This is a genomic window from Mycobacteroides sp. LB1 (genome assembly GCF_013449725.1).
Taxonomy (GTDB): Bacteria; Actinomycetota; Actinomycetes; order Mycobacteriales; family Mycobacteriaceae; genus Mycobacterium.
This window is the reverse complement of record NZ_JACCFF010000001.1, coordinates 338433-791265: the sequence shown is the minus strand read 5'-3', so window position 1 is coordinate 791265 and position 452833 is coordinate 338433. Positions and strand designations below refer to the sequence as shown.

The 452833-nt window shown below is 63.1% G+C and carries 459 protein-coding genes, 5 tRNA genes, 1 other RNA gene and 5 pseudogenes (2 of these 470 only partly in view); 270 read left to right on the top strand and 200 right to left on the bottom strand.

Annotated features, from left to right (window positions below; translation table 11 throughout):
• From MLB1_RS04100 to MLB1_RS04090, 3 genes are all read left to right on the top strand, one after another.
• A protein-coding gene (locus tag MLB1_RS04100; protein WP_180748417.1) for a UPF0182 family protein crosses the window boundary here: on the top strand, positions 1-1135 show its final stretch. The gene continues 1844 nt to the left of window position 1, outside the view; the window shows 1135 of its 2979 coding nt (coding positions 1845-2979); the start codon falls outside the window, past its left edge; its stop codon occupies positions 1133-1135.
• A gap of 131 nt (positions 1136-1266) precedes the next feature.
• Positions 1267-1340 (top strand) — tRNA-Met (locus MLB1_RS04095).
• A gap of 96 nt (positions 1341-1436) precedes the next feature.
• A complete protein-coding gene (locus MLB1_RS04090) occupies positions 1437-1763 on the top strand; it encodes a cupin domain-containing protein (RefSeq protein ID WP_180748416.1) in 327 nt (108 codons plus the stop codon).
• 23 nt (positions 1764-1786) lie between these two features.
• On the opposite strand, the gene MLB1_RS04085 is transcribed toward MLB1_RS04090, so the two are convergent.
• A complete protein-coding gene (locus MLB1_RS04085; protein ID WP_180748415.1) occupies positions 1787-2146 on the bottom strand; it encodes an MmpS family transport accessory protein in 360 nt (119 codons plus the stop codon).
• Positions 2147-2269: 123 nt separating this feature from the next.
• Here MLB1_RS04085 and MLB1_RS04080 point away from each other — a divergent pair, with 123 nt between their 5' ends.
• Positions 2270-3049, top strand: coding sequence for a hypothetical protein (locus MLB1_RS04080; RefSeq protein WP_371750588.1), 780 nt, complete (start codon positions 2270-2272; stop codon positions 3047-3049).
• Here the strand turns inward: MLB1_RS04080 and MLB1_RS04075 are convergent.
• Positions 3046-3492 carry a Clp protease N-terminal domain-containing protein gene (locus MLB1_RS04075; RefSeq protein WP_255485586.1) on the bottom strand — a complete coding sequence of 149 codons (447 nt, stop codon included), beginning with the start codon at positions 3490-3492 and terminating at the stop codon, positions 3046-3048. The genes MLB1_RS04080 and MLB1_RS04075 overlap by 4 nt on opposite strands.
• A gap of 70 nt (positions 3493-3562) precedes the next feature.
• On the opposite strand from MLB1_RS04075, the gene MLB1_RS04070 reads away from it, so the two are divergent.
• Entirely contained in the window at positions 3563-3841 is a 279-nt protein-coding gene (locus MLB1_RS04070; protein WP_219602549.1) for a hypothetical protein, read from the top strand.
• Between the two features lie 265 nt (positions 3842-4106).
• The gene (locus MLB1_RS04065) at positions 4107-6179 is read left to right on the top strand and encodes an acyl-CoA synthetase (RefSeq protein ID WP_180748411.1); all 2073 of its coding nucleotides are present in this window, start codon (positions 4107-4109) and stop codon (positions 6177-6179) included.
• Between the two features lies 1 nt (position 6180).
• Here the strand turns inward: MLB1_RS04065 and MLB1_RS04060 are convergent, their stop codons facing one another.
• Positions 6181-6603, bottom strand: a complete 423-nt coding sequence (locus MLB1_RS04060) for a TIGR03668 family PPOX class F420-dependent oxidoreductase (RefSeq protein WP_180748410.1) — start codon at positions 6601-6603, stop codon at positions 6181-6183.
• Positions 6604-6605: 2 nt separating this feature from the next.
• Entirely contained in the window at positions 6606-7109 is a 504-nt protein-coding gene (locus MLB1_RS04055) for a hypothetical protein (protein ID WP_180748409.1), read from the bottom strand.
• Between the two features lie 118 nt (positions 7110-7227).
• On the opposite strand from MLB1_RS04055, the gene MLB1_RS04050 reads away from it, so the two are divergent.
• Both MLB1_RS04050 and MLB1_RS04045 read left to right on the top strand, forming a co-directional pair.
• Complete coding sequence (locus MLB1_RS04050) at positions 7228-8067, top strand: ABC transporter ATP-binding protein (RefSeq protein ID WP_180748408.1); 840 nt, start codon at positions 7228-7230, stop codon at positions 8065-8067.
• Positions 8064-9146, top strand: coding sequence for an ABC transporter permease subunit (locus MLB1_RS04045; RefSeq protein WP_180748407.1), 1083 nt, complete (start codon positions 8064-8066; stop codon positions 9144-9146). The genes MLB1_RS04050 and MLB1_RS04045 overlap by 4 nt, the downstream gene beginning before the upstream one ends.
• Positions 9147-9212: 66 nt before the next feature.
• Here MLB1_RS04045 and MLB1_RS04040 read toward each other — a convergent pair whose 3' ends face one another.
• The 3 genes from MLB1_RS04040 to hisN all read right to left on the bottom strand — a co-directional run bounded on the left by MLB1_RS04040 (position 9213) and on the right by hisN (position 12823).
• Positions 9213-10424 (bottom strand): acyl-CoA dehydrogenase family protein, encoded by a 1212-nt coding sequence (locus MLB1_RS04040; protein ID WP_180748406.1) that lies wholly within the window; start codon positions 10422-10424, stop codon positions 9213-9215.
• A gap of 44 nt (positions 10425-10468) precedes the next feature.
• Positions 10469-11872: an acyl-CoA dehydrogenase family protein gene (locus tag MLB1_RS04035; RefSeq protein WP_180748405.1), complete on the bottom strand. Its 1404-nt coding sequence runs from the start codon at positions 11870-11872 to the stop codon at positions 10469-10471.
• A gap of 150 nt (positions 11873-12022) precedes the next feature.
• Positions 12023-12823, bottom strand: coding sequence for a histidinol-phosphatase (gene hisN, locus MLB1_RS04030; RefSeq protein WP_180748404.1), 801 nt, complete (start codon positions 12821-12823; stop codon positions 12023-12025).
• 23 nt (positions 12824-12846) lie between these two features.
• On the opposite strand from hisN, the gene MLB1_RS04025 reads away from it, so the two are divergent.
• Positions 12847-13359, top strand: coding sequence for a DUF3592 domain-containing protein (locus MLB1_RS04025; RefSeq protein ID WP_180748403.1), 513 nt, complete (start codon positions 12847-12849; stop codon positions 13357-13359).
• Here the strand turns inward: MLB1_RS04025 and MLB1_RS04020 are convergent.
• The 5 genes from MLB1_RS04020 to MLB1_RS04000 all read right to left on the bottom strand — a co-directional run bounded on the left by MLB1_RS04020 (position 13338) and on the right by MLB1_RS04000 (position 19446).
• Positions 13338-14810, bottom strand: a complete 1473-nt coding sequence (locus tag MLB1_RS04020; protein ID WP_180748402.1) for an FAD-dependent monooxygenase — start codon at positions 14808-14810, stop codon at positions 13338-13340. The two genes, MLB1_RS04025 and MLB1_RS04020, sit on opposite strands and share 22 nt — an antisense overlap.
• Positions 14811-14911: 101 nt before the next feature.
• Positions 14912-15403 (bottom strand): SRPBCC family protein, encoded by a 492-nt coding sequence (locus MLB1_RS04015; RefSeq protein WP_180748401.1) that lies wholly within the window; start codon positions 15401-15403, stop codon positions 14912-14914.
• Between the two features lie 28 nt (positions 15404-15431).
• On the bottom strand, positions 15432-16781 hold the full coding sequence (locus tag MLB1_RS04010) for an FAD-dependent oxidoreductase (RefSeq protein ID WP_180748400.1): 1350 nt from the start codon (positions 16779-16781) through the stop codon (positions 15432-15434).
• Between the two features lie 145 nt (positions 16782-16926).
• Positions 16927-18666 (bottom strand): acyl-CoA dehydrogenase, encoded by a 1740-nt coding sequence (locus tag MLB1_RS04005; protein WP_180748399.1) that lies wholly within the window; start codon positions 18664-18666, stop codon positions 16927-16929.
• A gap of 114 nt (positions 18667-18780) precedes the next feature.
• Positions 18781-19446, bottom strand: coding sequence for a short-chain dehydrogenase (locus tag MLB1_RS04000; RefSeq protein WP_180748398.1), 666 nt, complete (start codon positions 19444-19446; stop codon positions 18781-18783).
• 112 nt (positions 19447-19558) lie between these two features.
• Between MLB1_RS04000 and MLB1_RS03995 the strand changes: the two genes are divergently transcribed.
• Genes MLB1_RS03995 through MLB1_RS03985 form a run of 3 tightly spaced genes read left to right on the top strand, consistent with a single transcriptional unit; the run spans position 19559 to position 22626 of the window.
• Positions 19559-20449, top strand: coding sequence for a helix-turn-helix domain-containing protein (locus tag MLB1_RS03995; RefSeq protein ID WP_180748397.1), 891 nt, complete (start codon positions 19559-19561; stop codon positions 20447-20449).
• Positions 20450-20498: 49 nt separating this feature from the next.
• Positions 20499-21602: a peptide chain release factor 2 gene (gene prfB, locus MLB1_RS03990; RefSeq protein WP_180748396.1), complete on the top strand. Its 1104-nt coding sequence runs from the start codon at positions 20499-20501 to the stop codon at positions 21600-21602.
• Entirely contained in the window at positions 21595-22626 is a 1032-nt protein-coding gene (locus MLB1_RS03985) for a mechanosensitive ion channel family protein (RefSeq protein WP_180748395.1), read from the top strand. Before prfB ends, MLB1_RS03985 begins: the two co-directional genes overlap by 8 nt.
• 124 nt (positions 22627-22750) lie before the next feature.
• Here MLB1_RS03985 and MLB1_RS03980 read toward each other — a convergent pair whose 3' ends face one another.
• Entirely contained in the window at positions 22751-22957 is a 207-nt protein-coding gene (locus MLB1_RS03980) for a hypothetical protein (protein ID WP_180749678.1), read from the bottom strand.
• 173 nt (positions 22958-23130) lie between these two features.
• Here MLB1_RS03980 and ftsE point away from each other — a divergent pair, with 173 nt between their 5' ends.
• Genes ftsE through smpB form a run of 3 tightly spaced genes read left to right on the top strand, consistent with a single transcriptional unit; the run spans position 23131 to position 25199 of the window.
• Entirely contained in the window at positions 23131-23820 is a 690-nt protein-coding gene (gene ftsE / locus MLB1_RS03975; RefSeq protein ID WP_180748394.1) for a cell division ATP-binding protein FtsE, read from the top strand.
• On the top strand, positions 23821-24723 hold the full coding sequence (ftsX, locus tag MLB1_RS03970; RefSeq protein WP_180748393.1) for a permease-like cell division protein FtsX: 903 nt from the start codon (positions 23821-23823) through the stop codon (positions 24721-24723). It abuts the gene before it with no gap.
• Positions 24720-25199: an SsrA-binding protein SmpB gene (smpB, locus tag MLB1_RS03965; protein ID WP_180748392.1), complete on the top strand. Its 480-nt coding sequence runs from the start codon at positions 24720-24722 to the stop codon at positions 25197-25199. The genes ftsX and smpB overlap by 4 nt, the downstream gene beginning before the upstream one ends.
• A gap of 9 nt (positions 25200-25208) precedes the next feature.
• Here the strand turns inward: smpB and MLB1_RS03960 are convergent, their stop codons facing one another.
• Positions 25209-25673 (bottom strand): DUF2834 domain-containing protein, encoded by a 465-nt coding sequence (locus tag MLB1_RS03960; protein ID WP_180748391.1) that lies wholly within the window; start codon positions 25671-25673, stop codon positions 25209-25211.
• A gap of 81 nt (positions 25674-25754) precedes the next feature.
• Here MLB1_RS03960 and MLB1_RS24005 point away from each other — a divergent pair, with 81 nt between their 5' ends.
• Both MLB1_RS24005 and MLB1_RS03955 read left to right on the top strand, forming a co-directional pair.
• Positions 25755-26360 (top strand): TetR/AcrR family transcriptional regulator, encoded by a 606-nt coding sequence (locus MLB1_RS24005; protein ID WP_255485584.1) that lies wholly within the window; start codon positions 25755-25757, stop codon positions 26358-26360.
• A 54-nt stretch (positions 26361-26414) separates the two neighbouring features.
• Entirely contained in the window at positions 26415-27977 is a 1563-nt protein-coding gene (locus MLB1_RS03955) for an NAD(P)/FAD-dependent oxidoreductase (protein ID WP_255485583.1), read from the top strand.
• On the opposite strand, the gene MLB1_RS03950 is transcribed toward MLB1_RS03955, so the two are convergent.
• On the bottom strand, positions 27974-28543 hold the full coding sequence (locus MLB1_RS03950; RefSeq protein ID WP_180748390.1) for a hypothetical protein: 570 nt from the start codon (positions 28541-28543) through the stop codon (positions 27974-27976). The genes MLB1_RS03955 and MLB1_RS03950 overlap by 4 nt on opposite strands.
• A 123-nt stretch (positions 28544-28666) precedes the next feature.
• Between MLB1_RS03950 and ssrA the strand changes: the two genes are divergently transcribed.
• Positions 28667-29035, top strand: a transfer-messenger RNA (tmRNA) gene (gene ssrA, locus MLB1_RS03945).
• 50 nt (positions 29036-29085) lie between these two features.
• On the opposite strand, the gene MLB1_RS03940 is transcribed toward ssrA, so the two are convergent.
• The 6 genes from MLB1_RS03940 to MLB1_RS03915 form a co-directional block, all read right to left on the bottom strand.
• Positions 29086-29259 carry a hypothetical protein gene (locus tag MLB1_RS03940; RefSeq protein ID WP_180748389.1) on the bottom strand — a complete coding sequence of 58 codons (174 nt, stop codon included), beginning with the start codon at positions 29257-29259 and terminating at the stop codon, positions 29086-29088.
• A 20-nt stretch (positions 29260-29279) separates the two neighbouring features.
• A complete protein-coding gene (locus MLB1_RS03935) occupies positions 29280-29936 on the bottom strand; it encodes a hypothetical protein (protein ID WP_180748388.1) in 657 nt (218 codons plus the stop codon).
• Entirely contained in the window at positions 29933-30760 is an 828-nt protein-coding gene (locus tag MLB1_RS24000) for a hypothetical protein (RefSeq protein ID WP_255485809.1), read from the bottom strand. Before MLB1_RS24000 ends, MLB1_RS03935 begins: the two co-directional genes overlap by 4 nt.
• Before the next feature lie 100 nt (positions 30761-30860).
• Complete coding sequence (locus MLB1_RS03925; RefSeq protein WP_255485711.1) at positions 30861-31214, bottom strand: NUDIX domain-containing protein; 354 nt, start codon at positions 31212-31214, stop codon at positions 30861-30863.
• Positions 31215-31360: 146 nt separating this feature from the next.
• Positions 31361-31717 carry a hypothetical protein gene (locus MLB1_RS24235; protein WP_180747720.1) on the bottom strand — a complete coding sequence of 119 codons (357 nt, stop codon included), beginning with the start codon at positions 31715-31717 and terminating at the stop codon, positions 31361-31363.
• Positions 31718-31820: 103 nt separating this feature from the next.
• The gene (locus tag MLB1_RS03915; RefSeq protein WP_180748386.1) at positions 31821-32462 is read right to left on the bottom strand and encodes a class I SAM-dependent methyltransferase; all 642 of its coding nucleotides are present in this window, start codon (positions 32460-32462) and stop codon (positions 31821-31823) included.
• A gap of 58 nt (positions 32463-32520) precedes the next feature.
• On the opposite strand from MLB1_RS03915, the gene MLB1_RS03910 reads away from it, so the two are divergent.
• The 4 genes from MLB1_RS03910 (at position 32521) to MLB1_RS03895 (ending at position 36270) form a co-directional block, all read left to right on the top strand.
• The gene (locus MLB1_RS03910) at positions 32521-33138 is read left to right on the top strand and encodes a TetR/AcrR family transcriptional regulator (RefSeq protein ID WP_180749677.1); all 618 of its coding nucleotides are present in this window, start codon (positions 32521-32523) and stop codon (positions 33136-33138) included.
• Between the two features lie 28 nt (positions 33139-33166).
• Entirely contained in the window at positions 33167-33586 is a 420-nt protein-coding gene (locus tag MLB1_RS03905; RefSeq protein WP_180748385.1) for a nitroreductase/quinone reductase family protein, read from the top strand.
• A 120-nt stretch (positions 33587-33706) separates the two neighbouring features.
• Entirely contained in the window at positions 33707-35287 is a 1581-nt protein-coding gene (locus MLB1_RS03900; protein ID WP_180748384.1) for an LCP family protein, read from the top strand.
• Between the two features lie 74 nt (positions 35288-35361).
• Positions 35362-36270 carry a LysR family transcriptional regulator gene (locus MLB1_RS03895; protein ID WP_180748383.1) on the top strand — a complete coding sequence of 303 codons (909 nt, stop codon included), beginning with the start codon at positions 35362-35364 and terminating at the stop codon, positions 36268-36270.
• On the opposite strand, the gene MLB1_RS03890 is transcribed toward MLB1_RS03895, so the two are convergent.
• Entirely contained in the window at positions 36267-36782 is a 516-nt protein-coding gene (locus MLB1_RS03890) for a DUF1990 domain-containing protein (RefSeq protein WP_180748382.1), read from the bottom strand. The genes MLB1_RS03895 and MLB1_RS03890 overlap by 4 nt on opposite strands.
• The gene (locus MLB1_RS03885) at positions 36779-37204 is read right to left on the bottom strand and encodes a helix-turn-helix domain-containing protein (RefSeq protein ID WP_180748381.1); all 426 of its coding nucleotides are present in this window, start codon (positions 37202-37204) and stop codon (positions 36779-36781) included. Before MLB1_RS03885 ends, MLB1_RS03890 begins: the two co-directional genes overlap by 4 nt.
• A 117-nt stretch (positions 37205-37321) precedes the next feature.
• Here MLB1_RS03885 and MLB1_RS03880 point away from each other — a divergent pair, with 117 nt between their 5' ends.
• Positions 37322-38515: a thiolase family protein gene (locus tag MLB1_RS03880; protein WP_180748380.1), complete on the top strand. Its 1194-nt coding sequence runs from the start codon at positions 37322-37324 to the stop codon at positions 38513-38515.
• 2 nt (positions 38516-38517) lie between these two features.
• On the opposite strand, the gene MLB1_RS03875 is transcribed toward MLB1_RS03880, so the two are convergent.
• A complete protein-coding gene (locus tag MLB1_RS03875) occupies positions 38518-39975 on the bottom strand; it encodes a DUF4185 domain-containing protein (RefSeq protein WP_180748379.1) in 1458 nt (485 codons plus the stop codon).
• Positions 39976-40236: 261 nt separating this feature from the next.
• Here MLB1_RS03875 and MLB1_RS03870 point away from each other — a divergent pair, with 261 nt between their 5' ends.
• The 8 genes from MLB1_RS03870 (at position 40237) to MLB1_RS03835 (ending at position 47404) form a co-directional block, all read left to right on the top strand.
• Positions 40237-41757: a carboxylesterase/lipase family protein gene (locus MLB1_RS03870; protein WP_180748378.1), complete on the top strand. Its 1521-nt coding sequence runs from the start codon at positions 40237-40239 to the stop codon at positions 41755-41757.
• A gap of 43 nt (positions 41758-41800) precedes the next feature.
• Entirely contained in the window at positions 41801-43336 is a 1536-nt protein-coding gene (locus tag MLB1_RS03865; protein ID WP_180748377.1) for a carboxylesterase/lipase family protein, read from the top strand.
• A gap of 26 nt (positions 43337-43362) precedes the next feature.
• On the top strand, positions 43363-43686 hold the full coding sequence (locus tag MLB1_RS03860; RefSeq protein WP_180748376.1) for a YbjQ family protein: 324 nt from the start codon (positions 43363-43365) through the stop codon (positions 43684-43686).
• 49 nt (positions 43687-43735) lie between these two features.
• Entirely contained in the window at positions 43736-45370 is a 1635-nt protein-coding gene (gene pgm, locus MLB1_RS03855; protein ID WP_180748375.1) for a phosphoglucomutase (alpha-D-glucose-1,6-bisphosphate-dependent), read from the top strand.
• Positions 45371-45437: 67 nt separating this feature from the next.
• Positions 45438-46661 (top strand): MFS transporter, encoded by a 1224-nt coding sequence (locus MLB1_RS03850; RefSeq protein ID WP_180749676.1) that lies wholly within the window; start codon positions 45438-45440, stop codon positions 46659-46661.
• A gap of 57 nt (positions 46662-46718) precedes the next feature.
• Positions 46719-46794 (top strand) — tRNA-Ala (locus MLB1_RS03845).
• Between the two features lie 178 nt (positions 46795-46972).
• A complete protein-coding gene (locus MLB1_RS03840) occupies positions 46973-47155 on the top strand; it encodes a hypothetical protein (RefSeq protein ID WP_180748374.1) in 183 nt (60 codons plus the stop codon).
• 57 nt (positions 47156-47212) lie between these two features.
• The gene (locus tag MLB1_RS03835) at positions 47213-47404 is read left to right on the top strand and encodes a hypothetical protein (RefSeq protein WP_180748373.1); all 192 of its coding nucleotides are present in this window, start codon (positions 47213-47215) and stop codon (positions 47402-47404) included.
• 258 nt (positions 47405-47662) lie between these two features.
• Here the strand turns inward: MLB1_RS03835 and MLB1_RS24230 are convergent.
• The 12 genes and pseudogenes from MLB1_RS24230 to MLB1_RS03770 form a co-directional block, all read right to left on the bottom strand.
• Positions 47663-48577, bottom strand: a pseudogene (locus MLB1_RS24230) (recombinase family protein); the annotation flags it as partial.
• Positions 48567-49199: an ImmA/IrrE family metallo-endopeptidase gene (locus MLB1_RS03820; protein WP_180748372.1), complete on the bottom strand. Its 633-nt coding sequence runs from the start codon at positions 49197-49199 to the stop codon at positions 48567-48569. The gene MLB1_RS03820 and the pseudogene MLB1_RS24230, both read right to left, overlap by 11 nt.
• 56 nt (positions 49200-49255) lie before the next feature.
• Positions 49256-49741, bottom strand: a complete 486-nt coding sequence (locus tag MLB1_RS03815) for a helix-turn-helix transcriptional regulator (RefSeq protein ID WP_255485582.1) — start codon at positions 49739-49741, stop codon at positions 49256-49258.
• Positions 49742-49880: 139 nt separating this feature from the next.
• Complete coding sequence (locus tag MLB1_RS03810) at positions 49881-50204, bottom strand: hypothetical protein (RefSeq protein WP_180748371.1); 324 nt, start codon at positions 50202-50204, stop codon at positions 49881-49883.
• Positions 50205-50297: 93 nt separating this feature from the next.
• On the bottom strand, positions 50298-50891 hold the full coding sequence (locus MLB1_RS03805; RefSeq protein WP_180748370.1) for an MT-A70 family methyltransferase: 594 nt from the start codon (positions 50889-50891) through the stop codon (positions 50298-50300).
• On the bottom strand, positions 50888-51748 hold the full coding sequence (locus MLB1_RS03800) for a replication-relaxation family protein (protein ID WP_255485581.1): 861 nt from the start codon (positions 51746-51748) through the stop codon (positions 50888-50890). The genes MLB1_RS03805 and MLB1_RS03800 overlap by 4 nt, the downstream gene beginning before the upstream one ends.
• 131 nt (positions 51749-51879) lie before the next feature.
• Positions 51880-54096, bottom strand: coding sequence for a TraM recognition domain-containing protein (locus MLB1_RS03795; RefSeq protein ID WP_180748368.1), 2217 nt, complete (start codon positions 54094-54096; stop codon positions 51880-51882).
• The gene (locus MLB1_RS03790; RefSeq protein WP_180748367.1) at positions 54093-54401 is read right to left on the bottom strand and encodes a hypothetical protein; all 309 of its coding nucleotides are present in this window, start codon (positions 54399-54401) and stop codon (positions 54093-54095) included. The genes MLB1_RS03795 and MLB1_RS03790 overlap by 4 nt, the downstream gene beginning before the upstream one ends.
• A 184-nt stretch (positions 54402-54585) precedes the next feature.
• Positions 54586-54777 carry a hypothetical protein gene (locus MLB1_RS03785; RefSeq protein WP_180748366.1) on the bottom strand — a complete coding sequence of 64 codons (192 nt, stop codon included), beginning with the start codon at positions 54775-54777 and terminating at the stop codon, positions 54586-54588.
• Complete coding sequence (locus MLB1_RS03780; protein WP_219602547.1) at positions 54774-55106, bottom strand: hypothetical protein; 333 nt, start codon at positions 55104-55106, stop codon at positions 54774-54776. The genes MLB1_RS03785 and MLB1_RS03780 overlap by 4 nt, the downstream gene beginning before the upstream one ends.
• The gene (locus tag MLB1_RS03775) at positions 55103-55321 is read right to left on the bottom strand and encodes a hypothetical protein (RefSeq protein ID WP_074325526.1); all 219 of its coding nucleotides are present in this window, start codon (positions 55319-55321) and stop codon (positions 55103-55105) included. The genes MLB1_RS03780 and MLB1_RS03775 overlap by 4 nt, the downstream gene beginning before the upstream one ends.
• Positions 55318-55632 (bottom strand): hypothetical protein, encoded by a 315-nt coding sequence (locus MLB1_RS03770; protein ID WP_074325525.1) that lies wholly within the window; start codon positions 55630-55632, stop codon positions 55318-55320. The genes MLB1_RS03775 and MLB1_RS03770 overlap by 4 nt, the downstream gene beginning before the upstream one ends.
• A gap of 184 nt (positions 55633-55816) precedes the next feature.
• Between MLB1_RS03770 and MLB1_RS03765 the strand changes: the two genes are divergently transcribed.
• Positions 55817-56905 carry a hypothetical protein gene (locus MLB1_RS03765; protein ID WP_180748364.1) on the top strand — a complete coding sequence of 363 codons (1089 nt, stop codon included), beginning with the start codon at positions 55817-55819 and terminating at the stop codon, positions 56903-56905.
• A 99-nt stretch (positions 56906-57004) separates the two neighbouring features.
• Here MLB1_RS03765 and MLB1_RS03760 read toward each other — a convergent pair whose 3' ends face one another.
• Both MLB1_RS03760 and MLB1_RS03755 read right to left on the bottom strand, forming a co-directional pair.
• Positions 57005-57295, bottom strand: coding sequence for a hypothetical protein (locus tag MLB1_RS03760; RefSeq protein ID WP_147378914.1), 291 nt, complete (start codon positions 57293-57295; stop codon positions 57005-57007).
• A gap of 164 nt (positions 57296-57459) precedes the next feature.
• Positions 57460-58530: a hypothetical protein gene (locus tag MLB1_RS03755; RefSeq protein ID WP_180748363.1), complete on the bottom strand. Its 1071-nt coding sequence runs from the start codon at positions 58528-58530 to the stop codon at positions 57460-57462.
• A 1161-nt stretch (positions 58531-59691) separates the two neighbouring features.
• Between MLB1_RS03755 and MLB1_RS03750 the strand changes: the two genes are divergently transcribed.
• The 5 genes from MLB1_RS03750 (at position 59692) to MLB1_RS03730 (ending at position 65026) form a co-directional block, all read left to right on the top strand.
• The gene (locus tag MLB1_RS03750; RefSeq protein WP_180748362.1) at positions 59692-60411 is read left to right on the top strand and encodes an MspA family porin; all 720 of its coding nucleotides are present in this window, start codon (positions 59692-59694) and stop codon (positions 60409-60411) included.
• A 417-nt stretch (positions 60412-60828) separates the two neighbouring features.
• Positions 60829-62109, top strand: a complete 1281-nt coding sequence (locus tag MLB1_RS03745; RefSeq protein WP_371750554.1) for a hypothetical protein — start codon at positions 60829-60831, stop codon at positions 62107-62109.
• 296 nt (positions 62110-62405) lie between these two features.
• The gene (locus MLB1_RS03740; RefSeq protein ID WP_180748361.1) at positions 62406-63614 is read left to right on the top strand and encodes a hypothetical protein; all 1209 of its coding nucleotides are present in this window, start codon (positions 62406-62408) and stop codon (positions 63612-63614) included.
• Positions 63614-64306, top strand: a complete 693-nt coding sequence (locus MLB1_RS03735) for a DUF5642 family protein (RefSeq protein WP_255485708.1) — start codon at positions 63614-63616, stop codon at positions 64304-64306. The genes MLB1_RS03740 and MLB1_RS03735 overlap by 1 nt, the downstream gene beginning before the upstream one ends.
• A 3-nt stretch (positions 64307-64309) precedes the next feature.
• Positions 64310-65026, top strand: a complete 717-nt coding sequence (locus MLB1_RS03730) for a DUF5642 family protein (protein WP_180748359.1) — start codon at positions 64310-64312, stop codon at positions 65024-65026.
• 27 nt (positions 65027-65053) lie between these two features.
• Here the strand turns inward: MLB1_RS03730 and MLB1_RS03725 are convergent, their stop codons facing one another.
• The 3 genes from MLB1_RS03725 to MLB1_RS03715 form a co-directional block, all read right to left on the bottom strand.
• Positions 65054-65776: a hypothetical protein gene (locus tag MLB1_RS03725; RefSeq protein ID WP_180748358.1), complete on the bottom strand. Its 723-nt coding sequence runs from the start codon at positions 65774-65776 to the stop codon at positions 65054-65056.
• A gap of 257 nt (positions 65777-66033) precedes the next feature.
• Positions 66034-66390 (bottom strand): hypothetical protein, encoded by a 357-nt coding sequence (locus MLB1_RS03720; RefSeq protein WP_180748357.1) that lies wholly within the window; start codon positions 66388-66390, stop codon positions 66034-66036.
• Positions 66391-66437: 47 nt separating this feature from the next.
• Complete coding sequence (locus tag MLB1_RS03715; protein WP_255485580.1) at positions 66438-67481, bottom strand: hypothetical protein; 1044 nt, start codon at positions 67479-67481, stop codon at positions 66438-66440.
• 228 nt (positions 67482-67709) lie between these two features.
• Between MLB1_RS03715 and MLB1_RS03710 the strand changes: the two genes are divergently transcribed.
• Positions 67710-67964 (top strand): helix-turn-helix transcriptional regulator, encoded by a 255-nt coding sequence (locus tag MLB1_RS03710; RefSeq protein WP_180748356.1) that lies wholly within the window; start codon positions 67710-67712, stop codon positions 67962-67964.
• 154 nt (positions 67965-68118) lie between these two features.
• Positions 68119-68706 (top strand): hypothetical protein, encoded by a 588-nt coding sequence (locus tag MLB1_RS03705; RefSeq protein WP_180748355.1) that lies wholly within the window; start codon positions 68119-68121, stop codon positions 68704-68706.
• 28 nt (positions 68707-68734) lie between these two features.
• On the opposite strand, the gene MLB1_RS03700 is transcribed toward MLB1_RS03705, so the two are convergent.
• Entirely contained in the window at positions 68735-69340 is a 606-nt protein-coding gene (locus MLB1_RS03700; protein ID WP_180748354.1) for a DUF4236 domain-containing protein, read from the bottom strand.
• Positions 69341-69535: 195 nt separating this feature from the next.
• Here MLB1_RS03700 and MLB1_RS03695 point away from each other — a divergent pair, with 195 nt between their 5' ends.
• Genes MLB1_RS03695 through MLB1_RS03685 form a run of 3 tightly spaced genes read left to right on the top strand, consistent with a single transcriptional unit; the run spans position 69536 to position 72960 of the window.
• Positions 69536-70228, top strand: coding sequence for a VWA domain-containing protein (locus MLB1_RS03695; protein ID WP_371750553.1), 693 nt, complete (start codon positions 69536-69538; stop codon positions 70226-70228).
• A 15-nt stretch (positions 70229-70243) separates the two neighbouring features.
• On the top strand, positions 70244-71374 hold the full coding sequence (locus tag MLB1_RS03690; protein WP_180748352.1) for a protein phosphatase 2C domain-containing protein: 1131 nt from the start codon (positions 70244-70246) through the stop codon (positions 71372-71374).
• Positions 71371-72960 carry a hypothetical protein gene (locus tag MLB1_RS03685; RefSeq protein ID WP_180748351.1) on the top strand — a complete coding sequence of 530 codons (1590 nt, stop codon included), beginning with the start codon at positions 71371-71373 and terminating at the stop codon, positions 72958-72960. The genes MLB1_RS03690 and MLB1_RS03685 overlap by 4 nt, the downstream gene beginning before the upstream one ends.
• Positions 72961-73013: 53 nt before the next feature.
• Here MLB1_RS03685 and MLB1_RS03680 read toward each other — a convergent pair whose 3' ends face one another.
• Positions 73014-74156, bottom strand: a complete 1143-nt coding sequence (locus tag MLB1_RS03680) for a restriction endonuclease (protein ID WP_180748350.1) — start codon at positions 74154-74156, stop codon at positions 73014-73016.
• A 369-nt stretch (positions 74157-74525) separates the two neighbouring features.
• Between MLB1_RS03680 and MLB1_RS03675 the strand changes: the two genes are divergently transcribed.
• Complete coding sequence (locus MLB1_RS03675; protein ID WP_180748349.1) at positions 74526-74969, top strand: hypothetical protein; 444 nt, start codon at positions 74526-74528, stop codon at positions 74967-74969.
• 185 nt (positions 74970-75154) lie between these two features.
• Here MLB1_RS03675 and MLB1_RS03670 read toward each other — a convergent pair whose 3' ends face one another.
• The 5 genes from MLB1_RS03670 to MLB1_RS03650 all read right to left on the bottom strand — a co-directional run bounded on the left by MLB1_RS03670 (position 75155) and on the right by MLB1_RS03650 (position 80408).
• Complete coding sequence (locus MLB1_RS03670; RefSeq protein WP_180748348.1) at positions 75155-76033, bottom strand: hypothetical protein; 879 nt, start codon at positions 76031-76033, stop codon at positions 75155-75157.
• A gap of 2 nt (positions 76034-76035) precedes the next feature.
• Entirely contained in the window at positions 76036-76965 is a 930-nt protein-coding gene (locus tag MLB1_RS03665; RefSeq protein WP_180748347.1) for an S-4TM family putative pore-forming effector, read from the bottom strand.
• A gap of 235 nt (positions 76966-77200) precedes the next feature.
• On the bottom strand, positions 77201-77587 hold the full coding sequence (locus MLB1_RS03660) for a DUF2185 domain-containing protein (protein WP_180748346.1): 387 nt from the start codon (positions 77585-77587) through the stop codon (positions 77201-77203).
• Positions 77588-78134: 547 nt separating this feature from the next.
• Positions 78135-80084 (bottom strand): HNH/ENDO VII family nuclease, encoded by a 1950-nt coding sequence (locus tag MLB1_RS03655; protein WP_180748345.1) that lies wholly within the window; start codon positions 80082-80084, stop codon positions 78135-78137.
• 9 nt (positions 80085-80093) lie between these two features.
• A complete protein-coding gene (locus MLB1_RS03650; protein WP_180748344.1) occupies positions 80094-80408 on the bottom strand; it encodes a hypothetical protein in 315 nt (104 codons plus the stop codon).
• A 152-nt stretch (positions 80409-80560) separates the two neighbouring features.
• On the opposite strand from MLB1_RS03650, the gene MLB1_RS03645 reads away from it, so the two are divergent.
• The gene (locus tag MLB1_RS03645) at positions 80561-80827 is read left to right on the top strand and encodes a helix-turn-helix transcriptional regulator (RefSeq protein ID WP_180748343.1); all 267 of its coding nucleotides are present in this window, start codon (positions 80561-80563) and stop codon (positions 80825-80827) included.
• Positions 80828-80905: 78 nt separating this feature from the next.
• Positions 80906-81334 (top strand): SMI1/KNR4 family protein, encoded by a 429-nt coding sequence (locus MLB1_RS03640; protein ID WP_255485579.1) that lies wholly within the window; start codon positions 80906-80908, stop codon positions 81332-81334.
• An 82-nt stretch (positions 81335-81416) separates the two neighbouring features.
• On the opposite strand, the gene MLB1_RS03635 is transcribed toward MLB1_RS03640, so the two are convergent.
• From MLB1_RS03635 to MLB1_RS03625, 3 genes are all read right to left on the bottom strand, one after another.
• Positions 81417-81641 carry a hypothetical protein gene (locus MLB1_RS03635; protein ID WP_180748341.1) on the bottom strand — a complete coding sequence of 75 codons (225 nt, stop codon included), beginning with the start codon at positions 81639-81641 and terminating at the stop codon, positions 81417-81419.
• Positions 81642-81682: 41 nt separating this feature from the next.
• On the bottom strand, positions 81683-82027 hold the full coding sequence (locus tag MLB1_RS03630) for an Lsr2 family protein (protein WP_180748340.1): 345 nt from the start codon (positions 82025-82027) through the stop codon (positions 81683-81685).
• A 112-nt stretch (positions 82028-82139) separates the two neighbouring features.
• Entirely contained in the window at positions 82140-82901 is a 762-nt protein-coding gene (locus MLB1_RS03625; RefSeq protein WP_371750552.1) for a hypothetical protein, read from the bottom strand.
• 554 nt (positions 82902-83455) lie between these two features.
• Between MLB1_RS03625 and MLB1_RS03620 the strand changes: the two genes are divergently transcribed.
• The 5 genes from MLB1_RS03620 (at position 83456) to MLB1_RS03600 (ending at position 86395) form a co-directional block, all read left to right on the top strand.
• Complete coding sequence (locus MLB1_RS03620) at positions 83456-83791, top strand: hypothetical protein (RefSeq protein ID WP_180748338.1); 336 nt, start codon at positions 83456-83458, stop codon at positions 83789-83791.
• Between the two features lie 2 nt (positions 83792-83793).
• A complete protein-coding gene (locus MLB1_RS03615) occupies positions 83794-84708 on the top strand; it encodes a hypothetical protein (RefSeq protein ID WP_180748337.1) in 915 nt (304 codons plus the stop codon).
• Between the two features lie 231 nt (positions 84709-84939).
• Entirely contained in the window at positions 84940-85440 is a 501-nt protein-coding gene (locus MLB1_RS03610) for a hypothetical protein (RefSeq protein ID WP_180748336.1), read from the top strand.
• A gap of 27 nt (positions 85441-85467) precedes the next feature.
• Positions 85468-85872: a hypothetical protein gene (locus tag MLB1_RS03605; RefSeq protein WP_180748335.1), complete on the top strand. Its 405-nt coding sequence runs from the start codon at positions 85468-85470 to the stop codon at positions 85870-85872.
• A 1-nt stretch (position 85873) separates the two neighbouring features.
• The gene (locus tag MLB1_RS03600) at positions 85874-86395 is read left to right on the top strand and encodes a hypothetical protein (RefSeq protein WP_180748334.1); all 522 of its coding nucleotides are present in this window, start codon (positions 85874-85876) and stop codon (positions 86393-86395) included.
• A gap of 143 nt (positions 86396-86538) precedes the next feature.
• On the opposite strand, the gene MLB1_RS03595 is transcribed toward MLB1_RS03600, so the two are convergent.
• Positions 86539-87474 (bottom strand): endonuclease/exonuclease/phosphatase family protein, encoded by a 936-nt coding sequence (locus MLB1_RS03595; RefSeq protein WP_180748333.1) that lies wholly within the window; start codon positions 87472-87474, stop codon positions 86539-86541.
• 174 nt (positions 87475-87648) lie between these two features.
• Between MLB1_RS03595 and MLB1_RS03590 the strand changes: the two genes are divergently transcribed.
• Both MLB1_RS03590 and MLB1_RS03585 read left to right on the top strand, forming a co-directional pair.
• Entirely contained in the window at positions 87649-90459 is a 2811-nt protein-coding gene (locus MLB1_RS03590) for a TrlF family AAA-like ATPase (RefSeq protein WP_180748332.1), read from the top strand.
• A gap of 948 nt (positions 90460-91407) precedes the next feature.
• On the top strand, positions 91408-92235 hold the full coding sequence (locus MLB1_RS03585; protein ID WP_180748331.1) for an N-acetylmuramoyl-L-alanine amidase-like domain-containing protein: 828 nt from the start codon (positions 91408-91410) through the stop codon (positions 92233-92235).
• A 27-nt stretch (positions 92236-92262) separates the two neighbouring features.
• Here the strand turns inward: MLB1_RS03585 and MLB1_RS03580 are convergent, their stop codons facing one another.
• Both MLB1_RS03580 and MLB1_RS03575 read right to left on the bottom strand, forming a co-directional pair.
• Positions 92263-92583 (bottom strand): hypothetical protein, encoded by a 321-nt coding sequence (locus MLB1_RS03580; protein ID WP_180748330.1) that lies wholly within the window; start codon positions 92581-92583, stop codon positions 92263-92265.
• Between the two features lie 9 nt (positions 92584-92592).
• A complete protein-coding gene (locus MLB1_RS03575; protein WP_255485578.1) occupies positions 92593-93249 on the bottom strand; it encodes an MspA family porin in 657 nt (218 codons plus the stop codon).
• 84 nt (positions 93250-93333) lie between these two features.
• Here MLB1_RS03575 and MLB1_RS03570 point away from each other — a divergent pair, with 84 nt between their 5' ends.
• Positions 93334-93804 carry a MarR family winged helix-turn-helix transcriptional regulator gene (locus tag MLB1_RS03570; RefSeq protein WP_180748329.1) on the top strand — a complete coding sequence of 157 codons (471 nt, stop codon included), beginning with the start codon at positions 93334-93336 and terminating at the stop codon, positions 93802-93804.
• On the opposite strand, the gene MLB1_RS03565 is transcribed toward MLB1_RS03570, so the two are convergent.
• Entirely contained in the window at positions 93805-94329 is a 525-nt protein-coding gene (locus tag MLB1_RS03565) for a hypothetical protein (protein WP_180748328.1), read from the bottom strand.
• A gap of 206 nt (positions 94330-94535) precedes the next feature.
• A complete protein-coding gene (locus MLB1_RS03560) occupies positions 94536-95450 on the bottom strand; it encodes an MBL fold metallo-hydrolase (protein WP_180748327.1) in 915 nt (304 codons plus the stop codon).
• Between the two features lie 108 nt (positions 95451-95558).
• Here MLB1_RS03560 and MLB1_RS03555 point away from each other — a divergent pair, with 108 nt between their 5' ends.
• Both MLB1_RS03555 and MLB1_RS03550 read left to right on the top strand, forming a co-directional pair.
• Positions 95559-96302 (top strand): NAD-dependent deacylase, encoded by a 744-nt coding sequence (locus MLB1_RS03555; RefSeq protein WP_180748326.1) that lies wholly within the window; start codon positions 95559-95561, stop codon positions 96300-96302.
• Positions 96303-96330: 28 nt separating this feature from the next.
• Positions 96331-97209 carry a P1 family peptidase gene (locus tag MLB1_RS03550; protein WP_180748325.1) on the top strand — a complete coding sequence of 293 codons (879 nt, stop codon included), beginning with the start codon at positions 96331-96333 and terminating at the stop codon, positions 97207-97209.
• A 38-nt stretch (positions 97210-97247) separates the two neighbouring features.
• Here MLB1_RS03550 and MLB1_RS03545 read toward each other — a convergent pair whose 3' ends face one another.
• Complete coding sequence (locus MLB1_RS03545; RefSeq protein ID WP_180748324.1) at positions 97248-97652, bottom strand: hypothetical protein; 405 nt, start codon at positions 97650-97652, stop codon at positions 97248-97250.
• Positions 97653-97853: 201 nt separating this feature from the next.
• Positions 97854-97942 (bottom strand) — tRNA-Ala (locus MLB1_RS03540).
• A gap of 169 nt (positions 97943-98111) precedes the next feature.
• Between MLB1_RS03540 and MLB1_RS03535 the strand changes: the two genes are divergently transcribed.
• From MLB1_RS03535 to MLB1_RS03525, 3 genes are read left to right on the top strand one after another with little or no spacing between them, the layout of a single operon-like run.
• On the top strand, positions 98112-99245 hold the full coding sequence (locus MLB1_RS03535; protein WP_180748323.1) for a phosphotransferase: 1134 nt from the start codon (positions 98112-98114) through the stop codon (positions 99243-99245).
• An 11-nt stretch (positions 99246-99256) separates the two neighbouring features.
• A complete protein-coding gene (locus tag MLB1_RS03530; protein ID WP_180748322.1) occupies positions 99257-100156 on the top strand; it encodes a TIGR03619 family F420-dependent LLM class oxidoreductase in 900 nt (299 codons plus the stop codon).
• Entirely contained in the window at positions 100149-101066 is a 918-nt protein-coding gene (locus MLB1_RS03525; RefSeq protein ID WP_180748321.1) for an SDR family NAD(P)-dependent oxidoreductase, read from the top strand. The genes MLB1_RS03530 and MLB1_RS03525 overlap by 8 nt, the downstream gene beginning before the upstream one ends.
• 6 nt (positions 101067-101072) lie before the next feature.
• Here MLB1_RS03525 and MLB1_RS03520 read toward each other — a convergent pair whose 3' ends face one another.
• A complete protein-coding gene (locus MLB1_RS03520; protein WP_180748320.1) occupies positions 101073-101525 on the bottom strand; it encodes a pyrimidine dimer DNA glycosylase/endonuclease V in 453 nt (150 codons plus the stop codon).
• Between the two features lie 21 nt (positions 101526-101546).
• Entirely contained in the window at positions 101547-102434 is an 888-nt protein-coding gene (locus MLB1_RS03515; protein WP_180748319.1) for an SDR family NAD(P)-dependent oxidoreductase, read from the bottom strand.
• A 137-nt stretch (positions 102435-102571) separates the two neighbouring features.
• Between MLB1_RS03515 and MLB1_RS03510 the strand changes: the two genes are divergently transcribed.
• Positions 102572-103168 carry a TetR/AcrR family transcriptional regulator gene (locus tag MLB1_RS03510; RefSeq protein ID WP_180748318.1) on the top strand — a complete coding sequence of 199 codons (597 nt, stop codon included), beginning with the start codon at positions 102572-102574 and terminating at the stop codon, positions 103166-103168.
• Between the two features lie 12 nt (positions 103169-103180).
• On the opposite strand, the gene MLB1_RS03505 is transcribed toward MLB1_RS03510, so the two are convergent.
• Together MLB1_RS03505 and MLB1_RS03500 are read right to left on the bottom strand one after the other, a co-directional pair.
• Positions 103181-103372 carry a PASTA domain-containing protein gene (locus MLB1_RS03505; protein WP_180749671.1) on the bottom strand — a complete coding sequence of 64 codons (192 nt, stop codon included), beginning with the start codon at positions 103370-103372 and terminating at the stop codon, positions 103181-103183.
• 119 nt (positions 103373-103491) lie between these two features.
• Entirely contained in the window at positions 103492-105030 is a 1539-nt protein-coding gene (locus MLB1_RS03500) for an acyl-CoA synthetase (protein WP_180749670.1), read from the bottom strand.
• A 209-nt stretch (positions 105031-105239) separates the two neighbouring features.
• Here MLB1_RS03500 and MLB1_RS03495 point away from each other — a divergent pair, with 209 nt between their 5' ends.
• The 3 genes from MLB1_RS03495 to MLB1_RS03485 all read left to right on the top strand — a co-directional run bounded on the left by MLB1_RS03495 (position 105240) and on the right by MLB1_RS03485 (position 107387).
• Complete coding sequence (locus MLB1_RS03495) at positions 105240-105395, top strand: hypothetical protein (RefSeq protein ID WP_180748317.1); 156 nt, start codon at positions 105240-105242, stop codon at positions 105393-105395.
• A 4-nt stretch (positions 105396-105399) separates the two neighbouring features.
• Complete coding sequence (locus tag MLB1_RS03490; protein ID WP_180748316.1) at positions 105400-106521, top strand: YeiH family protein; 1122 nt, start codon at positions 105400-105402, stop codon at positions 106519-106521.
• A gap of 146 nt (positions 106522-106667) precedes the next feature.
• Positions 106668-107387: a DUF2275 domain-containing protein gene (locus MLB1_RS03485; protein ID WP_180748315.1), complete on the top strand. Its 720-nt coding sequence runs from the start codon at positions 106668-106670 to the stop codon at positions 107385-107387.
• A 19-nt stretch (positions 107388-107406) separates the two neighbouring features.
• Here the strand turns inward: MLB1_RS03485 and MLB1_RS03480 are convergent, their stop codons facing one another.
• Positions 107407-108810 carry a PepSY domain-containing protein gene (locus MLB1_RS03480; RefSeq protein WP_180748314.1) on the bottom strand — a complete coding sequence of 468 codons (1404 nt, stop codon included), beginning with the start codon at positions 108808-108810 and terminating at the stop codon, positions 107407-107409.
• A 76-nt stretch (positions 108811-108886) separates the two neighbouring features.
• On the opposite strand from MLB1_RS03480, the gene sigC reads away from it, so the two are divergent.
• The gene (gene sigC / locus MLB1_RS03475) at positions 108887-109438 is read left to right on the top strand and encodes an RNA polymerase sigma factor SigC (RefSeq protein ID WP_180748313.1); all 552 of its coding nucleotides are present in this window, start codon (positions 108887-108889) and stop codon (positions 109436-109438) included.
• 7 nt (positions 109439-109445) lie between these two features.
• On the opposite strand, the gene MLB1_RS03470 is transcribed toward sigC, so the two are convergent.
• Positions 109446-109937, bottom strand: coding sequence for an SRPBCC family protein (locus MLB1_RS03470; RefSeq protein WP_180748312.1), 492 nt, complete (start codon positions 109935-109937; stop codon positions 109446-109448).
• A 33-nt stretch (positions 109938-109970) separates the two neighbouring features.
• Here MLB1_RS03470 and MLB1_RS03465 point away from each other — a divergent pair, with 33 nt between their 5' ends.
• Complete coding sequence (locus MLB1_RS03465) at positions 109971-110987, top strand: LLM class flavin-dependent oxidoreductase (protein ID WP_180748311.1); 1017 nt, start codon at positions 109971-109973, stop codon at positions 110985-110987.
• On the opposite strand, the gene MLB1_RS03460 is transcribed toward MLB1_RS03465, so the two are convergent.
• On the bottom strand, positions 110984-111646 hold the full coding sequence (locus tag MLB1_RS03460; RefSeq protein ID WP_180748310.1) for an NAD(P)H-binding protein: 663 nt from the start codon (positions 111644-111646) through the stop codon (positions 110984-110986). The two genes, MLB1_RS03465 and MLB1_RS03460, sit on opposite strands and share 4 nt — an antisense overlap.
• A gap of 184 nt (positions 111647-111830) precedes the next feature.
• Between MLB1_RS03460 and MLB1_RS03455 the strand changes: the two genes are divergently transcribed.
• The 4 genes from MLB1_RS03455 to MLB1_RS03440 all read left to right on the top strand — a co-directional run bounded on the left by MLB1_RS03455 (position 111831) and on the right by MLB1_RS03440 (position 115273).
• Positions 111831-112640, top strand: coding sequence for an SDR family oxidoreductase (locus MLB1_RS03455; RefSeq protein ID WP_180748309.1), 810 nt, complete (start codon positions 111831-111833; stop codon positions 112638-112640).
• Positions 112641-112654: 14 nt separating this feature from the next.
• Positions 112655-113659, top strand: a complete 1005-nt coding sequence (locus MLB1_RS03450) for a hypothetical protein (protein WP_255485577.1) — start codon at positions 112655-112657, stop codon at positions 113657-113659.
• Between the two features lie 35 nt (positions 113660-113694).
• Positions 113695-114678 (top strand): CobW family GTP-binding protein, encoded by a 984-nt coding sequence (locus MLB1_RS03445; protein ID WP_180748308.1) that lies wholly within the window; start codon positions 113695-113697, stop codon positions 114676-114678.
• A 145-nt stretch (positions 114679-114823) separates the two neighbouring features.
• Positions 114824-115273 carry a hypothetical protein gene (locus MLB1_RS03440; protein ID WP_180748307.1) on the top strand — a complete coding sequence of 150 codons (450 nt, stop codon included), beginning with the start codon at positions 114824-114826 and terminating at the stop codon, positions 115271-115273.
• A gap of 8 nt (positions 115274-115281) precedes the next feature.
• Here the strand turns inward: MLB1_RS03440 and MLB1_RS03435 are convergent, their stop codons facing one another.
• Both MLB1_RS03435 and MLB1_RS03430 read right to left on the bottom strand, forming a co-directional pair.
• Positions 115282-116760, bottom strand: coding sequence for a cytochrome P450 (locus MLB1_RS03435; protein WP_180749668.1), 1479 nt, complete (start codon positions 116758-116760; stop codon positions 115282-115284).
• Positions 116761-116882: 122 nt separating this feature from the next.
• Positions 116883-118370, bottom strand: a complete 1488-nt coding sequence (locus tag MLB1_RS03430; protein ID WP_180748306.1) for a cytochrome P450 — start codon at positions 118368-118370, stop codon at positions 116883-116885.
• A gap of 116 nt (positions 118371-118486) precedes the next feature.
• Between MLB1_RS03430 and MLB1_RS03425 the strand changes: the two genes are divergently transcribed.
• The gene (locus MLB1_RS03425) at positions 118487-119110 is read left to right on the top strand and encodes a TetR/AcrR family transcriptional regulator (protein ID WP_180748305.1); all 624 of its coding nucleotides are present in this window, start codon (positions 118487-118489) and stop codon (positions 119108-119110) included.
• Here MLB1_RS03425 and MLB1_RS03420 read toward each other — a convergent pair.
• Entirely contained in the window at positions 119081-119956 is an 876-nt protein-coding gene (locus MLB1_RS03420) for a DUF4349 domain-containing protein (RefSeq protein WP_180748304.1), read from the bottom strand. The genes MLB1_RS03425 and MLB1_RS03420 overlap by 30 nt on opposite strands.
• Positions 119957-120093: 137 nt before the next feature.
• Here MLB1_RS03420 and MLB1_RS03415 point away from each other — a divergent pair, with 137 nt between their 5' ends.
• Positions 120094-120966 carry an SDR family oxidoreductase gene (locus MLB1_RS03415; protein WP_180748303.1) on the top strand — a complete coding sequence of 291 codons (873 nt, stop codon included), beginning with the start codon at positions 120094-120096 and terminating at the stop codon, positions 120964-120966.
• On the opposite strand, the gene nadE is transcribed toward MLB1_RS03415, so the two are convergent.
• Complete coding sequence (gene nadE / locus MLB1_RS03410; protein WP_180748302.1) at positions 120963-121781, bottom strand: ammonia-dependent NAD(+) synthetase; 819 nt, start codon at positions 121779-121781, stop codon at positions 120963-120965. The genes MLB1_RS03415 and nadE overlap by 4 nt on opposite strands.
• A 22-nt stretch (positions 121782-121803) precedes the next feature.
• A complete protein-coding gene (locus tag MLB1_RS03405) occupies positions 121804-122418 on the bottom strand; it encodes a TetR/AcrR family transcriptional regulator (protein WP_180748301.1) in 615 nt (204 codons plus the stop codon).
• Between the two features lie 132 nt (positions 122419-122550).
• Between MLB1_RS03405 and MLB1_RS03400 the strand changes: the two genes are divergently transcribed.
• Positions 122551-123084 (top strand): NADPH-dependent FMN reductase, encoded by a 534-nt coding sequence (locus MLB1_RS03400; RefSeq protein WP_180749667.1) that lies wholly within the window; start codon positions 122551-122553, stop codon positions 123082-123084.
• 58 nt (positions 123085-123142) lie between these two features.
• Here MLB1_RS03400 and MLB1_RS03395 read toward each other — a convergent pair whose 3' ends face one another.
• Positions 123143-124459 carry an MFS transporter gene (locus tag MLB1_RS03395; RefSeq protein WP_180748300.1) on the bottom strand — a complete coding sequence of 439 codons (1317 nt, stop codon included), beginning with the start codon at positions 124457-124459 and terminating at the stop codon, positions 123143-123145.
• Between the two features lie 87 nt (positions 124460-124546).
• On the opposite strand from MLB1_RS03395, the pseudogene MLB1_RS03390 reads away from it, so the two are divergent.
• The 3 genes and pseudogenes from MLB1_RS03390 to MLB1_RS03380 form a co-directional block, all read left to right on the top strand.
• Positions 124547-124834 (top strand): annotated as a pseudogene (locus MLB1_RS03390) (SDR family oxidoreductase); the annotation flags it as partial.
• A gap of 288 nt (positions 124835-125122) precedes the next feature.
• Positions 125123-128644: a DNA/RNA non-specific endonuclease gene (locus MLB1_RS03385; RefSeq protein ID WP_180748298.1), complete on the top strand. Its 3522-nt coding sequence runs from the start codon at positions 125123-125125 to the stop codon at positions 128642-128644.
• Positions 128645-128686: 42 nt separating this feature from the next.
• On the top strand, positions 128687-129232 hold the full coding sequence (locus MLB1_RS03380) for an SMI1/KNR4 family protein (protein ID WP_180748297.1): 546 nt from the start codon (positions 128687-128689) through the stop codon (positions 129230-129232).
• Positions 129233-129263: 31 nt separating this feature from the next.
• Here MLB1_RS03380 and MLB1_RS03375 read toward each other — a convergent pair whose 3' ends face one another.
• Positions 129264-129479, bottom strand: coding sequence for a helix-turn-helix domain-containing protein (locus MLB1_RS03375; protein WP_180748296.1), 216 nt, complete (start codon positions 129477-129479; stop codon positions 129264-129266).
• Between the two features lie 235 nt (positions 129480-129714).
• The gene (locus MLB1_RS24225; RefSeq protein WP_371750551.1) at positions 129715-130080 is read right to left on the bottom strand and encodes a helix-turn-helix transcriptional regulator; all 366 of its coding nucleotides are present in this window, start codon (positions 130078-130080) and stop codon (positions 129715-129717) included.
• A gap of 366 nt (positions 130081-130446) precedes the next feature.
• Here MLB1_RS24225 and MLB1_RS03365 point away from each other — a divergent pair, with 366 nt between their 5' ends.
• The 5 genes from MLB1_RS03365 (at position 130447) to MLB1_RS03345 (ending at position 135197) form a co-directional block, all read left to right on the top strand.
• Entirely contained in the window at positions 130447-130848 is a 402-nt protein-coding gene (locus MLB1_RS03365) for a hypothetical protein (RefSeq protein ID WP_180748295.1), read from the top strand.
• A 476-nt stretch (positions 130849-131324) separates the two neighbouring features.
• Positions 131325-131570 carry a redoxin NrdH gene (locus MLB1_RS03360; protein ID WP_180748294.1) on the top strand — a complete coding sequence of 82 codons (246 nt, stop codon included), beginning with the start codon at positions 131325-131327 and terminating at the stop codon, positions 131568-131570.
• Positions 131571-131596: 26 nt separating this feature from the next.
• Positions 131597-132037, top strand: a complete 441-nt coding sequence (gene nrdI / locus MLB1_RS03355) for a class Ib ribonucleoside-diphosphate reductase assembly flavoprotein NrdI (RefSeq protein WP_180748293.1) — start codon at positions 131597-131599, stop codon at positions 132035-132037.
• Between the two features lie 53 nt (positions 132038-132090).
• Positions 132091-134172, top strand: a complete 2082-nt coding sequence (gene nrdE / locus MLB1_RS03350) for a class 1b ribonucleoside-diphosphate reductase subunit alpha (RefSeq protein WP_255485699.1) — start codon at positions 132091-132093, stop codon at positions 134170-134172.
• Positions 134173-134198: 26 nt separating this feature from the next.
• On the top strand, positions 134199-135197 hold the full coding sequence (locus MLB1_RS03345; RefSeq protein WP_180748292.1) for a hypothetical protein: 999 nt from the start codon (positions 134199-134201) through the stop codon (positions 135195-135197).
• Between the two features lie 40 nt (positions 135198-135237).
• Here the strand turns inward: MLB1_RS03345 and MLB1_RS03340 are convergent, their stop codons facing one another.
• Positions 135238-135621: a DUF5997 family protein gene (locus MLB1_RS03340; RefSeq protein ID WP_180748291.1), complete on the bottom strand. Its 384-nt coding sequence runs from the start codon at positions 135619-135621 to the stop codon at positions 135238-135240.
• A gap of 28 nt (positions 135622-135649) precedes the next feature.
• Between MLB1_RS03340 and MLB1_RS03335 the strand changes: the two genes are divergently transcribed.
• Positions 135650-136363, top strand: a complete 714-nt coding sequence (locus MLB1_RS03335) for a LysR family transcriptional regulator substrate-binding protein (protein ID WP_180748290.1) — start codon at positions 135650-135652, stop codon at positions 136361-136363.
• Between the two features lie 21 nt (positions 136364-136384).
• Here the strand turns inward: MLB1_RS03335 and MLB1_RS03330 are convergent, their stop codons facing one another.
• Positions 136385-136858: a hypothetical protein gene (locus MLB1_RS03330; protein ID WP_371750550.1), complete on the bottom strand. Its 474-nt coding sequence runs from the start codon at positions 136856-136858 to the stop codon at positions 136385-136387.
• 748 nt (positions 136859-137606) lie between these two features.
• Between MLB1_RS03330 and MLB1_RS03325 the strand changes: the two genes are divergently transcribed.
• A complete protein-coding gene (locus MLB1_RS03325) occupies positions 137607-138344 on the top strand; it encodes a maleylpyruvate isomerase family mycothiol-dependent enzyme (RefSeq protein ID WP_180748288.1) in 738 nt (245 codons plus the stop codon).
• Here the strand turns inward: MLB1_RS03325 and MLB1_RS03320 are convergent.
• Genes MLB1_RS03320 through MLB1_RS03310 form a run of 3 tightly spaced genes read right to left on the bottom strand, consistent with a single transcriptional unit; the run spans position 138330 to position 141092 of the window.
• Complete coding sequence (locus MLB1_RS03320) at positions 138330-138965, bottom strand: YoaK family protein (RefSeq protein WP_180749664.1); 636 nt, start codon at positions 138963-138965, stop codon at positions 138330-138332. The genes MLB1_RS03325 and MLB1_RS03320 overlap by 15 nt on opposite strands.
• Positions 138966-138996: 31 nt before the next feature.
• Entirely contained in the window at positions 138997-140196 is a 1200-nt protein-coding gene (locus MLB1_RS03315) for a geranylgeranyl reductase family protein (RefSeq protein WP_180748287.1), read from the bottom strand.
• A gap of 29 nt (positions 140197-140225) precedes the next feature.
• Entirely contained in the window at positions 140226-141092 is an 867-nt protein-coding gene (locus tag MLB1_RS03310; protein ID WP_180748286.1) for an SDR family oxidoreductase, read from the bottom strand.
• A gap of 174 nt (positions 141093-141266) precedes the next feature.
• On the opposite strand from MLB1_RS03310, the gene nrdF reads away from it, so the two are divergent.
• Positions 141267-142241 carry a class 1b ribonucleoside-diphosphate reductase subunit beta gene (nrdF, locus tag MLB1_RS03305; protein ID WP_180748285.1) on the top strand — a complete coding sequence of 325 codons (975 nt, stop codon included), beginning with the start codon at positions 141267-141269 and terminating at the stop codon, positions 142239-142241.
• 153 nt (positions 142242-142394) lie between these two features.
• Complete coding sequence (locus tag MLB1_RS03300; protein WP_180748284.1) at positions 142395-142724, top strand: DUF3349 domain-containing protein; 330 nt, start codon at positions 142395-142397, stop codon at positions 142722-142724.
• Positions 142725-142753: 29 nt separating this feature from the next.
• On the opposite strand, the gene MLB1_RS03295 is transcribed toward MLB1_RS03300, so the two are convergent.
• From MLB1_RS03295 to MLB1_RS03275, 5 genes are all read right to left on the bottom strand, one after another.
• Entirely contained in the window at positions 142754-144205 is a 1452-nt protein-coding gene (locus tag MLB1_RS03295; RefSeq protein ID WP_180748283.1) for an LLM class flavin-dependent oxidoreductase, read from the bottom strand.
• Positions 144206-144261: 56 nt separating this feature from the next.
• Positions 144262-145305, bottom strand: coding sequence for an NAD(P)-dependent alcohol dehydrogenase (locus MLB1_RS03290; protein WP_180748282.1), 1044 nt, complete (start codon positions 145303-145305; stop codon positions 144262-144264).
• Between the two features lie 71 nt (positions 145306-145376).
• The gene (locus MLB1_RS03285) at positions 145377-147248 is read right to left on the bottom strand and encodes an ABC transporter ATP-binding protein/permease (protein ID WP_180748281.1); all 1872 of its coding nucleotides are present in this window, start codon (positions 147246-147248) and stop codon (positions 145377-145379) included.
• Between the two features lie 89 nt (positions 147249-147337).
• Positions 147338-148207, bottom strand: a complete 870-nt coding sequence (locus MLB1_RS03280) for an EamA family transporter (protein WP_180748280.1) — start codon at positions 148205-148207, stop codon at positions 147338-147340.
• Positions 148200-148778 carry a TetR/AcrR family transcriptional regulator gene (locus tag MLB1_RS03275; RefSeq protein WP_180748279.1) on the bottom strand — a complete coding sequence of 193 codons (579 nt, stop codon included), beginning with the start codon at positions 148776-148778 and terminating at the stop codon, positions 148200-148202. Before MLB1_RS03275 ends, MLB1_RS03280 begins: the two co-directional genes overlap by 8 nt.
• Positions 148779-148814: 36 nt before the next feature.
• Between MLB1_RS03275 and MLB1_RS03270 the strand changes: the two genes are divergently transcribed.
• The 3 genes from MLB1_RS03270 to MLB1_RS03260 are packed head-to-tail and all read left to right on the top strand — an operon-like array spanning position 148815 to position 150844.
• Positions 148815-149222 carry a hypothetical protein gene (locus MLB1_RS03270; RefSeq protein ID WP_180748278.1) on the top strand — a complete coding sequence of 136 codons (408 nt, stop codon included), beginning with the start codon at positions 148815-148817 and terminating at the stop codon, positions 149220-149222.
• 3 nt (positions 149223-149225) lie between these two features.
• Positions 149226-149900 carry a helix-turn-helix domain-containing protein gene (locus tag MLB1_RS24220; protein ID WP_180748277.1) on the top strand — a complete coding sequence of 225 codons (675 nt, stop codon included), beginning with the start codon at positions 149226-149228 and terminating at the stop codon, positions 149898-149900.
• A gap of 53 nt (positions 149901-149953) precedes the next feature.
• Positions 149954-150844 (top strand): hypothetical protein, encoded by an 891-nt coding sequence (locus MLB1_RS03260; RefSeq protein WP_180748276.1) that lies wholly within the window; start codon positions 149954-149956, stop codon positions 150842-150844.
• A gap of 2 nt (positions 150845-150846) precedes the next feature.
• Here the strand turns inward: MLB1_RS03260 and MLB1_RS03255 are convergent, their stop codons facing one another.
• The 4 genes from MLB1_RS03255 to MLB1_RS03240 all read right to left on the bottom strand — a co-directional run bounded on the left by MLB1_RS03255 (position 150847) and on the right by MLB1_RS03240 (position 153389).
• Positions 150847-151323, bottom strand: a complete 477-nt coding sequence (locus tag MLB1_RS03255) for an SRPBCC family protein (protein ID WP_180748275.1) — start codon at positions 151321-151323, stop codon at positions 150847-150849.
• Positions 151324-151460: 137 nt separating this feature from the next.
• Positions 151461-151973, bottom strand: coding sequence for a nitroreductase/quinone reductase family protein (locus tag MLB1_RS03250; RefSeq protein WP_180748274.1), 513 nt, complete (start codon positions 151971-151973; stop codon positions 151461-151463).
• On the bottom strand, positions 151970-152248 hold the full coding sequence (locus tag MLB1_RS03245; RefSeq protein WP_180748273.1) for a YciI family protein: 279 nt from the start codon (positions 152246-152248) through the stop codon (positions 151970-151972). The genes MLB1_RS03250 and MLB1_RS03245 overlap by 4 nt, the downstream gene beginning before the upstream one ends.
• Positions 152249-152285: 37 nt before the next feature.
• Complete coding sequence (locus MLB1_RS03240; protein ID WP_180748272.1) at positions 152286-153389, bottom strand: iron-siderophore ABC transporter substrate-binding protein; 1104 nt, start codon at positions 153387-153389, stop codon at positions 152286-152288.
• A gap of 128 nt (positions 153390-153517) precedes the next feature.
• Here MLB1_RS03240 and ctaD point away from each other — a divergent pair, with 128 nt between their 5' ends.
• Entirely contained in the window at positions 153518-155215 is a 1698-nt protein-coding gene (gene ctaD, locus MLB1_RS03235) for a cytochrome c oxidase subunit I (protein ID WP_180748271.1), read from the top strand.
• 17 nt (positions 155216-155232) lie between these two features.
• Positions 155233-156468: a phosphoserine phosphatase SerB gene (serB, locus tag MLB1_RS03230; RefSeq protein ID WP_180748270.1), complete on the top strand. Its 1236-nt coding sequence runs from the start codon at positions 155233-155235 to the stop codon at positions 156466-156468.
• Positions 156469-156477: 9 nt separating this feature from the next.
• Here serB and MLB1_RS03225 read toward each other — a convergent pair whose 3' ends face one another.
• The gene (locus tag MLB1_RS03225) at positions 156478-157959 is read right to left on the bottom strand and encodes a PLP-dependent aminotransferase family protein (RefSeq protein WP_180748269.1); all 1482 of its coding nucleotides are present in this window, start codon (positions 157957-157959) and stop codon (positions 156478-156480) included.
• A gap of 62 nt (positions 157960-158021) precedes the next feature.
• Between MLB1_RS03225 and MLB1_RS03220 the strand changes: the two genes are divergently transcribed.
• On the top strand, positions 158022-158711 hold the full coding sequence (locus MLB1_RS03220; RefSeq protein ID WP_180748268.1) for a hypothetical protein: 690 nt from the start codon (positions 158022-158024) through the stop codon (positions 158709-158711).
• Here the strand turns inward: MLB1_RS03220 and MLB1_RS03215 are convergent.
• Positions 158693-159451 carry a helix-turn-helix transcriptional regulator gene (locus tag MLB1_RS03215; RefSeq protein ID WP_180748267.1) on the bottom strand — a complete coding sequence of 253 codons (759 nt, stop codon included), beginning with the start codon at positions 159449-159451 and terminating at the stop codon, positions 158693-158695. The genes MLB1_RS03220 and MLB1_RS03215 overlap by 19 nt on opposite strands.
• 178 nt (positions 159452-159629) lie before the next feature.
• Here MLB1_RS03215 and MLB1_RS03210 point away from each other — a divergent pair, with 178 nt between their 5' ends.
• The 5 genes from MLB1_RS03210 to MLB1_RS03190 are packed head-to-tail and all read left to right on the top strand — an operon-like array spanning position 159630 to position 164305.
• A complete protein-coding gene (locus tag MLB1_RS03210) occupies positions 159630-160472 on the top strand; it encodes an ABC transporter ATP-binding protein (protein WP_180749663.1) in 843 nt (280 codons plus the stop codon).
• Positions 160472-161305, top strand: coding sequence for an NUDIX hydrolase (locus tag MLB1_RS03205; RefSeq protein ID WP_180748266.1), 834 nt, complete (start codon positions 160472-160474; stop codon positions 161303-161305). Before MLB1_RS03210 ends, MLB1_RS03205 begins: the two co-directional genes overlap by 1 nt.
• Positions 161302-162096 carry an enoyl-CoA hydratase gene (locus MLB1_RS03200; RefSeq protein WP_180748265.1) on the top strand — a complete coding sequence of 265 codons (795 nt, stop codon included), beginning with the start codon at positions 161302-161304 and terminating at the stop codon, positions 162094-162096. Before MLB1_RS03205 ends, MLB1_RS03200 begins: the two co-directional genes overlap by 4 nt.
• A 21-nt stretch (positions 162097-162117) precedes the next feature.
• Positions 162118-163083, top strand: a complete 966-nt coding sequence (locus tag MLB1_RS03195) for a class I SAM-dependent methyltransferase (protein ID WP_180748264.1) — start codon at positions 162118-162120, stop codon at positions 163081-163083.
• Positions 163084-163111: 28 nt separating this feature from the next.
• Positions 163112-164305, top strand: a complete 1194-nt coding sequence (locus MLB1_RS03190; protein ID WP_180748263.1) for a class I SAM-dependent methyltransferase — start codon at positions 163112-163114, stop codon at positions 164303-164305.
• Here the strand turns inward: MLB1_RS03190 and MLB1_RS03185 are convergent.
• On the bottom strand, positions 164259-165554 hold the full coding sequence (locus MLB1_RS03185; protein WP_180748262.1) for a PQQ-binding-like beta-propeller repeat protein: 1296 nt from the start codon (positions 165552-165554) through the stop codon (positions 164259-164261). The two genes, MLB1_RS03190 and MLB1_RS03185, sit on opposite strands and share 47 nt — an antisense overlap.
• Positions 165555-165668: 114 nt before the next feature.
• Between MLB1_RS03185 and MLB1_RS03180 the strand changes: the two genes are divergently transcribed.
• Positions 165669-166418, top strand: a complete 750-nt coding sequence (locus MLB1_RS03180) for an acyltransferase (protein WP_180748261.1) — start codon at positions 165669-165671, stop codon at positions 166416-166418.
• On the opposite strand, the gene MLB1_RS03175 is transcribed toward MLB1_RS03180, so the two are convergent.
• The 3 genes from MLB1_RS03175 to MLB1_RS03165 are packed head-to-tail and all read right to left on the bottom strand — an operon-like array spanning position 166402 to position 167753.
• Complete coding sequence (locus MLB1_RS03175) at positions 166402-166848, bottom strand: nitroreductase family deazaflavin-dependent oxidoreductase (RefSeq protein WP_180748260.1); 447 nt, start codon at positions 166846-166848, stop codon at positions 166402-166404. The two genes, MLB1_RS03180 and MLB1_RS03175, sit on opposite strands and share 17 nt — an antisense overlap.
• A gap of 33 nt (positions 166849-166881) precedes the next feature.
• Complete coding sequence (locus MLB1_RS03170) at positions 166882-167418, bottom strand: SRPBCC family protein (RefSeq protein ID WP_180748259.1); 537 nt, start codon at positions 167416-167418, stop codon at positions 166882-166884.
• Positions 167415-167753 (bottom strand): metalloregulator ArsR/SmtB family transcription factor, encoded by a 339-nt coding sequence (locus tag MLB1_RS03165; protein WP_180748258.1) that lies wholly within the window; start codon positions 167751-167753, stop codon positions 167415-167417. The genes MLB1_RS03170 and MLB1_RS03165 overlap by 4 nt, the downstream gene beginning before the upstream one ends.
• Positions 167754-167893: 140 nt before the next feature.
• On the opposite strand from MLB1_RS03165, the gene MLB1_RS03160 reads away from it, so the two are divergent.
• Positions 167894-168730: a metal-dependent hydrolase gene (locus MLB1_RS03160; protein ID WP_180748257.1), complete on the top strand. Its 837-nt coding sequence runs from the start codon at positions 167894-167896 to the stop codon at positions 168728-168730.
• A gap of 69 nt (positions 168731-168799) precedes the next feature.
• A complete protein-coding gene (locus tag MLB1_RS03155; RefSeq protein ID WP_180748256.1) occupies positions 168800-169636 on the top strand; it encodes a metal-dependent hydrolase in 837 nt (278 codons plus the stop codon).
• A gap of 3 nt (positions 169637-169639) precedes the next feature.
• On the opposite strand, the gene MLB1_RS03150 is transcribed toward MLB1_RS03155, so the two are convergent.
• Positions 169640-170251 carry a TetR family transcriptional regulator gene (locus MLB1_RS03150; protein WP_180748255.1) on the bottom strand — a complete coding sequence of 204 codons (612 nt, stop codon included), beginning with the start codon at positions 170249-170251 and terminating at the stop codon, positions 169640-169642.
• A 90-nt stretch (positions 170252-170341) separates the two neighbouring features.
• On the opposite strand from MLB1_RS03150, the gene MLB1_RS03145 reads away from it, so the two are divergent.
• Positions 170342-170818, top strand: a complete 477-nt coding sequence (locus MLB1_RS03145; RefSeq protein ID WP_180748254.1) for a hypothetical protein — start codon at positions 170342-170344, stop codon at positions 170816-170818.
• Between the two features lie 43 nt (positions 170819-170861).
• Here the strand turns inward: MLB1_RS03145 and car are convergent, their stop codons facing one another.
• The 4 genes from car to MLB1_RS03125 are packed head-to-tail and all read right to left on the bottom strand — an operon-like array spanning position 170862 to position 178028.
• Complete coding sequence (car, locus tag MLB1_RS03140; protein WP_371750549.1) at positions 170862-174377, bottom strand: carboxylic acid reductase; 3516 nt, start codon at positions 174375-174377, stop codon at positions 170862-170864.
• Between the two features lie 6 nt (positions 174378-174383).
• Complete coding sequence (locus tag MLB1_RS03135) at positions 174384-175628, bottom strand: glycosyltransferase family 4 protein (RefSeq protein WP_180748253.1); 1245 nt, start codon at positions 175626-175628, stop codon at positions 174384-174386.
• Positions 175629-175656: 28 nt separating this feature from the next.
• Positions 175657-177210 (bottom strand): glycoside hydrolase family 57 protein, encoded by a 1554-nt coding sequence (locus MLB1_RS03130; RefSeq protein WP_180748252.1) that lies wholly within the window; start codon positions 177208-177210, stop codon positions 175657-175659.
• Complete coding sequence (locus tag MLB1_RS03125; RefSeq protein ID WP_180748251.1) at positions 177207-178028, bottom strand: class I SAM-dependent methyltransferase; 822 nt, start codon at positions 178026-178028, stop codon at positions 177207-177209. The genes MLB1_RS03130 and MLB1_RS03125 overlap by 4 nt, the downstream gene beginning before the upstream one ends.
• A 260-nt stretch (positions 178029-178288) precedes the next feature.
• On the opposite strand from MLB1_RS03125, the gene MLB1_RS03120 reads away from it, so the two are divergent.
• Genes MLB1_RS03120 through MLB1_RS03110 form a run of 3 tightly spaced genes read left to right on the top strand, consistent with a single transcriptional unit; the run spans position 178289 to position 180842 of the window.
• On the top strand, positions 178289-179080 hold the full coding sequence (locus tag MLB1_RS03120) for an electron transfer flavoprotein subunit beta/FixA family protein (RefSeq protein WP_180748250.1): 792 nt from the start codon (positions 178289-178291) through the stop codon (positions 179078-179080).
• 33 nt (positions 179081-179113) lie between these two features.
• Positions 179114-180070, top strand: a complete 957-nt coding sequence (locus tag MLB1_RS03115; protein WP_180748249.1) for an electron transfer flavoprotein subunit alpha/FixB family protein — start codon at positions 179114-179116, stop codon at positions 180068-180070.
• 22 nt (positions 180071-180092) lie between these two features.
• Positions 180093-180842, top strand: coding sequence for a hypothetical protein (locus tag MLB1_RS03110; RefSeq protein ID WP_180748248.1), 750 nt, complete (start codon positions 180093-180095; stop codon positions 180840-180842).
• Here MLB1_RS03110 and MLB1_RS03105 read toward each other — a convergent pair.
• Positions 180839-183580 (bottom strand): LuxR family transcriptional regulator, encoded by a 2742-nt coding sequence (locus MLB1_RS03105; RefSeq protein WP_180748247.1) that lies wholly within the window; start codon positions 183578-183580, stop codon positions 180839-180841. The genes MLB1_RS03110 and MLB1_RS03105 overlap by 4 nt on opposite strands.
• Before the next feature lie 163 nt (positions 183581-183743).
• Between MLB1_RS03105 and MLB1_RS03100 the strand changes: the two genes are divergently transcribed.
• The 6 genes from MLB1_RS03100 to mnmA all read left to right on the top strand — a co-directional run bounded on the left by MLB1_RS03100 (position 183744) and on the right by mnmA (position 188946).
• Positions 183744-184487 carry an SDR family oxidoreductase gene (locus MLB1_RS03100; protein WP_180748246.1) on the top strand — a complete coding sequence of 248 codons (744 nt, stop codon included), beginning with the start codon at positions 183744-183746 and terminating at the stop codon, positions 184485-184487.
• Complete coding sequence (locus MLB1_RS24215) at positions 184484-184636, top strand: hypothetical protein (protein WP_371750548.1); 153 nt, start codon at positions 184484-184486, stop codon at positions 184634-184636. Before MLB1_RS03100 ends, MLB1_RS24215 begins: the two co-directional genes overlap by 4 nt.
• A 250-nt stretch (positions 184637-184886) precedes the next feature.
• Positions 184887-185753, top strand: a complete 867-nt coding sequence (locus MLB1_RS03090) for a GNAT family N-acyltransferase (RefSeq protein ID WP_180748245.1) — start codon at positions 184887-184889, stop codon at positions 185751-185753.
• A gap of 2 nt (positions 185754-185755) precedes the next feature.
• Entirely contained in the window at positions 185756-186610 is an 855-nt protein-coding gene (locus tag MLB1_RS03085; protein ID WP_180748244.1) for a lysophospholipid acyltransferase family protein, read from the top strand.
• A gap of 78 nt (positions 186611-186688) precedes the next feature.
• Positions 186689-187879 carry a cysteine desulfurase family protein gene (locus tag MLB1_RS03080; RefSeq protein ID WP_180748243.1) on the top strand — a complete coding sequence of 397 codons (1191 nt, stop codon included), beginning with the start codon at positions 186689-186691 and terminating at the stop codon, positions 187877-187879.
• Entirely contained in the window at positions 187876-188946 is a 1071-nt protein-coding gene (mnmA, locus tag MLB1_RS03075; RefSeq protein ID WP_180748242.1) for a tRNA 2-thiouridine(34) synthase MnmA, read from the top strand. The genes MLB1_RS03080 and mnmA overlap by 4 nt, the downstream gene beginning before the upstream one ends.
• Before the next feature lie 5 nt (positions 188947-188951).
• Here the strand turns inward: mnmA and MLB1_RS03070 are convergent, their stop codons facing one another.
• Positions 188952-189803 (bottom strand): SGNH/GDSL hydrolase family protein, encoded by an 852-nt coding sequence (locus MLB1_RS03070; protein ID WP_180748241.1) that lies wholly within the window; start codon positions 189801-189803, stop codon positions 188952-188954.
• A 105-nt stretch (positions 189804-189908) separates the two neighbouring features.
• Entirely contained in the window at positions 189909-190928 is a 1020-nt protein-coding gene (locus tag MLB1_RS03065) for an acyl-ACP desaturase (protein WP_180748240.1), read from the bottom strand.
• Between the two features lie 169 nt (positions 190929-191097).
• On the opposite strand from MLB1_RS03065, the gene MLB1_RS03060 reads away from it, so the two are divergent.
• Genes MLB1_RS03060 through bluB form a run of 3 tightly spaced genes read left to right on the top strand, consistent with a single transcriptional unit; the run spans position 191098 to position 194264 of the window.
• Entirely contained in the window at positions 191098-192582 is a 1485-nt protein-coding gene (locus tag MLB1_RS03060) for an NCS2 family permease (RefSeq protein WP_180748239.1), read from the top strand.
• A 15-nt stretch (positions 192583-192597) separates the two neighbouring features.
• Positions 192598-193602 carry a methionine synthase gene (locus MLB1_RS03055; protein WP_180749661.1) on the top strand — a complete coding sequence of 335 codons (1005 nt, stop codon included), beginning with the start codon at positions 192598-192600 and terminating at the stop codon, positions 193600-193602.
• Positions 193602-194264 carry a 5,6-dimethylbenzimidazole synthase gene (gene bluB, locus MLB1_RS03050; protein ID WP_180749660.1) on the top strand — a complete coding sequence of 221 codons (663 nt, stop codon included), beginning with the start codon at positions 193602-193604 and terminating at the stop codon, positions 194262-194264. The genes MLB1_RS03055 and bluB overlap by 1 nt, the downstream gene beginning before the upstream one ends.
• Here bluB and MLB1_RS03045 read toward each other — a convergent pair.
• Positions 194226-195509 (bottom strand): serine hydrolase domain-containing protein, encoded by a 1284-nt coding sequence (locus tag MLB1_RS03045; RefSeq protein ID WP_180748238.1) that lies wholly within the window; start codon positions 195507-195509, stop codon positions 194226-194228. The two genes, bluB and MLB1_RS03045, sit on opposite strands and share 39 nt — an antisense overlap.
• Before the next feature lie 56 nt (positions 195510-195565).
• Between MLB1_RS03045 and MLB1_RS03040 the strand changes: the two genes are divergently transcribed.
• The gene (locus tag MLB1_RS03040) at positions 195566-196060 is read left to right on the top strand and encodes a MarR family winged helix-turn-helix transcriptional regulator (protein WP_180748237.1); all 495 of its coding nucleotides are present in this window, start codon (positions 195566-195568) and stop codon (positions 196058-196060) included.
• A gap of 26 nt (positions 196061-196086) precedes the next feature.
• Here MLB1_RS03040 and MLB1_RS03035 read toward each other — a convergent pair whose 3' ends face one another.
• The 5 genes from MLB1_RS03035 to MLB1_RS03015 form a co-directional block, all read right to left on the bottom strand.
• Positions 196087-196908: a crotonase/enoyl-CoA hydratase family protein gene (locus MLB1_RS03035; protein WP_180748236.1), complete on the bottom strand. Its 822-nt coding sequence runs from the start codon at positions 196906-196908 to the stop codon at positions 196087-196089.
• Positions 196909-196942: 34 nt separating this feature from the next.
• The gene (locus tag MLB1_RS03030) at positions 196943-197623 is read right to left on the bottom strand and encodes a hypothetical protein (RefSeq protein WP_180748235.1); all 681 of its coding nucleotides are present in this window, start codon (positions 197621-197623) and stop codon (positions 196943-196945) included.
• A 5-nt stretch (positions 197624-197628) separates the two neighbouring features.
• Positions 197629-198465 carry a hypothetical protein gene (locus MLB1_RS03025; RefSeq protein WP_180748234.1) on the bottom strand — a complete coding sequence of 279 codons (837 nt, stop codon included), beginning with the start codon at positions 198463-198465 and terminating at the stop codon, positions 197629-197631.
• Between the two features lie 96 nt (positions 198466-198561).
• On the bottom strand, positions 198562-199305 hold the full coding sequence (locus tag MLB1_RS03020) for a hypothetical protein (RefSeq protein WP_180748233.1): 744 nt from the start codon (positions 199303-199305) through the stop codon (positions 198562-198564).
• Positions 199306-199368: 63 nt separating this feature from the next.
• Positions 199369-199791: an MmcQ/YjbR family DNA-binding protein gene (locus MLB1_RS03015; protein WP_180748232.1), complete on the bottom strand. Its 423-nt coding sequence runs from the start codon at positions 199789-199791 to the stop codon at positions 199369-199371.
• A 52-nt stretch (positions 199792-199843) separates the two neighbouring features.
• Between MLB1_RS03015 and ligA the strand changes: the two genes are divergently transcribed.
• A complete protein-coding gene (gene ligA, locus MLB1_RS03010) occupies positions 199844-201910 on the top strand; it encodes an NAD-dependent DNA ligase LigA (RefSeq protein ID WP_180748231.1) in 2067 nt (688 codons plus the stop codon).
• Positions 201911-201992: 82 nt separating this feature from the next.
• On the opposite strand, the gene MLB1_RS03005 is transcribed toward ligA, so the two are convergent.
• Positions 201993-203897, bottom strand: a complete 1905-nt coding sequence (locus MLB1_RS03005; protein ID WP_180749659.1) for a glycosyltransferase family 39 protein — start codon at positions 203895-203897, stop codon at positions 201993-201995.
• A gap of 80 nt (positions 203898-203977) precedes the next feature.
• The gene (locus MLB1_RS03000) at positions 203978-204634 is read right to left on the bottom strand and encodes an amino acid-binding protein (protein ID WP_180748230.1); all 657 of its coding nucleotides are present in this window, start codon (positions 204632-204634) and stop codon (positions 203978-203980) included.
• Between the two features lie 52 nt (positions 204635-204686).
• Between MLB1_RS03000 and gatC the strand changes: the two genes are divergently transcribed.
• From gatC to MLB1_RS02980, 4 genes are all read left to right on the top strand, one after another.
• On the top strand, positions 204687-204995 hold the full coding sequence (gatC, locus tag MLB1_RS02995) for an Asp-tRNA(Asn)/Glu-tRNA(Gln) amidotransferase subunit GatC (protein ID WP_180748229.1): 309 nt from the start codon (positions 204687-204689) through the stop codon (positions 204993-204995).
• Complete coding sequence (gene gatA, locus MLB1_RS02990; protein ID WP_180748228.1) at positions 204992-206470, top strand: Asp-tRNA(Asn)/Glu-tRNA(Gln) amidotransferase subunit GatA; 1479 nt, start codon at positions 204992-204994, stop codon at positions 206468-206470. The genes gatC and gatA overlap by 4 nt, the downstream gene beginning before the upstream one ends.
• 82 nt (positions 206471-206552) lie before the next feature.
• Positions 206553-208049, top strand: a complete 1497-nt coding sequence (locus MLB1_RS02985) for a carboxylesterase/lipase family protein (RefSeq protein ID WP_180748227.1) — start codon at positions 206553-206555, stop codon at positions 208047-208049.
• A 37-nt stretch (positions 208050-208086) separates the two neighbouring features.
• Positions 208087-209118: an ATP-dependent 6-phosphofructokinase gene (locus MLB1_RS02980; protein ID WP_180748226.1), complete on the top strand. Its 1032-nt coding sequence runs from the start codon at positions 208087-208089 to the stop codon at positions 209116-209118.
• A gap of 31 nt (positions 209119-209149) precedes the next feature.
• Here MLB1_RS02980 and MLB1_RS02975 read toward each other — a convergent pair whose 3' ends face one another.
• On the bottom strand, positions 209150-209533 hold the full coding sequence (locus MLB1_RS02975; RefSeq protein WP_219602539.1) for a hypothetical protein: 384 nt from the start codon (positions 209531-209533) through the stop codon (positions 209150-209152).
• Between the two features lie 82 nt (positions 209534-209615).
• On the opposite strand from MLB1_RS02975, the gene gatB reads away from it, so the two are divergent.
• Positions 209616-211115 carry an Asp-tRNA(Asn)/Glu-tRNA(Gln) amidotransferase subunit GatB gene (gene gatB / locus MLB1_RS02970; RefSeq protein ID WP_180748224.1) on the top strand — a complete coding sequence of 500 codons (1500 nt, stop codon included), beginning with the start codon at positions 209616-209618 and terminating at the stop codon, positions 211113-211115.
• Here gatB and MLB1_RS02965 read toward each other — a convergent pair whose 3' ends face one another.
• Positions 211116-212309 (bottom strand): PQQ-dependent sugar dehydrogenase, encoded by a 1194-nt coding sequence (locus MLB1_RS02965; RefSeq protein ID WP_180748223.1) that lies wholly within the window; start codon positions 212307-212309, stop codon positions 211116-211118.
• A 70-nt stretch (positions 212310-212379) separates the two neighbouring features.
• Between MLB1_RS02965 and MLB1_RS02960 the strand changes: the two genes are divergently transcribed.
• Together MLB1_RS02960 and MLB1_RS02955 are read left to right on the top strand one after the other, a co-directional pair.
• Positions 212380-213186 carry a DoxX family protein gene (locus MLB1_RS02960; protein WP_180748222.1) on the top strand — a complete coding sequence of 269 codons (807 nt, stop codon included), beginning with the start codon at positions 212380-212382 and terminating at the stop codon, positions 213184-213186.
• A gap of 184 nt (positions 213187-213370) precedes the next feature.
• Positions 213371-215068 carry an APC family permease gene (locus MLB1_RS02955; RefSeq protein WP_180748221.1) on the top strand — a complete coding sequence of 566 codons (1698 nt, stop codon included), beginning with the start codon at positions 213371-213373 and terminating at the stop codon, positions 215066-215068.
• Between the two features lie 4 nt (positions 215069-215072).
• Here MLB1_RS02955 and MLB1_RS02950 read toward each other — a convergent pair whose 3' ends face one another.
• Positions 215073-216245, bottom strand: a complete 1173-nt coding sequence (locus MLB1_RS02950; RefSeq protein ID WP_180748220.1) for an FAD-dependent monooxygenase — start codon at positions 216243-216245, stop codon at positions 215073-215075.
• A 153-nt stretch (positions 216246-216398) separates the two neighbouring features.
• Between MLB1_RS02950 and MLB1_RS02945 the strand changes: the two genes are divergently transcribed.
• Complete coding sequence (locus tag MLB1_RS02945) at positions 216399-216785, top strand: MarR family transcriptional regulator (protein ID WP_180749658.1); 387 nt, start codon at positions 216399-216401, stop codon at positions 216783-216785.
• Between the two features lie 3 nt (positions 216786-216788).
• On the opposite strand, the gene MLB1_RS02940 is transcribed toward MLB1_RS02945, so the two are convergent.
• Complete coding sequence (locus MLB1_RS02940; RefSeq protein WP_180748219.1) at positions 216789-218264, bottom strand: gamma-aminobutyraldehyde dehydrogenase; 1476 nt, start codon at positions 218262-218264, stop codon at positions 216789-216791.
• Positions 218265-218375: 111 nt separating this feature from the next.
• On the opposite strand from MLB1_RS02940, the gene MLB1_RS02935 reads away from it, so the two are divergent.
• From MLB1_RS02935 to MLB1_RS02925, 3 genes are read left to right on the top strand one after another with little or no spacing between them, the layout of a single operon-like run.
• Positions 218376-218882 (top strand): Lrp/AsnC family transcriptional regulator, encoded by a 507-nt coding sequence (locus MLB1_RS02935; protein ID WP_180748218.1) that lies wholly within the window; start codon positions 218376-218378, stop codon positions 218880-218882.
• Positions 218879-220264, top strand: a complete 1386-nt coding sequence (locus MLB1_RS02930; RefSeq protein ID WP_180748217.1) for an aspartate aminotransferase family protein — start codon at positions 218879-218881, stop codon at positions 220262-220264. The genes MLB1_RS02935 and MLB1_RS02930 overlap by 4 nt, the downstream gene beginning before the upstream one ends.
• 2 nt (positions 220265-220266) lie before the next feature.
• The gene (locus tag MLB1_RS02925) at positions 220267-221493 is read left to right on the top strand and encodes a saccharopine dehydrogenase C-terminal domain-containing protein (RefSeq protein ID WP_180748216.1); all 1227 of its coding nucleotides are present in this window, start codon (positions 220267-220269) and stop codon (positions 221491-221493) included.
• On the opposite strand, the gene MLB1_RS02920 is transcribed toward MLB1_RS02925, so the two are convergent.
• Positions 221490-221843: a PH domain-containing protein gene (locus tag MLB1_RS02920; protein ID WP_255485691.1), complete on the bottom strand. Its 354-nt coding sequence runs from the start codon at positions 221841-221843 to the stop codon at positions 221490-221492. The two genes, MLB1_RS02925 and MLB1_RS02920, sit on opposite strands and share 4 nt — an antisense overlap.
• A 337-nt stretch (positions 221844-222180) precedes the next feature.
• Between MLB1_RS02920 and MLB1_RS02915 the strand changes: the two genes are divergently transcribed.
• The 5 genes from MLB1_RS02915 to MLB1_RS02895 all read left to right on the top strand — a co-directional run bounded on the left by MLB1_RS02915 (position 222181) and on the right by MLB1_RS02895 (position 227799).
• The gene (locus tag MLB1_RS02915; protein WP_180748214.1) at positions 222181-224010 is read left to right on the top strand and encodes an acetolactate synthase large subunit; all 1830 of its coding nucleotides are present in this window, start codon (positions 222181-222183) and stop codon (positions 224008-224010) included.
• Positions 224007-224510: an acetolactate synthase small subunit gene (gene ilvN / locus MLB1_RS02910; RefSeq protein WP_078323958.1), complete on the top strand. Its 504-nt coding sequence runs from the start codon at positions 224007-224009 to the stop codon at positions 224508-224510. The genes MLB1_RS02915 and ilvN overlap by 4 nt, the downstream gene beginning before the upstream one ends.
• Positions 224511-224558: 48 nt before the next feature.
• A complete protein-coding gene (gene ilvC, locus MLB1_RS02905) occupies positions 224559-225560 on the top strand; it encodes a ketol-acid reductoisomerase (RefSeq protein WP_180749657.1) in 1002 nt (333 codons plus the stop codon).
• A gap of 247 nt (positions 225561-225807) precedes the next feature.
• A complete protein-coding gene (locus MLB1_RS02900; RefSeq protein ID WP_180748213.1) occupies positions 225808-226425 on the top strand; it encodes a TetR/AcrR family transcriptional regulator in 618 nt (205 codons plus the stop codon).
• A gap of 942 nt (positions 226426-227367) precedes the next feature.
• Positions 227368-227799, top strand: a complete 432-nt coding sequence (locus MLB1_RS02895; RefSeq protein WP_180748212.1) for a DUF2752 domain-containing protein — start codon at positions 227368-227370, stop codon at positions 227797-227799.
• Between the two features lie 4 nt (positions 227800-227803).
• On the opposite strand, the gene MLB1_RS02890 is transcribed toward MLB1_RS02895, so the two are convergent.
• From MLB1_RS02890 to MLB1_RS02870, 5 genes are all read right to left on the bottom strand, one after another.
• Complete coding sequence (locus MLB1_RS02890) at positions 227804-228850, bottom strand: oxygenase MpaB family protein (RefSeq protein ID WP_180748211.1); 1047 nt, start codon at positions 228848-228850, stop codon at positions 227804-227806.
• A gap of 101 nt (positions 228851-228951) precedes the next feature.
• Positions 228952-229917 (bottom strand): helix-turn-helix domain-containing protein, encoded by a 966-nt coding sequence (locus tag MLB1_RS02885; protein WP_180748210.1) that lies wholly within the window; start codon positions 229915-229917, stop codon positions 228952-228954.
• Between the two features lie 180 nt (positions 229918-230097).
• On the bottom strand, positions 230098-231282 hold the full coding sequence (locus tag MLB1_RS02880; protein ID WP_180748209.1) for a cytochrome P450: 1185 nt from the start codon (positions 231280-231282) through the stop codon (positions 230098-230100).
• Positions 231269-232672 (bottom strand): AarF/ABC1/UbiB kinase family protein, encoded by a 1404-nt coding sequence (locus tag MLB1_RS02875; protein ID WP_180748208.1) that lies wholly within the window; start codon positions 232670-232672, stop codon positions 231269-231271. Before MLB1_RS02875 ends, MLB1_RS02880 begins: the two co-directional genes overlap by 14 nt.
• Positions 232669-234099 (bottom strand): AarF/ABC1/UbiB kinase family protein, encoded by a 1431-nt coding sequence (locus MLB1_RS02870; RefSeq protein ID WP_180748207.1) that lies wholly within the window; start codon positions 234097-234099, stop codon positions 232669-232671. The genes MLB1_RS02875 and MLB1_RS02870 overlap by 4 nt, the downstream gene beginning before the upstream one ends.
• 79 nt (positions 234100-234178) lie before the next feature.
• Here MLB1_RS02870 and MLB1_RS02865 point away from each other — a divergent pair, with 79 nt between their 5' ends.
• Both MLB1_RS02865 and MLB1_RS02860 read left to right on the top strand, forming a co-directional pair.
• Positions 234179-234775: a TetR/AcrR family transcriptional regulator gene (locus tag MLB1_RS02865; protein WP_180748206.1), complete on the top strand. Its 597-nt coding sequence runs from the start codon at positions 234179-234181 to the stop codon at positions 234773-234775.
• Between the two features lie 15 nt (positions 234776-234790).
• Complete coding sequence (locus tag MLB1_RS02860; RefSeq protein ID WP_180749656.1) at positions 234791-236143, top strand: MFS transporter; 1353 nt, start codon at positions 234791-234793, stop codon at positions 236141-236143.
• Between the two features lie 18 nt (positions 236144-236161).
• Here MLB1_RS02860 and MLB1_RS02855 read toward each other — a convergent pair whose 3' ends face one another.
• Complete coding sequence (locus MLB1_RS02855) at positions 236162-236845, bottom strand: LysM domain-containing protein (protein WP_180748205.1); 684 nt, start codon at positions 236843-236845, stop codon at positions 236162-236164.
• Positions 236846-236955: 110 nt separating this feature from the next.
• On the opposite strand from MLB1_RS02855, the gene serA reads away from it, so the two are divergent.
• Positions 236956-238545, top strand: coding sequence for a phosphoglycerate dehydrogenase (gene serA / locus MLB1_RS02850; RefSeq protein ID WP_358144033.1), 1590 nt, complete (start codon positions 236956-236958; stop codon positions 238543-238545).
• Positions 238542-239555 carry a 3-isopropylmalate dehydrogenase gene (locus tag MLB1_RS02845; protein ID WP_180748204.1) on the top strand — a complete coding sequence of 338 codons (1014 nt, stop codon included), beginning with the start codon at positions 238542-238544 and terminating at the stop codon, positions 239553-239555. The genes serA and MLB1_RS02845 overlap by 4 nt, the downstream gene beginning before the upstream one ends.
• Here the strand turns inward: MLB1_RS02845 and MLB1_RS02840 are convergent.
• Entirely contained in the window at positions 239542-240459 is a 918-nt protein-coding gene (locus MLB1_RS02840; RefSeq protein ID WP_180748203.1) for a DNA-3-methyladenine glycosylase 2 family protein, read from the bottom strand. The two genes, MLB1_RS02845 and MLB1_RS02840, sit on opposite strands and share 14 nt — an antisense overlap.
• Before the next feature lie 6 nt (positions 240460-240465).
• On the bottom strand, positions 240466-240807 hold the full coding sequence (locus MLB1_RS02835; RefSeq protein WP_180748202.1) for an antibiotic biosynthesis monooxygenase family protein: 342 nt from the start codon (positions 240805-240807) through the stop codon (positions 240466-240468).
• Positions 240808-240865: 58 nt separating this feature from the next.
• Between MLB1_RS02835 and MLB1_RS02830 the strand changes: the two genes are divergently transcribed.
• Entirely contained in the window at positions 240866-241306 is a 441-nt protein-coding gene (locus tag MLB1_RS02830) for a MarR family transcriptional regulator (protein ID WP_180748201.1), read from the top strand.
• Here MLB1_RS02830 and MLB1_RS02825 read toward each other — a convergent pair.
• Complete coding sequence (locus MLB1_RS02825; protein ID WP_180748200.1) at positions 241263-242492, bottom strand: MFS transporter; 1230 nt, start codon at positions 242490-242492, stop codon at positions 241263-241265. The genes MLB1_RS02830 and MLB1_RS02825 overlap by 44 nt on opposite strands.
• Before the next feature lie 44 nt (positions 242493-242536).
• Positions 242537-243754, bottom strand: a complete 1218-nt coding sequence (locus tag MLB1_RS02820; protein WP_180748199.1) for an oxygenase MpaB family protein — start codon at positions 243752-243754, stop codon at positions 242537-242539.
• 130 nt (positions 243755-243884) lie between these two features.
• Between MLB1_RS02820 and MLB1_RS02815 the strand changes: the two genes are divergently transcribed.
• The 5 genes from MLB1_RS02815 to MLB1_RS02795 all read left to right on the top strand — a co-directional run bounded on the left by MLB1_RS02815 (position 243885) and on the right by MLB1_RS02795 (position 247161).
• On the top strand, positions 243885-244562 hold the full coding sequence (locus tag MLB1_RS02815) for a TetR/AcrR family transcriptional regulator (RefSeq protein WP_180748198.1): 678 nt from the start codon (positions 243885-243887) through the stop codon (positions 244560-244562).
• A gap of 10 nt (positions 244563-244572) precedes the next feature.
• Positions 244573-245337 (top strand): fumarylacetoacetate hydrolase family protein, encoded by a 765-nt coding sequence (locus MLB1_RS02810; protein WP_180748197.1) that lies wholly within the window; start codon positions 244573-244575, stop codon positions 245335-245337.
• A gap of 2 nt (positions 245338-245339) precedes the next feature.
• A complete protein-coding gene (gltX, locus tag MLB1_RS02805; protein WP_180748196.1) occupies positions 245340-246827 on the top strand; it encodes a glutamate--tRNA ligase in 1488 nt (495 codons plus the stop codon).
• A gap of 93 nt (positions 246828-246920) precedes the next feature.
• Positions 246921-246992 (top strand) — tRNA-Gln (locus MLB1_RS02800).
• 96 nt (positions 246993-247088) lie between these two features.
• A tRNA-Glu gene (locus MLB1_RS02795) sits at positions 247089-247161 on the top strand.
• Between the two features lie 19 nt (positions 247162-247180).
• On the opposite strand, the gene MLB1_RS02790 is transcribed toward MLB1_RS02795, so the two are convergent.
• Genes MLB1_RS02790 through MLB1_RS02780 form a run of 3 tightly spaced genes read right to left on the bottom strand, consistent with a single transcriptional unit; the run spans position 247181 to position 248700 of the window.
• A complete protein-coding gene (locus tag MLB1_RS02790) occupies positions 247181-247483 on the bottom strand; it encodes a hypothetical protein (protein ID WP_180748195.1) in 303 nt (100 codons plus the stop codon).
• Positions 247484-247491: 8 nt separating this feature from the next.
• Positions 247492-247989: a PPOX class F420-dependent oxidoreductase gene (locus MLB1_RS02785; RefSeq protein ID WP_180748194.1), complete on the bottom strand. Its 498-nt coding sequence runs from the start codon at positions 247987-247989 to the stop codon at positions 247492-247494.
• Between the two features lie 9 nt (positions 247990-247998).
• A complete protein-coding gene (locus MLB1_RS02780; RefSeq protein WP_180748193.1) occupies positions 247999-248700 on the bottom strand; it encodes an IclR family transcriptional regulator in 702 nt (233 codons plus the stop codon).
• 52 nt (positions 248701-248752) lie between these two features.
• On the opposite strand from MLB1_RS02780, the gene leuC reads away from it, so the two are divergent.
• The 3 genes from leuC to MLB1_RS02765 all read left to right on the top strand — a co-directional run bounded on the left by leuC (position 248753) and on the right by MLB1_RS02765 (position 251627).
• The gene (gene leuC, locus MLB1_RS02775; protein WP_180748192.1) at positions 248753-250195 is read left to right on the top strand and encodes a 3-isopropylmalate dehydratase large subunit; all 1443 of its coding nucleotides are present in this window, start codon (positions 248753-248755) and stop codon (positions 250193-250195) included.
• 29 nt (positions 250196-250224) lie between these two features.
• The gene (gene leuD / locus MLB1_RS02770) at positions 250225-250824 is read left to right on the top strand and encodes a 3-isopropylmalate dehydratase small subunit (protein ID WP_180748191.1); all 600 of its coding nucleotides are present in this window, start codon (positions 250225-250227) and stop codon (positions 250822-250824) included.
• A 161-nt stretch (positions 250825-250985) separates the two neighbouring features.
• On the top strand, positions 250986-251627 hold the full coding sequence (locus tag MLB1_RS02765) for an HU family DNA-binding protein (RefSeq protein ID WP_180748190.1): 642 nt from the start codon (positions 250986-250988) through the stop codon (positions 251625-251627).
• 83 nt (positions 251628-251710) lie between these two features.
• On the opposite strand, the gene MLB1_RS02760 is transcribed toward MLB1_RS02765, so the two are convergent.
• From MLB1_RS02760 to cofC, 3 genes are read right to left on the bottom strand one after another with little or no spacing between them, the layout of a single operon-like run.
• Entirely contained in the window at positions 251711-252634 is a 924-nt protein-coding gene (locus MLB1_RS02760) for an NUDIX hydrolase (RefSeq protein WP_180748189.1), read from the bottom strand.
• A gap of 39 nt (positions 252635-252673) precedes the next feature.
• Positions 252674-254809, bottom strand: a complete 2136-nt coding sequence (locus tag MLB1_RS02755; protein WP_180748188.1) for an RNA degradosome polyphosphate kinase — start codon at positions 254807-254809, stop codon at positions 252674-252676.
• A 4-nt stretch (positions 254810-254813) separates the two neighbouring features.
• Positions 254814-255428 carry a 2-phospho-L-lactate guanylyltransferase gene (gene cofC / locus MLB1_RS02750; RefSeq protein WP_180749654.1) on the bottom strand — a complete coding sequence of 205 codons (615 nt, stop codon included), beginning with the start codon at positions 255426-255428 and terminating at the stop codon, positions 254814-254816.
• 69 nt (positions 255429-255497) lie between these two features.
• On the opposite strand from cofC, the gene MLB1_RS02745 reads away from it, so the two are divergent.
• Genes MLB1_RS02745 through MLB1_RS02735 form a run of 3 tightly spaced genes read left to right on the top strand, consistent with a single transcriptional unit; the run spans position 255498 to position 258713 of the window.
• A complete protein-coding gene (locus tag MLB1_RS02745) occupies positions 255498-256478 on the top strand; it encodes an NAD(P)H-dependent glycerol-3-phosphate dehydrogenase (RefSeq protein ID WP_255485688.1) in 981 nt (326 codons plus the stop codon).
• Positions 256479-256482: 4 nt separating this feature from the next.
• Positions 256483-257595, top strand: coding sequence for a cystathionine gamma-lyase (locus tag MLB1_RS02740; RefSeq protein WP_180748186.1), 1113 nt, complete (start codon positions 256483-256485; stop codon positions 257593-257595).
• Between the two features lie 5 nt (positions 257596-257600).
• On the top strand, positions 257601-258713 hold the full coding sequence (locus MLB1_RS02735; protein WP_371750547.1) for a D-alanine--D-alanine ligase family protein: 1113 nt from the start codon (positions 257601-257603) through the stop codon (positions 258711-258713).
• A 53-nt stretch (positions 258714-258766) separates the two neighbouring features.
• Here MLB1_RS02735 and MLB1_RS02730 read toward each other — a convergent pair whose 3' ends face one another.
• Complete coding sequence (locus MLB1_RS02730; protein ID WP_180748185.1) at positions 258767-259309, bottom strand: DUF3515 domain-containing protein; 543 nt, start codon at positions 259307-259309, stop codon at positions 258767-258769.
• A 17-nt stretch (positions 259310-259326) separates the two neighbouring features.
• On the opposite strand from MLB1_RS02730, the gene MLB1_RS02725 reads away from it, so the two are divergent.
• The 3 genes from MLB1_RS02725 to MLB1_RS02715 all read left to right on the top strand — a co-directional run bounded on the left by MLB1_RS02725 (position 259327) and on the right by MLB1_RS02715 (position 262281).
• Positions 259327-260277 carry a thiamine-phosphate kinase gene (locus tag MLB1_RS02725; protein WP_180748184.1) on the top strand — a complete coding sequence of 317 codons (951 nt, stop codon included), beginning with the start codon at positions 259327-259329 and terminating at the stop codon, positions 260275-260277.
• Positions 260278-260353: 76 nt separating this feature from the next.
• Positions 260354-261034, top strand: a complete 681-nt coding sequence (locus MLB1_RS02720; protein ID WP_180748183.1) for a uracil-DNA glycosylase — start codon at positions 260354-260356, stop codon at positions 261032-261034.
• On the top strand, positions 261034-262281 hold the full coding sequence (locus tag MLB1_RS02715) for a lipase family protein (protein WP_180748182.1): 1248 nt from the start codon (positions 261034-261036) through the stop codon (positions 262279-262281). Before MLB1_RS02720 ends, MLB1_RS02715 begins: the two co-directional genes overlap by 1 nt.
• A gap of 1 nt (position 262282) precedes the next feature.
• On the opposite strand, the gene MLB1_RS02710 is transcribed toward MLB1_RS02715, so the two are convergent.
• Positions 262283-263059 (bottom strand): enoyl-CoA hydratase-related protein, encoded by a 777-nt coding sequence (locus MLB1_RS02710; protein WP_358145955.1) that lies wholly within the window; start codon positions 263057-263059, stop codon positions 262283-262285.
• 17 nt (positions 263060-263076) lie between these two features.
• Positions 263077-263274, bottom strand: a complete 198-nt coding sequence (gene rpmB, locus MLB1_RS02705) for a 50S ribosomal protein L28 (RefSeq protein ID WP_079610124.1) — start codon at positions 263272-263274, stop codon at positions 263077-263079.
• Positions 263275-263405: 131 nt separating this feature from the next.
• On the opposite strand from rpmB, the gene MLB1_RS02700 reads away from it, so the two are divergent.
• The 3 genes from MLB1_RS02700 to MLB1_RS02690 are packed head-to-tail and all read left to right on the top strand — an operon-like array spanning position 263406 to position 268000.
• A complete protein-coding gene (locus tag MLB1_RS02700) occupies positions 263406-265046 on the top strand; it encodes a DAK2 domain-containing protein (protein ID WP_180748181.1) in 1641 nt (546 codons plus the stop codon).
• Between the two features lie 3 nt (positions 265047-265049).
• Positions 265050-267290 carry an ATP-dependent DNA helicase RecG gene (recG, locus tag MLB1_RS02695; RefSeq protein WP_180748180.1) on the top strand — a complete coding sequence of 747 codons (2241 nt, stop codon included), beginning with the start codon at positions 265050-265052 and terminating at the stop codon, positions 267288-267290.
• The gene (locus MLB1_RS02690) at positions 267287-268000 is read left to right on the top strand and encodes an HNH endonuclease family protein (protein ID WP_180748179.1); all 714 of its coding nucleotides are present in this window, start codon (positions 267287-267289) and stop codon (positions 267998-268000) included. The genes recG and MLB1_RS02690 overlap by 4 nt, the downstream gene beginning before the upstream one ends.
• Before the next feature lie 245 nt (positions 268001-268245).
• On the opposite strand, the gene MLB1_RS02685 is transcribed toward MLB1_RS02690, so the two are convergent.
• From MLB1_RS02685 to MLB1_RS02675, 3 genes are all read right to left on the bottom strand, one after another.
• Entirely contained in the window at positions 268246-269007 is a 762-nt protein-coding gene (locus MLB1_RS02685; protein ID WP_180748178.1) for a nuclear transport factor 2 family protein, read from the bottom strand.
• A gap of 38 nt (positions 269008-269045) precedes the next feature.
• A complete protein-coding gene (locus MLB1_RS02680; RefSeq protein ID WP_371750587.1) occupies positions 269046-270377 on the bottom strand; it encodes a cytochrome P450 in 1332 nt (443 codons plus the stop codon).
• Positions 270378-270568: 191 nt separating this feature from the next.
• On the bottom strand, positions 270569-270787 hold the full coding sequence (locus MLB1_RS02675; RefSeq protein WP_180748177.1) for a ferredoxin: 219 nt from the start codon (positions 270785-270787) through the stop codon (positions 270569-270571).
• A gap of 58 nt (positions 270788-270845) precedes the next feature.
• On the opposite strand from MLB1_RS02675, the gene MLB1_RS02670 reads away from it, so the two are divergent.
• Positions 270846-271472 carry a TetR/AcrR family transcriptional regulator gene (locus tag MLB1_RS02670; RefSeq protein WP_180748176.1) on the top strand — a complete coding sequence of 209 codons (627 nt, stop codon included), beginning with the start codon at positions 270846-270848 and terminating at the stop codon, positions 271470-271472.
• A 215-nt stretch (positions 271473-271687) separates the two neighbouring features.
• On the opposite strand, the gene MLB1_RS02665 is transcribed toward MLB1_RS02670, so the two are convergent.
• Together MLB1_RS02665 and MLB1_RS02660 are read right to left on the bottom strand one after the other, a co-directional pair.
• Positions 271688-273139 carry an aldehyde dehydrogenase gene (locus tag MLB1_RS02665; RefSeq protein WP_180748175.1) on the bottom strand — a complete coding sequence of 484 codons (1452 nt, stop codon included), beginning with the start codon at positions 273137-273139 and terminating at the stop codon, positions 271688-271690.
• A 241-nt stretch (positions 273140-273380) separates the two neighbouring features.
• Complete coding sequence (locus MLB1_RS02660; protein ID WP_180748174.1) at positions 273381-273821, bottom strand: nitroreductase family deazaflavin-dependent oxidoreductase; 441 nt, start codon at positions 273819-273821, stop codon at positions 273381-273383.
• Between the two features lie 187 nt (positions 273822-274008).
• Between MLB1_RS02660 and MLB1_RS02655 the strand changes: the two genes are divergently transcribed.
• Both MLB1_RS02655 and MLB1_RS02650 read left to right on the top strand, forming a co-directional pair.
• Positions 274009-275484, top strand: coding sequence for a 4-hydroxyphenylacetate 3-hydroxylase N-terminal domain-containing protein (locus MLB1_RS02655; RefSeq protein WP_180748173.1), 1476 nt, complete (start codon positions 274009-274011; stop codon positions 275482-275484).
• A 1097-nt stretch (positions 275485-276581) separates the two neighbouring features.
• Entirely contained in the window at positions 276582-277877 is a 1296-nt protein-coding gene (locus tag MLB1_RS02650) for a lipase family protein (protein ID WP_180748172.1), read from the top strand.
• A gap of 60 nt (positions 277878-277937) precedes the next feature.
• Here the strand turns inward: MLB1_RS02650 and hcaB are convergent, their stop codons facing one another.
• The 4 genes from hcaB to MLB1_RS02630 are packed head-to-tail and all read right to left on the bottom strand — an operon-like array spanning position 277938 to position 280955.
• Positions 277938-278759 carry a 3-(cis-5,6-dihydroxycyclohexa-1,3-dien-1-yl)propanoate dehydrogenase gene (gene hcaB, locus MLB1_RS02645; protein WP_180748171.1) on the bottom strand — a complete coding sequence of 274 codons (822 nt, stop codon included), beginning with the start codon at positions 278757-278759 and terminating at the stop codon, positions 277938-277940.
• 47 nt (positions 278760-278806) lie between these two features.
• Positions 278807-279013, bottom strand: coding sequence for a dihydrodiol dehydrogenase (locus MLB1_RS02640; protein ID WP_180748170.1), 207 nt, complete (start codon positions 279011-279013; stop codon positions 278807-278809).
• Positions 279010-279540 carry a 3-phenylpropionate/cinnamic acid dioxygenase subunit beta gene (locus MLB1_RS02635; RefSeq protein WP_180748169.1) on the bottom strand — a complete coding sequence of 177 codons (531 nt, stop codon included), beginning with the start codon at positions 279538-279540 and terminating at the stop codon, positions 279010-279012. Before MLB1_RS02635 ends, MLB1_RS02640 begins: the two co-directional genes overlap by 4 nt.
• Positions 279540-280955 carry a Rieske 2Fe-2S domain-containing protein gene (locus MLB1_RS02630; RefSeq protein ID WP_371750546.1) on the bottom strand — a complete coding sequence of 472 codons (1416 nt, stop codon included), beginning with the start codon at positions 280953-280955 and terminating at the stop codon, positions 279540-279542. The genes MLB1_RS02635 and MLB1_RS02630 overlap by 1 nt, the downstream gene beginning before the upstream one ends.
• 218 nt (positions 280956-281173) lie before the next feature.
• Here MLB1_RS02630 and MLB1_RS02625 point away from each other — a divergent pair, with 218 nt between their 5' ends.
• Entirely contained in the window at positions 281174-283471 is a 2298-nt protein-coding gene (locus tag MLB1_RS02625) for a LuxR C-terminal-related transcriptional regulator (RefSeq protein WP_255485575.1), read from the top strand.
• On the opposite strand, the gene dmpG is transcribed toward MLB1_RS02625, so the two are convergent.
• From dmpG to MLB1_RS02585, 8 genes are all read right to left on the bottom strand, one after another.
• Complete coding sequence (gene dmpG, locus MLB1_RS02620; RefSeq protein WP_180748167.1) at positions 283472-284506, bottom strand: 4-hydroxy-2-oxovalerate aldolase; 1035 nt, start codon at positions 284504-284506, stop codon at positions 283472-283474.
• Positions 284503-285417: an acetaldehyde dehydrogenase (acetylating) gene (locus tag MLB1_RS02615; protein ID WP_180748166.1), complete on the bottom strand. Its 915-nt coding sequence runs from the start codon at positions 285415-285417 to the stop codon at positions 284503-284505. Before MLB1_RS02615 ends, dmpG begins: the two co-directional genes overlap by 4 nt.
• Entirely contained in the window at positions 285414-286205 is a 792-nt protein-coding gene (locus MLB1_RS02610) for a fumarylacetoacetate hydrolase family protein (protein ID WP_180748165.1), read from the bottom strand. The genes MLB1_RS02615 and MLB1_RS02610 overlap by 4 nt, the downstream gene beginning before the upstream one ends.
• Positions 286206-286259: 54 nt before the next feature.
• Positions 286260-287072, bottom strand: a complete 813-nt coding sequence (locus MLB1_RS02605) for a carbon-nitrogen hydrolase family protein (protein ID WP_180748164.1) — start codon at positions 287070-287072, stop codon at positions 286260-286262.
• Positions 287069-288232 carry a flavin oxidoreductase gene (locus MLB1_RS02600; RefSeq protein ID WP_219602535.1) on the bottom strand — a complete coding sequence of 388 codons (1164 nt, stop codon included), beginning with the start codon at positions 288230-288232 and terminating at the stop codon, positions 287069-287071. The genes MLB1_RS02605 and MLB1_RS02600 overlap by 4 nt, the downstream gene beginning before the upstream one ends.
• Before the next feature lie 35 nt (positions 288233-288267).
• A complete protein-coding gene (locus tag MLB1_RS02595; RefSeq protein WP_180748163.1) occupies positions 288268-288960 on the bottom strand; it encodes a DUF2848 domain-containing protein in 693 nt (230 codons plus the stop codon).
• 39 nt (positions 288961-288999) lie between these two features.
• A complete protein-coding gene (locus tag MLB1_RS02590; protein ID WP_180748162.1) occupies positions 289000-289851 on the bottom strand; it encodes an IclR family transcriptional regulator in 852 nt (283 codons plus the stop codon).
• Positions 289852-290059: 208 nt separating this feature from the next.
• Positions 290060-290875: a 4-oxalocrotonate decarboxylase gene (locus MLB1_RS02585; RefSeq protein ID WP_255485574.1), complete on the bottom strand. Its 816-nt coding sequence runs from the start codon at positions 290873-290875 to the stop codon at positions 290060-290062.
• Between the two features lie 185 nt (positions 290876-291060).
• On the opposite strand from MLB1_RS02585, the gene MLB1_RS02580 reads away from it, so the two are divergent.
• From MLB1_RS02580 to MLB1_RS02530, 11 genes are all read left to right on the top strand, one after another.
• Positions 291061-291822, top strand: coding sequence for an alpha/beta fold hydrolase (locus MLB1_RS02580; RefSeq protein ID WP_180748161.1), 762 nt, complete (start codon positions 291061-291063; stop codon positions 291820-291822).
• A complete protein-coding gene (locus MLB1_RS02575; protein WP_180748160.1) occupies positions 291819-292466 on the top strand; it encodes a peptidase C15 in 648 nt (215 codons plus the stop codon). The genes MLB1_RS02580 and MLB1_RS02575 overlap by 4 nt, the downstream gene beginning before the upstream one ends.
• A gap of 35 nt (positions 292467-292501) precedes the next feature.
• On the top strand, positions 292502-293305 hold the full coding sequence (locus tag MLB1_RS02570; RefSeq protein ID WP_371750545.1) for an alpha/beta fold hydrolase: 804 nt from the start codon (positions 292502-292504) through the stop codon (positions 293303-293305).
• A 117-nt stretch (positions 293306-293422) separates the two neighbouring features.
• The gene (locus MLB1_RS02565; protein WP_180748159.1) at positions 293423-294289 is read left to right on the top strand and encodes a VOC family protein; all 867 of its coding nucleotides are present in this window, start codon (positions 293423-293425) and stop codon (positions 294287-294289) included.
• The gene (locus tag MLB1_RS02560) at positions 294282-295532 is read left to right on the top strand and encodes an FAD-dependent oxidoreductase (protein ID WP_180748158.1); all 1251 of its coding nucleotides are present in this window, start codon (positions 294282-294284) and stop codon (positions 295530-295532) included. Before MLB1_RS02565 ends, MLB1_RS02560 begins: the two co-directional genes overlap by 8 nt.
• A gap of 14 nt (positions 295533-295546) precedes the next feature.
• A complete protein-coding gene (locus tag MLB1_RS02555) occupies positions 295547-295879 on the top strand; it encodes a non-heme iron oxygenase ferredoxin subunit (RefSeq protein ID WP_180748157.1) in 333 nt (110 codons plus the stop codon).
• 137 nt (positions 295880-296016) lie between these two features.
• Positions 296017-297330, top strand: a complete 1314-nt coding sequence (locus MLB1_RS02550; RefSeq protein ID WP_180748156.1) for an aromatic ring-hydroxylating dioxygenase subunit alpha — start codon at positions 296017-296019, stop codon at positions 297328-297330.
• On the top strand, positions 297327-297902 hold the full coding sequence (locus MLB1_RS02545; RefSeq protein ID WP_180748155.1) for a 3-phenylpropionate/cinnamic acid dioxygenase subunit beta: 576 nt from the start codon (positions 297327-297329) through the stop codon (positions 297900-297902). Before MLB1_RS02550 ends, MLB1_RS02545 begins: the two co-directional genes overlap by 4 nt.
• Before the next feature lie 18 nt (positions 297903-297920).
• On the top strand, positions 297921-299096 hold the full coding sequence (locus MLB1_RS02540) for an acyl-CoA dehydrogenase family protein (RefSeq protein ID WP_180748154.1): 1176 nt from the start codon (positions 297921-297923) through the stop codon (positions 299094-299096).
• 34 nt (positions 299097-299130) lie between these two features.
• Positions 299131-300021, top strand: a complete 891-nt coding sequence (locus MLB1_RS02535; protein ID WP_180748153.1) for a VOC family protein — start codon at positions 299131-299133, stop codon at positions 300019-300021.
• Between the two features lie 11 nt (positions 300022-300032).
• Positions 300033-300602, top strand: a complete 570-nt coding sequence (locus MLB1_RS02530) for an NAD(P)H-dependent oxidoreductase (RefSeq protein ID WP_219602532.1) — start codon at positions 300033-300035, stop codon at positions 300600-300602.
• A 9-nt stretch (positions 300603-300611) separates the two neighbouring features.
• Here the strand turns inward: MLB1_RS02530 and MLB1_RS02525 are convergent, their stop codons facing one another.
• Complete coding sequence (locus tag MLB1_RS02525; protein WP_180748151.1) at positions 300612-301571, bottom strand: amidohydrolase family protein; 960 nt, start codon at positions 301569-301571, stop codon at positions 300612-300614.
• 244 nt (positions 301572-301815) lie between these two features.
• Between MLB1_RS02525 and MLB1_RS02520 the strand changes: the two genes are divergently transcribed.
• Entirely contained in the window at positions 301816-302529 is a 714-nt protein-coding gene (locus MLB1_RS02520; protein WP_180748150.1) for a cutinase family protein, read from the top strand.
• Here MLB1_RS02520 and MLB1_RS02515 read toward each other — a convergent pair.
• On the bottom strand, positions 302513-303397 hold the full coding sequence (locus tag MLB1_RS02515; protein ID WP_180748149.1) for an LLM class flavin-dependent oxidoreductase: 885 nt from the start codon (positions 303395-303397) through the stop codon (positions 302513-302515). The genes MLB1_RS02520 and MLB1_RS02515 overlap by 17 nt on opposite strands.
• A gap of 111 nt (positions 303398-303508) precedes the next feature.
• Here MLB1_RS02515 and MLB1_RS02510 point away from each other — a divergent pair, with 111 nt between their 5' ends.
• The 22 genes from MLB1_RS02510 to MLB1_RS02405 all read left to right on the top strand — a co-directional run bounded on the left by MLB1_RS02510 (position 303509) and on the right by MLB1_RS02405 (position 326366).
• Entirely contained in the window at positions 303509-304555 is a 1047-nt protein-coding gene (locus tag MLB1_RS02510; protein ID WP_180748148.1) for an alpha/beta hydrolase, read from the top strand.
• Between the two features lie 23 nt (positions 304556-304578).
• Positions 304579-305346, top strand: coding sequence for a thioredoxin domain-containing protein (locus MLB1_RS02505; protein WP_180748147.1), 768 nt, complete (start codon positions 304579-304581; stop codon positions 305344-305346).
• Complete coding sequence (locus MLB1_RS02500; protein ID WP_180748146.1) at positions 305343-305912, top strand: vitamin K epoxide reductase family protein; 570 nt, start codon at positions 305343-305345, stop codon at positions 305910-305912. Before MLB1_RS02505 ends, MLB1_RS02500 begins: the two co-directional genes overlap by 4 nt.
• Positions 305913-305973: 61 nt before the next feature.
• Positions 305974-309357, top strand: coding sequence for a pyruvate carboxylase (locus tag MLB1_RS02495; protein ID WP_180748145.1), 3384 nt, complete (start codon positions 305974-305976; stop codon positions 309355-309357).
• On the top strand, positions 309354-309899 hold the full coding sequence (rsmD, locus tag MLB1_RS02490) for a 16S rRNA (guanine(966)-N(2))-methyltransferase RsmD (RefSeq protein WP_180749646.1): 546 nt from the start codon (positions 309354-309356) through the stop codon (positions 309897-309899). Before MLB1_RS02495 ends, rsmD begins: the two co-directional genes overlap by 4 nt.
• 56 nt (positions 309900-309955) lie before the next feature.
• Positions 309956-310846 (top strand): dienelactone hydrolase family protein, encoded by an 891-nt coding sequence (locus MLB1_RS02485; RefSeq protein ID WP_180748144.1) that lies wholly within the window; start codon positions 309956-309958, stop codon positions 310844-310846.
• Between the two features lie 40 nt (positions 310847-310886).
• Positions 310887-311408: a hypothetical protein gene (locus MLB1_RS02480; RefSeq protein ID WP_180749645.1), complete on the top strand. Its 522-nt coding sequence runs from the start codon at positions 310887-310889 to the stop codon at positions 311406-311408.
• A 383-nt stretch (positions 311409-311791) separates the two neighbouring features.
• A complete protein-coding gene (locus MLB1_RS02475) occupies positions 311792-312865 on the top strand; it encodes an oxygenase MpaB family protein (RefSeq protein ID WP_180749644.1) in 1074 nt (357 codons plus the stop codon).
• A 108-nt stretch (positions 312866-312973) separates the two neighbouring features.
• Positions 312974-313873 (top strand): DUF4253 domain-containing protein, encoded by a 900-nt coding sequence (locus tag MLB1_RS02470; protein ID WP_180749643.1) that lies wholly within the window; start codon positions 312974-312976, stop codon positions 313871-313873.
• A gap of 123 nt (positions 313874-313996) precedes the next feature.
• Positions 313997-314467 carry a lipoprotein LpqH gene (locus tag MLB1_RS02465; RefSeq protein ID WP_180748143.1) on the top strand — a complete coding sequence of 157 codons (471 nt, stop codon included), beginning with the start codon at positions 313997-313999 and terminating at the stop codon, positions 314465-314467.
• Between the two features lie 85 nt (positions 314468-314552).
• The gene (locus MLB1_RS02460) at positions 314553-315113 is read left to right on the top strand and encodes an HdeD family acid-resistance protein (protein WP_180748142.1); all 561 of its coding nucleotides are present in this window, start codon (positions 314553-314555) and stop codon (positions 315111-315113) included.
• Entirely contained in the window at positions 315110-315595 is a 486-nt protein-coding gene (gene coaD / locus MLB1_RS02455; protein WP_180748141.1) for a pantetheine-phosphate adenylyltransferase, read from the top strand. Before MLB1_RS02460 ends, coaD begins: the two co-directional genes overlap by 4 nt.
• Before the next feature lie 106 nt (positions 315596-315701).
• A complete protein-coding gene (sepIVA, locus tag MLB1_RS02450; protein WP_180749642.1) occupies positions 315702-316439 on the top strand; it encodes a cell division protein SepIVA in 738 nt (245 codons plus the stop codon).
• Between the two features lie 10 nt (positions 316440-316449).
• Entirely contained in the window at positions 316450-316980 is a 531-nt protein-coding gene (locus tag MLB1_RS02445) for a DUF177 domain-containing protein (RefSeq protein ID WP_180748140.1), read from the top strand.
• Entirely contained in the window at positions 316977-317699 is a 723-nt protein-coding gene (gene rnc / locus MLB1_RS02440; protein WP_180748139.1) for a ribonuclease III, read from the top strand. Before MLB1_RS02445 ends, rnc begins: the two co-directional genes overlap by 4 nt.
• Positions 317700-318560, top strand: coding sequence for a bifunctional DNA-formamidopyrimidine glycosylase/DNA-(apurinic or apyrimidinic site) lyase (mutM, locus tag MLB1_RS02435; protein WP_180748138.1), 861 nt, complete (start codon positions 317700-317702; stop codon positions 318558-318560).
• A gap of 165 nt (positions 318561-318725) precedes the next feature.
• Positions 318726-318836: a K(+)-transporting ATPase subunit F gene (gene kdpF / locus MLB1_RS02430; RefSeq protein WP_180748137.1), complete on the top strand. Its 111-nt coding sequence runs from the start codon at positions 318726-318728 to the stop codon at positions 318834-318836.
• A 2-nt stretch (positions 318837-318838) separates the two neighbouring features.
• Complete coding sequence (kdpA, locus tag MLB1_RS02425; protein WP_180748136.1) at positions 318839-320524, top strand: potassium-transporting ATPase subunit KdpA; 1686 nt, start codon at positions 318839-318841, stop codon at positions 320522-320524.
• Positions 320521-322575, top strand: a complete 2055-nt coding sequence (kdpB, locus tag MLB1_RS02420) for a potassium-transporting ATPase subunit KdpB (RefSeq protein ID WP_180748135.1) — start codon at positions 320521-320523, stop codon at positions 322573-322575. Before kdpA ends, kdpB begins: the two co-directional genes overlap by 4 nt.
• Positions 322576-322577: 2 nt before the next feature.
• The gene (locus tag MLB1_RS02415; protein WP_180748134.1) at positions 322578-323174 is read left to right on the top strand and encodes a potassium-transporting ATPase subunit C; all 597 of its coding nucleotides are present in this window, start codon (positions 322578-322580) and stop codon (positions 323172-323174) included.
• 10 nt (positions 323175-323184) lie between these two features.
• On the top strand, positions 323185-325695 hold the full coding sequence (locus MLB1_RS02410; RefSeq protein ID WP_180748133.1) for a sensor histidine kinase KdpD: 2511 nt from the start codon (positions 323185-323187) through the stop codon (positions 325693-325695).
• On the top strand, positions 325692-326366 hold the full coding sequence (locus tag MLB1_RS02405; RefSeq protein ID WP_180748132.1) for a response regulator: 675 nt from the start codon (positions 325692-325694) through the stop codon (positions 326364-326366). The genes MLB1_RS02410 and MLB1_RS02405 overlap by 4 nt, the downstream gene beginning before the upstream one ends.
• A gap of 12 nt (positions 326367-326378) precedes the next feature.
• On the opposite strand, the gene MLB1_RS02400 is transcribed toward MLB1_RS02405, so the two are convergent.
• On the bottom strand, positions 326379-326825 hold the full coding sequence (locus MLB1_RS02400) for a hypothetical protein (protein WP_180748131.1): 447 nt from the start codon (positions 326823-326825) through the stop codon (positions 326379-326381).
• Here MLB1_RS02400 and MLB1_RS02395 point away from each other — a divergent pair.
• From MLB1_RS02395 to smc, 3 genes are read left to right on the top strand one after another with little or no spacing between them, the layout of a single operon-like run.
• The gene (locus MLB1_RS02395; RefSeq protein ID WP_180748130.1) at positions 326816-327250 is read left to right on the top strand and encodes an OsmC family protein; all 435 of its coding nucleotides are present in this window, start codon (positions 326816-326818) and stop codon (positions 327248-327250) included. The genes MLB1_RS02400 and MLB1_RS02395 overlap by 10 nt on opposite strands.
• Positions 327213-327518, top strand: a complete 306-nt coding sequence (locus MLB1_RS02390; protein WP_180748129.1) for an acylphosphatase — start codon at positions 327213-327215, stop codon at positions 327516-327518. The genes MLB1_RS02395 and MLB1_RS02390 overlap by 38 nt, the downstream gene beginning before the upstream one ends.
• Positions 327519-327544: 26 nt before the next feature.
• Entirely contained in the window at positions 327545-331144 is a 3600-nt protein-coding gene (gene smc, locus MLB1_RS02385) for a chromosome segregation protein SMC (RefSeq protein WP_180748128.1), read from the top strand.
• On the opposite strand, the gene MLB1_RS02380 is transcribed toward smc, so the two are convergent.
• From MLB1_RS02380 to fni, 4 genes are all read right to left on the bottom strand, one after another.
• Positions 331112-331948: a TIGR03620 family F420-dependent LLM class oxidoreductase gene (locus MLB1_RS02380; RefSeq protein WP_180748127.1), complete on the bottom strand. Its 837-nt coding sequence runs from the start codon at positions 331946-331948 to the stop codon at positions 331112-331114. The two genes, smc and MLB1_RS02380, sit on opposite strands and share 33 nt — an antisense overlap.
• Before the next feature lie 191 nt (positions 331949-332139).
• Complete coding sequence (locus tag MLB1_RS02375; protein ID WP_180749641.1) at positions 332140-332976, bottom strand: cytochrome c biogenesis CcdA family protein; 837 nt, start codon at positions 332974-332976, stop codon at positions 332140-332142.
• The gene (locus MLB1_RS02370; protein ID WP_180748126.1) at positions 332973-333494 is read right to left on the bottom strand and encodes a protein disulfide oxidoreductase; all 522 of its coding nucleotides are present in this window, start codon (positions 333492-333494) and stop codon (positions 332973-332975) included. The genes MLB1_RS02375 and MLB1_RS02370 overlap by 4 nt, the downstream gene beginning before the upstream one ends.
• A gap of 56 nt (positions 333495-333550) precedes the next feature.
• Positions 333551-334507 (bottom strand): type 2 isopentenyl-diphosphate Delta-isomerase, encoded by a 957-nt coding sequence (gene fni / locus MLB1_RS02365; protein WP_371750544.1) that lies wholly within the window; start codon positions 334505-334507, stop codon positions 333551-333553.
• Between the two features lie 22 nt (positions 334508-334529).
• On the opposite strand from fni, the gene ftsY reads away from it, so the two are divergent.
• The 7 genes from ftsY to MLB1_RS02330 all read left to right on the top strand — a co-directional run bounded on the left by ftsY (position 334530) and on the right by MLB1_RS02330 (position 343164).
• Positions 334530-335876 carry a signal recognition particle-docking protein FtsY gene (ftsY, locus tag MLB1_RS02360; protein WP_180748124.1) on the top strand — a complete coding sequence of 449 codons (1347 nt, stop codon included), beginning with the start codon at positions 334530-334532 and terminating at the stop codon, positions 335874-335876.
• Positions 335877-336010: 134 nt separating this feature from the next.
• Complete coding sequence (locus tag MLB1_RS02355; RefSeq protein WP_180748123.1) at positions 336011-337378, top strand: ammonium transporter; 1368 nt, start codon at positions 336011-336013, stop codon at positions 337376-337378.
• A 5-nt stretch (positions 337379-337383) separates the two neighbouring features.
• On the top strand, positions 337384-337722 hold the full coding sequence (locus tag MLB1_RS02350) for a P-II family nitrogen regulator (protein WP_005056967.1): 339 nt from the start codon (positions 337384-337386) through the stop codon (positions 337720-337722).
• 20 nt (positions 337723-337742) lie between these two features.
• Positions 337743-340121, top strand: a complete 2379-nt coding sequence (locus tag MLB1_RS02345) for a [protein-PII] uridylyltransferase (protein WP_180748122.1) — start codon at positions 337743-337745, stop codon at positions 340119-340121.
• A 113-nt stretch (positions 340122-340234) separates the two neighbouring features.
• Positions 340235-341806: a signal recognition particle protein gene (ffh, locus tag MLB1_RS02340; RefSeq protein WP_180748121.1), complete on the top strand. Its 1572-nt coding sequence runs from the start codon at positions 340235-340237 to the stop codon at positions 341804-341806.
• A 7-nt stretch (positions 341807-341813) separates the two neighbouring features.
• Complete coding sequence (locus MLB1_RS02335; protein WP_180748120.1) at positions 341814-342896, top strand: amidohydrolase family protein; 1083 nt, start codon at positions 341814-341816, stop codon at positions 342894-342896.
• 10 nt (positions 342897-342906) lie between these two features.
• Positions 342907-343164 carry a hypothetical protein gene (locus MLB1_RS02330; protein WP_180748119.1) on the top strand — a complete coding sequence of 86 codons (258 nt, stop codon included), beginning with the start codon at positions 342907-342909 and terminating at the stop codon, positions 343162-343164.
• Here the strand turns inward: MLB1_RS02330 and MLB1_RS02325 are convergent.
• Positions 343161-344024, bottom strand: a complete 864-nt coding sequence (locus tag MLB1_RS02325; protein ID WP_180748118.1) for a D-alanyl-D-alanine carboxypeptidase family protein — start codon at positions 344022-344024, stop codon at positions 343161-343163. The genes MLB1_RS02330 and MLB1_RS02325 overlap by 4 nt on opposite strands.
• A gap of 76 nt (positions 344025-344100) precedes the next feature.
• Here MLB1_RS02325 and MLB1_RS02320 point away from each other — a divergent pair, with 76 nt between their 5' ends.
• Positions 344101-345120: an LLM class flavin-dependent oxidoreductase gene (locus MLB1_RS02320; protein WP_180749640.1), complete on the top strand. Its 1020-nt coding sequence runs from the start codon at positions 344101-344103 to the stop codon at positions 345118-345120.
• Here the strand turns inward: MLB1_RS02320 and MLB1_RS02315 are convergent.
• The gene (locus tag MLB1_RS02315) at positions 345117-345524 is read right to left on the bottom strand and encodes a PaaI family thioesterase (protein ID WP_180748117.1); all 408 of its coding nucleotides are present in this window, start codon (positions 345522-345524) and stop codon (positions 345117-345119) included. The two genes, MLB1_RS02320 and MLB1_RS02315, sit on opposite strands and share 4 nt — an antisense overlap.
• Before the next feature lie 11 nt (positions 345525-345535).
• Here MLB1_RS02315 and MLB1_RS02310 point away from each other — a divergent pair, with 11 nt between their 5' ends.
• The 5 genes from MLB1_RS02310 (at position 345536) to trmD (ending at position 348216) form a co-directional block, all read left to right on the top strand.
• Entirely contained in the window at positions 345536-345973 is a 438-nt protein-coding gene (locus MLB1_RS02310; RefSeq protein WP_180748116.1) for a nuclear transport factor 2 family protein, read from the top strand.
• Between the two features lie 243 nt (positions 345974-346216).
• Entirely contained in the window at positions 346217-346693 is a 477-nt protein-coding gene (gene rpsP, locus MLB1_RS02305; protein WP_180748115.1) for a 30S ribosomal protein S16, read from the top strand.
• Positions 346694-346701: 8 nt separating this feature from the next.
• The gene (locus MLB1_RS02300) at positions 346702-346944 is read left to right on the top strand and encodes an RNA-binding protein (protein ID WP_005081564.1); all 243 of its coding nucleotides are present in this window, start codon (positions 346702-346704) and stop codon (positions 346942-346944) included.
• 5 nt (positions 346945-346949) lie between these two features.
• Positions 346950-347477, top strand: a complete 528-nt coding sequence (rimM, locus tag MLB1_RS02295; RefSeq protein ID WP_180748114.1) for a ribosome maturation factor RimM — start codon at positions 346950-346952, stop codon at positions 347475-347477.
• Positions 347478-347487: 10 nt separating this feature from the next.
• Positions 347488-348216 (top strand): tRNA (guanosine(37)-N1)-methyltransferase TrmD, encoded by a 729-nt coding sequence (trmD, locus tag MLB1_RS02290; RefSeq protein ID WP_180748113.1) that lies wholly within the window; start codon positions 347488-347490, stop codon positions 348214-348216.
• Here trmD and MLB1_RS02285 read toward each other — a convergent pair.
• Entirely contained in the window at positions 348163-349068 is a 906-nt protein-coding gene (locus MLB1_RS02285; RefSeq protein WP_180748112.1) for a hypothetical protein, read from the bottom strand. The two genes, trmD and MLB1_RS02285, sit on opposite strands and share 54 nt — an antisense overlap.
• 290 nt (positions 349069-349358) lie before the next feature.
• Between MLB1_RS02285 and rplS the strand changes: the two genes are divergently transcribed.
• The 4 genes from rplS to MLB1_RS02265 are packed head-to-tail and all read left to right on the top strand — an operon-like array spanning position 349359 to position 351577.
• The gene (gene rplS / locus MLB1_RS02280; RefSeq protein ID WP_180748111.1) at positions 349359-349700 is read left to right on the top strand and encodes a 50S ribosomal protein L19; all 342 of its coding nucleotides are present in this window, start codon (positions 349359-349361) and stop codon (positions 349698-349700) included.
• 16 nt (positions 349701-349716) lie between these two features.
• Positions 349717-350583, top strand: coding sequence for a signal peptidase I (gene lepB / locus MLB1_RS02275; protein ID WP_180748110.1), 867 nt, complete (start codon positions 349717-349719; stop codon positions 350581-350583).
• A gap of 9 nt (positions 350584-350592) precedes the next feature.
• Complete coding sequence (locus MLB1_RS02270; protein ID WP_180748109.1) at positions 350593-351261, top strand: ribonuclease HII; 669 nt, start codon at positions 350593-350595, stop codon at positions 351259-351261.
• A 10-nt stretch (positions 351262-351271) separates the two neighbouring features.
• Positions 351272-351577, top strand: a complete 306-nt coding sequence (locus MLB1_RS02265) for a DUF2469 domain-containing protein (protein WP_180748108.1) — start codon at positions 351272-351274, stop codon at positions 351575-351577.
• 29 nt (positions 351578-351606) lie between these two features.
• On the opposite strand, the gene MLB1_RS02260 is transcribed toward MLB1_RS02265, so the two are convergent.
• Genes MLB1_RS02260 through MLB1_RS02245 form a run of 4 tightly spaced genes read right to left on the bottom strand, consistent with a single transcriptional unit; the run spans position 351607 to position 352962 of the window.
• Complete coding sequence (locus MLB1_RS02260) at positions 351607-352020, bottom strand: hypothetical protein (RefSeq protein ID WP_180748107.1); 414 nt, start codon at positions 352018-352020, stop codon at positions 351607-351609.
• Positions 352021-352030: 10 nt separating this feature from the next.
• Positions 352031-352318: a hypothetical protein gene (locus MLB1_RS02255; protein WP_180748106.1), complete on the bottom strand. Its 288-nt coding sequence runs from the start codon at positions 352316-352318 to the stop codon at positions 352031-352033.
• Between the two features lie 41 nt (positions 352319-352359).
• On the bottom strand, positions 352360-352665 hold the full coding sequence (locus MLB1_RS02250) for a GlsB/YeaQ/YmgE family stress response membrane protein (RefSeq protein ID WP_078287540.1): 306 nt from the start codon (positions 352663-352665) through the stop codon (positions 352360-352362).
• Positions 352666-352719: 54 nt separating this feature from the next.
• Complete coding sequence (locus tag MLB1_RS02245; protein WP_180748105.1) at positions 352720-352962, bottom strand: CsbD family protein; 243 nt, start codon at positions 352960-352962, stop codon at positions 352720-352722.
• 229 nt (positions 352963-353191) lie between these two features.
• Here MLB1_RS02245 and MLB1_RS02240 point away from each other — a divergent pair, with 229 nt between their 5' ends.
• Positions 353192-353902 (top strand): TetR/AcrR family transcriptional regulator C-terminal domain-containing protein, encoded by a 711-nt coding sequence (locus MLB1_RS02240; RefSeq protein ID WP_180748104.1) that lies wholly within the window; start codon positions 353192-353194, stop codon positions 353900-353902.
• Here the strand turns inward: MLB1_RS02240 and MLB1_RS02235 are convergent.
• The gene (locus MLB1_RS02235; RefSeq protein WP_180748103.1) at positions 353899-354552 is read right to left on the bottom strand and encodes a TetR/AcrR family transcriptional regulator; all 654 of its coding nucleotides are present in this window, start codon (positions 354550-354552) and stop codon (positions 353899-353901) included. The two genes, MLB1_RS02240 and MLB1_RS02235, sit on opposite strands and share 4 nt — an antisense overlap.
• A gap of 166 nt (positions 354553-354718) precedes the next feature.
• Between MLB1_RS02235 and MLB1_RS02230 the strand changes: the two genes are divergently transcribed.
• From MLB1_RS02230 to MLB1_RS02200, 7 genes and pseudogenes are all read left to right on the top strand, one after another.
• Positions 354719-355531: a hypothetical protein gene (locus MLB1_RS02230; protein WP_255485573.1), complete on the top strand. Its 813-nt coding sequence runs from the start codon at positions 354719-354721 to the stop codon at positions 355529-355531.
• Complete coding sequence (locus MLB1_RS02225) at positions 355528-356910, top strand: cytochrome P450 (RefSeq protein WP_180748102.1); 1383 nt, start codon at positions 355528-355530, stop codon at positions 356908-356910. The genes MLB1_RS02230 and MLB1_RS02225 overlap by 4 nt, the downstream gene beginning before the upstream one ends.
• A gap of 146 nt (positions 356911-357056) precedes the next feature.
• Positions 357057-357296: a hypothetical protein gene (locus MLB1_RS02220; RefSeq protein ID WP_180749639.1), complete on the top strand. Its 240-nt coding sequence runs from the start codon at positions 357057-357059 to the stop codon at positions 357294-357296.
• Positions 357297-357402: 106 nt separating this feature from the next.
• Positions 357403-357765 carry a YraN family protein gene (locus MLB1_RS02215; RefSeq protein WP_180748101.1) on the top strand — a complete coding sequence of 121 codons (363 nt, stop codon included), beginning with the start codon at positions 357403-357405 and terminating at the stop codon, positions 357763-357765.
• Position 357766: 1 nt separating this feature from the next.
• Entirely contained in the window at positions 357767-358879 is a 1113-nt protein-coding gene (locus MLB1_RS02210) for a YifB family Mg chelatase-like AAA ATPase (protein WP_255485572.1), read from the top strand.
• A 2-nt stretch (positions 358880-358881) separates the two neighbouring features.
• Positions 358882-359223, top strand: a pseudogene (locus MLB1_RS02205) (hypothetical protein); the annotation flags it as partial.
• 275 nt (positions 359224-359498) lie between these two features.
• Positions 359499-359993 (top strand): DUF6262 family protein, encoded by a 495-nt coding sequence (locus MLB1_RS02200; RefSeq protein WP_371750543.1) that lies wholly within the window; start codon positions 359499-359501, stop codon positions 359991-359993.
• On the opposite strand, the gene MLB1_RS24210 is transcribed toward MLB1_RS02200, so the two are convergent.
• The 8 genes and pseudogenes from MLB1_RS24210 to MLB1_RS02160 form a co-directional block, all read right to left on the bottom strand.
• A complete protein-coding gene (locus tag MLB1_RS24210; protein ID WP_371750542.1) occupies positions 359979-360587 on the bottom strand; it encodes a VUT family protein in 609 nt (202 codons plus the stop codon). The two genes, MLB1_RS02200 and MLB1_RS24210, sit on opposite strands and share 15 nt — an antisense overlap.
• Complete coding sequence (locus tag MLB1_RS02190; protein WP_180748100.1) at positions 360584-361186, bottom strand: 7-cyano-7-deazaguanine synthase; 603 nt, start codon at positions 361184-361186, stop codon at positions 360584-360586. The genes MLB1_RS24210 and MLB1_RS02190 overlap by 4 nt, the downstream gene beginning before the upstream one ends.
• The gene (locus MLB1_RS02185; RefSeq protein WP_180748099.1) at positions 361183-362370 is read right to left on the bottom strand and encodes a PfkB family carbohydrate kinase; all 1188 of its coding nucleotides are present in this window, start codon (positions 362368-362370) and stop codon (positions 361183-361185) included. Before MLB1_RS02185 ends, MLB1_RS02190 begins: the two co-directional genes overlap by 4 nt.
• Entirely contained in the window at positions 362367-362903 is a 537-nt protein-coding gene (locus tag MLB1_RS02180) for a hypothetical protein (RefSeq protein ID WP_180748098.1), read from the bottom strand. The genes MLB1_RS02185 and MLB1_RS02180 overlap by 4 nt, the downstream gene beginning before the upstream one ends.
• A gap of 194 nt (positions 362904-363097) precedes the next feature.
• Entirely contained in the window at positions 363098-363916 is an 819-nt protein-coding gene (locus tag MLB1_RS02175) for a hypothetical protein (RefSeq protein WP_180748097.1), read from the bottom strand.
• Positions 363913-364170, bottom strand: a complete 258-nt coding sequence (locus tag MLB1_RS02170; protein WP_180748096.1) for a helix-turn-helix transcriptional regulator — start codon at positions 364168-364170, stop codon at positions 363913-363915. The genes MLB1_RS02175 and MLB1_RS02170 overlap by 4 nt, the downstream gene beginning before the upstream one ends.
• Before the next feature lie 95 nt (positions 364171-364265).
• A pseudogene (locus MLB1_RS02165) lies at positions 364266-364688 on the bottom strand (hypothetical protein); the annotation flags it as partial.
• A 48-nt stretch (positions 364689-364736) separates the two neighbouring features.
• Positions 364737-365528 (bottom strand): GntR family transcriptional regulator, encoded by a 792-nt coding sequence (locus MLB1_RS02160; RefSeq protein WP_371750541.1) that lies wholly within the window; start codon positions 365526-365528, stop codon positions 364737-364739.
• A gap of 81 nt (positions 365529-365609) precedes the next feature.
• On the opposite strand from MLB1_RS02160, the gene MLB1_RS02155 reads away from it, so the two are divergent.
• The 9 genes from MLB1_RS02155 to MLB1_RS02115 all read left to right on the top strand — a co-directional run bounded on the left by MLB1_RS02155 (position 365610) and on the right by MLB1_RS02115 (position 373167).
• Positions 365610-367034 carry an MmgE/PrpD family protein gene (locus MLB1_RS02155; protein ID WP_180748095.1) on the top strand — a complete coding sequence of 475 codons (1425 nt, stop codon included), beginning with the start codon at positions 365610-365612 and terminating at the stop codon, positions 367032-367034.
• A 13-nt stretch (positions 367035-367047) separates the two neighbouring features.
• A complete protein-coding gene (locus tag MLB1_RS02150; RefSeq protein WP_180748094.1) occupies positions 367048-367935 on the top strand; it encodes an isocitrate lyase/PEP mutase family protein in 888 nt (295 codons plus the stop codon).
• On the top strand, positions 367926-369173 hold the full coding sequence (locus MLB1_RS02145) for an aconitase/3-isopropylmalate dehydratase large subunit family protein (protein ID WP_180748093.1): 1248 nt from the start codon (positions 367926-367928) through the stop codon (positions 369171-369173). Before MLB1_RS02150 ends, MLB1_RS02145 begins: the two co-directional genes overlap by 10 nt.
• The gene (locus MLB1_RS02140) at positions 369170-369724 is read left to right on the top strand and encodes a 3-isopropylmalate dehydratase (RefSeq protein ID WP_180748092.1); all 555 of its coding nucleotides are present in this window, start codon (positions 369170-369172) and stop codon (positions 369722-369724) included. The genes MLB1_RS02145 and MLB1_RS02140 overlap by 4 nt, the downstream gene beginning before the upstream one ends.
• Positions 369721-370275: a YbhB/YbcL family Raf kinase inhibitor-like protein gene (locus MLB1_RS02135; RefSeq protein WP_180748091.1), complete on the top strand. Its 555-nt coding sequence runs from the start codon at positions 369721-369723 to the stop codon at positions 370273-370275. The genes MLB1_RS02140 and MLB1_RS02135 overlap by 4 nt, the downstream gene beginning before the upstream one ends.
• Positions 370276-370630: 355 nt before the next feature.
• A complete protein-coding gene (locus MLB1_RS02130; RefSeq protein ID WP_180748090.1) occupies positions 370631-370810 on the top strand; it encodes a hypothetical protein in 180 nt (59 codons plus the stop codon).
• A 21-nt stretch (positions 370811-370831) separates the two neighbouring features.
• Entirely contained in the window at positions 370832-371032 is a 201-nt protein-coding gene (locus tag MLB1_RS02125; protein ID WP_180748089.1) for a hypothetical protein, read from the top strand.
• Between the two features lie 156 nt (positions 371033-371188).
• Positions 371189-371407, top strand: coding sequence for a hypothetical protein (locus MLB1_RS02120; RefSeq protein WP_180748088.1), 219 nt, complete (start codon positions 371189-371191; stop codon positions 371405-371407).
• A gap of 338 nt (positions 371408-371745) precedes the next feature.
• The gene (locus tag MLB1_RS02115) at positions 371746-373167 is read left to right on the top strand and encodes a hypothetical protein (RefSeq protein ID WP_180748087.1); all 1422 of its coding nucleotides are present in this window, start codon (positions 371746-371748) and stop codon (positions 373165-373167) included.
• Positions 373168-373257: 90 nt separating this feature from the next.
• On the opposite strand, the gene MLB1_RS02110 is transcribed toward MLB1_RS02115, so the two are convergent.
• The 9 genes from MLB1_RS02110 to MLB1_RS02070 all read right to left on the bottom strand — a co-directional run bounded on the left by MLB1_RS02110 (position 373258) and on the right by MLB1_RS02070 (position 384980).
• Positions 373258-374001, bottom strand: a complete 744-nt coding sequence (locus tag MLB1_RS02110) for an SDR family oxidoreductase (protein ID WP_180748086.1) — start codon at positions 373999-374001, stop codon at positions 373258-373260.
• 62 nt (positions 374002-374063) lie between these two features.
• Complete coding sequence (locus MLB1_RS02105; protein ID WP_180748085.1) at positions 374064-374762, bottom strand: DJ-1/PfpI family protein; 699 nt, start codon at positions 374760-374762, stop codon at positions 374064-374066.
• A 245-nt stretch (positions 374763-375007) separates the two neighbouring features.
• Complete coding sequence (locus MLB1_RS02100) at positions 375008-375967, bottom strand: GlxA family transcriptional regulator (protein ID WP_180748084.1); 960 nt, start codon at positions 375965-375967, stop codon at positions 375008-375010.
• 402 nt (positions 375968-376369) lie between these two features.
• Positions 376370-377611: a pentapeptide repeat-containing protein gene (locus tag MLB1_RS02095; RefSeq protein ID WP_255485569.1), complete on the bottom strand. Its 1242-nt coding sequence runs from the start codon at positions 377609-377611 to the stop codon at positions 376370-376372.
• Between the two features lie 576 nt (positions 377612-378187).
• On the bottom strand, positions 378188-378766 hold the full coding sequence (locus MLB1_RS02090) for a type IV toxin-antitoxin system AbiEi family antitoxin domain-containing protein (protein ID WP_219602526.1): 579 nt from the start codon (positions 378764-378766) through the stop codon (positions 378188-378190).
• Positions 378767-379238: 472 nt separating this feature from the next.
• Positions 379239-379607 (bottom strand): hypothetical protein, encoded by a 369-nt coding sequence (locus MLB1_RS02085; protein WP_180748082.1) that lies wholly within the window; start codon positions 379605-379607, stop codon positions 379239-379241.
• 5 nt (positions 379608-379612) lie between these two features.
• Positions 379613-381721 (bottom strand): integrase, encoded by a 2109-nt coding sequence (locus tag MLB1_RS02080; protein WP_180748081.1) that lies wholly within the window; start codon positions 381719-381721, stop codon positions 379613-379615.
• Positions 381718-383442 carry a hypothetical protein gene (locus MLB1_RS02075; protein WP_180748080.1) on the bottom strand — a complete coding sequence of 575 codons (1725 nt, stop codon included), beginning with the start codon at positions 383440-383442 and terminating at the stop codon, positions 381718-381720. The genes MLB1_RS02080 and MLB1_RS02075 overlap by 4 nt, the downstream gene beginning before the upstream one ends.
• A 26-nt stretch (positions 383443-383468) precedes the next feature.
• A complete protein-coding gene (locus MLB1_RS02070; RefSeq protein WP_255485567.1) occupies positions 383469-384980 on the bottom strand; it encodes a site-specific integrase in 1512 nt (503 codons plus the stop codon).
• Positions 384981-385079: 99 nt separating this feature from the next.
• Here MLB1_RS02070 and MLB1_RS02065 point away from each other — a divergent pair.
• From MLB1_RS02065 to MLB1_RS02045, 5 genes and pseudogenes are all read left to right on the top strand, one after another.
• A pseudogene (locus MLB1_RS02065) lies at positions 385080-385541 on the top strand (ATP-binding protein); the annotation flags it as partial.
• Positions 385538-386680, top strand: coding sequence for a DNA-processing protein DprA (gene dprA / locus MLB1_RS02060; RefSeq protein ID WP_180748079.1), 1143 nt, complete (start codon positions 385538-385540; stop codon positions 386678-386680). The pseudogene MLB1_RS02065 and the gene dprA, both read left to right, overlap by 4 nt.
• A 658-nt stretch (positions 386681-387338) precedes the next feature.
• Positions 387339-387956 carry a carbonic anhydrase gene (locus MLB1_RS02055; protein ID WP_180748078.1) on the top strand — a complete coding sequence of 206 codons (618 nt, stop codon included), beginning with the start codon at positions 387339-387341 and terminating at the stop codon, positions 387954-387956.
• A 10-nt stretch (positions 387957-387966) separates the two neighbouring features.
• On the top strand, positions 387967-388749 hold the full coding sequence (locus MLB1_RS02050; protein WP_371750586.1) for a YoaK family protein: 783 nt from the start codon (positions 387967-387969) through the stop codon (positions 388747-388749).
• Positions 388750-389065: 316 nt separating this feature from the next.
• Positions 389066-389965, top strand: a complete 900-nt coding sequence (locus MLB1_RS02045) for a LysR family transcriptional regulator (protein ID WP_180748076.1) — start codon at positions 389066-389068, stop codon at positions 389963-389965.
• Positions 389966-389981: 16 nt separating this feature from the next.
• Here MLB1_RS02045 and MLB1_RS02040 read toward each other — a convergent pair whose 3' ends face one another.
• Entirely contained in the window at positions 389982-390347 is a 366-nt protein-coding gene (locus MLB1_RS02040; protein ID WP_180748075.1) for a DoxX family protein, read from the bottom strand.
• Between the two features lie 176 nt (positions 390348-390523).
• Between MLB1_RS02040 and MLB1_RS02035 the strand changes: the two genes are divergently transcribed.
• From MLB1_RS02035 to MLB1_RS02025, 3 genes are all read left to right on the top strand, one after another.
• Entirely contained in the window at positions 390524-391111 is a 588-nt protein-coding gene (locus MLB1_RS02035; RefSeq protein ID WP_180749634.1) for a TetR/AcrR family transcriptional regulator, read from the top strand.
• A 75-nt stretch (positions 391112-391186) separates the two neighbouring features.
• The gene (locus tag MLB1_RS02030; protein WP_180748074.1) at positions 391187-392014 is read left to right on the top strand and encodes a siderophore-interacting protein; all 828 of its coding nucleotides are present in this window, start codon (positions 391187-391189) and stop codon (positions 392012-392014) included.
• 36 nt (positions 392015-392050) lie between these two features.
• On the top strand, positions 392051-392974 hold the full coding sequence (locus MLB1_RS02025; protein WP_180748073.1) for a tyrosine recombinase XerC: 924 nt from the start codon (positions 392051-392053) through the stop codon (positions 392972-392974).
• On the opposite strand, the gene MLB1_RS02020 is transcribed toward MLB1_RS02025, so the two are convergent.
• Both MLB1_RS02020 and MLB1_RS02015 read right to left on the bottom strand, forming a co-directional pair.
• Positions 392922-395801, bottom strand: coding sequence for an RND family transporter (locus MLB1_RS02020; protein ID WP_180748072.1), 2880 nt, complete (start codon positions 395799-395801; stop codon positions 392922-392924). The two genes, MLB1_RS02025 and MLB1_RS02020, sit on opposite strands and share 53 nt — an antisense overlap.
• Positions 395798-396205: an MmpS family transport accessory protein gene (locus tag MLB1_RS02015; protein ID WP_180748071.1), complete on the bottom strand. Its 408-nt coding sequence runs from the start codon at positions 396203-396205 to the stop codon at positions 395798-395800. The genes MLB1_RS02020 and MLB1_RS02015 overlap by 4 nt, the downstream gene beginning before the upstream one ends.
• Positions 396206-396362: 157 nt before the next feature.
• Here MLB1_RS02015 and MLB1_RS02010 point away from each other — a divergent pair, with 157 nt between their 5' ends.
• The gene (locus MLB1_RS02010) at positions 396363-397319 is read left to right on the top strand and encodes a TetR family transcriptional regulator (protein ID WP_180748070.1); all 957 of its coding nucleotides are present in this window, start codon (positions 396363-396365) and stop codon (positions 397317-397319) included.
• Between the two features lie 14 nt (positions 397320-397333).
• Positions 397334-397579: a hypothetical protein gene (locus tag MLB1_RS02005; RefSeq protein WP_180748069.1), complete on the top strand. Its 246-nt coding sequence runs from the start codon at positions 397334-397336 to the stop codon at positions 397577-397579.
• A gap of 7 nt (positions 397580-397586) precedes the next feature.
• Here the strand turns inward: MLB1_RS02005 and MLB1_RS02000 are convergent, their stop codons facing one another.
• Positions 397587-398084 (bottom strand): M23 family metallopeptidase, encoded by a 498-nt coding sequence (locus MLB1_RS02000; RefSeq protein WP_371750585.1) that lies wholly within the window; start codon positions 398082-398084, stop codon positions 397587-397589.
• 316 nt (positions 398085-398400) lie between these two features.
• Between MLB1_RS02000 and rpsB the strand changes: the two genes are divergently transcribed.
• From rpsB to MLB1_RS01980, 4 genes are all read left to right on the top strand, one after another.
• Positions 398401-399276, top strand: coding sequence for a 30S ribosomal protein S2 (gene rpsB, locus MLB1_RS01995; RefSeq protein WP_180748067.1), 876 nt, complete (start codon positions 398401-398403; stop codon positions 399274-399276).
• Positions 399277-400095, top strand: coding sequence for a translation elongation factor Ts (gene tsf, locus MLB1_RS01990; protein ID WP_180748066.1), 819 nt, complete (start codon positions 399277-399279; stop codon positions 400093-400095). It abuts the gene before it with no gap.
• Between the two features lie 77 nt (positions 400096-400172).
• A complete protein-coding gene (locus tag MLB1_RS01985) occupies positions 400173-400772 on the top strand; it encodes a TetR/AcrR family transcriptional regulator (protein ID WP_180748065.1) in 600 nt (199 codons plus the stop codon).
• Between the two features lie 11 nt (positions 400773-400783).
• On the top strand, positions 400784-402184 hold the full coding sequence (locus MLB1_RS01980; protein ID WP_371750540.1) for a glycoside hydrolase family 1 protein: 1401 nt from the start codon (positions 400784-400786) through the stop codon (positions 402182-402184).
• A 16-nt stretch (positions 402185-402200) separates the two neighbouring features.
• On the opposite strand, the gene MLB1_RS01975 is transcribed toward MLB1_RS01980, so the two are convergent.
• Positions 402201-402818, bottom strand: coding sequence for an aminodeoxychorismate synthase (locus MLB1_RS01975; protein ID WP_180748063.1), 618 nt, complete (start codon positions 402816-402818; stop codon positions 402201-402203).
• 33 nt (positions 402819-402851) lie between these two features.
• Between MLB1_RS01975 and pnuC the strand changes: the two genes are divergently transcribed.
• The 5 genes from pnuC to MLB1_RS01950 all read left to right on the top strand — a co-directional run bounded on the left by pnuC (position 402852) and on the right by MLB1_RS01950 (position 408087).
• On the top strand, positions 402852-403430 hold the full coding sequence (gene pnuC, locus MLB1_RS01970; RefSeq protein WP_180748062.1) for a nicotinamide riboside transporter PnuC: 579 nt from the start codon (positions 402852-402854) through the stop codon (positions 403428-403430).
• A 57-nt stretch (positions 403431-403487) separates the two neighbouring features.
• Positions 403488-405800, top strand: coding sequence for an RNA polymerase recycling motor ATPase HelR (helR, locus tag MLB1_RS01965; RefSeq protein ID WP_180748061.1), 2313 nt, complete (start codon positions 403488-403490; stop codon positions 405798-405800).
• A 79-nt stretch (positions 405801-405879) separates the two neighbouring features.
• Positions 405880-406605 carry a UMP kinase gene (gene pyrH / locus MLB1_RS01960; RefSeq protein WP_070910662.1) on the top strand — a complete coding sequence of 242 codons (726 nt, stop codon included), beginning with the start codon at positions 405880-405882 and terminating at the stop codon, positions 406603-406605.
• Between the two features lie 34 nt (positions 406606-406639).
• A complete protein-coding gene (gene frr, locus MLB1_RS01955) occupies positions 406640-407197 on the top strand; it encodes a ribosome recycling factor (protein WP_180748060.1) in 558 nt (185 codons plus the stop codon).
• Positions 407198-407217: 20 nt separating this feature from the next.
• Complete coding sequence (locus MLB1_RS01950; RefSeq protein ID WP_180749633.1) at positions 407218-408087, top strand: phosphatidate cytidylyltransferase; 870 nt, start codon at positions 407218-407220, stop codon at positions 408085-408087.
• A gap of 8 nt (positions 408088-408095) precedes the next feature.
• Here MLB1_RS01950 and MLB1_RS01945 read toward each other — a convergent pair whose 3' ends face one another.
• Positions 408096-408881 (bottom strand): DUF6159 family protein, encoded by a 786-nt coding sequence (locus MLB1_RS01945; protein WP_180748059.1) that lies wholly within the window; start codon positions 408879-408881, stop codon positions 408096-408098.
• A 118-nt stretch (positions 408882-408999) separates the two neighbouring features.
• The gene (locus tag MLB1_RS01940) at positions 409000-409818 is read right to left on the bottom strand and encodes a DUF6159 family protein (protein ID WP_180748058.1); all 819 of its coding nucleotides are present in this window, start codon (positions 409816-409818) and stop codon (positions 409000-409002) included.
• Positions 409819-409905: 87 nt separating this feature from the next.
• On the opposite strand from MLB1_RS01940, the gene MLB1_RS01935 reads away from it, so the two are divergent.
• Positions 409906-410679 (top strand): dienelactone hydrolase family protein, encoded by a 774-nt coding sequence (locus MLB1_RS01935; protein WP_180748057.1) that lies wholly within the window; start codon positions 409906-409908, stop codon positions 410677-410679.
• A complete protein-coding gene (locus MLB1_RS01930; protein WP_180748056.1) occupies positions 410679-411296 on the top strand; it encodes a hypothetical protein in 618 nt (205 codons plus the stop codon). The genes MLB1_RS01935 and MLB1_RS01930 overlap by 1 nt, the downstream gene beginning before the upstream one ends.
• Here the strand turns inward: MLB1_RS01930 and MLB1_RS01925 are convergent.
• Positions 411293-411997, bottom strand: coding sequence for a hypothetical protein (locus tag MLB1_RS01925; protein WP_180747719.1), 705 nt, complete (start codon positions 411995-411997; stop codon positions 411293-411295). The genes MLB1_RS01930 and MLB1_RS01925 overlap by 4 nt on opposite strands.
• Before the next feature lie 9 nt (positions 411998-412006).
• Positions 412007-412954 carry a DMT family transporter gene (locus tag MLB1_RS01920; RefSeq protein ID WP_180748055.1) on the bottom strand — a complete coding sequence of 316 codons (948 nt, stop codon included), beginning with the start codon at positions 412952-412954 and terminating at the stop codon, positions 412007-412009.
• A 166-nt stretch (positions 412955-413120) separates the two neighbouring features.
• On the opposite strand from MLB1_RS01920, the gene MLB1_RS01915 reads away from it, so the two are divergent.
• On the top strand, positions 413121-413987 hold the full coding sequence (locus MLB1_RS01915; RefSeq protein ID WP_180748054.1) for a LysR family transcriptional regulator: 867 nt from the start codon (positions 413121-413123) through the stop codon (positions 413985-413987).
• On the opposite strand, the gene MLB1_RS01910 is transcribed toward MLB1_RS01915, so the two are convergent.
• Positions 413984-414637, bottom strand: a complete 654-nt coding sequence (locus tag MLB1_RS01910) for a class I SAM-dependent methyltransferase (RefSeq protein ID WP_180748053.1) — start codon at positions 414635-414637, stop codon at positions 413984-413986. The two genes, MLB1_RS01915 and MLB1_RS01910, sit on opposite strands and share 4 nt — an antisense overlap.
• Positions 414630-415580, bottom strand: coding sequence for an NAD(P)/FAD-dependent oxidoreductase (locus tag MLB1_RS01905; RefSeq protein WP_180748052.1), 951 nt, complete (start codon positions 415578-415580; stop codon positions 414630-414632). The genes MLB1_RS01910 and MLB1_RS01905 overlap by 8 nt, the downstream gene beginning before the upstream one ends.
• 88 nt (positions 415581-415668) lie before the next feature.
• Here MLB1_RS01905 and MLB1_RS01900 point away from each other — a divergent pair, with 88 nt between their 5' ends.
• Together MLB1_RS01900 and rlmN are read left to right on the top strand one after the other, a co-directional pair.
• On the top strand, positions 415669-416244 hold the full coding sequence (locus MLB1_RS01900; protein WP_180749632.1) for an XRE family transcriptional regulator: 576 nt from the start codon (positions 415669-415671) through the stop codon (positions 416242-416244).
• Positions 416245-416270: 26 nt separating this feature from the next.
• Positions 416271-417392, top strand: coding sequence for a 23S rRNA (adenine(2503)-C(2))-methyltransferase RlmN (gene rlmN / locus MLB1_RS01895; RefSeq protein WP_180748051.1), 1122 nt, complete (start codon positions 416271-416273; stop codon positions 417390-417392).
• Here rlmN and MLB1_RS01890 read toward each other — a convergent pair whose 3' ends face one another.
• A complete protein-coding gene (locus MLB1_RS01890; RefSeq protein WP_180748050.1) occupies positions 417393-417653 on the bottom strand; it encodes a DUF2631 domain-containing protein in 261 nt (86 codons plus the stop codon). It abuts the gene before it with no gap.
• 163 nt (positions 417654-417816) lie between these two features.
• Here MLB1_RS01890 and MLB1_RS01885 point away from each other — a divergent pair, with 163 nt between their 5' ends.
• The 7 genes from MLB1_RS01885 (at position 417817) to MLB1_RS01855 (ending at position 425477) form a co-directional block, all read left to right on the top strand.
• The gene (locus tag MLB1_RS01885; RefSeq protein WP_180748049.1) at positions 417817-418287 is read left to right on the top strand and encodes a toxin-antitoxin system HicB family antitoxin; all 471 of its coding nucleotides are present in this window, start codon (positions 417817-417819) and stop codon (positions 418285-418287) included.
• 19 nt (positions 418288-418306) lie between these two features.
• On the top strand, positions 418307-419050 hold the full coding sequence (locus MLB1_RS01880) for a DUF4097 family beta strand repeat-containing protein (protein ID WP_180748048.1): 744 nt from the start codon (positions 418307-418309) through the stop codon (positions 419048-419050).
• A 31-nt stretch (positions 419051-419081) separates the two neighbouring features.
• A complete protein-coding gene (gene dxr / locus MLB1_RS01875; RefSeq protein ID WP_180748047.1) occupies positions 419082-420245 on the top strand; it encodes a 1-deoxy-D-xylulose-5-phosphate reductoisomerase in 1164 nt (387 codons plus the stop codon).
• Positions 420246-420276: 31 nt separating this feature from the next.
• The gene (locus MLB1_RS01870; RefSeq protein WP_180748046.1) at positions 420277-421506 is read left to right on the top strand and encodes a M50 family metallopeptidase; all 1230 of its coding nucleotides are present in this window, start codon (positions 420277-420279) and stop codon (positions 421504-421506) included.
• A 7-nt stretch (positions 421507-421513) separates the two neighbouring features.
• Positions 421514-422689 (top strand): flavodoxin-dependent (E)-4-hydroxy-3-methylbut-2-enyl-diphosphate synthase, encoded by a 1176-nt coding sequence (gene ispG, locus MLB1_RS01865; protein WP_180748045.1) that lies wholly within the window; start codon positions 421514-421516, stop codon positions 422687-422689.
• 97 nt (positions 422690-422786) lie between these two features.
• Positions 422787-423599, top strand: a complete 813-nt coding sequence (locus MLB1_RS01860; RefSeq protein ID WP_180749631.1) for a GNAT family N-acetyltransferase — start codon at positions 422787-422789, stop codon at positions 423597-423599.
• Between the two features lie 60 nt (positions 423600-423659).
• Complete coding sequence (locus MLB1_RS01855; protein ID WP_180748044.1) at positions 423660-425477, top strand: penicillin-binding transpeptidase domain-containing protein; 1818 nt, start codon at positions 423660-423662, stop codon at positions 425475-425477.
• On the opposite strand, the gene MLB1_RS01850 is transcribed toward MLB1_RS01855, so the two are convergent.
• Positions 425474-425827 carry a VOC family protein gene (locus tag MLB1_RS01850; protein ID WP_180748043.1) on the bottom strand — a complete coding sequence of 118 codons (354 nt, stop codon included), beginning with the start codon at positions 425825-425827 and terminating at the stop codon, positions 425474-425476. The genes MLB1_RS01855 and MLB1_RS01850 overlap by 4 nt on opposite strands.
• Positions 425828-425937: 110 nt before the next feature.
• Between MLB1_RS01850 and MLB1_RS01845 the strand changes: the two genes are divergently transcribed.
• The 5 genes from MLB1_RS01845 to MLB1_RS01825 all read left to right on the top strand — a co-directional run bounded on the left by MLB1_RS01845 (position 425938) and on the right by MLB1_RS01825 (position 430510).
• Positions 425938-426684, top strand: a complete 747-nt coding sequence (locus MLB1_RS01845; RefSeq protein ID WP_371750539.1) for a L,D-transpeptidase family protein — start codon at positions 425938-425940, stop codon at positions 426682-426684.
• A 30-nt stretch (positions 426685-426714) separates the two neighbouring features.
• Complete coding sequence (map, locus tag MLB1_RS01840) at positions 426715-427575, top strand: type I methionyl aminopeptidase (protein ID WP_180748042.1); 861 nt, start codon at positions 426715-426717, stop codon at positions 427573-427575.
• Positions 427572-429080 (top strand): cobyric acid synthase, encoded by a 1509-nt coding sequence (locus MLB1_RS01835; protein ID WP_180748041.1) that lies wholly within the window; start codon positions 427572-427574, stop codon positions 429078-429080. The genes map and MLB1_RS01835 overlap by 4 nt, the downstream gene beginning before the upstream one ends.
• 65 nt (positions 429081-429145) lie before the next feature.
• Positions 429146-429775 carry a hypothetical protein gene (locus MLB1_RS01830; protein ID WP_180749629.1) on the top strand — a complete coding sequence of 210 codons (630 nt, stop codon included), beginning with the start codon at positions 429146-429148 and terminating at the stop codon, positions 429773-429775.
• Between the two features lie 108 nt (positions 429776-429883).
• Complete coding sequence (locus tag MLB1_RS01825; RefSeq protein WP_180748040.1) at positions 429884-430510, top strand: alpha/beta fold hydrolase; 627 nt, start codon at positions 429884-429886, stop codon at positions 430508-430510.
• A gap of 1 nt (position 430511) precedes the next feature.
• Here MLB1_RS01825 and MLB1_RS01820 read toward each other — a convergent pair whose 3' ends face one another.
• The gene (locus tag MLB1_RS01820; RefSeq protein ID WP_180748039.1) at positions 430512-431495 is read right to left on the bottom strand and encodes an alpha/beta hydrolase; all 984 of its coding nucleotides are present in this window, start codon (positions 431493-431495) and stop codon (positions 430512-430514) included.
• Between the two features lie 107 nt (positions 431496-431602).
• On the opposite strand from MLB1_RS01820, the gene mqo reads away from it, so the two are divergent.
• Genes mqo through MLB1_RS01795 form a run of 5 tightly spaced genes read left to right on the top strand, consistent with a single transcriptional unit; the run spans position 431603 to position 437469 of the window.
• A complete protein-coding gene (gene mqo / locus MLB1_RS01815; RefSeq protein WP_180748038.1) occupies positions 431603-433087 on the top strand; it encodes a malate dehydrogenase (quinone) in 1485 nt (494 codons plus the stop codon).
• A complete protein-coding gene (locus tag MLB1_RS01810) occupies positions 433087-433557 on the top strand; it encodes a GNAT family N-acetyltransferase (protein ID WP_180748037.1) in 471 nt (156 codons plus the stop codon). The genes mqo and MLB1_RS01810 overlap by 1 nt, the downstream gene beginning before the upstream one ends.
• A complete protein-coding gene (locus tag MLB1_RS01805) occupies positions 433550-435463 on the top strand; it encodes a VWA domain-containing protein (protein ID WP_180748036.1) in 1914 nt (637 codons plus the stop codon). The genes MLB1_RS01810 and MLB1_RS01805 overlap by 8 nt, the downstream gene beginning before the upstream one ends.
• 20 nt (positions 435464-435483) lie before the next feature.
• On the top strand, positions 435484-436098 hold the full coding sequence (gene cobO / locus MLB1_RS01800) for a cob(I)yrinic acid a,c-diamide adenosyltransferase (protein ID WP_180748035.1): 615 nt from the start codon (positions 435484-435486) through the stop codon (positions 436096-436098).
• 15 nt (positions 436099-436113) lie between these two features.
• Positions 436114-437469, top strand: a complete 1356-nt coding sequence (locus tag MLB1_RS01795; RefSeq protein ID WP_180748034.1) for a cobyrinate a,c-diamide synthase — start codon at positions 436114-436116, stop codon at positions 437467-437469.
• 68 nt (positions 437470-437537) lie between these two features.
• Here MLB1_RS01795 and MLB1_RS01790 read toward each other — a convergent pair whose 3' ends face one another.
• The 4 genes from MLB1_RS01790 to MLB1_RS01775 all read right to left on the bottom strand — a co-directional run bounded on the left by MLB1_RS01790 (position 437538) and on the right by MLB1_RS01775 (position 442826).
• The gene (locus tag MLB1_RS01790; protein ID WP_180748033.1) at positions 437538-438863 is read right to left on the bottom strand and encodes an HNH endonuclease signature motif containing protein; all 1326 of its coding nucleotides are present in this window, start codon (positions 438861-438863) and stop codon (positions 437538-437540) included.
• Between the two features lie 83 nt (positions 438864-438946).
• Positions 438947-439570 (bottom strand): TetR/AcrR family transcriptional regulator, encoded by a 624-nt coding sequence (locus tag MLB1_RS01785; protein ID WP_180748032.1) that lies wholly within the window; start codon positions 439568-439570, stop codon positions 438947-438949.
• Positions 439567-442377 (bottom strand): RND family transporter, encoded by a 2811-nt coding sequence (locus tag MLB1_RS01780; RefSeq protein WP_180748031.1) that lies wholly within the window; start codon positions 442375-442377, stop codon positions 439567-439569. The genes MLB1_RS01785 and MLB1_RS01780 overlap by 4 nt, the downstream gene beginning before the upstream one ends.
• The gene (locus MLB1_RS01775; protein WP_219602688.1) at positions 442374-442826 is read right to left on the bottom strand and encodes an MmpS family protein; all 453 of its coding nucleotides are present in this window, start codon (positions 442824-442826) and stop codon (positions 442374-442376) included. Before MLB1_RS01775 ends, MLB1_RS01780 begins: the two co-directional genes overlap by 4 nt.
• A gap of 1104 nt (positions 442827-443930) precedes the next feature.
• On the opposite strand from MLB1_RS01775, the gene pks2 reads away from it, so the two are divergent.
• The 4 genes from pks2 to MLB1_RS01755 form a co-directional block, all read left to right on the top strand.
• Entirely contained in the window at positions 443931-450227 is a 6297-nt protein-coding gene (pks2, locus tag MLB1_RS01770; protein WP_180748029.1) for a type I polyketide synthase, read from the top strand.
• Positions 450228-450263: 36 nt separating this feature from the next.
• On the top strand, positions 450264-451694 hold the full coding sequence (locus tag MLB1_RS01765; protein WP_180748028.1) for a condensation domain-containing protein: 1431 nt from the start codon (positions 450264-450266) through the stop codon (positions 451692-451694).
• Positions 451695-451753: 59 nt separating this feature from the next.
• The gene (locus MLB1_RS01760) at positions 451754-452428 is read left to right on the top strand and encodes a GAP family protein (RefSeq protein ID WP_180748027.1); all 675 of its coding nucleotides are present in this window, start codon (positions 451754-451756) and stop codon (positions 452426-452428) included.
• 79 nt (positions 452429-452507) lie between these two features.
• On the top strand, positions 452508-452833 hold the 5' portion of the coding sequence (locus MLB1_RS01755; protein WP_180748026.1) for a TspO/MBR family protein. 169 nt of this gene lie beyond the right edge of the window; the window shows 326 of its 495 coding nt (coding positions 1-326); its start codon is at positions 452508-452510; its stop codon lies off the right edge, out of view.

Sequence of the window (452833 nt, the reverse complement as noted above, 5' to 3'; positions counted from 1 at the left end):
ATTGGACAACTACCCGTACTCCCAGGAGATGTCGTTGTCGGAGGCCACCTTTGACAGCCAGGTGGGCAAGACCGGGGGAGCGCTGCCCAATCGGCAGGTGTCCTATATCCGGAACTCGGTCAAGGCCACGGTGGATGCCTACGACGGCACGGTGACCCTGTACCAGCAGGACGAGAAGGACCCCGTGCTCAAGGCATGGATGAAGATTTTCCCGGGAACGGTTAAGCCCAAGGCAGATATCTCGCCGGATCTCGCGCGGCACCTGCGGTACCCCGAGGATCTGTTCAAGGTTCAGCGTGCCCTGCTGACCAAGTACCACGTGAGTGATCCGGTGACCTTCTTCAACACCAGCGACTTCTGGCAGGTTCCGGATGACCCGAATGCCCCGACCGGTTCGCAGCCGCCGTATTACATTGTCGCGAAAAACATTGCGGAGAACGATAATTCGGCATCGTTCCAGTTGACGAGCGCGCTTAATCGCTTCCAGCGTGACTTCCTGGCCGCCTATGTCAGTGCCAGCTCCGATCCCGAGACCTACGGCAAGATCACTGTTCTCACGGTCCCGGGAACGGTCCAGGGCCCGAAGCTGGTGAACAATGCGATCACCACCGACAACCTGGTGTCCTCGCATGTCGGCATCATCAAGAACCAGAACATCCTCAAATGGGGCAACCTGCTGACGTTGCCGGTGGCCAATGGCGGGCTGCTGTTCGTTGAGCCGCTCTATGCCTCGCCCAGCCAGGGTGATCAGTCCTCGTATCCGCGGTTGATCCGTGTGGGCATGTACTACAACGGCAAGGTCGGTTACGCGACGACGGTGCGGGATGCGCTCGACATGGTGTTCGGGCCGGGCGCTGGTGCGACGGCGACCGCCCCGGCGGTTGAGCCGGGCAGTGTCATCGCACCGCCGCCGGGCGGCCAGAACCCACCGGTGACGCCCACGCAGGGCGCCCAGGTGCCGCCACTGCCTGTGGCATCGTCCGAGCTGTCCTCTGCGAAGGCCACCGCGCTGCAGGAGGTCCAGCGGGCCATTGTCGAGGCGAAGGAGGCCCAGAAGAGTGGGGACTTCGCACGGTACGGGCAGGCGCTGAAGAGTCTTGACGATGCGATGGCGAAGTTCACACAGGCCAAGTAGGACGGGCTGGTCTCTGCCACTGCGTGAAAGCGCAAGTGGCAGGGACAAAGCCGCTATTGGTGCCGAGAACATGCAGGCCAGGCAAGCGATTTGGTGACAGCGCACGCGCCCGGTAACCTTGTGTTCACCACCGCGGGGTGGAGCAGCTCGGTAGCTCGCTGGGCTCATAACCCAGAGGTCGCAGGTTCAAATCCTGTCCCCGCTACTAGGTAAGACGGCCCCCGGAGTCTGACTCCGGGGGCCGTTTTCATTTCCCGAGCAGGGGTTGACGGGCCCGCCCGCGGGGCATGGAATGACAGGTATGCAGAAGCGCTCGATCGAGGCATTGGTACGTCAGCTCTTCGAGCGCACTCGCGAGGGTCACAACGCCGCGGACACCGTCGTCGGTGGCCATGAACGAGTCCTGCGCCAAACGGTGATCGTATTGCGGCAGGGTTCCAAGCTCGGCGAACACGAGAACCCGGGTGAGGCGACCATCTACGTCATCCAGGGTTCGGTTCGCTTGGTGGTCGGCGACGAACATTGGGACGGTCGTGCCGGTGATCTGATAGAGATTCCCGATGCCCGGCACTCGCTGGAGGCCTTGGCTGATTCAGCGGTCTTGCTGACCGTCGCGAAGCACCGCTGAGCAACGCGGCTAGCTTGCCAGGGTTATCCGTGGCAGGTAGCCGTTGAATCCTGGCCCGCGGTGGTGTCCTCGACCTTGACCTTGCCGTTGATGATCAGGCGGCACGTCACTGCGGCCCCGGCGGATTGGGCGCTGACGAAGTACGGCGGATCGGTGATGTCACTGGTGAAGGTCCAGGCCCAGGTGTGCTGAGTGCCATCGACGGGCTGTTCGCGCATATGCCCAAGGCTGTCTCTCCAGGTGATCGCGGATATCGGGCGATCTGAACTGATGACATAGAGGACGGTGTCCGGAGGCTGCGGAGTGATGGCGAGTGAAGCGCCGAATGCTGTCGCACCGACTGCAGTGGTGCAGGCGGTGATCAGAGTTGCTGCGAGTGCCACGGGTCAGCCCTGCCCATCCTTATCTTGTTGTGCTGAGGGCACAGTACGCCCGATCACGTTCACGCCGTGGCGATTTGACGATCTGAATTCGGGAGAGTCGATCCCCGTCGCGCGCGTCGATGTCTGCCGCGAGATGATGGACGCATGGGTCTCATCGCGCTGCCTACTGCCGTGCTCACCGATGCCGATATCGCCGATGCGCTGAGCCGCGCGGTACGGGTGATCAACCCGGTGCTCTCCGTGCTGGCGGAGTCCGATCCGTTCGGCTTCAAGGAACGCACTTACGAGCTGGGTGCGGGTGAAGGAGTCCTCGACAAGGCGTTGGATGCCCTTGCGTGCGCCCTGAACACGGCCACCACCCCGGGCACGCAAGCGTGGGAGAAGCTGGACACCCACGGGAAGGCGCACTGGTGGGTGCAGCGCGTCGGTGCGGTCAACACCGTATTCGTTGCTTTCCCAGGGATTTTCGGGGTGCTCGCGGCTCGGTTGCCGGTGCAGGATCTCCTGGGATTCTCGAACCAGGCCATCGTGCTGTGCGCCGTTGCCCGCGAGCTCGGAATCGACAACCACCAGGAGCAGGTTCGCCTGCTCGCAAAGGTGTTGTGCAATCGCACCCTCAGCGATGTGACGCTGGCCGGTGCCGACGATCAAGAGCCGGAAACACCGCGGAGTTGGTCGCCGTTCGCGCTGGCCCGCACCTTGTGGCACCTTGCCGGCATCCTGCGGGCGATCGGCGACGAGCTGGAGAAGCGGCCGCAGCCCAAGCCGATCTTCCGTTACCTCGGAATGCTGCCCGCGGTAGGCAGTATCGCCGGATACATCGGGGAGTACGGGGCGCTGCGGCGGGCTGCGAGCGCAGGCGAGCAGAGCATCGCCGCGCAATCACAAGCTGTGGATGCCTAGTCGCCGAGGTTTTCGTCCAGGTGCGCTCGGACGCTATCCCAGAGGTCGAGAACATCCACGCTGAGACGCTCCCATATTTGGATGATCACGGGATCGGCCGCGTCGATGAGACCCAGCAGTATGTGGCCGGTGCAGATCTCTTTGTGCCGTCGGCTCGTTGACGCCGTCGTCGCCAGCTCAAGTGTCCGTTGGGCCCCCGGTGTGAACGGGATCTTCTCCGTCGGTGGCTCCTGGCCCATCGGGACGACCTGTTGAACCACCCGTGCCCCATTCTCGGGCCGAACTCCGGCCGACGCGAGCGTCCGTGCACCGAGTCCCGCCCCTTCGCCGAGTAGACCCAGCAGGAGGTGTTCGGCACCGAGGTAGTTGTGCCGCCGTTCGCGCGCTTCTTCTTGCGCGATCATGATGACCTGCCGCGTGCCCTCGTTGAATAGATGGAACATGGCCCTCCCTATCTCTGGCTCAACGTACATCTTGCCGGAGTCGGGTTCTCCCGTGAGCTACTGTCACGACATGACCGCTCTGAAGGTGTTGGCTGGAACCGGTTTTGTGGCAGTCGGGCTGCTGACGGGGTGCTCGGGTGTCCTCAACCAGGGTGGCGACACAAAATGCAAGGACTTCATCTCCGCCGAGGAACAGAAGCAGAACGATGCGGTGAGCAAGATGCTCAAGGATCAACGTGGGCGTGACGCGTCGAACCTGGAGATCTCCGCGACGCGCACGTCGGTCACGATGTACTGCAAGACACTCGGGAACGACAGCAGCAAGATCCGCGAGGCTCCGCACATCTAGGGAGGGGCCAACTGGCGCGCTGCCTGGGGCAGGGGAGCGCCGTGTGTTCGTTTACCGAAAGCTCGCGCGGCCCTGCCGTGCGCCGCGTCGCCGGTGATTAGCCGGTTGCGGCGCCCCGTTCTCGTTGCCCGCAATGCGCTTCGAGCGGCACTCAGCTATCTGGTCACGTCAGTGATAAGAACCACAACAGTTATTGGGCAGTGATCCACGTCATCGGGTACGCTCGCGCGGTGCAGGACGGAAAACCGCAGGTAGGACGATGGATATGGTCGCTGATGTAATTAGTTGCGACAAGTTGCTCAGGCACCCGCGTGGGCTGGTGTGGGAGCTGATCAGCTCTCCCGACATGTACCCCATGTTCTTCACTGGGGTCGGTTCCTGCGAGACCTTGATCGAGAACACCGAGGCGGGGCCGGACCCCGAATACGTGGTGCTGTCCGCGAAGGCGAAGACCCGTGTTCGGCTAATCCTCAGCAATACCAAAGAGAGCCTCACGATTGAGGGTGTCGACAACGACGGGCTGATCTCCGTCCGCCTGTTCGAGGAACGATCCGCGCAGACCCGGGTCCGTATCACGGTGTTGCGGGCGGGTGCCGTTCTGCCTCCGGGTGTCAAGAAGCCGAGCGTCGCCGTCAACCAATGGTTGATGGGCGGACTGGACAGAATTGACGACTATCTGTCCGGCGCGCCTACATCCACAGTGTCGAGCATGGGTGATAACGGAAATCTTCAGGTCAGCATCGCCCGGCTGATGATCGGTGTGGGCGTGGTGCGCATCCCGCGCCCCGACCGCGGACTTCGCCAGCTGGGTTCACTGGCGCGGTGGGGATTCACCCTCCAGGGCGGATATGCGGCGGCCGCCGCGCGCGCCCCCAAGCAGCTCGCGATCGCAGACGACGCCGGGCAGCTGACATTCGAGCAACTTGACCGGCGCGCCGAGGGGCTGGCCACCGGTCTCATGCGCGACGGCATCAACGAGACATCCAAGATTGGCCTGCTGGCTCGCAACAACATTGCCATGGTCGAGTGCCTGATTGCCTTCGGGATGCTCGGTGTGGACGTGATGTTGCTCAACAATGCGCTGGCGGCAACTCAAATCCAGATTGCTGTGGCCCGCAACAACCTCACCAAAGTCTTCGTGGACGACGATCTCGACGAGCTCGTCAGATACGTGCCATGGGAGGTCGAGCTCATCAGCACCGGCCGACGCAGTGCCGTCAGTGGGCGCCGAGGGCTCGACGATTTCATGGTGACCGACAAGCCTGGGGTGTTGCCACCGACCCGTCCGGGCCATCAGGTGGTGCAGACCTCGGGTACCTCCGGGACGCCCAAGGGGGCGTTGCGGCCGACGCCGCGTGGGTTCGCCGTCATCGCGGCGATGCTTTCGCGGATGCCGATGAAGATGGACGAGACCATGCTCATCTCGGCGCCGATCTTTCACTCGTGGGGGCTGGGCTGTCTGCAGATCAGCACACCGCTGCGGGCAGCGGTGATTCTGCAGGAGAAGTTCGATCCGGAGGAGTGCTTGCGGGCCATCGCGACCCGCCGCGTGACGACGCTGATCGCGGTGCCAATCATGTTGCAGCGCATCGCCGATTTGCCCGCCAAGGTGCGGCAGAAGTACGACACGTCGAGCCTGCGTCTGGTCGCCTGCAGTGGCTCGCCCCTGAATGCCTCGCTGGTGCAACGGTTTACCGATGCGTTTGGTGACGTTCTGCACAACTTCTATGGATCCACCGAGGTATCCTGGGCGACCATCGCCGACCCCGAAGACCTCAAAACCGCACCGACCACGGTGGGAAGGCCACCGCTGGGCACCACCATCGCGATTCTCGACGCCGACCGGCGCCCGGTGCCGCGCGGTGTGACGGGCCGAATCTTCGTCGGCAATGAGATGTTGTTCGACGGGTATGTGGCTGATCCGTCACCGGCGTCGGTAAACGGTCTGCTGGACACCGGCGATCTGGGGCATCTGGACGCCGATGGGCGCCTGTACATCGATGGCCGAGACGACGAGATGATCATCTCCGGTGGAGAGAATGTTTTCCCGCGACCGGTGGAGGACGCGTTGTCCTTCCTGCCTCAGGTTGCCGACGTGGCCGTGGTCGGGACCACCGACGACAGCTTCGGACAGCGACTGTCCGCGTTCGTCGTGCTGCACAAGGACGCCGGCCTGGACGGAGACATGGTGCGAGCCTTCATCAAGAATCGGCTCAGCAAGTTCCATGTGCCCCGCGATGTGTATTTCATGAAGACCTTGCCCCGCACATCGACCGGCAAGGTCATCAAGCGGCTGCTGCTCGCGGACTGCGAGCGCGACGGCATCAGGCCCGAATAGATCAGACTTGAGTAGCGGAGGCCGCCCATCCGCTCCAGCGGGTGATGTCGGTCAGCACCATCGGACCGGTTGGCGGTGTCTCGCGATACTGCCGATACTTGTTGGCCAGCAAGGCAATCCACTTGGTGTCGGGTGTGTCGAGAATATGTGCGGCGCCATCGGCGCGGACCCACCACAAGGCTGCCCAGTCCTCGTCATAGTGGTCTGCCAGGAAGCTGACGGTCGGATTGGCGGAGATGTTGCGCACGCGCTGTAGATCGTTGCGCGACTTCGGTTTGTGATCAACCGCCCAGCAGATGACGTCATCAGCGACGACGAATGTCACCGGAACGAGATGCGGGACACCGGATTCGTCCACCGTCGCCAACCGAGCTATCGCCGCCGCCCGGAAGCGGTGGCGCGCATCGATGGGATCGAGACGCACGCCTAGCGAGCGCCTCCGTTGCAGATATTGGCCAGGACGTGGAAGTTGTTGCCGCCGTCGAATAACAGGCCGCTGACCGCGGAGCCACGGTCAACGATCTCGGGGGAGGAGCGCACCTCGGGGGTGGCGGCCAGCCAGGCGCCGGCGAGGTCGTAGGCACCGCTGAGACCGTCGGCGTACGCGGTGAGCTGTTCGCGTGCGGCGGGCTCGGTGATATCACCGAGGTTGGCCCGGACGCCGTCGTTGGCGCGTCCCCACATATCCCGGGCCTGACCGATGGCCTCGTACTGACGGTCCAGGCCGGAGTAGGCGGGATTGTCGGCGCGCAGGTACATCAGGGCCTCGGTGACGATCGGGCCGTTGTTGGCGGGGTCGTCGACGGCCTTCGACATGTGGTCGATTGCAGCGCAGGTCGACTCATCGGCGCTGGCAACCGGAACGCCGGCGCCGAACGACATGAGGGCACACGCAGTGACCGTCAGCAGACCAGATCGAACCCACGCCATGAAGTCCTCCAGAAGTTGAAGCAAAGCAATGTGTGCCTAGCAGACCAGCGCAGCCTATCCGAAGTGGACCATTCCAGATACCGGAGCGGTGGGTGACACTCAGCTAACATCGGCGATCATGACTCTGGTTGCGAAGGGGCTCGCGCGGACATTCAAGCGTCACGTTGCGGTGGCCGAGGCTGACATCACTCTCGCGCCTGGCCAAATTACCGGGCTGGTAGGCCCGAACGGTGCCGGAAAGACCACGTTATTGCTCATGCTGGCGGGTCTGCTGCTGCCCTCCGGTGGCACTATCCGAATGGACGGCGAGGCGGTGGACCCCGTGCGGCTCCGCGAACGGGTGGGGTGGATGCCGGATGTGTTCGGCACGTGGGAATCGTTGACCGCCGAGGAGATCTTGGTCGCGTTCGGGCGCCTCTACGGTCAGCGAGCGGCACAAGCGCGGCAACGTGCGGCAAGGCTGCTGGCCGGTGTGCACTTGACCGAGTTCGCCGATCGCCCCGCGCAGGAACTCTCGCGGGGGCAGAAGCAGCGGCTGGGCTTTGCGCGGGCCCTGGTGCACGAACCGCAGGTGCTGCTGCTCGATGAGCCCGCTTCGGGTATGGACCCAAGGTCCCGCTTCGAATTGCGTGATTCGCTTCGCGCTCTGGCGGATTCAGGGTGTGCCGTCCTGGTGTCCTCACACATCCTCACCGAGTTGGCGGAAATGGTTGACCACGTGGTGATGATGAGTGCGGGCCGCACCGCGCCGCCACCGGCTGCGGTCACGACCACCTGGCGAATCCGCCTGCTGGGCCAGGCCGTTGGTGCGTCGACCTATCTGACCTTCGCCGACGATGATGAAGCGGCCCAGTACCTTGCACGCACAGTCGGTTCCGGGGCGCCGGTACTGGAGTTCGCCCGGGCGACGAACGCGCTGGAGGATTCCTACTTCGCATTGGAGGCGGACCGCACATGACGACATGGTGGCAGCCCGTCGGGACTATTGCCGGATTGGAACTGCGCCAGCGCATCCGGACCACTCGATGGCGGATGACTCTGGCGGTGGCCTTCCTGGCCATCTCGCTGCTGGTGTTCGGGTCCCGTTACGCCGCAACCGCTACTGGTGATGGTTCGGCTGATGGCTGGGCCCGGGATTTTTACGCGATGATTGGCGGATTCGTACTGCTGCTCGGGCTTGTGGTTGCACCCAGTATGACGGCGACGTCGATCAACGGCGATCGCAAGGATGCGACCTTGGCGGTGGTGCAGGCGACCCCGATTACGGCGGTGCAGCTGGCTCTCGGCAAGTTGCTCGGGGGCTGGGCCGCCTCGCTGGCCCTTCTCGTGGTGTCGGCGCCCTATCTGATCTGGGCGGCGTTGGTGGCACCCTATTCGATCGCTACTTCGCTGCTCGGGATCGTCGTGGCTGCGTTGTTGTTCCTGTGTTACTGCGGAATTGGGCTCGGGTTCTCGGCGCTGTCTGCGCGCCCGGTGAGCTCGGCCGTTCTCACCCAGCTGACAGTGTTCTTCATGATCCTTGGTCTGCCGGCGATCATGGGCTTGCTCACCCCGTTCGTGCGGGAGACAGTCGTTGTGCTTCGGCCGTTTTCGGAATACCACGGCGGGAAACGCGGTGCCTGCATGGAGGTGCAACGTGAGATCACCGTGACGCACATGGAGCGAACCTGGTGGCTGTTGGTGCCGAATCCGTTCGTGGTGACCGCCGATGTGGTCGCGCAGACCGACCCGGCCCTGACTGCCAGGCCGCAATGGCGTGGCGACGTTGTGCACTATGAGCAGGAGACGATATTGCTGTCACTGGGGCGTACGGTCTCCGAGCTGCGTTCGGGAACGGATGACGCGCAAGACATGCGGTGTGCTGATGACTCTCGTGATTGGTTGGAAGACCGCGAATATCAGAGCCGATTCGTCGGCCACACGTGGTACCTGGGCCTCGCGGTCAACATTCTGATCGGAGTATTGGGCGTGCTGGTCGCGATCCGTCGGTTGCGCGTGCCGGTCGAGACGCTGCCGCGCGGGGTCCGGATCGCCTGAGGCGCAAACCACAGCGGCCCCTCCGGGTGAGTCCCGGAAGGGCCGCAATGGATCTTGATTGACGCGTTACTTGAGCTCTGCGGAGCTCAGCCCCAGCAGGCGGCGGGCGACGACCAGTTGCTGGATCTGCTGGGTGCCCTCGAAGATGTCCAGGATCTTTGAGTCCCGGCCCCACTTCTCCAGCAGCGTGCGCTCGGAATAGCCGGTGGTTCCTGCCATTTCGACGGCCTTGAGGGTGATATCGCTGCCGACCCGGCCGGCCTTGGCCTTGGCCATCGACGCTTCCATCGAGTTGGGGATGTTGTTATCGGCCTGCCAGGCGCTGCGCAGGGTCAGCAGGTACGACGATTCCCAGTCGGCCTCCATCCGGATGAACTCGGCGGCGGCGGCGTGCTGGGCATGCGGCGGCCTGTCGTAGGAGATCTCGATACCGGCGTCCTCGAGGATCTTGCGCAGCTCCTCCAGCGAGGCCCGCGACACGCCCACGGCCATGGCGGCCACGATCGGGCGGGTGTTGTCGAAGGTGCTCATCACACCGCCGAAGCCCTTTTCGGTGTTGATCTCCGGATCGCTGAGGATGTAATCCTTGGGGATACGGCAGTTTTCGAACCGGATGACGGCGGTGTCGGAGGCCTTGATGCCGAGCTTCTCCTCGAGCCGTTCCACGGTCACACCCGGGTGCTCACGCGGTACCAGGAACGACTTGATGGCGGGGCGGCCCTTGGACTTGTCGAGCGTCGCCCACACCACGATGTGGGTGGCACGCGAACCGGCGGTGACGAAGATCTTCTCGCCGTTGATGACGTACTCGTCGCCGTCCAGCTTGGCGGTGGTGGTGACCGCGGCAGAGTCCGATCCGAACCCCGGCTCGGTGATGGCCATGGCGGCCCAGATCTTGCCGAACCGGTCACCGTCTTCCTTGCTGGTCACGCTGGATACAGCGGCGTTACCCAGGCCCTGGAAGGGGATCGAGAGCAGCAAGCCGCAGTCGCCCCAGCTCACCTCAAGGGCGTTGAGCAGCGCGGACATGTTGGAGCCGTTGACATTCTGCTTCTTGGTGTTCTCCTCGGCGCGGAAGGCGTCGGCGCCGGCGAACTCGAGTGTGCCTGCCGCGCTGACCCCCGCGAAGAGGGTCTCGAGGGTGTCGAGCTCGATGGGGTAGGTGTGCTCGGCCAGGTCGTACTTGCGTGAGATGGGCCTCATCAGCTCGGTGGCGCCCTGGCGCCCCTTCTCGGCGACTGCCTGCAACTTCTTGGGGAGTTCCAAATTGATTGCCATGAAAAGACTTTCGTGTAGTTGAGAAAGTAGAGGGGGACTAGGGCTTAGAGAATGACAACGCCTTCGGCGACGCCGACTGCGCGCAGGTTCCGGTACCAGCGCTCCACCGGGTGCTCCTTGGTGAAGCCGTGGCCGCCGAGCAGCTGTACACCGTCGAGGCCGATCTGCATGCCCTTGTCGGTGGCGAGTTTGCGGGCCAGCGCGGCCTCGCGGATGAAGGGCAGGCCCTGCTCCGCGCGGGAGGCGCCGCGCCAGGTGACCAGGCGCAGCCCGTCGAGCTCGATGGCGATGTTGGCGCACATGAAGGCGACGGCCTGGCGGCGGGCGATGGGCTCGCCGAACGCCTCGCGTTGCTTGACGTAGGGGATCACGTAGTCGAGCACGGCTTGGCCGGTACCGACCGCGAGGGAGGCCCAGCCGAGGCGTGCCAGGGCGACGGCCTCGGAGTAGTCGGACTCGCCGGCGCCGTCCTCGCCCAGGATGTTGGCGGCCGGGACGGCGACATTGTTGAGGTTCAGGCGTCCCAGGGCTGCCCCGCGGATACCCATGCTCGAGTCTTCCTCGATGGTGATGCCCTCAGCGCCGGACTCGACGATGAACAGCGTCGGGCGGCCGTTGTGGTTGGCGGCCACGATGAACAGCTCGGCCTGGGCCGCAGCGGGCACCAGGGACTTCACGCCGTTGAGGCGGAAGCCGCTGGGGGTGCGGGTGGCCGTGGTCTTGAGGCTGAACGGGTCGAACAGCGCCTGCGGCTCGGCGATGACCACCGAGGCCTGCGGGACGTTCTCGCCCGCGAACTCCTTGAGGTAGGTGGCCTGCTGATTGGCGCTGCCCCAGTTGGTCAGCGCGGAGGCGACACCGGACGGCGCCAGGATCGGCAGCGCCAGGCCCATGTCGCCGTACGAAAGCGCCTCGGCCACGAGGGCGTTGGTGACGGTGGAGCGCTGTGAGGCGATCCCGTCGAAGTCCTCGGGGATATTGATCGCGGTGACGCCCAGTTCGGCGACCTTGGTCAGCAGATCAGCCGGGTAGGTCTTGGTCTTGTCGGATTCGTAGGCGGCCGGACGGATGACCTCTACGGCGAACTCCATCACGGTGTCCGAGATCATCTTCTGCTCGTCCTCGGGTTTGAGGTCGAAGAAGTCGGCGTTCGCCTTGTCGAGACGCTTCGGTCCGCCCTTGCTGCCGTTGATCTTCTTGAAGGTGCGGTTGGCGATACCGAGTGTGGTGAAGATGCCCTTGGTGCTCTCGAACAGACCCTTGTTGAAAGCGCTGCGAAGGTTGTATTTGTCCAGCAGCTCCGATCCCGCGATCGGGGTCAGCACAGCGATGAGGATGTCGATCGCGCCACGCTTGTGCTTCTGCAGGCCGACGCCGGTCTCGTACTTCGCCGGGTTCTTAGCCTTGGCGGCCTTCTTGTCGCGACTCGGGGTCAGCGTGTTGGTCATGTCACCAGCCGTTTCTGGGGTCAATAAAAGGTGTGCGGGGAGATTGATCGGAACCTTACTCCGAAGTAAGAAACCGTATCTTACTAAGCGGTAAGATCCGCGCAAAACGAGGTGCACGTCACACCGGGTTTCTGGTGTGAGGAGGCGGAGTTACGAGAGCGCGCTCAGTACCTCGTCGTGCAGCAACCCGTTGGTGGCCACCGCGCTGCCGCCATGTGGCCCGGCCTCACCTGCCAGATTCGTGAATCGCCCACCGGCCTCGCGGACCAGGATGTCCAGCGGGGCCAGGTCCCACAGCGAGACCTCGGGTTCGGCGGCGATGTCGACCGCCCCCTCGGCCACCAGGCAGTACGAGAAGAAGTCGCCGAGCCCACGGACGCGCCACACCTCGTCGGTCAGGTCGAGGAATCGGTCACGCGTGCCTCGGTCGGCCCAGCCCGACAGGCTGGAGAACGACAGGCTTGCGGACGCCAACTGGTCCACCTTGGAGACGTGAATCTGTCGGGGTTCTGCTGCGCCGACACGTGAAAATGCGCCCAGATCCTCCGCCGCCCACCAGCGCCGCGAGAGTGCTGGCGCGCTGATCACGCCGACGACGGGTACGCCGTCGACAAGCAATGCGATGAGCGTGGCCCAGATGGGGACGCCGCGCGCGAAGTTCTTGGTGCCGTCGATGGGGTCGATCACCCAGCTTCGGCCCAGTCGGCCGTGTCCTTCGAAGTCCCCGCCGTACTCCTCACCGAGCACCGAGTCCTCCGGGCGTGATCGGTGCAGCAGCGAGCGCAGGACGGCTTCCACCGAGGTGTCCGCATCGGTCACCGGCGTCAGGTCGGGTTTCGTGTCCACCCGAAGATCGAGCGCGCCGAACCGGGACGTGGTGATTTCATCGGCGGCATCAGCCAATTCGAGTGCCAGCCGACGATCTTCGCGCAAGGACACGGTGGGCGTCATGCCTGCAGTCCTACCATGGCAGTGTGTGGGAATTTTTGGCACTACTGCTGATCGGCGGCTCGCTCGCTCTCGTCATCATGCAGGTGCGACGCGGCAGGCAGGCTCAGCCAGGTATGAACGCGGTGGAAGGAACCCTGTTGGTGACCGGGGTCAGTCCCCGCCCCGAGGGAGTGATCGGCGGGCAGCTGGTCACAATCAGCGGCGCGCTCAACGGTCCAACGGTCGCCGAGTACATCACCTACCGGCAGATCGTGCGCGATGTCAGCGACTGGCCACGCATCGGTGATCTGATTCCCGTGTTGTACTCGCCGAAGAATCCCGAGCGCTGGGATGTGCTGCTGGCTCCATCACCTGGCCCTGCGCCGCAGCAGTATCCAAGCGGGGCGCCGTCGATCGAAAACATCGATCCGGTGCCGCCGCCACCCCCGCCCGCAACACCGCCGCCACCGGGACCCGTTGACGATTCGTCGTCATCGGAGGATCCGGCGAAGAAGCACGAACCGCCTCCGCGGTATTACGAACCGCCGCCGCTGTAACAAGGCGGCCCGAACCATGTATGCAACGCGTCGTTGAGCCCGTTGGCCGTGCCGTCGCCGACCCAGGCGACGTGCCCGTCCGGTCGGATCAGCACCGCCTCGGGAGCCTTGACGACACCTATGACCGGAAGCTCCCATGGGCCAACGTATTCGGCGTCAATGGCGTCGACCCGATGTGACCATCCAGAGGTGCCAGTGATGGGTGCGCCCAGGTTGAGAAGCACACCGCGCGCATCGTGCAGCAGTGTGAACACGCGCACGATGCCATCGCTGGTCAGCACATCGAGATCCGGCATGCGCCGTCCAAGGAGGGGATGTCCGGGGCCCATGTCGTAGTGGATGTCCAGGCCACTCATCATCGCCGTGATGTGGCGTCGTGGCGTGTCGAAGGTGAACAGCTCAGTGATGATGTCGCGCAGCGCGTCAACCCGCTCGCCGGAGCGGCTGAGTGCGGTTTGTGCCATGGTGTTGTGGAGCACCCGAGCCGCGACAGGGTGCCGTTCTGTGTGATAGGTGTCCAACAAGCTTTGGGGCGACGTCTCATTGACGACCTGGGCTAGCTTCCAACCGAGATTGACTGCGTCCTGGACGCCGGTGTTGAGGCCCTGCCCGCCGATGGGGAAGTGCACATGGGCTGCGTCACCGGCAAGGAGCACCCGTCCCTTGCGGTATGTCGCAGCCTGCCGGGTCACATCGGTGAATCGGGAAATCCATGTGGGACTGTGTATTCCGTAGTCAGTGCCGCGAGCGGCGACTAGCGCCTCGCTGAGGTCGCGGAGGGTTGGCTCACCTGTTCGGCCGAGCTGCGGCTCGGTTACCAAGACTCGAACGGGACCTCCCTCTTCGAATTTGAAGAAGGAATGCAGGGCGCCCTCGCGGTGGATACCCCACTCCGGTTCCTCGATTACCTCGACATCTGCGACCAGGCAGCTGGTCGATGGATCCCAACCTGGGAATTCGATGCCGGTGATCTTGCGGACCAGGCTGCGTCCACCGTCGCAGCCAACCAGATACTGCGCGCCCAGCGTCGAGCCATCGGAGAGTTCGATATCGACGGCGTCGTCGGATGGATTGAACCCGGTGACCGCACGCCCTCGATAGATCGGCACCCCATGCTCGCCGACCCATTCGGAGAGGGTGCGCTCGATGCGGTATTGCAGCAGCGCCAATCCGAATGTGTGTCTGGTCGGCAGGCCGGTCATATCCAGAAGGAGCGCGGAAAAATGCGCGACGGGTGCGGTAAATCCTTGGGGTAGAAACCGGTCAACGATCCCGCGTTGGTCCAGCACTTCGAGGGTGCGTGACGTCATGCCGCCCGCGCGCGACCCGTCCAGGTCGTGGGTCGCGCGCCGCTCGACAATGGCCACGTCTACACCCGCCAACGCCAGCTCGCCCGCCAGCATCAGTCCTGTCGGCCCGGCGCCAGCGATTACCACCGCGTGTTCAGTCATAGGGGCGAAGGTACCCGAAAAATAAGGAAAATAAGAGAATTCTAAGGGGATGTTAAGGATCGGTGATCGAGACCAAGGGTGCCGGCCCTTGTGTCGATCAGCTAGGCGGCGTCGCGCTGCAGGAAATTCGCCAACGCGACGAGCCGATTTTTGGTCTCGCGTTTGAACATTCGTTCGGCTATCGGCTCGATGAACGCCGGCCTGCAGGTGAACGTCATGGTGTACGTCGCCAGCGACAGGTCTTGGCGGTGATCGGCGGTGCGGTCGGTGTCGTCGCTGTCGATCGGTTCATGACGTAGCGACGCCGCCCATTTGGTGAAGAAGGGCGGCTTGGACTCGAGCTTGATCGCCGCCAGATGGGGCGGCTTGAAGGTGACATACCGAGTGCGGAAGGAATACCCGCCCAGGATCCACCGCGCGGTGCACACCGCGACTGTGCCCACGCCGACGCCCACGTCGGAGCTGCCGCCTTCCAGGTATGCGCGGCGTAGCAGGGTGTCCCATTCCAGCCGTCGGTCGTAATCGTGAATCAGCTCGAATGTCTGCTCGCAGCCGGCGGGCATGACCTGTGACACCACGATGTGGACGGTCACGGATGAGCCGCCTGCGCGAAGACCAGCATCACGGCTCTCCGTGTCGTCCGGTCGCGGCCAGCAGCTCGGGCACCGTCTCAAGCTTCACTCGGGGGCGCCCCTGTGGTTCACCGGTGGCGCGCTCGCGTGAATCGATGGTCAGCCAATCGGATTGAGACACGATGTGTGGCTCGTGACCCAATAGCCATTCCTCGAGTGCGGCGGCATCGGGTGCGGCACCCAGTTCGGCGGTCACCAGCTCGGCGAGCAGGGTGTCGACCGTCCCCTGCGAGTCGCTCTTGTTGGTTCCGATGACGCCGACAGGGCCTCGCTTGATCCAGCCGACCACATATTCGTTGTCGCGGTCCTCAATGCGTCCCGCACTGTTGAGAATGACCCCGCGCCGCGAGTCGAAGGGCAACCCGGGCACTGCTACCCCGCGATATCCGATGGCGCGCACCACCAGGTGGGTAGACAGGGTTACGCGCTCACCAGTGTCACGGGCGACGATGTATCCGTCCTCCTCGACTAACTCATTGCGGCCCAACGTGATTGATTCCACCTCGCCGTCGCCGTGTAGCTCGATGGGGGAGGTTCGGAACTGGAACACCACGCGGCGATTGCCCTCGGTGTGCGGCCGCTCGGAGTATTTGCGCAAGGTCTCGATGTTGGTGCGGGTGGGCTTGGGTGCGGCCGCAAGCTGTTCGTCGCTGATGCCGGTTAGGTCATCGGGGTCCACGATCACGTCGACACCGGGCAGCTCGCCCATTTCGCGCAGTTCCAGCGGTGTGAAGGTGGCCTGCAGGGGACCGCGCCTTCCGATGATCACCACCTCGCGGATCGCATTGTGGTCCAAAGAATCCAGCGCGCGATCGGCGATATCTGTGGTGTGCAGCGACTCCGGGTCCATGCCCAGGATGCGTGCCACGTCGAGTGCCACGTTGCCGTTGCCCACCACGATGGCGCGCTCTCCCGAGAGGTCCACCGTCACGTCCTGATGCGTGGGATTGGCGTTGTACCAGCCCACCACGTCGACGGCAGCCACACAGCCGGGTAGGTGGTCGCCCGGGATGCCCAGTGGCTTATCTGACTGGGCTCCCACCGCGTAGATCACCGCGTCATAGCGAGACGCCAACTCTTCTGCGGTGATCTGGACTCCGACTTCGATGTTGCCGAAGAACCGGAAACGCGGGTGCGTCGCCGTTTTCTCGAACACCGCGCTGACCGATTTGATCTTCGGGTGATCGGGCGCAACGCCCGACCTCACTAAACCCCAAGGGGTGGGCAGCATCTCGAGCATGTCGACATGCACGTCGAAATCGGAGTGTTTGAGCAGCGATCCGGCGGCGAAGAACCCGGAGGGTCCGGCACCGACGATGGCGACGTGAACGGCGCGCACCCTCGTACGTCCTTATCTGCCCGCCAAGGCAGCAGCTGTCGTCGGCTATGGGCTGGCCGACAGGGGGCTGGCCGCGGTCCTGTGCGGACGGGTTACCCCACCGATGCTAGCGACGGTTCCGAGGGTGCGTCGGTAGACGTGCGGACTAGGCCCGCATTTCGTAAGTACCGGACAGTGCCTCGACCCGATTCCAAATCTCATCGAAGCGTTCGGAATTGAATACCGGTTCTGAAATAACGTCCTTGGCCCACTGCCGTTGTGAGGCGGTGGCCTCACGCTTGCCGAGCAGGTCGACCGCATACTGCGAGAAGTCCCGGTTGAGGATCTCAAAGATCTGATCGAGGAGCGCGGCGTCGGTGCCGCGCAGTTTGGCCTGCTCCAGAATCAGCCCGCCGTATACGACGAGCGTGAACAGCTCGCCGATGGAGAGCTGCAGGTCCAGGCCGGCGCTCTTGATGGCGTCCTTCTCGGCGGCCACCAGGCTGGCCAATGCCTCGGCCCGCTCGGTGAAGGCCGCGACGTTGGGGATGCCGGCGTTCTCAGTGAAGGCCTTGCGCCAATCGTGGAATTGAACCCTGCCCAGGCCAGCTGCCGCGCCCTGGTTGAACAGGAACTCGTCATCGGCGGCCTGCAGTTGCACCCCGGGGATCGGCAGATCCTGGGAGTGGTGCAGGTAGGCGGGCATGAACTTGAGGATCAGCGCGAGGTTGACGGCCACCGTGCCCTCCAGCTTGGGCAAGCCGGTGACGTCGATCCGGGCGGCTGCGGTGTAGCTGCTGTTCTCGAAACCCTTCGCTGACACGACGTCCGACAGCAGCGCCAGCACCTTCTCGGCCTCGGTGGTGGCCTTCATCTTGGTTACCGGGTTGAACAGCAGGTAGCGCCGGTCCTCCGCGTTGGCGGTGCGGAAGTAGTCCACTGCCCGCTCGCTGAACAGCTTCATTCCCAGCAGCCGGGCGTAGGCGTCGACGAACTCACGGCGCACATGGTCGAACTTGGTGACGGGGTTGCCGTACAGGATCCTGTTGTGGGCGTGGGTGATTGATTCGTAGAAGGCGTGGGTGGACAGGCCGATCCCGCCGAAGCACAGGTTGAACTTGCCGATGTTGACGGTATTGAGCGCCGCGCTGAAGGCGTCGGCACCGACGTGCAGGATGTCGTCCTCGCTCACCGGGTACTCGTTCAGTTCGAACTCGGCGACGTACATCTGGGACGGCACCACGTTCTTGACCACCCGGTAGTTGGGGTGCTCGCTGTCGGCGAGGAAGAACACATATTGGTCCAGCCCGTCGCGGCCCTCGACGCGGCCGAAGACCGAGACGATGCGGGCGCAGTTGCCGTTGCCGATGTAGTACTTGCTGCCGGATGCCTTGTATCCGCCACCCTCGACCGGGGTGAGTACCAGGTCGGTGGAGTAGATGTCGGCGCCGTGGGCCTGCTCGGACAGACCGAAGGCAGCGACGGCACCGCCGTCGAGTAGGTCGGCGGCGCGCTTGCGCGGGTCGGGGTTGGCGCTCTGCCACACCGGACCGAGTCCGAGCACGGTCACCTGCCACGGGTACCAGTAGTTGAGGCCGTAGAAGCCGAGGATCTCCGAGAGCTTGGCCACGCGGGAGGTATCCCAGCGCTTATCGGCGTTCCCGGCGCCGTCGGCGGCGGGGGTCAGGAAAGTCGCGAACAGCTTCTCGCGTGCCGCGAAGTCCAGAAAGTCCTGGTAGAAGACCTTGTCTACGTAGTCCTGGAGGAGCCGGGTCTTCCCGCGCTCCTCGAACCAATCGACGGTCGCCTTGAGGAGACGACGGGTTTCGCCGTCGAATTCGGCGAACTCGTCCTGGGTCGGGTGCAGCAGTTCGGTCTGGGGGGCGGTTTTCGTATCCTGACTCACGGTCAGGAACTTACCAGTGCGTCAGTTTGGTTGGGGAGACCCCGACGAGACTGCGGTGCGATCGAGGTTCCGGCTCAGATCGCGCTCTGAATACAGGCTCGATGGGGGAAGGCGTCAGTTGACTCGACGTGCTGAGTGGATGTCCGTCTGGTCGACTTCGTGACGACAATGGCGGTGTCGTCGCCGTCCGAGCCGGGCCAATGCCATCAGTGCGAGATCGTCGGCATCCATCGCGGGCCGATGCGGTACATAATCGTCGAACAGGACAGCCTCTACGTCTTGCCGGCGCAGGTCATCCTGGATGCCCGACGTGAACGTCGAATCGGCGTTGCGTGGCTGGGTGTGGTGGAAAATTCCTTGTGTTGCCAGTGATCTCACCATGATGACGCCGCCCTCGCCGCGGTCGGCGATTCTCTGCCCAAACCGGTGGGTGAGATAGAGCGTGCGCATTCGGTTCAAGTCGGATTCGCCGAAGCGGCCACCGGCGGCATCCTGGTCGGTGACGCATACCAGCAGACCCACGTCGATATCGTCGGTGGCCACGGCGAGCTCGCCGGTGAAGACGTCGGGAGAGGTGGTTCGGACACTCACGCCGGCAGTCATGGTCAGCGTGTACGCATCGGCTCTCCCGCCGTGTGCCGCAAGGACGATGTTGATGCCGTTTGCGGCGATATGGCGTGCGAATGCGGCCGCGGTTTCGGTCTCTCCAGCGGCGATGACGGCCCACGGGCCATACTCTGATTTTGGTAGAGCGGCTAGCTGTTGCCCGAAGGAGTACATGTGGAGCGGGTCCCCCAGGTAGCTAGGCGGCTAAATATTGCATTTCTTCGTCAAATTCGATATATCAAATACCAACGAATATTAGCAGCGCGATGATCCGATTGGGGTGCGAATGACGAAGCCTGCACCCGCCGTTGTGCGTGCCACCGAAATCCTCGACTACCTGGCAGGTCGACCCACGCAGCCGCTGTCGATGACCGAGATCGCTGAGGCCGTCGGCGTCAATCCCGCATCCACGCTCGCGATACTTCAGGCGCTCACGGAGGGCGGGTACATAGTCCGCCACCCCCGCCACAAGACGTATTCCATCGGTCCTTCCATGCTGATCACCGGTCACGCGGCACGGGTGCGCTTTGAGATCGCCGACGTGGTGGATGCGGAGGTGAAGCAACTCGCCACGCAGTTCGGTACGGCGTGTACGGCGTCGATGATTGCCGGAGAGGACGTCGCGGTGATCGCATCGCACGGTCGATCGCCCGCCGGTGCCAGTTACCAGGTAGGGCAACGTATTCGGCTCGCCGCGCCTGCCGGTCTGGTGTTTATGGCCTGGGCGCCGGAGGACGCGGTGCGTCGATGGCTGCTGCGGGCGACTCAGGTGATCACCGACGAGCTGTGGGGCGGGATGCAAGCCATGTTGGCCGGCATTCGCCGGCAAGGCTATTTCGCGTCTGTGCAAAGCGATCGCGTTGACAAGTTCTACCTGCAATACGGCGCGGCTGCCCGCCACGGCTCTGTCGGCGAGAGGCTCGACACCATCCAATCGATGCTCGCGGCCCTGCTGGCGCGGATGGGCGAGCCGATCGATTTCAGCGAGCCACGACGGATCGGGTTTCTCGGCGCACCCGTCTTCGGCGGCGACGGGGAGGTGGCGGTAATGCTCAGCGTGTTGGGAACCCCCGACCGCCTCACCGAAGCCGAGGTCGCGGACGCGGGCAATCGGCTGAGATTCAGCGCCGACCACATCACCTCGATCACCCACGGCAGGCAGGGTGTCGGCACGTAAACATCGGGTTGGAGTGGGCGGCACGATCTGCCCGGTAGCCTGAACTGTTGTGGATCTGGACTGCCAAGCCGATATCGCTGACCTCGACACGACTCTCACCACGGTGGAGCGTGTTCTCGACGTCGACGGCCTGCGAAGCCGGATCAAGACGCTCGAGGAAAACGCCGCCGACCCCAACCTGTGGGACGACCAGGCTCACGCTCAACAGGTGACGAGCCAGCTCTCGCATGCGCAGGGCGAGCTGCGGCGGGTCGAGGCGTTACGGCAGCGCCTCGATGATCTGCCGGTGCTGTACGAGCTTGCCGAAGAAGGTGATGACGCCTCGGTGGCTGCCGAGGCTGATGTCGATCGTGCCAAGCTGCGCGAGGATATCGAGGCAATGGAGGTCCGGACGCTGTTGTCCGGCGAGTACGACGAGCGCGAGGCCGTGGTCACCATCCGATCCGGCGCCGGCGGCGTGGACGCCGCGGACTGGGCCGAAATGCTCATGCGCATGTACATCCGTTGGGCCGAGGCGCACAAATATCCGATCGAGGTGTTCGACACCTCCTACGCCGAAGAGGCGGGTATCAAGAGCGCCACCTTCGCCGTGCATGCACCCTTCGCCTACGGGACGTTGTCGGTGGAGCAGGGCACGCACCGGTTGGTGCGGATCAGCCCGTTCGACAACCAGAGTCGGCGGCAGACCTCGTTCGCCGATGTCGAGGTGCTCCCGGTGGTGGAGACGACCGATCACATCGACATTCCCGAAGGCGATCTGCGTGTTGACGTTTATCGATCGAGCGGACCGGGCGGGCAGTCGGTGAACACCACCGACTCGGCGGTGCGGCTCACGCATATCCCGACGGGCATTGTCGTCACCTGTCAGAACGAGAAGTCGCAGCTGCAGAACAAGGTCGCGGCGATGCGCGTGCTGCAGGCCAGGCTGCTGGAACGTAAGCGCCATGAGGAGCGTGCCGAAATGGATGCGCTCAAGGGCGACGGTGGTAGCTCGTGGGGTACCCAGATGCGCTCGTACGTGCTGCAGCCCTATCAGATGGTGAAGGACCTCCGTACCGAGCACGAGGTGGGCAACCCCGCGGCGGTGCTCGACGGGGACATCGACGGATTCCTCGAGGCCGGGATCCGCTGGCGCAATCGGCGAGATGACTAGCGCCGCTGAGTTCAGTGCGGCGAGTCTTCGCCTAGCAGAGCGCTGGAACACCTTGTGGTCCAGCCAGGTTGGACGCTGGCTGCTCGACAACGGTTTGCGGATCGTCATTGCCGTGCTTGGTGCGGTCATTCTGATCCGCTTCATCAACTGGGGTGCCCAAAAGCTCACCCGTCGGCTGGACCGCTCGTTCACCCAAAGCGACGCCTTGGTCCGTTCGGAAGCCAGCAAGCACCGGCAGGCGCTCGCTTCGGTGGTCTCCTGGTTTGTCGTGGTGCTTGTCGTCGTCATCACCACCGTGCACGTCGTTGGGGTCCTGGGGATCTCGATAGGCGGGCTGGCGGGTCCGGCCGCGGTGTTGGGCGGTGCGCTCGGTTTCGGCGCGCAGCGTGTCGTCCAGGACCTGTTGAGCGGGTTTTTTCTCATCACCGAAAAGCAGTACGGCTTCGGTGATCTTGTGGAGCTGTATGTGCAGGGGCAGACCACCGAGTCCCGAGGGACCGTCGAGGAGGTCACCCTGCGGGTTACCAAGTTGCGGTCGACCGAGGGCGAGGTGATCACCATCCCCAACGGGTTGATCGTCAAGGCGGTCAACCTCTCCAAGGATTGGGCACGCGCGGTCGTCGACATCCCGGTGCCCACGAGCGTCGACCTGGCCCGGGTCAACGATGTGTTGTACGACGTCTGCCAGCAGGCGCTCGTAGACCGCGATCTCTCGCAGCTGCTGCTCGATGCCCCGTCACTCATGGGTGTGGAGAGCATCGAGGTGGACCGGGTCAACGTGCGCATGGTGGCGCGGTCGCTGCCCGGTAAGCAGTTCGAAGTGGGACGGCGGTTACGCGCCAAGGTGATTGCGGCCCTGGCTAAGGCAGGTGTCGCGTTGGTGGGGGACAGCCGCCCGGTGGTGCGCACGATGTCGTCGTCGAGCTCCGGTGAGCTGAAACGTGATGCCAAGCGCGACGACGGTCGCGACGAAGGTGTCGACACCAAGCCGCAGCCGGTCGTGAAGCGGAGTGATCTCGAATGAGTGAACCCGGCGAGGGCGCGCTGATGGAAAGGATTCTGTCCCGCGCCAAGAAATTCCGCGACAAGATTCGGATCAGGACGTCCACGGCCGTGCTGATCGTCTCTCTCATCGGGGCGACCTGGCTCTACGACGTCACCCGGCCGGAACCGTCGCCGCCACAGCCGCCCCCCGGATATACGTGGGTGCCGAAGCCCAGCGTCACCACTCCCGCACCGCGGCCCGTGCCGTCCACCACGTGGCGTCCGACGACCACCACTGCGCCCACCACGACGACGACGGAGCCGACCAACACGATCGTCACGACGTTCCCGACGTTGACGCCCAGCGGAATGCCGCCGACACCCCCGACGACGACGGCACCTCAGCCGCCGGGTCTGTTACCGCCCTGGCTGGTCCCGCCGCAGCTTCCGCCGCTGCCGGGCGTGCCTCCTCCGCAGCCTTCCTCTCCCGCTCCATAGTGCGGCGTCAGGGTCATCACGGCTTTCCCGGCTAGACTGGCGTGCCGTGATCAGCCTCGAAAAGGTAACCAAGCTCTACAAATCGTCGGCTCGGCCCGCATTGGACAATGTGAGCCTCGAGATCGACAAGGGTGAGTTTGTGTTCCTCATCGGACCCTCCGGGTCGGGCAAGTCGACTTTCATGCGGCTGCTGCTGGGTGAGGAGCTGCCCAGCAAGGGTGAGATCCAGGTCTCCAAGTTCCACGTCAACAAGCTGCGCGGTCGGGAGATCCCGCATCTGCGGCAGAGCATCGGCTGCGTTTTCCAGGACTTCCGGCTGCTGCAGCAGAAGACGGTTTACGAGAACGTGGCCTTCGCGCTTGAGGTGATCGGCAAGCAGACCGACATCATCAACCGGATCGTGCCCGAGGTGCTGGAGATGGTGAACCTGACCGGTAAGGCCAGCCGGCTGCCCTCGGAGCTGTCCGGCGGTGAGCAGCAGCGCGTCGGTATCGCGCGGGCCTTCGTGAACCGTCCGCTGGTGCTGTTGGCCGACGAGCCGACCGGAAACCTGGACCCCGAGACCAGTGAGGACATCATGGCGCTGCTGGAGCGGATCAACCGCACCGGCACCACCGTGTTGATGGCGACACACGACCATCACATCGTCGACTCGATGCGTCAGCGTGTGATCGAGTTGGAACTGGGCAAGCTGATCCGCGACGAGCAGCGCGGTGTCTACGGAGTGGATCGATAAATGCGTTTTGGATTCCTGTTCAACGAGGTCCTCACCGGCCTGCGTCGCAATGTGACGATGACGGTGGCGATGATCATCACTACCGCTATCGCGATCGGGTTGTTCGGCGGTGGTCTGCTGGTGATATCGCTGGCCAAAAACTCGAAAGCCATCTACCTGGACCGGGTGGAAACGCAGATCTTCCTCACCGAGGATCTGTCGGCCGGCGATACCAGCTGCAGCAGCGATATCTGTAAGGGTCTGCGCGACGAGATCGAGAAGCGTTCCGACGTGAAGTCGGTGCGTTTCGTGAATCGTGACGACGCGTACGCCGATGCGGAGAAGCGGCTGCCACAGTTCAAAGACCTGATGAAGGATGTGAGCAAGGACGCGTTCCCGGCCTCGTTCATCGTCAAGCTCAAGGAGCCGGAGAAGCATGCCGATTTCGACGAGGCATTCGTCGGTACGCCCGGTGTCAAGAGCGTGCTCAACCAGAAGGATCTCATCGACCGGTTGTTCGCGGTTCTGAACAGCCTGCGGGATGCGGCGTTCATGATCGCGCTGATTCAGGCCGTGGGCGCGGTGTTGTTGATTGCCAACATGGTTCAGGTCGCTGCATACACGCGGCGCACCGAGGTGGGCATCATGCGTTTGGTGGGTGCCACCCGTTGGTACACACAGTTGCCGTTCCTGTTAGAAGCGGTCATCGCTGCGCTTACCGGCGTGGCACTGGCGGTGATCGGTCTGATCGTGGCGCGGGTGACCATTCTGAATGGCGCTCTGCAACAGTTCATTCAGGCCAATCTGATCGCGCCGATCACCTATGGCGACGTCTTCCTCGCGGCCATCCAGATGGCGGCGCTGGGCATCCTGTTGGCCGGAGTGACCGCCTATGCGACGCTCCGTTTGTACGTACGACGATGAGTAAGAAACCGACCGACGGGCGCCAGATCATCGCGTCCAATCGCAAGGCGCGGCACAATTACTCGATTCTCGATGTGTACGAGGCGGGCGTCCAGCTGGTCGGCACCGAGGTCAAGACCCTGCGCGAGGGCAAGGCGTCGCTGGCGGATGCGTTCGCCACCATCGACGACGGCGAGGTGTGGCTGCGTGCGTTGCATATCCCGCAGTATGTGCAGGGCACCTGGACCAACCATGCGCCGCTGCGGAACCGGAAGCTGTTGCTGCACAGAGCACAGATCGATCAACTTCTGGACAAGATCCGCGATGGCAACCTGACGCTGGTGCCGCTGTCGCTGTACTTCCTGAACGGCAAGGTCAAGGTCGAGCTGGCGTTGGCGCGGGGTAAGCAGGCACACGACAAGCGTCAGGACATGGCCAAGCGGGACGCCTCTCGTGAGATCACCCGTGAACTGGGCCGGCGCGCCAAAGGCATGTGACCCGGCGGATTACGTGGCCACCGGTTGCGGCATCTGTTGCCTGCGTTGCCGTTCGACGGTGATCAGGTAGAAGGCCCAGGCGAACGCGAAGCTTGTAAAGAGGCTGGAGACGAAGTAAAGCCATGGGCGTCGGATGCCACGGCGGTACCCGTCGATGATGGTCATGAGGGGCAGCAGTATCACGTTGCCGATGGTGTAGTCCTGGCTGGCCGAGCCCGCCGCCGGGTTGACGAACATCAGCTTGATGTAGTCGATCCACCCCGTCACGGGGTTGGACACGTGGTATTCGGTGACGTATCGGATGTTGAAGTACCAACCCAGCGCGATGGATGCGATACCGACGATGTAGTAGCCGACCTCGAGTAGCGATAACGCGGGACCCGTTGCAGGCCGGGCGAATATCGTCCGGTTCGAGGAGACGATGAGCGCGATGACGGCGATTCCCAGGATTGCGTGGACGATCAGCGAGATCATTTTCGGAGCCTCGCAGCGAGTGGCAGTTTTGTCAATAGTGACATAACTTGCCTTCGGCCGTCCTTGGGGTACCTTTCGGGAATGGTGAGGCCTGCCCAGACCGTGCGCAGCGAGCGGACCCGCGCCGCGCTGCGGCAGGCGGCAATGGTGCGTTTTCTCGGCCAAGGGGTTGAGGAGACGTCGGTCGAGCAGATAGCGGCAGACGCGGGTGTCTCGCTGCGTACCTTCTACCGCCACTTCGAGTCCAAGCATGATCTGCTTTTTCTGGATTACGACCTCGGCTTGGAGTGGTTCCGCAGCGCCCTGGATGCGCGATCGCCGGGTGAGCCGGTCATCGAATCGGTGGAGTCTGCGATCTTCGGTGCCCCCTATGACGTCGACGCGGTGGTCAAGATCGCGACGCTGCGTAACCAGGAACTCGACCGAGCGCGCATCGTGCGGCATATTCGTCAGGTGGAGGCCGAATTCGCCGAGGTAATCGAGAGGCATCTCGTTCGCGATCACGGCGTCGCCGCCAATCCCGATGTGCGCCTGCAAAATACCGTGACGGCGCGGTGTATCGCGGCGGCGGTCTTCGGCGCCATGGACGCGTGGATGCTCGGGGAGGATCGCTCGCCTGAGGAGCTTGCGCGTTTGAGTCACACCGCGCTGGATTTCCTGAAGGCGGGAATCGGCGATATGTCCTGAAACCAAGTTTTGTCACTATTGACAAAACTTGACGGGCCGTGTCAACGTGGGGTGATGGCGGACTTCGAGGCGATCGTGATCGGTGCGGGGCACAACGGACTCACCGCCGCGGCGAAACTTCAGCAGTCGGGACTGCGCACGGTATGCCTTGACGCCAAGTTGTATGCCGGTGGCATGGCCTCGACGGTGGAGCTGTTCGACGGGTACCGATTCGAGATCGCCGGATCAGTCCAATTTCCGACATCGGCTGTCCTCAGTCATGACCTAGGGCTTGACACCTTGCCGGCCGTCGACCTCGATGTTGTTTCCGTAGCGCTCAGGGGGATCGGTGACGAGCCGCTCATCTACTACAGCGATCCGATGAAGCTGTTGACTCATCTCAACGAGGTTCACGGTGCCGAGGCGGTTAACGGCATGGCGGGCATCATGGCATGGAGCCAGGCGCCCACGAGGGCGCTGGGTCGATTCGAGGTGGGGCAGTTGCCCAAGACATTTGACGAGATGTATGCCTGCGCGACAAACGAATTCGAGCGTTCGAGCATCAATGAGATGCTCTTCGGATCGGTGACCGATGTGTTGGATCGGTACTTCCCGGACAAGGAGAAGCACGGTGTGCTGCGCGGGATGTTGGCATTCCTGGCGCTCAATATGACCTACCGCGGACCGGATACCCCGGGTAGCGCAGCCGCGCTGGCCTTCGGGCTGGCGATGCCGGACTCGAACGCCTTGCAGATGAAGAAGCTCCGTGGCGGTATTGGTGCGTTGACATCTCATCTACATGACCGTTTCGCCGCTCATGGTGGTGAGGTGCGCCTGCGCAGCAAGGTGACCGAAATCCTCACTGCCGACGGCCGAGTGACCGGGGTGAGCTTGGAAGACGGATCGACAATCACTGCACCGGTGGTTGTTTCGTGTGTGGCGCCCGATCTCACCGTCGTGGAGATGTTGGAGCCCTCGGCGGTGCCCGCGGATCTGCGCGACCGGTTCGCGCGCGTCGACCATCGTGGCAGCTATCTGCAAATGCACTTCGCTCTTGATGCGCTGCCGGAGTTCGTTGCGCCATACGAGAATCTCAACGATCCGGAGATGCAGTCGACGGTTGGCATCTACAGCACACCCGAAGAGCTGCAGACCCAGTGGGAAGACTGCCGCCGGGGGATTGTGCCCGCCGATCCCGCCGTGGTGTTCCAGATCCCGTCGTTGCATGACCTAGAGCTGGCGCCCGACGGTAAGCACGCGGCCTCTGCGTTTGCGTTGTGGTTCCCTGTCGAAACGGAACACTCCCGATACGGGGAGATGAAGACGGAGATGGGGCAGCGGGTGATCGACAAGATTTCCCGACTGGCTCCTAATTTCAAGGACATCATGCTGCGGCACACCACCTTCACGCCGCGGCATATGGGCACCATGTTCGGGGCGCCGGGCGGCGACTATTGCTTCGGGCTGGTTCATGCGGACCAAATCGGCCCCAACAGGCCGGGGCCGCGCGGATACCGTGACCATCCTTTGCCTGTCGACGGCTTGTATCTCGGGAGTGCAGGATGCCATGGAGGACCGGCGATTTCCTTCATCCCCGGATATAACGCCGCCCTGCAGGTACTCGCGGACGCCGGTTAGAAGGCTCGGCTGCCCGTCGGCGACAGCACGAATCCGTGCGGACCGTCGCCCGTGAAGTTATTGGGCAGGATGCAGATCGTCTCGCGTTGATCGCCCACACCACACGTGATCATCTTGTCGGTGGTCTTGAGGCCGTAGGTGATCTTCTGGCCGGGGGTCAGCGGGCGATAGGCGCTGGGGTCGACGGGCGCGGGGCCGGCCGGTGACGCATCGGGCCGCGCGACAATCTCCTGCTGGCCGAGGTCGGGCATGTGGGTCAGGCTCGCGGCCGGGGTATTGAGCGACACCGCGGCGATGTTCTCGTCGCCTGCGACACCGGGGAGCTTGCCCCAGCACGTGCCGTCGAGGCCGGTGGCCCGGGAGTTCGAGGTGATGCGGCACCGCAGGCCGTCCGGGGTGAGGAACTGCACGCCCGAGGTGGCGTACGCAGAGTAGGTCTCGAATGCGGTGGCCTCGACCGGCGCGTAGCCGTCAAGGTTGGGCACCGCCGGGTCCGCGGACGCCTGACCGGCGAAGACGGTTGCGGCGGCGGTGACGATGGCACAGATGGGGGGCAGCATTCGCATGGTGTTACTCCCGAAGTTCGGTGATCCCGAGCACGCTACCGTGGCGCGGGCCGGTAATTAGGTGGCTTCGTGGACATGCGGCGGTAGGATGGAGTGTCCCACCGAAGTTCGGAGGGAATGCGAGGGGCTGAAGGGTTTCGACTTCGCGCATCGAATTAAGGGAAGCGTGCCGGTGCAGGCAAGAGACCACCGTAAGCGTCATTGCAACCAATTAAGCGCCGACTCAAATCAGCGCGACTACGCACTCGCTGCCTAAGCGATTGCGTGTCTGTCAGACCGGGAGCTCCCGCGGCCCGGACCCTGGCATCAGCTAGCGGGATCAACCGGTGGTTTCGGCCGCGGAGACCACCGGGACACTTAACAGCGGCTGGGATCGTCATCTCGGCTTGTTCGTGGGACTGAGAGATCCGAGTAGAGACAAAACGAACTGCGCACGGAGAAGCCTTAAGGACAGGCCGGAGGACCCGGGTTCAATTCCCGGCAGCTCCACAGAAGAAGACCCCCCGAGATGCTCGGGGGGTCTTCTGATTTTGTGCCTGCGGTCAGACCTCAAACGCCGGCGGGTAGGTGACCTGGCCACGCGGCGTCTCACGTTCGGGGTCGAGCGCGAGGGCCAGGAAGGCCTCATCGGGGACGTCGAATCCTGCCGTGATATCGACGGCGGATGCTGGCGTGAATCCGAAACGTGGGTAGTAGTCGGCGTGGCCGAGCACCACAATCAGGTTCTTGTCAGCGTTCAGTACAACGTCAGCTCGTTCTCCGAAATCGCGAACCCTCTGCCTAGCGAGTTCTGACAGGTGGTCATGCCTTGTCCGTCCGTCGCACACGTGACCCAGGCGGCCTCGAATGCCTTTTTGGCCTCGGCCTGTTCGGCATCCGTCGAGTGTGTCGGGTCCTTCGAGGCCTTGACGACCCAGAAATAGCTCGGGTAGCGGCTCACCTCACCGGCGATCGTCAGTTTGTGGCGTGCGGGTAATCGCAGATCGGGTCGGTCCTTCCATCGGCTGATAGAGCCGTTGACCCGCTTGCTGTTGTCGTCTTGGTCGAATCCGAGCAACCCCAACGGAGTGACCTCGCCGCCCTTCTCGAATGTCAGTTTGAGGTCGTAGCCATCTTTGACCGAGGCAGCCGGCATCCCCGGCAGCGAGCCGTCGACGCGCCCGCAGATCACGTCTTTGTACGAGATCTGACAGATCAACCCGTCATCGGTGCTGAAGGCGTACACATCGAACCCACCTCTTCCGCGGAAGTACGGCGAGTACTCGCCCAGGTAGCTCTTGGCGATCACCGGGGAGTATCCCGACAGATCCGGTGCAGCGTGGGCCTGGGGACTCACGATGACGGCTACCGCCAGAATTGCCAGGCCCGCTGTGCCCCAAAGGAATCGCCTCATGGTCGGAACCTCGGGGCTTCGTCACCGCTGAAGACGATCAGCTGCGATCGGTAAGTCTGGTCGGCGCTGTAGCAGCCGGCGATGCTGCCTTCGTCCGCCCAGCATGTGACCAGGCGAGGATATGCGTCCGGGCTATCGGAGCTGATGGTGATCTTATGGTGCGCTGGAAGTAGCCTCGCCGATGATACGTTCCGCAGGTCGACGGAATGTCCGTTCTGGTCGACCCATCGCTGGGTTTGCCCGAATCCGGATCCATTGAGCCCCAACTGCGCGTAGGTGATGCGTCCCGGTGGGGGAGGTAGCACTCCGGGCAGTGTGCCATCGTCGCGGGTACAGACGAGACTTCGACTAACTAGGCTGCAGAACAAGCCATCCTCGGTTCGGAACTGTAGCGAGAACATCGGATCGCGACCCGGCTGCACCGGTGCCGTTAGATAGCCCGCGACATCGTCACGTGTGAAATCGGATAGATCAGGCACGTTGTCGGCGTTCGCCACTGGGCTGAAGACCAAGCCAGCCAGTAGCGCCCCGCCCCAAGTCAGCATGTTTGCCCCCATGTTGACGATAGTACCGGCAGAGGATGCTCTGGCAACGCTGCGGCTGGCCTCCCGTTTGCACGGCACTGTGATGTAGGCGATCTGATGGTCGATGTCATGTGACCAGGTGACACCTCCGCGGGTGCCGACAACCGATCCGCTGTCCAAGGCGCAGTTGCCGATTCGCTCGTACTGAACTTTGTAACCCTGCGATTGGAGCTCGGCACCGAGTTCGCGAGGCGCCTGAGGCGATTTGGGGCCCGCGGCAGCGGGCGCTGCCCACAGCAACGCGAGCGAAGTACATGCGGCCGCCGACAGGCCGAAGGTAGAGAAGAAGCCCCCCGAGATGCTCGGGGGGCTTCTTGGTTCAGGGGTTTCCTTGGCGCCCTCATACCCGTGGTTGGCGCTGGGCCAGGACGGGAAGCACGTGCTCGGCGAGTAGGGGCGCGAGATCTGCAGGGTATGGCTCTTCGAGTAACTGCCAGCGCAGCTCTACGATCTCGGCCGCAGGCTGACTGACCGGCACCGGCGGATGCTCGAATACCGTTGACTCAACGTCGAATCCGGGTTCGTTCGCGGCTTCGGCTCTAAAGACTCCGATTAGGCGCAGTGCGGTCGGCTCCAGATTTATCGAGAGCTCTTCACGGACTTCACGCACGGCGGTCTCTTCGGCGCTTTCGCCCATGTCGGGCTTCCCGCCGGGCAACATGAACCGTGTGCTGCCACGTTTCCGGACGGTCAGAACCGCTCCGCGGTCATCTCGCAGCACGACAGCGCTGACCTTAATCGTGGGTATGGCCTCGCTCGCGCGCACGCTGCCAGCATAGAAGCTGTATTCGATTCACAGTCTTGAGCCTTGGGAGCCTGGGACATGAAGTAGCTTGCCCTTTACTTCGCCGTGCGCTTGCACGCCACCGTGATGTAGGCGATCTGATGGTCGATGTCATGTGACCAGGTGACGCCTCCGCGGGTGCCGGCACCGTCACCCACACCGCCACCGGCCTTGGTTTGTGTGGTCGTATCTGCCCACACGGCCGGCCCTATCCGGGTGCCGACAACCGATCCGCTGTCCAAGGCGCAGTTGCCGATTCGCTCGTACTGAACCTTATAGCCCTGCGATTGGAGCTCGGCACCGAGTTCGCTGGGCGTTTGAGGCGATTTGGGGCCCGCGGCAGCGGGCGCGGCCCACAGCAACGCGAGCGAAGTACATGCGGCCGCCGACAGGCCGAAGGTAGATTTGGACATGCCACACCTTTCGTGGAGTGGTTCTGAAGGCGCTGGCGGCGGGAGGCTTTGGCGAGACGACCGCCGCCAGCGCTTATGTTTCACGTTCGGGACATACGGTTCACTAGCCGCAACGAGTGCTGAGCTCCATGCATTCCCCGATAGGAGACGACACGCTCACGTAGCCGTTCTCTGGCGTACGGACGTACTCCAAATACGGCTTGCTGCTTTCGAATCCGACGTTATCCGCAATGACGAGCGCGCCCGGCGCCAGCTTGTCCTCGAGAATCTTGAGGATCGGCAGGTCGAGATCGGGCCAGCCGTCCAGCAGAAGGAATTCGATCGGACCCTCAATCGTCTTCAGCGTCTCGCGGGCATCGCCCTCCAGGATGGTGATCAGGTCGGACACTCCGGCCTCGGCGAATGTCGCGCGCGAGGCGGCGATCTTCGCGGTGCTCATCTCGGTGGTGATGATGCGGCCAAAACCGTTGTCGCGAACGGCTGCGGCTGAATGCAGGGTGGAGATCCCGAACGACAACCCGTACTCCACGATCGTCTTCGGTTTGACGGCGCGGACCAGGCTGTAGAGGAGCCGACCGCCATCGGGGGCGACGGGAACGTAGGTGTTCTGGAACAGCTCGACGCGTTCCTCGACGGATTTCTTGTGGAAGGTGTCCCGGTCGACGGGCGGCGCGTCGTGCGAGGCGTTCTCGAAGAGTCGGTCGACGATCGCGGCGAATTCGGATTCATGGAGTGTTGTTGTCATGATATCTAGAATAGACGCAACGTCTCGTCTAGTCTAGGGTGGTGATTCGATGAACGTTGTGAACGAGACGGCGAAGCCCCGCGAGGCCGACGACGCGCGCCGTCATTTCGGAAACCGGCATGGCCGCAGTGACACCGCTCGCGAGGCCGTCATTCACGCTGCCGACGATCTACTGGTCGCCAAGGGCTATGCCGGGGTCACCATGGAAGGCATCGCCAAGGCGGCGGGTGTCGCCAAGCAGACCGTCTACCGATGGTGGGGTTCGAAGGCTGACGTGCTGATGGACGTCTTCCTCGAAGACGCTGCGCTCCAGCTCGACCCGCCCGATCTCGGCAGCCTTGAAGCCGATCTGCGGCACCACCTGGGTGTCACCGCGCTGTTCCTCATGGCCGATGATGCGGGTGCGGTGTTCCGGGCCCTCATTGGCCAGTCGCAGCATGACCCACAGCTTGCGGATGCTTTCCGGGCTCGTTATCTGCGTGAACAGCAGGCGCGGGACCAGATTCCGTTCGCCCGTGCGGTGGCGCGAGGAGAGCTGCCCGCCGACGTGGATATCGCTCGTCTAGCCGAACAGCTAGTGGCGCCGCTGTACTACCGCGTGATCGTGACGGGGGAGGCGGTGGGCGACGAGTTCCTCGACTGGCTCGTCGAAGATTTCTTGGCTCGCCGGAAATAATGTCAGTTGAATTGACATTTAATCTGTCATGACCGAAACCGACTTTCACGCCAATGTGATCGACCAGATCCGCGATACCGGTGGCGCAGAAGGCTTCTTTGCTCAATTCGACATGCTCATCCTGCACACCGTGGGGGCCAAGTCCGGCGAGTCGAGGCAAAATCCCATGGCCTATCAACCGGGGGAGGACGGTGGCGAGTTCTACGTCTTCGCCTCCAACAACGGCGGCGACCACAGCTCTGGCTGGTACTACAACGCTCTCGCCCATCCCGGGAAGGTGTCGGTGGAGGCTGGCGGCAGCCACTACCCGGTGACCGTGCGCGATGTGGTGGGTGCGGAACGCGACCGGGTCTACGCCCGTCAGGCGGAGCGCTACGAGAACTTCGCCGAGTACGAGCGCAAGACCACCCGGGTTATCCCGATCCTGGGGCTTATCCGCGCGGATTAGCGGGTGGCCGTGATGGATTCACAAGTACCTCACAGCTAGGCGCGAGTGGGGACTCGCCGCGGAATCCGATGCGTGCTTGCCGGGTTTTGGACGAGTCGTCCAGAACAATGGTCAATTGTTATGGGCGAACTACAGTCTGGTCAGGCGCAGCGCTGGGTGCTGGAAAAGGGGCGTCTGGTCGTCGGTATCGCTGCGGCATTTGTCATGGCCATCACGGGCTTTGGCTGGGCCGGGTACAACACAACGGTGGGGCAGATCATCACGTCGCATGTGCTGCCCGGAGTGCTTACTCCCGTCGGCCAGGACCAGAACATCCTGCTGATGGGGCTGGACAGCCGGCTCGACCAAAACGGGAAGCCGCTGCCGCAGGAGATGTATGACGCGCTGCACGCCGGTGACGAGACGTCGGGCGGGTACAACGCGAATGTGTTGATTGTGGTGCATATCCCGGGCAACGACGGTCCCATCACTGCGGTGTCGATCCCGCGTGACGATTATGTGGACCTGGCGGGTTGCCCCGGGTCGGTATGCAAGGGCAAGGTGAAGCAGGCCTACGGATTTGCCTACCAGCAGGCGTTGGATGCGCAGGCGAACGGCAGCTCCGACGCGGCGGGCGCCAACGATCTGACCGCGCGTGAGCAGGCCGCCCGTGAGGCAGGGCGCAAGGCCCAGATCGATACGGTGCGCGACTTTTTGGGTGTGACGATCGACCACTTCGTGGAAGTGACCCTCGCCGCGTTCTTCCAGATCGCCAAGGCGGTGCAGCCTATTTCGGTGTGCCTGAACCACGATACGGTCGATGAGTTCTCCGGCGCCAACTTCCGCGAAGGCGTCCAGCAGATCGACGCATCCCAGGCGATGGCATTCGTCAGGCAACGGCGTGACGAAAACGACGGGTCGTTCACGGATATGGACCGCACCCGTCGTCAGCAGGCCTTCCTCGTGTCGTTGTTGACTGCGGTTCGCAAGGGCGGGGTGATGTCGAACCCCGCGGCGATACGCAACATTCTGAATGTTGCGCACGAGAACGTCGCGATCGACTCCGGGCTCAACATTGTCGACTTCGCCGCGCGTGCCTCGCAATTGACCAAACGACCGACGTCGTTCTATACGCTGCCCATTTCTGACTTCGGCCAGGATTCCAACGGCTCGGACGTCAACATCGTCGACCTCCCAACGATCCGGCGGATCGTCCACGACCGTTTCTCCGCCGGTATCGCCCCCGCCCCGCCCACTGTGGCTGCAGCGTCCCCGGCGGCTCCTCTTTCGGCTCCTGCGGTGCTCAATGTGGTCAACGCGACCGAGCGAGACGGGCTGGGTGCGGCACTCGAAGATGCCTTTACCGCCAGGGGATTCACGCGCGGTCGTGCGTCGACGGCAGAGGTCATGTCGACCGAGAGCTCGATTGTGTACGGCTCGGATGCCCAAGAGGGCGCGCAGGTGCTTGCCGATCAACTGCACCTGCCCATGACGGAATCCGGTGCGGTCGCACCTGGAACCGTTCAGTTGACCGTGGGATCGCAATTCCCTGTGGACGACTACATCGCACATCACAGCGCGGGTAAGAAGGGTGATTCGTCAGCGGATGCCGATTCCGCCGACGTCATGACCGCGGTTGCCGCGACGGGAACCGGTGTTCAGGCGCCCGTGCCCACCGACTTGAGCCAGATGGGTGCGGACGGCGTCGCCTGCGTCAAGTGAACTGATCAGCCGCCCGCGCGGAAGCAGACTCGCAATGCACGCACGTCCTCGGCAAGACCCCATAAACTGTGCTTATGCCTCTTCCTCCTGGCACCCCCGACATCGGTGTGCTGGACCTGTTGGTGTCCGTCTCCGAGACGGGCAGCCTTGGTGCGGCGGCACGGCAGCATGGCATTTCACAACCCGCTGCGAGCATGCGAATCCGAGCGCTGGAACGTCGCCTTCGGCTGGTACTGCTGGAGCGCGGCCCCACCGGGTCGCGGCTGACGGATGCTGGACTTGCGGTAGTCGGCCATGCCACTCCGGTCCTTGCGGCGGCCCGAGAATTCGTCACTGGTGTGGCTGCCCTGCATTCCGGCCAAGCGCCGCGTCTGGTCGTTGCCGCCTCGCGCACCATCGCCGATCATCGGATACCGCTGTGGCTCACGGCTCTTCGTTCGCGGCATGCGGATGTTGCGGTATCGCTCGAAGTCGGCAACACACAGCAGGTATGTGAGCTGGTGCGGGGTGGAAATGCGACCCTCGGATTCATCGAGGGGCCACATGCGCCCGCCGGTTTGGATGGGGAAGTGCTGGGCGCCGACGAGCTGGTCATTGTGGTGGGGCCGGCGCACACATGGGCTCGGCGACGCAAACCCGTGACGCTGCGCGAACTTGCGACAACTCCGTTGCTCATGCGAGAGCCCGGCTCCGGAACCCGCGACACCGTGTGGGAGGCGTTGAGCGAGGTGTGTCAGCCTGCGACCCCGGCAGCTGAGCTCGGCTCCGCTGCCGCGATCAAGGCCGCTGCGGCAACGGGATTGGCACCCGCGGTGATCAGCCGACTCATCGCGGCACCCGAGCTGTCGGCGGGAACTCTCCATGAAGTGACGCTTGCCGACGGCACAGTGTTCACCCGTCAATTCCGCGCGGTATGGAAACCGGGAGTCCCGCCGGCGGGACCGGCGCGGGCCTTGGTCGATCTCGCGGCGTCTGTCGATTAAGGCGATAGCGCCCGGAGATAACGACGGCGGAAAACCCGCTGCGCCAACAGGAGTACCGGGAACACCCGCCGCCAGAATCCGGACGGTGCGGGCTGGGTCAATGAGCGCAGCGTGAGAAACACAGTGCCCTCGATGTTCCTGTGCACGATAAATGCCTCTTCGCCCGACACCGGATGCCCGGGTAGCGTGCCGTACGCGAACCCGCATCGGTGGTCGGTATCGGCCACGGCCACGATGCGCACCGGCTCGCGGACGGCGAGCGGGCCCCATCCGAAGGTGATCTGGAACTCGGCGTCCTCACTCACGGCGGCCTCCGGGTCTACCCGGAAACCACTGCGCCGCTTGACTCCCCAGTTCAGCACCGCTTGTGAGGCCTCTTGCCACGCGGCCTCGCCATGTCCGATGGTGACGGTCTGTTCGAATCGTCGGAGCGTGGGCGGCGTAGCGGACCACGTGCTCTCGCCCGGGCGCGTTGCATCCGCAGGCTCATACGTCAACGGTTCGCCACTCATCGCACCCGTCCCAGTCGTCGCGGCGTGAGGTCATCGAATGACACTGCCTCGCCGCAGTTCTCGCAGACCTGTTGGACATGTAAGGCCGAGCCGCACCGGTGCTCCCAGACGCTCGGTGGGGGCCCCTCCGTGGCGAATTTGTCACCCCACTCCATGAGAGCGAACAGTACCGGCCGGAGGGCGCGCCCGGATTCGGTGAGTAGGTATTCGTAGCGGGGAGGGTGCTGTTCGTATTGACGCTTCTCCAGCACGCCTGCGTCCACGAGCTTGCGCAGCCGCGTGGCCAGGATGTCGCGGCTGGCGCCGGTGTTGCGGACGATCTCGTCGAAGCGCCGATTGCCCAGCATCATCTCGCGCAGGGCCAGCAGGGTCCAGCGTTCCCCGATTACGTCGAGGGCATTGGCTATCGAACAATCTCTCATAGTCCTGAAACCCAACTTAGCACGGTATGCACCTGGTCACAGTTAGTTGTGATTTCCAACTAACTGGGCGTATACCGGCAGAAGAGGACTTCAACGATGAATCCAGGAGGCAGACCCATGAGAGATGCAGTGATCGTCGACGCGGTGCGGACTCCCGTCGGTAAGGGAAAGCCGGGTGGGTCGCTGTCCGGAGTGCACCCGGTCGATCTGCACGCGCATGCCATCCGCGCGCTCGTCGAGCGCACCGGGATCGACCCGGCACTCGTCGACGATGTCATCAGTGGCGCCGTCGGGCAGGTAGGGGAGCAGAGCTCAAACACCGCCCGGTGGGCGGCCCTGGCCGCGGGATTGCCCGAGACGGTTCCCGCGGTGACCGTGGACCGACAGTGCGGCAGCAGTCAGCAGGCAATCCACTTCGCTGCACAGGGAGTTATCGCCGGGGCCTACGACGTGGTGATTGCCTCCGGCATCGAGTCGATGAGCCGGGTGCCGATGGGCAGTCAAAGCCTGGGTAAGGATTTCTTCGGCTCCGAGGTTGCCAAGCGATATCCGGAAGGGCTTGTCCCGCAGGGCATCAGTGCCGAGCTGATCGCCGCGAAATGGAAGCTGTCTCGTGAGCAGCTGGATGCCTTTGCGGCCGAGAGTCACCGTCGCGCGGCGCAGGCGTGGTCGGAGGGCAGATTCACGCGCGATGTGGTGTCGCTCAAGGTTCCCAATATCAACGGCGAGCTGGTCGAGGTGACCAGCGACGAATCCGTCAGGCCATCGACCACCGTCGAGGTCCTGGCCGGGCTCAAGCCCGCCTTCCGTAACGAGTTATGGGAGCAGCGCTTCCCGCAGATCGACTGGAAGGTGACCGCGGGCAACTCCTCGCCGATCAACGACGGGGCCTCGGCGGTGCTCATCACCTCCAGCGAGACCGCAAAACGCCTTGGCCTCACGCCACGAGCCCGGGTGCATTCGGTCGCGGTAGTGGGCGACGATCCGCTGTACATGCTCACCGGAGTGATCCCTGCGACCGCGAAAGTCCTTGACCGCGCAGGCCTGTCACTGGCCGATATCGACGCCTTCGAGGTCAACGAGGCCTTCGCCTCGGTGGTACTGGCGTGGCAGGCGGAGACCGGCGCGGATCTGGCCAAGGTCAACATCAACGGCGGGGCCACTGCCATCGGGCATCCGCTCGGAGCCAGCGGTGGTCGGCTCATGGCCACGCTGATTTCAGTGCTGGAGCAGACCGGCGGCCGCTACGGCTTGCAAACCATGTGTGAGGCAGGGGGTTTGGCCAACGCCACCATCATCGAACGGCTGTAGCGTTACGGCAACGTCGTGCGCATCAACATCACGTTGTACGCCGACCATAGGGACAGGTTGAAGTACAGTTCCTTGCCGGTCGTCCACGGATGCAGGTACGGCGCGTACGGGCCGCCCGGCATCTGCGCCTCGGTGACGAGGACCTGCGGTGGGGTCCAGGGGCCCTGTGGAGCAGGCGATGTCGAGAGCAAGACGTCGCCGGACTTATCCCCGTACATCACCAGGTACTTCTTGAGGTATGTGTTGTACTGCGCCGACATTTCGCCCACCGGGCCCGAGATGATGGGCGTCGCGGCATTGGGATCGCCGGGAACCCAAGAGCCCCTATCGGTGTTCCAGAACTCATGCTTGCCGGCATCGGGCAGGTTTGCGGGCAATGCGCGCGATACGAAGGCGGATCCGCTTCGGCCAGAAGGTGTTCCGAAGATGTAGATGAAGCCGTCGGTACCCTTCACGTAGGCCGCCTGCTGGAAGTTCTCATTTCCCGCCCTAAACGGGACCTGGCTGATGGCATCCGGGGACGAGGGACGAACGCTCTGCGGGAATGTCTTCCAGTTCTGTCCGTTGTCGTTGGACACCGCGGTGGCCGAGTAGTTGGTGGTCCACTCGCCGGCGCTGTCCCAGCTCTTGATGGACATGTAGTTCATGTACTGGGTGCGCCCAACGGAGACGGCGGCGGTCGGGATGATGCCGCGCTCCTGGGCCGCCCACTTGATGGGCGGAATGATCTGCTTGGAGTAGCCCGGGCGCGACTGCGGGGAACCCGAATACGGGTTCGAGGTCGATCCCTCCGCCACCGCGAGTCCGCGCGAGAGTGACTTGTCCTGGGTGCGCAGCAGAGTGTTGTACCGCCACTGCTGGCTCTTCATTCCGCAGTATCCGTATGTATCGCCGAAGGCCATCAGCACCTGATGGCCGGCCGAATCGCCGTTGTCCCACATGATTCCGAGGTCGGTTCCGGAGATGCTGAACTTCTGAAGCGTGTTGGCGCCGGTGTCTACGCCGGTGACCCAGCCGACGACGGAGGTTGAGGGGGAGACGGCGGCTTCGGCGGACGGGCCGACGGCGGGCGCCGGCGCTGCGGCCTGCTGATCTTGCAGGTTGTTCTGGGACGGGTTGCCCGGCTCGGGAGGATTGGGCAGGGCCGGCCGTGCCAGCTCTTGGGCCCACCCCGGCTTTTTCTTAGCGCTCTGCTGGGGCAGGACCTGCTTGAGGATGGCCAGCGGCAGCTTGCCCAGTTCGGGCAGGGGGGCCTTGTCGTTCGCGTTGACGGGCCGGCGCCCGATCGGGGGCGCCTGGCCGGGCATACCGTCATCGGGGACCGGAGTCGGCGGCTGGAGCCCTGCTGCGGGGCCTGTGCAGGGATCAGCAGAGGCCAAGGGCGCGACATCGATCGCAACGCTTGATCCGATAATGACCGAGGTCAGCAAGACCACGGAGATACGGCGACGCGGCGACATGTCGGACCTTCCCGGGGCAGGACGCCATATCGACGTCAGCAATAGACTTCCGTGACGATAGTGGCTGGTGAGGCCAATGTGGCTACTGGTGCATCGATAGGTATGTTCCCGTGACCGCGTCGAAACCGAGCAGTCTGGCGCCGGTGGATTTCTGGAGGCGGTGATCAGTTATCAGTCGCCGGTGGTGCCGCTGCTCACGAATTGCCTGGATTTCCTGTATGGGCACTGCCGTCGACCCCGTGGGCAGCTATCTTGGCTCCCATGGCTTCAGGGTCGAAGACGCCCACTGTCCGCGTGACCACTCCCAACGGAATCGTCGAAGGCTTCGTACGGGGCGGTGTGCGGCGTTTCCGGTCCATTCCCTATGCCCGCCCCCCGATCGGGCTACTGCGTCTGCGTGCACCTCAGCCGGCTTTGGCGTGGGACGGAGTGCGTGACTGCACCGAATTCGGCGCGGCGGCCCCGCAGCAGCGCCGTTACCGGGTGTTGGGGCCGGGACGCGTCCAGCGAGCCAGCGAGGATTGCCTCACGGTCAACGTCGTCACACCCGATCGGCCCTCCAACGAACCGTTGCCGGTCATGTTCTTCATCTATGGCGGTGGGTACCTGCTGGGCAGCTCGGCGACCCCGCTGTACGACGGTGGCTCCCTGGCTCGGCGTGGGTGCGTCTACGTATCGGTGAACTACCGCGTGGGTGCACTGGGTGCCATGGACCTGTCGTCTTTGTCGAACACCAGCCACCTCATTGAGGGCAACCTGTTTCTGCGTGATGTGGTGCTGGCGCTGCAGTGGGTACGCGACAACATCACGACATTCGGTGGCGACCCGGGCAATGTGACGATCTTCGGGGAAAGCGCCGGGGCGCACTGCGTTGAGACCCTGATGGCCACGCCCGCCGCCGGGGGCCTCTTCCACCGCGCCATCTGCCAGAGCACCGCCAGCGGTATGGCGGTGCCCGCTGAGTCGGCGGCTCTGTACGCGCAGAAGTTCGCACAAGTCCTTGGTGCCACACCGGAGACGGCCGCACAGACCGTGCTGCAGTCGACGCCCGCCGAGTTGGGCGCGGCGCTCAACGCGCTTATCGCCGACATCGTGGAGAACATGCCGGGCGGGTCATTTGCGATCGGCCCATGCATCGACGGCAACTACCTGCCCCGCCACCCCATCGAGGCGATGGAACACGGTGAAGCGCATCGTGTTCCGTTGATCGTCGGTCACAATGCCGACGAGGCCAAACTGTTCACGCGGGTCCTCAAGATGATGCCGCTGTCTGAAGCCGCGCTCGAGGGAATGCTGATGCGGGGTGGGGCCGCCCATCGTGATCGCATCGTGGCGGCTTATCCCGGGTTCCCCGCGCGTCACGCCCGGGTGAAGCTCGCCGGCGACATGAACTTTTCCACCGCGGCCTGGCAAATGGCCGAGGCGCACCATCGGTACGCGCCGGTGTACTTCTACCGCTACGACTATGCGCCCGGGGCGCTTCGAATGGCCGGTATGGGCGCCACACATGCCACAGAACTGCTCGCCGTGTTCGATAGTTACCGCGGCGCGATGGGCACCGTGATGGCGGGGGCGATTGGCCGTCGCGACGCCGTGCGGGTCAGCAACGATGTACAACGACGCTGGCTTGCGTTCGCGCGCAGTGGAATTCCGGGTGACAGCTGGCCCACCTATGAACCTCCGGATCGGGCCGTGATGGTGTTCGACCATGCCACTCGCGTGGAGCTGGACCCGGAGGCGACCCGACGAGCCGCATGGGACGGATTCAGTCTCACTCTCTGATCCACCATTGTGGGCCAACCGGTTGGTTACCTAGGATGTGTCGATGGCAACGACGCCCCGCACGCCCGGGTCCTTTTTGAGACGCGCTATTCGTATCAATACCGCTAACGGCACGGTCGAAGGATTCACCCGGGGAGGCGTGCACCGCTTCCGTGGGATTCCCTACGCGGAACCGCCGGTGGGCCCGCTACGTCTGCGTGCGCCCCGCCCGGCTGCGCCGTGGACGGGGGTGCGCAAGTGCCGCACCTGGGGTGCCGCCTCCATCCAGCAGCATCGCTACGCCATCATCCTGCCCGGCAAGCCCCAAAAGCTCAGCGAGGACTGCCTGACCCTCAACGTGGTCGCCCCCGAGGGGCCGATCAGTGGGCCTCTTCCGGTCATGTTCTTTATCCATGGTGGCGGGTATTTTCTGGGCAGCTCGGCGACTCCGCTGTATGACGGGGCGAGCCTGGCGCGGCAGGGATGCGTGTACGTCTCGGTCAACTACCGCCTGGGCGGCCTTGGATGCGTGGACCTTTCGTCGTTGTCCGATGAGAAGCACACCATTGAGAGCAATCTGTACCTGCGCGATTTGGTGCTGGCGCTGCAATGGGTGCGCGACAACATCGGCGCCTTCGGCGGCGATCCCAACAACGTGACGATCTTCGGCGAGAGCGCCGGATCACACGCCGTGAACACGCTACTCGCCGTGCCGTCGGCCGCCGGGCTGTTCCACCGGGCGATCTGCCAGAGCACCGCCACCGGCCTGGTGGTCAGCGCCGAGGATGCAGCTGTCAATGCGCGCCAGTTCGCGAAGTACTTGGGCGCCGGCGATTCGAACGCGGCCGAAACCGTGCTGTCCGCGAAACCGCAGCAGCTGGTGAAGGCGTTGTTCCGGCTCATCGGATCGGCCAAACATGTACCGGGGCTGTCGTTGCGGATCGGGCCCAGCATCGACGGCGACGTGTTGCCGCTCGACCCCGTCGAAGCGATGGAACGCGGTGAGTCGCATCGTGTTCCGCTGATCATCGGGTACAACGCCGAAGAGGCGACCCTGTTCACCAAGATGCTCAAGATCCTGCCGATCACACCGGAGGCGTTGGAGCACTCCCTGTCCAAGGGCGGGCCCGAGTTCGTCCAGCGCATCGTCGCCGGTTACGACGGGTATCCGTCGGAGAAGGCGCTCCTGCAGCTGGCGGGAGATCTGGCGTTCGGTTCGGCGGCATGGCGTGTCGCGGAGGCGCACGGCCGGTACGCCCCGGCGTACTTCTACCGATACGACTACGCGACGAGGGCGCTGCGCCGCTACGGACTGGGCCCCACCCACGCCATCGAACTGCTTGCTGTGTTCGGCACCTACCGGACCGTGGCCGCACCGTTCCTGGCGGGACGTAGGGATCGGGCGGCCGCCCGCGCCGTCAGCGACGAGATGCAGAGGCGTTGGCTGTCATTCGCGCACAGCGGAACACCGGGGGATGGCTGGCCCATGTATACGGTGCCGGACCGACAGGTGTTGATCATCGACAGCCCCTCGCGATTGGAGAGCGATCCCGACGGGGATCGGCGCCCGTTGTGGCAGGACGTCGCCTCGATCGCATAGCCGACGGGCGACGGTACGTTGGGCTCATGATCATCGTGACGAGCAACGACATTCCCGGATACAAGATCGCCGCGGTCTTCGGCGAGGTCTTCGGCTTAACCGTGCGGTCGCGGCACATCGGCTCCAACCTTGCCGCCTCGTTCAAGTCCATCGCCGGTGGTGAGCTCAAGGGCATTACCCAGTTGCTGCACGAGAGCCGCCAGGAGGCACTGTCCCGGCTGGCGGCTGAGGCGGAGTCGCGTGGGGCCAATGCCGTGGTCGCGTTCCGTTTCGAGACCACCGAGTACGCCAACACGGGCGTTGAGGTGTGCGCGTACGGGACGGCCGTCGGTATTCAGCCCCTCCAATAGCGGCCATTCGGTAAGACACGGTTCACCTGATCCGGGCAGAATCAGGCGGGTGAGCAATGCGCGCGCCGGACAGCCGGCCCAGCCGGAAGACCTCATCGATATCGCCCACGTGGTGACCGCGTACTACGCGATCGAACCCGACCCGGGGCACGTCGCGCAACAGGTCGCGTTCGGGACCTCCGGGCACCGCGGGTCGAGCCTCGACGGCGCCTTCAACGAAGCGCATATCGTCGCCACCACCGCGGCGATCGTGGAATACCGCTCCTCGCAAGGCATCACCGGGCCGCTGTTCATCGGTCGTGACACCCATGCACTCTCCGAGCCGGCGTGGACCAGTGCGCTAGAGGTATTGGCCGCCAACGGCGTTGTGGTGGCTGTGGATTCACGGGACCGATACACGCCGACTCCGGCGGTGAGCCACGCCATCCTGCGGCACAATCGCGGCACGCCGACCGATCGAGCCGATGGGATCGTCGTCACCCCGTCGCATAACCCGCCCCGAGACGGCGGGTTCAAATACAACCCGCCGCACGGCGGCCCCGCCGATACCGACGCCACGGGTGTGATCGCCGCGCGCGCCAATGAGATTCTGCGTACCGGATGGCGTTCGGTGAAACGGGTCTCACTGGCACAGGCGCTGAAATCCGTGCAGCGGTATGACTTTCAGCAGACATATGTGGACGATCTGGTCAATGTGGTCGATCTCGACGTCATCAAGGACGCAGGAATCCGCATTGGCGCAGACCCGCTGGGCGGGGCCAGCGTCGACTACTGGGCCGCCATCGCAGACCGGTGGTCGCTGGATCTGACCGTGGTGAACCCGCTGGTGGACGCCACCTGGCGGTTCATGACTCTGGACCACGACGGCAAGATCCGGATGGACTGCTCCTCACCGGACGCGATGGCCTCGCTGGTGGCATCGCGGGACAAGTACCAGATCGCCACGGGGAACGACGCCGACTCCGATCGGCACGGCATCGTGACCCCCGATGCGGGGCTGATGAACCCCAATCACTACCTGGCGGTCGCCATCGACTACCTGTTCAGCCACCGGGACGGCTGGGCCGCCGGGACCGCAGTGGGCAAGACGCTGGTGAGCTCGTCGATCATCGATCGGGTGGTGGCGGGGCTGGGCCGGACGCTTCTTGAGGTGCCGGTCGGCTTCAAATGGTTTGTCGACGGGTTGATCGGCGGGACAATCGGTTTCGGCGGTGAGGAGAGCGCCGGGGCGTCCTTCTTGCGCCGCGACGGGTCGGTGTGGACCACCGACAAGGACGGCATCATCGCCGCACTACTCGCCTCGGAGATCCTGGCGGTCACCGGGGCGACGCCCTCGCAGCGGTACGCCGAGCTGACCGAGAAGTACGGCGCCCCAACGTATGCCCGCGTTGATGCACCCGCGAGCCGCGAGCAGAAGTCGATACTGAGCAAGCTCTCGCCCGAGCAGGTGAGCGCCACCGAGCTGGCCGGTGAACCCATCGTCGCCAAGCTCACGAACGCGCCCGGCAATGGCGCACCGATCGGCGGGCTGAAGGTTGTTACCGAAAACGCCTGGTTCGCGGCACGGCCCTCGGGAACCGAGGATGTATACAAGATCTATGCCGAATCTTATCTGGGTGCCGAGCACTTGAGGCAGGTACAGGATGCCGCGCGCGAGGTCGTCTCCGCGGTGATTGGGCGATGAGCCGCTTTCGCGAAGAGCATTGCCTTTGAGTGGCTGTACCGACAGCGTCGCAGCCGCCAAACCGCGTCTGCCGTGGGAGATATGGATTCTGGTTGTCGCCAGCCTGGTGATTGCGCTCGGGTTTGGGGTGGTGGCGCCGGCGCTGCCGCAGTATGCGCGGAGCTTCGGGGTGAGCGTGACCGCGGCGACTGCGGTGGTGAGCGCGTTCGCGGCATTCCGGTTGGTGTTCGCGCCGGCCGCCGGAGCGCTCGTGCAGCGGCTGGGGGAGCGCTGGGTCTACATGACCGGGCTGCTGATCGTCGCGGTGTCCACCGGCATCTGTGCCTTTGTGCATAGCTATTGGCAGCTATTGGTGTTTCGATCGCTCGGCGGCATCGGCTCCACCATGTTCACCGTGTCGGCGGCGGCGCTGCTCGTGCGCATCGCACCCGAGGAGATTCGAGGGCGTGCGCAGGGGCTGTATGGGTCGAGCTTCCTGCTCGGAATGGTGGCTGGGCCCGCCGTGGGCAGTGCTGTTGTGGGGCTGAGCCTTTCGGCGCCGTTCATCATCTACGCCGCGGCGCTGGTGGTCGTCGTCTTGCTGGTCTACTTCGGATTGCGGCACTCCACGCTGCTGGAGGTCGCCGATGATCATCAGCGGACGCCGGTGACGTTGAAGTCCGCATTGCATCATCGGACGTTCCTCGCTGCGCTGATGTCGAATTTCAGTGCGGGATGGGCGATCTTCGGGATTCGCGGTGCGCTATTGCCGCTGTTCGTGGTCGAGGCGTTGCATCAACGGCCGGGGGCTGCCGGACTCGTATTCGCAGCATTTGCGGCCGGGGACGTGTCCACGGCCTTCCTGGCCGGGTCGTGGTCCGATGACATCGGCCGTAAACCGCTCGTGGTCGCCGGTCTGGTGGTGTGCGGGTCCACCGTGGTGGCGATGGGCTTTGCGTCATCCTTGCCGGTGCTCATCGTGCTCTCGCTTGTCGGCGGCATCGGCGCGGGGCTGTATGCGTCCCCACAGCAGGCCGCGGTGGCCGATGTGGTGGGCAGTCGGGGGAGAGCGGGGACGGCATTGGCCAGTTTTCAGATGACCTCGGATATCGGTCTGGTGATCGGGCCTGTGGTCGCCGGGGTGATCGTCGAGCAAGCGTCCTATGGATGGGCGTTCGTGGTGGGGGGTGCGATGCCGCTGATCGCGGCGGTGGCGTGGATTTTTGCGCCCGAGACACTGGGGAGACTTGCGTCACCGCAGGTTAGGAGTATGCAGGAAGTAGCAGAGGATGTCGGTGGGCCGGAGCGCTGAGATTTTGAGAGCCCGTCGCCGTGGTGTAACTTCGTCCGAGCACGAACAACTAAACATGGGGCTATGGCGCAGCTGGTAGCGCACCACACTGGCAGTGTGGGGGTCAGGGGTTCGAATCCCCTTAGCTCCACCATAACGGTCTTACTCGAACCCGTGACCGCCACAATGTCGGTCAGGGTGAGCCGGTCCGTTTGGGACGAAACAACACCAAGAGCCTCGGCAGTGCCGGGGCTCTTGTGTTTATGGGGGTTGGTAGCTCGGTTGTGGCTGCTCTGGTGGCGTGTGCTGGCTGTGTAGGTCGGGACAGCATCGTGGATTTCAGCAAAAAGTGGTGTCTTGGTGTCGCTGGTGACTTCGCAGTCGTCAAGGTAGAAGCACTGGTAGAAGGTTTGGTTGAGGTGGCGGCGAACCTGGTCCGGGACGTCGCGGTAGAGCTGCTGGGGGTTCGCCAGCAGGTGCAGGGCGTTACGCAGGACTGCCGCCCCTACCGCTAGTTCTTCGCCAGTGACCGCGAGGCTGGCTTCGATGCGTTGTCGGTCGATATGTAGTTCGTGGAGTTTGGTGCGGATCTTGTTTTGGGGCAGACTGCCGTCGGCGGCGAGGTCGATGAGTCGGGATTCGCGTTCATCGAGGTCTTTGAGTCGTCTGGTGAAGCTGGTGTGCAGTTCGCGCACGTTGGCTTGTTCGTCGGCGAGGGTGATGTCGAGTTGGGTGCGGACTTCGGTGGTGAAGTTTTCGGGTAGTTGCAAGGTGGTGTAGTGGTCGGTGACGGCGTCTTCGACTCGCTCAGCGGCTAGGTACGGCAGGTCGCAGAGGCCGTCTTGGCGGGCGCGGCACAGGAAGTACCCGTAGCGGCGTCCACTTCGGCCGGTGGCTTCGGTGTAGATGAGGCGCGCGGTTCTGCCGTGTTGGTGGCAGCGCGCGCAAAGTAGTGCCCCTTTGAGGTAGTGGGTCAGGATACGGTCGCGTTGGCCACGGGCACTGCGGGCGTTGAGGACGTCTTGAACCTGGGCGAAGAGTTCTTGACCGACGATGGCTTCGTGTCGTCCGGGGTAGATATCTCCTTTGTAGACCACATATCCGGCGTAGTAGGGGTCGCGCAGCATCTGTTGCATTTTGCTGTCGGAGACGGGGCGGGTTTGGGGCCAGCGCGGGGATGGTCGGGCGGTCAGGCCGAGGTCGGCCATGGTGGCGGTCAGGCGGTCGATGGAGTAGTCGCCGCTGGCATACAACTCCCAGGCTTTAAGAATTAGGGGCGCGCGTTGGGGGTCGATGCTGACGGTGTTGACCATGCGGCCGCCTAATTCGATACGGGTGTTGAGGTAGCCGAGGCGGGCACGGCCGATAGTGCCGCCGTTGATGGCTTTGTGCCGCAGTTTTGTTCTGATGTCTTCACCCGACAGCTTGTTTTGGGCTTCGTTGATAGCGTCGGTGACGACTTCCATCATGTCGGCGTGGATGCCCTCACCGAAGTCTTCACGGGCTGAAATGATTTTGATGCCAAGTTTGTCCAGGAGGATCTTGGTGGTGACAGCGTCGGCCTGGTTGCGGAAAGCACGCGAGCGGGCGTAAACGATGACGTACTTGACGGTGGGATGGTCGCGTAGGTAGGCCAGCATCTCGTTGAACGCGGGCCGGTTTTTGATGGTCGATGCTGAGACGCCGGGTTCGATGAATTCTTTGACGACCGGGCTGCCGAGGCTTACGGCTTTACGTGTGGTGGATTCGCGTTGAGTGGCAATCGAATTGCCGTCCGGGTCGATGTCGATGGCGGTGTCCATCTGCTTCTTGCTTGAAACTCGTAGATACAGGACGGACTCATCTACTCCGAGCAGCTCCGAGAGGGCCGATGCGCCGGTGGTGTTGAACCCACCGAGCGCGGCATCGATGGCGCTGATGTCGTCGTCAAAACTCATACGAAACCTCCTGTGAATTAGCTGATTTGAAATCTTTGGCGCTTTTCACCAAGCCGGTTTGGTGGAGCCGTACGGTGATGGCGTGCTCGCTGGCCTGGAACAGCATGGCGAGTGCGGCGGGGTTTTGGATGCCGTTGTGCCAGGCTCGGTGCAGGAGTTGGCGGGGTATGAGCAGGCATCCGGCGAAGTGATTGGCTGCGTGTTCGGCTTGCCGGGAGCTGCTCAATCGGTGAGCTGCCTTGTACAGGTTGTCGATTGGGTGATCGAGGATGTGTTTGAACTCGTGCGCCAGGGTGGAGCGTTGCCGCTGCAAGGTGTTGGCGTGGTTGAGCAGGATGACCCAGCGGCGCTGGTTGGTATCCCACATGCTGGCACCGTCGGCGACGGTGGTGCTACCGAGTCGGGTGGTGTTGATGATGCGGATGTGCGGTATGCCGGTGATCACGGAGTCCGGGACGGGTCCGTCTGTGATGCTATGTAATTCCAGGAGTTTGGCGGCTTGTCGTTCGGCGATCTGCAGTCCTTCGTTGAAGGTGATGTTGTCATGGGGCGGGACGCAGGCCCGCAGCAGTGCGAGCACGCTCAGATGGTGAATGGGTTGCGTGATTGGGCGCGTGGGCATGGCGGGTGCCTCCTTTCCGGTGAGCGGTGGTGCTCGTTACCTCTTCTGCTGCACTGTTACTGGGTGTGCGGGTGTTCGTCTTCTCTGTGTGCCGGGCCTCGGTCGATGCTGATGCCGTATTCACCCGCGATGGCTTGCACGGAGGCTTCGAGTTTGGTCAGGGCTTCGGGCGGCAGGTGGTATCTGGTGCGCAGATACGGGCGTAGCGCGGGCAGTTCTGCTGGCGGCATCCAGCCGGTGGTGGCGAACAGTTCACTGGCGGGGATGCCGAGGGTGTGACCGATGGCAAGCAGTTTGTCCGCATCGGGTTTGGCTACCCGGCCAGCTTCGATATGCCAGTAGTTGGCTTGGTCTATTCCTGCACGCCGCGCGGTTTCGTTGGCCGCTAGACCCAGCTTTGTGCGTCTGGTTTTCAGGAGGGCGGCCAATTGTCTGCGCTGGACAGTATTCATTTCTGTTGTCTCCATTACCTTTTCACTATTATACCGCCTTTCTATGTGAATTCGCAACGCCATTTTGTATTTCGTAAATACGAAAAGCATTGTAATAAAACATATTTCGGTAAAGGCTTTAGCGATTGGATGGCTATCGGATACGTGTTTGTGGAGGGGGTGACCGCACCGGGTGGGGATCGCATTGCGGCGATCCCCTGCCCGGTCCGGTGTGACAGCCAGGAGGTGCTCAGCTGTCCGTGGGGGTGTCCCCGGTGCGGCGTGACTGCGCCCGTGATGGTGGCGCAGTCTTGCCGGTGGGGGTGTCGGTGAAGATGCTGGCGATGGCGGCGTTCTTGACCGCCGCATCGCGTTCGATCTCCTTTTGGGCGCTGTCGGCTTTGGCCCGCAGTTCCGGGTCATTTTTGGCCCGCTGGACGTGATCGACAATGGCGGCAATGCCTTCGTCGTTGATGGTCTGCCCGCGCAATTGAGCGATGAAACTCAGCTGCGCGTGCACTCCCGGGTCGAGCCGGATAGCCAGGGTCTTCAGACCCGATTCTGGCGTGGACATGTCGTACCTCCTTGGTGCGAGCGGCTGGTGACGGCTTTGTGCCGTCACAGGTACAGCCGCAGGACACCAACGAGGACATCCGTCTGACCCCCGTCATGCGGGTCGCTGCCGTATCTGGCGCCCGCGGTCGGACGGCACCGGGTAGCCGGGAATCACTACGTCGGAGTCGATCTGGTTGCCCCAGGCATGCCAGTTGTGTCGCGAGCGTCGGGCGAACAGTTCCAGATACGGTCCGTCACTGAGGCGTTCGATTACGCCATAGACCTCTTCGGGTTTGTGCGAGTGGTCTTGCACTGGAGCGAACAGCCAGGTGGGTTGGGCACGGAACCGCACCGGGGCATCTCCTCGGGTGCCCAGCAGCAGGTGCTCGGTGCTGTTGCGCAGATAGTTTCCGAGTCCCAGGCGCGGCTTGCACCAGGTCAGCGGCGAACGTGGGGTGAATCCCCACGCGGTCATGACGTCGTAGCCGTCGCGCAGGGTGGCGTTGGTGACCCACAGCCACAGATGCGCATCATCTGCCGCCAGATCGGCAACGGGCATGGCTTTGATCCGATCTAGCGACAGCAGCGGGTAGTGCCGGATGGCACCGCGAGTGCCGCGTTGGTGGGTGTCCCATGGTGGATCGGCCAGGATTGTGCGGTACCTCTGCGGGACGGGATGTGTTTCTTCGGGGGTGGGGCTATTCATAGGGCGGCTCCTTTCGTGATGGTGGGGATGAGTTGGTCGGGGGTGAGGATCTGGAACAGGCTGGCGGGCAGGGTCTTGTCGGCGGCCAGAGCGGCGGTTAGTGCCTGGCGGCGGTTGTCGAGCCGTTCGGGGGTGGCGGCGTGCAGGAGCCAGAGCACTTGGGGGAATTCGTTGCCGTGGCTGCCGGTGCGGTAGTAGGTCACGTAGTCGCGGCATTTGCCGAGGAGCACGGGGATGGATTCGGTGCCGCGGTCGATCTCGATGAACCACAGGTCGATGTAGTCACTTGCTGGTGGGCTAGAGGTCTCCAGGTACAGATCGGGTTTGAGTTGCAGGCGGGCACCACCGAGCCCGAGATAGTGTCGCCACGCCTGGCTGTCGATATCGCAGCTGACCAGTTCCAGCTTCTCGGCCTGCTGGGCGACAACGACGGCGGTGTGGGCATCGGCGATTGCTAGCTGGTGGTCCACGAAACGGGTTGACGGATCATTGAACCGCCGGCGAACCCGGCCAGAACCGTGCTGCAGGAGGCGCCAACCGATCTCATCGACATGGTGAGTCAATCCGTCACTGCCCGCCACGGTGCCCCCTACCCGCCGCGGTAACGCGGCTAGTACCCGCCACTGACGCAGCCGTGCCAGCACTCGCTGGGTGATGCGTCGGGCCGCTCCGGGTGCCAGCTCCCCGAAATGCAGAATCTGGATATGACGCACGGTCAGGAAACGGTGCGTGGCAACAGAGTTCAGGATCGCCCAGTCTCGCTGACTCAGACGCACGGCCACTGCTCCCAGGTCACGAACCCTGGTGCGATGCCGGTTGCCCGACCTGCCGACAGAGGCGCGTGTTGTGGTGCTCAAATGAGCACCATCATTCGTATCCCGTAGACCACTATCGCCGGTGGTGACACCGTATTTTTGAGTCGGTTCGATACGACTACCGAAACGGTGGTCAGTGTTGTCCTGCGGCAGAGAGTCTTTCGAAGAATCATTCATGATGTCCCTCGTTTCCGGCGTGAGGAAATCGCACCCTCGCTGCCCGAATCTGTTGTCGTCTGTTCAAGCAGTGCGGCAAATCCGGCTTCAATCTCGCTGCGGGGCTTCCCGTACTGCTGGCGGCTGCGCTGCCGGATATCGGCAGGGTCGCTGATCTCTGGCGGTGGCGGCAACGTGGTTCCCGATGCCCACGGTTGGATGCTGTTGTCCCGGATCAGGCTGGCGTAGATGTGGTGTGCCGGTTGTGTGGTGAAATCCTCAGCAGCGAGGACGGTTTGGCCGGTGGCCATGGTTCTAGCATCAGCGACCGACAGCTGGAAACAGATCTTGTTGCGGGCGTTGCTGCGGAACGCTTCGGCCATCGCACGAGGCAATTGCCCTTCGTATTGGTGCGCCAAATGAAACCCGGCCTTCAAACTTCTGGCTGTCGCTAAGGCGTCATCGAGATCGGTGGGCAGGTTCAGGAATTCCTGGACTTCGTCGACATAGACCATCACCGGATCACGCTGCGTCTCGGGGATGGCGGTGCGTTCGCGGATGGCTTGCCACAGTTCGCCCAGCACCGTCGCCGCCAGCAGCCCAGAAGTTTCCGGCCCCAGCACACCTTTCTGCAAGGGCACCAACAGAACCTTCTTCCCAGTCAGGACTTGGCGGATGTTGAAGCGTGGCTGTCGTTGGGCCAGGACTGCTCGCAGGTGCCGATCCAGCAGGGGCCGCACCTTATTGGATAGCGGTGCCACGACTTGGGCGGCAGCTTCCGGTGAGAGTTCGTTGAACCACTGCCAGAACGGCCCGGCATCGAACGGATCGGAGGCCATGGCGCCACGGGTCACCGAGCGGCGAAAGCCAGGGTTAGTCAGCAGCAGCGGCAACATCACCAGTGAGGCATCGGAGCGTCCCGCAAGGAGGGTTAGGCAGTGCCGCAGAATGTCGCTGCTGCGAGGGCCAAGGCCATCGCTGTTGCCGGTGCGGTATAGGGCTTTGAAGGTGGCAAACAGGCTATCGGCCACCACCTCTGGTGATCGATGGTCGCCGGCCACCCGCTGCAAGGGGTTGATGCCGACGGGTGCCTCATCGAGGGCATCGAGCAGCACCACATCATCGAGCCGATGTGCTGGTATCCGTGACAGAATTTCGGCGACAAGGTCTTTTGGCTCGATTACCACCAGTGGACGATTGTCTTCGAGGTCTTGGACGATCAGATTTAGCAGCAAGGTGGATTTGCCGGTACCGGAGGGGCCAAGTAGCCAGGTGTGACGCATCCGGTCCAAAGTGTTGTACCCGAGCGTCCCACTGGTGCCGGGAGCATTCGCGGTCGCGAGCACCTGCTCGCCAGACAGCATCGCCGCAGACGGACGGATGGGTTTGGGGTGCTTGGGCGGCTGTCCCGGAAGGGATTCGTCGTCGCGGTCCGCTACTGGCCACCCCGAGAGGCGTACCGTTTCCATTGCCGTGAGGTGATTGGCCCGAGTCCACCACGACCACAATGGTTTCGGAGTGTTCAGGCGCTGCGCGGTGTCAGGTTTGAGCAGCACCCGTACTCCCGGAGCATTGGCGGTTCCGAAGGCTGCCGCCAGCCCGAGTAGCAGGGTGCGGCGACGCTCCGAGGTGGAGGCCTGTACCCCGAGCTGCACTGTGGCGGCGAAACCGTGTTGGCCGATCTTCTTCGAAAGCGCCTGGCGGGCATCGGCACCGCGCTCGTGTGCCACACCCGTCCACAGTTTGGATACCGCGGATTGGCCTGCTGCCGGTGATTGGTTCGGTGGGGTGCGGGGCATTAAGCGTGGCCCGAGTACTTGCTGGATCACGAGCTGCTCGCCCCTGTCCACAGTGGTCAGGGCATGCAGCACCGAACGGGTGGAGGCCACCGGATCAACTGGTTCTAGAGGCCGCACGCTCGAGGACAGTTGCACCCGTCGTGACGTCGTCACCGGGACACGCTCGCTGGCCTCAAAGGGCACCACCACCGAACCGCGCACCAACTGCTCCACCACTTCCCGCACCGAGGCGGCATAGCGCAGAGGGCATCCCAGCAGATAGGTCACACCGGTGACATCGGAGCGGGTTTCGGCGATCAGTTGCGGGGCATGGGGCTGGGCAGCCAAATGCCGCACCAACCCCAGCGCCGCAGACTCACGCAGCGGCAGCGGCCAAATCACCTGCTGCCACACCAACACATCAGCAGCCTGTGGTGCCCCGATGGCAGCGGTCATGGACGCACTCCGTCATCTGCCGCGGCATCCGGTGACAACTCAGGCTCGGTGGCGTCGGGCTGCTGCCCCTTGTCAGGCTGTTCGGTGACGTTCTGCCCGATGGGCAGTGCATCCTCGGTGACCGGGGTGTTTTCGGCTTCCATTTCCGCCATCGCCAACGCGATGACAGCACGTGCGAGCTTGCGTAGATCCGGGGGATCGCGCCGCACCCCGCGCACCACGATGCGGCGATCCCGGCGGCTACTCCTGCGACTGCGATCCTCGCGATCGGCACGACGGTAATTAGGACGATTGGTTTTGGACATAGTGCACCTCCTTGACGAATTCGTTTAATGGATTTCTTGCGCCTGGACGGGCGCACTCTGGCATTGCGTTTCGGCAATGCACCTGCATTTCACTATGAATTGTCAAAACTCAATGGACAAGCAGCTTTGCAATTACTACAACACCGAAACGACAACCCCATATCGAAGTTGAAAACGCTTCTAACTACCACCGATTGCGTGTTGTTTGGTACACAACAACCGCCACGGCAACGAGTGCGCCAGCCCCGACGATGGCGACCAGCCACGGCCAAATCGACGCAATCAGCTGCACCGCGCAATAGAGCACGAACGCACCAAACAGAATTCCGACACACATGCTGACGAGCTTGTCGGTCCATCCGGTGATCGGTGTCATGCCGGTTGCCCTTCCCGCGTGGTGACCTGCTGGTCCGTTCCGGTGTGCTCGGGCCAGGGGCGGATGATGGCCCGCCATCCATCGACCAGAGCTGCTTCCTCCCGAACCCGCTGCTGGGCCGCATGGAAGGCGGTGGCGATGCGCCGCACGGATACGTCGGCCTGTTGATCGATGCGGGCCAACTCGGCCTCGTGGTGCTGGCGTGCGTAGTGGCGGTGTTGTTGGCGCGTCGACAACCAGTCGTAGCCGGCCCAATCCATCAAGGAGCTGATGGCCAACAACATCCCCGAGCACAGCCATTGCGCTGCGAAGATGATCGTTGTTGTCATGATGGCCACCTGTCGATCCAATCGAGCACCGTGCGGGCGATGGTGGCTGCCAAGTCACGGACATGCTCGCTGCTAGCTGGCGCGTCTGCGGTGTGCTTGTCGCACACGCTGAGCAGATCGCTGACTACGCCGCAGGCCAGATCCAATGCCTGATTGCGGATGACATCAACGGCTGCTGCGCAGTCACCGCCGGGTGCGGCCTGGATGCTGGTCATAGCCGGTACCGATCCATCCCGAAGCGGGATACCTCGTTGCCCACGAACACTGCGAGCTGGTCGATGATGTGGTTGACCCGGTTGGTGATCGCCGGATCGCCGTCTGCCTGAAATGCGGCCTCGCGGCTGACCAGGCCCACTGCCTGCACGCCAACCGCGGCGACAAAACCTGCGGCCTGCACACGAACGGCTTTGATCTGCCCGTAGGCGATTTCCTTGTTTTGGGCACGGATGAGATCGCGGCCTTCAGCGCGAGTGAAACCGTCCGGGACGGAGATGGCGCGGCTGGTGCGGGGGATGATGTCGGACATTGCATAGCTCCTTCACTGGTGGTGTGTGGTTCGTCAGATGGGGGGGCGTTGTCGCCGCTGAGACGTGGCCGTAAAGCATCTTGAGCAATTGCCCGCGTAGCGCTCCGGATGCTCGTAGCCTGCTGAGACAGGTGTTCTGGTGGTTGGTCACCTCCTTGGATGGGGATTGATCACACCACCAACGATGTCCCAGGAAATTGCCGTTCACCAGCGCATTTACCGGGAGGTTCAAATGCAATCTGAGGGCAGGGATGCAGAACCCGTGCAGCAACAGAGCACAGGCGGTGCACCTGACACGGATCGGGAAATCACTGCTCTGATCGCCGAGTTGACTTCGCTGCGCACTTCAGAAGGACTGAGCACGCGCGGGCTGGCCGACACCCCGGCGCTGCGTGCCATCTTGGCTGCCAGCGGAGGGCACAGTGCAGATAACCTCGCTGCCAGTAAGGCATACCTCGAAGCGCTCCTGACACGGGATGACGAGATAGATACCGTCGTGGCGTACCGCAACGCGCTACGGCTAGGGCCAACAACTGAGCACGGAGTCGATAACCGCCGCCGCATCTTTGGGGAATTGAGAGGCGTCAGCCCCGACACCGTCAAAAGACGCGAGAAAGATGGCATTAACGAGCTGGTGGCCAGACTGCGTGACCTTGCCGCACACGCGGGCCACGACCGCATGCAGCCGGTTCCCGCTGCCCCCGATGGGGCCAGTACCGCCAAATCCACCGTGCTTTTTGTTGACCGCCTGTCACGCTACGAGGGCAAAGTGCTCAAGGAAGTAACCAGTTCCAAGACAATTCAGGCCGAGGCCACTAACCGCCAAATCCGTACTGTCAAATTCCGGCTGCGAACCGACCCCGAGAAAGTGAAAATTGAAGCCCTCGACGGCTGCACCGTCGAATCCTCGGAACCACATCCGAGTGGCTTTCTGATAAGCAAAATCAAACTGTCGCGGGTACTTCAACCTGGGGATGAACCGCTTACCTACACCACGCGCTACGTGATCGACTCCACCGAGCCCTGCGATCCATTCATCATCTACAGCACACCACCAAAATCACGCATAGAAAGAGCGCGCTTGCGGGTCAAATTCAGCACACACCCAATGCCAACAATTGCGTGGTGGCGTGAAAACAGGACAGCCATGCAGGCGTCCAGTGACCTGACCGGCGAACCACTCATCATTGATGGGGAAGGTTCCATGCAGCACACCTTCACCAATCTTGTTCCTGGCCTCTGCCAGCTCATCGGATGGAAATGGCCGCAATAAATAGTCAGGATCACAAAATGAAACACCCCGCCTTGCAGCGGAGCGTTCATCGCTACGCACAGGGCGGGGTACTGCGTTGTTCACATAGTTTATTTGGCGCTAGTCGGTTGATACTCCCTCGGGCCAGCCTGGGGGAGTGTCCGGATACTGATGATGATAACCGTTTCGCTCGGTGATCTCGGTGAGCCTTGCTTCTAATTCCCTGAATTTGACTTCGAAGTCACGCTGCGCAGGAACATAGCGATCCATCGCAGCCAAACCTTGGTTCAGATCGCTCGCCTTGCGAATAGCATTCAACACAGGCTGAAACAGTGAATCCAGACCGTCGAAGACGGCAGACGCCAATTCTCGATATGAATCTTCTGGAGATTTCTTATCGCTAGGACTCATAAATCCTCCAAGTATAGAAAGGTGCTGATTTTGAGTCCCGCATGCATGCGTAGCGGCTGGTTCGCCTAACTATGTGAATGTACCGATAAGGAGAATATCGATATATATCAATATAAACACAAACGGCAGGAATTGCAATAGGCAGAGGTGCTCTTTAGTCGTGTTCAGCGACGGCTAATTTTTTTCGGAAAGTCTGCAATAGGACCTTCCTTTGATATCGAGCTCTCTGATACGGTCTTTTTGAAATCTATATGTGTTCGAATGGATATGTATCCGATAAATAAGATAACAAGAAAACAGTACCCCGCTCCGAAGGCCCAGATAATTGCCTGCACCCCATGGGAAAGGTCCGTAAGTGCGGTAAGGGCGGCGGCGACGAGGGTGCACGCGGCCGTGATCGCAACGGCCACTCTCGGTGCGAATAACATGCGTGAGCGAATAGCGTGTTCATCTTCCTTGGCTAGATACGCAGCGAACCCTGTGGACGCCAGTAGCAGCACGGCAACGGCAGCATCGGAATGATCACGTCCGGCTGAATCAAAGAATCCCCAGTGCTGGGCTAGGCTGCCAAGCCCCAGGATTAGGCCTGCAATCAATGCACTGATTATTGCAGGCCAGCCGAACCCCCTCAATGAGGGCCGAAGGAACAATAAGGCATCGTAATTTACCGGAGGAGGAGCCCGATGCGCTGTGTATAACGCGGCGATACGGGGTGTGATTCTTGAACTAAAGGACTCTTCGGATGGTTTCGGGAGTGACTCGGATAGTTTATTTTCTGGTTCTTCCGCTGGCGAGCATGCAAGCACGGCTGAGACAAAGAACGTCCCTGCCGGGGCGATAACTCGAATGTGCTCGCGAACAGCTCTCCCCACGTTCGGAGCAGGTGTTGCATAAAGTGACTCGGTGATACTCAGGCGCGTTGCTAAGCTACGGAACGCGTCATCCCATTGAGCAACATCTTGCATCGTCATCTTTATCAAACAGGTAGGATTTCCGTCCTGTTGGATCCGTGCGAGCGGGGAAAACCATAACGTAGACTCTATAACCTGCGCCTTGAAGGTGGTATTTAGAAAGCATTCTTTCCAAATACCTTCGTCGGTTGGCTCATAGCTGTCATCGAGTTCCCATGCTTCAACTTTTTGGTCTGGCTCTGAAGATTGCAGGATCGCCACATCCGTATCCTTTGGCATCTGCTTCGCGATGTCGTAGAGCTTGTATTGTAGGTTTTTGGACATTTTGTCGCGAACTTGTGTGTCCAGGCAAGCGAGTATGCGTGCTTGTGCGCAGTGGGAAGTTTGGTCGGATGTCGCCAATGGGAGCGCTTTCCCGGATGCATCGCGGAGATCCAGGTCCGTCAATAGGCTTTTCCGAAGGGTCGTAACGGGCACATAGAGTCCATCAGTGTCTCGCACTTGAATTCCCGACTCCGCGGCCATGCGTGAAGCTGCTTCTATGTCCACATCAATGGTGAGATGTCTATCCGTGCGATACAGGTCCGCTACGTGGACAGTCTCAACTCGGCGGACTATCCAACTCGAATCATCCTGGAGTTTGCGCATGTAAGTACCTAGGGCATTGCAATTGCCCCAGGCGGTGGGCCCGCGGTGAATGCGCACTATGGCGAGCGCTACTTCACGACATGCGTTGAGGTAGTAAGACTCTCGGGAGAGGGCACATACAAGGCCCCACGCAAGCCGTGCTTAGCGACGCGACGCAATATGCGGATCTGAGCAGGCGTGTATTCCTTCTCAAGGGCCGCCCAGTCATCTTTATTCTTCGCCATATCGGACCTCCATCGAAGCGCACGCTTCAGCACCCTTGTAAAACTGTTCTGGCGCGACACTCTCTCTGTGCGGTCGCCATCGCCGTGTGGCTCCACTGGCTCGGGTGCTGTATTCAGTTGTTCCATCACCACCAGTTAACAGCAGAGTTTCCACAAAAGCAAGCCTTGACCTGCGGTTTTACGAAGCTGCTCCAATGTGCGTCAGGCCACTCGTCGACCGAACTCTTGCGTAGTGCACGAGCCCTCCGGCGGAGTGCCGCTGTTCAGTGATGTTCCTGCAACACCCGACACCGTGCGCTTGACTCGGTCTATATGGAGCCTGTAAGGCACCACGACTGATCGAGATTGCCGCATAGTTGGCACAAAGTTGCTGATAAGGGTTATTGCGCTGGGGTCGGCGCTCGCCCTGGGGGCCTGGAAGACGATTTGGGGAAATAGATTGCTCTTTCAAATAATACGAACGTAGTGTCAGTGTGTCTAGCTGCGAACTCTTCCGCATTGCGCACAGACTGCCCGTGGGTTACCGTTGCCGCGATCTTGTTTCACTTGGATGTATGGGGGTGCGGCATTGGCTGCTGTGATGCGACTACGCAAGGCTGTGAAGAGTAGCCAGATGAGGCGTGTTGATGTGCTGAGGAACCGTAACCTCGTCGCTGCCGGGGCGTTGTCGCTGCTGCTCGCTCTGGGAGTCTCTGAGGCTGCCGCGGATCCGCAGGGGATGCCTGATCAGTATCAGCAGTTCGTAACCGACGACGGTTGGACGGTCGGCTTGACGCTGACCAATGAGGTCATCGATCACATCGACAACATCGCCGGCGCGAGCAACTCATGGCAGGCACGCGTGTCCTACCGAGCTGAAGCGACCATCACCGGCAGTGGTAGCGCGGTGGTTCAGGATGCGCAGTTGGAGACGGGGTATTTCGTGGGTTGCCGCACTGATTCCTCGTCGGGGGTGGAGTTGGGCGGCGACCTCGGTCTTACGTTGAGCCAGCAGGTCAATGGCCAGGTGTATGGCGGCGGCTACGGGCAAGGTAGTCAAAGCGGTGGTGGCGGCGGTGGATTCGGTGGCGGATCGGTCGGGGCCTCGGCCGGTGCCCAGGAACATATCGGCGGCTACATGCGCGTGTTGCTCAAGCCGGGCGGCTTGGCTCAGTTGCCGATGGACCGGATCAACTTCCGGAACATGCGTGCGGTTTCTCAGGTGCGCAACCAAAACGTAGAGGCCGACGGTTGTGGTGGTCAGGTGAAGATTCAATCCTTCGCCACGTTCCGGATTCGTACCGAGAACGGTAACGACACCCAGACCATCTACGGAGAACCCAAGAGCCTGTAGACACATGAACCAGGAACGTGCGGGAGCGGCGATTCTCGATCACACCGCCGATGCCCGGAGAGCTTCGCGTGACACCGATTGCCGCATCACCCCACTTCGCTGGGGGCGGTGCAGATATGAATATCGTGCGGCGCACCATTTTCGCTCGCGAAGACTGCACCTTCGGGTTAGTCCACGTCTCAAGCTTCGCGCTGGTGTGAGATCTATCAGTCACGCGAGCCAAGTAGGTGCGAGTTCCTGTGTCGTCGGGGCCTCCGGATCGGGTGGCGCCATCGCTGGTGATCCGCGGCGGAACCTCGTTTCCTGAACGATGAAGCTAATGTTCTCTGAGCGCTGGTGTTGACGCAGATCTGGAAGCTCCAGTATGTTCGCTGTATCTATCTATCGCGATGGTGACTGCAGGGGGATCAACAGTACATGAGCACAAGAGTCTCGGTATCGCGTCTCCTGGCTGTGTGTCTGGTGATCTTCTCAGTCTTCGCTATGGCGGTACCTTCTCTTGTTGGAGTTGGGGTTGCGGGCGCTGACCCCGTACCTTCGCCACCGCCGCGCCCTGTGTATCCGCCGAATCGTCCGATGCCTGCCGATGCGCCTCGTACGGACAACATCGGTGGGGCCAAGGTGTCGTCCTCTGCGCCGCAGGGCGAAGGCGACGGAACTGGTCCGGCATTGTCGGCTGCGCGTGAGCGCGGTGAGGTGACGGCGCCGATGTTCGCCCACGATGGCATCCATTTGTCCAGTTCATGGCCAATGCACAACGTGGTCTGGCACTTGCCCGGTGAGATGACCCTGGCTCCAGCGGCATGGACGGGGGATGGCGGCGCGGTTTACAGCTCGCCAGACGTGAACTATCTGGTTCGCCCGTACGCCGGATCGGGCGCAGACATCGTTATCACCCGCAAGAGCGTGTTCTCATCCTCGACGATCCCGTTCGGTCTGCGACTACCGGAGGGCAGCCACCTGCGCCAAGGGGTAAACACGGTGTTGGTGGAATCGGATGCCAATCCAGGCCACCCGGCGTCGACCATTGCCACGGTGTCCATTCCGACAGCCATTGATGCCAATGGCGTTCCGTTGCAGGTGACTCCACGACTAGGACCAGGTTTCCCGCCAGGGCAACAGAATGTGATCGCCGACCTCGGTCCTGCCAATCCTCTGGCCTTCCCCGTCACGATCACCATCGCGTACCGGCCTGGTGAGTTGCCGACAACCGGGGCGTTGAACCCGGATTGGCAGGGCATGCCCGAGGGCACCTCGCCGCCGAAGATCGTGCCCAATCCCGGCGACTACGTTTCGGATCCGGATGGACGGTATCGGCCAGCCAGTGTGGATCCGATCTTGTACCGGCAGCGCCACGCTGGAGGCTGCCAGGGCGGGTCCAACGCTTTTACCAGTGCAGACGGGCGTAGCGCGGATTTCCTGGCCGCATGCCAGAAACAGCAGATGTGCTACGACGTAACACCCGCTCGCACCTCCATAGCTGCCTGCAACGGGATTCTCTTGTCCGACATGAGTATTGGCTGCATGTCTGCTTTCGGACAGACGGGTGATGACTACGAAGCCTGCTTGCGCGCTGCGAATGATCAGGTGGCGTGGGCCAAGGCCAACATGCTGCCCGGCCCCCTATGCCAGCCCATCACGCCGAGCACCAACACCGGCATGTTGCCGGCCACCGGCAACCGCTACTGCACAACGTAAGAGAGCCACACATGACCAGCAGCTCTGATAGCGCCCACCGCCGCGGCCGTGAGACCGTTCGAGGGTTCCTTCGGTTCGGTTACTGGCTGCTCCCGGCAGTAGTGCTAGTGCTGGCGTTGATCGCACCGCTGCTGGCCAGTCCGGACTTTCGGGCGACAAGCTCGGTTGGATTCAGCCTGCCGATCGCGAGTGCAGACCCTTGCTGCGGTCCTGGGCCAGGCCCGGGACCTGGTGGCGGCCCTGGCGGTCCTCCCGGTGGCGGCACTGAGTTCGTTCCTCCGAATATGCCTGCTCAGATGCCGAACTACAGCGGGAACAACAGCCTGCCGCCGTTGAACCAGAACGGCTTCATAGACATCAACAACCCTGCTCAAGCGCAACAAGCTCCGGCACAAGCGGCGCAGAACGCACCTGCCCAAAACTCCGGTCAGCCCCTACACGGGCAGCAACCACCGGCGTACGACAACGCGCCAGGACAGATTCAGCAGCAGCCCCAACCTAACCCGGATCAGCAACAACAGCCCGTTCAACAAAACCAACAGCAGCAACAACAGCAGAACCAACAACAGCAGCAGAAGCAGCAAGAACAGGAACAACAGCAAGACCAGAAGAAAAAGTGTGAGCCCAACACCTTTGTCCTGCCGAAGACGCCTCCGATACCGAAGGGATCGGTGGAGGAGATTGAGTACAAGCGGTTCGCGCGTAAGGCTCGTGAAATCGCACGGGAACTGCTCGGGAAGAAGCCTAACGATGCGGTGGATCACGTTATCCCGTTGCGCCGTTTGTGGGATTTGTTCAAGAAGTATGGCGTGAAAGACCCAGATGACAAGCTGAAGATCGCCAATGTACTGGCTAACCTTTCTCACTTGTATTCGCCGTGGAACTCCTCCAAATCGGACTTTCTAGCTACCGAATGGAAGCCTGGGCCTAAGCTGACGCCACAGCCGTCAGCTGACGACATTGCGAGTATGTGCGAGGAAGAGGGCAAGGCTACGAAGGCGGTCCAGCAAGCTTTCAACGAGTGGCAATCACAGTCGAAGCAGATTCCTAAGCAGACGAGCATTGATCCGCCCGAGCCGAAGAACAGCCCGCCGGCCAACAAGCCTCCGACTTCTCCGCAGCAGTTCGAGCATCCGCTTTCGCGTGATGCCGTCTACGACATTCAAGAATATGAAAAAATATGGGACTTACGTTGGAAGTATCAGGGGCAGGAAAGGTTGCTCCAAACAACAATTACCCAATTGCAGGATGGGCAGCTGTCGCAAGCGTATCCTGGCGAGCTGGAAAATCTTATGCAGATCCAGACCGAAATGCAGGGCCGTATTGGTCAGCTCACGTCAATGATTGAAGCTCGCGATGGCACAGCAGCACCGCCACCAACTCCAAGCACGGGGACGCCGTTCCATATTCCGTCACCAAGTGAAATTTTCGGACGAATGTGGGGACCTATCACAGGCACTCCGGTAATTCCCGTGATTCTGCCTATCCCAGTCCCGGTGCCGTGATGGAACGCGGAAGGGGTTTCGTGGCTAGGCGGCTAACTGTGCCAAATAGGTTCGCTTACCTACTGTCGACGGTGGCCCTTTTGGCTACTTCCTGTGGTGGCACTGACGAGCCCGCTGGCCTGGACATTGACGTTGTTAGGAATCTGACCAGCGAGGTGCCGTCAGGGTACAAGGTGGAGATGTTCGATAGCTGGTCGCCAAACGCAGGGTCCGGGGCATCAAATCAGGACTATTCGCAGGTGTTTCCTGAGCGCTGTGAATCTGTGCTACGCGCGCGGGTGACGCGAGCGGGCGAGAAGGACATCGTGCGCGGTTTCAATGCGTTATCCCCTGACGGGGACACTTTGTTGTCAGTGCAGGCGGTAAAGACGGATAAGCCACTTGACTTTGAAGACATCCCTCAAGAGTGTAGGAGTGTCACGTTCAGCACTGCTTCGGCGCACGGGCTAGCCTCGGTTACTGAGAAACCAAATGTGCGCGCAGAGTACGTGCAGGCCATCAGGTCTTCCACCATTGATGCGAATAGCGAAAGTGGCGAGGGAACCAATCAATATGACTATTTCGCCAAAGTGAAAGGCCAGATACTTTTGCACGTCATCATCAGCAAGCCAATCACTCTAGACGACAGCTTAGATCCGGCATTGGGTCGGCAGTTGTTCGTCAAGGGCGCTGAACTACTCCAAGGCATCTGAGGTATGAACGTAAACTACCTGCGATTGCAGAAATTGATGGCTGTCATCGTCCTTGGCGCGCTGCTGTCTGTTGCGTGCGGGCCGCAACAGACCTCTGACAACAAAAAGTCTGCACCGTCTACGGTTCACGCCGATTCCGATGACTACAGCCGAATACTCAAGGTGGGTGAAGTTTTCCCTGCTGGCTACAGTCCTAGCCAGCCCACAACGTCCGTGGTCAGTCAGAATGACCGCGACAAGGACGCAGCGGCCACGGCTCACACTACCTACACGCCGATAGCCTGCAAGGACGTCGATAATTTGATGGGTCAATTACAGGTCGGCGAGCGTACAACAGCTCTGAATATGAAGGGTAATGGCCAAGTATTCATAATTACAGCGCAATCGGCGATCCCAGACCGGCACCCCGTTCCGGCCGGTAGTTCCGAGTGCACTAATTTTCAGATAGATAGCCCAGGACGGTATCGCGGTACAGTCAGCCGCCCTGCAGATACCCCTGATATTTCCGGTATCCAGATACGCGGCTATCACACCGTGGCCGTCACGTACGACTCGGGACGGACATTCGAAGAATACCGCTACTATGCATGGCTGCCGAACAACCGCACTGTGTCAGTAATCCTGGTCGAAGATGCTCAAAGTAGAGCGCCCGGTATCGCTCTTGACAACTCTCTTGCGATTAGTGCTCTACGAAAGGCAATTGCCGAGTTCGGTGGCTAGATCGGCGCACAGGCTGTCGGTCAGAATTTAATCATAGAAATCGCCCGTGAGGATGAGCGCGATCCAATCGTCAACAACATCCCATAAGTCACGGGTTTCTTCCTCGATCAACCCCGATCCCACGGTCCATACAACTAGGCCGTTCGGATCAGTGTTGAAAAGGATATAGCCTCCAGACCCGTCGGTATAGAAAAGAATTAGATTCTTTGCGAGCGGGGGAATATCGGGTGGCGGATAACTAAGGTAGCTTAACTCGCTGCTACCCACCCATGATTCCCAATCGACCAGCTTCTCAACTTTATAGACACCGACAGGGGCGGAATTGGGATCGTAGTGCAAGCCGTCATGCAGCTCGAGATAGAACTCAGATAATGCGCGAGGCATTTTCGAAAATATAGATGACTCGGAGTGCGCCGGAGGGTATCCAACTAGGAATACACGGCCCTTTGGGGTGTCGAATCCGTAAAGCAGAGCATGGCCGTTGTAATCGCCCGTAGTTAAACGCACCAAGCCGACATCGTGGCAATATTGCTCAACAATGTTATGAAGACGACGCATCTCCTCGGGCAGTACACGGTTCCAATGATCCATAGTCAACTGAATAGACTCTGTAGGCGTCAGGCCCACGATTTCTAGCCACCACGCCGGTAGCTGCAATCTCTCCTGCTCCGTCAGTTCATTGAGGTTGAGGATTGCCGCTACTGGACAGCCGAACTTTTCTGCAGCGGAGATTGCAAAATCTTCGCGCATGGAACCCCTCCGTACTAACCAGTTGATTTGTGAAAATGCTACACGAGTACTGGGCCTATGGTAGGTCGCAATCTTTACGTCTGCGAATCCTGAATAGAGTGGCCGATGATGTGTCGCTGTCGCATGTGGCAGCCCAGTTGGGGCGGTCGGTAGCAGCCCGGATCGAGGATCAGCCGGCGATGCACCAGCCAGCTACGGTTTAGAGACTCTTTCCTGTCCGCCGTCCATCGTGAGGCAGACGTGGTTCCGTTTCTAACTTAATTGAGGAATCTGGGACGACCACCGCATGCGGGTATGCCACCGCGAGGTAGCCCGCCTTGTATGCGGCCTTCTACCCATACGCTGCACATAGCGCCACGACGCCACGCACCCGGACCGAAAGGCCCGCTTGGCCCGAGGCTCCAGGTCTGTGCGTAGAAACTGCCATCGGCGAACGGCTCGCCAAGGCAATACCGGACACCTCCGTACCCAGGGTGCTGGCCACCGGGGCACCAGTCGGCATTGCCGTCAGGGATGTACGGATCGGGGTCAGCCCATGCTGGCGGGGTGAGTGCGAGGCTGACTGCCGCAGCGATCGTTGCAATGGTGGAGGCGAACGCGGTTCTCTTTGTCATGCGAAATCCTTTCGAAGATATGGGCAACAGAGGTGCTGTGCGCGCGTTCATCGCCAGCCGATGAATGACACAACCTGCGCCTTGTCGCGGTCCTCAGACACGCCCGCGTGATCGAGGAAGCTGTCGGACAGCTTGATTTGTGTTGGGCGAGAGGGGTCTTCGGTGTTGGCGCGATACAGATTCAGAGCCTTCCCGTTTGTTCGGCTTTCAATCAGGAAGATGATGGTTGAACCGGTGGGATCGGCTGCCGCTCTCCATATTTCGAGGCTCGGCGGTGTAATGACTTGTCCCGTTGCTTCATTGCAGTTCGGGCGGGTGGTCGCAGATGTTGAGATAGGTGCGATCACGAGTTGGTAGTTGCCCTGGCTGCCGCCGATGCTGTTGTCGCCGATGGCGCGTAGGTAGCGAGTGTCGTCGATGATCCATTTCGGATCGCAGAGCCGTGAATTGCGTTCGGTGGGGAGTTCGTCTGGTCCGACGCGACTCGGATCGAGCGCAAGCTGCTGGAGGTGCGGACGGTAGTAAGTCTTGCTGGTTCGTACAACTTGCCGAGACTCAGTATCGAAAAACTTGTATTCATCTGCCTTAACGTCGAAGAAGACGAACAGGCCCTGGTCATCGAACTGTGGGTACGCGTGTTGCGGAATTGTTTGAATCCCGAAGTCTCCGGTGGGCGTTGGGGAAACGATGTTGGTAACATCGACACTGGTTCCGGTGCGCGAATCGTAGTAGACGACATGGTGATCGCTTCTCAAGGTCGGATTGACCACCTTGAGAAAATCAGGGCTGTAGCTCGTGTCCCACGGACTGCCTCCACCGCAGCTGAACGGAAATATCGCGATAGTGGCAAGCTCGCCGGTGTCGAGGTTCAGCTTGCTCACCGTGGTGGTGCTGGAATGAGCCAGGCAATGCGCCACAATCGGACCGCTGAAACTATCGGGATCGACGTGTGGCGACGCCGCCGAATGTTGAGTGGCGCCGGTGGAGGTCGCTGACTGCCCCAGCGGAGTAGATGGTGATGCGGGGCTTGAACAGGACGCCAGCTGTACGGCGAAGACAATCGCCGTCGTCGCTCGGACCGCGCTGGCCATCCGGCCTCTTACTGTCACGCCAGTTGGGGGAGATTTCGACTGAAAGACCAACGAAGCACCTATCGATCCACTGCCGCTACCCATAAGTCCCACCTATTTGGTTCCGTTTTTCCTGGTCCGGGCGTATTTCACGCCAGTAGTCCACGGTACGAAAAATCGGGACAGGATTCAAGGTATTGGGATTTATCGTCTCTGGATTGATAGTGTTGCTACCTATGGGGTTGGATCATGCCTGCCCCGTCTCAATCGCCGGTCTCGCCCGCCACCCAAGAGTTCGGTCGGCGGGTGGTGGCTCGGCGTCATGAGCTGGGGTTGAGCCAGGAGAAGGCCGCCGAAGTGATCGGCTTGCACTGGACCTATCTCGGCCAGGTCGAGCGTGGACGGCGCAACATCACGCTGAACAACATTGTCAAGATCGCCGCGGGGCTTGGAGTTGATCCAGGCGATCTCGTCAAAGAGCTGCCGATCTCCGCGGTGGGATAGTTTGCCTGACCTGGCCATTACTGTCGCTTTACGTCGAACGATGAAGGTGGTTGATGAAGCGGAAAGTGCAGTATTGGCGGGGCGAACCCCGCTGGTTCTGGATGCCTCCGGTGTTTTGTCTGCTCATTGTCTTCAGCAATCGGGGGTTAGTGTGGTGAAAGTTCGTACACCGGAGTATGTGTGGGCAGCAGTCATTCTGGGCGGGCTAGCTGCGGCCTACTTGCTGATTGCGGTCGCGATCTCGCGAGATGTCTTCTCCACATTGGTTGTTGGCATCTTGTTGTGCTCGGCAGGTCTGCGCGCATCGGCAAGAGGTCCAGCGCGTGCGGCTGTCGTTGTCGAAGTGATGGCCGTTGTTGCCTGCCTGATCCCGCCACTGATTGTCGGCTCAGTCCCAGGGCTGCTCCTGGGCAGCGTTGTGGTTCTGCCGATCGCCGGTGCCGAGGTCTATCGGCGATTTCAACTACAGAAGGTGGCCCGGGATCGGTGGTTACAGCTCGACGCTCTTGTTCATCAAGGGCAGGGCCGACTGGTATGGATCGAGTACGCCAACTCGCACGGACAGGAAACGAAGGTGTCGTTGATCGATCCGGCGACCGGGGCTGAGACTGCCCCTCGATCGCTGTGGGGCCGGTGGAACGCGGGACAGTACGCCTGCATCACCGACGGGCGCAGGGTCGTTGCGCTTGCGTTCCGCGATGACCCGACCGCCGCGAAGAAGCTCGCAAAGTACGTGACATAGCCCCGGATTGCTGACAGTCTCTACGTCTTCACCGTGATGAGGGGTGTTGCCGCGAAAACTCCAGAGCTGATAGCAGTTGATTGAACCGGTTCTGCTGTTGATAGGTCACGATTACCGCGCTCGGTTCCTGCGGTAAGGGCAGTGGGTGAGGAAGTAGGCCTGTCGCTGTGGGTATCACCAGTCGAATATGTCCGTTGGTCAGTATGGATGGGGGCACCCATTCGACGGCGTAGACGGCGGTAATAGGCACGGACACGGAGCTCAGTCCTCCGAGCCTGGCCGCCACCGCGGCGCGGTCGATGCTCACGGTTTGGCCATCGAAAACGATGGTGCCGTTGTACCCCTTCGCGACAACCGGCTGCGCCACGGTGATCGGCCCGTACCGGAATGTTGTTGCTGTAATCGGTGGTGTGATTTGCGCAGTAACTCTGGGGGATCGTTGAGCAGGCTTGCGCCCGCCGATGACCTTGGTGTCAGAGATACCGGTACCTGGCAGTCGGACGGTGCGACGCACCTTCCCATCGGCGCCGCGGCTGATCCGCAGTGGTCCAGCCCCTGCGCTGATCCCTAACCCGCTCTTGCTTACCGTCAGCCGAAAGGGCCCGAACTTCTTGGAGCGCCGGAACTGCACCATGTGAACTCACCCTTGCGGCCAGCAGGAAACGTCGTCGGATGATTCTGACACCGTCGGCCGTGACACGGCGGGTTTTGCCCCCCGGCCTCTGGATGACGTTCTTCGTGACGATAAGCGAAGCAGATCCCTGCATGTCGGTGTTATCTTGACGTAGCCAGCGAGGCTAACGCTGGAAGCGCCGGCCGGATTGAGGTCGTGCGACAGCTGACCGGGAGGTACGGGGTGGAGCCGAAAGGCGCAGTAATTCCAATCTATTTCGTTGCCGACGAGTCTGGTTCGATGGAGCCGAATCTCGGAGAGCTCAACGAAGGCCTGGTGTCGCTGCTGGATGCTCTACAGAAGGAGCCATTCGCTGCCGCCAAGGTGCGATTCTCTGTGATCGGTTTTGCCGACTCGGCTGAGACCTACCTTGAGATCGCCGATCTTCGCTCGCTGCCAGCGATGCCCATCCTGCGCGCGAGAGGGCTGACCTCGTTCGCATCAGCGTTCGACCAGCTTGCGTATCGGATCTCTGTCGACATTCCCGCGTTGAAAGCTCAAGGCCATGCGGTGGCACGCCCAGCGGTGTTCTTCCTTACCGATGGTCTCCCGAACGCGGACGAGGACTGGCGCTCGGTCCGATCTGCTCTTCTCTCGCAGCACGCACGACCGAACCTGCTTGCCTTTGGGATTGGCGAGGCTGATGCGGCAACGATCCGCGAAGTGGCAACCCACGACCAGCACGCCTTTGTCGCCGCTCACGGCACAGACACCGCCTGGGCGGTATCGGAATTCGTGTCGTCCTTGGCGCAGTCGGTCATCAGCTCGGGGCAGGCATTGGGTGCGGGAGCTGGCGAGCTGCAGCTTGAGAGACCCCAAGGGTTCTCGTTGGCCGTCGACTTGCTGTAGACGGCAGGTCTGCTGATGCCGAGCTTTCGTGGACGATGGACAAAGAAGAAGCAGAGGCCAGAAAGCTGGGCGCCGGAGTACCTCGTTGCAGACACCGACCCGATCCCCACACGCGACCCTGCTGCCTCGCCTGGCGCGGTTCCGGCCACCACCGAAGTGCCAGGTGAGCTTTCGCCCCCCGAACTACGTAACCCGGTTCTCATTCCACAACTCGTAATAGGTGCTCCGTCGCCGACTGTCGAACCCTCGGTGATCGCAGAACCTTTCGGGACAATTCCATTTCGTCCCGACACCGCACTCGATGGCTGGTCCACTGACCACTTCACTGTCCGCGGAGCCTCAGTTCGAGGCCACCTACACCGCTACAACGGAGCTCCGCGCCAAGATGAGTTCGCCGTCCACCACCTCCCTAGCGGGCGGCTGCTGGTGCTTGTCGCAGACGGCGTCTCCCAGGCTCGCCTCGCCCATATCGGGGCCATGACGGTTGTTCGAGCTGCGGCACAGTGGATTCAGAAACAGTTACCTGTCAATACGGAGGAGACCGACTGGCGGGGGATGGTCGATAGCGTTGCCTGGGCGATGGCTGAGCAGGCAAAAATTCTGTTCGGTCTTGATGCGCCCGATTCGGCGCGCGCGGAGCAGGAACTCGCGACTACCTTGGTTTGCGCTGTGATCGATCCCCTCGAGTATGGAACGTTTCGCGCACACATCGTCGGGGTCGGAGATTCAGGGGCATGGCTGTTACGCCACGGAACATTTACCCCGCTGCTTAAGGGGAAAACGGTTGACAAGGACGGGTTTTCGTCATCGGCTGTTTCCGGCCTGCCGCGTGTGCCACCGCACGAAATACGGCCAACGGTCGTTCATGCCGGGGCTAACGATGTACTGCTGGTCGGTACTGACGGTATCGGTGACCCACTGGGCAAGGGAGAAGGCGGTGTGGGAAACCTCATTCGTGAACTTCTGGGACGAGCCGATCCGCCCTCATTGATCGAATTCGCCCACGCGATCGATTTCAGCAGAGAAGCTTTCGATGACGACCGCACACTGGTCACCGTCGCGGCCCGCCGATCCTCTTCTCAGGCGAGCCCGCTCATCGGCACTGGATTGAGCGCTCCATCCCACGGTTCGGCCTTTACTGAATGAGCCAGCGCATCGAACGCAGCCGGATCGGCAAGCTCTCCAAGATCAGCCAGGGCGGACAAGGTGTTGTCTTCCATGCGCCGTCGATCAAGTCGCCTTACGCCGCATCGATGGTCTACAAAGAGTACAAACCCAACGTCCTCGTCGACTGCGACGGCGATGCATTGTCAACGATGCCGAGCTTTCTTGAGTCACTCTCATACGTTGACGGAGCCCGGCTCATCTCGCTGTCGGCGTGGCCATGCGTTGTGGTCGAGAACCAGGGTGCAACAGTCGGTTTCGTCATGCCCGCTGTGCCCGACGAGTTCTTCACACATCTTGTGACGGTCAGGGGCTCCTCGAAAGTCATCGCCGAGTTCCAGCACCTCCTGAATCCTGAACACGTTCTTACTCAACGCGGGGTCGAGCTCACCGATGAGCAACGCTATGTCCTTCTGCAGGAGGTGGTATCAGCGTTGACCTTCCTGCATCAAATACAGGTTTGCGTCGGCGATATCTCACCGAAAAACCTACTGTTCTCACTGTCACCCGAGCCGGCTGTCTACTTCATCGATTGCGACGCCATGCGCGTCGATCAAAGGACCGTTCATCCGCAGCTCGAAACCCCAGGGTGGGAAGTGCCCACAAAGCGTGAAGAACTTGGCACACCAGAGTCGGACATCTTCAAGCTGGGCCTACTCGCTCTGCGGCTCCTGGTGGGGGACCAAGACACGCGAGATCCTCGCCATCTACCCGAATCGACGCCAGCGCTGCTGCGTCAAGCGATAGCCGAAACCGTTGGTCGCCCAGCGGGCAAGCGGCCGCCGCTTTCTGCATGGACCTACGCACTGACACGGGCGATAGAGGATGTCCGCAACCGCCCGCCAATTCCACGGATTACCCCGGCATCAACGAAAGTAAACGCAGTGGCGGCGGGCACCCAGCCACTGAGCACAGTAGGGGCGGCTGGCTCCACACCGTCGCACCAACCACCGAGTACTTATCCCGTATGGACACCGCCGCCACCTCCAGGTCAGTCGTCCGCCGCAAAATGGATCGCAATCGCGGCCGCAGTGTTGATCGGCATCTTCGTACTTTCACGGGTAGCACAGGCGGGTAACAAGTCCACCCACAGCACCTACCGGCCATCCACGTCTTCCGGTTATTCCAGTCCTACAACAGGATTCGGAATCGATCCGACAACCACCTGGAGCCTGCCAACCCTCACGACCACCGAGACGGCATCTAGGTGGTATTGGGACGGGATGTGGATGCGCAACTATTGGGAGGGGCGTAGTGACTGCGATCCAGGCATAAAAAGGGAGTATTGGGTCGTTCAGCCCAGCGATCTACGCGGCATGTACGAGCTCAAGCCTGGTTGCTTCACAGGGCGCGTCGTCGATGCGCTGAACGCTCGCTGCCAGTCGTACGGTAATTGGCTCAAAGCCGGTAGGTGTGCCGTCTATGACCCTGGAGAGATTATGAGCCAGTTCGAACTAGAGGGTGACCTACAAGTCGTAGCGCTGAGCAACGACTGCCTGGTCGAGGCCGGTCAGACCGAGTACAAGCAAAATCCCATTCATCAGTACTGCGTCGTGTGGCCGACCTAGAAAGACCGGATGAAGCTCCCTCGATAGTGCGTAACAGTGCATTCGCGCACCAGTCAAGCCGTGAGTCCCCGGGCCGGGAGGTAGCAGTTGCCGGTTTCGTTGACGTGCCGTTTCTTCTGGCGGAGAAGGTCGTCCAGTGTGATGCGGCCATCAAGGACCGTGTAGATATCGTCTCCGGTGAAGACGATGAATGGGCTCGTGGACGAGTAGAGTTCCAAGGCCCCGGCAGTGAATCCGTTAACACTGACAAAGATGCCAAGTGCGTTGCGCCCCTTCGTTTCTACTTTGGCTTTGAAGATATGTAGATCGCCTGGCTCGGTGGGTTCTTTGCGCCAACGTGCCTCAACGATGTAGTCGTCGGTATCGAAACTCAACGACCCGTCGATCTGCTCGTGCGGAAGGCTATAGCTGAGTCGAGGCTCCATGTCGAAGAGCAAGAACAAGTCTGCCAGGAGGATTTCGAAGTCCTTGCCTCGCTTGTGGGGGTCGCCGGCGTCGTGCATCGCTATGTAGCGCTCCCGGAGGTTCGAGAGCTCATCGGAAAAACGTCTGCGCCGATCTTGTTCTTCTGCGTGCGCCTTCTTGGCAGCGACTGACCTTGCGTTGGATTCGACGCCTGCCAGATACGGACTGAGGAAATCCTGCAGCCGCGTGACCGCCTGCCGGGCTTGTTGCAATCGCAATTCACGATCAGGACGGTCCTTGATTGCCTCGATATCGGGGAAATGCTTCATCCCGGCGAGTTCAGTCATCAGATCGATCGTCGTTGACTGATAGGTGGTTTCATCGGTCATCAGCCGGTCCACCAAAGTGTCAGCGGTCTCGCGCTTCGTCGCGTTATTGAAGTCGAGGCCTGTCAACAACTCTGAGTGCGCCCGCAGTGCATCGCGTAGCAGCCTCTCGAACTGTTTCTTGTACCAAGTGGTGACAGCCAGTGCGTCACGGAGAGCCTGGTACCCCTGCCCTGAGATCCGCTTCATGCTGTTCATCGTCGCATTGAGACCGGACAGAGCTGCGCATGAACATCCTTGCGCCGGGTGCGGTGTGGCAGGAGAGGCGCTGTACCGCCTCGCCTCCTTCAGAATCGCTGTGCTGCGCACAAATACGAAAACTTCGCCGATCTGCGTGCCCGTGCCGCTATGAGGCCCTTCTGGCAACGGCGTTCGTATGGCCTGACTGAGAGCAACGATCTGCATTTGCGCAGTTAGAGGCATTTGTCGTACTCCTCTGCTATAAATCAGAGGCATTCGCAGTGAAGGTGCCGGGCACCTTACAGCGGCAGATGTATGAGAAGGATGGGCTCAGGTACGGGGTCGTGAGCGTGGGGAGCGAATATGGTGCGTAAACATAACGTACGTGGACACACTCGGCATCTTGCGAGTGGCCGGGCCGTCCAAGTGCGGCCACATCAACGGGGTGTGGGTGGAACCATCGGCGGGCTCGGGCTGGTGGGAATCGTGGCCTTTTTTCTGTTGGGGCAGTGCGGACCTGATCGTGGCAAAACCGACACCACACACAGCTCTCGGCCATACGCAGGCAGCGCGTTCAACCCCACAGTTCCCAGCATGACGTGGGCGCAACCCACGACGGCAGCAACTCTGCCGACGCGGAGTCCTCGGACGTACACAGCAGCTCCGGCCGAAACGGAGCAGCCGTACTGGGATGGCTCGTGGCTGATGAACTACTGGGAAGGTGCCAACGACTGTGCCGCGGGCAACAGTTCCTACTGGGTCGTGCAGCCGGGCGATAACGGCATGGATGAGCTCAAAGTCGGTTGCTTCTCGCGTAGCTGGGTAACGGAATTGACCAACAAATGCAGAAGCTACGGCAGCGCACTACCTACCGATGTATGCGCAGTGTGGGACCCAGGCAAGATCATGAGCCGGTACGGCCAGCACGGAAACCTGCAAATCGTGGGACTCACTCAGGCGTGCCTGGATCGTGCGGGTTTGGACTCCTTCCGCCAAGGGGCGCTGCACAAAGACTGCGTCAATCGCCCGGCAGGCTAAGGGATTCACCCGGCCAAGTTACGTCCGTAACCGCAGCGGAGCTGCATTCGGTGCAGGGCAAATGCTGAGGGCGATTCGCCACCTGGAATCGCTTTTTAAGTAGCGATTCAGTTTCGGCAAGCTGATTCGATTTGACTCTTTTCAAAGCCCGATGTCGACATCTCGGCAGCCGTCGGCGCGCCATCTCATCCATATGCGGGAAATCGAGATCCCAGAATGATTCCCCAGTGTCGAATTGCCTCACGATGATCGCCGCGATTCTCTGCGGCAAGTGCAAGGTCGGCGCGATCGCGGGCAGCGCCTAGCGCTGTATTGACCAGGTCTCGCGTGGTCCACGTTAGATAAGAGGACAAATCGCCGCCATAACCGGCAGGATCCTCCACACTGAGATTGTGTTGATTGTAGTTGAAGAATGACCGCAGAGCTTCTCGCCGATTCGTTCCTAATTTCACGAATGTCCGTGCAGCCATCATCTCAACGTGGAACGAAGTTAGATGAGAGCTGTGCGCCCTATTCCACTGCTTGGCAATCACTACGAATCGCTTGAGATTGCTATCTAGTTCCGAGTTACGCCGGTTCATGTATGTCTCATGCTCAAGCGGATTGGTGTATAGCCACCCACCGGTACCATCAGGAATCTTGTAGCCGCCGGTGGTGATCTTCACAACTGCGGCAACGTCGACAACTAGCCCATCTGAATAAAACAGCCGAATGGCTTGGCCTCTTGCGCCGATCTTCTTGACAGTCGAGCTTCCTGTCAGGCTATTTCGTGCTCGGTAAAGAAAATCGCTTGAATTATACTGATATTTTGATGCCCATAGATCCTCGTCTACATGGAGATGAACCAGTAAGTCCATGTCTTCAAATGGCCGACTGGCAGTGTGCCTCCCCAGAGATCCGATCAGCTTCGCGGACTGGAACTGCATCGTGGCACTTGAGGGGAACGCATTTTTGAGGGATGCCACTACATTTTCCCGGCGATCACTTACTTTCCGACGTATTGCATCGTCCTCTTTAATATCGTCATAGAACTCATCAAATGCCGAAGCGGTAGTTAAAGCCATATCTATTCTTCCCCCTTAGCTTTCGTTCTCAACTGTTCTGCTGCCGATCTCATAGCTAGTTCGTTTCGCTTTCTCGATAGCCAGTAGATTATGTCGGGCACTTGCGGTGCGCTACGTCGAAGTTCGAATATCCGTCCTTGCCAGACGAGCATGTCCTCGGGCTCAAGCCCCTTCGCGCCAGTAGTAATTCGTTGCTCGATTGTCGTGACGAGATCGCGTCTATCTACTGCCGCTCTGCGTATCGCCCGCCAATATTCCCATACGTCGAGGAAGGCTGGTAGCAATGGAAGAACGATGCCTAAGAGAAGTTGCGACGAACTGAGGTTGAAGTAGATAGATACAGCTACCAAGGCGACTGCCCAGACAGCCATCCCTGCGATCCACACTGTTGCAGTTGACTTAAGGAGGCGATCTGAATATGAAACGTTTGCGCGCTGGCAGATTGCAACGGTGAGTCGACCGCCCTGAGTGTTATCGATTGGATACCAATCGATAAGCTTTGCATCCGTTGCAGCTTTGGAGATACCGGAATCGGGCCCGGCGATAAGAGAGATTTCTTCTAGCGAAGGAAGGGAGGCTCGGCTTCCGCTCGAGGGCATGCCAAAAACGTGGAGATCGAAGATTTCCTGAACAGCGGCAGCCTGCTCGACTTTTTTCTGTTCAAGTCGATAGAGCGCAGTACGTCCTAGGAAGATCCACGCCCCGGCTACGGCGCCTGATATGACGGCTGTTTCCGGCTTCGCGACAGACAAGATCGGTGCGGCTAAAGCGATTACCAACATCCCAAGCCAGCGTAGTCCGAGCCAGCGTTTTGATTGGCTATATAACCGCCGCTGGGCGAGCAATAACCTCAACGCTGCCAAGGAGTTCTGATTCGCGGCGATCTCAGATCCAGGCGGCGGTTCGTAGTCTTCTGGAGTTTGTGATGTCATGAACCCCCTTATGTAATTTATGTACATTATATAAAGATGTTAGAGAGTTGACTAGAGTCTTCGGGTAGTTGGGTGGCTGCAGTATCAAGTTGCTCCTACCGCTTAGCCCGTACAGGCAAACAGCCAGCCGAAATGAATAGGGCGTTACGCGCTGTATGGGTGTCCGCTGTGGGCGGAAATTCGCGCTCATCATTCCACAAGGGGGATATTCAGACCATGGGTACGCCCAACTCTGCTAATCTTCTTTTCGCTGCGCGCCGTCTCGGTACTGAGGCGGTAAGTAGAACTCTTCGACTGGTATTTGTCGGCCTGTGGGGGTGTCGTAGATGCTAATGCCGCGCTCATCTCGTACCACTTGCAAATCAGACCCAACTGGAAAGTCGTAGATACCCACTAGTGCGGGCTCGATGTTGCACACATCGTTGAAAGCTACGATCTGCCAGTTGTCTTTATCATTAAGGTATTCGCCGGTATCGATGTGGCTCATTATCTGCCAGCCGTTATCGGCACCGCCCGTGGATGGAACTCGCACCATCCAACGTACTTTGCCACGTCGTTCCAACACATTTTTGGTAGCTAAGCAGGCGCCGGAATGTGGAATGAATTCGACATATTCAGCCATATCTACAACCCTAGCTCTTTGCCGACTCGTAGGCTAGTACTCGCTCGCGCAGTATGGGCAGGTTCCACGCAGAGTTGAAAATAAGATCACGCAAGTAGGGGTACGTCAGATTAAGGTTCGGTTGATCGAAGATCACGTCGTAAAACGGTATGCACGCACTTTCCGGTGAAGGGCCGTGCTCGATGAGGCAGGCTAGCGGAGGCCCTGATCGCTTAGAGAACAGATTTATGTCAGCTCCACCTTCAATGAGACGGCGGAGCATTGGAGCCTCATGAGCAGGGTCATGGGTGCGTTGGTCGAAGAGTACGTGCAGCACGTTCACATTGTCGGGGGCTATCGACGGGTCGGCACCATCGTCCAACAGGCGCATTGTGATGTCCACACGGGCCTCAACGTCCCTATTAGACACTGACTGAAAGAGGAGATTCCTGCCAGTGATCGAAATCCATTTAGCGTCTGAGGGGGTGTACTCTTTTAAGAAATCTTCGTAAGAGCCAGTCTTGGCAACGTGCGACAAACTCAATGTAACTCACCTCCCCATCGCTAATTACGGTCCTTCGTCAATATGGGACTGATTCCGGTACGGGTCTTGTACTCGATAGTTATACGGATCGCGATACTGACCCATATATTCCTCAAAGGTGATTTCACCATTGAGGTATTGTTTCTCCAGTATACGGTATTCGTCACCATTGACATGTCCCATATCCCATAGGCCCCTGCGTGGTTCACCAGGCTGCCAGTCAATGAGTCGGTGACCGTTCTCAATAACCCAATCGTCCTTAGTTGGACCATTGGGATGTAGCTGAACCCATTGCTGGCCATCTTCGGGCTTCGGCAGATTTAATCGACCATTGCCGATGTCTCCCAACTGTTCTTCGCGTGTGATATCCCAGGTCTTTTCCAGTTGACCCGGCCCGTAATCTGGCCTGTCATTCGCATACCTAAGGCGGTTGCCGTCATCGTCGTACGCGTAACTGCCGGGTTCCCCGTGCGGCGGGAATGGACCGCTTGGATGCTCCGCCGAGGGGGCGGGGTGATCCACCACGGGGGTGGGATGGGTTCCGCCACTTAGGATTTCGGTGGCGGCGTGTCCTGCGACCGGCGTATGGGGTTCAGGTAGGCCGTGGGTGAGTTCACCGCGCACCCCGGTGACGGCAGCGTCTTCCAGTCCGGCACGAGCGAGTGCGGCTTCCCCGCCCAATGGTGCGGTGGCGGCGGCTTGGGCGGCGATGGCTGCCTGTTCACCCAGGAATGCTTTGGGGTTGTCGAGCATTCGTTGGAGGTTTTCGACCCGTTCGGGGGTGACTTCCGTGGGGTGGGCTAGCTCGCCGAAACTGTCCTTGATGCCCGTGCCCATGTCTTTCCAGGCGTCTTTGGCTGTCTCAAGTCCGTTGGCGCCCACCAAGTCCTGAACACCTTTGATGCCCTTGTCCCACGAGTTGTGGAACGCCTCGCTGAATGACTCTTGGTGACGCTCTGGCGGGGTGCCGGGTTCGGGTGTTGTGACCATGGGACGGTCCTGTTGCGCGCCCTTGATGGCTTCGGCCACCTTTGCCTCCACCTGATCGGGCGGGAGCTGCGTGGACAGGATGCTGCGGAATTTATCGATAGCGGCCTTGTCGGCGGGGTTGTTCATGTCCAGCTTGGGTGCGGGCACGGTGCGCGCATCTGGCGGAGGCGCAGGTTTGTCCACCGGGCTCTTGGGCTCGGTGATGCCCATTTTGTTCAGCGAGCCGGTGAACGCGCCAGCGGTCGGATCAGGCTTGATCGGTTTGTCGCCGGACGCTGGTGGACCGAGGACAGGTGCGTTCGGGTCAGTGGCGGTTGCGGCTGCTGCTTCGGTACTCGCCGGAGCGGCGGTCTTGGGGTACAGGTCCTTGTAGTTGACGGTGGTGGCGTTCGGGTCCGTCGTGCGGGGCGCGGTGTCTTTGACTGCTTTGCCGATATCGAATGTGCCTGCGGCACTGTTGACTTCGTTCTCTACGTCTTTGATGACGCTCTCGGTGAGGTGTTTGACCTGCTGGTCGCCGTCCCACCACTTATCTCCGGATGCCTTGAGCTCCTTGGCCGCATCGGCGACAGTCTTGGCGTTCCTCTCCGCCTGCTCTTTGCTCATCCCCTCGGGTGGGGTGTACGTCATTGACAGGTCTTCATTGACCGTGACACCGGGCTGGCGTTCGGCATTGTGAATCATGATCTGCCCGTTGACCAGCGCCGGCAGAATTGTGTAGTCGACAAGTGGCCCTGCGCTCTGGTGGTATCTATCGCCCAGATCCTGGATGCGAGCGATCGTTTTCCAGCCATCAGCGGCATTGTTTTGTCCCGCTGTAGCGGTCTGCCCCTCCCAGTAGGTGCCGCCAGGCTTATCGACGTATCCCTTGAACGTGGACACCCGCTGCTCGTACTTGGCCACCAAAGACTTCACGCCATCGAGCAGGGGGCGGTAGGAATTGGCGTCAACAGCCAGCATCCCCGATTTCGTTGCCCCCGCCATCACAGACCCCTAGCTGTGTGCTGTCGGATTGTGGGACGTGTTGCCGATCGAGCGTATGACGGCGATGCCGTGCTCTTCGTTTTCGATCATGCCGCGGGCGAACGCATCGGAAACCTGCCCGAACGCACCCATCCAACCCATATAGGTGTGGCCCACGTTCGGCAAGGTCTGGGTGGTTAGTTGCTGCAATACCACCAGCGCGGGACTCGCCCCCTGTGAAGCTGCACCTGTGGGTATGTCGCTACGCATCTCACCAACCAGGGCATCAATCTGAGTCCCCAATCTGGCGAGCGCCTCAAGATCGGCTCGCAGTACGCCACCCATGCACAGTCCTCCCTCTGCTGTAGCTAAGTGATGGCAGACACACTACAGAGGTAGTGCCGCTATCGCAGCAATCGCCGACCGGGGATCGCTGCTCGACGATCACGCGATATCCTAAATTGGGATATCAGCTAGTGCAAGAGTGCGCTTGTCGCGTGGACAAGTCCATCGTGTCGGCCGAGTATCAGCGCCTGTGTGCGCTGCTGCGGCAGATGCGTGGTGAAGCGGGTCTGACACAAGTTCAGATGGCCGAGCGGCTAGACGTTCCACAGTCTTTCGTGAGTAAATACGAATCCGGCGAACGGCGGCTGGATGTCATTGAACTAGGGCATGTTGCTCGGGCCATGGGTACCAAGTTGAGTCAGGTAGTGGCCAGACTTGAGGGGCAGGCCCCCTCATCCAGCACTTCGTTATCTACGTAGGGGAACGTAGCGTGGTGCAGCATGGATCCGGCTCAGGTGTGGAGAGTGCCACCTGCCCCTTTGCGAACCCAATCGCCCTTGACTGATGAGCTGCTCGATTCCGCTGAGCGTCAACTCGGTGTGCGATTACCCGAGTCGTTGGTCCATCTGCTCCGTCTTCAGAACGGCGGTGTGCTGCGAGTCTGCTTTCCCGATGAACGGAACTACAACACCACCCACCACCTCATCCGGGGTATCGGCCCAGGCTCAGATCGCATCGAGAAGGCCGCCTGGTGGCATGAGGACCCGGATTTTCCGTCGCGGCCGACCGGGGCGGAATGGGTGATTCCCTTTGACGGAGACGGCCATTGGGACCTGTGCCTTGACTATCGCCGCTCACTGACCGATCAGGCCGGGCTGCGCACAGACCCCGCCATCATCGTGATTGACTCTGAATGTGATCCGGAGACATTCGTCGCCGACTCATTTGATGGATACCTGAACCAGCTGGTGCTGGGGGAGGACTGACTGCTTCAACCTTCAGTGATTCAGTCTGATTGGTATACTGCATCGAATAGCGTGACGAATCCTCTTGTGTGGCTTAAGTGTTTCATCCACGCCATTCGCCGTGCGGTTTGTGATCAAGTACGTCATGGATGAACTCGCCCCGAGACTGGCCGGGTGCGGTGAATGCTTTCCATGTCTCCAGCGAGCAGTTCTTGTATTCCCACTCGACTCCATCATTCTTGAATCGCACAAGGATGGAGCCGCGTTCCGGCAGGTACGCTTCCGCGACAATCCGGGTCGAGAAGGTGACGGGGTGCCAGTCCACCATCGCATCTCCTAGCTCACACGTAATGGTGCCCGCGGTGCGGCTTAGTTCGCGGCGTTGAACGCGTCAATAACCTCAGCAGGAATGCGACCGCGCGATGAGATGGCGTGCCCGTTCTTCCCAGCCCACTCGCGGATCGCGGAGCTTTGTTCACGATCGATGCTTGGCCGCTTCCGACTCGAACCCAAGCCGCCACGTCCGTGACGACGGCCGCTCACCTTGCGGGCATGTTCAACCCAAGTGGAGAGCTGTTTGCGTAGCTTCTCAGCATTCTTGGACGAAAGATCAATCTCATACGTGATGCCGTCGAGGCCAAATTCCACGGATTCATCGGCAGTGGCTTCGCCATCGACATCATCTACGAGGGTTACGGTGACCTTCTTGGCCATAGGGGACATCCTTCTGCGCGATATTACTGATCGGTATCAACACGCCAAGGGTAACGGCACGAGTCAATAAACCCCGGTGTTATCCCCAGATCGGGCGTTTTGGATACGGTGTCTATTGCGCAGGAAGGTCAGCGGGTTCGCCGTTATGCGTGAACATGATCCATTCCAGTTGGGTGGCGGTAGTTGGTTGGGGAAGTTCTGCCGCCCATTGGTGCATCGCTGTCAGGTAGGCGATGTATCGCTCGGGGTGACGGTGGACATCAGTGAGTCGGTTGAGCCATGTGTCGAGTGTGTTGTGAAGCGTGCGTCGCACCCTGCTGTCGAGGATAAGTGGCTGCCACTGTCGGCCGGGGACGTAGCCGGCGAACGCGAACCACTTGGTGAAGAAGGCTTCTCCAATGCCCGGCAAGACGAACTGGCGATGCATATCGGCGATGACCGGATCAGTGATCTGCTGCACCGCGCGCAATGCCGCTGCGGATTCACGGAGCACGCTTGCCGCGGCGGAAACGTCGACCAAAGCCTTTCTGGTGTTGCGTAGCGACCGACTGTTGCTTGTTCCTGATCCCCACGCCATCACCAACACGAAGGCGGCAATGACCGCATTGTCGTCGGTCAGATCCATTGCACTGCAGGCATCGATCACCGCTTCCCGCGTGACCACCCGGTCGCCAACCGCTCGATGCGTGTCTGACGTTGAATCCGTTGTCACCAACGGGTCAGATAGCAGTCGAGTTGGCTCACCCCGCACTTCGGCAAGCGCGGCCTTCCACGATGGCAACCGAAACCGGACAGCCGATGGCGTGCCGTCGCTGTAGTGCTTAGCAAGCACAGGCAGCATGTCGGGAATGGTGGAACGGTCGGTGGTGGGCACGCGGTTAATCTTCGCAGGAATCCGATCGGTTCTCATTAAGGTACTGTGCCCCGATTTCGATGAGGAATGCGGCGCTGCTGCAATCGATTCCGGCGACGAACATGACTTCGCCCGAGGTATCCATTAAGGTAGCCGGTTCTCGGGCGATGATCCAGGCCATGTCGCCATTGGGGCGACGAACCCGGATAGCGGCATAGCTCTGATGGGGGTCAAGAACGATGCCCCGTCCCGCCTGCTCGCGTTGTGACGCCAGGTACGTGAAGGTCGCGGACGGGTGGTGCCACGTACGGATCAAGACGGCGAAACTTCGATCGTTTGGCCATTGTTTCTACGCCGCCTCATCACTGCGCAATGATTAGCCATGGCTGAATGCCTCGAATTGTAATCAACTGGTGCAGAGGATAATACGGAAATAATATACGGATTCAAGGGTTGCCAAATCCTTGCGTTCCCGTTCAAACACCCGTACGGTAGACGACCAGGCGCCCCCTGCGGTTTTGCGCCACGGGTGTGCGTTGCCACCTATCGATTCACCGCCCCGAAAGGCCTCTGCCATGCCCAAACGCACCCCCATCCGCCACGGCGAAATCCTGCTCCTGCCCGTTACCGATGCCCCCACTGGCACAACCGAGCTGGTAACCAGTTGCATTGTGGGACACAGCGAATCAGGTCACCATCACGTGTTGGAGAGCGACGAGGCGTTCGCGCAGATCGTGGCGCTGAACGGCGATCTGTTCGTCAACCTCCCCAGTGACACCCCGCTTCGCCACCGCAAAACCCGCGAGCAGCATCGCGAGCTCACGGTTCCGGCCGGCGCATGGAAGATCATCCGCAAGACCGAGTTTGATGTGCGCTCTGCGGTTGTCTCGCAACGGATCGTGGCGGACTAACCATGGGTTTCCAGCAGGAGCGCGTGGTCGAACTCGTTACCGAGTTCTACCGATCAATCGGCCTGGACAAGACCAGACGGATCACCGTGCGGCCGAATCTCGATGAGGCGCTCAGGCTGGCCACGCATTCCCAGCAAGATAAGCGCTTCGCGGACCTTGCCGACCGGGAGGGTTGGGGTGCCTGGAATGTGCAGGAACTCGATGATGAGCGGCTCGTATTCAGCGAGCCGCATCAAGTCATATTCCGGCATGTCCTGGATCGATCGATACTTGACCTGCGGCACTTCCTGGGAGGCAGCACCGTCCTCACCGCCGAAAATGCAGACACGGTGCCAAATACGCTCGCTGAAGCGTTCCGTAACGGTCTTGGCTGGCTGATCGCCGCGCACGGCAAGGCGATCATCGTGCCCACCCCGGTCATCAGGGTCGCCGAAGGTGGGAGTGATGTCCTGCATGATGACAGCGGCCGGATGGCAGTGGTGTGGCCTGACGGCCACGGCTACTACTTTCTGCAGGGTATCGAGTTCGACAAGCGCCGCTACTTCCAGATCATCGATCACGTCCTGCTCATCCAGGACATCGCCAAACTTGATAATGCCGATCATCGGGCAATCGCCCTGCAATACATGACGTTTGAACAGCTGGTGGTTGATTCAGACGCAACACTGCTTGACCGCGGGGTCCGGGGTACTGCGCTCTACCAGCTGCCCTTGCCACCACGCATCGCCCATGACCGCACGACTGGCTACGGCGACTACGACTACTTCATCCACATGCACGATGCCAGCCACCCAGAACGAGAGTTCATCGAATGGGTCGATCCTGAAATCGGCAGACAGTGCAACGCTGAACTGTGCCAAGCCCGTGCCTTCGGGATCAGCCTGGGGGAGTGGCTGGCGGTTGGGCAGGAGGGATAGCGCAACGTGGCATCGCCTGTCCAGCTGGCTACTTGGCGGGCCTCAAATATTTCCATACGGTGGTCCCAGATAGGCGAAGCGGTTCTTAAGCCTCGTTCGTTAAGCTCGCGATATATGGACAAAATTTCGGCATTTACTAGCGCAATCCGTCACGCTATACTACTGACGGGATAAAATGAAATATTCAACTATTCTGATTCCGTTATTAGCAGTATGTTGGGAGAGGGTCCCATGACGATCTACGGCATGAGCGAACTTCAATTTGTTCAAGACCCATCTTCTGATGACTACCTCGCTGAAGGCGGCGACGGCGAGTACTACGCCAGTCATTTTGAAGATGAATTCGTCTCAGCCGCCTGGACCTGCCACGAAGATGGGCTAAGAGCACTTGTGGGATTTTTCGAGACCGTGGCCGAACCCGGCAATGTGGCAATCGAGGCGTACTTACCTGGCAATAGAGTCATAGATGGAATTGATTTGTACGAACTCCAAAGATTCGTAGGTCTCCACGGCGATGAATTAGAGTCAATGACAATGCGGGTTCCCGATAGGCTTTTCTTGTGGTCGCGGAAGGCGATTTCTAGTGAATCCACCAATGAGAGTCTGGGTGAAATCGGCTTTATTACGAAGACGTTCGACGTTGAGACGCTTAGAGCTGCAATCAAGACCTCTGCATCTTCCGCAATAGGCAGAAATGCACTTGAGTTGATCTCATACCGTCACGAGGGTTGATTTACCCAGCGAATAGGATCATAGCCGATGATCAGGAAATTCTTCAGCAAGCCCACACCATTTAAGATTCAGCTGGGGGTGAGTTACGACGGCGCTGAGGACCGGGTAGACCAGGTGGTGTCGGTAGGCGTGACAGCGATGCGGAGTGTACGAATTGGCGTCTACAACGCCGCGGATGCCGGTGGTTCACTCGTCATGAACCACCCAAATGGAGGCCTTAGAATCGAATATGCAACCTTTTCGCTCGAAGAGGTTGTAGCCGGAGTTAAGAAAACGGTCCATTTCGACATCCAGCATTCCGGTGCCGCGTGTTTCTCATCCACTCATGCGGTAGATACGACGTATCAATACGAGTTTGACGGCTTTGCGCCAAGCATTTCGGGGGCGCTCACGCCGTCGAGTTTTCAATGTCTGATGAGAAATAGGGCCTAGAATGACCATGCACTGGGTAGTTGCGCTACCCTTTTTCAGTTCGGCTCTCCTGCAATTTGCGAGTGCATGGGTAGGCTCGATTTTATCCGGCCGCGCTGACCAGAAGATCAATGACCTTCTGGGCAAGAAGCTCGGCCAGTTCCACATCAAGAAAGACGATGGACAAATCGGCGGAAAAATTTTGGCAGGAACCACTGTCAACGATCTGCGCATCGAGGGTCTCACCGCGCAGGGCATCCGGAATGAGTACGCGATCGAGAAGGACTCCGTAACGGTAGTCGTGTCCTTTCCTGCGCTTATCGCCCCGTTATTGCTAAGCATGGCCAACTTGTCTACTCACGTGTTTGCTTTCCTGCTTTTTGCTGTGGCGGTTGGCACAATCGGAATTGTCGTGTTGCTGACGAGAGCTGATCCGACAAAATACCGGGCACGCTACAAGCTTCGATTGTCACCGACCGGAGTTGGGATCGTCATGTTTAATACTGCGGTAGGAATTCTTCTTTTGTTTGGCGTAATTCGCTAGACGGTGATGCCGCCGCACTCAGCCGATCGTCCCCTGCAGTTGTTATTCGGTCGTCCGATACGACTGGCTTCCTGTCGACTGTTTCGCCTCCGGCTCCAACCGCGCCCGAGCGTGAACGCTGAACTATGCCGGGTCGGCTGGAGTTACCCAACCGTGAACTCAGCCCACAGCGGGTAGTGGTCGGAGATGCGCCACGACAGTTCGTTTTTGGTGAGGTTGGGATAGCAGTGCGGCACGAAGTCGAACGATCCGGCGCGTTTGGTGTAGGTCAGCGACTGCAGGAGTTGGGTGCCCGCGGGCGTGGAGAACCAGGCGATCTGGTCGTAGAAGTGGCGGGTGTGGTCGTTGTCAAAGATGGTGCGGCGGACATCATTGAGTTGTGCCGGTGGCCACAGGCCGGTCGACAAGAACGCATCGAACAACGGATCGCCCATGCGGTCGAGGTTGAAGTCACCGAGCACCAACAGGTTGGTGTTCCAATCGGATTTGCGTTTAGCCCAGGCCAGCATCCACTGCGCGAACGCTGTCAATTCTGGCAGCCGATCCTCGGGCGCATCGCCCCAGAGCACGTGAACAGTGGTCAGGATGAATTCGGTACCCGCGCGCTCAAAGCTGGCCGCGTATGGCGAGCGCGCGAACTGGCGCACCGGCTGATCGCTGACTTCGGGGAGCACCAGTTCACCCACGAGCCCCGACGGTTGAACCCGTTCGGTGTTGTAGACGAAAGCCAACCGTTCGCCATTCCCCGCGTCACCTTCGGTGACATCGGAGACGATGACCCGCCATCCAGGCCCCAGAGTTTCCAGCAGAAAACGCAAAGCAGTGGGATCGCGGCGGATTTCCTGCAGCGCCACGACATCGCAGCGCCGGATCACTTCAGCGATGAAAGTGACTGCCCGCCAATCACGCTTAGGTGAATCGCCGGCCCCGGCCTGCCAGGTTGGGCTCAGGCCACCAAAAGCCCGCAGATTCCACGTGCCGATGATCAGGTTGGTATCGGTGAGCGGCGCGATCGTGTCGGCGACCGCACTACGCAGCGCAGTGCGCTGCGCAACGACATCCTGCGGCACGGCAGCCATGAGGATATCGCAGCACAGGACGAGCTGCCACGAGGCGAAACTAGCCTTCGATTTTGCAAGAGGTATGGGGTGCCTCTCACCGTTTGGTCTGCACAAGGCATTCGGCCAATTTTGTCAGGCCCTGATGGCATGCTTCGCGCAGATACTTGATTCGATAGCAGTGGGGAGCTGAGCGTGAACAAGTACGCGCGTGGATCTGAATGGCGCAAGTGGGATCTTCACCTGCACTCGCCGGGCACGACGATCAACGACGGCTACGCGCGAAAGGATGGCCATCCTGACCTTGAACAGTTCTGCCAGATCTTGCACGACTCCGACGTATCCGTCGCGGCGATCGCCGATTACTTCTCGCTCGATTGCTTCTTTGCCGTCAAGGACAAGTACGCCGAACTCTACCCTGACGACAACAAGCTGCTTCTGCCGAATCTGGAACTTCGGCTTCCCTTGGCAGTGAACAAAGAAGCGCAGGAAGTCAACCTCCATCTCATCCTTCGCCCGACGTTGACCCGACGTGAGGCATCCAAGTTTCTTGGTTGTCTGAAGACGGCAGCAACCGCGGGCACGAGCCGCAAGACGGTGACCTGCGCTGACCTCGATAGCAAGCAAGATTTTGAGAGCGCGACAGTGTCACTGGATGCCATCAATGCGGCAATCAGGACCACCTTCGGAGAACATGCGATCGTTCCTTCGGTTCGTCAGGAGCACCTGCTCGTCATTGCCTCGGCCAAGGGCGATGGCGTTCGGCCTGGAGGCAACGGGGTCCAGCGCAAGAAGCTTCTAACCGATGAGATCGACAAGTTTTCGGATGCTTTTTTCGCAAACAGTGGATCACGTGACTACTTCCTTGGCATGGATCGGCTCGAGAATGAGGATTTGGTTGCGCCGAAGCCGGTTTTCGACGGATGCGACGCACACGCCTTCGATGAACTCAAGACCGGGCTCGGCAAGCAGGTAACGGCCGGCGGAAGTCAACGGAGTATCACTTGGATCAAAGCTGATCCAACATACGAGGGGCTTCTTCAGACACTGATCGAGCCATCTGATCGGGTAGTAATGCAAGCCGCTGAACCTGATCAGAAGGAGCCGTACAAAGTCATCTCGAAGGTGAGGTTCTCGGGTACAGATGCATTCCCGACTGAAGTTCTCTTCAACCGTAACCTCAACGCGATCATAGGAAGTCGGTCCTCCGGTAAGTCCGCGCTACTTGCGTTCGTCGCTTATGCGGTCGATCCTGTCGAGACCGTCCGCATTCAAAAGGAGACAGCGAGCCATGTCGGACCAGCTGCAGGGTTCTCTTGGGATGGCGTGGCAGACGTGACCTGCGAGGTGGACTGGGAGTCCGGTGGCGACACGGCGGGCAGGGTCATCTATATACCGCAGAATTCCCTCTACAAGCTTAGCGAGCACCCAGACGAGATCACCAAGAAGATTGCGCCAGCACTGTTTAGAACCTATGCGGCAGTCAAGACCGCCTACGACAGTGCTATAGGCAAGATCGCGATTTCGAACACCGAGATCAAGACCGCAGTTGATGAATGGTTTGGAGCCGCCGATCGGATCCAGGAGCGAAACCAAGAGATTAGGGACTTAGGCGATAAGGCAGCCATTACCGCGGAGCGGGATCGTCTCCAAACAGAGATCGATCGGATCAAAACAGCAGCAAGTCTTACTGATGACGAGGTTGCCAAGTATCAAGAGGTTGCCAGACAGCTCGACAGCAAGGCGGATCGTCTGAAAGAGATATCGGTTGAGCTCGATCAGTTGTCTTCGTATGTCGCTCTGCCAGAGAGTGATTCCGCTGGTGTGATCATCCGGCAGACGGTTCAGGTGGCCGTCACAGTACGTCCCTCCTCGGCCGAGATACCAGAGGATGTATCTATGCGCATCGAGGCCATTAAGGCCGATACTACGAAGGATCTTGCTGCCAAGGTCGAGGCTACGTTGGTCGACTCAGTAGCCGCGCTCATTGCCGAGCGCATATCGCTCCAGGGTGGGATTCGATCCATCAAGGCGGAAAATGAGGCACTCATCACGAAACATGAAGCGAATGAGGAGCTTTCGAGTGTCGTTGTCGAACACAAGAAGCAGGTGACTGGCCTGGACGAGATCGCTAGAGGCGAGAAGGCTCGGGAGAGGCTGCTAGCCGACCAAAGGGCGGCAGTTGCGGCGATTGTGAAGGGTATCGCCGACCGGGACGCTGCCCTGGTGACACTGGGGGAGACGTTCAATGCAGACGAACGAGTTCTCACCGACCTTAAGTTCGGTATCGAAACGGATGTCCCGAGTGGCACGGTGGAGCACGCTTCCATGGGCTTCAATCAGCGAAACACCAACGACTACATCAAGAACAAGGGTGACTTAGTATCTTATGAAGATGCTCAGGCCAATCCAAGCAAGTTCCTGAAAGCACTGTGCGACGGCAAGATAACACTGAACAAGAACTACGAACCAAGATCAGTAGCAGCCGATGTTCTGACGGTGACAAAGGAAGTGCGCTTCTCTGCTGAATTAGATGCCGACCACATTGGCGGCTTCACGAGGTCATCAATGACACCCGGAAAGCAAGCGCTGTTCGCGCTCACGCTGATCCTCAACGAGACGCAGGAGCCATGGCCCCTTCTAATAGACCAACCCGAAGATGATCTCGACAGCCGCTCGATCTACGACACCATCGTGCCGTACCTGACGGAGCGCAAGAAGGAACGTCAGATAATAATGGTCAGCCACAATGCGAACCTGGTAATCGGAGCTGACTCCGAGCAGGTCATCGTGGCGAACCGTCACGGCGACGACCGTAAGAACAAGGACGGGCGCACCTTCGAGTACTTCAGTGGTGCACTGGAACACTCCCAGCCACTAAATAAGTCAAGTGCCACCACGCTTGGACGCTGCGGCATCCGCGAGCATGCCTGCGAGATTCTCGATGGTGGGGAAGATGCATTCCAGAAACGGCGAGAGAAGTACAAGATCCGCTCTGATCGTTGAATTGGCGCAAGGGATATTGAACAGCAGCGTAGAAGTCAGTCATGCTGCTAACTATGCTGGTTCGTGCCGTTGGCCCGCATCTCGACTCCGTGCTCTCGTAGCAGCTTGAGAACGCTGCCTTGGCTGAGGTTGTAGCGACGGCGCAGTGTCGGGGTCCCGACGCCGTTTTGGTAGGCCTGAACTAGCTCGGTGATCGTCTCAGCGGACAGCCTGCGATCTAGTCGACAAGCCCGGGGGAGTGCGGCAGGCTTCCTGGCCTGCAGGTTCGCCGATTTTTTCACCATTTCCACCAACTGCCGTAGCCGTTCCCCCTGGTACACAGGTTTCGAGTAACGGTTCAGCAGCTCCACAATAATCCCAGGTCAATGACCTGGGATTTTTTGTTGCCCGGGTTGAGTGCGCACGGACGTAACCGCCGAGATGTTCTTGCGCTCCCAGCGAGCCCTTCGGAGAAGCCACTGCGTCACAACACCCTGCGGTACAGCAGCCACAGATACGGCGCAGCACGCGAGGGCCGCGGTGAAGCAAGATCAGCCACCGGATTAGCAAGAGGCTTACAACGGGAGCCGTACTCGCAACGGCGTACCCGTCGCACGTTCGTTAACTGCGATCCGATGAATACCAAGGACTACTCCACACCCCGGCCCTTCGGCACATGTGCGACGTGTGCGTGTCTGGTTGGTCCCTACCGGACATCCACCCCTGCTCTTGGAGGCGCCATCCCGAGGCCCTGACTCGGGGTTCGCTCGACTTGCCCTCTTGACGACGCGTGGGGCTTCCGCAGGAGCCGTCAAATCGATTCCTGCGCAGGACTATTGCTGCTAGCAGCGCTGTTTTGTCTCGCTGGGCTGGACGTTGCTTGTGCGATGATGGGCTATCCGGGACCGTGGGATGAACAATGCACTACCGGAATTCGGATGGGCGAGCCATGTGAAAGGGCATCAGGTCATGAACACGACGACGCACCGGGCTCTGAAACAACTTCGCCACGGCCTGTTCGCGCTGCTTGTATTGATCTGTGCGCTGTGCGCATCTCCAGTTTCCTCGGCCGACACCGTGCATATGAGTCCGGATAACGAACGCCGGCTCCAAGGGCTGCTCACTGAGCGCAACCGCCTTGCGGCGGAGAATCCCGCGCAGCTGAGTGCCGCGGTATCGGCCCTTTTTCTGCGTGTGCCATACGGCGCTGACACCCTGATTGGATCCGCTTCCATCCCCGAGCAGTTGGTCGTAGAACTCTCCCGCGTGGACTGCTTCACATACGCCGACTATGTCGAAGCGCTGAAGCGGTCGAGTAACAGCACCGATTTCATCGCCCAACTGACCCAGATCCGTTATCGCGGGGGCGATGTCAACTTCACGCAGCGCCGCCACTTCTTCACCGATTGGGCCGCCGATACGCCCACCAACGCCACCGATGTGACAGCTAGCCTCGGGGCACCTGTGGAGCAGGTCGCCAAGACGCTCAACCTGAAGGATTCCGGCGGCAGCTATCTGCCTGGGCTTCCGCCGCGGCCGCGCACGGTTGTCTATTTACCGAGTGCCCGTGTGTCGGGTGGTGTCATCGCAAATCTTCACGACGGTGACTACCTCGGTGCCTACGCCACGGCCGGCGGGCTCGACGTCACGCATGTAGGAATTTTCCTCCACACGCCGAGCGGGCCGGTACTGCGCAATGCCTCGTCATTGCGGGCGAACAACCAAGTCGTCGACACGCCACTGGGGGAGTATCTGGGCACGGTCCCGGGAATTGTCGTACTACGGCCGACTCGATGAAGCGCGCGCACCGGCGATTGCCTCTGACTAAGGAGCGGGGCTCAAGGAATCGGCCGACGTCTGTACTCCAGAGATCCCGCGGGAAGCGTTGGCTGGGGCAGGTGCTGCGGGGCTCAGGGTGTCGGCCGATACAGATACGCCCGAGCGTCCTGAGGGCAGCAGTGGAATTCCGATTGTCGCCGGGTATCCCGGTGGCCCGTACTGCAACGGTCCGATCACCGGCGGGGGCGGGGGTGTGATCGGGCCGGGGTTGGCCCTTGCCACACCCGTACCCGCGGACAGTGCCAGGGCGGCGGCCAGTAGCAGCGAGACGCCTCCAGTTCGGCGGATTATGTTGAACAGAAACATGTATCGCTCCTAGTTCAGGACGTACGGATCGCCGTACACGGACAATTGCGTTTGTTGAACCGCACTGGCGACCGCGAATGTCGCGTAGGAGCGCACCGTCACCGGTCCGCCGCAGGCGTCCACTTTCAAGTGGACGTCTTGCATATCCAGGCGCCCTACGCCTGCCGTCACCGGCATAGTGCCCATCGCGACGGTGGTGATCACGCCCGGCTGCAGGTCGGTCTGCACGAAGCCGCCGATCGCCCCGGTGCCGCCCACCTGCACTCCCGGCTGGCCGCTGATGGTCGCCCCGACCGATCCCGCCAACTGGCCAGTGCCGCCGATCTGAAGACCCTGTGACACATCGATCTGGCAACCGACTTGGTAGCCCGCGACGAAGTTGGCTGCGGTGACGGGATTGCCGCCGCTGCCGCCGATGTTCGCCTGCGCGGACAGCGTCATGAACGCCTCGCGAGAGTTCTGCGCGCCGGCCAGATTTGGGACCGCATTGATTACCTCGCCCGAGAGGGCAACCGACAGGTGCCAGCCGTCGAAGGTTGTGCGTTGGCTGGATTGCGGAGCCATCTCGACGGGGGCGGCCCAGCTGGTTGCCGATGTTGCGAGGGCGCATGCGATCGCCATCACGGCCGCTCCGGCGACCAAACCGGAACGCTTCGCGCTGCTCATAATGGGTACCTCCTATCAAATCGTTTGATTAGAACTAACGATTTGATTAAAACAGATGATCTGCATAGATGTACTATTGGGGCTATGAGTGAGTTCCCACCGGATGATTACCCCAGGCCACCGGGGTTGTTCGGGCCCCTGTTCGAGATCCTCCTGCGACGAATGCATGTCGAAGTGGATGCCGAACTGGGTAAGCACGCACTGCGGCTGCTTCATATGGGGGCGCTCAACGTCTTGGATGCGGCTGGCACGCAGTCTCAGGCAGATCTCGCCGAAGCCTTGCGGGTGGACAAGACCACCATGGTTGGGCTGCTGAACGATCTGGAAGCCATTGGCTTCGTTGAGCGTCAGCGGTCCCCGGAGGACCGCCGCCGCCACGATGTGGTGATGACTCCGCTCGGAAAGCGCCGGAACGCCGAGATGGTCGAAGTGCTCAGAGATGCAGAGACCCGCGTGCTGTCTGCCTTGAGTGCAACGCAGCGATGTGAACTGTTTGTGCTGCTCGAAAAGGCTTTCTTGGCGGCGTCCGGGGGCACCGGGGTCGACCGGGATTGATCACGTGAGGCCGGTGACGAACCGGATTCTGCCCTGCACAGTGATGTGGTAACTGATTCGGTGGAGTACTGCATCACTGTCACGTACGGCCAAATCCACGAGCAGGCCGTCGAACAGACTTTGGATCGCCTGTCCGGGTTGCAGTCCGATGCCGGTCCGTGTCCTGAAACGCCAACGGTCAACAGCGAATCCTGCGTCTATCGCCTCATGCCGATCGAAGATCGAACTCAGGGTGGCGAAGGGAATGGCGCTGTCCACCTGGAACCACGGGAAGGTCCCGGCTGGTATCGGGATGTTGTGCCGTGTGGTGATCGCCTTGAACGCATCGCTCATGTTCGGGGAGATCAACGCTTGATTTCGCGACCAATCCACGTTGGTCTGGCCCGGCATGTTGACGATGGCGACGCCATTTGTCTGGAAGACGAAGCGCTGATCGGCGATCGACGTCGGTTGTTGCTCGTTGACTGCCAACGCCGCCGGGGTAAAGAAGTGCGACTGACTTTCGAAATTCGGAATGAGGACCATGGTGCACGCGCCTTTCGTAGCCGGATGAATGTCATTCCAGCGCAGGGCCATTGCCATAGACCGGTTCTCTTGTTCGGCCGAACGTTGGTGACACGACGGTATCGGCTAACGGAGACCGTGGGCACGAGTAGTGCACTACCTGAAAAGACCACCGCGGCGTGGTTCACACGCCGCGGTGGTCTCGTTAGTTCCCACTGAACTAGCGGTCAGTAGTCCCAGGTGGCCGGTGCACACCGGAAGGTGTTGCCGGCGGTGGCCACATGGCAGACGGACGGGAACGGCAGGTGGGTGGCAACCATCGCCTCGCCGGTCGCCGCCAGCTCCCGCAAAAGACGGATCCGCACGCGAGCCGCCTCCTCAGGATCGTGCTCAAAGCCGTTGTGCCACTCGGGATTATCGAACCCGGGCGCGAACACCGCATCGCCGGCGAACGTCAGCTTCTCCCCGCGTGACTCAAGGCGGACCACGCTGTGTCCGGGGGTGTGGCCGCCGGTGCGAGAGATGAGAACTCCCGGAGCCACCTCGTACTCCGTCTCAAATGTCCGCAGCTGGCCGCGGTACTCGTTCAAGAACTGCGTAGCGACCCTGCGAAGCACATCCGGAATTGGCCCCGGCATGGTGGCGTGGGAGAAATCGGGTGCCTCCCAGAACTCGGCCTCTGCGGTTGCGGCGTGGACCCGCAAGTCCGGATGCAGCCGCGCCTTCAGCCCTTCGGTGAGCAGCCCGCCGACGTGGTCCATATGCATGTGGGTGAGCACCACGTCGGTCACGGAGGCGACATCGACACCGGCGGCCTCTAATCGCGCGGCCGTCTGCCCTGCCTTCGGGAAGTCCGGGAACTCCAGCCCCAGTCCGGCGTCGACGAGTATGGTCCGGTCGCCGCTGCGCACCACGACCACATTCAGCGGCCAGTCCACCACATCGGGCGGCAGGAACATGCCGTCCAGCCAGACCGCCAGTTCGGTCGGATCGACGTTGGTGGCCAACGTCGACGCAGTTATTGGCAGTACCCCGTCGCTGATCACCAGCACCTCGATATCGCCGACATCCACCGCGTAGCGCGACGGAACCAGCTCGTCGACCCCGAGGCCGCCGAGATGAGTGGTGTTGTCCAAGGTCATGATTTCTCCTGCTGACTGTTCGGCTGCGTTTCCTATCAAGATCAGCCTGGCGGCCCGGACAGCGATGCGAACCCTTGGAAGTCCGTAGTCCGTAGTAAGAAAGACGGTGTGACACACGTACCCGAGGAGCTTGTTGCCGCCGCGTCGAAGGCGCGCGCCGTAGCGGTGCTTACCGGCGCAGGCATGTCCGCCGAGAGCGGGTTGCCCACCTTCCGTGATGCCCAGACGGGACTGTGGTCGAAGTACGACCCCATGACGCTGGCGACGCCGGAGGCCTGGAACGAGGATCCGGGTCTGGTGTGGGCGTGGTACCAGAATCGGCGCATCCAGCTGATGGCCGTGCAGCCCAACGACGGTCATCGCGCGTTGGCGCAGTGGGGATCTCACCGCGACATTCGGATCGTCACCCAGAACGTTGACGACCTCCATGAACGCGCTGGCAGCACCGAGGTCGTGCACGTCCACGGCAGCCTGCTCAAATCGCATTGCGATACCTGCGAAACCGGATACGACGTGACGGTCGCCGCCCCCGAGTCCGAGCGGGTGGCGCCGCCCGAGTGCGACTGTGGCGGAAAGGTTCGTCCCAGCATCGTGTGGTTCGGCGAGATGCTGCCCGAGGTTGAATTCGGTCATGCCGTCGCGCATGCGCAGAACTGCGAGCTGATGCTGCTCATCGGAACCTCCGGCATCGTGTACCCGGCTGCCGGACTCCCGCAACTGGCATTGAGTCGCGGGGCAACGGTTGTCGAGATCAACCCGCATGAGACGGACCTGTCCGACCGCGCCGATCTCGTCTGGCGGGCCACCGCGGCCACTGCTCTGCCTGCACTCGTGGATGCGCTGTCTCTCTAGGGGCAGGGTCTGAGTACCGTTGGCCCGTATGGGAAACACGCGAAGCATCGGCATCCCCGGGGTCGGCGTTGGGCACTGGACCAACGAGGCCGCGGAGACCGGCTGCACCGTCGTTTCCCTACCGCCGGGCACCTGCGCCTCGTGTGAGGTGCGCGGTGGCGCGCCAGCCTCGCGCGAGCTCGCCGCTTTGGCTCCGGACAAGTCTGTCGTCGCGATCGACGCGGTGGTGCTGACCGGCGGCTCCGCATTCGGGCTCGCGTCTGCCGACGGCGCCATGCGGTTCTTCGAGGAGTCGGGCAGGGGAGTATCGACACCGGGCGGACTGGTCCCGGTGATCCCCGCGCTCGCCCTCTTCGATCTGGCGGTGGGAGAAGCCTCGGTCCGGCCGACGGCAGAGGACGGATACGCGGCGGCACGTGCATCGGTCGACGGGCAGCACTTCGAGGTCGGACGAGTTGGCGCGGGTACCGGCGCCTACACCTCACACTGGCGAGGCCCGGACGGACGGCGGCATGGCGGTATTCGTTATGCCGAGGTAGCTGCCCAGGGGGTGATCGTCGGCGCGTTGGTGGCCGTCAACGCCTACGGCGATATCGACCAGGGTGGCGAGGACGTGTCGCTGGATCCGGTGGCGGCATTGTCCGAGGTTTTCGGTTTCGGCGATTCGCGTCAGCACACCACGATCGGTGTCGTCATCACCAACGCGCAGCTGGACAAGGTGGGCTGCCATATCGTCAGCCAGGGTGCGCACGACGGGCTATCTCGGGCAATCACACCACCGCACACACGATTTGACGGAGATGCCTTCGTCGCCGCCGCGACGGGGCAGGTACCCGCTCATGTCGATGTGGTGCGGTTGATGGCCTTGGACGCCGTGGCGCGCGCGATTCGATCGGGCGAGGGCTAAGGGGAGGCTCTTAGGCTGAGCTGCGGGCCGGCAGGTGGCTATCTGTCTTCGCGAAGCCTTCGGTTCGCCTTCTCGATGAACCCATCAAGAGCTTCCTCAGCATGTTTATCGAGACTTCTGACATCGTCAGTCGTGTTGGCGTCGGAAGTGATCGTTTGCAATCGATCCTTGACTTGTCTTGCGCTGTCGACGAGATCCTTATCCTTCTCCTGGTCGGCGAAGACTCGGATGAGGTAGTAGGCAGTGCGGGTTTCTGACCGGGCAAGGCGCGTCTGCTGTCGAATCGAGCCTCGGTCGGTCACAGCGGCGTCGAACCTGGTGATCGACCGGTTGTATTCCTCATGCCATTGACTCGTGGCGTTGGCGGCGAATGCGGCCACCGCATCGGCGAGTTCCTTCCGCCGCTCCTTCTGCCTATCATTTACTCTGGCCTCGTTCGCCAAATATCGCTGGTACAAGAATGTCAGCGAAGAGCCGATGAACGCGCTACCAAGTGTTATGAGAGCTGTGATTAGCGGCTGCATGAGCAGATTCGATCACATACTCATGATCAATTCGCCGTGTTCCAGGCATCGCCATCTGTTCGTTTCCTAAGCATCCCGGACGAGTTAGGGTTCGAACTTCCTGCTATCGGTCCATCGATCTGGAGCTAGGGGATTCGAACCCCCGACCCCCATACTGCGAGTGCGGTGGAGAGCGCACATCGAAGTGCCCGGCTACGAGCGACAGCTCCAACCAGCGAGGCGCGTTTGTCGCTCATAGCCGGGCACTAGCGAGTGGTCCTTTCGGGATCATGTCCCGGCCAGTGTGCCACCCTTGCGCCATATGCGTTATTTCAGATAACGTATCTATTGAGGCGAGGATTCCACTCAGTGTCGAGGTGAATCCGGATGGAGGCGTGCGTGTTTGGGTCCGTCCGTGCTGCGGGTTCACTGGTCGACCAGACTGCCCGGTACGTCGTGGACCGCACGCTTCCCGCCCACTCCATGCCGAAGGTGGCGCGCGATGTCCACCCCGAGTGGATCGCGACGGCACTCGGACTGCAACCAGGGGACGTCGAACGCGTCAACGTCGCCAACGAGCATCATGGCACCGCGAGCCGTGCCCGCCTGGCCATCGATTACCGGGCGCCCGGCATCGGCCCGGCGACGACTTTTCTCAAATTGGCACCCACTGCATTCGTTGGTCGGCTGTTCATGAACGCTCTCGGGCTCGGTGCGCGCGAGATCGACATGTACCGAAAGGTGCTGCCGGAACTCCCAGGGATTGCCCCGAAAGACTATGTCGCGCAGTGGGATCACCGACGTGGGCGCGGGGTCCTGCTCATCGAGGATCTTGCCGCGCGTGGCTGCCGACTCGACGATGTGCGTGCCGGTTGCGGACCGCGGGACGCCGGCAGGGTTCTCGCCACACTCGCGACACTGCATGCGCGCTATTGGAACAGCCCCCGCTTCGGTGGAGACTTGCGATGCCTCGTCAACTCCAGCGCCCAGCGCGCCATTGCGGACCAGGTGAAGGTGGTCGCGCTGAAACGCTCGATTGACGTTGTGCCGGAAGATGTTCAGCGCGCGGCCCGGGTTCTGGATCAACGCGGCGATGCGGTTGAGACCTTCTGGGGACGTCTGTCCGGCACGCTCACGCACGGCGACACTCACCTGGGCAATACCTTCTTCGATCCGGACGGCAGCGCCGGCTTCTTCGATTGGCAGGTGGCCTCCCAAGGCCCCGCGATACGGGATGTTGCCTACTTCCTGATCTCCTCGCTGACACCCGCCGCCGCGCGGTCCCATGAACGCGAGCTGCTCGACGAATACCGGCGCGGCCTCGCTCAGCAGGGTGGCCCGGATCTGGACAGTCGCAATCTGTGGGACCTCTACCGCGCGGCCGCCACCCATTTCTATGTGGCCGCCATCGTCACCGCGGCCTTCGGAGATCGACTGCAGGCGGGGGATATTGCCCGCACCGGCGTCGAGCGCGCCGTCTCGGCAGTCACCGCGCTCGACTCTTTCGACGCTCTACGCCGTTTCATCGACTGATCGGAGAGTTCATGCGTTTCGGTGTCGCGCTGCCGCACTTCTCACATCTGGCCGCGCCCGGTCCGATCGCCGAGATCACTCGTGCCGCGGAGGACAACGGGTACCACTCGGTGTGGGCGAGCGATCACGTGATCGTGCCCGCGGGAACACCCTTTCTGCCCGACGAGTTGACCGAAATACTCGCCACCTTGGCCTATCTCGCGGGCAAGACCACGCGGGTAACCCTGGGAACCAGTGTTCTCGTCGCGCCGTACCGACCGGCACTGTTCACCGCGAAATACCTGTCAACGCTCGACGTCCTGGCCGAGGGACGGCTTGCCGTCGCGGTCGGGGTGGGGCGACTGGAACCCGAATTCGAGGCACTCGGAGTTAGTTTCGCCGACAAGTGGTCGCGGACCGACGAAGATCTACGCGTCTGGCAGGACCTGTGGACCACCGACACCTCAAGCTTCGATGGCCAGTGGACCAGCTATCGCGATGTCCGGATGTTCCCCAAAGGACACGGGGGAAGGAACGGGCCACCCGTCTATTTCGGCGGTGGCGGACCGCGCGCCATCCGCCGTGCTGCACTCGCCGACGGCTGGCATCCCATCGTGCTCGGCACCCCCGAACCGCCCCAGGAGATTTCTCGCTATGAACAGGCGTGCCGCGAGGCCGGACGCCCACGGGGACAGGTTCAGGTGCGGTACATGGCGGGATATCCGACCGTCGACGTCGACGCGTGGCCGTTCAGCGGCAACCCTGACGAGCGCCGCCAACAGGCACAGCGATTCGCCGCCGCCGGCGTGGACGAACTGATCATCGACGCCACCATGCTTGCGTTGTCGAACCTCTCGGCAACGCAAATAGCCTCGCTCGTAGAGCGATTCGCACGTGAAGTCATCGAACCGATGGGAGCAGCCAATGAATGACATTCGATTCGACGGGCGGGTAGCGATCGTCACCGGTGCGGGAGGTGGGCTCGGGCGCGAATACGCGCTGCTGCTCGCCCGCCGCGGCGCCAGGGTCGTCGTCAACGACATCGGATCACCCGATGAGCTTCTCGGCACGGGCAGCTCCGATTCCCCGGCCAATTCCGTGGTCCACGAAATCACGGCCCTCGGTGGTGAGGCGATCGCCGACACCCACACGGTCGCGACGGGAGACGGTGGACGCGCCATCGTCGGTACCGCACTGGACGTGTGGGGACGGGTGGACATCGTCATCAACAACGCCGGAATCGTCGGGCCGATAAAGACATTCGCCGAACTCACCGACGAAGACGTGGATACCGTGCTCGGCGTACAATTGCTCGGGCCGTTCAATGTGCTGCGCCCGGCGTGGAAGGCGATGGTCGACCAGGGATACGGACGGATCCTGAACATCTCATCCGGCAGCATGTTCGGGCAGGGGGAGGCTTGCACCTATCCGACCGCCAAGGCCGGAATGATCGGCATGACAACCAACCTGGGGCTTGCCGGACCTGCCTATGGCATCAAGGTGAATGCGCTGCTTCCCGTCGGGTTCACACGGATGGTGGAGAACATGCCCGAGCCCGCACTGAGCTGGCTGCGTGACACCTTTCCGGCCGCGGTGGTGGCGCCGGTCGCGGCCTTCCTGGTATCCGAAGACGTGCCGTGTTCCGGCCTCAGTTTCAGTGCCGGTGGCGGGCGCTTCGCGCGGGTATTCCTCGGTGAGGCGCACGGAGTGACCTCGGCGCAGCTCACCATCGAGGAGGTCCGCGACAAATTCGACACTGCGATGGAAACCATTGGCGCTGAGACGATCACCAATGTGGGCGACGAGCTTGAGCTCTATGCGGCCAAGCTTTCCGGGCAGTGACGGCGCCTATGCCGTGGGATACGAGGGCAGTATTTTCTCCCAGCTTTCGATCTCGCCGGGTATCACCCGGAAGATCGGATGCGGCCGCAACCTCAATGCCCTGTCAGCCGATCCGGGTACGGAATCTCGTTGCGCCAGCTTGGCGTCCAGAAGCCATCGCTCATACGCCAGTTGCCCGCGGTGAACATCGATCCAGGGTTCGAGTACGGAAGCCGGCACCCCGATGAGGTCCCGGTTGAACCGGTAACCGCGATGGTCGGCCTCGTCGGCCAGGCCGGTCAGGTATGCGCCGATTCCGTCGAGCGGCTGTTCCAATGTTTTGAACCGGTCCAGCTGCGGGTGATTGCGGTATCCGCGCGTGCGCCCCTGCAGCACTTTCTGCGCCAGCAGTGTTTCCCGCCAGCACGCAACGAGCCCCTTGGCATCGAGGTTCCCCGGGTGCAGTGACCACAGTCGCATGTCATCTCTGTACCCGAAGACTTACAGATTCACCAGCTCACCTGAACGCCGCCACAGTTCCTGTTGGGCCTCTTGATCCGATCGGATTCGCACGGCAGGTAGTACCCCGAGACCGGGAGTGGAGGTGAAGAACTGCCCAGTGGTCGTGGCGAGGTCTTCGTCGAGGACCAATCGTATGCCCATCCGAGCTCCTTGATCGGGCCGCCGCACGAAGGGTGTGCGCGAGGCCAGACCCGCGGCGGTGGTGAGGATGCGGCTGTCTCGTACCAGCCCGGTCGACACCATGCCGGGACAGAAGCAATTGACCGTGACTCCCGTGCTGTCGAGGCGTCGCGCGAGCTCCTGGGTGAAGAGGATGTTCATCAGCTTTGACTGCCCGTACATGATCTCCGAGCCGATCGCGTTGTATCGGCGGGGCTCTGCGAATCGGTCCATGTTGATGCGTGGCCATGAGCGGTGCGCTTCAGACGCGGTGATGACGATTCGTGCCCGGTCCGCGGCCGTGATCGGGTTGAGCAGCAGATTGGTCAGTAGGAACGGCCCGAGGTGGTTGGTCGCGGTCATCAGGTCGTACCCGTCGGCGCTGGGCTTGCTCGACATGGAGTGAATGCCTGCGTTGTTCACCAGGGTGTCTATCCGGGGGTGCGTTCTGACAATCTCCGCGGCTGCGGCCCGGACCGAATCGAGGTCGGCGAGATCGGCCTGTATGTACTCGGGCGCCGACAGTGCCGAGTTTTCGGCAGCGAGTTCGTGGACGGTCTCGGCCGCCTTATCGGGGTCCCGGGCCAGCAGCGTCAACAGGGCGCCGCGCCGGACGAGAACGCGGGCGATCTCCTTGCCAATGCCATTGGTAGCGCCGGTGATGACGATCCGCGAACCGGCGATCGGACGTTCGAGGTATGTGCTCATGACCCTCCTCAGTGAGTGAGCAGTATGTATTCAAATACAGTCAGTATTTGAATGCGGTGAGCATTGCAAGGTCGTCGGGCCGTGTCAAGAGCTGGTGTTGGCCCTGCTGGTCGTGCGGGGCTCGGTACATTGACCTGGTGCCGAAACGCCTCAGCCGAACGGAGTCGCAGGAGCGCACCCGTGCCAAGCTGATCGAGTCAGCGACGCACCTGTACCTGCAGCATGGCTACGCGGCGACATCCACCGATCAGGTGGCTGAGGCGGCGGGGTTCAGCAGGGGTGCCCTGTACTCGAACTTCAAGAGCAAGGAAGATCTGGCGCTTGCCGTTCTGGACAGCCACACCGAAGAGCAATTCCAGGAGATCATTGCCGCGGCGACCGATGCTCCCCGCGAGCGGTTCACTCGCTTTGAGACCTGGCTGACGAAGTCGATGGGGGACCGGCGCTGGGCCCTGCTCAAATCCGAAGTCGCGCTGTCTGCACGGGCCAACCCGGAACTGCGCCAGCAGCTTGCGGCCAGGGATCAAATGGCCAGGCAGGCCCTCGCCGCTCTGCTCGGACATCTCGAGGCGGAGAGCGGGGTCGCGCTGCCCGTGCAGCCGGATGTGCTGGCTCGCGCAATTCTGGCTCTGGCCAAGGGGATTGCCATCGAGGGTTTGATCGACGACGACATCTCGCCGGACTGGATCATCGACTTGCTCAAAAAGAGCCTGCCCCCGGCGATACTCGACTGAGCCTGCGCGCCGTTAGATCCCGAAGGTCAGCGTGATCTTGGCGCCCGGTTCGAGGTGTGTTCCGGCAGGGGGATCCTGCGACACGGTGCGGCTCTTCTGGTTGGGGTCGTCCACCGGAACCTCATTGGTTTTGACGTTGATCCGGCCCAGCTTGCGCAGAATGGGGTTTACGTCGGTCCATTGCATTCCGACCAGATTGGGCATGACGCCCGGTTGAACCGTCACAGCGGTCGTAGCCGACGGGCTCGAGGGTCCGTCTTGAGTTGCGGGTGTTGAGCATCCTGCCAGCAACCCCGCGGCAACGCAGATCGCAGCCACCGTCCTCATCGAGCCCCCTCCCAATACTTTTGGCGTACCAGTCCTTTGGCCAGCTTACCGGTGGGAGTGCGCGGAAGGGTATCGGTGAAGTCGAAGCTACGGGGCACCTTGTACCGGGCGATCCGCTCGCGCAGGTAGTCGGTGAGCTCCGCGGCGAGCGTTTCCTGATCAGCCGACGGATCGGCCGGCTGCACCACTGCCTTGACCGATTCCCCCATCTCGGCGTCGGGCACACCGATGACGGCGACATCCAATACCGCGGGGTGCAGCGCCAGGGCGTTCTCGATCTCCTGGGGGTAGATGTTCACGCCCCCGGAGATGATCATGAACGCCTTGCGGTCGGTGAGAAACAAGAAGCCGTCCTCGTCGACGTATCCGATATCGCCCGTCGTTGTCCAGGTGTCATGCGCGGGATGGCAAGCACTACGCGTCTTTTCGCTATCATTGTGGTACGCGAACGGCAACTCGTCTCGCTCGAAGTACACCAGTCCGGCCTCGCCCGCGGGTAGCTCGACACCCTCTTCGTCACAGATATGCAGAACGCCGAGTGCCGGGCTGCCGACCGAGCCCGGCCGCTTGAGCCAGTTCGCGCTGTCGATGAAGGTGACGCCATTGCCTTCGGTGGAGGAGTAGTACTCGTACAGGATCGGCCCCCACCAGTCGATCATCGAACGCTTGACCTCGATCGGGCACGGGGCGGCGGCGTGGATGGCCACCTTCAGTGTGGACACGTCATACCGGTCCCGTATCTCCTTGGGCAGCTTGAGCATCCGCACGAACATCGTCGGCACCCACTGGCTGTGGGTGATCCGATGCTTCTCGATCGCGGCCAGGCTGCTCTCGGCGTCGAAGCGATCCATCACCACCACGGTGCCGCCCATCGATTGCACGACGCCGGAGAAACGTAGCGGCGCTGCATGATAGGTGGGTGCGGGCGACAGATACACAGTGTCGGCGTCGAAGCCGTACAGATGGGCGAACACCATCAGCGGGTTACCCGGTTCGTCGATCTGTCGATCGGGTAGCGGAATCTTGATTCCCTTGGGGCGGCCGGTAGTTCCCGAGGAGTACAGCATGTCTGTGCCTGCGGGCTGGGAGGGGAGCGGGTCGGCCGAGGTGTTACCGACTGCGTCTTCGTACGAGTCGTACCCGGCCACTTCGCCGCCGAGAGAGAGGCGCACCTTGACCGCGGGGATGTCGTTGAGGATCGCCTCGGCCTGTTCGCGCACGCCTGCGGCAACGACAAGTGCCGCGGACCCGGAGTCGTTGACGATGTAGCTGATCTCCGCGGGGGCGAGATGGTGGTTGACCATCGTTATGTATAGCCCGGAACGCAGTGCGGCCCAGTACGCGACGAACACCTCGGGAACGTTGTCGCTCATCATCGCGACGTGATCGCCCTTGCGTAGCCCTGCGTCATGCCAGAAACGGGCCAGTCGGCGCGACTGCTCGTCCAGCTGACCGTACGTGAGCGTGGTCCCGGAATCTGCCATCACGACGGCGGGCTTGTCGGGGAACTGCGAAGCGTGGGTACCTGGGTACACGAACGAGGACCTTTCGACGGCGTTGTCTGCGGCGTCGTCGACTGTACTTGACACACTGTCAAGTCTGAATCGGGACTGCGCTGAGAAAGCACTATTGGCCGAAATGATGCGCTGAGCGCAGGCTCGACGGCGACAAAGGGGAGCAGTGCTCGACTCAATGCGAGCGGATGTCTTGCGAGCCCGGTGGTGCCCCACGAGGATTCCGGTCCGTGACCGACGAACAGTCCGGCGCTTCGGCACCTGCCGAGGACCAGCGCACAACCTCTCTCATCGCGCGCATCGGCGTCGACTGGTGGGCAACCATCATCGCCGGTGTGATCGCCCTACTCGCGGTAGCCAACGTGCTGCCCAAGATTCCGTGGTGACCCGATGACAACTACACAGACCGCCGACGAGGCGTACGAAAACCCCGAGGCGAGCTTCACCTCCACACGGCTGCTCGACTACGTACCCGGCATCCTGCTGCTCATCGGCGTGGGTCTGCTGGGCAAGTACGCGCAGATCTGGTGGAAGGACCTGGCCAAGGCGCAGCACTGGACCGTCCCCGATATCGAATATGTGTTGTGGGCCATCGTGATCGGCCTGTTGATCACGAACACCATCGGGCTGCACCGCATCTTCCGCCCCGGGGTGCAGACGTACGAGTTCTGGCTCAAGATCGGCATCGTGGCCCTCGGCGCTCGATTCGTCCTGGGCGATGTCCTCAAACTGGGCGGCACCAGCCTGGTGCAGATCGTGATCGATATGACGGTGGCCGGCGCCATCATCTTGTTGGCGGCCAAGTGGTTTGGTCTCAGCGGAAAGCTGGGCTCGTTGTTGGCGATCGGCACCTCGATCTGCGGGGTATCGGCGATCATCGCGGCCAAGGGTGCCATCCGGGCGCGCAACTCGGAGGTCAGCTATGCCATCGCGTCGATCCTCGCGCTCGGTGCGGTGGCGCTGTTCACCCTGCCGGCGATCGGCCACGGGCTCGGCCTGACCGACTACGAGTTCGGTCTGTGGGCCGGTCTGGCCGTCGACAACACCGCCGAGACCGTCGCCACCGGACGTCTCTACTCCGAGCATGCCGGTGACATCGCGACGGTCGTCAAGTCCACGCGCAATGCGCTCATCGGATTCGTGGTGCTCGGGTTCGCGCTGTATTGGGCCGCCCGCGGCGAGGCGGACACGCTCGCGCCCGGTATCAAGGCCAAGGCCGCGTTCGTATGGGACAAGTTCCCGAAGTTTGTGCTGGGCTTCCTGGCAGTGTCCACCGTCGTCACCCTGGGATGGCTGACCAAAGGCCAAGTCAACAACCTCGTAAACGTCTCCAAGTGGGCGTTTCTGCTGACGTTCGCCGGGGTGGGACTGAACACCAACTTCCGTGAGATCGCCCGCAGCGGTTGGCGTCCCCTCGTGGTCGCGGTGATCGGTCTGGTGGTGGTGGCTGCGGTGTCTCTGGGCCTCGTGCTGCTGACCTCGCGCGTGTTCGGCTGGGGGGCGCACGTATAGATCGGGCGGTATCGACGCGCGGGCCGTCGTCAGGCCGATGTCTTCGGTGCGGTCGCGGACTCAAACTAGCTGCTCGCGGCGCTCTGAGCGGGTAAAGATCCGGGGGTGTTCACACCCAACTTCATGCGATAGGCGACGATGGAGGTGTGGAGTGTCAGGTAGTGCGCGAACAGCTGTCGGCGTGGGTCGACGGTGAGCAGGCGAACGTCGCGCGCAAGCGTTTGGACGAGCATGTGCTGTCCTGCGCGTCCTGTCGGGAATGGCTGGGGAGGGCGCGCGGGCTGGAGCGTCAGTTCGCCTACGCGCGTTCGGCGCCGACCCATGACCTGACCGGGCAGATCCTGGCCGCCGCCGCTGTCGAACCCCTGACTCGCACCGCCCGCTATGTGCACTGGGCGCGTCACAACATCAACCGATGTGCGCTGGTGTTAATTGGGCTGCTGCAGTTGGGGGTGGCCGGCATGCAGGTCGCCGGAATCGACTTCGGGATGGTGTCCTCGCATCACCACGGTGCGATGACCGGTGAGCACCTCATGAACGAATCCACCGCCTGGGTGGTGGCGCTGGGCGTGGCCATGGTGATCGCCGGTGTGCGGCCCGCCGCCGCCGCCGGAATGGCAACGGTGCTGGGCGCATTCGCGTTCGTGCTCACCGGATACGTCATCAACGATGCCGTCAGCGGGCAGGTGACGCTGGCGCGCATCGTCAGCCATTCACCCGTGCTGCTCGGGTTGATTTTCGCGTTGCTGGTGCTGCGTGACTACCGCGCCGGACGTATCCCGCCGAACCAGCATCGCGCCGTGTTCCTCGACGAGGTGAGTTCGGGGGAGCGGCATCTGCGCTCTACGGACAATTCAGCCGCCTGACGTCTCCGCTGAGCGCGCACTAGTTGCGCGCTCGCGCGGAGGATAGGCGGCCCGCTACGAATGCCCACGCGAGATCGATCGCGAGGAACACCGCCAGGGAGATTCCGAGTAGCGGTGTGAACCAACCAATCCCGACGACCACCACCGCGACGGCGACCAGCTCCACCGGTTTGAGGGCAAGCAGACCGCCACGCCGCGGCGGTACCGGCCCGCGCGCGCTCTTGGTCGGACGCCTCTGCCACCACATCAGGTAGCCGCGGGTGATGACGGTCATGAGCCCGATCACGATGAGCGCCACCAGGATCTGATTCGGGATGCCGAACAGGATGCCCATATGGCCGTCGATCGCCCATTCGGTCGACTTCTGCAGCAGCGACCAGTCGGAGAAATTGCTGCGCCCGGTGATCTCGCCGTTGGACGGGTTCACCGTGATGGTGTCCAGGTGTGTCGGGATATCGCGCTTACGTTCGGACACCAGCCACGCGGTGTTGGCATCCGGCGGCGGTGTCATCCATATCGGGCCCCGTAGGCCGGCATCGCGCGTCGTGCGTAGCACTGTGTTGACGCCCGCAAGGGGCTCGCCGCTGGAAGCCGATGCCGCAGTGTGATGCTCGTGCCCGGTCATCGGCTTGGCTGCCGCCGGATCCAGATCCGTGGATAGTGCCGGGCGGATCGCCTGGGTGATGTTGCCGATGTTGGTGCCCGCATAGCGTGACCAGGTGAGCCCGGTGACCGAAAGCGCGAGCAGTCCAATGACTATCCAGACCCCGACGGCGCCGTGCCAGGTCAGTCGGCGTCGGCGTGGGGTGGCGTCGCGGTCGGGGAGCGCAAGCCTGTTCAGCCGCCCGGTGCGGCGGCGGTAGCCGATCCACAGGAACAGGCCGCCGAGGGCCACCACCCACAGCCAGCTGGCCGCCAGCTCGCTGTAATTGCGTCCGAATGAACCCAGGTGCAGGTTCCGGTGCAGCTCGTCGAACCACGCTCGCACGGGCAACCATTCGCCGTAGGTGGTCAAGGTTCCGCGAATCTGACCGCTGTATGGGTCCACGAACACCGTGCGCGAGTAGTCGATGGGCACGTCTTCGGTCGCGAAGACAATCCGCGTGGTGTCATCGGCGAGCGCAGGCGGACGGATCGACGTCACCGTGCCCCCGGGCTGCGTCGCCGTCGCCGCCGCCACCTGATCGGAGAGCGGTAGCTGCTGGGACCCGACGGAATCAACCTTGAGTTCGTGCCGGTACACCGCGGCATCGACCTGCCCCACGAGCGCGTACGCGAGCCCGGTCAGTGCCGCGATCAGCAGGAACGGGCCGATGAGGAGCCCGGCGTAGAAGTGCAGGCGTAACACGATCGGCGCGAATCGTCCCCAGACGGTATCGGGATTGGACTCGCGAGCCTCAGACCGTTCCTCGGTATATGTCACGAAATATTGGTCGGATGCGTCACCCAAAGAGTTCCCGCTGTTTTCTGCTGAGTGTCTACGACATAGAGTAGGAGTCGTGGCCACCGGCACCGATGACGACCAGCTGCTTGAGCTTGCGTTGTCCGCTGGTCGCGGCGATCAATCCGCACTGGAATCGGTAGTCAAGGCGACCCAGGCCGACGTGTGGCGATTCGTCGCCTACCTGGCCGATACCGGCGTTGCCGACGACCTCACCCAGGAGACGTACCTGAGGGCGCTCGGTGCGCTGCCGCGGTTCGCGGGACGCTCTACGGTCCGTACCTGGCTGCTGTCGATCGCGCGCCGCGTAGTGGCCGACCATATTCGCCATCTGAAGTCCCGGCCTCGTATCGCGCACGGGGCCGACTTGGAGGAGGCCTCGCTGCGCCGCCCGACGCACCGGTTCGAGGAGTTGGTGGAGATCAAGGCACTTCTCGCCGCGCTCGACGATGACCGGCGTGAGGCATTGGTGCTGACGCAGGTTGTCGGCCTGTCTTATGCCGAGGCGGCGGACGTGTGCGGTTGCGCGATCGGCACCATCCGGTCCCGGGTGGCACGTGCCCGCGATGAGCTGATCGGCTGGTCCGAACCCGAGAATTTGACCGGCTAGAGATCGGCTAGCGCGACAAACGCTGGGCGATTTCCTGGAGGTTGGCTTCCATTCCGGCGCGCCAGTCCTGGAGTCGGCGTGACACGATCCGAGCCTCCTTCTCGGGCATCGCGACGATCGCCGGTGTCAGTCCCGACGGGCCCGGGCCGAGGCGCCCCCATTGCCGCACGATCACCCCGTCACTGGCCGGCTCCACCTCGAAACTCCAACTGGCCGCGTAGGTATCGCCATCGGATAGCACGTTCCACACCCAACGGGACTCCGGCTCGACCTCGGTGATCACCGAGACGGTGTTCCATTCGGAGCCATCTCCGCCGTTGGTGCCCCTGAACCGTGCGCCAACCGCAACCTTGTCCGCTCCGTCGAGCCATTTCGCGGTGATGAGCTCGCCCGTGCAGCCGGTGGGGAGCGTGATATCGGTGACGAGAGCCCACGCCTCGGTTACCGTTCCTGACATCCGTTGGGAGACTTCGATAGTCGGACAGTCGCGGTATCGCATAGGCTGATCCTACGTCTGCAAATGGAGGGTCGGATGCGTATTGGTGTGACGATCGAACCGCGGCTGCCGGGTGCCGCCGACTTCGCGCGGCGTGCAGAGCGGTTGGGCGTCGCCTCGCTGTGGGTGCCCGAGGTGTGGGGGTATGACGCTCTCACCGGCCTTGCCTACCTGGCGGCCTGTACCGACACCATCGGGCTGGGAACCTTCGTGGTTCAGCTCGGGTCGCGGTCGCCGGCATTATTGGCGACGTCGGCGCTGAGCATTCAACAGCTCTCCGGCGGTCGATTCATCCTGGGTGTGGGGGCGTCCGGCCCGCAGGTGATGGAGGGGTGGCACGGCGTCCGCTTCACCAAGCCGGTGCAGGCCACGCGGGAGACCATCGACATCGTCAGGACGGTCGCACGTGGGGAGCGGCTCCAGTATGAGGGCCAGGTGTACACGCTGCCACTGCCGGGAAGCTCTGGAAAACCCTTGCGGCCCATGGTGGTACCGCAGAATCTACCCATCTACAACGCGGCCATGGGTCCGGCGAACCTGGCGCTCACCGGTGAACTTGCCGACGGCTGGCTCGGCAATTCCTTCATCCCCGAGCTGGCCGAGGTATTCCTCGGCCCCATCCGCGACGGAGCTGTGGCGGCGGGGCGGGAGCTGGGTGATATCGACCTGGTGGCGCCGGTGGCCCTCGAGTTCGCCGATACCGGAACCAATGCCGCTGTGGCGATCAGGCGCCATGCTGCGGGATATGCATTCACGATCGGCGCGATGGGAGCGTCCGGACGCAACTTCTACAACGAGGCGTTCACGCGGCTCGGCTACGGCGATGGTGTTCGCGCGGTCGAATCATTGTGGCGCGCCGGCGATCGGGATGCTGCCCGTGACGCCGTGCCCGATGATCTTGGCCGCCTTACTAACCTCGTCGGCACCGACGAAATGATCGGTGAACGGCTGGAACGCTATCGCGCCGCGGGCATCTCGACACTTCTGATTAAGCTCGACACTCCATTCGACGAGCAGCTACGGGCGCTTGATCGCTTGTTCGCGCTGCTCTAGAGCGCGCGTACCGCGCTGGTGATCGGGGTGTTGCCCTCGGTGAGAAACAGGATCTGGTGCACTGTGTTCGATGTCGTGAGTAGTTGGGCGACCACCGCCGCAACCTCGGCACGGGGAACAGGCCCGCGTTCGATCGTGCTGGCCGACAAGGTGACTGAACCTGTCGGCGCCTCGTCGGTGAGCAAGCCGGGACGCAGGATCGTCCAGTCCAGGCTGTCGCGAACGCGCAGGTCTTCCTCGGCCGCCGTCTTTGCGATCGCATAGGCGATCCACGATTCGTCACCCTCGGTCGGTGCGGGCCCGCCTGCACCGAAAGCACTGATCTGAATGAACCGGCGCGCACCCGCATACCCCGCAGCATCGGCGAATAGCACCGCGGCCGCTCGGTCCACCGTGTCCTTACGGGCGGGCCCGCTACCCGGTCCCGCGCCCGCTGCGAACACCGCGGCGTCAGCGCCTCTCAGGGCCTCTGCCACATCGTGTATGTCGGCTGCCTCGAGATCGAGTACGACGGGCTGCCCACCCCACGATTCCACGTCGGCAGCGTGGTCGGGATTACGGATCAGTGCGATGGCGGTATCACCGCGTGCCGCCAGTAGGCGGATCAGATGCGCGGCGATCTGACCGTGACCTCCGGCGATGACAACTTTCTGGGGCATGCTGTTCCTCTCGGGTGACAACGATCGATAACCCCGACGCTATCTCGGTCATTCCCGGCGGGGGATATCGGTTCCACAAGGTGCACTTGTTAGCTGTCAACATTCTTTTGTTAGTTGCAACGTCGCATAGCTCGTTATAGTCGGGCTTGCTAAGCGCTGCCGCCGATTTCAATGAGGAGTGGATATGGTCGACACCCCGGGGACAATCGATCCGGTTCAGCCGTACCGGCCGCAGGACCGGCCGCTGGCAGGCAAGGTGGCTGTGATCAGCGGGGCATCGGCGAATATGGGTGCGGCCCTTGCTCGGACGCTTGCACACGACGGTGCTCAGGTCGTGGTGCACTACCGCAGCGACAACAAAAGGGAACTAGCGGACACGGTGGTCCGGCAGATTCAGGAGGCTGGCGGTGATGCCGTCAGTTTCCAGGCCGATCTCTCGATTCCCGAGAATTGCACCAAGCTCGCCGACGCCGCCTTCGAGGCGTTCGGACGGTGGGACATCCTGATCAACACGGCAGGGATGATCGTCCGGAAACCCTTGGCGGACATTAGCGAAGACGAATACGATGCGGTCTTCAACGCCAACGCCAAGACGGTGTTCTTCATGATGCGCGAGGCGGCGCGCCGGATGGCCGATAACGGCCGGATCCTGAGTTTCGTCACCACCATGGTTGGTGCACTGGCCCCGACCTACAGCGCGTACGCGGGATCCAAGGCGCCCGTCGAACACTTCACCAAGTCGCTGGCCAAAGAGGTTGGCGGCCGCGGGATAACGGTGAACTGTATTGCCCCCGGGCCTTTGCAGACGAGCTTCTTCTACCCCGCCGAATCAGATGACAACATCGCCTGGCTGGAGTCGATGAGTATCAACGGGCAGATCGGGCGCGGAGACGACATCCTGCCCGTGGCCAGGCTGCTGGTGCTGCCGGAATCGGGATGGACGACGGCCCAGACCATATTCGTCAACGGTGGCATTATCTCCACGATCAACTAGGAACGTTGTCCTCAATGACTGACCCCACGGTCAAGCGCCGTGCACTGATTATCTTGTCGTCGGCGCGTGCGCTACCGCTGCTCGCACCGCCGTCTGTGCCACAGATCCCGATCGGCTTCTTCCATGTCGAGCTGGCGCAAGTGCTGGCCGAATTCGAGGGTGACTACGAGTTCACGCTGGCCACCCCGGACGGTGCCGCGCCGCAGATCGACGTCAATGGCTTCTCGATCCCGTGGCACGCGACCGACCGGATGACCGAGGTCTACGCGAGTTCGGTGGCGGCATTCTCCAGCCCCGATTTCGATATCGACGCGTACCGGCACGAACACGCCGACCTGGTCGAGCGGCGCGAGCGTGAATTGCAGCTCCTAGAAGGCCAATTGGGCAGGCTTCCGATCACGGAACCACTACCCTCGACGGATGCGGAGGTCCGCGCGTTCCGCCCTGAGGTGGTGCGCCGGGTGGAGGCCTTACCGTCGCGTCCATACCTGTCGCTCCCCGAGCTGATCGGCAGGCACCGCGACCCTTCGGACAGCTTTAGCTTCGCTGATTTTGATTTCATCCACGCCCCCGGCGGGCACGCCCCGATGGTCGATTTCCACAAGAATCCCTGGCTCGGCGAGGTATTGCACACCGCCCGGGAGAACGCCGTGTACATCTCGTTGATCTGCCACGCGCCGATCGCCTTGACCTCCACGAACCTGCGGGTGGATCAGAACGGCTCCCCGTACCGCGTCGAGGACAACGTTTTTCTCTCCGCCGAGGTCACCACGGTAGGTAAAGAGGGCGAGACCGGCATGCTCGACCAGGGGTATGTGCACATCCCGCCCGGGCCGACGCGCCTGGAGTACTTCGTGGATGAGGGCCTGCGTGAGGCTGGTTTCACCGTCAGGACTGCGTCCGTCCCGACGTCGCTTATCCTGCTCTCGGACAAGCGGATCGGCCTCGTCACCGGGAACGGTCCGCAGACGGTGGATGTTCAGGCGGCCGATATCCGCGCGGCGGTCACCAGAACCTAGACTGGCACCGTGCAGAGAAGTGTCGAGAACATCGTTTGATCCCGGTCACCATCGTCTCCGGCTTTCTGGGCGCCGGTAAAACCACGCTGCTGAACAACCTGTTGCGCAACACCATGGGCGTGCGAATCGGCGTGGTAGTCAACGACTTCGGTGCGATCAACATCGACGCCATGCTGGTGGCGGGCCAGATCGACTCGACCATGACGATGTCCAATGGGTGCTTGTGCTGTGCCGCCGACGCCGATGAACTGGGCGGCATGCTGACGTCTCTTGCGGGCCGCGATATCGATGCCATCGTCATCGAGGCGAGCGGGCTGGCCGAGCCGTTGCCTTTGGTGCGCATGGTGCTCGCGGCGGCCGCTGACGATGACCGGATTGGTTATGGGGGACTGGTCACCGTCGTCGACACCGCCCAATACGAGGACGTCGCCACCCGGTACCCGGAGATTGCTCAGCACCTGTCTTTGGCAGACTTGGTGGTCCTCAACAAGATTGACCTCGCCGATGCAGGCGACCGCACCTACTTGCGGGCCGTTGTCAAGGAACGCAACCCGCGTGCGGCGATCGTGGAGACCACCGGTGCCGTCGTCGATCCGCGGCTGCTGTTCGACAAGAAGGAACGCCCGGAGCCGGTCGGCCAGCTTTCGCTTGAGGACCTCATCCGTGAGGAACATGACCACGACCATCATGCACACCACCACTACGAGACGGTGGAGTTCGCCACGGAGCAGTCACTGCATCCGCGGCGGCTCATCGAGTTTCTCGACAGCCAGCCTGTAGGTGTGTACCGCATCAAGGGTGTGGTGCGGCTGGGCGACAAGACCCTGGCCGTGCACACCGTGGGGGACCACATCAGTATCGACAAGGCGCCCCGACGAGCTTCCGGTGCACGCCTGGTTCTTATCGGTACCCACCTGGACGGCGACACCATCACCGACCGTCTGCACACCCTCGTTGACGACCCGCCGGACCCCGAGCTGGAACGGTCGATGCTGGTCCTGGGAAAGTATTTGCGCTAATCAGACGCCGCGTCTACTGTTGCTTCTCATGCAGCGTCTTCTCGTAGTAGCTACCCGCAGCGGGGTCTGATCCAGACCGACCCCTCGCTGTGGGTCGAAGCTACTACCTGTCGGTCACCTTCCATTTCGAATGAAAGACCGGCACATGCACTCCCCAACAACAATTTCTAAGCATTCAGATCCGTTCGCGTCCCGCTTCGGTGTTCGGCTGCCGCGCGGGCTGCGCGAAGAGGCTGGCAACATGTCCTGGACCTCGCTCTGCCACACCTATGAGCGAAGCGCGGGTCCGCTACGAGTGGGACAGTGGTCAGAGACCGACGGCATCTACCAGGCGACGCTCGCGATCGGTGAGCGCATCGAGTCGTCGACCGCCGCCGCCTCCGGCCCCTTAGCGGCGCTGACCGCCATGCTGTCCGAGCGGGGGATACGGATGGAGACCCTCAACTTCCACCAGCTGCACGACGGCGATCAGACATTCACCTTCGTGCGTGGCACCAACGGAACCAGCACCGCCTGGGCGATGGGTCGAGGACTCGATGCCACCACCTCATCGCTCAAGGCGGTCACCGCCTGCGCCAATCGCCTCAGCGTGTAGTTGCTCGCTTACTTCAAGGGACGCAGCATGATTGGCATGCCGTCGATCGGCAGCGGCATACCTGCGTAGTCCCAATGGGCCTGATAGTTCGGATCTGCCAGTTCAAACCGATAGCGCCGAAGCAGGCGGTGCATGATGGCCTTGACCTCCAGCTGGCCGAACATCATGCCGATGCATTTGTGTGCTCCACCGCCGAACGGTGCGAATGCGTACCGGTGACGCTTGTGCTCCGATCGCGGTTCTGAGAAACGGTCGGGATCGAACTTCTCCGGGTCCGTCCACAGCTCTGGCAGGTGGTGGTTCATGCCCGGCCAGATGTTGATCATGGTGTTGGCGGGTATGTGGTACCCGAGCAGGTCGGTATCGCGCACCGTCGAGCGGACATTGAACGGCAGCGGTGTGACGAGGCGCAGGGCCTCGTTCATCACCAGGTCGAGGCTCTCCAACTTCTCCAGCGAGTCGATGTCCAAGGGGCCGTCACCGAGACGGTCCGATTCATCGCGAACCCGGTCCTGCCATTCGGGGTTGGCGGCCAGGTAGTAGGCCATCGTGGTGGTGGTCGACGTGGTGGTGTCGTGCGCGGCCATCATCAGGAAGATCATGTGGTTGACGATGTCCTTGTCCGAGAAGGCCTCGCCCTCGTCGGTGACGGAGTGACATAACGCGGTTAACATGTCCGCGCCCGAATCCTTCTGGCGCGCAATGGCAACGCGCTCGGTGAAATACTCCTCGAGCAGCTTGCGACCCTCCAGGCCCTGCCACCACTTGAAGGGTGCCAGGTTGAACCGGAAGATGGCGCCACCGGCTCGAGTGGTGGCCACGAAGGCCTTGTTCACCTTCTCGAGTCGATCGTGTTGTGCGCCGGGCTCGTTACCCATGAAGACCACCGATGCAATGTCGAGGGTCAGCTCCTTGATGGCGGGGTAGAAGAGAAACCGGCCGTCATTGGTCGGCCAGTCGGCGACGATATCGTCTGCGACCCTGTCTATCTGCTCCACGTACCCGGCCAGGCGGCTGCGCAGGAACGCCTGCTGCATGATGAGCCGATGCTCACGGTGCTCCTGGAAATCCAGCAGCATCAGTCCGCGGCTGAAGAAGGGGCCGATCACCGGAACCCAGCCCTGCTGTGAAAAGTCCTTGTTCGGGTTGCTGAAAACTGCTTGTGTCGCATCGGGTCCGAGCGCCACCACGACCTTGCCGATCGGGGTTTGGGTCCAGCTCACCGGTCCGCGTTTGTCGTACGTGTCCAACACCCAGTCGATACCGCCGCGGAACATCTCGATCATGTGGCCGACCAGCGGCAGACCCTTATCGCCCATTGCCGGCTTCAAACCACTACCCGGCGGCGGCGGGGCTAGCTCGGTCATGGGCCAGTCGCGGTTGTTCAGCCAATTCTCGGCGTAGCCCAGCCCCGGAAGCGTGTTCATCGTCGGGAGACGCCGTTTGGCCTGGTCGATGAGGTAATCGGTGCTGTTGATCGTCGCCATTGGGCGTGGCTCCTTCGCTCGCGGCGGCACGTCGATGTGCTCCAGCTCATCTTTGCCGCAGAACTTGACGGGTGTCAAGTTCTGTTTCATGCGGCGTTTCGCCGTGAGGTGCCCGCCTGCGGTCAGAAGCGGTCAGCGAGCGGGCGCAGCACAATCGGCATGCCGTCGATCGGCACCGGCATGCCGCCGTAGTCCCAATGCGGCTGATAGTCCGGCCGCGCGAGTTCGAGCCGGTACTTGCGCAACAGCCGGTGCATGACGGCCTTGATCTCCAACTGTCCGAACACCATGCCGATGCATTTGTGGGCGCCGCCGCCGAACGGTGAAAATGCGTAGCGATGGCGCTTGTGCTCGTTACGCGGCTCGGCGAACCGCGCGGGATCGAATGTGTTCGGATCCGTCCACAATTCGGGTAGCCGGTGATTCATGCCGGGCCACAGCATGATCATCGTGTCCTTCGGGATGAAATGCCCCAGCAGCTCGGTGTCGCGGACCGTCGATCGGACGTTGAACGGCAGCGGTGTGACGAGGCGCAGGGCCTCGTTCATCACCAGGTCGAGGGTCTCGAGCTTCTCGAGGGAATCGATATCCAGCGGGCCGTCGCCCAGACGGGCAGATTCGTCACGCGCCCGCTCCTGCCATTCCGGATGTGCGGCAAGGTGATACGCCATCGTCGTCAACGTTGACGTCGACGTGTCGTGCGCGGCCATCATGACGAAGATCATGTGGCTGACGATGTCGTCATCGGTGAACCGCTCGCCATCATCGGTGACCACATGACACAGTGCCGTCAGCATGTCGGTACCCGAATCCTTCTGGCGCGCAATCCGTACCCGCTCACTGAAGTAGTCCTCGAGTACCTTGCGTCCTTGCAGCCCGCGCCACCATTTGAACGGGCGCGCCGAGAACCGGAGTATCGCGCCGCCGGCTCGGGTGGTGTCGACGAATGCCTGATTCACCCTCTTGAGTCGGTCCTTGTCGGCACCCGGCTCATTGCCCATGAACACCACTGACGCGACGTCGAGTGTCAGTTCCTTCATCGCCGGGTGGAACAGGAACCTGGAGTCGTTGGTAGGGAAGTCGGCAACGATCGCACTGGCGACGTTGTCGATGTGTTCCACATAGCCGGCCAGCCGCGTGCGGACGAACGCCTCCTGCATGATGCGGCGGTGCTTGTGGTGTTCCTGGAAGTCCAACAGCATGAGGCCCCGCTTGAAGAACGGCCCGATCACCGGCACCCAGCCCTCTTGCGAGTAATCCTTGTTCTTGTTGGTGAAGACTTCCTGTGTCGCGTCCGGGCCCAGCGCTGCGACCGATCGCAGGATCGACGAGCCAGACCAGATGAGCGGCCCCTTGTTCTGGTACATCCACTGCACGTAATCGGGCCCGCCCCGGAACAGCTCGACCATGTGCCCGATGACCGGTAGGCCCCAGTCGCCCATGACGGGCTTGAGATCGCTGCCCACCGGGGGCTCGGCGAAGGGAATCTGCTTCCACTCGTACGCCTTCAGGCGTTTCTCGACAAAACCTAGACCGGGCAGGGTGCTGAGGGTCGGCAGGCGACGTTTGGCCTGGTCGATGAAGTATTCGGTGCTGCTGATCGTCGCCATTGGGGATGGCTCCTTCGCTCGCCGTGAGCACGCCGATGTGCTCTGACTCATCCTCGACACAGAACTTGACGGGTGTCAAGTTCTGCTCGTACCGTATTTCAGTGCAAACTAGGCAGGTGGCCAGTCCAGCGCGCACAGGCACGCAGACCCGTGGTGATCGTCAGCGTGACGCGATCATGACGGCCGTGGCCGAGCTCATCGCCGAGAACCACAGCTTCGCCGACCTCTCGGTCAGCGCGATCAGCGAGCGGGCCGGAGTCGGCCGGTCGGGGTTCTATTTCTACTTCGACAGCAAGTACTCGGTACTCGCGCAGATGGTCGGCGACGCCTTCGCCGAGCTCGATGAACTAACCCACTACTTCGCGCCGCGTGGTGACACCGAGACTCCCGAGCAGTTCGCCAACCGCATGGTGGGCAGTGCCGCCGCGTCGTTCGCGCACAGTGACCCGCTGATGAAGGCGTGCCAGGAGGCGCGGATCACCGATTCCACGATCGCCGGGCTGCTCGACGATCTGACCGACGTCGTTATCGAGAAGATCCTCCGGATCGCCGAGATCGAGGTGAATGAACGCGGCGCGCAACCTATTTCGGATGACCTGCCGGCGTTGGTGCGCTCGCTGGTGGCGCTTACCGCAATGACTGTGTCAGGTGACAGTGCGTTCGTCGGGCGTGACACCGATCCCGGACGGGCGCTCGGGATCATCGAAACTCTATGGCGTGTCAGCCTTTTGGGGCGCTAGCTTAGTCGTCTCGGACCGGAGCGGCCGCACTGTGCGGAGAACGCCGTAGCCGATTCCGCCGAGGACGGCGAGCGCACCAAGCCACGGGAGTAGCAGCCCGAACAGCAGCAGCACGCTGCCGCCCGCCGCGACCAACCCATCCCAGCCGCGCTCGATCTGTCCGAAGAATCCTTGGTACTTGGGCGGTGTCGGCGGGAGGCCGACCTCCTCGGCGAGGAATGTGACGTCGACCGAGCTGTAGGCGACCTGATCTCCGAGCTGGTTGCGCTGCGCCCGCAGGCTGTCGAGGTCGGCCTGCCGCTTGGACAACTCGTTCTCGGCCTTGATCAAGGCGTCGGTGTCCTTGGAATCACGCATGATCACCAGCAGCCGGTCGACGGAAGTCTGCAGCGCCGCGATTCTGGCATCCAGGTCGACTCGCTGCGAGGTCACATCGTCGCTCTTGGTGTCGGCGGATTTGACCTTCCCCAACTCCTTGAGATCGCGAAGAACGCCGTCGAGCTTGGCGGCGGGGACACGCAGCACGATGGAGGTGCGCGCGCGGCCCGATCCCGATCCGGCGTCCTCCGAGCGGCTCTCCACCCGGCCATTGGCCGATTCGGCGAGGCCGGCCGCCTTGTCGGCGGCCTCGGACGGGTTGGGGACGGTGATCGTCATCGATCCGGTCTTGACGATGTCCCGCTTGGCCTCGGTCGGCGGGCCGTATTGAGGGGCCTGTTGCGCCGAGTCGCGAAGCGGGGCCGCCGCAGGCTGCTGATAGGTGGGCGCTTGCGTGGCGGTGTAGCCGCCGCCTTGGGTGCCTTCGCTATGGGAAGTCCTGCCACCGGAGCATGCCAGTGATGCCATGAGTACTACTGCAATTGTAGTTGCCCAAGGTAACCACCTTCGGCGAGATTGCGTGATATCAATCGACATCTCTCGAAGGTACCGTTTGCTATTGGACCGCGCAGAAATTCCCGAATGACGGCCGGTACGGTTCAGTAATGGCATACGACTTCACCGGTAAGCGATGCTTCGTCACGGGAGCCGCCAGCGGTATCGGGCGGGCCACTGCGCTGCGTCTGGCGCGGGAGGGTGCCGAGCTGTTTTTGACCGACCGTGCGGCCGACGGTTTGGAGTCCGCCGTGCAAGAGATCACGTCCGCCGGGGGCAAGGTCAGTGCCTACCGTGCGCTCGATATCTCCGACTATGACGCGGTGGCGGCTTTCGCCGCCGACATCCTCGCGGCCCACCCGAGTATGGACGTCCTGCTCAATATTGCGGGGATATCCGTGTGGGGATCCGTGGACAGGCTCAGTCATCAGCAGTGGCGCTCGGTGGTCGATATCAACCTGATGGGGCCGATCCATGTCATCGAGAGCTTCGTGCCCGCGATGATCAAGGCACGTAACGGCGGCCAGATCGTGAACGTGTCATCGGCGGCCGGGTTGGTGGCCCTGCCGTGGCATGCCGCCTACAGCGCCAGTAAGTACGGTCTACGCGGTGTCTCGGAGGTGCTGCGCTTCGACCTGGCGCGCTACAAGATCGGTGTCACGGTGGTGGTGCCGGGCGCCGTCAACACCCCGCTGGTGCGCACCGTCGACATTGCCGGCGTGGACCGCGACAACCCCGACGTGAGCAAGTGGATGAATCGGTTCGTCGGGCATGCGGTCACGCCCGAGAAGGTGGCCGACCGGATCCTGTACGGCATTCGGCACAACCGGTACCTGGTATACACATCCATCGACATCAGGGCGCTGTACCTGTTCAAGCGCTCTCTTTGGTGGCCGTACAGCATGGCGATGCAAGGGGTCAACCGCATCTTCGTCAAAGTAATGCGGTCCGGGATGGCTACCTCGGAGTCGGAGAACCCCTAACGCCACCAGCCGTCGAACGGGGTGACGGGCACCGTGCGCTTGTGCCGGGTCTGCAGATACCACCGTTCGATGCGTTCGGCAGCTTCGACGGTGACCGCCTTGCCTTCCAGATAGTCGTCGATTTGCGCATAGGTGACACCGAGCGCGACCTCGTCGGGGAGCGCCGGCCGGTCATCCTCCAGGTCGGCGGTGGGCACCTTGTGCGAGATGCTCTGTGGGGCGCCGAGGTGGGAAAGAATTTGTGCGCCTTGGCGTTTGGTGAGTCCCGTCAGCGGGGTGACGTCGACGCCACCGTCGCCGAACTTGGTGAAGAAGCCCGTGACGGCCTCAGCGGCGTGGTCGGTGCCGACCACCAGCAGCCGGTGCTGACCGGCCACCGCATACTGGACCACCATCCGCTCCCGGGCCTTGATATTGCCGCGCACGAAGTCGGACGGCGTCTCGCCGAGTGCGTCCGCGACGGCGTCGGCGGCGGCATCGGAGGTGTCCTTGACATTGACGACGATGGTGCGATCTGGGTCGATAAACCTAAGGGCCACTTGGGCATCGGACTCATCGGCCTGCACGCCGTAGGGTAACCGCACGGCGGTGAACTCGGCCTCGACACCTTCGAGTCGCGACTCCTGTGCCGCCAGCTGGCACAGACGACCGGCCAGCGCGCTGTCCTGACCGCCGGAGATGCCGAGCGCGAATCCGGCTGTCCCGCTGACCCTTAGATAGTCCTTGAGGAACCCGACTCGTCGCGACACCTCGGCGGCCGGGTCGATCGTGGGGGAGACGTCGAGGGCGGACCGGATCTCTTCGCGAAGGCTCATGGCCCGACTGTAGAACGCCCGGTCAGCGCGTGCACAGCTTGCACACCAGGTCCTCCCACGCATCGCCGAGCTGAGTCAACGAGTGACCTTTGGCGTGGGTGGCGAAGTGCACGTATCCGGGATCGATTATCGACATCAGGGCGTGGGTCTGCGCGTCGAGGTCTCCGGTGCATTCGAGCTGGGACAGCAGCGCCCGGACGTGTGTGCGGACGAGGATCGTCGGCGGTGCGTTGTACCAGGCATCGGTGTCGGCGGTGGTGGCGCGCGCCAGCTCGAGGTGCCGTTCCAGGAAGGCGAGCCGAGCTCGTCCGAACGCGATGAGCCGGGTCAGCGGAGGCGCATCGGGGCCCAGGGGCGGTGGCCCGAACATGAATGCCTGCTGTTCGATGTGCTCTTCATGGTCGAGTAGCGCCAGCAGCAGTCCGGTGCGGCTGCCGAAGCGGCGGAAGAGTGTTCCTTTGCCCACGCCCGCAGCGTTGGCGACGGCATCCATCGACATGTGGTCCGGACCGACGTCGTCGAGGATCTGGCGTGCCGCCTCGAGAAGGCGCACGCGGTTGCGGGTGGCGACGGCACGTTCCCGGGCAGGATTCTGCGCAAGGTCGACAGAAAGCAGGGGTATTTCTTGACCAGGCATAACACCTCGATTCTAGCGCCGGTGAAATAAACGGACTACGGTCCGTATTGTATAACGTGACAAAGGGCCTCGATAGGGGTGCGACATCGCGCCTCGCTGATGGAAGGGTGAGCAACCATGGCAGATAAGAACGTGCTGGCAATCGTCGGAAGCCTCCGCAAGGCATCGCTCAATCGGCAGCTCGCAGAGGCTGCCGCCGAGAACGCGCCGGCCGGTGTGAGTGTGAGCATTTACGAGGGGCTGAGCGATCTTCCGCATTACAACGAGGACATCGACGGTGATGGTGGTGCACCTGCGGCCGCCGAGGCCCTGCGGGTGGCTGTCGCTGGCGCCGACGCGGTGCTGTTGGTCAGCCCCGAGAACAACGGCACTATCTCGAGCTCGCTGAAGAATGCGATCGACTGGTTGTCGCGCCCCTTCGGTTCTAGCGTCTTCAAGGGCAAGCCGACCATCGTGATCGGGACCTCGGCGGGCCGCTACGGCGGCATCTGGGCGATCGACGAGACCCGCAAGGCGGCCGGGATTGCGACCGCGAACGTCCTCGAGGACGTCAAGCTGGCGGTGGCCTCCTCGGCCTTTGATGGCAAGCACCCGCGTGAGCACGCCGAGACGGTTGCCGAGCTGACCAAGGCGTTGGATGCGCTGACAGCCGATTCTGACAGCTGATTTGTCGCGGCCGATTGACGGTCATGCCCGGTATCCGTGCCGGGCATGACCGTTCTCTTTACGCGCTAGTTGATCCGGCCCATGTTTCTTTCATGGCGGAGACCGAGGCGACGCTGATGGCACAAATCACCAGCAGCATCAGTCCGACGGCCCAGCTGCCCAGAGTGCTCTGTAGCGGGCCGGCGATCAACGGCGGGATGGCGCCGCCGAACACACCGGCCACGTTGAACGCCACGCCGGTGCCGCTGTAGCGGGTGCCCACGGGATAGGACTCTGGAAGGAAGCTCGCCATCGGTCCGAAGGCGAGCCCGAACAGCACATAGGTGAGCACCATGGCAGCCAGATAGGCCCAGAATGGACCGCTGGCCAACAAGGGAGTGACCAGTAGCGTCCACGGGAGTATGAGCGCCATGCTGGTCAAGATCACCCGGCGCCGGCCCAGTCGGTCGCTGAGGATTCCGCCCACAGCGGCGGACACCATGAGAACCACGGCCCCGAGCACGCCGGCGGTGAGTATGGCCGCGCGGGAGAAGTGCAACTCCGATCTCGCGAAGCCGGGGAAGTAGGTATTGGTCATGAAGGACAGCGTGAAGATGATCAGCATCGTCCCGCAGGTCAGTACCAGGGTGCGGGGGCTCTCCGTCATCACATGCCGCAGAGGCGATTTCACCAGCTTGTCCTGAGCTTTCGCCTGGGCGAACTCTGGCGTCTCGGCGATATGGAGCCGGATGTACAGACCGACCGCCACCAGGAGCCCGCTGGCGATGAAGGGCACTCGCCATCCCCACGACAGGAATGCCGGACTGTCTTCTCCGACCGTGATGCTGACGATGAGGAAGACCAGGCTGCTGAGCAGTAGCCCGGTTGAGCTTCCGATCGGCACGGCGGTCGCGGCACGACCTCGCACGCTGCTTGGCGAGTACTCGGAGGAGAGCAGTGCCGCCCCGCTCCATTCGCCGCCGACCGCAATGCCTTGCACGAGTCGCAGCAAGACAATGGCTGTCGGTGCGGCCGCCCCGATCGAGGCGGCGCCGGGAACCATGCCGACCGCCATGGTGGCGAGCCCCATGGTGATGAGGGTGACCACCAAGGTTCCCTTGCGGCTGAAGCGGTCCCCGTAGTGGCCGAACAGAGCGGCGCCAACGGGCCGTGCCAGAAAAGCGGTGCTGAAGGTGGCTATGGAGGCGAAGAGCGCCAAAGAATGGCTGAGATTCGGGAAAAAGACGGCGGGGAAGACGAGTGCGGCCGCCGTGCCGTAGATATAGAAGTCGTAGAACTCGATGGCCGACCCGACCGCGCTGGCCATGAACACTCTGCGGGGGCTGACGCCTCCGCCCGTCACGTGCTGCTGCGGCTCCGCGGGGGATGACGTCATCGAGGGGCGATCCGGCTCGGTTCCATGCGTGGCAGCTTAGGGTGCACGAGCGCGAGACTGTCGGTCATGCCCGGTAGCTTGCCGGGCATGACCGTTCTCGTCACCGGCGCCACCGGAAACATCGGCCGGAAGGTCGTTGATCATCTAGTTGACCTGGGCGTCAGCGATATTCGAGCATTGACCACCTCGCCGGAGAAGGCGGCGCTGCCGGATGGGGTGACGCCTGTTCTCGGATATCTCGGCGAGCTGCAGAGCCTTGCGGGCGTGTTCGATGGCGTTGAGCGGATGTACTTGGCACCGCTGCCGTCTACTGCCGCGGCGGTGCTTGAGTTGGCGAGCGCGGCCGGGGTGATGCATGTGGTGGCGCTGGCCGGGGATGCTAGCCACACCAGCCGAAACGGGCAACGCATCATTGGTATCCCAAAGCCGTAGCGCTCTAGGTCGGCTCGATGAAGAGGGTTTCGGCAACCTTGAACAACATTGACTGAACAATTGTCCGCTGGTAGAGGCGGAAATGATCTTGGTATCTGCACCACGGAAAGAGGCGCTGTGAACATTGTTTGCCACCGATGCTGACGCGATCTTGATTCGTCGCTTATGCTGGGCTGATTGTTGGGTCGCAATGCTTGTCGTGGTTGCGGGTGTCGGGAAGGTGAACTGTCGGTGAGTTCCGTAGACCGTGATGTGACTGAGGCAACAAACGTTCTGACGTGCCGCGATCTAACCCATTCCAGCGAACCACAGGTGGCACCGGTCGCGGAGGCCTCGTCAACGGCCGATACCGCTCGCCGGGTCGCGGCTGTTTTCGCTGGGGCAGTGTTGACGGTGGCGGCAGTCGCCGGTCTGCACAGCCTGTACCGGGCCGGTGGCGATGTCGCGGCCTGGGGTATCTGGATCGTGCTACTGCTGGCCGCAATGACCGCCCTGGCAGGTGGCATCAAGCTCGCCATGTGGGGACTTGGGCCGGTGATCGATGCGGTGTCCGCGACAGGTAGGGAACGGCTCTCTGAGCCGGTGCAGGCCGTAATCGCTGCTGTTGGGGTGATTGTCGGTGCGCTGGGTATGTGGTGGACGCTGCGCGGCGGCTACAGCAGCTGGTGGCAACACCTTTCGGGAGAACCCCGCTGGACACTGCTACTCGGGGCAGGGCAGATGCTGGTGGCGGTGCTGGCGGGGGCCGCGTTGTTCACGGGCGGCAAGTACCTGACCAGCCTGGCCAAAGAGGTATTGACCGATGCCGGAATGCTTGGTGCACGCGACCGCGCCACCGATACCGATACCGATACCGAAAGCGTTGGGGCACACCGCCACACGGCAGCCAAAGCCTCTGGTGGCGACGAAAAGCTATGGCATCCGGGCCTGCTGGCGGCGTTGATCGGTGGCGGGGCAGGTTTGGTGCTGCTGACCGCTGGGATCACACCCCGGCTGTATGTGTGGATCACCGGACCCGACGTGCTTCCGGCTGTTGCGGCGATTGCGGCCACGCTGGTGTGGGCGATTGGGTCGAATCTGGGGTGGTGGAAAGGCCTGGCCGGTCTGTACACGTGGGCCACGGATGCCTCCCAGAAAGCTGGCGCTGTTGCTGGTGTTGTCGCGGTGCTGATGTTCTCGGCAAGCGGTCTGGGTCTGGGATGGTTCACTCCGGCCACCGTGCCGCAGGCCCATGCGGCATGCCCACCCGATTGCGGTGGTCCGGGCGGGAACGACGGTCCTCCTGGGGGTGGGCAGATGTTTCAGCCGCCCAGTCAAGGTGGGCAACAGATGCCCGACTATCAGGGCGGTATGAATCAGCCGCCGATGGATCAAAACGGCTCGATATCGATCTATAATACTCAGGCGCCCTCGATCAGCAATAACGGTGCTAACGGGTCCAGTGGGCAGCAGGGTCCTCAGCAGGGGTGGGATCAGCCCGCGCACGGCAGCCAGATCCCGGACTATCAAAACGCAACCCCGTACACCCAAGGACCGGGCAAGCCGAATCCAGATTTCAACGGCGGACAAACCAACCCCGGCAGCAATGCGGGATCGCAAGGCGGGCAAGCCAACCAAGGCGCGCAGAGCGGTAACCAGGGTGCTCAACAGCCCCAGCCGCCGTCGCAGAACAGCGGCCAGCAGCCACCCCAAAACCAGCCGCCGCAGAACAATAGCGGGCAGGAGCCCAACCAGTCTGATCAGCAGCGCCTTGATGAGTTGACCCGGCAGCTACAGGACCAACAGCAGCAGGGCACCCAGGACCGCCAGCGCATTGATGATCTGACCAAACAACTCCAAAATCAGCAGGGGCAGCAGAAGCAGAACGGCAATCAGAAGCTCCCCAAGGCCCCGTCTAAGGACAAAAAGAAGGACGACAAGAAGGACGAGCAGCAGGATCGAGACGAGCAATCTGGCACAACGGATCTGGCGTCGCTTCTGCTCGGCGCAGGCTCCACACGGCGGCGCAAACAAGACGAGCAGGAGCAGGGCCCGGATACGCAAGCGCTCGGTCAGGATGCATCCCAAGCGGTGCAAGGGCTTCCGGGCGATATCCAGACTTATGTGCAGTCGGGGCAGCAGATCGGCGAATCATCCGGGCAGGCCGCCCAAGGTTTCGGATCAGCGGCTCAGGCCGGTGCCTCGCTGGCCTCTAGCGCCCAGTCTGGGGCGGTGAACCCGCAGGACGCCATCACTCTGGTGCAGGGCGTTTCCCAAGGCATTCAGGGCACGGCTGATGCGGTGAACGCGGGCAGTCAGATCGTGAAAACCGCTCAGGGAGAAGCCGATCAGGTCGCCCAGGCGGTCGGGGATGCTAACCCGCAGCTGAAACCGCAGACCGAACAGTTCACCCAGCTCAATGACACTGTGTCGAAGGGGACTGAGGGTGTCGGCCAGGTCGCCAGCGGCGTCTCTCAGCTGTCCGGCGCGGTGAATACCGTCTCCAGCCTCGGGACTTCCGGCATGCCAGACACCTCCGGTGCCACGGATGCACTGTCGGGGACCGCTACCGCCGTGGATGTCCAGAAACCACCCACACCACCGTCCCCGCCGTCCCAGTCACCGCCACCGAGTGCACAGGCGTTGGACAACACAACCACCCGCGCACCCCAGCAGCCACCTCAGCCGTCAAACCCCCAGCCGCAAAACCCGAATCCTGATGCGGGCAGTCTGCGAGGGCTGCTGGAGCCTGTTCCTTCGGCCGATCAGGTGGGCAGACAACTTGATTTGGTGAACCAAGCCCAGGAACGGGTTAAGGCGGCGCAGGCTCTGGTGGATCGTTCGGCGTCGCAAACTTATACGTCCCCGCAGAATGCTCCCAGTGTTGATGATGTGAAACGGCAGGGGCAGTCGCTGTTCGATGCCCGCAGCGAGCTCACCGATCAAACGATTGCCTTGGCGCAGATGAATCAGCGGCTCGTCAATAACGGCCAGTCGCCTATCCAGGTACCGCAACTCCCGGACAACGTGTCTAGGCAGGCGTACCCGCCTGGACCGTCTAAGGCCCAGGAGTTTTCGGGGGCATGGTCTGAATTCAGCAAAAGCACGTACGGGATCGTCCCTGACATTCCTACCGACATCCGCACCGCCACCAACTTTGACCAAGCATCAGGCGCGGACAAAGCCTCCCTCGCACTGGACGGCATCAGTATCGTGCCCGGCCTGGGCGCGATAGGACGCGGACTCAAAGGCGTCGAAGGCATCAGAGGTGGTGAAGCCGCCATCCGTGCCGCAGACGACATACCTCTACCCTCAAAACCCGTCGGTACATCGGTCGTCACCGATGTCACAAAACAGGGCGGACAAGCTGTCTACCAGGGGCTCGACAACCTCGGGCGACCCACCGGCATCACCGCACGAGTCACTCCGGACATGATCGGCACCGGCGCTAAAGCGGGCAAACCGAAACCACCTGGGTGGGTGGATAACAGTGGCCTCGCGCGGGGGCACTTGTTCGCCAGACAGCTGGGCGGAGGAAAAGAAGCCGAGAACATCGTTACGCTAATCCAGCGTCCGGTGAACGCGCCTGTAATGAGTGGATTTGAGGGCGCGGTACGTACGGCGGTCGAAGGCACTAAGGACGTGCCGGGTCAAATAGTGAACTACACCGTGACCCCGCTATACAAGGGCAGTGAGTTAATGCCCGCAGCCGTACAAATCATCGCTAAAGGCGAAGACGGATTTAATCTTGCCGTCACTATATTGAACAGGTAGTCTTGAGAATGCACACGTCTGCTCCGATGGAGGAATTTCCGGATGGCTTTGATAGAAGATTTGACTGCCCTAATTGCACCTCCATACGCTGCTAGCCGTGTGACTAGGGATTGGGAGGCTATCGATGCCGATTTGGGGTTCGTAACGCCGCTTGACTATCGCGAGATCGTTGAAACGTATGGTTCCGGTAAGTTCGATGATTTCCTTATGGTGCTTATGCCTCAAGATAGCAATATTCACCTTGACCTTGGTTCTCAAATTTCAGGATGGCGCGATGCTCTTAGGATGTCCCTAGACAGCGAGAGACTGCTAGGCGTACCTCCTGCTGTGGTGCCTTATCCAATTGAATCGCTTACTGCCTGTGCGTATACCGATAATGGTGATGTCATTTACTGGTTAACTAGCGAGTCGGCAGATCCAAATGAATGGCCGGTTGTTATCCAAGCTACGCGAGACGACGAGTGGGATAAATTTGATGGATCGTTGCTTGAATTTCTAGATTCGGTTTTTAGCCAAACGTATTTCTGCCCTATTTTTCCGGATGATTTCCCGGAGCAAGATGGCAGCTATTTCACGCCGTCAGCCTAAGTCCGCGTTCGGATCTGCGATGTCGCTTATTTTAAGAGGTCGGTTTGGCCTTGCGGGGTGGGACAGGGTTGCGGTTGTTTGGCGCGCCGCGTCCGCCTAGCTGGGTACCCGTCCCAGTCAGGGCATCGTGGATGTACCCGTAAGAGTGTCCACCAGCGGCGGCTAGGGCGCGGATGCTTGTGCCAGCTTCATAGGCGGCTTTCAGTGCGGCGCGTTCCTGGGCACGTTCAACCCCGCGTGTTTTCATCCCATTCCCCGCCCCCGCAACAACTACTTAAGTGGCGGTTTGCGCAGTCTTCCACACGATCTCGATCTTCGTCGGATCGAAATAGCTACCGTCAGGCCGCCGTCCTCGCCCGATGGGCAGGATTGTGACCGTCATCAGCGTGTCAATGACCTTGCCCCGCACGTCTGCTGTGCTGTCTGTTCGGGTTCGTTTGCCGGTGAACCTCTATTGAGAAGACTTAAGAGAGCGTGTGTTGTCACTGGTCACGGGCTTGGCGATGGGTGCTGAACACCCATGTGGTGGTACTGGGCACCCATAAACAGGCCGTTCGTGGGTGCTCAGTACCCATAGGCTGCCGATATGCGCCGCTTGGCGCGTTTCTGTGCGTTCTTGCGTTCTTGCGTTCGTGCACCGGGCAGGGCTTAGTCGGTCCACCGCGTCCCGTCGCCGCCTTCTGCGCGGCGATCCACGCCTCCAAATCGGCTACGTCGTACACGCAGCGCCGACCTAGCCGATAACTGCGTGGCCCCGTGCCGGTGGCACGCCAATACCGCATCGTGGCCTCCGGTACACCGCCGAGATATGCGGCAGCCTTCTGCATGCCTAACCGTGATGGGGTCACCTGTAAAACCTTCCCTTGTCCTTGGCCCCGGAGCTATCCAAAGCCGTTGTGGGAACAAGCATTGCACCGGCTATCGGGTTCATGTGGGTACGCGGCCTCCGGGAGTGCATCGGCCTAAAACGGCTGGTATACAGCCGAATCACATTCGCGTGACTTGGCCAGAGCCATCGTGGCAGACGGGTGCGGCGGTAAGACGGGATCGGGGCCGGGCGCCTGAACCATGCTCGTACGCAAAACGTACGCAACATAGCCGTCCATAGCCATCACTCGCCGCTGTTGATCGCTAGCCTTTTATGGCACTTGAACTGCAAAGACAATGATTGTCCATCAACGGCCAATGATAGCCATATCATTAGAAATGAGTTCATGGAGAACTGCGCGATGTGGGCCGAACAGATCAAGCGCACCGGAGCCGTCCACGAACCGGAGCGACAGGTGGCTCAATCGCCGATTGCGATGGATGACATCGCACGCGTGGCTGCGGCGGTTCTTCGTGCCGGAGCTGAGCACCTGGGTAAGAAGTACCCGATTACCGGTCCGGAGGCGGTGACCCGGCAGCAGTTGGTGCAGACCATCGCCGAGGTGGCCGGTATTGATGTGCGATACGCGATCAGCTCGCCGGAAGAGGCGGTGCGCGAGCTGAGGCCGACGATGGGGGATCGGGCCCAGTGGTACGTCGACACTCTGACCGATCCCGATTTCGAACAGCCGGCGAACACCTTGGTGTCCGATCTGACCGGGTACCCGGGTACCACATTCGCGCAGTGAGTGGCCGACAACGTGGGGCTCTTCCGCTAGATCCGGGTCTGTCCCCAATTTCATCCACAGAACTCCACAGTTTCCACAGACTCGCCGGGCAATAACGTTTGCCCGATGGTGGGTGATCTGCTAGCCGGTGCCGGTGCCCGGTGGTAGACACACCATATGTTCCAGCCACTGCCTAACGCCTGGACACGCCGTGGTTGCGACACGCCCAAATTTCGACCGTGCGATGTCTCACTACCAGGGAATTTCATGAATGTTGTTCAGAACATCTTGTATAGGTTCCGATTGTCGGACACTAGGTGTAGTGTCTGGAACACCGAAAGGCCGGGAATGATCTCGAGCCGCCCGGCCCGGATTATCGCCAGATCTTCAGGCAGATCCAGGCGCTCAGCCACCACGGGCGGCAAGGAATTTTCCCGGGCGCTGGACTGCTGAAAACTTTGTTGAGATATCTACGTTCGATTCGCTGAGGAGCGCGCATGAGCATCACCGTCTACACCAAGCCTGCCTGCGTTCAGTGCAACGCGACGTACAAGGCCCTCGACAAGCAGGGCGTCGAGTACGACGTCGTGGACATCACCGAGGTTCCCGAGGCGCGCGATTACGTGATGGCGCTCGGCTACCTGCAGGCGCCCGTGGTCGTGGCCGGTGACGATCACTGGTCGGGCTTCCGTCCGGACCGCATCAAGGCACTCGTCGGTGCCGGCGTAGCCGTCTCTGCCTAGTACGTATATTTCGGCGGGATCCTGGCATGAGCCATTTGGTCTATTTCTCCAGCGTGTCGGAGAACACCCACCGCTTCGTCCAGAAGCTGGGTGTTCCCGCCACCCGGATCCCCCTGCGCGGTGACATCCAGGTTGACGACCCCTATGTCCTGATTGTGCCGACCTACGGCGGCGGGCATCCGGTGCCCGCTCAGGCCGGGGGATACATCCCCAAGCAAGTCGTCAGATTTCTCAACAACGAACACAACCGGTCTCTGATCCGAGGGGTCATCGCGGCCGGGAACACCAATTTCGGCGCGGAGTACTGCTACGCGGGCAAGGTCATCTCGGCCAAATGCGACGTGCCATATCTGTACCGATTTGAACTCATGGGCACCACGGAAGACGTGCAGCAGGTGCTCACCGGACTCGACGAATTTTGGAAGGACACACCGTGGCGCCAACCGCGACAACTGCAGAACCTGTGACCTCTGCGCACGGCTCGGCTCACGGCGAGCTGGACTATCACGCCCTTAACGCGATGCTCAATCTGTATGACGCCGAGGGCAAGATCCAGTTCGATATGGACGCCGCGGCGGCGCGGCAGTACTTCCTGCAGCACGTCAACCAGAACACGGTCTTCTTCCATAATCAGGACGAGAAGCTCGACTACCTGATCGAGAAGGAGTACTACGAGCGCGAGGTACTCGATCAGTACTCGCGCAACTTCGTCAAGTCGCTGCTAGACCGGGCGTTCGCGAAGAAGTTCCGGTTCCCGACGTTCCTGGGCGCCTTCAAGTACTACACCTCCTACACACTGAAGACCTTTGACGGAAAACGCTATCTGGAGCGTTTCGAGGACCGCGTCGTCATGGTGGCGCTGACGCTGGCCTCGGGTGACACCACGCTGGCCGAGAAACTTGTCGACGAGATCATTGACGGACGTTTCCAGCCGGCTACCCCGACATTCCTCAACTCGGGCAAGAAGCAGCGCGGCGAGCCGGTGTCCTGCTTCCTGCTGCGCATCGAGGACAACATGGAGTCCATCGGGCGTTCCATCAACTCGGCTCTGCAGCTGTCCAAGCGCGGTGGCGGTGTGGCCTTGCTGCTGACCAACATTCGTGAGCACGGCGCGCCGATCAAGAACATCGAGAATCAGAGCTCGGGTGTCATCCCGATCATGAAGCTGCTCGAAGACTCGTTCTCTTACGCCAACCAGCTGGGTGCTCGTCAGGGCGCCGGGGCCGTGTATCTGCACGCGCATCACCCGGACATCTTCCGTTTCCTGGATACCAAGCGGGAGAACGCCGATGAGAAGATCCGTATCAAGACGCTATCGCTGGGCGTGGTGATCCCGGACATCACCTTCGAGCTGGCCAAGAAGAACGAGGACATGTACCTGTTCTCGCCGTACGACGTCGAGCGCATCTACGGGGTGCCGTTCGCCGATATCAACGTCACCGAAAAGTATTACGAGATGGTCGATAACGGCCAGATCCGTAAGACGAAGATCAAGGCGCGCGAGTTCTTCCAGACCCTCGCCGAGCTGCAGTTCGAGTCGGGTTACCCGTACATCATGTACGAGGACACCGTGAACCGGGCCAACCCCATCGAGGGCAAGATCACCCACTCGAACCTGTGCTCGGAGATCCTGCAGGTGTCGACGCCGTCGTTGTTCAACGACGACCTGTCCTATGCCAAGGTGGGCAAGGACATTTCGTGCAACCTGGGCTCACTGAACATCGCCAGGACGATGGACTCGCCGGACTTCGCGCAGACCATCGAGGTGTCGATCCGCGCGCTCACCGCCGTGTCCGATCAGACCCACATCTGGTCGGTGCCCTCGATCGAGCAGGGCAACAACGATTCTCACGCCATCGGCCTGGGGCAGATGAACCTGCACGGCTACCTGGCGCGGGAGCGGATCTTCTACGGTTCCGAAGAGGGTGTGGATTTCACGAACATCTACTTCTACACCGTGCTGTACCACGCGCTGAAGGCGTCGAATCAGATCGCCGTTGAACGGGGTAAGAGCTTCGGTGGCTTCGAGAAGTCGAAGTACGCCAGCGGCGAGTTCTTCGACAAGTACACCGAGCAGGTGTGGGAACCGGCGACCGAGAAGGTCCGCCAGCTCTTCGCCGACGCCGGGATTAGCATTCCGACACAAGACGATTGGGTACGGCTGAAGGAATCTGTGCAGCAGCACGGCATCTACAACCAGAACCTGCAGGCGGTGCCGCCGACCGGCTCGATCTCGTACATCAACCACTCGACGTCATCGATTCACCCGGTGGCCTCGAAGATCGAGATCCGCAAGGAAGGCAAGATCGGCCGGGCGTACTACCCGGCGCCGTACCTGACGAACGACAACCTGGAGTACTACCAGGACGCGTACGAGATCGGCTACGAGAAGATCATCGACACCTATGCCGCGGCCACTCAGCACGTGGATCAGGGGTTGTCGCTGACGCTGTTCTTCAAGGACACCGCCTCCACACGCGATGTCAACAAGGCGCAGATCTATGCCTGGCGCAAGGGAATCAAGACGCTGTACTACATCCGGCTACGGCAGATGGCGCTGGAAGGCACCGAGGTCGAGGGCTGCGTCTCCTGCATGCTGTAGGGCATTCGACGATGAGGTGATGTCGCATGAGCGGACGAACAGTTCTTAGGTTCGCGATCATTGCACGGGATGGTCGTCGCTCTAGCGAATGGCGTGTGTGGACTGGTGATGACAAGAAGCCAAGCGACGAGGTTTATCTGGCGCCGCGCAACCAGGCTGGTGACTTCAAGGTCAGTCTGCACACGAGTGGTTACGCACAAATTGGACTGTCGAAGCCTGCGCGCGATGCGGCTCGACTCGGTGATAATCACGCCTTTTCTCGATGGGAATTGGCGGATACCGAGCTGGCGCCGGGTTGGCGACCTGGTTTTCGGATCACTTTCCCAGATAGTGAACTCATCGCTAGTCCGCCTGTACGAGCGGACTGTCTTCGCGTTGGTGTGACCGATAGCGGGATGGCGATGGCGGTGCTGGTTCTGATAGGGGAGCCAAGGGCCGCGCTACCAGATCCTTTGCGTGCTTTCTTCATCGGCGATCTTGACAGGAAGAATGGCGGACGTGTCGCGGTCTTTGGAATCCCGGTGCCATTCGACAACGCCGCATTTACGGATGCGCTGAACCACATGGTCGGCTCATGGCGGATACCGGGTCTTCGAAGCGATTTCGGGCCATACGGATGGGCGAGTTCGACCGGGCCTGGTGGCACAATCGAGCTGACGGAGTTCACCCGTGAACCTGAAGTGTCAGAATTACCTTCTCTCCCTAGCTTTCCCGGTGAGGTTCTGAATTGGCATGAAGGACTTGATGCCTTCAGCGAAGCCTCAATTTTGTGTGCTTTGCTGGTCTGCTTCTGCGACAAGGCGCCAGTTCTGTACGTAGACTTGAGATCGCGCTGTAATCATGCACACCTTGAGTACGACCTTGGTGTTCTTCTCGAATCGTATAAGCGGGGAGACTTAGATAACGGCTGGACGAGATGGTCTGACGGGAGCGCTAGTACCGGTCTAACTACTCGGCGCCGTGTTGACGACGCGGGTATCGACGCGTCGGAGTGGGCTCCGAGTCCAAGGCCTCGCAGCGCATAGCGCTCCGGCATCGCTTTCCATCGCTGCGTCGCAGTCAGTTCTAGCGAGGAGCCCGTTCGGCCTGCAGCGCTTTGACGCGTCGCTGCTCACTCAGCACCATCTGATAGCTCTCACGTTCCGCGACCAGCCACTGCGGCTTCTCCTCGAGCAACTGATCGATCTGCTCGGTGGTAAGCGGACCTTCAACGCCGCCGCGCGCGAGACCGGCGATCGAGACGCCCAGTTTGGCTGCCACGAGGTTCTTCGGGTGCGGGCCGTTCTTGCGGAGGTCCTTGAGCCACTGCGGCGGGTCCGCCTGCAGGGCGGTGAGCTCGGTGCGGGTGATCGGGTTCTCCTGGAATTCTGCAGGCGTCGCTTGCAAGTACACGTCCAGCTTCTTCGCCGCCGTAGCGGGTTTCATGGACTGCGCGTTGGGCCTGCTCATGGGACCAGCCTATCGGTAGCCTGAAGCGGTGACCTCGCTCTCCCTCACCCTCGGGTACGTTCCCGGCGGGACGCCTGCGAAGTGGGCTCAGATCTGGGCGGAGCGTCACCCCGAGGTCCCGCTGCAGTTGCGCGCCGTTGCCGCGGCAGACGCGGCCGCCGCAGTGTGGGCCGGCACCGTCGACATGGCGTTGCTCCGTCTACCGGCGGACATGTCCGGGCTGGCCGTCATTGCCCTCTACGCCGAGACAACGGTGGCCGTGGTGCCGACCGATCACGTCCTGAGTGCCTTCGACGCGATTACCGCCGCGGACCTTGAGGGTGAGCCGATGCTGTTCCCACTCGACGACGTCCTCGCCTGGGCGGGCGCGCCCGGTAACCCGGTCGATCACCGACCCGAGACCACCGAGGAAGCAATAGAACTCGTCGCCGCAGGGATCGGCGTCCTCATCGTTCCGCAGTCACTGGCGCGGCTGTATCACCGCAAGGACCTCACGTACCGCCCGATCACCGACGCGCCCACCTGCCCCGTGGCACTCGCCTTCCCGGAAGGGGCGCCGCCGCCACTGGTCGAGGAGTTCATCGGCATTGTGCGGGGCCGCAAACCCGGGTCATCGCGGGGGCAGGCAGAGCCGGTACCGAAACGCACCGCGCGGGAGAAGACCCTCGCGAAGCAGGCCGCTCGAGCCGCTGCGGGCAAGGTCGCCCGCAAGCCGGGCCGGGACGATCGCGGTCGACGCTGACCCAACCATCCAGCACCTGGATCAGGGGGTGCCGGCACCCTCTGCTTCGGCGAGTTCCTTCAAGGTCAGCAGCTGCTTTCGCATCATGACCATGTCACCCAACACCAAGGGGCTCAGGAATATTGGTCGTCCGGCGAAGCGGACGCGTACGTGCATGCGCGTGCATTCACCGGCAGGCTTGATGGAGTAGGTAACCGCCGCGGCGAATGTTCGGAGCGTGATGTGCTTGTCGGGTTCGAACCCGATGAGCCGGAACGCGAACATGAAACGCTGGCCAAGCGCAAGTTCCACCAGCTTCACATCGCGCGTGCGGGGACTGCGGCGGCCGAAGTTATCGAGAAGGTCATAGCTGTACGGTGCGGCACGCAGTTGGCACAACCATGGAAAGGCGACGTGCGGGGGCGCGCCGACGTCGATAGCGCGATCGCACACCACTACCTTGCCGGAAAACTCAGCGTCGCAGGGTAATGCGGCCGCCACCTCATCCGGTGTCACACCCCAGAGCTGCCCGGGGATCATGATGATGCCGGCGTGAGCCCGTTGATATGGATTAAACGTTCCATATCAACCGACAGTATCGGTACGTGAGGCACGCACGCAAGCAGCCACGGGTGCGGAACTAATTAGTCGACGCTGACGACTGGGGCTGTCTAGTCGGCTAGGCGTCTTCCGAGGCAGGTTCTGGCGGCGCCTGCTTCTCCGGCGGGGTAGGAGCGGGGTTGGGCATGTGTCCTGGTTCGTCGGCGGGCACGGTATCTGCGCGCAGATCGTAGGTTTCGTCACTGTCGACTCTGACTGGGACCTGACCGCCTGGGTAGTAGGTGCAGTCGCTGCCGTAATAGGTGCGGGAGCAGCTGCTGCTTGGGTTCCGGTAGTGGGGGGGGAACGCCGATGATTTTGCGCCGCATCCAAGACCCGTCCCGTCGGATCGGTTCGTCGCAGATCGCACGCTTCTGCGAGCCCAGGAAGCCCCACGGGACTTCCTCGCAGTTGGGAGGAAGGTCGGCGTTCGAGGCGGGCGCGTGGATAATCGCAGCGCTGAGGGCTATTCCTAGCCCGAGTAGAAGGCGCGCACAGCGGGTACGGCGGATAGTCATGGTGTTCCCCCTGGAAGTTCACAGTAAAAAGACAGCATGAACTTACTGGAGGTAAATCAATTTACAAGTGGTATTTCCCGTTTACAGATCATAGGGTCGCCCCTACTGCCCAAGACGCTCGCCGCCGGGCGTGATACGACTAATCCATGAGCCCCGACGAATGGCTAGAGGCACTGCGAAAGGGGATAGCGGCAATCGCGGAGACCCCGCCCGAGTACCTGGAGCGTGACGCACCGTCCTGTCCGGGCTGGACGGCACGCGATGTGGTCGCCCATCTCGGCGGAGTGCATCGTTGGGCAGTGGGTGTCGTTGTCGGGGAAAAGGTTCCGTACACCGATGTTGACCCTGACGCTCCGGTGGGGGAGCCAGTCATCGGTTGGTACTCCGACCGCGCAGACAATCTCGTCGCCGCTCTGACATCGAAAGACCTTGATGCGCCGACGAAGTCGCCATTCGGTGAGCGGCCGGTGCGATTCTGGTATCGGCGGCAGGCAAACGAGGTGGCGGTACACCGCTGGGACATCGAGCACGCTTATCGCGGATGGGACGCCGAACCCATCGACGCAGCCCTGGCGGCCGACGGCATCGGCGAGTGGTCGGAGCTGTTCACGCCCAGGCGTATCGGGCGTGACGGCGGGACTCCGGAAGGCCTTCGAGGAGCCCGAATCCTCCTGACCGCCAGCGACGCCGATGGTTCCTGGCTGCTGCGCGTGGACGCCGATGCCATTGGCATCGTGGACGAAGACGCCGTACCGGACGCCACGATCACGGCATCCACATCCGATCTGCTGCTTGCGCTGTGGCACCGGGTTCCGTTGTCACGCTTGGCGGTCGACGGAGATGTCGCCCGCGTGGAGCAGGTGCTGGACCTAGTCCGGATCTAACGCAGGGCTTGAACGGCGCACCAGCCAGGTGGCAACCGTGGCGATGGCCAGGAGTGCCAACCCGGCCCACAGCGCATCGAGTCCGATGCGGTGGTACGTCGCGGCGCCCAACACGGCGCCAATCGTCAGGCCCGCCCACAGCGTGATGTAGCGCAGCCACACCCACCGGGGTCCGCCGAAGAACGCATCGACGAGTCGCTGTCCTGCCTTGACCACCGTTCCGGTGATGTAGGTGAGGCCAACCTGAACCTCGCCGGAGCGCTGGAAGACTGAGTTCATGGCGCCCATCGCCAGCGCCGTGATGAGCAGCGCCGCGATACCCGCGCCCAATTCCTGTGTAATCGCCGCCGCGGCCACCGTTATCGAGGCAACCGCCAGCACGGCGATTCGCTCGTAGTCGCCGCTGACCCGTGACGCGATTGCGCCGATCATCACCCCTATAAAGAACATGCCGATCAAACCGGCTGCCTTGTAAGCAGATTCCCACTGCTGACTCGCCGTCGACGCGGCCATCCTGGTCGTATTGCCGCTCATGAACGACAGGAAGTACCCGCCCAGATGTACAAATCCGATCGCGTCGAGAAACCCAGCGACCGTTGACAGCCCGGTGGCGAGCACCATCTCTCGTCGCCGGATCGACCACACGGCGGAATCAGTTCGATGTCTTGTGGCCCGGCCCCTGGGCCTGCTTGTACAAGACCTTGAGCAGGTTTTCGCGGAATGTCGAGTTGTCCATCAGCTTGATGCCCTTATCGCACAGCCAGGGATTACCCAACGCCTTATGCATGATCCGGCCGCGGCGGTACTCGCGACCCCAGGCGTCGTACATGCGCTGCTCGAAGTTGGTGAAGTCGCCGGGACCATCGTTCTGCAACGCCGCGACGGCGCATTCGCCTGCCGTCAAACCGGATTCGAGCGCCTTGGAGATGCCGGCACCGCTCACCGGCTTGCCCGCGCCCAGCGCGTCACCGACGAACAGCACACCGGGACGCCACGGCGGCCAGGACACGAAGCCCATCGGCAGCCGCCATGCGCGTACACCCTTGTTTTTGCGAAGCTCCGCGACATCGGGCAATTCCCATTGCGCCGGAAGCTTTTTCATGTACGCGTCGAGTACATCGGCGGCGTTGACGTCCTGCCATTTCCGGTAGCTGTTCACGTATCCGATACCGACGTTGATCCGCCCGCCACCGAGCGGGAATACCCAGCCGTAACCGGGCAGCGCGTCCTGCTTGTGAAACAGCCGCAGGTCGATGTCGAGCATGTTCGAGTCTTCTCGGTTGGCCGCCATCTCGGCCCGGATCGCAATCGCGGTGTACCCCTTGACCTCCGAGTCGATGTTCATCGCTCGTTTGAAGGGGGAGTAGGCGCCGTCGGCGACTATCACCGCGTCGGCCGAGATGGTGTCCCGGGATCCGTTGGCGGTCTTGATCTCAACACCCTTTACGCGATCGCCGTCGCCGATCGGACCAACCGCCTCGGTGGACTGACGCACCTCGACACCTGCCGATTCGGCATGCTTGAGCAGCAGGGTGTCCAGTTCGGGCCGTCGCACCACATGCCCGTGGCTGGGCATCCCGGGCCGACGGGGGAACGTCAGTTCCCAGACGGTGCCGCTGTCGACGCGCACCCCGTCGACGCGATGGAACTGTGCGACCTCATTGGCGAGGCCCATCTTCTGCAGGTAACTCACGGCGCGTGCGGTGAGCCCGTCACCGCACGGCTTGTCCCGCGGGAATTCAGCCTTGTCGACGAGAACCACGCGGGCACCCGTGCGGGCGGCCTGCCAGGCCGCGGCTGACCCGGCCGGGCCCCCGCCGACTACAGCAATGTCGTAATGGTTCTCTGTCACGTATTAAATAGTAAGGGCGGATAGCACGTCTATTCGCCCTCGGGCTTCGTGACGCCGAGGCTCGATCCGGCCCGGTTCTCGTATGCGCTGCGTGCGCTGGTGTCGACTTCGAGGAACACGCGGTCGGTACCGGTCTTCTTGCTCATGAATCGGCGGACCTTGGTGGGCAGTGAGTTGACGATCGTGGTCACCGCACCGAGCGGCTTCGGGACGGTGACCTGCACCCGCGGCTTCTCGATGATCCGCACCACCGCTGCTGCGATATCTTCGGGTTCGACGGGTTTCTGGGCGCCGGTGGAGTCGGTGCCCGCGATCAGCTCGGTATTGGTGAAGGTTGGCAGCACCGCGCTGACCTGTACCCCTTGCGGCGCGAATTCGTCGCTCAGTGCTCGGGACAGGCCCACCACGCCGAACTTGGACGCGTTGTAGACGGCCATGCCGGGGGCCGCCATGAGCCCTGCTACCGAGGCGATGTTGACGACCTGGCCACTGCGGCGGGCCACCATCTCGGGCAGCGCCAGCCGACAGCCGTTGATGACGCCGTACAGGTTGACCTCCAACATCGACCTGATTGCCTTATCGCTCGTGGATAGGAACGGTCCGATCGGCATGACGCCCGCGTTGTTGATGAGCACGTCGACGGGCCCGCCGGCGCTGGCAGCCTCCAGGAATCGCTTGAACGATGCCGGGTCGGTGACGTCGACCGGGTGGGCGTCGACATTTCCTTCTTCCTTGAGTCCCTCGACCGCAGCGCCGAGCGCCTCGACATCACGGTCGCCGATCACCACCCGTGCACCCCGACGCAGAAGTGCGGTGGCGGTGGCGTAGCCGATACCGCGTGCGGCACCGGTGATGGCGATCGTTTTCCCGTTGATGTTGTCCCTGGATGAGCCCATGACCACGGACTTTACACGTGTCAAGTTTGTGTCACTAGGGATTCTCGCGAATGAGCTCGACACGCTTAACCACAACACGTTGTGTTACGCCACGTTGTCGCACCCCAGGGGTAGTGTCTGTGGCACAGTCAGCGAATCCCGCGAATCTGTTTGACGTTCTCCAGGAGTGGTCTCGTGAGTGAAAAACTAAAGCTGGTCAGCCGTGTCTCGGCGATCAACTGGAACCGGGTTCCCGATGAGAAGGATGCCGAGGTCTGGGACCGGCTCACCGGTAACTTCTGGCTGCCAGAGAAGGTGCCGGTGTCCAATGACATCCCGTCGTGGAACACCCTCACCGATCACGAAAAGCAGTTGACCATGCGGGTTTTCACGGGGCTGACGCTGCTTGACACCATTCAGGGCACTGTCGGTGCGGTCAGTCTGATCCCCGATGCGATCACTCCGCACGAGGAGGCGGTGTACACCAACATCGCGTTCATGGAATCGGTGCACGCCAAGAGCTACAGCTCGATCTTCTCCACGCTGTGCTCCACACGCGACATTGATGACGCGTTCCGCTGGTCGGAGGAGAACCCGAACCTGCAACGCAAGGCCGAGATCGTGATGGAGTACTACCGGGGCGACGAGCCGCTCAAGCGCAAGGTTGCCTCGACCTTGCTGGAGAGCTTCCTGTTCTACTCGGGTTTCTACCTTCCGATGTACTGGTCGAGCCGTGCCAAGCTCACCAACACCGCCGACATGATCCGGCTCATCATTCGTGACGAGGCCGTGCACGGGTACTACATCGGTTACAAGTTCCAGCGCGGTCTGGAGCGCGTCGACGAGACCAAGCGCGCCGAGCTCAAGGACTACACCTACGAGCTGCTATTTGAGTTGTACGACAACGAGGTTGAGTACACCCAGGACCTCTATGACGAGGTGGGGCTCACCGAGGACGTCAAGAAGTTCCTGCGGTACAACGCCAACAAGGCCCTGATGAACCTCGGCTACGAGGCCATGTTCCCGCGGGACGAGACCGACGTGAACCCGGCGATCCTGTCGGCGCTGTCACCGAACGCCGACGAGAACCACGACTTCTTCTCCGGATCGGGTTCCTCGTACGTTATCGGCAAGGCCGTGAACACCGAAGACGACGACTGGGACTTCTAGCTCCTGTTATCTATCCGGCGAGCAGACGCTTAGTGCACACAAATCACAGGTGGCGCGTGCACTAAGTGTCTGTTCGCCGGATACAAATGAACGCCCGGTGAACTGTGTACCCCCTGTCTCGCGCTGGGAACACGCTGCAGGGAGACTGAACGGGTGACGAGCACATCGATTATCGGTTCGATCGTTTCTTGGCTGTCCGCGGGATACCCCGAGGGTGTCCCCCCGACGGACCGGTTCCCGCTATTGGCGCTGCTGCGCCGCACGCTGACCGAGGAGCAGGTCCAGGAAGTGGTCGCCAAGCTGACCGATCCCGCGTCTTCCGCTCTGGTAGACGGTGTGGTGAGCCAGAGCGAGATCGAGCAGTTCATCGCGGATGTGACGAAGGATGAGCCGACCGCTCAAGACATTTCACGTGTGGCCTCACGTCTGGCCGCCGGCGGCTGGCCGCTTGCCGGTGTGGATGCCACGGCGCTCAACGCCTAACTAGAACGCCCGGTTCCGCCGCGGCGGAACTACCGCCCGGGGGTGGGTGCCGGCGCGGTGGATCCCGAGGATGACGGCACGGTGGATGGCCGATCGATGATCGTCGACAGCGGTCCACCGATCCGGTACTTGGCGCCCCGATGCTCTTCGGGCAGGCGGTCGCCGTTTCCCAGCAGCTTGTGGCGCAATGTCCCTGGGGTGTAGGCATTTTGATAGGCGCCGCGCTCTGTCAACACCGGGACGACGTATTCGATGAAGTCCTCGAAGGTGCCGGGTGTGATCGCGTAGGCCAGATTGAAGCCGTCGACATCGGTTTCCTCCACCCACTCCTGCAGGGTGTCGGCCACCTCGGTGCCGGAGCCGACAACACGCGGCCCCATGCCGCCGATCTCACCCCACTCGGCGATATCGCGCACCTTCCACTCCCGACCATCGGCGGTGGCGGCCTGAAACGCCGCGACCGCTGACAGAATCGCGTTGGAGTCCACGTTCCCGATCGGCTCATCCAGGCCGTAGCGGGCCAAATCGATGCCCATCCAGCCGGACATGAACACCAATGCGCCTTCCGCGCTGCCATAGCTCAGCAGCTCGGCGTGCTTGGCATGCGCCGCTTCGGAGTTCTCGCCGGTGACGACGGTCGTGAGGTTGAAGATCTTGGCGGAGTAGGGATCTCGCCCGGCAAGTTCCAGCTCGCGGCGGATGGTGGTGACCGTCTGGCGTAATAGCTCTTTGGTGGGTGCGGCGGTGAACACCGCCTCGGCATTCTCGGCGGCGAAGCGCACCCCGCGCGGCGAGGAACCCGCCTGGTAGATCACCGGAGTGCGCTGCGGCGACGGTTCCACCAGGTGTACACCGGGAACTGTGAAATGTGTTCCTTCATGGCCGATGTGGTGCACCTTGTCGGGATCGGTGAAGACGCCACGCGCGGTATCGCGGACGACAGCGCCGTCCTCCCAGGAGCCTTCCCATAGCTTGTAGAGCACCTCAAGGTACTCATCGGCATGGTCATACCGGGCGTCGTGCGCGGGCTGATCGGTTTGGCCCATGTTGCGTGCCGCGGCAGGAAGATACCCGGTGACGACATTCCACCCGACTCGCCCGCCGGTGAGGTGATCAAGGGTGGATAGCCTGCGCGCGAACGGATATGGATGTTCGAATCCAGTACCGGTGGTGACCCCGAAGCCGAGGTGTTCGGTGACCAATGCCATTGCCGAGACCAGCAGGAGGGGATCGGCGACCGGGATCTGTGCGGCCTGGCGGATGGCGGCCTCATCGCTGGCGCCGTAGATGTCATAGGTGCCAAGCACATCGGCGATGAACAGTCCATCGAAACGACCGCGTTCGAGCAGTGTGGCCAGGTTCGTCCAGTAGGACAGATCCTTGTACCGCCAGGACTGGTCGTCGGGGTGCCGCCACAGGCCGGGGGATTGGTGTGCAACGCAATTCATATCGAACGCGTTGAAACGGATGACGCGGGTCATCCCCTCAGCATCGGCACCCCGACGACATCAGTCACCGGTTGTACTCGGGATGAAACTTAGAGCGTGGCGGTGTCGATGACGAAGCGGTACCGCACATCGCTGGCGATCACGCGCTCGTACGCCTCGTTGATGTAGCTGGCATCGATGACCTCGATCTCTGAGCCGATGTTGTGCTCGGCGCAGAAGTCAAGCATCTCTTGGGTTTCCGGAATCCCGCCGATACCTGAACCGGACAGGTTCCGGCGCCCGAAGAGCAGCGGGAAGGCCGGAACTTCGATGGGGTTCTCCGGTGCGCCGAGCTCGACCAACGTCCCGTCCACATTGAGCAGACCAAGGTACTGGCCCATATCGAGATTGGCGGAGACGGTGTTGAGGATGAGATCGAAGCCATAACGCAGGTTCTTGAAGGTGTCCGGGTCGGACGTGGCGTAGTAGTGGCTGGCACCCAGGCTCAGTCCGTCTTCCAGCTTCTTCAGTGACTGGCTCAGCACCGTGATCTCGGCGCCCATCGCAGCGCCCAGCTTGACGGCCATGTGCCCAAGTCCGCCGAGTCCGATGACGGCAACACGCTTGCCCGGACCGGCACCCCAGTGCCGCAGCGGTGAGTAGGTGGTGATACCCGCGCACAGCAGTGGCGCGGCCGTGTCCAGCGGCAGGCTGTCGGGGATGCGCAGCACGAAGTCCTCGTTGACGACGACGGCCTGGCTGTATCCGCCTTGTGTCTGAGTGCCGTCGCGGTCCTTGGCACCGTACGTGCCGACCATGCCGCCCCGGCTGCAGTACTGCTGCAAGCCGGCGATGCACTGGGGACACTCGCGGCAGGACTCGACCATGCAGCCGACACCGGCATGATCGCCCGGCTTGAACTTGGTGACTTCCGAACCGACGGCGCTGACCACGCCGGCGATCTCGTGACCGGGGACGATCGGGTATTTGGCACGTCCCCACTCGTCGCGAACAGTGTGGATATCGGAGTGACAGATACCGGCGAACTTGATGTCGATGAAGACATCGTGCGGGCCGACTTCACGACGCTCGATAGTGGTGGGGACCAGTGGTGCCTTGCCGGACGTGGCGGCGTAGGCGGAGACGGAGACCATATATGCGTCCTTTTGAGATAGTTAACGAAGCTACCGATCTCAGACTACCCGCCGTCCTCAGCTGGGGCAGCTCAGATCGGTGACAGCGACCACTGCCCGTCGCCGATCAGCTCCAGTTTCTGCGTGTGATGCTGGTCGACCGTGCTGCGGTGACTGACGCTGACCACGGTGCACTCGGGCACCTCCGTGCGGATCAGGCGGTACAGCGCGAACTCCAGGCCCTCGTCGAGCGCCGACGTCGACTCGTCCATGAAGACCACCTTGGGCTTGATGAGCACGATGCGCGCGAAGGCGACGCGCTGCTGCTCGCCGGGGGACAGCACCTTGACCCAGTCGCCCTGCTCGCCTAGTCGATCGGCAAGATGACCAAGGGACACTTTGTTCAGGGTCTCACGCAGTTGTGCGTCGGAGAACGAGCCCGATTCGTCGGGGTAGCTCACTGCGTCGCGGAGATTGCCCAGCGGAATGTACGGCAGCTGTGAGATGAACATGGTCTCGTGCTCACCGCCGGGCCGGCTCCAATGACCGTCCGCGTACGGCCATAGTTGTCCGAGGGAGCGGAGCAGCGTGGTCTTGCCGCTACCCGAGGATCCTTTGATGACAAGGGCGTCGCCCGCGTTCAGCTCCAGGTTGACATCGTCGATGAGACTGTCTCCGTTGGGTTTACGGACGTATAGGTTCTCCACCGTGACCCCCGTATCCTGATCCCCGGGCTCGAGCGAGGGGAGCTCGCGGGACTGCTCATTGGCCTGGAGTAGGCCGTCGAGACGGGTGACTGTGGCGCGGTAGGCGGCGAATCTGTCGTAGGCGTTGCGGAAGAACGACAACTTGTCTTGCACCTGCCCGAACGCGCTCGCGCTTTGGCTGACGTCGCCGTAGGTGATTTGTCCTGCGATGAGCCGTGGGACTTGGAAGACGGAACTAAACACCGCGGCAGTCTGCGACACTGCGAAATTCCACCCCGTGAATCCCATGCTGCGGTACAGCAGGCGCCAGAAGTTGGCGATGATGGCGTCGAACCGCTCCTTGAGTTGCTGCGATTCCACGCGTTCGCCTCGGTAGAGCGCGACGCTTTCGGCGGTGTCCCGGAGACGTACTAGCGCATATCGGAACATAGCGTTGAGTCGTTCGTTCTGGAAGTACCGCCGGATCAGGGGCCGTCCGATTCGGAACGCGACATAGGTGGAAATAATCACATAGATGTACGTGAAAAATACTAGAGCCCTGGGGATTTCGAATCCGAATACAGTCATCGGGCCGGACAGCCCCCATAGGATGACGGTGAACGAGGGCAGTGTGATGCACGCGTTGACCGCTCCGAAGGCAAGGTGTGATGCCGAAGTTTGCAACGCTTCCGGCGCCGTGGACATCGCCACAAAGTTGTTGATATCGGCCTGGATTCGCTGATCGGGGTTATCGATGGTGCTGTCGATGAATCGGGAGCGATAGAACGCTCGGCCGGTGAGCCAGTCTTTGGTCACGCGTTCGGTGAGCCACACGCGCCAGCGAATGATGAAGATCTGCAACAGATAGAGATCGATCACCACCAACGCGATGTTGATTCCGGCGAGGAGGCAGAACCTGACGATGTTGTGCCAGAAGAACGCTTTGGCCTCCGTCATTCCCTGACCATCGCGGGCGAGGGCTTGCACGATGTACTGGATGGAGGCCGACATATCGTTGTAGTAGTAGGAGAAGACCACTGACAGGCGCACGTCCGCGACAACCGCCAGCAATACGAGTCCGAGCTGCAACCAGGCAATACGTCCGTCACGGCTGGTGAAGTACTGGCCGGTGATCCGCCAAAACTGGCGGCCCCAGGTCGTGAACCGCGTCAGCAGGAAAGCGAGCAGTATGAACACCGCTGCGGTCAGCGGTAACACCCAGCTGATCCATACCAGCGATCGCCATATCTCGGTTCCCCAGTCGGTCGCCGTCTTCATCGAAAATGCCCTCCGAGTCCGTCACTATCCAGTTGCCCGCGGAGTGTACGGGCACAGGCTGGGCACGTCCTGGCAAGCGTCAGACCGGCCTATGCGATGGGTGTGCCCCTCGGCGGGGAGTCCCGGCGTGACGCCACCGCCACCACGATCGCGAGGATGCCGAAAAGCTCGGGTGTGCTCGGAATCTGGTGCAGCGCGAATACGCCGATTGCGGACGCGGTGAGAGGCAGGAGCGCCAAGAGCACCGCGAAGTAGCTCCGCCCCGCCTGTCTGAGTATTACCTGGTCGAGCCCGTACGGGATGACGTTGGAGAGCACGCCCATCAGCAGTCCCAAGACGAGGACGTGCACGACGGGTACATCGTCATGAGCTCCGGCGATTCCCAGGCCCAAGACCGGAGCGGTCGCGATTGTGGCAACGGTGAATCCGACCGCCAGTGAGTCGGCCGGATTGCCCTGTAGCGCAACGCGCTTTCCGAGGACGATGTATCCGGCCCAGAATAGTGCGGCAAGCAGCGCGAAGGCCATCCCGGCGGGTTCGGACGCCAGCTGCACATCGGCAATCAGAACCACCCCGACGAGCGCGGCCAGCACCGAGAAGCCGTCTCGGGCAGAGCGCGAACCGATCGCGGCAACGCCGATGGGCCCCAGGAACTCGATCGCCACCGCGGTACCTAGTGGCAGCCGGTCGATGGCCAGATAGAACGACATATTCATCAGCGCGGTGACCACACCAAAGGCGCTCGCCCACAACAGCCGATGCCCCCGCCAGGCGGCGGCCTGCGGACGAGCGATGGCCAGGAACACCAGCGCCGCACCGCACACCCGGAGCCAGGCGACGCTCGCCGGGTCAAGCCAGCGGAACAGGCCGACACCGGCCGCGGCGCCGATATACATCGAGGTCCCGCTGACCAGCATGAGCGCGGGTGCAACCAGCCGGTGACGCGCGGCCTCAGTCATTGTGTGCTGCCAAGAGATGGCGGACCGCAGCGGCGAGATCTTCTTCGAGCCACCCGGGCAAGGTCGGCATGTGGCGGCGTACCGCGGCATAGGGCAGGTCCACCACGGCGCGCATGAGCCGGTCGCGCGATCGCGCGTCGGCGCGACCATAGACGGCCCGCGTCAGATCCCGCATCGCGCTAAACAACGGTTCGTTCATCTCGTCCAGCCTGGAAACGGCGTCGGCACCAAGAACATCGGTGCTGCGCAGGGATAGCAGCAGCCGGGCGTCATCCGGGTAGGTGCGCGCGAAGGCCGGCACCGAAAGCGACAGTGCCACAGCTACTTCAACGGAGTCTTCGGTGGAGCGCAGCGCGCCGAACGCGTGCTCATGAAAGCGCTCGACTGCGCGTAGCCATGTCGCCGACAGAATCGCCTCACGGTTGCCGAAGCGGTGGTTCAGCGTTCCGGGTGGTGCTCCCGAAGCGCTCGCGATCGCCGCAATGGTGGCGGCTCGCGGACCACCGTCGAGTAACAGGGTGCGCACTGCGTCGAGGATGGCATCGCTGGTGTGTTTGCGTTCCGGTGCCATCTGGAATGTTCATCCTAATTCTGATAGACAGTAGATATGGAACATCCATCCTATATTGACGAGCATACGATCCGGATAGACGCGCCGCGGCACCAGGTGTGGGAGAGCCTGCAGCGCAATGTCGACGCCATGTTGCGGTCTGCCGAGCGCAACCCGATCGGCCCGTTGTTGGGCACCCGGCCTCGCGCCGGGTTCGCCGTCGACGGCATCGAGCCTGAACAGCGCTTGAGCTTGGCGGGGCAGCACCGTTTTTCGCGTTACGAGCTGGTTTTCGAGCTTGGCGAAACCCGGGACGGTGGTACGCAACTGCGTGCGCAGACCTATGCAGACTTTCCCGGGCTGCGCGGCAGGATTTACCGTGCCTTGGTCATTGGCACCCGCGGACATGTGCTGGCGACCAATTACATCCTGCGCTCGGTGAAGCGGCGGGCGAGTACCGTTTGAGGCGTGGGGACGTATGCGACGTGCCGTGGCGTCAGAACCGGCGCGACGCTCTGGCGCGCCACCGCGGACGGTCCGGAACACCATATTGTCCCCGATGGTGTGATGGACCTGATGTGGTTTCAGGGTCGGCTCGTCGTGGCCGGGCCCGACACTCGGGTGTACGACGTCCAGGCCCACACGGATCAGGTGACCTGGGGACTGCAATTGGCACCCGGCCTCGCGTACGCCCTCTTTGGTGTGCCTGCCGACGAGCTCACTGACCGGCGCGTCGACCTGTCAGAACTCGTTACACCACAATCTGATTGGGGGCCAGAAGGTGATGTTGCCGCCTCACTTGAACGAGTTTTTCTCGATCTGTGGACGCGCGCGGAGCCGGATCACACCAGCCTGCGGATGGCGGCTTCGCTCGACCGGGCCGCTCGTGCGGGGTTGAGCGTGCGGTCGACCGCCAGGCAGCACAACCTGTCGGAGCGGTCGCTGCGCCGCCTGAGTAACCGGCTCTTCGGCTACGGACCCAAGACGCTCGTGCAGATTCACCGTTTCCACCATGCGCTTCATTTGGCGCGAGCCGGTGCACCGCTCGGCGAGGCCGCGGCCACGGCGGGTTTCGCCGATCAGGCGCACTTCAACCGCGAGACCAAACGACTGACCGGCACTACGCCGACCACGCTGCTCTGACGCTGGCCGATTCGTCCAAGACCAATGCGGTCCGTCGATGGCAGGGTGACCTCGTGAGCATCAATCTGAACCGCGCACGAGAGTTCATGGCCGCCCATGCGCGCATCCTCGACGTGCGTCGCTTCGAGGCCATCACCACCGCTACCGATTCCGCCCGTGAAGCGACCGTGGACGCGCTTGCGGCGTACCGGAATCCCGATGGTGGTTATGGGTGGGGGCTAGAACCCGATCTGCGCGCACCGGAGAGTCAGCTGGCATGCGCCCAGCACGCGTTCGAAGCGCTCGCCGATGCCGGGCCGGTGAGGGCGCGGCATACGACAGCGCTTCTCGGCTGGCTGGACTCGGTGACGTTGCCCGATGGCGGGCTGCCCTTCGCACTTCCGGTCGCCGATCCGGCAGTCTGTGCACCCTTCTTCGCCCAGGCGAATCCGGAGGAATCTTCGTTGCAGATCACGGCGGCGGTGGCCACTCAGGCGTATCGCGCCGCGCGCTGGGACGCTGAGATCGTTCGGCACCCGTGGCTGTCCGCCGCGACGCGGTATTGCTTCGACGCGATCCGCCGGATCGACGAGGCGCCGTTCGCGTACGTCCTGTCCTTCGCGCTCCAGCTTCTGGACATCGCATCCGATACCCAGCCGGAGGCGCGTGAATTACTTTCTCGGCTAGGACGATTCGTCCCCCGTGATGGGTCGCTCCCTGTCCTTGGTGGGACCGAGGGGGAGAGGCTACATCTGCTCGACTATGCGCCCGAGCCCGGACGGCCCATTCGCGATCTGCTCGACTCTCACGCGATAACAGCGGATCTCGATCGGTTGGAGCATGCGCAGCACGACGACGGTGGTTGGGCGGTCGACTTCAGCAGCTACTCGGCGGCGGCAATGCTGGAATGGCGCGGCTACAAAACGGTTGGCGCGGTTGCGATCTTGCGCGCGAACGGTCGCTGAGGCTATTCGCAGGCAAGTTCACGGCGGGCCGATTCCGCGGCGAGGCCCTGCTGGAAACTCTTGATGAATCCCACTTGAGACTTCTTGAGCTGGCGTTCCAGCAGGCCGGGAAGCCGGATCTTCAGATCGAGGGAGACATCGGCGGTAAGCCGAGTCTGAGGGTCATCCGGGATGATGGTGAACTGGCTGACGTTGTGTCGCAGCGTTCTGCTCTCTATGAGGGTCAGCCGGCAGCCGTCCGGGAACCACTCGTACTCGGTGAGTGCGTCATCGGAGATCCCGAATGCGGAAGTTACGGTGCGCACCAACCGCGGCGAACCGTCTTGGAAAGACTCGACGACGGTCATGGAGCTGGCGATCTTTGGCCATGCGGGCAGTAGCGGGCGGAGCCAGCCATCGACCGACTCAACGTCTTTCAAGACCTCGAGGACGGTCTCGGGCCGGGCGGCGACGGTGATGTCGATGTGTTCTTGGATCACGTTCCATCCCTTCCGCGGATTGCCGGGAAGGTTAGCCGAGAAAACGCTCTTTTGCGAGCATTTAGCGCAAGATTCTCATGAAATACCAGTTCAAGACTGGTACAAGGGGTACGGGTACTAGCTGTTACGGATAGCTTTTAGGTGACGCGTTCGAGGGCGAACACCCTGATCTCGCGTCCGGTACGTCCCTTGTATGCCGTGTAGACCTCGAGCATTGCCTCGAAGCGGCGGTAGTAATCGTCGCGCTCGGGCCCTTGCGCGAGGGTCGCGACCACATCAATGGTCTGACCGGCCAATGTCACCTTGGCGTGTGGGTTGGCGAGCAGGTTGGTCGTCCACGCAGGGTGCTTCGCCTGGCCAAAATTGCTGCCTACCAAGGCGATTCGGTCACCGTCGTGCAGATAAAGTAGCGGCGAGACCCGAGGCTGGCCGGACTTGCGACCGGTCGTGGTGAGCAGCAGCGTCGACAAACCCAAGGGTCCCAGCACCGTGTAGCGGCTTCCGGAGCGTTCCATGACGGCTCGGTCCAGTGGTGTCAGCTTGCGGATGGTCCACGAACCCGCCTTGGTGGCGGCGAATTTGGCGGCAGCCCGAGACAGCACGCTGTCGGGATTGCCCCAGCGATTCTCGGGAAAGCCCTTGTCGCTCACGGTATCCCCGCTCCTTTGAAGCTGACGTTGAACCCGGTGCGCACATACTCGGCGACGCCTGCCTGGGTGTACGGGTCGGCGGTGATCAAGGCGTCCGCCTCCTCCACGCTGATATCGCCGCTGATGAGTACGCCGCCGGTCGCGTGCTCGTTACGACCGGCCAGAATGAGGCGTCCCGCTTCAATCTCATCTGCAATCCAAGCAGCGTGATCCGGGCGGATCTGGTCGACGACGTCGAGCGGTTGGGTGTAGGTCAGGTTCAGCACGTGGTGCATGCGTGGAGCCTAACGGCTAGCGCAGCGACCCGGGAATCTAGTTGATGGGTGCGTTGACCCAGTGAAGGTCGTCCAGGATTCCGCGCGCCGCGACGATTCCGTCGCCGGTCTGCCACACCTCGTTGTTGACCGCGAACACCCGGTTATCGTGAGTGGCGCCGAGCGCCATCCAGGGCTTGGTACCGAAAATCCGGGCGGCGCGATCTTTTGCCGACGGCGTCGTGAAGGAGACATAGACGATGTCGCCCTCGACGGCCGAGAAGTCCTCGGTGCCGATCTCTATGAATGGGGTGTCGGTAAACCTTTGTGTCGCAGGACGATCCAACCCCACTGTGGCAAGCACCGAAGCCGGGAAGTTGTTGGCCCCGTACACCCGCACCGTCTGATCGGTGAACTGGACGATCGAGGCCTGGAAATGTGTGGCGTCGTTCTCACGGCCCACCTTCTTGGCGGCATCGACGAAACCCGCCCACAGCTTGTCCGTGTCCGCGGTTCGTCTGGTGGCCTTACCCACCAAGCGGACGTGCTCGGCCAGATCGTGTCCGGACACGATCACGGTGGGGGCGATGGCACTCAAGTCGAGATAGGAGTCCTGTTCGCCGGCCGAGCTCAGGATGAGATCGGGTTTGACAGCACCGATCTTGGCCAGGTCCGGAGCCGCCATCGGGCCGACCGACGGCAGGTTGTGGACCGTGGTGCCCAGGTACGACGGGGGAGCGGTAGTGCGGTCGGGCAGCGCCACTCCCACGATCCGGTCCTGCAGCCCTAGCGCGCACAGCGTGTCGATTGCACCGGCATCGAGGGTCACGATGCGTTTGGCGTCCTCGGGCACCTCGGTCTCGCCCTGGGCATGGCGCACCTCACGTGGTGCGTCCGGGTCGAGAGCCGCGGCATCCTTCGCGCAGGACTCGTCTGGCTTGCGTGCATTGCCCAGCACCCCCGCGCCCGCGATCTTCGTGGCGCTGGTGGCCAGCGTGCTCGGAGTTTCGTTGGTGGGCTTCTCGGTGCAGCCCGACACGGTCACCGCCATCAGTGCCGCCGTTATCGCGGCAGAGCCCCAGAACCTCGCTGTCTGCACCCGGTTGAACTTACCGCGCGGGGCTGCGAACACGCGGGTAGGACGCCGTGACCACGTCCGCATGGATCAGAAACGACCCAAGTACGACTCTCTGTAGGACCCGCTCCGCGATCGGGGGTGGCGCGGGCTAGGATTCACGGCAGACATGCAGTCACTGGAACGACTGCGCGCTACAAGGAATCGGAGGAGCCGTGACCGCCGAAGCACCCCCAATTGGTGGATTGCAGGCCAGCCGCCCGTTCCCGCCCCGTATGGGCGCCAAGGGCACTCTGATCTACCGGTTGATCACGACCACCGATCACAAGTTGATCGGCATCATGTACCTGGTCGCGTGCTTCGCGTTCTTCCTCATTGGTGGCTTGATGGCGCTGTTCATGCGCGCCGAGCTGGCGGTGCCAGGTCTGCAGTTCCTGTCGAACGAGCAGTTCAACCAGCTGTTCACCATGCACGGCACGGTGATGCTGCTGTTCTACGCAACGCCCATCGTGTTCGGCTTCGCGAATGTGGTGCTGCCGCTGCAGATCGGCGCCCCTGACGTCGCCTTCCCGCGTCTGAACGCCTTCTCCTTCTGGCTGTTCCTGTTCGGCGCCCTGATCGGTATCGCCGGTTTCATCACTCCCGGTGGCGCCGCCGACTTCGGCTGGACCGCCTACACCCCGCTGACCGATGCCATCCACTCACCGGGTGCCGGTGCGGATCTCTGGATCATGGGTCTGGCCGTCGGTGGTCTGGGCACCATTCTTGGTGCGGTCAACATGATCACCACATGCGTGTGTATGCGCGCCCCCGGTATGACCATGTTCCGGATGCCCATCTTCACCTGGAACATCTTGGTGACCAGCGTGCTGGTGCTGCTGGCCTTCCCCCTGCTGACCGCCGCCCTGTTCGGCCTCGCTGCTGACCGGCACCTCGGTGCGCACATCTTCGACCCCGCCAACGGTGGTGTTCTGTTGTGGCAGCACTTGTTCTGGTTCTTCGGACACCCCGAGGTGTACATCATCGCGCTGCCGTTCTTCGGCATCGTCTCGGAGATCTTCCCGGTGTTCAGTCGCAAGCCGATCTTCGGGTACACAACGCTGATCTACGCGACACTCGGTATCGCGGCGCTGTCCATCGCGGTGTGGGCGCACCACATGTACGCCACCGGCGCCGTGCTGCTGCCGTTCTTCTCCTTCATGACGTTCCTGATCGCGGTTCCGACCGGTATCAAGTTCTTCAACTGGATCGGCACGATGTGGAAGGGGCAGTTGACCTTTGAGACACCGATGCTGTTCTCGGTCGGCTTCCTGGTGACGTTCCTCTTCGGTGGCCTGACTGGCGTGCTGCTGGCTATGCCGCCGGTCGACTTCCACGTCACCGACTCGTACTTCGTGATCGCGCACTTCCACTACGTGCTCTTCGGCACCATCGTGTTCGCGACCTACGCCGGTATCTACTTCTGGTTCCCCAAGATGACGGGCCGTCTGCTCGACGAGCGTCTCGGCAAGTTCCACTTCTGGCTGACCTTCATCGGGTTCCACTCGACCTTCCTGGTGCAGCACTGGCTGGGGAACCAGGGCATGCCGCGTCGCTATGCCGACTACCTGCCTACCGACGGCTTCACCTTCCTGAACTCCTTCTCGACGGTGGGTGCCTTCATCCTGGGTGCCTCGACGTTGCCGTTCCTGTGGAACGTGTTCAAGAGCTACCGGTACGGCGAGGTCGTCACGGTCGACGATCCGTGGGGTTACGGCAACTCCCTGGAGTGGGCCACCAGCTGCCCGCCGCCGCGGCACAACTTCACCGAGCTGCCCCGAATTCGTTCGGAGCGTCCGGCATTCGAGCTGCACTACCCGCACATGTCTGAGCGCATGCGCGCCGAGGCGCACGTGGGTGGCGGCCACAAATAAGGCCGCGACTCCCTGTTGTGAAGGATCGCGTCACGGTTCTTGTCACCGTCACCGGAGCCGACAAACCCGGTGTCACCTCGGTACTCATGGGAGTGCTGTCCCGCCATAGTGTCGACCTCCTGAACGTCGAACAGGTCGTCATTCGTGGCAAGCTCACGCTCGGTGTACTCGTCAAAGCGCAGGGCCGTAGCGAGGCATTGGAAGCGTTGCAGGACGAGCTCGAAGAGGCCATGCACACCCTCGGGTTCGATGTTGACGTCGAATTCGGTGGGGACAGTTCGGTTATCAAGGATCCGTCAACCCACACCATCGTGGTGCTCGGGCGGCCGGTCACCGCGCGGGCTTTCGGGGCTGTCGCACGTGCACTGGCCGGTCTCGAGATCAATATCGATGTCATCCGGGGTATCGCCGACTACCCGGTGACAGGCCTGGAGCTGCGGGTGACCGTGCCTCAGGACCGGCTCACCGATGTCGATCTGCACACGGCGATGGCCCAGGTGGCCGTCGACGAGCCGGTGGACATCGCGGTGGAGCACAGCAGCCTGGATCGACGGGCCAAGCGGCTCATCGTCTTCGACGTTGACTCGACCCTGATCCAGGGCGAGGTTATCGAGATGCTGGCCGACCGGGCGGGTGCGCGCGAACAGGTCGCCGCCATCACCGAGGCCGCCATGCGCGGGGAACTGGACTTCGCCGAATCACTGCACCAGCGGGTGTCCACGCTCGCCGGACTGCCCGAGTCCGTGCTCGATGATGTCGCCGACGAATTGGTGCTCACCCCGGGTGCTCGCACCACCATCCGGACATTGCGCCGGCTGGGGTACTCGTGCGGTGTGGTGTCGGGCGGATTTCGGCAGGTGATCGAGCCATTGGCCCATGAACTGGCCCTCGATTTCGTGGCAGCCAATGTGTTGGAAATCGTCGACGGGAAGCTCACCGGACGAGTGATCGGCGAGATCGTCGACCGCCCGGGAAAGGCCAAGGCGCTGCGGCAGTTCGCCTACGAGGCGGGCGTTCCGTTGGCTCAAACCGTGGCCGTCGGAGACGGGGCCAACGATATCGACATGCTGTCGGCGGCCGGGCTCGGTGTGGCGTTCAACGCCAAGCCGGCGCTACGGAAGGTCGCCGACGCCTCGGTAAGCCAGCCGTACCTGGACGTGGTGCTGTTCATCCTCGGCATCACCCGCGCCGAGATTGAGGCGGCAGACGCCGTCGATGGCGGTGTGCGCCGCGTCGACATCCCCGACGCCTGAGGTTCGTGCCTAGCCAACCATTGCCGAATCGGCAAGCGGTACAGCACCAGTCACGGTATGCCAGGCCTGTGCGAGCAGTTCCACTCCGCGCAGCAGCTGATCGTCCTGCTGGGTGAAGGGCACACGCACGAACCGCTCCAGTGAGCCGCCGACACCGAACCGCGGACCCGCCGCGATGCGCACCCCGAGCCGCGCGGCGGCGGCAGCCAACGCGGTGCTCATCGGCGCAGGCAGCCGGGCCCAGATGCATAGGCCGCCTTCGGCTTCCTGCAGCTCCCAGTCGGGGAGCCGAAGGCGCAGCTCGGCCACCACCAGTGCACGGCGTGCACGCAGGGTCTCACGCTGCGTGGCCTCAACCTCGTCTGCACGCCCTAGCAGCTCGGCGGCGGCCAGCTGCTCGAGGATCGGTGTTCCGGTGTCCATGGCGGAGCGCACCGCTGCGAGCCTGGCAATGGTGGTGCGGTCGGCGCGGATCCAGCCGACGCGCATTCCGCCCCAGAACGACTTCGACATCGACCCGATGGTGACTACCAGATCGGGACGCGTCACCAGCGAGGCCATCGGTGCGGGCCCGGGGGCCTCATGCCAGGCGCCGACGAGCGACTCATCGACGACCGTGCGGGTGCGCGTCTGGGAAATTATGTCCGCCAAGGCCTTTCGTTGCGATAGCGGCATGGTGAGACCGGTGGGGTTGTGATTATCCAGCACCAGGTAGGCCAGGTTGGGGGCCGTCTGGCGGATGGTGGTTTCTATGCCGGTGATATCCCAACCCGACTCGTGCTCATGGGTGTGCATCGGCACCGGAACCGGGCGTCCACCACGCTGAGCGATCGCATCGAGTGCGCCGTGATAGCTCGGCTGCTCCACCAGAACCCGGTCGCCGGGCTCCACGAAGGCGCCGAGGAGTAGCGCGATGGCCTGCTGGGCGCCGCAGGTCACCATGATCTGGTCCTCGGTGGTGGGCAGTCCGCGTCGTGAGAAGTGCTCGGCGATGCGGGGGCGCAGCTCCGGTATGCCCACCAACTCGTGACCGATTCCCCGAAGGTGGGTGGGCAGCTTGGTCAGGGCCACCTGGTACGCATCAAGCACCGCGGCGGCCGGTGCGGCGGTGGCGGCGTTCTGCAGATCGATCATCGGGTTTACCAATCCCGTTGTGGCCGAAGGAGACCGGCCGGGCCCAGGCAGAGCGGTGGTGCTGCGCGCACCCTGGCGGCCGCGCAGGTATCCGCTCTCGCGCAATTCGGCATAGGCGGCGGTGACGGTGGTTCGGCTCACGTGGATGACGCTTGCCAGTGCTCGTTCGCTGGGTATCCGGGCACCAAGGGGCAGCCGGCCGTCGATGACAAGAAGCCTGATCGCGTCGGCCAATGCTCCGTACGCTGGTCCCGCAGAGCCCGCGGTGCGCCATTGGCCGAGGTGACGGGCCAGGGTGTCGGCATGGATGAGCCGCTCGCGCGAAGACAATCCGGCAGTGACTACGCGATCAGACATAAATGCCAGTGTGGCTCAACTGGCTATTGAAAAACAAGCCAGTTGGCCGAGAAACTTGTCGGGTGACCGGGAAATGGATTGGTTGGAGTGCGCGTGGCACTGCGCTGCTGGTGGGTCTGTACCTCTACGGGTTTTCGATGGCCCTCATGGTGCGTGCCGGGCTCGGGTTGGATCCCTGGGACGTGTTCCATCAGGGCCTCTCGATGCGCACCGGGATGAGCATCGGGCTCGCCTCGGCGGTGACCGGCGTCGTCGTGCTCCTCGCGTGGATTCCGATGCGCAACAAGCCAGGTGTGGGAACGATTGCCAATATCGTGGTCATCGCCGTGGCTGTCGACTCCACACTGGCCTGGCTCCCGGCCCCGTCGGTGATGGCGGTGCGCGTGGCGTTCCTGGTCGGCGGCGTGGTGTTGAACGCGATCGCCACGGTGCTCTACGTGGGCGCTGGGCTTGGTCCGGGGCCTCGGGATGGACTGACAACTGGACTGGTTCATCGGACCGGCCGGTCTGTGCGGCTGATCAGGACCACCATCGAGGTCATTGTGGTGGGGACGGGTTGGCTGCTCGGAGGGAACGTCGGGTTTGGCACGGTGCTTTACGCGCTGGGTATCGGACCCCTCATTCAGGTGGTGCTGCGGCTGGTGCCGCGGAAGCTGCTGGCTGTCAGCGGTTGGGGTTCTGTGCTGAGTACACAACGCGATAGCGCCACATGTTCCGAACCGTCGGGATTACCTCAGGATGTAGCCGTCTGACCGTGCCTGCCCGGCTGGCCGTCGACCGCCTCGGCCTCGGCCAGGAGCTGTTCTCGAATCCCCTCCGGGAGGTGGAGCAGCTTGGTTGTCAGCTCGGCCGCCACTGTGTCCTGGGCGAGTTCGAGCGCGGTCAAATCTACGTCGATCTCGTCCGCGTAGCCACTATCGGTGAAGTAACGGACGTCGATGCGAAAGGCGTGCGCGATACTCTCCAGCGCTTGGAGGGAAGGTCGCCCTCGCTGCCCGTTCCGCAACTGTGAAAGATACGGTGCCGAGACCACGGTCCCCCCGGTTCGCATGAACACGAGAAATTCGCTGTTTGAAAACGGTCCGCGACCGGGACTGTGGAGGACCGCGAACACCCGGTTAAGTCTGGTGACGAATTCCTCTTGTGCTCGCGCATCCCTGAAGGGATAGAGGGTGCCGCGGTTGCTCTCAGCCGATGAATCGAGTTTTGATGTGCTGGTATCTGCCATCTTCTCGAATCCATTGATTCGCCGATTCGCATCGATCAGGCTTCCGAGGGCCGTGGTGTCGCGGCGCAGCTGGGAGTGGAAGGCGTCGACTCGGCGACGCCACACCTTGAGGTCATCCCATACCCATGACCGATTCTCGCCGTGAGCTGCGCGTTGCTGTATCCGATTCGCTTCGGCATCGAGCTGTGCGATGAGTCGATGGTTGGCAATCCCGATATTGTGCACCGTGTCGAGGTAGGGATCGGGATCAAGATCGTTTGTCATGTCGTTGCCTAGAATCCCTTCCGAGCTTGCTGACGTACGGATGAGGATACGCGATGAGGTTCCGGATGCTTCGCTAGGACGGCCTCCGGGATGGCTCCCGCTCGCCGCTCCAAGTTGACTCCCGCCGCCCGCCTCCCGCGCCTGATGCGGCACGATAGGCCGGGTGGTCGATGAACGCTTGCGTGAAGAGCATGAGTCAGAAATTGATCCGGACCTTCTGCTCGATTTCCGCGATGTACTGCTGCGCCGCAATCGCAAGGTGTTGGTAGGTCCGGTCACCTGGTCCGTAGAGCTCGACGAACGGTGGGTAATCGTTGGCCCCAACGGAGCCGGGAAGACGTCATTGCTGCGGATGGCCGCCGCCATGGAGCACCCCACCTCCGGTAGCGCCGCCATTCTCGGCGAGCGGTTGGGCCGCGTCGATGTATCGGAACTCAAGGCAAGGATTGGCCTCAGCTCTGCGGCGCTTGCGCAGCGGATACCCGATAACGAGGTGGTCCGCGACCTGGTGGTCTCGGCCGGGTACGCGGTGCTGGGCCGTTGGCGCGAGGAGTATGAAGACGTCGACACCGCGCGCGCGGTGGACATGCTCGAAACTCTCGGCGCCGAGCACCTGGCCGAACGCACCTACGGAACGCTGTCCGAAGGTGAGCGCAAGCGGGTGCTCATCGCCCGTGCCCTGATGACCGACCCCGAACTGCTGCTGCTGGACGAGCCGGCTGCAGGACTGGACCTGGGCGGGCGCGAGGAACTTGTCGCGCGGCTGGGTGAGCTCGCCGCCGACCCGGACGCGCCCGCGATGGTTCTGGTGACACACCATGTGGAGGAGATCCCACCCGGTTTCAGCCACGCGTTGTTGCTGTCCGAGGGGGAGGTTGTCGCTCAAGGTCTACTCGCGGACGTGATGACCAGTGCGAACCTGTCCCGCGCGTTCGGCCTGTCGATCGTGGTTGAGATGATCGACGGGCGCTATTTCGCGCGACGTGCCCGGCCCCGAGCCGCACATTCCAGGAGGCAGTGATGACCCCATCCCAAAAGGATTCAGCACGGCCCAAACCCGCTGCCACCGTCGTTCTCATTCGGGACGGCGACATCGGTGTCGAGGCGTTTCTGATGCGGCGCGATAACGCCATGGCCTTCGCCGGAGGGATGACCGTGTTCCCGGGCGGTGGTGTGGACTCCCGCGACCTGCGTGCCGATCTGCCGTGGGTGGGCCCCGATGTCGACTGGTGGGCAGGGCAATTCGGCGTGACACCGGAGCTGGCGTCGGCCCTGGTGTGCGCCGCCGCTCGCGAGACCTTCGAGGAGTGCGGTGTGCTCTTCGCCGGCACCTCGGATACCGAGATCGTGGGGGATGCGGCGGTCTATCGCCAGGCCCGCAATGACCTGTCGGACAAGACGCTGTCCTTCGGTGAGTTCCTGCAACGCGAGGGGCTGCTCTTGCGGGCGGATCTGCTGCGGCCGTGGGCCAACTGGATCACCCCGGAGGCCGAGCCCCGGCGGTATGACACCTTCTTCTTCGTCGCCGCACTGCCCGCGGGGCAGGACGCCGATGGCGACACCACCGAGGCGGTCGCCTCGGGTTGGCAGACCCCCGAGGCCGCGATTTCGGCTTTCACCGAGCGAAGGAGCTTCCTGCTTCCTCCCACCTGGTCCCAGCTCGACGCCGTATCCACGTCCGGTGGGACGGTTGCGGAGGTGTTGGCCGTAGGGCGGGAAATCGCACCGATCATGCCGGTCCTGAAGGAGGAGGACGGACGGTGGTTCGTCCTGTTCGACGATATGGACCGCTATGAAGCCGCACGTCAGGGCGCGATGGAAATCCCCGAGATCACCGGTCCGGAGCTGGCATGACCGAGCCCGAGTTCGTCTCAGTGCGCACGGCGCCTGAGCATCCCGGCATTGGCACGATCGCGCTGTCGCGACCGCCTACCAACACCTTCACCCGACAGATGTACCGCGAACTCGCGCAGGCTGCTGCGGAGGCGAACGCCCGCGAGGACATCAGAGTCGTCATCGTCTACGGCGGGCACGAGGTCTTTTGCACCGGAGATGATTTGGCTGAGCTTTCGGAGTTGACCGGTGAGGAGATGGCGCGGAGTGCCGGCGACCGCCAGGCCGCGATCACCGCGGTGGCAGAGCTGGCCAAACCCACGGTGGCGGCAATCACGGGATACGCGTTGGGCAGTGGTCTGGAGCTGGCATTGGCCGCCGACTGGCGGATCGCTGGAGACAACGCCAAGGTGGGCTCGCCGGAGATTCTGGTCGGCATGATCCCCGGCGGCGGCGGAACCGCGCGGCTGGCACGGGTCGTCGGACTGAGCCGGGCCAAGGAGATGGTGTTCAGCGGCCGCTTCGTCGACGCCAAGGAGGCCCTGCGGATGGGGCTGCTGGATCAGATGGTGCCGCCCGACGATGTCTATACCGAGGCCGCGGCCTGGGCTCGGCGCTTCGTCGACGGGCCGCCCCGGGCGCTCGCCGCCGCCAAAGAGGCCATCGACCACGGCTTCGACAGCCCACTGGCCGTGGGTTTGGACAGGGAACGTGAGCTGTTTTGCCAGGTGTTCGCCACACAGGACCGCGTGGACGGGGTGGCCGCTCAACTGGAGATCGGCCCAGGGACGGGCCGGTTCAGGGGAGCCTAACCAGGCGTTAGGCTGACGGCCATGACGGAGATTTCCGAGCCGACGACCAAGGCCACCGCCGAGCAGGTCGCTGCCGCCTTCGAGGACAACAAGCTCGCCCAGATCCTGTACCACGACTGGGAAGCAGAGACCTATGACGAGAAGTGGTCGATCTCCTACGACCAGCGCTGCATCGACTACGCCCGCGGCCGGTTCGACGCCATCGTTCCCGCCGAGGACCAGCGTGAGCTGCCCTATGACCGTGCCCTCGAGCTGGGTTGTGGCACCGGCTTCTTCCTGCTGAACCTGATGCAGTCGGGTGTCGCGCGCAGTGGTTCGGTCACGGACCTGTCTCCGGGCATGGTCAAGGTCGCAACCCGCACCGGCAAAGAACTCGGACTGGACGTCGACGGCCGGGTCGCCGATGCCGAGCGGATTCCCTACGACGACAACACCTTCGATTTGGTGGTGGGCCATGCGGTGCTGCACCACATTCCCGATGTCGAGCTGTCCCTGCGTGAGGTGCTGCGGGTGCTCAAGCCGGGTGGACGGTTCATCTTCGCCGGCGAGCCCACCACCGTAGGGAATCTGTACGCCCGCGCGCTCGCGAATCTGACGTGGAAGGCCACGGTTCAGGCGATGAAGCTGCCCGGATTGGAGAGCTGGCGGCGTCCGCAGGAGGAACTCGACGAGAACTCGCGTGCTGCGGCTCTGGAATGGGTTGTTGACCTGCACACCTTTGATCCGGCCGACCTGGAGAAGATGGCCGCCAATGCCGGCGCCGTCGCGGTGCGGACCGCCAGTGAGGAATTCACCGCCGCCATGCTGGGGTGGCCGGTGCGCACATTCGAATCGACGGTGCCGCCGGGCAAGTTGGGCTGGGGCTGGGCGAAATTCGCGTTCGGCGGTTGGAAGGCGCTCAGCTGGGTGGACGAGAACGTGTGGCGTCACGTGGTGCCGAAGGGCTGGTACTACAACGTGATGATCACCGGGCTCAAGGCTTCTTAGCTCCCGACAACTTTCTTCGGTAACCGGAGTGTTCGAGCTCGCCGACGTCTCCTATCTGTCGTCCGAGGCAGGCAGGACGGCGCTGGTACGAGCGTCCGCTTACACGTTCTCGGCGGGCACCCTGGTTGCCGATACCGCGGCGCTGCGCACCGAATTCGGGGACCGCGCCGCGATCCTGGCGCAGACGGTGCAGCTGCGCCGTAAGGCAGTGATCAAGCTCGGCGATGTACAGGACTGGCTGTTCACCGATGACGCGGTGCAACAGGCGACTCCGGCCGTGGTGGCGCGGCACCGGGCTGCCCGGCTTACCGGCTTGGTGGTTCATGATGTCACCTGTTCGGTGGGGACCGAGCTGGCCGCCCTCGACGGTATCGCCGCCTCCGTCATCGGCAGCGATATCGATCCAGTGCGAACCGCGATGGCGCGCCACAATATTGGACAACGGGTGCTGATCTGCAGGGCCGATGCGCTGGCACCGTCCAGCCGCGCCGAGGTGGTGATCGCCGATCCGGGGCGCCGGTCCGGCGGGAGGAGACGGTTCGATCCGTCCGCGTACACACCGCCTCTGGATGCGGTGCTGCAGACTTACGCCGACCGCGATCTGGTCGTCAAATGTGCTCCGGGACTGGACTTCGCCGAACTGCGCGAACAGACCGGGTTCGATGGCGAGATCGAGGTGGTTTCACTAGACGGCGGCGTCCGTGAGGCGTGTTTGTGGTCAGCAGGATTGGCGCGTGCACGTCGGAGCGCCACCGTGCTCTCGACGACTGGCGACAACTACCAGCTGACCGATGCCGACCCCGACGACTGCGCGGTCGCCGAGGCGGGGGAGTGGATCGTCGACCCCGACGGTGCGGTCGTGCGGGCAGGTCTGGTGCGCCAATACGCGGCGCGATATGGATTGTGGCAGCTGGATCACCGCATCGCGTACCTGTCGGGTGATTCCGTACCCATCGGCGTGCAGGGGTATCGCGTGCTGGATTCGCTGTCCTACAACGAGAAACGGTTGCGTCGGGCGCTCGCCGCCCGCGATTGTGGTGCTGTCGAGATCACCGTGCGAGGGGTGGATATCGACCCGGCGCTGCTGCGTACCAGGCTGAAGTTGCGCGGCAGCGTGGCGCTATCGGTCGTCATCACCCGGATAGGTAGTAGTGCAAGGGCTTTCGTCTGCGCTGCTAGGTCCCCGGGCGGAACCCGTACACCATGCCCTCGCTCAGAGTGACTATCACGCGCTGATCGGGTCCGATCGAGATCCCGGCAGGGAAGCCCGCGGCATCGGGTAGCGGGTAGCGATTGATGGTGGCTCCGTCCGGGGTGTTGAACACCACTAGGGCCAGCCCCTTGTCTCCGTCTCGCACGACGGCGTAGCCCACGTTTCCGGCGGCCTGGCTCGACGTCGAGAGCGGAACGAGATCATCTCGGCGCCAGGCGATCTCACCCGCGTTACCGGAGTCTTTGATCCCCACCAGGGTGGCCTTGTCGCCGGTTCCGGCGATGATGGTCCCGTCCGGCGCGACCGACGGCGGCGTGGTGGCATTGAATCCCAACGGCACCGACCATTTCTGGCTGCCGTCGAACGTGTGCATCGCGTGGAGCGAACCCTTGCGGTCGTTGATGTAGACGGTCTCCCCGTCATGAGACATCACAGGGGAGCCGATCACACCCTCGTCGATGATCCTGTTGGCCCACTTGTGTTTCAGTGTGATCTTGCCGTCGGCGTCGTAGGTGATTCCCAGCAGCACCGGCACCGGTTTGCCCGGCTGCCAGAGGGTGGTGACGATGGTGCCGGTCGCCGGGTCATAGGCCGGGGAGGCCGATACCGGGCATTTGGGCCGCGCCGCTTCGCAATCGTCCAGACCGCGTCGTGGATCGGCCGGGTCGATCCCGTCGAGCAGGTCCATCGGGGTGCCCACGACCTCGCCGCGCTGGGCGTCGAAGATCACTATCTGACCGAGGTGCGTGACGATCAGGAGCCGTCCGGGCTCGACGATCTTGGGCGTGGTGGGGGCACCGATGACGGGCTTACGCCAGCGGATCCACTGGGTGGGTGGAAACGACACCAACCCACCGGGCTGGCCGATATAGAGGTTGTTGTATCCGTCGGCGAGCGGTCCGGACCACGGACTTCCGGTGACCATGCGGGTACACCAGCGCTGCCGCGCGGCCCTGTTGTTCTCCCACCCCATGAGCGTGCAGCCGGACGGGGTGTCGGCGCTGACCGCGACGAAGTTGTCGATACCGATTGCCGCGGCGCTGCGTATCTGGCCCTTGGTGTTCCGGCTCCACTCCAGGGTCAGCTCGCGCGCCCCTTCGGTGGACGTGTAGCTGCTGTTGTGTGCATCGGCGTAGCTGGCGGACCAGCCGGGTGCGGCCTTGATATTGATCCACGAATCGTCGCCGGAGCAGGCCGTCGGCAGAAGCGTGAATACCGCGACCGCCAAGGTCGCGAGCAGTCGTGCCCTGGAAAGCACGGTGAGGCACTCCTTTAGTCAACCCGAACGTGGTGTGCGCGCCCCACGAAGGCGGTGGTGCGCTCATCGCAGGGTAGTCGGTCGGCATTCGGTGGTCCCGTAGGCTGTGCGGCCATGACGACGATGTGGGGCGCTCCCCTGCACAAGAGGTGGCGCGGCCAGCGCCTCGGGGATCCGGCACAGGCCAAGTTCCTGACCATGGCTTCGCTGCGATGGGTGATCGCCAACAAGGCCTATACGCCGTGGTACCTGGTGCGGTACTGGCGGCTCCTCAAGTTCAAGCTCTCCAACCCGCACATCGTCACGCGCGGCATGCTGTTCCTCGGCAAGAACGTCGAGATCCACTGCACACCCGAGTTGGCGCGGATGGAGATCGGCAGGTGGGTGCATATCGGCGACGGGAACTCGTTGCGCGCCCATGAAGGCTCCCTGCGCCTCGGCGACAAGGTGGTTTTCGGCAAGGACAATGTCGTCAACGCGTACATCGACATCGAGTTCGGCGACTCCGCGCTCATGGCGGACTGGTGCTACGTCTGCGATTTCGACCACATCATGGATGACATCACTGTGCCGATCAAGGACCAGGGGATCATCAAGACCCCGGTACGGATCGGGCCGGACACCTGGATCGCTACCAAGGTGACGATTCTGCGGGACACGATCATCGGGCGCGGATGCGTGCTGGGCGCCCATGCCGTGGTCAAGGGCGTGATCCCGGACTATTCGATTGCCGTCGGAGCGCCGGCCAGGGTCGTCAAGAACCGGAAGGTGGCCTGGGACGCCTCGGCCGCGCAGCGGGCACAGCTCGCCGAGGCGTTGGCCGATATCGAGCGGAAGAAGGCGGCCGCTAGCTCGTCGGAGTGAGCGTGAACAGTGGGAAGACCCGGTCTGTGCGCGTCGTGTACTCGGCATAGGGTGGGAACGCTGCCACGGCGCGTTCCCACCACGCCGCACGCTCGGCCTCGTCGGTGATCTCGTCGGCGCGGACGACCTCGACGTTTTCGCCGTCGCGCAGGTCGATCAAGGGATTGGCCCGCAGGTTCGCGACCCAGGCGGGATTCTTCGGCGCACCGCCGATCGATCCGACCGCCAGGTACACGCCCTCGTGCTCGACGCGCATGAGCGGGGCCTTGCGGATCTGTCCCGATTTCGCGCCGACGGTGTACAGCACCACGACGGGGATGCCGTCGAACGTGGTGCCCTCGGCTCCGCCGCTGGATTCGTAGATCTCGATCTGCTCATCGACCCATTGCGGGTTGGCGGCGATGTACTCGGAGGTGAATTGGTTGCTCACCGTGGCTGCAACACACGCGGCGGGCGCCCTATTTCAGCCCATGTCGCGCAGCAGGTCTTCGATGCGGTTGTAACTGACCTGCATGCCACCCTCCATGCCGGAGTTGATGTGCCCGTCGCGATGTTCCTTGGAGCTGTGCTCCACCAGAACCCGCATGGTGGTCACGCCGTCAACCTCGTCGAGGGTGGTGGAGGTGAGGGCCGCGGCATCCGGCATGCCCTCGAAGACCTCGGTGTTGACCAGCCGATGCGGTGCATCGATCTCCCGGTACTCACCGTGGAATCCGACTTCCATATCCGGCGCGGATTCGCACGGTTGGCTGACCACGTACCGCCAGGTGCCGCCGATCCGTAGATCGATCTCGCACACCTGCCATTGAGCAGTCTCGAATCCCCACCAGCGCTTGACCAGATCCGGTTCGGTGAGCGTTCGGAAGACCAGTGCGGCGGGCGCATCGAATGACCGCGTGATGAGAATTGCGGTGTCCGAAGGCAATTCGACGGTGGCGCTGCCGTACCGATTCGTCGACGATGAGCCGCTTGCGCGAAGAGCGTTGGGGTCGGAGGTCATTCCATATCCTCTTTCTTGAGTTCGGTGGGTAGGTCGTCGAGCCGGTCCAGGCGCTCGTTCCAGGTGTGTTCGAACGCGGCGACCCACTCGTGGACGGGCCGCAAGGCCTCGCCGTTGACGCGGTAGAGGCGGTGTCGCCCGTGCGAGCGCACCCGCACCAGATCGACGGCGCGGAGCACCCCAAGGTGCTTGGACACCTGTGGTTGGCCCATCCGGGTTCGATCCACCAGGTCGTTCACCGTGACCTCGCCGGTGCCGATGGCGCTGAGGAGGTCACGGCGGCTCGCCTCCGCGATCGCGTTGAACGCGTCAGCCGTCGTCGGGGTGCGAGCCATGGCGCTAACATATACCGATATGGGAATGTGTCAACCGTGGATCATCGGGATACCCGCGAATTGCGGTACCCTGAGCTGCGTTGGCTTCGTCAGTCGGAGCGAGTCGAAATCAGTCATTGCGGGGTAGTGGGAAGCTGAGTATGGACAGGCCGATCAAGACCCGCCGTATCAAGTTCCGCTACCAACCCGGTTCGCTGGATCGTCACTTCGTACAGGGTGACCTGGTGTCAAGTCACATGATGGCTATGCTGTCGGCAGTCTTCCCGGAGGGTGAGGAGTTCTTCATCCGGTCGGTCCGGCGCTACTCCGATCAGATCACCGATCCCGAACTCAAGCGGCAGGTGTCCGGGTTCATCGGCCAGGAGATGACACACGGGCGTGAGCATCGCGAGCTCAACGAGCGTCTGCAGGAGATGGGATATCCCACTGCGTTCGTGGAGCGGCTCGCTCGCCGGATATTCAACTTTCAGACCCGGAACTACCCGCCGATCTACACGTTGGCCGTGACGGCCGCGCTGGAGCACTACACCGCGGTGCTGGCCGAGACGCTGCTGACCGATCAGCGCGCTCTGGACATGCTCGGCGAGGGCGAGGTGCGTTCCATGCTCCTGTGGCACGCCTTCGAGGAAGCCGAGCACCGCTCCGTCACCTTCGACGTTTACCGGGCGGTCGGTGGCAGCGAGCGGCTGCGTATCTGGGTGATGCGCCGCACCACCCTCGCCTTCATCTACACGACGTTCTTCGAGACGGTGATCTCGCTGCTTCGTGACAAGGCCGCCTACAACCCGATTCGATTGGCGAAAAGCATTGCGGCATTGCGGCATTTGCCTTTCCTGAGCCGTGAGGTGCGGCGCCGGATCGGTGAGTACAACCGCCCGGGATTCCACCCCAATGACTCCGACAACACCGAACTCATCGATAAATGGCATGCCGAGCTATTCGGTGAGAACGGTCACCTGACCGGCCACCTGCATTAGGGGCGCGATCTGCGCGCACTGGCACACTGGGGATACTGATGCGCAGATGTGTAGGGGGGTGAGGTGATCATGGAACGGGAAATCAAGACACGGCGGATCAAGTTTCGCTATCCGGCCGGTTCCCTGCGGCGTCACTATGTCCAGGGTGACTTGGGGATGAGTCACATGGTGGCGGTGCTGTCAGCGGCCTTCCCCGAGGGGGAGGCTTTTATGATCCGTTCGGTGCGGGCGGTCGCGGATCAGATCACCGACCCGGAGCTCAAGAAGCAGGTAGCCGGGTTCATCGGCCAGGAAGCCACCCACAGCCGCGAACACCGCGAGCTCAACGAGCGTCTGCAGGAGATGGGCTATCCGACCGCGTTGATCGATCGAGTGATACGTAGGACGCTGGAAGCGCGTACCCGCTACCTCTCGCCTCTGTACTGCCTGGCAATGACCGCGGCGCTGGAGCATTACACCGCGATCCTGGCCGAGACACTGTTGAGCGACGAACGTGCCCTGGACATGCTTGGCGAGGGTGAGGTGCGTTCCATGCTGCTGTGGCATGCGCTGGAGGAATCCGAGCACCGTGCGGTCGCCTTCGACGTGTACAAGGCTGTCGGCGGCACCCATCGGATGCGGGTTCTCGTGATGTGGTTCACCACTCTTGCGTTTCTTGCGTCCGCCGGGTGTGCGACGTACATGTCACTGTTTCGCGACCGAGACTTCTACAATCCCAAGATCCACTATCGGAGTGCCGTCCGATTTTTCGGCGCCCCCTTCTTCTCGCGAGCGGTCTTTCGGCGACTACTGTCGTACAACCGCAAGGACTTTCACCCCAATGAGGTTGACAACACGGAGCTCATTGCGAGGTGGAATGCCGAGTTGTTCGGTGAGCACGGGCAGATTGCCGACCGTTTGCATTGATCCTCAGCCCGTCAGGTAGCGGGTCAGCATGCTGACCAGCTCGTCCTCGAACGGAGCCGGGTCGATGGGTCGCGGGCCCGCCACCAGGCGGTGTACCAATGATTCGATGGTCGCCACCACCATCCTTGCCGCTGTGGATGTTTCGGTTACCCGGACATCGGGATGTGCCGCCAGAATTGCCTCGGCCGCAGCGACGACGGCATCCTCGGACCGGTGCAGCAGAGCAAGAAACTCGGGTGGTCGCGGCGCCTCTTCAAACAGCACCCTATGCAGTCTCGGGTTGTCGCGATGGTTGTCGATGGCCGCTCTGACAAAGATCCGAAGCATACCTTCGATCGAATCCGGTAGTCCCGCAGTGAGATGCCGTTGAATGAGCGCAAACCCATCCTCGGTGTGGGAGGTCATGAGCTCGACGAGGATGGAGTCCTTGTTGGGGAAGTACTGATACAGCGAGCCGATGGAAATTTCGGCCCGTTCCGCGATCCGGTTGGTGGTGCCGGCCGCATATCCGAAGTCGGCGAAAACGTGAGCAGCGGCATCCAGGATGCGCTGCCGGGTGGCCCCGGCGCGATCCTGTCGTGGCTGCTTGCGGGGCTGTAGTCGGGGGCCGGGCACGGTGTCGTCATCTCCTTCAAATGCGAGTACCACAAATGCGAGTAATTACTCATAATAGTGGCTGAGCTGCTGTAATGAAAGGAGACGCCGATGAAGACGGTGTATCTGGAGACCGAACTGCCCACCGACGCCGACCGGGTGTGGGGCGCGATGCAATACGCCGGAACCTTCCTGTACCTGTGCCGTGGCATATTCGGCATTCCGGCGCTCTCGGGGCGTACCGAGCCCATGCGGATAGGCGAGCGCGGATCCGCTTGGTTATGGGGTCTGCATCTGATCCCGTTGTACCGGCACACGATTCACGTGGTGGAGGTCGACGAGGAGAGTCGAACCGTACGGACCAACGAAGGCGGGGGAATCCTGCGTACCTGGAATCACACTCTGCACGTGGAACCGATAGGTGATCGTCGCTGCCGGTATAGCGATCGGATCGATATCGACGCCGGCTTCCTCACACCCGTGGCCGCCGAGGCGGCCACGGCGATATTCCGGTATCGGCAACGACGTTGGCACAAGCTCGTCGACAAGCACCTGCTGCCGGAGGGGCCTGCCTACACCCGGGGATAGTTCTGTGTCACAACCACTCCCGATGTCATCCGGCCGATCGGGATCAGAGCAGCCCGTGTGCGCGCAGGTCCGATATGTACTTGGCGATGAGCGCGCGATCGATCTGCGGAATATCGGCGCTCTCGCCTCCGATGTTGTGGTCCTGCACGGCCTTCCGAAACACATCGGTGGGCGCGGCGGCGCCGCGGCGCGGGTGGCCCGGCGCCCGGTAGGCATCAAGGAGTGGAAGCACCGAGGCACGTCGTTGTTCGTCCGACAGGCTTCGCAACGCCGTCTCGAATCGCGACAGCCATTCGTCGTAGTCGTCGATGATGTCGATGGAATGACCATCTTCGACCAGCCAGTCGACAAAGGTATCCACCGAGATGCCGTCATCGTGCGGGTTCATGACGTCGTAGGAGCGGAAGCCCTCGATGGTGGCCAGCCCCAAGGTGGTGATGGCCTCGGCGACGAAATCGACTGGCAGTCCCTCGTAATGGGCTCGCGGTCGGGAGCCGCCGCCATCGCCCTGGTAGAAGCTGCGCGGGGCGATACCGGTGAGGACCAGGCTCAGCAGCATGCGGGTGAAGGCGTCGGTGACATTGAGCTGACCGCTGTATCGGCGGTGGGTGAGGATCATGTCGGAGCGGAAGACGGCGGCAGGCAGGCCGCACAGATCATGTGCCTCCCGTAGCAGCACCTCGCCGGCCCACTTGCTGTTGGCGTAACCGTTGGCGTAGCCCGCGCCGACGGGCCGGATGGGGCTCACCGTGCGGATGTCCCCGTCCTCGTCGAAATCAGGCACCGTCATGGCGACCGCCATCGTCGACAGGTACGTCACCGGTTTCATCCGGGTGGTCAACGCCAAGCGGATGACCTCCGCTGTGCCAAAGACATTGGGACCGAACAACTGGTTGTAAGGAAGCACATGATTTACCAGTGCGGCGGGATGGACGATCTTGTCGACTTCCCGAGCCAGCTGCTCCCAGGTCGCGTCATCTAGGCCGAGACGGGGCTGGGCAATATCGGCAGCGATCACCCGTAGGTGTCTCTGCGCCAACGCGCGAAACTCGCTGAGCAGTGCCGGATCCGTGTCGCCGTACGCGGCCTCGAGCCGTGCCAGGGCGTCGGCGTCACTCTCGCCACGGACCAGACAGATCAGCTGCCCATCGGACTGCGCCAGCCGCTGCAGCCACTCCAGACAGAGGAACCGTCCGAGATATCCGTTGGCGCCGGTGAGCAACACGGTGCTGACCACGCACGCGGGCTTATCCAATTCTGAAGCGTTGCTGAGTATTTCGGAGTCGATGAACTTGTCCAGGGTGAGGTCGGCGGCGCTGACGACCGAGGCGTCCGGCCCATGCACACCGGCGGCGGTGGCGGTGTTGTTTTCGCGCTCCGTCTCGATGTAATCGGCAAGGGTCCGCAGATCGGCGGCGGGACCGGTAATCACGCCAACCGGCACCTCGACGTCAAAGAGATCGCGCAGCAGGTTGGAAAAGGTCAATGCCGACAGCGAGTCTCCACCGAGATCGATGAAGTGGTTGTCGGGGCGCACGGCATCCCCGGACATGCCGAGCAGTGCCCGAGCGGCCTCGGTGACGGTTTCGATGATGGGGCGCTGTTGTGCGGTATCCCGCAGCTGCCGCAGCTCTTCGACGCGGGCCTCGGCGAGGTCGACGTAGAGCTGTTCAAGCCGATCCCCGTAATGCTCGATCATCTTGGGGCGTATGGGCTTACCGACGGCCGCAAGCATGCCGCTTTCGATGGTGAACGGCGTGGTCTCGATGATGAAGTCGGCCGGGAGTTCGTACGAGTGTAGGTGGTTGGCGCGAGCGGTCCGCCGCAGCGATTCCCGGATCGTGTTTTTGAGGTCGACGGGGTCGGGGTGTCCGCGCAACGCCTCCTCGGTGGGCGCGACGACCGCCAGCAGGTAGGCGCGTTCACTGTTGCCGTAGACGAAGATCTGGCGGACCAGCGGTGCGCCGACGTACACCGTCTCCAGGTTGGCCACTGCAACGAACTCACCCTGGGCAAGCTTGATGACGTTGTTGCGCCTATCCACGTACACCAGCTCGTCGGGAGCGATCTCCGCCATGACATCGCCGGTCCGGTAATAGCCGTCGGCGTCGAAAACCTCGGCCGTGACATCGGGACGTTTGTAATACCCGGGCGTTGCGGTGGCACTCTTGACGAGCAATTCGCCACGCGGATGCGGCTTGTCGGTGGTGTAGTACCCGAGTTCGGGTACATCGACGAGCTTGTAGTCGAGCACCGGTGGACGAGAGATCTTGCCATCCCGGAACACGCCGCCCACCTCGGTCAAGCCATATAGATCGAGCAGATGGAAGTGGAGTGCGGATTCCAGGAAGGATTTCATTTCGGGGGACAGTGGCGCCGTGGCGAGCATGCCCGCGACCACGCGTCCGCCCAGAACATCTTCGCGCAGTTCGGTTTTCGCACTACGATCGGCCGACTCGGGGTCGGCTCCGTCGGCAATGAACGAATCCATGCGCGTTTGGTAGTGCTGGAAAAGCATGTCGACCACCCGCGGGACCACGCCCATGTACGTGGGGCGCACCAGCTGCCAGTCCTCGAAGAGGGTGGACAGATCGCTCTCGGGAACGAAGTAACAGGTGCCACCGGGTATGAAGGCGGTCAGCAGTCCGACACGGCCCGCGAGGTGGTTGAGCGGCAGGAAGTTGACGTTGATGATCGGGGTGTCCCGGTTCGGTGCCGCACCCGAGGACCAGAATCGGGTCACCGTCCACTCCGTGAACATTGCGCCCTTGGGGGCGCCGGTGCTGCCCGAGGTGTACATGATCAGCGCGGTGCGCTGGTCGTCGCCGTCGGTGTACAGCGCGGGTTCGGGCAGTTGCCGCCCCTTTGCGATGACGTCCGCGAGCGGCTCGACGGTGACTTCTGTACCGGCCGCGCGTAGACGATCCCTTGCTGCGGCGAGCTTCTCGCGGTGATCGTCAGTATCGGGGCGGTAGTCGAATACCACCACCCGCCGCAAATCCGGTGACCCCAGCGCGGCCTCCACCGCGAGTTCCAGGCAATCGGCGCTCGCTGCCACCAACCGCGGGTTTGTCTCCTCCAGCATCATGCGCAGCTGCGCCAAAGATGTGTTGTGTTGCAATGGAATCGACACACACCCATTCATCAGGGCGGCGAGGTCGAGGGTGACATAGTCGGGGCTGGAGAAGCCGATGGTGGCGACGAAGTCACCGGCGCCAATGGCATTGGGGCCGTGCTGCCACTCCGCGAGAATGGCCGAGATATCGTCGAGAAGCTGCCCGTAGCTGATGGTATGGAAGGCGGGCAGCAGGCGGTCGACCGTACGGCCGGTCGTGGGGTCGACGACCGATTCGCGGGACCGGAACCCCATCACGGGCCGGTCGGCGTAACCGGTGAGCAGGGCGTGGAGCACCTGGGACAACCGCAGGCCGGGCACCAGCAGGGAGTCCATGACATTCGGATCGGGCGTGGCCGCCCGGAATTGAGGGTCGGACTCAAGCAGTGTTGCCGCCCGGGCCGCCGCGTCGGTCTCGCAAGCGGGGGGTGTATTGATGGTCACGTGCCTCTACCGGTCCGGCAGCGGGCGCTCGACGATGACGCTGCGGCCCAATGGTTCCCGTTCGCGGCGTTTGGCGGCCAAGTACACCTGAGCTGTTTCGTCGGCCACGGTGGCCCAGTCGAAGTCCGCGGTGAGCCGAGCCCGTGCCGCTACGGCCCGTTCGGCGGCGGCGGTCGGATCGTCGAGGGTGCGTTTGACCGCATCCGCGATGCCTGCCACATCGCGTGGGGTGAAGGACAATCCGGTCTCGCCGTCGATGACGGCCTCACCGAGCCCGCCGACGGTTGAGGTCACCAGGGGAGTACCCGCGGCCGCGGCCTCCAGCGCCACGATGCCGAACGGCTCGTAGTGGCTGGGCAGCAGGATGGCGTCGGCGCGATGCAGCCATTGCAATAGTCCCTCGTGGTCCAGGTTGCCCAGGAACTGAACGGACTTGACGACCTTGTGCTTGCGCGCCTGTTCGAGGAGCCAATCCTGTTGCGTGCCATCACCTGCGACCGTCAACACCGTCCCCGGGTGCGAGCGGCGAATCTTGGGCAGCGCCGCGATGGCGTCGTGGATACCCTTCTCGTATTCGAGCCGTCCCACAAAAAGCAGTACGGGAGGAGACCCGTCGGAGGCTAGCCGCGGTGCGAATACCCAACGGGTGACATCGATTCCATTGCGGATGACATGGACCTGCGGTAGCTCGGGCCCGAACAGTTCGGTCACTTCGTCCAGCATCGATGCCGAGCAGGTGATCAGCGAGTCCGATTCGCGGGCCAGCCACCATTCCACCGAATGCACCTGCCTGCTGATGCGTCCCGACACCCAGCCGCTATGCCGGCCCGCCTCGGTGGCGTGCAGCGTCGACACCAGCGGTACATCGAAATGCTCGGCAAGGGTGATTGCCGGGTGGGCGACCAGCCAGTCGTGGGCGTGCACCACATCGGGGTGCCAATCGCCAGATCCCTTGAGAGCCAAGGCTAAACCCGCCCGCACCATCGCATGGCCCATGGCCAAGGTCCAGGCCATCATGTCGGTGCCGAAATCGAAGTCATGCGGGTCTTCGGCGGCCGCGACAACCCGCACGCCCTCGTAAACCTCATCGGTGGTCGGGTGGCTGGCGGGGTCCGTGCCGGAGGGGCGCCGGGTGAGCACCACGACGTCGTGGCCTGCTGCGGCCAGCTCAGTGGACAGGTGGTGCACATGCCGGCCGAGCCCACCGATCACCACCGGTGGGTACTCCCAGGAGACCATCAGGATTCTCATAGATGAGCCTCTCGGGCGAAGACCGTGTTCATCGGGGCAGCCTCCTGGCATCGAGTGCGCCGAACAGCCCGTCAGCACGATTCCACCCGTCCGCCAGGCGGATTGCGGCGTCCTGTCTTCCGCTGGCGAGCGCCGCAGAGATCTCGCGGGTGGCGTGCGCATGGAGATGAGCACGGTAGCGCGCGTAATCGGCGGCCGAATCCTTGCTGACCATGAAGGGCCAGTCGCTCGATACGGTCAGCAGGGCTTCACGCAGGATCTGATCGGCCACCCGATTGCGGGTATGCGGCGCGGGCTGCTCGTGCAGGGCCTTGTCGACCGCAGCGAGGGCGGTGTCGACCACCTCGGTGTTCAGCTGCACGAGGTCGGCCACCTTCTCGCCATTCCAGACATGCCAATCCTTACCGGAACCCCATGAACTGGCAGGCAAGTCGATGGGCTTGCCCACGTACCCCTGTGCGCGGGCCTGTTCCAGGGTGCCCACCTGGACACCTGCCTCGGGCAATGCCCGCAGCACCCGCTCGAGCCAGGCCGGCCCCTCGTACCACCAGTGCCCGTACAACTCGGTGTCGAAGGCGGCGATGACATGCGCGGGTCGGCCGATCCGATCGGACTCTGAGATGAGGCGCTGGCGCACGGTGTCCACGAAATCGCGGACATGGACGTCGATCGCGGCGTCGGCGCGCTCTGGCTCGTATGGCGCCTTGGCTTCCGAGGCCACGTTGCGTCCGGTGACCCGGGCGGGTTTGAGGCCGGTGTCGTGGTCGTAGGTGTGGAAATCGCGGTAGGCGGCGTTACCCGGATACCCCGACTTCGGCGACCACACGCGGTAGCTCACCGCCAGGTCGCGGCCAAAGGCCACCACATCGGTGTCGCCCACCGGCCGACCCAGTGAGGTGTCGCCCTGCAGGGACGGTCCGTCGACCATGAAATGGTTGACCCCGGCCGCTGCGTAGCCTTCCTCCATGCCTGGGGCATAGGCGCATTCGGGTGCCCAGATGCCGGTGGGTGCATGTCCGAAACGCTGTTCGGCGTCGGCAAGTCCCTCGCGCAACGCGAACTCGCGTAGCCGTGGGTTTAGCAGCGGCTGGAACGGATGTGCGAGCGGACCACCCAGCAGCTCAATGGCTTTTGCGTCTATCAGACTGCGCAGCGGACCGCTGCCGCCGTGGCGCCAGTACCCATCGAATTCATCGAGAGCGGCTGTGGCGCTGTGGTATTCGCGAATACCGAAGGCCCGTAACATTTCTGGGCTCGACGCGGTGCCCGGTTCGGCATCGGTTTTCGCGATGGTGGCGGCCTCGAAGGCACGCAGTTGCCAGTTGGCCAGCCAGCTGTACAGCCCGGTCAGGCAGTGTGGGTCGTCCAGCTGTGCGGCCACCACGGGGGTGATGCCAAGGGTGATCAGGTTCTCCCGGCCCTCGGCCGCCAGCGTCCGCAGCACCTTAAACAGTGGCAGATACGCGGCCGACCAGGATTGGTACAGCCATTCCTCGCCGACCGGCCAGCGTCCGTGATTGGCGAGCCACGGTAGGTGCGTATGCAGCACCATGGTGAATAGCCCAGGAACCTTTTCTGTCACGGAATCACCGCAATGGCAACCAGATCCAGACTCTGGTCGATGTCGCGTTCCCCCGCGTCGACTATCTCGAAATCTTCGGTGGTCAGTCCCGCGATATCCGCGAGCAGGTCCTGTGGCCAGGGTGCGTTGGCGACCGCACGCTCGATCTGCGCGTCGATGATCGAACCGCCGTACTTGACGTCGAGCTCGCGCAGCCGTGGTCCGTGAAAGACGCCATTCATCGACTGCACCGAAAACCCGGCCTCCACCAGGAGCTCGTCGAGCTCGGCGCCACTGAGCTCGCGGGTGTGGAACGGATTCAGCGGGGTGTCGCGGCCGGGGGAGAAGGTGATCCGATTCGGCGTGCTGATCAGTAGAGAGCCGCCGGGGCTGAGGACACGCGCGCACTCGGAGAGGAACTGGCCCTGATCCCAGAGGTGCTCGATCACCTGGAAGTTCACCACCACGTCCACCGAACCCGCGGCCAGCGGCAGGTCTGCCAGGTTTCCGGCGCGCATGTCCACGCGGGGGTACCGGGCCTTCACGTGCGCGATCGCGGACTCGTCATAGTCCAGCCCGATCACGTGCTCAGCCACCTGGGCCAGCATGTCCGCGCCATAACCCTCGCCGCTGCCCGCCTCCAATACCTTGCGCCCCGCGCAGAGGCTGCTGAGCCGCTCGTACACCACCTCATGACGGCGGAACCAGTAGTTCTCTTCGGCGATGCCGGGCACGGTCCGCTCGCCGGTGAGCGCCAAGGCTGCATCGGCATCATCGGCCGATGCGCCGCTTGCGCGAAGTGGATCAGCCGGGTGCGGGTCGGTCAGGTGCGAGTTCATCGTTTGGCAGGCTATCGGGTGAACGCCGTGTCTTAATACTGGTGGCCCAGATCACAGGCCGGAAACCAGGGGTGAACCGGCTATGGTGGACGGGCGAACTCCTTATATTACCCATGAGTAACATCATTGGCCGGGTTAGTCACGAAAAACGTGGCAATGCGACCGGCGCGGTATGGGGACGCAGGGAAGCACCTAGCACCAAAGCAGACAGCTGGTAAACAGCTGGACAGACAGCGAAGAGGAAGGACGATCGGAGACTTATGACGAATATCGCGGTCCTGATCAAGCAGGTCCCAGACACCTGGTCAGAGCGCAAGCTCACCGACGGTGACTTCACGCTCGACCGGGAAGCCGCCGACGCGGTGCTCGACGAAATCAACGAGCGTGCCGTCGAGGAAGCGCTGCTCATCAAGGAGCGCGAGGGTGGCGATTCGGTCGTGACCGTCGTCTCGGCCGGTCCCGAGAAGGCCTCCGAGGCCATCCGCAAGGCTCTGTCCATGGGCGCCGACAAGGCAGTTCACCTGCTCGACCCGGGTCTGCACGGATCCGACGCCATTCAGACCGGCTGGGCCTTGGCCCGCGCACTGGGCCAGGTCGAGGGCGTCGAGCTGGTCATCGCCGGTAACGAGGCCACTGACGGCCGTTCGGGCGCCATCCCCGCGATCATCGCCGAGTACCTGGGCCTGCCGCAGCTGACTCATCTGCGCAAGCTGACCGTCGAAGGCGGCGTCGTCAAGGGTGAGCGCGAGACCGACGAGGGCGTGTTCGAGGTCGAAGCCAACCTTCCGGCCATCGTGAGCGTCACCGAGAAGATCAACGAGCCCCGCTTCCCGTCCTTCAAGGGCATCATGGCCGCGAAGAAGAAGGAAGTCGCCGTGCTGACCCTCGCCGAGATCGGCGTGGATGCCGAAGAGGTGGGTGTCGCCAACGCCGGTACGACCGTGCTGTCCTCGACTCCCAAGGCTTCCAAGACCGCGGGCGAGAAGATCGCCGACGAGGGCGAAGGCGGCACCAAGGTCGCCGCGTTCCTGGTCGCTCAGAAGATCATCTAAGACCCTCTAATACAGAAACGAGAAAGCAAAGTTATGGCTGAAGTACTTGTGCTCGTTGAGCATTCAGAGGGTGCGCTGAAGAAGGTGAGCGCCGAGCTCATCACCGCCGCCCGCGTCCTGGGTGAGCCCTCTGCCGTGGTGGCCGGTCCTGCCGGTACCGCGGCGGCGCTCATCGACGGTCTCAAGGAGGCCGGTGCCGCGAAGATCTACGTCGCCGAGTCCGATGTGATCGACAGCTATCTGGTGACCCCGAAGGTCGACCTGCTGGCCTCGCTCGCCGAGACCGCCAGCCCCGCCGGCATCCTGATCGCCGCGACCACCGAGGGCAAGGAGGTGGCCGGACGCCTGGCCGCACGCCTGGGCTCGGGCCTGCTGACCGACGTCATCGAGGTTCGTGAGGGTGGCAAGGGTCTGCACTCGATCTTCGGTGGTGCGTTTACCGTCGAGGCGCAGGCCAATGGCGACGCGCCGGTCTTCACCGTGCGTCCGGGTGCCGTCGAGGCCGCGCCGGCCGCCGGTGCGGGCGAGCAGGTCACCGTTGAGGTGCCGGCTCCCGCCGAAAACGCCACCAAGGTCACCGCGCGTCACCCGATCGTCGGTGGCGACCGTCCGGAGCTCACCGAGGCCAACATCGTCGTGTCCGGCGGTCGTGGTGTCGGCAGCGCCGAGAAGTTCAGCGTCGTGGAGGCGCTCGCCGATTCGCTCGGTGCCGCCGTCGGCGCCTCGCGTGCCGCGGTCGACTCCGGGTACTACCCGGGCCAGTTCCAGGTGGGCCAGACGGGCAAGACCGTATCGCCGCAGCTGTACATCGCGCTGGGCATCTCGGGTGCCATCCAGCACCGCGCCGGTATGCAGACCTCGAAGACCATCGTTGCGGTCAACAAGGACGAGGAAGCCCCGATCTTCGAGATCGCCGACTTCGGTGTGGTGGGTGACCTGTTCAACGTCGCGCCGCAGCTGACGGAGGCCGTCAAGGCTCGCAAGGGCTAATCGGCCGAGCGGAGCCCGGGGGATGACACAGTGGATGCCTGAGGGCTATCCAACGCCTGAGGACTATCCAGAGCCTCGACCACCGCGTCGAGTGCCCTGGATAGTCCTTTCGGCGTTTATGGGCGCTCTCGTGGTGGGGCTTGTGCTGGCTGTTGTCATCGTCGGATCTCACCGGACCATCGTGGGCATGGCCGTGCTGCCACCAGGAGAGTCCGTTCGGACGACCGACCGGACGACGGCGCCTCCGAGGGGGACGCCGTCGGTGATCCCGCTTCCCAATGGGTCCCAAGGGCCTCTTGGTGGCCCGACCTACGGGCCGGGAGACAAGCTCCAACCCATCTCGATGCCCACGTACGTACCGTTCGATTTCAACCTGCCGGCGGGGTGGGGGTGTATGCACACCGAGAACAAACCGCTGGATAAACGGATCACCTGCATGGACGAAGTCAACAAGGGTGGTGCGGCCGGCTGGATCGGGACCGACCGATGTGCCGACGGATGTGGGCAGCCCGCGCAGGACAAAGTGCGCGCGAAACTTCCGATCAACGCCCAATTCTGGAAGCCCATCGACGATGTCACGTCTTATGCCCGGGTGACGGGCACCCTCGGAAACGGCACACGGGTGGTCCGCATCGCGATGACATGTGCCTTCGCATCTGCTTCCGGGGGGACTCGCGACACCCTGGCGGTGGCCATGATCACCGGTCCGCCCGAAACCGAGGACACCCTGCGGAAGATCGCGAACGAACTACGTCTGCGAGTCCCGGCCTAGTTCCTGTTGCGCAGCTGCCTGCGTGACGTGATGCCGCGCTTGGCGAAAACCTTCCGCAGGTGCCATTCGACGGTGTGCGAGCTGATGAACAACTGGGCGGCGATCTCCTGATTGGTCAGACCTTGACCGGCCATCCGGGCAATCTGCGCCTCCTGGGCCGTTAACGCGTCTTCCGAACTGGCAGAACGTTTCCGAACCTTTGCGCCCGTCGCGCGTAGCTCACGCTCCGCACGCTCGGCAAAGGCTTCGGCGCCCATATGGACGAAACTTTCGTGGGCCGCCTTGAGCGCCACGCGGGCATCCGCGCGCCGATGACAGCGGCGTAGCCATTCTCCGTAGATGAGATGCGCACGCGCGAGGTGGACGGAAATCCTTGTCTTCGTGAGCCGTTCGATCGCCTCGCGGTACCAGGCCTCCGCATCGTCGTCGGCGGCGAGCAGCGCCCGGGAGCGTGCCACCATGCCATGTGCCCAATCGGATTCGCCCGCCAGCGCCCGCTCTTCCAGTTGGTCAAGCGCCTTCGCCGCCGTGTCACGCTCGCCGCAGCGCACCGCCGCCTCGATCAGTTCGGTAAGGCACCAGCTGAACAACCCGAGATCCTCGTGCTCGCAAGCCCTTCGCGCCGCGAGGAAGGCAAGCTCGTAGCGGCCGAGGCCGTTGTTGAGCACGCCCGCCGCATACCCCATCGCACCGAGAAGTCTGCCCTCACCCCGCGCCGCTCCGTCACGCATGGCGGCATCGATCAGTGGTATCGCCTCCGCACCGCGCCACGCCGCCAAGATCAACGAGTGGTACCTGATCGGTGCATGGCCTGTCGCGGCCGAGATGGCATCGGCCTCCTGGACCAGCTCGGCCGCCGCGTCAAGCTCACCGGCATGCACATGGACACCCGCGCGATAGATGAGAGCCGCGGGGAGAACCGACAGCGCGCCGACATCACGGGCGATTTGCACCGCGCGGGTCGCGAGGTGATGCCACGTATCGTCGTCCCACACCTCATGAGTGGCGGATTCGAGCGCGATGGGAAACGCCTGCCATATCCAGCTCGTGTTCTCAGCACTGTCGGCCTCACGGCGGATCAGGGCGAGCGCGTCACACAGTATCTGCGCGCTTGCGGCCGGACCGTGGGTGATTCGCATCGCCAGACCGTCGAGCAAGAGATCGGTCGGCCGCGGGGGTTGTGTCCCTGCGGGCGCCATGCGCGCCGGCTCGGCCACCTCGACCGCGCCGCCGCGTGGGCAGAGCCGGCCACCGTACATAGCAGCCCCCACCGCGTCCAGATAGGTCTCGCGGGCCAGGTCGTCGTCCAGGTTCTCCAAGCCCTTGGCGGCGTCCAGCAGGCCGATCGCGGCGTCGGACACCGTCGTGGAGCCATACGTGCCGACACGGCTTTCCGCGAACGTGATCTTCGCGCGCAGCCGTGTCGCCCTTGCCCGCGCCGGCGGATCCAGCGGAGCCATATCCGCGATGGCGAGCAGCTCACGGGCAGCGTCGAAGGCCGTCATATCGTGTTTGGACTGGGCCGCGGCCAGTGCCCGCGACCCGCGTACTGCCGGATCCGAGGTGAGCTCCGTTGCCCGCTGCAAAAAGGCCGCCGCCGCCGAGATGCCGCCCCTGGCCTTGGCGCGGTCGGCTGACCGCTCCAGTTCGGTTGCGATCGCCTCATCGGTGCCCGCGGCAGCATGAGCGCGATGCCACGCCCGACGATCAGGATCTGTCGCCGGATCCGTCGCCTCCGCCAGTGCACCGTGAATTCTTCTGCGTTCCAATGGGTTTGCGCTTCGATAGATTGCCGACCGCACCAGCGGATGACGAAAGCGGACCCGGGTACCCAACTGGATCAGATCGGCGGCCTCGGCTGGTGCGACCGCATCCATCGAGATTCCGAGTCGTTCGGATGCGCGCGTCAACAGCGCCGCATCGCCAAGCGGGTCGGTTGCCGCGGTGAGAAGCAATGTCTGTGTCCGGGCCGGTAGCTGCTGAACCCGTCGAAGGAATGCCTGTTCGATCTGACCGCTCAGGCGACCGGAGTCGGGCCACCCAAAACCACCGGCGAGCTCCTCGGTGGTCAGATCCCTGGGGAGTTCCAGCAGGGCCAGCGGATTGCCATGCGTCTCGGCCACGATGCGGTCGCGAACCCGGTCATCGAGGAGACCCGGAATCGCGGCGTCCAGCAGTGTGCCGGCGTCGGCGGCCCGCAGCCCGCTTACCGTGAGTTCCGGCAGCCCGGTGAGCTGGTCGTCGGTACCGTCGCGCACCGCGAAGAGCATGGCGACCGGTTCATTTGCCAAGCGCCGTGTGACGAAGGCCAGCGTCTGCAATGAGGCCCGGTCGAGCCATTGAGCGTCGTCGATCACGCACAGCATGGGTTGGTGTTCGGCGGCCGCCGCCAACAGGCTCAGCACCGCCAGTCCGATCAGAAAGCGGTCGGGTGCAGGTCCGCTGCTGACCCCAAATGCGGTGTCGAGTGCCTTGCGTTGTGGGTCGGGCAATGCCTCGACGTGGATCGACAACGGCGCACAGAACTGTTGTAAGCCGGCGAACGCGAGTTCCATCTCCGATTCGACGCCGGCCGTCCGGGCGATCTGAAACCCCTGCGCCTGCGCAAGCACGTACCGCAATAGTGCCGTCTTGCCAATGCCCGCTTCGCCGCGCAGCACTAGGACCTGACTGGGCCCCGAGCGCGCGGCCATGACCAGACGGTCCAGTGACGCGCACTCTTGAGTTCGACCGCACAAACGCGATCCCGGATAGCTGTTGATCACGTGCTCCGCCGAATCTGACTAATAGGGCACGACTTTACCGAGCCGTCCTACCGTAGAACGACTACGGGCTTTCCAGGGTTCGAATCGAACGCAGATCTGCGACCGTTACTTGGGTAACGAGAAAGGTAATCGCACAATGAAAATCACAGTTGTCGGTGCTACCGGCCAGATCGGGTCTCGGGTGGTGGCGCTGCTGACCGCCGATGGCCACGAAGTCGTCGCGGCGTCGTTGTCCTCTGGCGCAAATGTGTTGACCGGCGAGGGATTGGTGGACGCGCTCACCGGATCGAATGTGGTTATTGACGTTGTCAATTCTCCGTCGTTCGAAGACGGAGCGGTGATGGACTTCTTCACCGCCTCGGCGCGCAATCTTGTTGACGCGGCGAGGGAGACCGGCGTCGGTCACTATGTCGCGCTCTCCATTGTGGGGGCTGACGGTCTTCCGGAGAGCGGATACATGCGGGCGAAAGTGGCGCAGGAGAACATCATTACCGAATCCGGGTTGCCGTACACGATCGTGCGCGCCACCCAGTTTCAGGAATTCGCCCAGTCCATCACCGACACACTCGTTGTGGGCGATGAGGTGCGGGTACCGGACGCCAGGATCCAGCTGATCGCCGTCGATGACGTGTCCGCACAGGTGGCCCGGGCCGCCGAGGCCGCGCCCCGCGACGGGATCATCAATATCGGTGGGCCCGAGAAGTTTTCGTTCGCCGACATGGCGCGGACCGTGCTGGCCGCCAGTGGTGACGACAAGCAGGTCGTGGTGGACCCCAGCGCAACCTACTTTGGGACACCCGTGGACGACGACAGCTTGGTCACCGGCGATGACGGTGTGCTTACCGAGACGCGGTTCGCCGACTGGATGGCTAGCCGATGATCGAGAACGGCGACCCGATGAGCGGGCTGACGGTGTTGCAGACCGTGACACCGCCGGTGATCCCCGCCGACGCACATGTGATGACGGCGGAGATCGGGTGGCCGCCCGGCAGTGCGGGCACCCCGCCGATGCGGTGCTGCGCTTCGTAGTCACCATGATGTGTACACCGGGTACGCCGATGTTGGTGCTGGTCGACGAGGATGAGCTTCGGCAGCGTGCGGACCAGCGCGTGAAGGCGTGACCATGCCCGCAGAGCAACCGTTAGCTCTGTGTTTGCCTTAGGGATTCCCTTCCGCAAGCGTGTATTTGGCGTCTTGAACGCCGCAATTAACGGATCGTGCATGGACACGACACGCTTCCGATGCCGTTCCGCCGCATAACTGGGCGAATCTCGCAGTCATGAGCACCGCTTCAGTTCTCATCGCCGCAGATCAGTCAATGCCAGTGGCTACCGGGAAGAACGGGGAATCGCCGCTCGGTCCTCAATACACCCTGCTGCTGTCGAACGACCCCGCCGATATCGATGCCGTACAACGGCTTCGATACGACGTGTTCAGCAGCGAGCCGGGATTCCAGCTCGCCAGCACTCCGGCAGCGTTCGAGGGACGCGACGCCGACCGTTTCGACGAGCACTGCGATCACCTGCTGGTACGCGAGGATACCTCGGGTGACGTAGTGGGCTGCTACCGGATGCTTCCGCCGCCGGGTGCCATCGCTGCCGGAGGGCTTTACAGCGCAACGGAATTCGATATCAGCGGACTAGATTCGTTACGTCCTCAGCTGGTGGAAATGGGTCGCGCGGTAGTGCGCAACGACCACCGCAACGGCGCGGTGGTGCTGCTGATGTGGGCGGGAATCCTGGCCTACCTCGATCGCTGCGACTACCAGTACGTCACCGGTTGCGTGTCGGTGCCCATGCAGGACAGCCCCGAGAACGCTCCGGGTAGCCAGGTGCGCGCGGTCCGTGACTTCGTCATGAAACGGCATGCGGCCCAGCCGGAGTACACGGTGCGGCCCTACCACCCGGTGGTCGTTGACGGGATGGGGCTCGACGACATCGCGCCGCCGGCCAAGGTGCAGGTGCCCGCCCTGATGCGGGGATATCTGCGGCTGGGCGCGAAGATTCTCGGAGAACCGGCACATGACCCGGATTTCGGTGTTGCCGATTTCATGGCGCTGCTGAGCAAGGACCAGGCAGATGTGCGCTACCTCAAACGGTTGAGGTCCGTCGGGGCGGCGGCCGAAGCGGTTTCGGGCCAGGAATGACGATGGCGCCGGAATACGCTCACGCCTGGTTGCCGAAGGCAACCTGCGATGACAGCTGTATGCGGGCCAACCCCATCGACGAGCCCGGACGGGTGACGCGAACCCTCCGTACGACGACTCGGATGGCCATGGCGATCACGATGTTGACGCTTGCACCGCTGCTGGGGATACCGCTTCCGGGCCGGGTGCGCTGGCAGCGTGGCTACTGCCGGTTGATGCTGCGCTGCCTCGGGGTACGGATCTCCGTCTCCGGCGGGCCGATTCGCGATATCCGCGGTTCCCTGGTGGTGGCGGGTCACGTGTCCTGGGTCGACGTTTTCGCCATCGGTGCCGTACTACCGGGTTCATTCGTCGCCCGGGCGGATCTCATTGATTGGCCCGGTTTGGGTGTCATCGCGCGCATGATGCGGGTCATTCCCATCGAGCGCGGGAATCTGCGCACGCTGCCGCGGGTGGTGGACACCGTTGCCTCCCGGCTGGAAGCCGGCCAGACGGTGGTGGCCTTCCCGGAGGGCACCACCTGGTGTGGCCGCGCGTATGGGTCATTCCGCCCCGCGATGTTCCAAGCCGCCATCGATGCCCAGCGGCCGGTACAGCCGCTGCGGCTGACCTACCACGACCTCAACGGCGAGCTGTCCACCGTTCCGGCGTATATCGGCCAGGACACCCTGATGGCGTCGATCCGGCGGCTCACCGCCACGCGGATGACCGTGGCGCATATCCAGGTCGCGGGGCTGCAATTGCCCGGCGAGAGTCGCCGCGATCTGGCCAGCCGCTGCGAGGCCGCCGTCCGGGCCGGTGACCGCGCCCCGCAGTTCCACAGCCATCCGGAGCACCCGGAAACCGTCGCAGCCTGAGACGCTGGGCCTGGTGACGGGGGTATCGAGTCTCCGCTGGATCTGGCCGCGAATGCTGACAGCTATCCTGGATGCGCTATGTCCCGATCGGTTTACCTGGACCACGCCGCCACCACCCCGATGCGCCCCACGGCCATCGGGGCGATGGCTGCCACCATGGCGCAGACCGGTAACGCCGCCTCCTTGCACGGGTCGGGGCGCGATGCGCGGCGTCGGGTGGAGGAATCGCGCGAGTCGATCGCCGCGGCCCTGGGCGCCCGACCGTCGGAGGTGATCTTCACCGCCGGTGGCACCGAGAGCGACAACCTCGCCATCAAAGGCATCTATTGGGCGCGTCGCGACGCCGATGCGCGCCGTACCCGCGTCATTGCCAGCGCCGTCGAGCACCATGCGGTGCTCGATGCCGTGCGATGGCTCGCGGACCACGAGGGGGCCGAGGTGACGTGGCTGCCGGTGGACGACGACGGCACCGTCACGCCTGCGGCACTGCGCGCGGTGCTGGCCGAGCATGACGACGTGGCGCTCATCACGGTGATGTGGGCCAACAACGAGGTCGGCACCGTCAATCCGATCTGCGAGTTGGCTTCCATAGCGGCTGAGTTCGAGATTCCCATGCACAGCGATGCCATCGGCGCGGTTGGCCAACTCGATATCGGTTTCGCCGTCAGTGGGCTCTCGGCGATGAGCGTGGCCGCGCACAAGTTCGGCGGCCCCATGGGCGTCGGTGCGTTGCTGCTGCGGCGCGAAACCGCGTGTGTCCCACTGCTGCACGGCGGTGGCCACGAACGCGATATCCGTTCCGGCACGCCCGACACCGCGGCCATCGTGGCGATGTCGACTGCACTCGTCGAGGCTGTCGCGGAACTGCCCGAGCGTGCCGCCGAGCTGACGAGGCTGCGCGACGAGTTGATCGATCAGGTGCTGGCCCAGATTGCGGGTTCCACTCTCAACGGCGCGGCAGGCTGTGGCCGATTGCCCGGAAACGCGCACTTCACCTTCGCCGGTTGCGAGGGTGACTCCCTGTTGATGTTGTTGGACGCCAACGGCATTGAGTGCTCAACTGGTTCGGCGTGCACGGCAGGGGTCGCGCGGCCCTCCCATGTGCTCATCGAAATGGGTATCGACCCCGAAGTCGCGCGCGGATCGCTGCGATTCACCTTCGGTCACACCTCTGCTTCCTCGGATGTGGAGCGTGCGGTCGAGGCCCTGCATGCTGCCGTTCCCCGTGCGCGGGCCGCCGCGCTCGCCAGCGCCGGGGGCCGATCATGAGAGTGCTTGTCGCCATGAGTGGGGGAGTGGATTCCTCGGTGGCAGCCGCACGCATGGTGGACGCCGGGCACGATGTGGTCGGCGTGCACCTGGCTTTGTCGGCCGCACCCGGAACCCTGCGCACAGGATCCCGGGGATGCTGCTCCAAGGAGGACGCCGCCGATGCGCGCCGCGTCGCCGATATGCTCGAAATCCCTTTCTATGTATGGGATTTCGCCGATCGATTCAAGGAAGATGTCATCGACGACTTCGTCGAGGCATACGCCGAGGGTCGCACCCCGAATCCGTGTGTGAAGTGCAACGAGAAGATCAAGTTCTCGGCGCTGGCCGACCGTGCCATCGCCCTGGGCTTCGATGCGGTGGCCACCGGCCACTACGCGCGACTGCAAGAGGGCAGACTGCGCCGCGCGGTTGACGACGACAAGGACCAGTCCTATGTGCTCGGGGTGCTGACAGCAGATCAGTTGAGCCGCGCTCTGTTCCCGGTGGGAGACAGCCCCAAGGGCGATATCCGGGCCGAGGCGCAGGAGCGCGGTCTGCTCGTTGCGAACAAGCCCGACAGCCACGACATCTGCTTCATCCCCTCCGGTGACACCCAGGCTTTCCTCGGCGCGCGCATCGGCGTACGTCGCGGGAATGTGGTGGACGCAGACGGCAGTGTGCTGGCCACCCATGCCGGGGTGCACGAATTCACCATCGGCCAGCGCAAGGGGTTAGGGCTGGTCGGTCCCGCCGCGGACGGCCGTCCCCGATACGTCACGTCGATCGACGCCGAGACGGCCACCGTACGAGTGGGAACCGTTGAGGACCTTGAGGTGTGGGAGCTCGGCGGAGAGCCGGTGGTATGGACATCTGGTCGGATCCCGGCCGGACCCATCGAATGCCAGGTTCAGGTCCGCGCACACGGATCGGTGGTCGACGCGGTGGTTGACCCTGCGGCCGACCGGATTCACATCCGACTACGTACGTCCCTGCGCGGTGTCGCCGCCGGGCAGACGGTGGTGCTGTACCGGCCGGACGCCGAGGGCGACGAGGTGCTCGGCAGCGCCATCATTACGCGCGGCTAGAGACCCTAGACGCCCGCGGAACGCATGGCGATTGCGACGCGTTCGGCGACGTATTGGCGTCCGGGTGCGGTGGGGTGCATCGGAATTCCCTCATCACCGGCGCCGCTACCGGTCATCGACACATATCGCTGATAGTCGGGCGCACAGACGCTGTGGTCGCTGCCCGTCTCGGGGATGATCGGGGTGAACCCCGCCTTCCCGGATTCGGCGATGATGGTGCTGTTCAGCTGGCGCTGCAGACCGTTGAGAAATGTGATCGTTTCTTGGCTGTTGATCAGTCCGACGAGACACCCGCTGGCGTTCGCGGGCAGGATCGGTAGATAGCCGACGGTGAACACGCGGGCGTTCGGTGCCGCTTGGCGTATCGCCGCGTACGCGCCGGTCAATTTCGGGCCGACCGACGACACGTTGGCACTGAATTGCGCCTTCTTCTCCGGCGGGCAGGTGAGCGCGAACAGGCAGTCGGTGGCGATCTGCTCGAAGCCGGCGTCGTTTCCGCCGATGGACACGACCGCCACCTTGGTGGCGGGGGACAGTCCCGTGTTCTGCGGGCCGCGTGTGGATGGTGTGTAGACGTCGGTGGAGAGTGCGCCCACGCAGGAGTAATCGGCGAACGTCATCTGCGGGAACGAGGAGGCCACCAGGTGCGCAACATTGTCCGTCGCCTGGTTGCACGCGGTCCCGACGGGACCGGTGATGCCGGCGGCCGTCGAACCCGCAGCCATGAACGAATCCCCGATGGTGACCAGCTGGGCACCGGCTGCGGGTTCGGCCGAGGCGACCGAAGGGCCGGTCACCGTGGCCGCGATCACCGCGGCTAGGCCGATCACCGCCCCGAGCGTCCTGAAGGCGCGCATGTAGTCCTCTTCTCCCCGCTGGCCGGCAGATGGCCTGATCAATGGTACTGAACGGCATATCGCCGTCCGCCCACGTCGCCGTTACGGAGGTGTCGGAGCTGAGCGTCAGGCGATCGTGGTCGCCGCCTTGTCGGCCTTGTCGGCCTTGGCGGCATTGCGCTCGGCGCGCTTGGCCTGACGCTCTAAGTACTTGGCCTTGACCTCCTCGAAATCCTGGGAGGTCTGCTGGAGGTCACCGATGATGCGCTCCAGGTCTTCGCGGTACCACTCGCCCTCACCGGTGATGTCGTCGCGTTCGAAGATGCGCCACTTGCGCAGTACCGGCATCACGACTTCGGCGAGGTGCGATTGCGGGTCGTAGATGCCGCCGGTGGCGATGGTGACGGCATTGCGGCGGAATCCGGGGATGGTGTAGCCGGGCATCGTGAAGTTGTCGAGCACGTGGTGGATGGACTTCACGGCCTGATTCGGCGCGATCTGAAGACCGGCGTCCACCATGTTGCGGTAGAAAATCATGTGCAGGTTCTCGTCGTTGGAGATGTGTTTGAGGAGCTCGTCGGCGATGGGCTCATTGCAGGCCTTGCCGGTGTTGCGGTGCGAGACGCGGGTGGCCAGCTCCTGGAAAGACACGTACACCACCGAGTCGAACAGGCTCTCGGCGAACATGTGGTCGCCGCCCTGCCGGTTCTGGCCGGGGGAGAACCCGCGGGTCATCTGCTCGATGCGGAGCTTCTCGAGCTCCACCGGGTCGACCGCGCGGGTGACGACGAGGTAGTCGCGGATGGCGATGCTGTGGCGATTTTCCTCGGCGGTCCAGCGGTTTACCCAGGTGCCCCACGGTCCGTCCATGGTGAAGTTCATGGCGATCTCGCGGTGATATGAGGGCAGGTTGTCCTCGGTGAGCAGATTGGTGATCATGGCGACCTTGGCCACCTCGGAGAGTTTGCACTGCTCCGGGTGCCAGTCCTGCCCGCCGAGTGCCTTGTAGTTCTTGCCATCGGACCACGGAATGAAGTCGTGCGGGTTCCAGTCCTTGAACACGCCGAGGTGGCGATGGATGTTCGCTTCGACCACGGGCTCGAGCTCGTGTAAGAGCTCGCGGTCGGTGAATTCCTGCTGCGGCATGAATGCGGTCCTCGGGGTTAGTTATCTGTGTCTGAAAGTGACACTTATATCTGACCGGGTGGCTGCACGCGCTTCTAGTGACGAAGGTCCTCTAGCTGGTGTGGAAAGTCCCTTACCCCTGGTGGTTTCGGCGGGCGCCCGGTAACCAAGACCTGTACGTTCAACGGCTATGGCTGATGGTCTTCGCGCGAGCGGCTCATCCGCGCGCTCAGGCCCCCTGGACCGGATCTTCCGGATCTCCGAGCGGCAGTCGACAATCGGGCGGGAAGTCCGCGGCGGGATCGTCACCTTCTTCGCGATGGCCTACATCGTGGTGCTCAATCCGCTCATCATCGGCGGGGAGCCGGGACGTGCGCATAACGCTGACGTGTTGGGCAATGTGCTGCCGGTGGGTCAGGTGGCGGCGGTCACCGCCCTGGCCGCCGGGGTGATGTCGATCCTGTTCGGACTGATCGCGAACTATCCGTTCGCTCTCGCTGCGGGGCTGGGCATCAACAGTCTGCTCGCGGTGTCGTTCGCATCTCAGATGAGCTGGCCCGAGGCAATGGGGTTGGTGATCGTCGACGGTCTGATCATTGTGGCGCTGGGCATCTCGGGGTTTCGGACCGCGGTGTTCCACGCCATTCCCGACGAGCTGAAGGCGGCGATCGCCGCGGGGATCGGGTGCTTCATCGCATTCATCGGCTTCGTCGACGCGGGTTTTGTACGGCGGATCCCCGACGCCGCGAACACCACTGTGCCGGTGGGTTTGGGCATCGACAATTCAGTGGCCACCGTTCCCACCCTGATCTTCGCCGCAGGCGTACTGCTGATGGGAATCCTGGTGGTGCGCAAGGTTCGCGGCGGACTGCTGATCGGCATCGTGGCGATGACCGTGGTGGCGATGATCGCGCAGGCCTTGACCGAACGCGGTGCGCAGCCCACCGATGGCAAGGGATGGAACCTCACCGTCCCGGACTGGCCGTCCTCCGCGGGAGGAATACCGGATCTGAACCTGCTCGGTCAGGTGGACCTGTTCGGCGCCTTCACCCGGGTGGGGGTGCTGTCGGCGACGGTACTGGTGTTCGCGTTGGTGCTGTCGAACTTCTTCGACGCGATGGGCACCATGACCGGCCTGGGTAAGGAGGCCGGTCTGGCCGACGCACACGGCACCCTGCCGGGAATCGGACGTGCGCTGACCGTCGAAGGGGTGGGCGCCGTAGTCGGCGGTGTCTCTTCCTCGTCCTCCAACACCGTCTTCGTCGAGTCGGCGTCGGGGATCGCCGAGGGTGCCCGCACCGGGCTGGCCAACGTGATCACCGGTCTGCTGTTCCTGGCGGCCATGTTCTTCACCCCGCTGTATTCGGTAGTGCCGCTGGAGGCCGCCGCACCGGCCCTGGTGGTGGTGGGCGCCATGATGATCGGTCAGCTCCGCAGCATCGACCTCACCCGGTTCGACTATGCGCTGCCCAGCTTCCTGACCGTGGTCACCATGCCTTTCACCTACTCGATCGCCAACGGCATCGGTGTGGGGTTCATCAGCTGGGTAGTGCTTGCGGTGGCCTCGGCAGAGAAGGGGAGCAGGTTCCGGTCGGTCCATCCGCTGCTGTATGTGGTGGCGGCATTGTTCGTGGTCTACTTCGCCAAGGGGCCGATCGAGGAGCTCATCGCATAGGTTCTAAGCGTGAATGTGTGGGCGAACGGAACGGGTGTCGGGTCCTGGCCGGGCCTAGAGGTGCGTGCCGTGACCGAGATCGTGGCCGCCGAGCTTCCGCTGGCCCATATCGTGGAGCTGCCGGCGCGAGGGGTGGGTGCCGATCTGATCGGCCGGGCCGCCGCGCTGCTGGTCGATATCGCCGTCGATCTGGCACCCACCGGATACCGGACGACCGCCCGCCCCGGCGCGGTGGTCCGGCGGGCGCGCGGATTCCTGGAAGAGGACATGGATGCGCTCGAAGAGGAATGGGAGCGCGGCGGGCATCGCGGCACCGATCGCGCGGTGAAGGTACAGGGACCCGGGCCGATAACGCTTGCGGCGCAGCTGGAGCTACCCAACGGCCATCGTGCGATCACCGATTCCGGCGCGGTGCGGGACCTGGCGGCGTCGCTGGCTGAGGGATTGGCTCAGCATCAAGCAAGGCTGTCTCGTCGGCTCGGTGTTCCCGTGGTGGTGCAGCTTGATGAACCGTCGCTGCCCGCCGCACTGGAGGGCAGGTTGTCCGGGACCAGCATGTTCTCGCCGGTGCACCCGGTCGACGTGCCCACCGCGACCTCGCTGTTGGACCAGTGCGCTGAGGCGGTGGGTGGCGAACTGCTGGTCCATTGTTGTGCTGCCGATCCTCCCTGGGAACTGTTGCGAGGGGCCAATATTCGTGGGATCGCGGTGGACGCCGCATGCCTGACCGATGCGCAGGCTCTCGATGGTCTGGCCTCGGTCCTGGACACGGGTAAGGCGGCGGTACTCGGCGTGATTCCCTCCGTTGCGCCGTCCGTGCCGATATCGGCCGATGTGCTGGCCGTCAGTACCGCTGGGCTTGCCGACAAACTGGGCTTCGGGCGTGCGGTGCTGCGCGATCGGATCGGCATCAGTACGGGATGTGGGCTCGCAGGTGCGGATCTCCAATGGGCGCGCACGGCAACTGAATTGACGCGCAAGGTCAGTGATCTCATCGATGCCGACCCGGATGCGCTGTGATGGACGTCTATCAGGCCATCGCCACGCGCCGGGACGTGCGCGCGGAGTTCACCGGACAGGTCGTCGACGATGAGACGTTGATGAAGCTGCTGCAGGCGGCGCATCGCGCGCCCAGCGTCGGGAACAGTCAGCCATGGGATTTCGTGGTGGTGCGCGAGCCGGAGGCCCTGGAGGCCTTCGCGGCACATGTCTCCGCGCAGCGCGAACGATTCGCCGACAGTCTTCCGGAGGAACGACGAAACACCTTTGACCCCATCAAGATAGAAGGAATCCAGGAGAGCGGCACCGGCGTGGTGGTTACCTACGACCACGGACGTGGCGGCCCGCATATCCTGGGCCGGCACACCGTTGCCGATGCGGGTTTGTTCTCTGCGGTGCTTGCGATCCAGAACCTGTGGCTCGCCGCGGTCACCGAGGGGATCGGCGTCGGCTGGGTGTCCTTTTACGAGGAGCAGTTCCTGGCCGAATTAATCAACGCGCCGACGCATATCCGGCCGATCGCCTGGTTATGTGTCGGACCGGTACGCGAGTTCGCCGAGCGGCCCGATCTAGAGCGGTTCGGCTGGCGCAGTGGGCGCCCGTTGGAGGAAGCCGTGCACTGGGGGACCCTCGGGGGAGAACGGTCAGGATCTGGCGGCGCGCACGATCCTCGGCCACATTAGGAGAAACATCAGCTGATCGAGCGCTATGGTACGGACGAGTCGGTTGGTGGTGAAACCCACTGCTATACAGCGTTTCTGATCCGCCCAGCCCGTCGAACCGCCCGCGCCGACGAAGCCGAACCCGCTGTCGAAACCAAAGGCGGGTATCTGCAGCGAGTGATAGCCGAGGTGGTACCCAAGCGGAAGACCCAGCGTGTGGTCGAGTCGGCGATCCGGCTCTGGTCGCGCAAGTCCAGCTGTGATCTCTGGAGAGAGCAGCCGTCGTCCGTCGACGCTGCCCTCGCTGGCGAGTGCTGCATAGAGTTTGGCCAGTGCCGGTGCGGTAGCGACCCCGCTGATGGCTGGTGCTTGGGTGTTGTAGAGCAAAGAATCGGCTGTTCCGCCGTTGAGTCCGTATCGCACAAATCCCGGCACGTAGATCGTGTCTGCGGCGCCGCGGATTCCGGGCACGTGGTTGAGCACGGTTTTCATGACCCACCCCATGCCAAGAAAGAGCCCGGCGCGTAATGCGTGCTCACGGCGCAGTAGTCGATCCTGGTTGGGATACATATCCGCCCGCGTTGTGGGTGATCCCTCGGGTGGGAAGCCCAGATGTATCCCGTCGACTCCTAGGGGCTCGGCGATTTCGGTGCGATACAGCTCCCGCATGTCTTTACCGGTCACCGAACGCGCGAGACCAGCAAGGAGCCAGCCGATGCTCAAGGCGTGATAGGCCGGTTTTCTATGGAAGCGGTCCACCGGTGCGGCGGCGAGCCGCTTCTCCATCACCAGATGGTCCGAGAGGTCAGAGGCCGAGGCAATGCCGGTAAGCCGTGACAGTCCAGCCTCGTGATTGAGCAGCTGCCGCACTGTGATTGATGATTTTCCGTTGGCCCCGAATTCGGTCCAGTACCGCGCTACTGGCGCGTCATAGCTGAGCAGCCCCCGATCGACGAGGCGGTGGATCACTGTCGTCGTGATGCCCTTGGACGCTGAGAAAATTGTCGGCCCAGTATCTTGGGTCCATTCGCGGTCCGGGGCGGCATCACCTGCCCAGATATCCAGGGCCGGTTCACCGTCAACGTATACGCACAAGCCGCCTCCGCCATAGCGGTACTTGGTGAATAGCCAGCCGAACATCTTGACAACAGAGGCGAATTCCGGCCGCGCCCAACCGCTTACCGCGGCGGATAAGCGCAAGCCGGGTAGCCCAACTATGTCATCAGAACTTGACTGGCCCGGCCCGGCCACAGATGGGTCGCTCATCGCGAGACACCTCCACTAGTACGAGTTCGTAGAAGATGTTACGAACTCGTACTAGTATGGTCAAGGTGGCGCCCTCCGCTGATGACGAGCCGTATTCGATTCTTTTCGATGTCTGGTTGGTGCAGAACCTACTTAGTGCCGTGTTAGACGAAACCTTGACAGGTACTGGTCTTAGCGGCGATGAATTCGCGCTCTACAGTTTTGTAGACATCAAGGAGCGCCTTACGCCGACAGCAATCTCGCAATGGTCCGCGATGCGACCGTCCACTGTCACCTCGCGGTTGCGGCGAATGACTGACCGCGGTCACGCCACCACAGTGCCGAACCCCGAAGACAGGCGGTCATACTCGGTCGAATTGACGCCAGCTGGCCGCGCCACCTTGGTTGAGGCGTGGGGCCGGTTCTTTCCGGTTATGGCTGGCATCGAGTCGCGGCTCGGAACCTCCAAACGAGAGGTTCGGCGGTCCATTAAACGGTTGGATGGTGTGCTGCGTGAATTCGGTGGCATGCCGCCGAGGCCGTTCGAGATCCATTCTGAGACAGAGCACTAGGCGCGCTCGCACAGTCCTTGGCGTAATTACTGGCCCTTGAACTCGGGTGCTCGCTTCTCGAACACCGCGCCGATGGCTTCCTGCAGGTCCTCCGACGGGAGGAACGCGGCGTTCCAGGCCGAGACGTACTTCAGGCCGTCGGCGACGACATTCTCACGCTCGCGTCCCAGGACGTCCTTGACGCCCTGCACCACTAGCGGGGGATTGGTCGCGATCTCGGCGGCAGTGGCATGCGCGGCCGCCAGGGTTGCCTCCGCGGTGTCGAATACGTCGTTGACGAGCCCGATCTTCTCGGCTCGGGCGGCGTCGATGTCCTTGCCGGTGAGCGCTAGTTCACGCAGGTGGCCCTCGCCGATGATCGGTGGAAGGCGGTGCAGCGAGCCAATATCGGCGACGATCGCCACCTTGGCTTCACGCACGCTGAACTTCGCGTCGGAGCTGGCATACCGGATATCAACGGCCGCGATGAGGTCGACACCGCCACCGATGCACCAGCCTTGCACCGCGGCGATCACCGGCTTGCGGCACTCGGCGACGGCGGTCACCGAGGCCTGTAGCCTGCGCACCTCGTGGAGGAAGTCGGTGCGCGGCTTGGCCAGTGCCTTGTCGGCCATCAGTGGCATGAAGGTGCCCGCCATGGCAGGCAGGTCCAACCCGTAGCTGAAATGCGGCCCAGCGGCCGCGAGGACGATCGCTCGCACCTCAGGGTCGGCGTCGAGCTCGGTGAAGATCAGCGGTAGTTCCCGCCAGAAGTCGGGTCCCATCGCATTGCCCTTACCGGGGCCGATGAGGGTGACCTGGGCAATGTGCCCAGTGGTCTCGACGGTGAAGGCCTTCCAGTCGCTCATGGGGCTTGAGCCTACGGGCCTAAAATTGGAAGACTCAGGCGGGGAGCAGACCCCTGCGGTCCTCGCGGAGCTGTTTGATTACCGACGGCCACGACATCGCCCAGGACTGCACATCATCGCCGGATTGACTCGTCATGAAACCTCGAATGATGCCGACGAGCACTGTGCGGTCGCCGACATGCGTGTACACGGGGCCTCCGGAATCACCCTTGGCGATCACTGGGCCGTTGAATCTGAACCAGCCGTTGCCAAGTCGTGTCACCGATCCGCACGCATCACCCGTGGTGAAGCCGGTGCGGCAGATCGGCATTCCGACAGCGGGAGTAACCGTGTCATCGCGTTCGAGCCGTTGACCATTCGCCAGGATGTCGTTGAGAGGCAATCCTTCATCGATCGAGATGGCCTCGTAGTCGATGGTGTACTCGTCCTCGTACACCGGGCCCTCGGGGGGACGGTTGTCGTGCGCCAGGATCTTGTGTCCTACCGCGGCGCCGTCTCCGTTACGGACCACGCCGTCACCGTCGAAGCAGTGCCCTGCGGTGATGGCCACGTGCAGCCCAGGGTCGACGTAGCCAAGCGTGCAGCTGAGGGCGCCCTGGTAGATGAGCATGCCCGGGTACACAAGCGGCGGGTCGGCATGTGCGGGTGCAGGATTCGCCGCAGGAAGCACTAAGAGCACGGCCGCGATGGTCGTTATCCACAAAAACGGGCGCATGAGGGTTAGGGGACAACCATTCTCGCGGGACCGGAGGGTCGGTCATCGGAGGGCGCCGGAGGAAGAACCATTGCCGGCGCCTGGGGATTGGCGGCTACCGGGCTGGCGACCTCGGGTCGTCCCGCGGCCGCGATATCGTTTCGGATCTGCTGCTGGACCGTTGGCCAGGACAGTGCCACGGTGGACTCTCGATGGGTCTGGTTGGCGGTGAAGCGAGCGCTGACGATGCCGACGATGGCGGCGTTGCCGGGCGAGGTGACGGTGTACACGGCACTACCGGAGTCTCCGTGGTCGGCGGGAAGGCCGTCCACCAGGAACCAGCCGTTGCCGATTCCGTCGATCGAGCCGCACGCCTCACCTGTGGTGATTCCCACCCGGCACACCGGGAGGCCGTCCCGGGGGACGACTGCCGGATCGACTCCGAGTCGCAGTCCGTTGGGCAAAACGTTGTTGATCGGCACACCCTCGTCGAAGGCGATGCCCTCGTAGTCGATTCGGTAGTCGTCGCGGGACAGTGGCCCCTCGGGCTTGATATTGGACTGGGCGACGGCGAGCTGCCCGATGCGGGCCCCGTCGCTGGTGAACACCGGTCCATTGCCGCCACAGTGACCCGCGGTGACACCGACGCGCGCTGCGGGATCCACGAAACCGAGCGTGCAGCTCAGCGATTCCTTACCGGGTGGGCGCTGGATGATCTCCATGCCCGGGTAGATCAGCGGGTCGGCATGTGCCGCAGTCGGGTTCACAAGACCGAGACCGGACAGCCAGGCAAGGGCCGAGACCCCTGCCGCTGATCGTCTCCACCGGACGGTACGTCGACCGCTGCCGCCGACACTGGTCACGCCGTAGCTCTCTGTCTGCCACGTTTACCGTCGACTGAGCCCCGACCAGCGTTAGGAGAGCACGCGGCACGACTCTCCGGTGCGAGCCTATGCGAATCAGGCGTCTTGTGGTGTGGGAAGGGTCTCCGGGGCCGGTGGATTCCCAGGTGGTGGGGTTGCGTCGGGCGATTTTTCGAGGTCTTCTCGGAGTTGGTCGATGACGGTCGACCAGGAAATCGCCGTGGTCTGCACCAGGCCGGTCTCCACATCCCGGGTGGTACCGCGGGCGATTCCGACGATGGCGCCATGCCCGGGGGAGGTGATCGAGTAGACGGCACTGCCAGAGTCGCCGTGGTCGGCGGGCAGCCCGTCGATCTCGAACCAGCCGTTGTTGATGGTGGTCACGGTGCCGCAGGACTCGCCGGTGGTGACGCCGTTGCGGCATACCGGCAGACCGGTGTGTGGCTGGATACCGCTACCGCGCTCAAGTCGAATCCCATTGGGGAGTACGTCGTTGATCGCCACGTCATCGCGGAATTTGATGGCCTCGTAATCGATCATGTACTTCGAACTGTCGATGCGATCGCCGTCCCGCAGATTGGAGCCGGCGATGACGAGGGCGCCGATGATGTTGCCCGTCGAGTCGTACACCGGGCCATCGGTGTCCATGGCGCAATGGCCGGCGGTGAGACCGAGCCGGGCATCGGGGTCGACGAACCCGAGCGTGCAGCTCTGGGTTCCCTGAATGATCTCCATCCCGGGAAAGACGAGGGGGCCATTGGCGAGAGCCGGGGGCGCCGAGGCAACGGCGATCAGCGCGGCCGCACCGAGGGCACTGCACAATCTGTTAGCAACAGGCAATTTGCGTCCCAACCCGTCTCTCTTGGTCGTAGGCAAAGTACAGAATAAGGGGCTTGTCAAAGGTCAGTCGGGCTGATCGAGCAGCTTGATCAGTCGTTTGGTGGCGATCAATCGGTAGGAGGCATCGAGCAGCTCGGCGACCTCGTCCCAGTCCACATCGGCGGCGCCGAAGTCCAGTCCGAGCCAGCCGAAGGGGCCCATATAGGCGGGGTAGTAGAAGCGTTCGTCCTGCAGAAGCGCGCGGCGCTCCGAATCATCCACCTTGAGCAGCACCGAGTAGGGGTAGGCGATCATCTCGCCCTTGGTGGTTCCCTTGGCGTTCCCGCCGAACATCGCGAAGAGCTTGCCGGCCTTGGCGGTGCCTGCCTTAAAGACGGGACGACCCCAGGAGATCTGTTCGGCCGCCTCGGGCAGGGCGAGCGCCAGCTCGCGTAGCTCGGCCAGCCCCGGATCGCTCTCGGTAAACATGATGGGGTGTGTGCCCATGGGCACATCCTAGGGTTCCTGGGCTGTCGGCCGGGTCCGTTAGCCTGCCGGTATGGATCCCGATATCCAGCGCCAATGGGGTGAGCTGGCCGAAGAGGTGCGCGGTCACCAGTTCCGCTACTACGTCAAGGACGCCCCTATCGTCTCCGATGGTCAGTTCGATGAGCTTCTGAAGCGGCTGACGGCGTTGGAGGAGCAGTACCCCGAGCTGCGCACTCCGGATTCGCCGACGCAGCTCGTGGGCGGCGCGGGGTTTGTCACCGAATTCACCTCGGTCGACCACTTGGAGCGAATGCTCAGCCTGGACAACGCATTCAGTTCCGAGGAGCTGACGGCCTGGGACGCTCGGGTACGCGGCGATATCGGTTCTGAGATCGGTGCGGAACCGGAATACCTGTGCGAGCTGAAGATCGACGGGGCGGCGCTTGCGCTCGTCTACGAGAACGGCGTGCTGGTGCGTGGGGCTACCCGCGGCGACGGTCGTAGCGGCGAGGATGTCACCCTGAACGCCAGGACCATCGAGGATGTGCCGGAAAAGCTCACGGCGTCAGCGCAATTCCCGATACCGCGGCTCTTGGAGGTCCGTGGCGAGGTGTTCTTCCGGTTGGAGGATTTCGAGGTGCTGAATGCTTCGTTGGTGGAGGAGGGTAAGCCACCTTTTGCCAACCCACGTAACAGCGCGGCGGGCACCCTGCGACAGAAGAACCCGGCGATCACCGCCAAGCGAAGGCTGCGGATGATCTGCCATGGACTCGGTCGTATGGAGAGTGCGGCGGGCTTCACGTTCGAGACCCTGCACGACGCCTATTTGGCATTGGGGGAGTGGGGATTACCTGTCTCTACCCACACCTCGAAGGTGCGCGGCATCGCGGAGGTGCAGGAACGCGTCGACTACTGGGCCGAGCATCGCCACGATGTGGAACACGAGATCGACGGCCTTGTCGTCAAGGTCGACAAGGTGGCGCTGCAGCGTCGTCTCGGCAGCACCTCACGCGCGCCCCGCTGGGCCATCGCGTACAAGTATCCGCCCGAGGAGGCGACGACCGAACTGCTCGACATCCGGGTGAGCGTGGGCCGCACCGGAAGAGTCACCCCCTTCGCATACATGACCCCGGTCAAGGTGGCCGGATCCACAGTTTCCCTGGCGACCCTGCACAACGCATCCGAGGTCAAACGTAAGGGTGTGCTCATCGGTGACACCGTGGTGATCCGCAAGGCCGGGGACGTCATCCCCGAGGTGCTGGGACCGGTTGCCGATCTGCGGGATGGATCAGAGCGCGAATTCGTTATGCCCGCAACATGTCCCGAATGTGGCACCACACTTGCCCACCAGAAGGAGGGTGACGCCGATATCCGGTGCCCCAACTCACGGAGCTGCCCCGCGCAGCTGCGCGAGCGAGTGTTCCATGTGTCGGGGCGCGGAGCATTCGATATCGAGGTGCTCGGATATGAGGCGGCGATCGCGCTGCTCTCGGCCGGTGTCATCGAAGACGAGGGTGACCTGTTCACGTTGACCGCCGATGCTCTGCTGCGCACCGATCTGTTCAAAACCAAGGATGGTGTTTTGTCCGCCAACGGAGCTCGGCTGCTGGACAACCTGGACAAGGCCAAGCAGCAGCCGCTGTGGCGGGTGCTGGTGGCGCTGTCGATTCGGCATGTCGGCCCGACCGCCGCGCGCGCTCTGGCGACCGAATTCGGCGACCTACAGGCCATCGAGGAGGCGTCCGTCGAACAGCTGGCGGCTGTCGAGGGAGTCGGAGGCACGATCGCCGCGGCCGTCGTCGATTGGTTCACCGTCGACTGGCATCGCGCGATTGTCGACAAATGGCGAGCGGCGGGCGTTCGGATGGCCGACGAACGCGATGAGTCGATACCACGCAATCTGGAAGGTTTGTCGATCGTGGTGACCGGTTCGCTGCCCGGCTTTTCGCGCGATGAGGCCAAGGAGGCCATCATCACCCGCGGGGGCAAGTCGGTGAGCTCGGTATCCAAGAAGACGGCGTTTGTCGTCGTGGGCGACGCACCGGGATCCAAGTACGACAAGGCTGTTGAGCTCGGGGTGCCGATTCTCGACGAGGACGGTTTCCGTGCGTTACTGGCCGATGGGCCACCGGCGTAGCACTGACAAAGTCTGGCGCCGAGCGTGAAGCTATGGCGAGAAATCGCTCGGAATCCCGCCATAGCTTCACGCTCGGCGCTAATTAGGGTTTCGGTGGCCCCGACAGATCAAAGACCCGCAAGTCGCCGTAATCCGTTGAGGAGTAGTGCGTCTCGACCCATTTCTGGATCTCGTCGGCCACCCGCTTGGAGTCGTCGTCTTTCTGTGGCTGCTCTTTCTGCTTGTCCTTGTCCTTGGCGGATTCGGCGTAGAACTCAACGGTGCCGTCCCGCGTGTAGTCGATGAACTGCTGCAGGGTGATGGGGTTGTCGCGTCCGGAGAATCCACCGATCGCCATCACCGGCGCGTTGGTCTCCAGCTGGATGGGCGCTGCGGTGCGGGTATTGGTGGTCGCCACCGGCCACCTGGCATCCGAATCCTTGATCAATGCCGCCAGCTTGGGGTCTAGCGGTTTCGGCGCCCGGCCTCCGAACTTGTCGTCGTCGGGCACGACCGGGCCCGAGGTGGACAGCCCGCCGACCTTCGGTGTGGTGACGTTCGCAATGGTGAACGCGATCGATCCGCCCAGTGAAACGGCAAGCGCCAGTGTGGCAATGCCAACCCGCAACCGTGCGGAGCGCTGCAACCCGCCAAGCGTCAACGCCACCGCCGCCGCGATCCCGCCGACAAGCAATACCCAGCGCAGCCAGGGCAGCCACGCGGGGTCTCGCCTCAGCAATACCCACCCCATGATGACGGCGGCAAGCGTCACGGCCGCGAGTCCGTACCGCCCGATGGCTTCGGATCGCTTCTCCCACAGCACGACTACGCCGACCGCTATCGTGCCCGCGATACCGGGCGCCATCGCCGAGGTGTAATACGGATGGAACTGTTGTTTCATGTAGGCGAGGATCACGTACGTCGAGACCAGCCAGCCACCCCACAGAATCAGTGCCACCCCAGCGGGATTGGCGATCAGGGCGCGATACCGAGCGACAAGCACGGCGACCATTCGCCGCCAACCCGTGGCGTCGGCGACTTCTGCGGTGCGGCTGGTGATGACGAATCCGAGGATCAGCGCGACGAGCGCCGCTGGGATGAGCCAGGCCACGTGGAAGGCTTGATCGTCTTCAAAGATCCGGAATAGGCCAGGCTGCCCCGAGAAGCTCGGTCCCGAACGGCCGCCACCGTAGCCACCCATGCCGCCACCGGAATCGCTGCCCAGCAGGCGATCCAGGCCGTTGTAGCCGACGGCCAGTGTCCACTCGCTGTTATCGGTCGAGTTGTCGACATATGGGCGACTGGCGGCAGGTGTCAGGGCGACCGCGAGCATCCACCAACCGGACGACACGACGACGGCGACGGCGGCAGTCAGCAGCTGCGCCAACTTGGCCTTCCAGCCGAACTTGGCAGCCAGCACGTAGACCACCAGCAGAGCCGGCGCCACTAGCAGTGCCTCCAGTGTCTTGCACAGGAATGCGAATCCGATACCGGCACCGGCCAGCGCCATCCAGCCTGCCGCTTCGCGTGACCGCTCGGTATTGAGCGCGCGGGTGGTGAAGTATGCGGCGATCACCATGCCGAAGACCATGGGGGCATCGGGATTTGAATGCCGGAACATCACCGAAACGACCGGGATCAACGCGAACACCGCGGCGGCCAGCAGACCCGCTTGTGGTCCGGCAAGGCGTTTGACCGCGGCGCGGATAAGGGCGGCGCTGGCGACCGCGAGCAGTGCCTCGGGGATGAGCATGCTGGCGCTGGAGAAGCCGAAGATCCTGGCGGACAAGCCCATCAGCCACAGACCGCCAGCGGGCTTGTCTACCGTCACATAGTTGTGCGGATCGAAGCTGCCGAAGAACCATGCCTTCCAGCTCTGGCTGCCGGACTGTACGGCGGCCGCATAGAAGGAATTGGACCAGCCGTTCTGGCTGATGTTCCACAGGTACACCACGGTGATGGTCAGCAGAATGGCGGCGAAGATAAGCCGTTCACGAGTTCGGCTCATGGAGGCGTCGATATCAGTCACGCCAGTGAGTGTGCCGGGCGATTCCGGGAATTCGCTGTACCGTTCCTGTGAGCTGGCCGCTACCGCAACAAGGTCGCGACGATCCCGGCCAGGTAGCCGAGACGGGCCACTTCTGAGGGCCGGAACTCGGGGCCGCCAGGACGCCCCAGCACCACGGCGGTTTCACCTGAACCCAGCGGCGCAGCGACCAACGTGGTGTCCATGTCCTTCCACAGCTGCGGTACCCATTCGGCGGCGGTCTCGAGAACCTGCGGATGCTCGAGCGGTAACCAAGGGGCGGCGGTGGCCTGTGTTTCCGGGGCCCCCGAGCTGCCGGCCACTCGGATGAAGCCGGTGCCGTCCTGACGCACCACGGTGCACCAATTCGCGCGCAGCACGTGGGGGGCTTCTTCGGCGAGCACCGTAAGGCGGGCGGATGCTGCGGCTGCGGCCACCCTGTCGATGAGTTCCAGCTCGCGGTGCGCCTCCAACAGGCCCGTGTGTGGGCGGATGGAGTGCACGCGAACGCCGCTCAACGTCTCCGCGGCGGTGATCAACGAATCGGGCATCGCACCGGGTGGCAGGTCGATGACGAGATCGTCGATGGCATAGCCCGGACCGCGCTCGACGACGTCGAGAGACAGAATGTCGGCGTTCACCGTGCCGAGCGCGACAGCGACCGACCCCAGACTGCCGGGACGGTCATCGAGCTGTATGCGCAGGAGATAAGACGGCACGTCGAACACTGTGGCACAGACTGCCGCGCGACGCCCTCTAGGCTGTCTACCCGTGACAGCTATTTCCCGCGATGAAGTGGCGCATCTGGCCAAGTTGGCCCGGCTCGCGCTGACCGACGCCGAGCTTGATGGGCTCGCCGGTCAGCTCGGCGCGATCTTGGGCCACGTCAGCCAGATCAGCGAGGTTTCCACCGACGAGCTCGACGAAGTCGAGGCGACGAGCTCGCCGCTGGATGCGGTGAATGTCACACGGCCTGACGTGATCGCCGATTGCCTCACCCCTGCTGAGGCGCTCGCTCAGGCTCCGCGGGTGGCCGAGGGACGTTTCGCGGTACCGCAGATCCTGGGAGAAGCAGAGTGACGGATCTCATCAGGCAGGACGCGGCATCGCTGGCCGCACTGATCCATTCGGGCGAGGTGTCATCGGTTGAGGTGACGCGCGCGCATCTGGATCAGATCGCCAGTACCGACGACACCTACCAAGCCTTCCTGCACGTCGCGGGGGAGCAGGCTCTCGTGGCCGCCAAGGACGTCGACGATGCCATTGCGGCCGGCTCGGTGCCTTCACAGCTTGCCGGCGTTCCGCTGGCGCTCAAGGATGTCTTCACCACTCGGGACATGCCGACCACCTGCGGGTCGAAGATCCTCGAGAACTGGGTTCCGCCCTACGACGCGACCGTGACCGCGCGGCTGCGCGAGGCCGGGATCCCGATCCTGGGCAAGACGAACATGGACGAGTTCGCGATGGGCTCCTCCACCGAGAACTCCGCGTACGGACCCACCCGCAACCCATGGGACATCGAGCGGGTGCCCGGCGGCTCGGGCGGCGGTAGCGCGGCCGCGCTGGCTGCCTTCCAGGCGCCCCTGGCCATCGGAACCGACACCGGTGGCTCGATCCGCCAGCCCGCGGCGCTCACCGCGACCGTCGGCGTAAAGCCCACCTACGGAACGGTCTCACGTTTCGGTCTGGTGGCTTGCGCTTCCTCGCTGGATCAGGGTGGCCCCTGCGCGCGCACGGTTTTGGACACTGCACTGCTGCACCAGGTGATCGCCGGACATGATCCGCGTGACTCCACCTCGGTCGACGAGCCGGTGCCCGATGTGGTGGCTGCCGCTCGCGCCGGTGCGACCGGTGACCTCAAAGGCGTTCGCGTCGGCGTGGTCTCGCAGTTGCGTGGTGACGGGTATCAGCCGGGTGTGATGGCATCGTTCAACGCGGCCGTCGAGCAGCTCACCGCACTTGGTGCCGATGTGGTGGAGGTGTCCTGCCCCCACTTCGAATTCGCTCTTCCGGCCTACTACCTGATCCTGCCGTCGGAGGTGTCCTCCAATCTGGCGCGGTTCGATGCCATGCGGTACGGCATGCGAGTCGGGGATGACGGAACGCATAGCGCCGACGAAGTCATGGCGCTCACCCGGGCCGCGGGATTTGGTCCAGAGGTTAAGCGGCGCATCATGATCGGCACCTATGCGCTTTCCGCTGGGTACTACGACGCCTATTACGGCCGGGCACAGAAGGTGCGCACGCTGATCAAGCGCGATCTGGACCGCGCCTATGAGCAGGTGGACGTGCTGGTCACCCCGGCCACCCCCACAACCGCATTCCAGTTGGGGGAGAAGGTCGATGACCCGCTGGCCATGTACCAGTTCGACCTATGTACGTTGCCGCTGAACCTGGCCGGACACTGCGGGATGTCGGTGCCCTCCGGGCTTTCGGCTGATGACGGGCTCCCGGTGGGTCTGCAGATCATGGCTCCTGCGCTTGCCGACGATCGTCTGTACCGAGTGGGCGCGGCATACGAGGCCGCTCGCGGAGCGCTACCTGCGGCGATCTAGCCGGCTGCGCTTTCTGAATGACGGCGCGATCAAGGCACCCGCGCTCTAGTGCGTGCACCGGCCCACCGATAGATTCGCTCTTATGGCATTGGCGCCCCCACGCGTAGCGACCCACAGTGGTGAGGTCGAAGGTTTTATCCGGCGCGGTATGCGCCGTTTCCGTGGAATCCCTTATGCCGAACCTCCGGTAGGGCCGCTGCGGCTGCGGGCGCCCCATCCCGTGCAGCCCTGGGAGGGAGTGCGCAAATGTCGGAGCTTCGGTGCCGCGCCGATTCAGCCGAAGGTATTCACGCCGCAAAAACGGCGCAGTGAGGACTGCCTGACGCTCAATGTGGTGACGCCGGAGGACTTGCCGGACGGGCCGCTACCGGTGATGTTCTACATCTATGGTGGCGGCTACTTCCTTGGTAGTTCCAGCAGCCCGCCCTACGAGGGTTCGATACTGGCGCGCCGCGGATGCGTATACGTGTCGGCGAACTATCGCGTGGGTGCGCTGGGTGCATTCGACCTGTCTTCGTTGTCCGATGCCGATCACGTCATAGAAAGCAACGTGTACCTGCGTGATCTTGTATTGGCGCTGCGGTGGGTCCGCGACAACGTTCGCGCTTTCGGGGGCGACCCGGACAACGTGACCATTTTCGGCGAGAGTGCGGGCGGCAGCGGCGTCGAGACCCTGATGGTCACCCCGGCCGCAGCGGGATTGTTCCATCGCGCGATCATCCAAAGCACCGCCAGTGGCCTCGCTGCTACCGCTGATTCGGTCGCACACGATGCCCGGCGATTCGCCGAACTCCTCGGCGCCACATCCGATAACGCCGCCGTGGCCGTCATGAATGCCTCGCCGAGGCAACTGCTGCGCGCGCAGCGGAAGTTGATCGCGGAGGGCGGGTTCCCGTTCGGGCCTTCGGTCGACGGCGACTATCTGCCGAGGCTTCCCGTGGAAGCCATAGAACACGGTGACGCGCAACGGGTTCCACTGATCATTGGCAGCAATGCCGACGAAGCTAGGCTCTTCACGAAGGTGATCAAGGCGATGCCGCTGTCCGAGGCCGAGCAGCAGGAGATTCTCTCGCGCGGAGGTCCCGGTTATCGGGAACGGATCGTCGCCGCCTACCCGGGATACCCATCGAAGGAAGCACGGTTGCGGCTGGCGGGAGACATGTTCTTCACGTCCTCGGTGTGGCGGATCGCTCAGGCGCACCAACAATTCGCGCCGGTGTACGTCTACCAATTCGACTACGCACCTTGGACGGTGCGGGCCGCCGGCTTGAAGGGATCCCATGCGACCGAGCTGCCTGCGGTTTTCGGCAACTACCGCGGACCCGCCGGGGCGCTGCTGGCGGGCAGCATCACCCATCGCGATGCATCACGAGTTGTCGATGACGTGCAGCAACGGTGGGTAGCGTTTGCGCGCAACGGATTTCCGAGTGAAGACTGGCGGTTATACCGTGGTCCGGACTGGCCGGTGATGGTCTTCGACCGTGAGCCACGCGTCGAGGACAACCTCGGCACTGACCGTCGCGAGGTATGGGCCGGGTTCACGCTGAGCGTTCCGAGCCGGCTGCCGAAAGCCTCGTAGCGCTGCCGCTCGGCGCAGTCGCGGGCATGATGGGGCTATGCGTATCGGAGTGCTCACCGGTGGCGGAGACTGTCCCGGACTCAATGCCGTCATCCGTGCGGTGGTACGAACCTGTGCCAACCGCTACGACTCGCAGGTCGTTGGTTTTCAGGACGGCTGGCGGGGTCTGCTGGAGAACCGGCGTATTCAGCTGGCCAACGATGACCGCAATGACCGGCTGCTCACCAAGGGCGGCACTGTGCTCGGCACCGCGCGTACCAACCCCGACACGTTGCGGGCCGGGCTGCACCAGATCAAGCAGACCCTCGACGACAACGGGATTGACGTGCTCATCCCTATCGGCGGGGAAGGCACGCTGACGGCGGCCAGCTGGCTCGCCGACGAGAACGTACCCGTGGTCGGTGTGCCCAAGACCATCGATAACGATATCGATTGCACTGATGTCACTTTCGGGTTCGATACGGCGCTGACCATCGCCACCGACGCCATCGACCGGCTGCACAGCACGGCCGAATCCCACCAGCGGGTCATGCTGGTGGAGGTGATGGGCAGGCATGCGGGGTGGATCGCGCTGCACGCCGGGCTGGCCTCCGGTGCGCATATGACGTTGATCCCCGAAGTGCCGTTCGACGTGGAAGAAGTGTGTCGCCTCATCAAAGGCCGCTTCCAGCGCGGGGATTCGCATTTCATCTGTGTGGTGGCCGAGGGCGCCAAGCCCGCCGAAGGGTCGATGGAGCTGCGTGACGGGGGAATTGACGAGTTCGGGCATCAGCGATTCACCGGGGTGGCCCAGCAGCTGGGGGCGGAGATCGAGAAGCGCATCAATAAAGAGGTACGCACCACCGTGCTCGGTCATGTGCAGCGTGGTGGTACCCCGACGCCGTTTGACAGGGTGCTGGCAACCCGATTCGGCGTGAATGCGGCTGACGCCGCCCATGCCGGGGAGTACGGGATCATGGTGTCGCTGCGGGGGCAGGAGATCGGGCGGGTGCCGTTGGCGGAGGCGACTCGGCAGTTGAAGCTGGTGCCGAAGAATCGCTACGAGGACGCCGCCGCGTTCTTCGGCTGAGGGGTCCTTGGCTCACGGCGGGTAGCCGAGGTCAGATCCACCGCGCGACGGCGGCCACCGTGTCGGTGGGCGCGGTGTTGAAGCAGATCTTCGCCTGGGGTGCATGGGTGTGGACCACGTTGAGGATGATCTCGAAGAGCACGAGGTTCGACGGCATGGTGCGTATGCCCGCGCCGATGACCACGCAATCCCACGTCCGCGCGTCAAGTGCCCTCTTCAGCTGTGCGGTGACCGTGTCGGGCATAAGGCTGATGAGGCACAGTTCGGCCGTGTAACCCTCGGCATTCAGGATGGCCGCCGATTGCTCCAAACCGGTCTGGATGTCGTCAGCGGTCAGGCCCGTATCGGCGAACTCGGGCATGCTGAAATCGATCAGGTACGGATCAATCCCGATGACCACCACACTGCCGCTCACGAGATCACGGTACCTACCACCTGCGATTTGTGTGCACTTTGCGTCTGCTCGGTGCATAAAGCCGACCCATTAGGATCGCAGCATGACTGAACTGTTGGACTACGACGACGTGTTGACCCGATACGAGCCGGTGCTCGGCATGGAGGTCCACGTCGAACTGTCCACGGCCACCAAGATGTTCTGTGGCTGCCCTACAGCATTTGGCTCCGAGCCGAACACCCAGATCTGCCCGGTCTGCCTGGGTCTGCCGGGCTCGCTGCCGGTCGTCAACGAGAAGGCCATCGAATCGGCCATCCGTATCGGGCTGGCGCTTAACTGTGAGATCGCCCCGTGGGGCCGGTTCGCCCGCAAGAACTACTTCTACCCGGACCAGCCGAAGAACTACCAGATCTCCCAGTACGACGAGCCGATCGCCTTCAACGGCTACCTCGACGTTCCGCTGGACGACGGCACCATCTGGCGGGTCCAGATCGAGCGTGCCCATATGGAAGAGGACACCGGCAAGCTGACGCATATCGGCAGTGAGACGGGTCGCATTTCGGGGGCCACCGAGTCTCTTCTGGACTACAACCGAGCCGGTGTACCGCTCGTCGAGATCGTCACCAAGCCCATCGAGGGCACGGGGGCGCGGGCACCGGAGATCGCTCGCGCCTATGTGACGGCGCTGCGAGACCTGTTGCGGGCTCTGGATGTTTCCGATGTGCGGATGGACCACGGGTCAATGCGCTGCGATGCCAACGTATCGCTCATGCCCGCCGGTGCCGCTGAGTTCGGCACCCGCACCGAGACCAAGAACGTCAACTCGCTCAAGAGTGTCGAGGTGGCGGTCCGCTATGAAATGCGGCGCCAGGCAGCGGTTCTCGACGCGGGTGACGAGATCATCCAGGAGACGCGGCACTTCCTGGAGCAGGACGGCAGCACCAGCGCTGGGCGGCGCAAGGAAACCGCCGAGGATTACCGGTACTTCCCTGAACCCGATCTCGAGCCCGTCGCACCCAGCGCCGAGCTGGTCGAGCGGCTACGCGGCACCCTTCCGGAGCTGCCCTGGTTGCGGCTGGGCCGCATTCAGCAGGAGTGGGGTGTCTCCGATGAGGTGATGCGCGACCTGGTGAACAACGGCGCCGTCGAGCTGGTGCAGGCCACCGTCGCTGAGGGGGCCGGCAGCGAGGAGGCCCGCTCGTGGTGGGGCAACTACCTGGTGCAGCAAGCCAATTCACGTGAGGTCGACTTGGCTGCGCTTCCTATCACCCCGGCCCAGGTGGCTGCCGTCGTCGTGCTGGTCAACGACGGCAAGCTGTCCAACAAGCTGGCCCGGCAGGTGATCGATGGGGTGCTCGCCGGGGAGGGTGAGCCCGAACAGGTGATGACTGCCCGCGGACTGGTTATGGTGCGCGACGATTCGGTGATCCAGGCCGCCGTCGACGAGGCCCTGGCTGCCAATGCCGATGTCGCGCAGAAGATCCGCGATGGCAAGGTGGCGGCCGCCGGTGCCATCGTCGGCGCGGTGATGAAGGCCACCAAGGGTCAGGCCGACGCGGCGCAGGTCAAGGACCTGGTGCTCAAGGCCTGCGGCCAGAGCTAGCTAGTCCAGGTCGTCATTGGCGCGGGGGAATCCGCCGCCCTTCGGGAACAGCGGGAACACCACGTCCTCGGTGTCGGTGGCGGTACCGAAGTCCTTGTTGATGGAACCGCCCCAGACGTTGCCGTCGGCCGAGAGCTTCAGCGACCGCACGTGACCGTGCTGCTCCTTTTGGCGGAGCACCTCGGGATCGCCGGTGACCGCGCCGGTCTCGGGGTTCTGGCGCACCACCACCGTGGTCTGGTTGAACACCAGGTTGACCATCACCGAGTTGTCCAGTGCTGCGCATCCGGCCACACCAGGCTTGTCCGGCCAGTTCCACACCGTCGAGATCTTGCCGTCCTTGGTGAGCTTTTGCAGCCGGTCACCCGCGGGCGAGCGGTCGGTGACATACAGCGCGCCGTTGGCGGCATCCACACACATGGCGCCACCTTCGCCGATACCGGAAATCGCGGTCGTCGGCGGTACCTGGCCCAGCGTGGTGGGCTGCTCTAGGCGGATCACCTTGCCTGCCAGCGAGTTCGGGTCGTTTGCCGATCCGGGATTACCGGCATTGCCGGTTTGCACGACCAGAGTGGTGGGGCTGGTGAAAGCCAACGATCCCGCATTGCCGGTGGGGCCCTTGGGAATTCCGGTGAGGATATCCTTGGGCACATCTCCGTCGGCGACGCGAATCACCCGGTTGTCGGTGGGGGTGCTGATGTAGGCGTACATCAGCCGGTCCTGTTGGTACGAGGGGGAGAGCACGATATCGGACAGTCCGCCGTCCCCCGAGGGGTCGACGGGAATGACCGTCTTCACCTTCGGCTCGGCGCTCGTCGCGATCTCTTTGATGACACCGGTCGCGCGCTCGGCGACCAATGCGGTCTTGCCGTCACTGCCCATGATGAGCCCGCTGGTGGCTTCCAGGCATCCCTGCATCACGCCCTCGGCGGGGCACTGCTTGGGAAACGGCTTACCGGGCAGCGGCGGCGGCGGGGTGGTCGTGGTTTGGGCGACCCCACGCCTGGGAACCTCGGTAAACGGCTGATCCTGCGTGGGATTGAACCGCACACAACCCGATAGCAGCGTCACCGCTGCGGTTACCGCCGCCATCGAACCGACAATCAGTCTTTTCCCCGATGGCTCATTGGTCGGTCCCTTCACGGGATTTAGCCGGATGTCGCCGGCTCTGCGGCTCCGGCAGCGAATGAGCATGCCCGCAAGATTACGGACCTTACGGCGTTGCTCGCCACATTCGGGCCTCTAATGGACTTACTCTTGGGCCGTGACCGGTCATTCGGACGATCCACAGGTGTGGCGTAAGCCGCCTGAACTGGTCGACCCTGAAGATGATGTGCCGTCCGCCAACTATGGCGGCGACTTCGAGACCACGGCAATCCCGCATTATCAGGCGGAGAAGCTGACGAGCTCCCACGACGTGAAAGAGGTTGGACCGTTGTACGATCCAGCGCCGCTGCCCTATGCCGAACCTGCTACCACCCAGATATCTTCCGAGGCGGTGCAGGCACGACACGCTGCACCGTGGGGAAGCCAGGACCCGACGGGCGACCGTCGTGGCACCCAAGACCTGGGACTGTTGTTGCTGCGTGTCGGAGTGGGCGCGGTGCTCATCGCCCACGGGCTGCGCAAGGTTTTTGGCTGGTGGGGTGGGACCGGGCTCAACGGCTTTGAAGCGACTCTCGGAGATCGTGGCTTCAAATACGCCGACATCCTTACCTATGTCGGTGTGACGGCGGAGCTGGGCGCCGGGGTGCTGCTGGTTCTGGGCCTGCTCACGCCACTGGCGGGTGCGGCTGCGCTGGCCTTCATGGTGAATGTGCTGCTGTCCGACATGGTGGCGGACAAAGCGAATCGCTATGCGATCTTCTGGCCCGAGGGGCACGAGTTCGAGCTGCTGATGATCGTCGCGATCATTGCGGTGATCCTCGTCGGCCCTGGTCGGTACGGGTTTGACGCCGGACGCGGCTGGGCCCGCAGGCCGTTTGTCGGGTCCTTCGCCGCGGTGCTGCTGGGCTTGGGTGCTGCGGCCGCCATCTGGGTGTTCCTCAACGGAACAAATCCGCTGGCCTAACCATGTTTCTGCACCCGATACGCGGTGTCGCACGTCAGTCAATTGCGAAATGCGTCGTAAACCGTAGTTTCGACGGCTGCTCAGCACTGCAGAGGCTGCTGCGTTAAACGGATTCCGATCATGTTGGGCGAAATCTCAACGGAAACCGTATTCTGCTCGCATTCGGCCGAGCGAGGAGACGCGCATGAGCTCAGACAGTGCAGTGGAGAGCAAGGGGCTCAAGGGCGGCGCGATGGGGCTGCTTTCCAGCGTCGTCGTCGGGCTCGCCTCTACGGCACCGGCCTACAGCTTGGCCGCCACCCTGGGGTTGATCGTCGCCAGCGGCGGCGCCCTGCTGGCCGGGGTCAAGGCGCCCGCCATCGTGCTGATCTCCTTTATCCCGATTTACCTCATCGCGGTGGCCTATCAGGAGCTGAACAAGGCCGAACCGGACTGCGGCACCACCTTTACCTGGGCGTCCCGGACCTTCGGTCCGATTGTCGGATGGCTCGGCGGTTGGGGGATCATCGCCGCCGATGTCATCGTGATGGCCAACTTGGCCCAGATCGCGGGCGCCTATTCGTTCACGTTTGTCGGTGATCTGGGGTGGACCGCGGCGGCCAGTCTGGCCGACAGCACCCTGTGGTCGACAGTGGCAGGCGTCCTCTGGATCGTGATCATGACGTACATCTGTTACCGCGGTATCGAAGTCTCGGTGCGCCTGCAGTACGCACTCTTGCTGGTCGAGATGGTTGTCCTGGTTGCCGTGTCGATCATCGCGTTGATCAAGGTCTACACCCATAACGCCGAGGCCTACTCGCTGCTGCCGTCGCTGTCCTGGTTCTGGCCCGGGGGTATGGATTTCGGCACGGTCATCGCACCCGCCGTGCTGACAACGATCTTCATCTACTGGGGCTGGGATACCGCGGTGGCATGCAATGAGGAATCCGATGACCCGGGACGCACGCCCGGGCGGGCCGCAGTGCTGTCCACGTTCCTGCTGCTGGCCACCTACGCGCTGGTGAGCGTGGCCGCCGTCGCCTTCGCCGGGGTGGGCACCGAGGGTATTGGGCTGGGCAATCAGGAGAACGCCGCTGACGTGTTCGCGGCCATCGGACCCGAACTCTTCGGGGATAGCTTCCTCGGGCATGTAGGGATGCTCCTGCTCTCGGCCTCCATCCTGACGTCGGCGTCGGCCTGCACCCAGACCACGATCCTGCCGACGGCCCGCACCACCCTGTCGATGGGTGTCTACAAGGCGCTGCCCGACTCGTTCGCGTCGATCCACCGCACGTATCTGACGCCAACCACCTCCACCGTGGCGATGGGTGCTGTCTCGATCGTCTGCTACGTGCTATTTACGATCATCAGCACCAACCTGCTCACCGCGCTGATCGGATCGGTCGGCCTGATGATCGCCTTCTACTACGGGCTCACGGGCTTCGCGTGTGTGTGGTTTTACCGCCGGACACTCGCGCAGAGTGCGCGCAATTTCCTGATGCGTGGTGCGATCCCCTTGCTCGGCGGAATCGCCCTTACGGTCATCTTCGCCTACGGGCTGATCCAGTACGCCAAGCCCGACTGGCTCATCGATGACGCCGGCAACAACGTCACTCTCTTCGGGGTGGGGGCCGTCGCGGTCGTCGGGATCGGTGCCCTGGTGCTCGGTGTCGTGGTGATGCTGCTCTGGCGGGTGGCCGCTCCACCGTTCTTCCAGGGGACGACGCTGCCACGGCGCAGTGCCGATCTGGTGCTGGCGCCCGCAGGACCCACCGCGCACTTCGGCTTACCTGACGCGGTTGAGGCGCAGCAGACCGTCATCGCCACCGATCTGTCCAATCTCCCGGAGGGGGAGGTGGCGTTGAATCCGCAGACGGGCGAGGAGTTCAGCCGGGACCGTTGACGCGCTAGCGTGCCGCCAAGGCCTCGTTGGCGGCGGCCGCGGCGTCATAGTCGGGGATCCAGTCGTCGGCCAGGATGGCGGTGAGCCCCTCGGCCTGCTGCTGCGGGCTGAGGTCGGTGGCGCGGTAGATGCCACCCGACTGTCGTGCGTTCTGCTGCACCCGGCTGGTGCGGTCGCGGCGCAGCGACTCGTAAAGCGCCAGCCGCCTGGGGATGTCGGTGTCTGATGCGTCCGCTAGCACGGTGGCCAGCACCACCGCGTCCTCGATCGACATATTTGCGCCCTGACCCAGATGCGGAGTCATCGGGTGAGCGGCATCGCCGATGAGTGTGATGCGATCGGTCGACCAGCACCGCAACGGCTTTCGGTCGTAGAGACCCCAGCGGAAGGTCTCGGTCATGGCCGCGACGACATGCCGCACCGGTTGGGCCCACTCGCCAAACTCGGCGGCCAGCTCCTCGACATCGCCCGGGGCAGTCCAGGATTCCTCCGCATCGAGATTGCTTGCGGTGAAGGCCACCACGTTGAGCATCTGGCCCCGCGAGACCGGATAGATGAGGAAACTGCGCCCGGGGCCGAGCCACATCTGCATGCAGTCCAGATCGACTGTGCCACCCAGACGTTCGACCGGGATCAAACCTCGGTAGGCCATGATGCCCTCGCTGGACAGCTCCACCGGCCCGGCGACGACGCGCTGCACTACCGAATGGATACCGTCGGCGCCCACGACGATATCGGTGCGTTCCTCGGATCCGTCGTCGAACAGAATGCGCACGCCCTCGGGCGTTTCAACGAGGTCCAGGCAGGAGCGGCCCAATTCGACGGTGCCCTGCGGCAGGGCGCCCAGCAGTGCGGCCTGCAGCTGGCCGCGGTGCACGGGCAGCGAGGTCACGGGCCGGTCGGGGCTGACGGCGGGCCAGGCCGGCGGCATCGGGACGTTCTCGCCGTTCCAGGTGTGCCATGTCGAGCGGTGGATGGGGGCGCCGATGGCCCGCACCCGGTCCAGAAGACCGGCACTGTCGAGGGCCCGCAGACCGTTCTTGGCGATAACCACACCCGCGCCTGCCTCGCGCAATTGGTGTGCTTTCTCAAAGACTTTGACGTCGATGCCCTTGGTGCGCAACGCCACAGCGGTGGTCAGGCCGCCGATTCCCGCGCCGATGACTGCTACTCGCATGTGTCGGTCCCTTCATCAGTTCTCCATAACGTTAGCATGCTAACTATTGTCATGCTAACGCGTTAGACTGCGGCGGTGTCGACGCGTCCGGATGAAGGTTTAGCGCAGGAGATCGAAGACTTGGTTGCGGCCACAGACGCCGTGTATTTCGCGATGCGCAGGGGGCGTACCTCGCCCACGGGCACGCAGGCCGGGCTGAGTCGGTCTCAGCTTGAGCTGCTGGCCGCACTGCTTGACCAGCGTTCGATGCCGGTCAGTCAGCTCGCCGCCACTGCCGGGGTGGCGGTGCCGACGGCAACCCGGGCGCTCAAGCAGCTGGAGGAGCGGGGCATCGTGCAGCGCGCCCGTTCTTCATCCGATGACAGGCTGGTCCTAGTGGGTCTGTCGGCGGCTGGGCGGGCACGGGTCAATAAGGCGCAGTCGGCCTTTCGTGCGGCTCAGCATGGGGTGTTCGCGGGGCTCTCCGGTGTTGAGCGCCGCGCGATCACCGAGAGCCTCACGAAACTTGCGGGCCTGATCAACGGCAGCCTGGACGAGTAGCCCCTAGCGCTTGGCAAATATCGTCCGGTGCCAATCTTTTTCGGCGGTGCCGGTGATATCGCTCATGACGTGCTTGATGGTGAGGTACTCCTCCAGGGAGTAATCGGACATGTCCTTGCCGAAGCCGGACGCGCCGAATCCGCCGTGTGGCATCTCGCTGACTATCGGGATGTGATCGTTGATCCACACGCATCCAGCCTTGATGTCCCGCGAGGCCCGCTGCGCGCGGTAGATGTCCCGCGTCCACACCGAGGCGGCGAGGCCGTAGGCGGTGTCATTGGCCTGCCGCAGCGCGTCGTCGTCATCGGTGAAGGACCGCACGGTGAGCACCGGACCGAAGATCTCGTTACGGTAGGCCTCGGACGACTCCGCCACATCGGCGATCAGCGTGGGCCGGTAGAAGGATCCCGGTAGATCGGGAGAGGTCCCGCCGGTGACGATCCGGCCACCCTGTGTGGGGGCGCGGTCCACGATCTTCGACACCCTGTCGCGGTGTGCGGCCGAAATCAACGGTCCGATATCGGTATTCGGATCCATGGGGTCGCCGACGACGACCTTGTTCATCACCTCGCCAACCCCCGCGACGAAGTCGTCGTACAGGTCGTGGGCGACGATGGCCCGGGTTGCGGCGGTGCAGTCCTGGCCGGAGTTGATGATCGCTCCCGCGACCGCACCCTGGATCGCGGCGTCCAGGTCGGCATCGTCGAACACTACGAAGGGGGCCTTGCCGCCGAGTTCCAGTTGTGTGCGATGGCCGTGAATTGCCGCCGCCGCCATTACCTTTCGGCCGATTGCAGTGGACCCGGTGAAGGTCACCAGGTCCACGTCGGGATGTCCGGCGAGTGCGGCGCCGACATCATCGCCGCGCCCGGTCACGACATTGAGCACGCCCTCGGGCAGCTCGGCCTCGGCGGCCAGACGTGCCAAGGTCAAGGTGGTCAGCGGCGTCAGCTCACTCGGCTTGATCACCACCGTGCATCCCGCGGCCAGCGCGGGCAACACCTTCCATACGGCCATTTGCAGCGGGTAGTTCCATGGGCTGATGGTGGCGACCACCCCGGCTGCCTGTCGCCGGATGCTGGAGGTGTGATCGGCCGAGTATTCGGCCGTTGCCTTGCCCTCCAGATGTCTTGCGGCACCGGCGAAGAACTCGACGTTGTCGATGCTGCCGGGTACATCGAACTCGCTGGCCAGCCGCACCGGCTTGCCGGTCTGGGCGACCTCCTCGGCCACGAGCGTGTCGGCATCGGCGGTCATCGCGGCGGCCAGTTTGGCCAGGACCGTCGCGCGCTCGGCGGGTGTCGACGAGGCCCAACCGGGTCCCGCGGCTTTAGCCGCCGTCACCGCCGCATCCACATCGGCGGGGGTGGCCAAGGCCAGTTCCGCGACGACAGTGCCGGTCGCCGGATTGATCACACGGTGCGCTTCTCCGCTGGTCGTGACGGGGTGGCCATTGATCCAGCTGCTGGGAACGCTCACCTCGCCAACAGTATCGTGAATCCACGGATTCCATCGTTTGTAACCCATCCTCGGCGGTAATTCGTCGTAAATCATTGCGTTAGGCGATGGAATCCGTGCACAATCGACCTCGTGGCCAATACGACACGACGCTTGTTGCGCGTCGCCGATCCCGGTAACAGCTCCGCTGCCTTCCAGCTCGACGACGTCTCCAAGGCGATCGTCGAGGAGCTTCAGCAGGATGGCCGGCGTCCCTACGCCACCATCGGAAAGTCAGTGGGGCTCTCCGAAGCCGCCGTGCGTCAACGGGTACAACGCATGATCGATGCCGGCGTCATGCAGATCGTGGCGGTCACCGATCCCATGCAGCTCGGGTTCGCACGTCAAGCCATGATCGGCATCAAGTGCTCGGGTGACACCACCGAGGTGGCCGAGCGGCTGGCGGAAATCCAGACCGTCGACTACGTGGTGCTGACCGCCGGAACCTTCGACGCAATCGTTGAGGTGGTCTGCGAGGACGACGACGACCTGCTGGACCTGCTGAACAAGCAGATCCGCGCGGTGCCGGGGGTGACCTCCACAGAGACTCTGGTCTATCTGAAATTAGTTAAACAGCAATATAATTGGGGTACACGGTGACAACCGTCGATGTAGCACACGATATTTCAGGCGACCTGCAGGAAAAGGCGGCCCGCCATCTCTGGGGCCACTTCGCCCGGCACGGCGAGGGCATCACGCCACCCATCATTACTCGCGGCGAGGGGGTGACCATCTGGGATGACCGCGGCAAGAGTTACCTCGATGGTCTCTCCGGATTGTTCGTGGTGCAGGTCGGGCACGGACGCACCGAGCTGGCGGAAGCAGCGGCGCGCCAAGCCGAGAAGCTCGCCTTCTTCCCACTGTGGTCGTACGCGACCCCGACCGCGATCGAACTTGCCGATCGCATCGCCGGGTACGCCCCAGGTGATCTGAACCGAGTCTTCTTCACCACCGGCGGGGGAGAGGCGGTGGAAAGCGCGTGGAAACTGGCCAAACAGTTCTTCAAGCTGACTGGGAAACCCGGCAAGTACAAGGTGATTTCGCGCGCCATCGCCTATCACGGGACCCCTCAGGGGGCACTTGCCATCACCGGCCTGCCCGCGTTCAAGGCGCCGTTTGAGCCGCTGACCCCGGGTGGGTTCCGCGCACCGAACACCAACTTCTATCGCGCACCGGATCCGTATGCGCACGACCCCAAGGCATTCGGGCGATACTGTGCCGACAGGATCGCCGAGGCCATCGAATTCGAGGGGCCCGATACCGTCGCGGCGGTGTTCCTCGAGCCCGTGCAGAACGCGGGCGGTTGCTTCCCTCCGCCGCCGGGCTATTTCGAGCGGGTGCGCGAAATCTGCGATGAGTACGACGTGCTGCTGGTTTCCGATGAGGTGATTTGCGCCTTCGGCCGCATCGGATCGATGTTCGCCTGTGAGGATTTCGGGTACGCGCCGGACATCATCACCTGTGCGAAGGGCATGACATCCGGGTACTCGCCGATCGGAGCGATGATCGCCACCGACCGGCTGTTCGAACCGTTCAATGACGGTAAGACCACCTTCCCGCACGGATATACCTTTGGCGGACATCCGGTATCGGCCGCCGTGGCACTTGCCAATCTCGACATCTTCGAGCGCGAGGGGCTCAACGATCGGGTGCGCGAGAACGCGCCGGTGTTCCGCTCTACCCTGGAAAAACTCCACGACCTGCCGATCGTCGGTGACGTGCGTGGTGAGGGGTACTTCTACGGAATCGAACTGGTCAAGGATAAGCAGAGCAAAGCGACCTTCAGCAGTGAAGAAAGCGAAAGATTACTGCGCGGCTTCCTGTCTTCGGCGCTCTGGGAGGCGGGGCTGTACTGCCGGGCCGACGACCGTGGTGACCCGGTGATTCAGCTTGCGCCACCGTTGATTAGCGGGCCACGCGAGTTCGACGCGATCGAGGAGATCCTGCGGGGAGTGCTCACCGCGGCCTGGGCCCGGTTATAGACATGAGAGTCCTCATCGTGGGCGCTGGAGGAGTGGGCAGTGCGGCCGCACTCATTGCGGCGCGCCGGGAGTTCTTCGAAACACTCGTGATCGCGGACTACGACATCGCGCGGGCGCAGACGGTGGTCGATCGCCTCGGCGATCCCCGGTTCACCGCGGCCCGCATCGATGCCTCCTCGACCGAGGACGTCACGGCTCTGTGCCGTGAGCATCGAATCACGCATGCTCTCAACGCTGTTGATCCTCGATTCGTCATGAGCGTCTTCGAGGGATGTTTCGCGGCCGGGGTGACCTACCTCGATATGGCGATGAGCCTCTCGCATCGTCATCCGGACCAGCCGTACGAGCTGCCCGGGGTGATGCTTGGCGATGAACAGTTCGCCACCGCCGAAAAGTGGGAGTCTGCAGGGCTGTTGGCGCTCGTGGGCATCGGGGTCGAACCAGGGCTTAGTGACATCTTCGCGCGGTACGCCGCCGATCACCTGTTCTCCGAGATCGACGAGCTGGGCACCCGCGACGGATCCAACCTGGAGGTGCAGGGGCACCGATTCGCTCCGTCGTTCTCCATCTGGACGACCATCGAGGAATGCCTCAACCCGCCGCTGATCTGGGAACGCGATAAGGGATTCTTCACCACTGAACCCTTCAGCGAGCCAGAGGTTTTCGACTTTCCGGGAGGTATCGGACCCGTCGAGTGCGTCAACGTCGAACATGAGGAAGTGGTGCTCATGCCGCGCTGGGTGAACGCCCGGCGAGTGACCTTCAAATACGGCCTCGGCGCAGAGTTCATCAACGTGCTGCGCACATTGCATCTCCTCGGGCTCGACAGCACCGACCCGGTCAGTGTTCGTGCCGGAGGTGGCGATGCGGCCGTCAGCCCGCGTGATGTGGTGGCGGCGTGCCTGCCGGACCCGGCTGGGCTGGGGCATCTGATGCGCGGGGCCACCTGTGCCGGGCTGTGGGTGACCGGCACCGGTAAGGACGGCAGGCCCCGCGAGGTCTATCTGCATCACGTCGTCGACAACGAATGGACGATGGCGCGTGACGGCGCCCAATGCGTGGTGTGGCAGACCGCCGTCAACCCGATCGTGGCCCTGGAGCTGCTCGCCGAGGGTGCGTGGAGCGGTGCCGGGGTGCTCGGCCCCGAGGCGTTCGACAGCCTGCCGTTCCTCGATCGACTCAATACCTTCGGTGCCCCGTGGGGCATGCAGGAGCGTGCGGCCGCCTAGTCGCGGATGACGCCTTCATAGGGGTTCGGCACTCGGCCGTTACTGGCCGCCGACAGGATGGGCAGCGTCGAGAACGTCACGGCCGGCAGCCGTAGGCCGGTGCCGTCGGTGAGATTGGCCTGCGCCCAGGCGTGCTTGTCGAAGCTGAGCCCCTTCACATCGGTCCACGGCAACGTGCGGATGGATGTCAGCGTCCGCACCTGTACCGACTCGGTATCGACCGCCGTGAAGTACCTGACGACCGCGTAGGAGATGACGACCGGGATGACCAGCAGTGGCGCGAGGATCGGCTGGTACAGGACGAAGGTCAGGATGCCGAGCGCCAGAAACCCGGACATGAAATGCGCCATCGGCGATATGCGGATCACGGTGCGCTTCGTCGTCGATGAGCCGCTTGCGCGAAGAGGATCAGGCTCCGATGAGCCGCTTGCGCGAAGAGGATCACACTCGGCCATTCGCCCATTGTCCCTTATGGGGGCAATTTGACTCGGACCTCTAGAAACGACTACCGTGCCCGGTGTGAACAACCACACCTTGCTCGTAGTAATCGGTATGCGCGTCGACGCGTAGCCCGAGTCCAAGGCAACTCGCGCACACTCGACGCGCAACCCTCGTACAGCAGACCGCTGGCGGGGGTTTTTTGTTGCCATAGGTTTCACTACAGCCACAACAAGAGGACAGACCACGATGAGCGCACCTACGAAGCCCAAGCCAGCGGCGGCTCCTGAGCCCAATGTCGTCGCACCCCAGCGCGTCTCCGGCGCGCAGTCGGTAGTGCGGTCGCTTGAGGAGCTCGGTGTCGAGGTCATCTTCGGTATTCCCGGCGGTGCGGTCCTGCCCGTGTACGACCCGCTGTACGACTCGACCAAGGTCCGCCATGTCCTGGTGCGCCATGAGCAGGGTGCGGGGCACGCGGCAAGTGGCTACGCGCACGCCACCGGCAAGGTCGGCGTCATGATGGCCACCTCCGGTCCGGGCGCGACGAACCTGGTCACCCCGCTGGCCGATGCACAGATGGACTCCATCCCGGTGGTCGCGATCACCGGGCAGGTGGGCCGCAGCATGATCGGCACCGATGCCTTCCAGGAAGCGGACATCTCCGGCATCACCATGCCGATCACGAAGCACAACTTCCTGGTGTACAACGCCGAGGACATCCCGCGGGTCATGGCCGAGGCCTTCTACATCGCACAGAGCGGGCGTCCGGGGGCGGTGCTCGTCGATATCCCCAAGGATGTCCTGCAGGCGCAGACCACGTTCAGCTGGCCGCCGCAGATGTACCTGCCCGGCTACAAGCCCGTCACCAAGCCGCATGGCAAGCAGGTCCGCGAGGCGGTCCGGCTCATCACCGCGGCCAAGCGTCCAGTGCTGTACGTCGGTGGCGGTGTCATCCGCGCGGACGCGTCCCCTGAGCTCAAAGAGTTGGCCGAGCTGACCGGCATCCCCGTCGTCACCACCCTCATGGCGCGCGGCGCATTCCCCGACAGCCACCAGCTGCATATGGGTATGCCCGGGATGCACGGCACCGTCGGTGCGGTGGCCGCGCTGCAGCGCAGCGACCTGCTGATCACCCTGGGTGCACGGTTCGACGACCGGGTGACCGGGCAGCTGGAATCGTTTGCCCCCGATGCCAAGGTGATTCACGCCGATATCGACCCCGCCGAAATCGGTAAGAACCGTCACGCCGATGTGCCGATCGTCGGTGATGTGAAGAACGTCATCACCGAACTGATCGAGTCCATCAAGGCGGACCGCGCAACCGGCACTGCCACGGATCTGTCCGACTGGTGGGTGTACCTGGATGACCTCCGCACGCGGTACCCGCTGGGATACGACGCGCAGCACGACGGCAGCCTGGGCCCGGAGTTCGTCATCGAGACGTTGGGCCGGATAGCCGGACCCGAGGCGGTCTATGTGGCGGGCGTTGGGCAGCACCAGATGTGGGCCGCGCAGTTCATCAAGTACGAGAACCCGCGCACCTGGCTCAACTCCGGTGGTCTGGGCACCATGGGCTTCGCGGTTCCCGCCGCCATGGGCGCCAAGATGGCGCGGCCGGAGGCCGAGGTGTGGGCCATCGACGGTGACGGCTGCTTCCAGATGACCAACCAGGAGCTGGCCACGTGTGCCATCGAGGGCGTGCCCATCAAGGTGGCGCTCATCAACAACGGCAACCTGGGCATGGTCCGTCAATGGCAGACCTTGTTCTACGACAAGCGCTACTCGCAGACCGACCTGGCGACGCACTCGCGCCGCATCCCCGATTTCGTGAAGCTGGCCGAGGCGCTTGGCTGCGTCGGATTGCGTTGCGAGCGTGAAGAGGACGTGGCCAAGGTGATCGAAGAGGCGCGTGCCATCAACGATCGCCCGGTGGTCATCGACTTCATCGTCGGTGCCGACGCGCAGGTGTGGCCGATGGTCGCGGCCGGCACCAGCAATGACGAGATCATGGCGGCCCGGGGCATCCGGCCGCTGTTCGACGACGACGATATCGCGGCTCCCGCGGAGGGACAGGAATGACAAGTACCCATACTCTGAGCGTTCTGGTCGAGGACCGTCCCGGCGTGCTCGCTCGTGTCTCCGCGTTGTTTTCTCGTCGTGGCTTCAACATCGCCTCGCTGGCGGTGGGGCCGACGGAGCTCAAAGGCATATCGCGCATGACAATCGTCGTCACCGTCGACGATTTTCCGCTGGAACAGGTCACCAAGCAGCTCAACAAGCTCATCAACGTGATCAAGATCGTCGAACAGGACGAGGCCAATTCGGTGGCTCGTGAGCTGGTGCTCGTCAAGGTGCGCGCCGATGCGACGGTGCGCGCACAGGTGATCGAAGTGGTGAACCTGTTCCGCGCGAAGGTTGTCGATGTGTCGCCGGAATCGGTGACCATCGAGGCGACGGGCACCCAGTCCAAGCTGGATGCACTGATGCGGATGCTCGACCCGTACGGTATTCGGGAGATCGTGCAGTCCGGCGTGGTCGCGCTATCGCGTGGCCCGCGGTCCATCGCCGCCGCCAAATAAGATCTGATTTTAAAAAGGTAAGAAGGGAAAAGCACTGTGGCAGTTGAGATGTTCTACGACGACGATGCGGACCTGACCCTCATTCAGGGGCGCAAGGTTGGTGTTATCGGGTACGGCAGCCAGGGGCACGCGCACTCGCTGAGCCTGCGTGACTCCGGCGTTCAGGTGAAGGTCGGTCTGCGTGAGGACTCCAAGTCCCGCGAGAAGGTCACCGAGCAGGGCCTCGAGGTCGACACCCCCGAAGAGGTCGCCAAGTGGGCCGACGTGATCATGGTGCTCGCGCCCGACACCGCGCAGGCCGAGATCTTCAAGAATGAGATCGAGCCGCATCTGAAGGACGGCGATGCGCTGTTCTTCGGCCACGGGCTGAATATCCACTTCGGTCTGATCAAGCCTCCGGCCAATGTCACCGTCGGAATGGTCGCCCCGAAGGGCCCAGGCCACCTGGTTCGCCGGCAGTTCGTCGATGGCAAGGGTGTGCCCGCACTCATCGCCGTGCACCAGGACCCCAAGGGTGAAGGCCAGGCGCTCGCGCTGTCCTACGCCAAGGGCATCGGTGGGACCCGGGCCGGCGTCATCAAGACCGACTTCAAGGAAGAGACCGAGACCGACCTGTTCGGTGAGCAGGCTGTGCTCTGCGGTGGCACCGAGGAACTGGTCAAGACCGGTTTCGAGGTCATGGTCGAGGCCGGGTACGCCCCCGAGATGGCGTACTTCGAGGTGCTGCACGAGCTCAAGCTGATCGTCGACCTCATGTACGAGGGCGGCATCGCCCGCATGAACTACTCGGTGTCCGACACCGCGGAGTTCGGCGGGTACCTCAGTGGTCCGCGTGTCATCGACGCAGGCACCAAGGAGCGGATGAAGGACATCCTCAAGGACATCCAGGACGGCACCTTCGTCAAGCGCCTCGTCGCCAACGTCGAGGGCGGCAACAAGGAGCTCGAAGGTCTGCGCAAGGAGAACGCCGAGCACCCGATCGAGGTCACCGGCAAGAAGCTGCGCGACCTGATGAGCTGGGTCGACCGGCCGATCACCGAGACTGCCTAGTCTCAATCGACGCAAAAGCCCCCGGCGCCCTTTGGTGTCGGGGGCTTTTGCGCGTAGGCCTCGGGCGGTGTCGTTGTCTCTCAGTGGGAATGGTGTCAATCGGCAGCGGGCCGCTCTCGCCGGATAACACAGGCAATCCGGCGGCCTACAAGGTCACAGCCCCGCTTACTCTGACGGAGCCCCTGCCTGTCCGGCAAGATGCACCAGATGATGCGATATCGGACGGAAAGGTGCGGGCTTCATAGATATGACATTTAGCGACGTTCAGCTTGCCCTGATTGACGCGGCTGAAGCGATCGTGGCCGAGAGTGGACTTTCCGCACTCTCATTGCGTAAGGCCGGATTACGAGCCGGGCAATACAACAACAGCGCTGTGCAGTATCACTTTGGAAGTCGCGAAGGGTTGGTTGCGGCAGTGTTAGAGGCCCGTTTGGGTCCGATTGACGAGGCACGATGTGAGATGCTCACCGAGCTTGACGCGGCAGGTGACTACTCGGTACGCGATCTCATGAGAATTGTGGTTCTGCCGTTCACTCGGGCAGTCTCCGGTAAGCCCGGAAGTTGTTACGCACGTTTCCTGGCCCAATCTCTGCTCGATCCCAGCCTCGCCAAGATAGTTCTTAGCGGCCTTCAGTCCAGCAGTTCTGTCGAAGTGACCAATAGGCTCTCCGGCCGCACCGGCCTTTCCCGGATGTTAGAGGGATCTCGAACGCTATCGGCGTACGCGTTGATAATCGTCGCCATGGCGACTTGGGAAGCATTTCCCGATTCCGGTCCTGAAGTATCAGAGCTGGAAGATGATCTGGTTGAGAGGGCTACCGCAGTGATGTTGGCTCCCTCGAAGCGATCAAACATCGGGCCCTAGTTAGCCGATTCCGACTTGAGACGGAACCCCCGCTCGGGTCAGGGCGGGGGTTCCTCTCGGTACTCGTTTAAAGGGTCGGCGGACCGCTTGGTTTGGGCTTCTGGAATACGGGCCCGCCGCTGCCTGGTGTGCTGGGCTTTGGTGCGTTTACGGCGGCAGGTGCACCGGGTTTTGGACTGCTTACGCTCGGTGTATTGGGCTTCGCCGGCACCTGGGCGGTGACACTCGGCGCGCTGGGCTTCAGTACCGGGTTGCTGCTGTCCCTACCGTTTCGGAAGCCACTGTTTACCGGGCCGGTTGGAGCCAGGTTTCCCGGGTTGGTAACCGCGGGTGGCTTGGGGGCCGGTGGCTTGCCCGGTGCAAGAGTTGCCGGCCCGAATTTGGTCTGTCGGGGGCCGAAGAGGCCGCCCGGCGCGAATAGGCCCGGAGGTCTGGGTGCGCTTGAGGGTTTTGGTTTAAGGCCGGGGCTGTCGGCTGCATTCCGGCTTGGGCCCCAGCCTCCGATGCCTCTGCCCAAGGGTTTATCCCCGGGTTTCATGGTGCCGCTATCGCCGGGGGCGGTGCTACCACCGGCTGCGGCATCGCTTGTTTCATCGTTGACGAGCCCGATGGCCGGCGTCGCCGGTGACTCACCGGCCGAAACGCAAATCAAGCCGGTGGCAATTAGCGCTGCCGCTGGGGCGGCACCGGCGACCGCGCGAAGGCGATGTCGAAAATTAGAATGAACATTCGGAAATGGCATGTGGGGCACTCTCCTTGGTGGACGAAACGACGCTGTTCTCCAATTCGGACGGTAAGTTAAGACGAGTGTCTTGATTGCGGTTTGATGAAATATCAGAAAAAACATGGAGACGTCCGCATCGCATCGAGCTCGTGCCGGGGACTGGGGACAGCTCTGCGGATTGAGATCTCCTGCCGGGGTTCGGTGGATACTGGAACTCGATGACTGCGTCCCGCTCGACCTCCGTCGCCTCCCGGCTCGTTGCCCCCGCCGCAGTGGCGGGTATGGCGGCAGTGGGTTGCGCGGCAATATGGTTTGCGGACCCGACGACACCCGGGGGAGTGCTCCCGGGGTGCCCGTTCAAGGCACTGACCGGGCTCGACTGCCCAGGGTGTGGCGGCCTGCGCATGGTCTACTCGCTGATGCACGGGGACGTTCTCGGTGCACTGCGTTACAACGCGGTTGCGTTGGTGGCCTTGGGGTTTCTCGCGGTCTGCTTTATCGCGTGGACGCGCAGCCGCTGGCGGGAGGATGCCGATTGGAATCCGCCGTGGATAGGTGGATGGGTATCGACGGTCACCCTGGTGGTGTTCGTGGCGTGGTTCGTCATCAGGATGATTCCGATCGCGCCGTTCACCGCGCTGCGAGTGTGATGTCTTAGGCCGAGCGCTCCATGAGCTCGCGAGCGTTCTCGCCCAGGGTAATTCCATCGTTGCCGATGAACAGACGGGAGATCTCGCGGGCAATCGGTTCGATGGTGAAGGGGATGAACGCGGGCTGCGTCAGTCGCAGCAGCATGACCAACACCGGGTCGGCTATTCGGGGAATTCCCATATGGCGCCGCACCTTTGGTGGTACCACCGCAACCGAGGGGATAGCGGTGACCAGCGTGATCGCGGCCACCGCAGCCGCCGTCAACCCGCCAAAGCTGCGGGCGTTCCTGATCACCGACAACGCGAATCGCACACCGCCCGGCACGAACCCTTGCACCATCCGGTATTCGGATTCGATCGACTCGTAGTAGGCCGCTACCTCATCGGAGGTCACGGGCACCGTATCGGGATCGGCACCCATGAGCTCGGCGAACGCCTTGACCTCCGAAAAGAATTGGTCGCGTTCGCCTTTGGGTAAGCGGCGGGGGATCAGACGTCCAAGAGCGGGCGTGTTCTCGTAGATCCGCAGCGCCGCGTGCATGATCGTCACATGTGCAAAGAGAATCAGCGCCGGTCCCTGCGCATCGTAGGGCCGGTCGGTGCCGGGGATGACCCCCTTCATGTTTCGGTGGTAGTGGCGTAGGTGCGCGGCGAGGGCGTCGGCGCTGGCGGTGTCGCCGAAGATCATCGGTATCGGGACTCCGGCGGTGCGTTGAATGCGTTTGACGGTGTCATCGAAGTCGACCTGATTGTTCTTGCTCTTGGTAAACACCGGATCGTGGTTGATCTCGACGGCCTGCAGGCCTTCGTGGCTGCCCTCCAGGAGTGCCGTCACCAGGACGATCATCGGTGCGACCGAAGGATGCAGGAACACCTTCCAGGTCACCGAGTCCGGTCCGAAGTAGCCGTAGTCCGGGTGCCCGTCGGGGCCGGTGCGTTGACCGGCCGGGGTGGCGCCGTCCCCGCGTCGCCAAATTCGGGTCTGGTCATCACCTCGTGGCGGCAGGCCCGCCGAACGTGGTGTCGTGGCGTGTGCGGCTGTGCTTGGCATCGTTGCCTCCAGGGAGCGGTTCGCGTCCTACAATGAGAACGTTAACAACTGCCGTTGTCAACAGTGGCGCGCGCATCTGTTACCGAAGTGCCTCCGGACGGCTACCGGCGGTTCGCGTCGATCAGGTCCAGGCCCAGCGCGGTGGCGTCGTGAATGACCGCTTTGCCGTCGCGGCGGCTCCGTACCAACCGCGCCTGCCGCAGCGCCGATGTGTGTTCGGACGCAGACGCGGGGCTGATACCGAGATGTCGGGCGATGTCGCCGGTGGTGTGCTCATCCGTCAGCACGCGCAGCACGGCCGCTCGGGTTGATCCGAGTATCGCTGCGAGCGGGTCGGATTCGGCGCCGACACCGATGGTCAAATCGATTGGTGCAGGGTAAGCCAAGACGATGGGTTGGTCGTCAAGTTCGCCGACTAATGGTGGCCCCGCCCAGAAGACGCTGGGCGTCAACACAAGGCCCCGCCCACGCAATGCGATGGTGTGACGTTGCGGGCTGTCGATCTCAAGGCAATCGCCCTTCCACCGGGCACCGGGGACCAGTGTGCCGAGTGTGCCGCGCACACCGTGGCGTGCCAGCGTGCGCCCTTGTCGGACAAGCTCAATCTGATGATTCGCCTGGATATCGGGCCAGTATGGCTCTAACACAGCCCTATATGCGCTTGTCGTCATGCGACCCAACGTCAACATGGCCTCGCGATCGCCTGCGAGGGCGTGCCGGAGATAGTGCGGCGCGCCGGCGCCTTCGGTGGGGCCGCGCCCGAAGGCGGCCAATTCTGCGTTCGCTTGTTGCTGATCCAGTTGTTGGATGGAATGCATACCCTCATCGAAATTGTCGCCCAGCACAGTTGGCGATAATGACCACGAAAAGTGGCTCACTACTGCCCGTCTCGGAGCCGCCGATATGGGGAATGCGGCTAGGGCCCGACAACGCCACCGCTCGCCCCACGGTGTGGAAACGCCTTGCCGCAGCGCACGTGTCGCAAACTTCATCTCCAACAAGGGAGCAGGCATAGGCAGAAATCGCGTTAAAGCGAAATCATCAGCGGTGAACATAAGTCGCAACACAGTGGCCTACGACCCGCTGAGAAACGCTTCGACGCGCATTCCAACACAATATGCCCTTACCTTCTACTACACCCATGAAACATCGCGCTGCCTGGAATCGTCGGGAGCTCTCTCACCATGCGATGAACATGATCTGCTCGACGACGACGAGCACGTCCCAGCGCGACGGTGGCAGCAGTGTTAGATGTGGAACCGCATGGGGATGCTGAGCGGTCCGCGGATGGCGGGTGTGTCTCGCCAGCTGACAGGACCGATGATCTCCGGTCGGCGTGCCAGGATCTCGCGAATGGCCACGGTGGCCTCCAGCCTCGCGAGCGCCGAGCCCAGGCAGTGGTGCGCGCCGTAGCCGAAGGCCAGCGGCGGGGTGTTCTTGCGGTCCAGCCGGAATTCGGTGGGATCGGCGAACACCTGCGGGTCGCGGTTTGCTGCCGCGATCGCGATGAGTACCGTCTGGCCTTCCAGGATCTTGTTCCCGGCGAGGTTATGGTCCTCGATCGCCACGCGCGCGGTGCCTTGCACCGGGCCCTCAAGTCGCAGTAGTTCGGTGATGACCGCGGGGTCGTCCGGGTCGATGTGATCGGCTAGCCGGGTTCCGTCGGCGCGCCCCGCGAGTAACCGAAGCATGCTTGCCCCCAGGAGATTTGCAGTCGTCTCATGACCGGCAATCGCGATCGTGAATGTCATGGTGACCACGTCTTCTAAAGACAGGTCGGTATCGGATGCGATCAGGCTGAGTAGGTCGTCACCGGGATGCGCGCGCCGATCCGCGGCCAGGGGTAGCAGCTCGGTAGCGAGGGTCGCCCCGGCCGCGGTGCCGGCCATGACGGTCTCGATGTCGGCGAAGGCCCCCAGCATCTGAATGATGATCGGAGATTCCTCGCGAAGGACGGCCGACGATGAGTCATCCAGGCCCAGCCATTCACCGATTATGGCGATCGGTAGCGGCAAGGCGATATCGGTCATGAAATCGAAAGATTCTCCTGCCGAGTGGTATTCGATGACATGAGCGGTGATGGACTCCACGCCGTCGCGTAATCCGGCAATGAATCCGGGAGTAAATACGTCGCGGACTGCGCCCCTGAGCTCGGTGTGGTCCGGTCCATCGGCGAAGAGCATGTTCCTTCCGAAGTTGGACAGATCGAGGTACTCGGGGGCCGAGGCCCGCATCTGAGGGCTGGCGAGTGGATCACTCGACCAGCCGGTGCCGCCCAGTACTTGGCGGGCCGGGTGATAGCCGAGAACCAGCCAGGTGCCGGCTTTCTCGTCCCAGACCACGTCACCGCGAGCTCGGAGGTTTTCGTAGTAGAGGTAGGGATCCCTTGAGTCCCAGGGGATCCGCGGTGCGATGGGGTTAGCAGTGGTCATGGTGATCCAATCCGAAGGGCAGGGCGCGGTCGCGGACCCAGGCGACATGCTGTTTACCTAGTGGGGAAACGGGTTCGGCGACACCGTCGAGGTCGTCGAGCAGCGCGCGGGTGTGTACGGTCGCGTTCAGCGTTGCGGACAGGGCGCTGATGTTCAGGTTGATCCTGGCCAGGAAAATCAAGTCACTGGGAATCGACATCTGATGCAACGTTTGGAAATTGAGCAGGGATCGGGTGCCACCGTTCGATACCTCACGCGTGAATGTCACGGGTTGAGCGGCGCGAATGTCTTGCACGGTCGACCCGAGCCAGTCAAAGATGTCCTGTTCGGAAAGTGGCGAATCGATCGCGAAGTAGCCGGCGTCGACCATGAGCTGACGCAAGTCTTCCCGGCGTTCCTCCGCGGCCGCTCGAATCATCTGCACGAGCCGATAACGCAAGGTCTCGGGAACCACTTTGATGCAGCCGAAATCGACGAAACCGACCGACCCGTCCATGCCGAATCGATAGTTGCCCGGATGCGGATCGGCGTGAAACAGATTGGCGTGCCGAAATGACCCGGTGCTGAAACGCCAGATCGTTTCCACCCAAACATCTTTGAGGTCTTGATCGGCTTGTTGGGCCGCTGCCCAATCGAGACCGTCCAGGTATGTCATGGTGAGTACCCGATTGCCGGACGCTTCGGAAATCACCTCGGGTATCCGGATGAACGGATGGTCCCGGTATAGCTCCGCGAAGGTCTGAATGTTGGCAGCCTCGTGCCGATAGTCCAACTCTTCGGAAATGCGTGCGGCCACTTCGTCGGCCATCAGGCGATGGTCCAGCTGTGGCCTCGGTCCGGCGATTCCCGTCGCGAAGCGCAGAAAGGTGGCCATCAGCTCTGCGTTCGATAGGTCGTGCCTAATAGCATGTGCCACACCGGGATACTGAATCTTTACCGCAACCGGGCGGCCATCGTGAAGGGTCGCCCGATGCACCTGGCCGATCGATGCCGCGGCCATCGGATCATCGCTGAATTCGGAGAACAGTTCCTCGATCGATCGCCCGAGATCCTCTTCGAGGGCTTGGCGCGCCAAGAGAGGATGCATGGGCGGTGCGTCGGCCTGCAGTCGCGTGAGCGCGTTCTGATACGGCGAGAGCTGGCTGTATCCGTGGGACGCGATATCGGCGACCGAGAAGATTTGGCCGGCTTTCATGAGGACGCCTTTGGAGTGTCCGAGTAGTTCTGTGTAGCGTTCTGCGGTGCGTTCGTGGAACCGTTCGACGGCTCCGGTGTCTCCGGCTTTTTCGCGGAGGCCCGCGACGAGTCGTCCGCCTGCGGCGCGGGCGGTGAAGCCGGCCAGTGGCATGGTGCGCCGGATTCGGCCGTGGGGAATGGGGTTGTCGCTCATAGCTGGGCACCGACCTTTGGCTGTTCCCGGGGTTCCAGGCCGAATGGCAGTCCACGTTCACGGACCCAGGCCACATGCTGAATGCCCAGGGGAGTGCTGGGTTCAGCGACACCTGCCATGTCCTCGACGACGGCGCGCGCGTTCACCGTGGCTCCTAGCTTCGACAGCGTTGACCGCACGCCGAGCGGAACTCGGACGAAGTAGATGAGGTCGGGCGGCAGCGCAATACGGGCAGAAAGGGAATCGGGGCTGCTGGTGTCCAGCGTGGCCAGGTTTCGGCTGATCAGCTCGGCGTTGTAGGTAACCGGTTGCGGACCAACAACATCCGGGTTGTTCTGATCCATCCATCGGTGCACTTCCTCCGTGGTCATGGTGGTTCCGGCGGCGATGAACCCGGCTTTCGTCATGACTGCGTGAAGGTCTGCTGTGCGTTTCTGCAGGTTGGCGACGATCATCTGCAGCCATGCGAGACGAAGGCGCTCGGGAATGACCTTCACGGAGCCGAAGTCGACGATCCCGATAGAGCCATCCAGGCCGAACCGGTAGTTCCCCGGATGCAGGTCCGTGTAGAAAGTCGACGCATGTTGCAGGGGTGACAGGCTGAATCTCCACAGTGCCTCTCCCCAAGTGTCTTTGAGGTCCTGGCTGGATTCCTGAGCCTGAGCCCAGTCGATTCCGTCAACGTAGGTCATGGTGAGTACCCGGTCGCTGGACAGCTCCGGGAGGGCCTCTGGCACACGGATGAACGGATGGCCACAGAACAGCTCGTGGAAAGTCGTGATGTTGGCGGCCTCGCGGCGATAGTCGAGTTCCTCGGCGATTCGTTCCGAGATGTCTCGTGCGGTGGCGCGCAGATCGATGGCGACACTGCGGCCGAGCAGTGACAAGAAGGTCCGAAGGAAGGTCGTGACGAGCTCGGTGTTGGCGAGGTCATCTTGGATGGCCTGTGCCACACCGGGGTACTGGATCTTGACGGCGACCTCACGGCCGTCGTGAAGGACAGCACGGTGAACCTGGCCGATGGATGCCGACGAGATTGGCTCGTCGGTGAACTTCGCAAACGCCTGGTCCGTTGGCAGTCCCAGTTCCGATTCGAGGATGCTGCGTGCCAACGCGGGGGCCATGGACGGCGACTGGGTTTGGAGTCGGGTCATTGCCCGCTCGTAGGGGGAGACGCGGCCATCGCCGAGGGCGCTGCTGTCGATGCTCGAGAAGATCTGGCCGGCCTTCATGAGCACGCCTTTGGAGTGGCCGAGGAGTTCGGCGTAGCGCTCGGCGGTCTCCTCGTGAAAGCGATCGACGGCTCCGGTGTCTCCGGCTTTTTCGCGTAGACCAGCGACGAGCCGTCCGCCCGCAGCGCGGGCGGTGAAGCCGGCCAGCGGCATGGTGCGCCGGATCCTGCCTCTGGGCACTAGCTCTTCTGTCATGGCTGCCTCCTACCGTTGACCCGACCTAGCTGTTAAAGTACTCACTGAGTGAGACTAAGTGATTACTTTGGAGGCGTCAATGGGTGAGATTTCCACCAAGGAGCGCCTGGTCGCCGAGGCCATGCGGTTGTTCGGCGAGCAGGGGTACAAGGCGACCAGCGTGGCGCAGATAGAGAAGGCTGCCGGCCTCACGCCGGGCTCGGGCGGCCTGTATCACCACTTCAAATCGAAGGAGGCGCTACTTGAGGCCGGTATCGACCGTCAGCTCGATCGTCGCAGCGCTATGCGCGACATCCGTGCACTCTTCGGTGGTCTCGGAGACCTGCGTAACGAACTGACCATGATGGGGCGCTACATCTTGGCGATACTGGACGAGGAATCGCAGCTGCTGCAGATCGTCTCCAGCGTGCCGTCTGGCCGTCCGGCGCGGCTCGATGACGCCTACGCGGCGCTGTTCGACAGTCTGTACGGAGAACTGACCGATTGGGTACAGGGCTGGGCGCCCGGTATCGGTAAGCAGGAAACGGAATCGATTGGGGTGCTTGGCGTCAATGCCCTCCTGGGCAAGCGTGCGACCAACACGGTGTTCCGGAGGCCTGGTCATGATATTGCCGACGAGGACTACATCGCGGAATGGACGGCCATGCTGGCCACGAGGATCGAGTCGCTGCGTTAGTCTCCGCCGGTGGCCATGACACCGGAGACCGCGCCCGCCCCGCCTGCTGTCCCGCGGAGCCGGATCGTCATCGCCTCCATGGTGGGCACGAGTATCGAGTTCTTCGACTTCTACATCTATGCCACCGCGGCTGTGTTGGTGTTCCCAACGTTGTTCTTCCCCAAGGGAAATGACACCGCGGCGCTGCTGTCCTCGTTCGCGACGTTCGGGTTGGCCTTCGTCGCTCGCCCGGTCGGCTCGGTGATCTTCGGCCACTTCGGTGATCGGATTGGCCGCAAGGCCACCCTCGTCGGATCGTTGGTGACGATGGGGGTCGCGACATTCGCCATCGGACTGCTACCCACTTTCGACGCCGTCGGCTACTGGGCTCCGGCATTGCTCGCGTTGCTGCGCTTTTGTCAGGGGTTGGGATTGGGTGGAGAGTGGTCGGGGGCGGCTCTACTGGCAACCGAAACCGCCGAGGAGGGCAAGCGGGGCTGGGCGGCGATGTGGCCGCAGCTCGGCGCCCCGATCGGCTTCTTCTTCGCCAACGGCACGTTCCTGCTGCTGATGCTGCTGATGGACTTCGACGCCAAGACTGCGGCGACCAACCACGCGTTCTTGTCATGGGGTTGGCGGGTGCCCTTCCTGGCCAGTGCTGTCATCGTGATCGTCGGTCTGTACGTGCGCCTCAAGCTCACCGAGACACCCGTCTTCACCCAGGCCGTCGCCGAGGGCAAGAAGGTGCGCACGCCGCTGGCCGAGGTGGTCCAGAAGTCGTGGCGTCAGCTGGTGATCGGCACCTTCGTCATGCTGGCCACGTACACGATCTTCTACGTGGTGACCACCTGGGCGGCGTCGTACGGAACGGGGAAGGTCGTCGACAAATCCGGGGCGAAGCTCGCGATCAGTTACGTCGACTTCCTACAGATGCAGCTGTTGTCGGTGCTGCTCTTCGCCGTGTGTGTGCCGATATCCGGACGGCTCGCGGACCGGTACGGCCGCAGGCCGCTGCTGTTGACCTTCACCGCCGGAATCATCGCGTTCGGGCTGTCGTTCGGGTGGTTCCTCAACCCGGCGACGGTGGACAGGCCCACCATGCTGGTGTTCCTGAGCCTCGGAATGGCGTTGATGGGCTTGTCCTTTGGGCCCATGAGCGCCCTATTGCCCGAGCTGTTCCCGACGAATGTGCGCTACACCGGTTCGGGAATCGCCTACAACTTCGCCTCCATCATCGGCGCCGCCGTCGCGCCGTTCATCGCGACCTGGCTGGTGCACGACTTCGGTGTCGCGTGGGTGGGCGTGTACCTGGCGGTTGCCGGAGTGCTGACTTTTGTGGCTCTGCTGGCGGTGCGTGAGACGCGTGGCGTCGATCTCGCCAATGTCTGATCGCGTGTCAGCGGCCCGTCAGCCACCCAGGTCGATCGACGGGAAGTAGATGACCTGCCCCACGGTGATGTGATCGAGATCGTCGATCAGGTTGGCTGCTGCCGTCATGGCGACCGCCATCTGTGTCCGGTCGTCGCCATAATCGCCGTAGTTCTGACTCGCCAGCTTCCATAGCGTGTCGCCGGCGACCACGGTGTGGCGCCGGTTAAGCCGAGGCTGAATGAGCACCGAGCCGGGTTCAGGGTCGTCGCCGGCCAGCTGGTTCGCAATCGCGATAACTATCCATAGCGACCAATCGCCGTACCACCGATCGGCGAGCACCTGCAGTGTCTCGCCCGACATCACGGTGTGATGTCCCACGTTGGCGAGATCGGGAATCAGCAGCCATTCGCCGACAATCAGGTCGCGCTGCGATACGCCGCTGGGGCTCTCGAACACCCCACTCATCGAGAAGCTGCCGTAGAAGTGTTCTGCGATTTTCCCCTTGGTGTCGCCGGCCTTGACCTGATAGCGGAAGGTGACGTACGGGATTTCAAGTTCCTGCCCGATCTCGATGAGGTCCGGATCGGACAAGCCGTTGACCACCGCGATTACCCGGTAGCGACGTCCGTCGCCATAGAACAGCTCGGACAGTTTCCACAGAGTGTCACCGCTTCGGACCGCGTGTTTGCCACTCGTAGGCGGAGCATGTAGTTCATTCATGCACCGCAGCGTGGTTCAGTGGAGTGCCGTCAGTCGCGAGTAGTGCGCTACTCGATGTGTCGACCACTGTGATGTCCGCCGCATCGGAGGGCACACTAAGCTATGACGACGTGAGCGAACGTCCAGTCGTGTTGATTGCCGACAAACTTGCCCAGTCGACCGTAGAAGCACTCGGTGATGGTGTTGAGGTGCGCTGGGTCGACGGCCCCGACCGCCCCGCGCTGCTAGCCGCGGTACCCGAGGCCGACGCGCTGTTGGTGCGCTCGGCGACCACCGTTGACGCCGAGGTCCTGGCAGCGGGAACCAAGCTCAAGATCGTCGCGCGCGCCGGTGTCGGACTCGACAATGTCGATGTCAAGGCGGCAACCGCGCGCGGTGTGCTGGTCGTCAATGCACCCACCTCGAACATCCACAGCGCCGCCGAGCATGCCGTCGCGCTGCTGCTGTCCACCGCACGGCAGATCCCGCCCGCTGACGCCTCCCTCAAAGAGAAGACCTGGAAGCGGTCGTCCTTCAACGGCACCGAGATATACGGCAAGACCGTCGGCGTAGTGGGTCTGGGCCGGATCGGCCAGCTAGTCGCGCAGCGGCTCGCCGCGTTCGGGACGCATATCGTCGCCTACGACCCCTACGTCTCCGCTGCCCGCGCCGCGCAGCTCGGCATCGAGCTGCTGACCCTCGACGAACTTTTGGGTCGGGCAGATTTCATCTCGGTGCACCTGCCCAAGACTCCAGAGACCGCGGGCCTCATCGGCAAGGAAGCGCTCGCCAAGACCAAGCAGGGCGTCATCATCGTGAACGCCGCGCGCGGTGGGCTCATTGATGAGGCGGCGCTGGCCGACGCCATCCGCAGCGGCCATGTCCGCGGCGCGGGCCTTGACGTGTTCGCCACCGAGCCCTGCACCGACAGCCCGCTTTTCGATCTCGACCAGGTTGTGGTGACCCCGCACCTGGGTGCCTCGACCAGTGAGGCGCAGGACCGCGCCGGTACCGATGTGGCCGCGAGCGTGAAGCTGGCCCTGGCTGGCGAATTCGTACCGGATGCGGTCAACGTCGGTGGGGGAGTCGTCAGCGAAGAGGTCGCGCCGTGGCTCGAGGTCGTGCGCAAGCTCGGCGTGCTCATCGGTGCCGTCTCCGAGCAGCTGCCCACCTCGCTGTCGGTCGACGTACGCGGTGAGCTGGCCTCCGAAGACGTTGCAGTGCTGAAGCTTTCCGCACTGCGCGGACTCTTCTCATCGGTGATCGAGGATCAGGTGACCTTCGTGAACGCCCCCTCGATCGCCGACGAGCGCGGAGTGAGCGCGGAGATCACCACGGCCACCGAGAGCCCAAACCACCGCAGCGTCGTCGATGTGCGCGCCGTGTACGCCGACGGTTCGGTGATCAACGTCGCGGGCACGCTGTCCGGCCCGCAGCTGGTGCAGAAGATCGTTCAGATCAACGGCCGCAACTTCGACCTGCGTGCCGAGGGCGTGAACCTGGTCATCAATTACGCCGATGTAGCCGGTGCGCTCGGCAAGATCGGTACGGTCCTCGGCTCGGCCGGTGTGAATATCCAGGCTGCCCAGCTGAGCCAGGACGCCGCCGGTGAGGCCGCCACCATCATCCTGCGCCTCGACCGCACCGCTCCGGATGCCGTGCTGGAAGAAATCCGTTCCGCCGTCGGTGCGACAACTCTTGAGCTGGTGGACCTTTCATGACCAAGCTCGCGATTATCGCCGGTGACGGCATCGGGCCCGAGGTCATCGGCGAGGCCGTCAAGATCCTCGACGCGGTACTGCCCGGTGTCCAGAAGTCCGAATACGACCTGGGTGCCCGTCGGTACCTGGCCACCGGCGAGCTGATGCCGGATTCGGTGCTCGAAGAGCTACGCGGACATGACGCTATTCTGCTTGGCGCCATTGGCGATCCGTCAGTCCAGAGTGGAGTGCTGGAACGCGGCCTGCTGCTGCACACCCGATTTGCACTCGATCACCACATCAACCTGCGCCCCGCGAAGCTGTACCCCGGCGTCACCGGCCCGCTGGCCGGTAATCCCGCCATCGACCTGGTGGTGGTGCGTGAGGGCACCGAGGGGCCGTATACCGGCAACGGCGGTGCGATCCGCGTCGAGACGCCGCACGAGGTGGCCACCGAGGTCAGCCTCAACACCCGGTTCGGGGTGGAGCGTGTGGTGCGCAACGCATTCCAGCGTGCCGAGGCCCGCAGCAAGAACCTGACGCTGGTGCACAAGAACAACGTGCTCAAGTTCGCAGGCTCGCTCTGGACGCGGACTGTCGACGAGGTCGCCGCGGAGCACCCAGATGTGCAGGTGTCGTACCAGCACATCGACGCAGCCACCATCCACATGGTGACCGACCCGGGCCGGTTCGACGTGATCGTCACCGACAACCTGTTCGGCGACATCATCACTGACCTGACTGCCGCCGTGACCGGTGGCATCGGTTTGGCCGCGAGCGGAAACATCGATGGTTCAGGCAAGAACCCGTCGATGTTCGAGCCCGTGCACGGTAGCGCTCCGGATATTGCGGGCCAGGGGATCGCCGATCCTACGGCTGCCGTGGTGTCGGTCTCGTTACTGCTGAATCACCTCGGCGAGACCGAGGCAGCAGCCCGAGTGGAGAGGGCCGTCGAGGAGCATCTGGCCACTCGTGGCGACGAGAAGCTGTCTACCTCGGCGACCGGTGATCGGATCGCTAGCTTCCTCTAATTTCTTCTCGTGCACCGATTCCACGGTGTCGAGACGTTGTCAGCGGCCCGGCAATCTCGTGCGTGCGCTGTTCGCGCAATGCCCGCAGGTGAACGGCGGCCCAGGTTCTAAACGGGCGCCAGAGCTCGGCGATATCCTCGAGTGCGCGGCCGACGCCGTATTGCTCCGCGATCTCGGCGTCCAGGCGGCCCTCGTGGCGGGGGAGCGCGTCCGGAGCGTTCGCTCCGCGCAGCACGATGAGTTCGGCCGCGAATGGGCCGATGCCGAGGATGGATTGGAGCTGGCGGACTGCATGTGCTGGATCTGCAGTCTGCAGCCTCGCGCCATCGAGCTGGCCATCGAGTGCGGCTTCGGCGACGGCTTGCAGATACTCGGTCTTTCGGCCCGGCAGATCGAGATCGAGGCGTCGTAGTCGGCTAGGTGCGGGAAAGGCGCCGTCGTCTCCGTGATCACGCACTAGTTGGGCGCGTAGTTTCGCGGCTTGAGCGATCCTGATGCGCTGAGAGAGCACCGCCCACGCGGCGGCCTCATAGGGGGAATGGAATCCGCAGGGGCGCAGGCCGGGTAGTCGCCGCTGAGCATCGCCGATTACGGCGTCTCGCCGACCGACTTGGGGCCAATCTGTTGCGTCGACATCTAGCGACAAGAAGCGGCCCACTTGGGCTGCCGCGGCGTCGAGGTCGCCATCGCCCGTCACCTGAACGATCGCCGTCTGCCCGTCTTGGGTCACTTCGGCCTGGGCATGAGACCAGTCCTCATCTACGCGAAATACGGTGTGCAAGGCATCGTTTGGACCGGGCGAACGTCCGGGAAGGACGGCCGGCGTAAAGCCCTCCCAGAACGAGCGGCTGGTGGTCAGTGACCAGCGTCCGCGCACGCGCCTGCGAACTGTGTATTGCGGCATCGGTTTTCAGCTCCTCGCTGCCCGGCTATGAGCGTGCACCGCTTCGACGGTGTAAAGGTGAGGATCGAAGCTGACCGCGAGCGCTGCACAGGGCGCCATGTGCTCGCGCGACTTGGGGTCACTCAGCATGGCCTGATACGCCTCGGCGCTTTCCCATTGCGCATAGTTGACGACGCGTTGTCCGTCCAGGGACCGATGGATATTGGCCGAGAGAAATCCTGGGACGTGCTGCATGACCTCTTCGGTGGCGGTGACGAGTAGCTCGATGAGCGCGTCCGCGTTCTGCGGTTCGACGGTGAATACGTTGATCAACGTCGCATGCGTGCTGTTCTGTTCGATGGCAGGCATCGTCTTCTCCTATGTCAGGTTCCTTACATCAGGCTAGCATTGATGTAAGGTTCCTGTCATGGGCGTAGAGATCGAGGTTGCTCCGGGCTACTTGATCAAGCGAGTACAGCTCGCACTGCGCAGGCGTTGCGACGGCGCCCTGCGCGCCACCGGCCTGTCGATGGCTCAGTACGCGGTGTTGCGCGCACTGGCCGACCATCCGAACGCCTCCGCCTCTGAGTTGGCGAGGCTGTGCTTCGTGACGCGCCAATCGCTGCAGGACGTGTTATCGACTTTGCGCGGCGCTGGCCTGGTGGAGCCCACTGATGGGCCACCCAAGGGGCGGACAAGGGCGCTTCGTCTCACCGCAACCGGCGGTCGCCGACTGCACTTAGGTGCAGCGGCTATCGGATCCGTTGAATCCGATATGGAGCAAGGGATGTCGGTCAGGGAGAGGAATCAGCTGGCGGATCTGCTCATCCGTTGCGCGGAGAATCTTGAAGACTTCGCTCCCGACTGACCGGAACCAATCCGACTGCCGCCAAAGGGAATAGTGCGCATATGGCGAACGCTGCCGAGAAACCTGCCACCGCTGCCACGGCCCCGAAAACGGGCGGGGCGACAGCGGCGGCCAACAGCTGACCGGTGTTCTGGGCACCCAGTGCGCGGCCGCTCCAGAACGGCCCGGCGATCTCGGCGATCGAGGTGTAGGCCAAGCCGTTGTCCGACACCGTGATCACCGATGCGACGAGCATGACGACAACGCTGATCGACCAGTCCAACTGATTGGTGACGGCGAGCAATGCCATGGCGGCCGACGCCGCGGCAGCGATTACTCGGATCGGCCGCATGCGCGAACCCCAACGGTCGGACCACATCCCGGCCGCGACACGGCCGAGTGCCCCGGTCAGCTGCGCGACCGTCACCATGACGCTAGCAGCGCCGATGCTCCAGCCCCGGTCGGTGACCAACCACACCAGGGTGAACGTCCACACCACCACTTGAGGCACGACCAGCAGCACGGACACCCCGTGGATGAGCCACAGCATCCGTGACCCGCGGTAGGGATTGGCCAGGTGTTCTTCGGGAGCTTCCGATCGGGGTGGTTGTGGCGGGTCGATGATGCCTACCAGGCATACCGCCGATGACACCGCACACACCACCGCCGGGAAGATCAACGCCGCCGCGACGCCGTGGCCTTCGGCAATCCGCGGGATGACCAGCGCGCCCGCCGCCACGCCGAGCGGCTGGGCCATCTGGCGGATGCCCATGACTGTCCCGCGTTGGTGGGGCGGGAACCAGCCGACCACTACCCGCCCGCTCGCCGAATTGCAGGCCGCGGCGGCCGCCCCGCCCAACAGCAGGAATACACCCGTCACCATCAGCGATGGCGATTCGGCGGCCGCGAATGCGGCCAGTGCCGTCAGTGCCAGCCCACTCACCAGGGCGATCCGTTCGCCGAATCGGTCGATGAGAGCGCCCCACGCGATGAGCGTCAGCACCATGCCGAAGCTGGGCATCGCCGACAGCAGCCCCGCGTTGGCAAGGTCGAGTCCGCGCTGGGTGTGCAGGGCCGGTATGAGGAATGCCACACCGTTGATGAAGACATTGGCACCGGCCGTGGATCCCAGGGCGATGGCCAGCATCGCCCAACGGCGTGCTGTACCAACCTCATCGACGTGGACCATGCTCACATGGTTCCACATCTATCTCATATTGTTGAATATGTGTCTCAATATATGGGATATAGTTAACTCGCGGTCGCGAGCTTGTCGTGTTGCCGGTACGTGCGATCGCCACCGGTCTGCGCCATGCCCCGCGAGACGATCTGGCGCCGCGCAAAGTGACCGAATTCCTCACTCATTCGGGTCATCCCGGGCAGGATGTTGCGGCGCTCGAAGAACCAGTTGACCACCGACGTCCCGAGGACCGCGGCCTGCATCGGCTTGCTGTCGACAAGCCCCAAGTGATCGGCATGCGTCTTCCCGAGGATGAGGCGGCTGTAGGACGACAGATATGCGCGGGAAAGCCGCATGAATGCCGGCTCGTCCTGTGCGGACCCATGTAGCGCCTGCGTCAGCGAGTACGAATCCTCGTCAGGCAGGAACTCGGTATCGGCTTCCAGCCAGAACAACCGCCAGGTGTCCTCCTCGCTGGTGGGTACGAGCTCGGGCTGAATTCCCATGAGCTGCCCCACATATCGCCAGAAATGGAAGACTGCCTCGCGCTCGGTTTCCGAGAAACTCATGCCCATCGCCTGGCACCCGGCGAGGTTGGCCAGCGAGAAGAGCATCAGCGTTCCCGCCAGCTGGATCTGGTTGATCGGGGTGTCCCAGTTCTCGTAGTCCCAGTCATCCCGCCGGTTCATGGCACCGCGAACCAACGCATGCATCAGACGTACGCGAGGAACTCCCTTGAAACCGGCGGCGAATCGCTCGAGTCCGCCGGGAGAGGTGACGTCGATGAGCCATTGCGCCGTCTCGTGCAGTCGACGCGGCGCCGCAGCTTGCAGATTCAGGTTGCCGGTACCGACCAGGGGCTTATCGGCACGGGACGAAAGGTAACCCCCGGTGAGGGCAAGGCCGGGCAGTGCCAAACCCAGCCCGACGACTCCAGTGCGCATGCTGACCCGCGCGGCCAGCTCAAGCTTGGCGTCGTCGAGCCAGTACGGCCGGGCATCGATCTGCGCGAAGAACGCAACGAGTTCCTCGGGGGGATTGTCGACCGATTCGATGCCGGACTCTAGGGCCATCTCGAACATCCGGCGCCCGTGACCTGCTGGGAAACGCGCGAACATTGCGACCACTGCATCGGCGAGCGGGTCGCCGACATGCGCGTACTGGCGGAAGGACTCCCGCTGCTCGGCGGTCGCGCGGATATCCCGTCCGGCCAGAAAGCGAGTGAACACGTTGAATGGGAACTCGCGAAGCTGCGGCGGATTGGGCAGCTTCTGCCGGCTCGAGGTCATCGACCAGGTCCTTTCGTCGTTGAAAGTTGACAGTGGGCAGGCGACCATCTGGTGACGCGCCTCACCATCTGGTGAGAGTGTTCACCAAAAAATGCCGTGAGGTCAAGTACCGAAGTGCAACAATTGGCGAATGGCCTCCCGTAACTACGGTGGCGTCACGCCCAACGAGCGACGCGCGCGTCGTCGTGCCGTGCTGCTCGATGCGGCACTGAACCTGGTCGCGGCGTCGGGGGTGAGCGGTCTCACGGTGCGCGGGGTGTGTGCCGAGGCCCGGCTCAACGACCGGTACTTCTACGAGAGTTTCCGCAGCACCGATGAGCTGCTGCTCGCCATGCTCGACGAACAGATGCTCGCGGGATCGGCTGCCATCTTCGAGGCCATCGTCGAGAGCTCGCAATCCACCGACCCGGTGGTGCGCTCCCGTGCGGCCATCGGAAGCGGACTGCGGTTTCTCACCGCCGATACGCGACTGGGCAGGCTTCTGGTGGAATCTCAGGCCACCGAGGGACTGGCCGCCCGCCGGCGTGATCTGGTCAAGACGCTGGCGCAGGTGATGGCCGACCAGGGCCGTGTGTTGCTTCCCGCCGACGATGCGCTGGATCCCGACCTGGACCTGGCCACGTTCACGCTGGTTTCGGGTGGCCTGGACTTGGTCACCAGCTGGTTTCGCGGCGAGCTCGATATCACCCGCGACCGGCTGGAGGATTTCCTTGTGGCACTGGTCACCCGGGCGAACATCCGGGATGACACACCGGCGGAGGACACAACGGAGAAGGACACAGCGGAAGCCGCCAAGCCCGGCAACTAGGCTCATGTAAATGCGCCTAGGACGTATTGCCAGCCCGGACGGTGTCGCCTTCGTCAGCATCGAAGACGAGACCGCACGCGAAATCGCCGAACATCCCTTCGGCAACCCCACCTTCACCGGGCGGCAGTGGCCGCTCGCCGATGTCAGGCTGTTGGCGCCGATCCTTGCCAGCAAGGTGGTGTGCATGGGCAAGAACTACGCCGCCCATGCCGCGGAAATGGGTGGTGAACCCCCGGAGACACCGGTGATCTTCATCAAGCCCAACACGTCAATCATCGGTCCCGGCCTGCCGATCCAGCTGCCGGCCAGCGCATCCGAGGTGCACCACGAGGGCGAGCTCGCCATCGTGATCGGTCGGCCGTGTAAAGACGTGCCCGCCTCCCGGGCGGCCGAGGTCATTCTGGGGTACACGATCGGCAATGACGTGTCGGCACGCGATCACCAGCGCGCCGACGGTCAGTGGACGCGTGCCAAGGGACACGACACGTTTTGCCCGCTGGGGCCGTGGATCGTCACCGATCTGGACCCCGCCGACCTGGCCATTCGTACCGAGGTCAACGGCGAGGTCAAGCAGAGCAGTCGCACCTCGCTGCTGCTGCATGATGTCGGGGCGATCGTGGCGTGGGTCTCCGCAGTGATGACTTTGTTGCCCGGTGACGTGATTCTCACCGGAACTCCCGAGGGTGTGGGGCCCATCGTCGACGGCGACACCGTGAGCGTCACCATCGAAGGAATCGGTACGTTATCCAATCCTGTTGTGCGGAAGGCGAAGTAAGAATGAGTGATCCAAAGGGATCCAACCGAGTCCGGGTTCGTTTCTGCCCGTCGCCGACCGGCACCCCGCATGTCGGTCTGGTCCGCACCGCGCTGTTCAACTGGGCGTACGCGCGACACTGCGGAGGTGACTTCGTATTCCGCATCGAGGACACCGATGCCGGCCGCGACAGCGAGGAGAGCTATCTGGCGCTTCTAGACGCGTTGCGGTGGCTGGGCCTGGACTGGGACGAGGGTCCCGAGGTCGGCGGGCCGTACGCTCCGTATCGGCAGTCGCAGCGCAAGGAGATGCATCTCGATGTGGTGCGCAAGCTGCTCGAAGCCGGGGAGGCCTATGAGGCGTTCTCGACACCCGAGGAGGTGGAGGCCCGCCACCTCGCCGCGGGGCGCAATCCGAAACTGGGGTACGACAACTACGACCGCGATCTCACCGACGAGCAGCGCACCGCGTTCCGGGCGGAGGGTCGTAGCCCCGTCCTCCGGCTGCGCATGCCCAATCACGACATCACCTGGGACGACCTGGTGCGTGGGGAGACCACGTTCGCGGCGGGCGTGGTTCCCGATTTCGCGCTGACCCGTGCCAGCGGAGACCCGTTGTACACCTTGGTGAACCCGGTCGATGACGCGTTGATGAAGATCACCCATGTGCTGCGCGGTGAGGACCTGCTGCCGTCGACGCCGCGCCAGATCGCCTTGTACGAGGCCATGATCCGGATCGGCGTGGCGGACTCGATACCTCGGTTCGCGCACCTGCCGTCCGTGCTCGGTGAGGGCACCAAGAAGCTGTCCAAGCGTGATCCCCAGTCCAACCTGTTCCTGCATCGCGACCGCGGGTTCATCCCCGAGGGGCTGCTGAATTACCTTGCGCTGCTGGGCTGGTCGATCGCGGACGATCACGATATTTTCAGCCTGCAGGATATGGTCGCGGCCTTCGACGTCGCCGATGTCAACTCGAATCCGGCGCGCTTCGATCAGAAGAAGGCAGACGCCATCAATGCCGAACACATCCGGCTGCTGTCTCCGGAGGAATTCGTGGCGCGGCTGCGTGCCTTCTTCGCGGCGCAGGGGCACGAGCTCGGACTCGACGACGGTGCCTTCGCGGTGGCGGCGGATTTGGTGCAGACGCGGGTTGTCGTGCTGGGCGATGCCTGGGGTCTGCTGAAGTTCCTCAACGATGACGCCTACGCCATCGACCCGGGATCGGCGCGCAAGGAACTGGGGGAGGCGTCGCTGCCGGTGCTGGATGCGTCGATCGGCGCGCTGGAGTCGATCGACGCATGGACCACCCCGGCGATCGAGGAGGCGCTCAAGAGCGCCCTCATCGAGGGGCTCGAGCTCAAACCACGCAAGGCGTTCGGCCCGCTGCGGGTCGCCGCTACCGGGGCCTCGATCAGCCCGCCATTGTTCGAATCGATGGAACTACTGGGCCGCGACCGAACCCTCGAGCGTCTTCGAAATGCCCGGACCTGGGAAAATGAGGTAGAGGGCTAGACCGATTCGGGTTAACCGCCCTTGGTTTGGTAGTCTGCTCGTCGGCCTTGAAGTCCGCAGTCAGTGCCTTGACCTGCGGTTCTTCGAAGCCAATGGGGTATGGTGTAATTGGCAACACTAGGGATTCTGATTCCCTCATTCTAGGTTCGAGTCCTGGTACCCCAGCGCAAATCATTTGCGCGACAAGTGATTTGGTGTGATGTATCGAGGTGGGCTAGACTGTCAAGCCTGCACGCCTCGCGCGTCGCACGAAATGTTCTAGCCCCCGTCGTCTAGCGGCCTAGGACGCCGCCCTCTCACGGCGGTAGCGTGGGTTCGAATCCCATCGGGGGTACAAAGTTTTCTAGCGGCAGCTAGCGCCACGTCTTGGCGCGGTAATTCCCCAGCGTGCGCAGGGCTTCCTCGGTCAGCTCGGGGTGCTGGTTCCGCAGACTCCAGATCACAAACTTGCGGGCGCGCTTGATCCCCACCTTGTCGATATCAACGTCGAACTCATCGACCTCGGCTTGTAGTTGGCGGATCTGGTCGGCGTGCTGTCCGGCCGTTCCGCCGGTATCGAGGTGGTGGACCAGCGCGTCGCTGAGCGGTCGTTTGATCTTCTTATGCCGCAGACCCTCACGGAAGGAGTCGAGCGCCTCGCGGACGAGCTGGCCCACTCTCTCGCCTACTCTTTCGGTGCCGTCGAACCGCCGAGTGGCATCACGGGCAGGCCGAGCTTGCGGTGATCCCAGGACCGGATGCGGGCGGGGCGCACGCGGACCGCGATGCGCTTGTTGAGCATCGCCTCGACGATGGGCTTCATTTCTTCGGTGTACGGCGCGGTATAACGCTCGAAGACGCTGATGCCGACCTGGAACAGGAGGTCCGGGTCCTCGACGATCTCGGCCTGACCCTCGATCGACACCCCACGCAGAGTGTCGTAGGTAAGACCGTCCTCGATAAGACACGTGATGGTGGGATTGCGCTTGAGGTTGACGACCTTCTGCGACTTGGCCTTGGTCTCGAACCACAGCTCGCCATCGAGTACCGCGTACCACATCGCCACCAAGTGTGGCTGCCCGTCGGCGCCGATGGTGGCCATTGTTGTGGTGCGTGAGTTGTTGATGAACTCGGTGATCTCTTCGTCGGACATGACGATCTGTGAGCGTTGATTGCTTCCCATAATCGGAGCTTAAAGTCTCAGCGTGATCGCCTCGGAGGCGGCAACGAGATCGGCGGCCCAGCGTGCCCCTGGCCGCCGTCCCATCCTGTCGATCGGACCGGAAACCGATATCGCCGCAATGACATTGCCGTGGTGATCGCGAACGGGGGCCGACACGCTGGCGACCCCGGCCTCGCGTTCGGCCGCGCTCTGCGCCCAACCTCGCTTGCGCACGTCGGCCAGGGCGCGTTCGGTGAATGTCGCGCCGGGGAGCACCGCCGCCTGAGTGGCTGGATCGCTGTGTGCAAGGAGGACTTTGGCACCGGATCCGGCGGACATGGGCAGGCGGGAACCGACCGGCACGGTGTCGCGAAGCCCGGCCGGTGGTTCGAGTGCCGCGACGCACACGCGCACGGTGCCTTCCCTGCGATAGAGCTGCACGCTCTCGCCGGTGATCTCACGCAGCTTCGGTAGTACCTGGACGCTGGCACTCAGCAGCGGATCGCTGACATGCACGGCGAGTTCGGTCAGCCCGGCACCGAGCTGCCACTGCCCATCACCGTCACGCGACAGGAATCGGTGGACCTCCAGCCCCGCGGCCAGCCGGTGAGCGGTGGCGCGGGGGAGGCCGGTGCGCTCGCACAATTCCGCGAGCCCGCAGGGGGAGTCGCCTATCGCGGTCAGGACCTGCACTGCTTTGTCGAGGACGCCGATGCCGCTATGCTGTCTCACAGAACGATACTAACGTTCCAAATAATGAGATGCAACGAGCACGGAGCTGACGATGAGCAAGGTCCAACAGCCCAGGACCCTGGCAGAGAAGGTCTGGGACTCCCACGTAGTGGTACGCGGAAAGGGTGAGGGGGCGGCCCGCGAGCCCGATCTCATCTATATCGATCTGCATTTGGTCCACGAGGTGACCAGTCCGCAGGCGTTCGACGGCCTGCGGCTTGCCGGGCGTCCGGTGCGCCGGCCGGATCTGACTATCGCGACCGAGGATCACAACGTGCCGACGGTCGATATCGACCAGCCGATCGCCGATCCGGTGTCACGCACCCAGGTGGAAACACTGCGACGCAACTGCGAGGAATTCGGTATCCGCCTGCACCCGATGGGTGACGTGGAACAGGGCATCGTGCACGTTGTCGGGCCGCAGCTGGGATTGACCCAGCCGGGCACCACGGTCGTGTGCGGTGACAGCCATACCTCCACACACGGAGCCTTCGGGGCGCTGGCGATGGGGATCGGGACCTCTGAGGTCGAGCACGTGATGGCCACGCAGACCTTGCCGCTAAGGCCATTTCAGACCATGGCCATCAGTATCGACGGCCGCCTGCCGGCGGACGTCACCAGCAAGGATGTCATCCTGGCGGTCATCGCGAAGATCGGCACCGGCGGTGGCCAGGGGTATGTCCTTGAGTATCGAGGCCGGGCTGTCGAGGAGATGTCGATGGAAGCCCGAATGACTATGTGCAATATGTCTATTGAGGCGGGTGCCCGGGCGGGGATGGTCGCGCCCGACGAAACGACATATGCGTATCTCAAAGATCGTGCGCACGCGCCCAAGGGGGAGCTGTGGGATGCCGCTGTGGCCGAATGGGACTCGCTGCGCACTGACGAGGGCGCCCAGTTCGACGCCGAAGTGCACATCGACGCCAGCACTTTGACGCCCTTTGTCACCTGGGGCACCAATCCCGCACAGGGAGTGCCATTGGGTGCCGAGGTTCCCGATCCCGAGCTGATGGCCGACGAGGAGCAGCGGCTGGCGGCCGAGAAGGCGTTGACCTACATGGATCTCACGCCGGGTACGCCGATGCGTGAGATCCCGGTGGACACCGTGTTCGTCGGGTCGTGCACCAACGGACGGATCGAGGATCTGCGGGCGGTGGCGGACGTGCTGCGGCACCGGAAGGTGGCCGAAGGGGTCACCATGCTCATCGTTCCTGGCTCTATGCGGGTACGCGTCCAGGCCGAATCCGAGGGATTGGGCGAGATTTTCACCGCGGCGGGCGCCCAGTGGCGTCAGGCGGGCTGCTCGATGTGTCTGGGTATGAATCCCGACCAGCTGTCCCCGGGGCAGCGGTGCGCCTCGACGTCGAACCGGAATTTCGAGGGCCGCCAGGGCAAGGGCGGCCGCACTCACTTGGTTTCACCGGCTGTCGCGGCGGCCACCGCGGTGCGGGGAAAGCTCTCATCGCCAGTTGATTTGGCAAAATCCGAAAAATAGGCAGCTGCGAAAGGCACAGGGAGGAAATAGTGGAGGCATTCGACACTCACACCGGAATAGGTGTGCCGCTGCGTCGTTCCAACGTCGACACCGATCAGATCATCCCGGCGGTGTACCTCAAGCGTGTCACCCGAACAGGTTTCGAGGACGGGCTCTTCGCCAGCTGGCGCAACGATCCCTCGTTCATTCTGAATCTGGAACCGTTCAACCGGGGCAGTGTTCTCGTCACCGGGCCGGATTTCGGCACTGGATCATCCCGAGAGCACGCCGTTTGGGCCTTGATGGACTACGGGTTTCGAGTAGTACTGTCGTCCCGTTTCGGAGATATCTTCCGGGGCAACGCCGGTAAGGCCGGTCTGCTTGCGGGACTGGTGGATCAGTCCGACATCGAGCTGCTGTGGAAACTTATCGAGCAGGATCCGGGCTTGGAACTCACTGTGAATCTTGAGGATCGGACGGTCACTGCCGGAACGGCGGTGGTGCCGTTTGCGATTGACGACTACACCCGATGGCGGCTGCTCGAAGGATTGGACGATATAGGCCTTACGCTGCGAAAAGTCGATGAGATTGCGGCTTTTGAGGCTTCACGGCCGGAGTTCAAACCCCGTACTTTGGAGCCTTCTGAGTAGCTGATTGGGCGCCCTTGGGGGGCAAGGGCATTCCTTTTGGGTTGGTAAAAGGCTTAGAGAATTTTGCCGAAATTACGCGTGGCACTTGGAAATCAGGTGGTGTTGGGTTTACCGTGTTCGAAGTCGGTTCAACGTGGACCACTGGCTTCGGAGGGTTTTACATGAACAAAGCAGAGCTCATCGACGTTCTGACACAGAAATTGGGCTCGGATCGTCGGCAGGCCACCGCTGCGGTGGAGCACGTCGTCGACACCATCGTTCGCACCGTGCATAAGGGTGAGAGCGTGACTATCACCGGTTTTGGCGTTTTCGAGCAGCGCCGCCGCGCCGCACGCGTCGCCCGCAACCCGCGCACCGGTGAGACTGTCAAGGTGAAGCCGACGTCCGTTCCGACGTTCCGTCCCGGCGCACAGTTCAAGGCGGTTGTCTCTGGCGCACAGAAGCTCCCGTCCGACGGCCCCGCTGTGAAGCGTGGTTCCACCGCGGCTCCGGCCAAGCGTGGCGCTGCCAAGAAGGCTGCTCCTGCCAAGAAGGCTCCGGCCAAGAAGGCAGCACCGGTCAAGAAGGCGGTAGTCAAGAAGGCTGCTCCTGCTAAGAAGGCTCCGGTCAAGAAGGCAGTAGTAGTCAAGAAGGCTGCTCCCGCCAAGAAGGCTCCGGTCAAGAAGGCAGTAGTAGTCAAGAAGGCTGCTCCCGCCAAGAAGGCTCCGGCCAAGAAGGCGGCTCCCGTCAAGAAGGCCGTAACCAAGGCTCCTGCCAAGAAGGCTCCGGCCAAGAAGGCACCGGCCAAGAAGGGCCGCAAGTAGTTTCAAACAACATCGGGTCCCACCTCAGGGTGGGGCCCGATGTTTGTATTTCAGGGGTAGGTGACGTCAGGGGGTAGCCCCCGTCAGCCCACGGCGGGCAGCGGGCTGTCCAGATGATCTGCGGCCACCAGCTTCTGGCCGCGCATCGACAGCACCCATATGCTGCCCTTACGGTTACGTGACTTATCGGGGCGGATGCCGTCGCGATGCGCCCACCATTCGATGAGATCCGGAATGACCCGGCCCTGTGTGCATACCACCCGGACCCCGTCCGATCCGGCGATTTCAAGAATCCTGCGATGCGCGCGCTTTCGGTCTGCCCAATAGGCCTCTTCGCTGAGCGCGGGCTCGCTGTAGATCACCGTGTTCAACTCCTCGGCAACCGGTTCCACGGTCTGCCGACAACGCAGTCGATCGGCGGCGTGAATGGCGTCGGCGCCGAATGCAAGTAGTTGACCAGTGAGCGCCTCGGCTTGGGCGCGGCCTTTCTTGTCCAATGGCCGCAGGGTGTCGTCTCCCGAATAGCGTTCCTTTCGCCCCGCCTTTGCGTGACGCACGATAATCAATGTCTGGGTGTCAATTTCGTGCTTTGCGAGATTTCGCAGCACTTTCCGGTCAACCGCATAGCTGACGATCTTGATCGCGCGCGCTATCGGTAGCCATTGAATCTCGTCGACTTCATGGTTGGCTTCGAACTTTCCGTCTAAAGCTTGTGCCGCCCAATATTTGACGCGTTTGGTTCCCTGGGACACCGGATAACTCACGGACGGTAATCGTCTGCCGAGCCGCGAGGTAAACCCAGTCTCCTCGGCGATCTCGCGGACCGCGGCGATTGCCGCCGTCTCACCAGGGTCGAGCTTCCCCTTAGGTAATGACCAATCGTCATACCGTGGGCGGTGAACCAGCGCTACTTCGATGTCGCCGTCGGCAGGGTCGCCCTGGTACCGCCAGAGCGCCGCCCCCGCGGCAAGGACCGCTGCGCCGGTCCGGGTGGTCGGATCGGGCACGAAAGCTCCTTCGGGGGAGAGTGGTTCGGCCAGGACAACTTATGTGTGCGAGCGGTGCCGTTTCATCATCTCGATCTGGTGGTCGCGTACTTCCTCGCCGTCTGCGGGCGAGGCCAGCCACTGGCCGTCGGGCTGCAATTCCCAGCACCGGGTTCGAGAGTCCAACGCCGAGGTGAACATATCGTCGAGCTGTGCTGTGAGCTTGGGGTCGGTGACTCGCGCGAGGACCTCGACCCGTCGATCCAGGTTACGGTGCATCATGTCCGCACTGCCGATCCAGAATTCGTCGACGGCGCGGAAGTGAATGATGCGCGAATGTTCAAGGAAACGGCCGAGAATGGACCGCACCGTCACGGTGCCCGAGAACTCCGGAACCCCGGGTCGCAGTGCGCAAATCCCACGCACCACCACCTCTACTGGCACCCCGGCCTGGGAGGCTCGGTACAACGCGTCGATCACCTGCTCGTCGACCAGTGCGTTCATTTTCAACCGGATTCGGGCGTCCTGCCCGGCCCGGTGTGCGGCGATCTCACGGTCGATACGGTCGATAATCCCCGCGCGAATTCCCTGCGGTGCCACCAATAGGTTGCGGTAGGAAACCTTTCGCGAGTACCCGGTGAGGGAATTGAACAGGTCGGTGAGGTCCGCCCCGATCTCTGGCGCGCTGGTCAGCAGACCGACATCCTCGTAGAGCCGCGCGGTCTTCGGGTTGTAGTTGCCGGTGCCGATGTGGCAGTACCGACGGATCGCCGAGCCCTCGCGCCGAACCACCAGCGACGTCTTGCAGTGCGTCTTGAGCCCGATCAAGCCATAGACCACGTGCACACCAGCGTCTTCCAGCGCGCGGGCCCACTTGATGTTGGCCTGTTCGTCGAAGCGCGCCTTGATCTCGACTAGAGCGACCACCTGCTTACCGGCCTCGGCGGCGTCGATGAGCGAGTTGACGATGGGAGAGTCGCCGGAGGTGCGGTACAGCGTCTGCTTGATGGCCAGCACCTGTGGATCGGCGGCCGCCTGCTCGATAAACCGTTGCACGCTGGTGGAAAACGAGTCGTAGGGGTGATGAACGAGCACATCACCGTCCCGGAGGGTGGAGAAGATGCTCTTCGGGGTTTCGCCCTGACCGAACGCGGGATGGGTCGCCGGCACGAACGTCGGGTCCTTGAGCGCGGGACGATCCACGCCATAGACCTGCCACAAGCAGGACAGGTCGACCAGCCCGGGCACCTGCACCACATCACCCGGATGCACGTCCAGCTCGCGCAACAACAGTTCGAGCATGTGCTCGGTCATATCGTCGGCGACCTCGAGCCGCACCGGCGAGCCGAATCGTCGTCGTGCCAGTTCTCGTTCGAGTGCCTGCAGCAAATCCTCGTCCCGATCTTCCTCGACCTCGAAATCGGCGTTACGGGTAATGCGGAAGGCGTGATGTTCAACGACTTCCAGGCCGGGGAACAGCGCCGACAGATGCGCCGCGATGAGTTCCTCCATGGGCAGGAAGCGTGCGCTGTGTGCAGTCTGGGAGGCTTCCGCACCTTCGGGGCTGCGCAACCTGACGAATCGATCAACGTTGTCAGGCACCTTGATTCGGGCGAAATGCTGGCCGCCCGTCTCGGGAACCTGGACGGTGATGGCTAGATTCAGACTCAGACCGGATATGTAGGGGAATGGATGCGCCGGGTCGACGGCCAGCGGGGTCAGCACCGGGAAAACCTGGTCGGTGAAATATGAGGAGAGATAGCTCCGCTCGTTCTCGGCCAGGTCGGCCCAGGTGACGACGAAGATGCCGTTCTCGGCGAGCTCGGGGCGCACCGACTCGCTGAACACCCGGGCGTGCTGGATCGAGATCTCCTGAGTGCGCTCGCCGATTAGTTTCAGCTGCTCGCGCGGGGACAACCCGTCGGCGGAACGCACCGACAGGCCGGTCTCATCGCGGCGCTTCAGGCCGGCAACGCGGACCATATAGAACTCGTCCAGATTGGATGCGAAGATCGCCAGGAATTTGGCGCGTTCCAGGATGGGCAGCGATTCGTCGGCGGCCAGGGCGAGGACGCGCGTGTTGAAATCCAGCCATGAGAGCTCCCGGTTGAGATACCGGTCCTCGGGAAGCTCCTCACCCGACACGATCGTGGTTGCCGCCGGGGGAACGCTCGGTGTGGTCACCCTTGTGATCATAGGGTCAGAGGGGCAGTGCCGCCCCCAGCTCGCGGGCCACGGCCAGATCTTCCGGGGTATCGACGTCGCAACGCAATCCTGGCCAGTTCCCGGTGAGCTCGACTGCCCCCGAATCCCGATGTCGCCGTGCTGAATCGGTTCCGAACAGCGGGTTGAGATCGCCGTCGGTGCAGAATAGCGCCGCGGTGCCGGTGCCGTGCCTGTCGGCGACAAAACTACGCAAGTGGCGGTGCGCGAGCTCCACCGCTGCCGCGAATTCCTCGGCCGTGACTGCGGGAAGGTCGGCTTGCAACACAACAAGATTCGGTGACGATGCGCGCATCTGTGTCGCGGCGTTCCGTAACGCGTTGTTCAGCGGATCGGGGTGGCCGGCGGGGGTGTCATCGAAGATAAACCGTGCTCCGGCCTCTCCCGCCGCCGCCTTGGCGGCAGGGTCGGGACTGATGACCGCGACGGATCGGGCCGCGGTAAACGCCACGGTGATGGCGTGCGTCAGCATGCCCAGTACCAGTCGTTCCCGCTCGGGTGCGGGGAGCGACGGTGCCAGGCGACTCTTCGCGGTCGACAGGTTCTTGACCGCGATGATCACGCTGAAGTCTGTGTCGGCCTGTCTGCCCACTTGCTCCGTGCCCACATCTCCATGGTGCCAGCTCCCAGTAGGGTGTCTGCCATGGCCACGGCGGCGGTGATGGGAGCTGGTTCCTGGGGGACCGCGTTGGGCAAGGTACTTGCCGACGCCGGTCACGATGTCCGTTTGTGGGCACGCCGATCCGAACTGGCCGATGAGATCAATGCGACGCACCGGAACTCGGTGTACCTCAGTGATGTGGATCTGCCTGCCTCGATAGTCGCCACCGGAGTGGCCGCCGATGCCCTCACGGGTGCCAACCTGGTGTTGCTCGCGGTGCCCTCGCAGTCGCTGCGCGCCAACCTGACCCCCTGGGTCGATCTCATCGAACCCGGATCCTCGGTGGTGAGTGTGGCCAAGGGCATCGAGGTTGGCACACTCATGCGGATGAGCCAGGTCATCACACAGGTCCTGGGCGCCGACCCCAGCCGGGTGGCGGTGCTGACCGGTCCGAACCTGGCCAGTGAGATCGCCTCATCCCAGCCCGCCGCCACTGTCATCGGCTGCACCGACTCGACCAGGGCCGTCGCCCTCCAGCGTGCGTTCTCCACGCGTTACTTCCGCCCGTACACCAACTCTGATGTGGTCGGCTGCGAGATAGGCGGTGCGTGCAAGAACGTGATCGCCTTGAGCTGCGGGATGGCCGCCGGAGTCGGGTTGGGGGAGAACACGATTGCCACCATCATCACCCGCGGGCTGGCCGAGATCACGCGGCTGGGTCTGGCGCTGGGCGCCAGTCACACCACCCTTGCGGGACTGGCGGGGGTGGGCGACCTGGTAGCCACCTGCACCTCGTCACACTCCCGGAACCGAACCTTCGGTATGCGGCTGGGCCGCGGTGAGACGCTGCAAGAGGCACGTAACGCCGGCGGCGGTAGGGTCGCCGAGGGAGTCACCTCCTGTGAGTCCATCCTGGCGCTGGCGTCGAGCTATGACGTCGAGATGCCGCTCACCGAGGCTGTCCATGGCGTCTGTCATCGCGGACTGAGCGTCACCGATGCCGTCGCCCAACTGCTGGGGCGCAGTACCAAACCGGAGTAAACACATGCCAGAGCCAGGGATATCGACCCGGGCCGTTGTGGCCGCCACCGCTGAACCCGCTGCCGGGCAACCCTTTCTGGCGGGTCCGGTGTTCGCCTCCGCATACCATCTGCCGGTGCCCGAGGATGACTCACTCGACACCTATGGGCGTGCCTCCAATCCCAGTTGGAGGCAATGGGAATCGGGGCTGGCGGCACTGGAGCGCGCCGAGAGCGCGCTGGTGTTCGGCTCGGGCATGGGCGCGATTACCTCGGCTCTGCGGGCGTTGGTTCGGCCCGGACAGACCCTTGTCGTCCCTGCGGATGGGTACTACCAGACGCGGCGCTACGCCACGGAAAATCTTGCGGCGTTGGGGATCAACGTCATCGCGGCCGCCTCAGACGAGATCGTGGCTGCTGCCGAGCGGGCGGATGTGGTGGTGGCGGAGACGCCCTCGAACCCGCGGCTCGACGTCGTCGATTTGGCACTGCTGGCCCGGCAGACGCATGCCGGCGGTGGTGTTCTGGTGGTGGACAACACCACGGCCACCCCGATGGGGCAGCTGCCCCTGGAATTGGGGGCCGACCTGGTGGTGGCCAGCGCGACGAAGGCGCTCTCGGGTCACAGTGACCTGATCGCGGGATACGTCGCTGGATCGCGTGAGGACCTTGTGTCGGCGGTCGCGCAGGAACGTTCGCGGGCTGGAGCGATCCTGGGTCCCTTCGAAGCCTGGTTGGGTGCGCGCAGTCTTGCCACCGCCGGGTTGCGTTTCGACCGCCAATGCCAGAACGCGTTCGCGTTGGCGACGATGCTGCATGAGCATCCCGCGGTCGCGTCGGTGCGCTATCCGGGTCTCGCGAGCGACCCATCTCATCCCGTGGCGTCCGCCCAGATGAGCCGGTACGGCTCACTGGTGTCGATCGAACTGGCCGATGCCGACGCTGTGCACGCGCTGGTGCAGCGGAGTGAGCTGCTGGCGGCATCGACGAGTTTTGGCGGCGTGCACAGCTCGGTGGACCGCCGAGCTCGCTGGGGAGACGCAGTTCCGGAGGGGTTCGCGCGGATCTCGCTGGGCATCGAGGACACCGACGATCTACTGGCCGATATTGAGGCCGCGCTCGCAGCCGGTACGGTCTGAAGGTTGTGAACCGGATCAAGGTCGCGCTCGTCTTCGGCGGGCGCAGCAGCGAGCATGCGATCTCCTGCGTATCCGCCGGCAGCATTCTGCGCAATCTCGACCAGAACGCGTACGAGGTGGTGGCGGTCGGGATTACCCCCGAGGGCGGCTGGGTGCTGACAGATGGCGATCCGGCGCAGCTGGCGATCAGCGACCGGACTCTTCCTCAGGTCACCGACGCGTCCGGTATCGAACTGCTGCTCGCCACCGACCCGCGTCGTGCGGGCCAACTGGTGAATGTCGATTCGGGCGCAGCCGGTCAGGTGCTGGCCTCGGTGGACGTGGTGTTCCCGGTACTGCACGGGCCCTATGGTGAGGACGGCACCATTCAGGGACTCCTCGAGCTTGCCGGGGTGCCCTACGTGGGTGCGGGTGTGCTCGCGAGTGCGGCCGGTATGGACAAGGAGTTCACCAAGAAACTGCTGGCCGCCGAGGGGCTTCCGATCGGCAAGTACGCCGTGATCCGCCCCCGCGACACCACACTGACCCTGGATCAGCGGGAGGACCTGGGGCTGCCGGTGTTCGTGAAGCCCGCCCGCGGCGGCTCGTCGATCGGTGTTTCTCGGGTGATGACGTGGGAAAAGTTGCCGGCGGCCATTGAGCACGCACGCCAGTTCGACCCCAAGGTGATCATCGAGGCCGCCATCATCGGACGTGAGCTGGAGTGCGGTGTGCTGGAGTTCCCCGACGGGGACATCCGGGCCAGCGTGCTCGGCGAGATTCGGGTCGAGGGTGTGTACCAGGATGAGACGGCTGCGGGCGCCTTCTATGACTTCGAGACCAAATACCTGGACGACACCGCCGAACTGGACGTGCCGGCCAAGGTTGACGACGCGGTGAGCGATCAGATCCGCGAGCTGGCGGTGGCGGCGTTCCGGGCGATCGACTGCCAGGGGCTGGCACGGGTGGACTTCTTCCTTACTGAGGACGGCCCGTTGATCAACGAGATCAACACCATGCCCGGATTCACGACCATTTCGATGTATCCGCGGATGTGGGCGGCCAGCGGCGTGGATTACCCGACACTGCTGGATGCGATGGTGCGCACCGCGCTAGCGCGCGGAACGGGTTTGCGATGAGCCGCTTGCGCGAAGAGTGTCTAGCTGCGATGAGCCGCTTGCGCGAAGAGCCTCTACCGAGGTAGCGGCACCGGATCGGGTTTTACGGCGGGTAGTGCCTTCCCGATTGCGTCGGACATCTCCGTCAATGGCTCCGAACCCGAACCGTCCGGCATCGTCAGCGCGATGTAGACGCCGCGGTCCACGGCGAACCAGGTGGTGGTCGCGATCGCGGCATCGGTGACCCGGAACCACTGCACCCCGTTGACCTGCTCGACCGAGGTGCCGACGGCGAACTCTGCAGGTCGGTCGACTCCGCAGCGTGCGATGACCGAGTCCTTCCCACGGCGCCACGCCGCCGTGGCGGGCGGTGCGGGTTCGACGATCTGCACTCGCGTCCAGTCGCCTGCCATACCGATCGGATATGCCTTGACCATATCCACGCAGAGCGGTGAATTAGCTTGTGGTGCTGGGATGTTGGTAACTGCGATGGGTTTTGTGCCGTCCTGGAATTGCGCGAACTTCAGGACGCCGAAGAGGACTGCCAGGGCCGCGACCGCCCCGAAAATCGCGATGCCGATGAGGAGCTTGCGTGACGGGCCGTCGTCGGATTGCACGGGCCTACACTAACCGAGTGCCAAATCTGGGCGATACCGGCGAGTTCGGCGTGATCAGCCGACTCACTGCGGGTCGTGCGCTGGGTGCCGATATCCAACTCGGTCCGGGTGATGATGCTGCGGTGGTCGGCGCGCCGGACGGTCGGGTCTTGGTCTCGACGGATATGTTGGTGCAGGACAGGCATTTTCGACTCGACTGGTCTTCGCCGTCGGATATCGGGCGAAAGGCGGTGGCGCAGAACGCCGCAGATATCGAGGCGATGGGCGGGCGAGTCACGGCCTTTGTGATCGCGGTGGGCGCACCCGCGGAGACCGCTGTCTCCTTCCTCGAACGGCTCAACCAAGGAGCCTGGGCCGAAGCGGCGCGGGTTCAGGCATCGATCGCAGGTGGAGATCTGGTCGCCTCACGTGACCTGGTGATCTCGGTGACAGTGCTTGGAGACCTGCAGGGCCGCGCACCGGTGACCCGCAGTGGAGCAACAGCGGGGGAGACGGTCGCCGCCTGTGGTGCGCTGGGCACCTCGGCGGCGGGTCTCCGGTTGTGGCAGGAAGGGATTGACGAGTTCCCCGAGCTGCGACAGGTACACCTGGTCCCGTCCCCGCCGTATGGGCAGGGACGGGTCGCTGCGCTGGCCGGAGCCACCGCTATGACCGATATCTCCGACGGGCTGCTGGCCGATATGGGCCATATCGCCGAGGCGAGCGGGGTCCGTATCGACCTGCGGTCGGCCGATCTGAAGCCCTATCTGGTACCGGTCGCCGGTGCCGCGCGACTGCTGGATGCCGATCCGTGGGACTGGGTACTCGTGGGCGGAGAGAACCATGCCTTGGTGGCCACCTTCCCGGGGGCCGTCCCGGCAGGCTGGACCGCCATCGGCGAGGTTTTCTCCGGGAATCCCGGAGAAAACACGGTGACGGTAGACGGTGCGGCATGGACGAAGCCGATGGGATGGGACTCGTTCGCTTAATGTCTTCGCGCACGCGGCTCATCCCCGCCCGACGTCTTCGCGCACGCGGCTCATCCGTGAGCTAAGTTGACTCTTCGTGACCGCCCGACCTCTCGCCGAGCTCATTGATCCCGGCTGGGCCGATGCGCTGGGACCCGTTGCCGATCAGGTGAGCACGATGGGGGAGTTCCTGCGCGACGAGATTTCCGCAGGCCGCGGATACCTGCCCGCTGGGGCAAACGTGCTGCGCGCCTTCACCTATCCGCTGGCCGATGTCCGGGTGCTCATCGTCGGACAAGACCCCTACCCGACACCCGGACATGCCATGGGGCTGAGTTTCTCGGTGGCCGCCGATGTGCGACCGGTGCCGCGCAGTCTGGCCAATATCTTCCAGGAGTATGAGAGCGATCTGGGTCTGCCCAAGCCCGCCAACGGTGATCTCACGCCGTGGTCACAGCAGGGTGTGATGCTGCTGAACAGGGTGCTGACCGTGCAGCCCACCAGCCCGGCATCGCATCGCGGCAAGGGCTGGGAGATCGTGACCGAATGCGCGATCCGGGCGCTCGTCGCGCGGGACACACCGTTGGTGGCGATCCTGTGGGGACGCGACGCATCGACACTTAAGCCGATACTGGGGCCCGGCGTGCCCACCATCGAATCGGTGCATCCGTCGCCGCTGTCAGCCTCGCGCGGATTCTTCGGCTCCAAACCCTTCAGTCGGGCCAACGAACTGCTCGCCGGATTGGGCGCGCAGCCGATTGACTGGCGGCTGCCGTAATGCGTTGGACGACGGGTGCATTGGCCGCCCTCGGGGGTACGACCGCCGCTCTGGTGACCGGTGGGACGGCGTTGCGCACCCCGGCTGTGGTCGACCGACTCAATGCCTGGGCGGGCCGCCGGCTCACCGAGGAGCAGCGCGGGGACCCGTACTCGGCGATCCTGCCCACCCCGATCGCCGGTGACGACTTCTACAGTGATCCGGGCGATCTGAGCCTCATTGAACCGGGCGAGATCATCCGCACCGACCAGGTGTCGCCGCGGCTTCCGCTGCGCAAGGCCACCATGCAACGGATCATGGTGCGTTCCACCGATACGGCGGGTAATGCCGTCCCCGTGACTGCGGCCTTGATCGTGCCAGAGCGTCCGTGGCAAGGCCCGGGTTCGCGTCCGGTGGTGGTACGCAACCAGGCGATCAACTCCCTAGGCCTTAAATTCACACCGTCATATCGGTTGGCGCACTTGTGGTACCGGGACAACCCGCCGATGTTCCCGTTTCTGTCCGCGCAGAACTACGCCGTGCTGTTCCCCGACCATGAGGGGCCCCGGATGTCGTACGCGGCGGGCAAGATGGCAGGCCATGCGGTACTGGATTCGGTGCGCGGAATGCTTTCGGCACGACCCGATCTCGCCGATTCACCGATCGTCATGCATGGATACAGCGGCGGCGCCATCGCCACCGTGTGGGCGGCGCAACTGCAGCCAACCTATGCGCCGGAGCTGCGCATCGCGGCCGCGGCCGCCGGCGGTACCCCCACCGATTACGCCCTGCTGTACGGGAGCATGAACAAAGGTTTGGGGGCGGGGCTTTTCGCCGCCGCGATCATTGGTCAGGCTCGCGAATTCCCGGAATTGGTGCAGATTTTCGGCGACTTTGCGCTCTATTGCGCGATCCGTGCCAAGGATATGCCGCAGCCCCCGCTGGCCGCGGCGGGTCTGCTGCGATTCGACCTCGACCTGCTCTCCGCCATCGAGGCGCCGTTTGAGTCAGAGCTGGGGCGACGCGTCATCGCGGCCAACCGGCCGGGTGAGCTCACACCGACCATGCCGGTGCTGCTGTATCACGGTTCGCGGAGCAAGGCGGTCGGCGACCTGTTCATCCCCGAAGAGGGTGTCTTGGCGCTGCGTGATACCTGGCGTGCCAACGGTGCCGAGGTGGACTACTGGGCGCTGCCCGGTGAGCACATCACCGCGGATATGGTGGCGATCCCCTGGGTGGTGAACTGGATTCGGAAACGGCTCAGCTAGCTCAGGGCCAGACGGGCTTGCGCTTGCCGACGAAGGCGTCAACACCCTCGATACCGGTCGGACTGACCGAGGCCTCGGCGATGCTGGTCTGCTCCAGATCCAGCTGCGCGTCGAGAGTGTTGTTCGCACTGAGGCGCAGCAGGCGACGGATGCGGTTCTGGGCCTCACGAGGACCGGCCGCGAGTTTCTCGGCGATGGCCACCGCGGTGGTTGACACTTCGTCATCGGACACCACGCGGCTCAGCAGTCCAATGGACAGGGCCTCGGGGGCTTCGACGACGCGATCGGTGAGCAGCAGCTCGGCGGCACGGGCCGTGCCGATCCTCCGGGGCAGCGCCCAGGACATACCGCCATCGGAGGAGTACCCGATCCCGGGGTAGGCGGCTCGCAGCTTGGTCGACTCGCCGCCGATCGCGATATCGGCCAGCAGCACCAGGCTCAGTCCGCCGCCGGCGGCCCAACCATGCACCGAGGCCACCACCGGGCGATCTGCGGCGTCCACGGCGCGAACAAACTCGTGCAAACGACCGGCGAGCTCATGGAGCTTGGCCCGGCGATCTTCGGCGGACGCGAACTCGCGCACATTACCGCCGGCGCAGAAGTTGGCGCCGCTGCTGGTCAGCAGGATTGCGCCGATGTCGGCGGGCAGGTCACGCAGCACTGAAACCGCGGCGTCGACACCGGCAAAATCAAGCGAGGTACCGGCCGCCGCAGTAGCGATGGTGATGTGCAGAACGCCGTTATGAACGGCGATGTAGTCAGAAGACTCCAAAGACACAGTGGTCACGGCCTTGGCTATACGCCGCGGACGACCTTGCCGGCCTTAATGCAGGAGGTGCAGGCATTGACGCGCTGCTTGTTGCCACCGGGGGAGGTGACGGCGTGAACCGTCTGGATGTTCGGATTCCAGCGACGGTTGGTACGCCGATGCGAGTGCGAAACCGACTTGCCAAAGCCGGGGCCCTTACCGCACACGTCGCAGACGGCAGCCATAGTGAAACTCCTCAAGCTCGCGATTCTGGCCAACGACCTGTTCAGGGTGGCCCACAACCCTGCAAGAATAGCCTGACCGGCCGGTGAACACCAAAATGTGTCGTGTCAGCTCCCATAGATAGGCTTTTCACATGCAGCTCTCGGTTCTGGACAGCGCCGCGCTGCTCGAATGGGCGCGCGCCTCCGTCGAGGGGCTGATCGCTCGTAGCGACGAGATCAACCGGCTCAATGTGTTCCCAGTAGCCGATGCCGATACCGGCACCAACATGCTGTTCACCATGCGATCGGCGGTCAACGCCGCCGAGGCGCTAGGAGAAGGCGCCACGGTCGCACAGGTCGCCGCCGCACTGGCTCGAGGCGCGGTCCATGGTGCTCGCGGGAACTCCGGGGTCATCCTGTCTCAGATCGTGCGCGGGGTCGCCGACGCCGCAGCCGACCACGACACCATCGGAGCCGAGGTGGTGCGTCGCGCATTGCGACAGGCATCACAATTCGTCATCGCTTCGATGAGCACACCCGTCGAGGGCACCATCGTGTCGGTGCTAGCCGCTGCCGCCGAGGCAGCTGACCGAGCCGCCGACGAGCTCGCCAACCTCATCATCACCGCCGCGGATGCCGCGGTGGCCGCCCTGGAGAGGACGCCCAAACAACTCGATGTGCTCGCCGACAACGGGGTGGTCGATGCCGGCGCGCGCGGCCTCGTCGTAATCCTCGACGCCCTGGTGCTGGTGGTGGCAGGGGAGCTGCCTGCTCGTCGTGAGTACACCCCATCACCGCCCAAGATCGCGCCCTCCCAGGTTTGGGTGGCCGGACCCGGGCGCGGTCCGGGTGGCTTGAACCTCGACCCGCCGGGTGAACTCCCCCCGGAGTTCGAGGTGATGTATCTGCTCGGCGGGTGTGACGAGCTGCAGATCGCCGATCTGCGAACCCAGCTCGACGAGATGGGCGACTCCATCGCCATTGCCGGCGACGGCGAGATGGGGCACTCGGTGCACGCCCACGTCAACGACGCCGGAGCCGCTATCGAGGCGGGTATGAAATTCGGTGTTCCGCAGTCGATTCAGATTTCCTCCCTGCGCGGAGCCGCTGGCGGTCATCACGACGGACGACACCGGCACCGCCGGGTGCTGGCTCTGGCGGAGGGCGATGGCGCGGCGGCACTCTTCTCCAGCGAGGGTGCGCAGGTGTTACGGGTCGATGAACCCCCTGCGAGCGCAAAGCGTCTCCTCGATGCGGTGGTCGACAGTGGTGCGCACCAGATCATGGTGTTGCCCAACGGATTGATGCCACCTGAGGAGCTGGTGGCGGTCTGCGCGGCGGCACGCGGGTGGGGGATCACGGTGATCCCGCTGCCCTCGGCGTCGATGGCGCAGGGGCTGGCAGCGTTGGCCGTGCACGATCCGGAGCGGATGGCCGTCGACGACAGCTACACCATGGCGCGTGCTGCGGGCGCAACCCGGTTCGGGTTGGTCCGCGTGGCGACCGAACGTGCCCTCACCTGGTCCGGAACCTGCGAGCCGGGAGATGCGATGGGCATCATCGGCGACGAGGTGTTAGTTCTGAATCACGACGTCACCAATGCTACTAAGGCTTTGGTGAGCATCATGTTGTCCTCGGGCGGAGAGCTGGTGACGGTCCTGCTGTCCGACAATGCCAACGAGTCTCTCGCCGATGCACTGATCGAGCACACCCGATCGCACCACGGGGGTGTCGAGGTGATGATCTATCGCACGGGGCAGCACACCGACGTCGTTCATATCGGTGTGGAATAACAGATGGTGACATTATCCGATCGCCTGGATCATGTGTTGGGGCACAAGGCATCCGACGTCCTTGACGCTGAATTCGGTCTGCTGACCGTTGAAGACCTACTGCATCATTACCCACGCCGGTACAGCACCGACTTCAGTCTGCGCGACGAGCAGGACGGTGAGCGCGCCAAACCCGGTGAGCACACCACCCTGGTGGGGTTCATCACCTCGGCGGAGCTGAAGAGCATGAAGAACCGTAAGGGTCAGTTCCTATCGGTCATGCTGGGGAGCGCCCCGCATGCGGTGCAGGCCACCTTCTTCCATCCGCACAAGGTGAAACGCGATCTGGAGGTGGGCAATCGGGTGATGCTCTCGGGTGCGGTCGGAGAATTCCGAGGTAAACCCCAGTTGACGCACCCCGACTATTTGGTGTTGGAAACCGCGCTCGGAGAGAGCACCACAACGCGCGGTAGTACCGCGCTGCGCGGCATCGCCGGAACGGCGCGCGACGCATCCACGGCCATCTCCGCATTCGAGCGCAATGTGTTTCCGATCTACCCGGCAACCAAGAACTTAGAAAGCTGGGACATCTACCGTTGCATCGATCAGGTGCTGGCTCAGCTGGATCCGGTACCCGAGGCGTTGCCGGAAGCCGTGCTGGTAGAGCACAGCCTGATGTCTCTCGACGAAGCGCTGCGCAAGATCCACATGTCGGAGGACGACACCGAGCAAAAGCAGGCGCGCAGACGCCTGGCGTTCGATGAGGCGCTGGGTCTGCAACTGGCATTGGCCGTGCGGCGCGGCAGCGATATCGGGTCAGCGGGTCCGCCGATGCCGCTCAGCGAAGGACTGCTGCGCGAGGATCTGTTGCGCCAGTTGCCCTTCGAACTGACCGAGGGGCAGCAGCAGGTTGTTGCCGAAATCGGTGCCGACCTAGTCGGGGTCAAGCCGATGAATCGGCTGCTACAAGGTGAGGTGGGCTCCGGTAAGACCGTCGTCGCGCTGCTCGCGATGATGCAGGCCATCGACGCGGGATATCAGTGCGCCCTGCTGGCGCCCACCGAGGTGTTGGCAGTTCAACATGCTCGGTCGCTGCGCGCGATGCTCGGATCATTGGCCACGGCGGGCGAATTGGGCGCTCCGGACGACGCGACCAGCATCGCGCTGCTCACCGGATCGATGTCGCCTGCGGTGAAGAAACAGATCAAGGCCGACGTGGCAACCGGGCTCGCGGGCATCGTCATTGGCACCCATGCGCTGCTGCAGGATTCGGTGGACTTTCACAAGTTGGGTTTGGTGGTCGTCGACGAGCAGCACCGCTTCGGTGTTGAGCAGCGAGATCGGTTGCGGGCCAAGGCGCCGGAAGGCATCGTGCCACACCTGCTGGTGATGACGGCCACTCCGATCCCGCGCACGGTGGCGCTCACGGAGTTCGGCGACCTGGAGACCTCGACGCTGCGGGAGCTGCCGCGTGGACGCCAACCCATCACCACCACCGCGGTGTTCACCCGCGAAAAACCGGGCTGGCTCGCTCGCGGCTGGGAGCGAATCGCCGAGGAGGTGGCCGCAGGCAGGCAGGCCTACGTGGTGGCCTCGCGCATCGATGCCGACGACAAAGATGCTGGACCCGATGATTCGGAGGAGAAGCGCCCGCCGCCGGTTCCCGTCACCGAGTTGTACGAGACCATTCGCGGCTCGCTGCTACCGGGTCTGCGCGTCGGGCTGCTGCACGGCCGGTTGCCGTCGGAGCAGAAGGACGCCGTCATGACGGCGTTCGGCGCGGGCGAGATCGATGTCTTGGTGTGTACCACCGTGATCGAGGTCGGTGTGGACGTCCCGAATGCGACGGTGATGCTGATCATGGATGCGGACCGGTTCGGAATCAGCCAGCTGCACCAGCTGCGCGGCCGTGTGGGTCGTGGCGGCAACAAGGGCCTATGCCTATTGGTAAGTCCCTGCAGCCCGGCGGGTTCGACGGGACGGCGGTTGCGGTCGGTGCAGGACACCCTGGATGGGTTCACCCTGGCCGAGCTGGACCTGGAGGAGAGGCGCGAGGGCGACGTCCTGGGCCGCGATCAGTCCGGTCGTGCGGTGAACCTGCGGCTGCTCTCGCTCTTGGATCACCGCGACATGATCGAGACCGCCCGGGACATGGCGGTGCGTGCGTGTGCCGAGGACCCGGTGTTGACGAGGCACCCGGCGCTGGCGGGTATGGCGCAGCGCTTCCTGATCGCCGATCAGATCGAGTATCTGGATAAGTCGTGAGGAATCGCGCCCTTCTCATCGTCGCCATCGCTGCGGCGATCGCGGTGGTGGTGGCGTACCAGGTGTCGACTCGCTATCGGCTCCAACGTGCTAATGCCATTGCTGCGCAATCGAATATCCCGACTCTTGCGCAGGGCGATGACCCCCTGGCCGGGATAACCGTGGTGGCCAAGCGGCTGCGGGGCAAGGACTATGAACGTGCGCAGTTCGGTGACGCCTGGTCCGATGACACCGACGCCCCGGGCGGGCGCAACGGTTGCGATACCCGCAACGACATCCTGAATCGCGACCTGGCCGACAAGAGCTACGTGTACACCCGGAGGTGCCCCAACGCGGTGCGCACCGGCACACTTCGCGATCCGTACACGGGAGTGCAGGTGGCTTTTACCCGTGGTCCGAAAAGTGGTGAAGCCATTCAGATCGACCATATCGTCCCGCTGGCGTACGCCTGGGATATGGGCGCACGGGACTGGGAACCGTCGTTGCGATGGCGCTTTGCCAATGATCCCGCCAATCTCATCGCGGTGCAGGGGCAGGCCAACCAGGACAAGGGGGACCAGGGGCCGTCGGGCTGGATGCCATCCAACCGTGCATTCTGGTGCCAATACTCCATGCAATTCGCGGAAGTGCTTCGCGGATACCACCTTTCAATCGACGAGCGGTCGGCGAACACTGTCAGAGAGGCTGCGCAGACCTGTCCACCACGGTGACCCCCGGCGCGCTTACGATGGCTCCGGCAGGCACTGTAGTACGAAGAACGGATGTCTTTCCGGGTCCGGTGTTCTCCGGTGATATGGGTACAGCCCGAGTCTGATTGCGCGCCTTTGGGCAAGGCGGCGACGCTGGGCCACTACCGCTCGGATGGATCTAACTGTGCGGGTGGCGATATCACTATCAGTCAGCGTGTGGTCGCTGAGGAGCGCAATCTCGGCGGGCGACCAATGTTTGAATTTGGTCATTCCGTTTTGCGCGTTAGATTTCTGGCCCGCCTGCTGGCCGCGTACTCACGGCTGTAGAGCGATTCCCTGTCATAAAGGCCCAACTTGCGTCCCACGATCGGGAGGGTGCGCGTGAGCCAGGCGACGAACCGTGTGGTGCCGTCGGCGAAAGGCAGCATCTGCACGAGAGCGGCCAAGAAGTCTTGATCGGTGTCGATCCGGGCGATCTTCCATTTCTCGTTCTCCTTGCGGAGGATGTAGCGGTCGACGCCGCAGCCGCGAACGGGCTTGCGCGGCCAGGGTATTGCACTGTTCCAGAAGAATCTGGTGGCGCCTGAGTAGGGGAAGGCCGCCCGTATCTGGTCGTTGAAGAAGTCGTAGTACGGGAGGTGGGTGTCTGTTCCGTCCCACGGGTAGAAGCCGAGTTCGCGCGTGAATATGTAGCCGAGCCGCGCGAAGTCGCCGGTGTAGTCGCGCCCGTGAAACTCCAGCTGTCCAGTATTAGACATGGTCCATACCAGGTCTTCTGTCCAGCATTCCTCGAGTGCTTCCGGAGAGTCGTCGTTCCAGGCTGCGAACCACTTACGCCAGAACTCCGCGATCCCTTCCAGCGGGAAGCCGGCCTCGACGTACATGTCTTCCTGTTCCTTGCAACGTCGCAAGAAGGGCTCGATAAGTGCTTCGGATTCGGCGACTGGCGCGTGTACCCGGCCAGGAGGAGCCTTTACACTCCAATCCGGCTGGTGCGCATTCTGATTCCTTATCTCCGTGTTCGTCACGTGGTTCCTTTCTTGTGATGGCTTGTGTGAGGGGCGTTTCAAACTCTGGTGATCGTGGCGGGCACGCCGCCCTTGACCAACGTCGACAAGCTGAAGAATTGCCGGGGTTGCCATCCTGGTCGCAGGTGCAGGCGATACCGCTGGAAGATGGTCGCCAACAAATACTGCGCCATCATGTAGGCCATACCGGTGCCCATGCAGTGGTGCGGTCCGGCGCCAAAGGCCTGGAATGCCAGACGTGGACGTGCATTGACGCGGTCCTGATCGAAGAACTGCATCGGGTCGTACACTTCGGCGTTCTCGCCCCACCACCGCGGGTCGCGGTGGACCACGTACAACGAGCTCGCGACCAGGGTGTATTTGGGGATGGGGTATCCGCCGAGCTCGGTGTCCTGCATCGCATATCTTGGGTTGATGGGCGCGCCTTGCAGCCGCTGCCCCTCGTCGAAACATGCCCGTGCCCAAGGCAGCTTGGGTAGATCGTCGGGGGTTGGCATGTCGCCATTCAGCATTGCGATCTCGTCGTAGAGACGCTCCAGATGTTCCGGATGCTGTAGGAGCAGTGCCAGCGTCCACGACATCGACGCGACGATCGTCTCGTAGCCGCCGCCGATTGCCGACATGATCTCCGAGTACACATCGACTTCAGTGAGCGGGTTACCGGGGTCGTTACGTGCGCCGAGCAGGATGTTGAGCAGGTCCGCATCGTTGGTTGGATTCGCGCGTCGTTCTTGGACCATCCCACGGATGGTTCGCATGAGGTGAACCCCCGAGACCGTGAGATTCTCCTTGCCGGGCAACGGGAAGACATTCGGCGGGGTCGCCAGAAAGAGTCCCGACGCGATAGCGCGCATCACGGACCGCGTCGCTGTATCGGCATGCATAACTTCGTCATCGGACAGTTTCGTCGAGAACATCGCGTACATAAATGCCGGCAGCACGATCTTCGGCAGCTCTGCTTGCAGGTTCACCTCCTGGCCGGTGCCAGCGACCGTCAGCCATCGGTCGATCCGATCGGTGAACACCTCGACGAACTTGTCCGACACCACCGCGAGGTGCTTCTTGCCGAACATCGGCATGAGCTTTTTGCGTCTGTCTCGAAGGGCCTGCCCTTCGAGGGCCTGCACCGGGCAGCCCACACTCGTAACTGCCTTTTGCATTCGCCTGCCTTGGATGGGCGCAGACATGCTGTATTTGAGCTCGGTGTCCTCCATGAACTCACTCACGAGATCCGGGTGATTGGCCAGGACCAGTGGATATATCGGCAGCGGCACCCGATAAATGTCTCCGTATCTGCGATGGCAGTCCTGCAGGAACTTGTACGGGTTACGTGCCATAGGAATCGCCGAGCCTATGAAGGGCAATCCAATTGGGCCCGGTGGAATCGGCCGGTCGCGGCCCCAGCCCGTCAGGAGGCTGAACGAGGCGCGCAACGGCTTACGGGTGGGCCAGAACGGATCATCTTTCAGAGACGCGATTACCGCGCGACGGCCGACACTCCACCGAGGTGGCGTGTCCGCGGGAAGCTGACCGTGTGCCGGGCACTGGGTCGCAGCAGTAGTCAAGATCGGTCCTTTCCGTGGTGGATCTCAATTGCCCCGGACGGGCAGATCTGACTGGCTTTATTTGCGTCGTCATGCAATTCGGTGCTGGTGGTACTCGCCGCGACGCTCGTGCCATCGGGATTCTCCGTAAACAGCAGCGGATAGGAGCCGTAGCAATAGCCGGCGCCCATGCAGACATCACCGTCGACGGTGATCGAGAAGAGTTGTTCCGTCATGAGACATTGGACTGTAAATGTAACAGTGTATCTGCGTCAAGAGGTAACATGACTGATCGTGGATCTAGGCGCGATTTGGTCGCAGGTGTCTTCTGGGCAGGCTGCCCCGGAGGACGATGAGCGGGAGCGGCTTCTTGACGCCGCGCGCACTGAGTTCGTTGCGCATGGGTTCCGTCGGGCGGCGGTGGCAGATATAGCGAAGCGGGCCAAGGTTTCTCGACAGACTCTGAACCGCCGATGCGGCGACAAGGACGACATGGTGTCGTCGGTCGTCGGTCGTGAGGTACTTCAGTTCTTTCTCAAGTTGGCGCCATTGTTGGATCCGGGCGACAAGGTTGAGGACCAGGTTGTCGAGGTGTTCGTGACTGGAATGCGTGAATGCCGGGCGAATCCGGTGGTTGCGGCTCTCAAGGAGTATGAGGCCGAATCAATGTCGGTGCGACTGTTCGAGACCGAACACGGCAACTACCAGCTAGTGCTTTCCGTTCTTGCCATGCGGTTGATGGGGGATGGGTATCCAGAAGCGGGCGCCAAGCAGGCGGCCGAGCTCATCACGCGGATTACCGCGACTCTCTTGCTGGCTCCATCGAAGGTTCTTCGCGCGGAGACAGACGACGAGGCAAGGAATATTGCCGTCACCTACTTCATCCCGGTGTTGAGGGCAGCGCGCGAAGTTACGGAGTAACGCGCGCCGTTGCCGGCATGTTGCGCGCGGCTTTATGTCCTAGCTCCTGAATCCGGTCACAGCTTTGGTGAGAGTGTCTCTCTCGGTCAGGCCTCGTGGAAGTTATTCGCGGATAACACCTTTCAATCGACGAGCGGTCGACGAACACCGTCAGAGAGGCTGCGCAGACCTGTCCACCACGGTGAGCGGGAGTTCCGCATCGACCGGTATCCGGCTCATACGAACGCGGGGTCGAGATAGAGCGTCTGCAGTTCCGTGTAGTCATCGATACTCTCGGGGCCGAACTCGCGGCCGATACCGCTCGCCTTGAATCCGCCGAACGGGCTGCCGAAATCGATTGAGAATGTGTTGACTCCAAACATCCCGGTCCGCATCCGGTTGGCAACTGACATCCCGAGGAGTCGATCGTTGGTCCGTACCGATCCACCGAGCCCGTACGGAGAGTCTTGTGCGATACAAACTGCCTCGTCGAGGTCCTCGTAGTCGATCACACACACCACCGGGCCGAAAATCTCCTCCCGCGCAATGCGCATGCGATTGTTCACGTCCGAGAAGAGGGTTGGTCTGACGTACCAACCCCGGGACAGGTGCGCCGGAATACCCGGTCCCCCCACGACGATTGTGGCCCCCTCCTCGATCCCCAGTTCGATGTACTGCGCAATACGCCTCTGCTGCGACTGCGTCACCATTGGACCAACGTCAACCGCCGGATCAGAAGGGTCGCCTACCTTCAGCGAATCAACCATTCTCGCGAGAGCATCGAGGTACCGATCCCGAGTCGCCCGGGGAACCAAGATGCGGGTCTGACTCACACAGCCTTGCCCGCTGTTGGCGAAAGATGCAAACCTCAGTGCCTCGGCAGTTGCCGCCGGATCGGCATCCTCCAGAATTATCGCGGCCGACTTGCCCCCGAGTTCCACGGTGCAGCGCCGCATGTCCCGTCCGCAGGCGGACGCTATCGCCCGGCCTGCGGCCGTCGACCCGGTGAACGCGATCTTGTCCACCCCTGGATGAGACACGAGGTGTTCGGAGGCGGTCTTGTCGGCGGGGACCACGTTCACGACACCAGTGGGTAGTCCCACTCGGTCGACGAGGTGGGCGAGCAGTAATGCATCAAGCGGACATTCGGGCGCAGGCTTCACGACGACTGTGCATCCGGCGGCGAGTGCGGGGGCCAGCTTGGCCATGATGAGCATTTGAGGAAAATTGAATGGAGCGATCGCGCCGACCACTCCGACCGGTAGCCGACGCACTACCGCAGGCGCGCCTTCAGCAGTGGGTCGGATCTGCTCCCACTCGTACGTGCGTGCGAACTCAATGGTCGAGCGCAGACACGCGAGTCCTCCGGGTGCCTGACGTGTCCGCGAGAGCGTGATCGGAGCACCCATCTGTGCGGTAATGGTTTCCGCGAACTCGTCGAGGTGCTCTTCGTACAGCTCGGCCAGCCGCTCGAGGAGAGCGAGTCGTGCTGAGACGTCCATCCGAGGCCACGGGCCATGGTCGAATGCTTTGCGCGCAGCTGCAACCGCCTTGTCGATGTCGGCGGTAGTTCCGTTCGCGACGGTCGCAATGATCTTCTCACTGTGCGGCGATACGACATTGATCTTCCCGTCCGCGCTTGACGAAACCCATTGCCCATTGATGTAAATGAACCTGCTGTCACCCATCTCGACGACGTTAGTTCGCCAGGGATGAACGGCCCTGCCGCTCGTTCCGGATGTCGGAACACGGCGGTGGAAGGAGCCGAGTACCCGCGGAAAACCCAACGTCACAGTGAGCGAAAACATATGGGATTGCATAGTTGTCGGTGGTGAATCCTTCGGTTAGCGTGTTGCTGCTCGAGGCGGGGCCCGCTTCCGATCCGATGGCGGTGGTTGGCCCAGACCTACGTATGGCCGGGTGAACCGATCAGCGCGCCGGTGTCAGGACAAAGACTGGAATCTGCCGGGTGGTCTTCGCCTGGTAGTCGGAATACTCCGGGAGGGCCGCCACCGCGCGCTGCCACCAGACGGCCTTCTCGTCGCCGAAGACTTCCTGCGCGTCGAAGTCTCCGGCGACGGTGCCGTCTTGCAGCTCGACGCGTGGGTTCTTCGTGATGTTGTGGTACCAGACAGGGTTGGTCGAGGCGCCCCTGAATGAGGCGACGATGGCGTACTGGCCCCGGTGCTCGATTCGCATCAGCGGGGTCTTCCGGAGTTTCCCGGTCTTGGCACCGACCGTGGTCAGCAGGACAACTGGTTTGTCGTCATGCGCTTGGGCGCCTTCGATTCCACCCGACTCCACGTAACGCTCGACGTGCGTGCGCACCTCGTCATCGACACTCGGCGCATATTCTCCTGAAAGTGGCATCGCTCCTCCTCGGCGGATGATCCAAAAGCTCAGAATCACAGTGTCTTTGCGTGCGCTATGGGTGCAATCGAACCGTTCCATCTGGCGGACCGTTCGCGTGGGTGCCGTGGCCGAGAGGTGCATACGCTGCTGTAGATCGTCAGTACGCCAGGCTATTTGGACGCAAAGAGAATCTGCGAGGATCGATATGGGTGCACGTACAGGCAAAGAGTATGTCGCTGGTCTGCGAGACGACCGTGAGATTTGGGTCGGCGGTGAGCGGGTAGCGGATGTCACCGATTACCCCGGATTCGCTGGGGCGCTGGATTCGATGGCCGGCCTCTTTGACCTTCAGCACGAACGCTCGGATGACTGCTTGTGCGAACACCCGGTGACCGGGGAACTGATCAATGCGAGTCACCTGATACCTCGTTCACGCGCGGATCTTGATCGTCGACATGCCGCCATGAAGCACGCGGCAGAGTATTCGGTTGGCCTGCTTGGGCGTTCGCCGGACTATCTGAATGCCTGTTTCGCCGGTCATGCCGGCCGATCAGACGTGTGGGGAAGCAATGGCAATGAGGAGTACGCCGATAACCTCGTGCGGTATCAAGACGATCTTGCTCGCAATGACTGGGCGCTCACTCACACCATAGTTCGCCCGACAGTGGACAAGGGCCTCGGCGATCTGGCTGCCGTGGGCGGTGAGGCGGCGTTGCACAAGGTTGCCGATACCGAACACGGGATCCTTGTGCGCGGCGCCATGGTCCTGAGCACATTGGCTCCCTTCTCCGACGAACTTGCCGTCTATCCCGGCGGACCGTTGCCCAAGGACGCGGGCAAGTTCGCGGTGTCCTTCTCGATACCGATGGCCACCCCCGGATTGAAAATCATTTGCCGAGACAGCTTTTCGTCCCCGGCGAGCATGTATGACATGCCGTTCTCGAGCCGCTTCGACGAGCAGGACGCGTTCTTGATCTTCGACGATGTGGAGATTCCTCGAGATCGGGTCTTCCTCGACGGAAACACCGCGGTGTGGAATGCCGCGATGATGAGCGGTTGGACTGCCAACATCATGCAGCAGACCACGATTCGGGCCGAGGCAAAGCTACGTTTCGCCTACGAACTGATCAGCAGATGCTGTCGCGCAATCAACGCATCGGATCCGCGTACCAAACAACTGCTCGGCGAGCTGTGGACGTATGCAGAAATGACGCGCGCCATCCTGATGGCCGCGGAAGCCGGGGCGCACGAGTGGGGTAATGGGGTCTGGTTCCCGGACGAGCGGCCGTTCTACGCGCTTCGCCCGACAGCGCCCACCTGGTTCCTGCGGGTAAACGAGATCATCAAGTTGCTCGGTTCGCATAATCTGCTTGCCACTCCGTCGGAGGCCGCCTTCGACAACCCGGAGTTACGCCCCTTGCTCGATAAATACCTGCAGGGCGCCAACGGTTTTGATGCGCGCGAACGCGTGCGGTTGTTCCGTGCGGCGTGGGACTTTGTCGGTTCCGCGCTCGGCGGCCGTAATGAGCTGTACGAAATGTACTACTTGGGTTCCGCTAGTCGTTCCTACCAACTCGACGATTCCATCGGCCAGTTCCATATGGGGGACTCGCTCGTGGATCCTCTGCTGAGCGCTGAGCCCGAGAACTCACGTGTTTCTCGGATGCCGAAGTTCCTCTAGCCGATTACGGCGCAAAGGTATTGGACGACCGGGTCCGGGATTCGCCTTTCGGTGTCGTGCTTTTCATGCTCAGTGTCACGTCAGCGGTTGCGGTGGCGGGTTTGTATTACATTCAACCGCTGCTGAGCGTGGTGGCTCGGGAATTCGGCACTACGGTTGGCGTCGCTGGGCTATTGGGTCACCGCTGCTCAGGACGGCTATGTCGTGGGACTGGTCTCCATCGTTCGCCCTCGGCGATCTGGTAGAGCAGCGCAAAATTCTCGCCGGGCCACTTGGGTGCGCCATCAGCGATCGGACTGATTGCGGGACTGCTGATTTTTGACCTGGGCGTGCAAGCCGTGCACTTGCCCAATCAACACGTCATCTACGCCGCACAACCGCTAGCGCGTAGCCGAGTGACGGCTGCGTATATGGCGACCTACTTTTGCGGCGGCCTCCTCGGATCAACCGTCTCGGGATTTGCATATCAGGCAGGTGGCTGGTTTGCGGCGTGTGGATTCGGCTTTGTGATTACCGCACTTGGATGGTTGGCGTGGTGCCTCATCGCAAGAACAGAGATAGAGGCTGAGTCTGCAGCGCGAACCAGCCGCCGCGCGTAGACACTGCGCCTGCGCCTCAGAATGGAGGCGCCTATGACGACCACCGCGCCGAGATTCGCCTACGAACCCGGCCTAGCGAAGCCGTCGCCCGGACCGGCCGGTTTCATATGGGCGACTCGTGCGAAGTTCCTCTGGAGCGCTAGTGGCTGTCATCAATCATGTTTGGGAACAACCTATTTCGAGAACAATCTAGCTATCGATCAGCGTTCTGTGTAGTGGAACAAGTAGGTAGATCCGGTAGCCGTGTTGTGAGCATGCTTTAGCGCGACATCGCTGGTATCGATTTAAGAAAGGGTCGATAACGAAAACATATGGGGAACAAATTAGGTTCGCTCCTGGTCCAGGGTTCAGTAGGTGACCGGCGAAGTCGTGGAGCAGTCAATTGTGTTGTTGCCCTGTAGGTATCGGACCTAGTCCACCCGCGCGGATCCCGGCGAGGTGGGGATCAATCAGATCATCAGAAACTCGATCAATCTGAACACGACAGGTAGGTTGTACATGGCTCAATGCCGTCCGTTCCTGCGCGCGCTCATCGCGCCGCTGATTCTCGCCGGAATGCTGGCGCTTCCCGGGTATCCGGCGGCGCGTGCTGACGAAAGCCAGTACGAAGCATTCTATGCTCCGCCTGCGTCATTGCCACCGGGCCATCCCGGCGACATGATCCGTTCCGAACCTTCACGGCTCGTGCTCGAACCATCAGGGCAGTTGGGTGGATACGTCGCGACGGGTACACGAATCATGTACCGCAGTACCGATATTCACAATACACCCACCGCGGTTACCGGTACGTACTTCGAGCCCGACAACCCTTGGCTCGGAGCGGGCCCACGGCCCCTTATCGCCTTTGCGCCGGGCATGTACGGCATTGGTGACCAATGCGCCCCGTCCAGGCTTTTCAACCAGGGGATCCACTACGGCGGCGGCGCGGACCTGACGGTCGGCTATGAGGAAACCTTCATCGCGACCATGGTCGCTCGTGGATTCGCCGTTGTCGTTACCGACTACGAAGGCGTCGGGACGGGCGGCCCGGCTACTCCCTTCCTGCGCCTTCCGCAGGGGTACGCGTTGATCGACGCTGCACGCGCGGCGATGCGCCTGACGGAGACGTCTCTGGATCCGCATGGCCCGGTGGCATTTTGGGGGTACGGACAAGGAGGCGGGGCTGCCGCTGCGGCGGTTGAGCTGGCGCCGAGCTATGCACCCGATCTACGTGTAGTCGGTGCCTGGGCTGGTGCCCCGTCTGCGGACTTGGCGCTCATCCCGCCGTTCGCGGAAGGGAGCATCTTCGCAGGCGGGTTGGGATACCTGCTCAATGCGATCGGCGGTGCCTACCCTGATCTCGCGGCCGGGATGGGGGAAACGCTGACCGACAAGGGCGTCACCCTGCTGGAGCAGACGAGGAATGAGTGTGTTGGAGAAACCGTGATGCGGTTCGCATTTCGACATTACAGCCAGTACTTCACATCCGATTACATGGAGCTCATCGCGGCCGACCCGCTCAGGTCGGTGCTCGCTGCCCAGCGGATAGGCAGGTTGAAGCCGGCGGCACCCGTGTTCATCAACTCGAACCGGTACGACCCCTTCATTCCCTATGAGGGTGCTCGTCAGCTCGCGGTCGACTGGTGCGCCAAGGGCGCGGACGTCCAATTCTGGACCAACGAACAGCCGCCGTTCTTCAACAAGCTGGCCATCAACTTCTTGCTTCCATACTTCGTCGACGGCGAACGCGGTATGCAGTGGATAGCCGATCGCTTCAATGGTCTGCCGACCGAGTCCAACTGTCACGAGATCTAGGAGGACGAGTGGTTCTAGTGCCCACGCAGAATCTGCGTGGGCACTAGACGGTCGTGGGCGTTATGAGATTAGTTCTCCGCCGAGCGGCACGAGGCCCCGGCTCTGCAGGCCGCCATCGGAGTGGATGACACAACCGGTTACCGAGGCCGTGCGCTCCTTGGATGCGAGGTACACATAGGCCCACGCGTGATCTTCCGGCTGAGAAGCCACCTGAAGTGGGTTCGTCTGCCGGATCTTGGTCGTCAGGTCGGGCATGTCATCAAGACGCTGGCCGCCGGAGTCGATCGCCGCGATGCCGCGTAGCGGGGTGACAGTGCCCCCGGGTGCCACAGCATTCACCCGGATATGAGGAGCCAGCTCGAAGGAAAGCTGTGCGAGCAGCCCACGGACCGCGAACTTCGATGCTGTGTAGAGCGGACCGCCGCCACCTGGTAGGTACCCGGCGTTGGAGATGGTCAGCACGACATTGCCTCCGGTCTCCTTGAGTGCCGGAAGGGCGGCCTTGACCGCGAGCATGGAGCCCTTGACGTTGATGTCGAACAGCTCTTCAAATGCCCTGTCAATCTGGTTATCAGGCAGGCTCTCCAATGAGATGAAGTAGTCGAAGATACCGGCCACCGTGACGAGCACGTCGATTTTGCCGAAGCGCTCGGCCGTATTCGCAACAGCGAGTCTGTGATCGTCGAGGCTCCGCACATCGCCGGCCGTCGCGATGACACGGTGTGGGTGTGACGAATTGAGCTCGGATACCGCATCGTCTGATCGGTCGATGATTCCGACGCAGGCACCTTCGCCGACGAATCGCTCCACGACCGCTCGGCCGATACCCGTTCCGCCGCCCGTCACCAGTGCGACTTTTCCCGCTAGCCAACCCTCATTCATGTCAATCCTTCCGTACGGTCGGTTCTTGCGGGCTGAATCGTCGGCTCTCAGACGGGAGCCGGGCCGATCGAACATTCGAGCATCCGTGTGAATACATCCGTGGTCTGCCAAGTGAGCGCTTCGAGCTCCACGGGGTCCAATGCGATTCTCGTTCCCCGGCGTGGGGACGAGATTTCAAGGCGTTCGCCGTTTCCGGTGGGGATCACGCGCAGGACCACGTCGGCGAACTCGTTGCGCAGTCGAATCTCGGTCACAGGAATATTCCGAGATTCGCGGTAACCAGCGTGGTGTGGGCCAGATGTACTGTGCGCGAATAGATCTTCCAACCGGCGTCGGTGTCGTGCAGCACGTCGAAACGCTCTCCGATAATCATGTCGGATTCCACTCCATCGCCTTGCGCGCGGAAGCACTGAAAATTACTGCGCACGTGATACTTATCCGCGTCCTCGTGCGGGCCAACGCGAACGTTGGTGACCATTCTTTGGGTCCTGGACGGCGGGTCCTCGGCGTAGGCGTGCTCGGTGTAGAGCCGTGACACCCGCATCTTCATGGAGGCGTAGACGTCCTTCATATGGAAGCTGTTGGGAGAGAATTCGAGATCGCGCGACTCGGGTCCCCGGGTCACGCGGACCGGCATCTGATAGACCAAGTCCTCCGAGAGGCAGTCAAGCCAGTGGTCGAACTGGCGATGATCGAGGAGTTCGGCTTCGTAGTACAGGAATTGGGCACATTCGGCAGTGATGTCCCGTGGAACGGTTCTGATAGTCGCCTCGACGGTCATCAGGCGTTCTCCTCCTGGTCGGTGTGATCGGGCTCGGCGTGATCGGGTGTGGACACTTCGCGCAGCCATCTGCGATAGAAGGCGCGCTGCGGAGCCTCTCCGAGCGCGGAAGTCGTGGCCCGGCCGGGAAATTTCCAGTCCGGGTCTTCCGCGTAATCGCTCATATCGTCGAGACCGAGCTGGAAATTGAACCGCATACCGCTCTTTCGGGCGAAGACCGAGCTGCCGGCCACCGGTGCGCCGCCCCAGACAACGGTGTCGTCCTGTTCCAGGATTCCGGCCGGACCATGCATGCTGAGTGCCGCGACGTAGGCCTGCTCGTTGAATTCATCCGAGGCACTGTTCCAGCCGAGGGTCCAGTTCCAGTTGACGATCATGTCGGGACCGGAAGGCTGCCACTGGCGTAGATAGGTGAACACCGTGGGCGGGGCATCCGGATGCGGTGATGCCGGCACCCGCACCAGACCGAAGTTGGGGAAGATGAGGAATGTTGACGCTGAATGGCTTGCGACCCATTGCCGTTGGTCCTCGGTAAGGCGATCGAGCTGGAACGTGTCGGCGACCTCTGGCGGAAAGCCGGACCGGTGCCAGGGCGCGGGTAAGAACCCGTCGTTGACGATCATGCCGTGCCCCTCGTCGAAGAAGACGTGGCGATTCACCCCCTGCGGCCCGGCGCCGCCGCCTTCGATGCCCGGGAACATCCCTACCTCTTCAGCGGAACGGTGAAGCGAGGGCACGTGATAGGCGTCGGCCATGAAATTCTCCGCACCGGATTTCCAGTTGGCTGGAACCCGCCACCGCTGTGGTTCGCCGATTGTCGACATCCCTTGGTCGTTGAGCCCAAGCAAAACGTCCAGGTACCACCGCATACCGCCGAGATACTCGTCGAGTGTCGGCGCATCCGGATCGAGGCAGGCGAAGATGAGTCCGTGCACCGAATCGACGTGCGGCGCGGCAACGAGTCCCCATTGCGCGGCGTCGAGTTTCTTGTACGCCTTCTTACGATAGGGAGCGCCACTCCATTCGCCGTTGTTCTTGAACATCCACGAGTGGTACGGACACCGGAAATGCGAGCTGTTGCCCTTTTCGACACGACATACGGGACTTCCACGATGAGTGCACTTGTTGTAGAGCACGCGAATCTGCCCGTCCTCGTCGCGGACGACGATGAACTGATCTTCGCCGATGTAACGCAGGACGTAGTCTCCCGGTGTGGGAATCTCACTCTCGTGGGCCACGAAGCACCAGCACCGGGCAAAGATCCGGCTCAGTTCGCGTGAGTACAGTTCGGGGTCGTTGAAGATTCGTGGCGAGACAATCCCGTCCTCCAACTCCCTGCCGACTGCTCGCAGGAACTCGGCTGTATTCGAGACCACGATTCGCGGGCTGTCAGCGGTGATCGAATGATTGGGCACGTGGCATCTCCTCGTAGTTGCGACGTTGGTTCCTGGAAGGTACGAGGTACAGTCCGTCGTGCCAACCGAGCCGGTCCGCTATCCGGAACATGAGCTATGAAGTGGATTCTCTTGCCACGAAAGTGAACGAGGATCGCTATGGTTGGACGCCACAACCTATGAACTACTGAGGTGACGTGATGGTCGACAGCTTCGAAGTTCCTCCTCTGCCAGTCGACATGACTAGCTTGGTGGGGCGTCAGGCCGAGTCGGCAGAGGTGGTGCGGCTTGTCGGTATGACTCGGCTGGTCACCCTGACAGGCTTGGGCGGGGTCGGGAAGACCAGACTGGCTATACATGTGGCGCGCAGTGCCTTTGGCGCATTCGAGGACGGTGCGGTGCTGGTCGAGCTGGCCGACGTCGCCGATCCCGCATTGGTGGCACTCACGGTGGCGCAAGTGGTGGGCGCGCCCATCCACCAAACCGATGTGGTGGCGACACTGATCGACTATCTGCGCCGGCGTCAGCTGCTCTTGGTTCTCGACAACTGCGAGCATCTAGCCGATGAGAGCGCGATTCTGGTGCGAAATCTGTTGTCGGCCTGTGCCGATCTGCGAGTTCTCGTGACGAGCCGGGAACCGCTACGGGTGGCCGGAGAACAGCTGTTCGAGGTTCAGCCCCTTGCGGTGTCATTGATTGCCGAGAACGAAGACTGTTTCGAGGAGATACCGTCGGAGGCCGTGGCGCTCTTCGTCGAGCGTGCGGCGGCTGCCGCGCCGGGTTTTGTGATTTCACCCGATAACGCTGCCACGGTGGAAGAGTTGTGCCGTCGGCTCGATGGCTTGCCTCTTGCGATAGAGCTTGCCGCGGGACGGATGCGATCGTTATCTCCCGGTGGACTGCTGAGTCTGCTCGACGATCATCATCGACTGCTCAGTGTCGGGGATCGGTCTGCTTCGCCGCGACACCGGTCGTTGTCGGCGACATTGGACTGGAGTTACCAACTGTGTTCGACGAGCGAGCGGACACTGTGGGAAAGGTTGGCGGTTTTCACCGGTGCCATTCAGCTGGGAGCGGCCGAATGTGTCTGCAGCGGTGAGGATCTGCCCCGCGAGGTGGTGCTGGAACATATCGCCGCTTTGGTGGACAAATCGCTTCTGGTGAGGATCGAATCAGATGACCGCCCGACATACCGGATGCTCGACACGGTGCGGGAGTTCGGGCTCAGAAAGCTCCGGGAACGGATCGACGAACCCGGCATCCTCATTCGGTATCGCCGGTACTACCAGCGCCTTGCGCGGGAGTTCAATGAGGATTGGTTCGGTCCTGGACAAGAGGAGATGGTGGAACGGATGCGCAGAGAGCAGGCCAATCTGCGCGCCGTTCTCGATGGGCTGATCTGTGACCCTGCCGGCGGGCGAGCCGCACTCGGCATGGCATCGGCTCTGTTCTGGTACTGGATCGGGTGCGGTCAACAGCGCGAGGGACGTCATTGGCTGGACCGGGCACTGGCCGCCTCCGCCGAGCCGAGCTCGGAACGCGCGGCGGCACTGTGGGCCAACGGCTATCTTGCGGTGTCAGAAGGAAAGGCCGTCGTCGGCCTGCAATTCCTGCGGTCCAGTCAGGACATTGCCGCGGGGCTAGGCGATGCGGCGAATTTTGCGCACGCGACGCACATCAGGGGGATAGCCGAACACAATCTGGGTAATACCAGCCTGGGGGGAGAGCTCCTGGAAGAAGGGTGTGCATTGGAGGCAGCGGTAGGACCGAGCGTGCTCTCCGTCCTCGCCCAGGAGCAGCTTGGCTGGGTGTATTGCCGTCGGCAGCAACCAGAACGCGCCCTCGAGATATTCGGTCCGCCGCTGGCCACATGTATCGAACACGGTGAGCGATGGGCGATGTCGTGGATATTGACCTTCATGGGACTGGCGCAATGGATGCGCGGTGATCTCGTGCGCGCGGCGGATCTCCTCGGTGAGGCATTGGAAGCGAAGCGGCGTTTTCACGACTCGCTGGGCATCGCCGTGGTGATAGAGATTCTGTCGTGGGTGGCGTTGGCGGGCGGTGATGCCCCCCGGGCCGCCACGCTGATGGGAGCGGTCCGGCGGATCTGGCATCCACTGGGTGACTACCCCGGCGGGTTCGAGCTGTGGAGTTGGAGCGAGCAGGTGTCAGCTGAAACACGGGAGCTGCTGGGGAACAGCGAATTTGAGTCCTTGACCGCCGACGGGGGACAGCTGGACACGGCTCAGGCGATTGCTCTCGCGTTGGGCGAAGCGGCCCCTCGCGCCGATCCGTCGCCGGTGGACCGTGGCGTGATCGGGATGTTGACGCGCCGGGAGTCGCAGGTTGCGGCGATGATCGCAGAAGGAATGACGAACAAACAGATCGCCCGCGAACTGACCGTCGCCCCGCGCACGGTCGACAGTCACGTTGAGCACATCTTCACCAAACTCAACGTGAACTCGCGTACTCAGGTGGCAGTACTGCTGGCGCGCAACAACAGCGGAGCGGACACGGCGCGCGGCGGGAGGTAATCACGGGAGCCGGATATCGTCACCTCGCTCGGACATCTCGACAGCGATGTCGATGATCATGTCCTCCTGACCACCGACATATCCGCGCTCGCCGACCTCGCGCAGTATTTCGTGCGCGGGCACTTTGTAACGTTCGGCGGCGCGCTCGGCATGCAAGAGGAAGCTGGAATAGACCCCGGAATATCCCTGCACGATCGAGGAACGGTCGGCCCACGGCAAGCGGGTGATAAACGGTAGCGCCACCTCCGCCGCGGCAGCGAGCACGGCATCGCGATTGAGCCCGGTTCGAATGCCTGCTCTATCGAACACCGCGACCAGGACCTCAGTGGGAGAGTTACCGGCCCCCGCGCCGAGCGCGCAGAGCGTTCCGTCTATCTGGCGTGCACCCGCCTGGTAGGCGACGAGTGAGTTCGCCACTCCCAGGGTGAGATTCTGGTGGCCATGCAACCCCACCTGGGCATCGGTCCCAAGTTCGGCGACAAGGGCCGCGACCCGCGCACGCGCGTCATCGGGTAGCAGCGCCCCCGCGGAATCCACCACGTACACGCATTGGCATCCAGCGTCGGCCATGATTCTGGCCTGTGCGGCCAGCTGTTCGGGAGTGATGCGGTGGGACAACATGAGAAAGCCCACGGTCTCCATGCCGAGCTCCCGGGCCGCGTGAAAATGCTGAATCGACACATCGGCTTCCGTGCAGTGGGTGGCGATTCTCGCGACCTGCGCACCGGCGTCGTGGGCGCGCCGCAAGTCCTTGATGGTGCCCACTCCCGGCAGGACGAGCACGGCGATCCGTGCGCGGCGCGCTTGATCCGCCGCGGCGGTGATGAGTGCGACATCGTCGGTTCCGGCGAATCCGTAGTTGAAACTGGATCCGCCCAGCCCGTCCCCGTGGGTTACCTCGATTATCTGCACACCGGCTGTATCGAGTGCCGCGACGACTTTTCGCACGTGGTCTTCGGTGAACCGATGCCGCATCGCGTGGCTGCCGTCGCGCAAGGTGGTGTCGGTGATGCGAACGTCGATGTCGGTGGTCATGCTTTCATCTCCAGACGATCGGCAGCGATCTGTTCGGCGAGCATTTCCCCGGCGCGTGCCGCCGCCGAGGTCATGATGTCGAGGTTGCCGGCCCACGGAGGCAGGTAGTCGCCTCTGCCGCGTACCTCGAGGAACACCGCCACCCGTGCCTTGCCGTTCCAGTCTTCGTGGGGATCGTCGAACTGTGGGTCGGATTTGAGTGTGTAGCCGGGGACGTAACGCTGCACCTCGGCGATCATGTCGTGGATGGACTCGGTGATCTTCCACAGATCGGCGTCCGGATCTATTGCGCAGAAGACCGTGTCGCGCATAATCATTGGCGGGTCGACGGGATTGAGGATGATGATGGCCTTCCCGCGCTGGGCGCCCCCCACCGTCTCGATGGCGCGCGCGGTGGTTTCGGTGAATTCGTCGATATTGGCGCGAGTGCCTGGCCCCGCCGACCTGGACGCTATCGAGGCGACGATCTCCGCGTAGCTCACGGTGGCCACGCGCGATACCGCGTGCACGATGGGAATAGTCGCCTGCCCACCGCAAGTGATCATGTTGATGTTGTGAGCAGTGGACTCTCTCTCGAGGTTCACCGGCGGACAAACGAACGGTCCGATGGCGGCCGGAGTGAGGTCTATCGCGGTGATGCCGTGTTCGCGGTAGCGGGCCGCGTGTGTGGCATGCGTCCGCGCCGATGTCGCCTCGAAAACCAGATCGGGTAGGTCATCCTGTGACAACAGCCAGTCGACTCCGCCTGGCGAGGCTTCGATGCCGTGTTTCCTTGCACGCGCGAGTCCCTCGGATGACGGGTCGACACCAACCATCGAAGTAAGGGTGATGTGTTGGCTATCAAGTAGTTTGGCCATCAGATCGGTGCCGATATTGCCGGGCCCGACGATGGCGGCGGTGACCGCACTCATTGTGTTTCCTTCTGAAATGTTGCGGTGACCGCGCCGAGCTCGCCGTACTCGGCGCTGAACACATCTCCTGCGGCCACGGGGTATGCCTTGGTCAACGATCCGGGTAGCACGACGTGCCCAGCCTCCAATCGAATACCCAAGGGCCCCACGGTGTTGGCGAGCCATACCAAGGAATTCAACGGGGAACCCGATACTGCGGCGCCGGCTCCGGTATCCACGATCGCGCCATTGTGGCGCAACACGCAGCCAACATGGCGCAGGTCGATTTGCCGTGGCGAACTGAAGTGGCTACCCAGTACGACTCCGCCCGAGGACGCATTATCGGCAACGGTATCGGCGAGTGTGATCTTCCAGTCGGTGATGCGGGAGTCGATGATTTCCAGCGCAGGCACCACGTATTCGACGGCCGCGGCCGCTTCGGCCGCGGTGACTCCGGGGCCTTGGAGTGGGGCGCCGAGGACGAAGGCTATCTCCGGTTCGATCCTGGGCTGTTTGAACTTCGACACGTCGATGGGTTGGTCTTCGAGGTGGAACATCGAATCAAGGAGGTGGCCGTAGTCCGGCTGATCGACCCCGAGCTGGAGCTGCATCACCCGCGAGGTCAGTCCCACCTTGTGGCCCTTGACGACCCGGCCGTTTTCGGTCCAATGCTTGACCTGTGCGATCTGGATCGAGTAGGCGTCTCCGAGGGTCAGCCCTGAGTACCGTTGTGTCAGTGGAGAAATAGTAGGCCCGTCGTATGCGGCGAGAAGCGCATCCGCGGCGTTTCGTTGAACATCGGTCGTCACGTCAGCGACGGTACGTATTCAGGCTTCGTCGGGGCAACGCGAGCGTTCCAGTTCTCAGAACAGTTGCGGTACGCGGTTTCTGATACTTCCCGTGCGTTCTTGGGTTTCGATGGCGGCCGCCGGGTCGATATCGGTGATCAGCAGCTGAGGCGCTGCGTTCAGACGCGTGGACACCTCGCCCCATGGTGCCGCGACCATCGACTGGCCAATACCCGTTGGGATGTTTCTTCCGTGCTCGTTGTCGTGGTTCTCGGGAGGCGCTTGGTCACAGGCCAGTATCCAGGTGCCGCTATCGAGGGCACGTGCCCGCACCAGCAGCTCCCATTGTTCTGCCTTCCCGGGGCCGGCTCCCCAGGAGGCGGGAAGCATGACGGCGGTTGCGCCGTCAGATGCGAGGCGCTGAAACAGCGCAGGGAATCGAACGTCGTAGCAGGTAGCAACCCCCAGGGTCATCCCATCCACCGTCACGGTGACGAATCGATTTCCCGGTGCGACCGAGTCTGACTCGCGAAAATCGAAGGCGTCGTACAGGTGGATCTTGTGGTATCCGGTGTGATGCCCAAGCCCGGTGAGAAGGATGGTGTTCCGGACACGCCCCTCGTGCGGCGTGAACATCCCGGCCGCGATGAGAATGTGGTGCTGGTCCGCGATTTCCGCCACGGCGGTGGCCCATGGCCCGTCCGCCGGCTCGGCGACGGATGCGAGCGGGACGCCAAATCGTGCCATGGCCGCTTCGGGGAAGACTGCGACTCGAGCACCAGCTTCGGCGGCGCGTGCGGCCCAGTCGCGGATCAATGACAAGTTGTGCTCTGGACTGGTCGTGGAGGTGAGCTGGCACAGGCCCACTCGGAGCTTGTGTTCACTCATTTCGAACCGTCCGGTGCGGCGCGTGGTATCCATCCCGGTCGACTCAGCAGATATCGGACCATTCGTGCCGGAATCGTGAGATGAGATTCGATTTCTGCCTTGTCATCAGGTAGTTGGGTGCGGATATCCTGTTGCGCACCGAGTTTCATCTTGTCCACCCACTCCGGGTCGATCAGTGCCGCACGTCCTATGGCGAGCAGATCAGCTCCCGCGGTGATCGCATCGCGGGTGTCGTCCATGGTTCGGATTCCACCGCTGGCCACGACGGCGCACCTGCCTTCGACGACAGCAGAGATGGCGGCGATGGGGTTGCGCGATTCGACGCGTTCCCGGGTTTTCGTCCAGTCGCGGTCTTCAGGCTGAGGGGAGTTCCGCCTGAAGTCGTCCATCGAGATGTGGATGTAATCGATACCTTCATCTGCCAGACGATCGGCGAGGCAGGTGGATTCGTCGAGGGTGTATCCACCCGCCTCTGACTCGAACGGCGTGAGGCGAAAGCCGATAATCACGCCGGGGCCGACCGCCGCGCGGACCTCGCGCGCAACCTGCAGCGGAAACTGCATCCGTCGATCAAGATCTCCTCCCCACTCGTCGTCGCGCTGATTGGCACGAGGGGAGAAGAACTGATGGACCAGATAGTGATTGGCCCCGTGAATCTCGACTCCGTCGAAACCCGCGCGGATGCCGAGTCCAGCAGATGTACCGAACGCAGCGATGAGCTCGCGCACCTCCGCGTCTGACAATTCTCTTGGCGTCTGCGCGTTCGGGCGCGCCGAGGGTATCGCCGACGGGGCCCGAATGCCCTGGGGTCCAGCCAGTTCGGGTAACGCGATGCGTCCGCCGTCGTAGATCTGCAGAATGCCCGTGCCGTCGGTGCCCCTAGCCGCGTCCGCCACCGCACTCAGACTGGTCAGATGGCGGTCGTCCACGGCACCGATCCCGTGCCATGAGCGGCCATCGGGATGCACATATGCACAGGAGGTCACCACCGCGCCGAATCCGGTGGCGGCGCGGCGCGCGAGATAGCCGAGTTCTGACTCAGATGCCTGACCGTCAGGGTCCGACGCATTCGTCGTCATCGGGGCAAGGATGAAGCGGTTCCTCAGGACACCGCCGGAGTTCAGGGTGATTGGACACCATGGGTCGCGAGAGATAGGCAAAGCTGCTCCTGAATGGAAGGTCTTGAAAGACTTGATCAGTCGATCGGCGCCGGAATGTGGCGCACCGTGTAGGAAAGAGTGATGGTGTCGCCCGTGTGGGGGTTGCCCAAGTCAACTCGCCAGCCCGTGCTGAACTGGTTGATCTCCGGAACCATCGGGATCGTGCCGGACATCAGCACGGTTCCGGGACGCAGCAGCCCGTGTTGTGAGAGTTCCTCCACCCAGTACATCGGCGTGAGCAGTTCCGCGAGGGTGCCACGTTGAATTTCCTGAGGTCCCTCCTCGGTGATGACGGTGCCGACCAGGGTGAGATCGTCTAAGTTCGACTCCACATCGGACAGGCGCCACGCCTTGCGGGCCAACACATCTGGCGCGGCCTGCTTACTCCACGCGACTCCGTGCTGTTCGAGCTGTCGATCCGTGTGGTCGCATGCCGCGGTCAGAAGCAGATCCTCCGGACTATCTCCGGCGACGATCAGTGCCCACTCCGCCTCTCCTGATGTCTTACCGTGCTGGACAGACACTTCGTCGGTTTGCATGGCTAGGTAAGGGGCGATCGGGTAGATGCAGGGTACCCGTGTTGGCGCGGGTACACCGAGCTGGGCGAGTTCGGCGACATGCGCGGCCACGTCGTCCTGGCTGCGTCCGGCGTACCCGGCGTTGAGCAACGTGTCGACTGCGACGGTGATCTCTTCGCCGTCAGGGAGTTCGAAGGTCAGATTGGGCATGGACATCCTGTCTACGGATTATCGGGATAGGGGGGTGCGTCAGTTGGATACTTGGTGTCTCCAGCTGAGCTCTTGTGAACTCTTGGCAATGCCTGCCGCCGCGGCGCGGATCACCGATACCGCGTTCGGAGGGCGAAATCGCTGCACGGGGCCCGAGATTGAGATCGCCGCGACGACCGCTCCCGACCAGGAGCGCACCGGAGCTGCTATGCAGGTAAGTCCGGGCCGTGCCTCCTGTCGGTCATAGGCAACACCCAAGGTGCGGATGCTCTCGAGTTCCCGACTGAGTTGTGAGGACGACGAAATACTCAATGATGTTGCGGGCCGCAGATTTCCCGCGACCCTCGCCAGAGTGTTTGGGGTGCTGAACGACAAGAGTGCCTTTCCGACAGCAGTGTTACTGGCCGGCAGGCGGGACCCCACGCACGCCGGGGAATCGACGCCGTTGTGCCCATGGATCTTGTCGACGTAGAGCACATCGGTACCGGCGAGCACGCAGAGGTTGACCGTCTCGTGTGTCCGCTCGTAGAGATCGAGCAAATGGGGAAGAGCGACACGCCGGAGCTCTTGCGTGTCGGGACGTGACGACAGCGCGGCGAGTTCGCTGAGCCGCGCGCCGGGGGAGTATTCCGTACCGCGTTTGGTGACCATGCCCCAGTTGACGAGCACTGCCAAGAGTCTATGGGCCGTTGACTTCGGGAGCTGTGCACGCCGGGCGATCTCGGAGACCCCCATGGTCGGGTGGTGTGGTGTGAAGCTGCTCAAGAGCGACAGAGCCTTTGCTACTGAGGTCGAAGAGTCGCGGTCTGGCGGCTCGGGTGGGGCAAGCAGTGCGATACGGGCGGGGGTGTCGTGGATTCGGGTGGGCGCTATCGCACTCGGAATCGGCATGGGCGTTGCCTCTCGGTCGCCAGGAGCAGCAAGATCTGCGGGCTGGATCGGTGATTAATTCGGACATAGGTACTTGTCCGGGTCGAATGCCGGCAGCTGACGGGGCCGTGAAATGCCGGTATTCGACCTGATCACAACGCTATGTCCAAAGTGGCGCCGATCACATCGGGTAAATCACCGAGACAACTACCTAAGTTGCGCGCCGCGATCAGCTGATGATGTCCACCGAGCCGAGATGAGTGAACTGGGCGTTGATTGTGGCTCCGGGATTGGCCGCCACCGCATCGGTGATTCCGCCGGTCATCACAATCCACCCTGCTTCGATGGCGTGGCCGCGTTGCGCTAGCGAGTTTGCCGCCAGAGCTAGTGCTTCGGCGGGGTGGCCCTGGACGGCAGCGCCGAGTCCACTTGCCGCCAGTCGGCCGCCGACATGGAGCAGGCACCCCTCCAACCGGAGGTTGAGATCGGTGGGGTTTGCGCCGATTGGGCCGGTGACGTAGTAGGCCGACGAGGCGTTGTCCGCGATGACATCCGGCAAGGTGAACCGAAAGTCGAGGTAGCGACTGTCGATGACTTCTAGGCTTGCATATACGCGATCCACCGCAGCTAATGCCGTGGCTGCGGTGACGCCCGGCCCCGCCAATCGTCGTCCCATGACAAAGGTGATCTCGGGCTCGACGCGGGGATGAATCAAGCGGTCGTGTGGAAGCGGTGTGCCGACGGGAAGTGCCATGGCATCGGTGAGCCACGCGGTGAGTGGCGCGGAGACGCCCATCTGCTCTTGTTTGGCGGGAGAAGTGAGACCGAGCTTTATACCGGTGATGGTCTCGCCACGCTCGATCCGCTGACTCAGCGCTTCGTCTTGGATGCGGTAGGCGAGCTCAATGGACAAATCGGGCTTGCTATCGGTGAGAGGCGCGCAGGCTATCCGGTCGGTCTCCGCCTGTAACAGTTGGCCGGCAAGCGATTCCGCGTATCGCGGGGAATCTGTGAGCTGAACCGATGTTGCGGGTTGTGCGTTCATGCCCTCACCCTGTCCCGGGCGGCATTCTGATGGAAATAATGGCGGTCCGTTCGGCGGAACAACGGACAGGAGACACCAAATCGGTCCTGGCGGTTTCCGTTCTACGGAACGCCCGCATTGTGAGGCACTCCTTGTCTGGAAAGCCTGGACTCCGTTACGTAAGCCCCGACAAAGGAGTTTCATCGATGGGCAATGTGGTCATTGGGGACGCCGAGCTCTACTACGAGGACCAGGGGACAGGGGATCCGCTGTTGTTGATCCACGGTGCCGCCGCATCGGGTCGATGGTTTGGCGACTTGGTACCGCAGTTGGCACGCACGCACCGGGTGATCGTCCCGGATCTACGCGGTCTGGGCCGGAGCGCGCGGACCGCGCCACTGTCACGCCCGCAGGTGTGGGTCGAGGATCTCTGGGCGCTGTTGGACGGCCTCGCCCTGGACAAGATCCATGTGGCAGGAGTGTCACTCGGCTCGCGAATTGCCGGCCGGCTGGTCTTGGACAATCCCGACAGAGTGCGCACACTCACCGTCGACGCGCCTATCGTCGGACTGAGTAACAGTGGAAACGCCTCGCTCAATTCGTTCTTCGACTCCGTCGAGGATGACAGCGAGCAGGCCCGCGAGTGGCGCACGTTGCATGGTGACGACTGGCGCGTCGCGGTCGATTTCTACGCGAAAACACGGAGCACCACGAACTTTCAGGAATACTTCACGGTGCGTCCGCATTTGGCCGAACTGAACGTTCCCACGTTGGTGTGCCGGGGAGATCTGGACGATGCCATCCATCCGGTCGATGATGCGTTCGTTTGGCACAAGCAGGCACCCAATACCCAGCTGTTCATCGCGCCAGGGCTGACGCAATCCTCGGTCATGCTTGAGCGATCCGAACAGTTCGTCACCGAGTTCGTGGCCTTTCAGCAGCGCTGTGTGCAGCCGGCGGCGGCATGAGCAAGGTTCTTGTCACCGGATTTGGCGCGTACGCGGAGGAGACAGAGAACCCCAGTGGGATGATTGCATGGCGGCTGAACGGCCGCCGGGTCGGTGACGATGTGATCTGCGGCGTCCTGCTACCGGTCGATACGGTGACGGTAAGGGATGCGCTAGCCTCCGCCTTGCAAGAAACAGATCCCGATATTGTGGTAGTCACCGGCGTTGCACCGGGTCGCTCGGCGCCGGCCCTCGAGCGGGTCGCCATCAACGTGCGGGATTTTCCGATTCCGGATATCGGCGGGCGAACGCCGATAGACGAACCCGTGGATGCCGATGGCCCTGCCGCCTACCTGAATTCGCTACCGATCAAGGCGATAATGCAGGGTTGGCGTAATGCGGGGCTCCCGGGATACGTGTCGAACACCGCCGGTACCTATCTGTGTAACCAGACGGCCTATCTTGCTCATCATCTGACTCGGAGCCGTGCCACGCGGGTGGGTCTCATCCATATCCCGACTGTGCCGCTGCGGGCGGCACAGTTCGACTCCCCATTGCCCTCGATGACTGTCGAGAACATCGAAGATGCTGTACTACTGGCTATTTCGATCACATCAGGCCATGAAGGTGTCGATCTCCGTGTTGGCGGCGGTGCGATCAGTTGACGCCGTTCTCTGAGGGCTCGACGAGCCGCACTCTAGTGATCGATGGCGACACCGTCCACTATCACGATGTCGGCCACGGTGCGCCGGTGGTGATGAATCAGGCATTCGGTCCGCTACCTGGAACGACGGCCTGGCTTACGTATCAGGCGATCCTGCAGGAACTTGCGGAGGACTACCGCTGCATCCTCATTGACTATCCGAACTTCGGGCGGAGCAGTCCGCTGGAGTTCCACGAACCCGTGCACGACCTCTACATGCGCAACATGATGGCGGTTGTCGATGCGGTCGAACTGGGCTCCTTTGCGTTGTTGGGTGTTTCGACGGGGGGAACCGTTGCGCTCGATGCGGCCGTGACGTATCCAGACCGGATCGAGAAGTTGATCATCGGCGGTTGCAGCGCGTCGACGGGAGGCGATCCCTATTTGTTGGCGCCGGCCCCCACCGAGGTCGGCCGGTTGTTCGACGAGTGTGTTTCACGACCACCTGAACGAGACCGCATCGAGCGGTTGCTTCGAGCGATCGTCTTCGACAGCGGATTGATCACTGATCCGCTGGTGGACGCGATGTGTGCCTGGGCGCTGAGAGAGCCCGAGCATGTCGAAACGTGGCGGCGATCGACTGTCGTGCCGCGAAGCAATGTGGCAGCACTGCAATCGATCACGGCTCCGACACTGTTGGTGCACGGCAGGTTTGACCGCATGGTGCCGCTGGAAGGTGCCTTGATGTTGCTTGGTCACCTGCCGCACTCCGATCTGGTAATCCTGAATAACTGTGGCCATTGGCCACCGTTTGAGCGACCGCGCGACTTTGTATCGGTTGTGCGGGCCTTCCTGAGTTGACGTTCCGGTGGACGGATCGACCGTGTTGTGACGGAAGTCTCGATGGCACAAGCTGCATACCTAAGCACAACGCGGGCAACAGATCCGAATGGAAGATCAGGAAGGCAACACGCGAAGATGACTGAAGTTATTGGGCTCGGGTACCTCGGGCTCTACGCGACAGACCTCGATGCCTGGCGCAGTTACGGCACGAAAATCCTTGGGTTACAGGATGTCTCCGACAAGGAGAACGACGGATCCTCAACCCTCCTTTTCCGGGCAGACGACTGGGGATGGCGATTTGCGATCCACCAAGGCGAAACTGGTGGCGCCGCGTATGTGGGATGGCAGGTTGCGGACTCCGGCACGCTCGAGGAACTGCGCGGTCGGCTCCTCGATGCAGGTATCGATGTCTGCGAGGACGCGGACTGCGCGAGCGTGCGCAAAGTGCAGAAGCTGATCTGGTGTGTAGACCCCGACGGAAACCGGCTGGAGTTCTTCTACGGACCGCTCCTGCCCAAGGGCCCGTTCGTGTCGCCGCGTGGCCTGACATTTGTCACCGAGGAGCTGGGGCTCGGCCACGTCTTCTTCTTTGTTACCGATCTTCTCGCGGCGAAGAGCTTCTACCTGGATACCCTGGGGTTCCGTCTCAGTGACACCATCGAGTTCCACGGTCGGCAGGTGCACTTCGCCCACGTGAATCCGAGGCACCACAGCCTCGCGTTCGTCCAGAACACCGACATCGGTCCGGCGCTCGGGCATTTCATGCTCGAAGTGACGAGCATCGACGACGTGGGGCGCACCCTCGATGCGGTCGGCGTCGAGGGGGTACGGCTCACCGAGACCCTCGGGCGGCACACCAACGATCTCGCCATCTCGTTCTTCATCAAGAATCCGTCCGGATCCGAGGTCGAATTCGGTTGTGACGGGCGGCTGGTAGACGACTCCACCTGGCGAGTGTCGAATTACGATGCGACCAGTCTGTGGGGGCACCAGCGTGACTGAAACCTATGTGGTGATCGGCGCGAGCCTGGCCGGTGCGCGCGCGGTAGAGACATTGCGGGCGGATGGATTCGACGGCCGCATCCTGCTGATCGGCGCGGAACATCGGCTTCCGTATGATCGCCCCCCGCTGTCGAAGGAGGTACTCACCGGCCAAAAACAACCCGATGAGACGCGGATACATCCAGCAAAGTTTTACTCGGACAACGGAATCGAACTTCTTCTCGGAACGCGGGCCACCCGAATCGATGCACACGGACAACGCGTCGAGCTGGCGGGTGGACAGTCGGTCGCGGCCGACAAGGTCCTGATATGCACGGGTGGGACACCGCGCCGACCCGAGATCGACGGAATCGACCTCGACGGAATCTACTTCCTCCGCACCGTGGACGATGCGGTCTCCATCCGGGAGCGGATCGGGAATCACTCGTCGGTGGTCATCTTGGGCGGTGGGCTCATCGGCATGGAACTCGCAGCGTCGGTGCGCGCTCGCGGCGCCGCGGTGACGGTGCTTGAACGCGATGCGGGGGTGCTCCGCCGCGTCCTCGCCGACGATATCGGCGACCGGCTGGCGCGCATGCATGTGGGCAGTGGAGTCGAGATACGGATGAACGCACGGATCGCGAGGATCGAGGGGGACGGCAACCATGTGCGCCGGATCAGGATGGCTGACGGATCGGTGATCGAAGCCGACCTGGTACTGGTCGGGATCGGCGCCGCGCCGGCGGTCGACATCGCGGAGGCCTCTGGGATCGAGACGGACAACGGAATTGTCGTCAACGAATTCTGTGCCACGTCGATCCCCAATGTGTATGCGGCGGGCGACGTCACCAACCATCCCAACCGAACCGCGGGGGGAAGGGTGCGACTAGAGCACTGGCAAAACGCCCAGAATCAGGGAATCGCGGCCGCCCATTCCATGACAGGCCGGGGCAGCCCCTATCGCGATGTCCCCTGGTTCTGGTCAGATCAAGGTGACACCAATATCCAAGTGGCGGGCTGTCCGCACCGGGCGGATCGAGTTGTGCGGCGTGGAGATCCAGATTCGCTGGAGTTCAGTGCCTTCCATCTGAAGGACGGGATCCTGGTCGGCGCGGTGGGGATAAACAAGCGACGCGATGTGCGTATGGCCATGGATCTGATCGACACACAGGCGCGCCCTGACCCGGTGATGCTGGCGGATCCCGCGGTGGATCTACGGCAGGTATCGGCCGGATCGTCGACTGCCGGGGGTGTACGGGTATGAAAGGACAGAATGCCGTGACAGCAATCGAGAAGTCTCAGAATCGTGTTCGAGTATGTGCGGTCGACGAGCTTACCCCCGGAAACATCACCCGGGTCGATGTGCAACCACCGGTGGCCGTCTACAACATCGACGGAGAGTTCTATGCCACGGCGGACTGGTGCTCGCACGATAGATCCTCGCTCTCGGACGAAGGTTTCATCGACGGTGGGCAGATCGAGTGCGGCTGGCATTTTGCGAGATTCTGTATCAAGTCCGGACAGGTAACTGCGCCGCCAGCCTCTCAGCCCCTGGCGACGTACACCGTCGAGGTATTGGATGGATCGTTATATGTGCTGATAGACAACTGAATTCGACCGTTCCGGCGTTCAGAACACCACCGTCGACGGCACGTCGGCAGAATGGTTGACTGAGGCTCAGTCGGACAGGTGAGTTACCACTATCTATTTGCTTGGACTGTCCGGGCGAGACCTGAAGGGATACCCAAATGACAATCGACACCGATTACCTCACGTCGTTGGTGGACTGGAAGAACGGGATCATTGGTCCAGAGATCTTCGTAAGCGACGAGATCTACAAGTTGGAGCAGGAGCGAATCTTCGGCCGATCCTGGTTATTCCTGGCCCACGACACCATGATTCCCAATCCGCATGACTTTTATGCAACGTACATGGGTGGGGATCCGGTGCTGGTCGTGCGACAGCCCGACGGCTCGGTGAAGGCATTTCTGAATGTGTGTAGGCACCGTGGAATGCGGGTATGCCGGGCCGAGGAGGGCAATTCCCGCTCGTTCATGTGCACCTACCACGGATGGACCTACGACAGCGCTGGAAGCCTGGTGGGCGTGCCAAGTTTGGCAGAGGCGTACGAGAACAAGCTGTCGTTGGAGGACAACGGACTAGTGCAGGTGGCCCAGGTCGACAGCTATAAAGGCCTGATATTCGGGAACTTTGATCCCACCGCACCCCCGTTGGGTGAGTATCTCGGCGACCTTCGGTACTACATCGACGGCTGGGTCGATCATGTCGACGGCGGTGTCGAGGTGCTTCCCGGTGCGATCAAGTGGACGATTGATGCGAATTGGAAGCTGGCCGCTGAGCAGTTCGCGGGTGACACCTACCACGCGTCTACGAGCCACCTGTCCTCGCTGCTGGCATTCGGCCCGGGCTTTGAGGCAAAGGATGGGGCCCACGTGTCCTTGCGCGAGGGGCACGGCGAAAGTTTTCTCTTCGAACGTAATACACGGTTCGAGGACGATCCGCTGGGTCAGTACAACCAGCGCAAGCGTGAGATTGCGCGAGAGCGGGTCGGCGACCGTGCGGATATGGTGGCGAATTTCAACGCCTTCCCAAATTTTGCCGGTTTGCCTGGATCGGCCAATCTGCGGGTCTGGCACCCCAAGGGTCCGAACAAATTTGAGATTTGGTCATACACATTGGTGGAGAAGGACGCTCCTGAGGAAGCCAAACGTGCGCAGCAGATCTCAGCATCGTTCACCGAGGGCGCGGCAGGTGTGGTGGAAACCGACGACGGCGAGAACTGGGGCATGATCGGCGGCATTCTCGAACAGGGTCACCAGTCCCGAAAAATGGCGTGGAACTACGAAATGGGTTTGGGTAGTGAAACATCCCATCCAGAGCTTCCCGGCGAGTATCACGATTCATTCTTCGGGGAGGCCGGGCAGCGCGGGTTCTACCGACGCTGGCTGGAGTTCATGACAACTGAGTCTTGGCCGGTCATCCCGGAACACGAGCGCACGGGCACCTCGGTGCACGCGGTGGTGGCTGGGGGTGCCGAATGAGCGTCGAGACCATTTCCCCGGTATCGGTGACCGCGGAGCTGGAGAGCGTTCTCCTCCAGCATCGGGTCGAGCAGTTTCTCTTTGGCGAGGCGCAGCTCCTTGATCATTGGCAATGGGACTCCTGGCTGGAATTGTTCGCCGAAGACATCATCTATTGGATGCCGGTGCGTAAGAACAGATTACGTCGGCAGCGTGATAGGGACGAGGTCCCCGATGGTATCGAGATGGCTCATTTCTACGATAACCACAGGTCGCTGCAACTCCGCGTGAATCAAATGCACTCGGGCACGCATTGGGCAGAGGACCCGCCGTCTCGATGCCGGCACCTGGTGACGAATGTACGCATCGCGCAACGGAGCCCCAGCGAGTCGGCCGAGCCCGGATCGCCGGAGTACAACGTGATGTCAAATTTCCTTGTGTACCGCAACCGACTCGAGTCCGAGACCGATATCTGGGCGGGTGAACGTCGAGATGTCCTTCGGGTAAGCGGAGACGGTTTCACGATCGCAAAGCGCACGATACTGCTCGATCAGAACGTCGTTCAGTCAAAGAACCTGAGCGTCCTGTTCTAGGTATGGAGAGGAATCATCATGGTAGTCAACGATATTGAAAGAACTTCGGATGTGGGTGCATTGCACGCATCGTTGGTGGAGCGGGCCAGGGCGCTGGCACCGGCCATTCGCGAGCGGGCGCGGCAGACCGAGAATCAGCGGAGCGTTCCAGACGAATCCATGACGGAAATCGTCAGCGCCGGGCTCGGTGGCCGGATGTTGGCACCGAAGCGTTTCGGCGGCGATGAAATGCCGTTGGCGACCATGTACGAGGTAGCGCGGGAGTTGGGGCGCGCCTGCGCATCCACCGCCTGGTGCGCCGCGCTCTTGCCGCACGATGCTCATATCGTGGGCTTCTTCCCGCTGGTGGCGCAGGAAGCGGTATGGGCGCAAGGCCCAGACACCTGCGTCGCAGCGTCCCTGGCGCCGGCGGCCACCGTGACGAAGATGGACGGCGGGTATCGGCTGACGGGGCGTCATGGCTTCGCAAGCGGTGTCGATCATGCGTCGTGGGTGATCGTCAGTGGGCTGATCAAGGATGGGGAACGGCCGGCCAACCATCATTTCCTGGTGAAGCCAGGGGATTACACGATCGACGACGACTGGTACGCCGCAGGTATGCGCGGTACCGGAAGTAAGACCATCGTCGTCGAGGACGCCTTCGTACCGGATGGATTCGTCCTCGCGGGCTCGGCATTGGTCGCGGGGGACGGGCCGGGCGGGGAAGCAAATCCGGGCCCGTTGTATCAGCAGCCGATGGCGCTGCATGCCGGGCTGACATTCTTGGGGCCGATGACTGGCGCGGCGCTGGACGCCCATGAGCAGTTCTGCGTCTGGGCTCGAGGACGTGCACAGACCGCGGGTTCTGAAGTTGTCCAGGAAGCCGTCTCTCGCACGGCCGCCGACCTCCGGTTGGCCCAGTTATCCGTAGACGCAGTCCTGTCTGCTGCAAGCATTTCAGAGGCGCTGGAGTTGGGGGACAGGGCCGAGATCTTGCGGGACTACAACCGGGTGGCGGAGCTACTTGTCGGCGCCGTCGACCGGCTCTTCGACCTGAGCGGGACATCGGGCTTCAAGGATGTCAGCCCGATGCAGCAGCGGTGGCGGGATGTCCACATGATGGCCAGCCATGTGTCGTTCACGAGGGCCAATTACCAGCATTACGGACGTGTGACGCTCGGACTGGATCGCGATCCGAAGCTCACTGTGTTCTGACAACTCGAATTACGATGTGAGAAAAGGTGAATCGATGGCCGCAGTGAATCAGCTGAGCTACGTGGTCGGGACGTCCAGCGACATCTCAGGGTGGAAGAAGTACACGACGGAGGTGCTCGGGCTGGAGTTATCCGCCGATAGTGACGACAGCCTCCTGTATGTGCGTGCCGATGAGCGGCATCACCGGATCGGGGTTCGAGCAGGCCACGAAGACGATGTCGCCTATGTTGGTTGGGATGTCGCGTCAAAAACCGCGTTGGATGCCGCGGCCGGCAAGCTGGAAGCGGCGGGAATCAAGGTTGTCCAAGGCACCCCGGAAGAAGCATCCGACCGTCATGTGATGGATTTCGTCCACTTCATGTGCCCCTACTCGGATGTGCGGATGGAGTTGGTACTGGGGCACGAGATCATCTTCATGCCGCGGTTCCGGCCGTCCCGTGATCTAGCCGGATTCAACATGGGACAGACCGGGATGGGCCATGTGGTGCTGTACGCCAAGGACATCCTGGGTGCGGCGGATTTCTATACCCGAGTGTTGGGCTTTGGGGTAACCGACTTCGCCCACGCTCCCGATGGTGCTCCCTTTGCGGTCTTCATGCACTGCAGTTCTCGTCATCATTCGTTGGCATTCATGAACATTCCTGGTGCACCGCGCCGAATCCAGCATGTCATGTTTGAAACCAACACCATGGACGATGTGGGGCATAGCTACGACCTCTGCCTTGAGCGTGGCATCACCAGCACCTCCACTGGACGTCACCAGAACGACCATGTGTTTTCGTTCTACTTTCGAAACCCGTCAGGCTGGCACTTTGAGTACGGATGGGGCGCGCGCGTGGTTGATCCCGATACATGGATTGCCGAAAACTATGTCCTGGGTTCGGGTTTCGCCTGGGGACACGACGGCCTAATGAAAATGGTATGAGAGGCGGCACAATGGATACCCCTTTTATCGTCGGCATTGGGGGCACCCTGAATCGGGAGTCCTCTACTGAATCTGCGTTGCGATTCGCGCTCGATTCAGCGCAGAGCCAGGGTGCGCGTATAGAGATGTTCGGCGGCAGCGAACTGGCTGCCCTTCCGATGTACGACCCACAGCACGCTGACAATCCGACCGCGCAGCATCTCATCGAGTCGCTACGTGCTGCGCAGGGGGTGATCATCGCGTCGCCGGGATACCACGGTTCGATTTCGGGGTTTGTGAAGAACGCGCTCGACTATGTCGAAGAACTGCGAAACGATGACGATCCTTACCTCTCGGGGCGTGCCGTGGGATGCATCACCACTGCCTATGGATGGCAGGCGGCCGTCACCACGCTGCAGACACTGCGCAGCATTGTGCACGCACTACGTGGGTGGCCGACACCGCTTGGAGCGGCGATCAACTCGGCCGAATCTCGTATCAGCTACGGCGCGCCTCTTGACGCGCCAGCGGACTTCCAGCTACGCACGGTGGGCCAAGAGGTCTGCACCCTGAGCATGGGCATTGTGCGCACCCAAGTGTGACCTGGTTCGTCAGGTCGGCAATTTCAGCAGCGAGGCCGCGGTGGTGTAGGCCATCTGCTTTCGGGCGTCATCGGCAAGCTGTGCCGCGTCGAACCAGCGACGCATCTCGACAGCGTTTGCGAATGGGTAGTCGACAGAGAACATGATGCGGTCATCACCAAAGACTTTGCGCGCGATATCGAAGACGGCATCGTCGCCGAACCCGCTGGTCGTGATCCAGAGATTACGGGTCAAGTAGGCATCCGGCGAGAACTTAAGATGTGTTGCTTGGTTGAGGAATTGCTCCCGGATCCGAGCGTGGTAGAAGGGTAGGCCTTCTCCCATGTGGCCGATGATTATCTTGAGCGTGGGGTATTTATCGAAGACTCCGGCCAAGATGAGTCTGAGTACGTGCAGCCCTGTCTCTTGGTGCCATCCCAACCCGCCAAGGCCCAAGGTCCTGCTTACCGCCGGGTTCAACCCTGAGTAGTACTCGTTGATAACGGCTTTGGTGGGTACGTTCGGGTGCAGATAGATGGGCACATCCAGTTCCATTGCGGCGGACAAAATCGGATCGAATCGGGGATCGTCCAAGAACAGCCCTTGGGTGCGGCCGTTGATCAATGCCCCGACGAAGCCGAGCTCCTTCACTGCACGCTCAAGCTCGTGTGCGGCGGCATCCGGGTCGGCCGTGGGTAGTGTGGCCCAACCCGCGAACCGTGCAGGATGACGATCGATCACCTCTCGGCGGAGATGGTCATTGCACTGGATTGCTCGCGGGATTGCAACGCTCGCATCGATGTTCTGAAATCCGGGTGCGGTCAGCGAAAGCACTTGCACGTCGATCTGGGCCTCGTCCATCGCCGCCAACCGCCTTGTGGAGAGATCGGATAGCCGCTGAAGCAGTTCGTCGCTGACATTGTCCTTCGCGATATCTATTGTCGCGTCGGTAAGGAAGTGTTCTTCGAGCGTTATCGTCCGTACCGGCATCTGTGTAGTGGGTGAGCGATTCAATAGCGCTCCGGCTCCCGCCGTAGCGGCGACAATTGCGCCGCCTACCAAGACATCCCGCCGAGTTATTGTTGCCACATCCATAACCTAGGGTTCTGCTCTGCTTGTAGTGAGGCATGGTCTCACCATGCAGAACGCGGAATGGGTTGGCGGGCAGCATCTGTTCTCACCGCGGACTCCTGTGGTAAACAGGGTGGGTAGCCCGAACAGGTGGTGGTCGTAAATGAAGAGAAATCGGTGGGGTTGGCTACTTGTCGTAGCCGTGGCTTTTGCGCTGCTGAGTTCGCCGGTCGGCATTCCTTCCGCGGCAGCCGCGGCATGCCCCGATGTTGAAGTCGTGTTCGCGCGAGGCACTTTCGAGCCCCCAGGCGTCGGCGGGACCGGGGATGCATTCGTCAACGCGCTGCGCGCGCGTACCAAGGGCAAGTCCGTCGAGGTCTACCCCGTCGAGTACCCGGCGTCCTTGGCCTTTGCGACCGCGGCCGATGGTGTCATCGACGCGAGCAACCGCGTCAAGGACATATCCGCGCGGTGCCCCAACACGAAGATCGTATTGGGTGGTTTCTCCCAAGGTGCGGCAGTCGTCGCGTACACCACCGCCGATGCAGTGCCGGTGGGTTTTGATCTGCCGGAGGGGATCAGCGGTCCGATGCCACCCGATGTGGCCGACCATGTTGCGGCGGTGGCGCTGTTCGGGAAGCCGTCGAGCGGGTTCTTGCAGAGGGTGGATACTAACGCCCCGCCGATCAACATCGGTCACCTCTACGCGGGTAAGACGGTCGACATGTGCGTTCCCGAGGATCCGATTTGTTCCCCCGACGGCTCCGACAACGCTGCGCACGGCTCGTACGTGGACAACGGGATGACCAATCAGGCCGCGGATTTCGCGGTCCGGCAGCTTAACTCCTCAGCGGAGTCGGCTAGCGCGCCTGGATGAGTTCGATCGTTGCCTCGATCACGGCAACATCGGATGCCCCTGGCACGAGGATGAATTCATCCAGCCCGGCCTCCTCGGCTCCGTCGAGGGTGCGGTTGACTGCGTCGGCGTCGAAATTGGTCAACGTCTTCGGCACGTTCTCAGCGATCTGAGGCCCGAAGATCGCGAGGTACTCACTGGTGAACTGTTTGAGCTCCGACTCGGCATCGGGGATGCCGAGGGTGTAGAAGGCCCCGCTTGACAGGAACGGGGGATCGGCATGCCCGGCCTCCTGCCATGCCGCGCGGGCGGCCCCAGCGGAGTAGGCAAGCTCGGAGGACGCCCCGGACACGCTGAAACCGGTGATGCCGTCGGCCCATCGCGCTGCGCGGGCCAGGGACTTCGGGCCGATCGCGGCGGCAACGATGGGCGGACCGCCGCTTTGAACGGGCGCCGGACCCACCGGGTCGGCACCCTCGAACGGGGGCTCGCCTCGCCACAGTCGCCGCAGCTCGGCCACCTGGTCATCGAGGCGCTGGTGGCGTCTGTCGAAGGATGCGTCCAATGAGCGGTAGTCGTGTTCCCGGCCACCAACACCTACCCCCAGGGTGAATCGGCCCTCGGAGAGCACATCCAGCGACGCCGCTTGCTTGGCGACCAGCGGCACCGGATGGGCAGGGAGCACGGAAACATTGGCGAGTATCCGGATCCGTTCGGTAACCGCCGCGGCTCCCGCGAGCGTCACCCACATCTCCTGGTTGTGATACGAGATGCGCTCGCCCGACGAGATCGTGGAGAAAGGTCCCTCATCGGCGAGGCGGGCCCAGGTGATCGTCGACTCGCGGGTGTACTCCCGGCACATGAAAGGCAGGGCAATGCCGATATCCATGCGGGCACCCTATACGGGCACAGGAACTATGGGCACGGAAACCGCTGCGCCGCATTGCCTTCGGTGGTCCAGTTTCTAGACGCCGGTCTAAGTAATCGTTACGGTTACCGCGTGAGCCCCTTACGTGATCTCGCCCTGCGTGTCAGCACCGCCGCGACACCCCACATTCCCATCCCCGTGCGACGGGCCATGGCCGGTCGTCAGGTGATCATCGACGGCAACATCCTCGACCCGTCGACTCAGCTCCTGCTGCGCGGGCTGGAGCTCATGGGTGAGGCAGACATGACCAGAGGTGAGGACGTCGCCGAAAACCGTGCCGGTATACGCAAACAGTCGGCATTACTGCAGTTCAGCACCCCGGTCGGACAGGTACGCAACTTCTCCATTCCGGGCCCCGCCGGCCCCATCCCCGTCCGGCATTACCGGCCGGTCGTCGAGAACACCGGTGCTGTGCTGGTGTTCTTCCACGGTGGCGGCTGGGTGATCGGCGATCTGGACACGCATGACCAGGCTGTCCGACAGACCTGCCGCGATGCCGGTGTCTCGGTGTTGTCGGTGGATTACCGTCTGGCTCCCGAGCACAAGGCACCCGCCGGCGCTGAGGACTGCCTGGCCGCCTATCTGTGGGCGGTCGAGCATGCCGGTGAGCTGGGTGCCACACCCGACAGAGTCGCGGTGGGCGGTGATAGCGCGGGCGGCAATCTCGCCGCCGTCGTCTCGCAGCAGGCGCGCGACACCGGGGCACAGCTGCCGCTGTTGCAGTTCCTGATCTATCCGGCGGTCGACTTCACCGTGCGCCGACCGTCGCGCGATCTCTTCGCCGAGGGCTTCTTCCTTACCAAGGCGGCCATGGACATGTTCGAAGGTCACTATCTCGACGGGTCCGAGGTCGACAAGGCGGACCCTCGAGTGTCACCGATTCTGGCCGACAACCTCGCGGGATTGCCGCCCGCGCTCATCACGACGGCCGGTTTTGACCCGCTACGCGACGAGGGCAATGAGTATGCGGAGAAGCTGCGGGCCGCCGGAGTGCCGGTGGACCTGCGGGTAAAGGGTCCGCTGATTCACGGTTTTTACAACATGGCCAGGCTGGGTGGTGCCCCGTCGGCCGCCGTGAACGAGCTGACATCGGCCCTGCGCGCGCATCTGTCTCGCTAATTTCTGCCCGGTAGGCTGTTCGAGTGGCCAAACCGAAGCAACCCCCCAGCTACGACCTCAAGAAGGCGGAGCAGCGCCGAAGCCAGCTGATCCAAATAGCGCTCACGGCGATTGTCGTGCTGTTCGCCGCGGGGCTGGTCGGTTTCATCGTCGTCAAGAACAAGAAGGATGCGGGTCCGCCCGCGCCACCCGCGGGAGACGTCAAGGCTGTCGAGGTGGTCACCGCCGGCCCGGCCAAGCTCATCACCAAGGAAGGAACCACCGAACCCAAGGTGGTCCTGACCCTGATCGAGGATCCGATCTGCCCAGCCTGTGGCATGGTCGAGCAGGAGTTCGGGCCGACGATCGAGAAGCTCATAGACACTGGCGCGGTCCGTGCCGACTACAACATGGTGGCGATCCTCGACGCGCCCAAGTTCAAGCGCGACTACTCCTCACGGGCCTCGGCGGCGGCCTACTGTGTGGCCGACCAGTCCCCGGAGCTGTTCCGCAAGTTCCACAAGGCGCTCTACCAGAATCAGCCCGATGAGGTCGATGCGAAGACGTGGCACGACGACAAATGGCTGATCGATACGGCCAAGAGTGTCGGTGCGTCCGACGCGGTCTCCAAGTGCGTCAAGGACAAGAAGTACATCAACATGGTCAAGGCGCTCGGCCCGGCGCTCAACATCCAGGCCACACCCACGATCCGGATCAACGGCAAGGACTGGGAAATCGGGAAGAGCACCACCCCGGCTGATCTGGTCAAGGCCATCACTGATATCACCGGACCGGTACCGGGCCTGACGTGAGGCTGCGCCCCGCGACCGCCTGGTACGTACTTTTCGCCGGGGTGGCCGGCCTGGCCGCCGCGCTGGCCCTGACCATCGAGAAGATCGAGATCCTGCTCGATCCGACGTACATCCCGTCGTGCAGCCTGAATCCGGTCGTCTCCTGCGGGTCGGTGATGACGACCGCGCAGGCCTCGGCCTTCGGGTTCCCCAACTCGCTCATCGGCATCGTGGCATTCACCGTGGTGTTGGTCACGGGCGTGCTGGCGGTGGCCAAGGTGGAGTTACCGCGTTGGTACTGGGGCGGGCTGGCCGTCGGCACCATGCTGGGGGCAGTCTTCGTCCACTGGTTGATCTTTCAGAGCCTGTACCGCATCGGGGCGTTGTGCCCGTACTGCATGGCGGTCTGGGCGGTAACGATTCCGCTGCTGGTGGTGAGCGCATCGATTGCCTTGCGGCCCTTAGGGTCTCAGCGCTGGGCAAGAGTCCTGTACCAGTGGCGGTGGTCGCTGGTGGCGTTGTGGTACGCCGCGGTGATTCTGATGATCCTCGAACGATTCTGGGATTACTGGATCACACTGGTCTGAGCGCGTTTGTGAAATTGAGCGGACGCGCGTTCGCTCAATCCTCACGGTACGGTCAGTCACTATGTTCTCGAAGGTTCTTGTCGCCAACCGCGGTGAGATCGCGATCCGCGCGTTTCGGGCTGCCTACGAATTAGGTGCCGAGACGGTCGCTGTCTACCCATATGAAGACCGCAACTCCGGTCACCGACTGAAGGCCGACGAGGCCTATCAGATTGGTGAGAAGGGGCACCCGGTCCGGGCTTATTTGTCGGTCTCGGAGGTCGTCAACGCGGCCAAGAACTCCGGTGCCGACGCGATTTACCCCGGATACGGATTTCTCTCCGAGAATCCCGATCTGGCCGCGGCCTGTGCGAAGGCGGGTATCACCTTCGTCGGACCGCCCGCCGATGTCTTGGAGCTGACGGGTAACAAGGCCCGCGCCATCGCCGCCGCGCGGGAGGCGGGGCTGCCGGTATTGGCGTCCTCGCAGCCTTCGGCATCGGTCGAGGACCTGCTGGTCGCCTCCGAGTCGATGGCGTTCCCGGTATTCGTCAAGGCGGTCGCTGGTGGCGGCGGCCGTGGCATGCGCCGGGTCGCCGAGCGCGAGCAGCTGCGCGAGTCGATCGAGGCCGCGAGCCGCGAGGCGGAGTCGGCGTTCGGAGACCCGACGGTCTTCTTGGAGCAGGCCGTTATCAACCCACGGCATATCGAGGTGCAAATCCTCGCCGATACCGCAGGCAACGTCATCCACCTCTTCGAACGCGACTGTAGCGTGCAGCGGCGTCACCAGAAGGTCATCGAGCTGGCCCCCGCGCCTAACTTGCCGGCCGAGCTGCGCCAGAAAATCTGTTCGGACGCAGTAGCTTTCGCCCGTCATATCGGATACAGCTGCGCCGGCACCGTCGAGTTCCTACTCGATGAGCGCGGCCACCACGTCTTCATCGAGATGAATCCCCGGATCCAGGTGGAACACACGGTGACCGAGGAGATCACCGATGTGGACCTGGTTGCGAGCCAGCTGCGCATCGCCTCCGGTGAGACACTCGACGACCTTGGCCTGAACCAGGATTCGATCAAACCGCGGGGTGCCGCGCTGCAATGCCGGATCACCACGGAGGATCCTTCCAACGGTTTCCGCCCCGACACCGGCCGCATCACCGCGTACCGCAGCCCCGGTGGTGCGGGTATCCGACTCGACGGTGGGACGACACTCGGTGCCGAGGTGGGCGCGCATTTCGACTCGATGCTGGTGAAGCTGACCTGCCGCGGGCGGGACTTCGAGACCGCGGTGGCCCGTGCCCGCCGCGCCGTCGCCGAGTTCCGAATCCGCGGCGTCGCGACCAACATCCCGTTCCTGCAAGCGGTTCTGGACGATCCCGACTTCCGGTCCGGACACGTCACCACCTCATTCATCGAGGAACGTCCGCAGCTACTGACCGCGCGCTCCTCGGCCGACCGCGGTACCAAGATCCTGAACTACCTGGCCGATGTGACCGTCAATAAGCCTCATGGGAGTAAGCCCTCCAGGGTGTATCCGCATGACAAGCTGCCCGCGATCGATCTGTCGGTACCGCCGCCGGACGGGTCCCGTCAGCGGCTGTTGGCCTTGGGCCCAGAGGGTTTCGCGAAGGCGCTGCGGGAGCAGAAGGCTGTCGGTCTGACCGACACCACCTTCCGCGACGCGCACCAGTCGCTGCTGGCCACCCGGGTGCGCACCACCGGTCTGTTGGCGATCGCGCCGTACGTGTCGCGGCTGACGCCGGAGCTGCTGTCGATCGAGGCCTGGGGCGGTGCGACATACGATGTGGCGCTTCGCTTCCTGAAGGAAGACCCGTGGGAGCGGCTCGCCGACCTACGTGAGGCCGTCCCGAATATCTGCCTGCAGATGCTGCTGCGCGGCCGGAACACGGTGGGATACACGCCATATCCGGAGACGGTGACCAAGGCGTTCATCCGCGAGGCGAGCGCTACCGGGGTGGATATCTACCGAATCTTCGATGCGCTCAACAACATCGAGGCCATGCGCCCGGCGATCGACGCCGTGCGCGAGGTTGGCACCTCGGTCGCCGAGGTGGCCATGTGCTACACCGGCGATCTGTCCAACCCCGGTGAAAACCTGTACACGTTGGACTACTACCTGAAGCTCGCCGAGCAGATCGTCGATGCGGGTGCACATGTGCTGGCGATCAAGGACATGGCGGGCCTGCTGCGTCCGCCCGCGGCAGCGACGCTGGTGACGGCGCTGCGCTCGCGGTTCGATCTGCCCGTGCACGTGCATACACATGACACTGCCGGCGGGCAGCTGGCCACTTACCTGGCGGCCTGGCAGGCGGGCGCCGATGCGGTGGACGGCGCGGCAGCACCCTTGGCCGGAACCACGAGCCAGCCTTCGTTGTCGGCGATCGTGGCCGCCGCCGCACACAGCGAGTACGACACCGGGGTCTCGCTGACCGCGGTATGCGATCTGGAGCCGTACTGGGAGGCGCTGCGAAAGGTATACGCCCCCTTCGAATCCGGGCTGCCGTCGCCGACCGGCCGGGTGTACACGCACGAGATTCCCGGCGGGCAGCTGTCGAACCTGCGCCAGCAGGCCATCGCGCTGGGGCTGGGTGACCAGTTCGAGGAGATCGAGGCGCGGTATGCCGCCGCCGACCGTATGCTCGGCCGTTTGGTCAAGGTGACCCCGTCCTCGAAGGTGGTGGGCGATCTGGCGCTGGCGTTGGTGGGTACCGGTGTGAGTGCGGACGAATTCGCCTCGGATCCGGGCCGTTTCGATATCCCTGAGTCGGTGATTGGATTCCTGCGCGGAGAGCTGGGCGATCCTCCGGGCGGCTGGCCCGAGCCGTTCCGTACCCGCGCGCTGGAAGGTCGCGGGCCCGTTCGTGCGGAGGCGGTACTCACCGCGGATGACGAGGCTCAGCTGGATGGCGACAGCGTGACACGGCGAGCTGCGTTGAACCGGCTGCTGTTCCCCGGACCCACCAAGGAATTCCTGGCGCATCGGGATCAGTACGGCGATACGTCAAGGCTTTCGGCGAACCAGTTCTTCTACGGCCTTCGGTACGGAGAGGAGCACCGCGTCAAGCTGGAGAAGGGCGTCGAGCTGCTCATCGGGATCGAGGCGATCTCCGATGCTGACGAGCGCGGTATGCGCACCGTGATGTGCATCCTCAACGGCCAATTGCGTCCGGTGCAGGTGCGTGATAGGAGCATCGACAGTGCGGTGGCCAGCGCTGAGAAGGCCGATCGGGGGAATGCGGACCATGTGCCGGCACCCTTCGCGGGCGTGGTGACGCTCAATGTGGTTTCCGGCCAGGAGGTTGCGGCAGGGGAGAGCATCGGCACCATCGAGGCCATGAAGATGGAAGCCTCCATCACCGCGCCGAAGGCGGGCACCGTCGCGCGGGTGGCGTTGACCGAGACTGCCCAGGTCGAGGGTGGGGATCTGCTGGTGGTGATCAGCTGACCCGGATCATCGCCGGCGCCGCCGGTGGACGCCGGATCGCGGTGCCGCCGAAGGGGACCCGGCCCACTACGGATCGGGTCAGGGAGGCGCTGTTCAGCATGCTGGAGGCACGCCTGGACTTCGACGGGATCGCGGTGCTCGATCTGTTTGCCGGTTCCGGTGCATTGGGTTTGGAAGCGTTGTCACGCGGTGCGGATCACGTGACACTGGTGGAGTTGAACGCTGTCGCGTCGAAGGTGATCGCGGCCAATATTGCGGCGGTGGGGCTTCCCGGTACCGAGCTGCGGCAGTCTCCAGTGTCGGCGTTCCTGTCGACCTCGCCCAACCGCGCGTACGATCTCGTCCTTGCCGATCCGCCGTATTCGGTTTCTGCCGAAGAGGTTTCGGCTCTGCTGTCGCGACTGACCGACCATTGGGTGAACGACGACGCAATCGTGGTGCTGGAGCGTGACGCCGCCGGCCCCGAGACGGTGTGGCCGGACGGCTGGGAGGTGACGTCCCGCAAGTACGGAGGGACGCGGCTAGAGCTCGGGGCCCTGTAGCACCTGTCCAGGTAATCCACAGCCACCGTTTACTTATCGGGCGGACACTTCTCGTCATGACCCCGCTGCAGCGGTACATCGCCGAAGAGATCGCCACCGACCATGTCGAAGGACTGCTGACGAGGCGCGAGGCCGTGCGGCGGCTCGCCCTACTGGGCGTCGGCGCCGCTGCCGCCGGCGCGCTCATCGCGGCGTGCGGCAGCGAGGACAAACCTGCCACAACGCGGCCGTCGGCTTCCACGTCACCACCTCCCGGTATGGACAAAGCTGTAGCGCCGGAGCCGATCACGTGGACCGGCCCCAACGGCACCATGCAGGGCGCATGGGCGACGGCGGCGCAACCGCGCGGGTCGGTGTTGGTGATCCACGAGAACAAGGGTTTGACTCCCTGGGTCAGCACCGTGGCGGGACGACTTGCGGGCGTCGGCTATTCATCGCTGGCCATCGACCTGCTGTCCGAGGAGGGCGGCACATCGACGTTCAAGGACCCGGCCGAGGCCACCGCAGCGTTGGGCAGGGTCTCACCCGATCGGTTTGTCGCGGACCTGAAGTCCGGAGTAGACGAGATTCTGCGCCGGGTGCCTGAGAAGCCCGCCGGTGTGGTGGGTTTCTGCTTTGGTGGTGGCCTGGTCTGGCAGCTACTGGCATCGGGGGAGCCGCGGCTCGCAGCGGCCGTGCCGTTCTACGGGCCATTACCGGATAACCCCGATTTCTCGCGGTCGAAAGCGGCGGTCCTTGCCTTCTACGGGGAGCTCGACAAGCGGGTCACCGCCTCGAAAGACCAGGCTTCTGAGGCGCTACAGAGGGCGGGGCTCGTTCACGAGATCGTCGTCGAACCCGGCGCCGACCATGCCTTCTTCAACGACAGCGGTCCGCGCTACAACCCGAGTGGGGCAGCCGATGCCTGGCAGCGCCTCACCGTTTGGTTCGGTCAGCACATCGGTTGAATGGCGCTTAGGCTAGCTGCTTATGTGGTGTAGAGCAGTGTTGGCTGCGGTGGTCTCTGGCGCGGTATCGGTCGCCGCGGCCGGGCTCGCGCTGGCCGACGAGGGCGACGCGCCGGCACCTCCCGCCCCCCAGTCGCCCGTGGCGAATCTCTTGCCGGGTGGAGCGAAGGCTGCGGTGGTTCCATCAGTGGCCAGCGATGCCCTGTCTGCTGGACTGCCTGCACCGGTTGCGGGCCTGGCATCGCCCGGTGGTCCGCTGTCTGCGGAAGGCCCCTTGTTATCGCCTGATGGTCCGCTATCGGCCAACGGTCCTCTGACGGCGGCGGGCGGTCCGCTGTCGACCGATGGTCCGGTCCTGTCACCGACCAGCCCGGTGTCGCCCTTCAACGAGATGTGCGGTTCGGGTGGGCTGCTGAAATCCGTGACCGACAGGTTCGCCGGAGTGATTCCGGACAGCACTCTGGCGTCGATGCAGAACCAGCACCCCGCAGGCACCGGCAAGTGCCCCGCGTCTCCGCCTGCGGACGATCAGGCCCCGGCCGCCGATCAACCGGGAAGCTAGTCGCTCAGCTAATCTGCAGGGCTCGCGTCAAAAGGGCGGGTATCGCTGAGCGCAATTCCAGCAGCGGCGCGATCCGCGCCACCGCCGACCATTCTGATTCCCCATCGAGCCGCTTAGCGACCATCCGTACGTTCCTTGATTCGGTCTGCGCCGAAACCATCCGCACCTCCCTTGATTTTGGGTGGCACCGGGAGCATCATCACATTTCTAATGTGAAATGAGTCACAGTCAAGATGGTGGTGGTCATGTGATGGGGGTAGTCGATCAGCTATCCGAGGCTGGGCGCGTGAACGGCCGAGCGCTGAGGTTAACCAAGGAACGGGTATCGGCAACGCAAGGAGTTTGACGTGGTGGTCCGGGGTATCAAGGCATTCAAGAAAATTATGCAGACAACATATGATCCAGAGCTGGTGATTCCGGAAGACGTCAGGGTGAAAGAATTTACCGGCGATAACAGTTTGTCGCGGAAAGACCTTTGTCAGCATCCGATTCCTGCTGGTTCCCTTGTATGGAAGTATTGGGGGCGCCTTGATGTGATGTATTTCGGCAGCGGAGTGTTGGGCCCCATTGCGGGGGCGTGGCCGCAAATGGGGAGAGCGACCGCGGGTTCTGTTCTCTTCAGTGGTGACAGTTCTTTCGGTGCACGCGCCAAGATATATAAGATACGGCGTCAGAGATCCCGTGAGTACATTTATGGCTCGGTTTACGACGCTCCGGAAGATGCGAAGAAATACGGACTGAAGACTCGGAATATGCACAAGTCCGTCAAAGGCGCACTGCAGGAAGGCACGTTTCATGCTTTGAATGCGGAAACCTTCTATTTCGCGCACGTCACCTTCTTCTATTACCACTTGATAATAATGATCGAGCAACTGTATTTTGGCGGGTCCATGCCACGGGCGATGAAGGAACAGATATTTGAGGAGTCCAAGGAGTGGTACAGCATATGGGGGGTGGACGATAGTCCTCAGCCGGATACGTACGACGATTTCGAGCGGTATCTGGAAAACATCGAGCATAACCATTTGGTGAACTCGCAGGTAACTCAGGTCATGCTGGATCAATTTCTGGAGCGCCGCCTGGCGCCGCGGTGGTGGCCTCCGGTCATGAAGAAATTTGTGTGGCCCTGGCTGGTGGGGCGACGGCAGGTTGTTGTCAGTAGTTATCCGCCCCATGTGCGGGAGCTGTTCAATTTAGAGTGGACCCCCGAGGACGAGGAGATACTGCGCCGCTTTATGGATATGCATCGGCGGTGCTACGCGGTTCTCGAGCGCCTCCTCCCGCTGAAGTTTTTCTACTTGCCGATTGCGGTTCGAGGCTTTGAGCGCGAAGGGATCGATCCACGCAACATCACCCTGGAATCTGCACAGCAAGCACTCCGGGAAAACCGCGCCCGCCGCGCCCCGCGAGAAAATACACCCATAGATGAGACGAATGGGATGCTAGCTTCCAGCTAATATGGTTACTGGGCCGCCGATTTCACCCCGGCCGCCGATCAACCGGGAAGCTAGTCGCTCAGCTAATCTGCGTGGGTGGGGTCAAAAGGGTGGACATCACTCAGCGCAATGGTCGTTGTGCTGGTGCTCGGTCTGACGTATCTGTTCGGTCAGGCCTACTGGGGTAGGCACACGATTGCAGGCAATCCCGAACCCGCGCATGACCTGCCCGCCTACGCCGAATTGTTGGTACCCGTGCACGCCGAGCGTGCGGGGGAGCTGCCCCGTCCTCAGAATGCGGCGAAGTGGAGTGTCGACGGAATCAAGTTGCCCGAGGGGCATCTGATCGTCAGTCCAACGGGACGTTCACTGGCGTGGATAAGCAATGCCACGGTGGTCGACATCCAATCGCTATGGCTGCGTCTGGCGGGCCGATTCGATCGAACAGGACTGTGGCCCTTGGCTTCCCGCGGGCTGAGTGGCGACCTGCACCGGCCCTGGTCGGATCCCGATGACCTGCGGCACTTCGCGGATCCCGCGGATATCGGAGCCGTCGACGCTAAATCTTTTCTTGCTAAACAGGTCTCGTCTGCCGACAGTCGAATCATCGATGTTCCCGTTGCTCCAATCACGTTGGAGCAGCGCACCCAGCCTCCGCAACGTGCTCTCCCATTGACCGCCGACCACCTAGAACAGGGCTCGCTCCTCATCTTGGTGCCGGTTACCCGTCCGGCCGACGCACTCAACGCGCTGGGGTGGACTCACGGCGTCAACTACGACATCGCTGAGGCGCAGCTGTCGGCGGTTCTTCGGTCCTGGGAGGACCGATTCGGGGCGGTGCTGACGACCGTGGACTTCGATTTCATCGAGGTGGAGGTGACACGTCCGCCGGGAGCGGATCTCGCTTTGCCTGTTGGCTATGAGCACTACGGGTTCTGCCCCGACAACATCGACCAGGGCGCGGGCACATTGAGCGCCTACGCGCGCGGAATCACCGGCGCGCGAACGTGGAGTTTCTGGTGGGATTAGCGCCGGGGGCGGGGCATGCGAAATCTTGTGCGGGAGAGATCAACACATCATTCAGCGTCATCTGAGCATGGTGTCGAATTAGTCTGAACGTGATCACAGGAAGACGTTAGAGGGAGGGCGCAGATGCGCTACAGCGGTGTTGTGGTGATGGGTGGTGTCGTATCGGCTGCCGTGTGCCTTGTCGGCTGCTCGTCGGGTGGAGGCCTGCGGCATGACGGGCAAGCGAACAATCCGGTATCCAGTTCTGCAGGCGATGTCCAGGCCGCCGGACCACGTGTTGTGGTGGATGGAGTCGTCCGATCGGTGGAGAATCGGGTCGAGTGCGTTACCGCGGCTGATATGACCTTCGTGAATATCGGTAGCTTTGGCGATGGGATTGCCGCCACGCTTGCGGCGGGCGACAATCCAACGCTGCAGAGTCTGACCCTTGGCGTCATCGATGGACACCCAGTGACCTATCACTCCGGGCATGGTGCGAGCGAACCCGCGGTGACGAAGTCCGGGCAGTTCTACAGGATTGCCGGCGGCGCTACCGCCGGCCTGAGCACGCCCGCGACATTTGAACTTGAGTTCACCTGCCCAGCCAGGAGATAACAGAATCATGGTGAGTCGGTAACGCACCGCACGAATCGCCGCCGATAAGTCCCCGCGGCCGTTCCCGAGGAAATACCCTTGGGGTATGACTACAAGTGTCGGGCAGGACCTCGTCAAGCACCTCTGGAAAACAGCGGTGGTATCAGGAGTTTTGGCGGTAATCGTGGGGGCCGTGGTGCTGATATGGCCTCAAGTCACCGTGCTCGTCGCCGCATATGCTTTCGGCGCATATCTATTGATATCCGGTATCGCTCAGGTCGTCTTCGCCTTCACGCTGCCGGTGTCATCGGCCGGCATGCGGGTGCTGTTGTTCCTCACCGGCGCGATTTCGTTCGTCCTCGGTGTGCTGTGCTTCAAAGACGAGCTGAATTCGATTCTGCTGCTGGCCATCTGGATCGGCGTCGGCTGGATCGCCCAGGGCATCGCGGGCACCATCACCGCCATCGGCGACAAGGAACTCCCGGGGCGTGGCTGGCAGATCTTCAGCGGCATCATCTCGACGATCGCGGGCATCGTGCTCATCGTCTACCCGATCAGCTCGATCGTCACCCTCACCCTCGTCGTCGGCATCTGGCTCATCGTGATCGGTGTGCTGCAAATCGGAAGCGGTATCGGCATTCGCTCGGCCACCAAATCCTCCGCATGACGGGAGCGGTATGCCCCGGCTCGTTCGATCCGGTAACCCTCGGGCATCTGGATGTCTTCGAACGAGCCGCGGCGCAGTTCGACGAGGTGATCGTCGCCGTCCTGGTCAACCCGAACAAGGCCGGCATGTTCACCATCGACGAGCGCATCGAGATGATCCGCGAGACGACCACCGACCTGCCCAATCTGCGCGTCGAGTCAGGTCAAGGGCTGCTGGTGGACCTCGTGCGGGAACGTGGTCTCAATGCGATCGTCAAGGGGCTGCGCACCGGCACCGACTTTGAGTACGAACTCCAGATGGCGCAGATGAACAAGCACATCGCCGGGGTCGACACCTTCTTTGTCGCGACCGCCCCGGCCTACTCGTTCGTCTCGTCCTCGCTAGCCAAGGAGGTGGCGACGTACGGAGGCGACGTTTCGGCGTTGCTGCCTCCGGCAGTCCATCAACGACTTCTCGGGAAAATCCGCGGCCAGGCACAATAGAACTGTGACCCCGCAGAAATAGCCGACACACCGATCAGCTAGCACGGTCACAGCAGTCACACCAGGCACACTGGTAACAGTGGAAACTCGCGTGAAGGGTGGAGCCGTGTACCGAGTATTTGAGGCGCTCGATGAACTGGGTGCCATCGTGGAAGAGGCGCGCGGCGTTCCGATGACCGCCGGATGCGTCGTGCCCCGCGGCGATGTCCTCGAACTGATCGACGACATCAAGGACGCCATCCCCGGCGAGCTCGACGACGCCCAGGACGTCCTGGATGCCCGCGATTCGTTGCTGCGCGAGGCCAAAGAGCATCACGAAACGGTGATCGGGAAGTCAAACGCCGATGCCGAGCAGACTCTGTCTCATGCCCGGTCCGAGGCCGATCGGTTGCTGGCAGATGCCAAGGCACAGGCCGATCGCATGGTTGCCGAGGCGCGCAATCACGCCGATCAGACCGTCGGCGAAGCGCGGGAAGAGGCTGCGCGCGCGCTCGCCAACGCCAAGCGCGATCAGGAGAGCACCGTCGCCCGTGCCAAGGCAGAGGCGGAGCGCCTGGTCGATTCCGGTAATGCCTCCTATGACAAGGCCGTGCAAGAGGGCATCAAGGAGCAGCAGCGCCTGGTCGCACAGACTGAGGTCGTGCAAGCCGCGAACGCCGAATCCACCCGGCTGATCGACACGGCACATGCCGAGGCCGACCGGCTGCGTGGTGAATGCGATATCTACGTCGACAACAAACTGGCCGAATTCGAGGACTATCTCAACGGCACGCTTCGCTCGGTGGGCCGTGGGCGTCACCAGCTGCGTACCGGCGCTGGTACCCACGATTACGTGCAGCGCTAACATTAGATCTATGCCAGGACCGTTCGTGCTCGATGTCCTGGCCCTCGGCCGTCGACCCGGGGCGATGGAGACAGTGCAGCGCACGTTCCCCAGCCCTTCGCGCATCGGTGTCGATCTGCTTGCGATACCCGAGGGCTCGGAGCTGGAAATCGATCTGCGCATGGAGTCGGTCTCCGAGGGCGTTCTCGTTACCGGATCGGTTTCAGGCGATCTGGCAGGCGAGTGTTCGCGGTGTCTCGAGCCGTTTACCGGCCATGTAGAAGCCGACTACACCGAGCTGTTCGCCTATCCGGACAGCGAGACCGAAGCGACCACCGACGAAGACGAGATCTTCCGGATCGTCGACGGGTATGTCGATTTGGAACAGGCGGTCGTCGACGCCATCGTTCCGGACTTGTCCCTGACACCGCTATGCCGGCCCGATTGCCCGGGATTGTGCTCCATTTGTGGAGTCGCCTTGGCCACTGCCGATCCTGGACATCAGCACGATCAGATCGATCCGCGGTGGGCCAAGCTCGCCAACTTCGGTGAGGACCAGTGAGTCGGTCGTACGACGACCTGCGTGCCGCCATTGGTGTGCAGATAGGTGACGATCTCCTGACGCTGGCGCTCACACACCGCAGCTACGCCTACGAGAACGGCGGTCTGCCCACCAACGAACGGCTGGAGTTCCTCGGGGACGCTGTTCTCGGGCTAACGATTACCGAGACGCTGTACCAAGATCACCCCGACCGTTCGGAGGGCGATTTGGCGAAGTTGCGCGCCAGCATCGTCAACACCCAGGCGCTTGCCGGAGTGGCGCGCGACCTGACCGACGCCGGCCTGGGCGCGCACCTGCTGCTCGGTAAGGGCGAGGAGAACACCGGCGGCCGCAACAAATCCAGCATTCTCGCCGACGGCATGGAGTCGATTCTCGGCGCGGTCTATCTGGAGCACGGCCTGGAGATGGCCCGCACGGCGGTGCTGCGGCTGTTCGGCCAGCTCCTGGAGACCGCGCCCAAGCTGGGTGCCGGCCTGGACTGGAAGACCAGCCTGCAGGAGCTGACAGCGGAAAAAGGTTGGGGCGCACCGTCCTATGTGGTCACCTCGACCGGGCCGGACCATGACAAGGAGTTCACCGCTACCGCGATGGTCAACGACGCGGCGCACGGTGTCGGGGTCGGCCGATCCAAGAAAGAGGCCGAACAAAAGGCCGCCGCGGAGGCATGGAACGCCATCAACAGCGATGAGTCCCTTGGGCGAAGCGCCAAAGGCACGTAGGTGCCTGAGCTTCCCGAGGTGGAGGTGGTCCGCCGCGGTCTACATCACCACATCGTTGGTAAGACCATTGCAGCTGTCTCCGTACATCACGAGCGCGCCGTGCGTAGACAGCCCGGCGGTGCCGTCGAGCTAGCGGGACTACTTGCCGGACAACAGATCAGCGGAACCGGTCGCCGTGGCAAGTATCTGTGGCTCACCCTGGAAGGGCCGAACGGCGGCCAGGCACTGGTGGTCCACCTCGGGATGAGCGGCCAGATGCTCATCGGACCGATCTCCAGACCCCAGCATCTGCGTATCGCTGCGACGCTCGACGACGGATCGGTGCTGAGCTTCGTCGATCAGCGCACCTTCGGCGGCTGGATGGTGACCGATATCGTCACCGTCGACGGAAGCGAACTCCCCGAGCCGGTGGCGCATATCGCACGGGATCCGCTCGATGAGCGTTTCGATGCCTCGGCGGTGGTTACCCGGCTGCGCGGTAAGCACACCGAGATCAAGCGCGCGCTACTGGATCAGACCGTCGTGTCGGGGGTCGGGAACATCTATGCCGACGAGACCCTTTGGCTGGCGCGGATCCATGGCCGGCGCCTCACCGACGGAATGAGCCGCGCCAAGCTCACCGAGGTGCTCGGTAGCGCGGCCGATGTCATGCGCCTGGCGCTCGCGCAGGGCGGCACCTCATTCGACGATCTGTATGTGAACGTCAACGGTGAGTCCGGTTATTTTGAGCGCTCTTTGGAGGCGTACGGACGCGAGGGCGAGCCGTGCCGTCGGTGCGGACGTGCCATGCGCCGGGAGGCCTTTATGAACCGGTCGTCGTACTTCTGCCCGGGGTGTCAACGGCTGGTTGAACGCCCGTAAGGGAAGCGTCAAGAGCCCCGATACGCGCGTCAAGGGGTCGTAAAGAACGCAGGTAGGGCCCCTGGCCGGGACCATGATCTTGGCCGTGACTGATTTCTGGTACCTGGTCTTGACGGTCGTGGGCTTCGCATTATGTGTCGCTGTCGTACGCGGATTGCAGGCGCGATGACCCTCGACTTGAGCACTGACGCTGTCACCAACATCCTGCTGATCGTCGTATCGGCCGCCCTCGTCGTGTATCTCGTGGTCGCACTGCTCGACCCGGAAAGGTTCTAACGGTGAATTCCGCTCTGGCGGCCGGTCTTCAGATCGGCTTAGTCATCTTGGTGCTCGCCATCGCATACGTCCCCTTGGGGGACTACATGGCGCGCGTCTTCACAATCGTCAAGCACTCGTTCGTCGAACGCGTCATCTACCGCGCCGGACGGGTGGACCCCGAGACCGAGCAGACATGGGTGGGGTACACGCTGTCGCTGTTGGGCTTCTCGTTCGCCAGCGTGATCTTCCTATATGTACTGCAGCGGATTCAGGGCGTACTGCCGCTGTCGGGTGACCTGGGCGCAGTGAGCCCCGCAGTGGCATTCAACACCGCGGTGTCATTCGTCACGAACACCAACTGGCAGTCGTACACCCCGGAAACCACCATGACCAATCTGACTCAGATGGTGGGGCTGGCCGTGCAGAACTTCGTATCCGCAGCGGTGGGCCTAGCGGTGGCGGTGGCACTCATCCGCGGCATCGCGCGGACCTCCACCGGTGGCGAGCTGGGAAATTTCTGGGTTGACCTAGTGCGGGCAAGCCTGCGGATCCTGCTGCCCCTCTCCTTCATCGTCGCTTTGATCTTGTTGTCACAGGGCGCCATTCAGTCGCTATTCACCCATTTTGATGCGACCGCACTCGACGGGACGGCCCAGCACATCGCGTTGGCTCCGGTCGCCTCGCAGGAGGCCATCAAGGAGATCGGCACCAACGGGGGCGGCATCCTGGCCGCCAACTCGGCACACCCCTTCGAGAACCCGACCCCGCTGACGAATATCCTCGAGATCCTCGCGATTCTCATCATCCCGGTGTGCCTGACCCGTACCTATTCGACGATGGTGGGGGACAAGCGCCAGGGCCTGACCGTCCTATCGGTGATGGTCACCCTCTTCGGCGGCATGCTGGCCTTCGTCACCTGGGCTGAGTCGAGCCCGCGCGGTATCGCCGCGCAGGCGGCGGGCGCGATGATGGAGGGCAAGGAAGTTAGATTCGGTATCCCCGCGACCACCCTGTTCGCGGTGGCGACCACCGGAACCTCCACGGGCGCAGTCGATGCCGCCCATGACAGCTTCACTGCGGCCGGTGGCGGGGCGTTGATCCTGAACATGCTGTTCGGCGAGATCGCACCGGGCGGCGTCGGCACCGGCCTGTACGGCATCCTGGTGCTGGCCATCATCGCCGTGTTCGTCGGTGGCCTGTTGGTGGGCCGTACACCGGAGTTCCTGGGCAAGAAGATCGGTCGGCGCCAGATCACCATGGCCGCACTGTCCGTGCTCGTCATGCCGGCGCTCGTGCTCATCGGCACCGGAATCTCGGTGGCGCTCCCGTCGACACCGGGATACCAAGGCAACAGCGGCGATCCGGGCACACCCCAGTCCATTCACGGTTTCTCCGAGGTGCTGTACGCCTACGCCTCGGCCGCCAACAACAACGGCAGCGCCTTCGGTGGCCTCACCGTGACCAGTCACTGGTTCCAGGCCTCCCTCGGTGTGGCGATGTTGTTGGGTCGCTTCCTGCCCATCATCTTCACCTTGGCGCTGGCCGGATCGCTTGTCACCCAGCAGAAGACACCGGTATCGGCCGGAACCCTGCACACCCATGGCCCCATGTTCGCCGGATTACATACCGGCACAGTGCTGTTAGTGGCCGCACTTACCTTCTTCCCGGCGCTGGCGCTGGGACCGATCGCCGAGGCAGTCCTGTGAGCAAGACCGTAGTCAGTACCGGAGTTTTCGACCCCACCCAGCTCGTCAAGGCGCTTCCGCTTGCGGTGCGCAAGCTCGACCCCAGGCATATGGCCCGCAACCCGGTGATGTTCGTGGTCACCGTGGGATCGGTGGCCACCACCGTGCTCGCCGTGTTGCATCCCTCGATCTTCGCGTGGGCCATTACAGCCTGGCTCTGGTTCACGGTGGTATTCGCGAACCTGGCCGAGGCCGTTGCCGAAGGCCGCGGCAAGGCACAGGCGGCAAGCCTGCGAGAGGTCAAGCGGGACACCGTGGCTCGCAAGCTGGTTGGCGATGGCAACGGAAGAGAAGAAGAAGAGAGCGTCTCGGGTAGTTCGTTGCGACCGGGTGACCGGGTCGTCGTGGAGGCCGGGCAAGTCATCCCCGGTGACGGTGATGTGGTGGAAGGTATTGCAACCGTTGATGAGTCGGCCATCACAGGCGAGTCCGCACCGGTGGTCCGGGAGTCGGGCGGCGATCGTTGTGCCGTCACTGGCGGTACCACGGTGCTGTCGGACCGCATCGTCGTGCAGATCACCGCGGCTCCCGGTGAGTCCTTCGTCGACCGGATGATCGCGCTCGTGGAGGGCGCCTCCCGGCAGAAGACTCCTAACGAGATCGCGCTCAACATCCTGCTGGCTTCGCTCACCATCATCTTCCTGCTGGCTGTCGTCGCGCTGGGCCCGATGGGTAATTATGGTGGCGAGCAGCAGGATCCGGTCAAGCTCATCGCGCTGTTGGTCTGTTTGATCCCCACCACCATCGGGGCTTTGATGTCGGCGATCGGCATCGCGGGGATGGACCGGCTGGTGCAGCACAATGTGCTGGCCAAGTCGGGGCGCGCCGTCGAGGCGGCCGGTGACATCGACACCCTGCTGATGGACAAGACGGGCACCATCACCTTCGGTAACCGTCAGGCGACAGAATTCATTGCTGCGCCCGGTGTCACGCACGACACCCTCGCAGAGGCTGCGCGGGCGTCGAGCCTCGCCGACGAAACTCCTGAGGGTCGCAGCATTGTCGAGTTGGCCGGGGGGCGGGGTGCCGGGGCTGCTGCTGAGGGCGAGTTTGTGGCCTTCACCGCTGCCACGAGGATGAGCGGCCTGGACACTGCCGACGGCAGGCAGATCCGCAAGGGCGCCTCGGATGCGGTGTTCACCTGGGTGGCAAGCCTTTCCGGCGTGCAAGAGGATGACCCTGCGGTGGTGGCCGTCCGCAAGGCCGCTGACCAGGTGGCCGGCGAGGGCGGCACTCCGCTGGTGGTCGCCGATCACAGCAGTACCGAGACGCGGCTCCTCGGCGTGATCCGGCTATCCGATGTGGTGAAGCCCGGCATGGCCGAACGCTTCGCACAACTGCGCGCCATGGGTATCCGCACCATCATGGTGACCGGCGACAACCCGTTGACAGCCAAGCAAATCGCCTCCGAGGCGGGTGTCGACGACTTCGTCGCCGAGGCCACCCCAGAGGACAAACTTGAGCTGCTGCGCGCTGAGCAGAAGGCCGGTCGCCTGGTCGCGATGACGGGTGACGGCACCAACGACGCCCCGGCGCTCGCGCAGGCTGACGTGGGTGTGGCGATGAACACCGGCACCTCGGCGGCCAAGGAAGCCGGGAACATGGTGGATCTGGACTCCGATCCCACCAAGCTCATCGATGTGGTGGCCATCGGCAAGCAGCTGCTGATCACCCGCGGCGCGTTGACCACCTTCTCGTTGGCCAATGACCTCGCGAAGTACTTCGCGATCCTGCCGGCGTTGTTCAGCGGTATCTACCCACAGCTGAACAGCCTCAACGTGATGCGACTGGCCACTCCGCAGTCGGCGATCCTCTCGGCGGTCATCTTCAACGCCCTGGTGATCATCGCGCTGGTTCCCTTGGCGCTCAAGGGTGTCCAATATCGGCCCGTGGGAGCGGGCGAGCTGCTGCGACGAAATCTGTTGATCTACGGACTCGGTGGCGTGATCGTTCCCTTCATCGGGATCTGGTTGATCGATCTGGTCGTGCGTTTTATACCTGGGATTGGATAGCGATGAACAAGATTGTGATTGGGTGGCTGCGCCAGTGTGTGGCAGGCCTCGTGGTGCTGTTGTCTCTGACGGTGGTGCTCGGCATCGCATATCCGGCCGCGGTGTGGCTGTTCGGCCGTATTGACTCCGTCTCCGCCGAAGGCTCACCCCTCAAGGACCACAACGGGTGCGTCGTCGGATCGGCCCTCATCGGGGTGGATCCGCAGGCGTCCGGGGCGGATTTCTATTTCCACACCCGCGCCAGCGGTGACCCGGCCGCCGGGCTGCCCTCCAACCAGGGCCCCAACAGTGAGAAGCTGAAGACGGATATCCAGGAGAGGCGTGGGGCGATCGCCTCACGCGAGAGCGTCGATCCCACACGGATTCCCGCCGACGCGGTGACCGGATCAGGTTCGAGCCTGGATCCCGATATCAGCCCGGAGTACGCCGCGCTGCAGATACCGCGGGTCGCGGCGGCCACCGGTCTGGGCAGGGCGAAGATCGAGGAGTTGGTACAAGCGCACACGTCATCCCGGCAATGGGGCATTCTGGGTGAGCCGCGTGTCAACGTCCCCACGCTGAACGTGGCACTGGGCCTCACCGGCCCTCCCTGCCGATGAAGGAGAGACAGTGCCTGACGGTCTTCGCGCCAGTGGCTCATCCCTGCGCGGGACGTTGCGGATCTACCTGGGGGCCGCGCCCGGAGTAGGCAAGACCTACGCCATGCTCAACGAGGCGCACCGCCGCGCCGGGCGCGGCACCGATGTGGTCGCCGCCACCGTGGAGACTCATGGCCGCTCCAAGACGGCGGAACTACTTGACGGGCTTGAGCTCATCCCTCCTCGCGAGGTGACCTACCGCGGAACCGTGATGTACGAGCTCGACATCGACGCCGTATTGGCGCGCAAGCCGGCTCTGGTGCTTATCGACGAGATGGCGCATACCAATGTGCCGGGCAGTCGGAATGCCAAGCGCTGGCAGGATATCGACGAGATCCTCGATGCCGGTATCGATGTGCTGACCACTATTAATGTGCAGCACCTGGAAAGCCTGAACGACGTTGTCGAGCAGATCACCGGGATCGTGCAGCGTGAGACCGTCCCCGATGCCGTGGTGCGCCGCGCCGAGCAGGTCGAGCTCGTTGACATCACACCGGAGGCGTTGCGGCGCAGGATGGTTCATGGCAACGTCTATGCGCCAGAGAAGGTGGGTTCGGCACTGGGTAACTACTTTCGGACGGGCAACCTGACGGCGCTGCGTGAGCTGGCGCTGCTCTGGCTCGCCGATCAGGTGGACGCTGCGCTCGCCAAGTATCGCTCGGACAACAGGATCACCAAGACCTGGGAGGCGCGTGAGCGCGTGGTTGTCGCGGTCACCGGTGGACCCGAATCGGAGACCCTGGTGCGCCGGGCAAGCCGGATCGCCGCCAAGTCAAGCGCCGAGCTTCTGGTGGTGCATGTGGTGCGCGGTGACGGTCTGGTCGGGGCCTCCACCGCGGTCATGGCGCGGGTACGTCGATTGGCCAACGACATTGGAGCCTCGGTGCAGGCTGTTACCGGCGATGATGTGCCGCAGACGCTGCTTGACTTCGCGCGTGGGGTCAATGCCACCCAGTTGGTGATGGGCACCTCGCGACGGTCACGGTGGGCCCGGATCTTCGACGAGGGTGTGGCCGCGGCCGTCATCCGCGACTCCGGCGCCATCGATGTGCACATGGTGACGCACGGGCACATGCGGCCTGTGGGCCTGCGCAGCTGGTCCATGCCCCCGGAAGGGCGTAAGCGGCTCATCGTCAACTGGTTGGCCGCGATTCTGGTACCCCTGGCGACCGCATTATTCATTCACTTCTTCGACTCTGCGCTCGGCGTCGGCAGCAAGAGCGCCCTGTTTCTGATTGCGGTACTGACAGTTTCGTTGCTCGGTGGTGTGTCGACCGCGCTGGTGTCCGCGATCATCTCAGGTCTGCTGCTCAACTTTCTGTTCGTCGCACCCCGCTATAGCTTCACCATCGGTGAGACCGATAATGCGCTAACCATCCTGATGATGATGGTGACGGCTGTCGCCGTCGCGGCCTTGGTGGACGCGGCCGCCACCCGGGCACGGCAGGCTCGGCGGGCCTCTCGCGAGGCGGAACTGCTGGCGCTCTTCGCCGGTGGCGTCCTGGTCAACTCCGACCTCTCTGCCCTGCTGGAACGGGTGCGGACCACCTACAACCAGACTGCGGTCAGTCTGCTGTGCGCGGAGGGACCCGCAGTCGCCAGCGTGGGGGAGGACCCGCCCACTCGGGAATCGGAGGCCGACTCGGTATTCCGGGTAGACGACGGTGCGTACGCGCTGGCGCTCAACGGGCCGCCGGTGCCGTCCGCCGATGCGCGGGTGCTTCAGGTGGTCGCCGGAACCGCGGCAGGCCTGGTTCGTTCGGCGCGCCTGGCCGAGGAGGCATCGCAGGCTTCGGCTCTCGCCGAGGCGGACCGGCTGCGGCGGGCACTGCTGTCGGCGGTCAGCCATGACCTGCGCACCCCGTTGGCCGCGGTCAAGGCCGCCGTGTCGAGCCTACGCAGCCCCGATATCGAGTTTTCGCCCGAGGACACCGCGGAACTGCTTGCCACCGTGGAAGAGTCGACCGATCAGCTCACCGCGCTGGTGGGCAACCTGCTGGACTCGTCGCGGCTGGCGGCGGGTGTCGTCAAACCCCGGGCGGTGCCGGTCTACGTCGAGGAGATCGCGCAGCGTGCGCTGCTCGGTGCCACCGAGAACGACCGCAAGCGAGTGCACCTGGACTTGAACGGCGCGGTGGTGCGGGCGGATCCGGGTCTGCTCGAGCGCGTATTGGCCAACCTCGTCGACAATGCACTGCGATACTCACAGGGGCAGGTGCTGGTCAACTACGAAGAAGTGGAGGACCGCACGCTGGTGATCGTCGCCGACCACGGGAAGGGATTGGACGCATCAAAACGCGGTGCGGCCTTCGAGGCCTTCCAGCGGCTCGGCGATCGCGACAATACAGTCGGTGTGGGACTTGGGCTTTCGGTGGTTAGGGGTTTTGTGGAAGCAATGGAGGGCACGGTGAATGCGACCGATACGGCTGGCGGCGGTCTGAGCATGATCGTCGATCTACCCAGTGCCGGGCTGCTCCGGTGACGCGGGTACTGGTCGTAGATGACGAGCCGCAGATCCTGCGCGCGCTGCGGATCAACCTGTCGGCACGTGGCTACGAGGTGGTGACGGCCTCGTCGGGAGCGGGCGCACTGCGCGCGGCCGCCGAGACCCAGCCCGAGGTGGTAATCCTGGACCTCGGGCTGCCCGATATGGACGGCACCGAGGTACTGGCCGGGCTGCGCGGATGGACGACTGTTCCGGTGATCGTGCTGTCGGCGCGCACCGATTCGGCGGACAAGGTGGAGGCACTCGATGCGGGTGCCGACGACTACGTGACCAAACCCTTTGGCATGGACGAGTTCCTGGCCCGGTTGCGCGCTGCGGTGCGCCGTGGCACACCCGATGGCGCCGAACCGGTGGTGCACACCGGCACCTTCGATGTGGATCTTTCCTCGCACAAGGTGATCCGCGATGGCCGGGAGGTGCACCTGACGCCCACCGAATGGTCGATGTTGGCAGTGCTGGTGCGCAATCGCGGAAAGCTGGTGGGGCAGAAGGAGCTGTTGCACGAGGTCTGGGGGCCGGCGTACAGCTCCGAAACCCATTATTTGCGTGTGTATCTCGCACAGCTGCGCCGCAAACTGGAAATCGATCCCGCTCATCCCAAGCACCTGCTTACCGAGGCGGGGATGGGATACCGCTTTCAGGAGTAGCGCTGAGAAGGGCTAGAAAGGCGGTCGGCCGAGATCGATCTGCTGCACATCCGGATCGCATCCGGGCCGGTAGTTGCGGACCAGCTTGCCGTAGCTCGCCTTGAACTGGTCGGCGCCTATCTTTTCCACGGTTTCCGGCTTGGCGAGCAGCACGTAGATGCCCATCGGGGTGATGCGCTTGGTGAAGCACGTGTCGACGACCGTGTAGGCCTGCCGCTCGGCGGAGGTGGGGACGATCTTGGGTTCACCCGGTGGGACGTATACCAGCTCCTCGATCCGCGGGCCCCACGAACCAGATAGCAACTGCGCCCGTACCTCGCTGTACGGACGCAGCAGTAGGGACTCTAGCGCCACAACCGGTTCCGCCGCGGCCGTTGGTGCACACAGGGTTTGTACACAGAACGTCGCCAACGCCATCGTGGCAGCGGAGATTACATAGCATTGCGGGCGTGACGTCATTATGGGTAGAGCGTACGGGCAATCGGCGCTATACGGGACAGAGCTCCCGAGGTGCGGAAGTGCTGATCGGTTCGGAGACCATCGACGGGGTATTCACCCCGGGTGAGCTCCTCAAGATCGCCCTGGCGGCCTGCAGCGGAATGTCCAGCGATCAGCCGCTCGCACGCCGCCTCGGGGACGACTACCAGGTGCGCATCGATGTCAGCGGACCCGCTGATCGGGAGCAGGAGCGTTATCCGGTGCTCGACGAAAAGATGGTCATCGACCTGAGCGGGCTCAGCCCAGAGGAGCGTGCGCGGGTGCTCACCGTCGTGGAACGCGCCGTCGACCAGGTGTGCACTGTCGGACGCACCCTGAAGGCTGGAGTCGAGGTGAATTTCACGGTGGATGAGCGCTCGCGCGAAGACCGAGAGCCGAGTGTCTGAGGTCCGCCTATCCGCCTGGGTGCACGGCCACGTGCAGGGGGTCGGTTTTCGTTGGTATGTGCGGTCCCGAGCCCTTGAACTCGGCCTGACCGGATATGCCACCAACACCCGGGATGGTCGGGTACATGTGGTCGCACAGGGCGAAAAGACGGCCTGTGAACAGCTGCTTGCCAAGTTGAACAGCGGTGAAACGCCAGGTCGGGTAGATCTGGTGGTGGACAGCTGGCAGGAGCCCGGCGAGCCCATCTCCGGGTTTAGCGAGCGTTAGCGCCGCGACCGGTATTCTGGCCCGCTGTGCACCTCAAGAGTCTGACGCTGAAGGGCTTCAAGTCCTTTGCTTCGCCGACGACTCTGCGCCTCGAACCGGGTATCACCTGTGTAGTCGGCCCCAATGGTTCGGGTAAGTCCAATGTCGTGGACGCCCTGTCCTGGGTGATGGGTGAGCAGGGCGCCAAGGCCCTGCGCGGCGGCAAGATGGAAGACGTCATCTTCGCGGGCACATCGACCCGCGCACCGTTGGGCCGCGCCGAAGTCACCCTGACGATCGACAACTCCGATCACGCGCTGCCGATCGAGTACTCCGAGGTGTCCATCACCCGCCGGATGTTCCGGGACGGCGCCGGCGAATACGAGATCAACGGCCAGAGCTGCCGCCTGATGGACGTCCAGGAACTGCTGTCAGATTCGGGTATCGGCCGGGAAATGCACGTCATCGTCGGGCAGGGTCGCCTCTCACAGATCCTGGAGTCCCGACCGGAGGATCGCCGCGCCTTCATCGAGGAGGCGGCCGGGGTGCTCAAGCACCGCAGGCGCAAGGAAAAGGCGGTCCGCAAGCTCGAGTCGATGGCCGCCAACCTGGCCCGGCTCACCGACCTCACCACCGAACTGCGACGCCAGCTCAAACCCCTTGGGCGCCAAGCGGAAGTGGCGCGCCGTGCCGCCACCGTGCAGGCCGATCTGCGGGACTCGCGGCTGCGCCTCGCCGCCGACGATTTGGTGCGCAGGCGCGATGAGTTCGACGGCACCAATGACGCCGAGGCCACGCTGCGCAAGGAACACTCGGAGATCACCGAAAAGCTCGATGTGGCAACCGCGGTGCTGGCCGAGCACGAGACGGCTCTGAACGAATTGATGCCGCAGGCCGAGCAGGCCCAGCAGACCTGGTTCCGGTTGTCGGCCCTCGCCGAGCGGGTCAGTGCCACCGTCCGGATCGCCGGGGAGCGGGCCAGCCACCTGGACGAGGTGGTGGCCGTGCCGACCGGACCCGATCCGGACGAGCTGGAGGCACAGGCGGAGCGTGTCGCGGAGCAGGAACGCCTGCTGATCACGCAGCTGGAAACGGTTGCCGAGCAGCTGGCAGCGGCCAAGGACGAGCTGGTCGCGAAGGAGGCCGCTGTTGCCGAGGCGCAGCGCCAGCACCTGGCGGCCGTGTCCGCCGAGGCGGATCGACGCGAGGGCCTCGCCAGGCTCACCGGTCAGGTCGACACCATGCGCACCCGGCTGGAATCCATCGACAGCCAGGCGCAGCGTCTTACCGAGACGATCGAAGAGGCGACGGTACGCGGTGAGGTCGCGCAGACCGAGTTCGACACCATCAAGGCGCGCGTAGCCGAGCTCGACCAGGGCGAGGTGGGGCTCGACGAGAATCACGAACGGTCGGTATCGGCCCTCTCGATCGTCAATGAACGTGTCGCAGAACTGCAATCGGCCGAACGTCAGGCCGAACGTCAGATCGCTTCGCTCAAGGCGCGTATCGACGCGCTTGCCATCGGGCTGGACCGTAAGGACGGCTCGGCATGGCTCACCGAGAACCACAGTGGCGCTGGAATCTTCGGATCCATCGCGCAGCTGGTCAAGGTGCGTCCCGGTTACCAGGGCGCCATCGCGACGGCGATGGGACCGGCCGCCGACGCGGTGGCCGCGGAGAACGCCGCAGCGGCGCAGGCCGCCGTGGCCGCGCTAAAGGCCTCCGACGGCGGGCGGGCGGCGATCGTGTTCGGCGAGTGGCCCGCCAACACGCATGCACGTCCGGCGATTACCCTGCCATCCGGCGCGCACTGGGCCACCGACCTGGTGGAGGCGCCCGAGCGGCTGGCCACCGCGGTGTCGGCCATACTGGCCTCGGTGGTGGTGGTCGACGAGATCGGCGCCGCCATCGAGGTGGTGCTGGCCAACCCGTTGCTGCGGGCCGTGACCATCGACGGCGATCGGGTGGGCGCCGGCTGGGTTGCCGGCGGATCCGACAAGAAGCAGAGCACCCTCGAGATCCAGGCCTCCATCCAGGCAGCCCGGGAAGAGCTGCGGGCCACCGAATCTCAAGTGGGTGAGATTTCCGCGGCGTTGGCGGGCGCGCTCGCCGAGCAGACGGCGCGCCAGGACACCGCCGAGCAGGCATTGGCTGCCCTCAACGAGTCCGATGCGGCCATCTCGGCGGTGTACGAGCAGCTGGGGCGCGTCGGCCAAGGCGCTCGCATCGCGGCTGATGAGGTGAAAAAACTTACCCTGCAACGTGATCAGCTGGAACTCGGCCGCGCCAAGACGATGGAAGAGCTGGCCGAGGTCGAGTCCCGGCTACGCAATGCCGAAGAGGCCCCCAACCTGTTCGATGATGAGCCCGTCGATCGCGATGACATGGTCGCTGAGCTGGAAGAGGCTCGTTCCGTGGAGATCGAGGCGCGCCTGGCGGTGCGCACCTCCGAGGAACGGGTGAATTCCGTTCGAGGTAAAGCTGACTCGTTGCGCCGAGCCGCGATGGCAGAGCGTGAGGCACGTGCCCGGTCAGAGCGGGCGGCCGTCGCGCGGAAGCGAACGGCTGCCATGGCGAGCACAGTCGTTGCGGCCGGCCACGAGGTTGCCGCCCGTCTCGAACACGTGGTGGCCGCCGCGTCCGCGCGTCGTGACCAACTCGGCGCGACCCGCGCACAGCACACCGCGGCGATCGGCACCGTGCGCGAGCAGGCCCGTGAACTCACCGCTGCCCAGAGCCGCCTGACTGATGCACTGCATCGCGACGAGGTCGCCAAAGCCCAAGCGGTTCTGCGCATTGAGCAGCTCTCGGAACAAGTGCTCGAACAGTTCGGTATGGCGGCCGACGATCTCATCGCCGAATACGGTCCGCATGTCGAGCTGCCGCCCACGCAGCAGGAGATGGACGAATACGAGCAGGCTCGCGAGCGCGGGGAGCAGGTGAGCGCGCCCCGGCCCATGCCGTTTGACCGGGACACCCAGGAGCGCCGTGCCAAAAGGGCCGAGAAGGACCTGCGCGAGCTCGGTAAGGTTAATCCCCTTGCCCTGGAAGAGTTTGCGGCTCTGGAGGAGCGGTACAACTTCCTGTCGACACAGCTTGAGGACGTCAAGGCGGCACGTAAGGATCTGCTCGAAGTGGTCGCCGACGTGGACGAGCGCATATTGCAGGTGTTCACGGAGGCCTACGCCGATGTGGAGCGCGAGTTCAAGGGTGTGTTCTCCTCGTTGTTCCCCGGCGGCGAAGGCCGACTGGTTCTGACCGACCCCAATGACATGCTCACCACCGGGATCGAGGTGGAGGCGCGTCCACCGGGCAAGAAGATCAAGCGGCTGTCACTGCTCTCCGGTGGCGAGAAGTCGCTGACCGCGGTTGCCATGCTGGTGGCGATCTTCCGGGCTAGGCCGTCGCCGTTCTACGTGATGGATGAGGTCGAGGCCGCACTCGATGATGTCAACCTGCAGCGCCTGATCGGCCTATTCGAACAGCTGCGGGAGAAGTCGCAGCTCATCGTTATCACTCACCAGAAGCCGACGATGGAGGTCGCCGACGCGCTCTACGGCGTCAGCATGCGCGATGACGGCATCACGCAGGTGGTCTCACAGCGCATGCGTGGTCTAGACGGCCAGCTCTCGAGCCAAAACGCCTAGCGCCTGCGCGCGTTTGGCAGGATCGCCGAGCACTTGGATAGCGACCTGGGTGGCCCCGGCGTCCCGATGCTCCTGCAGTCGCGCCGCGATCTGCTCCGGAGTCCCGTATGCGATAAGGGAATCCACCAGCTTGTCGCTGCCCGGCTTGACCAGATCCTCCGTGCTGCCCGCGAAACGTTCCAACATGGTCAGGTAGTTGGTCAGGCCGAGATACAGGTCCAGGGCTTGACGGCCGATCGCGCGGGCCTCGTCCGCATCGGTGGTGAGCACCACCTTCTGCTCGGGGACGATGATGGCGTCGGGTCCCAGAAGCTCACGTGCCCAACGAGTATGGGAGGGCGGGGTGAGGTACGGGTGGGCGAGCGCCGATCGCCCCGTGGCGAGCTTGAGCGACTTTTCCGCCAGCGCCGCCAGCCCCCGGCCCTCCTTCGGGACCCCGACCTCATCGAGCACATCGAGGTACTCGACCAGGCCGGTGTACGGCTTGTAGACCACGCCATTGTCGACCTCGGGATGTCCGGCGCCGATACCGAGGATGAACCGCCCGGGATGTGCCGACTCGATGCGCTGCCAGGACTGCCCGGCTTCCCGCGCGGGCGCAGACCAGATGTTGACGATCGCGGTCACGATCCTGATGCGCTCGGTGGCCGACAGCAGGGGGTCGACCCATGGCAGACCGGCGGGGGGCGAACCGCCCAGCCACGCGGTATCGAAGCCGAGGTCTTCGACGGCCCGCAAGAGATCTGCGTCCACCGTCGCGTAGTGAGTGAAGAATCCGTAGGGCGCGAAATCAGGTGCTGTCACGCTTCTACGCAACTCCGAACAGCGCCGACGCTATTCCTTTTCGTCAGCCGGATTACTTATCTGCACCGCAGCTGCAGTTGGAGCCACACTGACAGTCAACGCAGGTGCAGTTGGGGTTGTCGCAGGTCTTCGATGTCTCAGCTGCGACGGTCTCATTGCTAGTCATGCATATGATGCTACGCCCAGACGTGCTAATCCTTGGCGGTATTGCGCCACCAAACGGCCGCGCCGACCGCCACCAAACCGAGAACGAGCAGCCACGGCCAGGCGCCGTGCAGGTACACCCAGCCGGAGATTGTGCGTTGAATCTTCCCGGCCGCGTTGATGATCGGGTCGTCCGGGTTGCCATTGGCGTGGAACAGCCTGACCTCGTAGCTGCCGTAGTACCCCACGTAGGCGCCGACCAGGATGAGGATGCCGCCGCTGATCCGGTTCAGGTACGGCAGCAGGCGCCGCATCGCGTTCAGCAGCACCGTGCTGGCCAGGGCGGTGGACATGGCCAGCGTGCCCACCACGAGGGTGATACCGGAGGCGTACGCCAGGTAGACCATGACACCGTCGAACAGGGACCCACTCTCGAAGGTCGTACTGGTGACCGCGAGGAACGGGCCGATGGTGCAGGACAGCGAGGCGACCGCGTATCCCACGCCGTAGCCGAACATCGAGCCCAACCGGGTGGTGGGAGCGTTCGCATCCAGCACTTTGGGCATGAGCGCGATGATGTCGCGGCCGGACAGCAGCCACAGGCCCAGGATCACCAGGCCGATTCCGAAAACCACCGTCACGAAAGGCAGATAGCGCTGCACCACGGACGCCACCGATACCGTCAGCAGCCCGAAGACGGTGAACACCGCGACGAACCCGGCCGCCATCACCACGGTGGCCACTACGGCGCGGGCCACTGCCTGCGACCTGCCGATCTCGGCACCGGGGCCGCGCACCACGAGCGCGAGATAGACCGGGAGCAGTGCGAAACCGCACGGGTTGAGCGCGGCGATCAGCCCGGCTGCAAAGGCCAGTGAAGTCAGGTGAGTGCCTTCACCCGGTCGCTGAGCTCCTGTTCAGACATCGACGATGTCGGATTGTTCACGAAGTCCGAGGTGCCGTTGGAGTTGATGAACAGATACGCCGGTTGCCAGGGCACTCCGAACTGCCGCCAAAGCGAGCCATCGGCGTCGTTGAGGTTGGTGAAGTGGAGGTTATAGCGCGAGATAAACCCCTCCATGTCACCGACGGAACCGCGGCCGGAGATGCCGACGAAGGTGACTCGGGGATTGGCCGCGGATACCGCACTCACGTGCGGACCCTCGCCATTGCAGAACGGGCAGTAGGCCGCCCAGAACCACAACACCACCGGCTTGCCTTTGAGGCTGGCGCCGTTGAACGGCGCGCCCGAGACCGTGGTGCCGGTGAAATCGAGCAGGCCATCGGCTCGCGCCGTAGGCGTACCGACGGCACCGACCGACAGACACAACACGGTGGCGATGACCGCCAAGGTGCGCGTCAGTGCTCGAACCTTGTTACGTCCCCCGAATTGGATTTTCATGCCAAGAACCTCCTGGGACGATGTGACTTCCGCAGTGTATGACGGTTGTCTCCCGTTTAGCGGGGACGAAGCGAAATTCGCTGGAGCTGTTTGATCGTGCTGACGTCGGCGCAGTGCATGACGATGCGCAGTTCGTCGAGGAACTGTTCGAGCCAGGCAATCACCGCCTGCGACGATTGCACCGCGGGCGCCAGGAGGGGGAGTGCGACCGAAACAGCATCGGCTCCCAGCGCGATGGCCTTCGCGGCGTCCATGCCGGTGCGTATCCCGCCCGAGCCGACCAGCGGCATATGCGGTAGCTCGGCGTGCACTTCCACGAGTGCGTCCGCGGTCGGGATGCCCCATTCGGCGAGCTCGGGTGAGGTGATCGCCCCGAACCGGACGAACTGCTCGACCCGGGCCCACGAGGTGCCGCCCGCACCCGCGACATCGATAGCAGCCAGTCGGCATCCACCGAGGCGGCGTGCGGCGGCGCCGCTGATACCGTGGCCGACCTCCTTGAGCAGCACGGGGAACTCGACGGCGTGGGTCAGCTCGGCGAGTCGATGCACCTGACCGGTGAAATCGGTGTCGCCACCGGGCTGCACGGCCTCCTGTAGCGGGTTGGTATGCACCGCGAGCGCGTCCGCGCCCACCCGCTCGACCAGGGTGCTCAGCCGGGCGGTATCGGCGATGTTGCCGAGCTGTGCCAGCCCAATATTGCCGATGAGCAGGATGTCGGGTGCCACCTCGCGGACCGAGAAGGTGTCTGCGCTCTCGGGGTCGACGAGCATGGCCCGCTGAGACCCCAGCATCATCCCAATACCCAGCTCCTGGGCTGCCGCTGCCAGGTTGCGGTTGATGGTGGCCGAGAGTTTCGCGCCACCGGTCATCGCTCCGATGAGCACGGGCGCTGCCAGCTGTTTGCCCAGGAATTCGGTGGACAGGTCGACCTCGGCGAGGCTGGAGTTCGGCAGCGCGATGTAGGGCAGGTCGAATCGGTCCAGGCCGGTGGTGCGAGTGACGTACTGCACTGGATCGCTCAGGCAGGCGTCAATGTGGCGCTTCTTGCGTTCCTGTAACAATGCCCTAGTGCCTCTTGAAGTGTGGATCGCCATCGCGATCGTTGCCGTCTTGGTTGTTGCCGCATTGGTCTTCGGACTGGTGCGTTACCGCTCTCGCAGTATCAGCCTGACACGGTCCTCCGAGATCGCCGAGGGTGCCACACCGAGCGACCGTTCTGGTGGATACACCGCCGGGTCCACCATCACCTTTAGCGAGGGCGGTGCGCAAGCGGTCCCGCTGCCCACCGTCGGCGATGACGCCGAGATTCCTCGGGACGCGCCTCGACGCACCATCTCCAATGTCCAGCTGCCGGAGCCTGTTGTCGAGCCCGAGCCCGAACTTGTGCCCGAACCCGAGCTCGTCACGGAACTCGAGGCTGAGCCGGAACCTGAACGCGCGCCGGTGCTCGATGAGATCGCGCCGGTGGCGGGGCGGCTGGACCGGCTCCGGGGGCGGCTGGCCAGCTCGCAGAATGCCGTGGGTCGCGGCCTGCTGGGGCTGCTGGGGGCCGGGGACCTCGACGAGGAATCGTGGGAGGAGGTCGAGGACACCCTGCTGATCGCCGACCTCGGCACCGCGGTCACCACCTCGATCGTGGACAGGCTACGCAGCGAGATGGCAGCACGTAGCGTGCGTACCGAGGCGCAGGCCAGGGCGCTGCTGCGGGAGGTGCTCATCGACGAGCTGCAACCCGACCTCGACCGATCCATCAAGGCGCTACCGCATAACGACAAACCATCGGTGCTGCTCGTCGTCGGGGTGAACGGCACGGGCAAGACCACCACCGTGGGCAAGTTGGCCCGTGTGCTCGTGGCCGACGGGCGCCGGGTGGTACTCGGGGCCGCCGACACATTCCGCGCGGCCGCGGCCGATCAGCTACAGGCATGGGGCCAGCGGGTGGGTGCTCAGGTGGTGCGGGGTGCCGAGAATGCCGATCCCGCGTCGGTCGCCTTCGACGCCGTCGACGCCGGGATCCGTGCGGGTGCCGATGTGGTGGTGGTCGACACCGCCGGGCGGCTGCACACGAAGACCGGCCTCATGGACGAGCTCGGCAAGATCAAACGCGTGGTCGAACGCCGTGCCGACGTCGACGAGGTGCTGCTGGTGCTCGACGCCACCATTGGGCAGAACGGCCTGGCACAGGCCCGGGTGTTCGCCGACGTGGTGGACATCACCGGTGTGGTGCTCACCAAACTTGACGGAACGGCTAAGGGCGGCATCGTTTTTCACGTGCAACGCGAGCTCGGCGTGCCGGTGAAGCTGGTCGGCCTCGGCGAGGGGCCCGACGATCTGGCTCCGTTCGAGCCGCCGGCATTCGTCGACGCACTGCTGGGGTAGATCCCGTGGAGAACAACCGGTAACAGAGGCGAAACACGCGCGCGCCCTCTCGGAAACATCCGCTGCGCATTCTTCACAGCGCAACGTGCTGAGATCAGTCGAGAGGAATGCCGCTAGTGGATGGTTTCCCAGTAATGGGTGTCCCGAATACCGGGGACACCGCGTGGATGTTGGCCAGCGCTGCGCTGGTGCTGCTGATGACACCCGGTCTGGCCTTTTTCTACGGCGGCATGGTCCGTGCGAAGAACGTGCTCAACATGATCATGATGAGCATCAGCGCGATGGGCCTGGTCACGGTGCTTTGGGTGCTCTACGGGTACTCGTTGGCGTTCGGGAATGACGTATCCAACTTGTTCGGTAATCCGACGCAGTTCTTCGGGTTGAAGGGCCTTATCGGTGGTAACGGTGCTGATGCGGTGGCTGCGGATCCGGCCGGTGGTGTTGATGCGGTGGCCGCGGTGCAGGTGCCGTTGGTGGGCACCATCCCGGCGACGGTGTTTGTGGCGTTCCAGCTGATGTTCGCGATCATCACGGTGGCTCTGATCTCGGGTGCTGTCGCCGACCGGATGAAGTTCGGATCCTGGCTGCTGTTCTCGGGGTTGTGGGTCACGGTGGTGTATTTCCCGGTGGCGCACTGGGTGTTCGCGTTCGATAAGGCATCGGCTGAACACGGTGGCTGGATCGCCAATAAACTTCTTGCAATCGACTTCGCCGGTGGTACTGCGGTGCATATCAATGCCGGTACCGCGGGTTTGGTGTTGGCGCTGATTTTGGGTAAGCGCCGGGGTTGGCCGGGTACCCCGATGCGGCCGCATAATCTGCCGTTCGTGATGTTGGGTGCCGGGCTGCTGTGGTTCGGTTGGTACGGGTTTAACGCCGGATCGGCAACCAGCTCCAACGGTTTGGCAGGCTCAACCTTCGTCACCACCACCGTGGCCACCGCGGCCGCGATGCTCGCCTGGCTGCTCACCGAGCGCATTCGCGACGGGCACGCCACCTCGTTGGGTGCGGCCTCGGGCATAGTCGCTGGCCTGGTAGCCATCACTCCGTCCTGTTCTTCGGTGAATGTTCTTGGCGCCCTTGCCATTGGAACCATCGCGGGCATTCTGTGCGCGTTGGCCGTCGGGCTCAAGTACCGGTTGGGATTCGACGATTCCCTGGACGTGGTGGGGGTGCATCTGGTCGGCGGCATCGTCGGCACGTTGCTCATCGGATTGTTCGCCGCGCCCGAGACGGGTGCGGGGGTCGCCGGCTTGTTCTACGGCGGAGGACTAGAACAGTTGTGGCGCCAAGGCGTTGGTGCCGGGGCGGTTCTACTCTATTCGGCGATAGGCACGACTATCGTTGCCTTTATCGTGAAGTACACCATTGGCCTGCGCATCAGTGACGAGGGAGAGGCGGCTGGCGCCGATGAATCCCAACACGCTGAAGGCGCATACGACTTTGTCGCACTGGGAAGTGGCTCGGTTATCGGCCGCCACACCAGCGGCAGGGAGGAATGAGGGACATGAAGCTGGTCACCGCGATCGTCAAGCCGTTCACGCTGGAAGATGTCAAGACTGGTCTGGAACAGGCAGGCATCCTCGGCATGACGGTCAGCGAGGTGCAGGGCTACGGCCGGCAGAAGGGTCACACCGAGGTGTACCGCGGCGCTGAGTACTCGGTGGATTTTGTGCCGAAGGTTCGCGTCGAGGTGGTGGTGGACGATAGCGCCGTCGACAAGGTGGTGGAGGTCATCGTGACCGCCGCACGCACCGGCAAGATCGGCGACGGCAAGGTATGGGTGAGCCCCGTGGACTCGGTGGTGCGGGTGCGCACCGGCGAGCGGGGCGCCGATGCCCTTTAACCGCATAGGACGGTAATCACATGGGCGCCGCAACGGACCTCGTGGCCGCTAGGGCGCAGCTGCTCGGTGATAGTGCTCGGCTTAGCGCGGGCGCGATTCGCGAGGCGATGTCCGACCTCAATGAGCTGTGGCTGACCGCCAAGGCCGCCGAGGTCGGTATCACCGACTCCAGTGGATTTGCCATCGTGGCACTTGGTGGCTTGGGTCGGCGTGAGATGCTGCCGTACTCGGATCTGGATCTGGTGCTGCTGCACGACGAGGACATAACGTCGGACACTCTTAGCGAGGTCGCGGACGGATTGTGGTATCCATTGTGGGACGCCAATATTCGGCTCGATCACAGTGTTCGTACCGTGGCCGGGACCTTGCACGTCGCCAGCGAGGAGATGTCAGCCGCGTTGTCGCTGCTGGATGCCCGGCATATCGCCGGCGATGCCCAGTTGTCGAGCCTGCTGATCGGCGGGGTGCGGCAGCAGTGGCGTTCGCAGATCCGGACCCGGCTCGACGAACTGGTCGACTACACCCAGGCGCGGTGGCGGCGCAGCGGCGAGATCGCACACCGTGCCGAACCCGACCTGAAGTCCGGTCGCGGCGGCCTGCGTGATGTACAGCTGTTGCGCGCGTTGGCCATTGCCCAGCTCACCGATAGTGGACTCGAGAAGTCATTCGACGGCGCACATACCGTCATCCTGGATGTCCGCACCGAACTGCATCGTGTCGCCGGGCGGGAACGGGATCAGCTGCTGGCCCAGTTCGCCGATGAGATCGGCGCGGCGCTGCGCGTCGGCGATCGGTTCGACCTGGCCCGGCTGCTATCTGATGCGGCGCGCACCATTAGTTACGCGGTGGACGTAGGGCTGCGCACTGCTGCTAATTCGATTCCTCGACGGGGTATTTCAGTCTTGCGGCGCACCGTCCGGCGTCCCATCGACGAGGGTGTGGTGGAACATGCCGGGGAGGTGGTGCTGGCCCGAGATGCTCGCCCGGAACGCGACCCCTCGCTGGTTCTGCGAGTGGCGGCGGCGTCGGCGACCTCCGGTCTGCCGATCTCCGCGTCCACGCTAGGTCGCCTCGCCGAATCGGCTCCCGAGCTCCGCACACCGTGGCCGCGAGAGGCGCTCAAGGATCTGCTGGTGCTCCTGGAGGCCGGTCGTCCTGCGGTGGCCACCATCGAGGCGCTGGATCGAACCGGATTGTGGGGCAGACTTTTCCCTGAGTGGGGTGCGGTGCGAGACCTGCCGCCGCGGGACATCGTGCACATCTGGACCGTCGACCGGCATCTGGTCGAGACGGTGGCTCAGGCGAGCGCCTTCACCACCAGGGTCTCCCGTCCTGATCTGCTGGTTCTCGGCGCGCTGGTGCACGACATCGGTAAGGGCCGCGGCGGTGACCACAGCGTGGTCGGTGCGGACCTGGCCGTACAGATCGGCACCCGGTTGGGATTGTGGCCCTCTGATGTGGAGCTGCTGTCGAAGATCGTGCGCTATCACCTGCTGCTGCCCAACACCGCGACGCGGCGTGACCTGGCGGACCCGGAAACCATTGACGCCGTGGTCAATACGCTCGGTGGTGACCTGCTTCTGCTCGAGCTGCTACAGCAGCTTGCCGAGGCGGATTCGCTGGCCACCGGCCCCGGGGTGTGGGGTGACTGGAAGGCATCGCTGATCGGCGAGCTGGTGCGCAAATGCCGGATGGTGATGCGCGGCGAGCAGCTGCCCGAACCTGATCCGATTGACCCGGAACTGCTTTCGTTGGCCACCGACGGAAGCGTTCAGGTACGGCTGGTGCCTGCCGGGTCGCCCCATATGTACATCGTCAGCATGATCGCGCCCGATCAACGGGGGCTGCTCTCGAAGGCTGCCGGGGTGCTGTCATTGAACTCGTTGCGAGTGTTCTCCGCCTCGGTGGCCAGCCATGCCGGATCGGCCATCAACACCTTCGAGGTGTCGCCGCGGTTCGGAACACCTCCGGCGGCCGGGCTGCTGCGCCAGCAGTTGATCTCGGCGCTCGACGGGGATACTGACATCATCGCGGCGCTTGATGAACGTGAACGTGAGGCCGCGCAGTTCGGAACGGGCCTCGTCGGGGATTCGACTCCCGCGGTCCCCACCAACTACGCGCCCGCACCACCACGCATCCGATGGTTCGAGCCCGCCGGGAACGCCGATCTGCAGATCGTGGAGATCCGCACCTCCGATGCGCTGGGGCTGCTGGCACGCATCACCGCAACCCTGGAACGGCACGGGGTGGATATCGCGTGGGCCAAGGTCAACACCCTCGGCTCTTCGGTGGTCGACACCTTCTGCCTCAGCACCGGTCCCGAGCAGGCCGTGCTGGAGGCGGCCATCGCCTCGGTACTCCCGGCGACCGCACCCCAGCCGAAGAAGGCCGCGAGCTAGGTCGCTGTGTCGACACGCCGCCTTGTGGCGGACACGTGCGATACGAACCCGCCGCTATGCGGCGTGTCGGCGGTTAGACAGTGCCGATATTCCCGCCAGCTAGGCTGATCAACGTGTTTGAATCGCTGTCTGACCGGTTGACCGATGCCCTTGCCGACTTGCGGGGCAAGGGCCGACTGTCCGACGCCGACATCGACGCGACCTGCCGGACCATCCGACTGGCCCTGCTGGAAGCCGATGTCGCGCTGCCCGTCGTGCGTACCTTCATCGGCCGCATCAAGGACCGCGCCAAGGGGGCCGAGGTCTCCGGCGCGCTGAACCCGGCGCAGCAGGTAGTGAAGATCGTCAACGAGGAGCTCGTCGGCATCCTCGGCGGGGAAACTCGCCAGCTGGCCTTCGCGAAGACTCCGCCGACCGTCGTCATGCTTGCCGGTCTGCAAGGTGCCGGTAAGACGACGCTCGCCGGAAAGCTCGCTAAATGGCTTAAGGGACAAGGGCATACGCCGCTGCTGGTGGCCTGCGACCTACAACGCCCAGGCGCCGTCAACCAGCTTCAGGTGGTGGGTGAGCGTGCCGGGGTCCAGGTGTACGCCCCGCACCCGGGGACCGCGGATGGTGGCCTGGAGGTCGGCTCGCTGATCGGCGATCCCGTCGCGGTGGCCCGAGACGGTCTGGCGCATGCCAAGGCTCAGCATTTCGACGTGGTGCTCGTCGACACCGCCGGTCGTCTCGGTATCGATACCGAACTGATGGACCAGGCGGCCCGCATTCGTGATGCCGTCGACCCCGATGAGGTGCTGTTCGTTCTCGACGCCATGATCGGTCAGGACGCGGTGAGTACCGCCGAGGCCTTCCGCGCGGGCGTCGGTTTCACAGGTGTGGTCCTCACCAAGCTCGACGGCGATGCCCGCGGTGGCGCCGCGCTCTCGGTGCGCGAGATCACCGGCACCCCGATCCTGTTCGCGTCGACCGGCGAAAAGTTGGAGGACTTCGATGTCTTCCATCCCGATCGGATGGCGAGCCGCATCCTGGGGATGGGCGACCTACTGTCCCTCATCGAGCAGGCCGAACAGCATTTCGATGCCGAACAGTCCCTGGCTGCGGCCGAGAAGATCACCTCGGGAGAGCTGACGCTCGAGGACTTCCTGGAGCAGATGCTCGCGATCCGCAAGATGGGGCCCATCGGCAACTTGCTGGGCATGCTGCCCGGTGCCGGCCAGATGAAGGACGCGCTGGCTGCCGTCGACGACAAGCAGCTCGACCGGGTGCAGGCCATCATCCGCGGCATGACCCCCATCGAGCGGGCCGACCCGAAGATCATCAACGCCTCCCGGCGGCTGCGGATCGCCAACGGTTCCGGAGTTGCGGTCTCGGAGGTCAATCAGCTTGTCGACCGATTCTTCGAGGCGCGCAAGATGATGGCCTCGATGGCGGGCCGCATGGGCATGGGCGCCCTCAACCGCAAGAGCAACCGCAAGGGCGGCAAGAACACCAAAAAGGGCAAGAAGGGCTCACGGGGTCCAACACAGCCGAAGATTCGGGGCGGCCTCCCGGGTATGCCTCCGGGTATGGCGGGGATGCCCCCAGGATTTCCCGACCTCTCTGCGATGCCCGAGGGACTGGGCGAACTACCGCCCGGCCTGGCCGATATCGACATCTCGAAGCTGAAGTTCCCGAAGAATTGATCGTGACGTGCCCCCGCTGCATCTCAGGGGACTGACACTCCCGTCGGAAGAACCCATCGATCTGTGGGTACATGACGGCGTCATCAGTCTGGAACCGATCGCGGGCGCCGACACCATCTTCGGTGCCGACGGGTGGGGCGGCTGGCTGCTTCCGGGGCTTGTCGATGCGCACTGCCACGTCGGGGTCGGTCCACACGGCCCGACCTCGCTGGAGGAAGCGGTCGCGCAGGCCGAGGCCGAGCGTGGGGTGGGCGCACTGCTATTGCGTGACGCCGGATCCCCGGTGGACACCCGCGGCTTCGATGAGCGAGAAGACCTGCCGCGGATCATCCGTGCGGGCCGGCATCTGGCCAAACCCAAGCGATACATCCCCGGATTGCCCATCGATATCGAGGACGAATCGCAGCTCCCGGAGGCCGTAGCGCTGCAGGCGAGTTGGGGCGACGGTTGGGTGAAACTGGTAGGGGACTGGATCGACCGTTCCGTCGGCGATCTGGCGCCGCTGTGGTCGGACGAGATACTCACGCGGGCCATCGACGCCGCGCACGCCAACGGTGCCCGTGTCACCGCGCATGTCTTCGGCGAGGACGCGCTACCGGGTCTGATTCGCGCCGGGATCGATTGCATCGAGCATGGCACCGGGCTGACCGATGACACTGTCGCGCTGATGGTCGAGCACGGCACGGCCCTAGTGCCGACCGTCATCAACATCGAGAACTTCCCCGGAATCGCCGATTCCGCGGCGAAGTACCCGGTCTACGCCCAACACATGCGTGACCTGTACGCGGGCCTGCACACGACCTTCGGCAACGCCCACGATGCCGGAATCCCGATCTACGCGGGCACCGATGCCGGCGGCGGTATTGCACACGGGCGCATCGCCGATGAAGTATTGGCCCTCACGCGCATTGGCATGAATCCCACCGATGCGCTGGGTGCGGCGTCGTGGCGGGCACGGGAATGGCTGCGGCGGCCGGGCCTGGAGCACGGCGCACCCGCCGATCTCGTCGGATATCGCGAGGACCCGCGCACCGGTCCGCATGTGCTGTCGCGGCCGGACCTCATCGTGCTACGCGGCCAGGTTCGATAGAGTCGCCGTCATGCGTTTTGCTATGGCGTTGGTGGCGGGTCTGGGTCTGGTGATGGTCGCACCGGCCGCGATTGCCCGGGCCGAGACGGTTTGCGCCGAGTTCAACACCCTGGATGAGGCAGGCAAGCTGGCCGCCGTCCAGGAAGCCGCTGTCGAAGGCAGCGTTGTCGCTCAGCTCTCTCCCAAGGATGCCGTCTCGCTGGCCATCGCTATGTGTCGAGTGCGCACCTCCGAGACGGTGACCCAGGTACTCAACTCCAAGGTCTAAAGCGAGCCGATGCCGACCTGACCGTCATTGACGAAGCCCCAGTCGAACAGGCTCGCGGCGTGATCCCAGTAGGTGGGGCCGCCTTCGTGTACCAGGCCATACATCATCACGACGACCAGCCGCTTGCCGTCCCGCTCGGCGGCCACGACATAGGTCTTGCGGGCGATATCGGTGAAGCCGGTCTTACCGCCGAGCACGCCGGGATAGCGGTACAGCAGCTCGTTCTGGTTGTGCAGCACGCGGCCGGGGAAATCGGCGGCCGGCTGCCGGGTGATCTCCGCGAACACCGGATTGGCCAGTGCCGCACGGAAAATCACGGCCAAATCGCGCGGGGTGGTGCGCATGTCCATACCCGGCGCGTCCAGTCCGGAGGGGGAGGCGGTGTGCGTTCCGGTAGCACCGAGCGCCGCCGCCTTCGCGTTCATCTTCTCGGCGGCCGCCTCACGACCGCCCAGCATGTGTGCCAACGTGTTGGCGGCGTCGTTGCCGGACTCGAGCAGCGCGCCCTCCAGCAGATCGTGCGTGGTGTACGTCTGTCCTGCCTTGATGCCGACACAGTTGCACTCGGCCTTCGCGTCGGCCGGGTCGGCGACGACCGCGGCATCCAGGGGCAGCTCGTCGAGCGCCGTCAGCGCCAACAGCACCTTGATGGTGCTCGCGGGGGCGTGCGAGGCGTAGGGCTCGCGGGCGGCGAGGATTTGGCCGGAGTCCAGATCCGCCACCAACCACGCCTGCGCCGGCCCCTCGGGCGGTGGCGCCGCTGTATCCGCGTGGGCGACATCAGGGACCGCGAGGGTGAAAAACAGGGCGCTGAGCACCACGAATACGCGGTGGCGAAGGGATGGCGGCAGGGAAGACATTGGCTCCGAGACTAGCGCGGCGGACATGGGGAACATAACCGGACTGCGGTCCGTTTATGCAGTCATGACGAATCAAGTGCAGTTTGGTTTGGACACCTTCGCCGATATCCCCGCCGGGATGACCAATCCGGAAGCGATCCGTGCCGTGGTGGAGGAAGGGGTGCGCGCCGACCAGGTTGGCGTCGACATCTTCGCCATCGGGGAGCATCACCGCACCGAATTCGTGGGGGAGTCCCCGGAGATGATGCTGGCCGCGATCGCCGCCCGCACCGAGCGGATCACACTTGCAACCGCCGTGACGGTGCTCAGCACCGACGACCCGGTGCGGGTGTATCAGCGGTTCGCGACTCTCGACGGAATCTCCAATGGTCGCGCCGAGGTGGTGCTCGGTCGGGGCTCGTTCACGGATTCCTTTCCGCTGTTCGGATACGACCTCGCCGACTACGACGAACTCTTCGAGGAGAAGTTCGATCTCTTGGCCAAACTGCTGCCAGGGGATCCGGTGACGTGGTCGGGGAATCTGCGTTCCTCGTTGGACGGCGTGGATGTGTTCCCGAAAACTGCCGATGGCCTGCGTGCGTGGGTAGGGGTGGGCGGCTCGCCGCAATCGGTGGTACGCAGCGTGCGGTACGGCATACCGATGATCTTGGCGATCATCGGCGGCAACCCCATGCGGTTCGAGCCCTACGTGGATCTCTACCGTCGCGCCCAACGCGAGCTTGGGGTCACCGAAGCGATGCCGCTGGGGATTCACAGTCCGGGGCATATCGCCGAATCCGACGAGGATGCGATCGCGCAGTATTGGCCGGGGTTCCGGGAACTGCGCACCACGATCGGGCGTGAGCGTGGCTGGCAGCCCCCGCGGTACGAGGAGTACCTGGCCGAGGTGAAGTCCGGCTCGCTGTATGTCGGTTCGCCCGACACCGTGGCGGCCAAGATGGCCAAAACCATTCGCGGTCTGGGTGCCGACCGGTTCGGTCTGGTGTACCAGGCCTCGCAACCCGGGCTGGGCATGCAGAACGTCGAGCTGTACGGCACCGAAGTTATTCCGCGTGTACGGGAACTGTTGGCCCGCGAAGAGGCCGGCGCGGCCTAAGCGAAGCTGTAGGTGGCCAGCGCCTTGGCAATGACCTGGCCACCTGCGTCGCTCACCGTGATCTCGCAGGCGCACAGCCGCTTTCCGCGACGAATCACCTGGCCGACCGCTGTCAGGTCGCTGGCGTTGGCGGGAGCCACATAGTCGACGGTGAGGGATGCGGTGGATCCGCCCGGCTTCTCGGGCACCACGTCATCGGCCCAGGCGGCCGCCATGGCCGCGGTATCGGCGAGGGTGGCGATCGCGCCACCGTGCACCGTCTGGCCCAGCGTCACAAGCTCGGGTTTGAACGGCATGGTGAGCACCGCGCGGTCGTTGCCGACTTCGGTAAGCGCGATTCCCAGATGCTGACACAGCGGCGAGTTCGGGACGAATTGCGCAATGATTGCGGTCCGAGTGGGCATGCTCACAAGCTATGACATCCGCGTGGACCCTCGACGAAGTTTCCGATCGCCTGCAGATCCAACAGCTGCTGGTCGACTATGCGACCGCCATCGACACCCGCGAGTTCGATGACCTGGACGAGGTGTTCACGAACGACGCGTACATCGACTATCGCGCGATGGGTGGCGTCGATGGGGAGTATCCGGACGTCAAAGCGTGGTTGGCGGAGGTGCTGCCGGCCTTCCCGATGTACGCGCACATGCTCGGAAACATCTCGATCCGATTCGATGATGAGGAACGAAGCTCGGCAACCGTGCGCAGCCTCTGCTTTAACCCGATGGTGCCGGGCGGCGACACCGAACAGGTGCTCTTCCTGGGGCTTTGGTACGACGACGCGGTGGTGCGGACACGCCATGGCTGGCGGCTCACGCGACGCGTCGAGACGAAATGCTTCAACCGGTTGGTCTGACCTCGTCGACCGCCTGACGCCGTCGACACGCCGTGTTGTGGTGGACAGATGCGATACGAACCCGCCGCTATGCGGCGTGTCGACGCGATTTGGCCTGGTAGGCCCCGTTCTGGCAGAATGGCGAACCGTCCGTCACGCGGTTCCAGCCGTCGGCGGTCAGACCCACGCGAGGCAAAACCGGATCGTGCATTCCGCACGCATCGCCGAATTGCCGCGTGATACCTCAAGGAGAAGCAGTAGCTCATGGCTGTCAAGATCAAGCTCGCCCGTCTCGGGAAGATCCGCAACCCGCAGTACCGCATCACGATCGCTGACGCGCGTACCCGCCGGGAAGGCCGCGCCATCGAGGTGATCGGCCGGTACCACCCGAAGGAAGAGCCAAGCCTGATCGAGATCGATTCCGAGCGCGCGCAGCACTGGCTGTCTGTTGGCGCGCAGCCGACCGATCCCGTGCTGGCCCTGCTGAAGATCACCGGCGACTGGCAGAAGTTCAAGGGTCTGCCCGGCGCAGAGGGCACCCTGAAGGTCAAGGAGCCCAAGACCAGCAAGCTGGACCTGTTCAACGCCGCTCTGGCCGCGGCCGACGGCGCCCCCACCAGCGAGGCCATCCAGCAGAAAAAGAAGAAGGCCCCCAAGAAGGCTGAGGAAACCGCTGAGGCCGAGGCTCCCGCGGAAGCCGCGGAGGCTCCTGCTGAATCCACTGACGCCGCAAGCGAATAGGACCACAGATGAGTTCTGTCGTGGTCGATGCCGTTGAGCATCTGGTGCGGGGAATCGTCGATAACCCCGACGATGTCCGCGTTGACCTGGTGACGAACCGGCGCGGCCGCACCGTGGAGGTGCACGTCCATCCCGATGATCTCGGCAAGGTGATCGGCCGGGGTGGGCGCACCGCCACCGCATTGCGCACGCTTGTCGCGGGCGTCGGCGGCCGCGGGATCCGCGTCGACGTGGTGGATACCGACCGGTAGCTCCGATGGAGCTTGTGATCGGGCGTATCGCCAAGGCGCACGGTGTCACCGGCGAGCTGTCGGTCGAGATCCGTACCGACGATCCAGACGGGCGTTTCTCCGTCGGTTCGGTGCTGAGTGGTCGGCTGCGCGGTGGTGGCACTCGCGAGTTCGTCATCGAATCAGTGCGCGAGCACAGCGGGCGGCTGCTGGTCAGATTCGCCGGAGTATCTGATCGTGATGCCGCAGATGCGCTGCGAGGCACCCTTTTCACCGTGGACACCGTCGATCTGCCCCCAATTGACGATCCCGACGAGTTCTACGACCATCAGCTTGAAGGCCTCACGGTGCGTACTCAGGACGGGACCGTTATCGGAACTGTTTCTGAGGTACTGCACACCCCGGGCGGCGAATTGCTTGCGGTGAAGTCCCGGAACGGGGACAAGCACGGCGAGCTTCTGGTGCCGTTCGTCTCCGCGATCGTCACGTCGATCTCGCTGGCGGACAAGGTGATCGAGATTGATCCGCCCGAGGGACTGCTGGAACTGTCGTGAGGATCGTGGCGTGAAAATCGATATCGTCACGATCTTCCCCGACTACCTGCAGCCAGTGCGGCAGTCGTTGCCGGGCCGGGCCATTGATGCCGGACTGGTCGATGTCGCGGTGCATGATCTGCGGCGCTGGACGCGCGATGTGCACAAGTCGGTCGACGATTCGCCGTACGGCGGCGGGCCCGGCATGGTGATGAAGCCGACGGTCTGGGGCGAGGCTCTGGACGAGATCTGCACGCCGGAAACACTTTTGGTGGTCCCGACGCCCGCCGGATATCCGTTCACGCAGGAGACCGCCCGACAGTGGTCCACCGAGGATCATCTCGTGATCGCGTGCGGGCGGTACGAGGGCATCGACCAACGGGTCGCCGATGATGCCGCTACCCGGATGCGGGTGCGCGAGGTGTCGATTGGTGACTACGTGCTCAACGGCGGCGAGGCCGCCGCCCTGGTGATCATCGAATCGGTATTGCGATTGGTTCCGGGTGTGCTGGGCAATGAGCTTTCCGCCGTTGATGATTCACACTCTGCGGGACGGGAGAGCCTGCTGGAGGGGCCGTCGTACACCAGACCGCCGAGCTGGCGGGGGATTGACGTCCCGCCGGTGCTGCTATCGGGTGATCACGCCAAGGTGGCGGCGTGGCGGGCCGAACAGTCGCGTCGGCGTACTGCCGAGCGGCGCCCGGACTTACTCGGCCTCGATCCGTCCGCCGGGGAACATGGTGGAGACAGCCTGAGTTAGCGTGTTGCGCGCTGTGACGTCGTTGGCGGTCTGCAGTGATGACACCACCACGATGAATCGCCGATCGGGGCCCACCACACCGGTCGAAAGGTGCATCCACGCCGATCCCACACAGCACATCCAGCCCTGCTTCACAGCGACGGGTTCACCGGGAATGCCGTCCGGAATCCCGAAACGCTGTGGGTAGCCGTCGATACCGTTCGGCGTCGAGCGGGCCAGGTCGTCGACAATGATGTTCGCGCGCTCGGGAGGCAATCCGCCCGCACCGGAGAGCAGCATGTCGTAGTACTGCACCAGGTCATTCGCGGTGCTGATGGTGTTCCACCACATCCCGTCGGAGGGCACCCTGGTGGAGCCCAGGCCGTACCGCGCGGCGACCCGGGTGATAATCGAATCGCCGCCACCGCGTTGCCAGAAGATCTCCGCAGCGCTGTCATCGGAGGACTGCAGCATCCTGTCGAAGGAGGCGCGGTCCGCGGGCGTGAGGGTGACCTCGCCGGTCGATTCCCGCATCAGCAGATCGTCGGCGATGAACAGCTTCGCCACCGAGGCGATGGCGATGGTGCTGTTGTTTCCGTTGGACACGATGGCGCCGGAGGCGCGGTCCTTGATCACCGCGGTCAGCGTTGCGCCGGCATTCCGAGCCTGCGTGGTCGCTGCGGTGGTGCGCTCGGGCAGGGCCTCGAAGGATGAGGGGCTCTCCACCGCGAATACGGGCGGTGGTTCGGCCGGAGCGCTCACGACTGCCAACACCGGTGTGGCTGGATCACTGCGTACCGATGCCATACATCCAGAGCTCAGCGCGGCTACTGAGGCGAGCGTGAGGCTCGCAAACAGGAACTGGCCGCGCATGACGTGGACCCCCTCTGCGGTCAGTCTCTGGATTTGTTACCGATGTGGCAGGTGTGCCGGTCACGGTAGCTTACTAGTACGGCCACATACCCGCTGACTGGAGCCTCCCACGGGGATCCCGTGGGAGGCGATTTCACTGCAAGGGGCTGTGTCTGGCACAATTAGCGAGCTGTCTGCCGCCGTTCGGCAGACCCAGACAGAACTTAAGCAACATTGATCGGCCGAGGTGCATTTCCTTATGCGACCCGGCCGCGCGACTTAAGTCGAGAGACCAAGAGGGAAGTACACCGATGAACACGCTGGACTTTGTCGATCAGGCGTCGTTGCGCCAGGACGTGCCTGACTTCCGTCCCGGCGACACCGTCAATGTGCACGTCAAGGTGATCGAGGGCTCCAAGGAGCGCGTCCAGGTCTTCAAGGGCGCCGTGCTGCGTCGCACGGGTGGTGGCGTGGGTGCCACCTTCACCGTCCGCAAGGAGAGCTACGGAGTCGGCGTTGAGCGCACCTTCCCGGTGCACTCGCCGAACATCGACCACATCGAGATCGTCACCCGTGGTGCGGTCCGTCGCGCCAAGCTGTACTACCTGCGCGAGCTGCGCGGTAAGAAGGCCAAGATCAAGGAGAAGCGCTGACCGAGTCGGCGCTTTCGTGACAGCACCGGTATCGGGCGAATCGGAGTCATCCGAGACATCCGCGCAGCCCCCCGCCGACACTTCCGAAGCCGAACCAGCCGCTGAGACGTCATCCGCAGCATCGTCGTCCGACGACGAAGGCAGTGGATCCGGGATGCTCAAAGAGGTCGGCGTTCTACTGTTGATCGCCCTGGTGCTGTACTGCGTCACGCAGAACTTCATTGCTCGGCCGTATCTCATTCCTTCGGAGTCGATGGAACCGACCCTGCACGGATGCCGCGGTTGCACCGGCGATCGGATCATGGTCGACAAGATCGTGTTCCGGTTATCCGATCCGACCCCCGGCGACGTGGTCGTGTTCAAGGGCCCGCCCGAGTGGAACGGCAACTACCGGTCGATCCGGTCGTCGAACACCGCGACCCGGTACGTGCAGAACACACTGTCGTTCATCGGCGTGGTGCCCCCGGACGAGAACGACCTGGTGAAACGTGTCATTGCGACCGGCGGGCAGAACGTGGAGTGCCGTCCGAACACCGGCCTGACCGTGGACGGGAAGAAGCTGAACGAGCCCTACCTCGATCCGGAGACCATCGGTCCCAACACCGATGGGTGCTGGGGTTTCCCGTTCGGTCCGGTCAAGGTGCCGGAGGGCAAGCTGTGGATGATGGGGGACAACCGCACACATAGCGGTGACTCGCGTGCGCACTGCCAGAGCCGCGACCGCGACGCCGGACCTGATGTCGAGATCGAGCGCAAGGTCTACTGCACCGGCGACCCGAATATCGGAACAGTGCCGGTGGATAACGTCATCGGTAAGGCGCGATTCATCGCGTGGCCCCCCGCGCGGTGGGGCGGCGTCTCATCGGTGAACCCCCAAACCTAGTTTCACGGTATGACCAGCTGGCCGCCACGCACGGTGATTCGCAAGGCATCCGGAATGCGAACCCTCGAATTGACGCTCGACAGAGTGGGCTTAGGCCCGGTCGCCGGAGTCGACGAGGCCGGGCGTGGGGCGTGTGCGGGACCGTTGGTGATCGCCGCCTGTGTGCTCGGCTCTAATCAGCGGAAAAGCCTTGCCGCGCTCGATGACTCGAAGAAGCTCTCCGAAAAGATGCGCGAGACGCTGTTTCCGCTGATCTGCCGGTACGCCGAGGCGTACCACGTGGTGTCGGTGCCCGCTGAAGAGGTGGACCGCATCGGTGTGCATGTGGCCAATATCGAAGGAATGCGCCGGGCGGTGGCAGGCCTAGGCGTCAAGCCTGGATATGTGTTGACGGACGGATTCCGGGTACCGGGGTTGCCGGTGCCGTCCCTGCCGGTAATCGGTGGTGACGCCTCGGCGGCATGCATCGCGGCGGCCAGCGTGCTGGCTAAGGTGAGCCGGGACAGGGTGATGGTGGCGATGGATTCGGACCACCCCGGGTACGGATTCGCGGTGCACAAGGGGTACAGCACGGCCGTCCATACCGAGGCGTTGCACCGGCTGGGACCGTCTACTCAGCATCGACAGTCGTTCGTCAATGTCCGCAATGCGGCGTTGGGGAGTTCACAGGGGGGATAATGGGAAGCCTATGAGTGCTGAAGACCTCGAAAAATACGAAACCGAGATGGAACTCTCGCTGTATCGCGAGTACAAGGACATCGTCGGGCAGTTCAGCTACGTGGTGGAGACCGAGCGAAGGTTCTACCTGGCCAACAGCGTCGAGGTGATTCCGCGGAATACCGAGTCCGAGGTCTACTTCGAACTGCGACTCTCCGATGCCTGGGTGTGGGACCTCTTCCGACCCGCGCGCTTCGTCAAGCATGTGCGGGTAATCACCTTCAAGGACGTCAACATCGAAGAGGTCGATAAGCCTGAGCTGCGCCTACCGGAGTAAGTCACGGTAGACGCAGCTCCGGATGTGGCTTACGGGATGCTGACGCAACCTACGTTGTCGACACAGCCCGCCCCGCCGCCGGGGCCACCGTGACCGCCGCCCACGCCGGGGATGTTGCCCCCGCCGCCTTCGGGCCCGCCGCCGCCGGTAGGACCACCCGGGATGCTGCCACTGCCGCCTTCTGGTCCGCCGCCTCCGGTCGGGCCGCCGGGGATCGCACCGGATCCGCCCTCGGGACCGCCGCTACCGGTCGGGCCGGGCGCCGGGGTGCCTTCGGGTGCGCTGCTGGGCACCGGGGTGGTCGTGGTGGTTGTTGTGGTCGTCGTCGTACTGGTACTTGTCTGTCCGCCGTCGGTGCTGGTGCCGCATCCGGCGAGTGCTGTGCCGAGCACGATGACGCATCCGGCAAATACCTTGGCAGGCTTGGCTGTTCGTATTTTCATCTGATGCTCCCTAAACGTGTGGGGCTTCTTTGATCTTGCTGTTCTCGTTGCCCAGCGTCTTGCAATAGACGGTAGAGGAGTTCCGTGCCGCCATCGTCTGCAGACCGCTGGGGTCCTGTTGGTTCTCGTCCTTCAGCATCTTGGTGACGGCCTCGTTCTGCGTGCCCTCGTCCTGAGTGAGGAATTCCTTGCATGTGGTGTCGCCACCCTGGTTGATCACGCTGGAACAGCCCGCCAGCGATATCGCTGCGATGGTGCCGACGGTCACTGCGAGCTTCTTCGATATGGACGGAATCACTAGGGCCCCTTCTGTTGTGGACTGGCGGAACTTCCTGTTACTCATCGCCGACCGCTGACGAGGCGCACGAGAAACAAGAGAATGCATGCGCCCGCCAACGCGGTGACGAATGTCAGAACCCAGCCGAAACCGTAGGTGCCGACGTCGAGCAGGTTCAGCAGGAATCCGCCCAGCAGCCCGCCCACGATGCCCACCACGATGTTGAGCAGGAGCCCTTGCTGGCCGTCGGTGCCCATGATCTTGCTGGCCACCCATCCGGCGATCCCGCCGATGACGATCCATCCGATCCAGCCGATGCCAAAGCCAAGGTGGGCTGCCGCAACATCAGCGGCCATAGGTGAAATCATTTGTGGTTTCCTGATTCTCGTTGGAGTGGGGGCGGGCTGCTGCGACGATCTGCGCTACTTCTCGGCGTCTTCGCGAGCCTGATGCACGGCAGCCTCGGCGCGGGCCTTTTCTGCCGCGGCTTCCTTGGCGGCTACCTCGCGCTGAGCCTCGGCCTTGTCCTGCTGTGCCTGGCCTTCGCGCTCCAGTGACTCGTCGTCCGTGAGCTTGCCGAAGGCCTCCTTGGCCTTGCCCTTGACATCCTCGACGACGCCCTTGATCCCGGCCTCGATACCGCTGTCCCTGTTGTCATCGCTCATGTGTCGCTCCTTTTCAGTGCGTGTGCGGTGAAACCGCTTACGCCGCCTCGTGATGAGGCAACAGAATCCACCGTAGCAGAGTTGCGTACTACGTAAACTACTCTGTAAACAAACCGGTGCTGGTCAGGGGTTTAGCCGACGGAGGTACCTTCTTGTGGACGGCGAAGCCGCCACGGGAGTGCCGTCATGGCCTGAGCCCAGATATGTACGGTGGGAGTGACGGACGCATATGGACGAGACGGAAAACCGAGCAGGCGCCGGTAGCGCCGAGGGTCGCAAGCCGCGCTCGCTGACCCGCGCCGAGATCCTCGATACCGCGATCGCGTTGGTGGATCAGGAGGGGTTGGATCAACTGACGATGCGGCGGCTCGGCGCGGCATGCGGAGTCGAAGCGATGGCTCTGTACCGCCATGTGCACGGCCGCCAGGATCTGCTCGGCGGAGTTGTCGATCACCTCGTCGAAAAGCTCTACGACGACCAGCTTGCTGCCCGGCGGCAGGAGGACGGGTGGCAGGACTATCTCGTCAGGCTCGCGCATGGGGTGCGGGCCATCGCCATCGAGCATCCGCATCTGTTCCCGACATTGGCAACGCGGCCGCCGGAGGCGCCGTGGGTTCGCCCACCGTTGCGAAGCATGAAGTGGATGGAAACCTTCTTGGACACCCTGATCTCGTATGGCTTCGACGACCGCACCGCCGTCACCGCCTACCGGGCGTACACCACCTTCCTGCTTGGCCAACTACTGCTGGAGGTGTCTGCACGCGGAGCCTCGCTGAGCCCAGTCGAGGATGAACTGCCGGAGAAGACCCTGCAGAGCCTGTCGAACTACCCGAACCTGCGGCGGATGCAGAAGCAACTCAGTGAAGACCACGGCGCAACGGAGTTCGAAGAGGCACTCGAATCGCTGCTTGACCGCCTCGAGAGCGGCGCACCGCGTTAGTGCTGTCGACGGGGCGTGCCCAGTAGATGCTCGACCACCCGCCGGATGTATTGCTCTACCTCGACGGGACGGGCCTTCTGGTAGGCGGGATCCGGGACCAGCACCAGCGACATCACCGTTCGGATAAGGACGTCTGCCACAAAATCTGCGTCGGGAGCGGGCAGCGGGTCCTGGAGCTGGGAATCCTGTAGCAGCGTGGAGATGAATGCGCGCCCGAGCTCTTGGCCGGGTGGTTCCAGGTCGCGCCACATCCGGACGATCTCCTGCGGCTCGGCGCGGATAATCCATTGCAGAGCAGGAATTTTCGAAGCGCTATCGACCATTCGGGTGGCCACCGCGGTGGCCCGGCGCACGGACGTGTCGGTCTTCTCCGCGTATCCGGTGATGTCACGGAGGGCCTTGGTGATCTCACGACGGTAGGCGATGTCGATCAAGTTCTGTTTGGAACCAAAGCGGCGGAAGACTGTCATCCGCGACAGATGTGCGCGCTCGGCGACCATATCGACGGTCAGTCGTTGCTCTCCGCAGATCCCGAGCACTTCGACCGTTGCCTCGAGGATTCGGATATCCGAGGCCGGGAGGTCGGACGGGTCCTCAGCGATTGCCGCGGCAACGACGTCTGGCCAATTCATCGCACCGGTATCGGGCATGTGCTCGATGATCCCACCCCCCTCCGGTCGGCTGCGGGGCCATGCCGACAGTTTGGGTATTGACTAATGTGACTCAATTGATAACGATAGTAACATGATATTGATTGAAAAAGCTTCGACCTGGGTTTTTAGTGCATCGGGCGTACTACTTCCCGGGGAGGGCGGCATGCCGGTCGCACCGGAGCTTCATGCGAATCAGGTCGTTGCTTGGGTTTCGATTGCGCTGGCGTACGGGGGAGCCGTCGCGGCCTTGATCTGGGCGGTGTGGAAACTCTTGAAGCACAAGGAGATGCTTCCGCTAGTGCTGCTGGCGGCGGGGTTGATCGCCGCCAATATCGAGCCGTTGGGGGATCTGGTGGGATCGATCGTCTACGCCAATGACACTCCATGGTTCGGCTACACCGTGATGGGCCGGCGCATGCCGGCGTGGATTCTCGTTGGTGCGTCCTCGTACGTCGCGATCGGCGGGTACATCGCCTATCGCTATATCCAGCAAGGCCGATCTCTGCGTGACATCTTCATGCTCTCGGCGGTATACGTCGGCATTCCGGAGATCGTGATCGAGATGGTTTGGCATTTCACGGGAATCATTTCCTATTACGGCGACAACCCGACCCGCGTCGGAGGGATTCCGCTGTACTCCATCGTGCAGAACACCACGCTGCTGCCGGTGTACGGCATCGTCATCTTCTACGCGGCGAGATACCTCAAGGGCGCCCGGCTCTGGCTCCTGCTTCTTCTGATTCCGGCGACCACCATCGGGTACATCGTCGGCGTGAGCTGGCCCGCGTACCAGGCCGTGCAGTCTTCAGCCCCGGCTCCGGTGACCTGGATCGCGGCGGTCGCGGTGATGGCGACCTCGGTGTTGACGACGTATCTGCTGCTGCAGATACCCGAGCTACGACAGATTCGCGAGACGGTAAGCAGGACAACGCATACCCAGCATCGGCGGCCGTCGCGGGAGGTATCGGCAGCATGAATTCGATGATTGTCAGTCCCGTCGATGTGGGCAATCTGCCCGTCCCGCCGGGCCCCTCAGGTATCGGCGGTGCAAACGCTCTGGCGCGACTGATCCGCGACCCGTGGCGCTACCCGCTGGAGCTGACCAAGAAGTTCGGCGATATCGTCTCGGTCCCAACACCGTTCGTGAAGACGGTGTACATCAGTCATCCGGATTGGATCGATCACGTACTGGTGAAGAACCCCGATCGGTACCGGCGGTCGGACATGGTCGCCAAGCAGATGGTGCCGCCGAAACTTGGCCACAACTTCTTCGCGTTCGCCGATGACCAAGAGTGGCAACGGGGCCGGTCCCTTTACCGGCCGAGCTTCACCCAGAAGAACCTCGCCGAACTTGGGGACTTGTTCACCGAGTCGGTAACCGAACAGGTGGAAAGTTGGGCGCCGGCGGCCGGCGGCGGGGACGGCCATATCGATATCGAAGAGAAAACCCGCAAGCTGGCATTGATCGTGTTGTTCAATGCGATGTTCGACGAGTACTTGTCTTCGCGCATGTTGGAAGCATCAGTCACGAAGAACGCGATTAGCTTTGGGATGCTCGCGACGACGGCCCGTGTTGCCATGTATTCGTTACCGTCGTGGATTCCCCGGCCATTTCAGCGGCGCATGGATTCGATGCTGGAGATGATCATGGGCGGTGCCGATCAGCTCATCGAGATGCGCCGTCGGCATCCCACGGAGCGCACGGACATCCTCAACCTGCTCATCGACGCGAAGTATGACGACGGCACACCACTGGAAAACGACAAGATCGCCGTCGAAATCGCCGGAATGATTGTTGGAGGCCACGAGACCACGGCGGCTGCGTTGGCGTGGACCTTCGCCCTGGTGTCCGGCCATCCTGAGATCGAACGACGGCTCATCGACGAAGTCGATGCATTGGGTGGAAAACCTGTGACGGTGGCCGATATGGCGAGTCTGCCGCTGGCACGCGCATGCTTCGACGAGGCCCAGCGCCTCCAAGGCGGGTTGGTCATCAACCCCAAGACGGCGCTGGTCAACGACGAAATGGGTGGATTCCGGATCGCGGCAGGGACAACGATCCTGTATTCCTCCCTTGCGATGCAACGAGATCCGCGATTCTGGCCCGAACCGGATCGATACAACCCGGACCGGTTCTTGAACAACGAGGCCGACCTCCGGGCATTTATCCCGTTCGGGCGAGGCCAGCGGCTATGCCTCGGTATGCGCATGGCGTACATCGAGGCGGTGCTCACCATCGCAAGCGCGTACCAGCGCTATCGTTTCGAACTTCCCTCCGGTTACCAGCCCCGGCATCAGTACCGAATGTCCATGGGTCTGAAGGGCGGGTTACCCGTCAAGATCATCCGGCGTTAGTGGGCACCCACTGGTCGCTGGCAGCAGTAGCGGCGCGCCTGCCGGAACCGCGCTAGTTGAACCCGCATCCCTGGTAGCGAGTCGGTCCCTCTTCGAGTTGCGGAACTCGTGAGTATGTCTAGTCTCTGCTAATGAGTACTTTGCTGCTGCGGGCAATGGTTGTGACGGCGCTGGTGGCCGCCGGGGTGCTTCTGGATTCGCCGAGTGCAACGGTGTCGGCATCTACGGTGCACTGTGAGCCGTCGAAGGCAAGTAAAGCTGTGTGTTCTGCCACCGACGATATCGAGATCAAGTCAGCTCCTAACTCGAAAGATCTGCCCGCGCCTGCTTCGGGCGCGATAGGCAAGGTTGCACCGGTAGTTCATCCGGTCAAGATGTGGAACTAGTGGTGCTCTTTAGTTTGCTTGTGGATGAATGCCGGTTTGTGGATAACTATCGATAGGCATAGCTCGGCAGTGCATTGACGTCGGTGCCCATAGCGATGGTGGGCTCATGACACATTCTCTGAATCGATCCCAGATCGGGACACGCGGTGAGGATCTAGCCGTCCAGCACCTGGCATCGGACGGATACGGCATCCTTGTCCGCAATTGGCGGTGTCGTTACGGAGAAATCGACATCATCGCGGTAGATGGCGAAGCGGTGGTCTTCGTCGAGGTAAAGACCAGGACCGGTTCGGCTTTCGGGACACCCGCCGAGGCGGTGACCGCCGTCAAGTTGCGTCGGTTGCGCAGACTTGCCGGGCTGTGGTTGGCGGCGCAGCGCGGATCCTGGGCAGCGATCCGGATCGACGTCATCGAGGTCCGATTGCGCGGATACGTGCCGGAGATCACGCATATTCACGGGGTGAGCTGAGATGGCCTTGGGCAGAGCGTATTCCGTGGCGGTGAAAGCGGTGACCGGACAGACCGTTGAGATTGAAGCCGACATCAGCGCTGGGCTGCCGGGTGTGCACCTTGTTGGCCTGCCGGATGCGGCGCTACAGGAATCGCGCGACCGAGTGCGGGCAGCTATCACCAACTGCGGATTCACCTGGCCGTCTGCCCGTTTGACCTTGGCTCTATCGCCTGCGACGCTGCCGAAGATGGGCTCGGTGTACGACCTCGCGCTGGCGACAGCAGTGTTGTCGGCCAACAAGGTACTACCGCCGACACGTCTGGAGAAGACCTTGCTGCTGGGGGAATTGGCGCTCGACGGACGCGTACGCCCGGTGCGTGGTGTGCTGCCGGCGGTACTGGCCGCCAAACGTGACGGGTGGCCCACGGTGGTGGTGCCCGATGAGAATCTGGGGGAGGCGGGTCTGGTCGACGGTATCGAGGTGCTGGGGGCGCAGACCCTACGCCAGGTCACGGCATGGCTGACCGGTGCGGGCGAGCTCCAACCGGTGCCGCAGTGGAGCTTTCGGCAGCAGATTGATAGTCCGGACCTGGCGGATGTGGTGGGCCACGCTGATGCGCGGTTCGCTGTCGAGGTGGCGGCCGCCGGTGCGCATCACCTCATGCTGACTGGGCCTCCCGGCATTGGGAAAACCATGCTTGCGCAACGGCTGCCGGGACTGCTGCCGCCACTCTCTGCTGAGGAGGCGCTCGAGGTGACGGCCGTCCATTCGGTGGCGGGCCTGTTGACGGCGCGGCAGCCGCTGATCACCCAACCGCCGTTCGTCGCGCCGCATCACACGTCGAGTGTCGCCGCGCTCGTCGGCGGCGGTTCCGGTACTGCCAAACCTGGTGCGGTGAGCCGGGCTCACCGCGGTGTGTTGTTCCTCGATGAATGCGCCGAGCTGTCCACGGCGGCGCTGGAGGCGTTGCGTACACCGTTGGAGGACGGTGAAATTCGGCTGGCCCGGCGCGACGGCGTGGTCACCTACCCGGCTCGGTTCCAGCTGGTGCTGGCAGCTGTTCACTGGTCGACAGGTATGTCGGACTCTACGCGTTTGTCCCGATCGTTGTCCCCAAGCGAGTCATCCTGACCCAACTCAAGCGGTACCTGTATCACCTGCCTCGGCCCGACCGCACTCAGACCGTCGTCGGACAACGCCCCAAATGCCGCGCAATGGTCAAGTCGACTGGCGAAGACTGCACCAACTCGGCAATCTATCTCGGATCGGGAATGTTCGGCGCCCACTGCTATTCACATGCCACGCCCACCGAACGTGAGCAGTATCGCGTGCACCACGAAGTGAACGATGCCCGCCAAGCACGCTCCCATGCTGATCTGCGCAACCTTCAGCGCGCGGTGGGCAAGGAGATTGCCGCGAACTGGATCTCTATTCGGCCGCAGCATATCGAGTGGGTAGATCAGTTGGTGCCCTGACTGCGTCCATCGGTGCTGGCAGAAAAGAGGGTGGGTGTTAGCGCCCGTCCTTGATGAAACGCTGCTGACTTGCCGGTACGGACGCGCCTGCAGCCAGTGTCTGCGGGGGATATTATCTGTAACGTAATCCAGGGTGTGTAAACCCAGGTCAACGATACCGACGCCATCAGCGGCGCAGCGACCGCAAATCGGCTGCCGCTGCTGCCGATTGTGACCCGCGGCGCGCACCAATCAACCCTAGACAAAGCCCGCCGAGCAGATCGCGACAGCGAACCGTGAGCACCTCCCGCTCCGTGGAGGGCCTGGCACGGCACGCCCGGCAAGTGCGTGCCGTGACCCGCCGCAAGATCGTCAAAGCCGTGCGCGAGATGCGCAAAAAGGGGCTGGCAATCAACCCGAACGCGGTATCGCGCTACTCGGGAGTGGCCCGCAAAACCATCTACAACCACACCGACCTACTCAAACAGATCAAGGAAGCGTCCACCAAACCTATTCTGCGCCCGGCAGAAACAGCCACCAGCGCGGACACTGAGTCCACGATCATGGACGCCCTGCGGCGTCAACTGTTAACCCAAGACACCGAACACCGTGCACGAGTCGCGGAACTCAACGCCATCATCAAAGAACGCGACGATGCGCTGGCTGCCGCCCACGGCGAGATACTGCGCCTCACAGACCAATTACGGCACCAGCCCCGCGCACACCGCGCAGCAGAGGACCAGGCACCACAGCAGATCGACCGGCCAGCCGAAGGACTAGGCCCGGGCTAAAACACTTTCAGAAGGTGCGTTCGCCATCCGTGCTAGCCACGTCGCGGCCGCCGCCACCATCAGCGTGAACACGGATGCTTCCAGCTTTCCCACCGTCATTCCCGCGGCACCAGAAGCGACCGCAGCGCCGCCAAAGGCCAAGGCAAGAAACAATATCGAGTCCACAACCGTGGACACCAGGTTGCTGCCGAGAACGGCGGCGGCATAGCCGCGGCGCCTGAGCCGACTGTAGACGGCCAGGTCCGCCGCCTCGGCGGCCAAGAACGTGACGATCGAAGCCACCGCCATCGCCGCCGAAGCCACGATCATGGTCAGTGGGGCACTGGCAGCGATCACTACCAAGGTCCACCGGGCGCCGAGCCGCTCGTGGATCAGATCCCGAAGCGTCAGTTGGGCCCCCGCGAACAGCACACCAGAGGGGGCGATAAGTCCGAACCCGACAGGAATCGTGCGGGGCCCGCCGGCGCCGTGCACCGCACCTACGTGCAGGATCGCCCAATTTGCTCCCGCGATACAGGCGACGAACGCGACTACCCACGCTGCCGTCGTCGCGTGCCGGCGCACGCCCGCGCATGCGCCCCTGACGGCGATCACCGCAGCCGACCTGCCCTATGCAGAACCTCAGCATGTTTGACGCACCCTGGGCAGTTGGCGCACGGTAAGTTGGCGCGATGGCACGAGTGCGTCCATCCGATCACCGCATCCGATATACCTGACACGGCAAGCAATTCGGCTGCACTCAGGTGCGACGCCGGGGCCTGCAGCCGCACACCGCCTTCCTGCAGCCTCAGCACCGTGTCCATACCGGAGAGGAATTCGCCGCGGCCGTCCGCGTGCCGGGCTCCGTCGGAAGCTACCGTCCCGATCAGCACGGCCTCGAATCCGCGTTGCACACCCCATGCCGCCGCGATGGTGATCAGAAACTGATTGCGGTAAGGCCACCACTCCGGCGATACGCCGTCGGGGCCGCTGCCGTGAACGGTATCGGCCATCAGTCCGCGACCAATCACCGCAGCTGGCACAGAGACCGCGTCAAACGGCACCTCGAGTTCAGTGGCGACCTGCCGCGCGGCCCGCCCCTCAGCCACGGCGGGCCGCTGCCCGTAGTCGATGTACAGGCAGTGATCAGGCCGAACCCAGGCGGTCAGCGCGGCGCTATCGAGTCCACCGGAGATCAGCAGCACCGTCCTCACGAAATGGCACTTGCTGCGATGGCCGACCACACGCTGTTGTACAGGGCGCTCGACAGGTCATCGCCGACCGTTGTGCCGGTGCCGCGAGCCATCGTCCAGGTGTGCTCGGTGGGGTGTTCAGCGAAGCCGGTGACCGGGATCTGCGCGTGGGTGGCCCATCCGACCTCAAACAAGGTGCCAGGGTCGGCGCCATCGAGCACGGCCAGCACGCTGTGACAGCTCTGCAGGCCTCGCAAGTCCTTTTCTGCGACTTCGTCACCGCCGGGCCCGACCTCATCAAGAGGCGAAAACACCTCGGCTCCCAAATGAATCAGCGCTGCGCGGATAGTGCGAATGAGGTGGCGCTGCGCGGCATTGAAGAACGGGCCCGCCAGATAAATTCTCGGCGCCACGCGCCTCGGATAGGGCAGCGGCTGGCCCAGGCTGTCGAGAACGCTTTGCGATATCTGCGGGGTACCGGTCAGCGAGTGCGCGGCCGCCACTTGGGATCCGAACTGTGCCGCGGCCAAAGGGGTAGCGCCGCCCGTCCAAGCATGGATGTAGCCGGCGGAGAAGGCGTCCCCTGAACCAAGCGGATGTACCGCCGAAGTGGGAATGGCACCAAAGGTCGCGATTGTGTCGCTGTGGGCCACGAGGCCACCCAAAGCGCCGCGTTTGACCACGACCGCATCGACGCCCAGGCCCAGTAGTTCAAGGGCGGCATGCTCGACATCGCTTCGCTCTGCTGCGGCTCGTGCCTCATGTTCATTGAGTATCAGGGTGATCCGCTGGGCCTCCACGACTTTCAGTAAATCTTTGACTGTCGAGTGCTGTGGGTCGATAACCACGGTGTCGGCGGTCAGCGCCCAGGTAGTTTCGACCATGCCGAACGCCAGCACGGTGCCGCCCTGAACGTGCAGCGGCTCGGCCACAGGGCGCCCGTGTGCGGTGGTGCGATGTATCGGCGTTTCATAGGCGAAGGCAACCGAGCCGGTGCGCGGTGCCGCGTTGGCGGATACCGCCAAACTGGCGCAGACAGCATCAAATTCAGGTGCCGAACTCTCCTCGATCGCAGTCACATACGCGACGTCATCACCCAGGCTTGCCAGCAGACCCGCTGCACGCAGTCCTGACCCGAGGAGCCGATCGATCGCAGGCTCCACACAGTATTCGCGGTAGGTACCGCCCACTATCGTGATGGTCACTGGGGTATTTCCGCCTCGACAATGATGATGTCGGCGGTCACGACCTCGATTTCGGTGTCGGTCTCGATGTCGACCACAGTCTGAACCCGCACCGCATCGACGGTGGCTGTGCGGACGCGCTCTAGCCGAATCGAGTCGGGCAGCGCTACTGGTTGGGCGGGAACATAGCCGATGATGTGCCGGTCGAACGTGATCGCAACCGTATGTCCATCAGGGCCTACGGCGATGTCGACCTCGTGGCCTTCGCTGGGAATCAGGTCCGGGGCGATATCGACCAGGACTGCGTCAAACGGCAGCGCCAGCAGATATGTCGGGCGGGGCCGGATGCGGACACGGACAGGCCCCAGCGCAATGACTTCGGCTTCATAGGCGTAACCCGAATCGATGCAGGCGGTCAGGTCTTTCCAGCGTTCAGTGATAGCGCCGAGCAGATCACCCTTTTCCCGGGTGTACACGGCTAGCTGCTTGGGGGTGCCCTCCAAAATGATTTCGCAGAGGGTGCCGATTTCCAGGTCAAGTACGACCTCCGGCACCGGCGACATCACTGGAGCAACGAAAGACAGTGTGACGCAGCTAGGCCCGTTGTCCTCACGCCTGCCAACACCGCCCAAGGAATCGCGATAGTCAGAGCCTCCGCTGCCGCCCACAGCCTTCCCCCTCGCCTCGAAGCTGGCCCACGAATCAATTTAACGCGAGCTGGGCAGTTGGTGTGGGCAGTTTGCGCGGGCTAGTCCAGATCGCTCAAGTTGTGCACGCCGAACAAGGAACGGGCGCCGCGGCCCAGGGAGGCCAGCGATGACCAGATACATGCGTCCAGATCCGCAGTGCCCACCCCGCCGAGGTATGCCCAAGCCACAAACGCCTCTTCGAAAAGCCGATAGTCCCGCGGAAGCTTCCATTCGGGGTCAAACACACCCGCAGCGATCCCCGCGCGGCGGATATGGATGTCGATGACTGCGATAGCGTCGCTACGAGTCAGATTCCGTACTGCCCAGGATGCGGTCTTGGGGCCGATTCCCGGTATCTGCGTCAGCCAATCTCGCAGTTCCCGGGGGCGATCCAACCCAGGCGGCTCTCGGGTAGCTAGGTACTCGATCGCCGCGGCCAGACGCTGGGCCTTGAGGGCCGGGAACCGATACCGCACAGGCCGTTCACGGCCGGGGAGAGTCAGCGGCTCGCACAAGACGGCATGGACGTCGTGTGCACTGACAACATGACCGCCCAGCAGGTCATCGTCCTGGCATCGGGTGAATGCGGCGAAGGCTATCTGCTCGGTAATCCCGTACCCACCTAGCAGACACAATGCGACTTCCTCAAGCAACGTCGATCCGACCTGATAGGTCTGTGGGCGAGGACGTTCACGCGTCTGCTGCACCCAGAACGCAGGAGTCCCTAGATAACTGGGGTCATACCAGTGAACAGTGCGCTGCCACGCTGACCCAGTCAGGACTGCGTGCCCGCCAACGGGTTCGCTCATCACCCCCAACCGCCAAGCCTCGGCGATACGCACCGCATCGACCGTCGCCATGGGCTCTACCGCTGTCATCGCCGCCTCCTGCCGCTCATCGCTTTGTCCGCCAACTGATTCAGCGGAATGTCCAGTGCCCGCGCCACTCGGGCAATCAGGAAAAAGCCCGGTGTGGGAGTTCCGCCCTGCTCCAACTTGCGCAGCGTGTCCAGTGACACTCCCGCTTCATCGGCTACTTCAGCTGCGGTTCGCTTCCCGCGCAGGCGACGAAGCTCATCGCCAAGCTGTTTACCTTGCGCACGATCATCTTTCGACAACATGGGCCTTGGCATATCAATAACTATACCAGGATAATTATATAAGTATAGTTATTTTTACCACGGCTTTAGTCGATCTAGACAGGTCTGCAAGATTTACCGCGGCGCTGTTAACTTGTTGCAGAAAAACAGGATTGATGCATTATCGGTTGGTTCGAAACGATGGCGTCGAACCACTTGCTTCGTTGTTCACGGCTGGATATCCAGTGGGCGACGATCTTCTCGCCCGCCGCTCGTCGGAGGTTGCGTAAATCGGTGTGGGAGCGCGCTTTGTGGGCATCGTTTTCTTCGTGGTGGGCTCGATACTGTTCACGCTCGGTGGGGGTGGTGTGTAAATAGCAGTGGGCGCCAAACATTCCTGAACCGAGGTAGATCGCCGAGTTGGTGCAGTCCTCGCCGGTGGTCTTGACTAGTGAGGAGCATCTGGGGCGCTGTCCGGCGACGGTCTGGGTGCGATCTGGGCGGGGTAGTTGATATAAATGGCGTTCGAGCCTGTCGCACAGGGCTGGCATCGGCCCGACCTTTGTGGCTCCGAATCAAGCTCCGAGAGTCGCTGCTAAATCTAGTTGCAGGAGCCAGAGTTAGATCTGCCGTACGTCGTGGGCTATCGCGACGGCTTGCGGGGAGTCTGGGACGGCGTGATTGAGTAGCACGCGGCTCCGAGTTGGTGTCAGGGTGATCGTCAGATAGTGATGGGGTTTGCCGCAGGTGTAGGCGAGGCGGTTGATGCGAATGAGCGCCGAGGACACCGGCACCTCGAGTAGGCGCGCATTGGCCGGGCCCGCCAGCTCCGCGGTGAGCTCCGAGTCGATTCGGTCGAGCTCCACCCCGGTCTGGCTGAGCAAGTCGTAGAGCGCGGATTCGCGCAGCGCTGCAGATGTGATGCGGTCGGCCAGCTCGGGTGGCAGCCAGGCCGCGGTGATCATCAGCGGTTCATGCGTTCGGCGTTCCCGGCGGAGCCGTACGACGTGCAATTTCTCGCCAGGCCCGAGGGCTTCGCCAATCAGGGGCGGGGCGGTACGCAGCCCGAAATCAATGACTTCGACGGCAGTTTCGAACTGAGCCTGTCGCATCCCATCGAGGTGACTGCCGACAGGCCGCGATTTCGTCGGCAGATCCTCGCGGACAAATGATCCCACGCCCTGCCGGCGCTCGATCAAGCCTTCCTCGGCGAGGTCGGCGAGTGCACGGCGCACCGTGATCCGCGAGACCCCGAACTGCTCGCACAGCGATTGCTCGGTGGGTAAGGCGTCACCTGGTTGCATTGTCCCGCGGGAGATTTCGTCATGCAGCACCAAAAAGAGCTGCCGATGCAACGGCACACCGGCCCCAGCTGTCACGGCTCCGGGCTGGGCTGGCTGCTCTGTGGGCACGCGCTCAATGTTGGCATATCGGAGGTTGCCGATGAGCCATTAGTTGTTATATAACTATAACAACTAATGAAACGGGGTGTCATGTCTGAGACTCAGCAGAGCGCGACCGACCCGGCGGGCCCGACCGGCCAGCTGGTCACCTGGATCTATGGCTTGACGTTGGACGATGTGCCCGCACCCGTCGTCGATCGCGCCAAGCACCTGCTGCTCGATGGACTCGGTTGCGCGCTGATAGGGGCGCAGCTCCCGTGGTCCCGGGTGGCCACGGATGCGGTACTCGCGTTGGAGCCCACGGGATCGGCTGCGGTGATCGGGACCGGCCGCACCACAGCGCCGGCCGCCGCGGCGGTGCTCAACGGCACTTTTATCCAGGGCTTCGAGCTCGACGATTTCCATCCCGTTGCGCCGCTGCACAGCTGCTCGCTGTTGTTGCCTGCCTTGTTGTCAACCGCCGCACTGACCCCGCAATCGCGTGGTGATGGGCTGTTGTTGGCCGCAATCGTCGGATTCGAAGTGGGCCCGCGCGTCGGATACACATTGCACGGGTCGCAAATGCTGGATCGTGGTTGGCATTCGGGTTCGGTGTTCGGTACTCATTCGGCAGCAATGGCGGCCGGCAAGCTGCGCGGTCTGACTCCCGGCCAGCTCGAAGACGCACTTGGGTTGGCTGGTACTCAATCCGCGGGCCTCATGGCGGCGCAGTTCGAGGCCATGTCCAAACGGATGCACCACGGGTTGGCTTCACGGAATGGCTTCTATGCCGCCGGCCTGGCGCAGGCGGGTTACACCGGTATCAAGCGAGTCTTCGAGCGTGAATACGGTGGCTTCCTTAGCGTTTTCGGCGAGGGGCATAACCCGGACGCCGCAGCACTGGTCCGCGGGCTCGGCCGGCAATGGGAGACCGAGACCATCATGGTGAAGTCATACGCGGCGATGGGTGGGCTGCACGGGGCGATCGACGCCGCACGCCAACTGCGGACGCAATGCGATCCCGCCGATATCGCCCGCATCGATATCACCGTCGGGGAAACCATTTACAAGCACGGCTGGTGGACGCCCGAGCGGCCGCTGACTCCCATTGGGGCCCAAATGAACATCGGCTACGCCACCGCGGCGGCGCTGCTCGATGGCAACGTCTTGCCCGAACAATTCACGCCGCAGCGCTTGGATGCCCCGGACATTTGGCGATTGATCGAGCGCACCAACGTGCATCTTGACGAGTCTCTGGCCACTGCCCCACTTGCACAGCGCTTCCGCACCGATGTCGTGGTGACGACAGAGGACGGTGTCGTGTACCGGTCCTGCGTCGAGCTACCGCACGGCGCCCCCGGAGACCCGGTTACCAACGATGAGCTGGTCGCCAAGTTCCATGCCCTCGCCGACCGGGTCACCGACCACACTCGCGCCGAAGCAATCGAGCACGCCGTACTCGGGCTCGAAAACCTTGAGGAGATTGGCACTCTCGTCGACCTACTTGCGGCACCAGTCTCCGGCGCACTGGATTGAGATGAGCCTGCTGATGGTTACCACTCCCGCACGGAAAGCACTGCGAGAATTGCTCGATCGCGGTGATCTGATTGTGGCGCCTGGCGTTTTCGACGGTATATCGGCCCAGCTGATCAAACGCACCGGACATCACGCGGCGTACCTCACCGGTGCGGGAGTTGCGGCTTCCGGGTTTGGCCTGCCTGACATCGGACTGGTCACGCAGACGGAAATGGTTGAGCGTGCGCGGATGATTGTTGAGGCTTTGGAAGGCGTCCCGTTGATTGCCGATGCCGACACCGGATACGGGGCGCCCCTGAATGTGGTGCGGACAATGCGACTGTACGAGCAGGCAGGCGTGGCCGCTATCCAGTTGGAAGACCAGGCCTTCCCGAAGCGCTGCGGGCACTTGCCGGACAAGCAGGTTGTCTCTGCGGCAGATTTCGGACAGACATTGGCGGCCGCGCTCGATGCCAGGTCCGACGACGGCCTGCTGATCATCGCCCGCACGGATGCCCGTGCGCCACTGGGCCTTGACGCCGCTATCGATCGTGCCAACACCTATGCCGCCGGGGGCGCGGACATCGTCTTTATCGAGGCGCCGCGAGGTGTCGATGAGATCGAACGGATAGCCCGAGAAGTGCACGCTCCGTTGCTGATCAATCTGGTCCTTGGCGGACTGACACCGTTGGAATCAACGCAGCGGCTCACCGAGCTCGGCTACGCCATCGCGATCCATCCAAGCGACCCCTTGGGCCGCGCGGCATTCGCCATGCTGCAGGGCTTGTGCGAGCTAAATGGCACGGACCCCACGGCCTTGATCCCCGCTTCGCCGGCGGAATTCTTCAACCTTGTTGGCCTGTCGGAGTGGTCGGACATCGACCAGGCCCTCGCGAATCGAAAGGCCTCATCATGGGCATGACCATCGTAGAGAGCATCCTGGCGCGAAAGTCCGGCCGCGACAGCGTATCTGTGGGTGACACCGTGGTGGTAGACGTCGACATGACCGTCATGATCGACCTCCAGTTCGCCACGATGTGGATACCGCCGCTGAAGATCAATGATCCCGAGAAGCTGGCCATCGTCATGGACCACGCAGTTCCGGCACCCACATTGAAGGACGCCGCCGGTGGCCCGCATGCCCGTAGATTCGCGGCCGACTTCGGCATCGAACGTTTCTACGACGTTGGGCGCCATGGAATCTGCCATCAGGTCATTGCCGAGAACGGACTGGCCAGGCCTGGGGAAGTCCTGGCATGCACCGACTCTCACACCTGTGCGGCTGGGGCCTACAACACCGCCGCCAGGGGGCTGGGACCTGCCGAAATCTACTCGATCATGTGTACCGGCACCACCTGGTACCAGGTGGCGCCCACCATTCGCTATGAACTCAACGGCACCAAGCCGCCCGAGGTAACCGGCAAGGACATTTTCCTGTACCTCGCCAACGAATACGGAGACGCAGCCAACATGAATCTCGAATTCGGTGGCCCCGGCCTGTTCTCGGTCCCCATGCATGACAGGCGCACTATCGCCACCCAGTGTGCTGAAGTATCAGCCGATTTCAGCACATTTGAATGTGACGAAGTGCTGGAAGCATTTTTGGCCGACCACGGCGCCTCCGGCTATGTGGCCGCTCACCCGGATGGCGACGCGAGCTATCACGAGGTGCGCCGCATCGATGTGGACCGGTTGGAGCCCTACGTGGCCAAGCCCGGCACTGTCTCGCGTAACGGTGTCCCGGTTTCGGAGCTGGGGCGCACCCGAATAGACCAGGCATTCATCGGTTCGTGCGCCAACGGTCAGCTTGAAGACCTTGAGATCGCCGCAAAGATATTGCGCGGCAAGGCCGTGGCGCCGGGAGTACGGCTGCTCGTGACCCCGGCATCACAGGCGGTATATCGCGAGGCAATGCGTCGCGGCTACCTACAGGACATCGCCGACGCGGGTGGGGTGATCACCAATTCCACGTGCGGCGCATGTTTCGGCTACCACATGGGTGTGGTCGGTCCGGGCGAGGTCTGCCTGACATCAAGCACTCGCAACTTCACCGGCCGCATGGGCAGCACCGAGGCCGATATCTATATGGCGTCCCCCGCCACTGTCGCCGCATCGGCAATCACGGGCTACATCGCCGACCCAAGGAGCGTGACCGCATGAAATTCAGTGGCCGAGTATGGGTTTTCGGTGATGGGTTGAACACGGATGCGATGTACCCGGCATTCGCCATGAAAATGGAGCCGATCGAGGCAGCCAAACACGTCTTCTACGAGGTACGCCCCGACTGGACCAACCAGGTGGAACCGGGCGACGTCGTGGTGGCGGGACGCAACTTCGGTGTGGGCTCATCACGGCCCGTCGCCTCGCTGTTTGTCGAACTGGGCCTATCCGGACTGGTCGCCGAGGAATTCAATTCATTATTCTTCCGCAACGCGGTCAATGCTGGGCTCCCCGCTGTCACGTTGCCCAATGCCACGGCACTATTCAGCGAAGGTGACCACGGCACATTCGATCTGGCCTCTGGTCAATGGCGTAACGACACCACAGCCAGCTCCGGTTCTGTACCAAAACTGCCCGATCTGATCCTGGAGATCCTCGCCAGCGGAGGTGTAATGCCACGCCTGGCCGCACAAGGTTATCTGCCAACCGAGCTGGGCGATCTGTTGCGCTCAAGCGTCGTGGCCATGCGTAGCGCAGGTAGTGGGGCATGACAACACTCGTGGGACGCGCGCTGCGGCCCTTGCGTGCGAATCCAAGGCGAAGTCCACTCGCGTCCTCGAAATTGGCGGCCGTGGAAGAGATCATCCTGACCAGCCCGGATTTCTCCGACGGAGCGCCCATTCCTCTGTGGGCAGCAGGCCCAGGGGTCGGTGACAATATCTCCCCAACCTTGCGGTGGAGCCGAATTCCTAGCGCCTCGGCGCAGCTCGTTTTGCTGATCGATGATATCGATGTCCCACTGCCCAAGCCGCTGATCCACAGTGCGGCGGTACTGCAACCGTCCACTGCGGGGATCGAGGCTGGCGGGCTGCGGCGCGGGGAAGCGGGTGTGCGGATTGTTCCCACTCGGCTAGCCAAAGACGGATACTCGGGCCCCCGCCCGATTCGCGGGCACGGCCCACACCACTACCGGTTCCACCTGCTCGCATCAGATATCCCGGTACCGGAGAACGTCAACACCGTACGGGCACTACTGACAGTGCTCACCGGACGTGTCATCGCACGCGGTCAACTGACGGGAACATACGAGCGGCCCCGCTAACGGAGCGATCCAGTGCCAGCGGTGGCAGTAGATGCAGATGCACGGCGGGGCGACGCTCGAACATCAACGAAGATTGGAATTCTGCGCTAGCAGGACCGCACCGCAGTCAAACTCAGCACCAACGGTGGAATCTCCCACTTCAATCTCCACCGTAGGTACGCCTGGGTGGCATCGACATATGGCACCAAAACCTGACCGCCGATTCGCGAGGATCTGGTGGAGGCACGCCGCTGTCTTGATGGTCTGTTCGCCTCCACAGCCTTGCAAAGGGCCCAGCCCGAGGACATCCCCGGCGCGGAGTGCCCGGTGGTCCTGCAGCTGTGGATGCTCAGAGCGTTAGGGCAGGCTGCCGAAGGTGGATTCGCGTTGGTGGTATCAGTCACGCAGATGGCGCTGGGCGGCAGGCCCATCGGTCGGCGGGGTCGTCGTTGATGCTGCTGGCCTCAAACCGGATCTGATTGCCGCCGTGATCGCCGTGTCGCGCCTGGTGGCGGTGGCCGGTACACGCGCCCCCGGCGCCGAGACCGAGTACTAGCGCGCAGCCCAGGTAGCTGCCGTGCAGCAGACTGGTGGACATGACCGAGGTGCACACACCCAGCGCCGCCTCAAGGCGCTAAGTGTCATTCGCCGCGGCACTGAGCTAGAAGGTTCCCGCAGTACCGATGCCATCCGGGCCGGCCAGAACGCCTACTTACGAGGCGATATCGGCGCAGGCGAACTCTTGGAGCGCATCCGGCGCCGGTACAACGCGCAATAACCGACCTGGTGTGTGACGACTGTTGGTGGCGAGAGTTCTTGCTATATCCCTCGCCACCAGGTTCCACCTAGTGGCCTTTCCAGAACCAACGTCGGTGACATGTGTAGAGCACCGGGTCCGATGAAGGTACGACCGTGGGAGACAAAGTGACTGACAATGCTGCTGCGGGAGTTGGGGCGGCCCGTGGTTGTCGCGTCCAGAGTGGTGTGCATCGTCTACTACCTGGTGTTCCTTGTGTGGATGATCGTCGACGTGGATGGATCGCTGGCTGAGTGTGCCGGCACTGGTCTGGTGCTGCTGTGGATGTCGCCGTTTGTGATCGCTGGCGGCTGGTACTTCGTAGTTCCGGGGATATTAGCGCCGGGTGGTTGCTGATGTGGGGCGACGGAAATTGCCAGCGCGACTGGTTAATTGGCGTTCTAGAGGCGGTTGGCAGAACCTATTGGTGTCTGTGCCGTTCACGTATGGTGTCTTGGCTTCGGTGGCCAGCGTGACGGCCCGCCGCCTGGCCCCCGCCCTAGCCAGGAACACTGGCTAGGTTAGCGACGAGGACCTCAAGATCCTCACCGACTGCGATCTTCTGCCCGCAGTGCTCGACCTGTGGGCTGAGGGCACGTCGACCTGTCGTAGCTCGCGCGGCAGGGAGCACGGCGATTGTCGGTGCCGGTTCGTAGAGTCCACTGCACCAGACCGAGGGCACCCGGAGGATTGCGATGTCGCGCTTGTATGACCGACTCATGGTTCATGGCAGCCGATTGACGGTGTACGAGCTCATTGACGCCGACAAATACCGGCATACTCCCGCGCTACAGAAGCTGCGCGACTGGTGCCGGCAGGATCCAGACAAAGCCGAGTACTTCCGTTCCGTCGCCCCCGGCGGCAAGGGCATGATCCGTGAGATCTGGGACCAAGCCAAGGTATTCAGTGTCGACAATGTGCACCGGTACCTGGAAACCCACCAACTCACCCATACCGACCTCGCCGAAATATTGCCTCCGCTCGCTGCCGTCCCGCCTTACCCGTACATGTTCGTCGAGGCCCGCTGCCCACCAAACCCCGCCGGAGCACGCTCATACGGCTGGTTCGTTGAACGCTACGAAGGAACCGAACCCGGTGTGCGCTGGTCCCTTTCAGCCGCCCTCTTCGTGGAATGGGAGAAAGGCCGCCCGATCGGGCCCATAGGCTTGTTCTGGTGGGACCTGGACGAGCATGGTCGCCAGATCATCCGACCTGGCGACCCGCCACTGACCGACGACATGTCAACTCCCGAATCACCAGAGGCTCCTGGTCTTTTCACGAACTTCTGCGAAGGCATCATCTATGAACTGGCAGTGACCCGCGTCGTGCTGACCTTGGCGCTGGGCCTGCTGCACTGCAAGAACATCGCCGAAACCGAACATGAGCCATCACCCAAGCTGCAGAAGGCATTCCATCGCGAACACAACCGCACACTGACCCGGTACTCGACGATCGACATCACACCGATCTCACGGGCACTAGACCAGGCCACCAAATCGGGCGGGATCTCGTTCCCCCAGGCCTTCCATACCTGCCGCGGCCACTTCAAGACCTACCGACCCGAAGCGCCGCTGTTCGGCAGACTCACCGGCCAATACTGGTGGCGCGACCACCAACGCGGCGACAAGAGACACGGCGAGGTGATCTCCGACTACCGCGTCACCGGCATGATCAGTGACGAGCTAGCCGGACTCATCTACGACGGCCCGCCCGTATCACTCGGCCCCGACCCCGACCTACAGACCCGAGGCCACACCGCCCACACCGTCCTCCAGAGTCAATTCGCAGACGCCTTAGAGCGCATCGGGTTCCTACCGCTACGACCCCGTCCGGATGAACCGCAGTACGACCTAGCCTGGCAGAACGAATCCCACCTATGGGTCGTAGAGGTCAAAAGCACTACTGTAGCCAACGAAGTACGCCAATTCCGCTGTGCCATAGGCCAAGTACTGCACTACGCAGAACAAATGCGCCCACACCACGAGCACATCCACCCCGTCATCGTTCTAGAAAACGAGCCGGTAGATATGGCCCTGGTTGGCGCATGCGAGCGCTCAGGAATCCTCGTGCTCTGGCCGAACGTGTTCGACGCAATCCCACCCCCAGCCCACATGTAACCGGCCCATGGCATCTCCGACAAGGCAGTTCAGGGTCTTGCCGGACCATTGATCTAATCGTCTGGGCGGGCAGTGGGGGTGGTGCGCCGGTCACAGTTGCGAGATTCCGCCGTCGACGACCAGCTCGGCGCCTAGGACGTAGCGCGAGTCGTCGCTGGCCAGAAACAGCACCGCCGCGGCGATGTCCTGCGCGCTGCCGAGACGACCCAGAGGCACACTGGCCGCGAGCCCATCCTTGAGGGCCTGCGCTTGCTCGGGAGTGCGGTTTCGGCTTTGCAACGGTGTGTCGATTCCTCCGGGGCTCACGGCGTTGACGCGGATGTTGCGGTCGAGTAGTTCGGCTGACCAGGTTCGTGCCAGCGACCTGACTGCCGCCTTGGATGCGGACAACAGTGACAGTCCGGCCATGCCGGTTTGGTTGAGGAACGAGGTGTTGAGGATGACCGACGCGCCGTCGTGCAAGATAGGAACGACGGCCTGCATCGAGAAGAAAACCCCCTTGAGGTTGATGTCCATCAACTCGTCGTAGCGCGACTCATCGGTCTCCGACAACAGAGTTGACTGCGCCACACCGGCGTTGGGGAAGAACACGTCCAGGCCGCCGAAGGATTCTGCGACTTGGCTCGTTAGTTCCGCGAGGTCCGTCAGGGACCGAACGTCGGCCCTAATGGCCAGGGCGCCGTCACCGAGTTCGGCCATGATCTGGTCGAACTTGCTCTCGTCGCGGCCGGTGACGGCCACGCGGGCCCCTTCGGCGGCGAACAGCTTGGCAGTAGCCAGACCGATACCGCTGGTGCCGCCGGTGATGAGCGCGGTCTTTCCTTCAAGCCTCATAGCAAGGATCCTTTGTGTGAAATCGACTGAAAAATCGGAAATCGGGGTTGGGCCAGTGTCGTTCAGCGCGACGCTGCAACGCGCCCGGCGGCTTGCTTGGTCAACGCCACCCCGGGTGCCAGCCGGTCGGTGGCCAGTGCCAGTGTTCGCCCATCGGCACGGGAGGGATGTCCAACGTTGAATGGTGGATGCGGGTCGTACTCCATGATCAGTTCGAGCGTCTTCGCGACCTCTTCTCCGGCCAGGATCGCCGCGAGGTGCAGTCCGAAGTCGATGCCCGCGGTGACGCCTCCGCCAGTAATTCGATTGCGATCGATGACTATTCGTTCATCTTCGGGGGTCGCCCCGGAGACGGAGAGGATCTCGCGGAACGCCCAGTGAGACGCGGCTCGATACCCCGTGAGCAGGCCAGCGGCGGCCAAGATCAACGAACCGGTGCACACGCTCGTCACGTAGCTGGCCTCGACACCGACTGATCTCACGAACGACAGCGTGTCCGCGTCGTCGATGACTTCGTACGTGCAAGGACCCCCGGGAACAAAGATGACGTCGTAGCCCGGACCAACCCCTTCGAATGTCTGGTCGGGAATGATCGAGACTCCCGAATCAGAGGTGACCGCATCGGCGGTCTTGGCCACCAAATCCACCTCGGTGTTCGGAAGTGCGCTCAGCACCTGATGGGGCCCGATCAGGTCCAGGGTGGTGAACTGCGGATAGAGCAGCATGGCAATGCGCGTGACCGAAGCATCGTCAGGGGCCATTTCATACTCCTTATTCATGTGGTAACCCGGCTATTTGGCGTGTCGTCATCGCAGTCCTGTCGGAAGCATCCGACCGGATCTGCCTTCCCCACAAGTGTCTTCGGCCCGCACGACGGCGTAAAGGACGAGATATCCTCAAAAAAGGACACGAGTTTGATGAGCGTGAATCGCGTCGACCCACCCGACGCGGGTCCGTGTCGGGCTTACCCGTGGGCACGGCCGGGGAGGCCGAGGCGCCCGTCGCGCTAGCTGAAAGCTCTGCGGTAGGCGTCCGGTGGGATGCCGATGTGGCGAATAAAGTGACGGCGCAACGTCTCTGCGCTTCCGAAGCCACACCGGGCGGCGATCACCGGGACTGTGTCGGTACTCCGTTCGAGCAAGCGCCGGGCCGCCTCGGTCCGGATGCGTTCAACGTAGGCGCCCGGCGCCTCGCCGAGCTCCTCGGTGAACAGGCGGGTGAAATGGCGGGGGCTCATCGCGGCGAGGTGGGCCAACGCCTCGATGGTGTGAGTGCCCGCAGGATGGCTTTCGACGGCCTCTTGGGCTTTGCGGATGGGGGCGCGCTTGGCCCGCGGCCGCCACCGAGGATCGGCGAACTGGGTCTGGCCACCTGAGCGTCGCAAGTAGAGCACTAGCCACCGCGCGACGGTCTTGGCGACCTCGACACCGTGATCGTCCTCCACCAGCGCCAGCGCCAGGTCGATGCCGGCGGTAACACCCGCAGACGTCCACACCGTAGAGGAACTGCGGATGACCATGCGGTCAGCGTCCACGCGCACCCGCGGGTACTGCTGGGCGAGTCGCTCGGCGAACGCCCAGTGTGTGGTGACCAGTCGGTCATCAAGCAGGCCCGCCTCGGCGGCTAGGAACGCGCCGGTGCACACCGTGACCACCCGCCTTGCCGTACGCGAAGCAGTACGTACCCACTCGATCAACTCGTCGTCGTGATGGCCGAGTTCCAAGCCAGCGCCGCCAGGCAGCACGACCGTGTCCAGCCCCGCGGGATCTGGCAGCAGATCGGAGACGAACTCCAGACCCGTCCCGGTCCTTACCGCGGCTCCACCGACCGAGCCGACCTTCACGGCGTAGCCGCTGTCGCCGCCGAGCCGGGACAGACACTGCGTAGCTCCGGTGAAGACATCAGAGGGTCCCGCGATGTCGAGGGCCTGGACTCCGTCGAACCCGACGATCAGGACTGGTCGCATGAGCTGAAGTCTCCGTCAACCACACCGATGTCGTCAATGGCCCGTATCCCACAGATCAGGCCATCCACCAGAATCGGACATCACCCGCAGCGGATGGCGCTTCGGGGGTTCCACGGCGTGACCCCGGCATGAGCTGACGCAGTCAAAGCCGTTGCGTCGCCTTCGTCTTGCCACGCTGCCCGCTATCTCGATGTAGAGCAGTGGCATCGGCGGTTCGTCTCGGACTTCGTACTTTCAGTACGCGTGATGCCGGTTAACCAAAAGTCAACGCGGCCAGCAAATATTGTCGATTGCCATCGCTTAGAACATCTCCATAACCTGGTTCAACGGACAGAGACGTCAACGAAATCAGGAGAAGATGTTCCGAGAAAGCATGTGCGGACTACGCGTGCTCGACTTCACCTACGTCCTCGTCGCTGGGCGCCGCTCGCTAGCGCGGTTAGACGTCCAGTCTTCCGGCAGAACATTGGAGGGCTGGGGGGGCACGCTGGAGTGAAATGGACTGGAGCCGTCCCAATCGACGCGGACATCGTTCCATACGGCGGGGTTGGTGAAATCGACGGGCTGATCCCCGAAATCGACTCGATAAAAATCTGCGCCACAAACGAATTCGACACCGACGAATGTGGCGCCGTTGTGGAAGGTTGTTTTCTCGAACCGGACTGGTGCCGTAAATTTGGCACTGGGGAAGCGGGCTTCGAAGATCCATTTCGCGCCGTAGAACGAGACCTGGCGGCTGAACTGTGCCTTGTCGAACTCCGCCACCACGAACTCGGCGTCATTGAATCTGACGGCTTCTTCGGAGTCAAAGTATGTGTCATCGAGAGCCGTTGGGGTCTTGAGGTCGCCGAGAAACTTGCTTTCTCTGAAATCAGTGTGAGAGCCGACATGGCAGGCCTCGAAATCAGCAGGTCCATGGAATGTTGCGCTGTGAAACGAAATTGATGCTGATTTCTCTGGCTGATTGGCCTGCAATCTTTTGAAGAGTGCGGGGCCGTTGAACGTCGCACCATAGAACTCGGCCATCGAGCAGTAGACCCTGGCGTAGGTGAAGTCCGCTGTGCCAACGAATTCGGCCTCCTTGAACGACGCTTCGCTTGCCGCGCCGACCCGGGTGCCTAGCGAGGCGCCCGTGAAGGAAGCGCCTGCGTTGAAGTTGGCACGGTCGAAGTTCAGATTGCCGCCAAACTCGGTGTATTGGAATACGGCGGTCGTATCCCAGGTGGTGTGGGTGAATTCTGCGGTGGTACCCGTCTGGAATGTTGCGTGATCGAATGTGACGTTGGCGAAGTGGCTGTCGGTGAAGGTCGCTTGCTCCCCAGATAGATGTGCGTTGGCGAGTATCAGGGAACCTTGGAAGTGGCATTCCGACAGGTTGACGTCGTGAAGGTGGGCGCCTTTGAGATCGAACCGCAGTTGACGCCATGATGGTTCGGTATCGCGGCGCAGGTGTGAAGCGATGATGTGGATGATCATGCTGCGCACCGGTTGGTCCGAGGGTTCTTCGGTTTTGTCTGCGGCGGGTTGGTCAGCTGGGGCGGCCCGCAGGATGGCGCACAGCACATCGACACAGACTTGCGCCTCCCTGGCGCCCATCGGTTCATCTGCAGCCAGTGCGAGCCAGTCGTCGGCGATGGCAGCCATTGCGTACGCTCCGGCCTGGCGTACGTTGAACCTCTTGTCGCCCAATTGTTCTGCCGCTGAGGTGAATCGCGACCGCAGGTCGCGTTCGGTTGCGCTTCGGCGATCGCGATCGGTGGAGTCACGATCCTGGCGGCGGTTGCTTTCACCGTTGAGCACGGTGAGGTAGGCGGCCATGACTGCGCCTGCAGCGGCCAACATGGTCCCGGTGGGCCCGGCTGCCACGCGCCAGAATTCACCCCAGTTCCGTTCTGTGGCGAGCAACCGATAGAGGAGAGTAGGGCCCGCGATCACACCGATCAGGTATACCGCGACGGCGGTGGAGATCGTCCACAGTCGCCCACCCTTCCCGCCATCGGATCCTCTCTTGGCCGGTTCTGCGCGGTGTGAATCAGACATCGCCCCTCCTGGTGAATCAGACGCTCATTGGGTGTGGGTATTAACGCGCGTTCGCATGCTGGCGGTGCAGCCGGTGTTGTTCCTTGAGGACCCGGTTGACTGTCGAGTGATGAATCCCCATATCGGCTGCGATCGCACCGGTCTTCTGGCCTGTCCTGGTTCGGCTGAGTACCTCGGCGATCACCTCCGGTGGCTGCTTGGTGCGGCCATTCGCTGATCCCATCCGGCGACCGCACCGACGATCTCCTTGGCCTCTAATTCGGTAATGAGGTCGCGACGCTGAGCATTAACGACAGCGTCCTGCATGCGATCACTGAGGATGATCTGCACGGCATCTAGAAGTGCCCGCCGGACAGTCAGCGAGCGCAGGCCCTCGTACTCCGTGAGATCTTCCGGAGCCATATGCGGACGCGCGGTCACAACGGTGTGCGGCGGCACCGCGCCACGGTGACGTCGCGGTGTGCCGACATAGATCTTTGGCGGGTTCACCAGAGCGAGGTCGAACATCGCCAGCACCGTGTGACCTTCAAGGAAAGCATCCGGGCCGACGCTTGCCAGCGCCCCAGCAAGGTCCGTCCACGCGTCGTGCGGTACTCCGTTATGGCGGTAAACGCCTCGGCCTACCCGTGTCAGTGCGCCGCGTGTGGCGAGCTTGCGCATCTCGACAGCGGGCACACCCCAGTCCTCGGCCTGCTCGGTAGTGACAATGCCATGCCTCTCGGCGGCAATTCGCCAAAGCTCGTGCCGGTACGTCATCATCGCCTCCTGGCGTGTCTAGTTCCAACGCTGAGGCGCAAGCGTACTGGAATTGGTACGGTCCTAGCCGCATATACGGCCTATTCGTACCGATAAAAGTACGCTTACGCCAGATATTAAGTCATATCCGTACCATTATCGGTACAGGCCCGACACGCATATGCCGGCAGCGTTATGGACGCCAAACCGAGTGTTCATCACCATGAGACGACACTTTGTCAGTACGTTCCGGCGATGAAGCAACTTGATTCGACCCGGTAAATCGTGGCAAGCGTGGGCATGCGAGGCTCCGATGACCCAGAAAGATTCCTGTGCTTCAATTTTCGGAATTTCTGAAAAGACCAATACTCGAAGAATGCCGGCTATTTCGAGGCGTTGACGAGAAATGATCGAGACAGCACGGTGGGCGACAAAGACGCTCTGAACCGCATGTCGCATGGAGGCGGTAAACTAAAGGCCAGCAGTCGTTTTGCAGTCAGGTCCGGATCCGAACAACATGGTTTTGGCCATGCTCAATAGACAGTTCAGTGACCACTGCAGAGAGCGTCCGTATGCGCTCGCGGAGCCGGGTGTTTTCGGCCGCTAGGTCGCGAGCGCGCTTCCGCGCCTCGGCGAGCTCGAAGCTTGTTGCAATGATGAGTTTTGGTGAAATAGCTTGTTGTGCAAGCTGTTTAAAGTCTGAGATAAGGTCGGGGTACTGCTCGTAGAGGCGGGTACGATGTATCCCAGACTCTTTTGCGAGGGCCACTACGGTGTGATGGCCCACGGTGTGCAATGGGTTTCCGGCAATGAGTCGTTCGATAGCGTCCTCGACTTGTTTCCGTTCGATGTCGTTGTGTGCCAAGGTCTCTACCTCTCTGATCTGCCAGGCTCGTGGTTGTGTACCGCGACACTAAGTTGTTGGAACCGCTGTTCTAGGCGAGTGCGCAGCGGCGTCGGCAGTAGTGGGGTAGCGGCCCGTTCACTGAGGACAGCTAGCTTTTTGCGCACGGCGGCGACGTCGCGGTCCGTATAGGCGATATTCCCGCATGACAGACGGCACCTCGCCCAGTTCGGGTCTGTCTGATCGCTTCGATCGTGACAGGCTGCAGTCTCTTGCCGATAGACGCAGGTAAGCAGCGTGCCGTGGTGGATATCTAATGCTGAATTTCGTTCGATTCGGTGCAGCTGAGCTGCGCTAGTTATGGCAGTGCCGGCGAACTGTGGCCGGTGATCGAGGCGCGCACGGTAGGTCTCCGCCGCTGGCCCTGAGATATGTTCGCCGAGACGTAGTCGTTCAGCGTCGTCGTGAAGTTGCTCGGCACGCAGAAGTAGCGCTTCGAAGTTGAGGTCGCCGGTGAATCCCGCGTCGGCCAGTCCTGCGTAGCCCTGCATGACCTGGGTTCGGACGTGTCCGTACTGCGTTGCCCCGGCAATGATTCCGTTCGGACGGCGCACGATGTGCCAGGCGAGTGTGCGACGAAGTCTCGGTGCGGAGATATCGCCGTCGGGATCAGCCGGGATAGCGGGGTGGCCCGTTTCAGATGCGATTTTTTGGTTGAACCAGCTGACGAACTCGCGCAGATCGACATTGACCTTTCCTGGCGTTCGCGGTTTGAGGGAGGCTGACTCGTACCATTGGCTGGAGCATATTTTCCCGCAGGGAAACAGTAGATCGCCAGGGGTGATCGCTTCCAGGACGGCGACGGCATCGGCCACCTCGTTGGTCACTACCCAGGGGATCGTTGCGGGGGAACGCTTTCGGCGTTCGGGAGTGGTTTTGGATTGCTCGCCCGACATTAGTACGAGGCCAAGTTGCTTATCGCGTGTAATGCAGCCTCTTCGTAGATTGAGTGCCTCGCCGGTGCGGATCCCCGACAGGTACGCGATGACGAGAAAGCACGCTGTGACGACGTGGCGGATGATGGGCACCAGTTCTGAGACGCCGAGTGGACGATTGCGCCAAGGGCGGTCCAGCGCGGTGAATTTTCTGACGATTAGCCAGTCCTGTTTCAAAGGAAGCCCGCTGTCCATCAATCTGCTCCGTACTGCGGTATTCAGTACCGTATCGCGGTCGACCCACGCCGCAACACTGAATCCGATCGCGTCAGGCATGAGACCTTGAGAGGTGCGGACCGCAGGTACTGGCAGGTTGTTTTCGATCATGGCCGGGATCAATCGGTCGATTTGGTCGATCAGTGTTGGCCATCGATAGAAGTCGCGTGCCAGTAGGTGACGATCGTCGGACGCGACAGTCTGCGCGATCTGCCGAATCGCCAAGAGGCGAAGGGTGACAACAGTGATGTCTTTCGCGATTGTCGAGACCGTGAACAGTGCCGCCGACAAAAGTGGCTCCATCACATCGGCATCGATCCGAGGCGTGCGATTGATGACCGCGGGCCGGCGATCACCGACGAGTCGGGCGGCCGTGGTGGATCCGAAGGGCTGCGGTGTAGGCAGCCGACAGTGCTCGGGCAGATAGTCGCGATAGGCATGCAACCGCTGCACCGCCAGAAGTCCACGTCGCCGCCAGGCGGTTGTGTGAGTGAGTTGCTGTACGTGTAGGCGGTAGCTGTTGAGGTGATCAGAGGTGACATCGGCAAAGCTGGTGATGTCCTGTTTGTCGAGCCACCGCAGGAACTCCCGCAAAAATGGAAGGTCGGCATAGATCGTCTTGATCGCCGGGTAGGGGCTGCGGGCAAAGGGTAATCGCGGGGCGTCGTCTAAGACATTGAGCAGTGCAAACACGTACAGCTTCGCGCTCGTCTGTAGCCGTGGAGGGTAGATGTCCCAGTGAAGCGTGCTTGACGGAGAATGCCGATCGGGGATGGCAGGATCAAGGTCCCACGTCGTATCGTTGAACACCGATAACTGGGTACGATTGATTTCAGTACGCAATGAACGAGATTGCAGTACAACGCTTTTAGGTGTAACAATGATGTTGGCGACAACGGAGTCCAGTTCTGAGGGGACTGTCATGGCGTATCGAAGTCTCCTTGTAGCAGGTGTTCAACAAGTTCACGATCTCGGCTGGTGGTCTCAGCACGCGCATTGTTCATCTGCTGCGGTGTGTACAGCGTGAAGATGTCTTCGAGCTGGGCGAGAGGGCCGGCGTAGCGGCGGATCCAGTTTTCGGCGGGAAGTTCGGCTTGCTGGTCGCGAATCCTGTCAGCAACTAGCAGCTGGGCTGGAAGATGGCGGGGAAACGCGCGGGCGTTCACGCAATCTAGGCACGTTAGGAACGCCTGCCGACACGGGCGGTCGTTGTCGAAAGGGGAATGCTCGAAGTCAGTGCATTCCCCTAGTAGCGTGTCGTTCGATGAAGGCGCCGCCTCGGTTTCAGAGGGTAGTGGTGTGACAGTGATTTCGCGGCGCGCCAAAGCCTTAGTGACCTGGTCATCAAGTGCTTCTCGGACAACACTGTACCCCTCTTCGCGAACTTTCTTCATTCGCTGTAGGTAGTGATGGTGCATCGAGCGCGATTGCCCGATTGGCATGCGGGACATCTCGATTCGGGTCTTCCGCAGGCGGTCGAGACTGATTGTGGACAGCATCTCGTCGACGGCCGCATTCCCGGTGAGCCATGGTGCAACCCAACTGGGAATACGGCCCATCGAGTTAGGTAACCCCGCGTGGAAGGGCTGAGCACCTCCGCGTTTGCCGGTATAGAAGGCAAATGCAGCGTCAGTGTTCAATTGGTTGCGGGCCAGCTCGGTCAGCTCGAGCAGTGTTAGATACACCCCGACGGGAGTCGTCAATGACGGAGTCTGCCGGTCCAAGGAGCTGGAAGTTAGCGGTAGCGTGATCTTCGCATTGTTTTTGCGGCGCGGCTTGTTTGTCTCAACCAGGGCGACAGCGGTTTCATCCTGTCCGGTTGCACGGAGATGGTGTGCAGGCAGCGTATTGAGTACCGAAGCGTTGAAACCGGTTAGTGCTGCCAACAGCACCGCCAATGCCCAGGCCTCCATTGTCGACAAGTGGATGAGCGCCATCAAGGCTGGACGGCCACGCCCGCTGCCCTGTGCAAGTTGGCGTGCCGCGGTTACCGGCGCACCGGTGACCTTTGATCGCGGCAGGTCTCCCATGCGCTCGCAGTGATCTAATGCCAACGCTAGTTTTCGCTTGGGGTGATCATCGGTGAGGGCGTCGAGACGGCCGGCACGCAGATCCGAGATCAGCGCGAGGTGTGTGCGGATTCGGCGCTGAGCATTGCGCACGATTGCGCGCATGACGGCACAGATTCGTTGAAGCTCTGCGTCTGTGTAGGGTTCCCGAGCTGCATCTGAACGTGGACGTTGATTGCGCGCGAGCTCATACAGCACTTCCTCTGGTACTTCGGCGCAATAACGCAACAAGGTCCGTGCCATGCTCAACTGGCGGCTGCTGGAGACGCTCAGGGCCAGCATCCGAGCGTCGGCGGGAGTGAGATTGGCGAGTGTCGTTAGCTCAGGTCGAGTCGTAGCGATCCATTGTGTGATGTTTTTGACTGCCGGCAGTATATTTTTCGCCGTGGCCAGGCGCTTCCAAGTGCCCATCGGTCCAGTCACGATCTCAGCGGCTATTGCTATTTCCAACTGAATACTCTGGGGCACTTGTAATTTCGAGAAGTCAACGGACAGTTTTTGGCTACCGTCCTCGCTGACAAAGAGTACTGTTGTGTCTTTGCGCCTTGATTCAGGTTTCCACGACGCGGCGGGCAACGCCGCTCTACGGCCCCGCCGTACGCTCACAGCGCGGTGACCGATAGGACGCGGGGCTCATTCGTGCTGATAGCCCCGATTAGTCGTTCCAGAGCCGCGCGGTCGTCGGAGTCCATGACGGCGACCAGTTGGTCAACGTGCAAGTTCTGGAACGGCTCCAAGTAGATACTCCGCGTAGTCTCTGCGCTGCGATGACCGAGCAGGGTGGAGAGCAGAAACCATATGTCCCCTAATTGATTGCGAAAATCACGCTGCTCAGCGGTTGTTAGTCCAGACGTTCGTTCCCATGCGACGAATGTCGCGACCGAGAACCAACGCAACGCAAAGCTATGTCGCAGCATGTGTGGCCGCGCCCACAGATGCGCCGAGAGTCCGTCTGATTTCTGTAGTGTTCGTTGCACTCGGCCGTTGGCGGTACGGAAAGTCTTGCTCCATGCGGTTTTCGGCCGTGGAAGGCCGTTACTGTTGAGCCACAAACATAGTGGCTCAAGTCCAGAGTCGGTCTCGCGGAACAGTCGCATTCGTAACGGAGGGTCCAAGGCATCCAACGTCATTCGATGTAGTCGATTGCCGTTGCGGACGTTGACCCATCCATCGCCTACTTTGTCGACGATGAGTAGATCTGGAATCTGGCTGTACAGACTCCTTGCTTGGGCGAACGCGATTGCTTCGGCGCGTCCTCCTTCATGGAGGTAAAAATTAGCCGCTTGTGCCACTCGCTTGGGCAGCCAGTAGCGCCTGCCTACACCGTATTTCGCACACGCGGAGGCAAGCCATCTTCGATGCAAACGGCGGTGCAGTGATTGTGGCAATTCGATAGTTAGTACGCTCGACCATTCTCCGCATCGCAGTCCAGTTCCGAACAGGCCCTCAACGAACGCTACGTCGCGATCTTCTACGGTGCCCGACCAAGATTCGCAGGGAACGCCGTCCGCGGTGAATCCGCGTAGTCCGACGTCGCGCCAGAGCCTGAACGCGGCTGGCGTCAACCATTTCACATCGGCTCGTCGTACTCCTGTGGGTCGTGCCTCTCTCTCCAGCCCCAGCTCGTGGTGGTGGTTGCCGCGTCTGACTTGGCGGAACCTGACAGGATTCCTGACGCCGTCGCAAGCTAAGGCTGCCCACTCATAAAAACGGCTGACTGCAGCAAGATCCAACTGAAACGTGCTCGCTCCGACGTGGACTTGCGCTGCCTCGGCAGACATTCGCCAAGTCTTGAAATCGGCCAGTGTTGTCGCGTCGGCCCGGTCCCATGGCACACCGACCGCGCTCAAGAAATTTAGCCATATCCGCAAGGACAACGCGTAGCGCCTTTGGGTTCCTCTGGCCATTGCCCTTACCGATGGCTCGCGCCAAAAGAGATTGATCCGTGCGTCGGCGCGACCATCGGGGCCGACGAAGTACGGCGTCCCGTCAATGGCTCCGTTCCGTCGAGCCATCTCGTATGGATCTTGGCCATACGTCTTACCTGCAGTCACGAATGGCTTGCGCCGGTCGTAGAACTCGAGCCACCAACCCTCACCGATGTACTGATCCAACGGACTCCTCCGTTCCGGGCAATGCCAGCTGCCGAGACATCCTGCCTTACTTCCACGTAAGCCACAGAAATCCAACACGTGTCGTCGGGTAAGAGAACCGCTAATCCGTGCCCATGCGCTCCGGCGAACCCACGTGATTGCACGTGCGCCGCGCCGCTGCGCCGACGCTACTTGGGTAAGTTGTCGGGGCCGCTGCTTGATCGGGTGGACCTTCGGGTAAGGATGCACCCGGTCAGTCAAAACGCCCTCAACGATGACACTGAGGGCACCGCGCTGGTACGTGAGCGCGTCACGCTGGCCCGCGAGCGCGCGGCGCTTCGATGGTCGGCGTACGGATTTCGGGTCAACGCTGATGCCCCGGGTCCGCTGTTACGCAAGGAGTTCCGGCCCTCGCGAGTGGTCATGGAGCCGCTACGCAACGCCATGGAGCGCGGCCTTATCAGTGTTCGCGCCTTGGACCGCTGCTTGCGCGTTGCATGGACTCTGTCAGATCTCGGCGGACGAGATGTACCGAGTGTTGAAGATGTCAAGCTCGCATTGACGTTCCGCGACAAGCGATGAGCGGCGATCTGGCCGACTGGGCGTACCTGTCACGGGTTACCGAGGCGCCGTGTGCCGAGCTGGCGGCGATGGTGTCGGTGTTCGGTGCGCACGAGACGGCCGAGCGGGTCCGCCGGTTGGATGTGCCGGATCGGCTGCGGGGCATCGTGCAGGCCCGTCACGGTATCGACCGCGGTCGCGAGGATCTGGAGATTCTGGCCCGACTCGGTGGTCGGCTGGTGACGCCGAATGACGCGGAATGGCCGGCGTGGCAGTTCCAGGGTTTCGCACTGGCGGATACGAAACGGATGCCGAATGCACGAGAGCCGCTTGCACTCTGGGTGATCGGTGAGCAATCCTTGCCGGAGGTCTCGGCGCGCGCAGCAGCGCTGGTCGGTACGCGCGCCTGCACCGGATACGGCGAGCATGTGGCGGCCGAGCTGGCTGCCGGATTGGTGGCCCGCGGAGTTGCAGTGGTCTCCGGCGCCGCGTTCGGGATCGATGGTGCGGCGCATCGCGCGGCCCTGGGCAGTGACGGCATGACGGTCGCGGTGCTGGCCGGTGGTGTGGACGTGCCGTATCCCGCCGGCCACTCGGCTTTGTTGTATCGCATCGCCCGGCACGGGCTGGTGGTCAGTGAGTATCCGCCGGGAGTTCGGCCGGCTCGATACCGCTTCCTCACCCGAAATCGGTTGGTGGCGGCGCTGTCCGGTGCGACCGTTGTCGTCGAGGCAGGTGTACGCAGCGGGGCGGCGAACACGGCGGCCTGGGCGCGGGCGCTTGGACGGCCGGTTGGTGCGGTGCCAGGGCCCGTCACCTCCACCGCATCGGCCGGTACCCATATCGAAATCGCGGAACGCGGTGCACAATTGGTCGTCTCCGCCCAGGATGTGGTTGAACTGGCGGGTCGGTTGGGGGAATTCGCGCAGGAATCGGGACGACCCGCCTGCGCACTAGACGCACTCGGCGAGGACGAAAAGCGGGTCTACGAAGCGCTGCCTGGCCGGGGTAGTGCCTTGTTGCAGCAGTTGGTCATTGAATCCGGGCTGACCAGTCGAAGGGTCCAGGGCGCGCTGGCGATTCTGGAACTTGAGCAGTTGGTGATTGACGCAGACGGTGCCTGGAAGATCACCCGTGCCAGCCGAACGCGATCGATCTGAGATTCGGCAATGGTTCGGGGGGCATCGTATGCAGCGCTTCCTGCGCCATTCGTCGAGGCCTATTGGTACATAGTTCAATTCGCGCCCGGTGACATCTCCCGCTATCGAGACTCTCTGTTCAAAGCTGAGCAACTCCTGGCCGGATACTTCAATGCTGTGTGTTCCGGCGTCGTTGGCTGGCAATGCGTGGGCGGTAACGGCAGCGATATCCTGGTAACCAGAACGATTTGCTCTGAAGCGGGACTGGTTGAACTCTTCCCGACGGCGGCCGGACATGCCGGATTCGCGCGCGCAGTTTTGTCGCCGACCAGGTGAAATGCATTCCCCCGCTGTATTTTTGGGGGAGAGAATGTGCCGGTAGCACGGCGGGGCCGTGGGGTGTCCGGGTGTGTTATGGCAGTGGGTGTTTGCCAACTGATCGCGAATAGGCGTTGCAGCATCTATGGTTTCCAGGCATATTGGAGTCGGTTGCTTTCAATGTCTGCGGCGCACGCCGAGGAGTGACATGTGGCCTGATAGTGCGGTCGAAGCGGCCTGGTAGTCGGGGAGTTCGCTTTCAGCAGTTTGTATTTCAATGGGGCGCAGGGTAGCGCCGCTCCGCACTGGGGTGTGTCGAGCCTCACAGGCATACAATACCCAGGTAGGGTATGAAGGAAATATGGCATCTGATCCGAAGTCCGCCTGGAATGCACTCAAAGAGGGTAACCAGCGTTTTGTGGGTGGGCTTCCGCTGCACCCGAGCCAGAGTGTGGCCCGGCGTGCGGAGCTCGCGAATGGACAGAGTCCTGATGTGTTGTTGTTCGGGTGTTCGGACAGTCGGGTCGCTGCGGAGATCATTTTCGATCAGGGCCTGGGTGACATGTTCATCGTGCGCACGGCAGGTCAGGTGATCGACTCGGCGGTGTTGGGTTCGATTGAGTACTCGGTGGCGGTATTGGGGGTGCCGTTGATTGCGATTTTGGGGCATGACTCGTGTGGTGCGGTGGCGGCGACGTTGGCGGCGCTGGAGACCGGCGACGTGCCCGGTGGGTACATCCGGGATTTGGTGGTGCGGGTGATCCCGTCGATCTTGGGCGGCCGTAAGGACGGGTTATCGCGAGTGGACGAGTTCGAGGCGCGTCATGTGCAGGAGACGGGGGTCAAGTTGTTGCAGCGTTCCCAGGTGGTGGCTGATGCGGTCCGTGCCAAGAAGTTGGCCATCGTGTATCTGACCTACAAGCTTGCCGACGGGAATGTGGTGCTGCACGGCCACGTCGGCGATATCGATGAGTCCTGAGCCGGCTGCCATGAAGCAGAAGAGCGGTATGCAGACTGCGGTGTTGGAGAAAGCGGTCACTCCGAAGCCTGCCGAGGCGGTAGTGACCCGTGACGCCGCACTTGGCTCCGAGGCTCGGCTTTCCTGGTTGCTTGCCGGGCTTGCCGGGATGGTTGGCGCCGTGGCCTTCTTGCATAGCGCGGGATATTTCGTCACGTTCATGACCGGAAACACAGAGCGTTCGGTTCTGACCTGGTTCAGGGTCACCGATAGGCAACAAGTCGCGGGCGCCGGCCCTGTCGCCGCGATTTCGATGATCGCGGCCTTTCTCTTCGGGGTAATGGTGGCCTCGTTTTGCAGGCGCAAATTTTGGAAGAATCACCCGCACGGAGCCACTGTGCTCACGACATTCGGGCTTCTTGCGGCTGCCGCAGTCGACTTTCTTCAAGACCGTGGCTTCAACGCGAACGTTGACGTGCATTTCACGCCGATCCTCTTGCTGGCCTTCTCAATTGGCGCCTTGAATACCTCTTTCGTCAAGAAGGGCGAAGTCGCGATTCCGTTGAGCTACGTAACGGGGACGGTCGTCAAGCTTGGGCAGGGAATCGAGAGGCACCTTTTTGGGAAAGGTTCTGTCTATGACTGGCTGGGGTACGCGCTGCTGTACATGTCTTTCGCTCTAGGTGCTGCCAGCGGTGGGGTCATAGCTTCGGCCTACAACGGGTCCAAGGTGATCCTCACTGCCGGATTGATCTGTGGCGCGACCACCCTGGTTACATTCTTCTACTCCGACAGGAAGACCATTCTCGGGTGAACGGCGCGCTGCGTAGTAGCGCGGAGGCCCTGTGCCAGGGGCCCAGAGTCGGTAAATCTCTAGAAACAGATGTGAGCTCCGCTGAAAGGAATATGTGATGGAACCTGGATTTCAGATCTATGAGGCACGGAAGAGTGACGGACGATTTCTCTTCGAGCACATGAACGACCTTGTGACGGCGACACTGATATCGATCCTCTTTATTGCTCTGGGAATAGCGAAATTTGGGTCTTTCTGGCCCATCAACTACTGATGCTTCCTTGGCAGGGGTGCCGGAGGCGTCTCTCATCAGGTTTGTCGGGTATAGGTGATTTGTATGGAACTGAGGCAGCTTGAGTACTTCCTCGTGGTGGCCGATCACGCGAGTTTCACTCGTGCAGCTGAAGCTCTCCATGTCGCTCAACCTTGGGTAAGCGCACAGGTTCGTCGGCTGGAACGGGAGCTCGGCCACGAGCTGTTCGACCGTTCGAGCAGAGCGCTTAAGCTGACCGAGTTTGGGAAGGCGCTGGTCCCGCTTGCTGAAATGGCACTTCAGACCGTTGGTGAGATACGGACAACCGCCGATGCCATGGCGGGAATACTGTGCGGGCGTTTGGCGATAGGAACGGTCGCTCACCCGCTACCTCTGCTTGCGGACGCCTTGGCTGCCTTCCACGAGGCGCACCCTGCGGTGTCGATAACCCTCACCGAAGCGAGGTCGGATCAGCTCACCGCCGCAGTGCTCGAACGGCACCTCGACATGGCGGTAGTCGGACGGGCCGCGCCACCGCCTCCTCAACTCTGCGAGCAGCTTCTCGCCCAACAGAACATCGTGGCGATAGTCCATCGCGACGACCCCCTGGCGGGACGCGCATCAATCACCCTCACGGAACTGCAGAATCGCCCACTCATCAGTCACCCGCAAGGGTCCGGTGTTCGGGCGATTCTTGACCAGGCTTGCCTGGCAACAGGATTCGCGCCACGTATCGCCTTTGAAACGAGCTCAGTCGATATGATGAGCCATCTCGTTACCCGGGGTCTCGGCATCGCCGTCGCGCCGGAGCTTCCCCGCGACCGCCTGGACGGGCTCCGGCAGATTGACCTGTCCGATCAGGTGATGCGCGGGCGCCTCGCCCTCGTGTGGAGAGGAAAGGTCGTCACACCGGAAACGGTCGCTTTCGCGGCCCATATCAGTGAACAGTTCCGCAAGGAGGCCAATCTTGTTGGCGCACCCTAGCGCTGGCTGGATTCAGTCACGCGTACCAGCCGAACGCGACCAACACCGCAAGCGCGATCAGGATCACATTGACCGGGGTGAGTTTCCATTCGTCGCGGCGGGCGTGGACACCAAAGGCGCCGGCCTGCAACACCGCGAGCCCGGCGGCGGCCAGCGGGCTCAGAACCGGGGCGATGCCGGTCGCGTGCGGGGCCACCACGCCGATGGCGCCGAGCACCTCCAATCCACCGATTGCCTTCACCACATTGGGTGAGAAATCGGTGGCCCAGGCAAGGTTCGGGTTCCCGGCGATCTTCTCGTACGGCGTGACCAGCTTGAACACGCCCGCTCCCAGGTGCGCGACCGCCAGCACGCCGGCACAGATCCACAACCAGGTATCCATCGCGTCAGTATGCCCGGGTGTAACGGCGGTATTCGGCGAACCCGATAAAGATCATGACCAGTGTGTGGACACGATGACCACGTTGCCGACGAGCGAAGGGGATGATGGATTTTGTGACTGATACCGGTGAGCTCATGCGGCGCCCTCGTGGCAGACCGCGCAAGGGCGGCGAAGGAGTGTCGACTGACGCGATCTTCACCGCGGCGCTGCACGCATTCGCCACCCACGGCTATCAGGGCATGTCGATGCGCACGCTCAATCGTGAGCTTGGCGTGAGCCACAACCTCCTACATCAACGGTTCTCCTCCAAGGAGCAGCTCTGGTATGCCGCCGTCGACTGGGGGTTCCAGGCGATCATCGACAAGGTCCTGGCCGACGACGACGAGAGCTTAAGTTCCGCCGAACGGATCAAACGATTCATCAAGATGTTTGTGATCTTCGCCGCCGAACACCCCGAATTGATCCGCATCATGGACATCGAGGCGGGCCAGGACAGCGACAGGCTGCAGCACATCTGTAAGGCCTACGTCATACCCATGCAGGAACGGCTCGGCCCGGTCTACGAGGAGGCGGTCAAGGCGGGGGAGCTGCGTGATGTGCCGCTGCAGACCAGTTTTTTTCTCATCACCTCAGGCACCGCTGCCTTGTTCAGCAGCGAAGCGCTGGCACGCACTGTATTCGGCGATGGCGTGTTCGCTCCGGAGCAAGTTCATGCCCACGCCGAAGCCGCGGCCGAGCTGATCGTCAGAGGCATGCTGCCGTGACGGAGGCACCCGGCGGCGGACATTCCTACGTATAGTCAAGGCAATTGACATAGGGGATTCGACGCAGGAGGCGATATGACGCGCCCTTTACATGAGTTTCAGGTAGTTCGGACCGAGCAGGTGACCCCGCATATCACCCGGGTGGTGCTCGGCGGTACCGGATTTGACGGATTCGAGGCCAGTTCGTTCACCGACAGCTACGCCAAGCTGATATTCCTTCCGGACGGCCACGAAGGGCCGGGGCCGCGTGATATCGACCAGGCGCGCGAGATGCAGGCCACGGTGCGCACCTACACCATCCGCTCCGTCGATGCCGATCGTCGGGAGATCGCCATCGACTTCGTGGTGCACGGCGATACCGGAGTGGCAGGCCCGTGGGCAGGCCGGGCCAAGCCCGGAGACAGGTTGTACGCCACCGATCCCAACGGTGGGTATTCGCCCGATCCCGCCGCCGACTGGCATCTGTTCGCCGGGGACGAGTCGGCGATCCCGGCTATCAGCGTGGCGCTACAGGCACTCGCGGAGAATGTCCGCGCCAAGGTGTTCATCGAGGTGGCCGGTCCGCAGGACGAGATCCAGTTCGACACCCGCGGCGATGTCGACGTTGTCTGGGTACACCGCGGCGGCGACGCCGATGAGGTCGGCGAGGGCCAGGCGGGGGACAACGCCCCGCTGATCGCGGCGGTACGCGCCGCCGAATGGTTGCCCGGGCAGGTACAGGTCTTCATCCACGGCGAGGCGCAGACCGTCATGCATAACCTGCGTCCATACATCCGTAAGGAGCGCGGGGTGGGCCCGAAATGGGCGTCGTCCATCTCCGGATACTGGCGGCGCGGCCGTACCGAGGAGACCTTCCGTGTCTGGAAGCAGGAACTCGCAGTAGCCGAGGCCCCGGCGAGTTAGCTTGCATCCGAGGGCTGCTGCACGCACCGTGGGGGAGTGACCCCTCAGCTGACCGCGATTCTCGACGAGTTCGCCGAGTATCTTGCGTTGGAACGCGGGCGGTCGGTACACACTCAGCGCGCCTATCGTGGTGACCTCACCTCGTTGTTCGAGCATCTTTCGACAGCCAATCCCGCGATCGGCACAGCCACACTGGCCGACCTGTCGCTACCGGTGCTGCGGTCATGGCTCGGCGCTCAGGGCAGGCAGGGGGCCGCGCGTTCCACCATCGCGCGGCGCACCTCGGCGGTGAAGATCTTCACCGCCTGGGCGACCCGACGCGGATTGATGGAGACAGATCCCGCGATTCGCTTGCAACAACCCAAGTCTCGTCGAACGCTACCCGCCGTGCTGCGACAGGACCAGGCCGTGGCGGCTATGGAGGCGGCGCATTCCGGCGCGGAACAAGACGATCCGATGGCACTACGCGACCGATTGATCATGGAAATGTTGTACGCCACTGGGATCCGGGTCAGCGAATTGTGCGGACTGGATGTGGATGATATCGACCAATCGCGAAAGGTGTTGCGCGTCTTGGGCAAAGGGGACAAGGAGCGCACCGTGCCGTTCGGGGGTCCCGCCGCCGACGCCTTGACCGCCTGGTTGGAACGCGGACGACCGCATCTGGCCGCCACGGGCTCCGGTGCGGCTCTGCTAGTCGGTGTCCGCGGTGGGCGCATCGACCCGCGTCAAGTCCGCACCGTGGTGCACCAGACCATGTCCGCCGTGCCCGGTGCCCCCGATATCGGCCCGCACGGGTTGCGGCACAGTGCCGCAACGCATCTGCTGGAGGGTGGCGCAGACCTCAGGGTGGTTCAGGAGTTGCTCGGGCACTCCACGTTGGCCACCACCCAGCTGTACACGCATGTCACCGTGGCGCGCCTACGAGCTGTCCACGACCAGGCCCATCCACGGGCGTGATCGTGTCGCGGCTGGTGTCCCGGCCGGTGGCTCGGTCGTGCACCACCACCGGCCACCAGAACCAGCGCCCCAGCAGCGTTGCGATGGACGGGATCACGAACGAACGCACGACGAGGGTATCCAGCAGCAGACCCAGTCCGACGGTGGTGCCGAGCTGCGCGATGTTGTGCGCATAACCGGCGATCATCGCAAACATGGTGAACCCGAACACCAGTCCCGCGATGGTGACCACGCCGCCGGTGTTGGCCATCGACCGGATGATGCCCGTCTTGATCCCGGCATGCATTTCCTCGCGGAACCTGGCCACCAGCAGCATGTTGTAGTCCGCCCCCACCGCGACCAGGAATACGAAGGACAGGGGGGCCACCGACCAGTGCAGTGGATTGCCGATGATGTCCTGCCAGACGAACACCGCCAGCCCCAGTGCTGATAGGTAGGACAGTGCCACGGTGCCGATGACCGCCATCGCGGCGACGAGGCTGCGCAGCAGGATCAGCACCACGCAGAACACGAAGGCGAACGCGGCCACCACGCTGGTGATGAAATCCTCCCGGGTGAACGCCTCGATGTTCAGCAACGTGCCGCCCGGGCCGCCGATGCTCACCGTGCTACCAGCCAACGAAGTCTGCTTGATGGACTGCAGTGCGGTCGGAATGATCTTGGAGCTCAGGTCCATTGCTTCGCGGCTGAACCCCTCCATATCCGGTGTGACGATCATCCGCGTCACCTTGCCGTCGGTGGAGAAGAAGAACGGCATCGCGTTCTTGAAGAGCGGGTTGTCGAATGCCTGGCTGGGTAGGAAGAAGGATGAGCCAGGGTCGCCTGCCGCGAAGCTCTTGCTGAGTTCGTCGGTGAATTGCGTGATCTCGGTGACCTGGGGAACCAGGACCTGCAGGGTGCTCTGCAATGGTGCGGTGACCGCATTGACCTGCGTAATGAAGGCCTTCAGGCCCGACAGCTGCGCGCCGAGCTGAGGCAATGTCTGTGCTAGAGCCCCGGTTCCGTTCACCAGATTGCCGACAAGCCCGTCGAAACGGTGCAGATCGTCGAAGAGCGTAAAACCGGTGAGCGCGGCCTGGCAGTACTCGTTGTCCCGACAGTTCGGGATGGAGCCCACGAACTGCTCGGCGGGTTTGGCGGTTTCCCGTAGCGTGTCGACCTTCTGCACGACGGCGGCCAGGCTAGTGCGCAGTTCGGCTGCGCCCGTATGGATCTGAGTCGCGCCGCGGGTGCCGTTCTGCAATGCCTGCTCCAGGCCCTTGACCGTGAGAGACAGCTGCCCGACCTGGCCACTGAGCGCGGTGAGGTCATTGATGCGCTGGCCGAGCAGATTGGTCATCTGGGTGAGGCGGCCACCGATATAGCCCGCCTGGGACGTCAGCGCGCCTTGTTCCAGTGGAGCCCCGAGTGGACGGGTGATGCCCTGCACATTGTTGATCCCGGGAATGGCCAACACCGCGTTGGACAATTTCGCCAGCGCGATCATGTCCCCCGAGTTCCGCATGTCATGATCCGACTCGATCAGGAAGAGGCTGGGCGCCATGATGTTTGGTGGCAAATGACGGTCCGCGGCGGCGAAGCCGAGATTCGCGGGAGAGTCGCTGGGCTGCGCCCGCCGCTCGTCGTAGCTGGGCCGGAATCCCGGCAGCACCAACAGCGCGAGTGCGAGGACAGCCATGCTGCCCGCCAACACCGGCCCCGGCCAGCGCACCACATAGGTGGCGATGCGGCGCCACCGACGCTGTGACTTATCTTGGCGCGGCTCGAAGAACCCGCGCCGGCTGCCCAGGGCCAGGAGTGCGGGTCCGAGGGTCAATGCCGCGGCAAGGGTGACCATCACCGCGATGGTGCAGGGCAGCCCGGAGGTGCTGAAGATGGCCAAGCGGGTGAAGACCATGCAGGCCGTGGCCCCGGCGACGGTGAGCCCCGAGGCGATGATGATGTGCTGCACCCCGGCCAGAGCCGTGTAGTACGCGGACTCCGGGTCCGCTCCGGCCCGGCGCGCTTCCTGGTATCTGCCGAGAAGGAATATGCCGTAATCGATTCCGGCCCCCAGCACAATCACCGCCAGCAGGGCTGAGGCGAAGATCGACACCCCGATGACTTGATGTTCGCCGAGGAACGCGACCAGGGGCCGTCCGACACCGAGCCCCGCGCCCGCGACCAGCAACGGCATCGCGATGGTGATCGGGTTGCGGTACACAAGGAACAAGATGGCGCCGACCAACAGGCCACAGGAGATCAGCAGCAACAGGATCGAGTCGTTGATCGACACCAGCTCGTCGTTGACCACTGCGGATGGCCCCGTCAGATGCGCGGAAAGCCCTTGGGGTGGTGGATATTCCGCGATGAGATCGCGGATGGCCTGGGTGGATTCCATGGCCAGGGCGGTTCCCATGTTGCCGGCCAGGTTTATCAGAACGTAGGCGGCCTTGCCGTCCGCACTCTCGTTGGCGGGGGAGAACTGTGGATTGGACCACAGGTCCATGGAGGAGTTGACGTGTTGCTTGTCCTGGTTGATCCGTTCGAGGACCGACGAGTAGTACTGGTGCGCTTCGGTTCCCAGGGGCGCGTCGCCTTCCAGGAGTAGATAGACGAAGTTGTTGGTACCGGCACCGCCGAAGTAGTTGCCCATCTTGACGATTGCCTGCACGGAGGCGGCGTCATCGGGCAGGAACGAGCGGGCGTGCCCCTTGATCACCGTCTCCAGCTGGGGGACAGCGAGATTGAGTGCCCCGGCGGCGACGAGCCACACCACGACGACGGGTAGGGAGAACCGGTAGAGCAATCGGGCGAGGAGGGGGCGTCGGTTGTTCTGGGTGTTCACGCCACCACCACCTGGCAGGAGACGGCCGGCGAGTCGGATGCCTTCTCGTCACGGACCTGGCCGTTGATCGTGATGCGACAGGACGCCTGCCCGCTGCTGGACTGTGCGATGACGCCAGTGGGGATGGTGAGCTGGGCCGTGCGCAGCGTGGTCTGCCAGGGGAGCGTGCCCGATACCTCGCGCACCGTTCCGTCTACATCGAGGTACGACGCCGAGACGGTGGCACCGGCGGGCCCGTCGAGCCGGTACTCGACGACCTTTTCACGGGGCGTGCCGATCGACGGTCGCTTGGCCGAATGGCCGATCGCCGGGTCGGGGATATCACTCAGCCGCAGATGGGCTATGTACCCCCCGGCGATACAGAGGATCGCAATCGATACCAAATACACCCATGCGCCACGCATTCCAGCTCCTCATCGATCCGGTCGGTGATCGTTGACGTTAACTGGACGATCGTTAATTTAACAGTCGGTCATATCAATATCACACCGATCGGTCTACTGTGACGGGGAGCACACCGCTTTTGGGGTGGCGAGCCTGCGGAACTGGTAGAAGGGACTGGTGACAAGGGCCGGTACTAAGGGTGTGCCACGCGCTGAGCGCGAGCAACAGATCCTGGATGCCGCCTGTCAGGAGTTCGGGCGCAACGGCTACGCAGGCATGTCCCTGGCCGACGTGGCCTCGAGTGTGGGCATTTCCAAGCCTATGGTCTTGGCGTATTTCGGATCCAAGGAGCAGCTGTACATCGCATGCGTGCAGCGCGCCGGAGTGATCGTGGGTGACCAGATCGAGGCGGCCATGGAGGCTGCTCCGCCCACGCTGGCTTTGCCGCGCGCGGTCCTGCAAGCCGTCTTCCAAGCCTTGGCGCCGCGCCCCTCGGACTGGCTGGTGATCTGGGACCAGACGCTCCCGGAGGAGAGCGAAGCGCTCGCCGCGGCGCGGGCTGCCAGAATCCGGCTCGCCGCGCTGGCCGGTCAGGGCGTCGCCGCGGTCGGCGACGCCGCCGCACAGCTGCGTGATGAGAAGGACATTGGTGTGCTCACCCAGGGCTGGATGGGAATGGTCGGCGCCATGATCACCTGGTGGATCCGGCATCCGGAGCAGAGCGCCGAGCAGATGGCCGAACGCGCCAGTCGGCTCATCGCGATCATCGCGAGTGCCGGGGTGTCCGAGGCGGAGGCACCCGCCGGGGCTGTCACGCCACGGCCCGGGACTCCGGTACGCGGGTCCGGTTCCGGACGGCCACTCATGGCGGCATTCGACCTCTTCGGCCGGCGCTGGGCGATCCTCGTTATATGGGAGTTGCGATCGGGGACAAAGACCCTCCCGGAACTGAGAAACGGGATAGGTGATGCGTCCAGCGGTGTGCTCACCACGCGCCTCGATGAACTCACCGCCGCGCATATCGTGCGCAACCGGGACGGGCGGTACTCCCTGACGGCAGTCGGGAAGGGTCTGCTCGTCGCCTTGGCCCCGCTGGAATTGTGGGCAAGAGCCTGGTCGGCCTCGGTCCGGTGACTAAAATGCCAAGCATGCGCGCGGGAATTCTGGTGGCGGCTTCGGCCGCCGTGCTGGGCCTCGGAACCGTGGCCCCGGGCACCGCGACTGCCGATGTCTACCCGCCATGGTGGGTATGCGTGGCCAACGGCGGTGAGATGCGCGCGTTTTATCAAGTGGTGACCGAGCAGGACGCGCTCGATCGTTTTCACGACGCGGTCTCCCGGATCTCGCAGACCACCGGTAAACCGGCACACGTGGACGTCTGTCAGCCCGCCTGAAGTGGCTTCAGCTACGCGTAAGCGGCTTGAGCCGAATCGGTGTTGATCTGAGCAGTCCCAGCGGATCCAGGTAGTCCGCAGCGGACGCCGGCCCGCGCAGCGCACCCCAGTGCAAGCAGGCCGCCGCGGCGCAGCCCTGATGTCCCGGCAGCAGGGTGCCGATGGCGGACCCCTCTGCAACGCGCTGGCCCGGCCGCACCAGCGGAGTGACGGGCTCATACGTAGTGCGTAGGCCACCCTCGTGTTCGACCGATACCAGCGGCCGCCCCGCGAGAGACCCGGCGAACACCACGGTTCCCGGCCCGGCCGCGTACACGCGTTGGTCGACAGAACTCATCAGGTCGACCCCGCGGTGCCCTCGGTTCCAGCGCTCCTGCGGTTTGTCGAATGACCGGGTTACTGCAGGTCGGGGTCTGAGCGGCCAGTCGAAACGGTTCCCTATATCGCCCGGGGCGGCCGCCGCCGCAGGGGATGCGGCGGCAGCCAGTGTGAGGCCGAATACCAGACAGCCGAGCCCTCTGAACCGCACAAGGTCATCGTCAGGGGAAGATGGCGCAGGGGAAAGGGCCGTTCCGGCTCCTGTGGATAACTCGCCGTGGCTTCCGGGACGTGGGAAAACCACGTGCCGGAAGCATGTAAAGTCATTACCGCAACTCGCCTAGCGGGTTGACTTCGCGCGTCTGCACACGAGTACGTGATCAGCAAGCCGGGCGGTCCCAGATGGGGAGAGATTCTCCAGACGGGTTCCGGCATCAGCAGACGCCAGGGTCCAGGATCACCCGATCCCGGGCGACAACCGACTAAGTAAGGAAATAGCCGAAATGGCTGTTGTGACCATGAAGCAGCTGCTTGACAGCGGCGCGCACTTCGGGCATCAGACCCGTCGTTGGAACCCCAAGATGAAGCGGTTCATCTTCACCGACCGCAATGGCATCTACATCATCGACTTGCAGCAGACGCTGACCTACATCGACAGGGCATACGAGTTCGTCAAGGAGACCGTCGCCCACGGTGGTTCGGTCATGTTCGTCGGCACCAAGAAGCAGGCCCAGGAGTCCATCGCCGAAGAGGCGACCCGTGTCGGCATGCCTTACGTGAACCAGCGCTGGCTGGGCGGCATGCTCACCAACTTCTCCACCGTCCACAAGCGCCTGCAGCGCCTGAAGGAGCTGGAGTCGATGGAGCAGACCGGTGGCTTCGAGGGTCGCACCAAGAAGGAAATCCTCATGCTCACGCGTGAGAAGAACAAGCTTGAGCGCAGCCTCGGCGGTATCCGCGACATGATCAAGGTGCCCTCGGCGATCTTCATCGTGGACACGAACAAGGAGCACCTCGCTATTGCCGAGGCCCGCAAGCTGAACATCCCGATCATTGCGATCCTGGATACCAACTGCGATCCCGATGTTGTCGACTACCCGATCCCGGGTAACGACGACGCGATCCGCAGTGCTGCACTGATCACCAAGGTCGTTGCTTCTGCTATCGCCGAAGGCCTGCAGGCCCGTTCCGGTCTGTCCGGTGGCGACGAGAAGCCCGAGGCCGCCGAGCCGCTGGCCGAGTGGGAGCAGGAGCTGCTTGCCTCTGCCGTAGCAACTACCGACGAGGCTGCCGCTGAGTCCGCCGAGGCACCGGCCGAGGCGGTCGAGGCTCCGGCCGAGGCTGCTGAGAAGACCGAAACCGTAACCGAGGAAGGCTAAATGGCGAATTTCACTGCTGCCGATGTGAAGCGGCTCCGGGAACTGACCGGTGCCGGAATGCTCGACTGCAAGAACGCCCTAGCCGAGTCCGACGGTGACTACGACAAGGCCGTCGAGGTGCTGCGTATCAAGGGCGCCAAGGATGTTGGCAAGCGCGCTGAGCGCGCCACCGCCGAGGGTCTCGTCGCCGCGCGTGACGGTGTGCTCGTCGAGCTCAACTCGGAGACCGACTTCGTCGCCAAGAACGCCGAGTTCCAGGGTCTCGCCGACGCCATCGTCGGTGCAGCCGCGGCCGGCAAGATCGGCGAGCTTGAGGCTCTCAAGGCAGCGAAGGTCGAGGACGGCCGGACGGTCGAGCAGGCCATCGCCGACCTGGCGGCCAAGATCGGCGAGAAGTTGGAGCTGCGCCGGGTGGCGTACTTCGATGGGACTGTCGAGGCCTACCTGCACAAGCGTGCCGCGGATCTGCCGCCGGCTGTGGGCGTGCTGGTCGAGTACACCGGCTCGAACACCGAGGCTGCGCACTCCGTCGCGCTGCAGATCGCCGCACTCAAGGCGAAGTACCTGACGCGCGAGGATGTTCCGGCCGATGTGGTTGAGAACGAGCGTCGTATCGCCGAGGAGACGGCGAAGGCCGAAGGCAAGCCCGAGCAGGCGTTAGTCAAGATCGTCGAGGGCCGCGTCAACGGTTACTACAAGGACGTCGTGCTGCTGGACCAGCCGTCGGTGTCCGATAGCAAGAAGACCGTCAAGGCACTGCTCGATGAGGCCGGTGTTACCGTGACCCGTTTCGCGCGGTTCGAGGTCGGCCAGGTCTAGTTCGATCTATCACGTTCGGCCCCGCCAGGATTCGTTCCTGTGCGGGGCCGAACTATTTTGTGCGCTAGCCTCGGGCAATGCCAGCTGTCGGGCCGAATGCAAAGCGGTATCCCAAGGGCGTAGCCAAACGTCAGGAGATCCTTGCCGCCGCGCTGACGGTCTTGGAGCGTGACGGGGAGGCCGGCGCCTCGATGCGCGTCATAGCCAAAGAAGCCAACATCAGCCTGGCCGGGCTTATGCACTACTTCCCGACACGGGACGTGATCCTCACCGAGATCCAGCGGGACGCCGATGCCGGTATTGAAGAGTGGTACCGGAATCCGAATCTGGAGACAGATATCGATCCCGGTGAGGCACTTGCCCAGGCAATGCTCGACAAGGCGAGCAAGCCTGGCTCGGGGACGGTGTATCTGTCGTTGGCCGCCGCTGCGGCCGTCGACCCGCGGCATCCTGCCGGGACGTACCTGCGGGATCGGTACGAGAAGATGCGTGCACTCATCGCCGGGTACGTGCGAGGCCGTCAGGCCGCAGGCGTTGTCCCCGCGCATGTGGATGCCGATTTCGCGGCCACTGCGTTGATCGCCGCTGCCGACGGTATTCAGATTCAGTGGATGTCGGACCCGTCCATCGATATGGGTAGTCACATGCGTCGAGTGTGGGAGCGGCTGCTCACCTAGAAAACCATACAATGTATTGTTTTGGTATGAGGTGGATAAGGGTGCTGTTATCGTCGGCCGTCGTACTTGCATTGGGCATGTCCGCGTGCAGTTCTCGACAAGAGGTTGCAAAGGACGACTCGGCCTGGGATCACGGGTTCTACTGGGGCACCGCCACCGCGGGCTACCAGGTCGAGGGGGATGCTCCGGACAGCAATTGGCGCCGTTACGTCGACCGCACGGCCGGCAAGCCGGTGCCGACAGACAACTCCAATCCGCTCGCGCATGGGCCTGTCGATCCGTACAAGGAGGCCGATGATTTTCGGCACCGCTACCAGGAGGACATCGCCAACGCGCATGCTATGGGCGTCAACACTTTTCGGTTCGGTGTGGAGTGGGCGCGGGTCATGCCGGAGCCGGGTAAGTGGGACGAAAAGGAATTGGCCTACTACGACTCCATTGTCTCCACTCTTCGTGAAAACGGCATGACGCCGATGATCACCCTCATGCACTGGACGTATCCGGGTTGGGTTACCGACAGCGGCGGATTCATGAACAACCTCGCGGCATTCGAAGAGTTCGCCACGGCGATCACCAAACGCTATGCCGGACAAGGGGTGCTGTGGGTGAGCATCAACGAGCCGGTGGTCTTCGCGGGCATGGAGGTGCTGACCGGGGCGATCAAGCCGGAGGAATTCAACGGATTCCTCGATCGCGTCGCCGACGCGCATCGCGCGGTGTACCGTGCCGCGCACGAGGCTGATCCCAGGGCAAAGGTGACGACCAACGAGGCCTACATCCCCCCGGATATGGTGGCGCAGTTCGCAAGTTACGGGATAAGAGGTATCGAGGAGTCGTTCTTCGATCGGGTCAAAGACAGTCTGGATTACCTGGGGTTCGACTACTACACCGGTACCGCAGCGGATAATCCGGCATCGAGCCAGAGCATGGCGGCGCGGTGGGATATCAAGCTGCAGCCCGAGGACATCTACTACGTGTCTCGGCATTATGCACAGAGATATCCCGGGCTGCCGATCTACATCGTCGAGAACGGAATGGTCACCGATAACGGCAAGGCACGGTCGGATGGAGTGACCCGATCGCAGTACCTCAACGACACCGTCTTCTGGCTGCAGCGGGCCAAGGCCGATGGCATCCCGATCATCGGGTACAACTACTGGTCATTGGTCGATAACTACGAATGGGGAAGCTACCGGCCACGTTTCGGCTTGTACACGGTCGATGCGCTGAGTGATCCGGCGCTGAAGCGCGTGCCCACCGACGCCGTGCAGACTTATACCCAGATCACCCGGGATGGCGGTACCGCACCCGGCTATCGGCCTGCGCTCCCGGCGGCGAAATGCTCGACAACAGTGGGGAAGGACAGCTGCGCCTCGCTCGACCCGAACGGTCCGACGGTCCCGTTGCGCTAGCTTCCCCTCTAAAGGTCTAACCGCCGGGAAGGAAATAGTGCTCGGGGTCGTCCAGGGCCACAGCGGGGTCGCCGTCGACGGTGATATCGGCGCGTCCCGCAGTGGGATCCTGGCGGAAGTGCTGTTCCTCCGCATCAATCCACAGTTGCCAGAACTCGCGGAGCTGCTCGCCATCGCGAGCCTCGGCGCGGCGACGGCGGGTTGCCTGGTCGGTCTGCACCCAGATCAGCGAACTCAACCGACTGGCGGCGGCCAATCGGCCCGACCCGACGCCCTCGAGAATCAGCACCGACGGCGGTGAGCACCGCTCCCATGGACCGAATTCACGGGTCTCCCAGTCATAGCGTCGATACCGGGCCTGTTCGCCGTGCGCCCAGGGCGTCAGTACCTGGTCCTCGAGCCGGGGCCACCACCCGAAGAGCGTGTCCCAGGACGCGAAGTCATCCGTGTGCAGGACCACTGTCGAAGGGGTTGTCGCTGACAGCGCGGTGCGCAATCGCGCAGCAAAGGTGCTCTTACCGGCAGCGCCCTGGCCGTCGATGGCTACGACGCGCACGTCACCGCAACGTGGCTCGCTCTCGTTGATGAGCTTGGCCAGCCACGAGAAGCTCCGCTGCTGGGCCGGTGTCGCCATGGCGCGAGTTTACTGCTCGGCTAGCCTGTTGCCGTGGACTGGACTGAGCTAATCGGGAGCCTGGCCGGTGTGCTGTTCGTCATCCTTGCTGTCCGCCAAAATATTTGGACCTTCCCGGTGGCGATCGTCAGCTCGCTGTTCTACATAGTGGTCTTTGGTCGGCAGACCCTGTATGCCGATGCGGCCCTGCAGATCATGTTTATTGCGTTAGCAGTGCAGGGTTGGTATCTGTGGCAGCGGGGAAGCCGAGACCGGCATGGGGTGGCGGTGCGGCGGACGCCGCAATGGGCATGGCTGCCGTTGGCATTGTCCCTGGCGGTCCTGGTCGCGGGGCTCTATGCCTTCCTGGTCACCTTCACCGATTCCAATGTCCCACAGCTTGATTCGATAATCACTGGGCTCAGTGTGGTCTCCCAATTCATGATGAACCGAAAATGGATCGAGAACTGGGCCCTGTGGATCGTCACCGACACGTTCTCTGTCGGGGTCTATCTCTTCAAGGGTCTGAACCTCACGGCAGGTTTTTACGCGTTCCTCAGCGTCATGGCCGCGGTCGGCTTGTGGAGTTGGCGACAAGAGCTGCGGACGGCGGCGACCGCCGAGTCGGTATGAATAGCCCTGCCCCTTTATCATATATCGCATGGTGGGGCTTGCGGCAAGGCCCCGGTCATGGAGCACAATCGCTGGCCGAATATCAGATGCCATGAACTAGAAGGAGAATGGGGAGAAATCCGGGTGCCGACCCACGAAGAAGAACTGCAGTCCGAGCAGGAGTACATCGCCGGGCTCTATACGCGGCTCGACGCCGAACGCGCCCGCGTGAAGGGCCGGTACCGCGCGGCCTTGCGCGAGTCCGTTGATCTGCAGAACGGCGCCGCCATGGTTGAGCGCGATGACGAGGTGCGCGCACTGGCCAGGCAGACGCAACGGTTGGAGGTCGCCGATGACGGCCTGTGCTTCGGCCGGCTGGACGCCATCACGGGGGAACGCTGCTACGTCGGTCGGATAGGCCTTCTCGACAGCCAGAACGAATACGAGCCGTTGCTGATCGATTGGCGAGCGCCGGTGGCGCAGGCGTTCTACACCGCCACCGGCGCCAACCCGGAAAACACCCGGCGGCGGCGTCAATTCCGAACTCGGGGACGTCACGTCGACGATTTCGCCGATGAAATCCTTGGCCGCCCGGACGGCGAGGCGGGCGACGGCGAACGCGGCGGTATGAGCGATACCGCGCTGCTTGCGGCCGTCAACGCACCGCGCGGTCACGGGATGCGCGACATCGTGTCGACCATCCAGGCCGAACAGGACCGGATCATCCGGCTTGATCATCCGGGTGTGCTGGTGATCGAGGGCGGCCCCGGTACCGGCAAGACCGTCGTGGCGCTGCACCGCGTCGCCTATCTGCTGTACACCCAGCGCAAGCGGATGGAACACCACGGTGTGCTGGTCGTCGGGCCCAATGCGGCCTTCCTCGGCCATATTTCGCGCGTACTGCCCTCATTGGGCGAGACGAATGTGGTCTTCACGACGGCGGGCGACCTGCTGCCGGGTCTGGAGGTCACCACCGAGGATGACGCGGAGGCGGCGCGGCTCAAGGGCTCGCTGCAGATTCTTGGTGTGCTTGCGGCGGCGATCGCGGATCGGCAGCGGACACCCGAGCAGGCCGTGCAGATCGACCTGGCCGATGTCTCGGTGCGTATCGATACCGATATCGCGCAATGGGCCATCGACGAGGCGCGCGCGAGCAAGCTTCCGCACAACGAGGCCCGGACGGTCTTCACCGATGTCATCACGTGGGCGCTCACCGAGCGGGCGATCCCGCGCATCGGCAAGGGCTGGCTGACGCGGGAGGACCGCCCCGCCTGGGAGCATCTGCGCGCGGAACTGCTCGACGAGCTGGGAGATCATGAGGGGTTCGCCGCCCTACTCGATGCGCTGTGGCCGATCCTGACACCGGAGACGCTGTTGGCGGAGCTGTATACCTCACCTGAGCGGCTGCGCGCGGCCGGTGCTGATCCGGCGCTGGCCCGGGCCGTTGGTGACGCCTGGACGGTCTCAGACGTGCCGCTGCTTGACGAGCTGGTCGACCTGGTGGGCCGGGATAAGGCGGCGGAGGAGGCTGCCGAACGTGAACGCAGGGCCGAGGCCGCGTATGCCGCTGGTGTGCTCGACATGATGACCGGCCGCGAGGACATGATGGACGACGAGGACCATCTGTTCGCCACCGATCTGCTCGACGGCGAGGACCTCGCGGAACGTTTCACCGAGCGTGACACTCGCGACCTCGTCGAGCGCGCCTCCGCGGACCGTGACTGGACATACGGCCACATCGTGGTCGACGAGGCTCAGGAGCTGTCCGAAATGGACTGGCGAGTGCTGATGCGCCGTTGCCCGAGCCGCTCCTTCACCGTGGTCGGCGATCTCGCTCAGCGCCGATCGGTAGCCGGAGCCACATCCTGGGACTCCATGCTGCAGCCGTATGTACCGGGTCGGTGGGTCTACCGGCCGCTGTCGGTGAACTACCGCACTCCCGCCGAGATCATGGCGGTCGCGTCGGCGCTGCTGGCCGAGTTCGCGCCGGGTACCCAGCCGCCCGAATCGGTCCGTTCCAGTGGATTCCTGCCATGGTCCAGGCAACTGACCGAGGCAGAATTATCGAAGGCCATCGACGAGTTCGTGCACGACGAGGCCGGTCGCGAGGGCACCAGTGTGGTGATCGGGCCGCCCGGTGTGCCGGGGACGGTGCCGGCTTCGGAGACCAAGGGGTTGGAATTCGATGCCGTCCTGGTGGTGCAGCCGGAACGGATCCTCGCCGCCGGCCCACGCGGTGCCTCCGAGCTCTATGTGGCGCTCACCCGTGCCACCCAGCGTCTGGGGGTGTTGCACGTGGCACCGTTGCCACAGGTCCTCGTCGGCCTCACCGAAACCACACCCGACGGAGATTCGGTTCGCCGGGTCGTGCCAACGAGCGTCGCCCAATAGGGCAGGATGGACAACGCCATCGCGGCCTGCAGGGCCCCGATGGCTGTGCTTTGTGTGATCCCCGTACCCAGGAGGCGTGATGACTCGCGACGTGAGCCGCACCGGATATAAAAGGGTGCTGCTCAAGCTCGGCGGCGAGATGTTCGGCGGGGGAGCCGTCGGCCTCGACCCTGATGTGGTCCACAGGGTGGCGAGCCAGATCGCAGAGGTGGTCCGCACCGGTGCCGAGGTGGCGGTCGTCATCGGCGGTGGCAACTTCTTCCGCGGCGCGCAGTTGCAGCAGCGCGGTATGGAACGGACCCGCTCGGACTACATGGGCATGCTCGGCACCGTCATGAACAGCCTTGCGCTCCAAGACTTCCTGGAAAAAGAAGGCATCGTCACGCGTGTGCAGACCGCCATCACCATGGGGCAGGTCGCCGAGCCGTACATCCCGCTGCGGGCCAGAAGGCATTTGGAGAAGGGCCGCGTCGTCATCTTCGGTGCCGGTATGGGGCTGCCGTATTTCTCCACCGACACCACCGCCGCGCAGCGTGCGCTGGAGATCGGCGCCGAGGTGGTGCTCATGGCCAAGGCGGTCGACGGCATCTTCACCGATGACCCTCGCGCCAACCCGGACGCCGAATTTCTTCCGGAGATCACCCACCGCGAGGTCATCGACCGCGGACTGCAGGTCGCCGACGCCACCGCATTCAGCCTGTGTATGGACAACCGGATGCCGATCCTGGTGTTCAACCTGCTGACCGAAGGGAATATCGCCAGAGCGGTTGCAGGTGAGAAGATCGGAACACTGGTTACACCGTGATGGTGCGCAACCAGGACTACATAGGAGGTCGTTCGTGATCGACGAGGTTCTTCTTGACGCCGAGGAGAAGATGGAAAAGGCCGTGTCGGTGGCCCGCGACGACTTCTCGACGATTCGCACCGGGCGTGCCAACCCCGGCATGTTCTCCCGGGTTGTCATCGACTACTACGGCACCACGACCCCCATTACGCAGGTGGCCGGCATCAATGTGCCCGAGGCGCGCCTTGTGGTCATCAAGCCCTACGAGGCCAATCAGCTCAAGGCCATCGAAGAGGCCATCCGCAATTCGGATCTGGGGCTTAACCCGAGCAACGACGGCAGCATCATCCGCATTGCCGTCCCGCAGCTCACCGAGGAACGTCGTCGGGAGCTCGTCAAGCAGGCCAAGGGCAAGGGCGAGGACGCCAAGGTGACTCTGCGCAACATCCGGCGCAAGGCCAATGACGAGCTCAACCGGATCAAGAAGGACGGCGAGGCCGGCGAGGACGAGGTAGGCCGCGCGGAAAAGGATCTGGACAAGACCACCGGCCAGTACGTGAGCCAGATCGATGAGCTGGTGAAGCACAAAGAAGGCGAGCTACTGGAGGTCTAGGGCCGCCGGTGATGACGACCATGGGAGATACCGACGCGGCTCCAGCGCCCGATGCGCCCCCTTCAGGGGCGAAGTCCCGGGCCGGACGCAACCTGCCGGCCGCCATCGGCGTTGGGGCACTGCTGGCGGCGCTGATCATCTTTTCGTTGCTCTACGAGCCCAAACTGTGGGTCGGGATCATCTCGTTCTTCATGGCGATCGCCACGTGGGAGGTCACCAAGCGGCTGCGCCAGGCAGAGATCTCCGTACCGTTCATCCCCCTCCTCGTCGGCGGGCAGGCCATGATCTGGCTGACCTGGCCGTGGGGGACTTCGGGTGCTCTTGGTGCCTTCGCCGCAACCGTTGTGGTGTGCATGATTTGGCGCCTGGTGGGCCACGGGCTGAGTCAGCAGCCGGTGAACTACTTGCGTGATGTCGCCATTACGGTGTTCGTCGCGGCCTGGATTCCGCTCTTCGCGTCATTCGGAGCCCTGCTGGTGTACCCGGAAAACGGTGCGGCCCAGGTGTTCTGCCTGATGTTGGGTGTTACGTTCTCCGATATTGGCGGCTACGCCGCCGGTGTCCTGTTCGGCAAGCATCCGATGGCGCCGGCCATCAGCCCGAAGAAGTCCTGGGAGGGGCTTGCCGGGTCGTTGATCGTGGGCACGGCCGCGTCTACGTTGGCGGTGACGTTCCTGCTGGGGCATCACCCATTCGTCGGTATCGCCCTGGGCGTCATGCTCGTCATTACGGGAACGCTGGGCGACCTGGTGGAATCCCAGGTCAAGCGCGACTTGGGTATCAAAGATATGGGCACGCTGTTGCCGGGCCACGGCGGCATCATGGACCGTCTCGATTCCCTACTGCCCTCGGCCGTCGCCACCTGGATCGTGCTGACGCTCTTTATTTAGGTTGTGCTCTACGCGGCTGCACTTCGGTACAGCGCCGTTTGATAGATCCCGCTAACGGTTACGGCGATAAGGACTGCGACCGCAATCCAGAGCCCTCCGCACAGTCCGAGCACCCCGGAGAGCCCTCCTTGGCCCACGGCGGCGGCTGCAAAAAGCAAGCCCGCACCCGGCAGTACCAGCATGAGTGTGAAGACGCGGAGGCATATCTGGGCGAGGACGTTCTTGGCCAGCAGGCGCCGAAGCATTTTCTTGGAGGCCTTGATGGCGTCCGCGGAGCCGACGTCTCGCAGAATGATTGTGGGAAGCACCTGGAATGAGACCGCATGCCACATGAGATCGAGGAACCGTCCGATGAACAGAACGTGCAGGAGGGTTCCGACATACAGGAGGTTCTCGTCGATGACACCGATGCCCCACGTGACGGCCGCCTCGATGAGAACCCAGGGAATCAGCCGCTTGCGGTAGCGGGTGGCGGTCGAGAAACCCTTGGCAAAGCTCGGTTCTCTACCCTCCAGCGCGTCGTTCGCCTGCGCGATGAGGGCCGTGAGCCAGAACATCGTGAGATACAAGAGGATGACGTAGTCGACGGCCAGGGCGGTACGGACGAACTGCGGCGTGGTCTTGTCGATGTTCGGCGGTAGCAAGAGCCCCAGAGCTATCAACACCACGATGAACAGCACGACGGTAATGCCGGCCGCGACGGGGAAGAGCACGAGTGTTCTGTGTCGGCGCAGGAGACGTATCGATGTCTTGAATATGTCCCACGATGTCGACAGAGCGTTGGAAGAAGCCACCGAGTCCCCTGATACTTAGTTACCTTTGCGCACTAGTCATCAGTGTGGCACCTGAGGCGTGGGGACGGGCGACACGTGCCACTGGGGCATTGGATGGCGCGGCGCTGTTGAGCTCTGTCTAACGAGTCTTGAGCGCCTGACGCAGGTCGACTCCGGCGAACGGCCCCGGAACTTGGCCGTCAACCGTGAACCGGTACAGCGCAGTCTGGAAGATTCCGGTGAGGGCTGCGCCGATGATGGAGGCCGCCAGGATCCAGAGCACGCCGATTCCGGCGAGCACGCCCATCGCGGAAGCGACGTTGGTGATAACCCCGAGGTAGATCAGGCCAACCCCAGGCAGCGTCAACAGCCCGGTGAAGAGGCCAAGCCCCGCAACGCCGACGACGTTCTTGCCCCACGCATTTTTGAGCGTTTCCTTGGTCTTCTTGACCGCGTCGATCGCGCCGAGGTTCTCCAGCACGATGGTGGGCAGCACCTGGAAGGAGACCACGCGCCACGCGACGTCGAGGAACCTCCCGATGAACGGAACCCGTTCCTCGATGGCACTGATGATCCAGGAGACGACGCCGGTGATGAGAACCCAGGGCAGTAGGCGACCGCCGCGCTGGGTGGCTGCCGAGATGCCCCCGGCGACACTCGGATCTCCGCCCTCCAACGCGATATTCGCCTGCGAGATGAGCGCCGCCTGCCAGAACGTCACGACATACACCACCACGAAGTAGCCGATGGCAAGCACGGGGTAGAAGAGCGGCGGTAGCGAATCGCCGGCCGCGGCGGGCAACAACACGACCCCGAGGGCCACCATCCCGAACAGCACGAGCGCCGAGGTGAGCCCGGACAGGATCGGGAAAACGACAAGCTCCTTGCGCGAGGCGAGCACCTTCGCGGATGTCTTGAAGATTTGCCACGATGTCGAGAGCGTGTCGAAGAAGGCCATCAGATTCCCCCTGGTATTTGACGAACGAGTGAGGCCCAAGATACCAGTGCGGTAGCTACGAGGAGGGGTGGCTGGTTTGATGGATCCATGTCTCGCCGCGACGTTCTTATCGCCAGACCCGACGGGCAGTGCCACGCGACGCTGCACCTGCCGGATGCACCCGGCCCGGGTGTCATTCTCTATCCCGATGCCGGTGGCGCCCGCGAGGTCATGCGGGAGATGGGGGACCGGCTCGCCGCATTGGGGTATGTGGCATTGGTGCCCGATGTGTACTACCGCGAGGGCGATTGGGCGCCGTTCGATCTGTCCACCGCCTTCGGTGATCCGGAGGAACGCGCCCGGCTGTTTTCGGTAATGGGGACACTCACCCCCGATCGGATCGAGGCCGACGCGGGGGCGTTCCTGGACGTGCTCGCGCAGCAGCCCGAGGTGATCGGGGACAAGGTGGGGCTGACCGGTTACTGCATGGGCGGCCGAATCTCATTGCGGGTAGCGGCGGCTCATTCGGAAAAGGTCGGCGCGGCCGCCTCGTTTCATGGCGGCAATCTCGCCAACGCCGATGATCCGAACAGTCCGCACCGCATCGCCGACCGGATCACCGGCGTTGTGCTGGTGGCCGCTGCCGAGGAGGACGCTTCCTTCCCTCCCGAACAGGCGCAGCTGCTGGGGCAGGTGCTGACAGCTGCCGGCGTACGGCACACCATCGAGACGTATCCCGCCAAACACGGCTACGCCGTCACCGATAACGCCACCTATGACGAGGCTGCGGCCGAACGTCACTGGAAGGCCCTCGAAGAGCTTTACGGTGCGACGCTGGGGATCTGGTTCGGCGGGCAGGAGCGAAGCGACCGGGGGATCTAATGCTGTTCGAACCGAGGTTGCGCACCGGAATCCACGACGGCACCATCTCGGTGGCCTACCGGCGCTGGAAGCGGCCGCAGGTGAAGGTGGGCGGTCGCTACCGGGTGGGTTCGGATCGCATCCGTTCCATGACCGAGTTCGACTTTATAGAGGTGGATGCCGTCGACGCGATCACCGCACGCGATATCGACGATGCCGATGCGCTCCTGGCCGGCTACTCTTCCGCCGCCGCGGCGCTAAGCGATATCGGCGCGAACGGCGGTGATCAGTTGTACCGCTTGGCATTCCGCAAGATCGCGATGGCGGATCCGCGTGCAGTGTTGGCTTCATCGGCGGCGCTTTCGGCCCAAGACCTTGCCGATATCGACGCGCGGCTGGACCGGATGGACCGCAGTGCCAAGCCCGGCCCCTGGACCCGTGACGTGCTGCGCGAGATCGCCCAGCGTCCCGAGGTGCGCGCCAAGGACCTCGAATCCTGCTCCCGCTGGCCCGATTTGGCCACCTTCAAGGTGCATGTGCGCAAGCTCAAGAACTTAGGCCTGACACTGAGCCTGCCGGTGGGTTACCGGCTCTCACCGCGCGGTGAGGAGTACTTCGCCCAATTGTTGCCGCGCTAGCAGCTGAACTCGCGACCATTGCCCTCGGAGGGAGTGACCTCTTTCAAGCAGCCGAAGGGCTCGATCCCGGCATCACTGATCCGAATGGCGGACTTAACCTTGGTATTCGCGCAGAACAATCCGGAAGTCTCACTGCGGCAACCGAAGTCTCCGAACGTCAGGCGGCCACCGTAATCGAGTGGATTTCCGTCACCGCTCTGGAAGGGGCCCGGGTCGCCATGCAGTCCACCCACCGTGACCTGACGGCCGTTGAAATCGGTCCAACCGCCGACCCAGTTCCCCTCGGTATCGGCGGGCCGTTTCGGCGGACTCGTCAGGTTGACCAGGCAGGACAGCGTGTCCGGCTCGATATTGCTCGTCATGCATCGGGTCTTACCCGAAGGGGTTTTGAAGGCGACGTTGTCGCCGAGATCGGTCTTTTGTCCATCCTGGCTGATGGCTGCGTGGAAGTTGGCGGCCGCTACCGGGGCTCCCTTGGAAATCCACTGGGCCACAGCCTCATACGGTGCACCTGCGGCAGGCTCGGGTAAGTCGAGGGGAGTCGTGGTCGTAGTCGTGGTGGGGGCCTTGCTGGTGGTGCTGCTCGATGTTGACTGGCTCGATGAGGGAGTGGTCGGAGAAACCGTCGCCCCTCTCGAGCATCCGGCGACCAGGAGCGGAGCTCCGAGCAGGATCAGACCACCGAGTAACAGGGCACGCATGCAGCCAGGCTAGCTGGCCACTAGCGGCTGACGGGTAGGCGCGGCGGTGGCCCCGTCGATTGCGGGCTTGTCCTGCGCCGCGGCAGGCCGGCTGGCCCGGGCATTGAGCCAGCAGGCGAGCGCGCCGATCACCAGGCCGATTCCCATGCCGATGTCCACGCGCTGGCCGAGTAGAACCCAGGACAGCAACCCGGCGACGGCCGGGATGACGCAGAACAGCATGGCGACGGCCGCCGCGCCGAACTTGCTCACCGAGCGGACGTACAGCGAGGTGCACAGGGTGGCGTTGAACAGCACCACCGCCGCGACCGCGCCCACCGCCTTCCACGGATCGTGCACGACGCTGGGCGTCAGCAGGGCTAGAGCGCCGGCAGGTAGCAGTCCGGCGAGGTTCTGGATAGCGCTGTTGACGCGGAAGTCGACATCGGCGCAGAAACGTTGCTGATAGACGCCGCCCGCGGCCAGACCCAACAAAGCGACCAGCAGCAGCACCAGTACGGTGTCGACTCCGCCGGTGGCGAGCAGCCGGTTGGCACAGGCGGCCAACACCGCCACCACGCCTAGGCCAAGCGCGACAAGCCGCCGGCCGCTGAGGCGCTCGCCCAGGAAGAGGGCGGCCAGCACCGCGGTGACAACGGGATTCATCGAGATGACGACCGCGCCCAACACCGCGGGGGCCCCATGTTCCAGGGCCTCGTACAGCGCACAGAACTGCACGGCCTGCATCAGCAGCCCGGTGATGATGACGTGGCCCAGCTTGCGGCCCGTTGGCCAGGCGGCCTTCGCAGCGAGCGCCCAGGCGGCCAGAATCGCGCCGGCGAGGGCGAAGCGGGCGACCAGAACCAGCATGGGTGTCATGGCCGATACCGAGAGCGCGCCGATGGGGTAGCCGAGCGCGTACAGAAACGTGAGTGCCGCGGCCGAGGAGATCGGCATAGGCACGGTCATCTTCTGCATGACTGCCATGGTCGCCGGTCCGGGCGGTTGATGTCCAACGATAATTACTGATCAGAATCAATCAGTAGTCCTTATCGGTCGTGATTCTGGCTGCCAGCCAGATCAATGTTCTTCGTGTGCGGAGGAGAATATTGATCAGGTTTTGTGATCGGACTACGGTGGCGATATGGCGAGTTCGACACTCGATATCGCACCCCTGCGGTCACTTGTCGCGGTCGCGGACTGTGGAGGTTTCCACCGAGCCGCCGCGGTGCTGCACCTGACCCAGTCCGCGATCAGTCAGCACGTGCGCAAGCTGGAGGCCGCGATCGGCGAACCGGTGGTCCGGCGTTCGGGGCGCGGCGTGGTGTTTACCGATAGGGGCGCGCAGCTGTTGGCGCATGCCCGCCGCATTCTTGACGCCCATGATGTGGCGGTCGACGATCTGATTACCGGTCAAGAGCGCACCCTGGTTCTCGGAGTCACCGAGCACGGCGCGGACTTGATATTGCCGAGCATCACCACGGCGCTACGTGATCATCTCCCGGACTGGTCGGCGCGCGTGCGTTTCGATCGCAACGTCTATCTCGCCGAATCCGTCGACCGGGGAACCATGGACCTGGCGGTAATTCTGGACGGGTCGGGCCTGGATCGCGCCAACGCGGTGGGCACCGTTCGCCTGCAATGGGTGGCGGCGCGTGGCTACAAGGTGAGTTCCGGTGAGCCCCTGCAGATCATGACCTTCACCGAACCGTGCACCCTGCGCGCACCGATGTTCAGTGCATTGCACACGCTGGGGCGTCCGTATCAGATCACCGGTGAATCGCCGGATTTGTCAGGCCTGTACGCGGGCCTGCGGTCGGGTCTCGGGATGGCGCTGCTACCCATCATCGGCTGGTTGCCCGACGGCATTGCGCCGGTGGACGTCATGCCCGCGGCGAACCTGGCGACCTTGTCGGTCGTCGGCCGTCGCGGGCTGGACCCAGGTGTGCTCTCAGCCGTGGAACAGGCTGCACGCGAGGCTCTTTCGGGAGAATCCGCGGCTATCGCCTAGCTCGATCCCTCCGACGGCTTGCGCTCGGCCCGCAACACCGTGTCGGCGATTTCGAATTCCTCGCCGTCCCGCGCGAACTTCCGCATCCGTGACTCGGCGATAAGAACGTTCCATCGGCCCGGGTCGAGGGTGTCGGCGATATCCTCGGCGGTGAAATACCAGTCGGGCAGATCCGGCCGCCCGATCGCCGCCTGCATATCCGACGGATGGTGCCCCACGATCAGCAGCGTGCCCCCAGGAGCGACGGCGTCGGCCAGCGACACGAACACGGGCTCGCGGAGCGTGGTGGGTAGGTGCATGAAATGCGATGTCACCAAATCGAATAGACGACGCGGCTGCCATGTGGTCAGGTCGGCGTGCGCCCAAGTGATCCGGTTGGCGAGCTCGGGATCGGCCTTCGCGGCGTTATCGGCGGCGCGGCCCAGCGCTGTCTCCGAGAAATCCAGGCCGGTGACCCGCCAGCCCTTCTGCGCGAGCCAGATCGCGTCGCCACCCTCGCCGCAGCCTGCGTCCAGCGCGGTACGGGGAGGCAGTGTCGAAATCTCTCTCACCAGTTGTGGATTGGCATTCCCACTCCAGAGCGCATCGTGTGACTGGTAGAAGTCGTCCCAAGAATTCTCATCGGAGGGTGGGTTGTTGTGATCATGCATGCTGCAGCTCCTGCGCGTCGACGACCGCGAGGTCGGCGTTGATGGTGGCGGCTACCTCGGTTCCGGCCGCCGCCGATGTGATGACCTGTGCCCTGATATCGGTGACGTTTCCGGCGGCGTAGATACCTGGGACTGCCGTGGCGCCCCTGGCGACCGGTAGGTATGTCCCCAGTAGCTGGTCCCCGAGTCTCATCTCCTGCGTCGTCAAGCGCACGGGGGCCAGCATGTCGATACGCGCTGACACCACCGTCGCGACGACCAGCGCCTCGCACGCCACCGTGGCGCCCGTTTCCAGCTCCACCCCGGCGAGTGCGTCATCGGTGATGCGCAGCCGTGTCACAGGTCCGTCGATGACGCCGATATCCCGGCGGGCCAGCTGCGCTGCCTCTTCGTCCGATAGCGGAAAGTCGTTATGCCGCAACAGGGTGACGTTCTCGCTGAGCTGACGGAAGATGAGCGCGTGGTGGACCGCGAGGGGGCCGGTGCCCAGCACCGTGATGGTGTGGTCGCGGACCTCCCAACCGTGGCAGTAGGCACAGTGCAACACGTCACGGCCCCAGCGTTCGGCCAGCCCCTCGATTTCGGGTAACTCATCTACCGCACCCGTGGCCACCAGGACCCGACGCGCATGGACCGTCGAGGTCCTGTTGTCCTGAAAATTCACTGACACGTCGAAATGGTTGTCCGCGTGGGACACCGAGGTGACCTGCGCATCATGGAATGTGGCGCCGTATTGCGCCGCTTCATCTCTTCCGATGCCGAATAGCTCGGCCGGCGGCGTCGACTCGCGTCCGAGATAGTTGTGCACCCGATCCGCCGGGGCGTTGCGCGGCCGGTGATCGTCGATCACGACGACGGACCGCCGCGACCGGGCGAGGGTGATGGCCGCCGACAGGCCTGCGGCTCCACCACCGACGATGGCTACATCCCAGAGTTTGTTCATGACACCACTATTGGGGCGACCCGGCAAAATACGCAAGTTTTCTTGCCAAAGTGGCAATATGACGGGTATGGACGAACAGAATCAAAGGCTGGAGGCCGTGCTCGATGCACTGGGGCCGCGGCTGCGGGCGCTGCGCCTGCATCGTCAGGTCACCCTGGCGCAGTTGTCCGAGACGACGGGAATTTCCGAGAGCACGCTGTCTCGCCTGGAATCCGGTCGGCGGCGACCCACACTGGAGCTGTTGTTGCTCCTCGCCGAGGCACACCAAGTGCCGCTCGACGAGCTGGTGAACGCACCTGCCACGGGAGACCCGCGCATTCACCTCAAACCGTTCAAACGAGACGGATCGATCTATGTGCCGTTGTCCCGCCGGCCCGGCGGGGTGCAGTGCTACAAGCAGATCATCCCGCCGCACTCACCCAAGGGGGAACCGAACCTGAAGGTCCATGACGGCTACGAGTGGATGTACGTGCTCTCCGGGAAAGTGCGCCTGCTGCTGGGTGAGCTCGACCTCATCCTGCCCGCGGGTGAAGCCGCCGAGTTCGACACTCATGTTCCGCATTGGTTCGGAAATCCGACCGACAAGCCCGTCGAAGTGCTCCACATTTTCGGCCCGCAGGGGGAGCGGATGCACGTGCGGGCACGTTCGGGTTCCGGGGACTAGCGCAGACCTGGGATACTGAGTCGGTTATGTCTGCCGAAAACAGGTCCCTCCCGCTGGTGTTCGACGCGCCGCGTCGGGCCATGCCGCCGCGCCATCTGGCGGATATGACCCTGGAGCAGAGCCGTGAGATCGTGAGTTCACTGGGGCTTCCGGAGTTTCGCGCCAAGCAGATCGCCAACCAGTACTACGGACGACTGGTGGGCGACCCGGCGGCGATGACGGACCTGCCGGCAGGCGCGCGGGACGCCGTGGGCGAGGCGCTGTTTCCCCGACTGCTTGATCCGCTGCGCCAGGTGGCCTGTGATTCCGGAGATACTCGAAAGACCTTGTGGCGCTTACATGATGGCAGCACAGTCGAATCGGTGCTGATGCGCTATCCGGACCGCAACACGCTGTGCATCTCCTCGCAGGCTGGGTGCGGTATGGCATGTCCGTTCTGCGCCACCGGCCAGGGTGGGCTGACGCGTAACCTGTCGGCCGCCGAGATTCTGGAACAAGTTCGTGATGCCGCATCGTCATTGCGCGATGGCGAGCTACCGGGCGGGCCCGGCCGGTTGTCGAACATCGTGTTCATGGGCATGGGGGAGCCCCTGGCCAACTACAACCGGGTGCTCACGGTGCTGCGCAAGATCACCGCACCACCCCCCGACGGTTTCGGCATATCGCAGCGCGGTGTCACGGTCTCCACGGTGGGGCTGGCACCGGCCATCCGGAAACTTGCCGACGAGGGGCTCGGCGTCACGCTCGCGGTCTCGTTGCATTGTCCGGATGACGAGCTGCGCAACACCCTGGTGCCGGTTAACACGCGGTGGGCGATCACCGAGGTGCTCGATGCCGCGCGCTACTACGCCGACGTCACGGGCCGGCGGGTGTCGATCGAATATGCGCTCATCCGCGATATCAACGATCAGCCGTGGCGTGCCGACATGCTCGGCAAGAAGTTGCGAAAAGCCTTGGGTCAGATGGTTCATGTGAACCTGATTCCGCTGAACCCGACGCCGGGCAGCCAATGGGATGCCAGCCCGAAACCGGTCGAGCGCGAATTTGTACGACGCGTCCGTGAGCAGGGGGTCTCCTGCACGGTGCGTGACACCCGCGGTCGGGAGATTGCCGCCGCATGCGGCCAGTTGGCGGCTTCCGAGCGCTAGCTAGCGGATGCGGCCCGAGCGACGGCCCAAGTAATCGTTCACGGTGAACGCCAGCACGATGGCGGCGAACCCGATGAGGAAGATGTCCTCGACCTTGCCGACGTGATTGCCCTTGAGCATCAGCAGCAAGAAGCCCGCAATGGCAATGCCAAGGATGTGGAAGACGCGGGGGTTCTGGCCGGAGAGCCCGCGCCCGAACGCTGCGGACGGCACGTCCTCGACATCGACTCCGTCGTGCTTGACAACCTCAGTCGTGGCCACCGCCAGCCCTCCTCAGAATCTCGATCCGAACTCTTGACCGTCTTCGGTGGTCAGTCTGCCATGTCGTCGGGTGAGTCTACGGAACCGGTAGTAGATATTCGGCCAATACCTGGTCGTCACCATGACACTTGCGGTGACACCAAAATGGTGTCACCATGACGTCATGGACTTGCAACCGTACGTCGACTCGGTGCGTCACGACCTCGCCATCGCCGCGAAAGCCGGGGGGTCGGAGGCCGAGGAGCTCGCCGATCGACTGACCGCGCCGCTCGACTCCGCCATTCGGCTCGCGCTACTGGACGCGCTCTCGGCGGCCACCGAGGAGATCACCCGCGAGCTGGCGCCCACCTCGGTAGACGTGCGGTTGCGCGGCCGCGAACCGCAGTTTGTGGTGAACCGGCCGGCCACTCAGCAGCAAGCCGAACCGGCCTTCGCGATCGACGACAGCGCCGGCACCTGGCGGGTGACCCTGCGACTACCGGAAAGCCTGCGGGCCATCGTCGAGGCCGCCGCCGGCAACGAGGGGATCTCGCTCAACGCCTGGCTGGTGCGTGCGGCGGCCGCTGCGATCAAAAAACCCTATAGCTCAACAACATTCAGTTCAGGTAACACCATAAGCGGCTGGGTCCGCTAACAAAGAAAGGAATATCGCTATGTCCAAGTTCGAAACCCTCAACCCCGTCGCTGCCAAGGTCGCACTGGCGCGCGGCACGCTGCAGATCATTGCGAGTGACCGTGCGAACACCACCGTCGACGTCAGGCCACGAGACGTATCCAAGGCGCTGGACATCAAGACCGCCGAGCGCACCCGGGTCACCTTCGGAAAGGGCCTGCTCTCGGTGGAGTCGTCACCGGGCCTGACCTTCCGCACCGGCACCGTGGACATCATCATTGAACTGCCCACCCAGTCGGTCCTGGATATCTCGGTGGCCTCGGCGGAAGTGCGCGCCGACGGTGCCTTCGGAGACGTGCGACTGCAATCGGCAAGCGGTGATCTGCTGATCGACACGATCACCGGGGACGCCAAGATCGATTCCGCCTCGGGCGGCGTATCGATCAGGGAGCTCACCGGCGATATCGGCTTTCAGACGGCTCGGGGAGACCTCGCCATCAAGCAACTGCGCGGGAATATCAAAGCGGCCTCATCCTCGGGCTCGGTGACCATCGGGTCCGCGATCGTCGGCGGACTGATCTTCGACACGGCCAGTGGGAACACATCCGTCGGCATCCCGGCGGGCACCGCTGCAAAACTGGCGATCGACACCGCCAACGGCGTCGTCACCAACTCGCTGGATTCCGTGGACGGACCGCTACAAGGGGACGAGAGGTTCCTCGTCCAGGTGCGTTCGGCCTCCGGTGATGTGGAGCTGCACCGTCCCGTGGTGCTCACGAGCTAGAGCGGGCCCGTACTGGGGGCACAATACGTGGGTGACACTTGGTTCAGAGGTCTGTCGGGTCTTGCTCTTGGGCAGCACCGGGTCCATCGGTACCCAGGCGCTTGAGGTCATCGCCGCCAACCCCGATCGATTCGAGGTCGTCGGCCTGGCCGCAGGCGGCGGCAACATCGACCTGCTGCGCAAGCAGATCAACGCCACGGGGGTCACCAACGTCGCGGTGGCAGATCCAGCGGCCGCCGCACAGCTCGACGTACCCGTGCTGAGCGGGCCCGACGCCGTCACCGAGCTGGTGGAGAACACCGAGGCCGATGTGGTGCTCAACGCACTCGTCGGCGCTCTCGGACTACGTCCCACCCTGGCCGCACTGAAGACGGGGGCGCGGCTGGCCCTCGCCAACAAGGAGTCCCTGGTTGCCGGGGGACCGCTCGTCACCAAGGCCGCATCCCCGGGACAGATAGTGCCCGTCGACTCCGAACATTCCGCGCTCGCGCAATGCCTGCGCGGTGGAACCCATGGCGAGGTTGCTCAGCTGATCCTCACCGCATCCGGCGGGCCGTTCCGGGGCTGGACCGCCGAACAGCTCGAGGACGTCACCCCCGAGCAGGCGGGAGCGCATCCCACCTGGTCGATGGGGCCGATGAACACCCTCAACTCGGCCTCGCTAGTCAACAAGGGGCTCGAACTCATCGAGACGCACCTGCTGTTCGGAGTGCCCTACCGCCAGATCGGTGTCGTCGTGCACCCGCAGTCGATCGTGCACTCGATGGTGACGTTCACCGATGGGTCGACGCTGGCGCAGGCCAGCCCGCCCGATATGAAACTGCCCATCGCCTTGGCCCTGGGATGGCCGGAGCGGGTGCCCGGAGCGGCCGCCGCCTGCGATTTCGGCACCGCTTCTACCTGGCAGTTCGAGCCACTGGATGCGCAGGTGTTTCCCGCCGTCGACCTCGCTCGGAGCGCCGGTGAAGCGGGGGGATGCATGACCGCCGTCTACAACGCCGCCAATGAAACCGCGGCCGCCGCCTTCCTGGCCGGACGTATCGGATTCAGGTCCATCGTGCGAACAATTGCCGATGTGCTCGACGCCGCAGGCCAGTGGGTCGCGGAACCGGCTACCGTTGAGGATGTACTTGACGCGCAGCACTGGGCTGACCAGCTGGCTGCGCAACTGATCTTGGCGGAGGAAAATCGATGAGCCGCCTGCGTGAAGAGGATGATTTGGCCTGATGGGTGCGTACGCGATAGGTATTGCGTTGTTTGCGCTGTCGATCTTGGTATCGGTGGCGCTGCACGAGTGTGGGCACATGTGGGTGGCGCGTGCCACCGGTATGAAGGTGCGTCGCTACTTCGTCGGCTTCGGGCCGACGCTGTGGTCCACCAAACGTCCTGCACCCGGAGGAGACGTTATTGAGTACGGCCTGAAGGCCGTCCCGCTGGGCGGATTCTGCGATATCGCGGGTATGACCTCGGTGGAGGAGCTCACCCCGGAGGAAGCCGACCGTGCGATGTACAAGCAGAAGGTCTGGAAGCGGGTGGCGGTGCTCGTCGCCGGGCCGGCCATGAACTTTCTCATCGGCATCGTGGTGTTCTACGTCGTGGTGTTGACGTGGGGTCTACCCGACAACAATGCGCCCACTCACCCCGAGATCGCTCAAACCAGTTGTGTGGCACCGCAAAAGGGTGCGGATCCTAAGGACATGGCTCCGTGCACGGGCGAAGGACCTGCGGCGGCCGGGGGGCTGCGGGCCGGCGACCAGGTGCTCACCGCCGGTGGCAAGCAGGTCAGCACGTCGAGCGATTTGGTCACCGCTATTCGAGGGTTGCGCGGTCCTCAGGTGTTCGAGATCGTGCGCGATGGCAAGCAGCAATCGCTCATTGTGACCGTGGCCGAGACACAACGCTGGGACGAGAAGGCCGGCAAGCTCATCGCGGTGGGCGCAGTCGGCGCCACCCTGGGAACCTATGTGCCGCAGATTCACTACAACCCGGTGACGGCGATTCCCGCCACCGGGAACCTCATCGGAACCGTCTCCGTCGAAACCGTCAAGGCCATCGGGAAGATCCCCACCAAGGTAGGCGCGCTGTGGGATTCGATCACCGGCAGCGAACGAGCGATGGACACCCCGATGAGCGTCATCGGTGCGAGCCGCATGGGCGGCGAGACGGTAGAGCACGACATGTGGATCATGTTCTGGATACTGTTGGCGCAGCTCAACTTTGCGCTCGGCGCTATCAATCTGCTGCCGTTGCTGCCATTTGACGGTGGACATATCGCGGTGGCCACTTACGAGAAGATCCGCAACATGATCCGGTCCGCGCGCGGGATGGCGGTGGGCGCGCCCGTTAACTACATGAAGTTGATGCCGGCGACGTACCTCGTCCTGGTGGTGGTTGTCGGCTACATGCTGCTGACCATCACCGCTGACATCGTCAACCCGATTAGACTCTTCCAGTAGGAGATACATGACCAGCCTGGGCATTCCGAGTGCACCGCCGCCGACACTGGCGCCGCGGCGTAAGACGCGTCAGCTCATGGTCGGAAATGTCGGGGTGGGTAGCGATCACCTGGTGTCGGTGCAGTCGATGTGCACCACCAAGACCCACGACGTCAACTCGACTCTTCAGCAGATCGCCGAATTGACCACCTCCGGCTGCGACATGGTGCGCGTTGCTTGTCCGCGGCAGGAGGACGCCGACGCCCTCTCCGAGATCGCCCGTAAGAGCCAGATCCCGGTCATCGCCGATATCCACTTTCAGCCTAAGTACATTTTCGCCGCGATTGATGCCGGCTGTGCCGCGGTGCGGGTGAATCCGGGAAACATCAAGGAGTTCGACGGGCGCGTCAAGGAGGTCGCCAAGGCGGCCGGTGCGGCCGGAATCCCGATCCGGATCGGCGTCAACGCAGGCTCCCTCGATCCGCGCATTCTCGGTAAGTACGGCAAGGCCACACCCGAGGCGCTCGTCGAATCGGCGCTGTGGGAGGCCGGACTGTTCGAGGAATGCGGGTTCGGCGATATCAAGATCAGTGTCAAGCACAACGACCCGGTGGTCATGGTCGCCGCATACGAACAGCTTGCCGCGCAATGTGACTACCCGCTGCACCTGGGTGTCACCGAAGCCGGTCCGGCATTCCAGGGCACCATCAAATCGGCCGTGGCCTTCGGCGCGCTGCTGTCCAAGGGCATCGGGGACACCATCCGAGTATCCCTCTCGGCGCCGCCCGTTGAAGAGGTCAAGGTGGGCAACCAGATCCTGGAGTCCCTCAACCTGCGGCCGCGTGGGCTGGAAATCGTGTCCTGCCCGTCCTGCGGTCGGGCGCAGGTCGACGTCTACACGCTCGCCAACGCGGTCAGCGCCGGCCTGGAGGGACTCGATGTACCGCTGCGCGTCGCGGTCATGGGATGCGTCGTCAACGGACCGGGGGAGGCCCGCGAGGCCGACTTGGGCGTGGCATCCGGAAACGGCAAGGGGCAGATCTTCGTGAAGGGTGAGGTCATCAAGACCGTGCCGGAGGCACTGATCGTCGAAACGCTGATCGACGAGGCCATGCGATTAGCCGAACAGATGGGCTTGGAAAACGGCACAGGGATTGGCTCCGGTGAATCCCCGACAGGCCAGCCGGTCGTCACCGTAAGCTGAAAGCAGCTCGGCGCAACGGACACGGGAGCGATTGCCGATGACGACAACACTGCCGGCGCCTGGAGCACCCGGAGCGCCGTCCTCTGATGCCGTGCGTGTGCTCGGTTTATCGGACACTGACGCGGTCCGCAGCGTTCTTGATGTCGACCCGGTGGCCTCCTGCATGCTGGCCGCCCGGGTGGAGGCCCGTGGTGCCGATCCCACCGCCATCGGCGGTGAAATCTGGTCGACGGGTGCGTTGGCAGACTCGCTGTGCTTCGTCGGGACCACGATTATTCCGCTGGCGGGTGGACCCGAGGCCACCCGACTGTTCGCCGAACGGGCAATAGAGCAGCACCGGATCTGCCCCTCCCTGGTCGGCCCCGCCGATGTGGTTCTCGATATGTGGTGCCACCTTGATCCGGTCTGGGGACCGGCGCGCGAGGTCCGCGCCTGTCAGCCCTTGCTGGCAATGCTCGATACGCCGACATGCGCCGTCGACCCCGCGGTCCGCCAGGTGCGCGCCGAGGAGCTGGACGAGTATTTGAAGGCCTCGGTCCAGATGTTCATCGGCGAGATGGGCGTAGACCCGCGCAACGGCGACGGGGGACGGGGGTATCGGCGACGGGTGGCCGGCCTCATCGACGCGGGTAGGGCATGGGCACGTTTCGAGGACGGCCGCGTCATCTTCAAGGCCGAAATCGGATCACAATCGCTGAGCGTCAGTCAGATTCAGGGCGTGTGGGTTGACCCGGAGTTCCGTGGCTGCGGGCTCGGCACCGCGGGGGTGGCCGCCATCGCGGCCGCGGTCCATCGCAGCGGACGAATCCCGAGCCTGTACGTGAACAGCTTCAACGAGGTCGCCCGCGCGTCCTATGCCAAGGCAGGATTCACCCGTATCGGCACTTTCGCGACGGTTCTTGTCAGCTAATCCTCGTTAGACCCGTGTGCCTCCGGGGTTTTGGGGGCTCGCGGTCATAGCATCGACCCGATGTCCAGACGTGTTTGGTCCCTGCCGTTGTTCGGTACCGCGCTGCTGGTGGTCGGCACGGTCGCGTGCACCCCGCGCCCCGACGGGCCCGGCCCTGTGGCGGAGAAGTTTTTCCAGGCACTGGCCAGCGGTGACACCGCCGCGGCCGCCAAAATGACCGACGACCCGGATGGCGCGAAAGTAGGTCTGGATCAGGCGTTCTCGGGCCTGCAGGCGACGTCCTTCAAGGCCATCGTGAACGGTTCGCAGTACACCCAGGACACGGGCAGTGCCGATGCGACGTATACCTGGCAACTGCCCAGGAAGCGCACCTGGGCCTACAACGGGCGCCTGGAAATGCTGCGCACGGCCGGTAGCTGGGAGGTGCGCTGGGCGCCCAGTGATCTGCACCCCAAACTCGGTGAGCGTCAATCGCTTTCGTTGCGCACCGAACCGGCCAAGCGGGCGACGGTCAACGAGGCGGGCGGTACGACCGTGCTGGCACCGGCCAACCTGTACCGGATCGCGTTCGACGCTTCTCAGGCCGGTAAAGCGCTGATGAGCACCGCCACCGCGCTGGCCGATGCCATCAGGCCCTATGACGACCAGATCAATGCCGCCGCCCTCGCCGAGCAGGCGAGCGCGCAGACCACGCCGATGACTTTGATCACGCTGCGCAAGGATGACTGGGACAAGGTCTCCATTGCGCTCGAGACCCGGCCGGGAGCATTGCGCCCCGGCGTGGTGATGACACCGATCGCGGATCTGCTGCCCACCGATGACTCGTTCGCGCCCGATATCGTCGCGCAGGTTAAGAAGGCCGTGCTCGACGAACTCGATGGTGAGGCCGGTTGGCGCGCCGTCAGCGTCAACCAGAACGGTGTCGACGCCGTCGTCCTCAACGAGGTGAAACCCACCCCAGCACCTTCGAAGACGATCAGCCTGGACCGTCCAGTGCAGAACGCCGCGCAGAATGCCGTCAACACGCGCGGCCAGAAGGCCATGTTGGTGGTCATCAAGCCGTCGACGGGAGAGATCCTGGCGGTCGCCCAGAACGCCGCCGCTAATGCGGATGGACCGTTGGCCACCACGGGGCTGTTTCCACCGGGGTCGACGTTCAAGATCATCACTGCGGGCGCCGCGCTGGACCGCGGCATGGCCACTCCCGACACCATGCTGGGCTGCCCGAAGCGCATCACCATCGGCGATCGCAGCATCCCCAACTACAACGAGTTCGATCTCGGTACGGTGCCGATGGCGCGTGCCTTCGCGAATTCGTGTAACACCACCTTCGCCAAGCTGGCCAGCGAGATGCCGTTGGACGGCCTGACCATCGCCGCTTCCCAATTCGGTATCGGTCCCGATTACGTTGTCGCGGGTATCCCCACCATCTCCGGGGATGTGCCGCCCACCGTCAATCTGACCGAACGCACCGAGGACGGATTTGGGCAGGGCAAGGTGCTGGTCACACCGTTCGGCATGGCGCTGGCGGCGGCCACCGTGGCAAACGGTAAGACGCCTGTACCGCAGCTGATTTCGGGTCAGGCCACCCAGGTCACGGGTGAGCGACCGCTGGTGAGCTCGAAAATGGTCGACGGCCTGCGTGGGATGATGCGCGAGACGGTTCTCAGCGGTACCGCCATGGATGTCAAGGGCGAAGGTGAGATCTACGGAAAGACCGGTGAGGCCGAGTTCCCGGGCGGATCGCATGCCTGGTTCGCCGGGTATCGCGGGGATATGGCCTTCGCCACATTGATCGTCGGGGGCGGCGGATCTGAGGCCGCGGTGCGTGCCACCAAGATCATGTTCGAGTCACTGCCACCGGGGTACCTGGCTTAGTCCGCAAGCGCCTCTAGCACGCAGAATTCGTTGCCCTCCGGATCGGCCAGCACGACCCAACTTGAATCGCCTTGCCCGATATCGATTCTGGTAGCGCCGCGGGCCAGAAACCGCTCCACCTCGGCTTGCTGGTCGGCACCGCGAAAGTCCAGGTGCAGCCGGTTCTTGGCCTCCTTCTGCTCGGGGACTTTCAGGAAGAACAGTGACGGTGGATGTCTGTCGGGCTGAAAGACCTCCACATCGCCGTCCTCGTCGACCGTGTAGGGCCATTCGAGCACGTCGGCCCACCAACGCCCGAGCGTGGTGGAGTCGCGGCAATCGATGACGATGGATTCCAATCTGACACCCATGTACGCGATTGTGCGCGTTGTCGCTAACGTTCTGCAGGTCGATCACGAACTACCATGTAGTCAAAACCGTGCCAGGGAGGAAAGTAAGCTTGCGCAGAGCATTTCGGAGTGTGCTTGTAGTGACTGGACTCGCCAGCCTCCTGATGAACGTCGTGATCGCCGCACCGGTGCATCCGTATCTACTAGGCGCGGCCTCGGCCGCGAGTCCCAGCGGTATCGCATCCGTGTCGCCCACCCCGGGAGCCGTGGTCGGTGTGGCTATGCCGGTGACGATCCATTTCGCGAGTCCGGTCAGTGACCGTGCGGCGGCGGAGCGGTCCATCACCTTCTCCGCCCCGAAGGTCCCGGCAGGCGGCTTCAGCTGGATCGACGATTCGACCGTCCGGTTCACCCCGAGTGAGTACTGGCCCGCGCATTCGACCATCTCGGTGGCCGCCGGCGAAATGAAGTACAAGTTCCAGACGGGCTCGGAGGTGCTGGGCATCGGCAGCATCAGCGCCCACACGTTCACGGTGAAGATCGATGGCGTGACCATGCGAGAGATGCCCGCATCGATGGGAAAGCCGAAGCACCCCACGCCGGTTGGATCGTTTACCGCGCTGGAGAAGCAGAGCCCGGTAGTGATGGACTCGCGCACCATCGGCATTCCGCTCAATGACCCTGAGGGGTACAAGTTGACGGTCTACTACGCGGTCCGGGTCACCTGGGGCGGCGTGTACGTGCACAGCGCCCCCTGGTCCACCGGCTCACAGGGTAATTCGAATGTCAGCCACGGCTGCATCAACCTGAGCCCGGATAACGCCTCGTGGTACTACAACACCGTCGGCATCGGCGACCCCATCGTCATCAACGCGTAGCCGCCCGGTAGGCCCAGCTACGCTGCATCCATGACTGTTCGTGCTGCGTTGATCGCAGGAGAGCTCTCTTCCGAGCGTAAGGTTCCCGCGTCGATCGACCGGCCCGAGTACGTGGGCAAGTCCAAGGTCGCCGAGGCCATCGGGGAGCCGTACGTCCAGACACCCGAGGTGATCGAAAAGATGCGCGTCGCCGGGAGGATCGCGGCGCAGGCGCTGGCGCTCGCGGGTGAGGCCGTGGCCCCCGGCGTCACCACCGACGAACTGGACCGAATTGCCCACGACTACATGGTTTCCCAGGGCGCATACCCGTCGACACTGGGATACAGGGGATTCCCCAAGTCGTGCTGCACGTCACTCAACGAGATCATCTGCCACGGGATACCGGATTCGACCGTGATCCAGGACGGCGACATCGTCAACATCGACGTCACCGCTTATATCGACGGTGTGCACGGCGATACCAACGCCACCTTCCTGGCCGGAGACGTCTCCGAGGAACACCGCCTTCTGGTGGAGCGGACCCGGGAGGCCACCACGCGGGCCATCAATGCCGTCAAACCGGGCAGGGCGCTCAGCGTCGTTGGCCGGGTGATCGAGGCGTACGCAAAGAGGTTCGGTTACAACGTGGTTCGCGCCTTCACCGGTCACGGTGTGGGTCCGACGTTCCACAACGGGCTCATTGTGCCGCACTACGATGACCCCAACCTGGACATCATCATCGAGCCGGGTATGACATTCACCATCGAACCGATGATCAACCTGGGATCACTGGAGTACGAGATCTGGGATGACACCTGGACTGTGGCGACCATCGACAAGCAGTGGACCGCGCAGTTCGAGCACACCATGGTGGTCACCGACGACGGAGTAGAGATCCTGACCCTGCCATGACAGGGGCACTGCTGGTCGGGGGCGTCAGCTCCGATGCCGGTAAGAGTCTGGTCGTCACCGGTCTGTGCCGGCTGCTGGTCCGCCAGGGGATTCGCGTCGCACCGTTCAAGGCGCAGAACATGTCCAACAACTCCGTGGTGACGATCGACGGGGGAGAGATCGGCCGGGCACAGGCCCTCCAGGCTCGCGCCTGCGGACTGGAACCCTCGGTGCGGTTCAATCCGGTACTCCTCAAGCCCGGCAGTGATCGCACCTCACAGCTGGTGCTGCGCGGACAGGTGGCTGGAAACGTCAGCGCCCGTTCCTATGTCGAGCATCGCGAGGAATTGCGGCAGGTAGTTGCCGAGGAATTGTTATCACTGCGTGAGGAATTCGACGTGGTGATCTGCGAGGGCGCCGGCTCCGTCGCCGAGATCAATCTGCGATCCACTGATATCGCCAACATGGGGTTGGCGCAGGCCGCGGATCTGCCGGTGGTGCTGGTCGGCGATATCGACCGAGGCGGTGTGCTGGCGCACCTGTTCGGCTCGGTGGCTGTGCTGGACCCCGCGGACCAACGACTCGTCGCCGGTTTCATCGTCAACAAGTTTCGCGGTGATCGCACACTGCTGGACCCGGGCCTGGAGCAGCTTGCCGCGCTGACCGGCCGGCCCACCTATGGTGTGCTGCCCTATGACGACCAATTGTGGCTCGACGCAGAGGATTCGGTGTCTGTAGTGGCATCGGCCCAGGTTGGTCACGCTGCTACCCCCATCGGGCGGGAATGGCTGCGAGTGGCCGCGGTGCGGCTGCCCCGGATCTCCAATTCCACCGATATCGAGGCCATCGCCTGCGAGCCGGGAGTGATCGTGCGGTGGGCGGCCCATCCCGCCGATATCGCCGATGCCGATGTGGTGGTCCTCCCGGGAACCAAGGCCACTGTTGCGGATCTTGCGTGGATGCGGCAGAACGGGATTGCCGATGCGGTTGTCGCACATGCTCGCTCGGGCGGGCCGGTGCTGGGTATATGTGGTGGGTTCCAGATGCTGGCCAAGTGGATCGATGACCGTGTCGAGTCCGGGGTCGGGGCCGTTCAGGGGCTGGGCCTGCTCGATATCGACATCGCCTTCGAACCGGCCAAGAACCTGCGCCGCTGGCAGCCTCCCGGCCTGACCGGCTACGAGATCCACCACGGCACCGTCACCCGCTCAGCGGTGGCGCCGTGGCTGACCGATCATCACGAGGGTGCCGTCGACGGGGCGGTCTGGGGCACTCACTGGCACGGGGTATTGGACAACGACGACTTCCGCCGCACGTGGCTCACCGAGGCGGCGGCCGCGGCCGGGCGTTCCGGATTCGTGGTTGCGGCAGACACCAATGTCGGCGGCTGCCGCACAGCTCAGCTGGACAGATTGGCCGACCTCATCGAGACCCACCTCGACATCGATGCGCTGAAGGCCGTGTGGGAAGAATCCGGGTGGCGAGGATCCGCCACGTCGCCTCCGGTAATTGCGCACAGTCGGTAATTGCGACGCAGGTCGAATAACCTGTGCGGGTGCACCGGGGACTGATAGCTATCGCGGCATCCACACTGGCGCTTGCCGGCTGCACCAACTCGGTGGCCGGGACCGCCACCTGGCCGGGGGAGCGCATCGCGCAATCGCTGCTCACCGCCGATGAGCTGCCCGAGGGCACCAAGTACGACAGGGTTGTCGCCGACCCGGGGCCGGTGACCGTCAACAACCAGCAGGTAGTCGGTGCGATGCCCTCGAATCCGGCGGGCTGCGCGGACGGTCTGTCTCCCCGGTTGGCCAATGCCGGTCAAGCTGGGCCCGAGAACACGGCGCGCTACATTGCCCGGTTCAACGGTGCGAATATCATCGTCAGCCTGTTGCGCGACACCATCGACCTGGCCAACGTCAAAGACGTGGCGACCAAATGCGCCAAATACGAGGTGTTCTTCGACAAGAACTCGCCGGGAACGCAGATGACAACCGAACCGGTACAGGGCGGGCCCGTTGGCGTTCTTATCTACAAGCAGACGATGATCATGCCCAAGCGCACGACCTCGCGGTACATGGCTTTTGCGAATGTCCAGGGGGTGGCGCTGGTCGCGACATCCTTCGACCTGCGTGATCCGTCGGTCAAGGCCACCGCCACGATGCCCAAGACCTTCCTGGACATCGTCGAGAAACAGATCGACAAGATCGAACGTAACTAACGGGCCAGGTGAAAGTTTCCTGATAGGGCTGGTTAAAAGCCCAACCGGAGGGTCCGTACTCAGGTACCGTGCGCCCATGCAGAAGGTCTTCGCGCGAGCGGCTCATCCATGAGTTCGACGCCCGAGCTTCGTCGCCCGCGCCCGGGGCACCCGCCTACGCGCGACGGTGAGCTCCATCAGGTCGTCACGATCGACGGCCGAACGGTGCAGGTTAACGTGTCGGGGCCGGATAAGGGAACCACCGTCGTGATGCTCGCCGCCGCCGGGCATTTCGCGCTCGGTTATCGCTCGGTGTGCGAGCGGCTGCATACCGCCGGGCTGCGTACCGCGGTGATCGGTCATGACCCGCACCTCCATGCGAAGGCCATCACCGGAGTGCTCGACGATATCGGTGTCAAGGTCGCGCTCTTGGTGGGAGACCGTGCCGGCGGTGAGCTGGCCTGGGACCTGGCGGCAAGCAAGCTCGACAGATTCATCGGCCTGGTGGCGATCGACCGCGGGCATCCGCGGGTCGCCGACCGTACTGGGCAGATCCGCGACAAGCACTGCCCACCGGTGGAGATCAACACCACGGTTTTGGTGACCTCGGACACCACTCGGGCTATCGCCCGCGCCAGCCAGCGCTTCGTGTACGGCGACTACCGGATTGTCGAACTGATGGGACGCCGGTCGGCGACTCGTGACCTCACCCCGGAGTTGGCCGCCGAGGTGGTGCTGCGCAGCAGCTCGTGGTGAGCTAGCCGCTCGCCTCGTACCAGTCCAGCCAGGAATTCAGCTCCTGGTAGGCCCGTATACGTGGGTCCGCCGCCGATAGGAACACATCGTGTTTGGCGTCCGGGACCGGAACCACCCGTTGATAGTTGCCGATGCACCCCGCCCAGCGCGCTATCTGTTGAACGTCCAAGACCGCGTCGCCGTACAGGGCGGCCGCGGGGTCGACGTCCCCGGGGAGACTGCGGTCCGAGCGCAGGATCAGGTTGGGCACGCCGACGTCCAGGCCGCGGTGGAGCTCGGCATGTCCGCGCCGGATCGCACTGATCCACCCGAACCGCACCGGGAACCCGCCGACGGGTTTCCAGTCGAGGTTGTAATCGAACTCACCGTGAAAGTCCTTGTGCAGGCTCGCTCCGTACGCGCCCTCGTGTGGTAGCGGGATCGCTTGTTTCGCACGGAATCTCGAAATCGCCTTAACGGCTGCGGTGGTGCTGCCACTGCGGAGAAGGGGACGCCCCTGGAGGTCCAGCCACGGGCTGTTAAGGATCAGGCCGGAGAGGCCTCCGTCGTGGAGGCCATCGGCCATCCGTAGACGGTTGAGCCACAGCGAGACGATCAGACCGCCGGCGGAGTGCCCGTACACGAGCAGCGGTGCGCCCGCGGTTTGCCCGGAGATGATGCTCACCGCGGCGTTGAGTTCGGTGTCGTAGAGCGACAGATCGCTGATGTAGTGCGGGGTTTGGTGTTCATGGCGAGAACGCCCGCATTTGCGCAAGTCGAGCGCGAAGAAACGATAACCGCGGGCCAGGAAATGTTCGGCAAGTGTGGTGTGGAAGAAGTAGTCGGTATATCCGTGCACCATGAGCACCGCGCGCCCGGTATCGGGCTGAATTTCCGGCCGCACCAGTGTGGCGGTTATTACACCTTCGCCGTCAGGATCGACGCCCAGGTCAATGGTCTGTCGGAGGTAGCCATCGAGGACATCGGATTCCCATGTCACGGGCATAGCCTAGTTGAAGTGAGGATGGAAATACTCGCGCGATAACCTGTGTGTACTCATCAGTATTTGAGGGAGTATCGCCACCCAATCAGATTCGAAAAGGACAGTGAACGGTGTCAAAAGCGCAGGTGGAGCAGACGGACGTTGCCCTGATCGGGTCGGGGATCATGAGCGCGACGCTCAGCGCCCTGCTGCGGTTGGTCGAACCGGACCTCTCGATCACCCTGATCGAGCGCCTCGATGCGGCCGCCAGCGAAAGCAGCGACCCATGGAACAACGCAGGCACCGGTCACTCGGCGCTGTGCGAGCTCAACTACACCCCGCAGAAAGCGGATGGCTCGATCGATATCACCAAGGCGGTCACGGTCAACGAGCAGTTCCAGGTGTCCCGCCAGTTCTGGGCGTACGCCGTGGAGAACGGTGTGCTTCCGGACGTCCGGGGCTTCCTGAACCCGATTCCGCACGTGAGCTACGTACATGGCGCCGACAAGGTCGAGTTCCTGCGTAAGCGCCACGACGCCCTGGTGGGTAACCCGTTGTTCGCGAAGATGGAATTCATCAACGATGACGATGAATTCGCACGCCGTCTGCCGTTGATGGCGGCCGGACGCGATTTCTCCGATCCGGTGGGGTTGAACTGGAGCCAGGACGGCACCGACGTCGACTTCGGTGAACTGTCAAAGCAGTTGGTGGGCTATGGGGTTCGTACCGGTACCAGTGCGATCTTCGGAACCGAGGTCCGCAACATCAGCCGCGACAGCGACGGCGGGTGGATTCTCAAGCTCGTCAATGGCCGTACGGGTGAGAAGCGCAAGCTCAAGGCCAAGTTCGTCTTCGTCGGCGCCGGTGGCGGTGCGCTGGGTCTGCTGCAGAAGGCCGGAATCCCGGAAGCCAAGGGCTTTGGCGGGTTCCCCGTAAGCGGTGCCTTCCTGCGTACCAACAACACAGATCTCACCGAGGGCCACAAGGCCAAGGTGTACGGCTTCCCGCCGCTTGGTGCGCCCCCGATGTCGGCCCCGCACCTGGACACCCGTGTGATCAACGGCAAAGAATGGCTGCTGTTCGGGCCGTTCGCCGGATGGTCGCCCAAGTTCCTCAAGATGGGCAAGATCACGGATCTGCCGTCGACGGTGAAGCCCAACAACCTCGTGCCGATGCTCGGTGTCGGTCTCACCGAGTTCGGGCTGGTGAACTTCTTGCTGAGTCAGCTGCGTCTCACCCCGGACGACCGGATCGACATGCTGCGCGATTTCGCGCCCAAGGCGCAGCGTTCCGACTGGGAGCTGATCACCGCCGGTCAGCGTGTGCAGGTCATCCGCCCAGCCAAGGGCAAGGGCGGAGCGCTTGAGTTCGGCACTATGGTGCTCAATTCAGCCGACGGCAGCATCGCCGGCCTGCTCGGCGCCTCGCCGGGTGCGTCTACGGCGGTGCCGGCCATGCTCGACGTCATGCAGCGTTGCTTCCCCGACCGATTCGCCAACTGGATGCCCAAGCTCAAGGAAATGATTCCGTCGCTGGGTATCAACCTGTCGGACGAGGCGTCGCTGTTCGGTGAGGTATGGGACTGGGGGACACAGGTTCTCGGCCTGGAGAAGTGATGCTGCCGGCCCAGCCGGCACAGCCCTTTGTGGCCCGGTCCTGGTCCGCGGACCTGGACGCCGCGACGCTTTATGGGCTGCTGCGGCTGCGCGCCGAGGCGTTCGTCGTCGGGCAGAACTGCGCTTACCAGGATCTCGACGGACGCGATCTGGAACCGGGAACCCGGCATTTCTGGATAGGAGACTCCGACGGCAACGTGGTGTGCGGTTTGCGGCTCCTGGAAGATCCTGGGGGCGAGGGTTTCTGGATCGGCCGGGTGTGTACCACCGAAGCCGAACGCGGGCAGGGGCACGCGGCGCGATTGGTTCGTGCCGTGTTGACCGACATCGGCGGTGCGCGCTGCCGGTTGAATGCGCAGGCCCACCTCAAGGACATGTATGGCAAGCTGGGATTCGTGGTCGCCGGTGACGAGTTTCTTGAGGACGGGATACCGCACGTACCTATGACATGGGCGGCCGGAAATGACTGACACGGCAAGCATTCTGGGGTATCCGCTGAGTGCGATCGTGGGGCATGACCAATTGCGCCTTGCGTTGGTGCTCTCGGCCGTGCGGCCCGATATCGGTGGCGTACTCATCCGCGGCGAGAAGGGCACCGCCAAGTCGACGGCGGTACGTGCCCTGGCGTCGGTGTTGAGCGCGACGGACAGAACCGGCGCTGCGCGACTGGTGGAGCTTCCGATCGGTGCCACCGAGGATCGGGTAGTCGGATCACTCGATCTGCAGAAGGTGCTGCGCGACGGCGAACATGCTTTTTCCCCAGGGCTTCTGGCGCGCGCCGATGGCGGCGTGTTGTATGTGGACGAGGTCAACCTGCTGCACGACCATCTGGTCGACGTGATCCTGGATGCGGCGGCGATGGGCCGGGTGCATGTGGAACGTGACGGCGTATCCCATTCCTACAATGCGCGATTCGTATTGATCGGCACCATGAATCCCGAGGAGGGCGAGCTGCGTCCGCAGCTTCTCGACCGTTTCGGATTCGCGGTGGATGTACACGCCTCGCGCGATGTGGCGGTGCGGGCAGAGGTCATCCGTAGGCGTCTCGCGTATGAGGCAGATCCTGCCGGGTTCGTCGCGCGCTACGCCTCCGAGGAGGCCGAGCTGGCCGCCCGGATAGCCGAGGCCCGGCTGCTGCTGTCCCGGGTCACATTGCCCGACGCGGAATTACAGCGTATTGCGGCCCTGTGTGCGGCGTTTGATGTGGACGGGATGCGTGCCGATCTGGTGGTTGCGCGTGCCGCCATCGCCCATGCCGCGTGGCGGGGTGCCGAGGTGGTGGGCGAGCCCGATATCCGGGTGGCAGCCGAGTTGGCGCTGCCGCACCGTCGGCGCCGAGACCCGTTCGACGAGCCGGGTCTGGATCCGGATCAGCTCGACCAGGCGATGCGCGATAGTGCGCCGCCGGAGGATCAGGATCCCGGCAAGGACGACCCAGATCCCGATCCGGATGGTCCAGGTCCAGATGGTCCGGGGGGTGCTCCCGAGCCCTCCCCGAATCCTGGCAAAGCAGATGATTCACAACAGGATTCGAGCGACTCCGCGCGTGGGCCCGGCGCGGCCTCCCGGCCCAGCCCGGCGCCGTCATCGACATTTCGCACCAAGACGCTCCGAGTGCCCGGCGTCGGCATGGGCGCGCCGGGACGTCGCTCGGTCGCGCGCAACCGGGCGGGCAAGGTGATCGCCCCGAGCTCCGATGCGGGTTTCGGGGTGCACCTGATCGGCACGCTGATGTCTGCGGCAGGCCGGGTGACCGAACCCGGCAGGCTGCCCAAGCCGGTGTTCTCCGATGTGCAGTGGGCGATTAGGGAAGGGCGCGAAGGCAATCTGGTGATCTTCGTGGTAGATGCTTCCGGATCGATGGCGGCACGCCAGAAGATGTCGGCGGTCGGTGGGGCCACATTGTCGCTCCTGCGCGACGCCTATCAGCGCCGCGACAAGGTCGCGGTCATCACCTTCCGCGGTCAGGAAGCCACGACACTGTTGGCGCCGACCAGCTCGACGCATATCGCGGGGCGCAAGCTGCAGCGGTTCGATACGGGCGGCAAGACGCCGCTGGCACAAGGACTTCTGGCGGCACGAGATCTGGTGGCGCGTGAGCGTGGACGCGATCCGCATCGCCGAGCATTGGTGGTGGTGCTCACCGATGGCCGCGCTACCGGCGGTCCGGACCCCTTGGGGCGGACACGTCGTGCCGCGGGAATGTTGCGTGCCGAACATGTTGCTTCCGTGGTGATCGACTGCGAGACATCATTCGTGAGAATGGATCTGGCGGTCACGCTGGCCCAGCAGTTGGACGCGCCGGTGATCCAGCTGGACCACTTGAATGCCGACCGGCTCGCCGGCGTGGTGCGCGGCGCCACCGCCGCTGCGTGAGATAGCGGAGGAGTTTTTCGATGCCACAGGGACAACCGTCGGCGATACCGGAGGACGGGCTCACCACCAAAGCGCGGCGCAATGCGCCGATTCTGGCGGTGCATACCGGTGCTGGAAAGGGTAAGTCCACAGCCGCTTTCGGTATGGCGTTGCGAGCCTGGCACCACGGTGCCGATGTCGCGGTGTTCCAATTCGTCAAGAGTGCCAAGTGGCGAGTGGGCGAGGAGTCGGTCTTCGGTGAGCTCGGCAAGCTGCACGACGAACAAGGGATCGGCGGCTCGGTGCAGTGGCACAAGATGGGGTCGGGGTGGTCCTGGTCGCGTAAGGCCGGCACCGAGACCGACCATGCCGCCGATGCGGCGGCCGGGTGGGCGGAGATCTCACGGCGGCTGGCCGCGGAGGAACACGGCTTCTATGTTCTCGACGAGTTCACCTATCCGCTCAAGTGGGGGTGGGTGGATGTCGACGAGGTGGTGTCGGTACTACGTGACCGGCCCGGAACGCAGCATGTGGTCATCACGGGACGCGATGCGCCACAACAACTGTTGGATGCCGCCGACCTGGTCACCGAAATGACGAAGATCAAGCATCCCATGGACGCCGGTCGCAAGGGCCAGCGCGGTATTGAGTGGTAGTGGCGTGATAGTCCGATGAATGTTCCGGCCGTTGTGATCGCCGCGCCCGCCTCGGGTAGTGGAAAGACAACGGTGGCAACGGGTTTAATGGGTGCACTGCGACAGGCGGGGCACCGGGTGGCGCCGTTCAAGGTGGGGCCGGATTACATCGATCCCGGGTATCACGCCCTGGCGGCGGGCAGGCCGGGCCGCAACCTGGACAGTGTGCTGGTGGGCAGCGATCTCATCGGGCCGCTGTTCAATCACGGCTCCCGGGACTCGGATATCGCAGTGGTCGAAGGGGTGATGGGTCTCTTCGACGGGCGGATCGGCGATGCGAAGGGGTCCACCGCCGAGATCGCGGCCGTGCTCGGAGCGCCCGTGGTGTTGGTGGTCGATGCGAAGGGCTACAGCCACAGTCTGGCCGCGCTCCTGCATGGTTTTGCGGTGCACGCCGCTGAGACGGGGATCAGGATCGCGGGTGTCATTCTGAACCGTGTCGGGTCGGCGCGGCACCGGGAGATCCTCACGGCGGCAGCGGACCGTGTCGGACTTTCCGTGCTAGGAGCATTGCCCCGTACCGAGGAATTATCTGTTCCGTCACGGCATTTGGGCCTGGTAACGGCCACCGAGCATGGCCAGGCGGCGCTCGATGCGATCGAGGCGATGACACAGCTGGTCGCCGCGCATGTGGATGTGTCGGCGATTGTCGGGGCGGCACGCAGTGGGGTAGACGGCGCGGCATGGGATCCGGTGGAGGTTGTCGGGAGCCCGGTTGCCGGGAATCCCGTGGTGGCATTGGCATCCGGACACGCGTTCACCTTCGGGTACGCCGAACATCGTGAGTTGTTGGTGGCGGCAGGCGCGGTGGTGGCGGAGTTCGACCCGTTGGTCGACTTGTTGCCGGCAGACACCGCGGCATTGGTGATCCCGGGTGGATTCCCGGAACAGTTCGCCGCGGAGCTGTCGGCGAACGAACCTCTACGCCAACAGGTTCGCGTGATGAACGGCCCGATTCACGCCGAATGCGCCGGGCTCACGTACCTGTGCAAAAACCTGGATGGCGCGCCGATGTGCGGGGTGATCGATGCCAGCGCGCGATTCACCGACAGACTCACCCTCGGATACCGGGAAGCAGTGGCGATCAGCGGTTCGGTGCTGTTCGACGAGGGGGAACGGCTGAGCGGGCATGAGTTTCACCGCACCACCGTCGATTGCCCCGATGACTCCAGGAACTCCGCCTGGGCCTGGAGCACCGCCGACGGCATCCGTCGAGAGGGCATTGTGGCGGGGGAGGGTGGTCGCATCCACGCCTCGTATCTGCATACGCACCCGGCTGCGCACCCGCGGGCGGCGGCTCGTTTCGTCGCGCGCGCGGCCGCGGAAGCATAGAACTCACATGGCTGCCGCGGAATACAGCCGCCGGATCGTATCGGCATACGGCCGAGCACACGCGCGCATCAATCCGGTTGAAGCGTGAGGAGTTCCGGATGGTGGAACTCATTGGTGAAACCCTCGTTGAGGCCAAGCTGCGGTGGCGGTATCCACTCGGTGCGCCCGGTTTTTCGATTCTTCCGGGTCGTCCAGCCTTGAGCCAATAATCGATGATGCGGTCCGCAGACGAACGTCAGCCTCTCGATGTCGGTGGCGCCGCCGTCTGCCCAGTCGTCGACGTGGTGCACCTCGCAGAGGTATCCCGGGACACTGCAGCCGGGGTGGGTGCAGCCGCGATCATTGGCGTGCAAAACAATCCGCTGATCTACCGATGCGATGCGTTTGGTGCGACCCAGATACAAGGGGCGGCCATCGTCATCGAAGATTGTCAGGTAATGGAGAGCGTGAGACGCCATGCGGATCACATCACGCATCGGTAGGAGTGTCCCGCCGCCGGTAACCGCCTGGCCGGATGCTGATTCCAGCTCATCAAGGGTGGTAGACACCACGACGGTGACGGGAAGCCCATGGTGGCTGCCGAGTTGTCCGGAGGCCAGCGTGCTGCGGCAGACGGCTCTGAGGGCGTCGTGGTTGCGTTGAGCATCGGTGCGGTGATCTGCCGCCTCGCGCGCGGGTTCACCATCCACGATGGGGGATTCGTCGGTCGGGTTGCACATACCCGGTGCGGCCAGCTTGGACAGCAGCGCGTCGAGATAGGAGCGGGTTTCAGGATCCAGTAAGCCGGTGATTGGGGACATGCCATCAAAACCCTGGCGGCCGATCGTCATACCGCGTCGGCGGGCCCTGTCCACATCCGAGAACTCACCATCCGGGTTCAGCAGCACCATGATGCGATCGGCACCCATCCGTAGCTGATCAGGCCCGAATTGCACTGCCATCTGCGCGAGTTGCCTCTCAGCGGCTTCCCGAGTGGGTGCATCGACCGCACTCGCCAGCTTGTCGAAGAAGCCGCGCACAATTCGTACATGCTCCTCGCCGACCTCGCCGCGACGCAACGCATCGGCCACACTCGGCAACATGGGTGCTAAAGGTTCCCCGTTCAGGGCCTGTCGTGGGCCGAGTTGTTCGGAATCGCCGATCCGTCGCCGGGCTACGGACTTGCTGATGTGCAGCTTGCGGGACAACACATCCGGAAACGATGTGCCACCGAGCTCTATGGGGGAACCCTGCGCAACGATTCCCGCGGTCAAGGTGTGGGAGACGGACAAGAGCTGGCGTTGAACTTCCTCCAGCTTGGCCAGCGTCAGGAGCTTTTCGCTGCAGCTGAGCCCATCGAACGACTCGGCAGCGGCTTCTGAAGCCGCCACCTTAAGGGCGTCGATCGAATGCATGTATGAATCGTAAAGACGCCCACCGACAAAACGGGCCCCGATGTGACTGTAGAAACCACTGTGATAGAAGGGGTTTCGAAGATCTACGTCGAGCTGACAGGAGCCTGTACCAAGGGAAGGATGACCTCGTCGACCATGCGGCGCATATATGTTTCGTCGATGACCGTTCTTTTGAGGGCGGCGGTCAAACTGAGGCCCAGAGGTATGTCGTAGACGAGGGACAAGTCGCGGTCCCGGGCTATCTCGCCACGTTCGATGGCACGTGCGAACACGAGTTCCATCCGTTTCTGAGTCTGCGACACCAACAGGTCGTCTAACGCCGATGCCAGGGTGGGATCGTTGACGGCTTCGGCGATAATCCCCGCGAGTAGGTTGCCCGTGAGGATGTCGTTGTCGCCGAAGTCCCTTGCCTCATAGAGTGCGTGCAGGTCGCCACGGAGACTCCCGGTATCAGGTACGTCGTCGTGCCGGCCGAGCGAAGGGCGCCCGTGCAGGATCGCATCCGCGGTGAGCGCGGCCTTCGAAGACCAACGCCGGTAGATGGCTGCCTTGCCCACACCGGCGCGGGCGGCGATCACATCCATGCTCATGGTGTCGTATCCCTGCTCGGCCAGCGTCACGAATGCCGCTTCGAGGATCGCTACGTCCAGTGACCTGTTGAGGCGCCCAGGTGTTCGCTGTCGTTGAACCGCTGCGCTTTTCGTCATCGGATCCCTCCGTGAGTACGGACGTTCAGCGGCCACCAGAACCAGCGGCCGAGCAGGGCCGCGATGGCCGGGGTCATGAAGGACCGCACGATCAGAGTGTCGAAGAGCAGGCCGAGGCCTATCGTTGTCCCGAGCTGCCCGACGATGCGCAGATCGCTGACGACCATGGCGCACATGGTGAATGCGAACACCAGACCCGCATTGGTTACCACCTTGCCACTGCCGCCCATGGCCCGGATGAATCCCGTCTTGAGCCCGCCGTGTAGTTCCTCCTTGAACCGGGCGATCAGCAGCAGGTTGTAGTCGGAGCCCACGGCCAACAGGATGATCACCGACAACGGGACCACGAACCAATGCAGGTCCATACCCAGCAGGTCCTGCCAAATCAGTACTGACACCCCAATGGAGGCGCCGAGCGACACCGCCACTGTGCCGACGATGACCAGAGCGGCGACCACACTGCCGGTGACGAGCAGCATGATGATGAAGATCAAGCACAGTGACGCGATGCCGGCGAGGATGAGGTCGTACTTGGCTCCGTCTTGCAGGTCCTTGTTTGACGCTGCCGTGCCGCCGAGATAGACCTTCGCGTTCTCGAGCGGTGTGCCCTTGATCGAATCCGCCACTGCCTCTTTGATATTGCCGACGGTCGCTATTCCCTCGACCGAGGCCGGGTTCTCTTGATGGGAGACGGTCATCCGGACGGCCTTCCCGTCGGGGGACAGGAACATCTTCAATCCGCGTTTGAAGTCGGGGTTGTCGAATACCTCAGGCGGCAGATAGAAGGAGTCATCGTTCTTGGCCTGGTCGAAGTACTTGCCTATCAGGGTGGAGTTCTTGGTGCTCTCATCCATCTGGTTCATAATCCCGGACATGGTGCTATGCATGGTCAGCAACGTGCCATGCATGGACTTCATGATCGCGATCATGGGCGGAAACTCGGCGAGCATGCGCGGCATCAGCACATCGACTTTGTCCATGTTGACCAGCATGCCGTCCATGTCCTCAACCATCGCGTCGACGCCGTCGAGAGCATCGAACACCGTCCGGCTCGCCCAGCAGATCGGAATATCTGCGCAATGCTTTTCCCAGTAGAAGTAGTTGCGAATCGGCCTGAAGAAATCGTCGAAAGTGGCCATCAGGTCGCGCATGTCGTGCATCTTGCCCTGCATCACCTTCATCTGGCCGGTCATATCGTGCATGATGTCGGTGAGCTCGCGCATCATGTCGTAAACACGTTCCATGGTGCCGATCAGGGTTCCCATTTGGTCCGCCATGGTCAGCATGTCCGCCATGCGGTCTTTCATGTACTTCATGTTCTGGATCTGACCGGCACCCTGCAGGCCGATCTGGAACGGTATCGAGCTGTGTTCGATGGGAGTCCCCAGCGGACGGGTGATCGCCTGCACTCGGGCCACCCCGCGCGCATGGAATGCGGTCTTGGCGATTCTGTCGATAACCAGCATGTCCGCCGGATTGCGCATATCGTGATCGGTTTCGATCATGAGCATTTCGGGGTTCATCCGGGCCGGCGAGAAATGCCGTTCCGCAGCGGCATATCCAACTTTCGATGGCACGTTATCGGGCATGTACTGACGATCGTCGTAGCCCGGGGTGTATCCAGGCAGAGTGGCCAACCCCACGAGCGCAATGGCGATTGTCACGACGAGAATGGGTCCGGGCCAACGCACTACGGCCGCGCCGATGCGTCGCCAGCTGCGTTCGTCATACTTGCGTTTGGGCTCGAACAACCCGAAACGGCTGCCTACTGCCAGTATTGCGGGGGCCAGGGTGAGTGCCGCCGCGACGATCACAAGGATGACCAGCGCACATGGCACGCCCATCGACCGGAATAGTGGCAGACGCGTCAGGCTCAGGCAGAGCGTGGCGCCGACGATCGTCAGTCCCGATCCCAGGATCACATGGGACACACCGGAATAGGCGGTATAGAAGGCCGCTTCCCGGTCTTGCCCGCGATGGCGGGCCTCGTGGTAGCGGCCGAATAGGAAGATCACATAGTCGGTCCCTGCCGCGATGCCGAGCATCGTGACCATGCTGACGGCGTAGGTCGACAGGCCGATCACATTGGTATTGCCCAATGTTGCGACCACTCCCTGCCCCGCCATCAGTTCCACCCCGACGATCAGCAGCGCGAACACGGTGGTTATCACGGACCGGTAGACAAGCAACAGCATCACGAGGACGACACCCACCGCTATCAGGGTCGTTTTCTGCATGCTCTTGTTACCTGCCGTGCCTGTATCGGCGCTGGCGGCAGTCCCTCCCGTGACGTATGCCTTCACTCCGAGTGGGGGCGGAGACTCGTCGATGATCTTGCGGACGGCATCGACGGATTCGTTCGCGAGTGTGGTGCCCTGATCACCGGCCAGGTTCACCTGGACATAGGCGGCTTTCCCATCGGCACTCTGCGCGCCAGAGGCGGTCAGCGGGTCGCCCCAGTAGTCCGAGATGTGCTGGACATGGGTCGGGTCGGCCTTCAGCTTCTTGATGATCCCGTCGTAGAAACGGTGCGCCTCATCCGCGAGTTCCTGCTGCCCCTCCAAAACGATCATTACCGAGCTGTCAGAGTCGAACTCCCCGAACACCTTTCCCGTATGCATCATCGCGATCATCGATGGTGCATCCTTCGGAGACATTGACACCGAATGCGCCTTGCCGACCTCGTCCAGGGAGGGGGTGAGGACGTTCAGGAGGATGGCGAGGGCAAGCCAGAAGAGAATGATCGGGACCGACAGAATCCGGATCAGTCGTGCGATCCGGGGAGGCCCCGCAGCGTGGCCGCTCATGCGGACTTCACCAGGCAGTAGATGTAGGCGTTGTGCTCGTTGGCGACTCGTTCCATCTTGACTTCGCCGTTGACGGTGATCCGGCAGCCGATCTGGTTGCCATTGCCTTGGGCGACGATGTTTCCGCTCAATGACGGCAAGATCGAAACGATCTTGAATGACCACGGCAGCTGCACCGCATCGACGCGGGTCGGCTGCGCATCCTCGTTGAAGTAGTTCACATCGGCCATGGCGCCGGGTTCCCCGAAAATTTCGTAGATCAAGGTTTTGGGGTTGTACGGGGCGGCGTCTTTCGCGTTGTTGTCTGCAGACGAGATCGACGACTCCGACCCGAAGATTCCCCGGACCCGCAGGACCGCGAAGCCCCCGATCGCAACCACAACCGCGATCAGCAGCGGCATCCATATCCGTCTTACAATGCGAAGCACACCAAACCCCTTTGCACTCATTGGAATTGGCACATAGTCGGCATCTCGCTGAGGAGTGCTGCCGTCACTGGTCGTGTCGGGCATCGTCGCCCCGGCCACGCACGGAACTCAAGTTCCGCCTGTCGTTGGGGAGGCTACCCCTTAGCTGTTACGCGCGCGACACGAGCGATGTCCTCGCTGGTGTAGACGGCTCGATGGTGAGATCCGTTGCAGCAGCCAGTATTTGCAATCTTGGCACTCCGGCGATGTGGTGGAGGGGGCTCCGCTGCGTGAGAGCGCGGGTGCTGCGGCCCGGATCGGCGCCGGCTCCCGGGCGGGCATGCGCGAAGTTCCGGGTGGGGTTCGCCTGCGGCAGATACGCCTGGAGGCGTCCCGGCCACTCGATACGCTTCCAACAGCAAACAAATTGGCGCCTCCCGGCTTCCGGTGGCGGGGCTGCCCGCGATCCTTGGTTGCGAGCCGTCACCGGCACCCCTGGTGCTGGAAACCAGCTGCACCGCCGCCGCCGCGGCGCCCTGAGACCGGCACGATCCGCGGCCGCGGTGAATGATCCCGTGTCCAATTCGATTGGGGCCGCTAGTGCACACGAGGCCCAGATTCATGCTGAACAAATCTCGTAAATATTTCTAGCGCTCTTTAAGCTATTAGCCGACCTGCGTTATTGCACTGATAGCAAATCTTAAGAACTGCTGTGAATATCCTGTGTCGGATCCGGGGCCTGGCGTTTTGGATACCCCCATGGGGTAGCAAATATGGAGATACTGCGAGGTGACATGACATTTATGTGCACGTCATTTGATATCGGCACCAGCATGGGAGCAAGCTGTCTGAATGGGCAGCGTTGCCCCAGGGTGTATATATAGCGAATTGTTAACAATCGCCAACATCTCGTGAATTCTGTGTTTCACGGCTATCAATGGACCGTAAATCGTGCGGCTCTCGAGCATTGAACGCGAGTGTTTTTTAGACATCGTGCCGCCTTGGTTCTGGAGGCGGTGTGACGCTGATCTCTTGGGTCGCGAATTCCGTTCGGCAGCCCTATCTTTAGCTCTATCGAGATCGACTGCTAGTTATCTCCAGTTCTACTACCAGACGGATTATGGTGTTCGAGGAGGGCGTAGCAAGATGACGGACGCGTCTGCAACCCCGGTTGCAGTTATCGGGATGGGATGCCGACTCCCGGGAGGAATCGAATCTCCCGAACAGTTCTGGCAGGCGTTGCTACGCGGTGAGGACTTCATCACCGAGGTCCCGCCGGACCGGTGGGACCTGAGCGAGTACTACGACCCAGAGTCCGGTGTGCCGGGCAAGTCGCCCTCCAAGTGGGGAGCCTTCCTGGACGACGTCGGGGGATTCGACGCGGACTTCTTCAGCATCAATGAGCGGGAAGCCACCTCGATAGACCCTCAGCACCGGGTCTTGCTCGAGACCTCTTGGCAGGCAGTGGAACACGCTGGCATGAATCCGCGGTCACTGGCCGGTTCGCAGACTGCAGTGTTCGTCGGGGTTACCCACAACGACTACCAGCTGCTGGCCGCAGACGCGGGCGACCTGGGAGCCACCTATGGCTTCGCCGGCACCAATCTCAGCATGGCCTCGGGGCGGATCTCTTACGCGCTGGGTGTTCACGGGCCGTCGTATGCGGTAGATGCGGGGTGTGCCTCCGGCCTACTCACAGTGCATATGGCAAGCCAGAGTTTGGCATCGGGTGAGAGCGACCTTGCGCTCGCCGGAGGTGTGAACCTGGTGCTGGAGCCACGCAGGTATGTCGGCGCCTCACAACAGCGCATGCTGTCGCCGACCGGCCGTTGCCACACGTTCGACGAGCAGGCCGATGGTTTCGTGATGTCTGAGGGCTGCGTCGTGCTCCTGCTGAAGCGGCTACCGGATGCGGTGCGCGACGGAGACCGGATTTTGGCGGTAGTGCGCGGTAGCGCCTCAAACCAAGACGGTCGCACCGTGAATCAGTCGACTCCGTCCTCGGAGGCGCAGACGGCGGCTTGCCGCGCGGCACTGGCGGTAGCAGGTGTGGACGCCGACACCATCGGGATGGTCGAGGCGCACGGCACCGGCACCCCGGTGGGTGATCCCATCGAATTCAAGGGCCTTGCACAGGTATACGGGGTCGGTAGCCCCTGCGCCGTGGGCTCGGCGAAGACGAACTTCGGGCACACCATGTCGGCGGCCGGCGCGCTGGGGTTGATGAAGGCCGTTCTTGCCGTGCAGCATGGCGAGGTCCCGCCAAACCTGCACTTCACGGGGATACCGGGCAAGCTTGCCGATGTCGAGACGAATCTGTTTGTACCGCAAGAAGTTACCCTCTGGCCCGGGCAGGCAGGCGTTCCGCGCCGGGCGGCGGTGTCTTCGTATGGGATGTCGGGTTCGAACGTGCACGCCATCGTGGAGCAGGCTCCGCTTGCAGACGCCTCCAGCGTCGTCGCGGACTCTCCACTGGGGGAGCAGCTGCTCTTTCCGCTGTCCTCCACCTCGGTCGATGAACTGCGTCGAACCGCAGGACAATTGGCCGACTGGGTGGCAGAGCGCCCCGATATTTCACTCAACGATGTGGCATACACCCTGGCGCGCCGCAGGGCCCACCGGTCGGTGCGCACCGCCGTGGTGGCCGACGGAATTGAGGAGCTGCTCGAAGGGCTGCGCGAGGTGGCGGGTGGGGACGCTCCCCACCAGCCGGCGGTCGCCCAAGACGACCGGGGCCCGGTGTGGATGTTCTCGGGCCAGGGGTCCCAGTGGGCGGGCATGGGCGCCGAATTGCTCACCAAAGAACCGGTATTCGCCGCAACCATCGCGCGGCTCGAGCCGCTGATCGCCGGGGAGTCCGGGTTCTCGGTGACCGAGGCGATCTCGGCGCCCGAGACAGTCACGGGTATCGACCGGGTCCAGCCCACCTTGTTCGCCATGCAGGTGTCGCTGGCCGCCGCCGTGACGTCCTACGGGATCACTCCGGGAGCTGTCATCGGCCATTCGATGGGCGAGGTCGCCGCCGCGGTGGTGTCTGGGGCGCTCTCGCTGGAGGACGGCGTCCGTGTCATCTGCCGCCGCTCGCGGTTGATGTCCCGTATCGCCGGTTCCGGTGCCATGGCCTCGGTGGATCTTCCTGCCCAGCAGGTCGTTTCCGAGCTTGCGGATCGCGGGATCCACGATGTCGTTCTTGCCGTGGTCGCCTCGCCGCAGTCAACGGTCGTCGGTGGTGCCACCGAAACGGTGCGTGAGCTGATCGCCGAGTGGTCGGATCGCGGGCTGATGGCACGTGAGGTCGCGGTCGATGTTGCGTCGCATTCGCCGCAGGTCGACCCGATTCTCGATGACCTGGCCGACGCTCTCGAAGACCTGACACCGCAGACACCCGTTATCCCGCTTTACTCTTCGGTCACGTTCGATCCGCGTGAACAGGCCGTCATGGATGCCGACTACTGGGTGGATAATCTGCGCCACACGGTGCGGTTCGCGACGGCGGTACAGGCAGCGCTGGACGACGGCTATCGCGTATTCGGGGAGCTGGCGCCCCACCCGCTGTTGGTGTACCCGGCAGAACAGACCGCCCGGGGCCTCGAGATTCCCATGGTGGCGTTGGCAGGTATGCGTCGTGAGCAGGCGCTGCCGCACGGCCTCCGCGGATTCGTCGGAGATCTGCATGCGGCGGGTAGCGCCGTGGATTTCTCGGTGCTCTATCCGTCCGGCGAGCTGGTGGATGTTCCGTTGCCCACCTGGACCCGCCAGTCCTATCTGTTGAGTTCTGCCTCTTCGGCGCAACAGGCCCAGGGCGGCCACACCGTTTCCGTGCATCCATTGCTTGGTGCCCACGTGCGGCTGGCTGAGGAGCCAGAGCGCTATATCTGGCAGGCAGACGTCGGTACGGCCGCCCAACCGTGGATCGCCGATCACCAGGTTCGCCATGTCGCCGTGTACCCGGGCGCCGCGTATTGCGAGATGGCCTTGTCGGCGGCCCGTGCCGTGTTTGGCGAATCTGCTGCGGTTCATGATGTTTCGTTTGAACAACTGCTGACACTGGGTGAAACGACGCCGATATCGGCGACGGCAACGGTGAAGACCCCGGGTTCGGTCGATTTCGTGGTGGAAACCCTGAGCGAGGGTGACAGCGCAAAACGCGCTACCGCCATCTTGCGGAACGACGGCGGGGCAGACGCCCCCGCCGCCTACGACGTGGCCGCCCTGCGCGCGGAGCACCCACATCTCGCCGCGGGCGACGAGCTTCGAGAGTCGTTTGACGAGAGGGGGGTTCAGTACGGCCCGGCCTTCCAAGGCCTGGCCGCGGCATACGGCGGCGACGAGTCCGTGAGGTCGGTGCTGGCGGAAGTGGCGCTGCCCAGGGCCATTCGCGCGCAGCAGACCAGCTACATCGTTCACCCGGCGCTCCTGGATGCCTGCTTCCAATCTGTCATCGCCCTACCGGATGTGCAGGAGGCCAGCAAGAATGCGCTGCCACTTCCCAAGGGCGTACGCAGCTTGCAGGCCTACGATTCCGCACGCAAGGCGCACTACTGCTACACGCGGGTGACGCGGGTGGACGGCAATGAAGTGGAAGCCGATATCGACGTGCTGGATGAGCATGGCGCCGTGCTGCTGGCAGTGCGTGGTTTCCGTTTCGGCGCAGGAGCGTCCGAAGACGAACAACGCGATCAGCTGCTCAACAACCGGCTGCTGGCCATCGAATGGCAACAGCAGCGGTTGCCGGAGGAAACACCGGCTGGGCGGCGCCGGTGGCTGCTGGTCAGCACGGGCGAGACGGTAGATCCTTGGGCGGCGGAGTTGATCGACTCGCTGAAGCTGCGCGAGGGCGAGGTGACGCCGGTGCAGTGGCGGCCGGACGCCGATCATGCTGCGGTGCTTGAGGTCCTGCGTGAGCAGCTCGCGACGGGCAGTTTCAGCGGTGTGCTCATCGTGACGGCACCGGCAGACGCTGCCGGTCCGCCCGGCGCCGCGCTCCAGGGTGCGGTGCAGGTGCGGCATGTGGTGCGTATCAGCAGCGAACTAGTCGACCTGCCAGGCGAATCGCCGCGGCTGTATGTGCTGACTCGCGACGCGCAGACGGTGGTGCCCGGCGATGTGACCAATCTTGAGCAGGCGGGTCTGCGCGGTCTGGTGCGCGTCATCGGTGCCGAGTACCCGCATTTGCGGGTCACCCATATCGATGTCGACGGCCACACCGATGCCCAGAATGTGGCGGGGGAGTTGGTCTCTGGCTCCGAGGAGGACGAGACGGCGTGGCGCGGAGGGCAGTGGTACCGGGCGCGCCTGAACCTGGGTCCGCTGGGACCCGACGAATGGCACACCACCAGTGCTGCTCCGGGTAGTGAGGGCGTGCAGTTCGAGGTCCGCACGCCCGGCGACCTGCAGTCGCTCGGATTCGTCGCATTTGACCGGGTGCCGCCGGGGCCGGGACAGATCGAAGTTTCGGTCACGGCCACCAGCATCAACTTCGCCGATGTGCTGAACGTGTATGGCCGGTACTCGAGTTTCGAAGGGCGACAGGAGCTCGGCGTCGATTTCGCGGGTGTCGTGACGGCCGTCGGTCCGGGTGTCACCGAACACCGGATCGGCGACCGCGTCGGCGGTATGACGCCCCACGGTGCCTGGAAGAGCTTCGTCGTGGTCGATGAGAACCTCGCGGCGACACTTCCTTCGGAAGTGCCCGATCAGGAGGCCGCGGCGGTCCCCGGCGCCCACGTCACCGCCTGGTACGGCTTGCACGAGCTGGCCAGGATCTCCGCACGGGACAAGGTGCTGATCCACTCCGGTACCGGTGGTGTCGGACAGGCAGCGATAGCCATCGCGCGCGCCGCGGGTGCCGAGATCTATGCCACCGCGGGCAGTGCCGAGCGTCGGGACTTGTTGCGCAGTTGGGGTATCGAACACGTTTATGACTCGCGCAGTACGGAATTCGCCGAGTTGATCCGTCGCGACACCGACGGGTACGGAGTTGACATCGTGCTCAACTCGCTCACCGGTGCCGCCCAGCGGGCCGGCCTGGAGCTGCTGACCTTCGGTGGCCGCTTCATCGAGATCGGCAAGCTCGATATCTACGGTGACACCCGGCTCGGGCTCTACCCCTTCCGGCGCAATCTCGCCTTCTATGCCGTCGACTTGGTGCTCGTGGCGAAGACCCGGCCAGAAGTGATTCACCGGACTCTGAGTGCCCTGTATCAGCAGATGGCAGATGGTGTGCTCCCGCTGCCGGAGATCTCATTCTCTCCGCTGCAGGATGCTGCCGAGTCGATTCGGGTGATGGGTGCCGCCGGGCACACCGGCAAGCTGGTGCTGGACCTGCCCAAGGTCGGTCAAGTCGCCGCGGTGATACCGCCTTCGCACGCGCGGTCTTTCCGCACGGACGGCGCGTACATCATCACCGGTGGCCTTGGCGGCCTGGGCTTGTTCCTCGCCGGAAAGCTGGCGGCGGCTGGATGCGGGCAGATCATTCTCAACGGCCGCAGTGCCCCCAAGCCGGAGACGCTGGACATCATCGACGGGATTCGGGAGCACGGTACCCAGGTCGATGTGGTCCTTGGCGATATCGCAGAGCCGGGGACGGCGCAGCGGCTGGTTGCGGCCGCGACCGAGTCGAGATTCCCGGTACGCGGTGTGCTGCATGCCGCGGCACTTGTCCACGATGCCACGCTCACCAATATCACCGATGAGCTCATCGATCGCGGTGACTGGCGGCCCAAGGTGCACGGCGCGTGGAACCTGCACGAGGCCACCGCGGAACAACCGCTGGACTGGTTCTGCTCGTTCTCGTCGATCGCCGCGCTGGTGGGCTCCCCGGGGCAGGGCGCCTACGCGGCGGCCAACAGCTGGTTGGACGGATTCACGCACTGGCGGCGGGCAAAGGGCTTGCCGGCTACGGTCATTGCCTGGGGTGCGTGGTCTGAGATCGGGCAGGGCACCCACCTGGCGAATGCGGACGCGGCCATCCTCCCGGATGAGGGCGCCTATGCCTTTGACGTGGTGCTACGGCACGACCGTGCCTACACCGCGTACGCGCCGATGGCTGGGATATCCTGGCTGGCCGACTTTGTGGAACGGAGCCCATTCGCGCAGGCGTTCCGCGCCTCGGGCCAAACTCAGACGGAGACAAACAAGTTCCTCGACGAGCTCAAGGCATTGCCTCGTGAGGAATGGCCGACCCTGCTTCGGCGGTTGGTCGGCGAGCAGGTCGGTCTGGTGCTGCGCCGCTCGATCGACCCGGACCGCTCGCTTCCGGACTACGGCCTCGACTCGTTGGGCAATCTCGAAATTCGTACCCGTATCCAAGCGGACACTGGCGTCCGTATCGGCCCGGCCGATGTGTCGACCGTGCGCGCCTTGGCGACGCACTTGTTCGACAGGTTGGCAGAGCAGGAGCCCGAGAGTGGCACGGTCGGCGCGGCCGCGCCGACTTCCTGACGCAACCGCAATTATCAAGGCAGAGAAGGGGAAACAATGCGTAGTGGACCAGTCACAGTGTCTCTGACCGACAAGTGGGAGCCTGCTCCCGGCTCGGTCATGTCTTGGCAGCCCTCGCCGTCGTCGTACGCAAAGGCTCTCGAAGCACCGGTGAGTGACGTGCCGCCGAGCTTCATGCAGGTGCAGCATCTGCGCAACTATGTTCGGCAAGCCGCTAAGGGCCTCGACTTCTCGCGGGTGCTTGTCTTTACATTGGATATGCCGGGCCGGTGTGACAAGCGTGCCATGGGCCACGTGATCAACGCCCATCTTCGCCGGCATGACACGTATCGCAGCTGGTTCTCGCTCGACCATGAGCAGAACATTGTCCGCCGTACGATCGCCGATCCGGCAGACGTCCAGTTTGCTCCGGTAAGGCTGGGCGAGATGACGTCGGCAGAGGTGCGGGATTTGGTGGTCTCGGGGACGCCGAACCCGTTCCAGTGGGACTGCTTTCGCTTCGGGATCGTCCAGAGCGCTGGTCATTTCACCTTCTACTTCAGCGTCGACCATCTCCATCTGGATGCGACCTTCGCGCGGTTGCTGATCATGGAGATCCTCATGGGGTACAACGCGCTTGTCCAGGGCGGCGCCCCCATCGATCTCCCGCCTGCAGGCAGCTATGGCGATTACTGCATCCGGCAGCACGACTTCCTCTCCAGTCTGACTCCGGATTCGCTGCCTGTCCGCGACTGGGTCCAGTTCGCCGAGAACAACCGTGGCAGCCTCCCGGACTTCCCACTGCCAATGGGCGATCATTCCGTGCCGTGCGGGACAGCGATAGTGACCGAACAATTGTTGGATGAGCAACAGGCACTGCAATTCGAGTCCACCTGCCTGGAATCGGGTGCACGCTTCATCGGTGGAGTGATGGCGGCCATCGGTTTTGTCGAGCGTGAATTGACCGGTGCGGATACGTATTACGGCATCACCCCCAGTGATGCCCGTGACGAAGCGGACATGTTCACCACCGGCTGGTTCACGGGTCTGGTCCCGATAACCGTCCCGGTCGACGGGTCTTTCGGGGTTGCGGCCCGGGCCGCACAGGAGTCTTTCGACCGGGGCAGGCAACTGGTGAATGTCCCGTTCTACCGCGTCCTGGAGTTGGCGCCCCAGCTGAACTGGCCCCGGCCATACCATCCGATGATCAATTTCTTCGATGGTGGTGCGCCGCCGCTGTCCCAGTTGTTCACCAACCCGCTGCTGGTCACCAACCCCATCGGTCTCTATGCCGAGAGCAAGTCGGTTTACCAGCTGACGATCTTCATCTCGCGATTCCCCACCGAGACGGCACTGACCATTGCGTACCCGGACAACCCGATCGCGCATGAGTCCATCACCCGCTATGTCGCGCTCCTGAAGTCCGTGTTCGCTCGTTTCGCCGGGCAGCATGAGGCCGTGTCCGCACGGTCCGTCGTCCGGGCTTGATGGCAACTGAGAGGTAGACCGCCACCGGGCGAATCGAATTCACTGTCAGAGGGGTCGTCATGTGGACCGTTGTTCTCTTGATGGCGCTTGGGGTGAGCGTCGAGCCCACCCGGCTGGGCCTGACGGTCCTGATGTTGAACAGGCCGCGGCCGCTGCTGCAACTGTTCGTCTTCCTGTGTGGTGCCTTCGCCATGGGGCTGAGTTTGGGGCTGACGCTGTTGTTTCTCCTCCGGGTGTCACCGGCAGGGGAGACGAACATCTCCGGTCCGCACATACAACTCGCGCTGGGTCTGCTCGCGCTGGTGGTTGCGGCGGTGCTGGCAGCCACCCACCGAGCCCGGAGGACTCCCGCGCCGGCACCCGCCCTTGTCGGGAAGATGTCGACGCGGGTGCGTGGCTTCCTGAAGAACAACTCGCTGTGGGTGGCGGGGGTGAGCGGACTGGGAATTGCCTTGCCATCAGCGGACTTTCTCGCGGTAATCGCGCTCATTCATTCCTCGGGTGCCACGCAGTCAATCCAGACCGCGGCATTGCTGTTCTTCAACGTGGTGGCCTTCTCGATGGTGGCACTGCCGCTGGTGAGCTACGCGGCTATGCCCGATAGGACCTACACGATGTTGTCCGCGCTTCATGCCTGGGTCCGGTCACGTCGACGGATCGATATCGCGGCCATTGTCGCCGTGCTCGGTCTGCTCATGCTCATGCTCGGAGTGATCGGTCTGCTTCGAGGCTGAGTGGCGTTGTCTCCACTTCGACGAGGGACGGACCTAAACCCAGGACACTTGATTGATGCGCGGCCAGTACGCTCTCTCTATGACTCAAGGGATTTCGCGTAGATGGCCCAGGGAGTTAGCTGGGCTCACTGTGTCCGGTGTGGCGGTAACGGTGGTCGCCGCGATCGGCACGGCTGCTTCGATCAACGCTGCAGATTCCTACGGGCGGCTGCAACAGCCCGCGTGGGCCCCGCCTGCCTGGCTATTCGGTCCTATGTGGACAGCGCTGTATGCGTTGATGGCCGTATCGGCCTGGCTGGTGTGGCGGTCAGGCTCGCCGGAGGACAACCGCACGCCACTGATTGTTTATGGCATCCAGCTCGTTTTGAACATGGCATGGACACCACTATTTTTTGGTCTGGGCTG

Excerpts from the sequence above, each read along its gene's own strand:
- MLB1_RS04090 (WP_180748416.1), top strand. The coding sequence starts at position 1,437 with ATGCAGAAGCGCTCGATCGAGGCATTGGTACGTCAGCTCTTCGAGCGC.
- MLB1_RS04075 (WP_255485586.1), bottom strand. The coding sequence starts at position 3,492 with ATGTTCCATCTATTCAACGAGGGCACGCGGCAGGTCATCATGATCGCG.
- MLB1_RS04070 (WP_219602549.1), top strand. The coding sequence starts at position 3,563 with ATGACCGCTCTGAAGGTGTTGGCTGGAACCGGTTTTGTGGCAGTCGGG.
- MLB1_RS04065 (WP_180748411.1), top strand. The coding sequence starts at position 4,107 with ATGGTCGCTGATGTAATTAGTTGCGACAAGTTGCTCAGGCACCCGCGT.
- MLB1_RS04055 (WP_180748409.1), bottom strand. The coding sequence starts at position 7,109 with ATGGCGTGGGTTCGATCTGGTCTGCTGACGGTCACTGCGTGTGCCCTC.
- MLB1_RS04050 (WP_180748408.1), top strand. The coding sequence starts at position 7,228 with ATGACTCTGGTTGCGAAGGGGCTCGCGCGGACATTCAAGCGTCACGTT.
- MLB1_RS04045 (WP_180748407.1), top strand. The coding sequence starts at position 8,064 with ATGACGACATGGTGGCAGCCCGTCGGGACTATTGCCGGATTGGAACTG.
- MLB1_RS04040 (WP_180748406.1), bottom strand. The coding sequence starts at position 10,424 with ATGGCAATCAATTTGGAACTCCCCAAGAAGTTGCAGGCAGTCGCCGAG.
- MLB1_RS04035 (WP_180748405.1), bottom strand. The coding sequence starts at position 11,872 with ATGACCAACACGCTGACCCCGAGTCGCGACAAGAAGGCCGCCAAGGCT.
- hisN (WP_180748404.1), bottom strand. The coding sequence starts at position 12,823 with ATGACGCCCACCGTGTCCTTGCGCGAAGATCGTCGGCTGGCACTCGAA.
- MLB1_RS04020 (WP_180748402.1), bottom strand. The coding sequence starts at position 14,810 with ATGACTGAACACGCGGTGGTAATCGCTGGCGCCGGGCCGACAGGACTG.
- MLB1_RS04000 (WP_180748398.1), bottom strand. The coding sequence starts at position 19,446 with ATGTACTCCTTCGGGCAACAGCTAGCCGCTCTACCAAAATCAGAGTAT.
- MLB1_RS03995 (WP_180748397.1), top strand. The coding sequence starts at position 19,559 with ATGACGAAGCCTGCACCCGCCGTTGTGCGTGCCACCGAAATCCTCGAC.
- MLB1_RS03985 (WP_180748395.1), top strand. The coding sequence starts at position 21,595 with ATGACTAGCGCCGCTGAGTTCAGTGCGGCGAGTCTTCGCCTAGCAGAG.
- ftsX (WP_180748393.1), top strand. The coding sequence starts at position 23,821 with ATGCGTTTTGGATTCCTGTTCAACGAGGTCCTCACCGGCCTGCGTCGC.
- smpB (WP_180748392.1), top strand. The coding sequence starts at position 24,720 with ATGAGTAAGAAACCGACCGACGGGCGCCAGATCATCGCGTCCAATCGC.
- MLB1_RS03960 (WP_180748391.1), bottom strand. The coding sequence starts at position 25,673 with ATGATCTCGCTGATCGTCCACGCAATCCTGGGAATCGCCGTCATCGCG.
- MLB1_RS24005 (WP_255485584.1), top strand. The coding sequence starts at position 25,755 with ATGGTGAGGCCTGCCCAGACCGTGCGCAGCGAGCGGACCCGCGCCGCG.
- MLB1_RS03955 (WP_255485583.1), top strand. The coding sequence starts at position 26,415 with ATGGCGGACTTCGAGGCGATCGTGATCGGTGCGGGGCACAACGGACTC.
- MLB1_RS03950 (WP_180748390.1), bottom strand. The coding sequence starts at position 28,543 with ATGCGAATGCTGCCCCCCATCTGTGCCATCGTCACCGCCGCCGCAACC.
- MLB1_RS03935 (WP_180748388.1), bottom strand. The coding sequence starts at position 29,936 with ATGAGGCGATTCCTTTGGGGCACAGCGGGCCTGGCAATTCTGGCGGTA.
- MLB1_RS24235 (WP_180747720.1), bottom strand. The coding sequence starts at position 31,717 with ATGTCCAAATCTACCTTCGGCCTGTCGGCGGCCGCATGTACTTCGCTC.
- MLB1_RS03915 (WP_180748386.1), bottom strand. The coding sequence starts at position 32,462 with ATGACAACAACACTCCATGAATCCGAATTCGCCGCGATCGTCGACCGA.
- MLB1_RS03905 (WP_180748385.1), top strand. The coding sequence starts at position 33,167 with ATGACCGAAACCGACTTTCACGCCAATGTGATCGACCAGATCCGCGAT.
- MLB1_RS03900 (WP_180748384.1), top strand. The coding sequence starts at position 33,707 with ATGGGCGAACTACAGTCTGGTCAGGCGCAGCGCTGGGTGCTGGAAAAG.
- MLB1_RS03895 (WP_180748383.1), top strand. The coding sequence starts at position 35,362 with ATGCCTCTTCCTCCTGGCACCCCCGACATCGGTGTGCTGGACCTGTTG.
- MLB1_RS03890 (WP_180748382.1), bottom strand. The coding sequence starts at position 36,782 with ATGAGTGGCGAACCGTTGACGTATGAGCCTGCGGATGCAACGCGCCCG.
- MLB1_RS03885 (WP_180748381.1), bottom strand. The coding sequence starts at position 37,204 with ATGAGAGATTGTTCGATAGCCAATGCCCTCGACGTAATCGGGGAACGC.
- MLB1_RS03880 (WP_180748380.1), top strand. The coding sequence starts at position 37,322 with ATGAGAGATGCAGTGATCGTCGACGCGGTGCGGACTCCCGTCGGTAAG.
- MLB1_RS03875 (WP_180748379.1), bottom strand. The coding sequence starts at position 39,975 with ATGTCGCCGCGTCGCCGTATCTCCGTGGTCTTGCTGACCTCGGTCATT.
- MLB1_RS03870 (WP_180748378.1), top strand. The coding sequence starts at position 40,237 with ATGGCTTCAGGGTCGAAGACGCCCACTGTCCGCGTGACCACTCCCAAC.
- MLB1_RS03865 (WP_180748377.1), top strand. The coding sequence starts at position 41,801 with ATGGCAACGACGCCCCGCACGCCCGGGTCCTTTTTGAGACGCGCTATT.
- MLB1_RS03860 (WP_180748376.1), top strand. The coding sequence starts at position 43,363 with ATGATCATCGTGACGAGCAACGACATTCCCGGATACAAGATCGCCGCG.
- MLB1_RS03820 (WP_180748372.1), bottom strand. The coding sequence starts at position 49,199 with ATGCCCACGCGCCCAATCACGCAACCCATTCACCATCTGAGCGTGCTC.
- MLB1_RS03815 (WP_255485582.1), bottom strand. The coding sequence starts at position 49,741 with ATGCTTTTCGTATTTACGAAATACAAAATGGCGTTGCGAATTCACATA.
- MLB1_RS03810 (WP_180748371.1), bottom strand. The coding sequence starts at position 50,204 with ATGTCCACGCCAGAATCGGGTCTGAAGACCCTGGCTATCCGGCTCGAC.
- MLB1_RS03805 (WP_180748370.1), bottom strand. The coding sequence starts at position 50,891 with ATGAATAGCCCCACCCCCGAAGAAACACATCCCGTCCCGCAGAGGTAC.
- MLB1_RS03795 (WP_180748368.1), bottom strand. The coding sequence starts at position 54,096 with ATGACCGCTGCCATCGGGGCACCACAGGCTGCTGATGTGTTGGTGTGG.
- MLB1_RS03790 (WP_180748367.1), bottom strand. The coding sequence starts at position 54,401 with ATGTCCAAAACCAATCGTCCTAATTACCGTCGTGCCGATCGCGAGGAT.
- MLB1_RS03785 (WP_180748366.1), bottom strand. The coding sequence starts at position 54,777 with ATGACACCGATCACCGGATGGACCGACAAGCTCGTCAGCATGTGTGTC.
- MLB1_RS03780 (WP_219602547.1), bottom strand. The coding sequence starts at position 55,106 with ATGACAACAACGATCATCTTCGCAGCGCAATGGCTGTGCTCGGGGATG.
- MLB1_RS03775 (WP_074325526.1), bottom strand. The coding sequence starts at position 55,321 with ATGACCAGCATCCAGGCCGCACCCGGCGGTGACTGCGCAGCAGCCGTT.
- MLB1_RS03770 (WP_074325525.1), bottom strand. The coding sequence starts at position 55,632 with ATGTCCGACATCATCCCCCGCACCAGCCGCGCCATCTCCGTCCCGGAC.
- MLB1_RS03765 (WP_180748364.1), top strand. The coding sequence starts at position 55,817 with ATGTCCCAGGAAATTGCCGTTCACCAGCGCATTTACCGGGAGGTTCAA.
- MLB1_RS03760 (WP_147378914.1), bottom strand. The coding sequence starts at position 57,295 with ATGAGTCCTAGCGATAAGAAATCTCCAGAAGATTCATATCGAGAATTG.
- MLB1_RS03755 (WP_180748363.1), bottom strand. The coding sequence starts at position 58,530 with ATGTCCAAAAACCTACAATACAAGCTCTACGACATCGCGAAGCAGATG.
- MLB1_RS03750 (WP_180748362.1), top strand. The coding sequence starts at position 59,692 with ATGAGGCGTGTTGATGTGCTGAGGAACCGTAACCTCGTCGCTGCCGGG.
- MLB1_RS03745 (WP_371750554.1), top strand. The coding sequence starts at position 60,829 with ATGAGCACAAGAGTCTCGGTATCGCGTCTCCTGGCTGTGTGTCTGGTG.
- MLB1_RS03740 (WP_180748361.1), top strand. The coding sequence starts at position 62,406 with ATGCCGAACTACAGCGGGAACAACAGCCTGCCGCCGTTGAACCAGAAC.
- MLB1_RS03735 (WP_255485708.1), top strand. The coding sequence starts at position 63,614 with ATGGAACGCGGAAGGGGTTTCGTGGCTAGGCGGCTAACTGTGCCAAAT.
- MLB1_RS03730 (WP_180748359.1), top strand. The coding sequence starts at position 64,310 with ATGAACGTAAACTACCTGCGATTGCAGAAATTGATGGCTGTCATCGTC.
- MLB1_RS03725 (WP_180748358.1), bottom strand. The coding sequence starts at position 65,776 with ATGCGCGAAGATTTTGCAATCTCCGCTGCAGAAAAGTTCGGCTGTCCA.
- MLB1_RS03720 (WP_180748357.1), bottom strand. The coding sequence starts at position 66,390 with ATGACAAAGAGAACCGCGTTCGCCTCCACCATTGCAACGATCGCTGCG.
- MLB1_RS03715 (WP_255485580.1), bottom strand. The coding sequence starts at position 67,481 with ATGGCCAGCGCGGTCCGAGCGACGACGGCGATTGTCTTCGCCGTACAG.
- MLB1_RS03710 (WP_180748356.1), top strand. The coding sequence starts at position 67,710 with ATGCCTGCCCCGTCTCAATCGCCGGTCTCGCCCGCCACCCAAGAGTTC.
- MLB1_RS03700 (WP_180748354.1), bottom strand. The coding sequence starts at position 69,340 with ATGGTGCAGTTCCGGCGCTCCAAGAAGTTCGGGCCCTTTCGGCTGACG.
- MLB1_RS03690 (WP_180748352.1), top strand. The coding sequence starts at position 70,244 with ATGCCGAGCTTTCGTGGACGATGGACAAAGAAGAAGCAGAGGCCAGAA.
- MLB1_RS03685 (WP_180748351.1), top strand. The coding sequence starts at position 71,371 with ATGAGCCAGCGCATCGAACGCAGCCGGATCGGCAAGCTCTCCAAGATC.
- MLB1_RS03680 (WP_180748350.1), bottom strand. The coding sequence starts at position 74,156 with ATGCAGATCGTTGCTCTCAGTCAGGCCATACGAACGCCGTTGCCAGAA.
- MLB1_RS03675 (WP_180748349.1), top strand. The coding sequence starts at position 74,526 with ATGACGTGGGCGCAACCCACGACGGCAGCAACTCTGCCGACGCGGAGT.
- MLB1_RS03670 (WP_180748348.1), bottom strand. The coding sequence starts at position 76,033 with ATGGCTTTAACTACCGCTTCGGCATTTGATGAGTTCTATGACGATATT.
- MLB1_RS03665 (WP_180748347.1), bottom strand. The coding sequence starts at position 76,965 with ATGACATCACAAACTCCAGAAGACTACGAACCGCCGCCTGGATCTGAG.
- MLB1_RS03660 (WP_180748346.1), bottom strand. The coding sequence starts at position 77,587 with ATGGCTGAATATGTCGAATTCATTCCACATTCCGGCGCCTGCTTAGCT.
- MLB1_RS03655 (WP_180748345.1), bottom strand. The coding sequence starts at position 80,084 with ATGGCGGGGGCAACGAAATCGGGGATGCTGGCTGTTGACGCCAATTCC.
- MLB1_RS03650 (WP_180748344.1), bottom strand. The coding sequence starts at position 80,408 with ATGGGTGGCGTACTGCGAGCCGATCTTGAGGCGCTCGCCAGATTGGGG.
- MLB1_RS03635 (WP_180748341.1), bottom strand. The coding sequence starts at position 81,641 with ATGGTGGACTGGCACCCCGTCACCTTCTCGACCCGGATTGTCGCGGAA.
- MLB1_RS03630 (WP_180748340.1), bottom strand. The coding sequence starts at position 82,027 with ATGGCCAAGAAGGTCACCGTAACCCTCGTAGATGATGTCGATGGCGAA.
- MLB1_RS03620 (WP_180748338.1), top strand. The coding sequence starts at position 83,456 with ATGCCCAAACGCACCCCCATCCGCCACGGCGAAATCCTGCTCCTGCCC.
- MLB1_RS03615 (WP_180748337.1), top strand. The coding sequence starts at position 83,794 with ATGGGTTTCCAGCAGGAGCGCGTGGTCGAACTCGTTACCGAGTTCTAC.
- MLB1_RS03610 (WP_180748336.1), top strand. The coding sequence starts at position 84,940 with ATGACGATCTACGGCATGAGCGAACTTCAATTTGTTCAAGACCCATCT.
- MLB1_RS03605 (WP_180748335.1), top strand. The coding sequence starts at position 85,468 with ATGATCAGGAAATTCTTCAGCAAGCCCACACCATTTAAGATTCAGCTG.
- MLB1_RS03600 (WP_180748334.1), top strand. The coding sequence starts at position 85,874 with ATGACCATGCACTGGGTAGTTGCGCTACCCTTTTTCAGTTCGGCTCTC.
- MLB1_RS03595 (WP_180748333.1), bottom strand. The coding sequence starts at position 87,474 with ATGGCTGCCGTGCCGCAGGATGTCGTTGCGCAGCGCACTGCGCTGCGT.
- MLB1_RS03585 (WP_180748331.1), top strand. The coding sequence starts at position 91,408 with ATGAACACGACGACGCACCGGGCTCTGAAACAACTTCGCCACGGCCTG.
- MLB1_RS03580 (WP_180748330.1), bottom strand. The coding sequence starts at position 92,583 with ATGTTTCTGTTCAACATAATCCGCCGAACTGGAGGCGTCTCGCTGCTA.
- MLB1_RS03575 (WP_255485578.1), bottom strand. The coding sequence starts at position 93,249 with ATGAGCAGCGCGAAGCGTTCCGGTTTGGTCGCCGGAGCGGCCGTGATG.
- MLB1_RS03570 (WP_180748329.1), top strand. The coding sequence starts at position 93,334 with ATGAGTGAGTTCCCACCGGATGATTACCCCAGGCCACCGGGGTTGTTC.
- MLB1_RS03565 (WP_180748328.1), bottom strand. The coding sequence starts at position 94,329 with ATGGTCCTCATTCCGAATTTCGAAAGTCAGTCGCACTTCTTTACCCCG.
- MLB1_RS03560 (WP_180748327.1), bottom strand. The coding sequence starts at position 95,450 with ATGACCTTGGACAACACCACTCATCTCGGCGGCCTCGGGGTCGACGAG.
- MLB1_RS03550 (WP_180748325.1), top strand. The coding sequence starts at position 96,331 with ATGGGAAACACGCGAAGCATCGGCATCCCCGGGGTCGGCGTTGGGCAC.
- MLB1_RS03530 (WP_180748322.1), top strand. The coding sequence starts at position 99,257 with ATGCGTTTCGGTGTCGCGCTGCCGCACTTCTCACATCTGGCCGCGCCC.
- MLB1_RS03525 (WP_180748321.1), top strand. The coding sequence starts at position 100,149 with ATGAATGACATTCGATTCGACGGGCGGGTAGCGATCGTCACCGGTGCG.
- MLB1_RS03520 (WP_180748320.1), bottom strand. The coding sequence starts at position 101,525 with ATGCGACTGTGGTCACTGCACCCGGGGAACCTCGATGCCAAGGGGCTC.
- MLB1_RS03515 (WP_180748319.1), bottom strand. The coding sequence starts at position 102,434 with ATGAGCACATACCTCGAACGTCCGATCGCCGGTTCGCGGATCGTCATC.
- MLB1_RS03505 (WP_180749671.1), bottom strand. The coding sequence starts at position 103,372 with ATGCCCAATCTGGTCGGAATGCAATGGACCGACGTAAACCCCATTCTG.
- MLB1_RS03490 (WP_180748316.1), top strand. The coding sequence starts at position 105,400 with ATGACAACTACACAGACCGCCGACGAGGCGTACGAAAACCCCGAGGCG.
- MLB1_RS03470 (WP_180748312.1), bottom strand. The coding sequence starts at position 109,937 with ATGCGATACCGCGACTGTCCGACTATCGAAGTCTCCCAACGGATGTCA.
- MLB1_RS03465 (WP_180748311.1), top strand. The coding sequence starts at position 109,971 with ATGCGTATTGGTGTGACGATCGAACCGCGGCTGCCGGGTGCCGCCGAC.
- MLB1_RS03460 (WP_180748310.1), bottom strand. The coding sequence starts at position 111,646 with ATGCCCCAGAAAGTTGTCATCGCCGGAGGTCACGGTCAGATCGCCGCG.
- MLB1_RS03455 (WP_180748309.1), top strand. The coding sequence starts at position 111,831 with ATGGTCGACACCCCGGGGACAATCGATCCGGTTCAGCCGTACCGGCCG.
- MLB1_RS03450 (WP_255485577.1), top strand. The coding sequence starts at position 112,655 with ATGACTGACCCCACGGTCAAGCGCCGTGCACTGATTATCTTGTCGTCG.
- MLB1_RS03440 (WP_180748307.1), top strand. The coding sequence starts at position 114,824 with ATGCACTCCCCAACAACAATTTCTAAGCATTCAGATCCGTTCGCGTCC.
- MLB1_RS03435 (WP_180749668.1), bottom strand. The coding sequence starts at position 116,760 with ATGGCGACGATCAACAGCACCGATTACCTCATCGACCAGGCCAAACGG.
- MLB1_RS03430 (WP_180748306.1), bottom strand. The coding sequence starts at position 118,370 with ATGGCGACGATCAGCAGCACCGAATACTTCATCGACCAGGCCAAACGT.
- MLB1_RS03420 (WP_180748304.1), bottom strand. The coding sequence starts at position 119,956 with ATGGCATCACTGGCATGCTCCGGTGGCAGGACTTCCCATAGCGAAGGC.
- MLB1_RS03415 (WP_180748303.1), top strand. The coding sequence starts at position 120,094 with ATGGCATACGACTTCACCGGTAAGCGATGCTTCGTCACGGGAGCCGCC.
- nadE (WP_180748302.1), bottom strand. The coding sequence starts at position 121,781 with ATGAGCCTTCGCGAAGAGATCCGGTCCGCCCTCGACGTCTCCCCCACG.
- MLB1_RS03405 (WP_180748301.1), bottom strand. The coding sequence starts at position 122,418 with ATGCCTGGTCAAGAAATACCCCTGCTTTCTGTCGACCTTGCGCAGAAT.
- MLB1_RS03395 (WP_180748300.1), bottom strand. The coding sequence starts at position 124,459 with ATGACGTCATCCCCCGCGGAGCCGCAGCAGCACGTGACGGGCGGAGGC.
- MLB1_RS03380 (WP_180748297.1), top strand. The coding sequence starts at position 128,687 with ATGGCTTTGATAGAAGATTTGACTGCCCTAATTGCACCTCCATACGCT.
- MLB1_RS03375 (WP_180748296.1), bottom strand. The coding sequence starts at position 129,479 with ATGAAAACACGCGGGGTTGAACGTGCCCAGGAACGCGCCGCACTGAAA.
- MLB1_RS03365 (WP_180748295.1), top strand. The coding sequence starts at position 130,447 with ATGGAGAACTGCGCGATGTGGGCCGAACAGATCAAGCGCACCGGAGCC.
- MLB1_RS03360 (WP_180748294.1), top strand. The coding sequence starts at position 131,325 with ATGAGCATCACCGTCTACACCAAGCCTGCCTGCGTTCAGTGCAACGCG.
- nrdI (WP_180748293.1), top strand. The coding sequence starts at position 131,597 with ATGAGCCATTTGGTCTATTTCTCCAGCGTGTCGGAGAACACCCACCGC.
- nrdE (WP_255485699.1), top strand. The coding sequence starts at position 132,091 with ATGCTCAATCTGTATGACGCCGAGGGCAAGATCCAGTTCGATATGGAC.
- MLB1_RS03345 (WP_180748292.1), top strand. The coding sequence starts at position 134,199 with ATGAGCGGACGAACAGTTCTTAGGTTCGCGATCATTGCACGGGATGGT.
- MLB1_RS03340 (WP_180748291.1), bottom strand. The coding sequence starts at position 135,621 with ATGAGCAGGCCCAACGCGCAGTCCATGAAACCCGCTACGGCGGCGAAG.
- MLB1_RS03325 (WP_180748288.1), top strand. The coding sequence starts at position 137,607 with ATGAGCCCCGACGAATGGCTAGAGGCACTGCGAAAGGGGATAGCGGCA.
- MLB1_RS03320 (WP_180749664.1), bottom strand. The coding sequence starts at position 138,965 with ATGGTGCTCGCCACCGGGCTGTCAACGGTCGCTGGGTTTCTCGACGCG.
- MLB1_RS03310 (WP_180748286.1), bottom strand. The coding sequence starts at position 141,092 with ATGGGCTCATCCAGGGACAACATCAACGGGAAAACGATCGCCATCACC.
- MLB1_RS03295 (WP_180748283.1), bottom strand. The coding sequence starts at position 144,205 with ATGACCCGCGTCATCCGTTTCAACGCGTTCGATATGAATTGCGTTGCA.
- MLB1_RS03290 (WP_180748282.1), bottom strand. The coding sequence starts at position 145,305 with ATGGTCTCCGTCTCCGCCTACGCCGCCACGTCCGGCAAGGCACCACTG.
- MLB1_RS03285 (WP_180748281.1), bottom strand. The coding sequence starts at position 147,248 with ATGAAGACGGCGACCGACTGGGGAACCGAGATATGGCGATCGCTGGTA.
- MLB1_RS03280 (WP_180748280.1), bottom strand. The coding sequence starts at position 148,207 with ATGACTGAGGCCGCGCGTCACCGGCTGGTTGCACCCGCGCTCATGCTG.
- MLB1_RS03275 (WP_180748279.1), bottom strand. The coding sequence starts at position 148,778 with ATGGCACCGGAACGCAAACACACCAGCGATGCCATCCTCGACGCAGTG.
- MLB1_RS03270 (WP_180748278.1), top strand. The coding sequence starts at position 148,815 with ATGGAACATCCATCCTATATTGACGAGCATACGATCCGGATAGACGCG.
- MLB1_RS03245 (WP_180748273.1), bottom strand. The coding sequence starts at position 152,248 with ATGCACCACGTGCTGAACCTGACCTACACCCAACCGCTCGACGTCGTC.
- MLB1_RS03240 (WP_180748272.1), bottom strand. The coding sequence starts at position 153,389 with ATGCGGACGTGGTCACGGCGTCCTACCCGCGTGTTCGCAGCCCCGCGC.
- MLB1_RS03225 (WP_180748269.1), bottom strand. The coding sequence starts at position 157,959 with ATGTCTGATCGCGTAGTCACTGCCGGATTGTCTTCGCGCGAGCGGCTC.
- MLB1_RS03215 (WP_180748267.1), bottom strand. The coding sequence starts at position 159,451 with ATGACAAACGATCTTGATCCCGATCCCTACCTCGACACGGTGCACAAT.
- MLB1_RS03205 (WP_180748266.1), top strand. The coding sequence starts at position 160,472 with ATGACCCCATCCCAAAAGGATTCAGCACGGCCCAAACCCGCTGCCACC.
- MLB1_RS03200 (WP_180748265.1), top strand. The coding sequence starts at position 161,302 with ATGACCGAGCCCGAGTTCGTCTCAGTGCGCACGGCGCCTGAGCATCCC.
- MLB1_RS03195 (WP_180748264.1), top strand. The coding sequence starts at position 162,118 with ATGACGGAGATTTCCGAGCCGACGACCAAGGCCACCGCCGAGCAGGTC.
- MLB1_RS03180 (WP_180748261.1), top strand. The coding sequence starts at position 165,669 with ATGACGACGATGTGGGGCGCTCCCCTGCACAAGAGGTGGCGCGGCCAG.
- MLB1_RS03170 (WP_180748259.1), bottom strand. The coding sequence starts at position 167,418 with ATGACCTCCGACCCCAACGCTCTTCGCGCAAGCGGCTCATCGTCGACG.
- MLB1_RS03165 (WP_180748258.1), bottom strand. The coding sequence starts at position 167,753 with ATGGCTCGCACCCCGACGACGGCTGACGCGTTCAACGCGATCGCGGAG.
- MLB1_RS03160 (WP_180748257.1), top strand. The coding sequence starts at position 167,894 with ATGGACAGGCCGATCAAGACCCGCCGTATCAAGTTCCGCTACCAACCC.
- MLB1_RS03155 (WP_180748256.1), top strand. The coding sequence starts at position 168,800 with ATGGAACGGGAAATCAAGACACGGCGGATCAAGTTTCGCTATCCGGCC.
- MLB1_RS03145 (WP_180748254.1), top strand. The coding sequence starts at position 170,342 with ATGAAGACGGTGTATCTGGAGACCGAACTGCCCACCGACGCCGACCGG.
- MLB1_RS03135 (WP_180748253.1), bottom strand. The coding sequence starts at position 175,628 with ATGAGAATCCTGATGGTCTCCTGGGAGTACCCACCGGTGGTGATCGGT.
- MLB1_RS03125 (WP_180748251.1), bottom strand. The coding sequence starts at position 178,028 with ATGAACTCGCACCTGACCGACCCGCACCCGGCTGATCCACTTCGCGCA.
- MLB1_RS03120 (WP_180748250.1), top strand. The coding sequence starts at position 178,289 with ATGACGAATATCGCGGTCCTGATCAAGCAGGTCCCAGACACCTGGTCA.
- MLB1_RS03115 (WP_180748249.1), top strand. The coding sequence starts at position 179,114 with ATGGCTGAAGTACTTGTGCTCGTTGAGCATTCAGAGGGTGCGCTGAAG.
- MLB1_RS03110 (WP_180748248.1), top strand. The coding sequence starts at position 180,093 with ATGACACAGTGGATGCCTGAGGGCTATCCAACGCCTGAGGACTATCCA.
- MLB1_RS03100 (WP_180748246.1), top strand. The coding sequence starts at position 183,744 with ATGAAAATCACAGTTGTCGGTGCTACCGGCCAGATCGGGTCTCGGGTG.
- MLB1_RS24215 (WP_371750548.1), top strand. The coding sequence starts at position 184,484 with ATGATCGAGAACGGCGACCCGATGAGCGGGCTGACGGTGTTGCAGACC.
- MLB1_RS03090 (WP_180748245.1), top strand. The coding sequence starts at position 184,887 with ATGAGCACCGCTTCAGTTCTCATCGCCGCAGATCAGTCAATGCCAGTG.
- MLB1_RS03085 (WP_180748244.1), top strand. The coding sequence starts at position 185,756 with ATGGCGCCGGAATACGCTCACGCCTGGTTGCCGAAGGCAACCTGCGAT.
- MLB1_RS03080 (WP_180748243.1), top strand. The coding sequence starts at position 186,689 with ATGTCCCGATCGGTTTACCTGGACCACGCCGCCACCACCCCGATGCGC.
- mnmA (WP_180748242.1), top strand. The coding sequence starts at position 187,876 with ATGAGAGTGCTTGTCGCCATGAGTGGGGGAGTGGATTCCTCGGTGGCA.
- MLB1_RS03070 (WP_180748241.1), bottom strand. The coding sequence starts at position 189,803 with ATGCGCGCCTTCAGGACGCTCGGGGCGGTGATCGGCCTAGCCGCGGTG.
- MLB1_RS03065 (WP_180748240.1), bottom strand. The coding sequence starts at position 190,928 with ATGCCGCAGCAGGAATTCACCGACCGCGAGCTCTTACACGAGCTCGAG.
- MLB1_RS03060 (WP_180748239.1), top strand. The coding sequence starts at position 191,098 with ATGGCTGATGGTCTTCGCGCGAGCGGCTCATCCGCGCGCTCAGGCCCC.
- bluB (WP_180749660.1), top strand. The coding sequence starts at position 193,602 with ATGGACGTCTATCAGGCCATCGCCACGCGCCGGGACGTGCGCGCGGAG.
- MLB1_RS03045 (WP_180748238.1), bottom strand. The coding sequence starts at position 195,509 with ATGAGCGACCCATCTGTGGCCGGGCCGGGCCAGTCAAGTTCTGATGAC.
- MLB1_RS03040 (WP_180748237.1), top strand. The coding sequence starts at position 195,566 with ATGGTCAAGGTGGCGCCCTCCGCTGATGACGAGCCGTATTCGATTCTT.
- MLB1_RS03035 (WP_180748236.1), bottom strand. The coding sequence starts at position 196,908 with ATGAGCGACTGGAAGGCCTTCACCGTCGAGACCACTGGGCACATTGCC.
- MLB1_RS03030 (WP_180748235.1), bottom strand. The coding sequence starts at position 197,623 with ATGCGCCCGTTTTTGTGGATAACGACCATCGCGGCCGTGCTCTTAGTG.
- MLB1_RS03015 (WP_180748232.1), bottom strand. The coding sequence starts at position 199,791 with ATGGGCACACACCCCATCATGTTTACCGAGAGCGATCCGGGGCTGGCC.
- ligA (WP_180748231.1), top strand. The coding sequence starts at position 199,844 with ATGGATCCCGATATCCAGCGCCAATGGGGTGAGCTGGCCGAAGAGGTG.
- MLB1_RS03005 (WP_180749659.1), bottom strand. The coding sequence starts at position 203,897 with ATGAGCCGAACTCGTGAACGGCTTATCTTCGCCGCCATTCTGCTGACC.
- MLB1_RS02985 (WP_180748227.1), top strand. The coding sequence starts at position 206,553 with ATGGCATTGGCGCCCCCACGCGTAGCGACCCACAGTGGTGAGGTCGAA.
- MLB1_RS02980 (WP_180748226.1), top strand. The coding sequence starts at position 208,087 with ATGCGTATCGGAGTGCTCACCGGTGGCGGAGACTGTCCCGGACTCAAT.
- gatB (WP_180748224.1), top strand. The coding sequence starts at position 209,616 with ATGACTGAACTGTTGGACTACGACGACGTGTTGACCCGATACGAGCCG.
- MLB1_RS02965 (WP_180748223.1), bottom strand. The coding sequence starts at position 212,309 with ATGCTCATTCGCTGCCGGAGCCGCAGAGCCGGCGACATCCGGCTAAAT.
- MLB1_RS02955 (WP_180748221.1), top strand. The coding sequence starts at position 213,371 with ATGAGCTCAGACAGTGCAGTGGAGAGCAAGGGGCTCAAGGGCGGCGCG.
- MLB1_RS02950 (WP_180748220.1), bottom strand. The coding sequence starts at position 216,245 with ATGCGAGTAGCAGTCATCGGCGCGGGAATCGGCGGCCTGACCACCGCT.
- MLB1_RS02945 (WP_180749658.1), top strand. The coding sequence starts at position 216,399 with ATGCGCAGGGGGCGTACCTCGCCCACGGGCACGCAGGCCGGGCTGAGT.
- MLB1_RS02925 (WP_180748216.1), top strand. The coding sequence starts at position 220,267 with ATGAGAGTCCTCATCGTGGGCGCTGGAGGAGTGGGCAGTGCGGCCGCA.
- MLB1_RS02920 (WP_255485691.1), bottom strand. The coding sequence starts at position 221,843 with ATGGCGCATTTCATGTCCGGGTTTCTGGCGCTCGGCATCCTGACCTTC.
- MLB1_RS02915 (WP_180748214.1), top strand. The coding sequence starts at position 222,181 with ATGAGCGCACCTACGAAGCCCAAGCCAGCGGCGGCTCCTGAGCCCAAT.
- ilvN (WP_078323958.1), top strand. The coding sequence starts at position 224,007 with ATGACAAGTACCCATACTCTGAGCGTTCTGGTCGAGGACCGTCCCGGC.
- ilvC (WP_180749657.1), top strand. The coding sequence starts at position 224,559 with ATGTTCTACGACGACGATGCGGACCTGACCCTCATTCAGGGGCGCAAG.
- MLB1_RS02900 (WP_180748213.1), top strand. The coding sequence starts at position 225,808 with ATGACATTTAGCGACGTTCAGCTTGCCCTGATTGACGCGGCTGAAGCG.
- MLB1_RS02895 (WP_180748212.1), top strand. The coding sequence starts at position 227,368 with ATGACTGCGTCCCGCTCGACCTCCGTCGCCTCCCGGCTCGTTGCCCCC.
- MLB1_RS02890 (WP_180748211.1), bottom strand. The coding sequence starts at position 228,850 with ATGCCAAGCACAGCCGCACACGCCACGACACCACGTTCGGCGGGCCTG.
- MLB1_RS02880 (WP_180748209.1), bottom strand. The coding sequence starts at position 231,282 with ATGACCACTGCTAACCCCATCGCACCGCGGATCCCCTGGGACTCAAGG.
- MLB1_RS02875 (WP_180748208.1), bottom strand. The coding sequence starts at position 232,672 with ATGAGCGACAACCCCATTCCCCACGGCCGAATCCGGCGCACCATGCCA.
- MLB1_RS02870 (WP_180748207.1), bottom strand. The coding sequence starts at position 234,099 with ATGACAGAAGAGCTAGTGCCCAGAGGCAGGATCCGGCGCACCATGCCG.
- MLB1_RS02865 (WP_180748206.1), top strand. The coding sequence starts at position 234,179 with ATGGGTGAGATTTCCACCAAGGAGCGCCTGGTCGCCGAGGCCATGCGG.
- MLB1_RS02860 (WP_180749656.1), top strand. The coding sequence starts at position 234,791 with ATGACACCGGAGACCGCGCCCGCCCCGCCTGCTGTCCCGCGGAGCCGG.
- MLB1_RS02855 (WP_180748205.1), bottom strand. The coding sequence starts at position 236,845 with ATGAATGAACTACATGCTCCGCCTACGAGTGGCAAACACGCGGTCCGA.
- MLB1_RS02845 (WP_180748204.1), top strand. The coding sequence starts at position 238,542 with ATGACCAAGCTCGCGATTATCGCCGGTGACGGCATCGGGCCCGAGGTC.
- MLB1_RS02840 (WP_180748203.1), bottom strand. The coding sequence starts at position 240,459 with ATGCCGCAATACACAGTTCGCAGGCGCGTGCGCGGACGCTGGTCACTG.
- MLB1_RS02835 (WP_180748202.1), bottom strand. The coding sequence starts at position 240,807 with ATGCCTGCCATCGAACAGAACAGCACGCATGCGACGTTGATCAACGTA.
- MLB1_RS02830 (WP_180748201.1), top strand. The coding sequence starts at position 240,866 with ATGGGCGTAGAGATCGAGGTTGCTCCGGGCTACTTGATCAAGCGAGTA.
- MLB1_RS02825 (WP_180748200.1), bottom strand. The coding sequence starts at position 242,492 with ATGTGGAACCATGTGAGCATGGTCCACGTCGATGAGGTTGGTACAGCA.
- MLB1_RS02820 (WP_180748199.1), bottom strand. The coding sequence starts at position 243,754 with ATGACCTCGAGCCGGCAGAAGCTGCCCAATCCGCCGCAGCTTCGCGAG.
- MLB1_RS02815 (WP_180748198.1), top strand. The coding sequence starts at position 243,885 with ATGGCCTCCCGTAACTACGGTGGCGTCACGCCCAACGAGCGACGCGCG.
- MLB1_RS02810 (WP_180748197.1), top strand. The coding sequence starts at position 244,573 with ATGCGCCTAGGACGTATTGCCAGCCCGGACGGTGTCGCCTTCGTCAGC.
- gltX (WP_180748196.1), top strand. The coding sequence starts at position 245,340 with ATGAGTGATCCAAAGGGATCCAACCGAGTCCGGGTTCGTTTCTGCCCG.
- MLB1_RS02785 (WP_180748194.1), bottom strand. The coding sequence starts at position 247,989 with ATGGGAAGCAATCAACGCTCACAGATCGTCATGTCCGACGAAGAGATC.
- leuC (WP_180748192.1), top strand. The coding sequence starts at position 248,753 with ATGAGCAAGGTCCAACAGCCCAGGACCCTGGCAGAGAAGGTCTGGGAC.
- MLB1_RS02765 (WP_180748190.1), top strand. The coding sequence starts at position 250,986 with ATGAACAAAGCAGAGCTCATCGACGTTCTGACACAGAAATTGGGCTCG.
- MLB1_RS02755 (WP_180748188.1), bottom strand. The coding sequence starts at position 254,809 with ATGATCACAAGGGTGACCACACCGAGCGTTCCCCCGGCGGCAACCACG.
- MLB1_RS02745 (WP_255485688.1), top strand. The coding sequence starts at position 255,498 with ATGGGAGCTGGTTCCTGGGGGACCGCGTTGGGCAAGGTACTTGCCGAC.
- MLB1_RS02740 (WP_180748186.1), top strand. The coding sequence starts at position 256,483 with ATGCCAGAGCCAGGGATATCGACCCGGGCCGTTGTGGCCGCCACCGCT.
- MLB1_RS02715 (WP_180748182.1), top strand. The coding sequence starts at position 261,034 with ATGCGTTGGACGACGGGTGCATTGGCCGCCCTCGGGGGTACGACCGCC.
- rpmB (WP_079610124.1), bottom strand. The coding sequence starts at position 263,274 with ATGGCTGCCGTCTGCGACGTGTGCGGTAAGGGCCCCGGCTTTGGCAAG.
- MLB1_RS02700 (WP_180748181.1), top strand. The coding sequence starts at position 263,406 with ATGCAGCTCTCGGTTCTGGACAGCGCCGCGCTGCTCGAATGGGCGCGC.
- recG (WP_180748180.1), top strand. The coding sequence starts at position 265,050 with ATGGTGACATTATCCGATCGCCTGGATCATGTGTTGGGGCACAAGGCA.
- MLB1_RS02675 (WP_180748177.1), bottom strand. The coding sequence starts at position 270,787 with ATGACGGAACAACTCTTCTCGATCACCGTCGACGGTGATGTCTGCATG.
- MLB1_RS02665 (WP_180748175.1), bottom strand. The coding sequence starts at position 273,139 with ATGGGTGACAGCAGGTTCATTTACATCAATGGGCAATGGGTTTCGTCA.
- MLB1_RS02660 (WP_180748174.1), bottom strand. The coding sequence starts at position 273,821 with ATGCCACTTTCAGGAGAATATGCGCCGAGTGTCGATGACGAGGTGCGC.
- MLB1_RS02655 (WP_180748173.1), top strand. The coding sequence starts at position 274,009 with ATGGGTGCACGTACAGGCAAAGAGTATGTCGCTGGTCTGCGAGACGAC.
- MLB1_RS02650 (WP_180748172.1), top strand. The coding sequence starts at position 276,582 with ATGGCTCAATGCCGTCCGTTCCTGCGCGCGCTCATCGCGCCGCTGATT.
- hcaB (WP_180748171.1), bottom strand. The coding sequence starts at position 278,759 with ATGAATGAGGGTTGGCTAGCGGGAAAAGTCGCACTGGTGACGGGCGGC.
- MLB1_RS02635 (WP_180748169.1), bottom strand. The coding sequence starts at position 279,540 with ATGACCGTCGAGGCGACTATCAGAACCGTTCCACGGGACATCACTGCC.
- MLB1_RS02625 (WP_255485575.1), top strand. The coding sequence starts at position 281,174 with ATGACTAGCTTGGTGGGGCGTCAGGCCGAGTCGGCAGAGGTGGTGCGG.
- dmpG (WP_180748167.1), bottom strand. The coding sequence starts at position 284,506 with ATGACCACCGACATCGACGTTCGCATCACCGACACCACCTTGCGCGAC.
- MLB1_RS02615 (WP_180748166.1), bottom strand. The coding sequence starts at position 285,417 with ATGAGTGCGGTCACCGCCGCCATCGTCGGGCCCGGCAATATCGGCACC.
- MLB1_RS02605 (WP_180748164.1), bottom strand. The coding sequence starts at position 287,072 with ATGAGTGAACACAAGCTCCGAGTGGGCCTGTGCCAGCTCACCTCCACG.
- MLB1_RS02595 (WP_180748163.1), bottom strand. The coding sequence starts at position 288,960 with ATGCCCAATCTGACCTTCGAACTCCCTGACGGCGAAGAGATCACCGTC.
- MLB1_RS02590 (WP_180748162.1), bottom strand. The coding sequence starts at position 289,851 with ATGCCGATTCCGAGTGCGATAGCGCCCACCCGAATCCACGACACCCCC.
- MLB1_RS02585 (WP_255485574.1), bottom strand. The coding sequence starts at position 290,875 with ATGAACGCACAACCCGCAACATCGGTTCAGCTCACAGATTCCCCGCGA.
- MLB1_RS02580 (WP_180748161.1), top strand. The coding sequence starts at position 291,061 with ATGGGCAATGTGGTCATTGGGGACGCCGAGCTCTACTACGAGGACCAG.
- MLB1_RS02575 (WP_180748160.1), top strand. The coding sequence starts at position 291,819 with ATGAGCAAGGTTCTTGTCACCGGATTTGGCGCGTACGCGGAGGAGACA.
- MLB1_RS02565 (WP_180748159.1), top strand. The coding sequence starts at position 293,423 with ATGACTGAAGTTATTGGGCTCGGGTACCTCGGGCTCTACGCGACAGAC.
- MLB1_RS02550 (WP_180748156.1), top strand. The coding sequence starts at position 296,017 with ATGACAATCGACACCGATTACCTCACGTCGTTGGTGGACTGGAAGAAC.
- MLB1_RS02545 (WP_180748155.1), top strand. The coding sequence starts at position 297,327 with ATGAGCGTCGAGACCATTTCCCCGGTATCGGTGACCGCGGAGCTGGAG.
- MLB1_RS02540 (WP_180748154.1), top strand. The coding sequence starts at position 297,921 with ATGGTAGTCAACGATATTGAAAGAACTTCGGATGTGGGTGCATTGCAC.
- MLB1_RS02535 (WP_180748153.1), top strand. The coding sequence starts at position 299,131 with ATGGCCGCAGTGAATCAGCTGAGCTACGTGGTCGGGACGTCCAGCGAC.
- MLB1_RS02530 (WP_219602532.1), top strand. The coding sequence starts at position 300,033 with ATGGATACCCCTTTTATCGTCGGCATTGGGGGCACCCTGAATCGGGAG.
- MLB1_RS02525 (WP_180748151.1), bottom strand. The coding sequence starts at position 301,571 with ATGCCGGTACGGACGATAACGCTCGAAGAACACTTCCTTACCGACGCG.
- MLB1_RS02520 (WP_180748150.1), top strand. The coding sequence starts at position 301,816 with ATGAAGAGAAATCGGTGGGGTTGGCTACTTGTCGTAGCCGTGGCTTTT.
- MLB1_RS02515 (WP_180748149.1), bottom strand. The coding sequence starts at position 303,397 with ATGGATATCGGCATTGCCCTGCCTTTCATGTGCCGGGAGTACACCCGC.
- MLB1_RS02495 (WP_180748145.1), top strand. The coding sequence starts at position 305,974 with ATGTTCTCGAAGGTTCTTGTCGCCAACCGCGGTGAGATCGCGATCCGC.
- MLB1_RS02485 (WP_180748144.1), top strand. The coding sequence starts at position 309,956 with ATGACCCCGCTGCAGCGGTACATCGCCGAAGAGATCGCCACCGACCAT.
- MLB1_RS02475 (WP_180749644.1), top strand. The coding sequence starts at position 311,792 with ATGCAGACAACATATGATCCAGAGCTGGTGATTCCGGAAGACGTCAGG.
- MLB1_RS02470 (WP_180749643.1), top strand. The coding sequence starts at position 312,974 with ATGGTCGTTGTGCTGGTGCTCGGTCTGACGTATCTGTTCGGTCAGGCC.
- MLB1_RS02465 (WP_180748143.1), top strand. The coding sequence starts at position 313,997 with ATGCGCTACAGCGGTGTTGTGGTGATGGGTGGTGTCGTATCGGCTGCC.
- MLB1_RS02460 (WP_180748142.1), top strand. The coding sequence starts at position 314,553 with ATGACTACAAGTGTCGGGCAGGACCTCGTCAAGCACCTCTGGAAAACA.
- coaD (WP_180748141.1), top strand. The coding sequence starts at position 315,110 with ATGACGGGAGCGGTATGCCCCGGCTCGTTCGATCCGGTAACCCTCGGG.
- MLB1_RS02445 (WP_180748140.1), top strand. The coding sequence starts at position 316,450 with ATGCCAGGACCGTTCGTGCTCGATGTCCTGGCCCTCGGCCGTCGACCC.
- kdpF (WP_180748137.1), top strand. The coding sequence starts at position 318,726 with ATGACCCTCGACTTGAGCACTGACGCTGTCACCAACATCCTGCTGATC.
- MLB1_RS02415 (WP_180748134.1), top strand. The coding sequence starts at position 322,578 with ATGAACAAGATTGTGATTGGGTGGCTGCGCCAGTGTGTGGCAGGCCTC.
- MLB1_RS02400 (WP_180748131.1), bottom strand. The coding sequence starts at position 326,825 with ATGACGTCACGCCCGCAATGCTATGTAATCTCCGCTGCCACGATGGCG.
- MLB1_RS02390 (WP_180748129.1), top strand. The coding sequence starts at position 327,213 with ATGAGCGCTCGCGCGAAGACCGAGAGCCGAGTGTCTGAGGTCCGCCTA.
- MLB1_RS02370 (WP_180748126.1), bottom strand. The coding sequence starts at position 333,494 with ATGAAAATCCAATTCGGGGGACGTAACAAGGTTCGAGCACTGACGCGC.
- ftsY (WP_180748124.1), top strand. The coding sequence starts at position 334,530 with ATGTGGCGCTTCTTGCGTTCCTGTAACAATGCCCTAGTGCCTCTTGAA.
- MLB1_RS02355 (WP_180748123.1), top strand. The coding sequence starts at position 336,011 with ATGGGTGTCCCGAATACCGGGGACACCGCGTGGATGTTGGCCAGCGCT.
- MLB1_RS02350 (WP_005056967.1), top strand. The coding sequence starts at position 337,384 with ATGAAGCTGGTCACCGCGATCGTCAAGCCGTTCACGCTGGAAGATGTC.
- MLB1_RS02345 (WP_180748122.1), top strand. The coding sequence starts at position 337,743 with ATGGGCGCCGCAACGGACCTCGTGGCCGCTAGGGCGCAGCTGCTCGGT.
- MLB1_RS02330 (WP_180748119.1), top strand. The coding sequence starts at position 342,907 with ATGCGTTTTGCTATGGCGTTGGTGGCGGGTCTGGGTCTGGTGATGGTC.
- MLB1_RS02325 (WP_180748118.1), bottom strand. The coding sequence starts at position 344,024 with ATGTCTTCCCTGCCGCCATCCCTTCGCCACCGCGTATTCGTGGTGCTC.
- MLB1_RS02315 (WP_180748117.1), bottom strand. The coding sequence starts at position 345,524 with ATGCCCACTCGGACCGCAATCATTGCGCAATTCGTCCCGAACTCGCCG.
- MLB1_RS02310 (WP_180748116.1), top strand. The coding sequence starts at position 345,536 with ATGACATCCGCGTGGACCCTCGACGAAGTTTCCGATCGCCTGCAGATC.
- rpsP (WP_180748115.1), top strand. The coding sequence starts at position 346,217 with ATGGCTGTCAAGATCAAGCTCGCCCGTCTCGGGAAGATCCGCAACCCG.
- MLB1_RS02300 (WP_005081564.1), top strand. The coding sequence starts at position 346,702 with ATGAGTTCTGTCGTGGTCGATGCCGTTGAGCATCTGGTGCGGGGAATC.
- rimM (WP_180748114.1), top strand. The coding sequence starts at position 346,950 with ATGGAGCTTGTGATCGGGCGTATCGCCAAGGCGCACGGTGTCACCGGC.
- MLB1_RS02285 (WP_180748112.1), bottom strand. The coding sequence starts at position 349,068 with ATGCGCGGCCAGTTCCTGTTTGCGAGCCTCACGCTCGCCTCAGTAGCC.
- rplS (WP_180748111.1), top strand. The coding sequence starts at position 349,359 with ATGAACACGCTGGACTTTGTCGATCAGGCGTCGTTGCGCCAGGACGTG.
- MLB1_RS02270 (WP_180748109.1), top strand. The coding sequence starts at position 350,593 with ATGACCAGCTGGCCGCCACGCACGGTGATTCGCAAGGCATCCGGAATG.
- MLB1_RS02265 (WP_180748108.1), top strand. The coding sequence starts at position 351,272 with ATGAGTGCTGAAGACCTCGAAAAATACGAAACCGAGATGGAACTCTCG.
- MLB1_RS02260 (WP_180748107.1), bottom strand. The coding sequence starts at position 352,020 with ATGAAAATACGAACAGCCAAGCCTGCCAAGGTATTTGCCGGATGCGTC.
- MLB1_RS02250 (WP_078287540.1), bottom strand. The coding sequence starts at position 352,665 with ATGATTTCACCTATGGCCGCTGATGTTGCGGCAGCCCACCTTGGCTTT.
- MLB1_RS02245 (WP_180748105.1), bottom strand. The coding sequence starts at position 352,962 with ATGAGCGATGACAACAGGGACAGCGGTATCGAGGCCGGGATCAAGGGC.
- MLB1_RS02240 (WP_180748104.1), top strand. The coding sequence starts at position 353,192 with ATGGACGAGACGGAAAACCGAGCAGGCGCCGGTAGCGCCGAGGGTCGC.
- MLB1_RS02235 (WP_180748103.1), bottom strand. The coding sequence starts at position 354,552 with ATGCCCGATACCGGTGCGATGAATTGGCCAGACGTCGTTGCCGCGGCA.
- MLB1_RS02230 (WP_255485573.1), top strand. The coding sequence starts at position 354,719 with ATGCCGGTCGCACCGGAGCTTCATGCGAATCAGGTCGTTGCTTGGGTT.
- MLB1_RS02225 (WP_180748102.1), top strand. The coding sequence starts at position 355,528 with ATGAATTCGATGATTGTCAGTCCCGTCGATGTGGGCAATCTGCCCGTC.
- MLB1_RS02215 (WP_180748101.1), top strand. The coding sequence starts at position 357,403 with ATGACACATTCTCTGAATCGATCCCAGATCGGGACACGCGGTGAGGAT.
- MLB1_RS02210 (WP_255485572.1), top strand. The coding sequence starts at position 357,767 with ATGGCCTTGGGCAGAGCGTATTCCGTGGCGGTGAAAGCGGTGACCGGA.
- MLB1_RS02175 (WP_180748097.1), bottom strand. The coding sequence starts at position 363,916 with ATGACAGCGGTAGAGCCCATGGCGACGGTCGATGCGGTGCGTATCGCC.
- MLB1_RS02170 (WP_180748096.1), bottom strand. The coding sequence starts at position 364,170 with ATGCCAAGGCCCATGTTGTCGAAAGATGATCGTGCGCAAGGTAAACAG.
- MLB1_RS02155 (WP_180748095.1), top strand. The coding sequence starts at position 365,610 with ATGTCTGAGACTCAGCAGAGCGCGACCGACCCGGCGGGCCCGACCGGC.
- MLB1_RS02150 (WP_180748094.1), top strand. The coding sequence starts at position 367,048 with ATGGTTACCACTCCCGCACGGAAAGCACTGCGAGAATTGCTCGATCGC.
- MLB1_RS02145 (WP_180748093.1), top strand. The coding sequence starts at position 367,926 with ATGGGCATGACCATCGTAGAGAGCATCCTGGCGCGAAAGTCCGGCCGC.
- MLB1_RS02140 (WP_180748092.1), top strand. The coding sequence starts at position 369,170 with ATGAAATTCAGTGGCCGAGTATGGGTTTTCGGTGATGGGTTGAACACG.
- MLB1_RS02135 (WP_180748091.1), top strand. The coding sequence starts at position 369,721 with ATGACAACACTCGTGGGACGCGCGCTGCGGCCCTTGCGTGCGAATCCA.
- MLB1_RS02120 (WP_180748088.1), top strand. The coding sequence starts at position 371,189 with ATGCTGCTGCGGGAGTTGGGGCGGCCCGTGGTTGTCGCGTCCAGAGTG.
- MLB1_RS02115 (WP_180748087.1), top strand. The coding sequence starts at position 371,746 with ATGTCGCGCTTGTATGACCGACTCATGGTTCATGGCAGCCGATTGACG.
- MLB1_RS02110 (WP_180748086.1), bottom strand. The coding sequence starts at position 374,001 with ATGAGGCTTGAAGGAAAGACCGCGCTCATCACCGGCGGCACCAGCGGT.
- MLB1_RS02105 (WP_180748085.1), bottom strand. The coding sequence starts at position 374,762 with ATGGCCCCTGACGATGCTTCGGTCACGCGCATTGCCATGCTGCTCTAT.
- MLB1_RS02100 (WP_180748084.1), bottom strand. The coding sequence starts at position 375,967 with ATGCGACCAGTCCTGATCGTCGGGTTCGACGGAGTCCAGGCCCTCGAC.
- MLB1_RS02095 (WP_255485569.1), bottom strand. The coding sequence starts at position 377,611 with ATGGCTGCCATCGCCGACGACTGGCTCGCACTGGCTGCAGATGAACCG.
- MLB1_RS02090 (WP_219602526.1), bottom strand. The coding sequence starts at position 378,766 with ATGATGACGTACCGGCACGAGCTTTGGCGAATTGCCGCCGAGAGGCAT.
- MLB1_RS02080 (WP_180748081.1), bottom strand. The coding sequence starts at position 381,721 with ATGACAGTCCCCTCAGAACTGGACTCCGTTGTCGCCAACATCATTGTT.
- dprA (WP_180748079.1), top strand. The coding sequence starts at position 385,538 with ATGAGCGGCGATCTGGCCGACTGGGCGTACCTGTCACGGGTTACCGAG.
- MLB1_RS02055 (WP_180748078.1), top strand. The coding sequence starts at position 387,339 with ATGGCATCTGATCCGAAGTCCGCCTGGAATGCACTCAAAGAGGGTAAC.
- MLB1_RS02050 (WP_371750586.1), top strand. The coding sequence starts at position 387,967 with ATGAAGCAGAAGAGCGGTATGCAGACTGCGGTGTTGGAGAAAGCGGTC.
- MLB1_RS02045 (WP_180748076.1), top strand. The coding sequence starts at position 389,066 with ATGGAACTGAGGCAGCTTGAGTACTTCCTCGTGGTGGCCGATCACGCG.
- MLB1_RS02040 (WP_180748075.1), bottom strand. The coding sequence starts at position 390,347 with ATGGATACCTGGTTGTGGATCTGTGCCGGCGTGCTGGCGGTCGCGCAC.
- MLB1_RS02030 (WP_180748074.1), top strand. The coding sequence starts at position 391,187 with ATGACGCGCCCTTTACATGAGTTTCAGGTAGTTCGGACCGAGCAGGTG.
- MLB1_RS02015 (WP_180748071.1), bottom strand. The coding sequence starts at position 396,205 with ATGCGTGGCGCATGGGTGTATTTGGTATCGATTGCGATCCTCTGTATC.
- MLB1_RS02005 (WP_180748069.1), top strand. The coding sequence starts at position 397,334 with ATGCGCGCGGGAATTCTGGTGGCGGCTTCGGCCGCCGTGCTGGGCCTC.
- rpsB (WP_180748067.1), top strand. The coding sequence starts at position 398,401 with ATGGCTGTTGTGACCATGAAGCAGCTGCTTGACAGCGGCGCGCACTTC.
- tsf (WP_180748066.1), top strand. The coding sequence starts at position 399,277 with ATGGCGAATTTCACTGCTGCCGATGTGAAGCGGCTCCGGGAACTGACC.
- MLB1_RS01985 (WP_180748065.1), top strand. The coding sequence starts at position 400,173 with ATGCCAGCTGTCGGGCCGAATGCAAAGCGGTATCCCAAGGGCGTAGCC.
- MLB1_RS01980 (WP_371750540.1), top strand. The coding sequence starts at position 400,784 with ATGTATTGTTTTGGTATGAGGTGGATAAGGGTGCTGTTATCGTCGGCC.
- MLB1_RS01975 (WP_180748063.1), bottom strand. The coding sequence starts at position 402,818 with ATGGCGACACCGGCCCAGCAGCGGAGCTTCTCGTGGCTGGCCAAGCTC.
- helR (WP_180748061.1), top strand. The coding sequence starts at position 403,488 with ATGGAGCACAATCGCTGGCCGAATATCAGATGCCATGAACTAGAAGGA.
- pyrH (WP_070910662.1), top strand. The coding sequence starts at position 405,880 with ATGACTCGCGACGTGAGCCGCACCGGATATAAAAGGGTGCTGCTCAAG.
- MLB1_RS01950 (WP_180749633.1), top strand. The coding sequence starts at position 407,218 with ATGGGAGATACCGACGCGGCTCCAGCGCCCGATGCGCCCCCTTCAGGG.
- MLB1_RS01940 (WP_180748058.1), bottom strand. The coding sequence starts at position 409,818 with ATGGCCTTCTTCGACACGCTCTCGACATCGTGGCAAATCTTCAAGACA.
- MLB1_RS01935 (WP_180748057.1), top strand. The coding sequence starts at position 409,906 with ATGTCTCGCCGCGACGTTCTTATCGCCAGACCCGACGGGCAGTGCCAC.
- MLB1_RS01930 (WP_180748056.1), top strand. The coding sequence starts at position 410,679 with ATGCTGTTCGAACCGAGGTTGCGCACCGGAATCCACGACGGCACCATC.
- MLB1_RS01925 (WP_180747719.1), bottom strand. The coding sequence starts at position 411,997 with ATGCGTGCCCTGTTACTCGGTGGTCTGATCCTGCTCGGAGCTCCGCTC.
- MLB1_RS01920 (WP_180748055.1), bottom strand. The coding sequence starts at position 412,954 with ATGCAGAAGATGACCGTGCCTATGCCGATCTCCTCGGCCGCGGCACTC.
- MLB1_RS01915 (WP_180748054.1), top strand. The coding sequence starts at position 413,121 with ATGGCGAGTTCGACACTCGATATCGCACCCCTGCGGTCACTTGTCGCG.
- MLB1_RS01910 (WP_180748053.1), bottom strand. The coding sequence starts at position 414,637 with ATGCATGATCACAACAACCCACCCTCCGATGAGAATTCTTGGGACGAC.
- MLB1_RS01905 (WP_180748052.1), bottom strand. The coding sequence starts at position 415,580 with ATGAACAAACTCTGGGATGTAGCCATCGTCGGTGGTGGAGCCGCAGGC.
- rlmN (WP_180748051.1), top strand. The coding sequence starts at position 416,271 with ATGTCTGCCGAAAACAGGTCCCTCCCGCTGGTGTTCGACGCGCCGCGT.
- MLB1_RS01885 (WP_180748049.1), top strand. The coding sequence starts at position 417,817 with ATGGACTTGCAACCGTACGTCGACTCGGTGCGTCACGACCTCGCCATC.
- MLB1_RS01880 (WP_180748048.1), top strand. The coding sequence starts at position 418,307 with ATGTCCAAGTTCGAAACCCTCAACCCCGTCGCTGCCAAGGTCGCACTG.
- MLB1_RS01870 (WP_180748046.1), top strand. The coding sequence starts at position 420,277 with ATGGGTGCGTACGCGATAGGTATTGCGTTGTTTGCGCTGTCGATCTTG.
- ispG (WP_180748045.1), top strand. The coding sequence starts at position 421,514 with ATGACCAGCCTGGGCATTCCGAGTGCACCGCCGCCGACACTGGCGCCG.
- MLB1_RS01855 (WP_180748044.1), top strand. The coding sequence starts at position 423,660 with ATGTCCAGACGTGTTTGGTCCCTGCCGTTGTTCGGTACCGCGCTGCTG.
- MLB1_RS01850 (WP_180748043.1), bottom strand. The coding sequence starts at position 425,827 with ATGGGTGTCAGATTGGAATCCATCGTCATCGATTGCCGCGACTCCACC.
- map (WP_180748042.1), top strand. The coding sequence starts at position 426,715 with ATGACTGTTCGTGCTGCGTTGATCGCAGGAGAGCTCTCTTCCGAGCGT.
- MLB1_RS01835 (WP_180748041.1), top strand. The coding sequence starts at position 427,572 with ATGACAGGGGCACTGCTGGTCGGGGGCGTCAGCTCCGATGCCGGTAAG.
- MLB1_RS01825 (WP_180748040.1), top strand. The coding sequence starts at position 429,884 with ATGAGTTCGACGCCCGAGCTTCGTCGCCCGCGCCCGGGGCACCCGCCT.
- MLB1_RS01820 (WP_180748039.1), bottom strand. The coding sequence starts at position 431,495 with ATGCCCGTGACATGGGAATCCGATGTCCTCGATGGCTACCTCCGACAG.
- MLB1_RS01810 (WP_180748037.1), top strand. The coding sequence starts at position 433,087 with ATGCTGCCGGCCCAGCCGGCACAGCCCTTTGTGGCCCGGTCCTGGTCC.
- MLB1_RS01805 (WP_180748036.1), top strand. The coding sequence starts at position 433,550 with ATGACTGACACGGCAAGCATTCTGGGGTATCCGCTGAGTGCGATCGTG.
- cobO (WP_180748035.1), top strand. The coding sequence starts at position 435,484 with ATGCCACAGGGACAACCGTCGGCGATACCGGAGGACGGGCTCACCACC.
- MLB1_RS01795 (WP_180748034.1), top strand. The coding sequence starts at position 436,114 with ATGAATGTTCCGGCCGTTGTGATCGCCGCGCCCGCCTCGGGTAGTGGA.
- MLB1_RS01790 (WP_180748033.1), bottom strand. The coding sequence starts at position 438,863 with ATGCATTCGATCGACGCCCTTAAGGTGGCGGCTTCAGAAGCCGCTGCC.
- MLB1_RS01785 (WP_180748032.1), bottom strand. The coding sequence starts at position 439,570 with ATGACGAAAAGCGCAGCGGTTCAACGACAGCGAACACCTGGGCGCCTC.
- MLB1_RS01780 (WP_180748031.1), bottom strand. The coding sequence starts at position 442,377 with ATGAGCGGCCACGCTGCGGGGCCTCCCCGGATCGCACGACTGATCCGG.
- MLB1_RS01775 (WP_219602688.1), bottom strand. The coding sequence starts at position 442,826 with ATGAGTGCAAAGGGGTTTGGTGTGCTTCGCATTGTAAGACGGATATGG.
- pks2 (WP_180748029.1), top strand. The coding sequence starts at position 443,931 with ATGACGGACGCGTCTGCAACCCCGGTTGCAGTTATCGGGATGGGATGC.
- MLB1_RS01765 (WP_180748028.1), top strand. The coding sequence starts at position 450,264 with ATGCGTAGTGGACCAGTCACAGTGTCTCTGACCGACAAGTGGGAGCCT.
- MLB1_RS01760 (WP_180748027.1), top strand. The coding sequence starts at position 451,754 with ATGTGGACCGTTGTTCTCTTGATGGCGCTTGGGGTGAGCGTCGAGCCC.